Source organism: Kitasatospora sp. NPDC058170, assembly GCF_042883905.1.
Lineage (GTDB): Bacteria > Actinomycetota > Actinomycetes > Streptomycetales > Streptomycetaceae > Kitasatospora.
Map to the genome: position 1 here is coordinate 57,229 of NZ_JBHVUV010000001.1, position 424,995 is coordinate 482,223.

A 424,995-nucleotide genomic window follows, 5' to 3' on the forward strand; every position below is an offset into this window, starting at 1 on the left:
CTGCGGCTGGGGGGCGCCGTACTGCGGCTGTCCCCCGTATGGCTGCGGCTGACCCTGCGGATACTGCTGACCCTGGCCGTACATCTGCCTCTGTGCTCCCCCGCCGCACCCGCGGCCTGTCGTCGTGTGGAGTTGTCCGTGCCCGAACCGGATACCGGACGAGTGTCCGGGCACGGTACCGCACGGCGCCGACGGCCGACCCGGACGGGCGCGAGGAGCCCCCGGACCGAAAGCGGTTCGTAACCAGCCCCCCCGGTTACGTAAACTGTGCGTCGTGACCGACACCACGAACCAGCGCCCCGCGAGCACACCTGCCGGGGACGACGCAGCCACCCTCCCGACGACCTACGCTCCGGCGGACGTAGAGGGCGAGCTGTACGAGCGCTGGGTGGAGCGCGGTTACTTCACCGCCGACGCCAAGAGCGACAAGCCCCCGTACACCGTCGTCATCCCGCCGCCGAACGTCACGGGCAGCCTCCACCTGGGCCACGCCTTCGAGCACACGCTGATCGACGCCCTCGTCCGCCGCAAGCGGATGCAGGGCTACGAGGCGCTCTGGCAGCCGGGTATGGACCACGCCGGCATCGCCACCCAGAACGTCGTCGAGCGCGAGCTCGCCAAGGAGGGCAAGTCCCGCCACGACCTGGGCCGCGAGGCGTTCGTCGACCGGGTCTGGCAGTGGAAGGCCGAGTCCGGCGGCCAGATCTCCGGCCAGATGCGCCGCCTCGGCGACGGCGTGGACTGGTCGCGCGAGCGCTTCACCATGGACGAGGGCCTCTCCCAGGCCGTCCAGACCATCTTCAAGAAGCTCTTCGACGACGAGCTGATCTACCGCGCCGAGCGCATCATCAACTGGTGTCCGCGCTGCCTCACCGCCATCTCGGACATCGAGGTGGAGTACCAGGACGACGACGGCGAGCTGGTCTCGATCCGCTACGGCGAGGGTGACGCCTCGATCGTCGTCGCCACCACCCGGGCCGAGACGATGCTCGGTGACACCGCCGTCGCGGTCCACCCGGAGGACGAGCGCTACCGGCACCTCGTCGGCACCGAGATCGAGCTGCCGCTGACCGGCCGTCGCATCCCGGTCGTCGCCGACGAGCACGTCGACCCCGAGTTCGGCACCGGCGCCGTCAAGGTGACGCCGGCCCACGACCCGAACGACTTCGAGATCGGCCAGCGCCACGGCCTGCCCTCCATCGCGGTCATGGACGAGCACGCGGTCATCACCGTGCACGGCCCCTTCCTCGGCCTGGACCGGCTGGAGGCCCGTTCCGCGATCGTCGGCGCGCTGCGCGCCGAGGGCCGGATCGTGGCGGAGAAGCGCCCCTACGTCCACTCGGTCGGCCACTGCTCGCGCTGCAAGACCACGATCGAGCCGCGGCTGTCCATGCAGTGGTGGGTCAAGGTCGGCCCGCTCGCCCAGGCCGCCGGCGACGCGGTCCGCGACGGCCGGGTCAAGATCCACCCGCAGGAGATGGAGAAGCGCTACTTCGACTGGGTCGACAACCTCCACGACTGGTGCATCTCCCGCCAGCTCTGGTGGGGCCACCGGATCCCGGTCTGGTACGGCCCGAACGGCGAGGTCGTCTGCGTCGGACCGGACGAGCAGCCGCCGTCCGGCGAGGGCTGGAGCCAGGACACGGACGTCCTGGACACCTGGTTCTCCTCCGGCCTGTGGCCGTTCTCCACGCTGGGCTGGCCGGAGCAGACCGACAGCCTGGCGAAGTTCTACCCGAACTCCGTCCTGGTGACCGGTTACGACATCCTCTTCTTCTGGGTCGCCCGGATGATGATGTTCGGCCTGTACGCGATGGACGGCACCCCGCCGTTCCACACCATCGCCCTGCACGGCATGGTCCGTGACCAGAACGGCAAGAAGATGTCGAAGTCCTTCGGCAACGTCGTCAACCCGCTGGACTGGATGGACAAGTACGGCTCCGACGCGCTCCGGTTCACGCTGGCGCGCGGTGCCAACCCGGGCGTCGACGTCCCGATCGGCGAGGACTGGGTCCAGGCGGCCCGCAACTTCGCCAACAAGATCTGGAACGCCACGCGCTTCGCGCTGATGAACGGCGCCACCGTCGAGGGCCCGCTGCCCGCGCCGGAGGAGCTGACCGCGACCGACCGCTGGATCCTCTCGCGGCTCAACTCCACGGTCGCCGAGGTGGACGCCTTCTACGAGGACTACCAGTTCTCCAAGCTGTCCGAGGCGCTCTACCACTTCGCCTGGGACGAGGTCTTCGACTGGTACGTCGAGCTCTCCAAGACCACCCTGGCCGCGGGCGGCCCGCAGGCCGACGCCGTGCGCCGGGTGCTCGGCGAGGTCCTGGACGTCACCCTGCGGCTGCTCCACCCGGTCGTCCCGTTCGTCACCGAGACCCTGTGGACGACGCTCACCGGCGCCGAGTCGGTGGTCATCGCCGACTGGCCGAAGGACAGCGGCTACCGCGACGCCGGGGCCGAGGCGGAGATCGCCACGCTGCAGCAGGTCGTCACCGAGGTCCGGCGCTTCCGCTCGGACCAGGGCCTGAAGCCGGGCCAGCGCGTCCCGGCCCGGCTGGACCTGGCCGGTACCGTGCTGGCCGACCACGAGGACGCGATCCGCGCGCTGCTGCGCCTGACCCGGCCCGACGACGACTTCGCCGCCACCGCCTCGCTCCCGGTCGCCGGTGCCACCGTGGCACTGGACCTCTCCGGCACCATCGACGTCGCGGCGGAGCGCAAGCGCCTCGCCAAGGACCTCGCGGCCGCCGAGAAGGAGAAGGCGCAGACCACCGGGAAGCTCGGCAACGAGGCGTTCCTCGCCAAGGCGCCGGACGACGTGGTCGCCAAGATCCGGGCCCGCCAGGAGGCCGCGGAGGCCGACATCGCCCGGATCACCGCGCAGCTGGCGTCGCTGCCGCAGGCCTGACGGAGCCCCGGCTCCCAGGGGCCGCATCCCGCACACGCGGGGTGCGGCCCCGCCGCATTTCCGGGTGGCGTTCCGCCGGAGGTTTTCCACCCCGAATAGCGCAGAGGCATTGCTCTGTTCCGGCGAATATTCATCCTGGACCGGGTGAGGTCCTATTCCGCCCGAATTCATTCCGGTCTTGCCCGCGCGGGTTCGCGTACGTTCGCAGGTCGGATGTGTACGGTGTGCAGGAGTTTCGCTGAGCCGGCGACGGACGGGAGGGCATGGCGTGGTGGTGACCAAGGAGTTGGCCGACGAACTGCCTGCTGAGGCGGTCGAGGAGGCCAAGGCCAGGGCGGCGACCCTGCTGCTCGCGTTCCGGCACGGAAACCAGCTGGCGTTCGACGACACGCTGGACCGGCTTTTCGCGGAGCAGGTGGAACGCGAGGTGGCCACCCTGCTCACCTGGATCGCGGCCGAGGCGGTGCGCAAGGCGTACGCGCCCGAGGTCGGCGACCGGGTGCTGCGGGCGATGGCCCGGCGCGCTCCGGCCGACACCGGCGCGGTCGACGTGGACGAGGAGACCGCGGACGCGGCCCGGCTGATCGAGGCCGTCGCGGCCGGCCGGGTCAGCGAGGTGCGCGGCCTGGTCGCGGCCACCGCCGACACAACCTTCCTGCTCGGCGGCCTGCTGCAGGGCGTCGCCATGATGCTGCCGCTGCTGCCGGAGGGCGAGGTGGCCGAGATCGTGGCCGAGCTGCGCCGCCGGCACTGCGGCCCGTGCCCGGAGATCCCGGAGGCCCGGGCCGGGGTCTGAGCCCCGGCCCGGGCCGCCGCGGCGGCGCCTACGGCAGAGCGTGCAGGTGCGAGCCGACGGTGCCGGCGATCCCGCCGCCGGCCTTGGCGTCCCAGTTGGTCGACCAGGTCATCGCCCCGCCGATGCCGGGCCACTTGGTGTCGGGCTTGTAGCTCCCGCAGTTGGTCCCGGCGGCCAGGCAGTCCAGCGCGTTGTTGACCACGCTCGGGCTGACGTACCCGCCGCCCGCCGCGCTGGTGGAGGCCGGCACCCCGAGCCCGACCTGGTCGGGCCGCAGCCCGCCCTTGAGCTGGATGCAGGCCAGCGCGGTCAGGAAGTTGACGGTGCCCTGGGAGTAGACCTGGCCGTCGCAGCCGAGCATCGCCCCGGAGTTGTAGTACTGCATGTTGACGATGGTGAGGATGTCCTTCACGTTCAGCGCCAGCTTGAAGTACTCCATCCCGGTCGACTGCATGTCGATGGTCTGCGGCGCCATGGTGAGGATGAAGCCCTTGCCCGCCTTCGCCGCCAGCGTGTGCAGGGCCTGGCCCATGTAGGTGGCGCTGACGCCGTTCTCCAGGTCGATGTCGATCCCGTCGAAGCCGTAGCCCTGCATCAGCGCCCAGGCCGTGTTGGCGAAGGTGGTGGCGGAGGAGGAGCTGTTCACCGACACGGTGCCGTTCTGGCCGCCGACCGAGAGCACCACCTTCTTGCCGGCCGCCCGCTTGGCCGCGATGTCGGCCTTGAACTGGGCGTCGGTGTAGCCGCCGAGCCGGGAGGAGAGGGCGCTGTCCAGGGTGAAGCTCAACCCGCCGGGTGTGGTCGTGGCGTCCGCGAAGGAGACCGCGATGATGTCGTACGCCGCCGGGACGTCGCTGATCCGCTGCACCGTGGCGCCGTTGTCGAAGTTCTGCCAGTAGCCGGTGAGCAGGTGCTTGGGCAGGCCGGGCCGGTCCGTCGGGGTGGCCGTGGGCGTGACGGTGGGTGTCGCGGTGGGCGTCTCGGTCGGGGTCGCGGTGGGGGTCGCGCTCCCGGTCGGCGTGGGCTTCGGGTCACCCGGCCCGATCAGCGAGACGTCGTCGGCGAGATAGGCGGGCTGGCCGTACCAGCCGTGCAGGTAGACCGTGACGCTGGTGGTGCCCGCCCCGGTGGTGAAGGTGGTGGAGAGCTTGGCGTAGCCCGCCGAGTTGGTCCAGGTGCCGGGATCCGTGCCGCCGGTGCCGCGGGCGCCCAGGTAGACGTAGGAGCCCTGCACCCAGGCGCTCAGCGTGTACGTCGACGAGGGCTTCACGGTGACGGTCTGGGTGCACTCGCCGGTGTCGCCGGCGCCGGGTGTGGCGCGCAGCGCGTACGAGCCGGAGTGGACGCCGGCGGTCTCGGGGGCGCCGGACGGGCAGTTCCAGCCGCTCAGGTGGTTGGCGGCCTCGAAGCCGCCGTTGTCGATCAGGTCGACGTCGGCGGAGGCGGCGCCGGAGGCGCTGGTGGCGACGACCAGGCCGCTGAGGCCCAGGGCGAGTGCGCTGGCCCCGGCGAGCATGGTGTGGACGGCGCGGGCGCGCCGGTGTCGGGCAGGTGGCATGACTCCATCTCCTGTGGGGGGAGACCGTCGGTTCACGTGGGGGAGAACCGTCCGGGTGTCGATGGTGCGGGAGCTACCGACAACTCAAGTCCCTGTCGGGGAAGGAGACTTGCCCTCACAAGGTGGAGTAGACCAATCCGGCTGTCAAGAGCGCCTGCCGGGGCCCGGTGCCCCGGCGCCCCCCGCTCGGGTGGACCGCTCCGGCCGACCGGGCCGTCCGCGGCGCGTGGCCCCGGGCGTGCGACGGCCGTGCTGTTGATCGAAGGCGTTCCGGCGCCCTCGGGCGTGAATCGATGCCTCTTTGTGCTGGAAAGCGGCGAAATCAACAGCAAACAGGGGTAAATCGGAAAGTCGGGGCAAAGCGGCCGCCCGCACCCCGTGAGGAGCGCCCGCCGCCGCTCCGTAGACTGTGGTGGTGAGCGACAAGGCCGACCCGAACCCGTACACCGTCCGCCCCGCCGAAGGCGGGCCCGGCGACGCCCTGCGCGACGTCGAGCTGGAGCTGGCCAAGCGTTGGCCGGAGAACAAGCTGGAGCCCTCGCTCGACCGGATCGAGGCGCTGATGGACATCCTGGGCCAGCCCCAGCGGTCCTTCCCCTCCATCCACATCACCGGCACCAACGGCAAGACCTCCACCGCCCGGATGATCGAGCAGCTGCTCAACACCTTCGAGCTGCGCACGGGCCGCTACACCAGCCCGCACGTGGAGTCCGTCACCGAGCGGATCACCCTGGACGGCGCCCCGATCAGCCCCGAGCGGTTCGTCGAGGTCTACCGGGACATCGAGCCCTACGTGGGCATGGTCGACGAGCGCGAGCCCGTCGCGATGTCCTTCTTCGAGGTGCTGACCGGCATGGCGTACGCCGCCTTCGCCGACGCGCCGGTGGACGTGGCCGTGGTCGAGGTCGGCATGGGCGGCTCCTGGGACGCCACCAACGTGATCGACGCCGCCGTCTCGGTGATCACCCCGATCTCGCTGGACCACACCGACAAGCTGGGGGAGACCACCGGCGAGATCGCGGTCGAGAAGTCCGGGGTCATCAAGCCGGGAGCGGTCGCCGTGGTCGCCCAGCAGCAGCTGGACGCCGCCCAGACCATCCTGCGGCGGGCCGTCGAGGTGGACGCCACCGTGGCCCGCGAGGGCATGGAGTTCGGCGTCCTGCGCCGCGAGGTCGCCATCGGCGGCCAGCTGGTGACGCTGCGCGGGCTCGGCGGCGAGGAGTACGAGGACGTCTTCATCCCGCTGCACGGCGCCCACCAGGCCCAGAACGCGGCCCTCGCCCTGGCGGCGGTCGAGGCCTTCTTCGGCGTCGGCGGCGCCCGCGGCGGACAGCTGGACGTGGACAAGATCCGCCAGGCGTTCTCCGGCGTCGCCTCGCCGGGCCGCCTGGAGGTCGTCCGCCGCAGCCCGACGATCATCCTGGACGCCGCGCACAACCCGGACGGCGCCCAGGCCACCGTCACCGCGATCGGCGAGTCCTTCGGCTTCACCCGGCTGGTCGGCGTGATCGGCACCAGCGGCGACAAGGACGTGGCCGGCCTGCTGGAGGCCTTCGAGCCGATCCTCGCCGAGGTCGTGGTCACCCAGAACTCCACCCACCGCGCGCTCGACGTGGACCGGCTGGCCGCGGTGGCCGTCGAGATCTTCGGCGAGGACCGCGTCCAGGTCGAGCCCCGGCTGGACGACGCCATCGCCGCGGCCGTCACCCTCGCCGAGGAGGAGGGCGACCTCGGCGGCGCCGGGGTCCTGGTCACCGGTTCGGTCATCACCGTGGGCGAGGCCCGCCTGCTGCTCGGGAGGAAGTGACATGAGGACGCTCTGCTCCTCGACGCTGATCGGCGAGGCGCTGCTGGTGCTGTTCGCCGGGCTCGTCGCGATGCAGCTCTCGGACGTCCCCACGGCCACCGTCTGGACGGTCAGCGGCATCGCGATGGCACTCTGCGTGCTGCTCTGCGGCATGATCAACCGCCCCGGCGCGGTGGCGGTCGGCTGGGCGCTGCAGATCGGCCTGATCGCCAGCGGCTTCATCCTGCCGACCATGTTCGGGCTGGGCGTCGTCTTCGCCGGCCTGTGGTGGTGCTCGGTGCACTACGGCCGCAAGGTCGACGCGTTCAAGGCCGCCCGGGCCGCCGCCGAGGCCTAGCGGCGGGTCCGCGTCCGGGCCTGCGTCCGGACCCTCGCGTGAGCAGCCCCGGGCGGCCATCCGGGCTGCTCACGCAAGGTAACCTCTGGGGTAGTCGCATACCGCACGCCGAACCGATTCCCCAGGAGACGCACCGTGTCCCAGCGCACTCTCGTCCTGCTGAAGCCCGACGCCGTCAAGCGAGGCCTGGCCGGCGAGATCATCAGCCGCATCGAGCGCAAGGCCGGCTGGCGGCTGGCCGCCGTCGAGCTGCGGACCTTCGACCGCGCGACGCTGGAGCAGCACTACGAGGAGCACGTCGGCCGCCCGTTCTACGAGCCGCTGCTGGAGTTCATGACCTCCGGTCCGTCGATCGCCCTGATCGTCGAGGGCGAGGAGGTCGTCCCCGGCATCCGGATGCTGGCCGGTGCGACCAACCCGCTGGAGGCCGGCGCCGGCACCATCCGGGGCGACTACGCCACCATCACGCGCGAGAACCTGATCCACGCCTCCGACTCCGAGGCCTCCGCCGAGCGCGAGATCAAGATCTTCTTCCCGGCCCACGCCTGACCGGCACGCGCCTCGGGACCTTCGGGTGCCCCGGTCGGGACCATTGGCCCGGCCGGGGCATTCTTATCGTGAAATAGGGAACCAGGGCCTCCGACACGGCGTCCCAATGCCCGGAGAAGCGATCACGCTCCGGACAATGGACGGTATGCCCCACGTCGACGTCCGTACTGACCGGCGTGACTACGATGGACGCGACTCAGGGCCCGGTACGGCTGATCAGCTGGTGTCCGCCCATGCGGTGGGCGCGCGTTCCTCGTCCACCCCGCAATGACTCCGAGCCCGGGAAGGCACCCACACCCCATGGCAAACAGCCTGTCGTTCATCGGCCGCGACTTGGCGATCGACCTCGGAACTGCCAACACGCTGGTGTACGTCAGGGGCAAGGGGATCGTCCTCAACGAGCCGTCGGTGGTCGCGGTCAACACCAACACCGGCGGGATCCTGGCGGTCGGCGCCGAGGCGAAGAAGATGATCGGCCGCACCCCGGGCAACATCGTCGCCATCCGCCCGCTCAAGGACGGTGTGATCGCCGACTTCGAGATCACCGAGCGGATGCTGCGCTACTTCATCCTCAAGATCCACCGCCGCCGCTACCTGGCCCGCCCGCGGGTCGTGGTCTGTGTTCCCTCGGGCATCACCGGGGTCGAGCGCCGCGCCGTGATCGAGGCCTCCTCGCAGGCCGGGGCCCGCCAGGTGCACATCATCGAGGAGCCGATGGCGGCCGCGATCGGCGCGGGCCTGCCCGTCCACGAGGCCACCGGCAACATGGTGGTCGACATCGGCGGCGGCACCACCGAGGTCGCCGTGATCTCGCTCGGCGGCATCGTCACCGCGCAGTCCATCCGGGTCGCCGGCGACGAGCTGGACAACGCGATCGTCCAGCACATCAAGAAGGAGTACTCGCTGCTCCTGGGCGAGCGCAGCGCCGAGCAGATCAAGATGAGCATCGGCTCCGCCTTCGCGCTGGAGGGCGAGAAGGACGAGCACGCCGAGATCCGCGGCCGCGACCTGGTCAGCGGCCTGCCCAAGACCGTGGTGATCTCCGCCGCCGAGGTCCGCGAGGCCATCGACGAGCCGGTCAACTCGATCATCGACGCCGTGAAGACCACCCTCGACCAGTGCCCGCCCGAGCTGGCCGGCGACGTCATGGACCGCGGCATCGTGCTCACCGGCGGCGGCGCCCTGCTGCGCGGCCTGGACGAGCGGCTGCGCCGCGAGACCGGCATGCCGATCCACATCGCCGAGAACCCGCTGGACTCGGTGGCGCTCGGCTCCGGCAAGTGCGTCGAGGAGTTCGAGGCGCTCCAGCAGGTACTCGACGCCCAGCCGCGCCGTTAGCAGAACCGACAGACCTGACAGTCAACTGAACGGCCCCCGCCCGGGCCCACAGCCCGGGTGGGCGGCCAGGTACGAAGGGGCAGTACCAGCACCGTGAGGGACACACGAGAGAGCCGGCTGCTGCTCATCCTGCTGGTGGCCGTCGCCTTCGCGCTGATCACCGTGGACATCAAGGGCGGTGAGAGCTCCCCGCTCGGCGGCGCCCGGCGCGTCGCCGCCGGTGTCCTCGGCCCGGTCGAGCGCGGCGCCGCCACCGCGGTCGACCCGGTGGCCGACACCGTCCGCGCCTTCCGCGACGCAGCCACCAACAGCGGCCGCACCGACCAGCTGGCCCGCGAGAACACCGAGCTGCGCCAGAAGCTCGCCTCCTCCGACATGGCGGGCGGGCGCACCAAGCAGCTGGACGACCTGCTGCGCACCGCGGGCGCCGGCGGCTACACCGTCAAGGCCGCCCAGGTGATCGCGATCGGCCCGGCCCAGGGCTTCTCCTGGACCATCACCATCGACGCCGGCAGCGACGACGGCCTCACCCGGGACATGACGGTGATCAACGGCCAGGGCCTGGTCGGGCGGATCACCACCGTCGCCCCGACCACCTGCACCGTGCTGCTCGCCTCCGACCCCGGCTTCAGCGCCGGCGCACGCCTGGAGGGCAGCGGCGAGATCGGCTTCGCCTCGGGCGGCGGCACCAGCTCCATGAAGGTCTCGCTGCTCAACGGCAAGGCCCAGGTGAAGGAGGGGGACCGGCTGGTCACCTTCGGATCGCAGAGCGGCCGCCCGTTCGTGCCCGGCGTCCCGGTCGGCAAGGTGGTCCAGGTCGAGGCCAACCCCGGCCAGCTCACCAAGACCGTCCTGGTCGAGCCGTTCGTCCAGTTCACCCGGCTCGACCTGGTCGGCGTGGTGGTCGTGCCGCCGCGCGCCGACCCGCGCGACGCCGTCCTGCCGCCCGCGCCCGCCGCGCAGGGCCAGGCCCCGGCGGCGCCCGCCGCTCCCGCCGCGGCCCCGGCCGCCGCCGTACCACCCGCCAAGCCCTCCGGGGGGAACTGAGCCATGCGCCTCGCCCGCATCCCCGTCTCCGCCGTGCTGATCCTGCTCGGCCTGATCCTTCAGGTCAGCGTCTTCGGCCGGCTCCAACTCCCGGGGGCCACCCCCGACATACTGCTGCTCGTGGTGGTCGGCCTGGCCATGGTCTACGGGCCGACCGGCGGGTGCCTGGTCGGTTTCGCGGCCGGACTGCTGGCCGACCTCGCGCCGCCGTCCGACCACGCGATCGGCCGCTACGCGCTGGTGCTCTGCCTGATGGGCTACGCCGCCGGGCTGCTGCGCCCCGACCACGGCCGGCAGCGCTCGGTCCTCAGCTCGCTGCTGGTGGTCGCCGTCGCGGCGGTCGCCTCGACCCTGCTGTACGCGATGGTCGGCGCCCTGGTCGGCGACACCGCCGCCCGCCACGTGGGCCTGGGCAGCCTGGTGCTCACCGCCGTGCTGTACGACCTGCTGCTGGCGCCCTTCGTGGTGCCGGTGGTGATGCTGGTCGGGCGCCGCTTCGGGAAGGACCCGGTGGCCGCCGCCGCCGGGAACGACGAGGGCGGTCCGGGCCTGGGCACGCTGTCCCGCTACCGCACCACCCGTGAGGCCTCCTCCGGGCCGGGCTACAAGAAGCGGCGCTCGCTCGGCTTCGCCAAGCGCCCGTAGGCCACCGGCCCCCTGTACATGAATTCCGGACCCCAGCACTCTGGAGCGCACGAGACGTGAGCAACATCCCCGAGACCGGCCGTACCCGGCGGGTGACGATCCGTCTGGTGGTGCTGCAGATCCTGGTCCTGTCGCTGCTCGCCACCCTGGGCGGACGGCTCTGGTACCTGCAGATCCGCAACGCCAGCGTCTACACCGCCAAGGCGACCGGCAACCACATCCGCGAGGTGGTCGAACCCGCCGTGCGCGGCGAGATCCTGGACGCCTCGGGCCGCATCCTGGCCGGCAACGAGACCCGGCTGGTGGTCTCGGTCAGCCGGACCTCGCTGCTGCAGCAGAAGGACGGCGGCAAGGCGGTGCTCGGCCGGCTCGCCGAGGTGCTCGGCATGCCCGCCAAGGACGTCCAGGAGAAGGTCCGGCTCTGCGACGCCAAGACCCCGCAGCCCTGCTGGAACGGCTCGCCCTACCAGCCGATCCCGGTCAGCAAGGAGGCGACCACCCAGCAGGCGCTGCAGATAATGGAACGCCGCGAGGACTTCCCCGGGGTGACCGCGCAGCCCACCGCCGTCCGCCACTACACCGGCGTCGAGGGCGCCAACATGGCCCAGGTGCTCGGCTACCTCTCGCCGGTGACGGACGAGGAGGTCAGCAAGACCGCCGACAAGACCGGACTGGACCGCTACCTGCCCGCCGACCAGATCGGCCGGGCCGGCCTGGAGTCGGTGTACGACCGCGACCTGCGCGGCACCGCCGGGATCACCAAGCTGGAGGTGGACAACCTCGGCCGGGTGATCGGCAACGCCGGCATCGTCGAACCGAAGACCGGCGACAACCTGGTGACCAGCATCGACGCCCGGGTGCAGAAGGTCGTCGAGGACAACCTGGTGCAGGCGATGGCCGACGCCCGGAAGACCTTCGACAAGGTGACCAACCGCAACTACGAGGCCGACTCCGGCGCCGCCGTCGTGATGGACGTGCACACCGGGCGGATCGTGGCGATGGCCAGCGCCCCGACGTACGACCCCAACCTGTGGCAGGGCGGGATCTCGGGCAAGGACTACCAGTCGCTGACCAGCAAGGAGTCCAACTTCCCGCTGCTGAACCGGGCCATACAGGGTCAGTCCGCCCCCGGTTCGACCTTCAAGGTCATCTCCACCACCGCCGCCGTGCAGGCCGGCTACTCGCTGGACGGGACCTACCCGTGCCCGAAGAGCCTGACCATCGGCGGCCGGGAGTTCAAGAACTTCGAGAGCGAGAACTTCGGTTCGATCTCGCTGGAGAAGGCCCTGGAGGTCTCCTGCGACACCGTCTTCTACGGGCTGGCGTACGACCAGTGGATGAAGGACGGCGGCATCAAGCCGAAGAAGGAGACGGCGGACTGGTTCTACAAGACCGCCCACCAGTTCGGCCTCGGTGCCAAGACCGGCATCGACCTGCCGAGCGAGGTCACCGGCCGGGTGCCGGACCGGCAGTGGAAGCAGTCCTTCTACGACAACAACAAGGACGCCTGGTGCAAGCAGGCGGAGAAGGGCGGCACCACCTTCTCCGACCAGATCGCCCGGGAGAACTGCGTCGACGGCTACCAGATGCGGGCCGGTGACTCGGTCAACTTCGCGATCGGCCAGGGCGACACCCTCGTCACCCCGATCCAGATGGCCCGGATCTACTCGGCGCTGTCCAACGGCGGCACGTTCTACCGGCCGACCGTCGCCAAGGCGGTGATAAGCCCGAGCGGGGAGCTCGTCCGCGAGATCGCCCCGCACGAGGACGCGAAGTTCCCCGGCGACCAGAAGCTGCTGAGCTACATCGACCAGGCCACCGCGGGCGTCGTCACCGGCGGCACCGCCGCGTGGAAGTTCACCGGCGCCGGCTGGCCGCAGGGCAAGATCGAGCTGCACGCCAAGACCGGCACCGCCGAGGTCGAGGGCAAGCAGACCACCTCGTGGCTGACCACCTACAGTCGCGACTACGCGGTCGTGATGACGATAAGCCAGGGTGGCACCGGCTCCGGCGGCTCCGGCGACGCGGTCCGCCGGATCTACCAGGCGCTGTACGGCGTGGACGACAAGGGCAACGTGGACAACGGCAAGGCCCTGCTGGTCAAGCCGCAGGCGGAGCTGCCGAAGTTCAACCCGGACGGCACCGCGATCCTCAAGCCGGCCGCCTTCACCGAGGCCGGCGACCCGGGTGTGACCGGCGCCGCGCCGCGGGTCTTCCTGGACCCGGTGCAGCCCACCGGTCCGTCGACCCCCCTCACCGCGGCGGCCGCCGCGCTCGAACCCAACCGGGGCACCGGAAGGAGCCGGGTATGACCTCGTACGGCTCGTACCGCCAGCTGCGGCTCGCCCCCCAGCGCGGCGGGGCGTCCAAGGCCCTCGCCAAGGACTCGCCGCTCTGGCGGCTGGACTGGATACTGCTGCTGGCCGCGCTGATCCTGTCGCTCGGCAGCTCGCTGCTGGTCTGGTCGGCCACCCGCGGGCGGGACTCGCTCACCCACGGGGACCCGCAGTACTTCCTGTTCCGGCACCTGACCAACGTGCTGATCGGGCTGGTGCTGTGCGCGGTGGTGATAGCGATAGGGAGTCGGCGCTTCCGGACCCTGGTGCCGTTCCTGTACATCGGCGTGATCCTGCTGCTGGCCGCCACGCTGAGCCCGCTCGGCTCGACCATCAACGGCCAGCACTCCTGGATCCAGCTCGGCGGCGGCTTCTCGATCCAGCCGGCCGAGTTCGCCAAGCTGGCGATCGTGCTGGCGATGGCCGTGGTGCTCTCCGACCAGGTGGACGCGGGGGAGCGGGAGTTCCCCTCGCACCGGGCGGTGTTCCGCGGGCTGGTCTGGGCGACGCTGCCGATGGCGGTCGTCATGCTGATGCCGGACGCCGGCTCGGTGATGGTGATGGCCGCGATCGTGCTGGGCATCCTGCTCGGTTCGGGCGCGGCCAACCGCTGGGTGCTCTGCCTGCTGCTGACCGGCACGGCCGGCTGTGTGGCGGTCTGGAAGCTCGGGGTGCTGAGCAAGTACCAGATCGACCGCTTCGCGGCCTTCGCCAACCCGGCGCTGGACCCGTCCGGCGTCGGCTACAACACGGCGCAGGCCCGGATCGCGATCGGCTCGGGCGGGCTGACCGGCAAGGGGCTGTTCCACGGGACGCAGACCACCGGCCAGTTCGTGCCGGAGCAGCAGACCGACTTCGTGTTCACCGTGGCCGGTGAGGAGCTGGGCTTCCTCGGGGCGCTGGCGATCATCCTGCTGGTCGGGGTGGTGCTCTGGCGGGCCTGCCGGATCGCCCGGCACGCGACCGACCTGTACGGCACCATCGTGGCGGCCGGGGTGATCGCCTGGTTCTCCTTCCAGGCGTTCGAGAACATAGGGATGTGCCTGGGCATCATGCCGGTCGCGGGCATCCCGCTGCCGTTCGTGTCGTACGGCGGGTCGTCGATGTTCGCGGTCTGGCTGGCGATCGGGCTGCTGCAGGCGGTGCAGAGCCAGCGGCCGATAGCGGCCTGACGAGCCCGCTTCCCGGGGCCGGTCCGGATCCTCCGGGTCGGCCCCGGGCTGTTGTGAGCGGGTCGGTGCGGGCGGGTCGGCGGGAACGGGTCGGTGCGAGCCGGGTCGGCGGGAACGGGTCGGTGCGAGCCGGGTCGGGTCGGTGCGGGCCTCGCCGTGAGACGGCTCAGGGCCGGCGGCCCGGGGCGAGGCACTCGGCGGCGGCGAACACCGCGCGGGTCTGGTGGGTGATCTGGGTGTCGACCGGGACCCAGCGGGCGCCGAAGCGGTGGCGCAGCCGGTCGGAGCTCTCGGCGACGATCCGCTCGGCCCGCCGCCGGGCGGCGGCCACGGCCGGGCCGTCGGTGTCGGCCAGCAGGCGCAGCAGCATCGACGCCACCCGCAGCGGGATCCGCTCGGCGGCGATCCCCACCGCGGCGACCCGGGAGGCCGAGAGCGGCCGGGGGCACCACCGGGCCAGCCACTCGTCCGCGAGCTGCGGGCAGACCCCCAGGTTGAACTCGGCGGTGCGCACCAGCGGGCCGTACGCCGCCCTGGCGTGCGCCGGGACGTGGCCGAGCAGGGTGGTCAGCTCCTGAGCGCGGTCCCGCAGCGACCGGGCGGCGGTGCCCACCGTGCGGGCGACCTCCGGGTGCGGCCGGGTGTCGCCGACCGCCTCCACCGCCCACATCGGGACCTCCAGGACGGCCGTCACCCCGCCGTACCGCCCCGCGTACGACCAGGTGGACAGCGCCGGATCGTCCGGCAGGGCCTGCGGGAGGCCGTCACGGCCGGGCTCCGGCAGCACGTAGGTGCCGGGGGCCGGGCTGTCCCAGCCCGCCGCGTCGTACGCGTCGACGTCCAGCGGGATGCCCGCGCGCGCCACCGACCGGGCGAACCGCTCGGCCAGCCCGGGGACCGGCCGGGTCAGCTGGACGAACGCGCCGCCGAAGTCCACGCCGTGCAGCGAGCACTGCAGGAACGGGCGGAGCTCGTCGATCAGGCCGGTCAGCACCACGCTCTCGGGCATCGGCGCGCGGCCGGAGCCGGCCGACGGCAGGAACTCCGGCTGCTCCTCGTAGGCGGGCCGGTAGAAGTGCTCGTAGTGCCGGCGCAGGGTGAGCGGCCCGTCCAGCCAGCCCTCGTTGAGCGCCGCGCCGTCCGGGTCCAGGCAGAGCAGGATGTGCCAGGGCACACCCGCGCCGCCCGGCGGCACCGGGCGGCGCAGCAGCTCGCCCGTGATCCGCAGGGCGCTCGCCGGTCCGACCGGCTCGTTGGGGTGGGGCCCGCCGACCACCAGCACGCCGCCCGGCCCGTCGCCCACCGAGACCAGCACCAGCGGGCGCCCGGCGCGGGAGCGGCCCACCTCGCGCACCCGGCAGCGGCCGGGGTGGAGCTGGGCCAGGCCGCGGGCGGCGGCCACCGCCTGGGCCACCGTGGGATACCGGTCCGGGCGCGGCGGCAGAGCGGCGTGGCTCAGCCGTCGACCGGTGTCGGTCATGACTCTCCTTGCCTCGGTCTCGGGCGGGCGGACCCGGGGGCGTCCGGTCCCGGGCGGGTTGCCGGTGGCGGTCCCCGCGTCCCCTCCGGCCCGGACGCGTCCCTCCGGCCCGCACCCGGGCCGCCGGCCTCGGCCGGGGCGGCCGGCGCGGGTTGCCGCGTGCATGGCCAACTTCCTTGCCCCGATGGTGTGCAGGACCTCCCGGCGGAGCCTTGCCAGTAGCGCACGGGCCGTCCGAGCGTGTCAATGACCGTTGTTCGAAGGATGGTGGGGCGGTGTCCACGTGTCGGGGTGCGCGCGGTCGCCGGGCACCGGGCACGGTGGGTGGCCGACCGGTCGCGCGGGCGCCGGTCCGCACCGTCGGCCCGATCGGACGCCTCCGGGATTCGGCTACCCTTGAGGGTCACCCCTCCCAGCCGTCGCCGACCGTCCCGATACGGGATTCGATGCGCGCGACACCTCTCATCGTCGTAAGGGTTCCTAGTACATGACTGTCGAATCGGTCTTCCCACGCCTGGAGGCCCTCCTCCCGCACGTCCAGAAGCCGATCCAGTACGTCGGCGGCGAGCTCAACTCGACCGTCAAGGACTGGGACGCCTGCGACGTCCGCTGGGCGCTGATGTACCCCGACGCCTACGAGGTGGGCCTGCCCAACCAGGGCGTCATGATCCTCTACGAGGTGCTCAACGAGCGCGAGGGCGTGCTGGCGGAGCGGACCTACAGCGTCTGGCCGGACCTCGAGGCGCTGATGCGCGAGCAGGGCGTCCCGCAGTTCACCGTGGACGCCCACCGCCCGGTCAAGGCCTTCGACGTGTTCGGGCTCTCCTTCTCCACCGAGCTCGGCTACACCAACATGCTGGCCGCGCTCGACCTGGCGGGCATCCCGCTGGAGGCCCGCGACCGGACCGACGACGATCCGATCGTGCTGGCCGGCGGCCACGCCGCGTTCAACCCCGAGCCGATCGCGGACTTCGTGGACTGCGCGGTGGTCGGCGACGGCGAGCAGGCCGTGCTGGACATCACGGAGATCATCCGCGCCTGGAAGGCCGAGGGCCGCCCGGGCGGGCGCGAGGAGCTGCTGCTGCGCCTGGCGCGCACCGGCGGCGTCTACGTGCCGCGGTTCTACGACGTGGAGTACCTGGCCGACGGCCGGATCGCCCGCGTCGTGCCGAACGCCCCCGGCGTGCCGTGGCGGGTCTCCAAGCACACCGTCATGGACCTCGACGAGTGGCCCTACCCGAAGCAGCCGCTCGTCCCGCTCGCGGAGACCGTCCACGAGCGGATGTCCGTCGAGATCTTCCGCGGCTGCACCCGCGGCTGCCGCTTCTGCCAGGCCGGCATGATCACGCGCCCCGTGCGGGAGCGAAGCATCACCGGCATCGGCGAGATGGTCGAGCGCGGGCTGAAGGCGACCGGCTTCGAGGAGGTCGGCCTGCTGTCGCTGTCCAGCGCCGACCACACCGAGATCGCCGACGTGGCCAAGGGACTGGCCGACCGCTACGCCGCGGACAAGATCGGCCTGTCGCTGCCCTCCACCCGGGTCGACGCCTTCAACATCGACCTCGCCAACGAGCTCTCGCGCAACGGCCGCCGCTCGGGGCTCACCTTCGCCCCCGAGGGCGGCAGCGAGCGTATGCGCAAGGTGATCAACAAGATGGTGTCGGAGGAGGACCTGATCCGCACCGTCGCCACCGCGTACGGCAACGGCTGGCGCCAGGTGAAGCTGTACTTCATGTGCGGTCTGCCCACCGAGACCGACGACGACGTGCTGCAGATCGGCGAGATGGCGAAGAACGTCATCCAGAAGGGCCGCGAGGTCACCGGTCAGAACGACATCCGCTGCACCGTCTCCATCGGCGGGTTCGTGCCCAAGCCGCACACCCCGTTCCAGTGGGCCCCGCAGCTGTCCGCCGAGGCCACCGACGCCCGCCTCGCCAAGCTGCGGGACTCCATCCGCGGCGACCGCAAGTACGGCAAGAACATCGGCTACCGCTACCACGACGGCAAGCCGGGCATCGTCGAGGGCCTGCTCTCGCGCGGCGACCGCCGGATCGGCGCCGTCATCCGCGCGGTCTACGACGACGGCGGCCGCTTCGACGGCTGGCGCGAGCACTTCTCCTACGACCGCTGGATGGCCTCCGCCGAGAAGGGCCTGGCTGGCACCGGCGTCGACGTGGACTGGTACACCACCCGCGAGCGCACCTACGAGGAGGTGCTGCCCTGGGACCACCTGGACAGCGGCCTCGACAAGGACTGGCTCTGGGAGGACTGGCAGGACGCCCTGGAGGAGGTCGAGGTCGACGACTGCCGCTGGACCCCGTGCTTCGACTGCGGCGTGTGTCCTCAGATGCAGACCGAGATCCAGATCGGCCCGACCGGTGTGAAGCTGCTGCCACTGGCCGTGGTCAACGCTCCCACCAGGGAGAACGCCGGACATACGCACGGGTGAGACCCTCGAGGAGTTGGCTCGAATCCGCCCTGTCGGAGCTTTTCGACGGGTAGGGCGGAGGAGGTCCGGCTGGTGCGTCAGCGGATGCTTCTGCCTGACTCCCGCAGTGCCGTGGACATCGTGAGCCGCATCGAGCGGGTCTGAGATCCTGATCACAGGACCGGCGCCCGTCCCGACCTTCGGGAAGGGCGCCGCCGCGTTGTGGCGCCGTCGGCGGGGATGCGCTGCGCGATGAGAACGGCCACGACGGTGCCGGTGGCCAGCGGCAGAGGGGCGCCGCGCTGCTCGAGGCTGCCGACCGGGAGCACGGTGACCTTCGCACTCTCACCGAGCGTGGTCAGCTGCTCGCCGAAGCCCCCGGGCCGGCGCCGCGTTCGACGCAGGGGGCGATGACGGTCAGGTACAGGGTGTCGGGCGCCGTGTCGGGCTGGCCCACCACGACCGAGGCGGTGAACCTGTTCGCATCGTTGGAGAGGTCCAGTCGCCGGTCGTCGCTGTGCTTGACGGAGAAGCCGTCCTGCTTCAGCCGCTGCTGTACCGCCTCGAAGACGCCGTGCACCTTCGGCCCGGGGATCCCGCGCAGGTCGTACGTGATGTACGGCATGTACGTCGAGGGAGAGCCGGCCGGCCCGACCTCGCACTCGTCCTTGTCCACCAGCGGCTCGGCGACCTTCACGGTGTCCTTGTCGGGGAGCACGGCGAGCGCGCCGGAGGCGTACGCCTTGACCTTCCCCTCGGCCTGGCCGAGGTTCATCGACGGGGTGTCGCTCCCGCAGGCGGAGAGGGCGAGGAGAACCGTGGGCAGCAGGCACAGCAGGGCGGCGCGCGCGGTCCGCCCGCCACCGGCGGTCCGCCCGTGTGGCACGGGTTGCGAGGATCGACTCATGAGACCGGCTTTCCGGCGATGACCTGACCGAACGCCATCCAGGACGGCGTCTTCGCGTTCCAGTAGTGGTCGTGGTCGGAGTCCTGGGACGGCAGGTGCTGCGCACCGAAGGCCGGGTTCATCGGGTCGCGCCCGAAGCGCAGGTGGTAGTCGTCACCGAAGGGGTTGTAGTTGCCCGGGGAGAACGGGTCAGGCGTCCAGTCCGTGATCGAGTCGCCGCCGCCGAGCACCGCGTACACCTTGGACGGGTCCATCTTCGTCCCCTTCGCCAGGTCGGTGTTGAGGTCGGACGCCTTGTCGACGCCGACGCCGGGGCTTCCGGCGAAGACCACGCTGTCCACGGGCAGTCCCTTGTCACGCATGGCGTAGCCGACAACCGTTGTGCCGTAGCTGTGGCCGATGATCGTGTTGTGGGACGGCGACCCCTGGTGGGTGGCTCGCAGGCCGGTCTGGAAGTCGTAGAGGTTCTGCTCCGCGTCCTTGGCGTATCCCTCGTAGGCCGCGTCCGGGACCACCTGCGGGAAGCCGGGCCTGGCCGACTGCGGTGCCGTGTAGTTCACGTAGGCGATCGTGGAGACCTTGCCGCCGGGGCTCGCCAGCATCGTGCTGCGGTACATCTCCTTCGCCTTGTCCATGGTGCCGCCCACCCCGCCGAGTCTGGACTCGGTGCCCGGGACGAAGGTGGCCACGTGGTCCGCGGTGTCCGGGTCGTTCAGCGCGAGGATCGCGCGGCCTCCCGGCGCCGCTGCGTCGAGCCCGAGCAGGAACGGCCTCGGGTCCTTTTCGGTGACGGGCAGGTCCAGGCGGTCCTGGAGCGCCTTGAGACCCTTCAGCTTGTCCTGCAAGGCGTCACGCTGGGCCTTCCAGACGATGTGGTCCGGACTCTCGGTGGCCCCGTACGGGGTTCCCGTCACCGAGAGGGGCTCGGACTTCTCGAGGTCGCTGAGCTGCTTCTGGAGGTCCGCCTGGGTCCGGGTCAGGTTCAGGCGATTCGCCTGGTCGCGGACGGCCGCGGGGACTCCGTCGAGGTTGCCGAGCTGGTCGGGGTTGTCGTGGAGGAACTTCTGCTGCTCTGTCCCGGTGAGGCCGTCCCACCACTTCTTGACGCTGGCCGGGTCGGTGCCCTTGGCGGGTATCTGCTCGCGGGCGGTCTCGGCGGCCTGGTCCTTCGCCACCATGGCGGCGTCCAGGCCCATGCCGTTGCCGGCGTTGGCCGCGAAGTGGTTCAGCCGCGCGCTGATCTCCTGGTCCGCGTGGTCGGCTTCGTTCAGCGCGGCGGTGATGCGGTTGCTGATGGCGATGGCCGTCGTCTCGGCGCCCGCGCCCGGGTAGTTCGGGGACGTGGGTTCCTTGTCCCAGGTGATGGTGCCGTCCGGGGCCACGTTGAGCTTCGCGGTCTTGGCGTCGTCGAGGGCGTAGACCAAGTGGGCCTGGGCCAGCGCGAACTGCTCGGCGGCCTTTGCAAGCGCCTTGCTGACGAAGCCCAGTTCCTGCTTTGCGGAGTGGAGTTCGGTTCCCAGGAACTGGATCCGGGCATGGGCGTGGTCGGACGCGGTGCCGGTCCACTGCGAGTGGCTGAGCCGGTCGACGACGTCGTGCTGCCAGGACTCGATGTGCTGGACGAAAGCTGAGGAGAGTCTGTCGAAGGCGTTCTTCGCGGTGGTGATGTTGTTGATGTTGGCGTCGTAGAGCGTCTTGATGTCCATCGGCTACTGGGCCTTCCCATCGGTCGGGGCCAGCACGGTGCCGAAGGGGTCGGGTTCGCCCGGAGCCGACGCCCCGCCTCCCTGGCTCTTGAGGTGCCCGTGGATGTCCTTGTCGACCTGCCGGTAGTACCCGGCCGAGGTGGCGAGCTTGGAGCCGACATCGCTCATGTCGCCGCCGAGCCTGTCCAGCAGCGTCTTCCAGTTCGCGCCGCAGTCGCGCACCGCGGCGGCTGTGAGCCAGCCCCGCAGGGAACTGGCGGCCTGACTGCACGGCTCGGTGAGCTTCGCTGTCTCGCCCGGTATCAGGCCCCCGATGTGCTGCGCGCTCTGTCCGCAGCCGTCCAGCTCGGTGGGATTGACCTTGAACTCCAAGGCCGCATCAGGATCCGCCACGTTTCCCCCCGTTGGCTCCGGATCCGGTCTGTCGCCCGGCTCCGAGATCATTTGGCCCCGAATGCTAACAAGGAGGACGTAGGGCAACCGCGGTGGCCGCGTTCACCCACCGGTCCTCCGTGTTCTCGGGGTCGACCTCCCATTTCGGCGATCAGCTTGTCCAGGGTCTCCTCAGCCTGTTCGCGGGTGAAGGAAGAGTGAATCGGGACTTCGAAACCGGCAGCCGGGCCCAAGCTCCCCGATCACAGCGGAGGAGCCCTTCCCGGGGTGCCGGGGAGGGCTCCTCCGTGTGTCGGGAGTGTGTGGAGGGCGGGGCGTCGTGGGTGGCCGGCCGGGCAGGGGCGGAGTGCGGGGGGTTCGCGGGCGCGTACCCTTTGAGATGACAGAGTCCGGACAGTGGCGGAAAAGCGCCATGACGGACGCGGACAACTGACTAAGGACTGAGCGACCTGGCACGCCGTACGCCCGACGGTCCGCCGCCCGCACCGACGGTGCAGCGGATCCGTCTCCGCTATACCAAGCGCGGCCGGCTCCGCTTCACCAGCCACCGCGACTTCCAGCGCGCCTTCGAGCGCGCGCTGCGCCGGTCGGCCGTACCGATGGCCTATTCGGCAGGCTTCACTCCGCACCCGAAGGTGTCCTACGCCAACGCCGCCCCGACCGGGGTGGCCAGCGAGGCGGAGTACCTGGAGATCGGTCTCGCGGCCGTCCGTGACCCGGAGGCGCTGCGCGCGCAGCTGGACGAGTCACTGCCGAACGGTCTGGACGTCATCGACGCGGTCGAGGTCCGGACGTCGAACTTCGTGGAGCGCCTGGAGGCCTCCGAGTGGCAGGTCCGGCTGGACGGTGTCACGTCGGAGGAGGCGGCCCGCGCGGCCGCCCTGTTCCTCGCCGAGGAGCGGGTCGAGGTCGAACGCCGTACCAAGAACGGTGTGCGGGTCTTCGACGCGCGCGGCGCGGTCGCGGCGCTCGAAATCCTCCCGCCGCAGGTCGACGGCGGTACGGACACGGACGGCGGGGGGCCCCGCGATGTTCGGACGGGCGGTGCCTGTGCGATACTGCGCCTGGTAGTACGACACGCCACACCCGCCGTACGACCCGACGACGTATTGTCCGGTCTCCGTGTGACGGCCGACCTGGCGCCGCCGGTCCCCGCAGAGGTGACCAGGCTGGCGCAGGGGCCGCTCGACGAGGAGACCGGCACGGTGACCGACCCGCTGGCGCTCGACCGCGCCGCGGCCCCGGCCGGCCCAGTGGCGGCCGGCGAGCCGCGCGCAACCGCGTCCGCCTAGCGGGCGGAGGCCGGGTTCCCAGTACCTCACTGGGCCCGATGGTCCTCCAGGCCCCCGCGGCTCCCCAGGGGAGCGAGCGTCGTCGAAGCACAGGCCGGCCTCTTGCGGCCCGCCGACCCGGATGGTCGGTGGGCCCGAGGACCCCGTCCGGGAGCCACCCGGGGTTGGGGGACGGCACAGCTTGGGAAAACCTCAGAAGACTGGTCAGACCAGAAGACTTTCGACACCCCGCCGCGTGCGGGGCGCCGAGCGAGACTACGAGCCCCTGTGCGGCCTCGCGTCCGCACGGCGGCACCGTGAAAGGGTCCGGCCCGAGCATCGTCCGCGATGCCGGCCGGCCGCCGGTGCCCAGCCGTGCCTGGATACGGAGCCCGGGGGCCTGACGGGAGATCCACCCGCATGCTCGATAACACCGATCCGCAGACTGCGGACCAGAACGAATCCACCGTGACCGGTGGCGAGGGCGCGTCCGCCGCGCCGCCGCGCCGCCGTCGCCGTGCGGTGTCCCGCCCGGCGGGCACCCCGCAGGGCGCTGCCGCCGAGGGCGCCGAGACGGTCGTCCCGGCCGAGGCCGCGGCCGCCGAGGCGCCCGTCGAGGCGCCGGCCGCCGCCGAGCCGGTGGCGGAGAAGCCCGTCCGGGCCCGTCGGACCCGCAAGCGTGCCGAGGCCCCCGCCGGGGCGCCCGAGGCCGCCCCGGCCGTCGTCAGCGAGCCGCAGGCCGCCGAGGCGCCCGTCGAGGTGCCGGCCGCCGCCGAGCCGGTGGCGGAGAAGCCCGTCCGGGCCCGTCGGACCCGCAAGCGTGCCGAGGCCCCCGCCGGGGCGCCCGCCGAGACCGTGGCCGAGGCGCCCGTCGAGGCGCCCGCCGTCGTCGTCGAGGCCCCCGTCGAGGCCGCGCCCGCCGCCGAGGAGGCCCCGGCCGCGCCGGCCCGCCGCCCGCGCCGCCGCCGTGTGGTGGAGGCCGCGCCGGTGGTCGAGGCCCCGGTCGAGGAGCCCGCCGCCGAGGAGGAGCCGGTCGAGGAGGAGCCGCAGGTCGAGGAGGCTCCCGTCGTGGAGGCCGCGCCCGCCGCCCCCGCCCCGGTCGCCGTCGAGGCACCGGCCGTCGCCGAGCCGACGGCCCCCCGGGCCCGTCGCCGCGCGGTCCGCCCGTCCACCGCGATCTTCCAGGCTCCGGTCTTCCAGGAGCCCGCCCCCTTCGTCGCCGCGCAGCCGCCGGCCGCTCCGGCGGCCGTGGAGCCGCAGGCCCCGGCGCAGGCGCCGGTGAAGGCTTCGGGGAAGTCCTCCGCGAGGTCCGCGGCGAAGGCCCCGGTGCAGGCTCCGGCCGTGGCCGCCGGCGGGACCGAGGAGGACGAGTACGAGTACAGCGGCGTCGGCCGCCGCCGCCGCACCCGCACCCAGGTGCGGGTCCAGGCTCCGGCCCGCCGCCAGAAGCCCGTGGTGGTCGAGGCCCCGCCGGCTCCGGTCGAGGAGCCCGTCGTCGAGGTCGAGGCCCCCGTCGCCGGTCCCGGCCCCGAGGTCGAGGACGAGTGGGAGGACGGCCGTCCGTCGCGCCGTCGCCGCCGGGGCGGCCGTCGTCGCCGTCGCGGCGAGGCCGAGGACTTCGAGGCCGAGGCCGCCGAGACCGAGCAGCCCGTCGAGCAGCCGGCCGCCGCCGTCGTCGACGAGGACGAGGAGGGTGACGAGGACGACGACCTGGCCTCGGGCCTGGCCTCCTCCCGTCGCCGTCGCCGCCGTCGCCGCCGCAGCGGTGAGGCCGGCGCCACCGAGGCCGCCGAGACCACCGAGGACGGCGTCCGCACGGTGGTGAAGGTGCGCGAGCCGCGCCGCCGTTCCACCGAGCCGTCCTTCGACCCCGACGAGGTGCAGTCCATCAAGGGCTCCACCCGTCTGGAGGCCAAGAAGCAGCGCCGCCGCGAGGGCCGCGAGCTGGGCCGCCGCCGGGTGCCGATCATCACCGAGGCCGAGTTCCTGGCCCGCCGGGAGTCGGTCGAGCGCGTCATGGTGGTGCGCCAGAACGGCCAGCGCACCCAGATCGGCGTCCTCGAGGACGGCGTGCTGGTCGAGCACTACGTCAACAAGGAGCAGGCCACCTCGTACGTCGGCAACGTCTACCTGGGCAAGGTCCAGAACGTGCTGCCGTCGATGGAGGCCGCCTTCGTCGACATCGGCAAGGGCCGCAACGCGGTGCTGTACGCCGGTGAGGTCAACTTCGGCTCGCTGGGCGGCCACGGCGGCCCGCGCCGGATCGAGTCGGTGCTGAAGTCCGGCCAGTCCGTGCTGGTGCAGGTCTCCAAGGACCCGATCGGCCACAAGGGCGCCCGCCTGACCAGCCAGATCTCGCTGCCCGGCCGCTACCTGGTGTACGTGCCCGAGGGCTCGATGACCGGCATCTCCCGCAAGCTGCCGGAGAACGAGCGCGCCCGTCTGAAGCAGATCCTCAAGAAGATCGTCCCGGACGACGCGGGCGTCATCGTGCGCACCGCCGCCGAGGGCGCCTCCGAGGAGGAGCTGACCCGGGACGTCCAGCGCCTCCAGCAGCAGTGGGAGGAGATCCAGAAGAAGGCCGCGACCGGCAACGCCCCCGCGCTGCTGTACGGCGAGCCGGACATGACCGTCCGGGTCGTCCGCGACATCTTCAACGAGGACTTCACCAAGGTCATCGTCTCCGGCAACGAGGCGTGGAACACCATCCACGACTACGTCTCCAACGTCGCCCCCGACCTGGCCGAGCGCCTGACGCGGTGGACCTCCGAGGTGGACGTGTTCGCCACCTACCGGATCGACGAGCAGCTGATGAAGGCGCTGGACCGCAAGGTCTGGCTGCCGAGCGGTGGTTCGCTGGTGATCGACCGCACCGAGGCGATGGTCGTCATCGACGTCAACACCGGCAAGTTCGTCGGCCAGGGCGGCAACCTCGAGGAGACCGTCACCCGGAACAACATCGAGGCGGCCGAGGAGATCGTGCGCCAGCTGCGGCTGCGCGACCTCGGCGGCATCATCGTGATCGACTTCATCGACATGGTGCTGGAGTCCAACCGGGACCTGGTGCTGCGCCGTCTGCTGGAGTGCCTGGGCCGGGACCGGACCAAGCACCAGGTGGCCGAGGTCACCTCGCTGGGCCTGGTCCAGATGACCCGCAAGCGGGTCGGCCAGGGCCTGCTGGAGTCGTTCTCGGAGTCGTGCGTGCACTGCAACGGGCGCGGCGTGATCGTGCACATGGAGCAGCCGAGCACCCACGTCCACTCCGGTGGCGGCCAGGCCGTCGCGGCCGCCGAGGCGGGCTCGGGTGGCGGCAAGCGCCGCCGCCGGGGCAAGGGCGGTGCGGCCCAGGAGGAGCCGCAGACCGCCGTCGAGGCCGACGTGGAGGCGCTGGAGGAGTTCGAGCGCGAGGAGATCGAGGGCCAGCTCGCGATCGAGGTGCCGCTGGAGGAGGCCCCGGCCGAGGTCGTGGCCGAGCCGGTCGCCGACGAGCAGCCGGCTCCCGTCGAGCAGGCCCAGCCGAGCCTGGTCGAGATCCCGGCCGCCCCCGCGGCGCCCGCCGGCCGTACCCGCCGCCGTGCGGTGCGCAAGGCGACGGCTCCGGCCGGTGCGCCCGCCGAGGCCGAGATCGTGGTGCTGCAGGCCCGTGCCGACGCGGCGCTGCAGGCGGCCTTCGCGGCCGCCGAGGCGCCGGAGGAGGCCCCGGCCGAGACCGCTGCCGAGACGCCCGCAGAGGTGCCCGCAGAGGCCGCGCCGGTCGTGCAGGCTCCGGTCGAGGAGACCGAGGCCGTCGCCGGGGCCCCCGTCGAGGAGGCCCCCGAGGCCGCCGCGGAGGAGGCCGCCGAGGAGGCGCCCGCTCCGAAGAAGCGGGCCGCGCGCAAGACCGCCGCCAAGAAGACCGTCGCCAAGAAGACCACGGCGACGGCGGCGGCGAAGAAGACCACCGCCCGCAAGACCGCGACCAAGCGGACCAGCGCGGCGGCCAAGAAGGCCGCGGCCGCCGAGGGTGATTCGGCAGCCGAGTAGTGCCCGCGGTCCGGGGGGTGGGCGACTGCCCGCCCCCCGGCCCGTACGGTCCGGTTTGCCCCACCGGCGGCCGGTCCGTATTCTTGACCCTCGGCGTGTCTACGCCACGCTCCCGAGCACATCACCTCCCGAGCCCTTCGTCACCGAAGAGCCAGGGGGAGGCCCCTGTGTCCGTACCCAGGTGGCTGGCATCGGGAGTTTCGACCGAGTTAGGAAAGTAGGTACCGCATGTACGCGATCGTTCGCGCAGGCGGCCGCCAGCACAAGGTCGCCGTCGGCGACGTGCTGGAGATCGACCGTATTGAGGCCAAGGCCGGTGACTCGGTCGAGCTCTCGACCATCCTGGTCGTCGACGGTGACGACGTCACCTCCGACCCCTGGGTGCTCGCCGGCGTGAAGGCTCACGCCGAGGTGGTCGACCACACCAAGGGCGACAAGATCGTCATCCTGCGCTACAAGAACAAGACCGGTTACCGTCGCCGCCAGGGTCACCGCCAGCGCCACACCGCTGTGCGCATCACGAGCATCGACTCCGTCAGCAAGTAAGGGGATAGCGAGATGGCACACAAGAAGGGCGCAAGCTCTACCCGTAACGGCCGTGACTCGAACGCCCAGCGCCTCGGCGTGAAGCGCTTCGGCGGCCAGGTTGTCTCCGCCGGCGAGATCATCGTCCGCCAGCGCGGCACCCACTTCCACCCGGGTGCGGGCGTCGGTCGCGGTGGCGACGACACCCTGTTCGCGCTGACCGCCGGTGCGGTGCAGTTCGGCACCCGTCGCGGCCGCAAGGTCGTCAACATCGTGGCCACCGAGGCCTGAGTCTGACAAGACTCACAATGAAGGGTGGGCCGGAATGTTCCGGTCCACCCTTCATGCTTTAGAGCAGGTCAACACTTTCTTCGCACTGGAGGCACACCCATGACCACCTTCGTGGACCGCGTCGAGCTGTACGTCGCCGCGGGTAACGGGGGCCACGGCTGCGCCTCCGTGCACCGGGAGAAGTTCAAGCCGCTCGGCGGACCGGACGGCGGCAACGGCGGTGAGGGCGGCAGCGTCATCCTCACCGTGGACGCGCAGATCACCACCCTGATCGACTACCACCACTCGCCCAAGCGCAAGGCCACCAACGGCAAGCCCGGCGCGGGTGCCAACCGCACCGGCGCCGACGGCCACGACCTGGTGCTGTCCGTGCCGGACGGCACGGTCGTGCTGGACCGGCAGGGCAACGTGCTCGCCGACCTGGTCGGCCACGGCACCAGCTTCATCGCCGCGGCCGGCGGCCGCGGCGGCCTGGGCAACGCGGCGCTGGCCTCGTCCCGCCGCAAGGCGCCCGGCTTCGCGCTGCTCGGCGAGCCCGGTGAGTTCCGCGACATCGTCATGGAGCTCAAGTCCGTCGCCGACGTCGCCCTGGTGGGCTACCCGAGCGCCGGCAAGTCCTCGCTGATCTCGGTGCTCTCCGCCGCCAAGCCGAAGATCGCGGACTACCCGTTCACCACCCTGGTCCCCAACCTCGGCGTGGTCACCGCCGGTGAGACGGTCTACACCGTCGCCGACGTGCCCGGCCTGATCCCGGGCGCCAGCCAGGGCCGCGGCCTGGGCCTGGAGTTCCTGCGGCACGTCGAGCGCTGCTCGGTGCTGGTGCACGTGCTGGACTGCGCCACCCTGGAGCCGGGCCGCGACCCGCTGACGGACCTGGAGACCATCGAGGCCGAGCTGGCCGAGTACGGCGGTCTGGAGGACCGGCCGCGCCTGGTCGCGCTGAACAAGATCGACGTGCCGGACGGCCAGGACATCGCCGACCTCACCCGGGAGTCGCTGGAGGAGCGCGGCTACCGCGTCTTCGAGGTGTCCGCCGCCTCCCGCAAGGGCCTGCGCGAGCTGAGCTTCGCGATGGCGCAGATCGTCTCCGAGGCGCGGGCCGCCAAGCCCGTCGAGGAGTCCACCCGGATCGTGCTGCGGCCCGCCGCCGTCGACGACGAGGGCTTCACGATCACCGAGGAGGACGGCGCCTTCCACATCCGGGGCATCAAGCCGGAGCGCTGGGTCCGCCAGACCGACTTCTCCAACGACGAGGCCGTCGGCTACCTGGCCGACCGGCTGGCCCGCCTCGGCGTCGAGGACAAGCTCTGGAAGGTCGGCGCCCACGAGGGCGACACCGTCATCATCGGCCCGGAGGAGAACGCCGTCGTCTTCGACTGGGAGCCGACCATGGCCGCCGGTGCCGAGATGCTCGGCCGTCGCGGTGAGGACCACCGCTTCGAGAACCCGCGCCCGGCGGTCGACCGCCGTCGTGACAAGCAGAAGGGCCGGGACGCCGCCGAGACCGAGTTCCTGGCCTTCGAGGCGCTGTCCAACGGTCGTGGGAGCGCCATCGAGGGCGACGACGACGAGTAGGCCCGCACGCCGCAGCGGCCCCCGCCACCCTTCCGGGTGGCGGGGGCCGCTGCGTTGTGGCGCGAGGTCACTTCGCCCAGGAGGCCTGGTACTTGGTGCGGTCGACGGAGTCGGTGTAGGCGACCAGGCCGACCGCCTTGCCGCCGATGCTGACGATGTCGCAGCCCTTGGCCTCCATGCCCTTGGCCACGCCCTGGAACTTGGCGCTGGTGCACTTGGCGACCGGCTTCGCGGCGTCCTGCGAGAAGAAGCCCTGCTTGCCCTCCTGGTCGAACACCAGGAACTTGGAGTTCGGCGCGGTGAAGGAGAGCTTGGTGTCCCCGAGGTTCTTGATGGTGTAGCTGACGTACACCAGGGTGCGGCCGTCGAGGCCGGTCACGCTGTTGCCGGCGGCCTTCAGGTCCTCGATCGAGCCGATCTCGTAGCCGGTCACGGTGACTTCGAGCTTGGTGTTGATGTTCGAGGTCTTGTCGGCGAACTCGACGGTGGCCGGCTGGCCGACCTTGACCGCGGTGGCCGCCTTGGGCAGGCCGCCCGCCGCTCCGCCGGCCGCCGCTCCGCCGGTGGCGGCCCCGCCCGTGGCGCCGGTGGCGCCGGCCGAGGGGGCGGCGGTCGCGCTGCCGCCCGCTCCGCCGGCCGTGGCAGCGCTGCCGCCCGTGGCGGCGGGGGAGCCCGTGGCCCCGCCCTTGGCGCCGCCGGTGGCGGTCGCGCCGCCCGCGCCGCCCGCCGGAGTGGTGGCCGCCGGGGCTCCGCCCGCGGCGCCGGCGGTGTTCCCGGCGGCGTCCGAGTTGTCCGGGCCGCAGGCGGCGAGCGAGAGGGCGGTGGCCGCCGCCAGGGCGGCGACGGTGAGCTTCATGGTGTTCGAACGCATCTGTGCGCTAACTCCTGGGCACGCGCCCGCGAACCGTTCCCGGCATGCCCGTGCGGTGGTGCCCGATCCAAAAGGGTTGGAGACATGGGTACAGCGGGCAAGAAGCCGTCCCCCGATCTGGCTTTCGGTCAGGGACCATACCAGCCATCCGGATTGTTGGCCGACCGCCGCGGGCTGGCGCCGGCCGCGGCCCGCCGGTGCCCGTCCAGCGGATGAAATGCGCTGCGGGCGGGACAGGCCGATCGCGTAGATTGCGCAGGTAACGGCCGGGCCCGGTCCGCGTCGTACCCGCACCACACCGGAAGGGCGTACAGCGAGATGAGCGAGGACTCACTGCGGGAGGAGGTGCTGACCGCACGGCGGATCGTCGTCAAGGTCGGCTCCTCCTCACTCACCACCGCGTCCGGCGGCCTGGACGCCGACCGGGTCGACGCCCTGGTGGACGCGCTCGCCAAGGTGCGCGGTCGCGCGGACGCCCCCGAGGTGGTCCTGGTCTCCTCCGGCGCCATCGCGGCGGGTCTGGCCCCGCTCGGCCTCGACCGCCGGCCCAAGGACCTCGCCCGCCAGCAGGCCGCCGCCAGCGTCGGGCAGGGCCTGCTGGTCGCCCGCTACACCGCCTCCTTCGCCCGGTACGGGATCCGGGTCGGCCAGGTGCTGCTGACCGCCGAGGACGCCAGCCGCCGCGCCCACTACCGCAACGCCTACCGGACCCTGGACCAGCTGCTGGCGATGGGGGCGATGCCGATCGTCAACGAGAACGACACCGTCGCCACCGCCGAAATCAAGTTCGGTGACAACGACCGGCTCGCCGCACTGGTCGCCCACCTGGTCCGGGCCGACCTGCTGGTGCTGCTCTCCGACGTGGACGGCCTCTACGACGGGGACCCGAGCCGCCCCGGTACCAGCCGGATCGCCGAGGTCGGCGGCCCGCACGACCTGGACGGCATCGAGATCGGCAGCGCGGGCAAGGCCGGCGTGGGCACCGGCGGCATGGTCACCAAGGTCGAGGCCGCCCGGATCGCCACCGGTGCGGGCATCCCGGTGGTGCTCACCGCCGCCAGCCACGCGGCCGACGCCCTGGCCGGCCGGTCCACCGGCACGCTCTTCCGGCGCACCGGCAGCCGCTCCTCCGACCGGCTGCTCTGGCTGGCCCACGCGAGCAGCCCGCGCGGAGCCCTGCACCTGGACGAGGGGGCCGTCGCGGCGGTCGTCTCCGGGGGCGCCTCGCTGCTGCCCGCCGGGGTCACCAAGGTGGACGGAGAGTTCGCCGCGGGTGATCCGGTGGACCTTCTTGGCGAAAACGGCCACATCGTGGCGCGCGGACTGGTCAACTTTGATGCGAGGGAGTTGCCCCGCCTGCTCGGCCGGTCCACCCGTGACCTGGCCCAGGAGTTCGGCGCCGCGTACGAGCGCGAGGTCGTCCACCGGGACGACCTGGTCGTCCTGCGCGGCTGACCGGCCTGTACGGGCGACGGGCCGTTCCGCACGGGGCGGGGTGGACCGGCCTCCCCGGCCCTCGGCAGGGCGGGGGCCCCGCCCGACCGCGGGCGAGGAGGGGCGCAGCCGTACGCGCCGGGCCGGGGTTGACGCGGACGACGACGACACGACATCGCCGAACAGGAGGCCGCCGGTGGAACGCAGGCGCGAGGCAGCGCTGACCGGAGGAACGGCGGGCCGACGGCTGACCAGCATCGACGGCGGACGCGGTGACGACGGCCCCGCCGAGCCGGCCGGTCCGCCGCAGGAGCCCGGTACGGTACGCGGGCTGCGTCCGGAGCGGCGGGACGAGGGCGAGCCGCCCACGGTGCCCGAGCAGGCCCGGCTCTGGCACGTGGTGCTGAGCGTGGCCGGTCGGGTCACCCCGCTGTCCGCGCTGCGGGCCGGGCTGGAGCGGCTGGCGCACGACCACTCGTTCTTCCTCACCGCCCGCTACGCGGCCGACCACGCCGAGATCCGCTACTGGGAGCAGGCCCGGGACCTGCACGACGCGGCGGCGATCGCGCTGCGGCTGTGGGGCGAGCACAAGGTGACCGCGAGCCTGCCGCCGTGGGAGATCGTCGGCCTGGAGGTGGTCGACCGGGCGACGTACCACAAGCGGGTCGCCGAGGGCTTCGGCGATCCGCCGCCGCACCTGGGCGGGGTCCACCCGTACTGACCCGGTCGGGGCTGGCGTCCGGGCCTCCCGCTCCTCGCTCGCGGCACCGGCGCGCCCGTCGGTTCGCTCGGCGGGGTCCGGGTGCCGGAGGTTCGGGTGCCGGCGGGTCGGCGGGCCGGGCGGCCTCGGCCGGGGGCGTGTCTCACCGGGCGAAATACCCGGCGGGCGGTGCCCGCGCAGTCGCTACCCTTGGCGCATGACCAGCGATCTCGCCACCGCCGACAGCCCCGTCCTCGCCGTAGCGCGCCGAGCCAGGGAGGCGGCCGCCGCGCTCGCCCCGCTGCCGCGCCGGGCGAAGGACGCCGCGCTGGTGGCGATCGCGGACGCCCTGGTGGCCCGCAGCGCCGAGATCACCGCGGCCAACGCCGAGGACGTCGCCCGCGCCCGCGCGGCCGGCACCGCCGAGTCCGTGGTCGACCGGCTCACCCTCGACGACGAGCGGATCGCCGCGATCGCCTCCGACGTCCGCGACGTGGCCGGCCTGCCCGACCCGGTCGGCGAGGTGGTGCGCGGGTACACCCTGCCCAACGGCCTGGACGTGCGCCAGGTCCGGGTGCCGCTCGGCGTCGTCGGCATCATCTACGAGGCCCGCCCCAACGTCACCGTCGACGCCGCCGCGCTCTGCCTGAAGTCCGGCAACGCCGTCCTGCTGCGCGGCTCGGCCTCCGCCTACCGCTCCAACACCGCGCTGACCGACGTGCTGCGCGACGCCGTCGCCTCGGTGGGCCTGCCCGCCGACGCCGTCCAGCTGGTCCCCGGCGAGAGCCGCGACTCGGTGACCGAGCTGATGCGCGCCCGCGGCCTGGTCGACGTGCTGATCCCGCGCGGCGGCGCCTCGCTGATCCGTACGGTCGTCGAGGGTTCGACCGTTCCGGTGATCGAGACCGGTACCGGCAACTGCCACGTCTACGTGGACGCGCAGACCGACCTGGCGATGGCCGTCGGCATCCTGCTGAACTCCAAGGCGCAGCGGGTCAGCGTCTGCAACTCGGCCGAGACCCTGCTGGTCCACCAGGACGTCGCGGAGGCCTTCCTGCCGCTCGCGCTCGCGGCCCTGGCCGAGGCCGGGGTGACCGTGCACGGCGACGACGCGGTGCTCAAGGCCGCCGAGGGCTCGCCGGCCACCGTGGTGCCGGCCACCGAGGAGGACTGGGAGGCCGAGTACCTCTCCTACGACCTGGCGGCCGCCGTGGTGCCCTCGCTGGACGCCGCCGTGGAGCACATCCGCCGCTGGTCCTCCGGCCACACCGAGGCGATCGTCACCACCTCGCAGGCCGCCGCCCGCCGGTTCACCCAGCTGGTCGACGCGACCACGGTGGCCGTCAACGCCTCCACCCGGTTCACCGACGGCGGTGAGTTCGGCTTCGGCGCCGAGATCGGCATCTCCACCCAGAAGCTGCACGCCCGCGGCCCGATGGGCCTGCCCGAGCTGACCAGCACCAAGTACATCGTCACTGGTGACGGGCATGTCCGGGGCGAGGCGACGCAGACCGTGGGCGGCTCGCCGACCGCCGGTTGAGCCCGGCCGGCCGGTCCGGCGTCACACGTGTGACGGACCAACTGCGAGGAGCCACAGACAAATCCCCCGCCCGGTAATACGCTGAATCCGTGGCTGAGGATGTGGGGGGCTTGCCGTACCCCGACGGCGCCGACCACGGTGGTGCGGACGACGAGTTCGCCACCGTGGTCTTCGATGAGGCCTTCGTGCGGTCCGCCGCCGTTCACGAGCCGACGGCCAAGGAGCGGCAGCTCGCCGCTGCCGAGGCCCGGTTCGAGTCGGACGCGGTGGGACCGGGCTGGGGGTATGACGTCTCCGCCGGTGACGGGCTGCCGCTGGAGCTGCGCCCGCACCCGAGCGGGCTCGACGACGACCATCTCTACCCCGATCCGTGGTCGGGGCCGGGCCGGACCTCCGGGCGCCGGTCGCGCCGCTGGGGCCGGGCGGGCGTCTACGATCCGGTCCGGGCCGGCCGCGGGCGCTACGTCGCCCAGCAGCGCTGGCACCGGCCGGTGGCCTGGGTGCTCGCCGTGATCATGGGCGTCAGCCTGGTCGCGGTGGCCGTCGCGGCCATCTACCAGGGTGTGGGCGGTGCCGGGGGTGCTCCCCGGCGGCCCGAGTCCGGCAGCAGCAGTGCGGGGGTCGACCCGACGCCCCCGCCGGCCGAGCCGTCGCTCGTGGTCACCGCCCCGGCGGGCTGAGGCACTGATCCGCCCGGACCGGGCGCCGGTCGGCCCCGGGGCGGCGGCTCGCCGCCGTCGCGGTCACCGAGCGTTCCCGGGAATCTCTGTGAACACCCTCGTGGCGGGGCGAGGGTGCGCCTTACCCTGGTGTTATGGGTGACCCGCGAGAACCTCCGGAGGGTGCGCCCGACGGTGGTTCCGGAAACGACGACGAATACCGGTCCGTCGTCTTCGACGAATCGTTCGTCCGGGCTGCCCGCATCCAGGAGCTGTCCGCCCGGGAACGGCTGAGCGGCTCGTTCGGCCGTGCCACCCGCCCGCGGGTGCGGCTCGGTCCGCTGGGCACCGTGCCCCGGCAGGCGCTCGCGCTGCTGATGCTGATCCTGGTGGCCTTCGGAGCCGCGGTGTACTTCGGGGTCAGCTCGCCCAACCGGCAGGCGGCCCGCCCCGAGGGCAGCCAACTGACCGTCAGCCTGGTGGCGCTGAGCCCCGCTTCCGCCGTCCGGCCGGCCGCCGATCCGGCCAACCCGTTCGCCGGTCTGCCACCCGGTTACAGCGATGGTGCGATCGGCCTCGGGACGCCCGCGGGTACGGCCACCGCGCACTTCAGCAAGGTCGAGGTGACCAAGGCCCTCGACACCGTTCAGCGCTACCTGGTGGCCTCCTCGCTGGCGCCCTCGACCCTGATGCAGGGGGCGACCGCCGAGGTGCGGTCCTTCGTCACGCCGGGGGAGCAGGCCCAGTTCGACGGCAGCGTCACCCAGCCGGTCGACGACCGGCACCACGCGCTCACCGGCTGGCTGGTCCGCTTCGATCCGGCGCAGGTGGCGCTGGCGGCGGACAGCGTCAAGGTGGCCGGCGCGATGCGGATCGACGAGGCGGACAGCGGCACCCTGCAGATCACCACCGACCACACCTTCGTCTACGCGCTGAAGCCGGCCGGGGCCCCGAGCGGGGCGCCCGTCACGACGGAGACCGTGCGGCGGCAGCTGACCTTCGAGTTCGACCGGGTGGACCTCGCCACCGCGCAGCTGCGCCTGGTGGACTCGGTGCTCCAGGCCGGGCCCGCGCCCTGCACGGTGTCGATGGCGGGCTTCCTCCAGCCGGTGCTCGCCGGCCCGGACGGCACCCCGCCGCCCGCCCCGCCCGCGGTCGACCCGGGCAACCACTCCCGGCCGGCCTGGCAGGTGTGCGGGGTGCTGGCGGGAGGCTAGGCCCGATGCCACTGACTCAACAGCGATCGCGAGCCGCTGACCTGCGGTGATACTTCGACCAGAGGGCCGTGGAAGACCGCAGGGTCAGTTGCGTTGAGGCTGGGCCTTCTCCGCAGCGGCCTCGCTCTCGCTCTCGGTTTCGGGGGGCTCGGACCGGAGCGGCAGTCGGACGACGGCGTGGGCGCCGGTGAGCGGCGGGGGCGGGTCGGTGAAGGCGGCGGTGCCGCCGAGGCGGTGGACGATCGAGCGGACCAGGGAGAGGCCGAGGCCGGCTCCGCCGACGGCGCGGTCGCGGGCCTCGTCCAGACGGGCGAAGCGGTCGAAGACCCGTTCGCGGTCGGCCGCCGGGATGCCGGGCCCGTCGTCGGTGACGGTGAGTACGGCCGAGCCTCCGTCGGCGGTGACCGAGACCACGACCTCCGTGCGGGCGTGGGCGGCGGCGTTGTCGAGCAGGTTCCGCAGCAGCCGGGCGAGCAGCAGCTCGTCCGCGGCGACCAGGGCGGGTTGCAGGGTGGTGGCGGTGTACCGCGGCCCGTCGGGGTACAGATGGACGCGCTCGGCGAACTGCTCGGCGGCCAGGTCGGCCAGGTCGGCCAGCCTGGTCGGGTCGGTTGCGGGCCGGGCGGGGTGGTCCCCGTCCCCGGCGGTGGCCTCGTCGGTGGCGGCGAGCAGCAGCAGGTCGTCGGTGAGCAGTTGCAGCCGCTCGGTGTCGGCGAGCGCGCTTCGGACCACCCGTGGCCAGTCGGCGTCCGCCGGGTGGGCCAGCGTGACCTCCAGCGAGCTTCGCAGGGCGGCGATCGGGCTGCGCAGCTCGTGCGAGGCGTCGCAGACCAGTCGGCGCTGTTCCTTGAGCGCCTGCTCCAGCTGCCCGAGCGTGGTGTTGGTGGTGGTCGCGAGCCGGGAGATCTCGTCACCGGAGGGCGGGACGGGCACCCGCTCGTGGAACGCCCCGGCGCCGATCCGCGCCATCCGCCGGCGGATCGCCTCGACCGGGCGCAGGGCCAGGCCGGTGACCAGCCAGGCCACCAGCGCGGTGAAGAGGGTGGCGCCGGGCACCACGTACCAGGCGAAGATGCCGGTGATCCGGTCGGCGGCCTGGTCGGCGGTGGTGGGGTTGACCAGCAGGAAGACGGTGACCCGCTGCTCCGGCAGGCCGGCGATGCCGGTGTACTGCTCCAGGGCCCGCGAGGACGCCGGGTCGGTGACCCGCTTGATCAGGGTGACCGTCCGGCCGGCGAGGGTGGGGCCGTTCTCCTCCAGGTGCGGCAGGGCCGTTCGGCCGGGCAGCCGGACCCGGATCCGTTCGGTGTGGCCGAGCCCGACGTCCTGGGCGAAAGGCGACAGCTCGGTGAACGGCGCGGCGGGCGAGCCGGTGTACTCGTCGAGCAGGGTGCTGGCCCGGACCCAGCGCTCGTTGGGGAAGTGCACCCGGCCCTCGTCCGGGGGCCGGAGGGGGGAGGCCGTCCGTCCGTCCGCCAGGACCAGCAGGAAGGACTCCTGCATGTTCTCGCCCCAGCTCTGGGTACCGGTGGGGATGTCGTGGGTGACCATGGCGACGCTCGACTCGGCCTGGTTGCGCGCGAGGTCCGTCCACTGGTCGCGGACCTCGTCGCCGATCCAGGCGGTGGCGACCGCGAACGCGGCCAGTGAGGCCAGCGCGGCGCCGAGGGCGGCCCGCAGCCGGACGGACGGGCGGTGCCGGAGGCGGCGGAGCGGGCCCGGCGGGGGTTCGGCGGGTATCGGGCCGCGGGGGTGCCGGTCAGCGCGCATCGGGCACCAGCCGGTATCCGGCGCCGCGCACCGTCTCGATTCCGCAGTGGGCGTCGGGAAGGTTCAACTTCCGCCGCAGTGCGGCGATGTAGACCTCGACGATGTTGGCGTCACCCCGGTGGGCGGTGTCCCAGACGGTGTCCAGGATGGCGGTCTTGGCGACCACCTGGCCGGGGTGCCGGGCCAGGCATTCCAGCACGGCGAACTCCTTCGCGGTGAGTCGGACCCGCCTCCCGCCGACCGTGCAGCGGCGGGCCGCGGGGTCGACGAGGAGGTCTCCGGTGGAGAGGACGGCGGGTCGGGGCCCGCTGCCGCGGCGCAGCAGCGCGCGCAGCCGGGCGGTGAGCACGATGTACGAGAAGGGTTTGCCCAGAAAGTCGTCGGCGCCGCAGTCCAGGGACTCGGCCTCGTCGTACTCGCCGTTCTTCGCGGTGAGCATCAGAACCGGCACGAAGTTCTCGGTGCGCCGTAGTTCGCGGCAGATCGCGAAGCCGCTGAGGCCGGGCAGCATCAGGTCGAGCACGATGGCCGAATAGGGCTCGGATTGTGCGAGTTCGAGTCCGCGTCGGCCGTCGAAGGCGAGGTCCACGGTGTAGCCCTCGGCGCTCAGGCCTTCGCTCAGGGAGTGCGCGAGGCTTTGTCCGTCCTCGACGATCAGCAGTCGCATGGCTGTTCAGCATAGGTGAATTCCCTTTTACCGCAACGCCGTTGACCGGGTTGTCGGAGATATCCGAGCTGAAGTCATCCTCAGCTTTCCCCGGTCTGCTTTCAGGGTTGAATTTCCCCGGCCCTCCGCCCGGGGAATTCCGGGGGCGCCCGGACAGGCCGACGGCCGGCGACCCAGGGGTCGTCGGCCGTCGGGAACGGGCTGTCGGGGGCGGGGTGTCAGGAGTGGGGTGTCACTCCCCGTCGCGCGGGGTTTCCGGGCCGGAGCCGTTGCCGCGGGCGGCGCCCGCGAAGGTGTCGCGCAGCTTGCCGCCCACGGTGGCGGCGCCGCCGGCGACGTCGCGCAGCAGGCCCATCAGCGGGTCCTTGCTCTCCTTCACCGAGCTCGTGTAGTGGTCGGCGGCGGCCTTCCACTGGTCGCCGACCGAGGTGTCGGCGTCGTCGCCGCGGCGCGGGTAGGCGCCGGCCAGGATGGAGCGGTACTCCTCGCTCTCCGCCCACTTCTTCAGCTTGGCGACCCGGACCACCGCGAAGGGGTGGCTCTGCGGGAGCACCTGAAGCAGCTTCAGCACGCCGTCGCGCAGGTCCCCGGCCTTCTCGTACTCCTCGGCCTGCTCCAGGAAGGCGTCGACGTTCATCTCGGCCAGGTTGTGGCCGCCAGCGAGCTTCATCAGGGCCCGCATGGAGGCCTGGAGGTCCTGACCGGCGAGCAGCCCGGCCCGGTCGCTGGAGAGTTCGGCCTTGCGGAACCACTCCTTGAGCCCGGTGACCAGGGCCATGATCGCCAGGTTGCCGAGCGGCACCCAGGCGATCCGGGCGGCGATGTTGGTGAGGATGAGCAGCATCGTCCGGTAGACGGCGTGGCCGGACATCGCGTGGCCGACCTCGTGGCCGATGACCGAGCGCAGCTCCTCCTCGTCCAGCAGCTCGACCAGGCCGCTGGTGACCACGATGATCGGCGTGTCGATGCCGATGCAGAACGCGTTGACCGTCGGGTCCTGGCTGACGTAGAGGTCCGGGACCTTCTCCAGGTCGAGCACGTAGGCGGCGTCGCGCACCATGTTGTGCAGCTCGGGGAACTGGCGCTCCGAGGTCTTGACGGCGGTGGCCAGGAACATCAGCCGGATCGAGCGCTCCGAGACCAGCCCGGCGAGCTTCTTCAGCACGTCGTCGAAGCCGGTCAGCTTGCGCAGCGCGACCAGCGCGGAGCGGTCGGCGGGGTGCTCCCAGGCCCGGGTGGAGATCTCCGGGAAGCGCTGGCGGCGCCGGCTCGGGGTCTTCTCGGTCGTGTCGGTCATCGTGTGAGTACCTCCTGGTCGACGGCGGCCCCGGCATCGCTGGCCGGCCCCCGCTGGTCTTCGCCTGCAACGACTGTCTGTGCAACGTCCGCGGTTGCGTACTCGTCCCCGCGGGCCGCCCCGGGCCTCACCCGGCGTGGTGCGGGGGGCGGTGGGCGGCGCCGGTGTGAGACCGGTTTAGGCTGATTGCCCTGGAGAGCCGAGACCAGACCTGGCCGCGGTACCGAGCAGTCCGAGGAGTCCGCAGATGCCCACCGACGCCCTTGTCAGCCTGGCCGGCCCGATCTCGACGGAGAGCGGCCCGGGAATCTTCCTGCGGGTTGTCGTGGTCGGCTCCTTCGTGGGCGTCGGCCTGCTGGCGTGGGTCCTGCTGCGGGCCGGCCGCAAGAGCTGAGCGGCCGGGCGGGGCCCGTTCACACCGGATCAGACGCGGTGGGCCGCCGAGCGGTTGCCGTGTCGGCACCCGTACGATGACAGGCGGGCCTTCGCCGGCCCGCACCCTGGTCCGTCCTCCGAGCCGAGAAGGTCCCGCCGACCATGAGCACTGCCGCCGCACTTCCCGTCCTGAACCTGCTCGCCTCCGAGGGCGAGGGGGGCAACCACGACAGCCTCAACCCGTACCTGACCGGTGGCGGCGCGCTGTTCATCCTGCTGCTGCTGCTCTACGTCACCACCCGCTTCAACCGCGACCGCTGAGTCCCGCGGAGGCGGCCAGGGGAGCGTCCGGCGAGCGCGCCGGCCGCTCCCTTCCGTGCGTCCGGAGCTCCCTCCCGTGCGTCCGCAGCGGTGGTCCACCGGGCGTTCCCGCACCGTAACGGGCGTCGCGTAAGGTGTGGCGGCATGGGAGAGCAGGCCGGGATTCCCGGCGGACCGGTACCGGCGAGGAAGCGCCTCGGCGTCATGGGCGGCACCTTCGACCCGATCCACCACGGGCACCTGGTCGCCGCCAGTGAGGTGGCGAGCGCGTTCCACCTCGACGAGGTGATCTTCGTGCCGACCGGGCAGCCGTGGCAGAAGAGCGACCGCCAGGTGACCCCGGCCGAGGACCGCTACCTGATGACGGTCATCGCCACCGCGGAGAACCCGCAGTTCTCGGTCAGTCGGATCGACATCGACCGCGAGGGTCCGACGTACACCGTCGACACCCTGCGCGACCTGAGCGCGCTGCACCCGGATGCGGACCTCTTCTTCATCACCGGGGCCGACGCGCTCGCCCAGATCCTCTCCTGGCGGGACTCCGAGGAGCTTTTCTCGCTCGCCCACTTCATCGGGTGCACCCGCCCGGGGCACACTCTGACGGACGCCGGGCTTCCGGTCGGCGGGGTCTCCCTGGTGGAGGTCCCGGCGCTGGCCATCTCCTCCACGGACTGCCGCAACCGGGTCTCCAAGGGGGAGCCGGTCTGGTACCTCGTCCCGGACGGCGTGGTCCGCTACATCGACAAGCGGGCGCTCTACGCGCCGCACCGGACCTGATCCCCGGAGGGGCCGACGGATGAGCGATCGCAGGGGACAGCAGGACGACTGGTCGACGGGGCAGTACGAGCAGTACCAGCCCTACGAGCAGCAGCAGTACGACCAGTACGGGCAGCCGGTCCGGCCGGTGCCGCAGCAGCCGCAGCAGCCGTACGGCTCGGACGGCTACCAGCAGGGGCAGTACCCGCAGGAGCAGTACGGGCAGGACCAGTACGGCGGCGGCTACCAGGAGCAGCAGTACCAGCAGCAGGCGTACCAGCAGCCCTACGAGCAGCAGCAGTACGACCAGTACGGGCAGCCCGTGCCGCAGCCGTACCAGCAGGGCGGCTACGGCTACCAGGAGCAGCAGTTCCAGCAGGGCTACGACCCGTACCAGCAGCAGCCGCAGCAGTACGCGGCCGCGCCGCAGCCGGTGGTGGCCGAGCCGGAGCCCGCGCCCGCGCCCGCCGCGCCCGCTCCGGTGGCGCCGCGTCCGCGTACGCCCAGGCCCGCGGCCGAGGCGCCGCCCGTCCGGCCGGAGCCGCCGTCCGAGCAGGTCGGCGGCAGCCGGGCCGCCCGGGGCGGGGCCGCCAAGGCCGCCGGGGAGGACTACCCGACGGGCGAGTTCACCTTCGTCGACGAGGAGGCGGAGGAGTCCGAGGACGTCATCGACTGGCTGAAGTTCGCCGAGTCCCGCAGCGAGGTGCGCGCCGAGCGCCGCCGCAAGCTGCGGACCCGGCTGATCGGCGCCGGGGTGGTGCTCGCCCTCGCGGCGGCCGGTGCCGGCGGCTACCTCTGGTTCACCGGTGACAAGCAGACCGCGGCGACCGCGGCCGGGCCGCGCCAGGTCAACGTGGTCCACCTGCGCGACCTGACGGGCAAGGTCTCCAGCGCGCTGCTGGTCAACGACTCCTCCGGGCACAAGGGCTCGGTGCTGCTGCTGCCCGACACCCTGAAGCTGCCCGGCCCGAACGACCCGCCGATCACCACCCTCGGCCAGTCGATGGACGCCATCGGCCCGTCCTCCACCCGCGACGGCCTGACCACCGTGCTGGGCGCGCCGGTGGCCGGCACCTGGCGGCTGGACACCCCGTACCTGGAACTGCTGGTCGCCCAGCTCGGCGGGGTCCGGGTGGACACCAACGCGGAGACCCACGAGGGCGGCAAGCCGGACGGCAAGCTGCTCTCCGCCGCGGGCAAGAACACCCTGCTCAGCGGCAAGGCCGCGGTCGCCTACGCCACCCTCCAGGCGCCCGGTGAGAACCGCGACGCCCAGCTGGCCCGGTTCGGGCAGGTGATGGACGCCGTGCTGCGCACCATGCCGGTCGAGTTCAAGGACGCCAAGGACGACGTGCACCGGATGAACGCGGTGCTCGACCCCTCGCTGCCCGAGGACGCGCTCGCCGGGGTGCTCGCCCAGCTCGCCCAGCAGGCCAAGGACGGGCACCTGAGCACCAGCGCGCTGCCGGTGAAGCCGGACGGCACGCTGGACGACGCGACGGCCGGCAAGCAGGTCAAGGACGTGCTCGGCGGCACCCTGAAGGCCGCCACCGCGGGCGACGCGGCGGCCAGGGTCTCGATCCAGGACGGCAGCGGCAACGACCAGGCGGCCGCCGCGGCCCAGGTCCAGGTGGTGAACGCGGGCCTCACCTTCCTCCCGGGCGGGGCCAAGACGGCCGCGCAGCCGACCAGTGAGATCCGCTACACCGACGACGCCCGGCAGGCCGCGGCGAAGTCGCTGGCGATCAGTCTCAACCTGCCGGAGACGGCGGCGAAGAAGGTCACCGACCCGCAGAACGCGGACCTGCTGGTCGTCCTGGGCAAGGACTACCAGCCTCCGAAGACGCAGTGACCCGCACCGCCCGGTGACCGGGCGGTCACCGGTCGGCGGCCGGTCGCCCGCGGGCGGCCCCGGGAAAACGGTTCCGGGGCCGCCGCGGCGGCGTGAGATCCTGGAAGGCGATCCCCGGCCGAGTGTCGGGGGCGACCCCAAGCCGCCGAGCCGGAAGAACATAGTGACCGCCACCGAGCACAGCCAGGAACTCATCACCGTCGCCGCCCAGGCGGCGGCCGACAAGCTGGCGCACAACATCATCGCGTTCGACGTCAGCGAGGTGCTGTCGATCACCGACGCCTTCCTGATCGCCTCCGCGAACAACGACCGCCAGGTGAAGTCGATCGCCGAGGAGATCGAGGACCAGCTGCGCGAGAAGCTGGACGTCAAGCCGGTCCGCCGCGAGGGCGAGCGCGACGGCCGCTGGATCCTGCTCGACTACCTGGACATCGTGGTGCACGTCCAGCACTCCGAGGAGCGCTCCTTCTACTCGCTGGACCGCCTCTGGAAGGACTGCCCCGAGCTGGCGCTGCCGGCCGACGCGCTGGCCACCCGCAACCGTCCCGAGGACGCGCACACCGACGCGGCCGGCAACGCCGTCGCCCCGGCCGAGGTGGCCCCGGCCGACGACTTCGGCGCCGAGGACTACAGCTGAGCCGGGACGCGCGGGGTCCGCGCATCGTCTTCTGGCGGCACGGCCAGACCTCCTGGAACCTCGAATCGCGCTTCCAGGGCAGCACGGACATCGAGCTGACCGGCCAGGGCGTCCTGCAGGCCCAGCGGGCGGCCAGGCTGCTCTCCGGCCTGCGCCCCGACCTGCTGGTGTCCTCGGACCTCAAGCGGGCCCGGCGCACCGCCGAGGAGCTGGCCAAGGTCACCGGCCTGGACGTGCAGCACCACGAGGGCCTGCGCGAGACCTACGCGGGCTCCTGGCAGGGCCTGACCAACGCCGAGATCCGCGAGCGCTTCCCCGAGGAGTACGCGGCCTGGGCGCAGGGCGAGCCGGTCCGGCGCGGCGGCGGCGAGCTGTCCACCGAGGTGGCCGACCGCTCGGTGCCGGTGGTCCTGGAAGCGGTCGGCAAGCTGCCGGAGGACGGCACCCTGGTGGTCGTCAGCCACGGCGGGACCATCCGCACCATGCTCGGCCGGCTGCTCGGCATGGAGCCGGAGCTCTGGGAGTGCTTCGGCGGCCTGTCCAACTGCTGCTGGTCGGTGCTCGGCCGGGGCGCGCGCGGCTGGCGCCTGCTGGAGCACAACGCGGGCACGCTGCCGCAGCCGGTCATCGGCGACGACACCTGAGGTGCTGAGTGGTCTGCGGGGGCGGATTTCGCAGTTCCGGGCCTGACCAGCTAGAGTCTTCCTCGTTCGCACGGAGGAAACGCAGCCCGGAAGGGAAGCGCGAAATCCGGTGAGTGCGGGGCTGTAGCTCAGTTGGTAGAGCGCTTGCATGGCATGCAAGAGGTCCGGGGTTCAATTCCCCGTAGCTCCACTCCGCACCTGCGGTCCGCGAGGGCCGTGCGTGTTGCGGGGCTGTAGCTCAGTTGGTAGAGCGCTTGCATGGCATGCAAGAGGTCCGGGGTTCAATTCCCCGTAGCTCCACAACAGACGAGAAGGCCGTCACCCACCGGGTGGCGGCCTTCTCCGCTTTCCGGACCTCCTTGCCTACCGGTCCTCCTTGCCTACCGGCGCCGCGTCGGTGCGGCGGCCGGTGCCGCGGGGTCAGCAGGGGTGGTCGCAGTCGTTGATCCAGCCGCCGGCGGGCAGCGCGGCCAGCCGCTCGATCCGCTCGCGCTCCTCGGGCCCCTCCGGGGTGTAGACGACCACGTAGGTCTCGGGCACCCCCGGGATGGTCAGGTAGGACGCGTTCAATCGCAGCACCCCGACCACCGGGTGCCGGAACACCCGCAGCGAGGTGCGCGGCGGTGCCACCTCCTGCCGGGCCCACAACTCGCGGAACTCCTCACTGCGCGCGGCCAGCCCCTGGACGTGCTTCTCCCAGGCCGGCTCGCCGATGTGCTTGCCGTAGGCGGACCGCAGCACGGCGACCATCTGCGGCAGCGCCTCGGCCCGGTTGAGGAACGGGTTGCAGCACGGCGGGGCGGTGACCGTGCACCAGATGCTGTTGAAGTGCCAGTCGCCGGCCCTCGCCCGGCTCGCGGCGAACAGCGACTCGTACCCCGCGTTGAACGCCAGCACGTCGAAGCGGGTGTTGGAGACCGCCGCCGGCAGCGGCATGAGCGCGTCCAGGATCAGCTGCGTGGACGGGTCCAGGATCGACGGGTCCGGCTGCGCCTGCGGCTTCGCGGAGACCCCGGCGAGCCGGAACAGGTGCTCCCGCTCGGTGGCGTCCAGCCGCAGCGCCCGGGCCACCGCCGTCAGCACCTGCTCGCTCGCGTTGATCGGCCTGCCCTGCTCCAGCCACGTGTACCAGGTCACCCCGACCCCGGCGAGCTGCGCCACCTCCTCGCGGCGCAGTCCGGGGGTGCGGCGGCGCAGGCCCGGCGGCAGGCCGACGTCCTCGGGCGTGACCCTGGCCCGGCAGGCCTTCAGGAACCCGGAGAGCTCGGTCCGGCGGCGGTCCGGCCGGCGCGGTGCGCGGGCGGTCGGGGCGAGCGGGGGTTCGTCCAGGACGGTCATGCCCTTCATCGTGCCGCAGAGCGCGCCGGGCAGACAGGTGCTGCCGGTACCAGGATCACCAGGCTCTAACCACCAGTACCCGCCTGCGGCGAGGCTGGGTCCATGACGGACACCCAGATCCGGCCGGGCGTGGCCGGCGGTACGAAGGGCGCCGCGGCAACCCGGCCCGGCCCGCTCCTTGCGCTCATCCTCGGCGGCCAGTTCATGGCCGTGCTCGACACCTCCATCGTCAACGTCGCCGTGCCGACCATCCGGACCGACCTGCACGCCTCCGGCGCGGCCCTCCAACTGGTCATCGCCGGCTACACCATCGCGTACGCGGTCCTGCTCATCACCGGGGCCCGGCTCGGCGCCCGCTACGGCTACAGCCGGCTGTTCCAGCTCGGCCTGGCCGCGTTCACCGCCACCTCGCTGGCCTGCGGGCTCGCCCCGACCACCGGCTGGCTGATCGCCTTCCGGCTGCTCCAGGGCGCGGGGGCGGCCCTGATGGTGCCGCAGGTGATGAGCCTGGTGCAGCGCACCTTCACCGGCCGGGCCCGGGTGCGGGCGCTCGGCCTCTACTCGGCGGTGCTGGCCGGAGGTATGGCGGTCGGCCAGGTGCTCGGTGGGGTGCTGGTCAGCGCGGACCTGTTCGGCGCGGGCTGGCGCCCGGTGTTCCTGGTCAACGTGCCGATCGGGCTGGCCCTGCTGGCGGCCGGGTCGCGACTGCTCCCGGCGCTGCCCGGCGACCGGACCCGCGGCTTCGACGTCCCCGGCCTGGTGGTACTCGGCGCCGCCCTCGGCCTGCTGGTGGTGCCGCTGGTGCTGGGCCGCGAGCTGGGCTGGCCCGGCTGGTGCTGGGCGATGTTCGCGGGCAGCGGGCTGCTGGCCGTCCTGTTCCTGTGGGTGGAGCGGCGGATCGCCGGGCGCGGCGGGCAGCCGCTGATCGCCGGGCGGGTGCTGGCCGCCGCCGGACTGCGCCCGGCGGCCGGCGCGCTGTTCATGATCATGGCGGCCTTCGCCGGGTTCATGTTCTCCTTCGCGCTGCACCAGCAGTCCGGACTCGGCTACAGCGCGCTGCGGGCCGGGCTGTACTCCGCCCCGGTCGCGGTCGGCTTCGGCGTCGCCGGCCTGCACTGGCACCGGCTGCCCGGGCGGCTGCACGGCGTGCTGCCGGTCCTCGCCGCGTGCCTGCTCGTCCCCGGCTACCTGCTGCTCGGCGTGCTGCTGGGCGGCGGTGCGCGGATCGGGGCCGGGGAGCTGGTGCTGACGGCCGTGCTCGGGCTGGTGGCGGGCTGCGCCTACTCCCCGCTGTTCGCCCGTGCTCTCGGCCGGGTCGCCCCGGCGGACGCGGCGGACGCCAGCGGCGTGATGGTGACGGTCATCCAGCTCGGGCAGGTGGTCGGGGTCGCGCTGCTCGGCACGGTCTTCCTCGGCGAGGTCGACCTCCCGGCGACGCCCGGCGGATCCGGGCACGCGCTGCTGGTCACCCTGGCGGTGATCGCCGGGGCGCTGGCGCTGGCCGCCGCCTTCGCCGTCCGCGTCCGGCGGGTGACCGGCCAGGACCGGCCCGGCGGGTGACCGAACAGGACCGGCCCCGCGGGTGACCGAACAGCACCGATCAGGACCGGTCCCGCGGGCTCGCGGGGTCGTGCGCGGGCCCGCTCGGATAAGGATTCGTGGAGCACCCCTTCGACCGTGTAAAGTAATCGATGTCGCCGAGGGAAACAGCAGGAAACCTTCGGAGGCACCGCAGGTCGAGGGGCTGTAGCTCAGTTGGTAGAGCGCTTGCATGGCATGCAAGAGGTCCGGGGTTCAATTCCCCGTAGCTCCACAGGAATCGAAGACCGTCTCCCATTCGGGAGGCGGTCTTCGGCGTTTTCGCGGGCCGGTGTTCTCTGGGCCCGGTGTTCTTTGGGGCCCGGTGTTCTGTGCGGCTCTGCCCGGGGCGTCGTTTTGCCGGTGCGGCGGCGGCGCGGTCGGGCCGACCGCTACCGTCGTCGCATGGCCGATCTGGAGCGCAGGCGCAACGAGGAGCTGGCCCGGATACTGCACCAGCTCGGCTGGAACCCGGAGCGGCTGGCCCGCGAGGTCAACCTCACCCTGCCGCCGGCGCTCGCGATCAGCTCCACCGCCCCCTACAAGTGGCGCGACCGCGGCATGGTCCCGCGCAGCCCGCACGACCAGGCGGTCTGCGAGGTGCTCAGCCGCACCCTGGGCATCGCCGTCACCTATGAGCAGCTCTGGGGCCGGATGGGCGGCAACCGCGGCGCCAAGATCCTCTCCCCCCGGCTGCTCGGCGACCCCTGGACGGCCGACACCGCGCAGACCGCGCTGCGCGACGCGGCCGCGGACGCCGGCCCGGTCCGCCTCACCGACCTGTTCCGCGGCGCGGACCTCGACCAGGCCGCCCGCCGACTGGTGTCCCCGCCGCCGCCCGTCGGGGGCGGCGAGGGAGCCCTGCGGATCGACCCCGCCCTGGTGGGCGAGCTCGGGCTGGCCTACCAGAGCAAGCTGCGCCTGGAGCGGGCCTGCGGCGGCGGGCTCGTCCTCGGCCCGGCCCGGGCCGAACTGGCCATGGTCGCCAAGCTGCTGGAGCTCGGCGCGTACGACGAGGCGCTCGGGCGCGAGCTGTACGGCACCGCGAGCCGGCTGGCCCGGCTGGTCGGCTGGGCCGGTTACGACCTCGGCCACGAGGCGGCGGCCCAGCGGGCGTTCGCGGCCGCGCTGCGCGCCGCGCACGTCTGCGGCGACGCCCGGCTCGGGGTCTCCGTGGCCGGGTGCCTGGTGGTGCTGGCGACCCACAACCCCGGCGGGCGCGGACTGGACGCCATCACCATGCTCACCACCGCCCTGGAGGCCGCCGGACCGGCCCTGGGCGCGGCCGAGCGGGCGCTGCAGCTCGGCCGGATCGCCCGCGCGCACGGCCGCCGCGGCGAGGGCGAGGAGGCCGAGGCGGCCGCCGGACGGGCCCTCGCGGCGCTGGCCGGCGGCCTGCACGACGGCCGCCCGCACGACGGCCGCCCGCACGACGGCGGCCCGCACGACGGCCGCCTGCACGACGGCGCGGCGGACCCGGAGGTCCGGGCGGACCTCGCGGGCATGCTGGGGGAGGCGTACCTCCACCTCGGCGAGCTGGCCCGCGCCCGCACCCTGCTGGCCGAGGCGGTGGCCGGACTCGGCCCCGGCCGGGCCCGGGCGAGGGTGCTGCTGATGGTCCGGCTGGCCGACGCCCACCGCCGGGCCGGCGACCGGGCCGAGGCCGCCGGGACCGCCGACCGGGCGCGGCTGCTGGCCGCGGGGATGCAGTCTGAGCGGGTCGCCCGGGCGCTGCGCGATTTCGACGCGGCCTCCCGGCTGGTATCGCCGGGAGAGGCCTGACCCCCTTGCGGTACCCTGAGCCCATGCGAACCGTGCGCCTGCTCCTTAGCCGGCCGCGCTGACCAGGACCGGCTGCGCCCCCAGGGCGGTGCCGGAGTCGGCGTGGCGTCCCCTCCTGCGAGGGGATTTTTTGTTTTCCGCCCGGGTTCCCCGCCCCGGCTGCCCGCCGAAGCCGGCCGTGTGCGCCGGTTCGCCAACCGACATCGATGGAGCTTGAAGGATCATGAGCGAGACGACCCCTGCCTCCGGCGCGGCCGAGGCCGCCACCGAGCCGTTCCGGTACAGCGCCACCCTGGCGGCGGAGATCGAGTCCCGCTGGCAGGACATCTGGGAGAAGGAGGGGACGTTCCACGCCCCCAACCCGGCCGGCGCCCTGGCCGACCCGGCCGCCGGTGACGTCGCCGCGAAGCCCCACAGCTTCATCATGGACATGTTCCCGTACCCCTCGGGCGCGGGCCTGCACGTCGGCCACCCGCTGGGCTACATCGCCACCGACGTCTACGCCCGCTACCAGCGGATGACCGGCCACAACGTGCTGCACACGCTGGGCTACGACGCGTTCGGCCTGCCCGCCGAGCAGTACGCGGTGCAGACCGGCACCCACCCGCGGGTCTCCACCGAGGCCAACATCGCCAACATGCGCCACCAGCTGCGCCGGCTGGGCCTGGGCCACGACCCGCGCCGCTCGATCTCCACGATCGACCCGGAGTACTACCGCTGGACGCAGTGGATCTTCCTGCAGATCTTCGACTCCTGGTACGACGCCGAGGCCGGCCGGGCCCGCCCGATCGCCGAGCTGGTCGCACGGTTCGAGTCCGGCGCGCAGCCGACCCCGGACGGCCGCGCCTGGGCGGCGCTGTCCGCCGCCGAGCGCGAGGACGTGCTGGGCGAGTACCGCCTGGCGTACTCCAAGGAGGTGCCGGTCAACTGGTGCCCGGGTCTGGGCACCGTGCTGGCCAACGAGGAGGTCACCGCGGACGGCCGCTCCGAGCGCGGCAACTTCCCGGTGTTCAAGTCGAACCTGCGCCAGTGGATGATGCGCATCACCGCCTACTCGGACCGCCTGATCTCCGACCTGGACCTGCTGGACTGGCCCGAGGCGATCAAGCTGCAGCAGCGCAACTGGATCGGCCGCAGCGAGGGCGCCCGGGTCGACTTCGCGGTCGGCTCCGACGAGAAGATCACCGTCTTCACCACCCGCCCCGACACCCTGTTCGGCGCCACCTACATGGTGCTGGCGCCCGAGCACGGCCTGGTCGACTCCATCGTCCCGGCCGCGTGGCCGGCCGGTACCCGTGAGCAGTGGACCGGCGGCGCCGCCACCCCCGCCGAGGCCGTCGCCGCGTACCGCGCGACCGCCGCCGCCAAGTCGGACGTCGAGCGCCAGGTCGAGGCCAAGGTCAAGACCGGTGTGTTCACCGGCGCGTACGCGACCAACCCGGTCAGCGGCGAGCCCGTCCCGGTGTTCGTCGCCGACTACGTGCTGATGGGCTACGGCACCGGCGCCATCATGGCCGTCCCGGCCCACGACCACCGCGACTTCGCCTTCGCCCGCGCCTTCGAGCTGCCGATGCGCTGCGTGGTCGGCCCGACCGACGGCCGCGGCGAGGACCCGCACGGCTGGGACGACGCGTTCGACACCTACGACTCCGTCATCGTCAACTCGGCGCACGACGAGGGCACCGAGAACGGCATCTCGCTGGACGGCCTGAGCGTGGTCGACGCCAAGGCCGCCGTCACCGCCTGGCTGGCCGAGCGCGGCATCGGCGAGGGCACCGTCAACTACCGCCTGCGCGACTGGCTGTTCAGCCGCCAGCGGTACTGGGGCGAGCCCTTCCCGATCGTCTACGACGAGGACGGCGTGATGCACGCGCTGCCCGAGTCGATGCTGCCGGTCGAGGTCCCCGAGGTGGACGACTACTCGCCGCACACCTACGACGCGTTCGACTCCACCTCCTCGCCGAAGACTCCGCTGTCCCGCAACGAGGACTGGGTCAACGTCGAGCTGGACCTGGGCGACGGCGTCAGGACGTACCGCCGCGAGACCAACACCATGCCCAACTGGGCGGGTTCGTGCTGGTACGAGCTGCGCTACATCGACCCGGCCAACGGCGCGAAGGTGGTCGACCCGGCCAACGAGCGGTACTGGCTGGGCCCGACGGCCGAGAAGCCGGCCGGCGGCGCGGACCTGTACGTCGGCGGCGCGGAGCACGCCGTGCTGCACCTGCTGTACGCCCGCTTCTGGCACAAGGTGCTGCACGACCTGGGCCACGTCTCCTCGGTCGAGCCGTTCCACAAGCTGTTCAACCAGGGCATGATCACCGCGGACGTGTACCGCGACGAGCGCGGCTTCCCGGTGCCCGCGGCCGAGGTCGAGGAGCGCGACGGCGGGTACTTCTGGGAGGGCGAGCCGGTCAAGCGCGAGGCCGGCAAGATGGGCAAGTCCCTGAAGAACGCCGTCGCCCCGGACGAGATCGCCGACGAGTACGGCGCCGACACGCTGCGCCTGTACGAGATGTCGATGGGCCCGCTGGACGTCTCCCGCCCGTGGGACACCCGCGCGGTGGTCGGCTCGTACCGCTTCCTGCAGCGGCTGTGGCGCAACATCGTCTCGGAGGCGACCGGTGAGCTGGTCGTCGTGGACGAGCCGGCCGACGAGCCGACCCTGCGGGCGCTGCACAAGGCCATCGACGGCATCCGCGGCGACATGGCCGGGCTGCGCTTCAACACGGCCGTCGCCAAGGCGATCGAGCTGAACAACTTCCTGGTGAAGCGCGGGTCGACGCCGCGCGAGGTGGCCGACCAGCTGGTGCTGATGGTCGCCCCGCTGGCCCCGCACATCGCCGAGGAGCTGTGGCGCCGACTGGGCCACGGCGAGTCGCTGGCCCACACCGACTACCCGGTCGCCGACCCGGCGTACGTGGTGGACGAGGCGGTGACCTGCGTCGTGCAGATCAAGGGCAAGGTCAAGGCCCGGCTGGAGGTCGCGCCGTCGATCTCCGACGCCGAGCTGGAGGCGCTGGCGCTGGCCGACCCGGCCGTGGTGGCCGCGATCGGTGACGCGCCGGTGCGCAAGGTGATCGCGCGGGCGCCGAAGCTGGTGAACATCGTCACGGGCTGACGGGCGGCTGTTCGGGGGCCGGGTGGCGTCGTCGTGGCGCCGCCCGGCCCTCTGCCGTTTCGGCGGGGCCTTGCTGCTTTGCTCGGCTGGCGGGCTGGCGGGCTGGCGGGCTGGCGGGCTGCCGGGCTGCCGGGCTGCCGGGCTGCCCGCCTGTTTGCCTGCCTGCCTGCCTCTGCCTGTCTGCCGGACTGGCTGGTAACCGTGGTGGCCTTGGGTTGTGCGCGGCCTACGTGGGGCAGGACTCTGGGGGAGATCCCCGATCTGTCCCTGATCTCCGGCGCCGGGGCCTCTTCGACCTGCCCTCGGAGGCCGCTCGGCGGCTACCGTGGAACCCTCGGCGGGCTGGCCCGCGTTGGGCCCGGTGGGGGCCGGTTCGGCTGGTGGAAGGTGGCTCGTGATGGACGTGCTCGGCGTGATGATCGGCCTGGGCCTGCTCTTCGGGTTGGCGGTGCTGGCCCTGACCGTGGTCGGCACGGTCAAGGCGGCGAAGGCGGTCGCGGTGAAGGTGGAGCGGCACGAGGCCAACGCCCGGCGCGCCGTGGAGAACGTCACCCTCAAGGCGAAGACGTACACCAAGCCCGGGCCGCAGGGGCAGATCTCCGCTGTCCGGCTCGGACTGCGGACCTCGCTGGACGGCACCCGGCAGGTCCTGGAGAGCGGTCTCGCCCAGGACGGCCAGCTCAGCGAGTCGCTGACGCTGCTGACCAGGCTGGACGCCCACGCGGCCGAGCTGGACGGTGAGTTGCGGATCCTGGAGCGGGAGCCCGACGCCGGGCGGATCGCGGCCAAGCTGCCGGAGCTGCGCGAGCGGGCCGAGCGGATCACCCACTCCGCCGAGACCATGCGCTGGGCCGCCCAGGACCGGATGCACCGATTCGCGGACGACGAGCTGAGCCGGCTCAGCCAGGAGTGCGAGAGCGAGGCCGGCGCACTGCGGCACTGGGACACCTCGGGGGCCGCCGCCTCCGGTCGGGGTGCCTCCGGGGCGGGTGCCCCTGCCGGCGGTGCTGCCGGGGCTGCTGCCGGGAGCGCGGCGCGGGAGAAGTCGGAGCGGCCCGGGCTGACCGACGGACGGGGGCGGCCCAGCGCCGAGGAGCTGCTGGGCCTCGCGGATCCGGTGGCGCGCCTGGCCCAGCGGCTGCGCAAGCCGAGCACGGGGTCGTCGGCCGGCTGACCGGGAGCGCCCGGTCGCCCTTCGGGGCGGGGCATCGCCGTCGGCCGGGCACGCGGGTGTTCGGCGGACCGGTCCGGGCCGGGTACTGCCGTCCGGGCGGTGCTCTCCGGGCGCTGTCATCCGGACCGGACGGGGAGTAACCTCCGGCTCATGCCCGCCGACCTCGCACTTGTCACCGATTCCACGGCCTACCTGCCGCAGCAGGCCGTCGACCGTCACGGGATCACCGTGGTCCCGCTGAGCGTCGCGGTCGGTGACACGGTGCTTGCCGAGGGGGTGGAGATCTCCCCGAAGGACGTCGCCGAGGCGCTGCGCGGCAAGCAGCGCGTGACGACCTCCCGGCCGAACCCCGAGACCTTCGCCGCCGCCTACCGCGCCGCCGCCGAGGCGGGGGCGAGCGGCATCGTCTCGGTGCACATCTCCGGCGAGCTGTCCGGCACGGTGGAGGCGGCCCGGTTGGCGGCCGCCGAGGCGCCGGTGCCGGTCCGGGTGGTGGACAGCCGGCTGGTGGGCATGGCCCTCGGGTACGCGGTGCTGGCGGCGGCCGAGGCGGCGGCGGCCGGCGAGGCGGCTGCCGAGGTGGCCGGGGCCGCCACCCGGCGGGCGTCGCTGACCAGCGGATTCTTCTACGTCGACACCCTTGAGTACCTGCGTCGGGGCGGTCGGATCGGTGCCGCGAGGGCGCTGCTCGGGTCGGCCCTGGCGGTGAAGCCGCTGCTGCACCTGGCGGGTGGGCGGATCGAGCCGCTGGAGAAGGTGCGGACGGCGTCCCGGGCGATCGCGCGGCTGGAGGAGATCGCGGTCGAGCAGGCGGGGGAGCGCGAGGTCGACATCGCCGTCCACCACCTGGCGGCGGGGGAGCGTGCCGAGCCGCTCGCGGAGCGGTTGCGGGTGCGGGTGCCCGGGCTGCAGGAGCTGTCCGTGAGCGAGGTGGGGGCGGTGATCGGCGCGCATGTGGGGCCGGGGCTGCTGGCCGTGGTGGTCTCGCCGCGCTGAGGCGGTACTGCGCTGCTGGTCGGTTCGGGGTTTCCGGTGGGTTCGTGCTGCTGGTCGGTTCGGCGGGTGGGGTGACGGGGTGGGTGGCGGTCTGTCGTCAACCGACCTTGGGTCTCCTCCCCCGTGTGAGTGACCTGACTTATCCACAACCCCCGGTTGTCCACAGCTTTTTCGTGATGTCCCCGCAGTCGCCGAGCGGCTTCTACGGTGCTGCGCATGACGACCATGAGCATGGGCGCGGCCAGGCGCCATGAGATCACCGAGACGGCCCGTCGGCGGATGTCGACCCTGCTGCCGGAGTCCGAGGGCCCGCCCGAGGTGGGGGAGCCCTCGGCCACCGGGCCGCCGTCGGACGCGGGTCCGGTGCCGGCCCCGGTGGGCGGCTCGCCCTTTCGTCTGAGCCCGGCGCTGGCGCTGGAGCGGCGGGCGGTCGCGGGGCTCCTCGTCCTGTTGCTGCTCGCCGTGGGCTACGCCGTGCAGCACTTCTGGCTCGCCCGGCCCCGATCGGTCCCGGTGCCGGCGGTGGCGGTCGCCCCGCCGGTGCCCGGGGAGGGGGCGGCGGCCGCGCCCGGCTCGCCGACGGCCGCCGCCGAGGCCGCCGGCCCGGGCGTGGGTTCGGTCACGGGTTCGGGCGCCGGTGCGGACACCGTCGTGGTGGTGGACATCGCGGGCCGGGTGCCCTCGCCCGGGGTGCACACCCTGCCCGGCGGCTCCCGGGTGGCGGACGCACTGCGGGTGGCCGGCGGCCCGCTTCCGGAGACGGAGACCAAGAGCCTCAACCTGGCCCGGGTGCTGACGGACGGTGAGCAGATCCTGGTGGGGGCGCCGGGCCCGCCCCCGGCCGGTGCCCCGCTCCCCTCGGCCGCGCCGATGCAGCCGGTCAGCCTCAACCGGGCCACCCTCCAGCAGCTCGACACGCTCCCCGGCGTCGGGCCGACGCTGGCCCAGCGCATCCTCGCGTTCCGCACGTCGCACGGATCGTTCCGCTCCCTTGACCAGCTCAGACAGGTCAGTGGCATCGGCGAGCGCACGTACGCGGAGATCAGACCGATGCTCACCCTCTGACCGACCGCCGCCCCGCCCCCATCCCCTGCGCGCCGAAGGGAGGTGCCGCCATCCCCGGGACGACCCACCCCGCCCATACCTTCATCGACCCCACTCGTGCCTCCATCGACCCCGGCCGGACATCCCCTGACCTCCGTCTACTGCTGCCCGCCGTCTCGGCATGGGCGGTCACGGCCCTGGTCCTGCGGCTGGGTGCGCGTGACGGTGCAGCCCTCGCTGCGATGGCGGCCGCCGTGTCGGCCGCGCTCCTGCTGGTGCACTCGGCCCGACGACGGCGGCGCCGGGGAGCGGCCACGACCGTGGCCGCCGTCCTGCTCACGGGTGCGGCGGCCGCCACCGCCACCCTCCTGCACACCGCCGACCTGCACCGCGGTCCGCTGCCCGGACTGGCCCACGCCGCCTCCGTTTCCGTCCCCGGCGCTCCGGCGACCGCCCCGAGCGTGGGCGTCGAGCTGACCATCACCGGGGATCCGAGGGCGTCCACCTCCCGGTCCAGCGGTACGAGCGCCGGACAGGCCGTTCTCACCGTGGAGGCCGTGGTGGACCGGGTCAGCGTCCCCGACGGGCTCGCACCGGGAGAGACCGCGCCGGGAGGCGCCGCACCGGGAGGGACCACTGTCCGGACACGGACCCCGGTGACCGTCCTGGTGCGCGGCGCGGGTCTGGAGGCCTGGCAGCGGCTGCTCCCATCGACCAGGCTGGCCGTCGAGGTCCAGGTCCGCCCGGCGGGGGAGGGGTACGACACCGAGTCCGCGGCGCTGCTGCTCACCCACGGGCCGCCCCGGCAACTGGCGCCGCCGAGCCTGCCGCAGCGCATCGCCGGCCGGCTGCGGGCCGGTCTGCGATCCGCCGTCGACGGGCTCCCGCCGGACGCGCGGGGGCTGCTTCCGGCGCTCGTCGTCGGAGATGTGTCCCGGCTGCCCGACGACCTCCAGGAGGCCTTCCGTGCCACCGACATGGCACACCTGGTCGCGGTGAGCGGAGCGAATCTCGCGATCGTCCTGGGCGTGCTGCTGGGCGCACCCGGGCGGGCCGGGCGGTCCGAGCGCCGGGGCCTGGCCGGACTGCTCGGGCTGTCGCTGCGCACCACCGCGCTGCTCGGTACGGCCGTCACCCTGGCCTTCGTCACCATCTGCCGCCCCGAGCCGAGCGTGCTGCGGGCGGCGGGTACGGGCCTGGTCGGACTACTGGCCCTGGCCGTCGGCCGTCCGCGCCAGGCGGTGCCGGCCCTGTCGGGCACGGTCCTGCTCCTGGTGCTCCTCGATCCCTACCTCGCGCGGTCGTTCGGGTTCCTGCTCTCCGTCCTCGCCACCACGGGTCTGCTGGTCCTCGGCCCGCGCTGGGCGGACGCCCTGCGGGCCCGGGGCTGGCCGCACCACCTGGCGACCGCAGTGGCGGCGACAGCAGCGGCCCAGGCGCTCTGCGCGCCTGTCACCGTGGTGCTGTCCGCGCACATCAGCCTCGTCGCCATCCCCTGCAATCTGCTTGCCGAGCCGGCCGTGGCCCCGGCGACCCTGCTGGGATTCGCGGTCCTCGCCGTGGAGCCGGTCCTTCCGGCGGTGGCCGGCCTGCTGGCCGAGCCGGCCGGACTCCCGGCCGGTTGGCTGGCGGCGGTGGCGCGGCGCGGCGCCGAACTGCCCGGGGCCCGGCTCTCCTGGCCGACCGGCCTCCTCGGCACCGCCACGCTCGCCCTCGCCACCGTGGCGGCCTGCTGGGCGGCTCCGCTCCTCCTGCCCCGCCGGGCAGCGCCGTCCGCTGCCGCCGCCTCGCCGGGCCCGTACACGGCACCCGGGGGGTCTGCCGTACCGCTTCCGGTCGGCGCTCCGCCAGGAGGCGGCACGGCCCGGGCGGGGCGTGTCCGGTTGGGGCGTGTCCGGGCGGTGGCGGCGGGCCTCCTCCTCCTTGCCCTGCCGGCCGTGCTGCTGAGGCCGCCGCTACTCACCCGGATCGCGACCGGCTGGCCGCCCCCGGGGTGGCGGTTGGCGATGTGCGACGTGGGCCAGGGCGACATGCTGGTGCTGCCCGTCACCGCCTCCGGCGACGCGGCGGACCAAGGCGCCGCTGACGGCGGCCCGGACGGCGCTGTCGTCGTGGACGCCGGGCCGGACCCGCGGGCGGCCGACCGCTGCCTGCGCGACCTGGGGATCACCGCGGTCCCGCTGCTCCTGCTGACGCACTTTCACGCCGACCACGTCGAGGGTGTGCCGGGAGTGCTGCGCGGGCGGCGGGTCGGGGCGGTCGAGGGCACCACGCTGGACGATCCGCCGGGGGAGGCGGCCCGGGTGCTCCGCTGGGCTTCGGAGGCCGGTGTCCCGTTGACGCGGGCCGGGCGCGGCGAGCGCCGCACAGCCGGTCCGGGCCTCTCCTGGGAGGTGCTCTGGCCGGACGGTCCGGCGGCGGCCGACGCGCCCGGCGCCAACAACGCCAGCGTCGCACTGCTGGTCACCCTGGCCGGCGGGCTGCGGCTGGCCCTCCTGGGGGACCTCGAACCGCCTGCCCAGTCCGCGCTGCTGGCCCGCATCGGCCGTACCGGCCGCACCCGCGTGGACGTCCTCAAGGTCGCCCACCACGGATCGGCCCACCAGGACGCGGCCCTCGCCGCGTTCCTCCGCCCCCGGCTGGCCCTGATCTCCTGCGGTCGGGACAACCCCTACGGCCACCCCGCCGCCCGCACCGTCGACCAGTTGAGAGCCCTCGGTGCGACCGTCCTGCGCACCGACCAGTCCGGCGACATCGCCGTCACGGGCGGGACGCCGGCCACCCTGGGCGTGGTCGTCCACCCACTCGACCACCAGCCCGGGAGGGGGCACCGCGGATGAGCGGTTCGGCAGTGCAGACTCCGGCCAGCAGGAGCAGCAGGAGCAGCAGGAGCAGCAGACCGAGGTGCCGGGCAGCCCCCGGGTCGCGGTCAGCCCTCCTCGCGCCAGCCCTCGTGCTCGGCGGCGACGGCGTCCAGGGCGCGCAGGAGCCCGGGGGTCCAGCCGGTCTCTGGGGGCTCGACGACCACCAGCCACTGGGCGTCCTCGGCGTCGTCCTCGCCGGCCAGGGCGTCGCGGACGATTTCGAGTTCGCCGAGGTCGGGCTGGTCGGCGCTGAGGCCTTCGGAGGCCTCCTCGGCGGCGTCGCGGTCGGGCAGGACGAGAAGTTGCCGGGCGTGCGGGTCGAACTCGTCCACGTCGTCGATGGTGTGGTCTTCGGTCACCGGGTCATTCTCCCCGGAACCGTCGGCCGGCCCGCGCCCGGGTCCCCGCCCGGTCCGCGCGTCCAGGCCCCCGCGCCCCTGTGCCGGGTTCGCCTGGGCTTGGTTCGCCCGTGTCTGGTTCGTCCGTGCCCGGCCGTCGTCCCACCCGGGCCGGCTCGGGCGGGAGTGTCCGCACCCCGTGGGATGCTGGTAGGCGATGGCCAGGAAGAGTGCACCCGACGACCTGCTCGCCCCGCTGACCCTCGCGGTCGGCCAGGAGGAGCTGCTGCTCGACCGCGCGGTCGCCCAGGTGGTGGCGGCGGCGAAGGCGGCCGACGCCGACACCGACGTACGGGACCTCCCGCCCGGGGGCCTGCAGCCGGGCAGCCTGGCCGAGCTGACCACTCCCTCGCTCTTCGCCGAGCGCAAGGTCATCGTGGTCCGGGCCGCTCAGGACCTCTCCGCCGAGGCGGTCAAGGAGGTCAAGGCGTACATCGAGTCCCCGGCCGACGAAGTGATCATCGTGCTGGTGCACGCGGGCGGTGCCAAGGGCAAGGGCCTGCTGGACGCCGGGCGCAAGGCCGGGGGCCGGGAGGTCGCCTGCGCGAAGCTGGCCAAGGCGGGGGAGCGGCTGACCTTCGTCCGGGGCGAGTTCAGGACGCTCGGGCGCTCGGCGACGCCGGAGGCCTGCCAGGCCCTGCTGGACGCGCTGGGCAGCGACCTTCGCGAACTGGCGGCCGCCTGCAGCCAGCTCACGTCCGACGTCGAGGGCACCATCGACGAGACCGTGGTGGCCCGCTACTACAGCGGACGGGCCGAGGCGACCGGCTTCGAGGTGGCCGACCTGGCCGTCACCGGTCGGACCGCCGAGGCGCTGGAGCGGCTGCGCTGGGCGCTGGCCGTCGGGCAGCCGCCGACCGGTATCACCTATGCACTGGCCTCCGGAGTCCGCAGCATCGGGCGGCTGGCGACCACCGGGCGGAACATGCGCCCGGCGGACCTGGCCCGCGAGCTGGGGATGCCGCCGTGGAAGGTCGAGCGCGTCCGCCAGCAGATGCGCGGCTGGACGGGCGACGGTGTGGCCACCGCCCTGACCGCGATCGCCCAGGCGGACGCCGCCGTCAAGGGCGGGTCCGACGATCCGGCGTACGCGCTGGAGCGGGCCGTCGTCGCGGTCGCCCGCGCCTCCCGGGCAGGCTCCCGCCCGTACTGACGGGCACCGGACGCCGCCCCACCCGCCCCCCGGCCCACGCGGGCAGGCCGGGCAGGTGCACCCTGCCGGCTACGGGCCGCCGATCGCCTTCAGGGCGTCCCGGCCGTCGGACAGCAGCGACTGTCGGACGGTCTCCTTGTCGACCGGCTTGGGCCCGTCGTCGTCATAGGTCGCGGACCAGGCGAGCGAGAACGTCATGCCGCCGTCCCGGACCTGCAGTTCGTAGCGGGCGGAGTGCCAGGTCCGGCTCTTGCTGGTGGTGCGCCGCTCGTCGACGTAGGCGAGGTAGGCCTCGTCGCCGAGCCCGGGCACCGCGCTGATCTCGGCCTTGCGCTGCTGGAAGGCCGCCTTGGTGGCGGTGAACTCCGGCCCGGAGTCGACGGACTTGTGCAGGTAGGCGCGCATCTCGATCAGCGCGTAGTCCCAGTCCGACGACGTGGCGCCGCGCTTCATGTCTGCGGTGCACGACATGACGTCCATCGCGGTGTGCTGGGCGCTGTAGTGGTACGGGTTGGTGTCCACCATCGTGTAGAGCGCCTGGAACTTGCCGAGCTTCGACGCGGAGCAGAGGTCGTCCACGACGTGGTAGCCCCGGATCGGACGCGCCGAGCCTCCGGTCTTCACCATGCCGGGCAGGGTGAAGACCGCGGCCGCCCACCCCGCCGAGACGATCAGCGCGCCCGTGAACGCCCAGACGGCGTTGCGGCGCAGGCCCCCGCCCCGGCGGCCCGGCCGGTCGGCCCCCACCGGCGGCATTCCGGGCGAGGCCGGCAGCCCGGGAGGCGGTCCGAAGCCCTGGGCGCCGCCCGGCGGCGGCGTCCGGTGGGACTGCTGGTGTTGCGGCTGCTGCTGGTGCGGTGGCTGCTGCGGTGGCTGCTGCGGCTGGTGCACCTGCGGCGGTTGCTGCTGCGGAAAGCCGCCGAACCCCGGCCCGCCCTGCGGTGGCGGTGGCGTTGCCATACGTGGCCCCCCTGAGCCCTGTGGTCCTCTGGGCCCGCGTCCGCGACGGACGCGATCCCGATCGGTGATCGACCCTAGCGTTCGCACCGGTGAACGGAACAGGCGCCGCAGCCGCCCCGGGGAAGGGGCTTGCTGCGGCGCCTGCCGTACTGCTGTGTGCACCGCACCCGCGTGGCGAACGCAGGCCGCGTGCGGTGCGAAGTTCCTACTGCGCCTCAGGGGTCCGGGTAGAGGGCCGGTCCGTCCTGGGGCGGTGGGGTCGTGGACCCCGGGGGCGTCAGGCCTGGACGGCGGTGTTGACGCGCTTGGTGATCGCCGACTTCTTGTTGGCGGCCTGGTTGGCGTGGATGATGCCCTTGCTCACGGCCTTGTCCAGCGCCTTGGAGGCGGCGCGGGCCAGCACGGCGGCCTTCTCGGTCTCACCGGCGGCAGCGGCCTCACGGGCCTTGCGCAGAGCGGTCTTCAGCGAGGACTTGACGGCCTTGTTGCGCAGGCGCGCCTTCTCGTTGGTCTTGTTGCGCTTGATCTGGGACTTGATGTTCGCCACGAGGAGCCTCAGTCTTTTGTGTTAACGGTTTGAACGGGCTGCACCAGGCGGCCGCCGGACAAGCTGAGAGGGCATGCCGAGGGCCAGGTGCAGCGCCCCACGCTACCAGGGGCGCACCGCCCGCCCCAAACCGGCCGGGCCCGGATCAGGCGCCGAGCACCGGCTCGCCGTAGTGCTCGACCTCGGGGAAGGGCTCGTAGAAGCGGTGCAGCAGCTCGCGCCACCGCTGGTACTCGGTGGAGCGGCGGAACCCCTCCGTGTGGTCCTCCAGCGACTCCCACTCCACCTGGAGCAGGAACCGCGAGCCGCGCCCCTCGTCCAGGCAGCGGCGCAGTTCCAGCGAGCGGAAGCCGGACTGGACCGCGATCAGCGGCCTGGCCTCCGTGAAGGCGGCGAGGAACGCCTCCTCCTGGCCGGGCAGGACGTCCAGCAGCGCACTTTCGAGGATCATGGAGCGCCATCCTGCCCCGCCGGAACGCCGCGCAAAAGCCCCGGAGCGGTGCCCTAAGGGCCTCGGGGAGGGTTCGGAGCGGTGACCCGGCGGCCCCGGGGCAGCCTCCGGAGCAGGTTCGGGGCGGCCTCGGGACGAGCTGACCGGCGGCGCACGTCGAGCTCATGGGAAGATGGGAGGAACTATCTCGATCGGACGACTGTCCGGTCCCCGGGAAGCCGCGGTCAGCGATGATCCGGAACACCCCCGGCCCCCGGACCAACGGAGAATCGGACCAAGGTGCCCGCGACCCCCAGCAATGTGCCAGAGCCCAGCCGTACCGACCCGGCGCTGATCCGCAACTTCTGCATCATCGCCCACATCGACCACGGCAAGTCGACGCTCGCAGACCGGATGCTGCAGATCACCGGCGTCGTCGACCCGCGGCAGATGCGCGCCCAGTACCTCGACCGGATGGACATCGAGCGCGAGCGCGGCATCACCATCAAGTCGCAGGCGGTCCGCCTTCCGTGGGCGCCGAAGACCGGCCCGAACGTCGGCTCGACGCACATCCTCAACATGATCGACACCCCGGGCCACGTGGACTTCACCTACGAGGTGTCCCGTTCGCTCGCCGCCTGCGAGGGCACCATCCTCGTGGTGGACGCCGCCCAGGGCATCGAGGCGCAGACCCTCGCCAACCTGTACCTGGCGCTGGAGAACGACCTCACGATCATCCCGGTGCTCAACAAGATCGACCTGCCGGCCGCCCAGCCGGAGAAGTACGCCGCCGAGCTCGCCCACATCATCGGGTGCGACCCGGAGGACGTCCTCAAGGTCAGCGCCAAGAGCGGCCTCGGCGTGCCGGAGCTGCTCGACCACGTGGTCGAGAAGATCCCGGCACCGGTCGGCGTCAAGGACGCCCCGGCCCGCGCGATGATCTTCGACTCGGTGTACGACTCCTACCGCGGCGTGGTCACCTACGTCCGTGTCGTCGACGGCCAGCTCACCAAGCGTGAGCGGATCGCGATGATGTCCACCGGCGCGACCCACGAGCTGCTGGAGATCGGCGTCATCTCGCCCGAGCCGAAGGTCGCCGACGGCCTGGGCGTGGGCGAGGTCGGCTACATCATCACCGGTGTGAAGGACGTCCGGCAGTCCAAGGTCGGTGACACCATCACCTCGATGCACAAGGGTGCGACCGAGGCGCTGGGCGGCTACAAGGACCCGCGCCCGATGGTGTTCTCCGGCCTCTACCCGCTGGACGGCTCGGACTACCCGCTGCTGCGCGACGCCCTCGACAAGCTGCGGCTGAACGACGCCGCGCTGGTCTACGAGCCGGAGACCTCGGTCGCCCTCGGCTTCGGCTACCGCTGCGGCTTCCTGGGCCTGCTGCACCTGGAGATCATCCGGGAGCGCCTGGAGCGCGAGTTCAACCTCGACCTGATCTCCACCGCCCCGAACGTGGTCTACCGCGTGGTGATGGAGGACGGCACCGAGCACACCGTCACCAACCCGAGCGAGTTCCCGACCGGCAAGATCGCCGAGGTGCACGAGCCGGTCGTGCGCGGGACCATCCTGGCGCCGAACGAGTTCGTCGGCGCGATCATGGAGCTGTGCCAGGGCCGCCGCGGCAACCTCCAGGGCATGGACTACCTCTCCGAGGACCGTGTCGAGCTGCGCTACACCCTGCCGCTCGCGGAGATCGTCTTCGACTTCTTCGACTACCTGAAGTCCAAGACCCGCGGTTACGGCTCCTTCGACTACGAGCCGATCGGCGAGCAGACGGCCGACCTGGTGAAGGTCGACATCCTGCTGCACGGTGACGCGGTGGACGCGTTCTCCGCGATCGTGCACAAGGACAAGGCGTACAACTACGGCGTCATGATGGCCGGCAAGCTGCAGAAGCTGATCCCGCGCCAGCAGTTCGAGGTGCCGATCCAGGCGGCGATCGGCTCGCGGGTGATCGCCCGTGAGACGGTCCGCGCGATCCGCAAGGACGTGCTCGCCAAGTGCTACGGCGGTGACATCTCGCGTAAGCGCAAGCTGCTGGAGAAGCAGAAGGAAGGCAAGAAGCGGATGAAGATGGTCGGCCGCGTGGAGGTCCCGCAGGAGGCCTTCATCGCCGCGCTGTCCACCGACGCCGAGGCGCCGAAGGAAAAGAAGTAAAGAGCAGTAGCGAAGTGCGGAAGTAGCACCGGTCCGAGGGGCCCGGGGGTCGACGCCCCCGGGCCCCTCGGGCGTCCCGGCACCCGCGCCGACGGCCACCCGCCCCGACCGGCACCTGCCCCGATCGGCACCCGGTCTCTCAGCGCAGGGCCGAGACCACGCCGCCGACGATGGCCGCCTTGGCCAGCCGCCCGACCGGGCCGGTGAACACGGTGGGCCGCATCGAGTCGTCCCCGTGGATCAGCTGCAGCAGCCCGTCCCGGCGCCCGAGGCTCAGGCACTGCACGGCGTACCGGTAGGCGAAGGGCCTGTCGGTACGCCCGGCGAGCACCCGGCCGAGGTACCGGCCCATCGGCTGGGCGGTGGCGCAGCCCATCCGCAGGGTGCCGGTGCCGGGGACGGTCACCTCGGCGGCGTCGCCGATCACGTACACCTCGGGGTGCGAGACCGAACGCAGGTGGCCGTCGACGATCGCGCGGCCGTCCGCGGCGACCGCCAGGCCGGCCTCGGCGGCCAGCGGGTGGGGGTCCATGGCGGCCGCCCAGGCCACCACGTCGGCCGGGATCCGGCCCCGCCCGGTGGTCAGCCCCTCCGGGTCGACCCCGGTGACCGCGCTCTGCTCGTGCACGTCGACCCCGAGCCGCTCCAGGACCCGCAGGACGTGGCCCCGGCCCTTCGCCGAGAACCAGCCGCCCACCTGGCCGGCCGCGACGATCCGCACCCGCCAACCGGGGTGGGCCTCGGCGAGTTCGGCGGCCAGTTCGATGCCGGTGGCGCCGCCGCCGACCACGGCGACCGTCCCGGGCACCCCGGTGCGCAGCCGCTCGCTCAGTTCGGCGGCCCGCTCGGCGGGGTAGGCGTGCTCGGCGGCGCCGGGGACGCCGTGCCAGGCGGTCCGGCTGCCGAGGGCGTACACCAGGGTGTCGTACGGGAGGGCCTCGCCGGTGTCCAGGAAGACCTTGCGGGCGGTCGGGTCCAGTGCGGTGGCCCGGGCCCGGACGTGGTGCACACCGCGGCCGCGGACCAGCTCGGCCAGCGCGGGCCGGTGCTCGGGGTGGCCGGCGGCGGTCTCGTGCTGGCGGATCCGGTGCAGGAAACGGGCCTCGGGAGCGATCAGGGTCACCCGGTGGTGCCGGCCGGCCCGGGTGGCAGCGGTCAGCCCCGCGTAGCCGGCACCCAGTACGACGATCTGCTTCTCGGTCATGTCGTCCGCCTCCTTCGCCGCGCTCTGCGCGCGTTCGGGAAGGGGACGACGCAGCCGGTCAGGGTGTGACGGTGACCTGCGTCACGCGGGTCAGCTTCTCGGGGTTGACCACCACGAACGCCTCGGTGATCCGGCCGTCGGTGACGGTGAAGGCCAGCACCGCGCCGACCACGCCGTCGGCTTGGTGCCAGAGCAGGCCGGGCTCGCCGTTGACCAGCGCGAAGCCGATGCCGACACCGGGGGTGAACCACTTCGCGACCAGGCCGGCCACCATCCGGGAGACCTTGTCCGCGCCGACCACCGGGCGGGCGCCGGCGGTGACGATGCCGCCGCCGTCGGAGTGCCAGACCACGTCCGGGTCGAGGACGGCCAGCAGGCCCTCGATGTCCCCGCGGGCGGTGGCGGCGGCGAAGGCCTGGACGGCCTGCCGGTGCTCGGCCGGGTCGGCGGTGGCCCGCCGGCCGCCGTCCTTCACCCGTCGCCGGGCCCGGGAGGCCAGCTGGCGGGTGGCCTCGGGGGTGCGCTCCAGGGTGGCGGCGATCTCGTCGAAGCCGACCGCGAAGACGTCGTGCAGGACGAACGCGGCGCGTTCGGCGGGGGTGAGCTGCTCCAGGACGGCGAGCAGGGCCAGCGAGACCGACTCCCCGCGTTCGGCCAGCTCGGCGGGGGAGGCGGGGGAGTCCGCGTAGGAGACGGCCGGCTCGGGAAGCCACTCGCCCCAGTAGGACTCCCGGCGGGCCCGGGCCGAGCCCAGCTGGTCGTAGCAGAGCCGGGTGACGACGGTGGTCAGGAAGGCCCGCGGGTCGGCGACCCGGGAGCGGTCGGCGGTGCGCCAGCGCAGCCACGCCTCCTGCAGCACGTCCTCGGCGTCGGTGAACGAGCCCAGCAGGCGGTAGGCGACCGAGCCCAGGTAGCGCCGGTTCACCTCGAACGCGTCCGGCTCCCAGCCCACTGCCTGCTCGGGCACCGTGTCCGCCGTGTCCGCCGTGTCCGCCGTGTCCGCCGCGGCGGACACGGCGGCGGGGTCGGCGGGGTCGGCCGGGTCGGCTGAGAGGTCGTCACTCACCCGACCCACGGTAGCGGCCGGGGCCGGAGGACGGACAGCCGGAGCGGGGGCCGTGCCGACCGGCCCTCCGCTCCGGCTCCGCCGGACGGCGCGGCCGCTCAGTCGACCTCGGCCACGGCCTCGGCGAACTGGGCCTGGTAGAGCCGGGCGTACGCGGCGTCGGCGGCGATCAGCTCGTCGTGCGTGCCCTGCTCGACGATCGACCCGTTCTCCATCACCAGGATCACGTCGGCGTCCCGGATGGTGGAGAGCCGGTGGGCGATCACGAAGCTGGTCCGGCCGGTGCGCAGCCGGGCCATCGCGCGCTGGATCAGGACCTCGGTCCGGGTGTCGACCGAGCTGGTCGCCTCGTCCAGGACGAGGATCGACGGCTGGGCCAGGAAGGCCCGGGCGATGGTGATCAGCTGCTTCTCGCCCGCGCTGACGCCGGAGCCCTCGTCGTCGATCCTGGTGTCGTAGCCGTCCGGCAGGGTCCGCACGAAGCGGTCCACGTGCGCGGCCTTGGCCGCCTCGACCACCTGCTCGCGGGTGGCGCCCTCGGCGCCGTACGCGATGTTGTCGGCGATGGTGCCGCCGAACAGCCAGGTGTCCTGGAGGACCATGCCGATGCCGGAGCGCAGCTCCTCGCGGGACATCGCGGCCACGTCCACCCCGTCCAGGGTGATCCGCCCGCCGCTGACCTCGTAGAACCGCATCAGCAGGTTGACCATGGTGGTCTTGCCGGCGCCGGTCGGGCCGACGATGGCGACGGTCTGCCCGGGTTCGACCTTCAGCGAGAGGTCCTCGATCAGCGGTGTGCCGGGGTCGTAGCGGAAGACCACGTCCTGGAAGGCGACCCGGCCGCGGATGGTGTCCGGGCGCTCGGGCATGGCCGGCTCGGGGGTCTGCTCGGGCGCGTCCAGCAGTTCGAAGACGCGCTCGGCGGAGGCGACGCCGGACTGCACCAGGTTGGCCATGCTGGCGACCTGGGTGAGCGGCTGGCTGAACTGCCGCGAGTACTGGATGAACGCCTGCACGTCGCCGATCGACAGCGCGCCGCTCGCCACCCGCAGGCCGCCGACCACGGCGACCAGCACGTACTGCAGGTTGCCGATCAGCATCATCGCGGGCTGGATGATCCCGGAGATGAACTGGGCCCGGAAGCTGGCGGTGAACAGCGCCTCGTTGTGCTCGGCGAAGACCGCCGCGGACTCCTTCTGCCGGCCGAAGACCTTCACCAGGTTGTGCCCGGTGTACATCTCCTCGATGTGCGCGTTGAGCTGGCCGGTGGACTTCCACTGCTGGACGAACTGGGGCTGCGCCCGCTTGCCGACCCTGGTCGCCACGACCACCGACAGCGGCACCGAGACCAGGGCGATCAGCGCCAGCAGCGGTGAGATCCAGAACATCATGGCGAGCACGCCGACCACGGTGAGCAGCGAGTTCACCACCTGGCCCATGGTCTGTTGCATGGACTGGCCGATGTTGTCGATGTCGTTGGTGACCCGGCTGAGCACCTCGCCGCGCGGCTGCTTGTCGAAGTAGCTGAGCGGCAGCCGGGCGAGCTTGGCCTCGACGTCCCTGCGCAGCCGGTAGCCGGCCCGCTGGATCGCCTTGGTGGCGAGCCGGCCCTGGACGATGCCCAGCACGGCGGAGGCGAGGTAGATCACCAGGACCCAGAGCAGCACGGTGCCGATGGCGTCGAAGTCCATCGTCACGCCGGGGGTGAAGTCGATCGAGTCGAGCAGGTCGGCGGTGCCGCCGTCGCCGTGCGCGCGCAGCCCCTCGACGGCCTGCTGCTTGGTGGTGCCGGGCTCGAACTTGCCGCCGACCACGCCGGCGAAGATCAGGTCGGTGGCGTCGCCGAGGACCTTGGGGCCGACCACGGCGGCGCCGATGCTGAGCACGCCCAGCCCCAGCACCGCGGCGATCAGGGCGCGTTCCGGGCGCAGCAGCTTGAGCACCCGCTTGCCGGAGCCCTTGAAGTCCATGGACTTCTCGGTGCCCTGGCCGCCCATGAACCGGCCGGGGCCGGCCGGGCCGCGCCGGGCGGCGGCGGCCTGGGAGTCACTGGGCACCTCGCCGGCCGCGGCCTTCCCGGGTGCCTTCTTCGGCGTGCTCACGCCGCCTCCTGTTCGGTGAGCTGGGAGAGGACGATCTCCCGGTAGGTCGGGTTGTCGGCCATCAGCTCGGTGTGGGTGCCGCTGCCGACCACCGCGCCCTCGTCCAGGACGATGATCCGGTGGGCGTCGCGGATGGTGGAGACGCGCTGGGCGACGATCAGGACGGTGGCGTCGGAGGTCTCCCGGGCGAGTGCCTTGCGCAGCCTGGCGTCGGTGGCGTAGTCGAGTGCGGAGAACGAGTCGTCGAAGAGGTAGACGCCGGGCTTGCGGACCAGCGCGCGGGCGATCGCCAGGCGCTGGCGCTGGCCGCCGGAGACGTTGCCGCCGCCCTGGGCGATGGGCGCGTCCAGGCCCTCGGGGAGGCGCTCGACGAACTCCTTGGCCTGGGCGACCTCCAGGGCGTGCCAGAGCTCCTCGTCGGTGGCCTCGGGCCGGCCGTAGCGCAGGTTGCTGGCGACCGTGCCGGAGAACAGGTAGGGCTTCTGCGGGATGAGGCCGACCGTCTCGGCGATCGTCTCGGGGGCGAGGTCGCGCACGTCCACGCCGTCCAGCAGGACCTGGCCGGCGGTGGCGTCGAACAGCCGCGGGACGAGGCCGAGCAGGGTGGACTTGCCGCTGCCGGTGGAGCCGATCACGGCGGTGGTCTCGCCGGGGCGGGCGGTGATGGCGATGCCGCGCAGCACCGAGGCCTCGGCGCCCGGGTAGCGGAACTCGACGTCGCGCAGCTCCAGGTTGCCCCGGCGCAGCACCTCGGTGACGGGTGCGGACGGCGGTACGACGCTGGAGCGGGTGTCCAGCACCTCCTGGATGCGCTCGGCGCAGACCTCGGCGCGCGGCACCATCATGAACATGAAGGTGGCCATCATGACGCTCATCAGGATCTGCATCAGGTAGGAGAGGAAGGCGGTCAGCGCGCCGATCTGCATCCCGCCGCTGTCGATCCGCTGGGCGCCGAACCACAGGACGGCGACGCTGGAGACGTTCACCACCAGCATCACGGTGGGGAACATGAAGGCCATCAGCCGGCCGACCCGCAGCGAGACGTCGGTCAGTTCGCCGTTGGCCCCGGCGAAGCGGGCCTGCTCGTGGTCGTCCTTGACGAAGGCGCGGATGACCCGGATGCCGGTGATCTGCTCGCGCAGGATCCGGTTCACCGTGTCGATCCGCTCCTGCATGCTGCGGAAGCTCGGGCGCAGCGCCCGGACCAGCAGGATGACCACGATGCCGAGCAGCGGGATCACGGCCAGCAGCAGGCCGGAGAGCGGGACGTCCTGGTTGAGCGCCATGATGATGCCGCCGACGCACATGATCGGCGCGGCGACCATCAGGGTGAAGCTCATCAGGGCCAGCATCTGGACCTGCTGGACGTCGTTGGTGGTCCGGGTGATCAGCGAGGGGGCGCCGAACTGGCCGACCTCGCGGGCGGAGAAGCTCTGCACCCGGCCGAAGACGGCGGCCCGGACGTCCCGGCCGAACGCCATGGCGGTCCGGGCGCCGTAGTAGACGGCGCAGACCGAGCACACGGCCTGGACGAGGGTGACGCCGATCATCACCCCGCCCACGCGCAGGATGTAGCCGGTGTCCCCCTTGGTCACCCCGTCGTCGATGATGTCGGCGTTGAGTGTGGGCAGGTAGAGCGCCGCGAGGGTGGATACGAGCTGGAGCAGTACCAGCACGGTGATCGGGCGGGAGTAGGGGCGCAGGTACGCCCTGAGCAGTCTGATCAGCACTGGCACACTCTTGTCGTCGGCGGTGGGGTTCGCACCCCGATTCTCGTTCTTTGGTGGACTCGCACAGGTGATTCCGGTGCTGCGAGCCGGATGTTTGTCCAGTCCTTTGCCGAACGGCCCGGCGGGGCGCGGTCGGCGCCGAGTCGGGCCGTGTGGTGGGGCCCGGCGCCTGCTGCACTGGCCCCGTACCGCCGTGCCAGCCTGCCAGACCCCCTTACGGAATGGCCGGTTTCCCAATAGGCTGCTGATTGCCCCCTTGTTACTCGCTGGTATCCAGCCGGTTGAGCCGGGGCCCGGCGACCGCCCCCCACGGGAGCCGAGACAACCCCTCACACGGCCACCCGCCCTCCGGAGGTCCTCGTTGAGTTCCGCGCAGTCCCTGATCGACTCCGGCAGTGCCGACATCGTCGCCGGGCGTCCCGCCTCCGTCGCCCACCTGTTCCTGGAGCGGGTCGCCGCCACTCCGGGCGGTGAGGCCTACCGCTTCCCCGTGCCGGTCGACGAGCACGCGGCGGACAGCACCCCCGGCGCCGAGCAGTGGCGCTCGGTGACCTGGGCGCAGACCGCGACGCAGGTCTACGCGGTGGCCGCCGGCCTGTTGTCGCTGGGCATCCGTCCGGAGGACCGCGTCGCGCTGATGTCCTCCACCCGGCTGGAGTGGATCGTCGCCGACCTCGGCAACATGTGCGCGGGGGCCGCCACCACCGCGATCTACCCCAGCACCAACGCCGACGAGACGGCGTACATCCTCTCGGACTCGGGCTCCAGAGCGCTGTTCGTCGAGAACGGGACCCAGCTCGCCAAGGTGGTCGGCGAGCTGGAGCAGCTGCCCGAGCTGCGCACCGCGATCCTCTTCGACGGCTCCGTCCCCGCGGAGACCGGCGGGCTGAACGTGCTCACCCTGGCCGACCTGGAGCAGCTCGGTACCGAGTACCTGGAGCAGCACCCGGACGCCGTGGAGAAGGCCGTCGCCGCGCTCGACAAGGAGCAGCTGGCCACCCTGATCTACACCTCCGGCACCACCGGCCGCCCCAAGGGCGTGCGCCTGGTGCACGACTGCTGGGCCTACCAGGGCCGCTCGCAGGAGCAGAGCGGGCTGCTGCGCGCCGAGGACGTGCAGTTCATGTGGCTGCCGCTGTCGCACGTGTTCGGCAAGAGCCTGATCTGCGGCCAGATCGCCACCGGCCACGTGATGGCCGTGGACGGCCGGGTCGACCGGATCATCCACAACCTGCCGGTCGTCCGCCCGACCATGATGGCCTCCGCGCCGCGCATCTTCGAGAAGGTCTACAACGGCATCGCCGGCAAGGCCCGGGCCGAGGGCGGCGCCAAGTACAAGATCTTCATGTGGGCGGCCCGGACCGCCCGTGAGTACGCCCGGGTCACCCAGGCGAACCGGATCGCCACCGGCCGCGACAGCGCCCCGCTGGGCCTGCGGATCCAGCACGCGGTCGCCGACAAGCTGGTGTACACCAAGATCCGGGACGCCTTCGGCGGGCGGATGCGCGGTTCGGTCTCCGGGAGCGCCGCGCTGGCACCCGAGATCGGCTACTTCTTCGCCGGTGTCGGCGTGCCGGTGCTGGAGGGCTACGGCTTGACCGAGACCTCGGCCGGCATCTGCGTCAACCGGGCCGAGGACGTCCGGGTCGGCACCATCGGCACCGTGCTGCCGGGCAGCGAGGTCCGGATCGCCGAGGACGGCGAGATCCTGCTGCGCGGCCCCGGCGTGATGCGCGGCTACCACAACCTGCCGGAGAAGACCGCCGAGGTGCTGGAGCCGGACGGCTGGTTCCACACCGAGGACATCGGCGAGCTCGGCCAGGACGGCTTCCTGCGGATCACCGACCGCAAGAAGGACATGTTCAAGACCTCCGGCGGCAAGTACGTCGCGCCGAGCGAGGTGGAGGGCAAGTTCAAGGCGGTCTGTCCGTTCGTCAGCAACATCCTGGTGATCGGCAACGGCCGCAACTTCTGCACCGCGCTGATCGGCCTGGACGAGTCGGTGATCATGCCGTGGGCCGCCGAGCACGGCCTGGCCGGCAAGTCGTACGCCGAGGTCGCCGCCGCGCCGCAGGTGCACCAGCTGATCGAGGGCTTCGTCAAGCGGGTCAACACCGACCTCCAGCGCTGGCAGACGATCAAGAAGTTCACCCTGCTCCCGCGCGACCTGGACATCGAGCACGGGGAGCTCACCCCGAGCCTGAAGATCAAGCGCCCGGTGGTCGAGCGGACGTACGCGGACGCCGTCACCGAGATGTACGCGGGGTCCAACGAGGCCTGATCCACCCGCCGTCCCGTACGGCCGCCGGGATCACCGGGGCCGTACGGGACAATGGGGTCATGCCCTCCGCACTCCCCGACGGCGAACCCGTGCCGTCCGACGGTTCCCTGCCCGCGCACGCCCTCACCGGGCTGGGCTCGCGGCCGTTCGGTTTCTACCTGCACGTCCCGTACTGCGCGAGCCGCTGCGGATACTGCGACTTCAACACCTACACCGCCACCGAGCTGCGCTCCTCGGGCGCCGTCGCCTCGCAGGAGACGTACGCGGACAACGTGGTCGCCGAGATCCGCCTGGCCCGGCGGGTCCTGGGCGGCGCCGACCTGCCCGTGCAGACCGTCTTCCTCGGCGGCGGCACCCCCACCCTGCTGCCCGCCCGGGACCTGGTGAAGATGCTCGCCGCGATCCGCGAGGAGTTCGGGATCGCCCCCGGCGCCGAGGTGACCACCGAGGCCAACCCGGAGTCGGTCGGCCCGGAGTACCTCGCCGAACTGCGCGAGGGCGGCTACAACCGGATCTCCTTCGGCATGCAGAGCGCCCGGCCGCACGTGCTGCAGCTGCTCGACCGCCACCACACCCCCGGCCGCCCCGAGGCCTGTGTCGCCGAGGCCCGCGCGGCCGGCTTCGAGCACGTCAACCTGGACCTCATCTACGGCACCCCCGGCGAGTCCGACGACGACTGGCGGGCCTCCCTGGACGCCGCGATCGGCGCCGGCCCCGACCACGTCTCGGCGTACTCGCTGATCGTCGAGGAGGGCACCAGGCTGGCCGCCCGGGTCAAGCGCGGCGAGCTGCCGATGATCGACGACGACGTGCACGCCGACCGCTACCTGATCGCCGAGCAGGCGCTCGCCGCCGCCGGCTACTCCTGGTACGAGGTCTCCAACTGGGCCACCACGCCCGAGGGCCGCTGCCGCCACAACGAGCTCTACTGGACCGGCGCCGACTGGTGGGGTGCCGGGCCCGGCGCCCACAGCCACGTCGGCGGCGTCCGCTGGTGGAACGCCAAGCACCCCGCCGCCTACGCCCGGGCCCTCGCCGAGCAGCGCACCCCCGCGCAGGCCCGCGAGGTGCTCGCCGAGGAGGACCGCCGGGTCGAGCGCATCCTGCTGGAGCTGCGCCTCGCCGAGGGCATCCCGCTCACCCTCCTGACCGGGACCGGCCTCAAGGCCGCCGACCGGGCCCGCACCGACGGCCTGCTCGCCGCGGAGCCCTACGAGCAGGGCCGCGCCGTCCTGACCCTGCAGGGCCGCCTGCTGGCCGACGCGGTCGTGCGTGACCTGGTGGACTGAGATTCGTTGACGTGGTGCCAGCCGTCGGAGGGAGCGCGCAATGACCGCCATCGATGACCGGGTGATAGGGATCTTCGAGAACCTGGAGGTTCCGGAAGGCTTCAAGGCCGAGCTCATCAGGGGGGAAATCGTGATGACGGCCGGGCCGGACATGGTCCACAACCTCATCGTCCTGGCGATTCAGCACCAGGTTCCGTACGGTCGGTGGCGTGCGCTCACCACGCAGGACCTGACGGTCCCCGGCCAGGCCAGCGAACCGCAGCCCGACCTGGTCGTCTTCGAGCGCGGGGTGGTCGAGGAGCACGGGCGTCTGCTGCCCTCGCCCGCCGTCACCCTCGTGGTCGAGGTGGTGTCGAGGACCAGCGTCGACCGCGACTACCGGACCAAGCGGGAGATGTACGCCGAGGGGATGATCCCGGCTTATCTGATCGTCGATCCGATCAAGGGTGTGTGCGTGCTGTTGACCGAGTTGAGCCGGCCTTCCGGGACCGGTCCTCAGGGTTACATGTCCGAACGGACCAGCAAGTTCGGAGAGCCCGTTCCCGTCGACGTGCTCGGCATCGTCCTGGACACCACGGACTTCCGGACGTACGCCTGAGCGGAGCTCAGTCCTCCGACGTCACGAAGTCGATCAGTTCCTCGACCCGGCCCAGCAGGGCCGGGTCGAGGTCCTTGTAGGAGTCCACCGAGGCGAGGATGCGCTTCCAGGCGGCGGGGGTGTCCTCGGGCCAGCCGAGGCGGCGGCAGGTGCCGAGCTTGAAGTCCTCGCCGCGGGGCACGGCGGGCCAGCCGGGGATGCCGACGGAGGAGGGCTTCACGGCCTGCCAGACGTCGATGTAGGGGTGGCCGACGACCAGCACGGCCTCGCCGGTGACCCGGGCGGCGATGCGGTGCTCCTTGGTGCCGGGGAGCAGGTGGTCGACCAGGACGCCGAGGCGCCGACCGGGGCCGGGGCCGAACTCGGCGACGATCGCGGGCAGGTCGTCGACGCCCTCCAGGTACTCCACCACCACGCCCTCGATCCGCAGGTCGTCGCCCCAGACCCGCTCGACCAGCTCGGCGTCGTGCCGGCCCTCGACGTAGATCCGGGACTCGCGTGCGACGCGGGCCCGGGCACCGGGGACGGCGACCGAGCCGGAGGCGGTCCGGCCAGGCACGCGGGAGGGCGCCGGCGCGGCCGCGGCGGGCCGGACCAGGGTGACCACCCGGCCCTCCAGCAGGAAACCGCGCGGTACCAGCGGGAACACCCGGTGCTTGCCGAAGCGGTCCTCCAGGGTGACGGTGAACCCCTCCGCCGTCTTCTCGCAGCGCACCACCGCGCCGCAGAAGCCGCTCGCCGCCTCCTCGACCACCAGGTCCCGCTCGGCGGGCACCTCCGGGGCGGGCTGCTGCCGCTTCCACGGCGGGGTCAGGTCGGGTCCGTACGAGCGGCTGCGCATTCCACGGAGTCTAGGGTCTGACCGGCCGGCGGGGCCCGGCGCACGCCGGTCCCGTCAGCCCGTCAGCCCGTCAACCCCGGGGCCCTCAGCCCGCGTACGGGGCGTTGACCGCCAGCACCTCGGCGAGGTGCCGCTTGAGCGCCCCGGCGTGGCGCAGTGTCAGCGGCTCGGCGCCGCGGGCCGGTCGCACCCCGCGGTCGGCGAGCAGGTACAGCACCCGCAGGGTCCGCAGGGTGTTGGAGACGGGCGCGGGGACGGTCCCCGGCCGGCGCGGCTCCCGGGCGGCGATCGGCTCCAGCCAGGCCACGGACTGCCGCTCCGTCAGCTCGGCCCGGGTCAGGACCAGCGCCAGGGCCTGGCCCAGCCGGTCGTCCTCCAGGGCGTCCCAGACGTGGTCGGTCGGCGCCGTCAGCCGGGCCGCGGCCACGTCCAGCAGCGGCGCCGGGTCCACCAGCGGGCTGCGGCCGAAGGCGGCCAGCAGGTCGGCGCCGTGCGCGACGGCGTGCAGCCAGCCGAGTGACCCGTCCCAGCCGCGCAGATCGGTCTCGGCGGGGTACCAGCGGGCGAAGGCCTCCAGCCAGGACGGCTGGTGGGCGCCGGCGTCGACGATCTCGGCGAGGACCAGCGCGGCGAAGGTCCGGGCCTGGATCTCCGGGTCGGCGAACCGCTCGGCCATCCGGTCGCCGAGCGAGCCCAGCTGGTCGGGCGCCAGCAGTGGAACCCACCGGCAGAACTGTTCGTAGGCCAGCCCGTCGCGTATCCCCGGGTCGGGGGAGCGCAGCTCGGCGCTCACGAGGGCCAGCAGGTCGGGGGTGGGCTGCGCGGATTCGATCTCATCCCAATGGATCACGTTCGGGCACGCTAGAGCGGGCCGCCGCCCGGGGCCACCCGTTTTCACCGCCCCGGTGCCCCCGCGGCCCCGGCGGGACCCCACGGCCCCGGCGGGAGGGCTCACAGCCCCGGCGCACCCCAGACCGGGAACCAGCGACCGAGGTCCTTCTCCAGCCGCAGGTCGTTCCCCAGCATGGCGTTGACCTGGAGCTCCAGCGGGCTGTTGCGCCGCTCCCCGCCGCCCGGCATCGGCGCGAACGGGTAGAAGGTGCCGCGCTTGAACAGGTAGACCAGTGCCAGCGGCTGCCCCTCGGCGTTGCGGAAGGCGACCAGCGAACAGAGCAGCTGCGGCCCGAAGCCGTTCGCCTCCAGCTCGCTGTTGACCGCGTGCAGGTCGTTGACCAGCTCCGGCAGCTCCTGCGGGGTGTGCCGGGCGAGCAGCCAGGAGTAGCCGTACGCGTCCTTGGAGGCCTCCACCGGGACGCCGCCGCGCTCGGTGTCGGCGTCCAGCAGCGCCCGCACCTGCCGCTCCACCTCGCCGAAGGCCCCGCCCTCGACGGCCGCGAAGCAGACCGACCCGAGGCCGGTCGGCAGGAAGCCGGCGGCCGCCTCCAGGGTCAGTGCGGCCGAGGGGACGCCGAACAGCTGGTCGAGATCGGGTTTGACGGGCTTGGTGCGGCCGAACAGGGTGTCCAGGAATCCCACGGTGGTCCTCTCCGGTCGGGACGGTCGGGAGCAGGTCGGTCGGGAACAGATCGGTCGGAGCAGGTCGGTCAGGAGCGGGTCGGTCGGGAACACGTCGGCCGGGGGCGGCGGCGTCAGCGGCCCAGCTGGGCCGAGATGCCCGCCAGCTGCTCCAGCCGCTTCTCCAGCGAGGGGTGGGTGGAGAACAGCTGCGAGGCGGCCTCCCGGGCGCTCAGCGCCGGGGCGAAGTAGAAGGCGTTGTACGGCTGCGCCTGGCGCAGGTCCTTGGTGGGGATCGCGGCGATCTGGCCGGTCACCTTGGTCAGCGCCGAGGCCAGCGCGCTCGGCCGGCCGGTGAGCTGGGCGGCGGCCCGGTCGGCGGCCAGCTCCCGGTAGCGGGAGAGCAGCCGGGTCAACAGGAAGCTGATCGCGTAGACCACCACCGAGACCAGCGGGATGACCAGGGCGGCGATGGCCGCGTTGGAGTCGTTGCTGTTCCGGCCGCCGCCCATGAACCCGCCGTACATCGCGATCCGGGTCATCGCGCCGGCCAGCACGCCGAGGAAGCCGGCGATGGTCATCACCGCGACGTCCCGGTGGGCGACGTGCGACAGCTCGTGCGCCAGCACGCCCTCCAGCTCCTCCGGCTCCAGCCGCCGCAGCAGCCCGGTGGTGACGCAGACCACCGCGTTCTGCGGGTTGCGGCCGGTCGCGAAGGCGTTCGGCATGTCGTTGTCGGCGACGGCCACCCGGGGCTTGGGCATGTCGGCGAGCGCGCAGAGCCGGTCGATGGTGCCGTGCAGCTGCGGGTACTGCTCCGGAGTCACCCGGTGGGCGCCCATCGCCCGTTCGGTGATCTTGTCGCTGAACCAGAACTGGGCCACGAACAGGCCGCCCGAGAGCAGCACGATCAGTGGCCAGGCCCCGCGCAGCAGCACGATCAGCAGGCCGGTGAAACCGACGTACAACAGCCCGATCACGAACATCGTCCCGACCATCCGGCCGGTCAGACCGCGGTCCGGGGCGAAGCGGGTGTGCTGGCCCGAGCTCGACATCGCTGCTCCTCCGTTCGCCGTTCGCTATCGATGCTGCCACCCGGTCGGGCCCACGGCATCACCCGCGCGCCGGACAGTGCGGGCAGGATCACCCCCGACGGGCCGTTCCTGCCGTCGGACCCGGGCCTTACACTGGCAGGTACGGTTCTGGCACTCGTGTGTTCAGAGTGCCAAGGCCGGGGCCTCCCAGAGCGGCTCGCAGCATGCCAAAGCGGACACATGTCACAACGGACAACGTGCGAAGACGGAGGTGGGTGCCCCATGGCCGGTGAGGTCCGACAGCTCGACGAACGCAAGCTCGCCGTGCTGCGCGCCATCGTCCAGGACTACGTGGGCACCGAGGAGCCGGTCGGCTCCAAGGCCCTGGTGGAGCGGCACAGCCTCGGGGTGTCCCCGGCCACCGTCCGCAACGACATGGCCGCGCTGGAGGAGGACGGCTACATCCACCAGCCGCACACCAGCGCCGGGCGGATCCCCACGGACAAGGGGTACCGCCTGTTCGTCGACCGGTTGGCCGAGGTCAAGCCGATGAGCGCGCCCGAGCGGCGGGCGATCCGGCACTTCCTGGACGGCGCGGTCGACCTGGACGACGTGGTGGCCCGGACGGTCCGGCTGCTCGCGCAGCTCACCAGACAGGTCGCGGTCGTCCAGTACCCCTCGCTCTCGCGGTCCACCGTGCGGCACATCGAGCTGGTCGCACTCGCCCCGGCCAAGGTGATGCTGGTCCTGATCACCAACACCGGCCGGGTCGAGCAGCGGATGGTCGACTGCCCGGGCGCGGTCGGCGAGGTGGTCCTCGCGGACCTCCGCGCCAAGATCAACACCCGGGCCGTCGGACAGCGCCTGCCCGACGTGCCGGGGCTGCTGGAGGAACTCCCGGCGGCCTTCGAGGCGGCCGACAGGCCGGCCGTCACGACCGTCCTGGCGACGCTCTTCGAGGCGCTCGCCGAGCAGAACGAGGAGCGGATCATGCTGGCCGGCACGGCCAACCTGACCCGCTTCGGCCACGACTTCCCGCTCACCATCCAGCCGGTGCTGGAGGCCCTGGAGGAGCAGGTCATCCTGCTCCGCCTCCTGGGTGAGACCGCGGACGCGGGGGTGACGGTCCGGATCGGGCGGGAGAACGCCTACGAGGGGCTCAATTCCACCTCGGTCGTCTCCGTCGGTTACGGTTCGGGCGACGAGAGCGTGGCCAAACTGGGTGTGATCGGTCCGACCCGGATGGACTATCCGGGCACAATGGGGGCGGTGCGAGCGGTGGCACGGTACGTGGGTCAGATCCTGGCCGAGTCGTAGGAACGGCCACCGTCGGAAATCCGGCGGTGGTACCAGTCGCAAGCACTTCTACAGGCGGAACAAGCGGAGCATTTGGTGGCCACGGACTACTACGCGGTACTCGGCGTCCGACGGGATGCGGGGCAGGACGAGATCAAGAAGGCGTTCCGACGCCTGGCACGCGAACTGCACCCGGACGTCAACCCGGACCCGAAGACGCAGGAGCGGTTCAAGGAGATCAACGCCGCTTACGAGGTGCTCTCGGACCCGCAGAAGCGCCAGGTCTACGACCTCGGCGGCGACCCCCTGTCGCCCAACGGCGGCGGCGCGGGCGGCTTCGGCGCGGGCGCGGCGGGCTTCGGCTTCTCCGACATCATGGACGCCTTCTTCGGCGCGGCCTCCGGCCAGCGCGGGCCGCGCTCGCGGACCCGGCGCGGCCAGGACGCCATGATCCGGCTGGAGATCACCCTGGAGGAGGCCGCCTTCGGCACCACCAAGGAACTCCAGGTCGACACCGCCGTCACCTGCACCACCTGCAGCGGCGAGGGCGCCGCTCCCGGCACCTCCGCGCAGACCTGCGACATGTGCCGCGGCAAGGGCGAGGTCTCCCAGGTCACCCGGTCCTTCCTGGGCCAGGTCATGACCTCCCGCCCCTGCCCGCAGTGCCAGGGCTTCGGCACCGTCGTGCCGACCCCGTGCCCGGAGTGCGCCGGCGACGGCCGGGTCCGGGCCCGCCGCACCCTGACCGTCAAGATCCCGGCCGGCGTCGACAACGGCACCCGGATCCAGTTGGCCGGCGAGGGCGAGGTCGGCCCCGGCGGCGGCCCGGCCGGCGACCTCTACGTCGAGATCGCCGAGAGCACCCACCCGACCTTCCAGCGGCGCGGGGACGACCTGCACTGCACCGTCACCATCCCGATGACGGCGGCCTCGCTCGGCACCCAGGTGCCGCTGCAGACCCTGGACGGCCTGGAGGAGGTCGACATCCGGCCCGGCACCCAGTCCGGCCAGTCGATCCCGCTGCACGGCCGCGGCATCACCCACCTGCGCGGGGGCGGCCGGGGCGACCTGATAGTGCATGTCGAGGTGCAGACGCCCACCAAGCTCGACCCCGAGCAGGAGGACCTGCTGCGCCGCCTCGCGGTGCTGCGCGGCGAGGAGCGGCCCTCCGGCCAGTTCGCGCCGGGCCAGCAGGGGCTGTTCTCCCGCCTGAAGGACGCCTTCAACGGCCGCTGACAGCACCGGCGCCCGGCGACCCGCACGGGTCGCCGGGCGCCGTCGTTCCACCGCACCGACCTCGCACCCCCAGGGGACCTCATGACCGCGCCCGTGTTCGTCGTCGAGACCGCGCAGCTCGCCTCCGCCGCCCCGGGCGCGGTGGTCCGGCTGGACGGGCCGGAGGGGCGGCACGCCGCCGCCGTGAAGCGGCTGGAGCCCGGCGAGGCGGTGACCCTCGCCGACGGCCTGGGCCTCGGCGTGGACGGCACGGTGACGGCCGTGCACGGCAAGGACGCGATCGAGGTGACCGTGGCGGCGGTGCGCCGCGAGCCCGAGCCGGGCCCGCGGATCGTGGTCGTCCAGGCGCTGCCCAAGGGCGACCGGGGCGAGCTGGCGGTCGAGACCATGACCGAGGTCGGCGTGGACGTGGTGATCCCCTGGGCGGCCTCGCGCTGCATCACCCAGTGGAAGGGCGATCGCGGCGCCAAGGCGCTCGCCAAGTGGCGGGCCACCGCCCGGGAGGCCGGCAAGCAGGCCCGCCGGCTGCGCTTCCCCGAGGTCCGCGAGCCGGTGACCACCCGGCAGCTGGCCCCGGTACTGGCCGGCGCCGCGTTCGCCGCCGTGCTGCACGAGGACGGCGCCGAACCGCTGGCCACCGCCGGGCTGCCCGCCGCCGGGGACATCGTGCTGGTGGTCGGACCGGAGGGCGGGGTCTCCCCGGAGGAGCTGGCCGCCTTCGCCGAGTCCGGTGCCGGGCCGTACCGGCTCGGCCCTTCGGTGCTGCGCACCTCCACCGCGGGCGTGGCCGCCGGCGCCCTGCTGCTCGGCCGCACCGGCCGCTGGAGCTGACCGCGGGGCGCGCCGCCCGCGACGGGTGTCCTCCGTAGGGTTCGCAGTGCACGAAAACCGGGGCGCGTCGTGTGCGCACGTGCCTAGGCTGACCGCGTGAGCGAACCTCGGAGCACCTCAGCGGGCGCCTACCTGCGCCACCCTCATCTGCACGGCGACCTGATCACCTTCGCCGCCGAGAACGACGTCTGGCTCGCCCCCCTGGAGGGCGGCCGGGCCTGGCGGCTGACGGCCGATCACGTCCCCGTCCGCCGGCCGCGGTTCTCGCCGGACGGGCGGCACATCGCCTTCACCTCGACCCGGGACGGCGCGCCGGAGGTGCACGTCGCTCCGGTGGACGGCGGTCCGTCCCGCCGGCTGACGTACTGGGGCAGCGCGCAGACCCAGCTGCAGGGCTGGACGGCCGACGGCCGCCCGATCGCCACCACCACCGCCGGACAGGCCACCCTGCGGCGCACCTGGGCGCACGCCGTGCCGCTGGACGGAGGCGAGCCTGTCCGGCTGCCGTACGGGCCGATCGGCGGCCTGGCGTCCGAGCCGGGCGGGGACGGCGTGCTGCTGGTCTCGGCGGGCAACCGGGAGCCCGCCTGGTGGAAGCGCTACCGGGGCGGCCAGGCCGGCAAGCTCTGGATCGGCCGGGACGAGTTCGTCCGGGTCCACGCGGACCTCGACGGGCAGCTCGACTCCCCGCTCTGGGTCGGTGGGCCCGACGCGTCCAGAATCGCCTTCCTCTCCGACCACGAGGGCGTCGGCGAGCTGTACTCCAGCCTCCCGGACGGCACCGACCTGCGCCGGCACACCACCTCCCCGGAGGGCTTCTACGCCCGCGGCGCCACCACCGACGGCACCCGGGTGGTCTGGCACAGCGCCGGCGACCTCTGGCTGCTGGACGACCTCGACGGCGCCGAGCCGCGCCGCCCGGACATCCTGCTGGCCGGTCCGCGGGCCGGCCGCCGCCCCCGCCCGGTGGCGGCCGCGCACTGGCTGGAGAGCGTCGCCCCCGACCGCACCGGCCGGGCCGGCGCCGTCGTGGTGCGCGGCAGCGTGCACTGGCTGACCCACCGCGAGGGCCCGGCCCGGGTCCTGGACGAGACGCCGGGGGTGCGCGGGCGCCAGGCCCGCGTGGTGCCCGCCGAGGACGGCGCGCAGGGCGTGCTCTGGGTGACGGACGCCGAGGGCGAGGACGCGATCGAGTACGCCCCCGCCGTGCTGGGCACCGAGCGCCGCCGACTGGCGGTCGGCGCGCTCGGCCGGGTGCGCTCCCTGGTGGTGTCGCCGGACGGCAAGCAGGCGGCGGTCGGCTCGCACGACGGGCGGGTGCTGCTGGTCACGCTCGCCGACGGCGCCGTGCACGAGCTGGCCCGCAGCACGGACGGCGAGGTCAGCGGGCTGGCGTTCAGCCCGGACTCGGCCTGGCTGGCCTGGTCGCAGCCGGCGGCCGGCCTCGGCGCCTGGTCGCTGCGCCACATCGCGCTGGCCAACCTGGCCACCCGGACGGTCGGGGAGGTCACCCCGCAGCGGTTCATCGACACCTCGCCGGCCTTCACCGCCGACGGACGGCACCTGGCGTTCCTCTCGGTGCGCAACTTCGACCCGGTCTACGACTCGCACGTCTTCGACCTGTCGTTCCCCAACGGCTGCCGCCCCTACCTGGTCACGCTGGCCGCCGACACGCCGTCCCCGTTCGGGCCGCAGCGGGCCGGGCGACCGGTCGGCGGGGACGAGGACGAGCCCAAGGGCCGCAAGGCGGACGGCGAGGAGGCCTCGGCCGACGCGCCGCCCACCACCCGGGTCGACCTGGACGGCATCGCCGACCGGATCATCCCGTTCCCGGTCGAGGGCGGCCGCTTCGGGGTGCTGAAGGCCGCCAAGGACGGCGTGCTCTGGACCAGGATCCCGCTGGTCGGCGAACTCGGCGACGAGGCGGCCTCGCTGGACGACGAGCGGCCGCGCCCCACGCTGGAGCGGTTCGACTTCCGCAAGCGCCGCGCCGAGCAGCTGGTGGACGGCCTGGACGCGTTCGCGGTCAGCGCCGACGGCACCCGGCTGGCCGTCCTGGACGAGGGTGAGCTGCGGGTCGTCCCCGCCGACCACAAGGCGGTCGGCGACGACGACGAGATCGAGGTCGACCTCTCCCGGCTCCGGGTGACCGTCGACCCGGCGGCCGAGTGGCGGCAGATGTACGCCGAGAACGGCCGCCTGATGCGCGACAACTTCTGGCGTCCGGACCTCGCCGGGGTGGACTGGACCGGCGTGCTGGACCGCTACCGGCCGCTGGTGGAGCGGGTCGGCTCGCACGACGACCTGGTGGACCTGCTCTGGGAGGTGCACGGTGAGCTCGGCACCTCGCACGCCTACGTGATCCCGCACGGCGTCCACGCCGAGGCCGCCCGCCGGCAGGGCCAGCTCGGCGCCGACCTGGTCAAGGAGGGCGGGATCTGGCGGATCGCCCGCATCCTGCCCGGTGAGTCCTCCGACCCGCGGGCCCGCTCCCCGCTGGCCGCGCCGGGCGCCGCCGTCCGCCCGGGGGACGCCGTCCTCGCGGTCAACGGCCGCCCGGTGGACCCGGTCACCGGCCCGGCGCCGCTGCTGGCGGGCACCGCCGGGCAGCCGGTGGAGCTGACGGTGGCCGGCAAGGACGGCACCGACCAGCGCCACCCGGTCGTCGTCCCGCTCGCCGACGAGGAGCCGCTGCGCTACCACGACTGGGTGGCCGGGCGGCGGGCCGCCGTCCGCGAGCTGTCCGGCGGGCGGCTCGGCTACCTGCACATCCCCGACATGCAGACCACCGGCTGGGCGCAGATCCACCGCGACCTGCGGTCGGAGATGATCAAGGAGGGGGTGATCGTCGACATCCGGGAGAACCGCGGCGGCCACACCTCGCAGCTGGTGATCGAGAAGCTGGCCCGGCGGATCATCGGCTGGGACGTCGCCCGGGACATCGCCAGCCCGGTGCCCTACCCGGGCGACGCACCGCGCGGGCCGATCGTGGCGCTGGCCAACGAGTTCTCCGGCTCGGACGGCGACATCGTCAACGCCGCCATCCAGGCGCTGAAGCTCGGACCGGTGGTGGGCACCCGGACGTGGGGCGGGGTGATCGGCATCGACAGCCGGTACAGCCTGGTCGACGGCACCCTGGTGACCCAGCCCAAGTACGCCTTCTGGCTGGACGGTTACGGCTGGGGCGTGGAGAACCACGGCGTCGACCCGGACGTCGAGGTGCCGTTCGCCCCGCACCAGTGGGCCGCGGGTGAGGACCCGCAGCTCGCCGAGGGCGTCCGGATCGCCCTGGCCGCCCTGGCCGAGACCCCGGCCAAGACCCCTCCGCCGCTCCCCTGGGAGTAGCACCCGCTGCCGCGGGGGGAGGGCGGGCGGTCGGCCCTCCTCCCGCGGGCCGTGGGTAGGATGCGGGGCTGTTCATGATCGACAGGCGATCGACAGCTCACGGGGGAGCACATGGCACAGGGCTATCCGCCGCCGCAGTCCGGGCAGCAGCCGTACGGGCAGCAGCCGTACCCGCCGGGCCCGTACGCCCAGCAGCCGTACCCGCCGCAGCCGTACCCGGGGCAGCAGCACCAGGTCCCGCCGTACCCGGCGCAGCCGTACCAAAGCCCGCCGTACGGACCGCAGCAGGCCCACGGCCAGCCGTACCCGCCGCAGCAGGGTGCCGCCCGGGTGCCGCGGCCCAAGGAGGCGGGCGGCTTCCGGCGGTTCTTCGCCGCGACGCTCGACTGCCTGGTCGCCGTCACCGCCGGCTTCGCCGCCGCCAAGGCGGCGAGCGGCCCGGACGGCCCGGCCGGCGTCTACTTCGGGACGCTCGTGGGCGTCTTCTTCGCCGCCTCCTTCGCCAACCAGGTGCTGCTCGCCCGCCTCGCCGGCTTCAGCCTGGGCAAGGGCGTCCTGGCCGCCCGGGTGATCCGCAGGAAGGACGGCAGCCGCCCGCACACCTGGCGGCTCACCAAGCGCTGGCTGCTCGGCTACGTCATCGTCGTGGTCGGCCTGCTGACCGAGGATCCGGAGTCGGAGGGCACCGCCGTCGGGGTCCGGGTGGTCCGCCGCAAGCACCTGCGCGAGTACCAGCAGGCGAAGGCACGGCTCGGCTAGCATGCCGCCGTACGCCCCGACCGACACCGTGCGACACCGCGAGGAGACCCCGATGGCCGGCGAGCCGAAGCCCGACTGCCTGTTCTGCAAGATCGTGGCCGGCGAGATCCCGGCCACCGTGGTGCGCAAGACCGAGCGCACCCTCGCCTTCCGGGACATCGCCCCGAAGGCCCCGACCCACGTCCTGGTGATCCCGCACCTCCACTACCCGAACGCCGCCGAGCTGGCCGCCGCCGAGCCGGAGATCGCCGGCGAGCTGCTCGCCGAGGCCGGCGCGGTCGCCAGGGACGAGGGCATCGAGGACTACCGGCTGATCTTCAACACCGGCGCCGGTGCCGGCCAGACCGTCTTCCACGCCCACGTCCACGTGCTCGGCGGTGCCCCGATGACCGAGCGCATGGTCTGACCGAGGTGTCACAGCGCGAGTTCGTGGTCCTCGGCACCGCCAGCCAGGTGCCCACGCGGCACCGCAACCACAACGGCTACCTGCTGCGCTGGGACGGCGAGGGCCTGCTGTTCGACCCCGGCGAGGGCACCCAGCGCCAGATGGTGCACGCCGGGGTCTCCGCCACCCAGATCACCCGGATCGCCGTCACGCACTTCCACGGCGACCACAGCCTGGGCCTGGCCGGGGTGATCCAGCGGATCAACCTGGACCGCGTCCCGCACCCGGTGGACGTCTACTTCCCGGCCTCCGGCGAGGTGTACTTCGAACGGCTGAGGTACGCCACCGCCTACCACGAGACCGCCGTGCTGCGCCCCCGCCCGATCGAGGAGCCCGGCCCGCTGCCCGCGCCCGGCGCCCGCTTCGCGCTGGACGCCGTCCGGCTGTCGCACCCCGTGGAGTCCTTCGGCTACCGGCTCTCCGAGCCCGACGGCCGCCGACTGGTGCCCGAGCGCCTCGCCGCCCTCGGCATCGCCGGCCCGGACGTCGGCCGGCTCCAGCACCAGGGCGCGATCGAGGCCGCCGGGCGCCGGGTCACCCTGGACGAGGTCAGCGAGCCCCGGCCCGGCCAGCGCTTCGCCTTCGTGATGGACACCCGGCTCTGCGAGGGCGTCCACCAACTCGCCGAGGGCGCCGACCTGCTGGTCGTCGAGGCCACCTTCACCGACGCCGACCTCCGGCTCGCCGAGGACCACGGCCACCTCACCGCGGGTCAGGCCGCCAAGGTCGCCGCCGAGGCCGGCGCCCGCACCCTGGTGCTCACCCACTTCTCCCAGCGCTACCCCGACCTCGCCCAGCACCTCGCCGACGCCCGCAAGCACTTCGAGGGCACCATCGTGCTCGCCGAGGACCTCGCCCGGGTCCCGGTCCCCCCGCGCCGGTAGTGCGGACGCCGGCGGCACCCGGTCCGGACGGGCGGAAAACCGCTCGCGCCGCGCCCCGATCTGCCCCAGCATCAACGGGTGCGGCCCCGCCGCCCGCCGCAACGATCACGCTCGCGGCGTACCCTGGTGACCCCGGAGAGACCGAGCGGCACCACGAGACCACGGATTGGGATGAGGCAGGCCCCAGCGCCGACCTATGAGTGACACATCGCAGACCCGTACGAATGGACGCCCGCGCCCCGAACCGGCCGAAGAGGGCCGCACCAGCGCCCGGATCGTCATCCCCGAGAAGCACCCGATGGTCACCCTGCTCGGCACCGCGGACTCGCTGCTGCGCGTGATCGAGCAGGGCTTCCCCGCCGCCGACATCCACGTCCGCGGCAACGAGGTGACCGCCACCGGAGAGCGCGCCGAGGTCGCCCTCGTCCAGCAGCTCTTCAACGAGATGATGCTGGTGCTGCGCACCGGCCAGCCCCTGACGGAGGACTCCGTGGAGCGCTCCATCGCCATGCTCCGCAGCGCCGTGGACGACCCGGACAGCCCGGCGCCGTCCAAGGTGTTCACCGCGAACATCCTGTCCAACCGGGGCCGCACGATCCGCCCCAAGACCCTCAACCAGCAGCGCTACGTCGACGCGATCGACAAGCACACCATCGTCTTCGGCCTCGGCCCGGCCGGTACCGGCAAGACCTACCTCGCGATGGCCAAGGCCGTCCAGGCCCTCCAGGCCAAGGAGGTCAACCGGATCATCCTGACCCGTCCGGCCGTCGAGGCGGGGGAGCGGCTGGGCTTCCTGCCCGGCACCCTCTACGAGAAGATCGACCCGTACCTGCGCCCGCTGTACGACGCGCTGCACGACATGATGGACCCGGACTCCATCCCCCGGCTGATGGCCGCGGGCACCATCGAGGTCGCCCCGCTCGCCTACATGCGCGGCCGCACCCTCAACGACGCCTTCATCATCCTGGACGAGGCCCAGAACACCTCGCCCGAGCAGATGAAGATGTTCCTCACCCGCCTCGGGTTCAACTCCCGGGTGGTCGTCACCGGCGACACCAGCCAGATCGACCTCCCGGGCGGCACCCGCAGCGGACTCAAGGTCGTCCAGGACATCCTGGTCGACGTGCCCGACATCCACTTCTCCGTCCTCACCAGCACCGACGTGGTCCGCCACAAGCTGGTCGGCCGGATCGTGGACGCGTACGAGCGCTGGGACGCCCTGCAGGAGGCCGAGGAGACCGCTCCGCAGACCTCCCGCAAGCCCTCCCAGCGGCGGCCCGGGAAGACCACCGCGCCGCGCGCACCCCGACAGTCCCATCGCACCGAAAGCTGAGTAACCAGCCCGTCATGTCGATCGACATCGCCAATGAGTCCGGTTGGGACGCCGACGAGGAGTCCATCCTCGACGTCGCCCGCTACGCCCTGGACAAGATGCGGATCCACCCGCAGTCCGAACTGTCCGTGATCCTGGTGGACGGTGCGGCGATGGAGGAGCTGCACATCCAGTGGATGGACCTCCCGGGGCCCACCGACGTGATGTCCTTCCCGATGGACGAGCTGCGCCCCGGCAAGGAGGGCGAGGAGCTGCCGCAGGGCCTGCTCGGCGACATCGTGCTCTGCCCCGAGGTCGCCGAGCAGCAGGGCAAGGCGGCCCCGTCCAAGCACTCGATGGACGAGGAGCTGCAGCTGCTCACCGTCCACGGCGTGCTGCACGTCCTCGGCTACGACCACGAGGAGCCCGACGAGGAGGAGGAGATGTTCGCCCTCCAGAAGCGGATCCTGGACGACTGGCGGGCGGGCCGCGGCCTCGGCGGGATCTCCCCGGCCCCCACCACCCACTGAGCGCGGAGCCCGAACCCCTGTGAGTGGTGAGAGTACGAGCTTCATCCTGGGTGCCGTCCTGCTCGTCGTCCTCGGCTGGCTGGCCGCGTGCGCCGAGGCGGGCATCTCCCGGGTCTCCCGGTTCCGCGCCGAGGAGGCCGTCCGGGCCGGGCGGCGGGGTGCGACGCGACTGCTGACCCTGGCCTCCGACCCGATCCGCTACCTGAACCTGGCCACCCTGATCCGGGTGGCCAGCGAGATGGCGGCGGCCGTCCTGGTCACCGTGGTGTGCGTCCGGAACCTGGACTCCACCTGGCAGGCCGTACTGCTGGCGTTCGGCGTGATGGTGCTGGTGTCCTTCGTCGCGGTCGGCGTCTCGCCGCGCACGATCGGCCGCCAGCACCCGCTGACCACCGTCACCGCCGCCTCCTTCGTGCTGCTGCCGCTGGCCAGCGTCCTCGGTCCGATCCCGCGCCTGCTGATCCTGCTCGGCAACGCACTCACCCCGGGCAAGGGCTACCGCGAGGGGCCGTTCGCCTCCGAGGCGGAGCTGCGCGCCCTGGTCGACCTCGCCGAGAAGGACGACCTGATCGAGGACGAGGAGCGCCGGATGGTGCACTCGGTCTTCGAGCTCGGCGACACCATCGTGCGCGAGGTGATGGTCCCGCGCACCGACCTGGTGATGATCGAGCGGCACAAGACCGTCCGACAGGCGCTCACCCTGGCGCTGCGCTCCGGCTTCTCGCGGATCCCGGTGGTCGGCGACAACGAGGACGACGTGGTCGGCATCGTCTACCTCAAGGACCTGGTGCGCCGCACCCACATCAACCGGGACTCCGAGTCCGACGAGGTCGGCACGGTGATGCGGCCGGCCGTCTTCGTCCCGGACAGCAAGCCGGCCACCGACCTGCTGCGCGAGATGCAGCAGATGCGCTCGCACGTGGCGATCGTGATCGACGAGTACGGCGGCACCGCCGGGCTGGTCACCATCGAGGACATCCTGGAGGAGATCGTCGGCGAGATCACCGACGAGTACGACCGGGAGATCGCGCCGGTCGAGGACCTCGGGGACGGCTCGTACCGGATCACCGCCCGGCTGCTGGTCGAGGACCTCGGCGAGCTGTTCGGCATCGAGCTGGAGGACGAGGACGTCGAGACCGTCGGCGGCCTGCTCGCCAAGCACCTCGGCCGGGTGCCGATCCCGGGCTCGTCCTGCGAGATCCCGCTGCCGGAGGACGCCGCCACCGACCTCACCGCGATCCGGCTCACCGCCGAGAGCTCGGCGGGCCGCCGCAACCGGATCGGCTCGATGGTCGCCACCCCGGTCCGCGGGGCGTCCGGGACCGCCCCGGAGACCGGCGAGTAGCGTCCGGGCCCCCGGCGATCGACCATGGGTACATGAGTCATCTACTGCGTGCGGAGTACGGCCCGCAGGGTCGGCCGGCCGGGGCGAAGTCCTGGCACGTCGTCCGGGCCGCCGAACCCGCGGCGGCCCTGTGCGGCCGCACCATGGACACCGACGCCGAGACCCGGCCGGAGGAGGAGTGGGGTACCGGGCTGCGCTGCTGCCAGCAGTGCGGATCGCTGTACATGCACGAGGTGCCCCACATGCAGGGGAGCCACCCCTACAGCTGACCGGCCCGGCCGTGCGCCCCGCCGTGCGCGGAGCGCACGGCCCAGGCCGTCCGACGTCCCATGGTGGAGGTCACCATGAAGCTGCAAGACGAACTGCCCGTCGACCACAAGCTCGTCACGGTCTGGCGGATCGGAGCGGGACTCGGCGGGGTCTTCCTGATCGTGTTCGGGATCCTCGGGCTGCTGGACCACCCGGGCTTCCTGTCCACCAGCGGCGACCACATCGCCGGGCTCTCGACCAACGGGGCGCTGAGCATCCTCTCGATCGTGGTGGGCGCCGTCCTGGTCGCCGGAGCGGTCATCGGGGGGAACGTCGCCTCCAACGTGAACATGGCGGTCGGCGCGCTGTTCGTGCTCTCCGGGTTCTACGGCCTGACGGTGCTCGGCCGACCGGACGCCAACATCCTCAACTTCCGGATGTCCAACATCATCTTCGCGTTCGTCTTCGGCGTGGTGGTGGTGACCTTCGGCATGTACGGCCGGGTCAGCAGCCACCTGCCGCACGACAACCCGTACTGGCGCCAGCGGTCGGAGGACGAGGAGCCGATGCCCTCCGGTCCCAAGACCCTCGTGAAGGTGCTGCGGCCCGGGCCGCCGAACCCGATCGGCCACTGAACCCGATCGGCCGCCGAACCAGACCGCCCGCCGGGCCCGATCGCCCGCCGGTCCCCGGCCCGGCCCGGGGACCGGCCCCGGGCCTATGCTCCTGGGCATGAGCGACATCCTCGAACTCGACCCCGAAGACAAGAAGATCATCACCCTGGCCCGCTCCGCCCGCGCCCGCAACGGCGTCGCGGAGGGGGCCGCGGTGCGCGACGAGACCGGCCGGACGTACGTGGCCGGGACGGTCGCGCTGGAGTCGCTGCGGCTCAGCGCGCTGCAGACGGCGGTGGCGATGGCCGTGGCCAGCGGCGCGAAGTCGCTGGAGGCGGCGGCCGTGGTGAGCGAGGCCGGGGAGCCCGCCGAGGCCGACCTGGCCGCGGTGCGGGACCTGGGCGGCGCCGGGACGCCGGTGCTGCTGGCCGGGCCGGACGGTGCGCTGAAGGTGGCGGCCGAGGCCCGCTGAGCCGCGCGGGCGGGGGTGCCCGGGCGGAGGCCCTGGGCGCCCCCGCCCGGTGCCGTGCGCCCCGGGTGCCCGAGGCCTTCCACCGCCGGAGCCCCTGGCCAACCACCCCCGAATACGGCAGATAATCTCACCGGGGAGTGGGCTGTGCTGAGGGGGCTGGGGAGATGGGGCCGTTCGCGTTCTTCGCGGGGCTGCTGCTGGGCGTGATGGGCATGGGCAAGTGGCAGGAGACCGGCTCGCCGTTCTGGCTCTGGGGCTCGGTGGCGTTCCTCCTGCTCGTCCTGATCATGGGAATCGCCTCGCTCGGAGGGGGCGGGAAGGGCTGAACGGGCACCCCGTCGGCGGCTTGGTCCGTCGTGCTCCCGGTGATCAGGGAGAATGGGGCGCATGAGTGCCCCTTCCTCCTCGTACCGCTCCGGCTTCGCGTGCTTCGTCGGCCGGCCCAACGCGGGCAAGTCGACCCTGACCAACGCCCTGGTGGGGACGAAGGTCGCGATCACCTCCGACCGTCCGCAGACCACCCGGCACACCGTGCGCGGCATCGTGCACCGCCCGGACGCCCAGCTCGTCCTCGTCGACACGCCCGGCCTGCACAAGCCGCGCACCCTGCTCGGCGAGCGGCTGAACGACCTGGTCCGCAGCACCTGGGCCGAGGTCGACGTGATCGGCTTCTGCCTGCCCGCCGACCAGAAGCTCGGCCCCGGCGACAAGTTCATCGTCAAGGAACTCGCCGACATCAAGAAGACCCCCAAGGTGGCCATCGTCACCAAGACCGACCTGGTCGACTCCAAGCGGCTGGCCGAGCAGCTGATCGCCGTCCACCAGCTCGGTGCGGAGCTGGGCATCGAGTGGGCCGAGATCATCCCGGTCTCGGCGGTCGGCGACAAGCAGGTCGAGCTGGTCGCCGACCTGATCACCAAGCTGCTCCCGGAGGGCATGCCGCTCTACCCGGACGGCGACCTCACCGACGAGCCCGAGCAGATCATGGTGGCCGAGCTGATCCGGGAGGCCGCCCTGGAGGGCGTCCGGGACGAGCTGCCGCACTCGCTGGCCGTGGTCGTCGAGGAGATGATCCCGCGCGAGGGCCGCCCGGCGGACCGCCCGCTGCTGGACATCCACGCCAACGTCTACATCGAGCGGCAGAGCCAGAAGGCCATCGTGATCGGCGCCAAGGGCGCGCGGCTCAAGCACGTCGGCACCACCGCCCGCAAGCACATCGAGGCGCTGCTCGGCACCCCGGTCTACCTGGACCTGCACGTCAAGGTGGCCAAGGACTGGCAGCGCGACCCGAAGCAGCTGCGCAAGCTGGGGTTCTGAGCCCCCGCGCACCCAGGTCCTAGCAGGGCCCGCCAGGACGACCGCGTCCGGGCGGGCCCTCGCGCATGCCGGGCCCGGGGGTGACAGCCGTCTCGGGCGGCGGTGCTGGCCCCCGGGCCCGTCCGGGGTGTTCGCTGAGCGGTGGCGCTCGTCGGTGCCCCCGCCCCGCCGCGGCGAACCGACGCGGGTGCGGACCGTGACGGCAGAGCAGAGAGGTTTCACCAGAATGAGGCTGAACACCCACGAGTGGGGCTCCGGTGACCGGATCGCCGTCCTGGTGCACGGCATCATGTCCGACCACCGCACCTGGCGGAAGGTCGGCCCGGCGCTCGCCGAGCGCGGCTACCGGGTGATCGCGGTGGACCTGCGCGGCCACGGCGCGAGCCCGCGCGGCGAGGGCCCGGCCCCGGTGGACCGGTACGGCCCCGAGCTGTTCGCCCAGGACCTGGTCGACACCCTGCCGGTCGGCGCGGACCTCGCCATCGGCCACTCGCTGGGCGGGCTCGCCCTGCTGGACGCCGTCGACCGGCTGAAGCCCGCCCGGGCCGTCTACTCCGACCCGGCCTGGAAGTTCGCCCAGCCCGGCCTGTTCACGCCGTCCGCCTTCACCCTGTTCAAGCGGGCCTCCCGGGAGCAGATCAAGCTGCTCAGTCCGCGCTGGGAGGAGGTCGACGTGGACGTCGAGCTGGCCACCGTCGCGGCCTGGGACGAGGACAGCGCCCTCGCCCTGGCCGGCCACCAGGAGCCGACCGGCCTGCCCGGTGCGCCCGCCGTCCCCTCGCTGGTCCAGCTGCCGGGCCGGAGCTTCCTGATCACGCCCGAGGACGCCGAGGAGCTGCGCGGCCTCGGCTACGAGGTGCGCACCGTCGAGGACAGCGGCCACACCATCCACCGGGACGACCACGAGGGCTTCATGGCCTCGCTCGACGGCTGGATCTGAGGCCGGCCGCCGGCCGGCCCGGGAGCGGGCCGCGCGGGGGTGCTCAGGCGCCCTCGCGAAGGACCAGCGAGACCAGCTCCCGCTGCGAGTCGGTCAGCTTGGGGTCGGCGCAGTGGACCGTCCGGCCGTCGACGGTGATCTCGTAGTGGAAGCCGTCCGGCACCCCGTAGGAGGGTGCCCGCAGCCCGCCCGCGACGGCCTCGCGGGCGAGTGCGTGGACGTGCGGGGCGTCGATACGCTCGGCGGTGTCGAGCTCCGCGCGGCGGACGTGTCCCGCGAGGCCGCCGGTCCGGGTCACCTGGATACGCATGGTGTCCATGGTGCTACGCAGGGATGGCGTTTGCCGACGTTTTCCCGGACCTTGACCTAAGGTTCGCCCTAAGTCCTGTCCGGCCGATCTTGCCGGGCGCGCGACGCCGGGCATCCTCCCCCAGCCTTCGGCCGGGAGGTGCCCCCACCTGGACGCACGCCCGAATCACCCGAGTACGTCCAGTACGAGGGCGATCCGGGCGCACGCCCAGCCGGGCGCCCACCGCCGCGCGCTGATCCGCCAAGATCGGCCGGACAGGACCTAAGCCCTCCTCAACCGGGGCTGATGCCGACGGCGGCCCAGGCCGCCGTGACCGTGTCGGCGACGGAGGGTTCCGGGTAGCGGTCCCGGGCGGCCGCGACGGTGGCCCGGGCGAAGGCGGTGAAGTTCGCGTCCGCGGGCAGCCGGCGGCCGGTCAGCGCGTCGTACCAGATCTGCCCGGCACGCTCCCAGGCCGGGCCGCCGAGGGCGGTGGCGAGCAGGTAGAACGCGTGGTTGGGGATACCGGAGTTGATGTGCACGCCGCCGTTGTCCTGGGCGGTGTTCACGTAGTCGCGCAGATGGGCGGGCTGCGGGTCCTTGCCGAGCCGGGGGTCGTCGTACGCGGTGCCGGGCGCCCTCATCGAGCGCAGCGCCACCCCCTGCACGCCCGGTGCGAGCAGTCCGGCGCCGATCAGCCAGTCCGCGTCGGCGGCGCTCTGGCGCAGCGCGTACTGCTTGACCAGTGAGCCGAACACGTCGGAGACGGACTCGTTGAGCGCGCCCGGCTGGCCCCGGTACTCCAGTCCGGCGGTGAACTGGGTGACGCCGTGGGAGAGTTCGTGGCCGATGACGTCCACGCAGGCGGTGAAGTCGCCGAAGATCACGCCGTCCCCGTCGCCGAAGACCATCCGGTGGCCGTCCCAGAAGGCGTTGTCGTAGTGCCGGCCGTAGTGGACGGTGGCGTCCAGGCGCAGGCCCTGGTCGTCGATCGAGCGGCGCCCGTACACGTCGGCGAACAGGGCGAAGGTCGCGCCGAGGCCGTCGTAGGCGTGGTTGACCGAGTCGTCGGTGCCGGGGTTCTGGCCCTCGCGGCGGACGACGCGGCCGGGCAGCCGCTCGGCGTGCCCGGCGTCGGAGATCACCCGCTCCAGCCGGGCCGGGCCGGGCGGGGGAGGGGAGGGCGCCAGCCGGGCCTCGCGGTGCGCGGCGTCCAGGGTGAGTGAGCGGGCGGCGGGGGCGTGACCGTCCTCGGCGAGGCGGTCCAGGATGAACGGCGGAACAATCGTGCAGAGCGGCAGGTCTGCTGTCATGTGGCCAAGAGTGAGGCCTCGATGACCTGTTGTCACCGGCGCGGACGGAAGTGCCCGCCGTCTCAAGGGGTGGAAATGTCACCCGGCTCACTTCGGGGGCGCGTGCGCCTGGGTTACGCTGGTGAACATCATGCGCAACGGGCTGCTCCTTCTTAGCTGCCGCGTCGAGGGCCTGTAGTCCACCCGGGCCGGCTCCCTCGCCGCGGGGACTGTGCTGTGCGCGTAGGAAACGGGCGATCCGATGAAGGGTCGCGAGCGGCAGCAGGCCGGCCAGTCGGGTGTCCACCTCCCCCCGACCAGCCCCGCACCACAGGAAGCCGAGAGTCACCTCCATGACCGAGCAGAGCTCCGCCGCGTCCATCCCCGCCGGTCGCGCCTTCGTCGACCGCGCGACCCCGATCACCGCCGCCACCGTGCGCCAGCAGCCCTCGGGCATGCGCCACGGCCGCTACCTGCCGTTCGGCACCGTCGACCTGCCGGACCGCACCTGGCCGTCGAAGGTGATCACCAAGGCGCCGCGCTGGCTCTCGACCGACCTGCGGGACGGCAACCAGGCGCTGATCGACCCGATGTCCCCGGCCCGCAAGCGCAAGATGTTCGACCTGCTGGTCGCGATGGGCTACAAGGAGATCGAGGTCGGCTTCCCGTCCTCCGGTGCCACCGACCACGCCTTCGTCCGCTCGCTGATCGAGGAGGGGGCGATCCCCGAGGACGTCACCATCTCGGTGCTGACGCAGGCCCGCGAGGAGCTGATCGAGAAGACCGTCGAGTCGCTGGTCGGCGCCCCGCGCGCGACCGTGCACCTGTACAACGCGACCGCGCCGCTGTTCCGCCGGGTGGTGTTCCGCAACGACAGGGCGGCCACCAAGGCGATCGCCACCGACGGCACCCGGCTGGTGATGGAGTACGCCGACAAGCTGCTGGGCGACGACACCGTCTTCGGCTACCAGTACTCGCCGGAGATCTTCGTCGACACCGAGCTGGACTTCGCCCTGGAGGTCTGCGAGGCGGTCATGGACGTCTGGCAGCCCGGCGAGGGCCGCGAGATCATCCTGAACCTGCCGGCCACCATCGAGCGGGCCACCCCGAACGTCCAGGCCGACCAGTTCGAGTGGATGTCGCGCCACCTGTCGCGCCGCGAGCACGTCTGCCTGTCGGTGCACCCGCACAACGACCGCGGCACCGCCGTCGCCTCCGCCGAACTGGCGTACCTGGCGGGCGCGGACCGCATCGAGGGCTGCCTGTTCGGCCAGGGCGAGCGGACCGGCAACGTCGACCTGGTCACCCTGGGCATGAACCTGTTCTCGCAGGGCGTCGACCCGCAGATCGACTTCTCCGACATCGACGAGGTCCGCCGCACCGCCGAGTACTGCAACCAGATGGAGGTGCACCCGCGCCACCCGTACGCCGGCGACCTGGTGTACACCTCCTTCTCCGGCTCGCACCAGGACGCCATCAAGAAGGGCTTCGACGCCCTGGAGGCGGACGCCGCGGCGGCCGGCGTGCCGGTCGGGGAGCACGTCTGGGGCGTGCCGTACCTGCCGATCGACCCGAAGGACGTCGGCCGCAGCTACGAGGCGGTCATCCGGGTCAACAGCCAGTCCGGCAAGGGCGGTGTGGCGTACGTCCTGAAGAACGACCACAAGCTGGACCTGCCGCGCCGGATGCAGATCGAGTTCTCCCGGATCATCCAGGCCAAGACCGACGCCGAGGGCGGCGAGGTCACCCCGGCCGCCATCTGGGCGGTCTTCCAGGACGAGTACCTGCCGACCACCGACAACCCGTGGGGCCGGATCGCGCTGAGCGGCTCGCGCAGCCTGACCACCGAGGACGGCCGGGACGCGCTGACCGCCGAGGCGCGGGTCGACGGCGTGCCCGTCACCCTGACCGGCTCCGGCAACGGCCCGGTCTCCGCCTTCGCCGACGCGCTGGCGCAGATCGGCGTGGACGTACGGGTGCTGGACTACGCCGAGCACGCGCTGAGCGAGGGCGGCGACGCCCAGGCCGCCGCGTACGTCGAGTGCGCCGTGGACGGCAAGGTGCTGTGGGGCGTGGGCATCGACGGCAACACCGTGCTGGCCTCGCTGAAGGCGATGATCAGTGCCGTCAACCGCTCGCAGCGCGGGTAGTTCGTACGAGTGAGTGCCGGCGGGCCGTCCCCCTGGGGGCGGCCCGCCGTCGTTTCCGGTGGCCGGGGGCGGCCGGCTGTGTCCTGCGCCACATTTTTTCGGCCCGGAAGCCGTTGGGGGTACTGACACGTGCCGGTAACCGTGGCAACATCGATCCACCGGAAAACCGGGTCGGTGGGACGGCCTCGGTGTCCGGTCGCGTGACCTGCCCATTGTTGTGCAGGCCGCCTGCCATGTCTGGGGAGTGGCGCCGTGACAGGGTTGTGGGGTGTTCGCCCGCGGTGGCGGACTGACGTTCTCGGCGACTTCTTCTGCCCGGGCTGCGGCGGGGACCGCAACTACCGCCGGCAGCACGGCCGGCGGTGGCTGCGGCTTCTCGGTACCCCGGTCCTCCCGCTCGGACCGGTCATCGGGAGCGTGCAGTGCACCTCCTGTCACGGCCGCTACGGCGTGGAGAGCCTGGAGCAGCCGACCTGCGTCCGCCTGGCCGGGATGCTGCGCGACGCCCAGTACACCATCGCCCTCGCCCTGCTGGCGGCCGGCGGCACCGCGCACCGGGCGGCCCGCGAGGCGGCCTGCGGCTCCGTCCGGGAGGCCGGCTTCGAGGACTGCGGCGAGGCCCAGGTGCTGGCCGCGCTGGCCGCGCTCTCCGGCCTTGGCGGGGAGCTCTACGACGCCCACGGGATGGCCGGCGGCCTGGCCGTGGAACTGCACGCGGTGCTCGAACCGCTCGCCCCGCACCTGGCCCACCAGGGCCGGGAGCGGCTGCTGCTGCAGGGCGCCGCGATCGCCCTGGCCGACGGCCGCTACCTCCCGCAGGAGCGCGAGGCGCTGGTCGCCGTCGGCCGCTGCCTGGACCTGCCGCAGCAGCGGGTCGGGGCGCTGCTGGAGGCGGCCACCCGCGCCTCGCGCTGACCCCGCCGCCACCCGGCTCCCCGCCGCGCGGATCCGACCCCGCAGGCCCCCACAGGACCGGGCCCGAAACTCCCCCCTCCGGGCCCGCCGTGACCCGCACCGACCGGTCATCCCCCCACGGCCCCGGTGCGGGCACACGGCTGCCGCCGCGTCTGGGGGACAATGGTGGGATGTCCACACTGTTCGACGCCGGCCGCGAGGCCGCGGCATGAGCCTGTTCCGGGACGACGGCGTGGTGCTCCGGGCGCAGAAGCTCGGCGAGGCCGACCGGATCATCACCCTGCTCACCCGCCAGCACGGCAAGGTGCGCGCGGTGGCGCGCGGGGTGCGCAAGACCAAGTCCAAGTTCGGCGCCCGGCTGGAGCCGTTCTCCCATGTGGACGTGCAGTTCTTCAGCCGGGGGAGTGACCTGGTCGGTCGCGGGTTGCCGCTCTGCACCCAGGTGGAGACGATCGCCCCCTACGGCGGCTCGATCGTCACCGACTACGGCCGGTACACCGCCGGGACGGCCATGCTGGAGACGGCGGAACGGTTCGCCGAGAACGAGGGCGAACCCGCCGTCCAGCAGTACCTGCTCCTGGTCGGCGGCCTGCGCACGCTGGCCGCCGGGGTGCACGAGTCGCACCTCGTGATGGACGCCTTCCTGCTGCGCTCGCTGGCCGTCAACGGCTACGGCGCGAGCTTCACCGACTGCGCCAAGTGCGGGCTGGAGGGCCCCAACCGGTTCTTCTCGCTCCAGGCGGGCGGGGTGCTGTGCGGGGACTGCCGAGTGCCCGGTTGTGCCGTACCCTCCCCTGAGACACTGGTACTGCTCGGCGCGCTGCTGTCAGGGGACTGGCAGACGGCCGACAGCTGCGAGCCGAGGTACTGGCGGGAGGGCAGCGGCCTGGTCGCGGCCTATCTGCAGTGGCACCTTGAGCGGGGCATCCGCTCGATGAGATACGTGGAGAAGTGAGCACATGGCAGCGCGACGGCTCTTCGGCGGCGGCAAGCAAAGGGAGTACCTCCCCCCGACCCCGCACCCCAGCGGTGCCAAGCCGCCGAAGCTCCCCGGCGAGCTCGTCCCCGAGCACGTCGCGATCGTGATGGACGGCAACGGCCGCTGGGCCAAGGAGCGCGGTCTGCCGCGCACCGAGGGCCACAAGGTCGGCGAGTCCGTGGTGCTGGACGTCCTCAAGGGCGCGATCGAGCTCGGCGTGAAGAACATCTCGCTGTACGCGTTCTCCACCGAGAACTGGAAGCGCTCGCCCGACGAGGTGAAGTTCCTGATGAACTTCAACCGGGACGTCATCCGGCGCCGCCGCGACGAGATGGACGCGATGGGCGTGCGGATCCGCTGGGCCGGCCGGATGCCCAAGCTGTGGAAGAGCGTCGTCCAGGAGCTCCAGGTCGCCGAGGAGCAGACCAAGGACAACGACGCCGTCACGCTCTACATGTGCGTCAACTACGGCGGCCGGGCCGAGATCGCGGACGCCATGGCGGCGATCGCGGCCGATGTCGCGGCCGGCCGGCTGGACCCGAAGAAGGTCAGCGAGAAGACCATCGCCAAGTACCTGTACCACCCGGACATGCCGGACGTGGACCTCTTCCTGCGTCCCAGCGGCGAGCAGCGCACCTCCAACTTCCTGCTCTGGCAGTCCGCGTACGCCGAGTTCGTGTTCCAGGACGTGCTCTGGCCGGACTTCGACCGCCGGGACCTGTGGCGCGCCTGCGAGCAGTACGCGATGCGCGACCGGCGCTTCGGCGGGGCGATCCCGAACGAGGTGCCGCTGGCCACCGAGCTGCCCGCCCAGCGCTGAGGCCGGTACCCGGCTGAGGCTGGTACGCACTCAGCCGGTACCCGTTCGCGCCGGTACGCGTTCGCGCCGGTACGCCGAGGGGCCCGTGGGATCGTCCACGGGCCCCTCGGCGTACCGGTGTCAGGCCTTGGCGGCGCACTCCGAGCAGGTGCCGAAGATCTCCAGGGTGTGCGCGATGTCGGTGAACCCGTGCTCGGCGGCGACCGCGTTGGCCCACCGCTCCACGGCCGGACCCTCGACCTCGACGGTGGCGCCGCAGAGCCGGCAGACCAGGTGGTGGTGGTGCCCGCTGCTGCACCGGCGGTAGACGGCCTCGCCGTCGGCGGTGCGCAGCACGTCGACCTCGCCGGCGTCGGCGAGCGACTGCAGAGTGCGGTAGACCGTTGTCAGGCCGACCGAGTCACCCCGGTGCTTGAGCATGTCGTGGAGCTCCTGCGCGCTGCGGAAGTCCTCGATCTCGTCCAGGGCCGCCGAGACGGCGGCTCGCTGCCGGGTCGAGCGGGCGCGCGGCGACGGGCCTGCGGTGGTCACCGTGGGTCCTCCTGGGGGTGTGGGCGTCTCGCACCTCATTGTGCCAGCCCCGCCCTCCGGCCCGGGTCGGTCTCGTCGGAGGTACCGGGTGCGGGCAGTTGGACGTCGCAGACCACCGGTCCGGCGTCGGCCGTCCGCCGGTGCCGGCGGCGGGCCAGCGGGGCGGCGATCAGGCTGAACACCGCGAACACGGCGATGGCGAGCAGCACGATGGCCGGGCCGGAGGGGACGTCCGTCTGGTAGGAGCCGGCCACGCCGGCCAGCGAGACCACCACGCCGAGCGCGATGGCGCCGGCCTGGGTGGCGGCGAAGGAGCGGGTGAGCTGCTGGGCGGCCACCACCGGCACCACCATCAGGGCGCTGACCAGCAGCAGTCCGACCACCCGCATGGCGACGGTGACGGTGACGGCGGCCATCACGGCGAGCAGCAGGTTGAGCGTGCGCACCGGAAGGCCGGTGACGCGGGCGAAGTCCTCGTCCTGGCAGATCGCGAAGAGCTGGCGGCGCAGGCCCACGGTGACGGCGATGACGACGGCGCCGAGCGCCGCGATGGTGGCGAGGTCGCCGGGGGAGACGGTCAGGATGGAGCCCCAGAGGTAGCTCTCCAGGGAGCCGGCGCCGGCCTGGGCGGACTTCGAGACCAGCAGCTTGCCGCAGGCCATGCCGCCGTAGAAGAGCATCGCGAGGGCGATGTCGCCGCGCTGGTTGCCGCGCGAGCGGACCAGCTCCATGGTGACGGCGCCGAGCACGCAGACCAGCACGGCCATCCAGACCGGGCTGGTCTGGAAGATGAAGCCGAGGCCGACGCCGGTCATCGCGATGTGGCCCATGCCGTCGCCCATCAGAGCCTGCCGCCGCTGCACCAGGTAGATGCCGACGGCGGGTGCGGTGATGCCGACCAGCACGGCGGCGAGCAGGGCGCGCTGCATGAAGTCGTAGGAGAGCATCTCGGTCATGCGAGCAGCCTCGGCGGGGTGTGGTCGGCGTGCGGGTGGACGTGGTCGTGGCCGGGCAGGGCGTGCAGTCCGGCGCCGGGGACGGGCGGGCCGTCGTGGGCGACGCAGCCGTCGCGCAGCACCACCGCGCGGTCGATCAGCGGCTCCAGCGGCCCGAGTTCGTGCAGGACCAGCAGGACGGCGGCGCCGCGGGCCACCTCGGTGCGCAGGGTGTCGGCGAGCACCTGCTGGCTGGCGGAGTCCACGCCGGCCATCGGCTCGTCCATGATCAGCAGGTCGGGGGAGCCGACCAGGGCGCGGGCGATCAGCACCCGCTGCTGCTGCCCGCCGGAGAGGTCGGCGACGCCGTCGCCGGCCCGGTCCAGCATGCCGACGGCGGCCAGTGCCCGGTCCACCGCCGTGCGGTCCTTGCGGCGGAACGGCAGCAGTCCGTGCTGCGGCAGCCGTCCGGTGGAGACCACCTCGCGGACGGTGGCCGGGACGCCGGAGGCGGCGGTGGTGCGCTGCGGGACGTACCCGATCCGGTGCCAGGCGCGGAACTTCGCGAACGGCGTGCCGAACAGCTCCAGGGCGCCGCGCTCCAGCGGGACGGTGCCGATCACGGCCTTGACGGTGGTGGACTTGCCGGAGCCGTTGGCGCCGAGCAGGGCCACCACCTCTCCGGGCCGGACGGTGAGGTCGACGCCGCGCAGCACCGGCCGGCCGCCGCGGGAGGCGACGGCGTTGCCGAGACGGACGGCCGGGGGTATCGGGTGGGTCATCGGTGCTGTCGTCCCGTCAGCTGGTGGCGCCGAGCGCGGCCTGCAGGTTGGCCAGGTTCTGCTTCATGATCGTCAGGTAGTCGTTCTTGGCCGGCTCCTTGACGCCCTCCAGCGGGTCCAGGACGGCGGTCTTGAGGCCGAGGTCCTTCGCCACGGTGTCGGCGAGCTTGGGGCTGACCAGGGTCTCGAAGAAGACGGTGGTGGCGCCGTTGTCCTTGGCGGCCTTCTGCACCTCGGCCAGTCGGGCCGGGGTGGGCTCGGACTCCGGGTCGACGCCGTTGATGGCGACCTGGGTCAGGCCGTAGTGCTCGGCGAGGTAGCCGAAGGCGGCGTGGCTGGTGACGAAGGTCCTGGTCCTGGCGTTCTTCAGGCCGTCCCGGAACTCCTGGTCCAGGCCGGTGAGCTTGCCGACCAGCTCGTCGGTGTTCTTCCGGTAGTCGGCCGCGTGCTCCGGGTCGGCCTTGGCGAACTCGGCGCCGACGCTCTTGGCGACCTCGGCGTAGCGGGTCGGGTCGAGCCAGATGTGCGGGTCGCCGGCGGGGCCCTCGTGCTGGTGGCCGTCGCCCTCCTCGGCGCCCTCGGCGAGGTGGTGGTCGACCAGCGGGCTGGCGGCGGTGGCGTCGACCACGTGCTTGGCGCCGGAGTCGGCGACCGCCTTGTCCACGGTGGGCTGCAGGCCCTTGAGGTAGAGGACCGCGTCGGCCTTGTGGAGGCTCGCGACCTGCTTGGCGGTGAGCTCCAGGTCGTGCGGCTCGACGCCGGCGGCGGTCAGGTCGACGATCCTGACGTGCTCGCCGCCGATCTGCGAGGCGAGGTACTCCATCGGGTAGAAGGAGGCGACGACGTCCAGCTTGCCGTCCGTGCCCTGGGCGCTGCTGTCCCCGCCGCAGGCGGTGAGGAGGGCGGCGGCTGCGGCGGTCGCGGTCAGGACTATGGCGGTGCGGGCGGGTCGTCGGATCATCATGACAACCATTCTCAGGTTAGATGGAAATGATTGTCAAATCACTCGGACGGGTGAGCGAGGGGACGGGCGGACGGGTGAGCGATACCGAGTTGAACCCCGTACCCGTCTGGCCGGTAACCTGAGGTATTCGGGTACGCGCAACCAGCCGTGCCCTGACCGTGCCGTCGTACTGAAGAGAGCACTGTGGCCGCCGACAAGATCGACACGATCGTCAGCCTGAGCAAGCGCCGTGGCTTCGTCTACCCCTGCAGCGAGATCTATGGCGGCACCCGTGCCGCCTGGGACTACGGGCCACTGGGTGTGGAGCTGAAGGAGAACATCAAGCGCCAGTGGTGGCGCGCGATGGTCCAGGCTCGGGAGGACGTCGTCGGACTCGACTCGTCGGTGATCCTGGCCCGCGAGGTCTGGGAGGCCTCCGGCCACGTCGCCACCTTCAACGACCCGCTGACCGAGTGCCTCTCCTGCCACAAGCGCCACCGGGCCGACCACCTGGAGGAGAAGTACGAGGCCAAGCACGGCTACCCGCCGGCCAACGGCCTCAAGGACGTCAACTGTCCCGACTGCGGCACCAAGGGCTCCTTCACCGAGCCCAAGGAGTTCTCGGGCATGCTGAAGACCCACCTCGGTGTCACCGAGGAGGCCGGCGGCCTGGCGTACCTGCGCCCGGAGACGGCCCAGGGCATCTTCACCAACTTCAAGGCCGTCCAGACGACCTCGCGCAAGAAGCCGCCGTTCGGCATCGCCCAGACCGGCAAGAGCTTCCGCAACGAGATCACCCCCGGCAACTTCATCTTCCGGACCCGCGAGTTCGAGCAGATGGAGATGGAGTTCTTCGTCAAGCCGGGCGAGGACGAGCAGTGGCACGACTACTGGCTCCAGCAGCGCTGGGACTGGTACGTCGACCTCGGCGTGCGGACCGAGAACATGCGCTTCTTCGAGCACCCGAAGGAGAAGCTCTCCCACTACGCCAAGCGCACCGTGGACATCGAGTACCGCTTCAACTTCGGCGGCCAGGAGTTCTCGGAGCTGGAGGGCGTCGCCAACCGCACCGACTACGACCTGAGGGTGCACAGCGAGGCCTCCGGTCAGGACCTCAAGTACTTCGACCAGGAGTCCGGCGAGCGGTACTTCCCGTTCGTCATCGAGCCGGCGGCGGGCCTCAACCGCGCCATGCTGGCCTTCCTGATCGACGCCTACTTCGAGGACGAGGCGCCGAACGCCAAGGGCGTCATGGAGAAGCGCGTCGGCATGCGGCTCGACCCGCGCCTGGCCCCGGTCAAGGTCGCGGTGCTGCCGCTGTCGCGCAACGCCGACCTCTCGCCGAAGGCCCGCGGCCTCGCCGCCGACCTGCGCACCGCGTGGAACGTCGAGTTCGACGACGCCGGTGCGATCGGCAAGCGCTACCGTCGCCAGGACGAGATCGGTACGCCGTTCTGCGTCACCGTCGACTTCGACACCCTTGAGGACAACGCCGTGACGGTGCGCGACCGCGACACCATGTCGCAGGAGCGCGTCTCGCTGGACCAGGTGAAGTCCTACCTGGCGGCGCGTCTGATCGGCTGCTGACCTCGGTCGGTCGTCCCGGGGAGCCCCCGTTCGCCTTCGGGCGGGCGGGGGCTCCTGCCGTGCTACCTGCGGCCCCAGCGCGAGCGGGCCGGGGCGGCCGGGGTGGTGGGCAGCCCGGCCGTGCGCAGGGCGGCGAGGGTGGTGCGGTGGCGGACCTCGTCGGCCGTGAGCGCGGTCAGCAGCTCGCCGTACAGCTCCGGGTGGCCGTCCAGGGCGGCCGCGAGCCGGACCAGTTCGGCCGGCGGGCGGAGCGCCGCGAGTTCGTGCAGCAGGGCGGCGGCCAGCGGCGCGGCCAGTGTGGTGGCCAGTGCGGTGAGGTCGGCGGTGGGCCGGCCCGCGGCCTGGCGCAGCAGCGTCCGGGCGTCGGCGGCCCGGCCGGCCCGCTGGAGCGCGGCGGCCAGGTCGGCGAGTTCGGCGGTGGGTGCGGAGCCCCACTCCCAGAGCAGGGTGGCGCCGTCGGCGTGCTGTCCGGTGCGTTCCAGGGCGGCGAGCAGCCCGGGCAGGGCGGCGGCCGGGTAGGCCCAGAGGCCGTGGAACAGCTCGGCGGCCTCCTCGGCCGACCCGGCCTGGCGCAGCTCGGCGAGGGTGGCGGCGGCCTGGTCCGGGGAGCCCTGGGCGACGGCCCGGGCCAGCTGGACGGAGGTGCCGACCGGTCCGCTCCGGGCGAGCAGCGCGGCCAGCCGGGCCGTGTCCGGCGGGGCCAGCAGGACGGCGGCCTGCTCGATCAGGGCGGTCGGCTCCCGGGTGGCGCCCTGGCGGTGCAGGGTGGTGATCCGCTCGGCGAGGGCGAGGAGCTCGGCGGGGGAGCGGCGCCGGGGCGGCTCGGGCGCGGGCGGCGGTGGCGGCGGCGCCTGCGGGGTCCGGGCCGCGGACGACCGGGCAGTGGACGACCGGGCTGCGGACGGCCGGGTGGGGGCCGGTCCGTCGGGCTCGGCGGCGGGTGGGCGCGCCGGGCCGAAGCGGGCCCCGGTGGCCGGTGCCGCTTCCGTCGGCTGCGGCTGCGAAACCGGGGGAGCTGGAGGCGTTGAGGGGGCGTGCGCCTCGTTGTGCGCGCCCCCGAAGCGGGCTCCGGTGGGTTGCTGGGGGACTCCTCGGCGGGGTGTCGGCTGCCTGAGCCGGATTTCCAAGTCCTTGAGCTGCTCGCTCAGTTCGAGGCAGCGCTCGCCCAGACCCTCGCGCAGGGTCCGGGCCTGGGCGAGCTGGCGCAGCAGCTCCCCGTCCGGGCGCTGCTGGTCCGGTGCGTTCCGGACGGCCTCGGTGAGTCGCCGTTCGCGCTGGCCGGCGTACTGCCGGGCCCGCAGTAACTCGTCCAGCTCGGCCCTGAGTTCGAGCGCGTCCTGCTCCGTTTCCGCTGTCCGTTGCGCCGGTTGTGATGCCTGCCTGATCCGCACGGTGATCGCCCCGCCCTGTCATCTCGACCCTGACTGCGGGACATCCTGGCGTTGCGATACGGCGGCTGCGTTACGGCAGTGCGTCCAGTGGTTTGCGACTGGCGTCCAGGAGCGCACAGGCGGTGATCGCGGCCGGCGGCGGGGCGATCATGCTCACCAGGCCAGCCGGGCCCGCGCCTCCATGAGTGCGAAGCCCAGCAGGTTCTCCCCGCGCCACTGTTCGGGCCGCCGCGCCCGCTCGTCGTGCGCCGCCAGCCCGATGCCCCAGACCCGGTCCAGCGGGCTGGCCTCGACCAGCACGCGGTGCCCCGTGCCCAGCAGGTACGCGCGCAGTGCCTGGTCCTGCCCGAACTTGGCCACGTTGCCCTCGACCACCAGCTCGAACCGCCCGGCCGCCCAGGCCTGTTCGTCGAAGCCCTGGACCAGGCGGCCGAGCTTCTTCGCCTCCGCCGGGGTGCGCGCCGCGAGGATCCGCGGCACGATCTCGCCGTCCCCGAACATCCGGGCCTTGCCGGCCATCATCCAGTGTTCGGCGCTCGCGTACGCCACCCCGTCCACGGTGAACTCCGAGGGCCACCACTGGCTGAGCGCCCCCTGCCCGACGGATCCGTCGGGCTGCGGCCGGTGGCCCCAGAACATCAGCCACCGGGGCTTCGCGCCGGACTTCACCAGCGCCGTCAGCGCGGCCCGGTCGCGGGCGTCGAGCACGCCTGTCGGCTCTGTCTTCGTCATATCGTCATTCTGACCCGAAGGCGGCCGGGCAGGCCAGCGGGTTTGTCCGACCGCCGGGTCGGGGTGTTCTGGTGGAGGTGTTGTGGTGGGGGTGCCCCGGGGCCCGCGCGAGCCCCGGGGCGGCCGTGGGGTGTCAGTCCCCGGTGTTGGTGGCCCAGAGCGGCTGGTTGTTGCTGTTGTAGACGACCACGTTGCCGTCGTCCTGGACGGCGACGTAGGCGCCCCGGTTCTGGGTGTTGGAGGCCCAGAGGGCGCGGTTGTTGCGGTCGTAGAGGACGAAGTTGCCGTCCTGCTGGATGACGGCGTGGTCACCGTTCGGCCAGGCGCCGGAGGCCTGCCAGGCGGCGCGGTTGTCCTTGTAGAGGACGAAGTTGCCGTCCTCCTGGACCCGCAGCACGGCGCGGCCGTTGCCGGAGGTCCAGGCCTGGTTCTTGTAGATCGTGGACGTCGGGTAGAAGCGCGAGTCCGCCTGCGGCCGGGCGGGGGCCCGGTCGGACACGGTCGGGACCGCCGACCGGCCGTTCGCACCGGCGGGTTCGGCGTGCGCGGCTCCGGCCAGTGCACCGCCGACCGCCAGCGCGGTGGCGGCGAGCACCATGGACAGCTTCTTGGTACTGCTCATCATATTTCCAATCCTGGGGGCACCCACATGCAGGGTCGACTGTGAAGTCCCCTGACGGGAAATCAATAAACCGTACACGAAAAGATGTGACTTCTATGATCGGATACAAACTTACCGGGCGAACTGCCTTGCCAGGGAGGGAAGTAGTGGATCGCGCCCGTCGCCGACGCGTCGCCCGGTGTCCGCCCGGTTCGATTTCTCGATCACGCGCCGGGGGCGCCCGACCGCTCGGCGAGGAAGGCCTCCCAGGTGCGGTGGCCCGTCTCGGCGCCCTTGAGGGTCAGGTTGTCGCCGGCGCGGTAGGCGCGGCCGACCTTGCCGGGGAGGCGGACCGGCAGCAGCGGGCGACGCTTGCCGCGGGACCGGAGGTAGCCGCGGGCCAGTTCGCCCAGCCCGTACACCGTCGGCCCGGCGAGGTCGGGCACCAGCCCGGCCGGCCGGTCGAGGGCGAGCTCGACCAGCCGGGCCGCCACGTCGCGGGAGTCGACCGGCTGCCACCGCAGTCCGCCCGGCGAGGGGACGACCGGCAGCTTGGCCATCGCGGCGGCCGTCTTCAGCGCGAGGTCGTGGAACTGGGCGGCCCGCAGGGTGGTCCACGGGATGCCGGAGTCGGCCACCGCCAGCTCGGCGTCGCGCTTGGCGCGGAAGTAGCCCAGCGGAAGCCGGTCCGCGCCGATGACCGAGATGTACACCAGGTGCCGGACCCCGGCCTGCCGGGCGGCCCGCACCAGGTTCGCGGTCGCCCGGTCGTCCCCCTTGGCGCCGCCCGCGAGGTGCAGCACGGTCTCGACGCCCGCCACCGCGGCCTCGACGCCCTCGTCCTCGAGCAGGTCGCCGACCACGTACCGGACGCCGTCCCCGGCGGCGTGGCCGTGCCGGCTGAGCACCCGCACGTCGCGGCCGGCCTCCCGCAGGAGCGGGACGACGTGGCGGCCGAGCGTGCCCGTGCCGCCGGTCACCAGGATGGGGGAGGTGGTCATGGTCGTCTCCGATTCGCTCGTCCGGGAGTTGATCTTCCGGCTACAACAGTTGCCGTAGTGGGTCTGCAGGTATGACCCCCGACGACGAAGGAATGTGACACGTGGACGAGGACCGACTTCTGACCGAGCGTTTCGAGGAGCACCGGCCGCACCTGCGGGCGGTGTCCTACCGGATGCTCGGCTCGATCAGCGAGGCCGAGGACGCCCTTCAGGAGGCCTGGCTGCGCCTGGAGCGCACCGACATCAGCGAGGTCGAGAACCTCGGCGGGTGGCTCACCACGGTGGTGACGCGACTGTGCCTGAACATGCTGCGCGCGCGTGAGCAGCGGCGGGAGGACCCGCTGGAGATCCGGATGCCCGACCCGGTCATCGGCCGCGAGGGCGTGATAGACCCCGAGCGGGAGGTGCTGCTGGCCGACTCGGTCGGGCTGGCGCTGCTGGTGGTGATGGAGTCGCTGAGTCCGGCCGAGCGGATCGCGTTCGTGCTGCACGACATGTTCGCCGTGCCCTTCGACGAGATCGCCCCGGTGATCGAGAAGAGCACCGCCGCGACCCGGCAGCTGGCGAGCCGGGCCCGGCGCCGGGTGCAGGGGCAGGCGCCGGCTCCGGACCGGGACCTGGTCCGCCAGCGGGCCGCCGTCGACGCGTTCTTCGCCGCCTCCCGGGACGGGGACTTCGAGGCGCTGGTCGCGGTGCTCGACCCCGACGTGGTGCTGCGCTCGGACGGGGTCGTCGGGCGGGTCCGCCAGGCCGTGGTGCTCAACGGCGCCCGGACGGTGGCGAGCCAGGCGGTCATGTACAGCAGCCTCGCGCCGTTCGTCCGGCCGGCGCTCGTCAACGGGGCCGCCGGTGTCGTGGTCGTCGCCGACGGGCGGACGCTGTCCGTGATGGCCTTCACCGTGGTGGGCGGCAAGGTCGTCGCCATCGACGTGCTGACCGACCCGGAGCGGCTGGCCGGTCTCGACCTGGCGGGCGTCGACCTGGCCGGCCTCGGGGACTGACGGCGCCCGGGAGGTCCGGACCGCTGCGGACCGCCGACGGGCGTGGGGCCGCCGAAGGGCGTGGGGCCGCCCGCCCGCCCGCGTTAATCGCAGGCGGGCGGGCGGCACCCTTGCGAGGATGGCCGGATTCCACACGAGAGCCGAAGCCGAAGGGGACGACCATGGCCCGTGCCATCACCTTGATCCGCTCCGAAGCCCTGTCCGACGTCGCCGAGTACGCCTATGCGGCCACCGCGCCCGCCGAGGCGAGGCTGGTCTTCCTGGCCGGGGCCTGCCCGCTGGAGGCGGACGGCTCCACGGCGGCCGTCGGGAGCTACCCGGGCCAGGCCGCGAAGGCGGTCGAGAACATGCGGACCGCCCTCGCGGCCGCCGGAGCGGGCCTGGAGGACGTCATCAGCACCCGGGTGCTCGTCGCGTCGAGCCGCCGGCAGGACCTGGTGGCCGCCTGGGAGGTCGTCCGGGAGGCGTTCGGCGACCACGACGTACCGAGCACCCTGATGGGCGTCACCGTGCTCGGCTACAACGACCAGCTGGTCGAGATCGAGGCCGTCGCCGCCGTGCTCGACTGACGCGCGGCGGGCAGGCGGGCAGGCGGGCAGGCGGGCAGGCGGACGGGCGGACGCGGCCGGACGCGGACGGCGGCGCGGCCACCCCGGACCAGGGGTGGCCGGTCAGCCGATGGAGCGGGGCAGCCGGGTGGTCAGGTAGAAGACGGTGAACGAGCCCAGCAGCTGGACGCCCAGGACGAGGGCGAGGGCGCGGTCCATGCCCAGCACGGGGGAGAGCGCCAGGTAGAGCGTGCCCAGGGTGGCGACGCCGAGGGCGAGGCTGGCCTGCTGGCCGGTCGCCAGGACTCCGCTGCCCACCCCGGCCCGCTCCGCCGGGACCTTGGACAGGACGACCCGGAACAGCGGGGTGCCGATCAGGCCCTGGCCGATGCCGGCGAGGGCGACCCCGGGGGCCATCCGCAGCGGGGAGAAGTGCGCCCAGTCGGCGAGCACGGTGAGGGCCAGGGCGGTCAGGCCCACGGCCTGGACGACGGCGCCGGCGGTGAGCACCCGGCTGCCGAACCGGCCGATCAGACGGGGACCGGAGAGCGAGGCGGCGAAGTAGCCGACGGCCATCGGGACGAGCGCCCAGCCGGCCGCCACCGGTCCCAGGTGCAGGCCCTGCTGGAGGGCGACCGCCACCACGAACATGAACCCGCCGAAGCCGCCGAAGTAGGGCACGGCGATACCGAGCCCGCGCCGCATCTCGGGGATCCGCAGCAGCGACGGCGGCACCAGCGGGGTGTCGCCCCGGCGCTCGGCGCGGCGCTCGACCGCGGCGAAGGCGGCGGCGAAGACGGGGAACAGCCCCAGCAGCAGCCAGGACCAGAGCGGCCAGCCGGCGGCGCGGCCCTCCATCAGCGGGAGCAGCAGGGACAGCAGTGCGGCGGTGAGCAGGACGGTGCCGGGCACGTCGACCCGGGCGGCCTTCGGGGCGCGGCTCTCCGGCACGTACCGGACGGCGAGCACCAGGGCGAGCAGGGCGAACGGGACGTTCAGCAGGAAGACCGAGCGCCAGCCGGTGCCGAACAGGTCGGCGGCCACCAGCATCCCGCCGAGCACCTGGCCGATCACCACCGAGATGCCGCCGACCGCGCCGTAGACGCTGAGCGCGCGTCCGCGCCGGGCGCCGTGGGTGGCGGCGGTGATGGTGCCGAGCACCTGCGGGATCAGCAGGGCGGCCGAGGCGCCCTGGGCGGCCCGGGCGGCGACCAGCGACCAGGCGCCGGGGGCGAGCCCGCAGGCGAGCGAGGTCAGCGCGAACGCGGCGGCGCCGACGACGAACAGCCGGCGGCGCCCGAAGTTGTCGCCGAGCCGCCCGCCCAGCACCAGCAGGACGGCGAAGGCGATGCCGTACCCGGCGGCGACCAGTTCCAGCACGGCGGGGCCGGCGGCCAGGTCCTGGTCGATGGTCGGCAGCGCCACGTTGACGATGAAGAAGTCGAGCATCGGCAGGAACGCCCCGAGCAGGACGGTGACGAGCCCGGCGGTGCTGAGCGCGGCCGCACCGGCCGAAGCGGCGCGGGGGGAGGCGGCGGGAGTCGGAACGGCACCGGCCGAGACAGGCCGGGTGGCGGTGCCGGGAGCGGCGCCAGGGGTGGCGGCGGCCGGTCCGGCAGGGCGGGGGGCGAGGGCGACGGTGGTCTTGGCGGCGGCGAGTTGTCGGGTCACGGTCCTACGATCGGGCCCCCGCTACCCGGGTACCAGAGTGTGGTTATCCAGGTATAAGAAGTACCTGGCAACAGGGTTCCGGGTGCCGCATGCTGGGGTGATGAGTCTGACCACCGCCGCCGCGGGCACCGCCCCGGTCCGCACCCCCGCCGCGAAGCCCGCGGTCGCTCCCGCCGAGGCCCGACGGCACGAGCTGGCCGCCTTCCTGCGCAGCCGCCGCGAGCGGATCGCACCCGAGCAGGTCGGCCTGCCGCTGACCGGCCGCCGCCGCACCCCGGGCCTGCGCCGCGAGGAGGTGGCGCAGCTCGCCGCGGTCGGGGTCACCTGGTACACCTGGCTCGAACAGGGGCGGGACATCCAGGTGTCCACCCAGGTACTGGACGCGGTGGCCCGCGCCCTGCTGCTCGACCCGAGCGAGCGGGCGCACCTGTTCACCCTGGCCGGCGCGGACGACCCGGCCCCGGTGGTCGAGTGCCCGACGCTCACCCCGTCGGTCCGGCTGGTGCTGGAGCAGATGTCCCCGTACCCGGCCGCGGTGGTGAACGCCCGCTACGACGTGCTCGCGTACAACGCGCAGTTCACCGCGATCGTCGGCGATCTGGCCGAGCTGCCGTTCGAGGACCGCAACCTGATGTGGCTGGCGTTCACGCCCTCGCGCTTCGGCGAGGTGCTGGTGGACCGCGAGAGCGAGCGCGTCCCGATGGTGGCCAGGTTCCGCTCGGCGATGGCCGACCACAGCGCCGAACCGGCCTGGAAGACGCTGCTCTGCCGGCTGCGCAAGGCCTCGCCGGACTTCGAGGCGGCCTGGCAGCGGCACGACGTCCAGCGGCCGGGCAACGGGCTCAAGCGCTTCCTCGTCCCGGGCGTCGGACTGCTGCGCTGCGACTACACCAGCTTCTGGCTGGGCCCGCGGCAGGGCTCCCGGCTGGTCGCGTACACCCCGCGGGACGAGGAGAGCCGGGCGCTGATGGGGCGGCTGCCGAGTCAGCTCTGAGCGGGGCGGGTGCCGCGGGCGAGGGCCAGGCACAGGACGGCCAGGGGGAGTTCCACACCCAGGGCCATCACCAGGGCGGCGAGCAGCGGCAGGCCGGAGCCGGCGGTGCCGATGTCGGCCAGCGCGTCGCCGGCCAGCAGCAGCGCGATCGCGGCGGCGGGTACGGACGCGGCCGCGCTGTGGCGGCGCAGCAGCGCGTCCAGCCAGAGCAGGGCGGCCAGTTCGAACAGGTCCAGGACGACCCAGGCGGTCTCGTGGCAGACGGCCAGCACCGCCAGCCACGGCAGCAGCGCCAGCGCCGCCAGCGCGGGCACCCGCTCGGTGCGCGTGAGCGGAGCGGGGCCGGCCGGCGCGGCGGCGGCCGGCCGGGCGGTCAGGCCCGGCCGGGCGGCGAGGGCGGCGGTGCTCATGCGACGCCCCCGAGGATCTCGGAGGCCGACCCGACGGTTCGGCCGGACGGCCGCCGCAGCCGCCCGAGCGACTGCCGCTCACACCCGCCCGGGTACTCGACCAGGACGCCGTCGAACGGGCCCGCCGCCCAGGCCAGCCAGAACTCCCCGGCCACCGTGAGGACTTCGACCCCGGTGGCCCGGGCCGGGCGGCCCGGCCAGCGCAGCCGCCCGGCGGTGAACCCCACGACCGGCGGCAGGCCGTCCTGCGGCAGCCGGCCCCAGGCCAGCGCGTACTCCTGCACCCGCCCGCCGGCCGCAGCCCGCCCGCCGCCGGCCGCACCGCGCCGGGCGCCGACCGCACCGCGCCGGGCGCCGCGCAGCAACTGCGGGGTCAGCCGGGCGGCGACCAGGACGTCGACCAGTTCGCCGTGCTCGTACACCTCCAGCGCGGCCCGGCTGCGACCCGCCCGCACGTTGCGCACCGACCACGGCCCGCCCGGGCCGACCGGCAGCAGGTCGTCGGCGCCCGGACTCGCGGGGAGCCGCGGCGAGGCGGGCCTGCCGGGAGGCGGGGTGGCGGAGTTCGCTGCGGTGCTCGTCATACCGTCAAGACTTCCGTCCGGCGCGGCCGGTGTCGGTAGTGCGCCGCACCGATTCGGGGGTGTACCCAGCTACACCCCCGGCCTGCACACCCCTTCATGGCGGCGGACGATCACCGCGCTCTACGCTGTCGGTCATGCCCTCCACCACGTTGCGCCGCGCGCTCGCCAGGAGCGCCGAGCGGCCGCCGTGGTCGGCCGGCGCCTGGCGTGACACCCGCTTCATAGCCGCCGGCATCCCGATGGCCCTGCCGATCTGGATGGCCCTCGTCACCTCCAAGGCGTTCCTCCCGCTGATCGGCCTGGTGCTGGTCGGCCTGCGCCTGCTGACGATGGCCCAGCGCAGCCGGCTGCGCGCCCTGCGCGGGGTCGAGGTGCCGCTGCTGCTGCGGTCCACCGACATCCCGGCCGGCCTGCTGACCAGGCTGCGCACGGGCGTGAACTGGCGGATGATCGGCTACCACCTGCTGGTGGCCCCGCTGCTCGCGGCCGCGGCGGTGGTGGTGCTCTACGCCTGGGGCGCGGGCCTGGCGATGTCCACCGTGTTCGGCTGGGCCTGGGTGATGCCGCACACCAGCCCGGTGCGCGAGTTGTGGCTGGCACTGAACATCCCGGTCACCCTCGCCGGGGCCCTGCTGCTGTTCGCCGCCCCCTGGGGGGCGGCCCTGCTGGCCGGGCTGGAGGAGGCCGCGGCCCGCCGACTGCTCGGCCCGGGCCGGACGGAGGCCCTGGAGCGCCGGGTCGAGGAGATCGCCGAGAGCCGGGCCGGCCTGGTCGACGCCGTCGACGCCGAGCGCCGCCGGATCGAGCGCGACCTGCACGACGGCGCCCAGCAGCGGCTCACCTCGCTCGCGATGAACCTGGGCCTGGCCCGGCGCACCCTCAAGGACCTCCCGCCCGTGGCCATGCAGGTGATCGTGGACGCGCACGAGGAGGCCCAGGCCGCCATCGACGAACTGCGCGACCTGGTCCGCGGCCTGCACCCGGCCGTCCTGGAGGACCGCGGCCTGGACGCGGCGCTGTCCGGCATCGCCGCCCGAGCCCCGCTGCCGGTGCGCCTGGACGTCCATCTCGTCGAGCCGATCGCCCCGACCGTCGAGGCGGTCGCCTACTTCACCGTCTCCGAGGCGCTGACCAACGTCGCCAAGCACGCCGGGGCCTCCAGGGTCGTCCTCTCGGTGCGGACGTCCGGCGGCCGGCTGAACCTGGTCATCAGCGACGACGGCAGGGGCGGTGCGGACCCGGCGCGGGGCACCGGGCTGACCGGTCTGCGCAAGCGCGCCGCCTCGGTCGACGGCACGCTGTCCGTTCTCAGCCCCCTCGGGGGGCCCACCACCATCACCGTGGAGTTGCCGTGCGTGCTGTGATCGCCGAGGACTCGGTCCTGCTCAGGGTCGGACTGGTCAAGGTCCTGGAGGCGGTGGGCTTCGAGGTGGTCGCCGCGGTCGGCGACGCCGAGGAGCTGCTCGCCGCCGTGGAGGAGCACCGGCCGAAGGTCGTGGTGGCGGACGTCCGGATGCCGCCCGGCTACACCGACGAGGGCGTCCGGGCCGCGCTGCTGATCCGTCGGCAGTGGCCGGAGGTGGCGGTGCTGCTGCTCTCCCAGTACGTCGAGGAGCGCTACGCCGCCGACCTGCTGGCCACCAACACCAGCGGCGTCGGCTACCTGCTCAAGCAGCGGGTGGCCAACGTGGACGACTTCGTGGAGGCCCTGCAGCGGGTCGCCGAGGGCGGCACCGCGCTGGACCCGGAGGTGGTCGCCCAGCTGCTGGTCCGCCGCCACCGGGACCCGCTGGAGAAGCTGACCCCGCGCGAGCGGGACGTGCTCGGCCTGATGGCCGAGGGCCGCTCCAACGCCGCGATCGCCGCCGCCCTGGTGGTCAGCGACAGCGCGGTGGCCAAGCACATCAACTCCATCTTCACCAAGCTCGATCTGCCGCCGGCCGACGACAGCCACCGCCGGGTGCTGGCGGTGCTGCGGTTCCTGGAGGTCGGGTAGCGGTGCGCGGGGCTCGTGCGTGGCGGATCACCGGGACGGTCGCCCTGGTGCTGGCGGTGGCCTTCGGCGCCGTGCAGACCTGGGCGATGGTGGTGCAGCAGAAGGCGGTGTCCGAGCGGGTCTACCACGTCGGGGTGACCAGCGTGCAGCTGGACACCGGCAGCGCGGCGGTCCGGATCAGGCCGGGCCGGGAGGGGCGGGTGCTGGTCCACCAGGACCTGGACTGGACGGTGCGCAGGCCGGTCGTCTCGACCGTCTTCGAGGGCGACGTGCTCATCGTGAGGATGCGCTGCAACCAGGTGATGCCGGTCGCGGACTTCGGCTGCGGCGCGTTCTTCGACCTGGAGGTGCCGGCGGCGGCCTCGGTGACGGGGAAGGGCTCCTCGGGCAGCGTCGACGTCCAGGGGCTGAGCGGTGACGTCCGGCTGGAGCTCACCTCCGGGGCGGTCGAGCTGGCCGACCTCTCCGGGCAGGTGTCGGTGCGCACCACCTCCGGATCGGTCAAGGGCGGGAGCCTGACCTCCCCCCGGGTGGGGGTGGGCACCACCTCGGGCGAGGTCCGGCTGGCCTTCGCGCAGCAGCCGAAGGCGGTGGACGTCGGTGTCACCTCCGGCTCGCTGAAGCTCGTCCTTCCCCGGCAGACGAAGTACAACTTCACCGGGGCCGTCGGCTCCTTCCTCGGGGACACCGGCTCGGGCAACCGCCACATCGACACCGACCTGGTCGACCCCACCAGTGCGAACACCGTCCGGCTCTCGGCCGGCTCGGGGTCGGTGGACGTCGGAGCGGCCGGCGACTGAGCGGCCCACGACTGAGCGGCCGGCGGGCACCGGAGCGGCGGACGACCGGGGGCCGGGGCCGGGCGATCGGGGCCCTGCGCCGGGTGGGGGACAATGGAGAGTCCCCAGCCCCCGTCCCCGAGGTCAGCCGCGCATGACAGCCACGCCCGCCACCACCGCGACCAGCACCGCGTCCGGCACCGCCTCCAGCGCCGGGTTCGCGCCGTTGAACATCGGCCCGATGCAGGTGTGGCCGCCCGTCGTGCTGGCACCGATGGCCGGTATCACCAACGCGCCGTTCCGCACCCTGTGCCGCGAGCAGAGCGGCGGCAAGGGCCTGTACGTGAGCGAGATGATCACGACCCGGGCCCTGGTCGAGCGCAACGCCAAGACCATGCAGCTGATCAGGTTCGACCCGAGCGAGAAGCCCCGCTCGATCCAGCTGTACGGGGTGGACCCGGTGACCGTCGGCAAGGCCGCCCGGATGATCGCGGACGAGGGCCTGGCCGACCACATCGACCTCAACTTCGGCTGCCCCGTCCCGAAGGTGACCCGCAAGGGCGGCGGCTCGGCGCTGCCGTACAAGCGCAACCTGCTGCGCGAGATCCTGCGCGAGGCCGTCGCCAACGCGGGGGACCTCCCGGTCACCATGAAGATGCGCAAGGGCATCGACGACGACCACCTCACCTACCTGGACGCCGGCCGGATCGGCGCCGAGGAGGGCGTGTCCGCGATCGCCCTGCACGGCCGCACCGCCGCCCAGCACTACGGCGGCACCGCCGACTGGTCGGCGATCGCCCGGCTCCGCGAGTCCGTCCCGGCGCACATCCCGGTGCTCGGCAACGGGGACATCTGGTCGGCGGAGGACGCCGTGCGGATGATGCGCGAGACCGGCTGCGACGGCGTGGTGGTCGGGCGCGGCTGCCTGGGCCGGCCGTGGCTGTTCAAGGACCTGGTGGCGATCTTCGAGGGCGACGTCGACCACGCCCGCCCGAGCTTCGCCGACGTGGCCCGGGCGATGGTGCGCCACGCGCAGCTGCTCGGCGAGTGGCTGGGGGACGAGACGCGCGGCGTGATCGACTTCCGCAAGCACGTCGCCTGGTACACCAAGGGCTTCTCGGTCGGCTCCGAGCTCCGGGTCCGGCTGGCCAACTCCTCCGCGTTGGCCGAACTGGCCGAAACCCTGTCCCTCGTGGAGCAGTCCCAGCTCTGGCCGGCGGGCGCGGACGGCCCGCGCGGGCGGACCAGCGGCAACAACCGGGTGGTTCTGCCCGAGGGCTGGTTGGACGATCCGTATGACTGCGCCCTGCCGAGCTCGGACGCCGAATCGGACACCTCCGGCGGATGATCTGTCCGTAGTGGCGAAAACGCCCGCGCGGGGCCGACTGCCACCCCGTCCCAGCCCTCTTGTCCTATCTGGACAAGAGGGCTCCTTTTTGGCGCAGCGATGTCACGGAACGGGCACGTTTCTGGACACAGTGCGACGATTGGCCGAGGCGGCCTACGTTCAGCCACTGGGATGCGCTGGTGACACTTGCCACATACGCTGGCGACTGACACCCACTCAGAGGACGAAATGGACAGGTCGGCGGTGAATCGCTTCCCGAAGGGGGTCGGCGCGGATCGGCCGGTCCGGGTGCAGGAAATCAAGCCGGGGCAACACGGGCGGCGCCCGACCGCTACCCTCCGTCCCTCATATGTGATCTTCCGGTTTCCCCACGTTCAAGAGTTGAACGCTAGCTAGCGTCATCCGGACGATTTCACCAACAGAGGTGAACGCCTTTACGTGCATTAGATCTGTCGGGTTACCGCCGGGTACGGGAGGCGTACGCCCTATTGGCGGCGCAGAAGTGCCTTCGAAATGGGTATGTTCTCCGGCGTCAGGGCAACCGTGTGCGAGGAGACCGACCCGTGCCGTCCCAGCAGAAGTTTGTTTACTCCTTCACCGAAGGAAACAAGGACCTCAAGGATCTTCTTGGCGGCAAGGGCGCGAACCTGGCCGAGATGACCAACCTGGGCCTCCCCGTCCCTCCGGGGTTCACCATCACCACCGAGGCCTGCAAGGTCTTCCTGGAGACCGGTAGCGAGCCCACCTCGCTGCACAAGGAGATCAGCGCCCACCTGGAAGCCCTTGAGCAGGAGATGGGCAAGAAGCTCGGCCAGGCGGACAACCCGCTCCTGGTGTCCGTGCGCTCCGGTGCCAAGTTCTCCATGCCCGGCATGATGGACACCGTCCTGAACATCGGCCTCTCGGACGTCTCGGTGACCGGTCTGGTCGCCCAGTCCGGCAACGAGCGTTTCGCCTGGGACTCCTACCGCCGCCTGGTCCAGATGTTCGGCAAGACCGTGCTGGGCGTCGACGGCGAGCTGTTCGAGGACGCCCTGGACGAGGCCAAGCACGCCAAGGGCACCACCGACGACCTGGACCTGGACGCTTCCGACCTCCGGGAACTGGTCGAGGTGTTCAAGGGCATCGTCCAGCGCGAGACCGGCCGGGACTTCCCGCAGGACCCGCGCGAGCAGATGGACCTCGCCGTCCACGCCGTCTTCCACTCCTGGAACGGCGACCGGGCCCGCCTGTACCGCCGCCAGGAGCGCATCCCGAACGACCTGGGCACGGCGGTCAACGTCTGCACCATGGTCTTCGGCAACCTCGGCGAGGACTCCGGCACCGGTGTCGCCTTCACCCGCGACCCCTCCACGGGCGCCGTCGGCGTCTACGGCGACTACCTGTCCAACGCCCAGGGCGAGGACGTCGTCGCCGGCATCCGCAACACCCTGCAGCTGGCCGACCTCGAGCAGCTCGACAAGAAGTCGTACGACGAGCTGATGGCGATCATGCTGAAGCTCGAGAACCACTACCGCGACCTCTGCGACATCGAGTTCACCATCGAGCGCGGCAAGCTCTGGATGCTCCAGACCCGGATCGGCAAGCGCACCGCCGCCGCCGCCTTCCGGATCGCCGTCCAGCTGGTCGACCAGGGTCTGATCGACCTGGACGAGGCCCTGATGCGGGTCACCGGCGGCCAGCTCTCGCAGCTGATGTTCCCGCGCTTCGCCCCGGACTCGACCTCCAAGCAGATCGCCTGGGGCCTGGCCGCCTCGCCCGGCGCCGCGATCGGCAAGATCGTCTTCGACTCCTACACCGCGGTGAAGTGGTCGCGCTCCGGCGAGAGGGTCATCCTGGTCCGCCGCGAGACCAACCCGGACGACCTGGACGGCATGATCGCCGCCGAGGGCATCCTCACCTCGCGCGGCGGCAAGACCTCGCACGCCGCCGTGGTCGCCCGCGGCATGGGCAAGACCTGTGTCTGCGGTGCCGAGGAGCTCGAGGTCGACACCAAGCGCCGCCGGATGACCACCTCCGACGGCCTGGTGCTGGAGGAGGGCGACGTCGTCTCCATCGACGGCGCCACCGGTAAGGTCTACCTGGGCGAGGTACCCGTCCTGCCGTCCCCGGTGGTCGAGTACTTCGAGGGCACCCTGCACGCGGGCGCCGACGTCCAGGGCGGTCTGGTCCAGGCCGTGCACCGGCTGATGTCGCACGCCGACGTCCGCCGCCGGCTCGCGGTGCGCGCCAACGCGGACAACTCCGAGGACGGCGGGCGCGCCCGCCGCTACGGCGCCCAGGGCATCGGCCTGTGCCGCACCGAGCACATGTTCCTCGGCGAGGAGCGCCGCAAGGAGGTCGAGCACCTCATCCTGGCGGACAACGACAAGGACCGGGAGCTCGCCCTGTCCACCCTGCTGCCGCTGCAGAAGGGCGACTTCCTGGAGCTCTTCCAGGCGATGGACGGGCTGCCGGTCACGGTGCGCCTGCTCGACCCGCCGCTGCACGAGTTCCTGCCCGACATCACCGAGCTGTCGGTGCGCGTCGCCCTCGCCGAGGCCCGCAAGGACCCGAACGAGAACGACCTGCGGCTGCTCCAGGCCGTGCACAAGCTGCACGAGCAGAACCCGATGCTCGGCCTGCGCGGGGTGCGCCTCGGCCTGGTCATCCCCGGCCTGTTCGGCATGCAGGTCCGCGCCATCGCCGAGGCCGCCGCCGAGCGCCGGCTGGCCGGCGGGGACCCGCGCCCCGAGGTGATGATCCCGCTGGTCGGCACCGTCCAGGAGCTGGAGCTGGTCCGCGACGAGTGCGAGCGCGTGCTCGCCGAGGTCGCCCAGTCCACCGGCGTCCAGCTGGACATCAAGCTCGGCACCATGATCGAGCTGCCGCGTGCCGCCCTGACGGCGGGCCAGATCGCCGAGGCCGCCGAGTTCTTCTCCTTCGGCACCAACGACCTCACCCAGACGGTCTGGGGCTTCTCCCGGGACGACGTGGAGGCCTCCTTCTTCACGGCCTACCTGGAGAAGGGCATCTTCGGGGTCTCCCCGTTCGAGACCATCGACCGGGACGGCGTCGGCGCGCTGGTCAAGCACGCCGTCGAGGCCGGCCGGGCCACCCGCCCCGACCTCAAGCTCGGTGTCTGCGGCGAGCACGGCGGCGACCCGGAGTCGGTGCACTTCTTCCACGAGGTGGGGCTGGACTACGTCTCCTGCTCCCCCTTCCGGATCCCGGTGGCGCGCCTGGAGGCAGGCCGCGCCGCCATCGAGACGGCGGGCAGCGACTCGCGCTGACGGCGGCGCCCTCCCGGCCAGGCATCGGCCGGGAGGGCCCGTCACAGCGCGGTCCCATCGCTGACCGCACCCCCTCCCACCGGGAGGGCGTACACCGGAGCTCGGCGCAGGAGAACCGGCGTACGTAACGCAGCCGGGGCGGGGACGGACAATGGCGTCCGTCCCCGCCCCGGACGCATGTCCGCGCACGGCCGGGTGTGGCGACGACCACCCGCGCGGTTGCCGGGCCGCACCCGGGCCGGCTGCCAAGCTGGGCCCATGACCAGCAGAAACCGCCTCTTCGCCGTCGTGGCCGTCCTGCTCTGCGCACTCGCCGCGGCGGCCGGGTACCTGCTCTCCGACGACGGATCGAGCCACCCGAAGGCCGCCGCGTCCGCCGCCTCGACCGCCTCCGCGACCTCCCCGGGCTCCGCGGCGCCGAAGCCGAGTGCCCCGAGGCCGAGTGCCCCGAAGCCGAGCGCGCCGGGATCCAGCGCCCCGCTGCCCTCCCCGCCGGCCGGCACCGCCGCCTGGGTGCCCACCGACCCCGCACTGGCCGACGTCTGCCGCACCGGGCTGCCCGGTCAGGCCCTGGACACCCTCGGCCTGATCGCCAGGGGCGGCCCGTACCCGTACCGCTCGGACGGCATCGTCTTCGAGAACCGCGAGAACCGCCTCCCGCGCAAGGCCGCCGGCTACTACCACGAGTACACCGTCGTCACCCCCGGCTCGAACGACCGCGGCACCCGCCGGGTGGTCACCGGCACCGCGGGCGAGCAGTACTGGACGGCCGACCACTACGCCTCCTTCCAGGAGATCGACTCGCGCTGCTGAAAGTACGTTCCACCCAGGAAAGTGGATGCCGTGGTGTCCGCGCCGGATCAGCGGGCGCGGCGCCAGGTGAGGCGGGCGTGCGGGCCGTGCGGGCCGGTGGCGAGGAGGGTGCGCAGCTCCTGCAGCACGGGGGCCGGGTCGCGGCGCAGCTGGGTCGGGGTGGTGCGGACCACCGGGAGCCCGGCGGCGGTGAGGCGGTTGGCCCGGGCCAGGCTGTGCTCGTGGTCGGCCGGGCGCAGGTGCCAGGCCCGGGAGTCGATCTCCAGCGCCACACAGGCCTGCGGCCAGTAGGCGTCCGGGACGGCGAGGAAGCGGCCGTCCAGGTGCAGGACCGGGTTCCACAGCGGCTCGGGCAGGCCGGACTCCCGCACCAGCTCGCGGGCCTCGCCCTCGACCACCGACCGCACTCCGGCCGCCAGCTCCTCCACCACCCGGGCGACCGGGGGCAGCGCGAGGGCGCCCGGCCGGGCGATCAACTGCTCCATCAGCTCGCCGAGTTCGCAGTGCCGCCGCTGCACCGCCTCCGCGCACAGCGCCCGGAACCGGCGCTGTCCGTTCCCCCGGGGCGCGAGGTCGGCCAGCGCCCGGGCGACGGTGGTGCTCCACAGTCCGTCGTCCCGCTCGAAGCCGCCCGGCATCGGGCCGGCGGCCCGGTGGATCCGGACGAAGGACCGGTCCGCGACCCGGCGGGCGCCGGGGATCAGCACGTCGACCTCCGTCAGGTCGGCCGGGTGCCCCGCACTCGGCAGCCCGGCGTCGGCCAGCACGGCCACCCCGGTCAGCAGCACCTCCCCGGCCCGCGCCGCCCGGCCCTTGGGGGCCGCGTAGGCCAGGGCCGCCCGCAGCCGCTGGTGGGCGGTCAGCCGGCCGTTCTGCAGGTGGATCACCCGGGGCAGCACCTGCTGCCAGGGCCCGCCCGGTCGCAGCCGGTGGGCGATCGTGCCGGACGGCACGCCGAGCTGGTTCAGCTGCGCGCGGGTGGTGATGTGCTGCTGGTCGGCGCCGAGCAGCAGCAGCGGGTCGATCCGGTCGAGACGATCGGGACGGGTCATGCCCCGGTCGTGCCCACCCGGGTCGGATGTATGCGAAACATCGCCCGTCGGGGGAGCGGCGGACAGGGATGTTGACGAGCCTTCGGGCGGCGCGCCGGGCCGGCACCGCTGACCTCCCCCTCCCGACCGGCCCTCGACGCGCCCGGCGGCCGGGCGGGCGGGAGTGGCCCTCAGGCCGTGATCAGCTGGCCGCCGCCGCCGTGTCTAAGGCACTCCTGGTTGATCGCCCGGTCCGGGGCGCTGGGCGAGGTGGCGGCGGCGATCCGCAGCTCGATGATGTCCCGCACGGCGGGCCACTCCGAGTCGAGGATCGAGTAGAACGCGGTGGAGCGCACCACCCCGTCCAGACCGCGCGAGTGCGCCCGGCGGACGCCCTCGGAGGTCGCGCCGAGGCGCTCGATGGCGGCCCGGGAGCGCAGGTTGCGGGCGTCGGCGCGCAGCGAGATCCGCTGCACCCCCCACTCCTCGAAGGCATACCGCAGCATCAGCAGCTTGGCCTCGGTGTTGATGCCGGTGCCCTGGGCGCGCGGGGAGAGCCAGGTGTTGCCGATCTCGGCGGCGTCCGGCACCGCGGTCGCCGGGTCGCCGAACGGCACCCCGGGCACCGGCGGCCAGACCACGGGGCCCTGCCAGTAGTCGAGTTCCAGGAACCGGGTGGAGCCGACCACCCGGCCGTCGGCGGCACTCACCGTCGCGAACGGCAGCGACCGGCCCGCGGCCCGGTCGGCGAGGGCGCGCGCGATGTAGTCGCGGGCCGCTTCCAGGCCGTGCGGGACGGGGGTGAAGGCGTAGGTCGTACGGTCCTCGGCGCCGGCCCGGGCAAGGGCCTCGGCGTGGTGCGCGGCGAGGGGCTCCAGCCGCACGGTGCGGCCGGTGAGGATGACAGGTACGGGCACGGAACCTTCGGTCCTTCGGCGGTCGGAGGATGCCGTCCGCGCCGGGGTTGCGGCGTGGGCGGCACTGGACGTTCGCCCCGCCCGGACTCCGCCGCCGGGTACCCGTGCAGGCCGGAGGTCCGGTGCGCGGGGCGGGGGCGGCGGCCCGGAGGCGGGCACGCGGTGCCGGAACGGACACGGATCCACGGACCGGTCCGGCGGGATGAGCGAGGGGACAGTGTGCGTCCGCGAAATGGCCGAAGAGGAAACGAGAGCGCGAAGGGAAGCAGGCGGCCAGGTGAAGGCAAGATGCGTCGTGGGTGGCTGGCCGAGCACCGGGCCGGGACGTGATCGACGGCGTTACGGACGACGTGACGACGACGCGACGATGCGAGGCAGCGAGAGGACGATACCCGCCAGAAGGCGGTGCGTCACTTCGCGGCACACGAATGGGCGCGCAGGTCTCCCCGGAGCCTGCCGGGAAGGGCCGCCGAACGCCTGTGACCAGCGGGTTTCCCGCCGGGTGCGATCATGGTCGGGGAGCCCTTCCAGCGGGGCTCCGGGCAGTCGCCGGGGTGCGGCCGCGACGATGCCCGGCGCTGTCGGGAATTCCGGCGGGGCCGGGCACGCTGGACGAGGAGAACGCAGGTGACGAGTAGAGATCGGGGTTGGGTGCGCGGTGCGTGATCCCCAGGCGCTGTACGAGCTTGATCAGCAGGGTGTGGCCGCCGTGGCCGCGGCGAACGCCGCGTTGGGCGACACCGGCGCCGGCCTGGTCCTGCTCCACCACTTCGAGGGCTTCATGGACGCCGGCGAGGCCGGCGGCCAGGTGGTGGCCCACCTGCTGGAGGAGGGGGCCCCGCAGGTGGTGGCCCGTTTCGACCACGACCGGCTGGTCGACTACCGGGCCCGTCGGCCCGCGATGGTCTTCGACCGCGAGCACTGGTCCACCTACGAGCCGCCGGAGATCCTGCTGCAGCTCGTCCACGACGCGGCCGGCTCGCCGTTCCTGCTGCTCAGCGGGCCCGAGCCGGACGTCGAGTGGGAGCGCTTCATCGCCGCCGTCCGCGAGCTGGTCGAGCGCTTCGAGGTGCGGCTGACGCTCGACTTCCACGGCATCCCGATGGGCGTGCCGCACACCCGCCCGGTCGGCCTGACCCCGCACGGGACGCGGCTGGACCTCGCCGCCGGGTACCCGCAGTGGTTCGAGCAGGCCCAGGTGCCGGGCAGCGCCCAGGCCCTGCTGGAGTACCGGCTGGCCGAGGCCGGGCACGACGTGCTCGGCTTCGCCGTGCACGTGCCGCACTACGTGGCGCGCTCGGAGTACCCGGCCGCGGCGGTGCTGATCCTGGAGGCCGTGCAGTCGGCGACCGGCCTGGTGCTGCCGGGCACGCAGCTGCGCGAGCGGGTCGGCGAGGTGTACGCCGACATCGAGGAGCAACTGGCGCAGGGCGACGGCGACCTGCGGTCGGCGATCCGGGGGATGGAGGGCCAGTACGACGCGGTCGCGGGCGCCGAGGGCCGGGAGAGCCTGCTGGCCGAGCCGGTCGACCTGCCGTCCGCGGACGAGCTGGGCCGGCGCTTCGAGGAGTTCCTGGCCGAGCACGAGCGCGGACCGGAGTAGCAGCACCGCAGTGGCAGCGGAGTGGAGGAGCGGACCGGGCTCCGGCCGCGGCCGGGTCAAGGCCTGGTCAAACCTGGTCGGGGCCCGGGAAATTTCCCGGGGCCGGGAGTCATCGGGAGCGGTCGTTCGTTGGGCGGGAGGTGCCCGGGGGACGGGCCGCCGTCCGGAGAACACTTCTGAACTCCTACCCCCGGGGGGACTTCGTGCTGATGACCAGGCGCCCGACCGCCGTGCTGACGGTCGGGCTGGCCGCCCTGCTGCTGGCCGGCTGCAGCGGCGGGAGCGAATCGGACGGCGGTCAGGCCAAGGGCTTCGGCGGCGCCCTGCCCGGCCGCACCACGGCCGGCCCGACACCCACCCCGACCCCGCCCCCGACCGGGCCGTACGTCGCGCTGGGGGACTCGTACACGGCGGGCCTGAAGCTCAGCCCGCAGGTGGGGGAGCCGCAGGGCTGCTCCCGCTCCGCCGTCAACTACCCCTCCCTGGTGGCCAAGGCGCTCGGCCTGGCGCAGGAGCAGTTCCGCGACGTCAGCTGCAGCGGCGCCCGCACCGGCGACCTGACGGGTGCCCAGCAGACCGACGGCGGCACGGCCAACCCGCCGCAGCTGGACGCGCTCTCCCCGGCCACCCGCCTGGTGACCGTCGGGATCGGCGGCAACGACGCCGGGTTCATGGAGGTCGTCGGCCAGTGCGCCAAGGAGAACCTGGTGGACGCGGTGAAGGGCCTGGTCGGCTCCGGCCGCGCCGCGGCGCCCTGCCGGGACCACTACTCCTCGGGAACCGGCGCGGACCAGGTGCAGCGCAAGGTGGACGCGGCCGGGGAGCGGCTGGGCCAGGTGCTGCAGGAGATCAGGCGCCGCTCCCCGCAGGCCCGGGTCTACGTGGTCGGCTACCCGGGGCTGCTCCCCGCCGACCCGGGCGGCTGCGCGCCGGTGCTCGGCGCCGCCGTGGCCGCCGCCGACCTGGGCTTCCTGGTCGAGAAGGAGCAGCAGCTGAACGCCATGCTCAAACGCCGGGCGGAGACGGCCGGCGCGGTCTTCGTGGACGCCGCCGCACCCTCGGCCGGCCACGACATGTGCGCGGGTGAGGCGGCCCGCTGGGTCGAGCCGCCGTTCCCGGCCCCCGGCCTGGCGGCCATCCACCCCAACGCCCAGGGACAGCAGGGCCTGGCCACCGCCGTCCTGAAGGCCGTCCGGGGCTGAGTCACCCCGCCGGCACCGACGCCGCCCGGGCCCGCGCCGGCGTACGACCAAGGGTTCACGCCCCGGCCCGCGCCCCTTCGCGCGCGGCTCACCTCGGGTGTCGGAGCCTCGGCGTACCGTGATTGGCATATGGACGACACCGCGCACCGCCTCACCGCCGCCCCGACCCCGTACGACCACGCCGCCGAGGCCCGCTGGGTGCCCGAACCGGACAAGCGCCCCGGCCGGACGGCGTTCCAGCGCGACCGCGCCCGGGTGCTCCACTCCGCCGCGCTGCGCCGGCTCGCCGGCACCACCCAGGTGGTCGCCCCGATGCGCAGCGACTTCCCCCGTACGCGGCTGACCCACTCGCTCGAATGCGCCCAGGTCGGCCGGGAGTTGGGCGCGGCGCTGGGCTGCGACCCGGACCTCGTCGAGACCGCCTGCCTGGCCCACGACATCGGCCACCCGCCGTTCGGCCACACCGGCGAGGAGGCGCTCGACCAGGCCGCCGAGGCCTGCGGCGGCTTCGAGGGCAACGCCCAGTCGCTGCGCATCCTCACCCGCCTGGAGCCCAAGCGGTTCGCCCCGCAGGACGAGCAGCCGGCCCGGCTCGCGCCCTGGCCCGGCCGCAGCGTCGGCCTCAACCTCTCCCGCGCCGCGCTGGACGCCGCCACCAAGTACCCGTGGAGCCGCGGCTCCCACCCCACCGACCCGGCCTCGCCCAAGTTCGGCGTCTACGCCGACGACCTGCCGGTCTTCCGCTGGATGCGGGCCGGCTCCCCGACCGGGCGCAAGTGCTTCGAGGCCACCGTCATGGACTGGTCCGACGACGTCGCCTACTCCACCCACGACGTCGAGGACGGCCTCCAGGCCGGCCACATCGACCCGGCCGCGCTGCGCGCCCCCGGCGAGCGCGCCGAACTGTTCAAGGTCGCCGAGCGCTACGCCCGGGACGCCGAGCCCGAGGAGCTGGACGCCGCCCTGGACCGGCTGCTCGCCCAGGAGTGGTGGCCCCGCTCGTACGACGGCACGGCCCGTGCCAGGGCCGGGCTGAAGGACCTCACCAGCCAGCTGATCGGCCGCTTCTGCCTGGGCGCCGAGCAGGCCACCCGGGCCCGCTACGGCCCGGGCCGGCTCACCCGGTACGGGGCCGAGCTGGTGGTGCCGCGCGACGTCCGGCTGGAGTGCGCGGTGCTCAAGGCGGTCGCCGTCCGGTACGTGATGCAGCGCGACGAGCAGGCCCAGCTGCGGGCCCGCCAGCGGATCGTGATCGCCGAGCTGGCCTACGTGCTCACCCAGCGCGCCCCCGAGGGGCTGGACCCGGTCTTCGCCGCCCTCTACCAGGAGGCCGAGGACGACCGCGCGGCCCTGCGGGCGGTGATCGACCAGATCGCCACCCTCACCGACGCCTCCGCCCTGGCGCTGCACGCCAAGCTGGTCGGCGCCGCCTGGACGTAACGGTCCCCGCGCCGGCCCGGCGGGAGGGCCCGGCAGGAAAGCCCGGCGGGAAACGACCCCCGGCACCGTAGACTTCCTGGGTGGCCGGGCGGATCAGGGACGAAGACGTACAGGCGGTGCGCAGCGCACTGCCCATCGACGTGGTGGTCGGCGACTACGTACAGCTCACCAACGGTGGCGGTGGCGAGTACAAGGGCGTCTGCCCGTTCCACGACGAGAAGTCCGCCTCCTTCTACGTGAACCCCGCCAAGGGCGTCTTCCACTGCTTCGGCTGCCAGGAGAACGGCGACACCATCGCCTTCCTGATGAAGATCGAGCACTTCACCTTCGCCGAGGCCGTCGAGCGGATGGCCGCCCAGGCCAACATCACCCTGCGCTACGAGGAGGGCGGCTACAGCCCCCGCCACCAGCAGGGCGAGCGCACCCGCCTGGTCGAGGCGCACAAGGTGGCGGCCGCCTACTACCAGGAGCAGCTGGCCTCGCCGGAGGCGGAGATCGGCCGCCGCTTCCTCGCCGAGCGCGGCTTCGACGAGCAGGCGGCGCAGACCTTCGGCGTCGGCTACGCGCCGGTCGGCTGGGAGCACCTGGTGCGCTACCTGCGCGGCAAGGGCTTCAGCGACAAGGAGATCCTGCTCGGCGGCCTGGCCTCGCAGGGCCAGCGCGGCGGCCTGATCGACCGCTTCCGGGGCCGGCTGGTCTGGCCGATCCGGGACATCGCGGGCGAGGTGGTCGGCTTCGGCGCCCGCCGCCTGCGCGAGGACGACAACGGCCCGAAGTACCTCAACACCCCCGAGACGCCGATCTACAAGAAGTCCCACGTGCTCTACGGCATCGACCTGGCGAAGAAGGACATCGCCAAGTCGGGCCGGGCCGTGGTGGTCGAGGGCTACACCGACGTGATGGCCTGCCACCTGGCGGGCGTCACCTCGGCGGTGGCCACCTGCGGCACCGCGTTCGCCGAGGACCACATCAAGATCATCCGCCGGCTGCTGATGGACACCTCCCAGTACCGCGGTGAGACGGTCTTCACCTTCGACGGCGACGCGGCCGGCCAGAAGGCCGCGCTCCGGGCCTTCGAGGACGACCAGAAGTTCGCGGCCAAGACCTCCATCGCGGTCAGCCCCGGCGGAATGGACCCGTGCGACCTGCGCCTGGCCCAGGGCGACGAGGCGGTCCGCGCGCTGGTCGAGAACTCCGTCCCGCTCTTCGAGTTCGCGCTCCGGACGGCGGTCGCGCAGCACCGGGTGGAGACGCCCGAGGGGCAGGCGGCCGCGATGGAGGCCGCGGCGCCGATCGTCGCCAGGATCAAGGACCAGTCCGTCCGCCACGGCTACGCGGTCCGCCTGGCCGGACTGCTGGGGGTGACCCCGGGCGACGAGCAGTTCGTCGTGCGGCGGATCACCCAGCTGGCCCGCTGGGACCGCGAGCGCCAGCAGAACCCGCGCGCCGCCCAGCAGCGCCGCCCCGAGCCGGTCCAGCCCGTCCAGCAGGCCCGCCCGGTGTTCCGGCTCAACCCGCGCGACCCGGCCCAGTTCGTCGAGCGCGAGCTGCTCAAGCTGGCCCTGCAGCACCCGGAGCTGGTCGCCCCGGCCTTCGACCACTACGGCGAGGACGAGTTCCCCACCCCGCCGTACAAGGCCGTGCGCCGTGCCATCGGCCAGGCCGGCGGCGCCGCGTACGGGGCCACGCTGGCCGACTTCACCAGCACGGTGCGCGAGGCCTGTCCGGACGACCAGGTGCGCTCCCTGGTCACCGAGCTGACCGTGGAGCCGGTGCGCTCACGCCGCAAGGTGGACGCGGTCTACGCGGGGGAGTTCCTGGTCAAGCTGCGCCTGCTGGCGGTGGACCGGCGGGTCGACGAGGTCCGCGCGCACCTGCAGCGGCTCGGCACCCGCGCCTCGGCCGAGGAGCAGCACGCGGTGCAGTCCGAGCTGTGGCAGCTCCAGCAGTACGGGCAGGGCCTGCGCAGCCGGGGCGCCGCCGGGCTGTAGGCCGTGGCCCGTCCGGAGGCGGCCGCCCGGCGGGCGGCCGCCTCCGGACGGGCCGGCGGCAGCCGGTGGTCGGCAGAAAGTCCGCGCACGAGTCTCGGCCACGGAGCGTGGTGTGCCGCACACTGGAGGGCGTCCCACCTCCGTACAGCGCGGGTCCGCCAGAGTCGCGCCCGCCCCGAGGGATGCCCGTGGACCCAGGCCTTGCCGCCACCGCCCGCCCGACCACCGCCCGCCCGACCACCGACCCGCCCGCCTCCGATGACGCCCCCGCCGGCGCCTCCGAGGACCGCGACGACGACCACGGCCGGGCCCAGGCCCCGCCGACGGACGGCGCCCGGGTGCCCGCGCAGGGCCACCCGGACGGCCACCCCGAAGCCCTGGACGGCGAGGACGCCGAGGGTGCCGAGGGTGCCGAGGAGGCCGGCGCCGCAGACGGTGCCGACGACCGCCCGGACACCCCTCGCACCCCGGGCCGCTCGGACCGCCTGGACCGCCTTGACCGCTCGGACCGCTCGGACCGCTCGGACGGCGAGGCCGCCGGACCCGCCGGGGTGACCGGCCCGGCGGCCGACATGCTCCGCCAGTACCTGCGCGAGATCGGCCGGATCCGGTTGCTCAACGCCGCCGAGGAGGTGGAGCTGGCCCGCCAGATCGAGGCCGGCCTCTTCGCCGAGGAGCAGCTGAACAGCGCGTCGGCCCCGCCCGACCCGCTGGCCGGTGAGCTGGACACCCTGGTGGTGATCGGCCGGATCGCCAAACGGCGGCTGATCGAGGCCAACCTGCGGCTGGTGGTCTCGGTCGCCAAGCGCTACGTCGGCCGCGGGCTGACCCTGCTGGACCTCGTCCAGGAGGGCAACCTCGGCCTGATCCGGGCGGTGGAGAAGTTCGACTACGCCCGGGGCTACAAGTTCTCCACCTATGCCACCTGGTGGATCCGGCAGGCGATGAGCCGCGCGCTGGCCGACCAGGCCCGGACGATCCGGGTGCCGGTGCACGTCGTCGAGCTGATCAACCGGGTGATCCGGGTGCAGCGCTCACTGCTCCAGGAACGCGGGATCGAACCCGGCGCGGCCGACATCGCCGCCGCCCTGGAGCTCACCGAGGAACGGGTGCGCGAGCTGCTGAGACTGGCGCAGGAGCCGATCTCGCTGCACACCCCGGTGGGGGAGGAGGACGACGTCGCGCTCGGCGACCTGATCGAGGACGCCGACGCCGCGTCACCCGCCGAGTCCGCGACCTTCCTGCTGCTGCGTCAGCACCTGGAGGCGGTGCTGGCCACCCTCGGCGAGCGCGAGCGCCAGGTCGTCCAGCTCCGCTACGGCCTGGACGACGGCCGCCCCCGCACCCTGGAGGAGATCGGCGGCCTGTTCGGGGTGACCCGCGAGCGGATCCGCCAGATCGAGTCCAAGACCCTGGTCAAGCTCCGCGACCACGCCTTCGCCGCACAGCTGCGCGGCTACCTCGACTAGGGCTTGTCCTGGCTCCGGAGCCCGTTCAGGAGGACGAGGGCGAGGGAGCGGCCGCGGCCGGCGGCGGGGAGGCCGGGCCGATCGGGATCGGGGTGGAGGCCACCAGGTTGGCGAGGTCGGTGACGGTCACCGTGCACGCGTCGCCGACCGGCTCCGGCTGGTGGCCGCAGACCTGGAAGGTGGTGCCCGGGTCCGCCGCGTTCACCATCGCCGAGTAGTTGTCGTAGCCCCAGTGGATCAGGGCGGTCTCCACCTCGCCGGCGCTGGTGGTGACGGTGGAGGTGTCGCCCGGCGCGCCCTCGGTGATGGCCGCCCAGGCGGCCTGGCACTTCTGGCTGTAGCGCAGGTAGACGACCACCTTGCCGATGTTGACGGTCTGCAGGGTGCGGGCGTCGGCGCCGCAGCCGGTGGTCTTCGGGTCCTTGTGCGAGCAGCCGATGGCCTGGCAGCCGGGTACCGCCGGGGCCGGCGCCGCGGGCTTGGAGGGGGTGGCCTGGCTCGCCGTGGGGGTCGGGACGGGCTGCGCGACGGCGGCCGGGGCCTCTCCGGCGCCGCCCGAGAGCCGGACTCCGGTCAGCACCAGCAGCGCCAGCACCGCGACCGCGGCGGTCACCAGCACCAGCGGCCGCCGCCACCACGTGCCGGCCGCCGGTCCGACCGCCGGCGCCGGTCCGGGTGCCGGCTCGGCTGCCGCCTCCGACGCGGCCTCCGAAGCCGCCTCAGGCGCCGCGTCCGCCTCCGCCGCTGCCGGCTCGGCGAGCACGGGAGCCTCCGAAGCCGCCTCCGCCGGGGCCTTCTCGACGCCCTCCGGCGCCGCGGCCTCCGCCCAGAGCGCCCGCAGCGTGGGGCCGTCGCACTCCACCGTCCCGATCAGCGCATCCAGCGCCTGCTCGGTGACGACCCGTTTGCCGTTCAGCCAGCGCTCCCAGGAGGCCCGGCTGTAGTGGGTCCGGGTGGCCAGCTCGGACAGCGAGAGCCCGGCCGCGTCCTTGATGGCGCGGAGCTCCTCCGTCAGACGTCTGGCGGGGTCGGACAGCTCGTCCGGCAGTTGCTTCCAGGCGGATGCCATGGGGGCCTTCCCAACGTGAGAAACGGCGGACGGGGGAACGGGGAGGGCCGAGGTGTGCACCGGCCCGGGGCCGTGGGGGCGTTTCCGCGTCTCCAACCTCACCGGCCTACCGTCTCAAACCCCAGGTCATGGCTCTGAGACGGACGGAAGTGTCTCACAACCCCGCCAGCCGCTCGAACATGCATGTGCCTGTACTGCACAGTTCTCTGGTCGGCGCGTTTCACCGCCCGATCCTTCGTCCGGGCACTGTTCGCAGGCCCGACGATCAGACGTCCCGAATCCCCCACGGGTTCGAGGCAGCCTCGCGGGGGGAGGCTGCCTCGAATCGAGGGACGCGCGGCGGGGAGGGCGCCAATGCCGCCCTCCCCGCCGGGACCACTCCGCGCGCGGGCGTCCGCGCCCCGGTCCGGGCCGTGTCAGTGGTGGAAGGCCGTCCGGGCCGGCACCCCGAGCTCCTTCAGCGGACCGGGCTGGCTCCGCAGTTCCGGCAGCAGCCGGTCGAGGTCGCCGAGCAGCAGGTCGGCCAGGTCCCGTGAGAAGCCGTTGCGGCACACCACGCGCAGCACCGAGAGGTCCTGACGGTTCTCGGGGAAGGTGTACGCGGGCACCTGCCAGCCGCGTTCGCGCAGCCGGCGCGAGACGTCGAACACGTCGAACGGCACGTCATCGGTGGTGGTGAAGGCGAAGACCGGCAGTTCGTCACCCCGGGTCAGCATCCGGAAGCAGCCGAGCGCCTCGATCCGCCCGGCCAGGTACTTCGCCACGTCGCGCGAGGCTCCCTGCACGGCCCGGAAGCCCTCCCGGCCGAGCCGGACGAAGGTGTAGTACTGCGCGATCACCTCGGCGCCGGGCCGGGAGAAGTTCAGCGCGAAGGTCGGCATCTCGCCGCCGAGGTAGTTGACCCGGAACACCAGCTCCTCCGGCAGCGCCTCGCGGTCGCGCCAGAGCGCCCAGCCGACGCCCGGGTAGACCAGGCCGAACTTGTGGCCGGAGGTGTTGATCGAGGCGACCCGGGGCAGCCGGAAGTCCCAGACCAGCTCGGGGTCGAGGAAGGGCGCCACCATGGCACCGGAGGCGCCGTCCACGTGCACCGGGACGTCCAGCCCGGTACGGGCCTGGAGCTCGTCCAGGGCGGCGCAGATCTCCTCCACGGGCTCGTACGAGCCGTCGAAGGTCGAGCCGAGGATGCCGACCACGCCGATGGTGTTCTCGTCGCAGAGCGCCACCGCCTGCTCGGCGCCGAGGTGGTACCGCTCGCCCTCCATCGGGGCGGTGCGGGCCTCGACCTCCCAGAAGGTGCAGAACTTCTCCCAGCAGACCTGCACGTTGACGCCCATCACCAGGTTGGGCCTGGCACCGGCCGCGTAGCGCTCGGGGTTGCGGCTCATCCAGCGGCGCTTGAGGGCGAGGCCGGCCAGCATGCAGGCCTCGCTGGAGCCGGTGGTGGAGCAGCCGACCGTGTTCTCCGGGTCGGCGGCGTGCCAGAGGTCGGCGAGGATCGCCACGCAGCGCCGCTCCAGCTCGGCGGTCTGCGGGTACTCGTCCTTGTCGATCATGTTCTTGTCGAGGCACTCGGTCATCAGCCGGGAGGCCTGGGCCTCCATCGAGGTGGTGACGAAGGTGGCCAGGTTGAGCTTGGCGTTGCCGTCCAGCATCAGCTCGTCGTGGATCAGCTGGTACGCCGTGTCGGCCGCGACGGGATTGTCCGCGAGCCGGTGCAGCGGCGGCGACAGCTCCATCGGGCCCAACGGGTCGGCAGTGCCGACGAACGGACTGATGGTCAGCCGGCGGTCGTCGCCGGCCCCCTTGTGCAGCGCCATGAGGTCCTGCCGCCCTTCGCTACCGGTGACCGCGTCGCCTCCCACGCTGCCACCGGCCACCGGGCGCCGCATCTCCACCGCGTCCGCCCCCGCGCGCTGCGGCCCGCGCCTGCCACCGCCCTAGGAGACGCTCTCCGGGTGGATCTGCTCGCGGGCGGAGCGGTACTGCTGACGCACCGCCGAGCCCAGCGGCAGGTCCTGCTCCGGGTCGGGCGCCACGGTGACGGCCTCCGGCAGCGGCCAGCGCGGCGGTTCGGGGGTGCCGGCCAGCGCCCAGGCGGCCTGCCGGGCCGCGCCGCGGGCCGCGTGCGCGCCGGGCGGCGGCACCACGACGGGGACGCCGAACAGCAGCGGCGCGATCTGCCGGACGGCCGGGAGCCGCCCGGCGGCGCCCAGCAGGAAGACCCGCTTCACCTCGACGCCCTGGACGCGCAGCACGTCCAGCGCGTCCGCGATGTTGCAGAGCATGCCCTCGACGGCGGCCCGGGCCAGGTGCTGAGGGGTCATCGACTCGGCCCGCATCCCGGTCAGGGTGCCGGCCGCGTGCGGCAGCGCGGGCGTCCGCTCGCCGTCCAGGTAGGGCAGCAGCACCAGCCCGTACGCGCCGGGGGAGGACTGCAGGGCGAGGTCGCTCAGGCCGTCCAGGTCGCGGCCGAGCAGCGCGGCGGTGGAGCGCAGCACCTGGGCGGCGTTCAGGGTGGCGACCATCGGCAGGTGCCGGCCGGTGGCGTCGGCGAAGGAGGAGACCAGTCCGGTGGCGTCCACCACGGCCTGCTCGTGCACGGCGAAGATCGTCCCGGAGCTGCCCAGCGAGACCACCGCGTCGCCCGGCCCGAGGCCGAGGCCGAGCGCGGCCGCCATGTTGTCGCCGGTGCCGGCCGAGATCAGCAGGCCCTCGGGGGTGTGCCCGGCGGGCTCGGCGGGGGCGAGCACCTCGGGCAGCCGCAGCTCGTGGCCGAGCGCGAGCTCCACCAGGTCCTGGCGGTACTCGCCGGTGATCGGCGACCAGTAGCCGGTGCCGGAGGCGTCGCCCCGGTCGGTGGTGCGCCGCTTTGGGTGGCCGAGCAGCTGCCAGACCAGCCAGTCGTGCGGCAGCAGCACCTCGGCCACCCGGCGGGCGTTCGCCGGCTCGAACTCGGCGAGCCAGCGCAGCTTCGCGATCGTGTAGGTGGGGCCGGGGACGGCGCCGATCGCCCGGGTCCAGGCCGCCGGGCCGCCGAGGGCGTCCAGCAGCGCGGCCGCGGCGCCGCTGGAGCGCGGGTCGTTCCACAGGATCGCGGGGCGGACCAGGACGCCGCCCGCGTCCAGGCCGAGCATGCCGTGCTGCTGCGCGCTGACGCCGATCGCCCGGACACCCTCCAGCAGGCCGCCGGCGGCCGCACTGCCGAGCGAGTGCAGCCAGATCTGCGGGTCGGCCTCGCCGGCCCGGGCGTCCGGGCCCTCCGGGGCGGGGTGCGGTGCCTTGCCGGACCGCAGCACCGCACCGGTTTCGGTGTCGCACGCGACGATCCGGGTGTGGCTGGTCGAGCTGTCTATCCCCGCGACGATGGCCATGTCGAGATCATGCCTCAGCGCACGGTCGGACGCGTCCGGACCGGGCAGGTTTTGCCCGTTCGGGTTCGCCCGTTCGGTTTCGCCCCGGGCACTCCCGCGGACGGCCGCCCGTCACCGTGCCGTCACGGGCGGAAGGTACCCCAGCCGTCGTCCTCGACCCGGGGCCGGTTGAAGTACGGCACCCGGTCGGTGACGGCGGGCGGCAGCTTGTCGCCGACCTTGTCCGCGACGGCCCCGGCGGCCTTCCCGGCGACCGCCCCGGCCTGCTGCTTCGCCTTGCCGGCCGCGCCCTGGACCTTGGGGTTCTGGGCGACCTGCCGGGTGACCTTGGCGATCTGTTCGTAGCGCTGGCGCCCGGCCCGCGAGCCCAGCACGTAGCCCGCCGCGAGTCCGACGATCAACGACAGCTTCCACATGATCGGATTCCACCCTCTCCTGGCGGCCTCTGCCGCATTGCCCTACCCGTCCTTCGGGGCGGCGAACCGTCCGTGCCCCCCAGCATCCCCGGGCGCTCCGCCGGGCGCGCGCGGGGCGCGCCGGTCGGGGCCGCCGGGGGCGGCCGGGGGAAAGCGATTGGCGGACCACCCCCCCGAGTGCGCTAATGTATGTCCCGCAGCGAGCGCCGAGGAGCCCGGGTCACCGGGGGCCGAAGCGGAAGCCGATCCCCCATAGCTCAATTGGCAGAGCAGCCGACTGTTAATCGGCAGGTTATTGGTTCGAGTCCAATTGGGGGAGCTCAGGTGGCGGTCCTTCGGGTCCGTTCTCCTGTCCGTGGTACGGCCGTTGTGTACCACGATCCCGCATAGCTCAATTGGCAGAGCAGCCGGCTGTTAACCGGCAGGTTTTTGGTTCGAGTCCAAATGCGGGAGCTTCACCGGGTACGCCCGGTGACTGCTCAGAGCGAAGGCCCCTCGGACGACCGGGGGGCTTTCGTGTTGTGTGGCCTACGCCACGTCCGGGCCCGGCCGACCGACCGGCTCTAGGCGGTGGCCCGGCGGTACAGCTCGGCGACCCGGTCGTCGAAGGCGACGCTGTACGAGGTGTCCGGGGTCTCCCCGCCCTCCTGGTACCCACCGATCACGCCGATCACCGTGCCGCCCTGGGTGATCCACGGGCTCCCGCTGGTGCCGTCGGTGTAGCCGCCGCAGTCGAACCGCTCCTGGGTGGGGCTCTGCGAGCTGGTCCGGGCCGCGCAGGTGATCGGCTCGTCGCGCTCGTTGGGGTAGCCCGTCACCGAGACCGCCAGCCCGAAGCCCTCGCCGGTGCCGAGGGTGTTGCCGCCGACCGCGTCCTCGACCTCCCGGCCACCGGCCGGCCGCACGGTGACGAAGGCCACGTCGTACTCGGGATCGTCGTCCTCCGCCCAGCGCGGGTCGACGGTGATCGACTGGACCGGCCAACTCCCGTAGGGCGAGTAGCCGTTTCGGTAGCCGGGGGTGAACACCAGGCCGTCCAGCAGGCCGATCCGGCGGCTCTGCACGCAGTGCGCGGCCGTCACCAGCAGATTGCGCCGCGGGCTGTGCACCACGCTCGCCGTGCACGCCCGCGGACCCTGCGCGGTGCGGATCGAGAGGGTGCCGACCCGGTCGCCCGACGGGCTCTGCGCCGCCACCTCGGCGGTCGCGGCCGGCTCCGCCCCGTCGCCGCAGGCGGTGCCGGCGGCGAGCAGCAGGGCCGCCAGCGCGACCGCCTGGCCCGCGCGCATGGGCCGTACCGGGCGGGAGGCCATCGGGGGCTCCGTCTCGTCCTCGGGGCGGGCACTGCGGGTCGTGCGTACCGCCGTTCGTGAGGAAGATCTATCAGGCCGCGCCCGGCGGCGCCACCCCCGGCCCGGTCAGCCCGTGGCCCGGTCGTAGAGGGCCTGGACGCGGCCCCCGAAGTAGCTGCTGTACGAGGTGTCGGGGCTGTCGCCGCCCTCCTGGTAGCCGCCGATCACGCCGACCACGGTGCCGGTCCTGGAGGCCGGGTCGAAGTCGGTCACCCAGGGGCTGCCGCTGGTGCCGCCGGTGTAGTCCGGGCAGTCGATCCGCAACTGGGTCGGGCTCTGCTCGCTGGTGGTGTTGCTGCAGGTGATCGGCACGTCGCTGCTGCCGGGGTAGCCGGTCACCTTCACCGGCAGCCGGTAGCCGCGGTCGATGCCCAGCCGGTTCGCGCCGAGCACCTGCTGCACCTGTTGGCCGTTCTGCGCCTGGACGACCGCGAAGGCGACGTCCACGTCCGGGTCGGCGCCGTCCTTCCAGGCCTGGTCGACGGTGACCGCCAGCAGCGGCCAGACACCGCTCGGGGCGTCGCCGTCCCGGTAACCGGGCACGAAGACCAGGTCGCCGCGCTGGCCGAGCTTCGGGTCCCAGACGCAGTGCGCGGCGGTGATGACCAGGTTGAGCCCGGCGCTGTCGACCACGCTGGCGGTGCAGAAGTGGTCGCCGTCCGCGTTGCGGGTGAAGACGGCGCCGACCAGTCCGTTGAGCACGCTGGGCTTGGCGGTGCGGGTGACGCCGGTGTGCCGGGCGACGGCGCCGCGCAGCCGGTCCCTGCTCCAGCCGTGGCTGTCGGCGGCGGGTGTCGAGGGCGGGTGCGAGCTCACCGTCGGGGTGCTGCCGCCGGGGCCCGCGGCGGTGGTGCAGCCCGCGGCCGCCAGGGCCAGCAGGGCGGCGCCGACCGCGGCCAGCTCACGTACCGTCATCCGCCCAGGCTCCCGGCGCCCCTGGCCGCCCGCCAGCGGGCCTGCGCCGTCCGGGGAGGCGCGATGGCCTGCGTACCCATGTGCGCCCCCGGCGCGCACCACGGCTGACCGACCGGCTATGCTGCCCGGGACGGCCTTTCGGGGCCGTCTGCTGCTGCCGCGACCGGGTGACCGGCGCGCACGGCGAACCGGGGCGGTAGCTCAGCCGGTTAGAGCAGGGGACTCATAATCCCTTGGTCGTGGGTTCGAGTCCCACCCGCCCCACACCATCCGCCCGCCGTTCTGCGGGCCTCCGGTCCACGTGGGTTCTGACCTGGGGAAACACCCCTGCGGTCACCAGTGGAACTGTAGAGCAGGAGTGGCCGGATCCCGAACGTGCCACGCCGTGGTTCACCCGCTGTGGGGACATCCGGCGGCCGGGGCGGCGGCGCGGGGGCGAACGGGCCGCCCGGGGGAGCGGACCGCTCGGCGTTCCGTATCCTGACCCGATGCTCGAACCCGCCCTGTCGCCGACCCCGCTGATCGACTGCACCGACGAGGCGCTGGCGCGTACCGGGGTGGAGCTGAGGCTCAAGCGGGACGACCTGCTGCACCCGAGCGTGCCGGGGAACAAGTGGCGCAAGCTCGGCCCCAATCTGTCGGCGGCCGTCGAGCAGGGGCACACCAGGCTGCTGACCTTCGGCGGGGCGTACTCCACGCACCTGCGGGCGGTGGCCGTGGCGGCCCGGGCGCTCGGGCTGGAGAGCGTCGGGCTGGTCCGGGGCGAGGAGTTGGCCGGGGCCCCGCGCAACTGGTCGCTGCGGGCGGCCGAGGCGGCGGGGATGGAGCTGGCGTTCCTGCCGCGGTCGGCGTACCGGGAGGCGACCGGCCGCGGGGCGTCCGGGGCGTCCGGGGGTACGGCCGAGGCGGAGCTGCAGCGGCGCTGGGGCCCGTGCCTGGTGCTGCCGGAGGGCGGTTCCAACGCGCTCGCGGCGGTCGGTGCGGCGCAGATCCCGGCGGAGCTGCCCGACCTCGGCGAGCGGGACGTGGTCTGCTGCCCGGTCGGCACCGGCGGCACGCTCGCGGGCATCGCGGCCGGACTGCCGCCGGGGGCGCGGGCGCTGGGCGTGGCCGTGCTGCGCGGCGGCCAGGGCTACCTGGAGGACGAGGTGACGCGGCTGCACAGGGCCGCGTACGGGCGCGAGTTCGACAACTGGCGGATCGACCACGACCACCACGGCGGCGGCTACGGTCGGGTCCCGGCCGCGCTGGCCGCCTTCGCGGAGGACTTCGAGCGGCGGCACGGCGTCGCGCTGGAGCGGCGCTACGTGGCGAAGCTCCTCGCCGCCGTGCACGGGCTGGCCGCGGCCGGCGCCTTCCCGCCGGGGACCAGGCTGACCGCGGTCGTCACCGGTCTGCCGGACCCGTCGGACGAGGGCTCGGCACCGTAGGGTCCGTCCGCACGCCCCGGCCGACCGCGCGGGGCGCGCGATCGGCCGGACAGGACCTAGTGCGGCACTAGCCGAAGGTGAGGTTGGCGCAGGGGTCGGTGTCGGCGTTGCGGGAGTTCTCGGCGATGCCGGTGGGGACGCCGCTGGGCGTCGGCGTGGCACCCGCGGTCGGGGCGGCGCCGGGGGTGGGGACGGTGGCGCCGGGGGCGGCGCCGAGGGAGTCGAGGCCGGTGGCGGCGGTCGGGTGGTAGTCCCGGCCGAGGGTGACGGTGACGTCCTCCGAGCCCGGCTCCTCGACCAGCCGCGCCTGCGGGAAGAGCGGGGCCAGCTGCTCGGCGACGCTCTTCAGCGCGGGGCCGTAGGCGATCTCGGTCCGCAGCCGCCCGCCGTCGACGGCGCCCAGGACGACGTTCTGGAAGCCCTTGGCCCGGATCGTCTCCGCGGCCTTGCCGGCCAGGCCGGAGGTGCCGACCCCGTTGACCACCACGACGGGCGCGGCGGCCTGCTCGGGCGTCAGCGCGGTGGGGGAGGGCGCGGCGGCGGTCGGCGTGGCGGTGGCGGCGGGGGTGCCCTCGGTCTGGCCGGTGCTCTGGCCGTCCAGGGTGCGGTCCTCGCGCAGCAGCCTCCACAGCGTGTCCACGTCGGGGTGGACCAGGGCGACCCGGTCGCCGGCGAAGCGCCAGGGCGTGGTGACGAAGGTGATGTCGGAGAGCTTGATGCTCTGCAGCGACTGGGCGAAGTCCACCAGCTTCAGCGCGGTGCCGAGGTTCTCGTCGACGGTGAGCGAGCGGGTGGCGGCGTCGGCCAGCGGGAGCAGGGTGGGCAGTGAGAACCCGAGGCCCTGGATCTTCTTGATCATCGAGGAGAGGAAGGCCTGCTGGCGCTTCATCCGTCCGATGTCGGAGTTGTCGCCGAAGCCGTAGCGGGCCCGCAGGTAGTCCACGGCCGGCTGGCCGGCGATCTTCTGCAGCCCCTTCCTGAGCTTGATGTTGTGCGAGTTGACGTCGTTGGGGACGCAGATGTCCACGCCGTTGATGGCCTCGGTCATCGCCGCGACGCCCTTGAAGTCGACCACGATGGTGTGGTCGATCCGCAGCCCGGTCAGCGCCTCGACGGTGTTCTGCGTGCAGGCCGGGTTGCCCTTGGGGAACTCGCCGACGGTGAAGGCCGAGTTGAACATCTGGTTCGTCCGCGGTTCCGTCCAGCGGCCGCTCGGCAGCTTGCAGGACGGGATGGTCACCAGGGTGTCCCGGGGTATGGAGACGCCGACGGCGTGCTTGTGGTCGGCGTAGATGTGCAGCAGGATCGCGGTGTCGGAGTGGCCCACGCCCTCGTCGCCGCCGCCGAGGTCGGCGTTGCCGTCGTCCCGGGTGTCCGAGCCGAGCAGCAGGACGTTGACCGGGACGGAGGCGCCGGGCGTGACCGGGACGGGCGCCGGCGGGCGGGTGGTGGCCACGCCGCCCGGGTCGAAGGTGGTGATGTTGCTGTCGAGCCGGTGGTAGAACCAGGCCCCGGCGCCCGCGATGGACAGCACCAGGACGGCGGCAAGCCCTACGGCGGTTCGTACGATGCGCCGCCTGCGCGAGCTGCTGCTCATCGTCCCCGGGCCCCCGTCTTCTCGTGTCGGTGCGTGCGGCGACCGGCCTGGACAGGCCGGTGCCGAGTACTCGAACGTTAGACGTTTCGGGGAAGTGTTCGGTTACATCCGATGGCCGACGAATATGGCCCGGATCAGGCATTCCGACTGTGATGCTGCTCACGCCGGTGCCCGGGGGTGCCCGGATCGGGCGCCCTGGTCAGGCCCCCGGTCCGGAGGCGCCGGACAGCATCCGGCGCAGCAGGTCCCGCAGGGCGGTGCGCTCCTCGGCGTCGAGGGCGGCCAGCGGCTCGCGGGCGAAGTTGAGCGACTCGCGCAGCTCCTCGGAGGCGGCCGCGCCGGTGTCGGTGGCGGCGACCAGCTTCACCCGGCGGTCCTGCCGGTCGGCCTCGCGGGTCACGAAGCCGCGCGACTCCAGGCGGTCGACGATCCCGGTGATGTTGGACGGCTCGCAGCTCAGCGTCTGTGCGATGTGGCGCATCGGCATCGGCCCGCGCCGCAGCAGGGCGAGCACCTTGGCCTGCGCGCCGGTGAGCGAGCGGGCGGCCGCGGCCTCCTCGTACTCGCGATGGAAGAGCCCGACCAGATTGGCCATGAGGTCGACGACCTCGCGGGTGATCTCGTCGGACTGCGGCGTGGCGGCCCCGGTCGGCTGGGTGTCCATGCCTCGGAGTCTACCTGAACATTTGACAACATGAACCTTTCATGCCCATCGTTACTTCAGTAAGTCAACCTTTCATGCAAGCAGGGAGTACCACTCATGGCAGACCAGGCAGCGCCCGCCACCGCCCGCGAATGGCACCTGGCCGCCCGCCCGCAGGGCTGGCCCGTCCCCGCCGACTTCGCGCTGGTCGAGGCGCCGGTCCGCACCCCCGGCCCGGGCGAGATCCTGGTCCGCAACGCGTACCTCTCGGTCGACCCGTACATGCGTGGCCGGATGAACGACGTGAAGTCCTACATCCCGCCGTTCCAGCTGGGCGAGGCGATGGACGGCGGCGCCGTCGGCTACGTCGTCGCCTCCGGGGCCGAGGGCTTCGCGCCGGGCGACGCGGTGCTGCACGGGCTCGGCTGGCGCGAGTACGCCACCGTGGACGCCCGGCGCGCGGTGAAGGTCGACCCGTCCGTGCCGCTGTCCGCCTACCTCGGCGTGCTCGGCATGACCGGCCTGACCGCCTATGCCGGCCTGCTGGCCGTCGCCGGCCTCAAGGAGGGTGACAGGGTCTTCGTCTCCGGCGCGGCTGGCGCGGTCGGCTCGATGGTCGGCCAGATCGCCCGGCTCAAGGGCGCGGCGCTGGTCGTCGGCTCGGCCGGCAGTGCGGACAAGGTCGCCAAGCTGGTCGACGAGTACGGCTTCGACGCCGCCTTCAACTACAAGGACGGCCCGGTCGCCGAGCAGCTCGCCAAGGCCGCCCCGGACGGCATCGACGTGTACTTCGACAACGTCGGCGGCGACCACCTGGAGGCCGCGATCGGCGCGCTCAACCCGCACGGCCGGGCCGTGCTGTGCGGCGCGATCGCCCAGTACAACGAGACCTCCGCCCCGGTGGGCCCGCGCAACCTGGCGCTGGTGATCGGCAAGCGGCTGCGCCTGGAGGGCGTGCTGGTGGGCGACCACGCCGCCCTGCAGCCGCAGTTCGTCGCCGAGGTCGGCGGCTGGCTGCAGGACGGCTCGCTGCGCAACGAGGAGACCGTCGTGGACGGCTTCGAGCGCACCGTGCAGGCCTTCCTGGACCTGCTGCGCGGCGTCAACACCGGCAAGATGGTCGTCCGCCTCGACGGATGACGCCGAATCAGGACCCTAGGCCTCTCGGTCGCCCCGCCGCCCCGCCCGGGCGTGCGGGGCGGTTTGCGTACCGGGCGCTGGGGATCGGGCCGCACTACCGCATTCCGGCCGGATCCGAAAGTGCGTCAGCCGCGGTGCGGGGAGGCGCGGTACGGTGGTTGCGCCTCGTATGGGGCCGTTCGGGGGAGAGATCCCACCGAGGGGTGGACCTCGTTGAGGATTCGACTAGCATTGAGCGAAAGCCTGTCCGTTTTGCTCAATTTAGTGGCTTAATGTCGGCTAACGTGGGTAACTGTGGATCAACTACAGGCACTGACACGAGGCAGCTGGGGAAGGCGACCCTCGTCCACAGCCTGGAGGTCCCGGTGACGACACGTGGAGTCCTGTACGTCCACTCCGCGCCCCGCGCGCTGTGCCCGCACGTCGAGTGGGCCGTCGCGGGAGTGCTCGGTGTGCGGGTGAGCCTGGACTGGATCCGCCAGCCGGCCGCACCCGGACACTGGCGCGCCGAGCTCTCCTGGCAGGGTGAGCCCGGTACGGCCTCGAAGCTCGCCTCCGCGCTGCGCGGCTGGCAGCTGATGCGCTACGAGGTCACCAGCGAGCCCTGCGCCACGGCGGAGGGCGAGCGGTACAGCAGCACGCCCACACTCGGCATCTTCCATGCCGTCACGGGCATCCACGGGGACATCCTGATCCCCGAGGACCGGCTGCGCGCCGTCCTGCTGCGCTCCCGCAGCGAGGGCGCCGACCTGGAGGCGGAGATCTCCCGGCTGCTCGGCAAACCCTGGGACGACGAGCTGGAGCCGTTCCGCTACGCCGGCGAGGGCGCCCCGGTGCGCTGGCTGCACCAGGTGGTCTGAGACCGCGGGTACGACGAAGGGGCCGGCCGCTCGGTACGAGCGGCCGGCCCCTTCGTGCGGTCCGGTCAGACGCTGCGGAAGGCCAGCACCACGTTGTGGCCGCCGAAGCCGAACGAGTTGTTCAGCGCCGCGATCCGGCCCTCGGGCAGCGGACGGGCCACGTCGCGCACGATGTCCGCGTCCACGTCGTCGTCCAGCTCGTCGACGTTGATGGTCGGCGGGGCGATCCGGTGGTACAGCGCCAGCACGGTGGCGACGGTCTCGATGCCGCCCGCGCCGCCCAGCAGGTGGCCGGTCATCGACTTGGTCGCCGAGATGGCGATGTGGTCCAGGTCGTCGCCCAGCTCCCGGCGCAGCGCCTTCAGCTCGGCGGTGTCGCCCTGCGGGGTCGAGGTGGCGTGCGCGTTGACGTGCACGATCTCGGCCTTGGAGATGTCGTTGCGCTCGAACAGGTCGGCGAGCGCCCGGGCCACGCCGGCGCCGGTGGGCTCGGGCTGGGCGATGTGGTGGGCGTCCGAGGACAGGCCCTGGCCCACGGCCTCGCAGTAGATCCGGGCCCCGCGCGCCTCGGCGTGCTCGATCGACTCCAACACGACGATGCCGGCGCCCTCGCCCAGCACGAAGCCGTCCCGGCCCTTGTCGTACGGGCGCGAGGCGGTCTGCGGCTCGTCGTTCTTCTTGGACATCGCCATCATGTTGGCGAACGCGGCGATCGGCAGCGGGTGCATCGCGGCCTCGGTGCCGCCGGCCACCACGACGTCGGCGCGGCCGGTGCGGATCATCTCGATCGCGTAGCCGATCGCCTCGGCGCCGGAGGCGCAGGCGGAGACGGGGGTGTGCACACCCGCGCGGGCGCCGACCTCCAGGCCGACGTTGGCCGCCGGGGAGTTGGGCATCAGCATCGGGACGGTGTGCGGGGAGACCTTGCGGGCGCCCTTCTCCCGCAGGATGTCGTACTGGTCGAGCAGGGTGCTCACGCCGCCGATGCCGGAGGCGACCACGGCGCCCAGGCGCTCGGGGGCGAGCTTGGAGGAGTTGTCGGTGGCCGGGGTCTCGTACCCGGCGTCGGCCCAGGCCTCGCGGGCGGCGATCAGCGCGAACTGCGCCGAGCGGTCCAGCCGGCGGGCCAGCGGGCGGGGCAGGATCTCGCCCGGCTCGATCGCGACGCGCGCGCCGATCCGGACGGGCAGGTCGGCGGCCCACTCGTCGGTCAGCACGGCGACTCCCGACTGCCCGGCGACCAGGTTCTCCCAGGTGGTGGCGGCGTCGCCGCCCAGCGGCGTGAAGGCGCCGATACCCGTGACGACCACGGTACGGTTTTCAGCGGTCACTGGATCTTCTTCTCTCACGTGTGCGGTTCGGCGGCGAGCCGGAGGTGGGGCCCGGCCGGGGCGCCCGGTGGGGCGCCCCGGCCGGAACGCCGGTCGGCACGGGGCCGGCCGACGGTCAGGCATCGAGCGGGGTGATCGCTCAGGCGTTGGCGAGGATGTAGTCCACCGCGTCGCCGACGGTCTTGAGGTTCTTGACCTCGTCGTCCGGGATCTTCACGTCGAAGCGCTCCTCGGCGGCCACGACGACCTCGACCATGGAGAGCGAGTCGACGTCAAGGTCGTCGGTGAAGGACTTGTCGACCTCGACGTCCTCGGCCGGGATGCCGGCGATCTCGTTGACGATCTCAGCGAGACCTTCCAGGACCTCGTCCTTGGTAGCCATACTGGCTGCTCCTCTTCGGTGTTGAATGCGGCCGTCCGGCGGACGGACGCAGGCTTGTGGATGGGATGGGGCGAAACGCGCCTAGGGGAGCGTAACGACTGCGGCCGCGTAGACCAGACCCGCCCCGAACCCGATGATCAGCGCGAGGTCGCCACTTCGGGCCTCGCCGCTCTCCAGCATGCGCTCCATCGCCAGCGGGATGGACGCCGCGGACGTGTTCCCCGTCTCGGTGATGTCGCGGGCGACCGGCACCGAGTCGGGCAGCTGAAGCTTCTTGATCATGGCATCGGTGATGCGCATGTTCGCCTGGTGGGGGATGAACGCGCCGAGCTGGTCGGCGGTGACCCCGGCGGCGTCCAGCGCCTGCTGGGCCACCTTGGCCATCTCCCAGACGGCCCAGCGGAAGACCGCCTGGCCCTCCATGCGCAGGGCCGGCCACCTGGTCTCCGCGCCGACGCCGTTGACGGCGTCCTCCTTCGCGAAGGCGGTGTCCCAGGCCTCGGTCTGCGAGATGACGTCCTTCTGGGAGCCGTCCGAACCCCAGACGACCTTGCCGATGCCGGGCGTGTCGGACGGGCCGACGATCGCGGCGCCGGCGCCGTCGCCGAAGATGAAGGCGGTCGAGCGGTCCGACTGGTCGGTCAGGTCGCTGAGCCGCTCGACACCGATCACCAGGACGTACTCGGCGCTGCCGCCGCGGACCATGCCGTCGGCCAGGCTCAGGCCGTAGCCGAACCCGGCGCAGGCGGCCGAGATGTCGAAGGCCGGGGCGGTGCCGCAGCCGAGCCGCTCGGCGATCTCGGTGGCGATGGCCGGGGTCTGCTTGAGGTGCGAGACGGTCGCGACGATCACGCCGCCGATCTGGTCCGGGGTGATCCCGGCCTGGGCGATCGCCTTGCCGGAGGCCTGCACCGACATCTCGGCGACGCTCTCCTCGGGACCGGCCCAGCGACGCTCGGCGATGCCGCTGCGGGTGCGGATCCACTCGTCCGAGGAGTCGATCCAGTTCAGCACCTCGGCGTTGGGGATCACCCGGACCGGGCGGTAGCCGCCGACGCCGTGGATGCGCGAGTACTGGGAGCCGGTGACCGGCTTGATCTGGGGCACACTCATGCCTTGGTCTCCTGATCCTTACCGCCGTGCTCCGCCACGAGTGCGCGGGCCTTGTCCAGATCGGCGGGGGTCTTGAGGGCAAGCGTCGCCACACCCTTGAGGTTGCGCTTGACCAGTCCGGTGAGGGTGCCCGCGGGAGCGAGCTCGATGACGGCGGTCGCACCCAGCTCCCGGAGGGTCTCCATGCAGAGATCCCAGCGGACCGGGTTGGACACCTGGGAGACGAGGCGGTCGAGCACCTCGGCGCCGGAGGCCACGACCGCGCCGTCCCGGTTGGAGACGTACGCGACCTTCGGGTCCGCGACCGGCAGGGTCGGGGCCAGCTTGGCCAGCCGCTCGACGCCCGGGGCCATGTGGTCGGTGTGGAACGCGCCGGCGACCTTGAGCGCGATCAGCCGCGCACCGGTCGGCGGGTCGGCCTTGAGGGCCTCCAGCTGGGCCAGCGTGCCGGCCGCCACGATCTGGCCGCCGCCGTTGTTGTTGGCCGCGGTCAGGCCGTGCTCGGCGAGCTTGGCCGCGACGACCTCCGGCTCGCCGCCGAGGACGGCGACCATGCCGGTCTCGGTGGCGGCGGCGGCCTCGGCCATCGCCAGGCTGCGCTCGCGGACGAAGGTCAGCGCGTCATGGGCGGTGAGCACCCCGGCGCCGGCGGCGGCGGTGATCTCGCCGACGCTGTGGCCGGCCACGGCGCCGACCAGCTCACGGGCGCGGTCCTCGTCGGGGAAGAGCGCGCGGGCGGTGACCAGGCCGGCCGCGACCAGCAGCGGCTGGGCGACGGCGGTGTCCTTGATGTCCTCGGCGGACGCCTCGGTACCGGCGTGCACCAGGTCGAGCCCGGCGACCTCCGACCAGCCGCGAAGCCGGTCGGCGACACCGTCGAGCTCCAGCCAGGGGCTGAGGAAACCGGGGGTCTGGGCACCCTGTCCAGGGGCGACGATTACGAGCACGGTTCAACCCTCTCTCGCCAGGCGCCCGGGGGCGGGTAGGCGACGGTAACGAAGAAAAGCATCGGGGATTGTAAGTTCCCTACAGCCTGGTCAGTTCTGCTCCCCGGTCGCCGCGAGTCGGCCCAGCGCCAGTGCGATACGCAGGGTGAACGCCGAACGCACGTCCGAAGGAGCGTAGCCCGTGACGTCTGTCACACGTCGGAGCCGGTAGCGCACAGTGTTGGGGTGGACGAAGAGCATTCTGGCAGCGCCCTCCAGGGAGGAGGCCTGCTCCAGATAGACACTCAAGGTCTCCAGGAGTGCCGAACCCGCCTCGTCCAGCGGTGTGTAGATCTCCTCCACCAGCTGGCGGCGGGCCGCCTGGTCCCCGGCGAGCGCGCGTTCGGGCAGCAGATCGTCGGCCAGCACCGGGCGCGGCGCGTCCGGCCAGGCCGCGCAGGCCCGCAGGCCCGCGGCCGCGGCGTGCGCCGAGCGGGTCGCCGACAGCAGGTCGGGCACGGTCGGGCCGACCACCACCGGGCCGGGCGCGAACTGGCCGATCAGCGCGCGGGCCGCGTGCACCGGCTCCTTGTCGCCGCCGACCACCACCACCAGGCGCTTGCCCAGCACCCCGGTCAGCACGTGCAGCTTGGCGTACCGGGCGGCCCGGCGGATCGCCTCCACCACCAGCTCGCTGTCCCCGTCCGGGGCGCTGCCCATCACCACCCGCACCTGGCTCGGCTGGCCCCAGCCGAGCGCCGCGGCCCGGGACAGCACGCCCTCGTCGGCGTCGCCGGAGAGCAGCGAGTTGACGACCAGGGCCTCCAGCCGGGCGTCCCAGGCGCCGCGCGCCTCGGCCGCCTGTGCGTACACCTGGGCGGTCGCGAAGGCGATCTCCCGGGCGTAGACCAGGACGGACTCGCGCATGTCCGCCTCGTCGCCGGGGGCGGCCACCTCCTCGATGGCCTCCTCCATCACCTCGATCGTGGTGCGGATCAGCTCGACGGTCTGGCGCAGGGTGATGGCCCTGGTCAGCTCGCGCGGGGCGGTGCCGAAGACATCGGTGGAGATCGCCTGCGGGGCGTCCGGGCGGCGGTACCACTCGGTGAAGGCGGCGATACCGGCCTGGGCGACCAGGCCGATCCAGGAGCGGTGCTCCGGCGGCATCCGCCGGTACCAGCCGAGCTGGTCGTCCATCCGCGCGATCGCGGCCGTGGCCAGCTTGCCCGAGGACTTCTCCAGCCGCTTCAGGGTGGCGGCCCGGCGCTCGGCCCGATCGGCGGCGAGTCTGCGCTCCTGGGCCGTCAGCCGGGGCGCCGCGCGGCCCGGCCGGTCTCGCCCGGCCCCGGGCGTCGGGCTCTTCCCGCTCTTGTCGGGCTTGGCGGTGGGATCGCTCTTGGAGTTCGCGGAGGCGGCTGGCACAAGGACAAGACTGCCTCACCGGAGTGACTGCTCGTGCACAACCCCCGGTTCACGGACACGGTGGCAGTGGTCACACCCGCTACCGTGGGCCCGTGACCGACGCCCCCGCCCGCCCCCGCGCCGACCTGCGCCGTGCCGCCGAGCGCTACCTCTCCACCCCGGACGAGGGCATCGAGACCAGACACGCGTTCTCCTTCGCGGGCCACTACGACCCGAGGAACACCCACTTCGGCGCGCTGCTCGCCTGCAACGAGGAACTGCTCGCGCCCGGTGCGGGGTTCGCCGAGCACAAGCACCGCGACACCGAGATCCTCACCTGGGTGCTGGAGGGCGCGCTCGCCCACCGCGACTCGCAGGGCCACAGCGGCGTGGTCCGGCCCGGCATGCTCCAGCACCTGAGTTCCGGCTCCGGCGTCACCCACACCGAGCGCAACGTCGGCGGTGCCGACGGCCCGGTGCGCTTCGTTCAGATGTGGCTCCAGCCGGACGTGTTCGACGCGGCCCCGGCGTACGGGCTGCGCCGGGTGGAGCCCGCCGCCGACGGGTTGACGCTGCTCGCCTCCGGCCTGGCCCGGGACGCCGGGACGGACGCCCTGCGGCTGCGGCGGCGCGACACGGCGCTCTGGCTGGCCACCGCGGGCCCCTGGCAGCCGCTGCCGCAACCGCCCGCCGCCGCCTGGCGGTACGCGCACCTGACGGCGGGATCGCTCGGCTACCGCACCGTCCCGGGCCCGCAGGGCGGCGGTCGCTCGATGGTGCCCGGCGACAGCGTGCGGATCACCGGCGGGGCCTTCGCCGACCCGACGGCCGGGGAGGCGGGCGCCGAGCTGCTGCTCTGGGAGATGCACTCGCCGCTCTCGTACGGCTGAGCCGCCCGACCGGGCCGTACCGGGCGGCCTCAGCCCCGAAGTTCGGCCAGCACGGCGTCGGTGAGCACGGGCCAGACCTCGGCCGCCCACGGGCCGAAGTCCCGGTCGGTGAGCGCGACACAGGCCGCGCCCGCCTCCGGGTCCACCCAGAGGAAGGTGCCGGACTGGCCGAAGTGGCCGAAGGTCGCGGGCGAGCTGGTGGTGCCCGTCCAGTGCGGTGCCTTGCCGTCGCGGATCTCGAAGCCGAGGCCCCAGTCGTTCGGCCGGCGGTGGCCGAAGCCCGGCAGTACGCCGCTGGTGCCGGGGAAGGCCACCTCGCGGGTGGCGGCCCGCAGGGTGGACGGGTCCAGCAGCTTGGGCGACTGCAGCTCGGCCGCGAACAGCGCGAGGTCCGCCGCCGTGGACAGGCCGCCGGCCCCGGCCGGGGACTTGTGCGCGGTGTTGATCAGCGTCGAGCGCATGCCCAGCGGCTCGAACACCGCCTCGGCGGCGTACCGGCCGAACTCGATGCCGGAGGTCTGCGCCAGGGTCTGCGCCAGCACGTCGAACCCGGCGTTGGAGTACAGCCGGCGGTTGCCCGGCTCGGCCATCACCCGGTGCTCGTCGAAGGCCAGCCCCGAGGTGTGCGCCAGCAGGTGCCGGACGGTCGAACCGGCGGGCCCGGCCGGGGAGTCCAGCTCGAACACGCCCTCCTCGACGGCGACCAGCACGGCGTACGAGGTGAGCAGCTTGGTCACCGACGCCAGCGGGAAGAGGTGCTGCTGCGGCCCGTGCCCGCCCAGCAGCGCGCCGTCCGCACCCCGTACGACGGCCACCGCGGCGTTCGGCACCGGCCAGTTCTCGATCATCCGCAAGCTCTGCATGGGCCCGACTCTAACCGGGGCCCGGAGCCGGATGCCGGGAGCACCCGGGTGGGAGGCTTGCTTGGAGTGCGCTCTAACTCACTAGCGTCATGGACACCGCTCACCACAGGGGGTTTGGCAGATGGCAACGCTCGCGTCGATCAAGGTGGACCTGCGTACCTGCGATCAGGTCTTCCGCACGCCGACCGGCGAACCGGACCGGACCCCGAGGCACGGCATCAGCGAGGTCGCGGTGGCCAGCGGACTGACCGCCCACACGCTGCGCTGGTACGAGCGGATCGGCCTGCTCGATCCGGTCGACCGCTCCGCGTCGGGCCAGCGCCGCTACTGCGACGCCGACCTGCACCGGCTGGCCTTCCTGGGCCGGCTGCGGCTGACCGGCATGTCGGTGGCCGACATGCTCCGGTACGTCGAACTGGCCCGCCGGGGTGAGCAGACCCTGGAGGACCGGCGCGACCTGCTGGTCGCCCACCGCGAGGAGGTCCGGCAGCGGATCGCCGACCTCCACGCGACCCTCGCCGTCATCGACTACAAGATCGATCTCTACGCCGGGAAGATCGCCGACAGCGGCGAACCGGCGGACCGCCCGCAGAGGAAGAAGCAGAGCGCATGACCCTCCCCGTCCTTCCCACCGCGCAGCTCGGCACCGACGGCCCGACCGTGGGCGTCCAGGGCCTCGGCTGCATGGGCATGAGCGAGTTCTACGGCCCGACCGACACCGCCGAGGCCCTCGCCACCCTGGACGCCGCCCTGGAGGCCGGCGTCACCCTCCTCGACACCGCCGACCAGTACGGCGCCGGCCGCAACGAGGAGCTGATCGGCCCGTTCGTCCGGGCCAACCGCGACCGGGTGGTGCTGGCCACCAAGTTCGGCGTCGAGCGCAAGGCCGACGACCCGCTGTACCGAGCCGTCCGCAACGAGCCGGCGTACATCCGGACCGCCGTGGACGCCTCGCTGCGCCGCCTCGGTGTGGACGTCATCGACCTCTACTACATGCACCGCCGCAACCCGGCCGTGCCGATCGCCGAGTCGGTCGGCGCGATGGCCGAGCTGGTGGCGGCCGGCAAGGTGCGCCACCTCGGGCTCTCCGAGGTGACCGGGGCCGAGCTGCGCGAGGCGCACGCGGTGCACCCGATCGCCGCCCTGCAGTCCGAGTGGTCGGTCTTCGCCCGGGACGTCGAGCGCTCGGCGGTGCGGGCCGCCGCCGAGCTGGGCGTAGCCTTCGTGCCCTACTCGCCGCTCGGGCGCGGCTTCCTGACCGGGTCCTTCGCCGCCGCCGAGGAGCTGCCGGCGGACGACGTGCGCCGCACCCAGCCCCGGTTCAGCGGTGCGAACGCGGCGGCCAACCTCGCGCTGGTCGAGCCGGTCCGGGAGATCGCGGCGGCGCGCGGGATCACCACCGCCCAGGTGGCGCTCGCCTGGGTGCACCAGCGCTCCGAGGTGCACGGGCTGACGGTGGTCCCGATCCCGGGCACCCGCAAGCGCACCCGACTGGCCGAGAACACCGCGGCCGCCACCCTGCGGCTCACCGCCGAGGAACTGGCGGTGCTGGAGCCGATCGCCGGCCGGGTGGCCGGCGACCGCTACCCGGACATGGCGTTCACCTCGGTCGGCCGCGAGTAGCAGGGGGCGCGGCCGCTCCCCGGGTGAGGGTCAGACCTCGCGGCCCAGCCAGGCCGCCAGCCGGGTGGCGGCGTCCGCGCCCTCGGGCGCGGTCCGCGCCTCGCCGAACGGGACGGCCCCGCCGCGGGGCTCGGGCGGCAGCACGGCCCGGGCGATCGCCAGGGCCGTCCCGGCCAGCTGCTCGTCCAGGACGAGGTCGCTGCCGAGCGCCCGGGCGATGTCCCAGGCGTGGGTGACGGTCTCCATGACGTAGCCGCCCACCGCCGCCCGGCCCGGCACCTCGCCCCAGGGCGCGACGGCCGGGCGGTCCAGCTTCGCGTCGTCCGCCCAGGCGGCGGTGACCCGGGCCCGGGCCCGGTCGAGCGCGGCCGGCCAGCCGTCGTCCGGCTGCTCGCCGGTCGCCGCCACCACGTCGTGGGCGAGGCCGCCCTCGCCGATGTAGGCGAGCCGGTGCACCCCGCCGACCACGTGGCCGAGCAGCTGCCGCAGGTCGTACTCGGTACACGGGGTCGGCCGCCCCAGCGCCTCCGGGGTGACCTCGGCGATCAGCTTCTCCAGCTGTCCGAGGGCGAGCAGGTACAGCGGGCGGGGGTCCTGGGTGGTGTCCACGCGGGGTCAACTCCGTCGATTCGCAGGGGTTTCGCTCTCGGAGGCAATCTCCCGGTAAAACCTGACAAGGAGCGTCAGGATTTCTGAGATCCTCTGGGCATGAAGGCCGACCGCCTGCTCTCGATCCTGCTGCTGCTCCAGACCCGCGGCCGGGTGCCCGCCACCGAACTGGCCGACCGGCTGGAGGTGTCGGTCCGCACCATCTACCGCGATGTCGAGGCGCTCTCGGCGGCCGGCGTCCCGGTCTACACCGAGCGCGGCCGGCACGGCGGGATCAGCCTGCTGCCCGGCTACCGCACCGACGTCAGCGGCCTGACCGCCGACGAGGCCCGCGCCCTGTTCGTGCTCTCCGCCCAGGGAGCGCACAGCGACCTCGGGCTGGACGGCGCGCTCGGCTCGGCCCTGCGCAAGGTGATGGCCGCGCTGCCCGCCCCGCACCGCCCGGCCGCCGAGCGGATCAGCGAGCGGATCCTGGTCGACCCGGCCCGTTGGCTCCAGCCCGGCTCGCCCCCCGGGCCGGACCTCGGGGAGCTCCAGCACGCCGTGTTCGCCGACCGGCGGCTGCGGCTGCGCTACCGGCACAGCGGCGCGCCCGCCCCGGTCGAGTACACCGTCGACCCCTACGGCCTGGTCAGCAAGGCCGCCGTCTGGTACCTGGTGGCCGACCTGCAGGGCGAGCCCCGGCTGTTCCGGGCCGACCGGGTACTGGCCGCGGAGACGGCCGAGGAGCCGGTGCGCCGCCGTCCGGGCCTGGGCCTCGGCGAGGTCTGGGCGGTGCTGCGCGAACAGGTGGAGCGGATGCCGAAGGAGGTGTCGGTGAACGTCCGGGTGCGGCGCGGGCGGCTGGACCTGTTCATCCGGATCCACGGCACCCGGCTCACCGCCGCGCCACCGGAGACGGGCGCCGGGCCCCCCGAGGAGTGGGTCGAGCTGGCCATGGGCTTCCAGTCGCCGGCGGCCGTCCGCGCGCTGCTCTCCTTCGGGATGGACGTCGAGGTGCTCTCGCCGCCCGCCGCCCGCCGGGAGATGGCCCGGGCCGCCACCGAGGCCGCCCGGGTGTACCGGGACCAGCCGGGACCGATCGGCCCTCAGGCCTCCGGGTCCGGGCGGACCACGTCCTCGTAGTGGCCCAGGGCGATGGCCGCGAAGTTGTGCAGGCTGTCGGTGCCCGCGACGAAGTAGCCGTTGTGCCCGGAGGAGCGGGCCGAGGAGATCTGCTCGGCGCCGAAGTCGGCCGAGGTCGGGTCGGCGCCGTGGCCGAGCCCGCCGACCTCCAGGTAGGGCACGTTGCCGATCCAGTCGCTGCCGTTGCGGGTCGCCCAGACGTGCACGCCGGCGCCCAGTTCGGAGGTGCTCTGCACGCCCATGCCGGGGCTGCCGAACACCATCAGGTCGGTGACCCCGGCGGTGTCGGACGGCGAGGTGGCCGCCCGCGGGATGTCCGGTGCGGCGTTGCCGCAGACCACCGTGCCGTAGGAGTGGCAGAGCAGGGAGGGCGGCGCGTCCGGCCGGGTGGTCTCCTTCAGCCCGGCCAGCAGACGGCCCAGCCGGGGCGCGCCGACGTCGGCGAGGCGGGAGGTGACGGCGTCCGGGCCGAGGCCCGAGGGGGTGACGTACCCCGTCCAGGCGATCACCGCGGTCCGGGTGCCGGGCGACTGCCGGTGCTCCTCGGCGTAGAGCGCCCGGGCCATCCCGGCGGGGGAGCGCAGCGGCTCGGAGGCCTGGTCGAAGTGGCCGAGGTCGGCGTCCGAGCCGGGCACCAGGACGGAGATCCGGTCGGCGTCCGCGAGGTCGCCGAAGACCTCGGTGACCAGGCCGCGCCCGCGCGGGTCGAAGGCGAGCACCTGTCGCTCGGGGGCGAGCAGGTGGTCGGCGTCGTTGGCGCGCGAGACGGCCAGCGCGCGGAGGTCGGAGTCGACCTTCCGGTCGGCGGCGCGCGCCCGGGCGCGGTCCCGCTCGGCGGTGAGGGCGATCCGGTTGGCGCGGTAGCGCAGCTCCACCGGGGCACCGTCGAAGTTGCCGACGACCAGCGGGTAGTCCTTGATCAGCCGGTCCAGCTCGGTGGGGGCGAGGGAGGCGAAGAACTCGGCGGCGGCGGCCGGCGTGGTGGTGGCCGGGTCCGGCAGGGACCGCCCGAAGGAGTGGTCCTCGACCCAGGCGGCGCTGCCGGCCGGGGGCGTGGAGATCGCCAGCTGCTCGGTGGAGGCGGCTGCCTGGGCCGCCGCCGCGCCGGCATCGGCAAGCACGGCGCCGGCCGCGAAGGCACCGATCAGTACACGCTTCCACCGCCGACGGCGCATCGCGTCAACTCCCTAGGGGCCCGTGACCGTTCCACGGGCGGGGCCCGGAGGGTGGTACGACTGCCAACTTCCTGGGCCAGCCTAGGGCGCCCGGGGGACCGGTGGCACGCCCTAAACTGTGGGATGGGTCACATGAACCGGGGGTGTCCGGTCGGTTTCAGTCATCGGCCCGTGCGTCGAACTCCTTGACCAGTCGCTTCGGTGCGGTGCGCCGCCAGGCCTCGGTCAGCAGGTCGCGCAGCTCCTCCGGGTCGACCGCGTCGAGCCGGACGCCCACCCAGCCGTGCCGGCCGACGTACTTGGGGAAGGAGAACACCTCGGGCTCGGCGGCGAGCAGCTCCAGTTGGTCCTCCCGGGTGGACTTCACGCTGACCGTCGCGCCGTCCGGGGAGCCCATCGCGAAGATCTTCGTGCCCACCCGCAGGGTCTCGATCTCCCAGGTGGGCTGCTGCACGGCCGACGGCAGGGCGAGGGCCATGGTCCGGAACTCGTCGAAGGTCACCATGGCGGCAGCCTAGGGCAGGGGTCTGACGGATCGTCCCCCGGTGCGCGGGGTGCGCGCCGGGGGACGACGGTCCGTCAGTGCCTCAGTGCCTCAGGCCTCAGTGCCTCAGTGCGTCAGAGCAGGGAGCTCCAGCTGCTGCAGGCGCGGTCGCCGGCGACCTGGCGGTCGGGGTGGCCGCTGCCGTCGGAGACCGAGATCCGGCGGTAGTCCTCGCCGTGGAAGACCCAGAACTCGCTCTTGCCGCCCACCCGCTGGCAGTCGGGCACGGGCAGGAAGCAGTCCACCCCGGCGATGCCGCCGAGCGAGCCCCACTGGGTCAGCTCGCGGTCGGAACGCTCCAGCACGTCGGTGTGGGCGGCGCCGTCGGCCACCGAGATCAGCCGGTAGACCTGCCGGCCGCCGGTGGTGTGGAACGCCCAGTACCAGCTCTTGCCGCCGACCCGCTGCTGGTCGGGCACGGGGAGGAAGCAGTTCACCTGGCCGACGCCGCCCAGCGAGCCCCAGGCCGTGAGGTCGCGGTCCGGGCGCTCCAGGGTGCTGGTGTAGCCCCCGCCGCCGCAGGTGATCGAGACGGCCCGGTACTGCTGGCGCCCGCCGGTGCTGTGGAACACCCAGTACCAGCTCTTGCCGCCGGGGTTCTGCAGGTCGGGCATCGGCAGCACGCAGTCGATCCGCCCGACGCCCTGCAGGCAGGGCCAGGTGGTGAGCCGGCTGTCGCCCTCGACCGCGCGGTCGGTGTGGGCGGCGCCGTCCGCGACCGAGATCCGGCGGCACTGCTCGCCGTGGAACGCCCAGTACTGGCTCTGCCCGCCCTTGCGCTGCTGGTCCGGGACGGCGACGAACTCGTCGCAGGGGTACGCCTTGCCGGGCTGCGGCTGCTGCTGGCCGCCGCCCTGCTGGCCCTGCGACTGCCCGGTGAGCCGCCCGTCGGCGAGCGCCCGCAGGGTGGAGACGGAGGGGGCGAAGGCGTAGACCGAGCCCTGGGTCTGGACGAACTGCTGGAAGCTCAGCGGGGTGTGCCGGATCGCGCCGTCGGGGCCGCGGCTCTCGAAGTCGACGCTGTCGGCCTCGGTAATCACCGGGTCCTTGCCGGGCTGGGGGTTGCGGCCGGGCGGGAAGTCGGGCTGGTCGATCCAGTCCGCCTGGATGAACTCGAACTGCCGGGCGATGTCCGCCTGGTAGCAGACGAAGAGCAGGCCGCGCGGGTCGTCCGGGCCGCCGGGGCCCTCGGAGGCCGGGTCGAACGGGTGCCCGTAGGGCGCGCCGCGCCGCATGATCCGCCGGCCGTCGAGGTCCTTGGCGTCGAACGGGGGGCGGCTGGGGTTGGGCGCCTGCAGACCGGCGCGCGGGCTGCTCTTGCGCAGGTGCGAGAAGAGCGGGGTGGCCAGGCCCTCCAGGTCGTCCCGGAAGTCGAAGTCGTTGTCCGAGGAGGCGGTCGGGTCGAACGGGACGTCCCGGTCCTGGTGCTTGCAGACCGGCGCGCCCGAGCGCCAGCGGCCGACCAGCCGGGCGGCCAGCCATTCGGCGGTGGCGGTGTCGGGGACGGCCTTGGCCTGCTTGAGCTCCTTCAGCTTGACGGAGATCTGCGACCACCAGCCGGGGACGTCCTGGGAGAGCCGGCGGACGACCTGGAAGGAGCCGTTCCGCGCCCACTCGGGGAAGTCGGTGAAGCTGCCGGGGGCGGGCTCCTCGCCGACGACGAACTCGCCGGCCGGGATGATCCGGGTGCCCGGGTGGCCGTCCACCTCCTCCGGGCGGGCGGCGCTGGGCCGGTCGAAGAAGCGGACGCCGGGCTCGCTGATGCCGTCCTTGAAGCCGAAGTGCTCCTTGCCCCGGCGGCTGCCGAGCAGGGTCTTGGCGTTCTGCTGGAAGATGATGACGATCCTGGACTCGGCGGCCGACTCGCGCTGGGCGGTGACGGCGGCCGCGAGGTCGGCCTCGGTGTCCGAGGCGATCGTCAGCACGGCGTGCACCGGCTGGGTCCTGCCGTTGCCGAAGAGCCAGTTCTCCGGGGAGTTGTCGCCGGTGTCCCCGAGCGCGCCGGCCCGCTTGGCGGAGCCCTCCTTGAAGGCCTCCAGGCCGCTGCCGGTCGGCGGGGCCTGCTCGAACGGGTCGGTGGCGGAGAGCTGGCGCAGGCCCTCGTAGGTGAAGCTGACGCCGAGCCAGGTGGCCTTCAGGGTCTTCGGGTCGTCGCCGCCCGAGGACCTGCGGGCCTCGCTGAACGCCTCGTTGAAGTCGGCGACCTGCCGGGTGGTGGCGATCTGCGGGGCCAGGGCCCGCAGCCAGGTGCGGGCCCTGGCCGCATCCTCGAACTTCAGAAACAGCAGGGTGACGTTGTCCTTCTTGAAGCCGGCGACGATGTCGCCCTGGATCTCGTCGCTCTGGCGCAGTCTCAGATCCGTTGCCATGGGGGTGTCCTTCGATGGTGTTCGGGTGGGAGGCGGACGGGATCAGGCGGAGGCGCCGAGCTGCACCCACTGCGCGACGCTGGGCACGCCCTGGTCGTTCAGGAGGAAGAGCATGTACCAGCCGGGCGGCGCGGCCTTGGCGTCCGGCGGGGCCTGGAGCTCCAGCCGGTTGCCGGCGCGGCTGGTGACCCGCAGCTCGACGTGGCGCTGGCTGGTGTTGACCGAGTGGGTCGCGGTGGTGGGCGAGAGCAGGACGGCCTTGGCGGCGCGCTCCGGGGTGGTCGTGGTGACCAGGAACTTCTTGTCGAAGCCGACCGGGGTGGTGGGCGCCCGGTCGAGCGAGGGCCGGTTGCCCTTGTGCAGGTAGGCCGGCTCGAAGATCTCGATGGTGCCGTTCATGTCGTCGTTGATGTTGGGGTCGTTGGCGAGCTGCTGCAGCTCGTCGCCCGTCACCATGACGCGCCCGTCCGGCATGACCACGGCGTTGGAGTGGTAGCCGCGCGGCAGCCGCTGGACCGGGCCGAGCCGCCAGTTGCCCTGGGCGTCGCGCAGCTCCGTCTGGCGGTACTTCAGGTCGGCGTTGGGGTTGTACGGGCCGTTGCCGTAGTCGCGGATGTCGTACGCGCCGTTGACGGTCAGCAGGGTGCCGTCGGGCAGCAGCAGGGTGTCGTCCTGGGTGCGGCCGAAGGCGCGGGACTTCTCGGCCGTCCAGGTGCCGTTGGCGAACCGCAGGGTGCTCGGGTTGTCCCGGTCGCCGCCGAGGACCAGCGCGGAGTCGGGCCCGTTCACCCCGCCGGGCAGCGGGATGGCGGAGCCGTAGTTGCGCTTCTTGCCGTCCGGGCGGGCCTGGAGGTCGCTGCGGGTCTCGTGGACCGGGTCGAAGGACCACTGCTCGTCCGGCTGGCGGCCGAAGGCGTAGATGTTGCCGTCGCGCAGCGAGAACAGGTGCGGGTAGTCCAGGGTGAACGGGGCGTCCACCTTGAACCGGTCCACCGGGGTGTTCTTCGGCGTGTCGGTCTTCAGCGTCGGTACCGGGTAGCCCTTGGCGGGGAAGCGCTCCACCACCGGGGTCGGGGTGCCCCAGCCCAGCTCGGACTGGCCGGACATGATCAGCTGCCGGCCGTCCGCGCCGGTGACCACCGAGGGGTACCAGCGGCCGACGGACATGTCGGGGTTGCGGGTCCAGGTCTCCGTCCAGGGGTCGAAGACCAGCGAGAGCTTGGCGCCGGTGCCGCCGTTGCCGCCGAGGTTGCCGCCGAAGACACCGAGCATGCCGTTGGGCAGGAAGGAGTGGCCGGCGCAGAAGAACGGCGCCGGGCGGGGCTGGTTGAGGCCGTCCGGCATGTCGACCACCGGCGGGGTGGCCTTGGTGAAGGCGTTCGCGCCGGTGCCCTTGGCCGGGTCCCAGATGTAGGCGCGGCCGGCGTTCTCGGTGCCGGTGGTCTGGGTGGGCGCGGGCTCCTTCTCCGGGTTGGTCTCGATCCGTTCGAAGGAGAACAGCAGCACCTTGCCGGTCGGCAGCATGGCGATGTGGGCGGCGAACTCGGGGGAGGGGAAGTACTCCTTGAACGCGCCGTAGACCGTCGGGTCGAAGCCCGCGTTGATGCTGGTCTGGGAGTCCGTCAGCGCCTTCAGCCGGTTGGTCCGCGTGGTCTGCGGGTAGTCGCCGACGCCGCGCACGGCCGCGCGGGCGCGGGCGTGCTCCTCGGCGTGCTCCTGGCCGAGGGCGGCCACCTCGTCGTCCCGCATCTCGGCCAGGACCCGGGGCGAGGTGATGTGCGGGGCGGTGTCGGCGGGTTCGCCGTGGGCGAGGCCGAGCGCGAGGGCCGGGGCGGCGGTCAGGACGGTGCCGGCGGTCAGCGCGCCGGCCACGGCGGTGGCGAGGACGGACAGCCGGCGGGACCGCGGCCGGGCCTGCGGCCGTGGCGGGGACAAGGACATGGGACTCCTCGGAAGGGGGGACGTCAGGAGGGGTCGGCGCAGCGGCGCGGACGGGCCGTGGGCGGACGCGGGCACACGTGGTGGCCGACGGTGACAGGACATCACAGCGCGTGGTGGTTCGCATGCGGATGCATCCATGAGCGGGCGCGTGTCGCGGACATACGTGGGGCGCGAGCCGATCGGCCCGCGCCCCCATTGGTCCTCATGCTCCGGCGCCCGGACAGGACCTGGTCACACCACCCCCAGCGCGTAGGCGGCGAAGAGCGCCGCCCCGGCGCCGGCCACCGCCTTCCAGGTGCGGGAGACGGCCGTCCACGGTCCGTCGAAGCGGCGGGTGAACCACCCGATCGCGACCAGCGCGGCGCCGAACAGCGGAAGCAGCGCCAGCCGGGCGGCCACCCAGCCGAGCGAGTCGGGTGCGGTGGTCAGCCCCGGCACCGCGCCGAGGACCGCGGTGCCGGGCACCGCGACCGCGAGCATCGCGCTCTGGTGCCAGCAGAAGATCGTCATCGCCGAGAGGTTGACCACGACCACCGGCAGCCAGAGCAGCGGACGGCGCCGCAGCAGCCGGCCGAGCCGCTCGCGCAGCAGCACGGCCGCGCCGCACTGCACCGCCGCCAGGGCCGGCACCAGCAGGGACGGCGGGTGCGAGTTGGTCCGCTCCGCCCCGGGCACGCCGACCATGCTGGCCGGGTAGTGGAGGACGAGCAGCAGGACGGCGAACAGCGCGCCGCCGCCGAACAGCAGCAGGCGCGCGCCCGGCCGGCCGAGCCTGCCCTGCGCCCAGAGCACACCGAGCTGGTAGCCGAACAGCCAGCCCGGCAGGATGTTCAGCAGCGCGACCCAGGACGGCACCGCGTCGGCCCACGGCCCGTACCGCAGCGCGTCCACCACCGCGACGGCGGCCACCAGCACGCCCGCCGACCAGCCGCGCAGCCGGCGGCCGGCCGCCGTGCAGAGCGGGGTGAGCGCGGTCAGCCCCAGGTAGACGGCGATGTACCAGAGCGGCTGCACCACCAGCACCGAGCCGGTCCGCACGGTGTCCCCGGGGACGCCGAGCCGCTCCAGCACCGGGACCAGCGCCGCCCAGACGGCAGCCACCCCGAGCACCGGGCGCAGCAGCCGCACCGCCCTGCCGCGCAGCCAGCCCGCCCAGGTCTCCCCCCTGGCCCTGGCCCGTTCCAGCGAGCGGACCGAGGAGTGGCCGCCGACCAGGAAGAAGACCCCGAGCATCTGGAGCACCCAGCTGAGCGGGGCGAAGAAGCCGAGCGAGGCGAGCGGGCTGGCGTTGTGCAGGGCGCCGTCGGCGGAGCGGGTGAGGCCGCCGAGCATCCAGTGCCCGAAGGGCACGGCGAGCAGGGCGAGTGCGCGCAGGCCGTCCAGGGCGCGGTCGCGGGTCTCGGGGGTGCGGGCGTCGACCCGGGCGGCGGCGCGGCGCAGGGCGGTGAGGGGGCGGGTCATGGCGGAGCTCCTCGGGGTCGTGGAGGCGGGGCGGGGTCAGCGGCCGAGCGCGACGGCGGCGAAGGCGGCCAGGGAGGCGGTACCGGGGGCGAAGTAGCCGGTGTGGCCGTGCGAGCCGGTGGCGGGCAGCGGGCGGGCGCCGAAGCCGGGGCCGGTCGGGTCGGCGCCGTGGCCGAGGCCGAGGACCGAGACGTGCGGCACGTTGCCGATCCAGTCGGAGCCGTTGCGCGCGGTGGCCCAGAGCGGCACCCGGGGGTCGAGGTCGGCGGCCGAGTCGACGCCCATCCCGGGGGAGCCGAGCACCACCAGGCCGGAGGCCCGCGCGGGCCCGGGTGCGGCCAGCCCGCAGACCACCGAGCCGTAGCTGTGGCAGAACACCGTGGCCGGCGCCTCGGGGCGGGTGGTGACGGCGAGTCCGTCGAGCAGCCGGTCGAGCCGCCGGGCCCCGGCGCGGGCGAGGTCCTCGGTGGCCGCGTCCGGGCCGAGGCCGACCGGGGTGGTGTAGCCGGCCCAGGCGACCACGGCGGTCCCCCGGCCGGTGGCCTCGTACAGGGCGCGGGCCATCCCGGCCGGGGTGCCGTACGGGTCGGCGGCCCGGTCGAAGCTCAGCAGGTCGATGTCGGAGCCGGGGACGACCACCGCCGTCCGGGGCGCGGCGGTCAGGTCGCCGAACACCTCGGCGGCCTGGCCGCGGCCGCGCGGGTCGAAGGCGAGGATCTGCCGGCCGCCGTCGAGCAGGCCGCGGTAGCGCTCGGCGCGCTCGCGGGCGGCGGTGCGGTCCCGGGGGGTGAGCGCCGGGTCGGCGGCGCGGGCCAGCTGGTGCCCGCGCTCCTCGGCCAGGGCCAGCGCGTTGGCGCGGTAGCGCAGCGGGACGGGGGCGCCGTCCAGGTTGCCGACCACCAGCGGGTGGCGGACGGCCAGCGCGTCCCGTCGGGCGGGCGGCAGGGCGGCGAAGAAGGCGGCCACCTCGGCGGGGGCGGCGGTGGCCGGGTCCGGCAGGCGGATGCCCAGGGTGGTGTCGGCCACCCAGGCGGCGCTGCCGGGCGGCGGGCCGGTGACGGCCTGCTGGGTGCCGGCCGCCCAGCCGCCGGCACCCAGTACGGCGGCGACGGCCAGTGCGACGGCGGCGACCGTCCTCCTCAGGCGCTGCTGCATGTCCGTTGTCTCCCTCGTCCGTGGGGCCCGACGTGTGGTCCCGACGGAGAGGAAGGTAGGAATGCGGCGGCCCCGCGGACGTCACACCGCGGGGCCAACTCCCGGGTGCTACCCGGGTATCAGGAGGGGGCTGTCACTGACCCGGGGTCACCAGGCCGGACTCGTAGGCGAGGACGACCGCCTGGGCGCGGTCGCGCAGGTCGAGCTTGGCGAGGATGCGGCCGATGTGGGTCTTGACGGTCTGTTCGGCGAGGACCAGCCCGGCGGCGATCTCCTGGTTGGACAGGCCGCGGGCGATCAGCTCCAGGACCTCGGTCTCGCGCGGGGTCAGCCCGTTGAGCCGCAGCCGGGGGTCGCGGCGCCTGGCGGGCCTGGTCCGGGCGAAGTCCTCGATCAGCCGGCGGGTCACCGAGGGGGCGAGCAGTGCCTCGCCGGCCGCGACCACCCGGACGGCGGCGATCAGGTCGGCCGGCGGCGCGTCCTTCAGCAGGAAGCCGCTGGCCCCGGCGCGCAGCGCCTCGTACACGTAGTCGTCCACGTCGAAGGTGGTCAGCATCAGCACCCTGGGGCGGTGGGCCCCGGGCACCGCCGGGTCGAGCAGCCGCCGGGTCGCCTCCAGGCCGTCCATGCCGGGCATCCGGACGTCCATCAGGACCACGTCCGGGTGGGTGCGGCCGCAGACCTCCAGGGCCTGTGCGCCGTCCGCGGCGTCGCCCACCACGTCGATGTCGCTCTGGACGCCCAGCAGGGCCGCGAAGCCGGCCCGGACCATCGCCTGGTCGTCGACGATGATCACGCGGATGGTCATGGGGTTGTCTCCACAGGGGTGTCGAGCGGCAGGGCGGCGGCCACCTTGAAGCCGCCGTCGGGCAGCGGGCCGGTGTCCAGACTGCCATTCAGCAGGCGTACGCGTTCCCGCATTCCGACCAGGCCGTGGCCGGTGCCCTCGGCGGAGTCCTCCAGCGACGCGCGGCGCTCGGGCGGGGCGCCGTTCACCACGGTGACCAGCAGGGCCGGGCCGTCGACGGTGAGCGAGACCCAGGCGGGCGCGCCGGGCGCGTGCCGGACGACGTTGGCCAGCGCCTCCTGGACGATCCGGTAGGCGGAGAGGTCGACGGCCGGCGGCAGTGTGCCGTCGATCCCCCCGGGCACCGTCAGCTCGGCCGGGACCCCGGCCCGGCCCACCGTCTCGACCAGCTGGGCGAGTTGGCCGACGCCGGGCTGCGGGGCCGTCTCGGCGGCGGACTCCTCGCTGCGCAGCACGCCCAGCAGCCGCCGCATCTCGGTCAGCGACCCGCGGGCCGTCCCGGCGATGGCGGTGAACTCCTCGGCGGCCTCCGGCGGGACGCCGGCGATCCGGTAGGGCGCGCTGGCGGCCTGGACGGCGATCACCGACATGTGGTGGGCGACCACGTCGTGCAGCTCCCGGGCGATCCGGGCGCGCTCCTCCAACAGGGTGCGCCGCTCGCGCTCGGCCTCGCTGATGTGCTCCTGCTCGGTGAGCAGCCGCTGGGCCTCGGCCCGCTCCCGCAGGGCCCCGCCGAGCACCAGGGCGACGCCGGTCAGGGCGACCGCCAGCACGCTGTTGTCGCCGCCGAAGCGGCTGCCCAGACCGGTCGCCGACAGGACGAGGCTGACGGCGGCGGTGGCCAGCCAGACCGCGAGGAGGGTGCGCCGGGGCTCGCGCAGCGCGAGCGGCAGCATCAGCAGCAGGTAGCCGACGATGACGGGGGCCGGCCAGGGCCAGCTGGCCGAGGACGCGCCGCCGGTGGTGAAGATCAGCAGGGATCCCAGCAGGTCGGCGCCGCCGATCAGCCACCAGGCGGGCAGCGGGCGGCTCACCGCGAGCAGCAGCGGCGCGCACTGCGCGATGGCGAGGGGGGCGGCGAGCCCGGCGTCCATCCCGTAGTCGTGGGTGAGGACGTTGATCGTGCTCGGCAGCAGCGAGGCGAACGCGCACAGCGCGAGCACGTACGGCAGGTAGCGGACCCAGCGGCGGGGGGCGTGGGCCAGCAGCGGGGTGCGGTCGGCGGACGGGCTGGTGAGCGCGGCGAGCAGGGCGGGGAGTCGGCCGCCCCGGGCCGGCCCGGTGGGCGGATCGATCATTCGGTCAGCCTAGGTGTGCCGGGCCGCCCGGGCGTCGGACCGGGGAGGGGGATCGGCCGTAGTACCCCGGTATGACCCGGTGGCGGCCGCGGGGTACGGGCGGCGGGCCGGGGTGCGGGGTGCGGGGTGCTCAGCGGCGCCAGTCGCCGGCCAGGGCGGGTCCGAGCTGGTCGAAGTGGCGTTCGATCAGCTCGATCATGCCGTCGGGGCCGGACTCCGCTCGGTCGGGCGTCCAGGAGAGGTGGGCGGAGCGCAGTACGGCGCCGAACACGGCGGCCAGGACGGCGGGGCGCAGGTCCTCGGCCGGGTCCAGCCCCTCGCGGTCGGCGATCACCCGGGCCACCACCCGCTCCTGCTCGGTGACGCGGCGCAGGTGGGTGGCGAGCAGCGGCGGGGTGTTCTCGATGATCTGCATCAGCTCCAGCGCGCTGGTGATCGAGCCGCTCCCGCTCGGGTGGTCGGAGGCGAGGTCGCGCCAGGACTCGACGATCGCGGCGCGCAGCGCCCGCAGCGGGTTCTCCTCGGCGGGGCGCCGGCGCAGCCGCTCGATGAAGTAGTCCTCGGCGTCGGCCAGCACGGCGAGGGCGACCTCGTCCTTGTTGGCGAAGTAGCGGAAGAAGGTGCGCTGCGAGACGTCGACGGCGGAGGCGATCTCGTCGACGGTCGTCCGGGCGAAGCCCTGGCCGATGAACAGCTGGTGGGCGGCCTCGATCAGGGCGTCCCTGGTGCGCTGCTTCTTGCGTTCGCGCAGGCCGGGCGGCTGGGCGGCGGGCGGTCCGGAGGCCGCTGCGGCGGCGGGGGGAGCGGGCTGCGCGGCCATGGCGGGGGCCTTCCGGAGGGTGGTGCGGGTGGGGTGTCGGAGCACAACTGTAGCGTTCTGACAAATGTCAGACAGTGGCGGAAGGCAGTGTTTGCCTAATGTCAGCGGCTGACATAATCTGCCGGAAGTGGCGCCCGCCGGGCCGATGACTCGTGGGGACGGGTGGGCAGTGGGCGCCACGTCCACCTCTGATCTCTGCCACGCCCCCGGAGGGCCCCAGATGAGCCAGTCCGTCGTCAAGAGCGCCGAGGCGGACCAGCCGCCGCGGCGCGCTGAGCAGGCCGCCGGGGGCGGCCTCCAGGGGCACCCCTGGCTGACCCTGCTGACCGTCGCGGTCGGCGTGATGATGGTCGCCCTCGACGGCACCATCGTCGCCATCGCCAACCCGGTCATCCAGGCCGACCTCAAGGCCGCGCCGTCCGAGATCCAGTGGGTGACCAGCGGCTACCTGCTGGCCCTCGCGGTCTTCCTGATCACCGCCGGCAAGATCGGCGACCGGTTCGGCCACAAGAACACCTTCCTGGTCGGCGCCGTCGGCTTCGCCGCCACCTCGGCGGCGATCGGCTTCGCCGGCAACATCCAGACGGTGATCGCCTTCCGGGTGCTCCAGGGCCTGTTCGGCGCGCTGCTCCAGCCGGCCGCGCTCGGCCTGCTGCGCGGGGCGTTCCCGGCCGAGAAGCTCAACATGGCGATCGGCATCTGGGGCGGGGTGATCGGCGCCTCCACCGCGGCCGGCCCGATCGTCGGCGGCCTGCTGGTCGAGCACGTGAGCTGGGAGTCGGTGTTCTTCATCAACATCCCGGTCGGCCTGATCGCGCTGCTCCTCGGCGTCTGGATCCTCAGGGACGTCCGGGCCGAGAACGCCGCCAGGTCGTTCGACCTGCCCGGCATCGCGCTGCTCTCGGCGGCGATGTTCGCCCTGGTCTTCGGCATCATCAAGGCCCCCGAGTGGGGCTGGGGCGACATCTCCACGCTGCTCTTCCTGGGCGGCGCGGTGATCCTGATGACGGCCTTCGCCTTCTGGCAGCGGGCGGCCCGCGAGCCGCTGATCCCGCTCAGCCTGTTCCGCTCGGTGCCGCTGTCGGCGGGCACCCTGCTGATGGTGCTGATGGCCTTCTCGTTCTTCGGCGCGATCTTCTTCGTGACCTTCTACCTGCAGAACGTCCACGGGCTCTCGCCGGTCTCGGCCGGTGTCCACCTGCTGCCGATGACCGGAATGATGATCGTCGGCTCACCGGTGGCCGGCCTGGCGATCGGCAGGCTGGGCCCGCGCATCCCGATCGTGGCGGGCATGCTGATCACCACGGTGGCGATGTTCGGGATGTCGACCCTGGACGCGGGCTCCGGCGGCGGCGTGATGTCGCTCTGGTTCGTGCTGATGGGTCTGGGCATCAGCCCGGTCATGGTCGGCGCCACCGAGGTGATCGTCGGCAACGCCCCGCTGGAGCTGTCCGGTGTGGCGGGCGGCCTGCAGCAGGCCGCGATGCAGGTCGGCGGCAGCCTGGGCACCGCCGTGCTGGGCGCGCTGATGGCCGCCAAGGTCACCGACGTGCTGCCCGGCAACTGGGCCGGGGCCGGTCTGCCGCCGGTCGAGGGCTCCCAGGTCGAGGGCCTCAACCAGGCCGCCCAGCTGGGCATCGCCCCGCCCGCCCCGGCCGGCACCCCGCAGCAGGCGGTGGACGCGATGGCCGGCGCCGTCCACGACTCCTTCGTCAGCGGCATGTCCCTCGCCTTCGCGGTGGCCGCCGTGGTGGCCTTCGGCGCCGCGCTGCTCGGCCTGCTGACCCGCCGGGGCAGCACCGACGCCGGCCCGGCCGTGCACATCTGAGCACCCCGCCCCACCCGGGCGGCCCCGGACTCCGCACCCGGAGTCCGGGGCCGTCCCTTTCGGTGATTCCCGTGTTACTTCTGGTCATTGATACTGTCGGTGTTACGATTCGTGCATGGTTGCTGAACTGACCCCGGAAACCCCCCTGGCTGTCAGACGGTCCGTCTCGCTCCCGGCCGACCTCGCCGCCGAGGTCGACGAGCGCACGGACCGGAACGGCTTCTCGGCCATCGTCGCCGAGGCGCTCGAGCACTGGATCGCCATGGCCAAGCTGCGCGAGGTCGTCGCCGACAACGAGGCTCACGGCCACATCACCGACGCGGACCGGCGATGGGCGGAGGAAGCGTGGGACGCCAGCGCCTGACACGGTCGAGGCAGGTCGCGCGTGACGGCGGCACCGTGGTGCTGGACGCACAGGCGTTGTCCCTGGACGCCGAGCGCGACGGCCGGCTGGCGGCGATGATCGGCGCCGCCGAGCGGAACGCCGCCCGGGTGGTCGTCAGCGCCGTCACCCCGCTGGAGGTCCGCCGCACCGGACGGATCGGCGAGCGGCTGCGGTTCGTGCTGGCCCGGTACACGATCGCCCCGGTCTCGGACCGGGTGATCGCCGCGGCCGGCGAGCTGCTCGACACCGCTGGACTCGACGGACACGAGTGCCTGGTCGACGCCCTGGTGGTCGCCACGGCCGCTCTTTCGGACACCCCGGTGCGGCTGCTGACCTCCGACCGCTCGCACGTTCCCAAGCTGTGCCGGGCGGCGGCGCGGGTGGACGGGCTGGCGGAGCCGAGGGTCGTCGTGGTCTGACGGACCGCGCCGGGAACCCCGAAGGGCCCGGACCTCCGTACGGAGGTCCGGGCCCTTCGGTGTCCTTCGACCGGTCAGGCGTCGCCGCCGGCGGCGCCCGGGTCGGCCGCCGCCACGTCCAGCAGCTGGTAGCGGTCGATCGCCTCCTTCAGCGCGCTGCGGTCGATCCGGCCCTGCTTGGCGAGCTCGGTGAGCACACCCAGGACGATCGACTGCGCGTCGATGTGGAAGAAGCGACGGGCCGCGCCACGGGTGTCGGCGAAGCCGAAGCCGTCGGCGCCCAGGGACTGGTACTGGCCCGGCACCCAGCGCGAGATCTGGTCCGGCACGGCGCGCATCCAGTCGGACACGGCGACGAACGGGCCCTCGGCGCCCTGGAGCTTCTGCGTCACGTAGGGGACGCGCTGCGGCTCCTCCGGGTGCAGCAGGTTGAACTCCTCGGACTCCACCGCGTCGCGGCGCAGCTCGTTCCAGGAGGTCGCGGACCAGACGTCGGCCTTGACGTTCCACTGCTCGGCGAGGATGCGCTGGGCCTCCAGGGCCCACGGCACCGCCACGCCGGAGGCGAGGATCTGGGCCGGGATCTGGCCGGCGGTCGCCGGGGCGTACCGGTGCAGACCCTTGAGGATGCCCTCGACGTCGACGTTCTCCGGCTCGGCCGGCATCTTGATCGGCTCGTTGTAGACGGTCATGTAGTAGAACACGTCCTCGCCGTGCGGGTGCTCGGCGCTGGAGCCGTACATCCGCCGCAGACCGTCCTGGACGATGTGCGCGATCTCGAAGCCGTACGCGGGGTCGTACGTGACGACGCCCGGGTTGGTCGAGGCCAGCAGGTGCGAGTGCCCGTCGGCGTGCTGCAGGCCCTCACCGGTCAGGGTGGTGCGGCCGGCGGTGGCGCCGATCACGAAGCCGCGCGCCAGCTGGTCGGCCATCTGCCAGAACTGGTCGCCGGTGCGCTGGAACCCGAACATCGAGTAGAAGACGTACACCGGGATCAGCGGCTCGCCGTGGGTCGCGTAGGACGAGCCGGCGGCGATCAGCGAGGCGGTGCAGCCGGCCTCGGAGATGCCGTCGTGCAGCATCTGGCCGGTCGGCGACTCCTTGTAGGCGAGCAGCAGGTCGCGGTCGACCGACTCGTACGTCTGGCCGAGCGGGTTGTAGATCTTCGCCGACGGGAAGAGCGAGTCCATGCCGAAGGTGCGGTACTCGTCGGGCGCGATCGGAACGAAGCGGTTGCCGATGCCCTTGTCGCGCATCAGGTCCTTGAGCACCCGGACGAACGCCATGGTGGTGGCGATGGTCTGGTTGCCCGAGCCCTTCTTGACCGCCTTGTACGCGTCGTCGCCCGGAAGCTCCAGCTTGCGCGGCCGCACCTTGCGGGTCGGCACGTAGCCGCCCAGCTCCTGGCGGCGGTCGTGCATGTACTGGATCTCCTCCGAGTCACGGCCCGGGTGGTAGTAGGGCGGGTAGCCCTCCTCCAGCTGCTTGTCCGTGATCGGCAGGTGCAGGCGGTCGCGGAAGCGCTTCAGGTCCTCGACCGTCAGCTTCTTCATCTGGTGCGTCGCGTTGCGGCCCTCGAAGTTGGGGCCCAGCGTCCAGCCCTTGACCGTCTGGGCGAGGATGACCGTCGGCTGGCCCGTGTGCTCGCGGGCCGCCTTGAACGCCGCGTAGACCTTGGCGTGGTCGTGGCCGCCGCGACCCAGGTGCTGGATCTGCTGGTCGGTCATCGACTCGACCATCTTGCGCAGCCGCAGGTCGCCGCCGAAGAAGTTCTCGCGGATGTACGCACCGGTCTCGGTGGCGTACGTCTGGAACTGGCCGTCCACCGTGGTGTTCAGCTTGTTCACCAGGACGCCGTCGCGGTCCTGCGCGAGCAGCGGGTCCCAGCTGCGGTCCCAGACCAGCTTGATCACGTTCCAGCCGGCGCCCCGGAACTGGGACTCCAGCTCCTGGATGATCTTGCCGTTGCCGCGGACCGGGCCGTCCAGGCGCTGCAGGTTGCAGTTGACCACGAAGGTCAGGTTGTCCAGGCCCTCGCGGGCGGCCAGCGACAGCTGGCCCAGCGACTCCGGCTCGTCCATCTCGCCGTCGCCGAGGAAGGCGTAGACGTGCGAGGCGGAGGTGTCCTTGATGCCCCGGTGCTCCAGGTAGCGGTTCATCCGGGCCTGGTAGATCGCGCCGAGCGGGCCGAGGCCCATCGAGACGGTCGGGAACTCCCAGAAGTCTGGCATCAGCCGCGGGTGCGGGTAGCTGGAGAGGCCGTACGGGGCCTTCGACTTCTCCTGGCGGAAGGCGTCGAGCTGCTGCTCGGACAGTCGGTCCAGGAGGAAGGCGCGGGCGTAGATGCCGGGGGAGGCGTGGCCCTGGAAGAAGATCTGGTCGCCGGACTCGCCCTCGGCGTCCTTGCCACGGAAGAAGTAGTTGAAGCCCACGTCGTACAGCGACGCGGAGGAGGCGAAGGTGGCGATGTGGCCGCCCACGCCGATGCCGGGCCGCTGGGCCCGGGAGACCATGACGGCCGCGTTCCAGCGGGTCGCGTTGAGGACCTTGCGCTCGATCTCCTCGTTGCCGGGGAAGAAGGGCTCGTCCTTGGTCGCGATGGTGTTGACGTAGTCCGTGCTGCGCATCTCGGGCACGGCGACGCGCTTCTCGCGGGCGCGCTCGATCAGGCGGAGCATCAGGTAGCGGGCGCGCTCGCGCCCCCGCTCGTCGATGGCCGCGTCAAGCGACTCCAGCCATTCCGCGGTCTCCTCGGGATCGAAGTCCGGGACCTGACTCGGAAGGCCGCCAATGATGATCGGGTTGCGATCGGATCCGGAAGCCACGCTGTTCCTTCACTGTCGGTCGAAACTGAGGTGTGTCGCGCCGCCTCCATCGTGCTACCGCGCTCGGAGATCCGTCATCTCTACCGATCGGTAACCATTCCGCCTGGTGGGCGGTACGGTCTGGCGGTGTGCGGTCCGGGCGTCGTCGCCTGTGCCGCGCACCCCCGGGTGTTACGAACAGAGGTGGTCCGACCTGGTTGCCCGACCGTCCGATGGCGGGCGGTCGGGGTGAGGGCCAACAGGAGACTCTACGCCCGCGCACGCGCGGACCCGAATGCCGTTCGCATCTCGGGCACACGTACGCCCTGTGGGCCGGGACCACCCGAAGCATCCTTGTCTTACGCAGAGAAGGGCAAATCGGTGTGATTCGCGACACATCGACCGGCGTGTCCCCCTGTGGCACGTCAACCTTTGGGGGGGATCGGGGGTCGGGTACTTGCGCGAACCGCCGCGCCCGTGTGGACTACGGCCACAGCCTCGGCACGGATGCCGAGCCGAATACTGGAGGTTATTCCCGTGAGCGCGACCGCGGACCCCGCGGACAAGTCCAACCCGGCGCACCGTCTCGGTTTCGAGAAGGACCAGATCATCCAGGAGCTGGGGTACGACGAAGACACTGACCAGGAACTCCGCGAGGGCATCGAGGAGCTCACCGGGACGGATCTCGTCGACGAGGACTACGACGACGTCGCCGACGCCGTCCTGCTGTGGCACCGCGACGACGACGGGGATCTCACCGACGCCCTCGTCGACGCCCTGGAGTACCTGGCGGAGGGCGGCCTGATCTGGCTGCTGACGCCCAAGACCGGTCGGGACGGCCACATCGAGGCCTCCGACATCGCGGACGCGGCCAAGACCGCCGGTCTCTCGCAGACCAGCTCGATCGCCGTCGCCAAGGACTGGGCCGCCACCCGTCTGGCCACGAAGGCCGCGAAGGCGGGCAAGCGCTGAGCACCCTGTGAAAGCCACGGCCGGGCCCCGCTGGACGAACCTCCAGCGGGGCCCGGCCGCTTTCCGCTCCCGTTCGGAGCCATCCACCAGGGCGGCGTTCGCCGAGGGCGAAAGCGGGGGGTCCGGGACCCCCCGGCCTCACCCATCCGGCCGAATCGGGCCCGACGAATGCGAGGATGACGCTCGCCGCGCCCCTCGCGCGGCACGGTCGCGTCAGAAAGGTCCCCACCATGGCCATCGAGGTCGGCACCCAGGCTCCGGACTTCGAGCTGAAGAACCAGCACGGCGAGCTGGTCAGGCTCTCCGACTTCCAGGGCAGCAAGAACGTCGTCCTGGTCTTCTACCCGTTCTCCTTCACGGGTGTCTGCACCGGCGAGGTCTGCGCGATCCAGAAGGAGCTGCCGCAGCTCCAGAACGACGACGTGCAGGTGCTCGGCGTCTCCAACGACTCGCCGTTCACCCAGCGGGTCTTCGCCGACCAGGAGGGCCTGGACTACCCGCTGCTCTCCGACTTCTGGCCGCACGGCGAGGTCTCCCGGGCCTACGGCGTCTTCAACGAGGAGAAGGGCTGCGCGGTCCGCGGCACCTTCGTGATCGACAAGGCCGGCACGGTCCGCTGGAGCGTGGTCAACGACCTGCCGGACGCCCGGGACGAGCAGGAGTACCTGAAGGTCCTCGGCGCGCTCTGAGGCCCCCTGTAGCCCCTGTACGGCCCCTCGGGGCGGCGCGGGAGGCCCGGGAGGACTTGCGGGGCCCGTGGGCCCGGTGGTGCCGGGAATCGATCACGGAGATTCGAACAGCCACGCCGGGCCCGTTCCCTGCCCAGGACGGGAACCCGGCACTACGATCGGTCCGTTGGCTGGTCAGAGGCCCGGCGGCAACCGCCGGCCGGCGCCTCGGACCGCACCACGGGGGCACCTGGACGTGCCTCCCGATTCTTGGAGGACCAGTGGGTGTCAGCCTGAGCAAGGGCGGCAATGTCTCGCTCACCAAGGAGGCCCCCGGCCTGACCGCCGTGATCGTCGGCCTTGGCTGGGACGTCCGCACCACCACGGGCACGGATTTCGACCTGGACGCCAGCGCCCTGCTCTGCAACGACCAGGGCCGGGTCGGCGCGGACGGCAACTTCGTCTTCTTCAACAACCTGACGAGCCCGGACGGCTCGGTCGAGCACACCGGCGACAACCTCACCGGTGAGGGCGAGGGCGACGACGAGCAGATCAAGGTCAACCTGGCCGGCGTCCCGGCCGACGTGGCCAAGATCGTCTTCCCGGTGTCCATCTACGACGCCGAGAACCGGACCCAGAACTTCGGCCAGGTCCGCAACGCGTTCATCCGCGTGGTGAACCAGGCGGACAACAAGGAGCTGGCCCGCTACGACCTCTCCGAGGACGCCTCCACCGAGACGGCCATGGTCTTCGGCGAGCTCTACCGCAACGGCGCCGAGTGGAAGTTCCGCGCCATCGGCCAGGGCTACGCCTCCGGCCTGCGCGGCATCGCCCAGGACTTCGGCGTCAACGTCTGATCCGGGTACGTACGGGCCCGTGCCGGCCTGACGGAGCACCGCCCCGGCTTCGTGCTGCCCGGGTGCTGCCCGGGTGCGGTGCGGGTGCGGCGCACTGGGAGGATGGGAGTTCAGGAAGTTCAGCCGGTCGGAAGCGGCCGGACGGGGCCACGGGGGCATACACCTGAGATGCGCCCCGGGACGCAAGGGAGGAAGGACAGCCATGAGTGTCACGCTCGCCAAGGGCGGTAACGTCTCGCTCACCAAGGCCGCGCCGAATCTGACACAGGTGCAGATCGGTCTCGGCTGGGACGCGCGCTCGACCACGGGTGCGCCGTTCGACCTCGACGCGAGCGCCCTGCTCTGCGGGGGAGGCCGGGTGCTCGGCGACGAGTACTTCGTCTTCTACAACAACCTCACGAGCCCCGAGGGCTCGGTCGAGCACCAGGGCGACAACCTCACCGGCGACGGCGACGGCGACGACGAGGTCGTCCTGGTCAACCTGGACCTCGTCCCGGCCCAGGTGGACAAGGTGGTCTTCGCGGTGTCGATCTACGACGCCGAGACGCGGCTGCAGAACTTCGGCCAGGTGCGCAACGCCTACATCCGGGTGGTCAACTCGGTGGACGGGCAGGAGATCGCCCGTTACGACCTGACCGAGGACGCCTCCAGCGAGACCGCCATGATCTTCGGCGAGCTGTACCGCTACGCGGGGGAGTGGAAGTTCCGCGCGGTGGGCCAGGGCTACGCCTCCGGTCTGCGCGGCATTGCCCTCGATTTCGGCGTAAACGTACAGTAAAGGCCCGGACGTCACACACATCGAGAAGTGGGCAGTGCGGGGGTGACCTGACCGGGCCGGGCCCGGTCAGGGCGTCTCAGGACGCCGCCGCCACGACGCCGTGAGAAAACTCCGCGAGAACCTCGCGGGAACACTCGCAACGACGCCGCACCCGCGGCACGCCCTGAACCTGAAAGGTAACCAAGTCCCGTGTTCCTCCGCACATTCGGCTGGTCATTCGCGATCACCGTCATCGGCCTGATCGCAGCCGGCCTGCTCTGGGGAGCCGAGGGATTCGGCATCGTGCTGATCCTCTCCGTCCTGGAGATCTCCCTCTCGTTCGACAACGCGGTGGTCAACGCCACGGTGTTGAAGCGGATGAACCCGTACTGGCAGAAGATCTTCCTCACCGTCGGCGTGCTGATCGCCGTCTTCGGCATGCGCCTGATCTTCCCGCTGCTGGTCGTCGGCCTCACCGCGCACCTCAGCCCGGCGACGGTCATCGACCTCGCGCTCAACTCCGAGAACACGTACAACGGCTCCACGTACGCCCAGTACCTGGAGGCGGCCAACCCGGCCATCGCGGCCTTCGGCGGCGTGTTCCTGCTGATGATCTTCCTCGACTTCATCTTCGAGGAGAAGGACTACAACTGGCTGGCCTGGATCGAGCGCCCGCTGGAGAAGGTCGGCAAGCTGGAGGCCTTCTCCTCGGTGGTCGCGCTGGTCTCGCTCTGCCTGGCCGCCAACTTCTTCGCCGACGGGCACGCCGAGACCGTGCTGCTCTCCGGCATCCTCGGCCTGGTCACCTACCTCGCCGTGAACGGCCTGTCCTCGATCTTCGAGGCCGGGCTCGAGGAGGAGGCCGAGGAGGAGGAGAAGGCCGAGAAGAGCGGCAAGTCGATCGTCCAGGTCGGCGGCAAGGCCGCGTTCTTCCTGTTCCTCTACCTGGAGGTCCTGGACGCCTCGTTCTCCTTCGACGGCGTGGTCGGCGCGTTCGCCATCACCAGCGACATCTTCATGATCACGCTGGGCCTCGGCATCGGCGCCATGTACATCCGCTCGCTGACCGTCTTCCTGGTCCGCAAGGGCACCCTGGACGACTACGTCTACCTGGAGCACGGCGCGCACTACGCGATCGGCGCGCTCTCGGTGATCCTGCTGGTCGGCATCAAGTACCACATCCCGGAGATGGTCACCGGCCTGATCGGGGTCGCCTTCATCGGCCTGGCCCTGGGCTCCTCGATCCTGCGCAACCGCCGTGAGACCGCCGAGGGCGGGGACGGCGAGGAGAAGGAACTGGTGAGCGCGGGCGAGTAGCCGCGCCCGCCCCACGCGCCCGCCGGGTTGTCGCCCGGCCGGCCCGGAACACGTGAACGGCCGCCCCCGAGCCTGTGGGGGCGGCCGTTCACGTGTTCCGGGCCCGATGCGGGCCGCTCTGCCGTTCCCGGCTAGCCGAGCTGCTGCTCGATGGCGCGCAGCTTGCGCTCCAGCGAGTCCAGCTTGGGCATCGACAGGGTGTCGTCGTCGGCCGTCAGGTCGATCGTCGAGCTGCGGTACGAGCTGCCGTAGGTGCTGCTGTAGGAGCTGCTGTAGGAGGACTCCGAGGAGCCGCTGCCGTAGGAGCTGCCGGTGGCGGAGCCGGAGGAGGAGCCGACGGCGGCGCGCGGGCGGCGGCCGGCCTCCAGCGCGCTCAGCGAGGAGCCGGCCTCGAGCTCGGGGGCCTGGGAGTTCGCGGAGGCGGTATCGGCCTCGGCGGCTAGGGCAGGCTCCGAAGCGTTCGGGCCGTCTCCGGCAGCGGTGAGGGCGGGCACCTGGCGGCCGCCGCGGGCCCGGGCGAGCACGCCGCCCTGACGGGAGATGGCCTTGAGCTCGGCGCGCTCGCGGCGGTCGGCGCTGCGGGCCCGCAGCTTCGCGGCCTCCTTGGACTGGCGCTCCTCGCGCACCTCCTCGACCGCCTCGTCCAGGCTGCGGACGTTCTCCAGCAGCATCAGCGACCAGGCCGCGTAGGTCTCGCGCGGGGCGCGCAGCCAGCGGACGATGCGGATCTGCGGCAGCGGGCGCGGCACGAGGCCCTGCTCGCGCAGGGCGGCCTTGCGGGTCTGCTTCAGCGCGCGGTCGAACAGGATCGCCGCCGAGATGGACATGCCGGAGAAGAACTCGGGGGCGCCGTCGTGGGACATGCCGCGCGGGGCGTGCACCCAGTTGAACCAGGCCGAGGCGACCGCGAACACCCAGACCAGCAGGCGCGAACCGAGCGCCGCGTCGCCGTGGCTGGCCTCGCGCACGGCGAGCACCGAGCAGAACATCGCCGCGCCGTCCAGGCCGAACGGGACGAGGTACTCCCAGCCGTTGGACAGGCCCAGGTTCTCCTTGCCGAAGCCCACCAGGCCGTGGAACGACAGTGCGGCCGCGACGCCGGCGCAGCAGAACAGCAGGACGTAGGAGGAGATCCCGTAGATCATCTCCTTGCGCCGGCGGCGCTCCTCGCTGCGCTCCCAGGAGTCGCCCGACTCCTCGGCCTTGGTGTTCTTGAAGCGCAGGGTCGCCACCAGGATGGCGGTGAACAGCAGGGCTGCGCCGCCGATGACGGTCCAGACCAGCTGTATGGAGGTCAGGTTCATTGCGGGTCGGGCCTCGGGTTTCCGCAGGGGACAGGTCACAGTGCGAGACAGGCGGTCAGGTCGCAGGACAGGGAGCGAGCCTGACGGTGCGTCGTTGCCGCCGGGCGCGCCCACCGCGCCCGGGCAGGGCGGACGGGACACCTGTGCGGCTAGACGATATCGCGTCCGAAGGGGCGGCATCGTACGGGAGCGGGGCTCGGGCCCGCCAATCGACCCGCCGAAGGCTCGGGCGGCCGCTGCGGCTCCGGCTCGGACGCCGGCTCCGGTGGTGGTGCGGCATCGGCTCGGGCGGTGGTGCGGCGGTGGTGCGGCGGTGGTGCGGTCGGTGTCCCGGCCGCCTGGATGGGTAGGGGAGTTGGGTACCCGGCGGGTGGCCTGATGCCCGATCATGGAGCGGCGGACCGTCGGACCGACCGGCGGCCGCGGGGGAGGACTGGATGGCCTCGATTTGGGAGTACCTGCGCGGGGAGCGGAACACCCTCGACCCCGGAGGCCAGCACAAGATCACGCTCACCAAGTCGGCCCCGCACTACGCCATCACCGGGGCCGCGGCCACCACCGGCTTCCTGTACGTCAACCTGCACTGGACCGCCCGGGTCTCGGCCCCCGGGCCGAGCGCGCGGGAGACGCTCAAGCGCTGGTTCAGTCCGCGCATCCTGAGCCCGATGGAGCCGGACTCCTACCAGAGCTCGCAGGTCAACGTGGACCTCGACCTGGCCTGCATGTACGAACTGACCGACGGCACCCGGGGAGTGGTGCAGCCGCTCGGCGGCTTCTTCGGCGATCTGCAGCGTGCGCCGTACGTCAAGCTCAGCGGCGACGACCAGTACGGGGCGCCCTCCGGCGAGACGATGTACGTCAACCTGGAGAAGAAGGAGCAGTTCAAGCGGCTGCTGATCTTCGTCTACATCTACGACGGCACGCCCGCCTTCGAACAGGCCAACGCGGTGGTGACGATCGTGCCGCAGACCGGCCCGCGGATCGAGATCAAACTGGAGGAGCGGGCGGCGGCCGCGCGGTCCTGCGCGGTGGTGCTGATCGAGAACGACGGGGACAACCAGCTGACGGTGCGCCGCGAGGTGCGGTACGTCAACGGTTTCCAGGCGGACATCGACCGGCTGTACGGCTTCGGGATGCAGTGGCAGCGCGGGTACAAGGGCGGGCCCGGGGGCGGGTCGGACTAGGGTCCGGTCCGGCCGCGTTGTTCCTGGCGGTTCCTGGTGGTTCCTGGTGGTTCCTGGGGGTTCCCGGCGGTTCCTAGCGGGGCTGGAACTGCGGGCCCTGCGGCGGCAGCGCGAACTCCTCGGTGCCGGCCGAGCCCTGGGCGGCCTGGACCGGCTGCTGCTGGGGCGGCTGCGGAGCCTGGGGGGCCTGGGGCTGCGGGGCGGTGTTCGGCGGCGGGTAGCCGTACCCGGACTGCTGCGGCGCCTGCGGAGGGTAGCCGTACCCGGGGGCCGACTGCTGGTACTGCTGCTGCGGCTGGGCCTGCGGGTAGCCGGGGTGCTGGGCCTGCGGCGGGTAGCCGTAGCCGCCCGCCTGCTGCGGCTGGTTCTGCGGCTGCCGCGGTGGGTACCCGTAGCCCTGCTGCTGGGTCGGCGGCGCCTGGGGGGCGGGCGGGACCGTCGGCGGGACGGTCGGCGGTGCGGGCGGCGGCGGGGGAGTGCTGGTGGGCACGGCGGCCACCGGTGCGACGGTCGGCGCGGTCGTGGGCGGCAGCGGGACGGCGGGCGCCAGGGTGAAGGTCCCGGGCTCGGGCCGCTGGGCCGGGCGCGGGTCCGGCACGGCGGCGGCACGCGGGTCCACGGCGTGGGTCGCCTGCGGGGCGGGCTGGAGGGCCGCGTCGGAGGCCTGCCCGCCGTCGGCGGAGTCCTCGACGGTGATGCCGAAGTCGGTGGCCAGGCCGATCAGCCCGGAGGCGTAGCCCTGGCCGACCGCCCGGAACTTCCAGGCGCCGGCGCGGCGGTAGAGCTCACCCGCGACCAGGGCGGTGACCTCGTCGGCCTCCAGCATGGCGAACTCGGCGATCGCCGGCCCGCCCTCGCCGCCGGCGGCGTCGTACAGCAGGACCCGCAGGCCCGTCACGGCGCGGAACGTGCCGCCCTCGGAGGAGCCGGCCAGCACCACCCGGTCGACCCCGGCCGGCAGCTTGCCGAGCTCCACCTCCACGGTGTCGGCGATCTCGGCCCCGCCGGCCGTCTGCTGCTTGGGCAGGTGGCGCACCAGGCCGGAGGGGTGTCGCGGCTGGTTGTAGAAGACGAAGTCGGCGTCGGAGCGGACCCTGCCGTCCGTGCCGAGCAGGAGCGCGGACGCGTCCACGTCCGGCGCGCCGGGCGTCGCGTTCCAGCGCAGCACGGCGCGGACCGCGGCCACCGGCAGTGCGATGTTGGCGCCCTTGGCCATCACGTGCGTCATAGCCGACCATCCTGCCTGTTCGCCACCCCTTCGGACAACGTGACCGAAGGTGGTGGAACGGTGGGGGACTTTGCCAACGCTTGCGCTTTGTGAAGCGGACGGTAACCTTCCGAGAATTCGATGTTTCGGAACCTCGTTCGACCGGGGGACGTCCGTACGATGGGCGGAGAGAGGGCCCGGGGGGTTCGTCGGGGGGTGGCGGAGCATCGCGCGCCCGGGAACCACCCGCCCCGTGGACCGGTTAGTCCTTGTGATGCGCGAGCCCGGGAGCGATGACGCTCCGTACCCGCATACCCCGTTCCGGGCCTGCGTACCCGCACCCCCGCCGCCCGGCGGCCGCACCCCCAGAGGAGAGCACCATGCGCCATTTCGGCCACCTCGCCGACGACGTACGCGGCCGGCTCTTCCTCGAACAGCCCCGGGCGTTCTCCCCGGAGAGCGGGGCGGCGGTCCTCTCGACAGCACTCGGAGCGACCCTCTACAGCCCGGCGACCAGGCCCACCCTGGGGGTCGACATCCGCAAGCAGGCCGCCCGGGGCGTCGTCTCCATGGTGCTCTGCCTGGAGGACGCGATCGCCGACCACGAGGTGCCCGCCGCCGAGGCCAATCTGGTCGCACGGCTCGGGGAGCTTCACGAGGAGGTCGCGGGGGGTCCCTCCGGTGGCGATATCTCCATCGATTGCACACATGATCTCCCCCTCCTCTTCATAAGGGTTCGTGCGGCCTCCCAGATCACCGATCTCACCGCCCGGCTCGGCCCGGCGATCGGTCTGCTCACCGGTTTCGTCCTGCCGAAGTTCACCGAGGAGAGCGGCGGCGAGTTCCTGGAGGCGCTGGCCGCCGCCGAGGCCGCCACCGGTCGGCGGCTGTTCGCCATGCCCGTCCTGGAGTCCCCCGAGCTGGCCCACCTGGAGACCAGGCGCGAGCAGCTGTTCGGCGTCTCCCGGCTGCTCGACAAGTACCGCGAGCGGGTCCTCGCCGTCCGCCTCGGCGTCACCGACCTCTGCTCCGCGTACGGCCTGCGCCGCTCGCCCGACCTCACCGCGTACGACGTCGCCCTGGTCGCGGCCGTGATCGGGGACGTGGTCAACGTGCTCGGCCGGGCCGACGGCACCGGGTACACCATCACCGGGCCGGTCTGGGAGTACTTCCCCGTCCAGGAGCGGATGTTCAAGCCGCAGCTGCGCCGCACCCCGTTCGCCGAGGCGGAGCCCTCCGGCGAGGCCGTCCGCCAGCGGATCATCGAGCACGACCTGGACGGGCTGATCCGCGAGATCGAACTCGACCGGGCCAACGGACTGCTCGGCAAGACCTGCATCCACCCCAGCCACGTCCCCGCCGTGCACGCCCTCTCGGTGGTCACGCACGAGGAGTACTGCGACGCCCGCGACATCCTCGACCAGGAACGCGGCGGGGGAGGGGTGCTGCGGTCGGCGTACACCAACAAGATGAACGAGGCCAAGCCGCACCGGGCCTGGGCGGAGCGGGTGATGCTGCGCGCCGAGGTGTTCGGGGTGGCCCGGGAGGACGTCAGCTTCGCGGAGCTGCTCTCGGCGTGCCTCTGCGGGTGAGGGGGCCCGGGTCGGCCTCTTCCCTTTCCTCTCTTCCTTCCTCCCTTCCGGCGCACTGCACGCACTGCATGTACCGCACGCACCACACGCTCCGCATGTACCGCACGCTCCGCATGTACCGCACTCTCCGCACGTACGACGAGTACCGCACCGCACGTCCCGCGCGTACCGCACCGCACCACCGAAAGTTGGACCAGCAGTGACAGCACAGCAAGAGTGGACCGGCCGCTGGGTGGCCGAGCGGGCCGGCGTCGGCCTGTCCGGCTCCGACCGGCTCCCCGAACTGGTCGGCCTGGCCCTGCGGGAGAACCCGAAGCGGGCCCACCTGCTGGTCTCCAACGTGCTCGGCAAGCACGTCCCGCAGCGCCCGTCCGTGGTCCACGGCGCCGGACTGGAGCTCGGCCGCCGGGTGCGCGAACTGCTCGGCGAGCAGGCCGCGCACGCCGTGGTGCTCGGGTACGCGGAGACCGCCACCGGCCTCGGCCACAGCGTCGCCGACGGCCTGGACGCCCCCTGTCTGCACTCCACCCGCCGTCCGGTGGCGGGCGTCGCCCCGCTCGGGGGCTTCGAGGAGGAGCACTCGCACGCGACCTCCCACCTGCTGCTGCCCGCCCACCCCCGACTGATCGAACTCCTCACCGGGGACGGCCCGTTGGTGCTGGTGGACGACGAGTTCTCGACCGGTAACACGGTCCTCAACACCATCCGTGCCCTGCACGCCCGCCACCCGCGCGGCCACTACGTGGTCGTCGCCCTGGTCGACCTGCGCGACGAGCGGGACCGCGCCCGCCTCGCCGACCTCGCCGCCGAACTCGGCACCCGGGTCGACCTGGTGGCCACCGCCGCCGGCGGTGTCGAGCTGCCCGCCGACATCCTGGCCCGGGCGCAGCGGCTGATCGCCGAGACCGGGCCGGCCCCCGAGCCGCCCGCCGCCGCGCCCGCCCCGCTGGCGCGGGTGGAGCTCGCCTGGCCGGCCGGACTGCCGGACGGCGGGCGGCACGGGTTCACCACCGAGCACCGGGCCGCACTGGACTCCGCCCTCCCCGAGCTGGCCGAGCAGGTCGCCGGGCAGCTGGCCGGCGGTGAGGACCGGGTCCTGGTGCTCGGCTTCGAGGAGCTGATGTACGCGCCGCTGCGCCTGGCCGGGGCACTGGCCGACCGGCTCGGCGAGGAGCGGGTCCGCTACTCCACCACCACCCGCTCGCCCGTCCTCGCGGTGGACGACCCCGGCTACGCCATCCGCACCCGGCTCTCCTTCCCCGCGCACGACGACCCGCAGGACCAGGACTCGCGCGAGCGGTTCGCCTACAACGTCGCCCCCGGCACCGACCCGGCCCGCCGCTTCGACGCCGTGGTGCTGGTGGTCGACGATGCCGCGGACACGCCCGCCCTGCACGAGGGGGAGCGCGCGCTGCTGACCCAGCTGCGGCAGGTCACCGACCGGGTGGTCCTCGCCGTGCTGCCCTCCCACCGGCCTGCTGGTCCGCCGGCTGATCTTGCGGGTTCGTCGGTCGGCTCGTCGGTCGGTCCGGGTGCCGGTCTGCCGTCGCCGCTGTACGGGCCGGCGTTCTCCTCCTACCGCCCCGAGGAGGTGGCCTGGCTGCTCAAGGACCTCTCCGACGTCCCGCTGGAGGCCCCGACCGAGGAGCGCGAGGAGGCCGTCCAGAGCGGCGGCGCGCACTACGCCGAGTCCCTGCCGGTCGAGTACCAGCCCAGCCCCGAGTACCAGGAGCTGTTCCACCAGGCCCTGCGGGTCTCCGCCCGCCGGATCGCGCTCGCCGTCGGCACCGTCGCCGAGACCCTGCTGAACGAGCGCGGCCCCGGCCTGGTGCTCGCCTCGCTGGCGCGGGCCGGTACGCCCGTCGGCGTCCTGATCCGCCGCTGGCTCGCCTTCGCGCACGGGCTGGACACCCCGCACTACGCCGTCTCGATCATCCGGGGCCGGGGCATCGACCCGGTCGCGCTGCGCTACCTGGACGCCCGCCACCACGCCCCCGACGTCGTCTTCGTCGACGGCTGGACCGGCAAGGGCGCCATCACCCGCGAACTCGCCGCCGCCCTCGCCGGATCGGCGTTCAACCCGGAGCTGGCCGTCCTCGCCGACCCCGGCCGCTGCGTGCGCACCTACGGCACCCGGGACGACTTCCTGATCCCCTCCGCCTGCCTCAACTCCACCGTCTCCGGCCTGATCTCGCGCACCGTGCTGCGGAGCGACCTGATCGGCCCGGACGACTTCCACGGCGCCAAGCACTACACCGACCTGGCCGGCGGGGACGTCTCCGGCGCCTTCCTGGACACCGTCGCCGACCACTTCGCGCAGGTCCTGGAGGAGGCGCAGGCCGCCGCCGAACTGGCGGCCGCCGCCGACCGCACCCCCGACTGGGCCGGCTGGGCCGCGGTCGAGCGGATCAGCGCCGAGTACGGCATCGATGACGTCAACCTGGTCAAGCCCGGCGTCGGCGAGACCACCCGGGTCATGCTGCGCCGCGTCCCCTGGAAGGTGCTGGCCCGCCGGGGCACCGGTGCCGACCTCGACCACGTCCGTCTGCTCGCCGCCCAGCGCGGCGTCCCCGTCGAGGAGGTGGACGACCTGCCGTACTCCTGCGTCGGACTGATCCACCCCCGCTACAGTCGGGGAGCGACCGGTGCCTCCGGCACAGCCGTCCTGGTGAAGGAGTCCTGAGCCCGATGAGTGGTTTCCTGGTCGCGAGCGACCTCGACCGCACCCTGATCTACTCCAACCGCGCACTCGCGCTGGACGTGCCCGACCGGCTCGCCCCGCGGCTGCTCTCGGTCGAGGTGCACGACGGCAAGGCGCTCTCGTTCATGACCGAGCAGGCCGCCGCCCTGCTGGTCGAGCTCGCACGCGAGGCCGTCCTCGTCCCCGCCACCACCCGGACCAGGACGCAGTACGAGCGCGTCAACCTGCCCGGCCCGACGCCCGGCTGGGTCCCGTCGTACGCGATCTGCAGCAACGGCGGGCAGCTGATCGTGGACGGTGTCCCGGACGAGGACTGGCGCACCGAGGTGCGCGGTCGGCTGGCCACCGCCTCCGTGCCGCTGGCCGAGGTGGTCGAGCACCTGGCCCTGTGCGCGGACCCGGAGTGGACGCACAAGCGCCGGGTCGCCGACGACCTCTTCGCCTACCTGGTCGTCGAGCGTGCCGAGCTGCCGGCCGGCTGGCTCGACGAACTCACCGGGTGGTGCGCCGAGCGCGGCTGGACGGTCTCGCTCCAGGGCCGCAAGGTGTACGCGGTGCCGGCGCCGCTGAGCAAGAGCGCCGCCCTGGCCGAGGTCGAGCGGCGGGTCGGCGGCTGTACCGTGCTGGCCGCCGGTGACTCGCTGCTCGACGCCGACCTGCTGCTCGCCGCGGACGCCGGGTGGCGGCCCGGGCACGGCGAACTCGCCGACAGCGGCTGGACCGCCCCCGGCGTGACCGCCCTCGACCAGGTGGGGGTGGCGGCCGGGGAGGAGATCGTCCGCTGCTTCCTGGAGCGGGTGCGGGCGGGGGTGCCGGTCGCGGGCGAGGTGGGCGAGCCGGTTGAGGCGGCCGAGGTGGCCGCGACGGTTGAGGCGGCCGAGCTGGCGTAGCGGCCCGGTAGTCCGGCGCCGCCTGATTCTGTTTCTCCTGCTGGTGCTGCTAGTCCTGCCGATCCTGCTGCGCCCGGGTCCGGCTCCGGGGCTGGGCCCGCGTCTGGGTCCGAGCCCGGGGCCGGTTCGGCAGGATCGGCCGTGACCGGGCCTAGCTGCAGCAGCCGCCTCCGCAGCAGCCCCCGCCCCCGCCGGACGGGGCCTGCTGCGGGGCGCCGCCTCCGGAGGCGGCGCCGGTGACGGCGACGGCCGACAGCAGCTTCACGGTGTCCTCGTGTCCCTGCGGGCACACCGCCGGGTCGTTGGCCTGCGCCATCTGGCGGCGGAGTTCAAAGGTGGCGCCGCAGGAGCGGCAGCGGAAGTCGTAGCGTGGCATACCCCGCAGCGTACCCAGCGCGGTGCCCGGTTGCGACGGGGCCGATGGAGTCCGTGGAGCTGTAGGGAGCACACGGAGCCCGTGGAGTCCTGGGTTCAGTGGTGGCTGCCGAGGTCCCCCCGGATCAGCTCCACCACCCGCGCCGCCGTCTCCCGTACCTCGGCCAGCTCGGTCAGGAAGTGCCAGTAGTCGGGGTGCCGACCGGCCGCCTCCAGCTCCGCCACCGCCCGGTCCAGCCGTCCCACCGCCGCGTCCAGCGGACCGGCGTGCCGAGGGTCCGGCGCCTGGCGTCCGGCCATCGCGAGCCGCTGGGCGTCCCGCAGGGCGAAACGGGTCCGCTCGATCTCCCGGTTCGGGTCGTGCTGCACCTCGTTCAGCTGCCGCAGCCGCTCGTTCACCGCGACCACCGAACCGTCCGCCGTGTCCAGCAGGGCGCGCACCGTACCGATCGCGCCGGTCGCGTCCGCCCAGCGCTGCTCATCGCGCGCCCGCGCCGCCTCCGCCAGCTTCTGCTCGGCCGCGCGCCCGGCCTCCGCCACCTGGTCCGGCACCCGCTGAAGGTCCTGCCAGCACGCCGAACTGAACCGGCGGCGCAGCTCGCTCAGCGCCGGCTCCACCGTGCCCGCCTTGGTCTCCAGGGCCTGGATCCGGGTCCGCAGACTCGCCACCCGCCGGTCGATCTCCCGTGCCCGCTCCGGCAGTTGCCCCGCGTCCGCCGCGATCGACTCGGCGCGCTCCTTGACGTTCTCCGCCCGCTGCAGCGTCCCCGCCACCCCGTGCTTGGCCGCGCCCTCGTTCAGCCGCCCCAGTTCCGGCGCCAGCTCCGCCAGCCGCGCCGCCAGGTCGTCCGCCCGCAGCCCGGCCCCGCGCGCCGTGTCCAGCGCGTTCGTCGCCGCGAGCAGCGCGCGCTTCGCCTGCTCCACCGCGGGCGTCACCCGCATCAGCTGCGACTCCGCGTGGTCCAGCGTCGGCTGCAACCGCCGCAGGAAGTCCCCCAACTCCGCCTGCGCCGCTCCGAGCTGCCCCTTCACGTCCTCCAGCTGGTGCCGGGCCCGCGCCGCCGCACCCGCCTCCAGCTCCTCGGCGTCCAGGTCGTGCGCGTCCAGGGCGGCCAGATAGTTCACCGTCACCTGGTCGATCCGGCCGGAGATCGCCTGGAAGTCCGCCACCGCCCGCCGCGCCGCCGCACCGTCCTCGGCGGCCCGCACCGTCTCCACCGCCAGCTGCACCTCACGCTGCGCGGAGTCCAGCTCGTAGAACGCCTGCTGCGCCGCGTCCCGGGCCGCCTTGGCGTCCGCCCGCATGCCCTCGCCGCCGCGCCGCCCCCACCAGCCCCCGCCACGCCCACCGCCGACACCGCCGAACGCCGCCGCCCCCGCGGCCCCCAGCGCCCCCGCGACCACCAGCGGCAGCACCAGCGCCTCGGCCACTGCGCCCACCGGCGACCGCCGCCCCCGCCCGATCCCGCCGGCCACCCTCACTGCGCGCTCCCTGCTCCGACCGTTGATCCACCCCCATTCTTCCCGATCGCCCCACCCCACCGGCACCCCCACCCACCCCACCCCGTCCCACTCCCCGACCACCTGCGCCACACCACCCGCCGGACCAGGTACTCTAGGCAGTCGTCGTATCCCACCAGGCCGCGACGGGGGGCGCGTAGCTCAGTGGTAGAGCGCTGCTCTTACAAAGCAGATGTCGGCGGTTCGAAACCGTCCGCGCCCACCAGCAGAAATGGCCCGCAGCGATCACGCTGCGGGCCTTTTGACTGCACCGACTGACGGCAACCGCTGATGTCAGCCCGTCGGCCGCCTCCGCTTCAGCAGGCGGTCCATGTGCCCCAGAGCCTCCCGTCGCGTGTCCTCGGACACGTGCGTGTAAACGTTCATGGTCACGGCGATCTGCGAGTGCCCCAAGATCTCCATCACCACTCGCGGCGCGACCCCGGCGGCGAACAGGATGGTCGCGCAGCCGTGCCGCGCGTCGTGGAGCCGGATGCGCGGCAGGCCGCCGCCGGCGCCGATCCGCTCGAAAGACCGACTGAGGTTCCGGGGCTCGACCGGTCGGCCGTTCCGCGTGGTGAACACGTAGCCGCTCTCCTCCCACCCGTCGCCGGCCGCGGTCTGCTGCTCGGCCTGCTGGAGCCGACGCCACCGCAGCGGCGCGATGCACATCGTCGGCAGCGGGATCACACGCGTGCGGCGGTTCTTCGTGCTGTCGGCGTACAGCTCCTTCTGCACCCGCTGGAGCTGGTTCCGAACCGTGAGGGTGCGCCGCTCCAGGTCGATGTCGCTCCAGCGGAGCCCCAGGACCTCGCCGCGCCGCAGGCCCAGCGTGATGGCCAGCACGAAAGCCGTGTACAGCGGGTCGGGGCGGGCCGCCTCCAGGAAGGTGACCGTCTGGTCGAGCGTCCACGTCTTCATCTCGCGAACCTCCACACGCGGGGCCGGGACCAGGGCGGCGACGTTCCGGCTGATCAGCTCCTCACGGCACGCCGCCGTCAAAGCCGTGCGCAGCACGCGGTGGGACTCCTTCGCCGTGGCAGCGGACGCCTGGCGCGACACCGTGACGAGGAGTCGACGGACATCGGCGGCGTGCAGGGACTCCAGACGCTTCGTCCCCAGATTGGGGATCAAGTAGAGCCTGACGTGGGTCTCGTACTTGGCGTACGTCGTCTTCTTCCGCTGGGGCCGGATGAACTCCTCCAGCCAGCAGCGGAGCCATTCGGCCAGCTTCTGCGAGCGCGTCGGCGTGGGGATCTTCGCGCGGGCATGCTTCACCAGCTCCTGTCGCTTGGCGTCGCACTCCTCCCAGGTGTCGCCGTACACGGTCTTGCGCTTGCGGGTGCCGTCAGGTTGCGGCACGTACACGCGCCCCTCGTACCGGCCGTCCTTGCGCTGCCAGATACTGCCGGCGCCATTCGGGTTCTTGCGGGCCATCAGTAGCGGTTCTCCTCGGTCTGGTTGCGAATGAAGTCAGCGAGAGATTCGGCGGCGATCCGCCGGGAGCGCCCGATGGTGAAGCTGGGCAGCTCACCGGAGCGGATCAGGTCGTACGTCTTGCTCCGGCTCAGCCGGAGCGAGGCCATGTCCTCGGGGACGGTCAGGGCTTCAGTGGCGGTGGCCATGGCAGATGTCTCCTCGGCGTGAGGTGGACGACTGGCGGGGCAGCCTGTCCCAGGGGGTGTCCCAGGTATCGGTGCAGGTCAAGGCCAGTGCTGGGACAGTGGGACAGGTGGGACAGTTCAGGTGCGGTCGGGCTGTCCCAGGGGCGCGGTGTAGGCGCCGAGGTTGGCGACGAGCTGGCCGTCGGCGGCCATACGGGCGCAGGTGCGACGGGTGTTGTCGCGCTTGAGGCCGGTGGCGTCGGAGATCTCGACGGGCTTGCTGCCGGGGTGGGCACGGACGTGGGCGAGGATCTGGGCGCGGGTGTCGTCGAGGGTGTGGTCGCTGGCGGGTCCGTCGAGGAGGAGCCAGCTGCCGGTGTCGGGCTGGAACTCCAGGGCGTGTTCGTTCTCGTCGACGTCGCGGCCGGTGATGTGCAGGACGCCGTCGGCCTTGCCGCGTGAGCGCTTGAGGACGAGGGTGGCGTCGGCGGCGCCGGCGAGGCCGTTGGTGCCGGAGACCTCGGCGAGGAAGTCGTCGGAGGCCATCTTGCGGACGTGGTGGACGAGGATCGTCGCCACCGAATGGCGGTCGGCGACCTGCTTGATGTGGCCGATGGCGGCGTAGTCGGCGTCGTAGGCGGCGGTGCCGGGAGCGGAGTTGCCGCGGACCTTGGCGAAGACGTCGATGACGACGAGGCGGGCGCCGGGGTTCTGGGTGAGCCAGTGGTCGAGGGCGTCGGCTCCGCCCTGGGGGAGCGGCGGGAACTCGGTGACGAGGGTGAGGGTCTTGGGGGCGTCGCGTCCGGCGAGGAGCTTGCCCATGCGGGTCTTCAGGCGGCGGGGGGTGTCCTCCAGAGCGAGGTAGAGCACAGGGCCGGGCTCGACCTCGATGCTGCCGAAGGCGGGGCGGCCGGCGGCGACGTCGAGGCCGAGACCGAGGGACAGCCAGGACTTGCCGACCTTGGGCGGTCCGGCGAGGAGGCTGACCCCTTCGGCGAAGAACCCGGGGACGGCCCAGCGGGGTTCGGGGAAGTCGGCGGCCATGAGGTCGGCCGCATTCCACACCGTGCGGGGCCGGGGAGAGCCAGCAGAGGGCTCGACGGGGGCGGTCCGGGGCCCGGGGCCGGGGGTCTCCCAAGGGTCGGCGTGCGGGGCCGCCTCGTCCGGCCACGGGATGTCCGTCTCGTCGTCGCCGACGATCCGCAGCCGGGGTCCGGGCGGTGCGCCCCCGGGCCCGGCCGGGCGGGTCACGCGACGCCCGGGCGGGGGCGGGTGGCGGTCGGCGGCGGGGGAGCGGTCATGGTGATGGGCCTTTCTGATCGGATCTGGGCAGGCAGCGGACGTGGTGGTCAGGTCATCGGGGCTCCGGCCGAGGCGAAGCCGTTCGTTACGGCGCGGGCGGCGTAGTCGTGCGGCACGCCCACGTCGACGGCGGCGCCGATGAGCTGCACGGCGAGGGCGTCCAGACCGCACGGTCCGGGGCAGCGGGCGTGCTGGAAGGCCAGGAAGCGTGCGACGCCGTAGGCCTGGCTCCCGGCACCGCTCTCACGGCGCTCTCGGATCCTGGCAAGGCCTCGTTGCAGACCGGTTCGGACGTAGCGGTCGGTGTGGCGGCAGCCGCTGTTCACTGCCCGGGCCCAGGCGGTCGGGTGAGAAGAAGCCACCCCGCCACCGAGGGGGGCGGGGGTGGCTTCTTCCTTGCGAGCCAGGGCGCGGGCGGAGTCCGGAAGCGGGGTCATCGTGCCGGTGCCAGGACCAAGCCAACGGACGTAAGCCGCGTGGGACTTGATGTCCACGTTCGGGCACACGGAGTTGGCCGAGCTCATGACACCCCGGTAGATCCAGTGCTCGCCCCGGGTGGTGGGCACGGTCATCGTGGCGGGCAGGGCATCGCGGGCCCAGACGACGGCGCGGCCACTGTCGAGGTCGAGGACGGTGAGGCCGGCCCCACCGGGGTGGTACGCCACAGTGTCGGCCTCCCGCCACGCGCGCACCCATGCCCGGCTGGTCAGGATGGCGGGATCGGTGGTGGCGGCGGCCCAGGCATGGCAGGGCTTAGGGCAGGCGCACGGCCCGCCGGCCTTCATGTTCGGACGCCCGCCGCACGCGCACTCGTAGCAGGCGGGGCAGTTTGCGAGCGGGAACTTACCGTCCCGCAGCGGCAGCACGGGCAGTCCCAGCCGGGCCAGCCCGAGAGCGACGGGCAGGCAGCGGCCGACGGTGGCGACGGCCGGCGGATCTGCGGTCACCAGAACTTCCCTTCGTGACAGCGACTGCCCGGGGCGAGCGGGGTAGCGGCTCGCCCCGGGCTGGGTCGGCTAGTTGGCCGGGTCGGGGTGGAGGGGCAGCTGGCCGTCGATCTCGGCGCTGGGCTCGGGGGCATGAGCTGGTCGATGGCGGCGCGGTGGCGGTGGTTGGTGTCGGGGCAGATGGTGCGCTGGTCGGCGGTGACGAGCCAGCCGCAGCGGCGGGCGTTGTCGGCGGCGATCTGCGGGGTGTCGAAGAGGGGGAGGACTTCGTCGGTGTCTTCGTCGCCGCAGACGTCGCAGGTGACGATGTGGAAGGTGATGGCGCGGATCACGGGGGTCCCTTCTAGGCGGCCTTGAGGTGGCGGGCGGCGGGATTGAGGGTGTCGGCCCAGGTGGTGCGCAGGGCGGTGCGGTCCTGCTGGGCGTGGGCCGGGGTGTCGGGCTTGTGGTCGGGCAGGCCGATGGGCATGTGGAGGCCGAGGAAGTCGTGCCCGGCGGCGATCAAGAGGGGCTTTCCGGGTCCGGCGGTCCAGGTGGTGAGCGGCTGGTGCCGGTCGGCGGCCTTCGCCCAGCGGGCGAGGAAGTCGGCGTTGTAGCAGGCCTCGGTGTCCTGGCGGGGTTCGGCGGCGAGGGCCGCGGCGAACAGGGGCCGCCACTTCGGGAACTTGCTGGCGAGGCTGGCGTGGGCGGACAGGTCCAGGGCGCGGGCGCCGTCGCCGACGGTGAGGCGGCCGTCGGGGGTGCGGGTGCAGCCACGCCGGTAGGTGAGGGTGAGGTCGGCGGGGCGTCGGCGGGTGGGGAACAGGGCGCGCAGCGCGGTGAGGTCGGCGTGGGCGATGAACGCCTTCCACGGCTCGGGTTCGGGGGCCTCGCGGCGGGTGAGGGCGAAGGTGTAGCGGTCGGTGGCGGCGGCGAACAGGTGGGTGCCGGTGGCCTCCAGGTAGATGCCGTGGATAGGCGGCAGGGTGTCGTCGGTGGCGATGTGCGGGGTGAGCTGGCGGATGATGCGCGGCAGGTCGGCGTGGGTGACGGACACGGCGGGGCTCCCTTCGGACGGGCTCAGAACAGGGCGTCGGGCTCGGCGGGCGGGTTGGCCGCCTGGCGGGCGTTGCGGGCGGCGCGGGTGGTGGCGTCGAGGCAGGCCGGGCACCAGGCGGCCAGCGCGGCCTTGGGCAGGGCGGCGGCCTGGTGCGGGGGCAGCAGAAGGTGGGCGGGGTCGGCGGGGGCGGCGACTAGGCGCACGGGGCCGGTGCCGTGGCGGGGGCCGTAGCCGCCGTGGACGGCGGGGCAGCGCCCGCCGTCCTTGTCGTGGTTCTTGCCGCAGGTGCCGCGGCACTGGCAGCGGCCGGCGGCGGCTGCGGTGACGGCCTGCCACAGGTCGGCCCCGGCGAGCGGGGCGGTGCGGCGGGTCACGACGCCCATCCTGTGGCCAGCTCATCTCCGGTGATGGCCTCGGCCAAGGCGGAGACCAGCAGTTCGGCGACGTTGGAGGTGACGGCGTTGCCGTACTGGCGGACCCTCTCGCGCTTGTTGCCGACCACCACGTAGTCGCGGGCGAAGGCCATCGCGGCACCGATCTCGTGCGGCTCCAGCATCCGGAACAGCACCTCGTCCACGTCCGTGCCCTCCGTGCGGCCGCCTGCGGCGAGGCCGTAGCGGTCGCGGGTGGTCAGAGTGCCGACCGGCTCGCCGACGGGCCGGGCGGTGCCGGTGCCGTAGTACGGCGTCAGCAGCGCCGACCAGTCGGCCGTGTGAGAGGCGGGCGGGAGGGTGAGGCCGTGGTGGTTGCCGGAGGCCGTGACGGTGGCGAGCGCGTCCAGGACCGGGCGGGCGTCGGAGCCGCCGCCCCTGAGCTCGGTGATGAACGGGGCCCAGGCGAGGCCGGTCTCGTTGCGGGCGGTCTGGGTGCGCAAAGGGTCCGAGGCGGGTCCGGCGCTCTTGCCCTCCCGGCCCTCGGTGGGCACGAGCAGGGGCGGCACCGCCAGGCCGTCGTTCTCACGGGTGGTGCGGGTGGGCGCCGGGACGGTGACCGGCGTCGCGTCGGTGCGCCAGGTGCCGCCGGCCGGGGCGAGCAGCGGGGTGCCGTACTTGAGGATCCCGGCGCGGATCCGCTCGCGGGTCGCCTCCGCGTAGGGGGTGAACTTCCGTGTGGGCTTGCCGTCGCCGATGCGGCGGCCGGGCAGGGACCAGTCGATGACGGCGGCGGCCGGGACGACCGGCGGCTCGACCACGGCATTGCGGCACGTGACGTTCGGGCATCGGTAGACGTACTGCTGGCGGTAGCGCCCCATGTCGGCGCCGCGCTTCTTGAACACCTGCACCGCGCGGACGGCCTTCTCGCACCCCTCGCACCACGCCATGGGCCGCAGCCACTTGTCCCAGCCCGGGTCGCGGCCCAGGTCGGAGCGCCAGTAGGCGAGGTAGAGGCGGTCACGGGACTGAGGCGCAACGGGGGTGGTGGCAGGGCGGGCGTGCATGGAGTTCAGGGCGATGAGGCGGGTGCGGTAACCGGGGCCGACCTGGCGGATCTCCTGCACCCAGGCCGACCACAGGTCCCAGGCACGGACGTCGATGACGTTCTCGACGACCCCGGCGAGCACCGGACGGCCGCGGGCGGCCATGGCCTCCAGGTAGCGGGGGACGTCCCACATCAGGGCACGGGAGCGGTCGGTCGCCGCGTCGGGGAGGGTCTCGCCGAACAGGTCGGGCTGGCGGTCGAAGTCCCGCCTGACGCCACGGGCGTTGGACCACTTCGGGCACTCCGGCGACGCCCAGAAAATGTCGGCGGCGGGGAAGGCGGCGACGTCGGCGTCGTGCAGGTCGCCGAGGAAGTGGTCGGCCTGGGGGAAGTTCGCGGCGTGGGAGGCGATGGCCTTGTCCCAGTGATTGGCCGCGAGGACAGGGGTGACGCCGGGGACGGCGGCGGCGCCGGTGCTGCTTCCACCGGCGCCGCAGAAGAAGTCGATGTAGGTCAGGCCCACGGCTGGTCCTCCCAGGTGGCGAGGTGGAACAGGTCGAGGACGTCGAGGGGCAGGGTCTCGACGGTGCCGTGCTCGTCCTGGGCGAGCAGGGCGGGGGGCTGGGCGGTGCGGGCGAGGATGCCGAGCGCGCACGCCGGGGCGTCGTCCTCGTCGGCGTCCTCCCGTAGGGCCCAGACCTGGCCAGGGGCGGCGAGGGCGAACGGGTCGTCCGCCTCGACGCGCTCGCGGGCCAGGCGCAGGGCGGCGGCCGAGGGAATGCCGTCCAACTCAGCGATTCGGCGGGCGAGTTGGCGGGTGTGGGTGGCGGTGCGGTCGGGGCCGGCCACGCGCAGGAGGGCGTTCACCGGGTGCCTCCGGTGAGGGCGTTGACGAGGTGGGCGTGGTCGTTGACGCGTGCGGCCAGGGCCTTGACGGCGCGCTTGGCGTCCCGGATCAGGCCGGGGCCCGGCTTGCGCGCGGTGCCGACGATGACGTGTTCGTCGCCGACCGGGACGAGCAGGCTGGCGGTGGTCAGGAGCGTGGGCCGGTCGCCGGTGGGTTCGGGCTGGGCCAGGCGGGTCCACCGCGGGTTGTCGTCCCAGGTGTTGCGCTCGCGGGTCCAGTCGTCGACGCGGGCCGGGCGGTGGGCGAGTGCGTGGTGGCGCAGGGGGATGTCGATGCGCATCACCAGCCCGCTGTCCTCGGTCAGGTGCGGGGTGATGGCGGCCACGTCGGGGCGGATGCGCAGGTAGCCGGGGGACATGACCGGGCTGGTGGCGATCTGCCAGGCCCAGATGGCGAAGTCCATGGTGTCGGCGTAGTCGCCGCCGTAGGTGATCTGGTGGAAGCGGGCGGCGAGGTAGACGCCGTAGTGGGAGCGGCCGTCGGAGGCGCGCTCGCGGTCGTCGGCGTCGTCGGTCAGGACGAGGACGGATTCGCTGAACTCGGGCATGCTGGGGTCCTGATCTCTTGAAGGGGTCGGGCGGGCCCCGCAGCGGCCGGCTTCTCTGCCAGGATTCGACGGCTGCTGCGGGGCTTCGCGCTGTCCGGGCGGGCCCCGGTTAGAACGGGGGCTCCTCCGCGTCGGCGGCCGGGGCGCCGCCCCAGGCCGCCGGAGCACCGGCCGGTGCGGCGGGGCCACCGGGGGTGGCGGCGGACCACGGGTCGCTCTGCGGGGCCGGGGCGCCGGCGCGGGTGGCCTTGGTGACCTTGGCGGTGGCGAAGCGGAGCGAGGGGCCGATGTCGTCGACGTCGAGGCCGAGCATGGAGCGGTTCTCGCCCTCTGGGGTCTGCCAGTTGTGCTGGACGAGGCGGCCGGTGACGACGACGCGCATGCCCTTGGTCAGGGTCTCGGTGGCGTGCTCGGCGATCTCGCGCCAGGCGGTGGCGCGCAGGAACAGCGGGGTGCCGTCGCGCCACTGGCCGGTGGTCTTGTCGTAGGCGCGGGGGGTGGAGGCGATGGTGAAGCGGGCCATCGCCACGCCGGTGTTGGTGAAGCGGAGTTCGGGGTCGTCGGTGAGGTTGCCGACGACGGTGATCGGGGTCTCTCCCACGGACACGGTGCCTCCAGGGGCGCTGGGGTGTCGGGAGCGGGGTCTGCCCGTCCCCCGCGCCGTCCTCCGGCCGCTTGGAGAGCGGACGGTGGGCGGCACGGCGGTCGGCACAGGCCGGATCAGATCTCGTCGGGGTGCTGGGCAAAGCCGCAGGTGCCGTCGAAGCCGTCGTCCAGGGGCGGCCTTTCGGGCTTGGGTCAGCGGTGGGTGGCGCGGGTGGCTGCGATGTCGAGCTGGCGGTGGACCTGGGCCGGGGTGCGGCCGGGGGCGTCGTTCCACTGGTCGACGGAGCGCACCGACCGGTCGAGGGCGGTGAACTGCTCCATGAGGTGACGGCGGGCGTCGAGGGCGGTGGCCTGGGTGCCGTATCCGGCTGCCAGGACGGCGAGTTGGGCGCCGAGCAGGCAGCGGCGGCCGTCCTGGTCCCACAACTGGCCCTGGCACCAGCCGTGGACGGTGAGGTAGCGGGAGAGCAGGCGCAGGTGGGTGGCGGTGTCGATCGCCACCGGCGCTGGCGGCCGGTTGCGGGCGCGGTCCAGCAGGGTGGTCCGGGGGCGGGTCATCCCGAGGTCCCAGGCGACGGGTGCCTGTCCGAGCGCGCAGAAGGCCGGGGCGGGAACGGGGGGCCGGGCGGGTGCGGGGAGGGAGGCGAGGTAGCGCTCGACCTCGCGGACGAGTTCGCCGCCGTCGGCCACGAACGCCAGGTCCGGCATGGCGAGCAGCCCGGTGAGGGTGGTAGTCATCGCGGGGTCTCCGTCCGTGTCAGCGGGCGCCGGGCAGTGCGTGGAAGAGGTTGGTGATGGCGTCGTTGACGGCGGGCGCGACGCCGGTGGAGGCGAGGTAGAAGCCGAACAGCGCGGCGACGAGCGCGCCGCCGAGGCCGACGGCCTTCTGGCGCAGCATCACGAAGAGGACGGCACCGAAGAACACGGCGGCGGAGACGGTGAGCAGCACGGGGCGGTTCCCTTCCGGGGTGAGTGGGTTGGGGTGGTTTGGTGGGTGTGGGGCGCCCTGACGGACCCCTGCCGGGTCCGGAAAACCGCAGGTCACAGGGGTGCCGGTCGGCGGCGTACCCCTGCCGACCTCTGCCCGGAACGGGCTCCGGGCGGCAGGGGCGGGCAGGGGGCGCGCCCGGGGCTGCGGGGCTGTGACCTGCGGTTTTCCCGGCGGTGGCAGGGGTCTGTCGAGGGTGTTAAGCGGGACGAACCGGGCGTGGTGGCTAGTCGTCGTCGAGGGTGGCGGCGGCCTTGCGCAGGGCGGCGAGGTCGAAGCCGCTGGGGCGGGAGCCGTCCGGCAGGGTGATCCGGCCGGCCTCGATCGGGGTGCCGAGGTCGGCGAGGTCGGCCTTGAGGGTCTTGCCGGTGCGCGAGAGCCAGGCGGCTTCGGTCTCGGCGGGGCCGCGTCCGTAGCGGGCGGAGTCGACGGTGGCCAGGTGGGCGAGCAGGTCGGAGCTGGAGACGCAGCCGTGTCCGGTGGCCTCGGCGGCGGTGAGCATGTGGTCGAGGACGGTGCGGCGGATGACGGTGCCGAGGCCGTCCTCGCCGCCGGCGGCGGCGCTGACCCCGGTCAGGGCGGTCATGGCGGCCTCGACCGGGTCGTCGTAGTGGCCGGGCAGGCACCCGGCCGCCTCGCGCAGTGTCACACCCTGTTCGATAAGGGGCAGGATCTCCCCGGCGTTCTCGTTGATGAACAGGGAACGGGTCTCGATGACGCCGGTGTCGGGGGTGGTCAGCCAGGCCCGGCCGCGGCTGGTCTTCTCGATCGGGATCTTGGAGGCGTCGTAGCCCTGGCCGACCATGCCGTCGCCCAGGATCACGTTGGAGGCTCCGGGGGACTCGACGCGCATGGCCATGCGGGCGGAGAGGTTGCCGCGCAGGCGCGGGGTGACGATCTCGGCCTCGGGGTACTGGGTGGCGAGCGCGAGGACGATGCCGACGGAGGCGCCGACGGCGGCGATCTGGGCGAGGAGTTCGGTGATCTCCTCGGCGTACTTGCCGGAGGGGCCGTTCTTGGCGGTGTAGGTGGCAAGTTCGTCGATGATGACCAGCTCGATGCCGCCGAGCTTGTCGATCAGCTTCTCGGTGGCCTTGGACAGGCCCGCCTCGACGAGGATCTCGGTGCGGCGGTTCATCTCCTCGACCATGAGGCGCAGGAACTTGACCAGCCGGGCGGGGTTGCGGCGCACGAAGGTGGCCAGGGCCCGGGCGTGGGGGACGTACTCGCCGGCGCCCTTGCCGTCGAACAGCCGGATCCGCACCCGGGGGTCGAGCATCGCGGCGGCGAGCAGGTTCGCCAGGCCCATGCCCTTGCCGGATCGGGTGGCGCCGGCGAACAGGAACGAGTAGTCCGAGAGGGTCGGGCGCAGGATGTTGCCGCGCTTGTCGAAGGCGAGCGGGAAGCCGTCGCGCCAGGTGTTCACGGACTTGGCGCCGGTGGCGACGAGCGGGTTGCGGCGGGTGGCGAGGAACGGGTCCTGTCCGCAGGCCCAGACGGCCATGCGCCGTCCGTTGGAGCCGACTTGGCGGATGTCGAGGTTGGTGCGGTCGATGCCCATCGCCGCGGCGATCTCGTCGACCTTGTCGCGGGCCTTCTTGACGGTGACGTCGGGCAGGTCGATGACGGCGTGCCAGGCGTCGGGTACGGCCGGGTCGACGGCGCACGGGGTGACCATCGTGAGGCGCTGGGCGTCTCCGATGACCTTGGCGGCCTTGAACGCCCGGTCGAGCATGGTCTCGGTCATCGGGTCGCCGTCCGACAGGGAGCGGACGTCGGCGTCCCACTGGGTCTCGCGGTCCGGGTGGCGGCCGAGGAACGCCTCGACGGAGAACACGGTCAGCGCCCCGAGCGCGAGGCCGGTGGCGCCGAGGGCGATGTAGGCGGTCAGGACGGCGGCGAGCGGGATCCCGTAGGCGACCAGGGCGCGCAGGAAGCGCACGCGGCGCCGGTTGGACTTGGCCTTCTTGTGGGCGGCGACCGCCGCGACGGCGACGGCGACGGCGGCGGTGCTGTTCTTCTGGGCGAGGGTCCGGTCGCCGGGCAGCAGGGTGAAGCGGGCGCGGCGGGCCAGGTCGCGGGCCTCGCGGGTGGCGATGTGGGCCTGGTGGGCGGCGGCTTGGACGTGGGCGCCCTCGAACCCGGCCGTCCACTGGTGGGAGCGCTGGATCCCGCGCAGGGCCTGGGCGGCGTGCCCGCGGGGGGTGGTCTGCCGGGAGGCCCAGCGGCGGGCGGCGCGGCGCGTCTGCGTGGCACGGGCGCGGGCCATGGTGCGTCGGCCCTCGGGGGTGCGGATCCACCGGGGGATCAGGGGACGGTCCCCGGCCAGGTCCTCCCGGGCGGCCGCCGAGACCACCGACGGGATCTCCATCGGCGGCCCGGCCGGGGCGTCCTCGGGCAGGTACACCGACTCGTCCGGCGCCGTGGGGGCGGTCGGCGGCCCGGTCTCGGGCCGCGGGAGCGGGGCGGGCACGGGGGCGGGGTTGGTCTTGGCGAGGCGCTCGAAGGGGAGGATCTTCGCCTGGCCGTCCTCGGCCGGGGCGGTGGGGGAGCTGTCGGGTTCGGGCAGGTCGGCGGCGTTGGACTCGTGGTTCACTGAGGGTCCTTCCTCACGGCTCTGCTGTGCGGGTGAAGGGACCCGGGACGGCCGACACGCCGGCAAGCTGGGCGGCCGTCCCGGGGTGAAGCAGGCTGCTAGCGGCCGGTGGGCCGCAGTTCGGACGTGTGGCACAGCACCGGAGCGATCAGCCAGCTGATCCGGTTGACGGTCCACCGGCCCTCCGTGAGCGGGCCCGGGGGCACCTCGTCCACGATCCGGCCGGTCCGCCCGGCCGCCCGGGGGTCGTCCTCGCAGGACACGATCAACACCTCGTCGCCGGCGGCGAACGTCATGGAGCGGCTCCCTTCGAACTCGGGTCAGGCGGCGGCGATGAGGGCGGCGCAGGTCTCGAAGGCGTGGTGCCAGGACTGGTCCAGCAGGTAGCCGCCGTTCAGGCCGTGGTCGGCGAGGCGCACGAACCGGCTCTTGCCGGTGGAGTCGGCCAGGCGGCGCAGGGGCTCGCGCCGGTCGGCGACGTAGTGCGTCACGGCGGACAGGGCGAGGGCGGCGGCGACCGGAACCGGGCGCAGCCGGATGCCGAGCAGGCGGGTCCCGGCGATGAGGACGGCGGCCTGGGTGGCGGTGTAGACGGCGACGTGGGCGGCGCACGCGCGCCGCCCAGCCGTGCTGGAGTGCCCGGGGTTGTGGTTGTGCTGGCCTTTGGTGGCGGCCTGGTGGTCGGTCTGGATCCAGTGGTCCGCGACGTCGGCGGCGGCGCGGAGCAGTGCGTAGGAGGCGGCGAAACGGGCGGCGCGGTCGGACACGGGTGGTCTCCTGGTCGGTCGCGTTCGGAAGGTGGCGGAGGTCAGCCGGCGGCGCGGGTCTGTCGCTGGTTCCGGGCGGTCAGCGACATGGCGCGTCGGGCGACAGGCGAGTAGCCGAGGGTGTCGCCGGCGCGGCGCACCGGCGGGGTTCCGCCGTTGTTGCGGCGCCCGTCCGGCGTCCGCACGCGTGTGCTCTTCGCGGGAGTGACCACCTGGGATTCGACCTGCGGCTTTTCGACCCTTTCGCCCTGCTTTGCCAGGTCGTTGGCGGCGTCCTTCACGGCGGCCTTGGCGGCCACGCGGGTCGAGATGGAGGCGGCGGTGTCGCCGAGCGTGGCGCCCTCGACGTCGTCCCACGCGCGCTTCCACGTGGCGTCGCCGGGGTGGAGCTCGCCGAGCGCCGCGGCGAGGGCGACCGCGCGCTCCCACACCTGCGGCCACTGCACGGAGCGGTTCACCTCGCGGGCCTCGCGGTCGTCGGCCTCGCGCTGTTCAGCGGCCTGCTTCTCGATGGCCTCGGCCGCGCTGCGGCGGGCCTCTTCGCGGCGTTCGCGGCGGGACTTGCGGCCGTCGCGCTTGAGGATGCGGCCGTGCTCGTGCAGGTCCCACACCATCGGGCCGGCCAGCGAGCAGAACGCCCCGCCGAGACCGGTACCGAGGCCGAACTCGGCCGAGCCGTGCAGGTAGTTGACGGCGGCGGCGAACAGTGCGACCGCACCGGCCAGCGCCCGGTAGTGCCAGGACGGGCGGGCCTCGTCGATGGCGGCCTCGGCGCCCTTGAGCAGCGCCCACGCGAGGCCCTCCAGGACCAGCGGCGCAGCTAGGAGGAACGGGGCGTCCGGCGACCAGAACGCCATCAGCTGGAGCGGCAGCGAGACGATCACGCAGGTGACCGCGATGGCCTTCGCGTACTTCTTCCACTGTTCGGCCGAGTGCTGGGCCTTCTCGCGGGCGGCCTCGGTCTCGGCCCGCCGGCGGGCGGTCTCGGCGGCGCGCTCGGCGCTCTGCTGCCGGATCTCCTGGGCCTCGGCCTCGCCCTTGGCGATCTCGGCGGCGGCCTTGGCGGCCTTGAGCTGGTTGGTGATGTCGGCGGCGGCCTTGGCGGCCTCGGTCTTGGCGCGCAGGGCCTCGGCCTCGGCGGCTTCCTTCGAAGCGCTCATCGCTGGCGGGCGGGTGCGGCCGTTGGGTCGCAGCTCGGTGACGCTCATCGGGTACCTCCGGCGAGGTCGAAGCGGATCGTTGACATCAGGCCGCGCAGCTCACGGCGGCGGCGGGCACGGGAGACTCGGCGGCGCAGGGCGGGCAGCGTGCTCGTGAGCAGCACCACCGCCACCACCGAGCACGCGACGGGCAAGTGGGTCAGCACGAGCGCGGCGAGCGAGCCGAGCGCGGCCAGCACCGCCTTCGCGGCGGCGGGGAAGGCGAGGCCGAGCAGTCCGGCGGCCCACCCGAGGCGCTTGGAGTGGGCCATCACGCCGCGCTCCCGTTCTTCCGGGTGGCCGCGCGGCGTCGCCGCTGGGCCAGCGCCCGGCGCTCGGTCTCGTCGAGGCCGCCGAAGATGCCGTACGGCTCGCCGCGCTTGATCGCCAGGGCCAGGCACCGCTCCCGCACCGGGCATCCGGCGCAGATCTGCCGGGCCCGGCGCTCGGAGAACTCGTCGTCGTCGGCGGGGAAGAACAGGTCCGGGTCCACCCCGGTGCAGGCGGCGCCCGGCAGGCCGCCGCCGGGGGCCGGGAGGATCTCGACGACCAGCCCGCCGGGGCGGCCGGTCGGGGTCGGGCGGACGGTGCCGCGAATGCCGCGGCGCACGATGTGGGCGCTCATGCCGCCACCTGCCCGAACATGGTGGCCGGGAGGTGCTTGCCGAAGCGCTGCACCCCGCTGGCGAGCAGGAGCAGGGGGACCCGCACCGCCGGGACGGGCTTCGGCTCGGCCTGGCGCATCAGGTGCTCGGCGTAGGCGGCCAGCTCCGGGTCCTCCCGGTACAGCACCGCGAGGATGTCACCGGCGGCGGCCAGTCGGGCGGCCCGGTCCGTCATGGACTCCGGCCCGGCGGGCCCGGTGAACAACTCGGTGTCGACACCGAGCGCCAACTCGGCGAACTCTGAGGCCGAATGGGCTTTCTGCCCTGCAACAATACGTCGCACGGGTCTCTCCTAGTGGTAGGCCCGGCGGAGACGGCTCCTCGTCCGGCCAAGGAATCTGGGGAGCCGTCTTCCGCATGTCGGGCGAAGTGGTTGTCCGGGTTAGTGCTTCGGGGCGGGGGTTCCGTCGCCGTAGCGGCCGGAGCGGCAGACGTAGCGCGGGCCGCCGCGGAAGGGGCTCCACCGCTCGACCGCCTCGCGCTCCGCATTGCTGACGGGCCGGGCCGCCGCGTCAGCGCGGCGGCCCGCAAGAAGGTCGCTCACCATGGCTTCGGCGTGGCCGCCTCGGGTGTGGTCGACGACCTGGTCTGCCTTCGTCTCGGCTGCCTGCTGGGCGAACTCGTCGGCGAGAGCGCCCAGCTGGTAGCCGATCGCGGTGCCCTTGGCGGCCGCCCGCTCCCGCAGCGCGTCCGCGCCAGCGGCCAGAACGGTCCGCCAGTCCTGCTCGTTGATTTCGCCGCTCCACTGCGGCGCCCTGGTACCGGTCAGCCAGGCGATGCGGCACACCGCCGCCCGACGCCGACGCTCCTTGCCGCGTGCCTCGGCCACCCACTGCCCGGACATCTTCCGGCTGACCTCGACGGTCAGTGAAGCGATGTGGTGGGCGTACGAGCGGCCCGTCACAGTCGGAGTGTTCCTGCGAGCAAGAGCGAGCATGGCGAAGCCTCCTGAAGAGTCAGGTGGAGCATCACGACGAAGAAAGCGCACGACGTTCGCGCAGGTCAGGGCAGCCCAAAGAAGGCCTCTCTGTGTCACGGCCATCCAACTCGGTGTGACACTGCGAACTTACTCGCAGAGAATCTGCGAGTCAAGAGAAGCTGCTAGTCGCAGGAGGCTTGCGACCGTGCCAGACTGGGGCTCTGCCTGATAGAGGAGCTGTGACCATGGGATATGGCCTCGTTGTCCGCTTCATCGCCACGGACGAAGTGGCTGCTCTCGCCTTCGACGAGCTAGCCGCCACTGCGCTGGAGGGAATCCGGGCGCACGAGCCCGGAACCCTGGTCTACGTGAACCACCGAGTGCCGGATGAGCCGCGGGTGCGCGTCTTCTATGAGCTGTATGCCGACCGGGCAGCCTTCGATGCGCACGAGGCACAGCCCCACGTCCAGCATTTTCTGGCAGAGCGGGGGCAGTACCTGGAGTCCTTCGACGTCACGTTCCTCGACAAGGTGGCCGGCAAGCTGTCCGCAGGGTCGGTGAGCGAGTAATGACCGAGGAGTCGCGTGCGTTCGGAGCCCGGGTCGCGCAGCTGCGGAGGCAGTGCGGCCTGAAGCAGGATGAGCTGGCGGCGGCGATCGGCCGCACCGCGAGCTGGGTGTCCCAGGTCGAGCGGGGCGTCCAGCCGGTTGTCCGACTGGATGTCCTCCAGTTGCTGGCCGATGGGCTGGGCGTCTCTGTGCAGGTACTTAAGCCCGAGGCTCCGCAGGCCACGCCGGTGGCGCCGCCAGTGAATGAACAGCCCAACGATCTGGACGAGGCTCGACTCCTGATCTCCGGCCACCCGGCGCTCGGCGTGCTGCTGGCGCCGGTGCCGGCGAGCGAGCAACCGACAGTGGCGGAACTCAAGGCCGACGTTGACGAGGTTTGGGAACTCACCCACGCGGCGCGGTTCTCCGAGCTGAGCGCGCTCCTCGGACGGGTGCTGCCGCGATTGGAGAGGGCGGTACGGACAGCCTCTCCGAAGGATTGCCCAGAACTTGCAGGCCTCCTCAGCCAGTCGTACCAGGCCCTCGCCGCTGCGTTCGTCCGCCAGGATGAAGCCGATGCGGCCTGGCTTGCTGCCGACCGTTCGATCCGCGCCGCCGAGCAGGCCGGCCGTCCACTCGATGTCTTCGCCGGCATCTTCCGGTTGGCACAGGCCTTCGTTCGGCTGAAGCGCTTGGACCAGGCCGAGCATGCCGCGAGCAGCGCCGTCGCTGTTCTTAACCAGAACGCCGAGAACGCCGAGCCCGAGTTGCTGTCGGTCCTCGGCTCGCTGCATCTCGTACTTGCACTAGTCGCGGCCCGGGGTGGCCAGCGGGAGGAGGCGCGGGCCCAGCTGAACCGCGCTCGCCAGGTCGCGGCCCGCATCGGCGAAGACCGAAACGACTTCAACCTGGAGTTCGGCCCGACGAACGTAGAGATCCAGACGGTCTCGACAGCCGTGGACCTCGGTGACGCCGGCGAGGCGCTGGACGTAGCCCTCGGCATTGACGCGAGCCGCCTGTCGCCGGAACGACGATCCCGCCTGTTGATGGACATGGGAAGGGCGCACGCTCAGCGCCGCCACACTGGTGAGGCCCTCGACTGTCTGCTGCGTGCGGAGGAGTTGGCACCCGAGACGGTGAGAACCCACGTCGCTACCCGGGCCACAATCCGCGAGCTTGTCCTCGTCGCGGGGAAGACGGCCTCTCCGGAGCTGCTTGCACTGGCTGAACGCTCGAACTCGCTGGGGTAGCTCGCTGTGGATGTCACGGGCAGTTGGCATGCATGACGTCGGCGCGCGATGTGGAGATTTCCTCTACGGGTTCAAGGGCGCGCCAGCGCGCGGCCCTGCCGCTCGCCGCCGTTCCTGTCTTGCGCCCCGCGGCGGCGGCCAGCCGCGCCAGGCGGGAGGACATGGGTACAGGTCACTACCGGCCGTGGCTGGTGACGGGCGGCTTCACGGTTTTACCCACCTGCCAGGACCGGGACACCCGCGTCGAACAAGACCGGGGGCCGCTCGGCCAAATCGCAGTCAGGTCCAAAAGTCTTGACCGAGCCGCAACAGCTTATGGCCCCCCAATCATGCTCGACCCCAGACCAAACAGGACACCGGCCAAAACCGCTCCGCCGTCCGCAGTGGCTGGCCCGTCTTAGAGTTCGTCGGCTTGGCGGCGAACCTTTTCGACCTTGGCCAGGAAGTCCCGATGTGCTTGGTCGGTTTGTTCCAAGAGGTCGTACCAGCTGCGGCGCTCAATACTCGCGTTTTGCTCCAACAGCTTCCGGTTCGCGCGACTCAATCGGTCGATGTTATCGACAATGAACGTAAGCCGTCGAATGGGAAACTCGCCTCCGAACCTCGGGGTGTCGTCGAGAAAGTCCTCCAAGGATCCCAGATAGTCGACCGCCCGCGAAAACTCCTCGTCCGTCAACTGATAATTGACGCGTTTGATCTCCACGACCCAAAGTGTCCCCCGAGGCCCGTTGAGCAGCACGAAATCGGGCCTGCGTTCTGGGTCGCGAATGTTCGTGCTGGCAATCAACTCGCCGTACTTGGTGAAACACCATGAATCGAAACTGCTGCGGACGCGGTCGAGAGTCTCATTCATCCCAAGCGGCGTCCATTCGGGGGCCAAGAGCCACGGCGCCTTCTCAATGAGCTCCTGAAGAGGGCGTTCGAGCGTGCTTCCGTCTGAGATCAGCTGTCGGAGTCGGTTGACGACATCTACCCGCTCCTGAGCCACCTGTCCAAGCGCATAGAACTCCGCAATCCGCGCCTTCTGGAAGAGGGCAAGAACCACGTCGAGGGGGCTGTTTACCTCTTCTGAGACTTTATGCAGGGTGTCCAGAAGCTCTGTGTGAGGCCCAATACTTTTGGCGAGTTGGACGTAGCTTTCCACGCGTTCCGGGTCCTCGGCCGCTTCGCGATCGCTATCGGCCACTAGCGTGCTGAATGCGCTCTTGACGGAGGCTCGGTACTGAGGATCTCCCGGTGACTCCTCAAGGAGGCGGGCGTCAAGGTTGGCTGCCTTCTCGAAGACCTCTTGCGTCCTCTTGCGGACCGACGACCTGCCGCGCTTTGCCAGAGCTTTGACCTGGGCAGTTCCCCAAGCCTGCAAGACCTGCCCGAGCTCGGACGTCCAGATGATGTCCTGGCGGTCGGAGCGAATCAGGTCTTCGTCTTCATCAAGCCATTCGGCATGGATCTCGCCTGCGAGGTACGAACGGACGCCCCATTCTCCTGTGAATCCGGCTGTGGCGCCGAAGTCCCTGGTGGTGGCTACGATCTTTCCGCGAACATAAATGCGGACGCCAGCCATCACCTCGTCTTTGTAGGGGTCCTTTGCGAAGGCGAGCCAACCTGATACGGGTAGCGCCTCGTCGCCTTGGCGGGCGATCGGGTGCCGGTCGAACGTGACCTTCGTCTCCTCTTGAAGGTCGATCTTCAGCTCGCCAAGCCGGAAGGAATCTTCAGTGAGGCCGGGAAGCGCTCCACCGTGCCTTGTATTGATAACCTCGACATCCCAGTCGTCGCGCCGAATTCCGAAGCGCGCGCAGAGCTGTCGATGCAACTCCTCGCCCTTTGGTACGAGCTTCCGATTAAAGTCAGTCAGGTGGATTGTTGTCCCGGTCAAATCCCTGAATGTGCCATCCAGGGGGCCGACCTCGGGAATGTAGTCATCCTCACTGTCGAACATCATGGCTTCGAGATGCAGCTTGATGTGGGACACCCGATACCCGTTGTCGGTGCGCTCACCCCCGGATGTGATGACTTCTACGGTTCGGCAGATGCCAAATGGGGCCAGTTTCCCAATTCCCTTTCGGCCCATGACTCTCCGCTCTCTGCGGCGGGACGTGTCCTTTCCGAAGCGCCGGCGACGGTCCGAGCCAACAAGCAGGTAGTGACTGTTTACCTCCTCCGTGGTCATTCCGTGCCCGTTATCCACCACGGTGATCTCGTAACTGTCCACGGCCGGTTTGCCGGCGGACGGGGCCAGCCACGTATCGAACGGCAGGCGAACAGTCACCTCTGTTGCGTCGGCGTCGTATGCGTTTGCGATGATCTCGGCGAGGACCGCGGAGACTCGGTCGTAGAGCTTGATCCCCAGCTTGTCGACAGTGAGCCGGCTGATGCGCATCCGATAGGGGGCAGAGGTGCCGTGCTCGACACCGGTGTCCGAAGCTCGGCTCTCGTGACGATTGGTCTTCTGCTGAGGCAGTGTCACCAACAGCTCATCGTGATCGGGTTCCTCTGCGCTCGCGTGCTGCATGCCCCCACCCATCTCCACGGTCGTCACGTAGAGCAACAGCTAAGCACATATGAGTGGTTGCTACCAGGGATCACCTGTCGCGAGGGCGGTCTGCCGGTCTAGGATCGGCTCCATGCCCACGTACAGTGCTGTCGACCTGTTTGCAGGGGCGGGGGGTGCTACACGGGGCCTGAGGGATGCTGGCTTTCGGATGCTCGCCGCAGTGGAGAACGACCAGGAAGCCGCTGAGACCTACCGCAGGAACCATCCAAGGGTGCGTCTCTTTGCTCAAGATATCCGAGCTGTCGAGCCACAGGAGATCCTCACGGGAGCTCAGCTTGCCGAAGGGGAGCTAGACCTGCTCAAGGCGTGCCCGCCGTGTCAAGGCTTCTCCAGCTTGGCGAAGGGAGCGGTCGACGAGCGCCGCAACGACCTGGTCCTGGATACCTTCCGTTTCGTTGAGTCGCTCCGACCTCGGGTCGTCCTGCTTGAAAATGTTCCGGGCCTCGCTCGCGACCGACGACTGCCTGAACTTGACCGTCTGTTGACGGATTCTGGCTATCGACTGAGAACGCATGTGCTTGATGCGGCCATGTTCGGGGTTCCCCAACGTCGAAAGCGCTTCATCTGCTACGCGGTCCGCGAGGACGTCCCCTTCTCGTTCGACGGTCATCTGATCGATCTTCTGCCGCGTAGCTTCCAGACCGCTCCCAGGACCGCCCGGCAAGCGTTGGCGCATCTGGCTCGCCACAGTCGGTCAGATGATCCGCTCGATGTTCATCGGGCGAGCTCTGAGGCTGTTCAAGCGCGGATTGCAGCTATCCCTGTGGGCGGCAACCGCTTTGACTTGCCGGAGGAGCACCAGCTGGACTGCCACAAGCGGCTTGCGAGCGCGCGCAATGCCAGTTCCTCCTATGGCAGGGTCAAGCTCGATGAACCAGCCCCGACCATGACGACTCGTTGCACCACGCCTGCTTGCGGGACCTTCATCCACCCCACGCTCGACCGTGGATTGACGCTGCGGGAAGCAGCAGCGTTTCAGACCTTCCCCGTGGCCTATCAGTTCTACGGAAACTATGGATCGATCGAGCGACAGATCGGGAACGCTGTTCCTGTGCGCATGGCTAAGGGGCTGGGCCTTATTGCCTCTGCCATCCTGAGCGCGGCAGCTAGCCGGGTGAGACTTTTGACGTGCATCTCAGCAGGCACCTAGAAGTTGCGAATTCGGGTGTGTCCGTGCCACAGGCGTGCCAGTCCAGCTGGTACGTGGCGGTGAGTCGCGGGCGCCGGCGGGGTGGTGGCCATGGAACGGGAAAGCCGGGGTGCGGCGCAGGTCAGGGCGGTTAGCCCACGCCAGGCCTTGCAAGGCAGGGGTGGTGTTGCTGTTGTTCCCTGGGCATGATGACGGCGTTCTCGAAGGCGTTGGCCTGGGACAGGACGTAGGGGATGTCGTGTCCCAGCTGTCCCACTGTCCCAGAACGACACCTGACCTGCTGTTTTGAGGTGGGACAGGCCTGGGACAGCGTGTGCGGGGTGATCACGCGGTTTCACATGTTAGGCCCGTGGGGCCTGAGTAGTTGCTGACGGCAGGAAGTGACGGCAACCTTCACGGACACAAGACGACCGTGGAAGCCGTCGGCGACTGCTGTTGCGGACGCCCTCGGGGCTTCGTGGGGCGTAGTCGAATCCCTGAACGAGCTTACAAAGCAGATGTCGGCGGTTCGAAACCGTCCGCGCCCACCAGCCCCGATGCCCCGCAGCGATCACGCTGCGGGGCATTTGTCTGCAGCGACGGGCCGAGCTAGCCGGGGTTCCTGTTGCGGTTGCCCATCTGGTTCCAGACGTGGCGGTGTCGTGCGATGGCGAAGACCCGCTCGATGCGGTCCGGTGTCAGCTGCGGCGGCGCGGCGGCGAGGTTCGGGGCGATCTGCTCGCCGGCGACGACGGTTACGGGGGAGGCTGCCCCTTGGGTGATCTTCCGGGCGCCCACCACGGCGATGACCGGGTGGACGGGTACCTCGAAGCCGCACCACTTCCTGAGCAGTTCCGCCGTTCTGGTGGCCTCGAAGGCGGCGTTCGCCAGGTACGGGAAGCTGTTGCGGTTGACGCTCACCATCCTCTCGCCGACCCGTACGGTGGCGTCCGGGTGGTGTTTGGTGTTGATCGTGAAGACGCCCGGCGGGCCGATCGCCACGTGGTCGATGTCGGCGCCGCTCGGCAGCGGCACACCGTGCAGGATCCTCCAGCCGGCACGCCTCAGCGGTTCCAGGCCGGCGCCGACGATGCGTTCGCCCTCCAGCCCCAGGAGGGTGGCCGGGGCCCCGAGGGGGTTGCGGGTCGCCTTGGCGACCAGGCGGACCCACACGTTGTGCGCCTGCTCGTCCCGCCGGAGCATGCTCTCCAGGCCGGCGCCGGGGGCGTTCAACGCGAGGTCGTCCTCGGTGCGCAGGGGCGGGAGGTAGGGCACACTCACCCGCTGCTGCGGTACTGCCGGTTTGGCCGGCTCCGGCGGAGCGGCGGGCTTGGGGCGGTGCCGTACGGTGCGCGGCGGTATCGGCTGGCCGGAGGACGCGCACCACTCCTCGATCTTTGCCAGTGCGGCGGCGGCACGCTCGGGATCCTCGACCTCGACCATGCCGGTCAGGCAGTCGAGCCACGCGACCGCAGCACCGCGGACACCGGCTCTGTTGACGTACAGCCGCCACTTGTCCGGCTTCCGCCACGGCCTGACCGTCAGCTCTTCCATGCGGCTCTGCCCTCCCCAGTTCAGATGCCTGACACATCATCAGCATGCCCGCTCGGCGTCGGGCGTGAACGCCGCGGGCGCGGCTTGCGGCATGGTGAGGATCCATCAGTTGATCGGCGCGGCAGGCGTTTTGCGGGATTGGCGACCGGCCCTACTCCTCGGCCTGCCGGTAGAGCGTCACCAGGACTCCGTGTACCGGCTCGCCCTCCGAATCCTCCTCCGTCTCGTCGACCAGTCCGGCCAGCGCCTCGGCGAGCCGCGCCGCATTGGCCGGGCTGAGTCGGAGGTGGCGCAGTGCCAGGAGGTGGTCGGTGGGTGAGCGGTCCAACTCCTGGGCGACGGCGCCGAGTAGCGCGGCCGTGCCCTCGGCCTGAGGCTCGGCGACGATGAGTGTCCCGGCGGTCCGCCGGTAGTACTTCTCGGTGCCGCCGCGCACCTGCCGCGTTCCCGCGTCCTGGACCAGCCCCGCCTCGCGCAGCACCCTGAGGTGGTGGGAGACGCTGCCCTTGTTTGCTCCCAGCTGAGTGGCGAGCCGGCTGATCGTCGACGGCCGGCCGCGCAGGGCGAAGAGCAGGCGCTGGCGCAGGGGGTGGGCGAGCGCGGTGTGCTGCAGTGGCGTGCTGATCCGCTGGACGTCTTCGTCTGGTCGGTGGCTCACCAGAGCAAGCGTTAAGTACAGTTGACGCTTTGGCAAGCCCGCTGGTCTACTCCCCCCATGACTTCCACCGTATCGCCGCCTGCACTGGACGCCGTCGCCGTCGTCGAGTCGACCGCCGACCTGGTCTGCGAGAACTACGTCTTCCCCGATGCCGCTGGGCAACTGGCGGCCCTGCTGCGGCGCCGGAGTGCCGAGGGTTCCTACCGGGCCGAAACCGCCCAGGAGTTGGCCGAAGCGGTCACCGCGGACCTGCAGTCCGTCAATGGTGACCTGCACCTGTCCCTCAAGTACCACGCCGTGCCGGTGCCGCCTGAGCAGGGCGCAGCGGCGCTCGCCGACATGCGGAGGAAGTTCGACGCCTCCCTGGGCGGTGTTCCGCGCGTGGAGCTCCTCGACGGCGGCGTCGCGGTCCTGGAGCTCGCACCCTTGATCTTCCCGCTGGACTGGGCGGCGCAGCCCCTTGCCGCAGCGCTCTCGCTGGTGGCACCCGCCCGCGCCCTCGTCCTGGACCTGCGCGGCAACGCCGGTGGCGATCCGGACACGGTCGCCTTCATCTGCGGCTACCTGCTCGACGGCCGCACACACCTCAACACCATGGTCTCGCGGCAGGGGGAGGTGGCCGAGCAGTCCTGGACGCCCCCGTTCGTACCGGGCGCCCGCTTCGGCGGCAGCAAGCCGCTCTACGTGCTGACGAGCGGAAAGACCTTCTCCGCAGGTGAGGAGCTCGCCTACGACCTGCAGCAGCTCGGGCGTGCCGAGGTCGTCGGGGAGACCACCCGGGGCGGCGCGCATCCGCGCGATGGCTGGACGGTGCACCCGCACCTGGAGCTCAGCGTGCCCATCGCCCGCGCGGTCAACCCGGTCTCGGGCACCAACTGGGAGGGCGTCGGCGTCCGGCCCGATGTGCCGTGCGAGGCCGAGACTGCGCTCGACCGCGCGCTGGCCCTGGCCGTGACGCGCTTGACCTGACCGCCCAGTTGATCGCGGGGTACTCGCCCGATCGACGGTCTCAATCCTGCGCTTCCGCGGGCTTGAACCTGTCCAGGTTCGCTGCGTCCCCGGGATCTCGGATCTCATCCCGGATGATCCGGCGCCCGCTCCGTAAGTCCTGGGAGCTCAGTCGCTCATGGAACGTCAGGGAGCTGGCGCAGCGGCTCACGCGGTCCGGCGGAGGCGGGCGGCGGAGCGGTGGAGGCGGATGGCGGCGAGGACGGGGAGGGGCACGGACAGGAGGAGGACGGTCAGCAGCGTCAGGGGGGTGAGGCCGCCGAAGGTGGTGGAGAAGGCGACGGCGAGGGCGAGAACGGGGGCGGTGACGAGGGGCGAGAGGGCGAGCACGGTCGCCTGACGCTTCTCGCGGCGGGACCACTGGGGGGACTTCCACAGGCGGATGAGGCCGGCGACTGTGGCGGCGGGGGCGAGGAGCAGTCCGAGGACGGGGACGAGTGCGGCCGGCAGCGGCAGGACGAGCAGGCCGAGGGTGATGGCGGTGCGGCGGGGGCTCTCCGGGGCGGGTTGGGCGGCGGGTTCCTCGGCGAGGGCGGCCGCGGCGATCTCGGCGGGCGTGCCGAGTTGGTCCAGGATGCGGCGGACGGCGGTCTCGTCGGAGGGGTCGGACTCCGCCAGGGCCACCTCGACGTGTTCGCGCAGGTCCGCGAGCAGTTCCCGGCGGCGGACCTCGGGGAGCGCCGTGGTCCGGTCCTCGACCGAGGACAGGAAGGAGCGGACGAGGGGGTGGGCGAGGGTGTTGGTCACGTCGGCTCTCCAGGGGTGAGGAAGTGGTCGACGGCGGTGCGGAAGGAGGGCCAGTTCGCGGTGAACTCCTCCAACGCGCTTCGGCCGGCGTCGGTCAGCGTGTAGTACCTGCGCGGGGGGCCGCTCTCGGACTCCTGTAGGTGGGTGTCGGCGAGTCCGGTCCGGCGCAGGCGTGACAGCAGGGGGTAGATCGTGCCCTGGCTGGTGGCCATCACCTCGACGCGGGCGAGTTCCGCCAGCAGTTCGACCCCGTAGCGGGGGCCGTCCCTCAGCAGGGCCAGGACGCAGTACTCCAGCACCCCTTTGCGGAGCTGGCTCGCCACTCGGCCATCCGCTTCGGGGATACTTGCATTGCCATCTACCATGCAAAGCAAGCTACCACGGATCGTGCGTGCCCGGCGCTCCGCGGATCCTCCGGTGATCTGTGGGGCAGGGGGACCGGGGGGCAGGGGCAGGGCGTCAGGGCCGGTGGGCTGCGCGGAGGCGACCGGCGTCACGCGGGTGGCGGACGGCCCCCGGACCGGGGTCCCGGGTCGGGCCGTCCCGACAGGCGGCCCGCTGCCGCCTGTGTTTGTGTGGGCCCAAACCGCCTGGGAGAGGTGATCCACCGTGACGATGCCCCCGTTCGGATCGAACGATCCGTTCTCGGATCTGCTCAGCCGCTTCTTCGGGATGAGTCCGACGGCCTCCCCGCCCGCCGTGCAGCGGGTGCCGATCGGGCGGCTGCTGAGCGAGTCCTCGCAGGAGCTGCTGGCGCTGGCCGCGCAGCGGGCCGCCGAGGACGGGGGCAGCGACCTGGACACCGGGCACCTGGTCTGGGCCGCCACCCGGGTGGAGCCGTCCCGCCGGATGCTGGAGCGCTCCGGGATCGACCCGGACCGGCTCGCCGAGGACCTGGGCAAGGCCCTGCCCACCGGGGACACCGCGGCGGCGCCCGAGGGGCGGCCCTCGCTCACCCCGTCCGCCAAGCGCGCCCTGCTCGCCGCGCACGCCCGTTCGCAGGCGGCCGGGGCCTCGTACATCGGGCCGGAGCACATCCTCGGCGCGCTGTTGGAGGAGGAGCGCTCGGGCGCGGGATCGGCCCTGCGCAACGCGGCGCCCTCGCAGGAGGCGCTGCGGACCGCGCTGGAGGGGCGCGGTGCAGGTGGTGAGCGCAGCGGCGCGGGCGCGCAGCCGAGCGGGACGCCCACCCTGGACGAGTACGGCCGCGACCTCACCGAGGAGGCCCGGGCCGGTCGGCTGGACCCGGTGGTCGGCCGCGCCGAGGAGATTGAGCAGACCGTCGAGATCCTCTCCCGCCGCACCAAGAACAACCCCGTCCTGATCGGCGAGCCGGGTGTCGGCAAGACCGCGATCGTGGAGGGCCTGGCGCAGCGGATCGTCTCCGGGGACGTCCCGCAGAGCCTGAGGGAGAAGCGGGTGGTCGCCCTCGACCTCACCGCGCTGGTGGCGGGCTCCAAGTACCGGGGCGAGTTCGAGGAGCGCCTGAAGTCCGTGATCGACGAGGTCACGGCGGCCGACAAGAGCGTGATCCTCTTCCTGGACGAGCTGCACACCGTGGTCGGCGCGGGCGGCGGCGGCGAGGGCTCGATGGACGCGGGCAACATCCTCAAGCCCGCGCTGGCCCGCGGCGAGCTGAGCGTGGTCGGCGCGACCACCCTGGACGAGTACCGCAGGCACGTCGAGAAGGACGCCGCGCTGGAGCGCCGCTTCCAACCGGTGCTGGTGCCCGAGCCGAGCGTCGAGGAGACGGTCGAGATCCTGCACGGACTGCGGGACGCGTACGAGGCGCACCACCAGGTGCGGTTCACCGACGAGGCGCTGGACGCGGCCGCCTCCCTCTCCGACCGGTACGTCAGCGACCGCTTCCTGCCGGACAAGGCGATCGACCTGCTGGACCAGGCCGGTGCGCGGGTCCGGCTGCGCAGCCTGAGCGGCTCCACCGAGGTGATGCCGGTGCAGGACCGGATCACCAAGCTGCGCCGGGAGCTGGAGGAGGCCGTCGCGGACGAGGAGTTCGTGCGGGCCGCGAACCTGAAGAGCGAGCTGCGCCAGACCGAGGACGAGCTGGCCGCGATGGCCGAGTCGCGCGAGGAGGTCGTCGCGGTCACCGCCCAGGACATCGCCCAGGTGCTCTCGGGCCGCACCGGCATCCCGGTCGCCGAGCTCAACGCGACCGAGCGCGAGCGGCTGCTGAAGCTGGAGGAGCACCTGCACCGGAAGGTGATCGGCCAGGACCAGGCGGTCACGGCCGTCGCCCAGGCGGTGCGGCGCGGCCGGGCCGGGATGGGCGACCCGGAGCGGCCGACCGGCTCCTTCCTGTTCCTCGGTCCGACCGGCGTCGGCAAGACCGAGCTGGCGAAGGCGCTGGCCGCGCTGCTGTTCGGGGACCCGGACCGGATGATCCGCTTCGACATGAGCGAGTTCCAGGAGAAGCACACCGTCTCCCGGCTGGTCGGCTCCCCGCCCGGGTACGTCGGCTACGAGGAGGCGGGCCAGCTCACCGAGGCGGTCCGCCGCAAGCCGTACAGCGTGCTGCTCTTCGACGAGGTGGAGAAGGCCCACCCGGACGTCTTCAACCTGATGCTCCAGGTGCTGGACGACGGACGGCTGACGGACGCCCAGGGGCGCACGGTCGACTTCCGCAACACCGTGGTCATCATGACCAGCAACATCGGCTCGCAGCGGATCCTGGACCACGCGGGCAACGTGGACGAGATCCGCGAGGACCTGATGCGGGACCTGCGCGGGCAGTTCCGTCCGGAGTTCCTCAACCGGATCGACGAGGTGATCGTCTTTCACGCGCTCACCCGCAAGGACCTGCTCTCGGTGGTCGACCTGCTACTGGAGCGCAGCCGGCGCCGGCTGAAGGCCCAGGGCGTGGGACTGGAGGTGACCGAGGGGGCCAAGGAGTGGCTGGTCAACCGGGGCTACCAGCCGGAGTTCGGGGCCCGGCCACTGCGCCGCACCATCCAGTCGGAGCTGGACAACCGGGTCTCCAACCTGCTGCTGGACGGCAGTGTGCGGGAGGGCGACACCCTGATCGCGTCGGTGGAGGACGGCGGGCTGGTGGTGACGCTGGCCCGGCCGGAGGCCTCGGCGGCGGGGGAGGACCTGGATCCGGGGGCGGCGCCGACGGGGAGCCTGGCGGGGCCCGGCGGGAAGTGAGGTACGCAGCCGGGACGTGCCCCTGTACGTGCTCTGGGCAAGCTCCGGGCGTACTCCCCGGGGAGTACGCCCGGAGCACGCCGACGGGTGACGCGCGGGACCGGGCCCGGGGTCTAGCCTTCCGGGCATGACGCCGCCTACGCCCGAACCGCCGGACGAGCACCCCGAGCCGTGGATCCCGCCGTGGGTGCGGGCCGCCAAGGCCGGCTGGCCGGTCGCGCTGGCGCTGGTGGTCGCGGTGCTGCAGGTGGTCGGGACGGGTGCGGCGGCCCGGCACCAGCACGACCGGGCCGGCCTGGACGCCCTCGGCTACGCGCTGCTGCTGCTCGGGCCGGCGCTGCTGGTGCTGCGCCGGCGCCGGCCGTTGGCGGTGGTCGCCGGTACCGCGGCCGTCACGGTGGTGTACCTGGTCGCCGGGTACCCGTACGGGCCGGTCTTCGCGAGCTGGGTGATCGCGTGCTGCGTGGCGGTCCAGGCCGGGTACCGGTGGGCCGCCTGGGCCGGCCTCGGCGCGGTCTACCTGACCCATCTGCTGACCACCTTCGTGGTGCCCGCGGACTGGCTGCGCGCGCCGTCGTCCGCCATCGTGTGGTGGCAGGAGCTGGAGGTGGTGGCCTGGCTGCTGCTCGTGGTGTCGGTCGCCGAGCTGGTGCGCTTCCGGCGGGAGCGGATCGCCGCGCACCAGGCGCACCGCCAGCAGCTGAAGGAGCGCCGGGCGAACGACGAACGGCTGCGGATGGCCCGGGAGTTGCACGACATCCTGGGGCACAGCCTGTCGTTGATCACCGTTCAGGCCGGGGTCGGCCTGGAGCTGTTCGACACCCGGCCCGAGCAGGCCCGCGCGGCGCTGGCCACCATCAAGGCCACCAGCAGGGAGGCGCTCGGCGAGGTCCGCCAGGTGCTGGGGACGCTGCGCGGTCCCGAGGCGGCGCCGCGCGGCCCGGCGCCCGGGCTGGCCCGGCTCGACGAGCTGACCGAACAGGCGGACCGGGTCGGGCTGGAGGTCGAGGTGCACGAGACGGGCCGCAGGCGCGAGCTCCCCGCCGCCGCGGACCTGACCGCCTTCCGGATAGTCCAGGAGGCGCTGACCAACGTGGTCCGGCACTCGGCGGCCCGACAGGCGGCCGTCGTCCTGGACTGGACCGACCCGGCGGCCCTGCTCGTCGAGGTCGTCGACCCCGGGCCGGCCGTCCTCGGCGACGCGGGCGGCACCGGCAGCGGGCTGGCGGGGATGCGGGAGCGGGTGGCCGCGTTCGGCGGCACCATCGAGGCGGGGCGGGTGTCGACCGGCGGGTTCCGGGTCCGGGCGGTCCTGCCGACGGCCGAGGTGGAGGACAAGTGATCCGAGTACTGCTGGCGGACGACCAGAGGCTGCTCCGGGCGGGCATCCACGCGCTGGTCGACCTGCAGGAGGACATGACCGTGGTCGGCGAGGCCGTCGACGGGGAGGAGGCCGTCCGGATGGCCCGCGAACTCCTCCCGGACGTCGTCCTGATGGACATCCGGATGCCCCGGATGGACGGCCTGGAGGCGACCCGGCAGATCGCCGCCGACCCGGCCCTCACCGCGGTGCGGGTGGTCGTGGTGACCACCTTCGAACTGGACGAGTACGTCTTCGAGGCGCTGCGCTCGGGCGCGGCCGGCTTCCTGGTCAAGGACACCGAGCCGGCCGACCTGCTGCGTGCCGTACGGGTCGCGGTGCAGGGGGACGCGCTGCTCTCGCCCGGGGTGACGCGGCGGCTGATCGGCGAGTTCGCCGTCCGCTCCAAGGCGCCGGAGGCCGCGGCGGTCCTGTCGGACGTCTCCGTGCTCACCGAGCGGGAGCGGGAGGTCCTGGCGCTGGTCGGCATGGGCCTGTCCAACGAGGAGATCGCCCGCCGGCTCGTGGTCAGCCCGCTCACCGCCAAGACGCACGTCAGCCGGGCCATGGTGAAGCTCGGGGCCCGGGACCGGGCCCAACTGGTCGTGCTGGCCTACGAGTCGGGGTTGGTGCGGCCGGGCTGGCTGGGCTGATCCGGCCGCGGGGCGGCGGCGGCCGGGCTCCGGCGCCGCCGCCCGCTTCCGGCTGCCCGCGCGCCCGGGGTACCGGGTCGCCGCCGTGCTCCCGCGCCGTGCTCCTGGGCCGTCCTCCCGCGCCGTGCTCCTGGGCCGTCCTCCCGGGACGCGGTCGCGGTGGCCGCCGTACTCCCGGCCCGTTGCCGCGGCGGCGTTCGTACTCCCGGTGGAGTATCCCAACTGCCGCTGTCGGTAGGACGCGAGAGTACGCCCCCCGGCGGGAGGCTCAAGGCACCTCGGGAAGCGTCCCGGGGCCCGTGAAAGCCACCGCCGAGGAGCTGAACCACCATGTACACGCTGCTGGCCGACCACGACGGGCACTGGCCCGGCCCGTGGATCCTGCTGATTCCGCTGGCCTGGGCCGCCGTGGTGTTCCTGGCGATCGTCGTCCTGCGCCGGACGTTCTGGCGCCGGGGCTGCGGCGCGGGGCCGGACGCGCCGCTGGCGGTCCTGGGCCGCCGCTTCGCCGAGGGCGACATCGACGCGGACGAGTACCGCGCCAAGCGGGCCGTCCTCACCGAGCCGCACCGCGAGCAGGGCCGCGCGCAGTACCGCGGGGGGACGGGCAAATGACCACCCTCGATGTCGTGCACGACACCGCCGCGCGGGTCGCCGACGCCGTCAAGATCTACGGCGTCGGCGGCACCGAGGTCCGGGCGCTGGACCACGTCACGGTCGGGTTCCCGGCCGGGCGGTTCACCGCGATCATGGGCCCGTCCGGTTCCGGGAAGTCCACCCTGATGCACTGCGCGGCGGGTCTCGACACCCTCACCGCAGGCACCGCGCACATCGGGGACACCGAGCTCGGCCGGCTCGGCGACCGGCGGCTGACCCTGCTGCGCCGCGAGCGGATCGGCTTCGTGTTCCAGGCCTTCAACCTCGTCCCCACGCTGACCGTCCGGGAGAACATCACCCTCCCGCTCGACCTCGCCGGCACCGCCCCCGACCAGGCCTGGCTGGACGGGCTGATCGACGTCGTCGGCCTCGGCGACCGGCTGCACCACCGCCCGAGCGAGCTCTCCGGCGGCCAGCAGCAGCGCGTCGCCGTGGCCAGGGCGCTCGCCGGACGGCCGCAGGTGGTCTTCGCCGACGAGCCCACCGGCAACCTCGACTCCCGTACCGGCGGCGAGGTGCTCGGTCTGCTGCGGCGCGCGGTGGACGAGATGGGACAGGCCGTCGTCATGGTCACCCACGACCCGATGGCCGCCGGGTACGCCGACGAGGTGCTGTTCCTCGCCGACGGCCGCCTCGTCGACCGGATGGACCACCCCACCGCGGGCCGGGTGCTGGACCGGATGAAGGCCTTCGAGAAGGGCCGCTCATGAGCTCCTCCTCCGCCGCCCTGCGCATCAGCCTGCGCTCCCTCAACTCCCACCGCCGGCGCCTGGCCGGCACCCTCCTCTCGATCCTGCTCGGGGTCTCCTTCCTGACCGGGACGATGGTGCTCGGCGACACCCTGCGGGCCAACTTCGACACCCTCTTCGCCGACGCCAACGCCGGTACCGACGCGGTGGTCCGCAGCGCCGACGTCCTGGACTCCCCGGGGACGCCGGGCGGGGTCCGGGCGCCGGTCGACGCCGCGCTGGCCGACCGGCTGCGCGGCGTGCCGGGAGTGGCCGCCGCCGAGCCGTCCATCCAGGGCGCCGGGCAGCTGGTCGGCAGCGACGGCAAGGCGATCGGCGGGCAGGGACCGCCCACCCTCGCCGGCAACTGGCTCGCCGACAGCCGGCTCAACCCCTACCGGCTCGCCGAGGGCCGGGCCCCGGCCGCACCCGGCGAGGCGGTGGTGAACCGGGGCGCGGCGAAGACCGGCGGACTGCACCTCGGCTCCACCACCGTGCTGCGCACTCCGGATCCGGTGACGGTCACCATCGTCGGCATCGCCACGTTCGGGGAGAGCGCCGACGGGATGGGCCCGAGCACCTTCACCGCGCTGACCCTCGCCGACGCCGAGCGACACCTCACGCCCCGGGGAGCCGGGCAGGCCAGCTCGATCCAGGTGAGGGCGGCGGGCGGCCTCTCGCAGCGCGACCTGGTGGCGAGGATCGGTCCGCAGCTGCCGGGCGGCGTGGAGGCGGTCACCGGCGCGGCGGCCACCCAGGAGAGCACCGCGATGGTGTCCGGGCGCTTCCTGAGCATGTTCACCACGCTGCTGCTGGTCTTCGCGGGGATCGCACTGCTGGTGGCGACCTTCACCATCCACAACACCTTCGCCATCGTGGTCGCCCAGCGGACGAGGGAGAACGCGCTGCTGCGGGCGCTCGGCGCGGTCCGCGGCCAGGTCCTCGGGGCGACGCTGGCGGAGGCGGTGGCGATCGGTGTGCTGGCCTCGCTGGGCGGGCTGCTCGGCGGAATCGGGGTGGCCGCGGGGCTCAAGGCGCTGTTCTCGGCGCTCGGCTTCTCGCTGCCGACCGGCGGCATGGTGATCAGCACGGCCGCCGTGGTGCTGCCGCTGCTGGTCGGCACGGCGGTGGCGGTGGGCTCCGCGCTGCTGCCGGCCGTCCGGGCCGGTCGCACCGCGCCGCTGGCGGCACTGCGCGAGACCGGTGTGGACCGGGCCGCCCAGGGGCGCTCCGGCCTGGTCCGGGTGGTGCTGGGCGCGCTGCTGGTCGCCGGCGGGGTACCGACCGCCGTACTCGGGGCCACCGACGGCCCGTCCGTCCCGTTGACCACCGGCGGCGCGCTCGCGGTGCTGGCCGGGGTGGTGGTGCTCGGCCCGGTCGCCGCCGCCTTCGCCGTCCGGGTGCTGGGTGCGCCGCTGGCCCGGCTGCGCGGGGTCCCCGGCACGCTGGCCCGGCGCAACGCGGCCCGCAACCCGCGCCGTACGGCGGCCACGGCGAGCGCGCTGATGATCGGTGTCGCGGTGGTCACGCTGTTCACGGTCTTCGGTGCCTCCATCAAGGCCACCCTGGACGACACCGTGGACGCCTCCTTCGCCGGCGACCTGGCCGTCACCGCGCCCTCGTTCGGCGCGGGCGGCAGCGGGGTCAGCCCGAAGCTGGCCGATGCGCTCGCCCAACTGCCCGAGGTACGGCAGACGGTGGGCCTCGGCCGCGGTGTGGCCCGGATCGACGGCCACGGGCGGGTCCTGGACGTGACCGATCCGGCGCGGCTGGCCGGGATCGTGGACCTCGGCCGGGTCGACGGCGCGCTCGACGCCCTCGGCACGGACGGACTGGCGGTGTCGCGCAGCGAGGCGGCCCAGCGCGGCTGGCGGCTCGGCCAGAGCGTCACGGTGGGCTTCGCGGACGGCGCCGGCGGCCCGTTCACCGTCCGAGCCCTGTACGAGGGCGGGGGGCTGGCCGGCGACTACCTGATAACCCGGCAGGCCTGGGCCCCGCACCGGGGACAGGACGCCGACACGATGGTGGCCGTCGGGCTGAGGAGCGGTGTCGCGCTCGGCGCCGGCAAGGCCGCCGTGGAGAAGGCGTCCGCGCCGTTCGGCAACCCGCGGGTGCAGGACCGGGACGCGTACGCGGAGAGCGCCGCGGGCGGCGTCGACATGATGCTGTCGGTGGTCTACGCGCTGCTGGCGCTGGCGGTGCTGATCGCGCTGCTCGGCATCGCCAACACGCTGACGCTGGCCGTGCACGAGCGGACCAGGGAGCTGGGGCTGCTGCGGGCGGTCGGGCAGACCAGGGCGCAGCTGCGGGGCATGGTGCGCTGGGAGTCGGTGCTGGTGGCCGCGTTCGGGACGGTCGGAGGGCTCGGCCTCGGGGCGTTCCTGGGCTGGGCGCTGGTCCGGGCGTCGGACAGCGCGGGCACCGGGTCGTTCGCGATACCGCCGGGGCAGCTCGCGGTGGTGCTGGCGGCCGGGTTGCTGGCCGGTGCGGTGGCCGGGCTGCGTCCGGCGAGCCGGGCGGCGCGGTTGGACGTGCTGAGGGCGATCGCGACGGAGTGAGGGCGGGCGGGGTGGCGATGGGCGGGACGGGCGGTGGCGGGGAGGGCGGTGGCGGGGCGTGGACCATGGGCCCCGCCGTCCCTCGCCCCACCGCCGCCTCGCCGTCGCCCACCCGGCTTTGACGGCCTTCAGTCGACCTTCAGCTGACCTTCAGCCGGCCTTCAGTCGGCCTGCGGGAACACCTGCCGCAGCAGCGGCTTCGGCAGGCCGCGGCGGTTCCACTCGCGGGGGTAGCCGAGCGAGACCTCCTCGAAGCGGACGCCGTCGTACGTGGTCTCCCGGGGGATGTGCAGATGGCCGTAGATCATCGCGGCGGTGTTGAAGCGGCGGTGCCAGTCGGCCGTCAGCTCGGTGCCGCACCACTGGGCGAACTCCGGGTACCAGAGGATCTCGGTGGGGTGGCGGACCAGCGGGTAGTGGTTGACCAGGACGAGCGGCAGCTCCGGGTCGTGGGCCGCCAGCCGCTGCTCGGTGAGCCTGACGCGCTCGCGGCACCAGGAGTCGCGGTCCGGGTACGGGTCCGGGTGCAGCAGGCGCTCGTCCGCGCAGACCACACCGCTGGCGTACGCGGCCTCCAGGGACTCCTCCTTGGTGGTCGTCCCCGGCGCACGGAAGGAGTAGTCGTAGAGCAGGAACAGCGGGGCGACGGCGACCGGTCCGCCGGCGCCCTCCCAGACGGGGTACGGGTCCTCGGGAGTGACGACACCGAGGCTGCGGCACAGCTCCACCAGGTGCTCGTAGCGGGCCACACCGCGCAGTTGCACCGGGTCGTCGGGGTGGGTCCACAGCTCGTGGTTGCCGGGGGCCCACACCACGCGTGCGAAGCGTTCGGCGAGCAGGCCCAGAGCCCACTCGATGGTGGTGGAGATCTCGGCGATGTCCCCGGCGACGATCAACCAGTCGTCGGGGGAGTCGGGTTGCAGCTTCTCCACCAGGTCGCGGTTCTCCTGGTAGGAGACGTGCAGATCGCTCACGGCGAGCAGTTGGCCTCCCCGCCCGGCTCCCCCGCCCTGCCCCGATCGTGCGTCGCTGTGCTGCTCGGTCGTCACTCCAGCCCCCATGTCGTCACCCGGCCGATGTCGCCACAGTACGGGTGTCGGCCGCCTCCGCGCCGCAGGTTGGCTGGATCAGTCGTTCGACAGGGTGGCGTGGCCTGCGAGATTGGCCTGTACGAGTGCCGTGCCGCCTGTACGAGTGTCACGTGTGCGATTGCCACCTGTTCGGACCGCCCCCGGGGCTCAGTCGCCGATCTGCCAGAGCACGCCGTGGCCGCCGGCGGTGGTGACGGCCAGGATCGCCAGGGCGGCGACGCCCAGGGCGAGCCCGAGTACGGCCCGTCCGCGGCGGTGGGTGCCCCGGACCAGGGCGAGCGTGCCGAGGGTGATGGCGAGCGGCCCGAGGACGATGTTGAAGAGCAGCAGGCCGGGCAGGCCGAGCAGGAAGGAGGCGACGGCCAGGTTGTCGGCCTCGGCGGTGGACGGGGACCGACGGTCCCTGGCGGTACGCGGGCCGGTGGCCGCGTTGACGGCCGGGCCGGTGGCCGCGTTCGTGGCAGGGCTGACGGTCGCGTTCATGGCCGCGTTCGCGGTCGCGCTCATGGTGGTGGCTCCTTCGGTGGGCGTCTCGGACGGGGTCGGTCGCCGAGGTCGCGGGGCTGCCGCGCCCTCAGCGCTGCCGCAGGCGGCTGAGGTGCTCGCGGGCGCCGAACGCCAGCAACCAGGCGGCGATGGCCCCGGCTGCGGTGAGGAAGACCGGCAGGGAGGTGTGGGCGGCGGCGCCCACGAGGACGCCCATGGCGACCAGGGCGGTGAGCAGGATCATGGTGTGGCCCCTCCGGCGGGACTCGGCCCGGCAGCGTTCGGTTTACAAGTGTTCGCTGAATCCGTTGCCACTCTACGCCTGGCTGGCCAAAGTCGGCAAACACTTGTTTACTGAATGGCGTGAGTCGCACCGTCGGGGCCAGGCAGGCCCAGAAGCAGCAGAGTCGGCGCGCCTTGCTGGACGCGGGGCTGCGCCTGTTGGTCGATCAGAACCTGGCGAGCCTCGGCGTGCGCGAGGTCACCCGGGAGGCCGGACTGTCGCCGGCCGCGTTCTACCGCCACTTCCCGGATCTCGCCGCACTCGGCGTCGCCCTGGTGGAGGAGTCGCTGGCCAGCCTCCACGTACTGGTCCGCGCCGTGCTCGCCGGGGAGGGCGGCGCCGAGGAGCTGATCGACCGGACGGTGGACGTCATCGAGCAGCACGTCCGCGAACACCGCCCGCACGTCAGGTTCCTGGCGCGCGAGCGGCACGGGGGAGTGCGGCCGGTGCGCGAGGCGATCGACGCCGAGATGGGCCGGTTCGCCGAGGAGGTCGGTGCGGCGCTCGCACTCCAGCCGGTGTCGCAGGGGTGGAGCGGCGAGGACCTGAGGATGCTGGCCGAGCTGTACGTCGACCACGTGGTCTCCACGGCCGCCGCCTTCCTGGAGGCGCAGGAGACGGACCCGGCCCGCGAGCGGCGCATCGCCGCCACCGCCCGGCTCCAGCTGCGCCTGATCAGCCTCGGCCGCCGCCACTGGCAGGGGAGTTGAGGGGATGACCGGCGGTCGGGCGACCGGAATGTGTCAATGACCTCTCGGTCGCTGCGGGACTCTTGACATCACGTCATGTCCGCGACAGCTTTGGTGCACCCCCACACCGAGAGGTCTCTCATGAAGAAGCCGCTCATAGGCATGCTCGCCGCGCTCGTGTTCGCCGGGGCCACCGCCCTGGCCGGAGCCTCCCCCGCAGCTGCCGCACCGGCCACGCACGCACCGGTCACGCCCGCACCGACCGCGCCCGTCGCGGACATCGCCCAGGCCTCGCAGGACCAGCAGTCGCAGGTCGCGGCCGCCGTCAACTTCGCCGGCACGGTGGCGCTCAGCAACTGTTCGGGCTCGCTGGTCCGCCTCCCCAAGTCGACCGCGAGCGACCCGGCCCTGATCCTCTCCAACGGCCACTGCCTGGAGACCGGGATGCCTGGTCCCGGCGAGGTGGTCGTCAACCGGTCCTCCAGCCGCACCTTCTCGCTGCTCAGCTCGACCGGCTCGAAGCTCGGCACGGTCCGGGCCACCAAGGTGGTCTACGGAACGATGACCGACACCGATGTGTCGATCTACCAGCTGAACACCAGTTACGCCTCGATCCAGTCGCAGTACGGGATCGCCCCGCTGACCATCGCCGCGACCCACCCCGCGCAGGGCACCTCGATCAAGGTCGTCTCCGGGTACTGGAAGAAGATCTACTCCTGCTCGGTCGACGGCTTCGTCTACCGCCTCAAGGAGGGTGACTGGACCTTCAAGGACTCGGTCCGTTACACCTCCAGCTGCAACACCATCGGCGGCACCTCCGGCTCGCCCGTCGTCGACACCGCCACCGGCCAGGTCGTCGCCGTCAACAACACGGGCAACGAGGACGGCGAGACCTGCACCGTCAACAACCCGTGCGAGGTCGACCAGAGCGGGAAGGTGACGGTCCGCAAGGGCATCAACTACGCCCAGGAGACCTACGGCATCCCGGCCTGCTTCGCCGCCGGCAACCGCCTCGACCTCACCCTCTCCGGCTGCACCCTGCCGCGCCCTTGACCAGCACTTTCGTTCCGGTGGGCCATCCGCGATCCGCGGGTGGCCCACTCGGCCGTCTACCGGGCGGCCGAGCTGTCGGTCAGTACCACTGATCTGTTGATCCATTGACCCGATGGAGAGTTGATGTCCACCAAGCTCAGAAGACTGCTGGTCGCCGTTCTGCTGATACCCCTGCTCGCCGTCGGAGGCCTGGCGGCGCCCGCGTTCGCGCAGGGTGCCCCCGACAGTGCCCAAAGCGCCCAAAGCGCCCAAAGCGCCGACAGCGCCGACAGCGCTGCCGGAGCCCCCGCGGCCTCGGGGGACATCAAGGCCCGCCTGGCGGCGATCCCCGGGATGACCGTCACCGAGGAGCAGCCGACGGACGCCGACCACCGCTACTTCCTGCTCACCTACACCCAGCCGATCGACCACTCCCGCCCCTGGCTGGGCACCTTCCAGCAGCGGCTCAGCGTGCTGCACCGCGGTTTCGACCGCCCGACCGTCTTCTACACCAACGGCTACAGCCTGCGCACCACTCCCTCGCGCACCGAGCCGACCCGGCTGACCGACGGCAACCAGGTCTCCATCGAGTACCGCTACTTCACCCCGTCCCGTCCCGAGCCGGCCGACTGGACCAAGGCCGGCATCCGCCAGGCCGCCGCCGACTCGCACCGGATCATCACCGCGCTGAAGCGGATCTACCAGCACGAGTGGCTGTCCACCGGCGCCAGCAAGGGCGGCATGTCCTCGGTCTACCACCGCCGCTTCTACCCGGACGACGTCGACGGCACCATCGCGTACGTGGCGCCGAACGACGTCGACAACCGCGAGGACGCCGCCTACAGCGCGTTCTTCCGCAACGTCGGCACCCCCGAGTGCCGGGCCACCCTGGAGGCCGCCCAGCGCGAGCTCCTGGTCCGCCGCGACCGCCTGGAGGCCCGCTACACGGCCGACAACGCCGCCGCCGGTTCGACCTTCACCACCACCGGCAGCGCCGACCGGGCGTACGAGGCGGGCGTGCTCGACGTGGTCTGGGCGTTCTGGCAGTACAGCACCGAGGCGGACTGCGCCGGCGTCCCGACGGCCGCGTCCACCGACGACCAGCTGTACGCCTGGTTCGACTCCCAGTCCGGCATCACCGGCAACAGCGACCAGTCGCTCGCCGGGTACACCGCCTACTACTACCAGGCGGGCACCGAGCTGGGCTCGCCCAGCTTCGACGTCTCCCGCCTCAAGGGCCTGCTGCACTACGACTACAACGAGCTGTACTCGCCGCGCACCTACGTGCCGAAGAACATCCCGCTGCGCTTCGACCCCTCCGCGATGCGTGACATCGACCGCTGGGTGAAGAACTCGGCCGAGCGGATCATCTTCGTCTACGGGCAGAACGACCCGTGGGGCGCCGAGCCGTTCCGCCTCGGCCGGGGCAGCGAGGACAGCTACGTCTACACTGTGGCCGGCGGCAACCACGGCTCCAACATCGGCAAGCTGTCGGCCGGGGATTCGGCCGCGGCCACCGCCAAGGTCCTGGAGTGGGCCGGTCTCGGCGACGCCGACGGCGCCTCCGCCCGCTCCCTCACCGCGGCCCACCGGATCCCGCCGTTCGGCCCGCTGGACGCCGAGGGTCTGAAGCTGGAGCGCGACCGCCCGTAGCGGCGGCAACCGCACACCTCCGAGGGGTCACCCGCCGGCGCACCGGACCGGCGGGTGGCCCCTCGCCCTGTGCAACCACCGCACCCCCTGACGGGCCGCCCGATCCAGCCCCCGGCCCCCCGACCCGCCCCCCGGCGCGCCGCTCGAAGTACCGCCCGCCCCCTCCCCGAAGCAGTGAATCAGTGCTTCAATGCTTCCATGGCCTACCGACGCACGCCCGCCGTGCAAGCCCGCCTGGACGCCCAGCGCGAGGCGGTGCTCCAGGCCGCCGTCGGGCTGCTCGCCGAGCGCGGCTACGGCGGCTGCTCGATGGCCGCCGTCGCGGACCGCGCCGGGATCGCCACCGGCAGCCTCTACCAGCACTTCGCCAACAAGGCCGAGCTGTCCGTCGAACTGTTCCGCCGGGTGGTCACCCGTGAGATCGCCGCCGTGAACGAGGCCGTGGCCCGTCGGGAGACCCCGCTGGAGCGGATCGCCGCCGTGGTCGAGACCTTCGCGGCCCGTGCCCTGCGCGCCCCCCGGCTCGCCCACGCGCTGCTGGTCGAACCGGCCGACGCCGTCGTGGACGCCGAACGCCTGGTGTTCCGGCGGGCGTTCCGCGATGTGATCGCCGCCCAGATCACCGCCGCCGTGGCGGCCGGCCGACTGCCCCGCCAGGATCCGGAGCTGACCGCCGCCGCACTGGTCGGCGCGGTCGCCGAGGCCCTGGCCGGACCGCTCGCCGCGGCCCGCACCCCCGTCTTCGGGGACACCCCGCCCGAGGTGGTCCCCGCTCTGGTCTCCTTCACCCTGCGTGCCCTGGGAGGACGCGATGACAGCGACGCATGAGGTCACCAACCAGGTGCCCCTGCCGTACGGACAGGACACCGCCGCCGACCCGGCCCTGCTGGCCGCCCTGCACCGCGCCGGCGCCGGCTGGGCCGAGCCCGAGCTGCACGAGCTCGGCCGCCTGGCCGGCTCCGAGCAGGCCGCCGAGTGGGGCCGGACGGCCAACGAGAACCCGCCGGTGCTGCGCACCCACGACCGCTTCGGCCACCGGATCGACGAGGTGGAGTTCCACCCGTCCTGGCACGAGCTGATGCGCACCGCCGTCGGCCACGGCCTGCACGCCGCGCCCTGGCGGGACGACCGCCCCGGCGCGCACACCGCCCGGGCCGCCAAGTTCCACGTCTGGGGCCAGGTCGAGGCCGGCCACACCTGCCCGATCTCGATGACCTACGCCTCGGTGCCCGCGCTGCGCGCCACACCCGCGCTGGCCGCGGAGCTGGAGCCGCTGCTGGCCTCCACCACGTACGACTTCGGGCTGCGCGAGCCGCACGGCAAGCGCGGTCTGATCGCCGGCATGTCGATGACCGAGAAGCAGGGCGGCTCGGACGTCCGCACCAACACCACCACCGCCGTCCCGCAGGCCGACGGCACCTACCGGCTCAACGGCCACAAGTGGTTCACCTCGGCGCCGATGTCCGACCTCTTCCTGACGCTCGCCCAGGCGCCGGGCGGGCTCAGCTGCTTCATGCTGCCGCGGATCCTGCCGGACGGCGAGCGCAACCGCCTGCTGCTCCAGCGGCTCAAGGACAAGCTGGGCAACAAGTCCAACGCCTCCGCCGAGATCGAGTACGACGGCGCGGTCGGCTGGCTGGTCGGCGAGGAGGGGCGGGGCGTGCCGACCATCATCGAGATGGTCAACATGACCCGGCTGGACTGCACCGTCGGCGCCGCCTCCGGCATGCGCCTGGGTGCCACCCGGGCCGTCCAGCACGCCATGTACCGAAGGGCGTTCGGCAGGGCCCTGGTCGACCAGCCGCTGATGCGCAACGTCCTCGCCGACCTGGTCGTCGAGTCCGAGGCGGCCACCACCGTGGCGATGCGGCTGGCCCACGCCACCGACCGGGCCCTCGCCGGGGACGCGACCGAGGCGCTGGTGCGACGGCTGGGGCTGGCCGTCGCCAAGTACTGGGTCTGCAAGCGCGGTCCGGCGCACGCAGCCGAGGCGCTGGAGTGCCTCGGCGGCAACGGCTACGTCGAGGAGTCCGGCATGCCCCGGCTCTACCGCGAGGCGCCGCTGGTCTCGATCTGGGAGGGCTCCGGCAACGTCGCGGCCCTGGACGCGCTGCGCGCCATGGCCAAGCACCCGGAGACCGTCGAGGCCTTCCTCGGCGAACTGGACGCGGCGGCCGGCGCCGACCGCCGGCTCGACGCCGCCGTCGCCGGACTGCGCAAGCAGCTCACCGACCTCAGCGACCTGGAGTACCGCACCCGCCGGCTGGTCGAGTCGATGGCACTGGCCTTCCAGGGCGCCCTGCTGGTGCGCCACGGCGACCCGGCGGTGGCCGACGCGTTCTGCGCCTCCCGGCTGGGCGGGGACCACGGCGCGGCCTTCGGCACCCTGCCGGCCGGACTGGACGCCGGGGCGATCATCGACCGCGCCCGCCCGGTGCCCGCGTGAGCGCGCTTCCCGGCCCGGGCACGCTCCAGGGCCAGGGCGGCCCGGGCCGCCCTGGCGCCGAGGCGGCCGAGGTCCGGGCCTTCTGGCAGGGCCTCGGCCTGCCCGGCCTGATCGACGTCCACACCCACTTCATGCCGCAGAACGTCCTCGACAAGGTCTGGGCGTACTTCGACGCGGCCGGCCCGCTGGTCGACCGGCCCTGGCCGATCACCTACCGCCAGGCGGAGGACGAACGCGTCGACTGGCTGCGGGAGTTCGGGGTCCGGGCGTTCACCGCGATGCTCTATCCGCACAAGCCCGGGATGGCGGCCTGGCTGAACGCGTGGGCCGCCGACTTCGCCGCCCGCACGCCCGACTGCCTGCACACCGCCACCTTCTTCCCCGAGCCGCAGGCCCCCGACTACGTCGCCCGCGCACTCGCGGACGGCGCCCGGGTGTTCAAGGCGCACCTCCAGGTCGGCGGGTACGACCCGGCGGACCGGCTGCTGGACGAGGTCTGGGGCCTGCTCGCCGACACCGGCACGCCCGTGGTCACCCACTGCGGATCCGGACCGGTCCCCGGCAAGCACACCGGGCCCGGTCCGATCGGCGAGGTGCTCGCCCGCCACCCGCGGCTCACCCTGGTGGTCGCCCACCTCGGCCTGCCGGAGTACACCGACTTCCTCGACCTCGCCGAGCGCCACCCCCGGGTCCACCTCGACACCACCATGGCGTTCACCGACTTCGTCGAGCGGGACACCCCGTTCCCGTCCGCCGAACTGCCGCGCCTCGGGCGGCTGCAGGGCCGCATCCTGCTCGGCAGCGACTTCCCCAACATCCCGTACCGGTACATCCACCAGCTGGACGCGCTGGCCGGGCTGGGCCTGGGGGAGGAGTGGTTGCGTGCGGTCTGCCACGACAATGCGGCCCGCCTCTTCGCACTGCCCGCCGACAACTGACCACCAGGCACCGGCCATCGGGACCTGCCCGCCGACAACTGACCACCGGGCACCGGCCACCAGGCACCGCCCGCCGGGGCCGGGCACCGGCGGCCGGCCTCAGCCGACCGCCCGCAACACCCCCACCGCCGCGCCGTGCAGGCCCGGCGCGGCGGCGAGGAACCCGTCGGACGCGGCCGTCCAGGCCGCCCCGGCGGTGTCCGTCACCGTCGCGCCCGCCTCACCGGCGATCAGCGCGCCCGGCAGCAGGTTGCCCGCGTCGGCGCCGTACTCCCAGAACATCGCCAGATGCCCGGAGCCGACCTGGGCGACCTGCAGCGAGGTCGGCCCGAGGTTGCGCACCGCCATGACCTCGCCCAGCAGCGCCGTCAACGATTCGCCGGCCCGCCGCCGCGCCACCGGGTCGGCGCCCACCAGCGGCGGCTGGCTCGTCCCGGCGACGGCCACCGCCAACTCCCTTTCCACCGGCGTGATCGACCGGCCGTCCAGTTCGGCCCCGCCGCCCAGCACCGCCCGGTACGTCCGCCCGCCGAGCTGCGGTGCGTGCACCACGGCCAGCACCGCCCGCCCGTCCCGGACCAGGGTCGCGGTGACCGCCCAGTGCGGCATCCCGAGCAGGTACTGCACGGCGCCGTCGGTGGCGTCGCAGACCCACCACTCGCCCTCGGCGGGCACCGAGCCCGCCAGTTCGTCCGCCACCCACCCGGCTCCCGGCCGCAGTTCGCCCAGCCGCCTCCGCAGCAGCCCGGCGGCCGGGCCGTCCAGCTCGGCGAAGTGCGCCATCGCCTCTGCCACCGTCCGGGCGGGGGAGGGCTCGGTGGGTCGCGCCGACGCCAGCAGCGCCCCGACCTCCCGCACGGCGGCCTCGACCCCGGGCAGCAGCTCCCGGAGCTCCCCGATCCCCTGGAGCTCCCCGATCCCCTGGAGCTCCCCGGTCCCCTGGAACTCCCCGATCTCCTGGGACTGCTTCATCGTCCTGCTCCTGTCTTCCACTGGCTTCCGCCGACCGACCGACGGACCGGTCCGCCGGTCCGACCGGACCAGGAGTACCGTCGGAGCGGCCGAACGAGACCCTCACCCACCACACAGTGGCGGAGATCGGACACCATGGACCTCTCCACTGCCGATCCGGACAGCACGCTGGACGCCCTCGACCGCCGTCTGGTCTGCGCCCTGCAGATCGACGGCCGCGCCGGGACCGGCCGGATCGCCGAGGTGCTCGGCGTCTCCGCCCGCACCGTCACCCGCCGCCTCGCCCGGATGCAGCAGGCCGGGGTGCTGCGCGTGGTGCGGCTGCCCGACGTCGAGGACGCCGCCGTCGGCGCGCTGATCCTGCGGGTACGGGTTCTGCGCGGCAAGGTCGACACCATCGCGCAGTCCCTCGCCGACCGCCCCGACGTTCCCTTCGTGGACGTCATGCTCGGCGGCCAGGAGGTCGGCGCGGTCGTCCTCACCGACGCGGGCTCGCGCGACCGGCTGCTGTACGGGCAGCTGCCGGCCACCGCGGCCGTCACCGAGACCACCGCCCACGCCGTGCTGCACGCCTTCTCCGACGCCGGTCGGTGGCAGGCCGGCTACCTGGCCGAGGACGAGGCGGCCGCGCTCGCCCCGCCCCCCGCCGACACGCCCCCACCCGCGCTGGACGGCCTCGACCGGGCCCTGCTCGCCCGGCTCGGCACCGACGCCCGGCAGTCCGATGCCGCGCTCGCGGCGGCCGTCGGCGCTCCCGAGTCGACCGTCCGCCGCCGCCTGCACCGGCTGGCCGCCGGCGGCCAGCTGCGCACCCACGCCACCGTCGACCCGCGACTGCTCGGCATGGCCGTGGACGCCAACCTCTGGCTGGACGTCCCGCCGGGCCGCCTCGCCGAGGTCGGCGCGGCGCTGGCCCGCCACCCCCAGGTGCACGGCGTGTTCGCCACCAGCGGGCCGGCCGCCCTGATGGCCGCCCTGTTCTGCGCGGACCACGGCGGCCTCTACCGGTTCATCACCGAGACGCTCGGCCCGCTCGGCGTCACCGGGATCGAGACCGCGATCGTCGGACGCGCGGTCAAACGGGCCGGCGTGCCGCTCCAGCGCGGCCGGACCAGGCTCTGAGCCCGCGGCCCAGCCCCCGCGCCGGCCCAGCCCCCGCTCCCGGGCCCGCCCGCTCAGGCGCCGGTGGTCGAGCCCGGCCGGATGATCATCAGCACCACGACCACGGCCCAGAGCAGGTTGAACACCCCGGCCGTCATCGGCAGCAGCTTCAGGCCCTGCACCGCCTTGCCGTGCTCCGGGGCCTCGGCACCCAGGTCGAGCGCGTCCACGGCGGCCTGCTGCGCGGGCAGGACGAACAGCAGCAGCGAGAGCGCGGCGAGGGCGGTGAGCACCATCGAGACGATCAGCCAGGACTGCCCGAGCACGTCCATCACCTGGGCCACGCCGATGCCCATCATCGGGACGGCGATCCCCAGCAGCGCGTACACCTGGGTGATCCGGTGCAGCACCCGCAGCACCCCGGCGTCGGCGGCGCCCTCCGGCCCGCCGGCCAGTGCGGCCTTCGCCCGGCGCGGGAACATGCTGACGGCCACCGCGACCGGGCCTATGAACAGCACCGAGGCGAGGACGTGCAGGCTCAGCAGGAACTTGGCCATGGCGGGGACACCCTTTTTCCACACGGGGGCTGCGCGACGGGCAGCCGGGGCGTCCGGTACCGAAGCCCCGGGCACGCACGCTAACACCGCTTATCCGGGCCTCGTCGGCCCGGGTCCCGGCCCTGTCAGACCAGGCAGAGGCCAGGCAGGGACCGGGCTCGAACCAACGCCGGACCAGCGCGGGGACCTGGCCCGGACCGGCCCCGGATCACGCCAGGATCAGCCCCCGGCCCCGGTCCGGAGCAGCGGCCTGCCCGGCCCTCACGCCCCCGGCGCGCCGGGCGTGAGCGGCACCACCCGCGGCGCGGCCGTGCTCACCGCACAGACCGCCGCGCCCTGCGGGCCGTCCGCCCAGTCCAGCAGGTAGAGGTCCTGGTAGCGGCTGAGCAGCGGAGCGTCCGCGGGGATGTCGAGCGGCAGGGCGGAGAGGTCGACGCTGGCGAGGGTGTCCAGGCTGGTCCGGCCGATCTTGATCAGCGCCTCCTTGCGCACCCACTGCCGCAGGAACGCCCGGGCCGGCTCGGGGTGCGCCTCGACCAGGTGCAACTCGGCCGCGCTGAGCACCCGTTGGGCCACGTCGGTGAGGGCCCCGCCGCGCCCGGCCAGCTCCACGTCCACGCCGATCGGGTGGTGCCCGGCGGCGGCCGCGACCACGCCCCGGGTGTGCGACAGGCTCACGTGGACCTCCGGGTGGTCCGGCAGGTAGGGCTTGCCGTGGTCGCCCTTTCCGCAGTCGGGGCAGTTCTGGGCCAGCGTCAGCCGGGCGGCCGGAACGCCGAGCAGCCGCGCGGCGCAGAGCCGGACCAGGATGTGTGCGGCGGTGAAGTCCACCCGCCCCGCCTCGTGCCGGAACCGGGCGGCCCGCTCGCGCTCGACGGTGGTGAGCAGGTGCTCGCCGGCTTCGGGATGCCGTAGGACGTCGGCGCTGGCGGCGACGGCGGCGATCGGGGCGTCCGGTTCCTGGTCCTCGGAAGTCATGGTCCCAACCTAACGGTGACGGCGCGGCGCCCGGGTCAGCGCGCCCGTTCGGGTGATCTTCGGATGGGCCCTGACGGTCTGTAGGGTATGGATCGTCCGAATTTGATATTGGATGTCGCAGATCGCATCATTCGTGGCAGGTTCGTGCGGCCTGTCCTTTTTTCCATGCGCGGAGGAGTGTGTCGATGGGCCAGGGCACCGGTATGCCGGATCACAGGACGACTGCCGTGAGGGGGCTTCCGGCGGCCCGCCGGCGCCGGGCGGTGCGGGTGGCGGTGGCCACGGCGATGGCGGCGCTGCCGATGGCGGCGGTGCTGACCGTCGGTTCGGCCGCGCCGCTGGCCCCGCCGCTGGGTGCCTGTAGCGGCCCCGACTGCCCGAACACCTGGCCGCCGCCGAACAACGGCGACTTCCCCGGCCGGGACGCCACCATCAACGTCTTCACCGGCGGCGACTACACGGTGAACGGCCGGGCCGCCGAGGCCGAGGGGAAGATCGTCACCCTCGGGAACCTCACCATCGACAAGAGCCAGGGCGGCGGTGCCTTCAACATGGGCGTCGTCGGCGTCGGTTCGCGGGTCGTCCCGCCGAACGGCTCCGACTTCGTGACGGTCGGCGGCAACGTCGACGTGAGGACCAACAACTCCCTGCTCATCGGCGGCAGCGACTCCCAGGGGCAGGCCTTCGGCAACCTCCGCTACGGCGGTACGGCCACCGGGACCATCAACATCGACCCGACCGGGCAGTCGATCAACGACCCCGACGCCGCGGCGCCGTACCGGTCGGTGCTCACCCAGGTCGAGGACGTCTCCTCCTGCATCGCCAAGGCCACCGCCACCGGCACGGTCGCGGTCACCAGCAGCGAGGCGACCTTCACCGGTGACGGCACCAGCATGAAGCAGGTCTTCAACGTCACCGGGAACCTCGCCTCCCCGACCGGCGGGCAGATCGGCCTGGTCTTCGCGGGCATCCCGGCCGGCGCCACCGTCGTCGTCAACATGCTGTCGGACAACGCGATCATCAACACCTACACGGGCACCGGCCTGCCGGGGGACCAGACCACCGAGATGCGCTCCAAGCTGATGTGGAACTTCCCCACGTCCAGCAACGCGCAGATCCTCGGCAGTGCGCAGTTCCAGGGCTCGGTCATGGCGGGCAACGCGGCGGGCACGACCACCATCGCCCTCCCCGGCCTCAACGGGCGGGTCTATCTGGCGGGCAACCTGGTGCAGACCGGCAGCGGCGGCTACGAGATCCACAGTTACCCGTTCGACGGGGACCTCCCGGACTGCGCGGTGACGCCCAGTCCGACACCCAGCCCGACGCCGAGCCCGACCCCCACCTCGCCGTCCCCGACCTCCCCCTCCCCGACGTCACCGTCGCCCACCTCGCCGACCCCGACGTCCCCGTCCCCGACCTCGCCCTCCCCGACGTCGACCTCCTCGTCCCCGGCCCCCACCTCGACGAGCCCGGCGCCCACCAGCCCGACCACGCACCCGACCAGCCACGGTCCGACCAGTCACCACCCCACCGGCCACCGGCCGACCGGCAGCACCTCGGCCGGCGGGGGTGGTGAACTGCCCTCGACGGGTGCGGGCAACGCCCCGGTCGTCTTCGGCCTCGCCGGTGTCGGCCTGCTGGGCCTCGGCGGCCTCGCCGTCCTGGCGGCCCGCCGCCGCGGCCGGCACAGCTAGTCAGGTGGTCCTGTCCGCCCGCTGATCGGCGGCGTCGACCCCCCTCGGGCCGCCCGGTGTCCGCACCGGGCGGCCCGACGGGCATCCGGTCCCGGCGGGCATCCGGCCCCGGCGGCGGCCGGGTTCAGCCGGGTTCGGCCGGGTTCGGCAGGTCAGTGCTCGTCGAAGAAGCGGCCCACCGTGCCGCGCTGCGCCGCGACGGCGGCCACGGACTCGCCGACCACCCGCCCGGCCAGGTCGACGGCCAACTCGCCCACGTCCTGGCGCAGCGAGACGGCGGCCAGGGTCCGGTCGACGCTGATCCGGTCATGGGCCTCGGCGACCAGCCGGTCGCGTTCGAGGACGCCCTCCGCCCGGGCCGCCGCGATCAGGGCCGCGCCCTGTTCGGCCGCCTCCTGGCGGATCCGGGCGGCCTCGTGCCGGGCCCGGTCCAGCTCGCGCCGACGGTCCTCGAAGGCCTGCTCGGCCTCCGCGCGGAGCGCCTCGGCCCGCTCGGTACCGCCCTCGATGGCATCGTGCCGTTCGGCCAGGACCCGCTCCACCCGCGGCAGTACCCGACGGCCCAGCAGCCAGGCCAGCAGGAGGAAGCAGAGCAGGCCGAAGAGCAGCTCGACCGGTTCGGGCTTGAGCGGGCCGAGTTCCATGTCCATGCGTCCCCCCGGTGGAATGACGGGCAGTCACCGGGGATCCTGCCCAGGCCGGGAAGGTCCTGAACTCTACTGCCCCATGACGTACTTGACCGTCGGACCGGTGGTCCGGCCGCCGTCCACCGCCGGCGCGGCGGCCTCGGCACCCAGGCCGCGGGCGGCGCCGGTGGTGATGACGGTCCTGCCGGTCAGGTCGTTCACGGGGTGCACCTGTGCGGGGTGGGTGCGGCGAGCATGGCGGCGGACATCGCGACCAGGTCGGCGAGGAAGGCCTCCTCGTCGGTCAGCGGCGTGCTCCCGGTGAGGTACTGCTGCGCCCGGTCGGCCAGGGCGGCGCCGATCAGGGTGAGCACCAGGTCGATCCGCTCCAGCCGGAGGGGTTCGGGGAGGTCGTGGACGCGGTCCTCGACCAGCTCGATGACCCGCCGGTGGCCGCCGCCCGCCGGCGGCGGGTGCGGGGCCCGGGTGCGGACACCGCTGTTGTGGCGGACCTGGGCGGAGATCCGCAGGCAGTACCGCCCCTGCTGGGTGCGCAGCTCGGTGGCCTCGGCCGCGATCAGCGCGCCCAGCAGGTCGGCCAGACCCGGCAGGCCCGACGGGTCCGGCAGGTCGGGCGGGCCGGGCGGGGCGGCGACAGGGCCGAGCCCCGCCAGAAGCGGCGCGAGGGCCTGCTCGGTGCGTTCCTGGCGTCCGGCCATGATCGCGTCCAGCAGGCCCTCGCGGGAGCCGAAGTGGTACTGCACGGCGGACGGGTTGCCCTGTCCGGCGAGCCTGGTGATGTCCCTGGTGAGGGCGGCCTCGATGCCGCGGGTGGCGAAGAGCTCCTCCGCGGCGCGCAGCAGTTTCTCGCGGGTCTCGTGGCCCGCCGACGTCCTTGCCATAATGCACAACATTAATGCTGTGCATTACCAACGGCAAGGGCCGCCGACCGCCCGACCGCCCGGGAGCTCGAAGGCGGACCTCAGGTGACCTCGCCCCGCCGGCTGAACCGCTCCGCCCGCCACTCGCCGGACTCCAGCACCTCGGCCAGCTGCCGCGCCGCGTCCCACACGTCCACGTGCGACAGGTAGAGCGGGGTGAAGCCGAACCGCATCAGGTCCGGCGCGCGGAAGTCGCCGATCACCCCGCGCTCGATCAGCGCCTGCACCACGGGGTAGCCGTCCGCGTGCCGCAGGGCGACCTGGCTGCCGCGCCGGGCGTGCTCGCGCGGCGTCGCCACCTCGATCCCGTCCAGCCCCTCCGTCAGTGCGATGAACAGGTCCGTCAGGGCCAGGCTCTTGGCCCGCACCGCGGTGAGGTCGGCCCGCTCCCAGACGTCCAGGCTCGCCTCCAGCGCGGCCTGTCCGAGCAGCGAGGGCGAGCTGGTCAGGAACCGCCCGATGCCCTCCTTGGCGTCGTACCCGGGCTCGAAGGCGAACGGGCGGGCGTGCCCGAACCAGCCGCTCAGCGGCTGCTGCGGCCCGGCCTCCAGGTGGCGTCGGGCCACGTACAGGAAGGCGGGCGAGCCGGGGCCGCCGTTCAGGTACTTGTAGGTGCAGCCGACCGCGAAGTCCGCGCCGCTCGCGCCCAGGGCGACCGGCAGCGCGCCGACCGCGTGGCAGACGTCCCAGACCATCAGCGCGCCCGCGGCCTGGACCCGGGCGGTGATCCCGGGCATGTCCAGCAGCTCGCCGGTGCGGTAGTCCACGTGCGAGAGGACGACCACGGCGACGTCCTCGTCCAGGTGGTCCGCCAGCTCGGCCGCCGAGGGCAGCAGCACGCTGCGGGCGCCCTCGACCAGGCCGGTCACGCCCTCGGCGATGTACAGGTCGGTAGGGAAGGCCGCGCCGTCGCCGAGGACGGTCCGCCGCCCGGGGCGCAGCCGCAGCGCGGCCGCCAGCACCTTGAACAGGTTCACCGAGGTGGTGTCGCAGACCACCACCTCGTCCGGGTCCGCACCCACCATCGGCGCGATCCGCCGGCCCAGCCGGTACGGCTGCTCGAACCAGCCGGCCTCGTTCCAGCTGCGGATCAGCTCCCGGCCCCACTCGGCCTCGACCACCTGCCGCACCCGCTCGGGGGTGCGGGCCGGCAGCGCGCCGAGCGAGTTGCCGTCCAGGTAGATGACGCCCTCGGGCAGCGCGAACTCCTTGCGGAACGCCGCCAGCGGGTCGACGGCGTCCAGCGCCGCGCACTCCTCGCGCGTGATCATGCCCAATCTCCCACTCACAGTTCGTTCCGGACGGTCCACAGCTCGGGGAAGACGTCCTGCTCGGCGGACTTGCGCAGCCAGCTCAGGCCGCTGGACCCGCCCGAGCCCGGCTTGGCGCCCATCGAGCGCTTCACCGCGGCCAGGTGGCGCTGGCGCCAGCGGGTCACCCGCTCGGCGACGTCCAGCAGCGCCTCGGCGAGCGGCTGCAGGGCCGCGTACTCCGGGTCGGTGTAGACCTGCCGCCAGGCCGCCTCCACCGCCGGGTCGGCCCGGTAGCGCTGCTCGGACGGCTCGTGCGGCACCGCCAGGCCGCGCCGGGCGAGCAGCGCCAGCGCGTCGTCGTACAGGCCGGGGGAGCGCAGCACGTCGCTCAGCTCGGCCCGGGTCTGCGGCACCTCGTCGTACATCCGCAGCAGGGCCGCGTTCTTGTTGCCGAGCAGGAACTCCAGGTGCAGGAAGGCCGAGGACTGGAAGCCCGAGGCCTCGCCGAACACCGAGCGGAAGGAGTTGAACTCCTGCGGGGTCATGGTCGCCAGCAGGTCCCAGGACTGCGCCAGGACGTCCTGGACGTGGGTGCCGCGCCGCAGCGCCGCCAGCGCGGCCGGAAGGTCCTCCTCGCGCAGCGCCTGCTGGGCGAGCGTCCACTCGTGCCGCAGCAGGTCGAACAGCAGCTCCATCACCTGGGTGGTGACGATGAACGACAGCTCGGCCGGTTCCTTGCTGCGCGGTTGCTGCAGGCTGTGCAGCTCGTCCAGCCGCGCGTAGCGGGCGTACGGAGTGCCCCGACCCGGCTCACCGCCCCGACCGAACGACAGGTTGGGTGTCTCCACCGTGTCGTGCCCCATCCCGATCCCTCCTGATGATCCGGCCGCTGCCGGGACCCCATTGTGCGGTGGCCCCGGCCCGCTCTTGAATGGGCTTCGGGTACGGTCGCCGCACCCGTGCATTCCGTTCGAAAGGTCTTTCAGCCGATCGGCCTTATGAATGAAAAACAGCTGTTTCAAGCCACCCGGAGCCCGGCCGATCCGACCCCGATCCGGCCTTGGTCCGGCCTTGGTCCGGACCCCGATCCACCCCGACCCGCCCCGATCCGAACCCACCGGGAGCCGCCATGGACGCCGTCGACCGCCGCCTGCTCGCCGAGCTGCAGGCCGATGCCCGCCTCTCCTACAACGAACTCTCCCGCCGGGTGAGCCTCTCCGCACCCGCCGTCGCCGAACGGGTGCGCCGCCTGGAGGCCGACGGGGTGATCAGCGGCTACCACGCCCACGTGGACCCGGCCCGGGCCGGGCTGCCGATCACCGCGCTGGTCCAGCTCCAGTGCTACGGCCCGCGCTGCGTGCTGCGCGACCCCGAGGTGGCCCACTGGCCGGAGGTGCTCCAGCTGCACCGGGTCACCGGCGGTGCGTGCTGCGTGCTGCTGGTCGCGGTGCCCGCGATGGCCGCCTTCGAGGCCCTGATCGACCGCCTCGGCGGCTACGGCCAGCCCGCCAGTTCGATGATCCTCTCCAGCCCGGTGCCCTGGCGGCCGGTGGTCGTTCCCTGAGCCGCCGGCGCCCGTCCCCGGTCCGGTAGGGTGCGCGGCTATGCCGACAGACCGTCACATCCTGCTGATCCCCGGCAGCCTCCGGGCCGGTTCCTCCAACGAGACGGTGCTGCGCACCGCCGCCGCGGTCGCCCCCGAGGGCGTCACCACCGCCTACTACGCCGGGCTGGCCGAGCTGCCGCACTTCAACCCCGACCACGACGCCGACCCCCTGCCGGAGGCGGTGACCGGGCTGAGAGCCGCCATCGCGGCCGCCGACGGCCTGCTGATCTGCACCCCGGAGTACGCGGGCACGCTGCCGGGCTCCTTCAAGAACCTGCTGGACTGGACGGTCGGCGGCACCGAGATCTCGGACAAGCCCGCGGCCTGGATCAACGCCGCCGCGCCGGGCCGCGGCCAGGGGGCCGAGGCCACCCTGCGCACCGTGCTGGGCTACACCGGCGCCGCCGTGCTGGACGAGGCCTGCGTGCGCATCCCGCTCGACCGCGGGGCCGTCGACGCCGAGGGCCTGGCCGCCGATCCGCTGGTCCGCGCGCAGATCGCCGAGGTCCTCACCCGGCTCGCCGCCGGCTGAGCCGCAGCGCCCGGACCGTCCGGCACCCGGCACCCGGCACCCGGCACCCGGTGCCGGAACCGGACGGTCCGGCGGTGCCTCAGTGCACCTCGGGCAGGTCCAGGCCCAGGCCCGCCAGACCGTTCAGGAAGAGCTCCACGCCGACCGCCGCCAGCAGCAGGCCGAGCAGCCGGGAGAGCACCTCCAGCGAGGTGCGGTGGGTGCGCTGCATCAGCGGCGCGAGCAGCGCCACGCAGACGTAGTTGATCACCACCACGGCGATGTACGCCCCGGTGATGGTGGCCCGCCACCCCCAGTCGTCCTTGCTCAGCGAGCCCACCAGCACCGCCGTGACCGCCAGCGGGCTGGCGATGTACGGCAGCAGCAGCTCGCGGATGCCGTCCACCATCGGGTTCGGCAGGTGCTCGTCCTCCTCGTCGCCGACGCCGAGGTGGATGCCCAGGACCAGCGCCACGGCGTAGATGAAGAAGATCGCGCCGCCGGCCAGCTGCAGCGACTGGTCGCTGATGTGGAACAGCGAGGTGACGAAGTCCGCGCTGAAGGCCAGCACCAGCCCGACCAGGGCCGAGATGAGGGAGCTCCAGGCGGCCAGCCGCCGCAGCTCCCCGGTGGTGCGGGTGGCGGCCAGCCGGGCGAAGGACAGCAGCGTCTTGGGCGGGCCCACGACGGCGAAGAAGGCGATGAAGGCGCTGCTCAGGTTGAAGACGAACATGGGCCAAGCATGACCGGGATGATCATCGCAGTTCGACCGCCACGCCTCCGGCGCGCAGCGTGTCGAGGATCGCGTCGAAGTAGTCCAGCGGCCGCTCGCCGATGAAGACCCGGCCGGTGAGGTGCCGGCGGGCGGTCTCGGCGTCCGCCCAGACCAGCGTGAACGGGGGGCGGGGGCCGAAGCCGCCGCGCAGGCAGTCGGCGAGCGCGTCGAGGTTGCCGCCGTAGTAGCCGCCGGGGCCGTTCAGGGCGGCGCCGAGGGCGGTGTAGAAGGCCACCCGGTCGGTGATCCCGCGGCCGTCCAGCCGGTAGGCCGGGTGCGCGGGGTGGTCGGGCTGCGGCTGTCGGGTCATCGGGCGCTCCACTCCTCGATGCTTCGATGTTCGCTCGAATGGCGGTCCCGGGTCGAGCCGGACCGTGCTTTCGGCTGGGATGGGGGGTGGATCACCATCCGCGTCATCGGCCGCCTCTCGGCCGTCCTCCGCTGGAACGAGGATTCGACATGTGTCTGAACCGTAGGGATCTCGGCCTGCTCGCGCTGCGCGGTGCCGTCGGCGGGGTACTGATCGCGCACGGCACCCAGAAGCTGTTCGGCTGGTTCGGCGGCGGCGGCCTGGAGGGCACCGCGCAGGCGATGGAGGCCATGGGGTTCCACCCCGGGCGGAAGAACGCGCTCGCGGCGGGCCTCGGCGAGGCGGGCGGCGGCGCTCTGCTGGTGGCCGGGCTGGCGACGCCGGCGGCCGGCGCGGTGGTCGCCGGCACGATGGCCGGCGCGGTGGCGGTGCACGCCCCGGCCGGCTTCTTCGTGACGGCCGGCGGCTACGAGTACCCGGCCTTCCTCGGGGCGACCGGGCTCGCGCTCGGCCTGACCGGCCCGGGGCGCTACTCGCTGGACCACCTGACCGGGCACGCCTTCGACCAGCCGTGGGTCGGCCTGCTGGCGTTCGCGGCCAGCGCGGCCTCGGCGTACGGGGTGGTGGCGCGGCGCCGACACGAGGTGCGGCTGCGCGAGGAGCGGGCCGCCGTGGAGGCGGAGGGGCAGGAGGGCTCGGGGCTGTCCTGAGCCCGGCCGGCCCCGGGCCGGCCACGGCCCCGCCGCGGGCTGCCCGGCCACGGCTCCGCCGCGGGCTGTCCGGAATCCGCCCCCGCCCGGGGGTGTGGGGGGGGGGGGAGGGGGGCGGCGCGGAGGGCCGCCACCCCGCCCGGGGCGGGGCCCCGCCCGCGGCCGCCCCCCCCCGGCGAAAATCACGGCGGGGCGCCCCGCCCCGGCCCCGCCGGGGGGGTGCCCCCACGCCCCCCCGCCCGGGGGGTTGGGGTTGTGGGGGGGCGGGGGGGCCGACCCCCCACTCCGCACACCGGGCCCGGGCCCGGCCGGCGCCGCCTCACCCGGATGCATCAGCCCTGCTGGCGGCCCCGGTCGGCGCCTCGCAGGGTGGCCGTGAGGTGTGCCGGGCAGCCCGGCGCCGGGCAGAAACGAGGACGTCATGGACCGCCAGCCGCCCCGTCGGACGACCACCCGCCGGACGACACCCTGCCGGACGACGATCCACCGGCCGACCGCGCAGGACCCGGCCGCACCCGTGGTCCGCCGCCCGCGCCGCGCCGTGGCCGGTGTGCTGGTGGCGGCGGCCGTCGGAGCTGCGGCGCTGGCCGGCTGCTCCTCCGACAGCACGGCGAGCAGCGCCGTCTCCTCGGCGGCCGCCGCCGTGCAGTCGGGGGTGGCGGGCGCGGCCTCCGCGGCCGCCTCGGCGGTGAACTCGGCCGCGGGCGGCCTCTCCTCGGCGGTGAACTCGGCGGTGGCCTCGGCCGCGGGCGGCCTCTCCTCGGCGGCGGCCTCGGCGGAGGCGGCCGCGTCCTCGGCGATCGCGGGGGTGAAGGGCGGGCTGGACGCCAAGGGCGACGTCGCCGCGGGCGCGGTGACGCCGGCCTCGGACGGCAAGGTGGAGGTGCCCCTCACGGTCTCCAACCACGAGCAGCAGTCCAACCGGTACGTCATCCAGGTCAACTTCACCGACGAGTCCGGCAACGTCCTGGACGCCACCGCGGTGACCGTCCCGGACGTGGCCGCCGGGCAGAGCGTCCAGGCCACCGCGCGCAGCAACCGCGACCTCTCCGGCACGGTCAAGGCGGTCGTGGCCAACGCCGTCCGGTACTGACACCGGGTTCGTCCGCAGGTCAGCGGGGGTGTGGCGGAACCAGGGGAACCTTAAGCGCGGCTCAAGGCTCAACATCACCCCTTGACGGGGGAGTTGGTCTAGTCCATTTTAATCCACAGGTGCAGGGAGCCCCTGAACCGGCGTCAGCGGTTGACTCCGCTGGCGCCGGTTCGGCATATCCCGGTGTCCGTCAGGCATGTACCCGCTCGATTCCCTTCCCCTGTTCTGTCATGCCCTGGTCGTACGGCCCCACCCCGTGCGAGCCCGCCAGGGCTGCGGAATCCCCCACAACCAGGAGTCACGCACCCATGCTGCGTTCACGCATTGAGAGGGCCGGGGCCCCGGCCCAGGAGCCCGGGCGCCGTCGGCGTCCGAAGAGCCTGGCCGCGCTCGCGGCCGGCACCACCGCCTCCCTGCTGCTCGGCGCGGGCCTCGCGCTCACCGGTGGCGGCGCGGCCAACGCCGCGGTCACCAACAGCACCGGCGCGCCCGCCACCAGCGGTGGCATCAAGGTCGCCTACTTCGACCAGTGGTCGATCTACGCGAACGCGTACTACCCCAAGACGATCCAGGACACCGGCGTCGCCGGGAAGCTGGACTACCTGATCTACTCGTTCGCCAACATCAACCCGACCAGCCTCGGGTGTTTCCAGGCGACCAAGGCCGCCAACCAGGACGACAACAACCCGAACGCCGGCGACGGCGCGGGCGACGCGTTCGCGGACTACCAGAAGAGCTTCGGCCCGGACATCTCGGTGGACGGTGTCGGCGACGTCTGGGGCCAGCCGATCGCGGGCAACTTCAACCAGCTGAAGAAGCTGAAGGCGAAGAACCCGAACCTCAAGGTCCTGATCTCGCTGGGCGGCTGGACCTACTCCAAGTACTTCTCGGCGGCGGCGGCCACGGACGCCTCGCGCAAGAAGCTGGTCTCGTCCTGCATCGACATGTTCATCAAGGGCAACCTCCCGACGGACGCCGGCTACGGCGGCCCGGGCTCGGCGGCCGGTGTCTTCGACGGCATCGACATCGACTGGGAGTACCCGGGCGGCGGCGGCCACACCGGCAACCTCTCCAGCCCGAACGACAAGCAGAACTTCACCCTGCTGCTGAAGGAGCTGCGCGAGCAGCTGGACGCCCAGGGCAAGACCGACGGCAAGACCTACGCCACCGCGGCGGCGGTCGGCGCCGGCCAGGACAAGATCCGGAACGTCGAGACCGACAAGATCGGTCAGTACCTGACGTTCCTGGACATCATGACCTACGACATGCACGGTGCCTGGGACGCCAAGGGCCCGACGAACCACCAGGCCCCGATCTACTCCGGCCCGGACGACCCGATGACCCCGGCCGCGCCGGGTCAGGGCAAGTACTCGGTCGACGCCGCGATCAAGGCGTACACCGCCGGTGACGCCGACTACGGCATCCCGGGCGGCTTCCCCGCCAAGAAGATCAACGTGGGTGTCCCGTTCTACTACCGCGGCTGGACCGGCGTCCAGAACAACGGTAAGAACGGCCTCTTCCAGCCCGCCACCGGCGCGGCCACCGGCGCGGCGATGTCCGGCAACGTCCCCGGTATCCAGATGTACAAGGAGCTCGCGGGCTTCGTCGACAACCCGGCCAAGACCTTCTGGGACGACACGGCGAAGACCACGTACTTCTACGACGGCTCCACCTTCTGGAGCGGCGAGGACGCCCGCTCGATCCAGGCCAAGGTCGACTACGCCCACTGCAACGGCCTCGGCGGCTCCTTCGCCTTCTCGCTGTACGACCTGGGCACCAAGACCGCGCTGTTCGACAAGATGGTCGAGGCCACCAACGGCTCCGCCGCCGGCTGCCCGGCCGCGCCGACGACGCCGCCGACCACGCCTCCGACCACTCCGCCCACGACGCCGCCGACCACCCCGCCGACGACGCCTCCCACCACGCCGCCGACCACCCCGGCCGGCTGCGCGGGCGCCCCGAGCTGGGACTCGGCCGCCACCTACGGCAACCCGACCAAGGTCTCCTGGAAGGGCCACTTCTACACCAACAAGTGGTGGACGAAGGGCGAGGACCCCAGCACCACCGGCCAGTGGGGCGTCTGGACCGACAACGGTCCCTGCTGACGCCGCATGGTCTGAGCGACTGAGGGCCTGACGGACCCTCGCACCGAGTCCGGCCCGCCGGGGGCTTTCCCCCCGGCGGGCCGGACTCTTCGCTGTGTGGGCTGTGTGGGCTGTGCTGGCTGTGTGGGCCTCCCCGGTCGGGACCGGGGTCTGGGCCGGGGCCGGGGGCGGGATCAGGCCAGGTCGTCGGTGCGGCCGAGGGCGTCCGGCTGGGTCTCCTCGATCCGGCGCAGCATCCGGGCGAGCATGCCCGACAGCACCGTGCGCTCCTCGGCGGCGACGTCCTGGAGCAGCTCCTCCTCGAAGACGGCCGCCATCCGCATCGACTCCAGCCACTTGTCGCGGCCGTTCTCGGTCAGCTCGATGATCACGCGCACCCGGTTGGACTCGTCCCGCTCCCGGGTGACGAGGTCCTCGGCGACCATCCGGTCGATCCGGTGCGTCATCGCCGCCGGGGTGAGCCCGAGGCGCTTGGCCAGCTCGCCCGGCCCGAGCCGGTACGGGCTGCCCGCGACCACCAGCGCCTTGAGCACCTCCCACTCGGCGGAGGTGATTCCGAGCACAGTCAGCTGCCTGCTGTACGCCACGCCCATCCGCCGGGCGACCCGGGAGAGGGTCTGCACGATGGTCTCCACCTGGGGGTCCACCGTGGGGAATTCCCGCTGGTAGACGGCCACCTGCTCGGCGATGCCCAGCTCGCGGAGGGCGGCCGGGCCGGGCTTGTCTGCAGTCATGCGGACCAGTGTCGCACGGAAGGTGCACCCCTTAAGGCTTTGACGCCACACTCTTCTGGTGCTAAGACTTTATATGGTCAGACTTTAGGTCTTAAATCTTCTGGCCTTAAGAGTATCCAGCGAAACTCATGAAGGGGTGTGCACGGTGACCGGCACGGTGAAGCAGCAGAGGCAGCGGAGTCACGGGGCGGGCGGCCCGCTGCGCCGCGTCCAGATCGGCAACGCGCTCAGCGCGTTCGGCAGCGGATTCACGATGCCGTACATGTTCGTGTACGTGGACCAGGTGCGGGGCCTCGGCTCGCTGGCCGCCGGGATGGTGTTCACCGTCTTCGCGCTGGCCGCGCTCGCCGTGCTGCCGTTCACCGGCCGCGGCATCGACCGGTACGGCCCGCGCCCGGTGCTGCTGGTCGGCGCCGCGCTCGCCGCCGTCGGCGCGTTCGCGTTCGGCCACGCCACCGGGACCCCGGCCCTGCTGGTCTCCTCCTTCCTGTTCGGCGCGGGTGTCACCACCTGCCAGCCGGCGCTCGCCACGATGATCGTCCGCTGCTCCACGGCCGCGACCCGCTCGCACGCCTTCGCGCTGCAGTTCACCCTGATCAACCTGGGGATGGGCATCGGCGCCCTGGTCGGCGGGCAGATCGTCGACGTCGCCGACCCGGCCAGCCTCACCCGGCTGTTCACCATCGAGGCCGCGACCTTCCTGGGCCTGGCCCTGGTCACCGGCAGCGCCCGCATCCCGAACGCGGCGCCCGTCCTCGTGCACGGCCAGAGCGGGCCCACCGGCCTGCGCGCGCTGGTCGCCGACAAGGCGATGCTGCGGCTCTGCGTCCTCGCCGGGCTGATCTTCTTCACCTGCTACGGCCAGTTCGAGTCCGGTGTCGCGGCCTTCGCCACCGACACCGTCGGCACCGCGCCCTCCACCCTGGGCCTGGCGATCGGCGCCAACGCGCTGACCATCGTGGTGCTGCAGATGTTCATGGTGCGGATCACCGCCCGCCGCCGGCGCACCACCGCGATGGCCGCCGCCGGCGTGGTGTGGCTGGGCGCCTGGGCGATGGCCCTGGTCGCCGGCCTGATCCGGACCGAGACCATGGCCGCCACGGTCGCGATCGTCTCGATCTACGCCCTGTTCGGCGTCGGCGAGTCGCTGCTCGCGCCCACCATGGGCCCGATCGTCGCCGATCTCGCCCCGGCCCGGCTGCTCGGCACCTACAACGCCGGCTACTCCCTGGTGAAGCAGATCGCGATCGCGGTCGGCCCCGCCGTCGGCGTGCTGCTGGTCGGCTCCGGCACCTGGCCGCTGTACCTGGCGGCGATGGCCGGCTCCACCCTGCTGATCGTCGCCATGGCGGTCCGGCTGCGCCCGTACCTCACGCCGGAGCAGGACAACGCCCAGGTGGCCGTGGTCCGCACGATCCCCGTCCGGGAGCTGCAGACCGCCGCGTGAACACCGGTGTGACGGGTCACCTGGTCGGCGCCCGTCGCGCTTGGATTCACGACCGCCGCCACATAGTGTCAGTGGCTGTTGACCGCCCGGCGCCGGCCGGCACCGGCGGGCACCGGCACAGGCGAGACGGCGAATCGGCGAGGCAATGACGCAAGCGGCGCTCATCCACCCACCGGCACCACCAGCCCCCGCAGGCCCCGCACCGGGCCGGCGGGGGCTGCTGCGCCGGGCCTCGGACCGGGCCGGCTGGCTCGGTCCGATCGCGGTGGCGCTCTTCGCCGGCCTGCTCCGCTTCTGGAACCTCGGCTACCCCGACGCGTTCGTCTTCGACGAGACCTACTACCCCAAGGACGCCTGGTCGCTGCTCCGGCAGGGCTACGAGGGCACCTGGCCGGACAGCGCGAACGCCGACATCCTCGCCGTCCCGCAGACCGTCCCGCTCACCTCGGCCCCCGAGTTCATCGCCCACCCGCCGCTCGGCAAGTGGGTGATCGCCGTCGGCGAGCAGCTCTTCGGCCTGCACCCCTTCGGCTGGCGGTTCATGACCGCCCTGCTCGGCACCGTCACCGTGCTGATGCTCGCCAGGATCGGCCGCCGGCTCTTCGGCTCCACCCTGATCGGCTGCACCGCCGCTCTGCTGATGTCCGTCGACGGCCTCCACCTGGTGATGAGCCGGGTCGGCCTGCTCGACGGCGTCCAGATGTTCTTCGTCCTCGCCGCCTTCGGCAGCCTGCTGATCGACCGCGACCGTACCCGCGCCCGGCTGGCCGCCGCCCGGGCGGGCGGTGAACCCGACGGGGACCGGATCCGCCTCGGCCTGCGCCCCTGGCGGATCGCCGCCGGGGTCGCGCTCGGCGCCGCCTGCGCCGTCAAGTGGAACGGCGTCATGGTGCTCGCCGCCTTCGGGCTGCTCACCGTGCTCTGGGACCAGTCCGGCCGCCGCTGGGCCGGCGCCCGCCGCCCCTGGCGTTCGATGCTGCGCCGGGACGCCCTGCCGGCGCTGCTCGCGATGGTCGGCTCGGCCCTCGTGGTGTACGTCGGCTCCTGGGCCGGCTGGCTCGCCTCCGGCGGAACCGGCGGCGGCGGGTACGACCGGCACTGGGCCGACGACCGGGCCGGGCTCTCCCCGGACCGGGTGCTCGGCATTCCGCTGCCGCAGCTGCCGATGAGCTGGGTGCCCGCGCCGCTGCGCAGCCTCTGGCACTACCACGGGCAGATGTACGACTTCAATACCGGGCTGAGCACCCCGCACACCTACCAGTCCAACCCGTTCAGCTGGCTGGTCCAGGCCCGACCGGTCTCCATGTACTGGGAACAGGTGCCGAACGGCCAGCGGGGCTGTACGGCCTCCGGCGGCTGTGCGGCGCAGATCCTCGGTCTCGGCACCCCGGTGCTCTGGTGGACGGCCTGCTTCGCCCTGCTGTACGTGCTGTGGCGCTGGTTCTTCCGCCGGGACTGGCGCTCGGGCGCGGTGCTCTGCGCCGTCGCCGGGGTCTACCTGCCGTGGTTCCAGTACCAGGAGCGGACCGTCTTCTCCTTCTACATGGTGGTGCTGGTCCCCTTCCTCTGCCTGGCCGTCGCCCAGATGCTCGGCGCCATGCTCGGGCCGGAGGGCTGCTCGATCGAGCGGCGCCGGATCGGTGCGGCCGGAGCCGGGCTGATCGTGCTCGCCGTCATGGCCTGCTTCGCCTTCTTCCATCCCCTCTACACGGCGGAGGTGATCCCCATGACGTCCTGGCAGGACCGGATGTGGTTCACCACCTGGGTCTGAGGGCCGGGGCATGACCGCCTCGGCGGCGGCCCAGACCCAGCTGCTGCCCGTCACCCCGCTGCTCGGGGTGGTCACCGCGCTGCTGCTGGGCGCCGCCGTGGCGGTCGCCGGGTGGGGGCTGCTCGGGCAGGGCCACGCGGTGCTGCGGGCCGGGCTGCGCGCGGTGGTGCAGCTGGCCGCCGTCGCGCTGGTGATCAGCTGGGTGGTCCGCTCCCTCTGGTGGTCGGCGCTGTTCGTCCTGCTGATGTTCGCCGTCGCGGTGCGCACCGCCGGGCGGCGGATGACCCCGGGCCCCGGCTGGGCCTGGGCGGCCGCGCCGATCGGCGCCGCCGTCCTGCCGGTGCTCGGGCTGCTGCTGGCCGTCGGACTGCTGCCGCCCGAGGGCCTCTCCTTCATCCCGGTCGCCGGCATCCTGATCGGCGGCGGGCTCACCGCCACCTCGCTGGCCGGGCGCCGGGCCCTGGACGAGCTGCACCAGCGCCACGGGGAGGTCGAGGCCGCCTTGGCGCTCGGCCTGGAGGAGCGCGACGCCCGGCTGGAGATCTGCCGCACCGCGGCCGCGACCTCGCTCGTCCCCGCCCTCGACCAGACCCGGACGGTGGGCCTGGTCACACTGCCCGGCGCCTTCGTCGGCATGCTGCTCGGCGGGGCCTCCCCGGTGCAGGCGGGCGCGGTGCAGCTGTTCGTGCTGATCGGCCTGCTGGCGGTGGAGTCGGTGGCGATCGTCGTGGTGCTGGAGCTGGTCGGCCGGGGACTCGTGGCCCGACCGGCGCAGGGCGGCATCGGGTAGGCTGGTGCGCGTTGAAGGGGAGTAGCCCTCCACCGGACCGTCGACATACTGGCCCTCACGGGCCCGGCGCCCGGGGCATCCTGCGGTTGCGGGGTGCCGGCGAGACCTTCGGCCGCAGTGCTGTGACTTCCAACCAGTGCTGTCGGGCCGGAGCGACCCCTGACGGAGCTGCCGAGGCCGGACAGCCCGACCGAGGGAAACCGAACCCCCGATGAGCCTGACCGTAGCCGCCATCACCTTCGGCATCGTCTTCCTGGCCGAACTGCCGGACAAGACCGCCCTGGCCAGCCTGATGCTCGGCGCCCGCTACCGCGCGAGTTACGTCTTCGCCGGCATCGCCGCCGCCTTCGCCCTCCAGGTCGGCATCGCCCTGGTCGCCGGGCACCTGCTCTCGCTGCTGCCGCACCGCTGGGTCGAGGGCGTGACCGGTGTGCTGTTCCTGGCCGGCGCCGCGATGCTGCTCTTCCACGGTGGCGGTGACGAGGACGGCCACGCCGCCAAGGAGCCGTCCGCGAACAGCTTCTGGAAGGTGGCCGGGGCCAGCTTCGTGGTGGTCGCGATCGCCGAGTTCGGCGACCTGACCCAGATCATGACCGCCAACCTGGCCGCCAAGTACGCCGACCCGCTGGCCGTGGGCCTTGGCGCCTGGCTGGCGCTCTGCGCCGTCGCCGGGATCGCCATCCTGGGCGGGCAGAAGCTGCTGAAGCACGTGCCGATGAAGATGATCATCCGGTTCGCGGCGGGCGTGATGATTCTGATGGCCGGGTTCAGCATCTTCCAGGCAGTCACCGGCTGACCGGGTTCCAGGCGGTCACCGGCTGACCGGGAGTCACCGGCCGGCCGGGGTGGCAGGCCGGCCGGGGGCCGCAGGTCGGCGGTCACCGGCCGCCGCCCGGGGTCAGCAGGTGCCGGGGTCGCTCTCCAGGGCGGCCCTGGTCTTGGGCCCGTAGAACGGGCCGTTCGGCCCGGTCTCGCCCTTGATCTTGTAGCTGCGCTGGTAGTCGCCGAGCACGGTCTGGGTCCACCAGTCGAAGATGCTGGTGGCTATCGACTTGTCGACGAAGCCGCAGGAGGTCGTGGACAGCCGCAGTTGCATGTCCTTGACGTCGGCCCCCGTCATCCCGCGCTCCAGGACCCGTACCGGGGGCGCCGGGGTGGCGGTCGGCGTCGGGGTGGCGGTCGGCGCCGGGGTGGTCGCGGTGGGCGCCGGGGTACTGGGCGCCGCCGGGCTCGGCGCGGGCGGCTGGGTGCCCGGGGCCGACTCCGGGGCCGGGGGAGCGGCCGGGGCCGTGGTGGCCGGCGCGGTCGGGGCCGCCGTTCTGCTCGGGCTCGGCTTGTTCGTCCTGCTCGGCGAGGGGCTGGGCGCCTCGCTGGTGGACGGCGGGGCGCTCGGGCTCGGGTTCGCCGGGGTGGTCGGGTCGACCGGCGCGGGCGCCAGGGTCGTGGAGGGGGCGGGCCGCGCCGAGTGGTCCGGCTCCCCGGAGGGTGCCACCGCGTAGGCCACGCCGATCGTGACCACCAGCAGGCCGACGCCGGCCGCCACGAGCAGACCCCTGCGCCGGGCGAGCGGGCCCTGCTCCGCCTGTTCCGCCGCGCGCCGGGCGGCCCGGCCGCCGGTGGTCCCGGCCGCCGGGGCCTGGCCCGCCGCGAACGGGAAGACCCCGAGCTCGTCCTCGGCCGGGTGCTGCGGGTCGTACGGCTCGTCGAACCCGTCCACCGACTGCCGGTCGTACCCGCCGGACGGCTGCCGGGGTATCAGGCCCTGGGTCTGCTGCGGGGGCGCCGGGCGCGGCGCGGGCACCACCGGGGGCAGCACGGTCGTCGCGTAGGCGTCCGCGTCCGGCCCCAGCGGGGGTGTGACGGGCGGTCGGGCCGCCGGTCGCCGGGCGGCCTCGGGCAGCACCGCGGTGGCGAAGGGGTCCGCGGTGGCGAAGGGGTCCGCGGGCGCGCCCGCTGCGGGGGCGTCCGTCGCGACCTGGCCGACGGCCTGGGGCACGTACGGGCGGACCAGCGGCGGGCCCTCGATGTGGGGCAGGACGGCGGTCTCGGTCAGGCTCGGGTCCGGGAGGCACCTGCACCCGGCGGAGCGTGCGGTGCCGCACGTCGGGCAGTGCTGGTCCGGCATCGGCCGGTCCTCCTCGGTCCTCGGGTGGCGAACGCGCCTGATTATGCAGGACGTCAGGAACGAGGGGACAGGGGCATCCGGCCCGCCGTGGGGGTGTTGTGCCGGTTGGTGGTGGTTGGGGCCCGATGAACGGTCGGTGTGCGGGAGAGGGACCTCCGGTGGCGGCGGTTCTTACGTTCGGCGCAATCGAATGCCCCATATCCGGGCATTTCTGACAGCATGGTGAGCTGGGAGTGATCATCCGAACGGACCCCCGGTCGGCCGGGGCCCGCGACCCTACGGAGACGCCATGACGGATTCGGACCCGATCGCCGAGTCCGAGCGGAGCCCGGCGGGCGAGCCCGGCCCGCCGGAGGTCACCGTCCCCAACCTCTGGGTGCCGATCGGGGCCCTGCTGCTGGCGATGCTGCTCGCCGCGCTCGACCAGACCATCGTCTCCACCGCGCTGCCCACCATCGTCAGCGACCTCGGCGGGCTGGAGCACCTCTCCTGGGTGGTCACCGCCTACATGCTGGCCTCCACGGCGGCCACCCCGCTCTGGGGGAAGCTCGGCGACATGTACGGCCGGAAGCGCTTCTTCCAGGCCTCCATCGTGATCTTCCTGCTGGGCTCGGTGCTCTGCGGCATCGCCCAGAACATGGGCGAGCTGATCGCCTTCCGCGCCCTCCAGGGCCTGGGCGGCGGCGGTCTGATGGTGCTTTCGCAGGCCATCGTCGGCGACCTGGTCTCACCCCGGGACCGCGGCAAGTACCAGGGCCTGTTCGGCGCCGTCTTCGGCGTCACCAGCGTGCTCGGCCCGCTGCTCGGCGGACTCTTCGTGGACAACCTCAGCTGGCGCTGGGTCTTCTACATCAACCTGCCGGTCGGCGTGGTCGCCCTGGTGGTGATCGCCGCCGTGCTGCACGGGACGGAGGTCAAGCGCAAGCACCGGATCGACTACCCGGGCACCGTGCTGATCGCCTCGGTGGCCACCTGCCTGGTGCTGATGACCTCGCTCGGCGGCACCACGTGGGCCTGGAGCTCCTGGCAGATCGTCGGACTGGGCGTGCTGGGCCTCGTCCTGCTGGTCGCCTTCGTCGAGGTCGAGCGGACCGCCGCCGAACCGGTGCTCCCGCTGCGGCTGTTCCGCTCCCGGACCTTCAGCCTGGTGGCCGTCATCTCCTTCGTGGTCGGCTTCGCGATGTTCGGCGCGCTCACCTACCTGCCCACCTTCCTCCAGGTGGTCATGCAGGTCTCGCCCACGATGTCCGGCATCCACATGCTGCCGATGGTGCTCGGCATGCTGCTCACCTCGATCGGCTCCGGCCAGATCGTCGCGCGCACCGGCCACTACCGGGCCTTCCCGATCGCCGGCACGGCCGTCACCACCGTCGGCCTGCTGCTGCTCTCCCGGCTGGACGAGCACAGCAGCACCTTCGAGATGAGCTGCTACTTCCTGGTGTTCGGCCTCGGGCTGGGGCTGGTGATGCAGGTCCTGGTACTGATCGTGCAGAACTCGGTGGGCTACCAGGACCTCGGCGTGGCCACCGCCGGCGCCACCTTCTTCCGGTCCATCGGGGCGTCCTTCGGCGTCTCCATCTTCGGCACCGTCTTCGCGAGCGGGCTCAACTCCCGGCTGGCCGACGCCCTCGCGGGAGTACCGCTGCCGCCCGGCTTCGACCCCGGGGCCATCACCTCCGACCCGCGCGTCATCGCGGCGCTGCCGCCCGCGGTGCAGGACGGGATCTACCACGCGTACGCCGAGTCGATCACCAGGGTCTTCCTGTACGCCGTGCCGGTCGCCCTGGTGGCCTTCGTGCTCTCGCTGTTCCTGCGCGAGCAGAAGCTCCGGTCCTCCGTGACCGCGCCCGACCTCAGCGAGTCGATCGGCCTCAACCCGGTCGAACGCTCCTCGCTGGACGAGATCGCCCGCGCGCTCTCCGTCCTGAGCTCCCGGGAGGCCCGGCGGGACCTCTTCCGGCGGATCACCGTGGCCGCCGGGCTCGACCTCAAACCGGCCTCCAGCTGGCTGCTGCTGCTGATGCACCACCACGGCTCGGTCGAGCCCCTGGAGGTGGCCGAGCGGCGGATCGTCCCGGTCGCCGTCATCGAGGAGGCGGTGCGGGAGGTGGAGGGCCGGGGCCTGGCGGCCCGCAGCGGCGGCCTGCCGCTGCGGCTGACCGAGTCCGGCGAGGCGGCGGCCCTGCGGTTGGTGGCCGCCCGCCGTGAGCAGCTCTGCGAGCTGCTCGGGGACTGGGACGACAAGCAGTACGCCGACCTCGCCGACCTGCTCACCCGGCTCTCCTCGGCCCTCGGCGCCGACGAGCGGGACCGGCCCGACCCGGAGCACGTGCAGCGGGCCTAGGGTCGGGGCTCTGGGCTGGCTCTGGCTCTGGCTCTGGGGCTTTGGGGTCCGGGCCCGGGGGCTGGCCGGACCGGTCAGGGCGCGCCGAACCAGCGGGGGGTGTCGAAGCGGAACGGGTCGCCGGGGGCGAGGACGCGCAGGCCCGCCTCCAGGTCGCGCAGGCGCTCCTCGCCGAGGGTGGCGGACCACTGGCTGCGCAGCTCGTCGAAGATCCGGGCGGAGCGGGCGAGGCAGTCGACGCCGCGTGCGGTGAGGCGGACCACCTTGCGGCGGGCGTCGGCGGGGTCGGAGCCGCGTTCGACGTAGCCGAGCCGTTCGAGCTGCTCGACGGTCTTGCCGGCGGCCTGCTTGGAGACCCCGAGGCGGCGGCCGAGCTCGACGGCGGTGGTGCCGTCCGGGCCGATCGCCTGGAACACGAAGCCGTGCATCGGCCGCAGGTCCGGGTGGCCCTCCCGGGCGATCCGCTCGTGCAGCTCGTCGATGATCATCCGAAAGGCGAGCAGCAGGCGGAGCGGCAGCTCGAATCCGGGGGGCGGGGGTGCGCTTTCGCTTGACATTGATAGACAACCTCATTGACCATATGGACAACGTCATTGACCATCTTAGGGGGTTGGCACGCATGTCAGTCACACACGCGTCCGTCGTTCGCAGCACCGAGGCCCGCCGCACGCAGACGCCCAACGCCGTCATGACCACCTTTGCCTCGCCGACCCAGGGCGGCTCGGGCCTGGCGATGTGGCGGGTGGACATGGGGCCCGGCCTCCAGGGCCCGCTGCACGTCTTCGACGTCGAGCAGATCTGGACCGTCCTGGACGGTGCCGCGAGCGTCGAACTCGCCGACGACACCTTCACGGTGGCCCCCGGCGACACCGTGATCCTCCCCGCCGGAGTTGCGCGCCGGATCGCCACCGGGGCCGACGCCGGGTTCACCGCCGTCGTCACCGCCCCCGGGGGCGCCCGCGTCCACCGGGTCGGCGACCCGGTGGAGGAGGCGTTCGTCCCGGGGTGGATCGCCTGACCGGAACGGGGCAACCCACCGCACCCCGCACCGCGCTCGCTGCGGGGTGCGGGGTGCCGGAGCGTCCTGCTCCGGTCAGGCGGGAGCGTCAGTCGAGGCGGACCTGGCCGCCGCGGTCCAGCTGGTCGACGATGCCCCAGGAGGCCTCGTTGTTGCGCAGCCGCGGGGTCAGGCTGCCACCGCGGCCGGCGGGGACGTAGTTCGCGTCCCCGTAGAACCACGGGGACACCCAGACGCCGATGGTCGAGTTGGAGGCGTTCTCCACGGAGGCGGCGTTGTTCCGCACCTTCTGGCCGTAGCCGGCCGAGCCGTACTGGTCCTGCTTCCAGAAGGTCCCGTCGATCTCGCCGTCCTGGACGGTGTACTCCATCGTCATCGCGCCCTCGGCGCCCGGCGAGTAGTAGATGCACAGGGTGACGTAGGCGCCGCCGCTGTCCTTGCAGCGGACCGGGGAGCTCCAGGTGCTCCACCCGTTGATCCAGGTGACGCTGTCGGCGCTGGCCTGGCCCGCGCCGGTGAGCATGGTGGTGCCGGCGATGGCGAGGGCCGCCGCGCCGGTGGCCAGACGGCGGCCGGTCGACTTCAGCTTCATGAGGGTTGGTGCTCCTTCACTCGTTGGATGGGTGCAGCGGTGGACGGCCCCGGCACCGGTCGGCCTGCCCGAGGGCCGGTCGCCGGTTCGGGGAGGTCAGGGGGTGGCGGGGAGGTCGGGAACGTCAGAAAGGTCAGGGAGGTCAGGGGGTGGCGGGCACGGGGGAGGACCAGTCGTGGTCGAGCAGCCGCCCGAGCGACCCCGCCTCGGAGTCGAGGGTCGCCTTCACGGCGGCCAGGTCCTTCGCGTGCGCGGCGATCGCGGCGTTCTGCAGGGTCGACTCGGCGGCGAACCAGATCCCGGTCAGGTTGGTCCGGCCCTTGCACTCCACGTCGGCCACGGCCTGGGCGATCTCCGCGCCGCCCGGTGCCGGATCCCGCATCGTCGTGACGGTCGCCGGGGCGTTCAGCGGATCCGGGATGTCGAAGCCGCGGCCCTTCATGCAGTCCGCCCAGGCGGCGGTGGCCGCCACGACCTCCGGCGCGGACCGCGACCCGGTGAAGCTCGCCGACTTGATGTCGGTCACCACGCCCTGCGGGCCGTTGCCGGGCCCCTGCGGGCCGCCGACGGCGCCCGGCAGGACACGGTCGAGCTCCGCGAAGCAGCCGCCCTCGGGCAGCGGCTTTCCCTGATATGCCGTCACCCTGGCGCCGTTGCCCGGGTCCACGCCGAGCAGCACGGTCTGGGCGGCGGTGGGCAGCGCGGCCAGGGCGGCCGGCGCGACCGGTGTGACCGGCTGGTCGGGGGCGGGTGCCGCGGGTGCCGCCTGCGGCAGGTGGTAGCCCCATCGGGCGGCGCCGTCCGCCTCGGTGATGCCGTAGCGGCGGTTCATCGGCGTGAAGGTGCGCACGCCCGGACTGTCCGGCCCGGGCTTCGCCCCCGCCGGGTAGTCCAGCCCGTACCGCTTCATGCAGGAGCCGATCGCGGCCTTGCGCACCCAGTCGAACTGCACCGACTGAAGGGGCGTCAACATGTACTGCTCGATCGGGAGATGGAGGTCTGCGACATTCGTGCCCGCCGTGGGCGGCGCCACCGGCCTGGTGGGCGGTGCGGCGATCGGGGGCGCGGCGGGCGTGGCCGCGGCGCAGCCGCTCACCAGCGCGAGGACGGCCAGCAGCCCCGCCCCGAGGGAAGTGCCGCCCCGGCGGCCTGCCCTCTCGCTTCGGTGCAACGGCATGGCGAATCGCTCCTCGGGTCAGGGTGTGGTGTGGGTAGCCCCTGCGCGGTGTCGACGGAGACGGTCGCGGCGCACCTCGCGGGAGGCGGCGACTCGGCTCGGCGCCGGGCGGTGGGCCCAGCGTAGGGGAGCCGCCGGAGCATGATCGCGACCCGGACGCCGCGGTGGCGCACCGGACTTCGTCTCACCGCCGTGACCTGCATTTTGGGACGGCGGATGCCGTCCGATTGGAGACGTCCCACAGCTCCGGCGCCCGTTCGCCCGACGGGGACCGGCCGGCCTTTCACCAACGCGCCTCGTGAGGTGTCGGCGCCGCAGGGTCTGCACCGGCCGCCGATCCTTGAGGCAGGATGGACCCATGAGCGTAGTCAAGATCAACGTCCTGACCGTCCCCGCCGAGCAGCGTGAGGTGCTGGAGAAGCGGTTCGCCGCGCGGGCCGGGTCGGTGGAGAACTCCGACGGCTTCGAGTGGTTCGAACTGCTCCGCCCGGTCGAGGGCACCGACCAGTACCTCGTCTACACCCGTTGGCGTGACGAGGCGTCCTTCCAGGCCTGGATGGAGGGCCCGATGAAGGCGGCCCACCAGAACGGCGGTGAGGGCGAGGCTCCGAAGCGCCCCGCGGCCTCCGGCTCCACCCTCTGGTCCTTCGACGTCGTCCAGTCGGCCGGCCCCAAGAACGCCTGAGTCTGCTCGGTTACTGCTCCTTCTCCTCCTTCGGGCCCTTCCCCTGACGGGGCAGGGCCCGAAGTGCTTGCTCAGCCGCCCGTGATGAGGGATAGGTGGGCGGCGGCTGACTGGGACAGGCTGTCGAGGAGGGCCTTGCCCTTCGCCGCCGTTCCGAGGGACGGCTGCCCGATGATGCCGTTCTTCGTGTAGCCGGCCATGCCGAGCGTGAGCAGATGCGGGCGCTCCGGGGCGGAGTGGTCGTCCAGCGTGATTCCCTCGCGGATGACTTCCGGGGCACCGTGGAGGAGCAGCGACACCTCCAGCTCACCGCCGTGCATGTCCTCGGCGCTGCTGCTCTCCAGAGTGGCGGCTTCGCGGGCCTGGTGCCAGTCCTCGCGGACAGGGAAGAGGGCGACGCGCGGGCCGGAGATGTTCGCCTCCTGCGCGACGTTGGAGAGGACGTAGTTGCCGCCATGCCCGTTCACGATCAGCAGGCCGGGAACGCCGGACGCCTGGAGCGACTTCCAGATGTCGTTGACGACGGCGTAGAGGGTGGCGGCGCTGATGCTGACGGTGCCCGGCATGTGGGCGTGCTCGTGGGAGCAGGACACCGTGATGGGCGGCAGGAGGAACAGGTCGTAGTCGGCGGCGATCCGCTGGGCGATCAGGCTGGCGACAACGGTGTCCGTGGTGAGCGGCAGGTGGTCGCCGTGCTGCTCGAAGCTGCCGACCGGCAGCACAGCGACCTTGGCGCCGCGCCGGCGTTCGTCTGCGGAGGTGGCGGCCGTGATCAGTGCGTCCATGGCCCCACCCTCTCTCATCAGCTCATCGCAGGTCGAGAGGAAGCCGTGCCGCTCATCAGCTTCAAGCGGCCGGTGAAGGTGGCGACTTCGGTCACAGTGCTCCACTGCTGGAGGGCCTTGTCGGCCGCGGACAGCTCCGCCATCGCCCGCGCGGATTCGGTGTCGATGGCGATCGACAGCGCGCGGTCCGCTGCCGCGGCGGCCTGCTCCGGCTCGCCGGACACCGCATACGCGCGTGCCAGTCGTGAGAGGTACACACCCTGGTCGTTGCGGTAGATCGGCGGCAGGATTCGAAGCTCGGCCTCGAACATGACTACGGCCGTCCGTGGATCGCCGAGTTCGATCAGGCAGTTCGCGCGCTGCATCTCGATGTAGGTCGGGGTGCAGTACGCCAGATCAAGGGCATCGTCCGCATGTGAGTCGTCCGGTTCGGCGGCGAGTTCGTGGGCCTCGTCGAACTTCGCCTCGGCGAAGCGCAGGTTGCCCATGAGGGCGTGGCCCTGGGCCTCCTGCTGGGTGGCGAGAGCACGGATGCGAAGCGTGGCGCAGGCCGACCGCTGGGCAGCGCGGGCAAGACTGACGGCCTTCTGCGTGTTGCGCTGAGCGGTGGCCTGGTTGCTCTTCCGGAAGAGCACATAGGCGGCCATGACGTCGTCGCCGGTCTCCTGCGCCCACTCCATGGCGCGGTCCGACCAGTAGAGGGCCTGGGCGAAGTCTCCGAGATCCTGGTTCAACCAGCCCAGGAACTCCGCGGTACGGGCGCCGATGCTGAGGAGTTCATCGCGGGCGCGGCCGCCTACGTTCTGCTGGAGGCGGTCGAGCAACTGGACGTGCCGGGTCACCGCGTCGAGCGCGTGGCGGGAGCCGAGAAGATTCGCAGCCTTGTAGTGACCGGGCATGAGCCCGCGCAGATGGCTGACGAAGAAGTCGGGGTCGATCGGCGCGCTGAGCCCCTGCCCGTCGATGGAGGGCCCGACCGGTCGGTGCCGGGCCTGAGGGACTGGCGCTTCCTGCTCCCATTCACGAGAGGCCAACCCGAGCATGTGTCCGGGGATGTGCAGCCCGTCCGCGATTCGCTCGATGACATCGATCTTCTCGATCCGGGGCTTGCCCGCCATGACTTCGCCGACGCGGCTCGGGGTCATGTCACATGCGCGGGCGATGAGCGAGGGATAGATCCCGGCCAGCTTGAGCAGCCGGAAGATGGTGGCGAAGTCTCGTCTTCGGCAGGCGGCGATCATCTCTGGGTTGGACAGCAGGCACGCGGGGAGCCGGTCCGGTACGCGCGCCTCGGTCACCACTGCCCCCGCTGTAGATCAGCAGCCCTGTAAGCAAGTTGATTACCTGTGAGTTTACCCACACTGAGTAACCAGCTTGGGTACGAAGTCCGCATTCCCTCCCGGCACCCTGGCATCAAGGGCCGGAACGTCCATGTTCGGGCCGCCCTTTGGGCATCGGAAGGCGGTGCACGTGATCAGCTCGGGGAACTCCCGCGACGGCTCCGGACCCTACAAGCCGACCGTCGGAATACCTGCGTTCGAGGCGAACCTCGCGCGGCACAGGCGGTCCGCCACGGTGGCCAGGAATCACCTGCGCGACTTCCTTCAGAACATCCCGGGCGGCGCGGCCCTCATGGGCGACGGCCAGCTGGTGCTCGGTGAACTGGTCGCCAACGCGGTGGTGCACGCGCGGGTGTCGCCGGGGCGCGAGATTGTCGTCCGGTTCGAGGTGGTGTGCGACCACCTGCGGATCGAAGTGCACGACGCGAGCAGCGAGAAGCCTGCGATCCGACGCGCCACCGACCCGGACGGCCTCTCGGGACGCGGGCTGTACTTGGTGGAAGTCCTCTCCCTGGAATGGGGCTTCGAGCCCCGGCCCGAAGGCATCGGCAAGATCGTTTGGGCCCTGGTGGGCCCGGAAGGCGGTGTGGAATGAGCAGGTGGGCGTCCGGGTCGGGGTGGAGCTTCTACTGCGGCACGGGACTGGGGCCGGCGCTGACCCGGACCATCGTGGTGAACGGCCAGGCGGGTTGCGTTCACCAGTGGCACCCGCGTCGCGCGGGGGAGGTATCGGGGAAGTGATGCCGCTTGGAGATCGGAGCGGACCGGGGACGGAACTGATCCTGGCGGCCTCCTCGTACCCCTTCCCGGTGATCGTGGAGGTCCGAGGCGTCACCGCGCCCGCGCACTTCAGCAAGCTGCCGGACGCGATGGCCGCGCTCCTGAAGTCGCTCGACATGCTTCCGCTCAGCCCGGACCAGCACGGCTACTTCGCCGAGCTATTCGGGCCGTTGGAGGCGCAGTCGATCGGGCATCGGCTCGCGACGCACGGTGAGGTCCGGGCCCTGGCCTTCCTCGACCTGACCCCGACCGTCGTCCGCCTGTACCCCGTCGGCCCTGGGGCACCCCAGTGATCCGGCACCTGCGGGTTCGGTGGGACCGGCTCTCGACGTGGTGGCTGCTGGACGGTCAGTTCTCCTGGCCGGTACGGGCCGTCTCGCCGAGCCGTCGGGCCGCGCACCGTCACGCGGTGGCGTGGCACGCCGAGCCGGGATTCGCCGAAGACCAGCGGTTGCTGCTCATGCGGCAGATCTGGCGGGAGATGGCCGGTGTTGATGATCCGCTACTCGCCCTGACCGAGGCGGAGCTGTTCCGGCGGATCTTCGGCTGCGAGCAGCCGACCCGGGATCGCACCTGACCTGATCAGGGACAACTGAAGACGTGCCGGACCACCCCGGAACCTTGGCGGGAGAGGGGTGGTCCGGTGGGTCGGAGCCCGACGCCGATGGTGTCGGGCTCCTCGGCATGCCTGTGCGCGCATGGCAAGTTCGGCTCTTGAACAGGGGAGTTGAAGAACAGTTGGATGGGAGCGACGACTTCGGTGCGAAGTTGGCGGTGAGCCTCGAGCCTGACGCGTGGGCGTGGCTGCTGGGGGTGGACTACGCGGTCGGCTGGAGAGCCGCACGGCGGACAGCGGATGAGCTGAACGGATTGCTGGCTTTCTGCGGGGTGGATCGCTCGACCTTGAGGGCTATTGCCGACACGGGCGCTCAGGGCACGCCGGTGGTCCGGCTTGAGGGCGCCGCCGAAGGGTGGCTGAGCCTTGAAGAGCTGCTGTGTTTGACCGCGCATACGCGTGATGAGTCGGCATATCTGGGTGGGGCCAGCGCAAGCTTGCGCTGGCCCGACCCGTTAGCCACCTGGGCATCCGCTTGACCTCGGCGAGTAGCGCCGCTGACCTGCCAGGACGGTTCCCGAGCGTCCGTGGCCAACCGCCGAAGTGCGCGCCTGACAGCGCAGTTGGCGCGCAGCTTGCCTGGCGCGCGTGGCGTGGCCGGGCCTCGCTACAGCAGCTTGTACGCCCACCGCTCGGCATCCATGCTGCCCGCAGGTCGCTCTACCACTCCGGTGGTCGCGCGCCGCACGACCACCGAGCTTTGCTCCGCCCAGAGCTGGTCCCCGGATGTCAGGAACAGCGGTTGATCGAGATTGAACACGTAGCAGCCAGGCTCGAAGTCAACGCGGTTCAGGAGCAGCATCCTGGGGGCTGTGACCGGTGAACCGTTGAGCATCATGTAGGTCATCATCGTCCGCTTCCGGCGGTCTGCACACGTGCGTTGCGAGAGCAGCCGTCCTGCGCCCCGCATGACCTGCGGCTCGCCCTGCCTGATTGTTTCCTGGCCGTCGCACTGCAGGCCGAGGGGAGCGCCGCAGCGGTCGGCGGCGGCCGGGCCGATGCTGTGGTTCTTCGACGTTGTCCAGCCGGCGGCGCCGAAGGGCTGACGGGCTGTTGGGGCGGCGCGGTCCCGGAAGCGTCCGGGGCCGCGCCGTTGTCACTTCTCGGTGGGCGGTGGCGGGGGGACGAAGGCGACGGGGCTGGCGAAGGCGGCGCGGCGGGTGGCGCGGCGCAGGGCGCGTAGGACGGGGGTGCCGAGGGTGAGGCAGAGGACGACGGTGAGGACGGCGCGGGGGAGGTCCCAGCCGAGGGAGGTGGTGAGGCAGTAGGCGGCGAAGCGGACCAGGTTGGTGGAGACCGGGTCGCCGGGGACGAAGGAGATGGACCCGGAGAGGCCGGCGATGTAGGGCCAGCCCTGGAGGTTCATGATCGTGCCGTAGAGGACGGAGGCGCTCGCCCCGTACACGGCGAGCAGGGCGAGTTCGTGGCGGCCGCGCAGGGTGGCGGCGCCCGGGAGCAGGCCGGCGCCGAGGCAGACCCAGCCCATCGCGAGCATCTGGAACGGCAGCCACGGGCCGACCCCGCCGGTCAGCAGGGCGGAGGCGAACATCGAGAGTGCGCCCAGGACGAAGCCGAAGCCCGGTCCGAGCACCCGGCCCGACAGCACCATCAGGAAGAACATCGGCTCCAGTCCGGCCGTCCCCGCGCCGAGCGGACGCAGCGCCGCACCGGCGGCGGCCAGCACGCCGAGCAGGGCGACGGCCTTGGCGTCCAGGCCCGGTGCGCCGCCGCCCGCCGAGCGGCCCTCGGAGATCTGGGCGACCACCACGGCGAGCAGCAGCGGCAGCAGCAGTGCGAACAGCCAGGGCGCGTCGGTGGAGTGGCCGACCAGGGCGGACCTGGTGGAGGCGAGCAGAGGCCAGCCGAAGCCGACCACGCCGACGGCGGAGGTGAGCAGCAGGGCGGTGGTCGAGCGGCGGCCGAGCGGGACGGGACGGGCGAGGTGACGTGCGGAGGGACGGGCAAGGGGGCGGGTCGGGCGGGTCATGCGGGCTCCCCGGCGGCGAGGGCCTGTTCGACCTGGTGGACGGTGAGCCAGGGGGAGGGGGCGAGGATCTTGGCGACCTGCGGGGCGAAGGCGGGGGAGGAGACCACCACCTCCGCGGTCGGGCCGTCCGCGACGATCTCGCCCTCGGCCAGGATCGCCGTGCGGTGGGCGAGTTCGGCGGCGAGCTCGACGTCGTGGGTGGCGAGCAGGACGGCGTGGCCGTCGGCGCAGAGCCCGCGCAGGATCTCCACCAGACGGGCCTTGGCGGCGTAGTCCAGGCCCCGGGTGGGTTCGTCGAGCAGGATCAGCGGCGGGCGCGCGGTGAGCACGACGGACAGGGCGAGGGTGAGCCGCTGGCCCTCGGAGAGGTCGCGCGGGTGGGTGGCGTCGGCGATGCCGGGCAGCAGCCGTTCGACCAGGGCCCGGCAGGTGCCGGGGTCGGCGCCCGCGTCGGAGTCGGCGGCGGCGCACTCGGCGGCCACGCTCTCCGCGTACAGCAGGTCGCGCGGGTCCTGGGGGACGAGGCCGACCCGGCGGATCAGCTCGGCCGGGCGGGTGCGGTGGGGCGTGAGGCCGCCGACCCGGACGGTGCCGGCGGCGGGGACGTGCAGTCCGACCAGGGCCCCGAGCAGGGTGGACTTGCCCGCGCCGTTGCGACCCATCAGCGCGGTGATCTCGCCGGCGTGGAGGGTGAGGTCGACCCCGCGCAGGGCGGGGACGGGACCGCGCCGCACCGCCAGCCGGTCGGCGACGGCGATCGGCTCGGGCGCCCGGCGCGGCGTCTCGGCGGGTCGGCGTCCGTCGAGGCGGGTGCGCAGCGGGCCGGCCTTGCGGCGGGCGTCGCGGACGGAGAGCGGCAGCGGGTGCCAGCCGGCGAGCCGGCCGAGACCGACCACGGGCGGGTGCACGGGCGAGTGGGCCATCACCTCGGCGGGTTCGCCGAGGACGGGGGACGCGCCGCCGCCGGGCAGCAGGAGGACCTGGTCGGCGTACTGGACGACCCGTTCCAGCCGGTGCTCGGCCATCAGGACGGTGGTGCCGAGGTCGTGCACCAGGCGCTGCAGGACGGCCAGCACCTCCTCGGCGGCGCCGGGGTCGAGCGCGGAGGTGGGCTCGTCCAGGACCAGCACGCGCGGGTGGACGGTGAGCACCGAGCCGATGGCGACGCGCTGTTGCTGTCCGCCGGAGAGTGAGCCCAGCGCCCGGTCGCGCAGATCGGCCAGGCCCAGCAGGTCGAGCGTCTCCTCGACCCGGCGCCGCATCACGTCCGCCGGGAGGCCCAGGGACTCCATGCCGTAGGCGAGTTCGTCCTCGACCGTGTCGGTGACGAAGTGCGCCAGCGGGTCCTGGCCCACCGTGCCCACCAGGTCGGCGAGTTCGCGCGGGCGGTGCTCGCGTGTGTCCCGGCCGTCGATGGTGACCCGGCCGTGCAGCGCGCCGCCGGTGAAGTGCGGGACGAGACCGCTGACGGTGCCCAGCAGGGTGGACTTGCCGGAGCCGGACGGGCCCACCAGCAGGCAGAGTTCGCCCTCGGGGACGGTCAGGTCGACTCCGCTCAGGGCGGGCGCCGCGGCGTCGGCGTACTGGACGGAGACCTGCTCGAAGGTGATCACGAGGCCCTCCGGGGCGGGTTCGGGGTGACGAAGGCCGGGAGCAGGCCGAGCAGCACGGCGAGGACGGCGGCCAGCGGCAGGGCGGGGGCGGTCGGCGGGACGACGGTGGGCGCGAAGGCGGCCGGGTCGCGGGACGACAGCCAGATGGTGAGCGCGGCCACGGCGGCGCCGGAGCCGGCGGTCAGCCACTCGGGCAGGGCCCAGGGATCGGGTCGGTAGCGGGTCCTGATGGAACGCTTGCTTCCGAGCAGCAGGCCGGTGAAGGCGGCGGCCAGGCCGAGCAGCAGGACCGGCAGCGCCCAGCCCGTGCCGCCGGCGGTGAGCAGGCCGTACGCGGCGAGGCAGATCCCGAGCAGGCCGGCCAGGGTGAGGGCGGCGGTGGCCCGGGCGAGGCGTGGCGGTACGTCGGCGGTGCGGCCGAAGCCCCGGGTGTCCATCGCGGCGGCCAGCGCGACCGAGCGCTCCAGCGCGCCCTCCAGGACGGGGATTCCGACGCTCAGCACGGCGGCGACGCCCCGGTCGGTGCGCCCGCGCAGCCGGCGGGCGGCGCGCAGCCGCTGGACGTCGGCGATCAGGTTCGGTGCGAAGGTCATCGCCACCACGACGGCCACACCGGCCTCGTAGAGCGCGCCGGGCAGGGCGCGCAGCAGCCGGGCGGGGCTGGCCAGGGCGTTCGCGGCGCCGACGCAGACCAGCAGGGTGGCCAGCCGGAGTCCGTCGTACAGCGCGGCCAGCAGGCCCTCGACGGTGACCCGGCCGCCGATCCGCACGCCCTGCGCCCAGGCGGGCAGCGGGACTTCGGGGAGGGTGAAGAGGACGTGCGTCCCGGGGACCGGCGAGCCGAGCAGGACGGCGAAGAGCATCCGGATGCCCAGCACCAGCAGCCCGAGCCGCAGGAAGGCGCCGTAGGAGCGGGACCACGGTGCGTCGCCGCGCCGGGCGGCCACCACGTAGCCGGCGACCGCGGCCAGGAGGAGCAGCAGGAGGGGGTTGGTGGTGCGGGTGGCGGCCGCGCCCAGGCCGAGCGCCCACAGCCACCAGGCGCCGGGGTGCAGCTGCCGGGGGCCGGCGGGCGGACGGACCCGTGGTGTGCGGGGCGTCCGGGGAGTGCGAGGGGTGCCTGGCGTGCGTGGCGTGCGTGGCGTGCCTGGTGTGCGAGGAGCACGGGGGGCGCGGGGTGTGGTCACGGGGGAGGGGTCCAGGTCGGGGCGGGGGTGGGGCCGGGTGACGTCGGGTGGCCTGGAGCGGGAAGTCGGGCTGGCCGACTTCTCACTCCGGGTGCCGCGTTTTATGTAGACCGGTCTTCATAAGTGGACCGGTCTACATAGGGGCGATCGATATCTGTAGACCGGTCGGTATATGTAGACCGGTCGGTATATCCGGGCCGGGCGATGTCCTCGTGAATAGGTAGACCGGTCCACATATTTTTGCTCAGCTCCGGCGGCGGCGCGCCTGCCAGACGGCCCCGGCGGCCAGGGCGGCGACGAGTGCGCCGCCCGCGATCAGGCCGATGTCGGGACCGCTGCCCGGGTCGTCGCCCGAGCTGCCCGGGTTTCCGGAGCCCCCGGGGCCGGTCGAGTTGGCGGAGCCGGCAGAGCCGCCCGGCGCGGTGGCCGAGCTGCCGGTGCTGCCGCCCGCTCCGCCGCCCCCGAGCTGGTCGCCGCACCCGGCCCTCGGGTAGCCGGCGATGGCGCAGAGCAGTCCGTTGGTGTCGTAGCGCAGCGGCGGGGCGACGGCGGCCAGCACCTCCGCCGAGGTGGCGGAGGTGGGTACGGTGGCGCACGCGGTACGCGGTCCGGGCGGGGCCTCGCCGGAGGGGGCGTCGGCGCCGGTGCCGAAGTCCAGCACCACGGCGACCCGCTTGCGCCCCGGCTGCCCGGGGGTGTCCGCGCAGATCGCGCCGAAGTCCCCGGTCGCCCCGGGCCGGGCGGCGTCCTGTCCGCCGTCCGGGCTGACGGCGAAGCGCCAGCCGTCCGTGCTGCCGTCCGGTGGGACGTGGACCGACGGGCCCTGCTGCTGGTACGTCCAGGTGTCGCCGGACCACTTCCAGAACGACCAGTACCGGTACCCGGCGGCCTGCGCCGGCGCCGCGCCGACCATGAACAGTCCGGCCAGCAGCCCGATGAGCACGGCCGCAACGGTCGCGCGGCCGGGCACGCGCCCGGGCACCCGGGCGGGAAGACCGGCGGGCGCACGGACGGGCACCGGGGCCACCGGCCGGGCCGCCGCACGGACCGCCCCCGCCGAAGCGCCCGCCGAAGCCCCCGGCGTCGACGCGGCCGCCCGGGAGCCGGACGGCGTGGTCACAGCTTCGCGCCGCGCTTGCGCTGGAGGCTCAGCACCAGGCCGCCGCCGATGCCGATCAGCAGCCCGACGCCGAGCAGCCAGTACTGGGAGAGGCCCCCGTCCTTCTTCTCCGCCTTCGCCGGAGCGGCGCTCGGAGCGGCACTGACCGCCTTCGGGGCCGGCCCGAGGGCGGTCAGCTGCTTCACCAGGTCGGTGCCGCCGAAGTCCGCCGGGTTGCGCTGCGCCGCCTGGGCGACCAGCAGCAGGGTCGCGGTGGCCGAGGCGTCGGTGCCGCCCTTCGTCCAGGCGCCGCCCTCCTTGGCCAGCCAGTCCACCGTGCCGCCCGCCTGCTGCGGGTGCCCGCCCTGGACCAGGCTGAGCGCCGCCCAGGCGGTGGCCGTGTAGTCGGGCGTCGGCGCCGCGCCCGGGTTGGAAAGCGACAGGTGCTGGCCGCCCGCCGCGAGCTGCGCCGTGAGGTACGCGCCGGCCGCCTCCGCGGAGTCCGCGCGCGGTACGGCCTTCTCGGTGGAGCCGTCCGCGCACGGCAGGGCCTTGGGCGCGGCGTCGGTCCGGTTGGCGTTGGCCACCGGCAGCTTCCCGCCCGCCGCCGCCAGCGCGGCCTGCCCGGTGGCCAGCGCGTTCGGGGCGAGCGCGCCAGTCGGGTCCGGCTGGAAGGCGAAGGCGCCGCGCTGGTCGGCGGGCGCGGTGCAGCCGAGCTGGAACAGCGCCAGCCCGTCGAAGGCGTTCCGGCCGGCCTTGGCGACGCCCGCCGGGTCCGTCCTGGTGGCGAACAGAGCGTTCACGGCCAGCCCGGTGGAGTTGGCGTCGCCGGGGCTGCCGGGGTTGTAGGCCCAGCTGCCGTCCGCGTTCTGGTTGGCCTTGAGCCACTGGACGCCCTTGTCCACGGAGTCCTGGTGCCCGCCGAGCGCGACCAGCGCCTGGATCGCGACGGCCGTCGCGTTGCTGTCCTCGGTCGCGGCGTCGCAGGCCGCGGCGGCGTCCGCCCGGTACGACGGCCACCCGCCGTCGGCGCACTGCTGCCCGGTCAGCCAGGAGACGGCGGAGTCGGCCGGCACCACCTTGGCGCTCGCCAGCGCGGTCAGGGCGAGCGACTGCCGCCACACCCCGTCGTAGGTCGGGTCGCCCTTGCCGTACAGGCTGTCGGGGACGGCGGCGGGCGAGGGCGCGGCGGGCGCGGGCGCGGTGGGCGCGGGGGTGTCGGCGAGGGCCGGCGAGGCGGCCGCGCCGGCCAGCAGGGCGGCGGACAGCGCGGCGGCGCCCAGACGGGCGGCGGTGAGCATGGTGGAGGTGCGCCTTTCGGTGAGCGGTGTGGTGGCCCGGGTGGGCCGTTCCGTAGACCTCGACGGTGCCGGGCGCCGGTGCGCCCGGGGTGGCCGCTCGCCTCTCTCCGGGCACTCCGACTCGCCCGGCAGCAGCGCACCGGGCTCACGGTTGCGGGGTCAGTGCCGGAATCGCACCGGCTTTCCCCGGAGGAGAAACGGATGGATTTGTCGTGCCCGTCGACTTTAGCCGCCGTACCCGCCGCACCCGACCGCGCCGCACAGGAACAGGTTCCAGTCAGGGAAGGGTGAGCAGCCGGGCCGCGGTGTACAGGTCGGCGCGCACCTCGGCGATCGAGGCGCGGCCCGACAGCCAGGCCACCAGCGCCGAGTGCCAGGTGTGCTCGATCACCCGGACGGCGGCCCGCTGGCTCTCGGAGGGCGGCCCGAACTGGCCGATCGCGTCCAGGATCAGCTGGGCGGTGGTGGTGCTCACCCGGTCGACCTCGGCGCTGACCGAGCGGTCCGCGAAGGAGAGCGCCCGCACCATCGCCTCGGCCAGCAGCGGCTCGCGCTGGAGCGCGTGGAACGCCCGGGTGAGCGTCTCGGCGACCCGCGGCGCCGGGTCCGGCCCGGTCGGCGGGTGCCGCCGTACCTGTTCCTGGAGGGCCTGCAACTGCTCCAGCATCACGGCCACCAGCAGGTGCACCTTGGAGGGGAAGTACCGGTAGAGGGTGCCGAGCGCCACCTGCGCGCCCTCCGCGACCTCCCGCATCTGCACCGCCTCGTACCCGCCCCGGGCGGCCAGCACGGTCGCGGCCCGCAGGATCCGGCGCCGGCGCTCGGTCTGCCGGGCGGTCAGCGGCGGATCGGCGGGGCGCGCCTGGTCCGACGGGCGCGCCTGGTCCGACGGGCGCACGGGGTCCGACGGGCGCGCCGGGTCCGAGGGGTCCGCGGGGGGCGCGGGGTCCGCAGGGGGCACGGGGGGCGTGGCGGGCATGGGGTTCGCGGGGGTCACGGGCGACGGCAAGGGTGCTCCCGGGGCGCGGGTGGCGGTGTGCTCCAACAGGACGGGCAGGGCGGGCCGGGCGTGCGGAGGACCGGCGGGACCGGCGTGTTCCGCAGGTGTCCGGCGTGGCGGGAATCACCAGGCCGTGGCGTGGCGTGAATCACCAGCCCTGGCTCCTGACGGCAAGCTACGGGCCGGTATCTTCGAGGTCTCTCATTGTTCACATGGTCGATGACGAGCTCCACACCACACTGAAACCTGATCTACTTTAGCGACCGGCGGCGACGATGACAGCCGAAGATCGCAGCCGTGGACCACAGTCATGGATCACAGTCATGGACAACAACCACAGATGCAGCCGAGATGGGGGCCGAGGATGACCGCGCAGCCGCTGCGGATTGCCCTGCTGTCGTACCGCGGGGACCCGTTCTGCGGCGGCCAGGGCGTGTACGTACGGCACCTCTCCCGGGAGCTGGCCCGCCTCGGCCACCACGTGGACGTGATCGGTGCCCAGCCGTACCCCGTGCTCGACGAGGTCGACGGGCCGGGCTCGGTCCGCCTGGTCGAGCTGCCGAGCCTGGACCTCTACCGGAGCGACGACCCGTTCCGCACCCCGGCCGTGGGCGAGTACCGGGGCCTGGTGGACGTGCTGGAGTACGCCACCATGCGCACCGGCGGCTTCCCCGAGCCGCTGACCTTCTCGCTGCGCGCCCGCCAGTACCTCGCCCTGCACAAGGGCCGCTACGACGTGGTGCACGACAACCAGACCCTGGGCTACGGGCTGCTCGGCCTGGCCCGGCACGGGTTCCCGCTGGTCACCACGATCCACCACCCGATCACCGTGGACCGGCGGCTGGAGCTCGCCGCCGCCCCCACCCCGCTGCGGCGGCTCTCGCTGCGCCGCTGGTACGCCTTCACCCGGATGCAGCGCCGGGTCGCCGCCCGGCTGGACCACATCATCACCGTCTCCGGCAGCTCCAAGACCGAGATCGCCGAACACCTGGGCGCCGCGCCCGGCAGCATCTCGGTGGTCCCGATCGGCGCCGACACCCGGCTGTGGTCCCCCTCCGCGGAGATCGCCCGGGTGCCCGGACGGATCGTCACCACCTCCAGCGCGGACGTGCCGCTCAAGGGCCTGGTCCACCTGGTCGAGGCGCTGGCCAAGGTCCGTACCGAGCGGGACGCCCACCTGGTGGTGGTCGGTAAGCCGCAGAAGGAGGCCGGGCCGGTCGCCGAGGCGGTGCGCCGGTTCGGACTGGAGCGGCACATCGAGTTCCGCAGCGGCCTGACCGACCGGGAGCTCGTCGACCTGTACCGCTCGGCGGAGGTGGCCTGCGTGCCGTCCCTGTACGAGGGCTTCTCGCTGCCCGCCGCCGAGGCGATGGCCACCGGCACCCCGCTGGTCGCCACCACCGGCGGGGCGATCCCCGAGGTGGCCGGCCCGGACGGTGAGACCTGTCTCGCGGTACCGCCCGGTGACGCGGACGCCCTGGCGTCGGCGCTCGGACGGCTGCTGGACGACCCGGAACTGCGGTCGGAGCTCGGTGCGGCCGGCCGGGAGCGGGTGCTCGCGCGGTTCACCTGGGAGCGGGCGGCCGAGCTGACCGCGGAGGGGTACCGGGCGGCCATCGCCACCGGGGTCGGGCGGCGGGCCCGCTCCGGACCGGGCTGGCGCTACGTCCCCTGAGCCGCCACCGGTCGGCGCCGGATGCCCGTCCGGGCCGCCGCCGACAGCGCCGTACGCTCGTCCGGCGCAGCGTCACAAACGTCTGGTACCAAAGGAATGGGAGCCCGCAGTGCTGACCGTCGATTTCTCGCGCTTCCCGCTCGCCCCCGGCGACCGGGTGCTCGACCTGGGCTGCGGCGGGGGCCGGCACGCGTTCGAGTGCTACCGGCGCGGGGCCAACGTGATCGCCCTCGACCAGAACACCGAGGAGATCGCCGAGGTCAGGAAGTGGTTCGCCGCCATGGAGCAGGCCGGTGAGGCCCCCGAGGGCGCGTCGGCGGTCGCGATGGAGGGCAACGCGCTGGCCCTGCCGTTCGAGGACGAGTACTTCGACAAGATCATCATCTCCGAGGTGATGGAGCACATCCCCGACGACAAGGGCGTGCTCAACGAGATGTTCCGGGTGCTCAAGCCCGGCGGCCTGCTCGCCGTGACCGTGCCGCGCTGGCTGCCGGAGAAGATCTGCTGGGCGCTCTCCGACGAGTACCACGAGGTCGAGGGCGGCCACATCCGGATCTACCGGGGCGACGAACTGCTCGACCGGCTCAAGGAGGCCGGGCTGGAGCCGTACGGCACCCACCACGCGCACGCGCTGCACTCGCCCTACTGGTGGATCAAGTGCGCGGTCGGCGTGGACAACGACAAGGCGCTGCCGGTCAAGGCCTACCACCAGCTGCTGGTCTGGGACATCGTCGGCACCCCGGTGATCAGCACCCTCACCAAGGCCGCCGAGAAGGCCCTCAACCCCGTCATCGGCAAGAGCTTCGTCGCCTACGCCTCCAAGCCGAACCGCGCACCGGGCGGGGTGGCGTGACCGCCGCCGTCCCCGAGGTGCTGCTGCTCGACGGGGTGCTCGACGCCGAGCAGGCGGCCGGGACCGTCCGCAGCATCCTCGCCGAGCAGCGCGCCGACGGCGCCATACCGTGGTTCACCGGCCACCACCTCGACCCGTGGGACCACACCGAGGCCGCGATGGCCCTGGACACCGCCGGCGAGCACGCCGCCGCCGAGGCCGCGTACCGCTGGCTGGCCGGCAACCAGAACCCCGACGGCTCCTGGTACGCCGGCTACACCGACGGGGAGGTCTCCAACGCGTCCAAGGAGACCAACTTCTGCGCGTACATAGCCGTCGGCGTCTGGCACCACCACCTCAGCACCGGCGACGACGCCTTCCTGGAGTGGGTCTGGCCCGTCGTCAGGCGCGCGCTGGACTTCATCGTCGGCCTGCGGCTGCCCGGCGGCCCGATCTCCTGGCGGCTGGACGAGCACGGCGGCGCGCCCGACGAGGCGCTGCTCACCGGCTCCTCCAGCATCCTGCACGCGTTGCGCTGCGGTCTGGCCATCGCCGATTACCTGGAGGAGCCGCAGCCCGACTGGGAGCTGGCGGCCGGCCGGCTGCGGCACGCCGTCGCGCACCACCCCGAGCGGTTCCTCGACAAGGACCGCTACTCGATGGACTGGTACTACCCGGTGCTCGGCACCGCGCTGCGCGGCCCGGCCGCGCTGGCGCGGATCGAACGGGACTGGGACCGCTTCGTCGTCCCCGGCCTGGGCGTGCGCTGCGTGAGCGACCGCCCCTGGGTCACCGGCGGGGAGAGCGCCGAACTGGCCATGGCGCTCTGGGCGATCGGCGAGTCCGACCGGGCGGTGGAGATCCTGCGCTGGATCCAGCGGCTGCGGCACACCGACGGCTCGTACTGGACCGGGTACGTCTTCGAGGACGATGCCATCTGGCCCGAGGAGCGCACCACCTGGACGGCCGGGGCGCTGCTGCTGGCGGTCGCCGCGCTCGGCGGGGACCCGGCCACCGTCGCGGTCTTCGGCGGCGAGCAGCTGCCGGCCGGCCTGGTGGTCCAGGACTGCTGCTGAGCGCTCCCGCCGGGGGCGCACACGGCGAAGGGGCGGGACCGGAGTGATCCGGTCCCGCCCCTTCGCCGTGCAGCCGTGCAGGGAGCGGGTTGTCAGCCGCGCTGGATGCCGGAGGTGTCGGCCAGCACGCCCTGGGTGCCGTCCTGCAGCTGGGCGACCAGCGCGGTGCCGCGCTGCTCGACCGCCAGGTACCAGGTGCCGGGGACCAGCTCGCCGACCGGGCCGCCGACCGGGTTGTCCTTCGGGGCCAGCTGGCGCGGCGAGGGGACGGCGAACCAGAACGGCGCGAAGTCGGCCGCCGGGGCCGGAGCCGGCACCGGGGCGGCCTGGGCCTGGGCGGGAGCCTGGGCCTGCTGGGCGGCCTGGGCCGCCTGGTGGGCCTGGTGGGCCGCCTGCTGGGCCGCGGCGTCCTGCTGCTGGCCGGCCGCCGGGTAGCCGTAGCCGCCGGGCTGTCCGCCGAAGGCCGGGGCCTGGTGCTGCTCCTGGCCGGGGGCCGGGTAGCCGTACTGGCCGGGCTGGCCCGGCTGGCCGACCTGCGGGTTCGGGTAGCCGCCCGGGTAGCCCTGCGGGGCGGCCGGCTTGTCGGTCACCAGCGGGGCCTGCAGCGCGGGCACCAGCGGGCCGGCCGCGGCGGCACCCGAGAGGAGGAGCAGCGCGATGACGGCGAGCCAGGCGCCGAAGCCGTGGTCGAGGCCCTTCGGGCCGCCGCCCAGCGCCCAGACCGAGGTCCAGAGCGCGGCGACGGCGAAGGCGATGCCCCACTGGTCCAGCCGCAGGCCGAGCACCTGGCGGTTGGCCGCGGCGGCGCCCTGGAAGCGCTGCACCAGAATCAGCACGGCGGCAAGGATGCCGAGCAGGAAGACCGAGGGCAGGACGGGGAACAGGATGCTGTCCCAGGCGTTCTGCGAGGTGTCGCCGCAGTACTTGCCGCTGCAGTCCACGGTCCAGTACGGCAGGAATGAAGCGATGAAGAGCAGGACGGCCGCACCTGCGACGGCGGCGTCTCCCCTGGTGAGAGCGCGCAGATTCACTAACGTTCCCCTCGTTGGTGTGTCGTGGTCGGCGGTTTTCGCGGTCGGCAGACCGGCCGGGAAACTCCCGAACGGACCAAGAGCCTAGGGCCAACCGCCCCGTCGGTGCACAGCGGGCTCGGGAATGGGGCGAAGTCGTTGCAAACTGCGCGGTCCTGACCCCTTTGCCGGGCCGTCTACCGCGTGGTCAGAAACGACGTCAGCGCGTCCGCGATTCCCTGGGCCGCCTGCTGGCGCCACTGAGGGTCCGTCATCCGTCTGGCATCCGCGGAATTGCGCATGTTACCGCACTCGATGAACACCTTGGGGACCGCCGACAGGTTCAGTCCGCCGAGGTCGGAGCGGGTGTCCAGGCCCTGGCTGGCGACGTAGTCGGCGTACGGCTCGCCGGTGGCCGTGTGGAAGCTGTCGCGCAGCAGCAGCCCGAGGCGGTGCGAGGGCGCGACGATCGCGGAGGTGTCCGCCTTACCCGCGACCACCTTGGCGGGCATGATCACGTGGAAGCCGCTGCCGCCGGGCGGGCCGCCGTCCGCGTGCACGGAGAGCGCGACGTCGGCGTGCGCGGCGGCCCCGGCCCGGGCCCGCTCGTCGATGCACGGACCCCACGCCTTGTCGGCGTCCTGGGCCAGGACCACGGTGGCGCCCCGGGCGATCAGGATCTCCCGGGCCCGGCGGGTGACGTCGAGGGTGTACTCGGCCTCGGTGTAGCCGGAGTTGGTGGAGGTGCCGGTGGTGTCGCACTCCTTGCGGGCGTTGCCGATGTCGACCAGGCGGTTGATCTCGGTGGTGTGCTTGAAGTTGCCCGGGTTGTGGCCGGGGTCGAGCAGCACGGTGCGGCCGGTGAGGGCGGTGGCGGCCACGGGCTGCCCACCGGGGGTGGCCGGGGTGCCGGGAGTGGTGGGCGCGGCCGAGGTGCCGGGGGTGCCGGGCGCGGCCGGGGTGGCCGCCTCCGGCGTGGCCGCCTCCGGCGTGGCCGGCGGAGCGGTGGGCGGCGTCGTCGGCGGGGTGGTGCCGGGGGTGGCGGCCGAGGACGCGGTGGCCGAGCCGGCCGGTGGGGCGGCGGCCTCGGCCGGGCGGGTCGTCGGAGCGGCGGAGGGGCCGCTGTCGCTGACGGCCTGCCAGCCGAGCCAGCCGACCAGGCAGAGCGGTACCAGGGCGCCCGCCACGGTGGTGGCGCGCAGCAGGGCGGAGCGGCGGGGTGGTTCGTCGGCCCGGCGGGTGGGGCCGGCGGGGCCTTGGGTGGTGCGGGTCACTGGTGGTTCAGATCCTGTCCTGGGTGCGCGGGGTCAGGCTGTACGTGCTCGCCATCGCGTTCCACTTCGCGACGAAGTCCTTCTTCGCCTGGGTGGCCTGCGGGTTGAGCTCGTCCGCGTGCTTCTTGTCGGCGGTGTTCGGGGCCGCCCCGGAGCAGCCCTGGCCGGCCACCGTGCGCGCCCAACTGGCGTACGCCCGGTCGATGTCGGCGGACAGCTGCCAGGCGGACTTCAGCGACTGCACCGCGTCGGCGCCGCCGGGCAGGTCGGTGACGGTGAGTTTGCCGAGGTCGGCGAGGAGCTGGTCGCGCTGCTTGGCGCCGGTGTCGAAGACCTGCGCCGCGCTCTCGATGTCGGCCTTGGACGGGCAGCTGTTGACCTTGGCGACCGCGCTGCCGATCGGTGCCTTCGCGCCCTCGCCCCGGGTCAGCAGCTCGTCCAGCGACTTGGCCTGGGCCTGGGCGCCCGGTCCGGGTGCGCCGGCGGACGGGCTGGCGCTCGGACTCGCCGAGGCGGGGTCGGTGGCGGCCGTGCTGGGGGCGGCGTCCGAACCGCTCGGGACGGGGGCGGGCTGCGGGGTCCCGCCTGCCGTGGTGTCGGTGGCCGAGGGGGTGGGGCCGGCGGCCTTGTCGGACGAGGAGCCGCTGTCCTGCTTCGCCCAGAGGACGCCGCCGCCGAGGGCGACGACGATCAGCAGGGCGAACGCGATCAGCAGCGGGGCCCGCTTGCTGCCGCGCCGGTCCTCGTCGTCGTCGAGGTCCTCGTAGCCGGCCGGGTAGTCGGGCTGGCCGGGGTACTGGCCGTAGCCTCCCGGGGCCTGGGGGTAGCCGCCGGGGGACTGGGCGTACAGGTCCGGGGCAGGGCCGCCGGGCCCACCAGGGCCGCCTTGACCGCCTTGGCCGTACGGCGCGGCCTGGGGGTACGGCGCGGCGTGCGGGTTCGGCGCGCCGTACCCGGGCTGCGAAGGGGCGGGGCGGGCCGGGGCGGGCGGCTGCGGGTAGCCGTAGCCGCCCTGGCCCTGGCTCTGCGGGGTGGCGTGGCTCGGGAAGCCCTGGCCGGGCGGCGCGGCCGCGGGTGCGGGTGCGGAGGGCGCCGGCGGTGCGGCCCGGGGGAAGGCGGGGGCCGTCGGGGCGTCGTACCCCGGAGCGGCGGCCAGGTAGGGGCGGGCGCCCAGCGGCGGGCCCTGGTCGCCGATGCCGCCGGCCGGGGCCTGCTGCGGGGCGGGAGGGGGCGTCGGGGCGGCGGCCGGGGGAACCGGCTGCTGCTGTTGCTGGGGCTGCTGCTGGGGCTGAGCCGGCGGTTGGGGTTGAGCCGGAGGCTGGGGCTGGGCGGGGGCAGCGCCCTGCGGGCCGCGCACCCAGCCGCCCGCCCCACCGCGCGCGGTGGGGTCCCAGACCGCCGGAGCGGTGTTGTGCTGGTCCGTCATTGCGCTAGCCCCCACCGTCTGCCCGATGCTCTGCCTGGTGCTGTGCCGCTGTCGCCGGCTCCTGGCGCCCGCCGCGATGCCGCAGCGGTGCCGGTCGCGGCGCCGCCGTGATGGCCGACGCGCCGCGCGGACACCGTACCGTTCGAGCCCCCGCCCCACAGCCCCGGCACGACGTTAGAGCATCCGTGATCGCCTGTGGGCCGGTCCGTGGATCTCGTGGACCGGCCCGGGACCGCGCGGACCGGAACGGGGAGGACCGGCAGGGGTGGGGTGGGGAGTCGGGCAGGGGTGGCGGCTCAGCCGGCGGTGCGGCGCAGCACCCGCAGCGAGCCCGTCACCGAGACCTCCTCGAACCCCTCGGCGAGTGCCCGCAGGTACACCCGGTAGGGCGCCTGTCCGCCGTCCGCCGGGTCGGGGAAGACGTCGTGCACCACCAGCAGGCCCTCCGGCGCGAGGTGCGGCGCCCAGCCCTCGTAGTCGGCGGTGGCGTGCTCGTCGGTGTGGCCGCCGTCGATGAAGACCAGGCCGACCTGTCCGCCCCACAGCGCCGCGATCTGCGGCGAGCGGCCGACCAGCGCGACCACGAAGTCCTCCAGGCCGGCCGCGTGCAGGGTGCGGCGGAACCGGGGGAGGGTGTCCATCCGCCCGACCTCCGGGTCCACCAGGGTCGTGTCGTGGTACTCCCAGCCGGGCTGCTGCTCCTCGGAGCCCCGGTGGTGGTCCACGGTCAGCGCCACCGTGCCGGCCTCCCGGGCCGCGGCGGCCAACAGGATCGCGGACCGGCCGCAGTACGTGCCGATCTCCAGCACCGGCCGCCCGGTGCGGCGGGCGGACTCCAGCGCCGCCGCGTAGAGCGCCAGGCCCTCGTCCACGGGCATGAACCCGGTCGCGGCCTCGAACGCCGCCAGCACCTCGGGTGCGGGGCGCGTGTTCTGCAGGAGGTCGGACATGGTGCTGCTCCTCGCCGGGGCGGTGGACGGTGTGGGATCCCGGGTGTTCCGGATGCTCCAGGGGTTCCGGGTGTCCTGGTGTTCCGGGTATCCGGATGTTCCGGTGGGCGGTGCTACCGCTCGCCGTCGGACCCTACTCGACGGTATGCCCGGCCGTCCCGTGGGTGCCTCCCCCTGGTCGGCTCGTGGGTCGGTCGGCAGGTCTGCAGGCCAGCAGGTCGATCAGCCAGCCAGCAGGTCAGTCGGTCAGCAGGGCGCGGGCTTCGAGCGGGGCCGGGGACGGCCGGGCAGCTGGGTGGAACGTGTTCTACTCCGGGTGGGCGTGGCGTGCCAGAATCGGGCCCGACCACCGATCAAGGAACCCGGGAGCAACGCCATGCGCGCAGCCATCCTGCACAAGACCGGCCAGGACACGCTCGACGTCCGCGACGACGTGGTGGCGGTGGGCTTCGGCCCCGGCAAGGTGCGGGTGCGCCTGCGGGCGGCGAGCCTCTGCCACTCCGACCTCTCGGCGATGGGCGGTGTGCTGCCGCAGCCCGCGCCCTTCGTCCCCGGCCACGAGGGATCCGGGGACGTGGTGGAGGTCGGTGAAGGCGTGACCGGCGTCGCGGTCGGCGACCGGGTGGTGCTCTGCTGGATGGCCCCCTGCGGCCGGTGCGTCCACTGCGAGCGGGGGCGCGGGCACCTGTGCGTGGCCAGCCTCCGCCGACTCGGCGCACCGGGCTTCCGGTTCGGCCCCGGACCGGACGGCGCGGCCGTGGAGGCCTCCGGCTTCTACGGGACCGGGGCTTTCGCCGAGGAGGTGGTGGTCGACCGCAGTGCCGTCATCAAGGTCCCCGCCGACCTGCCGTACGAGCTCGCCGCGCTGATCGGCTGCGGGGTGACCACCGGCATCGGCGCGGCGGTCAACACCGCGAAGGTCGAACCCGGTGCCTCCGTCGCCGTGATCGGCGCGGGCGGCGTGGGCGTGGCGACGGTGCAGGGCGCCCGGGTCTGCGGCGCCGGGCGGATCACCGTGGTCGACCCGGTCGCCTCGCGGCGGGAGCGGGCCCTGGCCTTCGGTGCCACCGACGCCGTCGCGCCCGAGGACCTGAAGGCCATCGCCAAGGGTCTGCCGGGCGGCGGCTACGACTACGTCTTCGAGGCGGTCGGCCGCGCGGCCACGGTGCGGGCCGGGTACGACGCGGCCCGGCGCGGGGGTGCGGTGGTGGTGATCGGCGCCGGGGCGCAGGACGACCTCGCGCAGTTCACCATGGGCGAGCTGTTCTTCAACGAGAAGCGGCTGCTGCCCTCGCTGTACGGCGGCGCGGACGTGGCGCGGACCATCGCGCTGGTGGTCGAGCTGTGGCGGGCCGGGCGGATCGACCTGGCCGGGATGATCACGCACCGGGTCGCGCTGGCCGACGTCAACGAGGCCGTCGCGCAGATGCGGAGCGGCGAGGCGCTGCGGACGGTCGTGACGCTGGACGTGTGAGGGGTGGCAGATGCGTGATGCGTGATGCGGGGTGCGGCTTTCCGCTGACCGCGGCAGACGGAAGGGCCCGCCGGTGCGGCGGGCCCTTCCGGGGTTCTGCGGGGGTTCTCTCAGTTCAGGCCGGCGAGGGTGCCGAGCCGGTGCCGGCCGTGCGGGTCGGCCTCCGGCGCGTCGTCGGCGGCGGAACCGCCCCGGTGGCGACCGTGCGACGAGGTGTCCTCGGCCGTGGTCTCGTCGGCGTCGGGCCCGGTGGTCGCGGGACCGGTGGTGTCGGTGAGGGTGTCGGACATCAGAATCGTCTTTTCCGTGCGAGGGTGCAGGTGCTTCGGCGCCCGGGCGGTACCACGGGCGCGGGGCGGGCGTTGATCGGGTGCCCGGTGCAGGAGCCCGACAACAGGATCCCGGGTTCAGGTGCCTGACCGGACGCCTGGTCTCGGATGCCTGATCAGGGGACCGGTCGGAGAACCGACCGGAGATCCGATCGGGCGCTCCGTGGTGCGCCACAGCCGGTGATCGCGGCCCTTGCCCCGGCCACCATAACGGCCGGAACGGGCGAGATCCTATCGAGATCACCATGTGCGCCCTGCGACCGGCACGGCATCGGGCGACCCGCTCCCCGGCGCCCGCGTCGAGATGGCAGGACTCCCCTCGGGGTGGGTCGGTCGATCGGCGGCGCGGTGGGCGGGCCGGGACGGGCGGGCGTGCCGTGGGAACGCGCAGTCCCCGCCTGTCCGGACAGGCGGGGACGGCACCGGCGGGCAGCCGCCGACCGGTCGACTAGCTGGTCGACTAGCTGATCGTGAAGATCAGACAGGTCAGGATCAGACAGGTGTACTGGCAGCCGCCGCCGTGGCCGGTCAGCTCCACGGACTCGGTCTCGGGCAGCTCCTGCAGGGCCGCGAGGTCGGTCTCGAAGTCCACCATGTTCTCCATGATCGGATTCCTCCCCTGGTGCTTCCGCCCGCCGCGATCTGCGGTACGGGCGCTGGGTTTTGCCCCCGCGGAGGTCTCCATCCACCGCCGCGGGTACCACCCCGGGCCGCAGGGCCCGGGAGTCTGAGGGGCGCGGGAACCAGCCCGATCGCCCTGCTGTCGTACGGCCGCCCGGGCCGGGCCCCGGCCGGGGCCCGGCCCTCCGGGGCCGACTCGGCCGGCCCGACTCGGCAGGGCCCGGGCCTAGCCCGGCCGGCCGGTGCGCAGGAAGGCGGCCAGCAGTTCGTGGAGCACCGCGGCGCCCTCCTCGGCGAGCACCTCGTGCCCGGCGCCGGCCGCCTCCACGTAGCGGAAGTCGGCCCCCTCGGTGCGGCCGATCCGCAGCAACTCGTGCCGCAGCGAACGGGACTGGCTCACCGGGACGACCTCGTCCCGGTCCCCGTGCACGACCAGCAGCGGTGCGCTCAGCCGGTGCGCGAGCTGGAGGACGTCGCGGGGGCCGCGGGCGTCCGCGATCGGCTCGCCGCCGCCGAGCCGCGTCGTCAACGCCCTCACCGGAGGAGATGCTTCGGCCAGGAGGCGGGCGCCGGACAGGAACGGTGCGACCACCGCGCAGCGCGCGACGTGGTCGGCGGGTGCGTGCGCCGCCGCCAGCAGGGCCAGGAACGCGCCGTAGCTGACCCCGAACAGGGCCGGTGGCTCCAGGCCGAGCGCGGCGCGCTGGCCCGCGATGCCGTCCAGGAGGTACAGGACGTCGTCCAGGTCCGGCCCGCCCCAGGCGCCCCGGATGGCCATCGCGTGCGCCAACCCGTAGCCGGTGGAGCCGCGTTGGTTGGGGGCGATCACGGCCAGTCCCTCGGCGGCCATCCGCTGGAGCGCCGGGTCGAACTCCAGCCGCCAGGCGTCCGCCGGGCCGCCGTGCAGGGCGAGCACCAGGTGCGGGCTGCTCAACCAGGCGTCCCCGCCGTACACCACCGCCTCCAACGGACCGGCCGGGCCCGCGAGTTCGAGGCTCTGGGCGGGGTGCCAGCGGCCGCCGTCCCCGGGCGGGGTGCTGCCGTCGAGCTGCCAACCGGGCGGCGCGGCAGGGGAGGTGCGCGGGGTGCCGGGCTGCCACGGGAGGACGGTGTCCCGCCACGGCCCGGGCAGGCCGGAGCCGAGCGGCGCCAGTTGCAGGGGCAGCGGTACCGGCCCGGTCGTCGCGGCGGCCGGACCGTGGTCGAGCAGCGCGTCCACGTCCAGGGTGGCCAGCGCGGCCGGGTGGTCGGGGGAGGAGTACGGCATCCGCAGTCCGGCCTCCGACCAGTGTCCGACCGCGCCCAGCCGGCCGGGCGGCACGGCCAGCGGATCCAGCCGCCCCGCGGCGGGCCGCCACAGGGCGAGTGCCGAGCCGGCACCGTGGTCGACCTGGACGGCCACGCGGGGCCCGTCCGGCGCGGGGCGCAGCGCGACGGGCCGCAGGAACATGCCCGCCATGTGCAGGCATTCCGGGAACCGCAGGGGTTCCCCGCCGCCCAGCACGCCCCAGCCGAGCCGGTCGGTGGCGGGGGCGTCGCTGCGCACCATCGCGAAGCGGCTGTCCGGATCGAACAGCACCAACCGGTCGTTGCTGCGCTCGCCGATCTCCAGCAGCGGGGTGACGTCGCCGCTGCGCAGGTCCAGGACGACCGTGCGGACGACCCCTGAGTTCACCCGGTCGAGCGCCAGCAGGGCGCCGGTGTGGTCGAGCCAGACCCCGCCGCCGTGCAACCCGGGGATCTCGGCGACCTGTTCGGGCTCGCTGCCGTCGGTGCGCAGCAGCCAGGCGGTGGTGGCCGGCCGGGTGTCGGTACCGAGCGCGAGCGCGACCGGTGCCCGGGAGGCTTCGCCCGCGCGGGGAGCGCCGCCGGGCGGCAGGGGCAGCGGCAGCAGTCGCAGACCTGGCATCCGCAGCGTGGCCAACTGCTGTTCGCAGGTGACCGGTTCGCGCCCGGGGCCGGGATCGGACAGCAGTACCAGATCGTGCCGCTCGCCGTCGTGCCGGCAGACCAGCACCGAGCCGTCCGGCAGTGCGATCAGCTGCGAGCGCAGGTTCTCCGAGCGGTTCCCGGGCAGCGGCAGCGCGGTCGGCGTGGCGGGCCCGGTCGGGGGCAGCCGCCAACTCTCCACGTACCAGCCGCCGTCGGCGGCGGAGGCCAGGCTGGCGGCGTGGCTGCCGTCGGTCGCGAAGGTGAAGCTGAGGCGGCGCAGCGCATGCGTCGCCGCGCGGGTGGCCACGTTCATTTCGCACCACTCGTCTCGGGTTTGCCCGCGGGGGGCCGGCGGCCGGCGGCGGGTGGCACGGGATCCACCCAGAGCCGGGGTCCGCCGTGCCGCAGCCGCAGCAGGAAGGCCAGCGCTCCCGCGGTGCCGGTGCCGTACGCGGCGGCGCAGCCCGTGCCGGTTTCGTCCGGCAGGACGAGCAGCCCGTCGCGCAGCGCCGACCTGGCGATCGCCAGGTGTGCCAACTCCTCGGCAGCGGAGCGGAATTCGTCGTCACCGGTGGCGTCGGCAAGGTCGATCAGGTACTCGCCGTTGCCGGCCAGCCCGTGGCAGGCGCCGATGCCGCTGTGCCAGCGCCCGGCCGGCACCGCCCGTCCGGCGGCGAGGGCGAGTTCATGTGCGGCGGCATCGCCGGTGACCTGCCAGAGCCGGACCAGGAAGCTGCCCGCGCCGGAGGATCCGCTGCACCAGTGCGCCAGTCGGACGTGCTCGGGGTCGCCGGCGCTCTGCGGCCACCAGGCCGTGTCCTGGCCGCCGCTGCGCTCCCGGCGGGCGGTCGCGGCGAGGGTCCGCCCGGCCTCGGCGGCGCCGGCCAGCAGGTCCTGGTCGCCGGTGGCCTCGGCCGCGGCCAGCAGGAAGGCCCCGACGCCCGCGACGCCGTGGGCGAAGCCGAGGTGGGTGATCCCGGCGAGCGCCGAGTCGAAGTCCTTCGGCACCGGCCACACCGTGCCGTACGGCGCGCGGTGGGCGGCGGCGAGCAGCCCGTGGCCGCACCGGGCGGCCCGGGCCAGGAACTCCCGGTCGGAGTCGTCACCCAGACCGGCGGCTGCGAAGCGGAGTTGCAGGAAGCCGGAGCCGGCCGCGCCGTGGCAGACGTCCGGGTTGGGCCACTCGACGGTTATCCGGCGGGCCAACTCCGCGGCGCGCCCGGCGAGTCGGGGGTCGGACAGCACCTCAGCGGTGTCCAGCAGGGCCCAGGCGGCACCGGATCGGCCGAAGTGCAGTCCGGGCAGGACGACCGGCTCGGCGGCGCAGCGGCGTTCGACCCACTCGGCGGCGGTCCGGGTCGTCCGGAGGGCCTCCGCGCGGACCTCCTCCGGCAGGCCCGCCGCGAGCGCGGCCCGGGCGAGCAGCGCGAGCACCCCGGCGGCGCCGTGCTGCACATTGCACGGGTCGGACCGCTCTCCGGCGGGCACGGTCGGCCAGAGTCGGTCGCGTCGCAGCGGCGTGGCGGTCAGGGCCAGGTGCCGCAGCCCGTCGTGCAGGACCCGGTCGACGACGGAGTCGGGCGAGGCGGCCCGCAGACCGGAGGCGGCGACGGACGCGGAGGCGGCGGCCACAGCGGCGGCCGGGGACGCGGTGGTGACGGAGCCGGCGTCGACAGAAGGACCGGAGCCCACGGAAGGACCCGGCGCCGCGGCGGGCACGAGTGCCTCCCGGGCCCGGCCCAGGCTCCAGCGCCGACCGGGCTCCTCCGCCCGCAACCCGAGGACGAGCGGGGCGAGCCGGCGCGCGGTGTCGCCGTCGCGGGCGGCGAGGGCGAGCCAGCGGCCCAGCCGGTCGGCGACCGGACGGGCCCGCGGCAGGTCCTCGGGCAGCAGCGGGTCGTGGCCGGTGGCGAGCAGGAAGAGCAGCCCGCCCAGCGCATAGAGGTCGGCGGCGGGCTCGGCCGGACAGACTCCCGCGTCGCCCGTCACCAGGGTGAGCCGCCCCTGCTCGGGGGCCCGGTACCCGGGGGTGCCGGCCGTGCCGACCCGGCGACCGGCCTCGGCGACGAGCTCCAGGTCGACCAGTCGCAGTCCGCCGTCCGGCAGCACCATGACGTTGCCAGGGGAGAGGTCGCGCAGCACCAGCCCCTGCTCGTGCACCCGCTCGACCAGGTCGAGCAGGGCGTGGGCGAGCGGTCCGGCCTCGGCCCAGTCGACGTCGGGGCTGCCGTCGCGGCGCAGCCGTGCGGCGACCCAGCCACCGAGCGGCTGCCCGGAGATTCGTTCCTGCACAAGGAAGAGCGAGTCGTCCTGCTCGATCAGCTCGATCGGACGCGGCGCCAGCGGCTGTCGCCCGCCCACCCCGCCCGGCTCACCTGCCGCACCTGGCGCCGCCGCCGAGCCCGGCTCCGCCACCTCACCCGGCTCCGCCATCGCGGAGAGCCGGGTCAGCATCGCCGCCTCGTGCCGCAGCGCCGTCCGCGCATCCGTGCCGGAGCGGTCCACCTCGATGTGCGCGCGGGCCTGCTTGACCACCACCTCCGCGCCGCTGTCCGTGTCCCGCCCGAGGAAGACCCCTCCCTTGGCGCCGTGCCGCACGGCCGCGGTGAGCGCGTACCGCCCGGCGAGCAGCACACCGCCGCGCTTTGCCGGCACCACCGGCTTCGGCGCACCCGGCGCACCCGGCCCACCCGTCACACCCGAAACGCCTGCAGCGCCCGGCCCCGCCGCACCCGCCAGCGGGTCCCGCGCCCACGGCGGGCAGCGGTACGCCGCCGCCCGTACGTCCTCGACGCGCTCGCCGTCCGGCCCGCGCAGCATCGACCGGTACCCGCCGTCGTTGCCCAGCTCGGCCCGGCCCGCGATCGCGCCGTACCGGTAGTGCACCCGGCTCCCGCGCTCGTACGGGCGGTCGGAGAGCACCACCGGGCCCGGCTGTCCCGCGGTCGCCCGGTGCAGCCCGGCGGCCAGCCGCCGGAACTGCTCGTCGTCGACGGGGTACACCGTGATGAACTTCCCCGCCGAACCCCGGTCGCTGTTACGGGAGTTGATCTCGTGGAGCCGCTCCGGCCCGGCGGCGAACTTGAAGGTGCAGGGGTCGTCCGCGAGCACCCCGACGACCGCCGCCAGCACCTCGCTCCCGACCGCCGAGGCCGCGCTCACATGGATCTTCCAGCCCTCCTCGGCCAGCTCCCGCGAGGCGGACTCCGGCGCGCCGGGCTCCAGCGAGGCCGATCCCCCCGGGCCGAGCAGCTCGCCCGGGCCGACCGGCCCCGTCGCGGCCGGCCTGGCCGTGCACCAGAAGCCCTCGACGGCGACCTCCCAGCCTCCACCGCCACCGCCGCCTCGGCCGCCACCGCCGCCCCGGCCCCCGGAGTCGGTCAGCGCGGCCCGCGTCGCCTCCGGCCACGGGCCGGCCGCATCCGGCCCGTGGCCCGCCGATCCCCGCGCCCCGGCCGCCCGCAGTGATGTGCCCGCCCCCATCTGCATCCACATCCCTTCGTCTCGGTCGGCGCCCGGCGGTGCCCACTGCTCCGGCACCCGGGCGCACGGCCGTGGCCTGAACCGGTTCCTCGGAAGTGCGGGAGTGCCGCCCCGGCCGCGTCCGCCCGGGCCCTGTCGCCGTCCGGACCGCATACCGGATACCGGCGGAGCGCCTTCCCGACCCCCCGGTCGGGGCAACTGTCGGGGCAACTCCCGTTCGCAGGACTGAAGTTACTTTCGAGGCCGGGGCGGTTCAACGCGAATCCGGTCACTTCACTCGTAAGGGTGATCTGGTTTGTGTTTCGAATATGTACGAGCGGGTCGGTGTGGGCAGAGCCCGCCGGGCAGATCGCGGCGGGTGGGAGCCGGGGCGCCGACGCGACCCGGCGGCCCCCGGGTTGACGTGCATCCGTACGCCCGGCGCTCACCTGTACGGCCCGCCGTGCGCCCCGCGCGCACCGGCCCCGGGACGGGCGGCGGCCCGGACGCCCCCGCGCGCACGGTAGTCTCGACAGGTGCCGAAACTGTCCGACGTCATCACCGCGCTCGAAGAGGTCTACCCGCCCCAGTGGGCGGAGTCCTGGGACGCCGTCGGCCTGGTCTGCGGGGACCCTCAGGCCGAGGTCCGCCGGGTGCTCTTCGCCGTGGACCCCGTGCAGGCCGTCGTCGACGAGGCCGTCGAGTGGGGTGCCGACCTGGTGGTCACCCACCACCCCCTCTATCTGCGCGGCACCACCAGCGTCGCCGCCACCGGCTTCAAGGGCCGGGTCGTGCACACGCTGATCGGCAACGGCATCGCGCTGCACGTGGCCCACACCAACGCCGACCACGCCGACCCGGGTGTCTCCGACGCCCTCGCCGAGGCGGTCGGGGTCCAGGTCACCGGCCCGCTGGTCGCGGACCCGACCGACCCGCTCGGCCGGCGCGGCAGTGGCCGGATCGGCCTGCTGGAGCCCCCGCTGACCCTCGCCGCCTTCGCCGCGCAGGTCGCCCTGGGCCTGCCGGCCACCGCCGCCGGCGTCCGGGTCTCCGGCGACCCGGACCGGCTGATCGGCCGCGTCGCGGTCTGCGGCGGCTCGGGCGACAGCTTCCTCGCCGAGGCGCGGGCGGCCGGTGTCGACGCGTACCTCACCGCAGACCTGCGCCACCACCCGGCGTCCGAGGCCGTCGAGGCGGCGCCGGTCGCCCTGGTCGACGCCGCGCACTGGGCCACCGAGTGGCCCTGGCTCACCCTGGCCGAGCGGGCTCTCCACAGCGCCGCCGAGAAGCGCGGCTGGGCCGTCGAGACCAAGGTCTCCCACAAGGTCACCGACCCGTGGACCGCGCACGCCCCCATGTCCTTCACCGCCTGACCCGATTCACAGGAGCTCTCCGCTTGAACGCCGCGCCCGCCGACCAGATCCGCCTGCTCGACCTCCAGGCCATCGACTCGAAGCTCGACCAGCTGGCCCACCGGCGGCGCAGCCTGCCCGAGCACGCCGAGATCGACAAGGCCACCGCCGACCACACCGCGCTCAAGGACCTCGTGGTGGCCGCCCAGGCCCAGCACGGCGACACCACCCGTGAGCTGACCAAGGCCGAGCAGGACGTCGAGCAGGTCCGCGCCCGGGCCGCCCGCAACCAGCAGCGGCTGGACTCCGGCACGATCACCTCGCCGAAGGACCTGGAGAACCTCCAGCACGAGATCGGCTCGCTGGCCAAGCGCCAGGGGGACCTGGAGGACGTCGTCCTGGAGATCATGGAGCGGCTGGAGTCCGCCCAGACCCGGGTCACCGAGCTGACCGCCCGCCTCGAGCACTCCACGGTCGTGCTGACGGAGGCCGAGTCCCGCCGGGACGCCGCCTTCGCCGAGATCGACGGCGAGGCCGAGAAGGTCAAGCGCGACCGCGAGGCCGTCGTCGCCGTCGTCCCGGCCGACCTGCTGAAGCTCTACACCCGCCTGCGCGAGCAGCAGGGCGGCGTCGGCGCGGCCCGCCTCTTCCAGCGCCGCTGCGAGGGCTGCCGGGTCGAGTTCGCCGTCTCCGACCTGAACGCCATCAAGGCCGAGCCCAAGGACGCGGTCGTCCGCTGCGACAACTGCGGCCGCATCCTGGTGCGCACCGCCGACTCGGGCATCTGACCCGGTGGCGGGGCGCAGGTTCATCGTCGAGGCCGACGGCGGTTCCCGGGGCAACCCGGGGCCGGCCGGTTACGGCGCGGTGGTGCGGGACGGCGACACCGGCCAGATCATCGCCGAGGACGCCGAGTTCATCGGCCACGCCACCAACAACGTGGCCGAGTACAAGGGCCTGATCGCCGGCCTGAAGGCGGCCCGGCAGATCGACCCCGACGCCTCGGTGGACGTCCGGATGGACTCCAAGCTGGTCGTCGAGCAGATGTCCGGGCGCTGGAAGATCAAGCACCCCGACATGCAGCCGCTCGCCGCCGAGGCCCGCACCGTCCTCCCGCGCGGCCAGGTCAAGTACACCTGGATCCCGCGCGAGCGGAACAAGGACGCCGACCGGCTGGCGAACGAGGCGATGGACGCGGGCAAGGCCGGCCGGCCGTGGGAGCCCAAGGCCCGCGCCGTTCCCGCGGCGCCGGCCGCACCGGTCGCCGAGCCCCCGCTGGAGAAGGCCGCGCCGAAGGCCGGCTGGGCGGCCGCGGCCGACCTCGGCACGCCGACCACCTTCGTCCTGCTGCGCCACGGCGAGACCGACCTCACCCCGCAGAAGCGCTTCTCCGGGAGCGGGGGCAGCGATCCGGAGCTCTCCGAGAAGGGTCGCTGGCAGGCCGAGCGCGCCGCCGAGGCGCTGGTCGCGCGCGGCAGCATCCAGGCCGTGGTCAGCTCCCCGATGCGCCGCACCCGGCAGACCGCCGAGACCGTCGCCACCCGGCTCGGCCTGGAGGTCCGGTACGAGGACGGGCTGCGGGAGGTCGACTTCGGGGACTGGGAGGGCCTGACCTTCGCCGAGGTCCAGGAGCGCCACCCGGAGGACCTCAACGCCTGGCTCGGCTCCGCCAAGGCCAAGCCGACCGGCAGCAGCGAGAGCTTCACCACGCTGACCCACCGGGCCGGGGTCGCCCGCGACAAGATCCTCGCCCGCTACCCGGGGAAGACCGTGCTGGTCGTCTCGCACGTCAGCCCGATCAAGACACTGGTCCGGCTGGCGCTCGGCGCCCCGCCGGACTCGCTGTACCGGATGGAGCTGTCGGCCGCCTCGCTCTGCGCCGTCCAGTACTACGCGGACGGCAACGCCTCGCTGCGGCTGCTCAACGACACCGGGCACCTGCGCTGAGACACCTGCGCTGAGACACCGGCGGCGGGCCCCCGGCCCGCCGCCGCCCCCGGTGCACCTGTACCTCTCGGCTCAGCGCACCCCAGCTCGGTACACCTCGGCTCAGTGCACCTCGGTGACCACCACGTCGAGCTGCCACGGCTTGCGTGCGGTGCCCTCGGCCGCGACCTCCACCCGGTGGCCCAGCGCCGACAGCGCGTCCACCAGCTCGCCGGGCGTCTTCGGCTCGGCGCCCGCCACCAGCAGGTCGCGCACCAGCCGCCCCTTGGTGGCCTTGTTGAAGTGGCTCACCACGGACCGCTTCCCGTCACGCTCCTGCAGCACCCGCACGGTGGCCGTCCGGGACACCACCTCACCGGCCGGCCGCCAGGCCGCCGCGTACGCCGAACTGCGCAGGTCCAGCACCAGGCCGTCCGCCACCTCCGGCAGCACGGACGCCATCGTGCTCCGCCAGAACGCCCCGAGCGCCCCCGGGCCGGGGAGTTTCACGCCCATCGAGCAGCGGTACGGCGGGATGCGGTCGCCGATCCGGACCGCGCCCCAGAGCCCGGAGAACACCAGCAGCGAGCGCTCGGCCCGGTCGTACGCGGCCTCGTCGAGGGTGGCCAGGCCGAGGTTGTCGAAGAGCACGCCGGTGTACACCTCGCCGGCCGGCAGCGCACCGGCCGTCGGCAGGCCGGCGTTCCGGGCGACCTCGCCGCGCAGGCCCGGGCTCAGTCCGAGCACCCCGGCGGCGGCCTCCTCGTCACCCCGGCAGAGGCCGACCAGGGCGTCCAGCACCTGTGCGCGCGCCGCCGTCAGCCCGGGCAGCGACAGCCCGTCGAGCGCCACCGGGGTCCCGTCCCCGGACGCGGCCTTGCCCTCCGAAGGCGGCAACAGCACCAGCACAGCGGACTCCTCAACATTTTGTGGCGGACGAACCCCGCCACCCTACGCAACCCGGCCCGGCGGCGGGTAACCCCGCCGACCCCGCTACGCGCCCGGAGCCGCGCCCGCGTCCGCGTCCGGATCCACGCCCCCGCCCCGGCCCGCCGCCGCGACCACGGCCGCCCCGGCGCCGAGCGCCAGGCAGAGCGGCGAGTAGTACCGCAGGTTCAGCCGCCTGAACCGCTCGGTCCGCTCGGTCAGCCCGCCGAACAGCAGCGGCCCGGCGGCTCCGCGCGTCAGCAGCACCCCCGCCACCGTCCGCACGCCCGCCCGGCGCACCCGCTCCGCCCCGGCCGCCGGCAGCACCCCGGCCTCCGCGCCCACCAGGTACGCGGCCGTCCCCAGCAGTCCCGCCACCGCGAGGCAGGCCGCCACCGGCGGCACCCCGTCGCCGGTGCCGACCACCGTGTCCGCGAACTCCTCCGGTGTCCGCGCCGGCCACGGCGTCACCGCCCACACCGCGTGCAGCGCCCCCGTCGCCGCCAGCACCCCGGCCACCGCCGCCCCTGTCACCCGTACCGCGCCCATCGACGAGCCCCCTTCGCGTCCGACACCTGGGGACCACCCTAGGAGTCCTTACGGGGACCAGCGGGCCCCGGCCGGTCCCCGGCGACGACGCCTCCGCCGCCCCCGCCGCCAAGGACCTCCGCCCCCTCCTCGTCCGCTGAAACCGGCCCGAACCCGGCCGCCGGTCGGCGCGCCCGCCGCCGCCGACCTCCGCCCGGAATCACCCGATTCGCCCTACGCTGCCTCCATGCCACGCCGAAAACTGCGGGTCAAGGCCGCCGACTCCGCCCGGATCAACGCCGAACTGGCCGACCTGCGCACCCGCCTGGAGATCCGCACCGAGTGGCCGGAGGCCGTGCTGGCGGAGGCCGAACAGGCCGCCGAGTCCCCGCGCCTGCCGGAGTACGACGCCACCGAGCTCCCGCTCTTCACCGTCGACCCGCCCGGCTCCCGCGACCTCGACCAGGCCATGCACCTCGCGCACCGCCCCGGCGGCGGCTACCGGGTGCACTACGCGATCGCCGACGTCGCCGCCTTCGTCCGCCCCGGCGGGGAGATCGACGCCGAGGCCCGCCGCCGCGTCGAGACCCTCTACTTCCCCGACCGCCGGGTCCCGCTGCACCCCGCCCGGCTCTCCGAGGACGCCGCCAGCCTGCTGCCGGGGGAGACCCGCCCCGCCCTGCTCTGGCAGCTCGACCTCGACGCCGACGGCGCCGTCGTCCTCGCCGACCTGCGCCGCGCCCTGGTCCGCTCGCACCGCCGGCTCGACTACACCGAGGTCCAGCGCGCCGTGGACGCCGGCGGCGCCGACGAACCGCTCGCCCTGCTCGCCACCGTCGGCCGGCTGCGCGAGGAGCAGGAGCGCGCCCGCGGCGGGATCAGCCTGCCCGTCCCCGAGCAGGAGATCGAGGAGACCCCGCGCGGCTACCTCCTCGGCTACCGCGCACCCGGCCCCGCCGACGGCTGGAACGCGCAGATCTCCCTGCTCACCGGCATGTGCGCGGCCGAGCTGATGCTGGACGCCGGCGTCGGCCTGCTGCGCACCCTGCCCGCCGCACCCGCCGCCGCGTACCAGCGGCTGCGCCGGGTCGCCGCCGCGCTCGACGTCGACTGGCCGGAGACCGTCCCCTATCCGGAGCTGATCCGCTCCCTCGACCCCGGTGCCCCGCTGCACGCGGCCTTCCTCAACGAGTGCACCGGGCTGCTGCGCGGCGCCGGCTACCGGGCCTTCGACGAGACCCAGGGCCTGCCCGCCCCGGCCGACCCCGGGCACGCCGCGCTCGCCGCCCCGTACGCGCACTGCACCGCGCCGCTGCGCCGCCTCGCCGACCGCTTCGCCCAGGAGGTCTGCGCGGCCGTCGCCGCCGGTGAGGACGTCCCGGACTGGGCCCGGGAGGCGCTGCCGGCCGTGCCCGCGCTGATGGCGGGCGGGGACCGCCGCGCGGCCGAGGTCGAGCGGGCCTGCGTGGACCTGGTCGAGGCGGAGCTGCTGGCCGGCCGGGAGGGCGAGGACTTCGCCGCGGTGGTCGTCGACGTGGACGAGAAGCGCCCCGCCTACGGCACCGTCCAGCTGCGCGAACCCGCCGTCCGGGCCCGCTGCGACGGGGAGCCCGGCCATCCGGGGCTGCCGCTCGGCGAGGAGATCCGGGTCCGGCTGACGGCGGCCGACCCCGCCACCCGTACGGTCCGCTTCGCACCGGCCTGAGCCCGACCGCGTGCGAGGATCGGATCGTGCCCGATCCCACCCTCCCCGCAGCGGCCGGCCGGCGCCGTCGACTGCTGATCCTGGCGATCTGCTGCCTCAGCCTGTTCATCGTGGGCCTCGACAACACCGTGGTGAACGTCGCCCTCCCGGCGATCCAGAAGGACCTCGACGCCCCGGCCTCCGGGCTCCAGTGGATCATCGACGCCTACACCCTGGTGCTGGCCTCGCTGCTGATGCTGTTCGGCTCGGTGGCCGACCGCTTCGGGCGCCGCCGGGTGTTCCAGGCCGGACTGCTGCTCTTCGTCCTCGGCTCGCTGCTCTGCAGCCTGGCGCCCAGCCTGGAGTGGCTGGTGGTGTTCCGCGCGGTGCAGGCCGTCGGCGGCTCGATGCTCAACCCGGTGGCGATGTCGATCATCACCAACACCTTCACCGAACCCCGGGAGCGGGCCCAGGCGATCGGCGTCTGGGGCGGGGTGGTCGGCATCTCGATGGCGCTCGGCCCGCTGCTCGGCGGCTTCCTGGTGGACGGCGCGGGCTGGCCGTCGATCTTCCTGATCAACGTCCCGATCGGGCTGGTCGCCTGCCTGCTGACGGCCCGGTACGTCCCCGAGTCGCGCGCGCCGCGGCCCCGGCGACTGGACCCGGTCGGGCAGCTGCTGATGGTGGTGCTGCTCGGCAGCGGTACCGCCGCGATCATCGAGGGCCCCGAGCACGGCTGGACCTCCCCGCTGATCCTCACCCTCGCCGCGGCCGCGCTGGCGGCGCTGGTGGCCTTCCCGCTCTGGGAGCGGCGGGTGGCCGAACCGCTGGTGGACCCGCGCTTCTTCGGCAGCGTGCCGTTCACCGGCGCCACCGTGACGGCGGTCTGCGCGTTCGCCGCGCTCGGCGGCTTCCTCTTCCTCAACACCCTCTACCTGCAGGACGTCCGCGACTACAGCCCGGTCGAGGCGGGCCTGTGGACCCTGCCGATGGCCGGGATGATGCTGGTCTGCGCACCGCTGTCCGGCCGGATCGTCGGCGTCCGCGGCCCGCGCGGTCCGCTGGTCGCGGCCGGTCTCGGACTCGCCGCCAGCGGGCTGCTGCTCACCCGGCTGACCGCGGACTCCCCGCCCGCCCTGCTGCTGGCCGCGTACGCGCTGTTCGGCTTCGGCTTCGGCATGGTCAACGCCCCGATCACCAACGCGGCCGTCTCCGGCATGCCGCGCGCCCAGGCGGGCGTGGCCGCCGCGGTCGCCTCCACCAGCCGCCAGGTCGGGCAGTCGCTCGGCGTCGCCGTGATCGGCACCGTGGTCACCTCGGCGGTCGTCGGCCCGGTCGTGACCGGCTTCGCCCCGGCCAGCCACGCCGGCTGGTGGATCGTGGTCGGCCTCGGCGGCGTGATCCTCGTCCTGGGCCTGGTCTCCACCACCGGCTGGGCCGTCGGCACCGCCACCCGGGTGGCGGCCCGCTTCGGCTCCGAGGCGCCCGCGCCCCGGCCCGGCGTACGGGAGGCCCCGCCCGAGCGGCTACGATGACCACTACGGCGGAAGAGTCGGCCGGGCGGTCGCGACGGGTCCTCACGGGCCCGCCGAGGAACGTCCGGGCTCCACAGAGCAGGGTGGTGGGTAACGCCCACCCGGGGTGACCCGCGGGACAGTGCCACAGAAAACAGACCGCCCGTCGCTTCGGTGACGGGTAAGGGTGAAACGGTGGTGTAAGAGACCACCAGCGACCGGGGTGACCCGGACGGCTAGGTAAACCCCACCTGGAGCAAGGTCAAGATCGGTGCCCTCGGGCGCCGTGCGCGGATGACCGAGGGCTGCTCGCCCGAGTCCGCGGGTAGACCGCACGAGGCTGTCGGCAACGGCAGCCCTAGATGGATGGCCGCCTCCCCGGCCCGCGCGAGCGGACCGGGAGACAGAACCCGGCGTACAGGCCGACTCTTCCGCCCCCCTTCGCCCCCGTGCCGGTCAGGCCGGGTGGGCGCCCACCGCGTCGCGGATCTGGTCGCCGAGGCCGCCGTTGAGGCGGGCGCAGTTGGCGCAGCAGAAGAAGCGGCCGGAGACCTCGACGCCGTGGCCGACGATCCGGACCTGGCACTGCTCGCAGCGCGGCGCGAGCTTCTCCATCGCGCACTCGAAGCTGTCGAAGGTGTACGTGTCGCCGGTGATGGTCTTGATCTCGAAGGCCAGCCAGTAGTCGTTGTGACAGACGTCGCAGACCGCCATGGGGCCGTCTCCCTTTCGGTGGGGGGCTGACCGACCGGGCGGGCGCTCAGCGCTTCCCAGTGTCGGAGCCCCCCGGGGCGGCGGCCACTCGGCGCACCCGGTCAGGCGGACCTGGTCGACAGCCGGGCCAGGGCGTGGAGTGCCCGGTCTGCGTCGTCGGCGCCGACGAACAGGTGGTCGTGGTGGAAGCCGGCCACCACGTTGCAGCTGATCCCCTCCTCCGCGAGCCGGGTCGCCACGGCGGCGGTCAGGCCGACGGCCTCCAGCGCCGAGTGGATCTGCAGGGTGATCCAGGCCGCCACGTACTCGTAGCGCAGGCCGAGTGCGTCCGCCTCCTCCTGGGCCACCACCACCGTCACCCCCTCGGGCTCGGCGACCGTCACCACCGGTCGCATCCCGGCGGGCACCTTCGCGGGCAGGGTGCAGTACACGTACCGCCCCGGATTGAGCACCGGGCGCATGTCGCTCAGCAGGGTCGCAAGGTCTCGTTCACCGGCCATGCCCGCCACCGTAGCGGCTGGGGCCGGATCCGGCGGCCCGCCACCCGTGGGGGTGGCGGCGAAGTCCGAATCGGGCGGGTTCAGGCACCGCCGCGCTCGGTGCGCCGGCGGACCAGCTCCTCGACCGCGCTGGGGAGGGTCGCCCGCCTTCGCGCAGACTGCTCGGCTACGGGAGGACCTGGTCAATGAGGCCGTTCAGGTGGCCCTCCAGCGCGGCGAGGTCGAAGCACGTGGTGATCGGCAGGGTGGGGTGCGGTCGGCAGCCGGCCCTGAGGGTGTCGGGCAGGCCGTCGAAGGTGAGGACTCTTTCGTGGGCGGCCCGGTAGAGCGCGTACTCGGAGCCGTCGATCTCCTCGATGGGAAGGTCGCCCTCCCAGGCGTCCTCGTACCACCTGCCGGAGATACGGGAGATGAAGAGGAGCGCGCGTTGGCCCGGGGCGAGTGACCGCTGGCCCCAGTGCGTCGGTTTGCCGACGAAGCGGATCTCCGATCCCACGCCGGCCTTGAAGACCCGTGCCGAGTACACCTCTTCGACGATCGCGGTGAAGTGCTGCGCGGCCGGCGAACCGGTGATCGCCACCCTGATCAGATCGTTCCGCTCCACCTTCTCCTGCAGAAAACTCATGGGCCGATTGTCACCCTTGCGGATGGCCGGCGAAAGGATCACCCGAGGGCCGGCATTGTGCCGCAGACAGGTCGGCCGGACGTGTCGGCAACCGTTGACGAGCGACAGTCACCGATATATCGTCGAGTTATCGAGACAGTGACGTGACTGTCCGAACGAACAGCATGGGAGGTGGGCGCGATGCGCTCGACCAGGCGATTTCGAGAGGAGGGCCCGCGCGGCGGACGGCGTCGTGGAGCGGGTCCGGAGTTCGGGGGGATCCCCGGTGAGGGGTTCGAGGGCCGGGGCGCGTTCGGGGCCTTCGGGCCGCCGTTCGGCCCGCCCGGACGCCCGATGGGCGGGCCGTTCGGCCAGGGCTTCGGCGGGCACGGCGGGCGCGGACACGGTCCGCGCGGCCGGCGCGGCGGGCGGGCCCGGCGCGGGGACGTGCGGGCGTCGCTGCTGGCGCTGCTCAAGGAGCGGCCGATGCACGGCTACGAGATGATCGCGGAGATCACCGAGCGGACCGGCGGGGCCTGGCGGCCCAGTCCGGGCTCGATCTACCCGAACCTCCAGCTGATGGAGGAGGAGGGCCTGATCACCGCCGAGGAGGTGGGCGGCAAGCGGCTGAACTCGCTGACCGAGGCCGGTCGGGCGGTGGCCGAGGCCGGGGAGGCCGAGCCGTGGGCGGAGGCCGGCCGGGAGGTCGACTGGGAGGCCGTCCAGGAGGTCGGCCAGGCGCTCGGCGCGGTCGACCAGGCGATCCGGCAGGTCATGACGACGGGCACCGAGGCGCAGCGCGCCAAGGGCCTGGCCATCCTCACCGAGGCGCGCAAGAAGCTCTACCTGGTCCTCGCCGAGGATGACTGACCGGCCAGGGGGGGTCGGGCCGCAACGGGCGGTGCGGCTGCTCAGAGGCGGATGGCGAACAGCGTCACGCAGGCGAGTAGCAGCACCGCCCAACCGAACCAGAGCCACCCGTTGGCCCCGAGCACCGCGCTGTAGACGCTGATCACCACGAGCAGTCCGGCGGTGACCGCGGCCACCTGCCGGTTGTGGTGCGCCGCGGCCTGCGGCCGCGTCCTGGGGTGCCGTGCGGTCCTGGCCATCGCGGTCCTCCCGGGGGGAGCGACCGTCACCCGGAGGCGCGGGCGGTGGCCGCCTCGTCGTACTCGTAGCGCCAGTACCAGCGGAGACCCCGCTGCTGCTTGGCCCGGACGTACACCAGTGTGCGCGCCGCGACGTCCCCGTGCGCGGGGACCGGCACCTTGTAGGTCTTCGGTACGCCGTACATGGGCCCCAGCGGGATCGGCAGGATCCGGCCGTCCAGGGGGCCGCCGACGAATTCGGTGTCCGCGCTCTTCACCCCACCAGGGTCTCACCCCGGCGCGGCCGACCGGCCGCCGAGGTCGGGACCGGGGAGCGCGAGGGGGAGGCGCTGTGAGGGCCGGGTGCCGGGAGTGTGACCGGAGAGGCACCGCCCCCGGTCATCCGAAGGCGCCGCGCACCCTTATCCTTCCTGTTACGCCCTCGGGGTTCACCCGGGTCAGCGGGCCCGTACGGGCCGGGCGAGGCGCATGTCGCCGCGCCCGCCGAGCCGCATCCTGCGTGCTGCCGCGACTCCGTACCGTGACCCGGGCGTCGGCCGTCCGGCAACCCCGGCTCCGGTCGGCAGGGCGCGGACCGCAGGGCCGAGCAGCACCCCGGGAAGCAGCGGGGGGCGCTGTGCGTTGCGTCGGAGTGGTACGTCGAATGCTGTGTCACACCAGGCACGGCAGTGCGCGGAGAGGGGCCCGATGGAATCCGGCAGTAGGTGGACGACCTGGTGGCAGAAGCGTGACCGCCAGCGGGCCCGGTCGACGGAAGCGGACAGTCCCGCCGTCCGGCTCGATCAGCTGCTGGGCGCCGTCCGCGCCGGCTTCCCGCTCGCGCCCGCGGCCCATCCGGCCGGCTACCGGTGTTCCTGTGACCGGGTCGCGTGTCCGGCTCCGGCCCAGCACCCGGTCTCCTTCGCCTGGCAGAGCCAGGCCACCACCGACCCCGAGCAGGTCGCCCGCTGGCTCTCCCGGGATCCGCGGGCCAACTTCATCACCGCCACCGGCCGCGCCCACGACGTGCTGGACGTGCCCGCCGAGGCCGGCCGGCTGGCCCTGGAGCGGCTCACCGCGCTGGGCGTCGGGGGCCCGGTCGCCGCCGTCGGCGAGGACCGCTACCTCTTCTTCACCGCCACCCGCGGTACCCCGGTGGACGAGGACGAGTGGTGGCCGAGCGCGCTGGACTCCACCCCGGACACCATGTCCGAGCACCCCGGGCTGCGCTGGCACTGCCGGGGCTCCTACACCCTGCTGCCGCCGGCCGCGCTGCCGGACGGCTCCGAGGTGCGCTGGCTGAGCGGGCCCGAGCAGCCGCTGCCGGACCCGCTGCGCGTGCTGGACGTGCTGACCGACGCCTGCACCGAGGTGGGCGCGGTCGCCGAGGAGCAGTGGCTGATCGGCTGACCGCGCCGAAGGCCGTGCCGATGGCCGCCGGGCCGCGCCCGGCGGACCCGGCGGACCGGCCTACGGCAGGGTGAGGACCTCCGCGCCGTCGGCGGTCACCACGAGGGTGTGCTCGAACTGCGCGGTGCGCTTGCGGTCCTTGGTGACGACGGTCCAGCCGTCCGCCCAGACCTCGTAGTCGTAGGTGCCCAGGGTCAGCATCGGCTCGATGGTGAAGGTCATCCCGGGCTTGATCACCTCGGTGGCCCGCTCGCTGTCGTAGTGCGGGATGATCAGGCCGGAGTGGAACGACGTGTTGATGCCGTGCCCGGTGAAGTCCCGCACCACGCCGTAGTCGAAGCGCTTGGCGTAGGACTCGATGACCCGGCCGATCACGTTGATCTGGCGGCCCGGCTTGACCGCCTTGATCGCCCGGTTCAGCGACTCCCGGGTGCGCTCCACCAGCAGCCTGGACTCCTCGTCCACGTCGCCGCACAGGTAGGTGGCGTTGAGGTCGCCGTGCACCCCGTGGATGTAGGCGGTGGCGTCGATGTTGACGATGTCGCCGTCCTGGAGCACCGTCGAGTCCGGGATCCCGTGGCAGATCACCTCGTTGACCGAGGTGCAGATCGACTTGGGGAAGCCGCGGTAGCCCAGGTCCGACGGGTACGCGCCGTGGTCGCACATGTACGTGTGCGCGACGGCGTCCAGCGCGTCGGTGGTGACACCGGGCGCGATCAGCTTCGCGGCCTCCTCCATCGCCTGGGCGGCGATCCGGCTCGCGATCCGCATCTTCTCGATCGTCTCGGCGGTCTGCACCTCGGGCCCGGTGTACGGCGCCGGTGCGGGCCGGCCGACGTACTCGGGGCGGGCGATGTGCGCCGGGACCTTGCGGGTGGGGGACTGGATGCCGGGTACGAGAGCCATGGCCGCGAGTCTAGAGCGTGTCCGACGGTTCCCGCCGGGCGCCCGAACCGGCGGACCGGACCCGGCCGTCGGCCCCGCCCGGCGGCGCGGTGTGCGCGGGGGCCCGGCCGGGGGAATCATCGGTACGAACACGACGACGACCGACGGGAGACAGCGCCATGCCCCTGGGATTCCACCGCAAGCCGACCGGCAAGCCCGGTGAGTGGTTCTACTGCATCAAGCACGCCAAGGTCGAGGAGGGCCCGGAGTGCCCCGCCAAGGACCGCCTCGGCCCCTACGCCAGCAGGGAGGAGGCCTCCCACGCGCTGGCGCTCGCCGACGAGCGCAACCGCGAGTGGAAGAACGATCCGAACTGGAGCGACCGCCCGGCCGGCGACGATCCGCGGTAGGGCCCGCGGCAGGGCCCGGGCCCGCGGTCGCGGCGGGCCGGGTGTCCGCGCGCGGCGGGCGCGGGCCGGGCCGTCGAGGGGCCGTCAGCGCTCGTGCGGGTCCAGGTACTTCGCGCTGGTCAGCGGTGCGAGCACCTGCCAGCCGAGCGAGGTGTACAGCGCGTGCCCGTCCGGGGTGCCGGCCAGCACGCCGGTCTGGGCCCCCTGGTCGTGCGCGGCGGTCGCCAGCACCCGCATGACCAGGCTGCCGAGGCCCTTGCGGCGGTGCTCGGCGGAGGTCTCGATCTGGTCGGCGACGGCGGTCGCGCCGACGACGGCGATCTGGCCGCGGGCCGCCAGCGCGCCGTCGGCGGCGGTGACCATGGTGCGGACGACGCCGCCGCGGGACCAGCTGCGCAGGCGGTAGCCGTCGGGGGCGGTCAGCAGGTGGGCGGGCGCGGGGGCCAGCGGGACGGTCATCAGGTAGCCGGGCTCGTCGTCTATCCACCACTCGGGCCCGAGCCAGGGCGCGGTGAGCGCCGGGTCCGCGAAGATCTTGAGCCACGTCCCGCCGGTGCGCACCGCGCCGGCCACCTTGCGCACGTCGGCCTCCCGCACGGCGCCACCCGTGGCGTCGAAGACGTGGCGGGTCACATGGCCGGCGATGCCCACGTCGACGGTGTACCCCCAGGACTCGACCGTGGGCGGCGCTGCCATCCGCGACGCGATCCACCCGTCGACCCAGCTGCGGACGACGTTCTCCGTCGTGGTCTCCAGCATGGCCACCCCTCCGTTCGACAGACCTGAACAGAGGTGAGGGTAATAGGCCAAGTGGCGACCTGTCACTTACTTTGAGGAGGAGTGTGCCGGACCGGCATCAGCCGACGGCCTCCCGCTGCGCCTCGGACCGCTCGTGCTCCGCGCGGACGGCCACGGCGTTCGGGTCGGTCCGGCTGTCGTAGGAGAGCAGGCTCGGCAGGGCGGCGGCCAGGGCGAGGACCCCGACCACACAGGCCGCGCCGCCGGCCCAGACCGAGGCGCGGACGCCGACCAGGCCGGCCATGCCGCCGGCCCTGACCTGGCCGAGCTGGGGGCCGAGCGAGTAGCTGAGCAGCTCCACGCCGGCCATCCGCCCGCGGACCTCGTCGGGGATGGACTGGTTCCACATGGTGGAGCGGGCGATGCCGCTGATCTGGTCGGCGCCGCCGGCCAGGGCCAGGCAGAACAGCACCAGCCAGACACTGCCGGACAGCCCGGCGAGGGTCATCGCCGCGCCCCAGCCGAGGGCGGCGACCACCAGCATCCGGCCCTGCCGGTGGATGGCGGAGGTCCACCCGCTGGTCGCCGAGACGGCCAGCGCGCCGACCGCCGAGGCGGCGTACATCGGGCCGAGCGCCCAGTCGGCGTGCAGCTCCGAGGCGAGGAAGGGGAAGATCGCCACCGGGAAGGCGAACAGCATCGCGCAGGTGTCGATGGCGTACGTGCCCAGCAGGTCCTTGCGGCTCCAGGCGTACCGGACCCCGGCGACGACGGCCCGCAGCGAGGGCTTCTCGGCGCCGGTGGGCGGCGGTACCGCGCGCATCCGGGCGAGCAGCAGCAGCGAGGCGGCGAAGGTCAGCACGTCCAGCGCGTACGCCGTCTGCACCCCGGCGAAGGCCACGATGATCCCGGCCAGGGCCGGGCCGGCCACCGAACCGGCGTTCCGGTACAGGGAGTTGAGTGCGAAGGCCGCGGTCAGCTGGTCGTGCGGGACGATCCGCGGGGTGAGCGAGTCCAGCGCCGGGCGCTGCAGGCCGTCGGTGGCGGCGACCAGCGCGGCCACCAGGTAGATCGGCCACAGCACCGGGGTCGGCAGCAGCGCGTTGAGCAGCAGCAGGCCGGTGAGCAGACCGAGGCCGGCCTCCGAGAACAGCACCAGCTTGCGGCGGTCCAGCGCGTCGGCGAGGGCGCCGCCCCAGAGGCCGAAGACCACCAGCGGCACCAGTTCGAAGGCGCCGACCAGGCCGACCGCGAAGGACGAGCCGGTCAGCTCCTTGATCTGCATCGGCACGGCGACGTACGTCAGAAAGCTGCCCAGGCTGGTGACGCACCCGGAGAGCCAGAGCAGCCGGAAGTCCCGTGAGGAGTGCCAGGGGGTCAGGTCGGGGCGCAGGGAGCGCAGTAGCGCCCGTGGTCCCCTGGTCGGCGGTGGTTCGGCGTCGGTCACGGAGGACCATCCTCGGCGGCCCGCGGCCGCCCCCGCAACGGGTTTTCCGCCGGCCGCCCGCAGGTCGGGCCCGCCGCCGCCCGCCTACCAGCGGCTGATCGCCGGCCCCGCGGTGAGCCACCCGGCGAGGTCGGCCAGCCGGTCGAGCGCGGAGCGGCGCCCCGGTCGCCGCCCGGCGGCGGCGCTCACCAGGTGCTGGGCGAGGTCGAACGGCTCCTCCTCCGCGGTGCCGACGGCCAGCCGCTCGTGCGCGAGCCCTGCCAGGTCGCCGCCGCCGGAGCCGAACCGGCCGCCGGAGCCGGCACCCGCCCCGCCGCCGTCCACGGCGAGCACCGTGGCGCCGGACCGGCGGGCGTCCTGCACCCGCTCCAGCAGCGCCTCCCCGGCCGCCGCCGGGGCCACCACCAGCACGGTCGCCCCGCGCCCGGCCCCGGTCAGCCGCCGCAGGCCGTGCGCCAGATGCTCCGGGGCCTGCTCGGGCACCCGGTGCCGCAGCAGCGTGGGGGCCAGCCGGGGGACGTCCGACCAGGCGGCCTCGTCCTCCAGGTGGGCGGCCAGGTGCCAGGGCTCGTACGCCTCGGTGCCCACCAGCAGTAGGCCGCCCGCGCCCCGCCGGGTGACCGAGTGCCGCAGCGCGCCGGCGAAGCCGCCGACCGCCTCCAACCAGCCCGTGCCCGCCAGGTGCTCACGGAGTGCCGAAACTCTCACCGCGTCCATGCGCCCCAGAATGTCGCGGCGGGGCGGCCGTTTGGCAGGATCGGCCCATGACTTCCCTCGAATCAGCGACAAACCCGGCCCACGAGCTGCCGGACGTCTCGCAGCTCGTGGTCGGTGTCCTCGGCGGCACCGGAGACCAGGGGCGCGGGCTGGCCTACCGGTTGGCCAAGGCCGGCCAGCAGGTGATCATCGGTTCGCGCGACGCGGCCCGCGCCGAGGCCTCGGCGGCCCAGCTCGGCCTCGGCGTGCGCGGCGCCGACAACGCGGCGACCGCGCGGGACAGCGACATCGTGATCGTCGCGGTGCCGTGGGACGGGCACGCCGCCACGCTCTCCGCCCTGCGCGAGGAGCTGACCGGCAAGATCGTGGTGGACTGCGTCAACCCGCTGGGCTTCGACAAGCAGGGCGCCTACGCCCTGGTGCCGGAGGAGGGCAGCGCCGCCCAGCAGGCGGCCGCCCTGCTGCCGGACTCCCGGGTCACCGCCGCCTTCCACCACCTGTCGGCGGTGCTGCTCCAGGACGAGTCCGTCGAGTCGATCGACACCGACGTCATGGTGCTCGGCGAGGAGCGCGCCGCCACCGACGTCGTCCAGGCGCTGGCCGGGCGGATCCCCGGGATGCGCGGCATCTTCGCGGGCCGGCTGCGCAACGCCCACCAGGTGGAGTCGCTGGTCGCCAACCTGATCTCGGTCAACCGCCGCTACAAGGCGCACGCGGGTCTGCGGATCACGGACGTCTGACCGGTCCGCGCGGCCCACGCCCACCGGCCCGCGAACGCGCCGACCTCACCCCTGGACCCGGTCCGGCGGTGAGGTCGGCGACAATGGGGGCCGACCGCACCCGCCCTGAGGAGCCCCCCGCCATGCCCCGCACGTCCCTCTTCGCCCTGATCGTCGTCGTCCTCGCGATGACCGCCGCCGTGGTCGCCCTGGTGCAGGGCAACTGGGTGGGCCTGATCTGGATCCCGCTGGCCGGTGTGGCGAGCAACGTGCTCTGGCTCAACCTGCGCCGCGCCAGGCTGGCGAAGGCCGCCGCCGAACGGGGCTGAGCACCTCCCGACGGGACGAGCGCCGCCCGCCCCGTTCGGGCCCCTGCCCCGGGCCGGTCTAGCCCTTCCAGAAGGTGAAGAGCTCCCGGCCGAACAGCGCGTACGCCTCGTCGACCCCGAAGAGGTCCATCAGGCCGTACACGGTGTCGAAGAAGAACCGGTTCACCTCGGGCTGCCACAGCAGCGCGAAGACCGCCAGCATCCCGTACGGGGCGAACGGCTCGACGGCGCGGCGGGCCCGGTACGACAGCCAGGGCTCGATGACGCCGTAGCCGTCCAGCCCCGGCACCGGGAGCAGGTTCAGCAGGGCCGCGCTGAGCTGCAGCATGCCGAGGAAGCCCAGGGCCAGGGCGAGCGGCGAGACGACCAGCTCCTGGCCGCGCCAGACGGCGTGCACGGACGGGTCGTCCAGCCAGCCCGCGCCGATCGGGACCAGCAGCAGGGCCGCGCAGACCAGGTTCACCAGCGGGCCGGCCGCCGAGATCAGGCTGTGCTTGAGCCGCCCGTTGATCCGGTGCCGCTCGATCCAGACCGAGCCGCCGGGCAGGCCGATCCCGCCGAGGATCACGAAGACGATCGGCAGGACGAAGCTCATCAGGATGTTCGCGTACTTGAGCGGGTTGAGCGTCAGGTAGCCCTTGGCGCCGACGGTGAGGTCGCCGCCGTGCAGCGCCGTCCGGGCGTGCGCGTACTCGTGCAGGCAGAGCGAGACCATCCAGCCCGCCACCACGAACAGGAACACCCCGAACGAGGCGTTGCCGTACCCCGCGTACACCGCCCAGCCGGAGGTGCCGAGTATCGCGAGCAGCACCCAGAAGACCGGGCTGATCCGGCGGTCCTCGCTGCGCGAACGCTGCGTTGCGGCGAAGGTCATGACGTGGGTGCTCCGAGGGGGTCTGGGGTGCGGGCGGGACCGATCATGCCCGGCCGTCCGGCGCCGGGACAAGCCGTCCAGGGTGAACGTACGGCACCCCGGTCCCGTTCCGCCCCCGTGCAAATGTGCGTGCGCACCCGCGGGCATCGACCAGAATGGGCAGGTGCACTACGGCATCCTCGGCACCACCACGGCCCATCACGACGACGGAACCCCGGTCCCGCTCGGCGGTGCCCGGCTGCGCGCACTCCTCGCCGCCCTGGTCCTGCGCCAGGGGCGGCCGGTGCCGGCCGACCTGTTGGTGGAGGAGGTCTGGGACACCGAGCCACCGCAGGACTCCTCGGCCGCGCTGCAGACCCTGGTCGGCCGGCTGCGCCGCACCATCGGCCGCGACGCGGTCGGCTCCGGCCCGGCCGGCTACTGGCTGACCGATCCGCGGACCGACCTCGGCGAGTTCCAGCGGCTCTCCGCCGAGGGCCGCCGGGCGCTGGAGACCGGCGACCACGGGCCGGCCGCCGAGCGGCTGGGCGAGGCCCTGGCGCTCTGGCGCGGCCCGGCCCTCGCCGACCTGCCCGACCGCGGCGGGCCGGCCACCCGGCTGGAGGCCCAGCGCGACGAGGCCCGCCGGCACCGGATCACCGCCGAACTCGGCCTCGGCCGGGCCGCCGGACTCGTCGCGGAGCTCGCCGAGCTCTGCGAGCGGCAGCCGCTGGACGAGCAGCTGCAGTACCTGATGGTCCGGGCGCTGAACGAGAGCGGCCGCACCGCCGAGGCGCTGCGCCACTACGAGCGGACCAGACGGGCGCTGGCCGACGAGCTCGGCGTCGATCCGGGCCGCACACTCCAGGGCCTGTACGCGGAGCTGCTGTCCCCGGCCGAGCCGGCGCCGCGCCGACCGCGGGCCGGGGCGCCGCAGGCCGACCCCGCGCAGCCCGCCGGGCCCACCGGGCCGGCCAAGGCACCCGCACCCGCACCCGCACCGACGGCGGCGCCCGAGCCGGCCGCCGCCCGGAGCACCGGCAACCTGCGCGGCCGGCTCACCAGCTTCGTCGGCCGGGAGAGCGACCTCGCGGCCCTGCGCGGCACCCTGACCGGCAGCCGGATGGTCACCCTGACCGGTCCCGGCGGCTCCGGCAAGACCAGGCTCTCGGTCGAGGCCGGCCGCGCCGAACAGGGCGCCGGGTGCTGGCCGGACGGAGTCTGGCTGGCCGAGCTGGCCCCGCTGGAGAGCCCGGACGCCGTCCCGGGCGCGGTGGTCTCCGCGCTCGGCCTGCGCGAGACCGTCCTGCACACCGGCGGCATGGTCGCCGACGTCATAGAGAGCCGTACCGAGGACCCGGTGCGGCGGCTGGTCGAGCACTGCGGCCACCGCCGGATGCTGCTGGTCCTGGACAACTGCGAGCACCTGATCCAGGCCGCCGCCGACCTCGCCGACCAGCTGCTCGCCGAGTGCCCGGGCCTGACCGTGCTCGCCACCAGCCGCGAGCCGCTCGGCGTCCCCGGCGAGACGGTCCTGCCGGTCGAGCCGCTGCCCGACCCGGTGGCGCTGCGGCTGCTCGCCGAGCGCGCCGCCGCCGCCCGCCCCGGCTTCGACCCGCAGAGCGAGCCGGAGGCCTGCGCGGAGATCTGCCGCCGCCTCGACGGCCTCCCGCTGGCCATCGAACTGGCCGCCGCCCGGCTGCGGGTGATGACGGCCCGCCAGATCGCCGACCGGCTGGACGACCGCTTCGCGCTGCTCACCGCGGGCAGCCGCACCCTGCTGCCGCGCCAGCAGACCCTGCGCGCGGTGGTCGACTGGAGCTGGGACCTCCTCGGCAAGCGCGAACGGGCCGTGCTGCGCCGGCTGTCGGTGTTCGCCGGCGGCTGGCGGCTGGAGGACGCCGAGGCGGTCTGCGCCGACCGCGAGGTGCCCCGCGAGGAGGTCGCCGACCTGCTGCTCTCGCTGGTCGACAAGTCGCTGCTGGTGGCCGACCTCGGCGGCGGGGACCTGCCGCGCTACCGGATGCTGGAGACCATCCACGAGTACGCCGCCGAGCGGCTGGCCGAGGCCGCCGAGAACGACGGGACCCAGCGGCGGCACGTCGAGCACTTCCGCACGCTGGTGGTGACCGCCGAGCCGCTCATCCACGGCCCGGAGCAGTTGCACTGGCTGGCCGTGCTGGAACGCGAGCAGGACAACATCCGGGCCGCGCTGCGCCGCGCGGTGGACCGCGGCGACGAGCAGGAGGGCCTGTCCCTCGCACTCGGCATGAGCTGGTACTGGTCGCTGCGCGCCTACAGCCTGGAGGCCCGCGGCTGGTACGACGCGGTGGGGGCGCTCGGCCCCGACCCGTTCGCCCCGGAGGCGGTGGTCGTCCCGCTGGAGCGCCCGGTGCTGGCGTACGCCCTGCCGATGCCGGAGGGGGTCGTGGCCGAGGGCCGCCGGGAGATGGCGATGTACCGGCTGGTCGGGCAGTTCGAGGGGAACCTGGAGATCCTGGGCGATCCCGAGGCGGCGCGGCTCGCGCAGCGGATCCTGGACGTCTACACCCCGGACCTGCCGCAGGCCTACCGCTTCCCGGGGCTGATGCGGGTGTTCGGGGCGTTCCTGGCCGGCCGGCTGGACGAGATGCGGGACCTGCTGGAGGACGCGGTGGACGGCTGCCGCCGGTACGGCAGCGGCACCGACCTGGCGTTCATCCTGCAGATCCGGGCCAAGATGATGAACGACTGGCCGGGCGGCACCGAGCAGGGCGTGCGGGACGGCGAGGAGTCGCTGGAGCTGTTCCGCCGGGCCGGCAACCGCTGGGGGATGTCCCAGGCGCTGGCGGCCCGCGGCGAGTCGATGGCCAACCAGGACCTCACCGACGAGGCCGTCGACGCCTACCGGCGGGCGATCGAGCTGGCCGAGGAGCTGGGCGCCCCGCAGGAGGTGCCGATGCTGCGGGTGCACCTGGGCGGTGCGCTGCTCGGCCGCGACCTGGAGGAGGGCGAGCGGCACATCCGGGAGGCGCTGGCCTCGATCCAGCCGGGGGAGAGCCAGGCGGCCAACGGCGCGCTGCTCTTCGGGCACCTGATGCTCTGCGGCCTGCACGCCCAGCGCGGTGAGTACGAGCAGGCGCTGGAGCAGCTGGACCAGCTGAGCTGGAGCAGGATCGGCGCCTTCGCCCCGGGACTGGTCGCCGGGATGCTCACCGTCACCCGGGGCTGGGTGGTCGCGCGGGCCGGCGATCCGGAGAGCGGGGCCGGGCTGGTCCGGGAGGGGCGGCGGCTGCTGCAGGTCGTCCCGGAGGCCGCGAGCGGCTTCGCCGAGCAGATGTCGGTGATGCTGGTGCCCCCGGTGGCCGGGGTGCTGCGGGCCTTCGCCGAGCGCGACGGCGATCTGGATGCGGCCCACCGGGCGGCCGTCCTGCTCGGCGCGCACCAGGGCCTGCACGGCCCGCGCGGCGGGCGGCTGGACCGCACCGAGCGCGAGGAGGCCGAGCGGAGCCTGCGGGCCCTGCTCGGCGACGGGGCCTTCGAGGCGGCCCTGGCCGAGGGCGCCGGGCTGACCGTCACCCAGGCCGGTGTGCTGCTCGACATGGTGGCCGACTGGCCGACCGGCTGACCCCCCGTCCCAGGGGTCGGCCGGCCGGCCGGACCATGGCATGCGGACCGTCAGGTCCGCTTGCGGAAGCGGGCCACCGCGAGCGGCGCGAAGACCGCGGTGATGCCCACCGACCAGCCCAGCACGATCAGCACCGGGTGGGCCACCGCGCCCTGGCCGTTGAGCAGTGCGCGGCAGGCGTCGGCGAGTGCGGAGAGCGGGTTGATCTTGGTGAAGGACTGCAGCCAGCCGGGCATGGTGCCGGTCGGCGCGAAGATCGAGCTGCCGAACTGCATCGGCATCAGGACGAGCATGGACACCCCCTGGACGGCCTGCGCGCTCTTCATCGCCATGCCGAGCAGCATCGAGATCCAGACGATCGACATGCCGAAGAGCAGCGAGAGCCCGACCGCGGCCAGGACCTCCAGCGGGCCGGTCTTCACCTCGAAGCCGAGGATCAGGGCGAACCCGATCAGGATGGTGAAGGAGACCAGGGACCGGCAGGTCTCCGCGCCGATCTTGGAGAGCAGGACGGAGGAGCGGCCGATCGGCAGCGTCCGGAACCGGTCCATCACCCCGGTCTGGAAGTCGCTGTTGAGACCGGTGCCGACGGCCATCGCCAGGGTGATCCCGGTCTGTCCGAGCAGGCCGGGGATGAGGTACTGCTTGTAGGCGTCCTGGCCGCCGGAGATCGCGCCGCCGAAGACGTAGACGAACAGCACGATGAAGATGATCGGCATCAGGACCGCGTCGAACATCGACTCGGGGTCGGCCTTGATCCGCATCAGGTTGCGGCGGGTCAGCGCGCCGATGTGCCGCAGGTGGCCGGAGAGCCCGATCCGGGAGTCCTCCACCTTGGCCGGGCTGAGCGTGGCGGTGGTCATGCGACGGGCTCCTTGACGAGGCTCTGGACGGGCGCCGCGTCGTCCGCGGGCTTGCCGGTGATGGTGAGGAAGACCTCGTCGAGGCTGGGCACCTTGGTGTCGATGTCGCTGATGGCGAAGCCGCGGGTGCCGAGCACCCCGACCACGGCGGTCAGCTGCTCGTCGCCGGTGATCGGCACCGAGAGCAGCCCGGTGTCGGCGGAGAAGGTGGCCGCGCCGATGCCGGTCTCGTGCAGGCAACGGGCCATCTCGGGCAGCTCGGCCGCGCGGGCCGGGCGGACCTGCAGGGTCCGGCCGCCGACCTGGGCCTTGAGCTCGGCCACTCCGCCGGAGGCGATGACCCGGCCGCGGTCGATCACGGTCAGCTCGTGGGCGAGCTGCTCGGCCTCCTCCATGTACTGGGTGGTGAGCAGCACGGTGGAGCCCTCGGCGACCATCCGCTGCACCTCGTCCCAGACCTCGTTGCGGGTGCGCGGGTCCAGGCCGGTGGTGGGCTCGTCCAAGTAGAGCACCCGGGGGCGGCCGATCATGCTGGCGGCCAGGTCGAGGCGGCGGCGCATGCCGCCGGAGTAGGTCTTGGCGACGCGCTTGCCGGCCTCGGTGAGCGAGAAGCGCTCCAGCAGCTCGGCGGCGCGGTCCTTGGCCTCCTTGCGGGAGAGGTCGAGGAGGCGGCCGATCAGGTAGAGGTTCTCGTAGCCGGAGAGCATCTCGTCCACGGAGGCGTACTGGCCGGTGAGGCCGATCGTGCGGCGCAGCTGCTTCGGCTGGCGCAGGACGTCGTAGCCGCCGACGACGGCGGTGCCGGCGTCGGGCTTGATCAGCGTGGACAGGATGCGGACCAGCGTGGTCTTGCCGGCGCCGTTCGGGCCGAGGACGCCGAGCACGGTGCCCTCGCGGACGGTGAGGTCGACCCCGTCGAGGGCCTTGGTGCTGCCGTAGTGCTTGACGATGCCGCGGACCTCGACGGCGTTGCCAGCGGCGGGTCCCCGGTCGTTCGGGGCGGTGGCGATTCGTGTCATGCCCCCAGGCTGTCCCCTCGGGCTGTCAGCGGGCTGTCACCGCCGGCCCGGGCCGGGCGGCCCGCTGTCATCACACTGTCGCGGCACTGTCAGCACGGCGGGAGGGCCCCCGCACCCCGGTGGGTGCGGGGGCCCTCCCGGTCCGGCCGACCGGTCAGTGGAAGGTGTGCTCCGGTGCCGGGAAGGTGCCGGCCGAGACGTCGGCGGCGAACTCGCGGGCGGCCTCGCCGAGGACGGCCCGCAGGTTGGCGTACTGCTTGACGAACTTGGGCACCCGGCCGGCGGTCATGCCGGCCATGTCGGTCCAGACCAGGACCTGGGCGTCGCAGTCGACGCCGGCGCCGATGCCGACGGTCGGGACCGACAGCTGCTCGGTGACCTGGGCGGCCAGCTCGGCGGGCACGGCCTCCAGGACGACGGCGAAGGCGCCGGCTTGCTGGACGGCCTTGGCGTCGCGCAGCAGCTGGTGCGCCGCCTCGTCGCCGCGGCCCTGGACCGGGTAGCCGCCGAAGGCGTGCACGGACTGCGGGGTGAGGCCGATGTGCGCCATCACCGGGATGCCGGCCTCGACCAGCAGCTCGATCGAGCGGGCGCTGCGCTCGCCGCCCTCCAGCTTGACCGCGCCGACCCCGGCCTCCTTCATCAGCCGGGCGGCGTTGTGCATGGCCTGGGCGGGCGACTCCTGGTACGACCCGAACGGCAGGTCGGCGACGATCATCGCCCGCTTGGTGCCCCGGACGACGGCGGCGGAGAGCATCACCATCTGATCCATGGTCACCGGCACGGTGGTCTCGTAGCCGAGGTGGCAGTTGCCGGCGGAGTCGCCGACCAGCAGGACGGGGGTGCCGGCCTCGTCGAAGACGCCCGCGGTCAGGGCGTCGTAGGCGGTGAGCATCGACCACTTCTCGCCGCGCTGCTTGGCGGCGGCGAGGTCGCGGACGGTGACGCGGCGGTTGGTGACCCCGCCGTAGAGGCTGGCGGTCGACGCCTGGTTCTGGGCAGGCGAAGGCGAAGAAGCGTTCATCGAACAGGCTCCTGAAGGGTTGTCGTCTCGTGGCGCCGTGCGGCGTCCCCGGATCACCTCCATGCTTGCACGCCCGCGCGCGGGCGCAAAGAGGGGTGCATCCCCTCCGTTGCGATCTGTGGCACACCGCCCGCGCGGGCCGGGCCTTTGCCCAAACTTTATGAAACGGAGTCGTCTCGTATCGAAAATCGAGCTACGCTGCTCCAGGGGGTTACGAGACGCCGTCGGCTCGAAAAGACGGCGTGGACAGGCCCGCCAGTGCCACGCCACCACGGACGGGAACTCCAATGACCACCGCAGCCGCGCCACCCCGTGTGCCGGAAGCCATCCACCGCCGCCGCTGGGCGATCCTGGGCACCCTGGTGCTCGCCCTGCTCGTCGTCGTGCTCGACAACTCGATCCTCAACGTCGCGATGAAGACCATCGCGTCCCCGGCGCCCACCGGCCTCGGCGCCAGCCAGAGCGACCTGGAATGGTCGATCAACTCCTACACCCTGGTGTTCGCCGGACTGCTGTTCACCTCAGGCCTGCTCGGCGACCGCTTCGGCCGCAAGCGCGCGCTGCTGGCGGGCATGGTGGTCTTCGGCCTCGCCTCGCTGCTCTCGGCGCTGGCCGCCTCACCGGGTGAACTCATCGGCTACCGCGCCCTGATGGGCGTCGGCGGCGCTCTCGCGATGCCCGCGACGCTCGCCATCATCATGAACGTCTTCGAGCGCGCCGAGCAGCCCAAGGCGATCGGCATCTGGGCCGGCGCGGTCGGCCTGGCCATCGCGATCGGCCCGATCACCGGCGGTCTGCTGATCGAGCACTTCTGGTGGGGCTCGGTCTTCCTGATCAACGTCCCGATCGTGATCGTCGCCGTCGTCATGATGGTGCTGCTGGTGCCCGAGTCCAAGGACCCCAACCCGGGCCGGCTCGACCCGATCGGCGTACTGCTCTCGATCATCGGCCTGGTCGCGCTGATCTACGGCATCATCAAGGGCGGCGAGCTCGCCGACTTCACCGCCGTCGGCGCCTGGGTGCCGATGCTGGTCGGTGTGCTGGCCCTGGTCGGCTTCGTCTGGTTCGAGCGCCGTACCGCCCACCCCGCGCTGGACGTCACCTGGTTCCGCAACAAGGTGTTCAGCGCCTCCGTGGTCGTCGTCGGCGTGGTCTTCTTCGCGCTGATGGGCGTCTCCTTCTTCGGCGTCTTCTACATCCAGAGCGTGCGCGGCTACAGCGCCCTGCAGGCCGGTGTGCTGATGCTGCCGCTGGCCGTCGCCCAGCTGCTGTTCGCCCCCCGGGCCCGGCTGGTGGTCGACCGCTTCGGCATCCGCGCCACCTGCGCCGGCGGCATGGTGCTGATCGCGCTCGGCTTCCTCGGCTACCTGCTGCTGAACGCCACCACGCCGATCTGGGTGCTGGTCGTGCTCGGCCTGCTGATGGGCACCGGCATGGCGCACGTGATGCCGCCGGTCACCGTCGCGATCATGGCCTCGCTGCCGCGCGAGAAGGCCGGCGCCGGTTCGGCGATCAACAACACCTTCCGCCAGGTGGGCGGCTCGCTCGGGGTCGCCGTGCTCGGCGCGGTGCTCTCCACCGTCTACCGGGACGGCATCTCGGACAAGTTGGACCAGCTGCCGACCGAGGCGCTGCGGGAGAAGGCGGGCGAGTCCCTGGAGGCCACCCTGGCCGTCGCCGGGCGGCTCGGCCAGCAGGGCGCCGACCTGGTCGGCCCGGCCAACGAGTCGTTCATCAACGCCATGCACGTGGTGGCGGGCCTGTCCGCCGGCATCACCGCCTTCGGCGCGCTGCTGGCCTGGGTGCTGCTCCCCGGCCGGATCGCGGCCGGCGGGCCCGGCGCCCCCGGTGGCGCCCCCGGTGCTCCCGGTGGTGCCCCCGGCGCCTCCCGGCCCGGCGAGCAGCAGCCCGATCTGTCCGGACCGGCCCGCGAGCCGGAGGCCGCGGGAGCCTGACCGGCGAGCGCGACGGGTGAGAATAGGGGGCCCCGCCTCCCCGGGCGTACCGGGAGGGCGGGGCCGCCGTCCGTGCCGGGCTTCCACCGGGCCGTGGCCACGGACGACAATCGAAGAGGACGGCGCCGCGCGCCCGCGCGCACCCAGGAGGAAAGAGCGGGGATGAAGACGGACACCACGGTCGTCGCGGCCTATCCCGGGCCGCGCCGGGGCCGCCCCCGCAGCGAGGCGGCCGAGCAGGCGATCTTCGCCGCGGTCGAGGAGCTGATGGCGGGGGGTACGGCCCTGGCCGAACTGACCATCGAGGGCATCGCCACCGCCGCCGGCGTCGGCAAGGCCACCATCTACCGGCGCTGGCCCAACAAGGAGGCCCTGCTGGTGGACATGGTCAGCCGGCTGGAGGCCCCGGTGCCCGAGCCGACCGGCGGCTCCGTCCGGGACGACCTGGTCGCGATGATCGAGTACATGCGCATCCGCGGCCTCACCAAGCGCTCCCGCTGGGTCCTCAAGGCCGCCCTCGGCCAGATGCACAGCTGGCCCGAGCTGCGCACCGCCTACCGCGACCGGGTGATCATGCCGCGCCGGCAGGCGGCCTACGAGCTGATCCGTCGGGGGATCCTCCAGGGCGAGCTGCGGGCCGACCTCGACGAGGACCTGCTCGGCGACCTGCTGATGGGGCCGATCCTGGCCCGCAGCATCCTGTGGGACGACTCCGACCTGGACGACCCCGGGCTGGCCGCCCGGATGGTCGACGCCCTGCTCCAGGGGCTCGGCCCGGTCCCGCACCCGGCGGTCCGGGACCTCCCCGGGGGCGACCTGTAGCGGGACTGTGACCTGCGGCGTGGCCTGCCTCACCAATCCCGGCCACGCCGGAACCCGCTCCGCGGAGCCCGCGTCTGTCCCGGCATAGGCTGAGCCGGGAATCCGATCAAACCGGCACCAGTCCGGCACACCGTCCGCCCACCCGGCGGCCACGGCATCGGACCGGCAGGCGGCACGAACGACGGGAGCCACGGCATGGCACAGGCGGACAGGGCGGATCGCGCGGCGGTACCGGCGGAGGGCGGCAGCGGGCCGGCCACCGCCGGGAGCGCCTCCGAGGGATCCCGTCCGGGCCGCGGCTTCCTGGGCCTGCGGCAGTGGGGCCGCGACGCCCGGGGCGCCACCACCTGGCGGCGCGGCCTGGTCCTCGCCGTGCTCGCCCTGCTCACCACCGCCCTGCTGGTCTTCCACGCCGACGTCCCGAACTCCGTCGGCAACCTCGGCAGCCTGCTGGAGACCTTCCTGCCCTGGCTGGGCCTGGCCGTCCCGGTCCTGCTGCTGCCCGCCCTGCTGCGGCGCTCCGCCACCGCGCTGATCGCGCTGCTGGCGCTCACCCTGGTCTGGCTCAACCTGTTCGGCGGGCTGCTCAGCGACAAGGGCGGCGGCGCCGGCGACTGGACGGTGGTCAGCCACAACGTCGCCGCGGCCAACGCCGACCCGCAGCGCACGGTGCAGCTGCTGAAGGACTCCGGCGCCCAGATCGTCGCCCTCCAGGAGCTGGCCGGCAAGGCGCTGCGCAGCTACGAGAGCGGGCTGGCCGACGCCTACCCGTACCACGCGGTGGAGGGCACGGTCGGCCTCTGGTCGAAGTACCCGATCAGCGGAGTGTCCGTGGTGGACATCAAGATGGGCTGGACCAGGGCGTTCCGCGCCCAGGTCGCCACGCCGCAGGGCCCGGTGGCGGTGTACGTCGCGCACCTGCCGTCCGTCCGGCTGAAGGCCGAGGGCGGCTTCACCGTCGACCAGCGGGACGCCAGCGCGCAGGCGCTCGGCGACGCCGTCGAGGCCGAGCCGCTGAAGAAGGTCCTGCTGCTCGGCGACCTCAACGGCACCATGAACGACCGCAGCCTGGCGCCGATCACCTCGCAGATGCGCTCGGCCCAGGGCGCGGCGGGGGACGGCTTCGGCTTCAGCTGGCCGGCCTCGTTCCCGATGGCCCGGATCGACCAGATCATGAGCAAGGGCGGCCTCCGGCCCACCGACTCCCGCACCTTGGGCCAGGACGGCAGCGACCACCTCGCGATCGCCGCCGACTACCGGTACTGACCGCCGGTACCGGGGGGCGGGCCCCCCGGCGGCCGGGGGTCAGCCGCGGCGCCAGCGGTTGGTGATCGGCAGCCGGCGGTCCCGTCCGAAGCCCTTGACCGAGATCTTCGGGCCCGGCGGGTACTGTCGGCGCTTGTACTCGGCGGTGTCGACCAGCCGGACGATCCGGTCGACCACGGCCGGGTCGAAACCGGCCGCGACGATGGCGTCCCGGCCCTGGTCTCCCTCGACGTAGAGGTCGAGCACGGTGTCCAGCAGGTCGTAGTCCGGCAGCGAGTCGGTGTCCACCTGGTCCGGCCGCAGCTCGGCGGACGGCGGCTTGTCGATGGTGTTCGGCGGGATCGGCGGCTGCTCGCCGCGCCGCTCGGCCTCCTCGTTGCGCCAGCGGGCGAGCCGGAAGACCAGCGACTTGTAGACGTCCTTGATCGGCCCGTACGCGCCGACCGAGTCGCCGTACAGCGTGGAGTAGCCGACCGCCAGCTCGCTCTTGTTGCCGGGGGCGAGCACCAGGTGCCCCTCCTGGTTGGAGATCGCCATCAGCAGCGTGCCGCGCAGCCGGGACTGCAGGTTCTCCTCGGCCAGTCCGGTCAGCTCGGTGGCCGCCAGGTAGGCGTCGAACATCGGGGCGATCGACACGGTCCGGAAGTGCAGCCCGGTGCGGCGGGCCAGCTCGGCGGCGTCGTCCCTGGAGTGCTGCGAGGAGTAGCGGCTCGGCATCGAGACGCAGTGGACGTTCCCGGCGCCGACCGCGTCCACCGCGATGGCCGCCACCAGGGCCGAGTCGATGCCGCCGGAGAGGCCGATCAGCACGGACCCGAAGCCGTTCTTGGTGACGTACGCCCGGGTGCCGGAGACCAGCGCGGCCCAGATCTCCGCCTCGTCCGGGATCCGGGGGGCCACCTCGGCGGTCAGCGGCACGGCGGGCGCCGGCCCGGGGTCGCCGCCCAGCTCGGTGCGGACCAGGTGCAGCCCGTCGCCGAGCAGCAGGCCGTCGGTGTGGTCGCTGCTCGCGGCCGGCAGGTCGAGGTCGAGGACCATCAGGTGCTCCTCGAACTGGGGGGAGCGGGCCAGCACCGCGCCGTCCGGGGCGACCACGATCGAGTCGCCGTCGAAGACCAGCTCGTCCTGGGCGCCCACCATGTTGACGTAGGCCAGCGGGCAGCCCGCCTCGGCGGCGCGGCGGCGGACCAGCTCCAGCCGGGCGTCGTCCTTGTTCCGCTCGTACGGCGAGCCGTTGACCACCAGCAGCAGGCCGGCCCCGGCCTCGCGGGCGGCCGTGACCCGGCCGCCGTCCTGCCAGATGTCCTCGCAGATCGCCAGGGCGACGTCCACCCCGTGCAGCCGCAGCACCGGAAGCTGGTCGCCGGGGACGAACCAGCGGTACTCGTCGAACACGCCGTAGTTGGGCAGGTGGTGCTTGGCGAAGCGGGTGACCACCTCGCCCCGGTGCAGCACCGCCGCGCAGTTCTGCGGGGAGCCGGCCGGCCGCCCGAACCGCGGCGCGGCGTGCTCGGAGCGCCCGAGGTATCCGACCACCACCGGCAGGGATCCCAGGCCCTCGTCGGCCAGCCGCTCCGCCAGCCCGGCCAGCGCGGACCGGGACGCCTCGACGAACGACCCGCGCAGGGCGAGGTCCTCGACCGGGTACCCGGTCAGGGCCATCTCGGGGAACGCGACCAGCTGGGCGCCGGCCTCGAAGGCCTGCCTGGTCCAGCGCACCACCTCATCGCCGTTGCGTGCGATGTCACCGACCCAGGGGTCGGTCTGGCTCAGGGCGAGACGGAGATTGGGCATGTCCCGAGTCTAATCGTCGATCTGACGCGATGTCGTTCGGCCGGGGTCGCCACTGCCCTGGGGGCCGGTGATCCGCCATGATGGGGGCAGTCGCTTTCGGGTGGTTTCCGGGCGTAACACGAACGTAAAGAGCAGAGGTGAGACTGTCCCCATGGGCAAGCAGCAGGAGTTCGTGCTCCGGACGCTCGAAGAGCGTGACATCCGTTTCGTCCGGCTGTGGTTCACCGACGTGCTCGGGTTCCTCAAGTCGGTCGCGGTGGCTCCGGCGGAGCTGGAGCAGGCCTTCGAGGAGGGCATCGGCTTCGACGGGTCGGCGATCGAGGGATTCGCCCGGGTCTACGAGTCGGACATGATCGCCAAGCCGGACCCGACCACCTTCCAGATCCTGCCGTGGCGCTCGGAGACCCCGGGGACGGCCCGGATGTTCTGCGACATCCTGATGCCGGACGGCTCGCCGTCCTACGCCGACCCCCGGTTCGTGCTCAAGCGGACCCTGGAGAAGGCCTCCGCCCTCGGGTTCACCTTCTACACCCACCCCGAGATCGAGTTCTTCCTGCTGAAGAACCTGCCGGGCGACGGCACCGCGCCGATCCCCGCGGACCAGTCCGGCTACTTCGACCACACCCCGCGCGGCGTGGGCCACGACTTCCGCCGCCAGGCGATCACCATGCTGGAGTCGATGGGCATCTCGGTGGAGTTCTCCCACCACGAGGGTGCCCCCGGGCAGCAGGAGATCGACCTGCGGTACGCCGACGCGCTCTCCACCGCCGACAACATCATGACGTTCCGCCTGGTCATGAAGGAGGTCGCACTGGAGCAGGGCGTGCACGCCAGCTTCATGCCCAAGCCCTTCTCCGACCACCCGGGCTCCGGGATGCACACCCACCTCTCGCTCTTCGAGGGCGACCGCAACGCCTTCCACGAGTCCGGCGCCGAGTACCAGCTGTCCAAGGTGGGCCGCTCCTTCATCGCCGGCCTGCTCCGGCACGCCGCCGAGACGGCCGCCGTCACCAACCAGTGGGTCAACTCCTACAAGCGGATCTGGGGCGGCTCGCAGCGCACCGCGGGCGCCGGCGGCGAGGCACCGTCGTACATCTGCTGGGGCCACAACAACCGCTCCGCGCTGATCCGCGTCCCGATGTACAAGCCCGGCAAGCAGGGCTCCACCCGGGTCGAGGTCCGCTCGCTGGACACCGGCTGCAACCCCTACCTCGCCTACGCCGTCACCCTGGCCGCCGGCCTGAAGGGCATCGAGGAGGGCTACGAGCTCCCGGCCGGCGCCGACGACGACGTCTGGGCGCTGTCCGACGCCGAGCGGCGGGCGATGGGCATCCAGCCGATGCCGCAGAACCTCGGCGAGGCGATCGACCTGATGCAGCGCAGCGAGCTGGTCGCCGAGACCCTCGGCGAGCACGTGTTCGACTTCTTTCTCCGCAACAAGCGCCAGGAGTGGGAGGAGTACCGCTCCGAGGTCACCCCCTTCGAGCTGCGCAAGAACCTCCAGGTGCTGTAGCCGCAGGGCTCCGCTGACGCCCGGTCAAGTACCGGAGGGCCCGTCGTCATTCGAATGGATGACGGCGGGCCCTCCGTTTGGGTTGGCGCGCTCACCGATGGCGGTATGTGAGGGGATTGTGACGTTGGGTTGTGATCCGATAAGCGTGATCCACCCCTCCTCACCTGGAAGGACCCCATGCCCTCCTCCACCGTCAGCCGCGCCGCCGCCGCCCGTCTGCTCGCCCGCCGGATCGGGATCGCGGGGGCGGCCTTCGCCGCCGTCGCCGGTCAGCTGCTGGTCAGCCCCGTCGCCGACGCCCGCGGGTCCGGGCCCAAGCAGCCCGAACTGCGCGCCGACACCATCGCCTCGAACCCGATCCCGTTCACGACGCGGTTCCAGGGCGACTTCCACGGGTCGGTGACCCGGATCAGCAACTCGCTGATGACCTGTGACGAGACCCAGCCGCCGGTCGACCCGGCGCAGCCGGCGTGCGTGGACGCCCGGACCGGCGCGGGCAGCCGCCCGATCAACAACAACTACCAGATGAAGTACATCAACATCGATCCGGGCAGCATCGGCCCGCTCGGCGACCCGATCTACTCCGCCAGCTCGGCCGACCTCAACCTGCTGGAGGGCTCCGAGATCAAGTACGCCCGCCTGTACTGGGGCGGGACCCGCGGCATCGGCGACACCGTGCTGCCGGAGAGCCAGATCGACGAGATCTACCTGAAGTTCCCCGGCGAGAACCAGTACCGCAACATCGCCAACGACCAGCCCTCGATCGGCTACATCACCACCAGCGAGGAGAGCAGCTACCAGGCCTCCGCCGACATCACCGACCTGGTGAAGCAGTCCGGCAACGGCACCTACACCGCGGCCAACATGGACTCCGTGGTCAAGCCGCACAGCTGGGGCGGCTGGACGATCGTGGTGGCGTACGAGAACCCGTGCAAGCCGCTGCGCCACGTCCACGTGTGGGACGGCTTCCAGGTCGAGCTGCCGGACAGCCCGCCGCGCGAGTTCACCCTCGACGGGCTGCAGACGCCGGCCACCGGCCCGGTCGCGGGCAAGCTCGGCTTCGTGGTCTACGACGGCGACCTGAAGTGGACCGGCGACACCCTCGCCATGAAGTCCACCAACGGCCCGCTGACGCCCTTCCAGGACGTGAACCACGCGGTCAACGACTCGTTCAACTCCACCATCGAGGAGCTGTCCCCGGCCGACCAGTTCGCCCGCAACCCGTACAACCGCAACAACTTCGGCTACGACTCCAACCGGTGGGACATCTCGCCCTACCTGCGCAACGGGGACACCGACATCTCCATCCGGTTCGACACCGACAAGGACGGTTACGACCTGGGCGTCTTCTACGCCTACGTCAACCTGGACGGCTCCCTGGAGGGCTGACCGGGCGCCACCGCCCGGCGCCGCTGCCGCAGCACCCGCAGGCCGGGGTGCGGCAGCGGCGCCGCCGTGTGCGCGGGGCGCCCGCGCAGGGCGCGCTCGCACGGCCGCTCCACCCACCGGTACAGTCCGCCCGCCACCAGCAGGCTCCCGGCGGCCAGCAGCAGCCAGACGACCGGCAGCGCCGCGCCGGGCGCCGGGCGGCCCGCGGTGCCCAGCCAGCAGCGGATGCCGATCTCGTGCACCAGGTACCAGGCGTAGGACCACTCGCCGAGCCGTACCGCCACCGGGCCCGCCAGCAGCCGCGGCCCGGCCCCGGCGCCGTCCCGCTGGGCGGCCGCCACCAGCAGCGCGGCGAACAGCGGCGCCGCCATCAGCTGGGACGCGCTGTAGGGGCCCCACCAGGCGGAGTCCGGGGCGGCCGCGTGCCACGGCACCAGCAGCAGGTGCCAGCCGGCCACGGCCGCCGCGGCGCCGGCGAGCGGGACGCGGGGGAGCCGCCCGTGCCGGACGGCCAGCCCGGTGGCCACACCGAGGACGAACTGCGGGGTGCGGGTCAGCGGCAGGTAGTCCAGCAGCCAGCCGCGCACCGCCGGGTCGTCCGGCAGCAGCGCGCCCGCCGCCCAGAGCGCCGGGCCGAGTGCCGCACAGAGCAGGGCGAGCGGCAGCCAGGACCGCCGGCGCGGCGCCAGCGTGCGCAGCAGGAGAGGGAAGAGCAGGTAGAACCAGGCCTCCGCGCCCAGCGACCAGGAGGCCGGGTTGCCGCCGAAGACCGTCTCCCGGGCCCACGGGTGCACCAGCGGCAGCGACCAGAGCGCCGCCGCCAGCGGCAGCGCCGCGCCGATCGCGGCGTCCGCGCCGAGCGACACCGCCGTGGTCAGCGCGTGCAGCGGCCAGATCCGGGCGAACCGGCGGCGGGCGAAGCGCCCCGCGGTGGTCGGCGCCCCGTCGTACGTCCAGGCCAGGACGAAGCCGGAGAGCACGAAGAAGAACGTCACGCCGCTGCGGCCGTACCAGGCGAGCGGGCCCAGCAGCGGCACCTCGCCCACCTTGCGGGCGAGGTGGTAGAGCACCACCAGCAGCGCGGCCCAGAACCGCAGCCCGGTGAGCGACGGCAGTCGGGCGGGCATCGGCGCTCCGGGGGCGGGACGAGGCGGGGGAAGGCGGGGGAAGGCGGGGCCGGACGGGTCGGCTCCGGTCCAACGAGCCGGGGCCGGCCGAGGACACGCCACCGGACCCGCGTGATCGTTCCCGCCGGGCGGCCGGCGCCGGGGCGCGCGGCGCGGAGCGCGGCCGCGTACCCTGCTGGAGGCGGCTCGGACCGGTCGGGCGCGGGCCGCGCGGGCCGGAAGCCGGAGGGGCGATGTCGGTGGAGGATCAGCGGGCCGGGAGCCGGGTCAGCCGGCCGGAGATCAGGCTGGTGCGGCGCGGATTCACCGATCCGGCGCAGGCCGTCCGGCTGCTCGCCGGGCCCGGCCTGGAGGGGCTGGCCGACGACCCCGTCCTGCTGGACGCGCTCGGCGCGACCGCCGACCCGGACCTCGCCCTGCTCGGCCTCGCCCGACTGCTGGAGGCCGCCGACGAGCAGGACCGGCACACCCTGCGCGACACCCTCACCACCTCCAAGCCGCTGCGCGACCGCCTGCTCGGCGTGCTCGGCGCGTCCGCCGCGCTCGCCGACCACCTGGCCCGGCACCCGCACGACTGGCACGCCCTGGTCACCTTCGAGCTGCGCGACATGCACCCAGGCCCGGACGACTTCCGGCGCGCGCTCGACCAGGGCGTTCGGGGCCACGGCGTGCCCGACCGTCCGGACGCCCTGCGGGTCGCCTACCGCCGCTGCCTGCTGGCCATCGCCGCCCGCGACCTCACCGGCACCACCGACCTCGCCCAGACCGCCGCCGAGCTCGCCGACCTGGCCGGCGCCACCCTGCAGACCGCCCTCGACATCGCCGCCGAGCAGGACCCGGAGGCCGCCCGGTCCTGCCGCCTCGCCGTCATCGGCATGGGCAAGTGCGGCGGGCGCGAACTCAACTACGTCTCCGACGTCGACGTCATCTTCGTCGCCGAGCCGCAGGAGGGCGTCGACGAGCACGAGGCCGTCAAGGGCGCCACCCGGCTCGCCGCCGCCCTCACCCGGATCTGCTCCGACACCACCGGCGAGGGCACCATCTGGCCGGTGGACGCCAACCTGCGCCCCGAGGGCCGCAACGGCCCGCTGGTCCGCACCCTGGCCAGCCACCTCGCCTACTACCAGCGCTGGGCCAAGACCTGGGAGTTCCAGGCCCTGCTCAAGGCCCGCCCGGTCGCCGGGGACGCCGAACTCGGCGCCGCCTACCTGGACGCGCTCGCCCCGATGGTCTGGCAGGCCGCCGCCCGGGAGAACTTCGTCGCCGACGTGCAGCAGATGCGCCGCCGGGTGATCGACTCCATCCCCGCCACCGAGCTGGACCGCCAGCTCAAGCTCGGCCCGGGCGGCCTGCGCGACGTCGAGTTCTCCGTCCAACTGCTCCAGCTGGTGCACGGCCGCACCGACCCGGCGCTGCGCAGCGGCAACACCCTGGAGGCGCTCGCCGCGCTCTCCCGCGGCGGCTACGTCGGCCGGGCCGACGCCGTCTCGCTGGACACCGCCTACCGCTTCCTGCGCTCGCTGGAGCACCGCATCCAGCTGCACCGGCTGCGCCGCACCCATCTGATGCCCAAGGCCGAGGGCGACCAGCGCCGGCTCGCCCGCTCGCTCGCGCCGCTGATCAACGACGACACCCGCGCCGACCCGGTCGCCGCCCTCCAGCGCGAGTGGCGGCGGCACTCCGTCGAGGTCCGCCGACTGCACGAGAAGCTGTTCTACCGGCCGCTGCTGGACGCCGTCGCCGAGCTGCCGACCGGCGCCGCCGGCCTCACCCCGGACGCCGCCCGCGCCCGGCTGGAGGCGCTCGGCTACGCCGACCCGGCCGCCGCGCTGCGCCACCTCAGCGCGCTCGCCTCGGGCGTCAGCCGCAAGGCCGCCATCCAGCGCACCCTGCTGCCGGTGCTGCTCGGCTGGTTCGCCGACTCCGCCGACCCGGACGCCGGGCTGCTCAACTTCCGCCAGGTCTCCGACGCGCTCGGCCGCACCCCCTGGTACCTGCGGCTGCTGCGCGACGAGAGCGCCGCCGCCGAGCAGCTGGCCCGGGTCCTGTCGGCCGGCCGGCTCGCCCCCGACCTGCTGCTGCGCGCCCCGGAGGCGGTCGCCATGCTCGGCGACCCGCAGGGCCTGGCGCCGCGCGGCCGACCCGCCCTGGAGCAGGAGATACTGGCCGCCGTCGGCCGGGCCGACACCGCCGCCACCGCCGTTGCCGCGGCCCGCTCGGTGCGCCGCAGGGAGCTGTTCCGGACCGCCGCCGCCGACGTCCTCGGCCGGCTCGGCGACGACCCCGCCGAGGCGCTGGACGCCGCGGGGGAGGCGCTCACCGCGCTGAACGCCGCGACCCTCCAGGGCGCGCTGCGCGCCTGCACCGCCGGCTGGGAGGCCCGGCACGGCGAGCTGCCGACCCGGATCGCGGTGATCGCGATGGGCCGCTTCGGCGGGCGCGAGCTCGGCTACGGCTCCGACGCGGACGTGCTCTTCGTCCACGAGCCGCTGCTGGGCTCGCTGGACCAGGACGCCGCCCGGGCCGCCCAGGCGGTCTGCCACGAGCTGCGCACCCTGCTGGGCGCGCCCTCCACCGAACCGCCGCTGCTGGTCGACGCCGACCTGCGCCCCGAGGGCCGCAACGGCCCGCTGGTGCGCACCCTCGCCTCGTACGCCGCGTACTACCGGCGCTGGTCGCACGCCTGGGAGAGCCAGGCGCTGCTGCGCGCCGAGCCGGTGGCCGGGGACGCCGAGCTGGGGGAGCGGTTCCGGCAGCTGATCGACCCGTTGCGCTACCCGGGGACGGGCGTGCCGGAGCGGGACGTGGTGGAGATCCGCCGGATCAAGGCCAGGATCGAGGCCGAGCGGCTGCCGCGCGGCGCCGACCCGACCACCCACACCAAGATCGGCCGGGGCGGCCTGGCGGACGTGGAGTGGACGGTCCAGCTGCTCCAGCTCCGGCACGGGCACGAGCTGCCGGCCCTGCGCACCACCCGGACCAGGGCGGCCCTGGCCGCGGCCGTCGGGGCCGGACTGGTCGGGGCCGAGGACGCGGCCGTGCTGGACGCCGCCTGGGTGCTGGCCTCGCGGGTGCGCTCCGCGGTGATGCTGGTGCGCGGCCGGCCGGGCGACAGCTTCCCCGCGGAGGCGCGGGAGCTGTCCGGGGTGGCCCGCTACCTCGGCTACGGCACCGGGCACAGCGGCGAGCTGGTGGACGACTACCGGCGCACCACCCGGCGGGCCCGGGCGGTGGTGGACCGGCTGTTCTACGACGGCTGAGGGGCCGCGCCGGCCGGTCCGGCGCCCCGGTGTACGCCGAGGGCCCCGCAGACCAGGTCTGCGGGGCCCTTCGGGTCGGCGGGGTCAGCGCTGCCCGGCGCCGACCGCGGGCTCGCTCCACTGCTCGGGGACGGTGATCGGCTCGTCCCGCGCCTCCCGGGCCGGTACCCGGGGCAGTCGGTAGGGCCAGGAGTGGTAGATCCAGCGGGCCGCGAGGAAGCCGACCAGGAGGCAGAGCTCACCGCCGACGGCGTCCATCCAGAAGTGGTTGGCGGTCGAGACGATCACCACCAGGGTGGCCAGCGGGTACAGCAGTCCGAGCACCCGCACCCAGGCCCGGCGGGCCAGGAAGAAGATCGCCAGACCGCACCACATCGACCAGCCGATGTGCATCGAGGGCATCGCCGCGTACTGGTTGGAGACGTGCGTCGCGGGCCCGGAGGCCATCGAACCCCAGGTGTTGTGGACCTTCAGGGTGTCGATGAACCCGCCGTCGGTCATCAGCCGGGGCGGTGCCAGCGGGAAGAAGTAGAAGCCGACCAGCGCGATGCCGGTGGTCACGAACAGCACCGTGCGGGCGGCGGCGTAGCGGCCCGGATGGCGGCGGTAGAGCCAGACCAGCACGCCGATGGTCACGATGAAGTGCAGCGTCGCGTAGTAGTAGTTCATCCCGACGATCAGCCACGAGGCCTTGTCGACCGCGTGGTTGACCGAGCGCTCGATCGCGACGCCCAGGCTCTGCTCGAAGTCCCAGATCCAGGAGGCGTGCTTCTGGGCTATCGCCTCCTGCTCGGGCACGGCGTTGCGCACGAGCGAGTACACCCAGTAGCTGATCCCGATCAGGGCGAGCTCGAACCAGATCCGCGGCCGGGCCGGCGAGCGGCGCTGGTCGCGGACGCGGCTGCGCAGCGCCGCCGAACGGGACTGGGCGACACGGGTGGCTCCGTCGGGCATCCGGCCGGGCTCGGCCGGGCCTGCTCCGGAACCGCCACCGTGCGCCGCGCCGGCGCGATCGGCGCCGGTCTGCTGGATCTCGGTCGGTTCCCCCATGGACGAGAAGTCTGCCAGACGTCCCGTAGCCGTCTGCTCATCCTCTGGAAGTGGATTCTTCACCGGATGTCCCCCTTGAGGGTTAGGGGGCGACTCCCACCGGGGTAGGGGGTGCTGTCGGGTCTGGTATGAACCGGTGGGACGGGCATATGTCCCATTGTCACGCCGAGTCGATCGGCCGGCGCAAGCGGGGGGTCGGGCGGCGCTGCGGGGGGTCCGGGGTTTCCCCGCACGAAACGGTTTCTGCATCTTGCTGAAACATATTGCAGCCCGCTAGCGTCCTGGAAACCCGATCCCCCTTCCCTCGCAAGGGAGCCCTCAGTGGCCGATCTCCCGCCCCGCCGCCCGCGGAGCACCACCCCCCTGCGCAGACCGGGCCGCGCGGCCGTGCTGCTCGCCGCCGCACTGACCGCCGCCACCCTCGGCACCACCCCCGCGGCCCTCGCCGCCGCTCCGCCCGCCCCGCCCTCGGACGCCGCGCTCGCCGCGACCGCCGGGCGGCACGACCTCACCCGCGAGCAGTTCTACTTCGTCCTGCCGGACCGCTTCGCCAACGGCGACCGCGGCAACGACAGCGGCGGCATCACCGGCAGCCGGCTGGAGAACGGCCTCGACCCGGCCGACAAGGGCTTCTACCACGGCGGCGACCTCGCGGGCCTGATCCAGCGGCTCGACTACGTCCAGGACCTCGGCACCACCGCGATCTGGATGGCCCCGATCTTCCGGAACAAGCCCGTGCAGGGCACCGGGGAGAACGCCTCGGCCGGCTACCACGGCTACTGGATCACCGACTTCACCCAGGTCGACCCGCACTTCGGCACCAACGACCAGCTCAAGGAGCTGATAGCCAAGGCGCACGCCCGGGGCATCAAGGTCTTCTTCGACGTCATCACCAACCACACCGCCGACGTCATCGACTACCAGCAGAAGCAGTACGGCTACCGCTCCACCGGCGCCTACCCGGTGCTGGACGCGGACGGACGGCCGGTCGACGAGACCGCCGTCGCCGACGCGGGCACGGCCTGGCCGAGGACCGGCCGGGACTCCTTCCCCTACAGCCCGGTCTTCCGGAACCCCGCCGACGCCACCGCCAAGACCCCGGCCTGGCTCAACGACCCCTCGCTCTACCACAACCGGGGCGACTCCACCTTCGCCGGCGAGTCCGCCACCGAGGGCGACTTCTCCGGCCTGGACGACCTCGACACCCAGAACCCCCGGGTGGTCCAGGGCTTCGAGAAGGTCTACCAGCAGTGGGTCAAGGACGCCGGCGTGGACGGCTTCCGGATCGACACCGTCAAGCACGTCAACATGGCGTTCTGGCAGCAGTGGGCGCCCGCGCTCAAGGACTTCGCGGCCAAGCAGGGCAACAGGAAGTTCTTCATGTTCGGCGAGGTCTACTCCGGCGACCCGGCCGTCACCTCGCCCTACGTCACCAAGGGCAGGCTGCAGGCCACGCTGGACTTCCCGTTCCAGAACGCCGCCCGCTCCTACGCCTCCCAGGGCGGCCCGGCCGCGGGCCTCGCCGACGTGTACGGCCAGGACTACCGCTACACCACCGCCGACACCGACGCCTACGAGCTGCCGACCTTCCTCGGCAACCACGACATGGGCCGCTTCGGCTCCTTCCTGCTGGCCGACAACCCGGGTGCCGACGAGGCCACCCTGCTGCGCAAGGACCGGCTCGCCAACGAGCTGCAGTTCCTCACCCGCGGCCAGCCCGTCGTCTACTACGGCGACGAGCAGGGCTTCACCGGCGCGGGCGGCGACAAGGACGCCCGGCAGGACCTGTTCGCCTCGAAGACCCCGTCGTACAACAGCGACCGGGTGCTCGGCGGCGCCACCGGCCCGGCCGACCGCTACGAGCAGGGCGGCGAGCTGTACCGGGGCATCGCCGGCCTGGCCGCGCTGCGCCGGGACCACCCGGCGCTCGCCGACGGCGCCCAGATCCAGCGGTACGCCGCCGACGGCGCGGGCGTGTACGCCTTCTCCCGGATCGACGCCGGACAGCAGGTCGAGTACCTGGTCGCGGTCAACAACGCCACCGAGGCGAAGACCGTCACCCTGGACACCTTCTCGGCCGGGCAGGGCTTCGACCGGATCTACCCGGCGGCCGGGGAGCGGCTCGCCAGCGGTGCGGACCGCAAGGTCACCGTCACCGTGCCGGCGCTCTCCTCGGTGGTGTTCAAGGCCGCCGGGCGGCTGGCGCCGGTGCCCGCCGCTCCGCAGCTCGCGCTGAGGACCCCCGCCGACGGCTCGACCGGCACCGTCACCATCGGCGCGCAGGTCGACGGCGGCGGCTTCGACCGGGTCTCCTTCGCCGCGCAGATCGGCACCGCCGGCTGGCAGGTGCTCGGCACCTCGGACACCGGCTCGTACCGGGTCACCCAGGACCTCGGCGGTGTCCCGCCCGGCACGGTCGTCCGCTACAAGGCCGTCGTCCAGGACTCCTCCGGCCACCTGCGCTCGGCCACCGGCTCCTTCACCACCGGAACCCCCGCGCCGAAGCCGGTGCCCAGCGCCACCGCCCGCCCGTACGCGGTCGTGCACTACCAGCGCAAGGACAACGCCTACGACGGCTGGAACCTCTACGCCTGGGGCGACCTCGCCGACGGCGAGTCCACCCAGTGGCCCGCCGGGCACGGCTTCACCGGCCGCGACGCGTACGGCGCCTTCGCGTACGTGAAGCTGAAGGCCGGGGCCTCCGACGTCGGGTTCGTCGTGGAGAAGGACGGCGTCAAGGACGTGGACGCCGACCGCCACATCGACGTCGGCGCGACCGGCGAGATCTGGCTCGCCGAGGGCGACCCGACCGTCCGCACCGCCAACCCCGGCCCGGTCGCCGCCCCGCCCGCCGGCACCGCCGTCATCCACTACAACCGGGCCGACGGCGACTACGACGGCTGGGGCCTGCACGACTGGACCGGCGCGGCCGCGCCCACCGACTGGGGCAGCCCGCTGACGCCGGTCCGCCGGGACGCCTTCGGCGCCGTCTTCGAGGTGCCGCTCGCGCCCGGCGCGACCAGCCTCAGCTACATCCTGCACAGGGGCAACGACAAGGACCTGCCGAACGACCAGTCGCTGGACCTCGCCGTCAACGGCCGCGAGGTCTGGATCCTGGGCGGCAGGGAGGGCTACCTGCTGCCGCAGAACGCCGCCGCCTCCGCGCAGGTGGACCTCGGCTCGGCCAAGGCCCAGTGGATCGACGCCCGGACGGTGGTCGTCCCCGCGGCGTACGGAGCCAACGACGCGGCCCTGGCCGGCGGGACCAGCGCCCAGCTGGTGTACGACCCGGCGGGTGCGATCACCGCGGACCGGGGAGTGCTCTCCAAGCCCGGCCAGTGGATCCGGCTGGAGCCCGCCCCCGGCGGCCTGACCGCCGCGCAGAAGGCCGCGTACCCGCACCTGGCGGGCTACCGCGCCTTCACGGTGGACGCCCGGGACGCGGGCCGCGTCGCCCAGGCGCTCCGCGGCCAGCTGCTGTTCACCGAGCACCTGCCGAGCGGCGCCGTGCTCGCCGCCACCGGCGTGCAGATCCCCGGCGTCCTGGACGACCTGTACGCGCGCCGCACCGGCAAGGTCGACTTCGGTCCGGCCTACTACCGCGGCAAGGTGGCGCTGTCCCTGTGGGCGCCGACCGCCCAGGAGGTGTCCGTCCAGGTCTTCGACGGCCCGGCCGGCGGCACCCCGAGGACGCTTCCGCTGAAGCTGGACGACGAGACCGGCGTCTGGGAACTCGTCCGCGACAAGGCGGAGCTGGACGGCAAGTACTACCTGTACCAGGTGAAGGTCTGGGCGCCGGACGTCCGGCGGGTGGTGACCAACGCCGTCACCGACCCGTACTCGGTCGCGCTCTCCACCGACTCCGCGCGGAGCCTGGTGGCCGACCTCTCCGCCGGGGAGCTCAAGCCCCCGGGCTGGGAGGAGCACGCCGTCCCCGGGGCCGTCCCGCCCGGTCGCCAGCAGATCCAGGAACTGCACGTCCGGGACTTCTCGGTGGAGGACACCACCGTGCCGGCCGCCGAGCGCGGCACCTACCTGGCCTTCACCGAGTCGAAGTCGGCCGGTATGCAGCACCTGCGGGACCTGGCCAGGGCCGGGGTGACCACCGTCCACCTGCTGCCGACCTTCGACATCGCCACCATCCGGGAGAACCGGGCGGACCAGAAGCTGCCCGCCTGCGACCTCAAGGCCCTTGCCGCGGACAGCGAGAAGCAGCAGGAGTGCGTGGCCGCGGTCGCCGCCGAGGACGCCTACAACTGGGGCTACGACCCGCTGCACTACACCGTGCCGGAGGGCTCGTACGCCACCGACCCGCAGGGCACCGCCCGCACGGTGCAGTTCCGGCAGATGGTGCAGGCGCTCCACGAGGCCGGGCTGCGCGTGGTGCTGGACGTGGTCTACAACCACACCGCCGCCAGCGGGCAGGCCGAGCACTCGGTGCTGGACCGGGTCGTCCCCGGGTACTACCAGCGGCTCGACGCCAACGGCAAGGTGACGACCGACAGTTGCTGCGCGGACACCGCGCCCGAGCACGCCATGATGAACCGCCTGGTGGTGGACTCCGTCACCACCTGGGCCCGCGAGTACAAGGTGGACGGCTTCCGCTTCGACCTGATGGGCCTGGACCCGAAGTCCACCATGCTGGACGTGCAGGCGGCGCTGCGGCGGATGACGCCGGACTCGGACGGCGTGGACGGCAGGAACATCTTCCTCTACGGCGAGGGCTGGAACTTCGGGGTCGTCGCCGACAACGCCCGCTTCGAGCAGGCCACCCAGCTCACCATGGCCGGAACCGGCATCGCCACCTTCGACGACCGGATCCGCGACGCGGCACGGGGCGGCAACTTCCAGCTGTCCTCCGCCCCGCAGCAGGGCTTCGCCTCGGGCCTGTACACCGACCCGAACGGCTCGGCGGACAACGGCACCCCGGAGCAGCAGAAGGCCCGGCTGCTGAAGCAGATGGACCAGTTGAAGGTGGCGCTCACCGGCAACCTGGCCGGCTACACCTTCACCGACAGCTCCGGGCGGACGGTCACCGGCGCGGGGGTCGACTACAACGGCGCCCCGACCGGCTACGCGGCCAGGCCCGGCGAGTCGGTGGAGTACGTGGACGCGCACGACAACGCCGGCCTGTTCGACGCACTGGCCTTCAAGCTCCCCGCGGGCACCGCTCCCGCCGACCGGGCCAGGATGCAGGCGCTCGCGCTCTCGCTGACCGCCCTGACCCAGGGCCCGGGCTTCGCCCAGGCCGGCAGCGACCTGCTGCGCTCGAAGTCGCTGGACGCCAACTCCTACGACTCCGGTGACTGGTTCAACGCCATCCACTGGGATCCGGCCCAGGGCAACGGCTGGGGCCGGGGCGTGCCGATGGCGGCCGACAACAAGGGGATGTGGCCGCTGTCCGCGTCCCTGCTGGCCAACCCGGGGCTGAAGGTCGGCGCGACGCAGATCGCGGCGACGACCGCGCAGTACCAGCAGTTCCTGCGGATCAAGCAGTCCTCGCCGCTGTTCGCCCTGCCCACCCTGGCCGAGGTGCAGCGGCGGCTCTCCTACCCGCTCTCCGGCACGCCCGGCGAGGCGCCCGGGGTGATCACGCTGCACCTGGACGGCACCGGACTGCCGGGCGCGGAGAAGGGCCTGACCGTGGTGTTCAACGCGACGCCGACCGCGCAGAGCCAGACCGTGGCCGCCCTGAAGGGGACGGCCCAGGGCCTGCACCCGGTGCAGGCGGGCGGCGCGGACCCGGTGGTCGGGCGGTCCGGCTTCGACACCGCGACCGGCACCTTCACCGTGCCGGGCCGCACCGTGGCGGTGTTCGTCCAGCACTGACGGTCCGCCGGGTCCGGCCCCGCACCGCCCTCACGGCGGTGCGGGGCCGTTCCGTTCCGGTTCCCTTCACAGCCGTTCCATTCGGTGATTGGCCGGAAACCGACGCTGGCACGGCCGGAAAGGTGACGTGCCGCGCCGACCGGGCGCTGTCGTCCGGGTTTCGGGCCGGTCGCGGCCCCGGCGTGCTGGTCAGTGACCGCCGGGTGTGGTCAAACCTTCCGGCGTTATTGAAAACCGTGTCCAGAACTTCGTGCGGCTGTAACACAGTTGGCGGCCCTGCGGATGAACGGTCGCTGGTGCGAATCGGCCAATCCATGGCATGCATCTGTCATTCACGACTCGTTTGCTGCCACGATTCCTCCGGCTGCAGACGTGGGGGCCCCACCCCCCGGTGCAGCTGCCCCAGGTCAGGTACAGCGCACCCCCTCGGCAAAGCAACAAGCTCCGCACACCGCACCCGCGCCGCACACCGGCGGCGGGGGCCCCCACTGTGCCGCAACCCCGCGGTCCAGGTTCTCTCCACCGCACGCGAACCCCGCGCCGGTCGGAAAAGGAGTCCGCATGTCCCGTTACACCCAGGCTCGGAAGGCAGCGGTTGTCATGGCCGCCACCACCGCGCTGCTGGTGACCGGCATCCCCGTCATCGCGCAGGCAGCCACCGCTGACGCTCCGGCGGCCGTCGCGGCCCAGCAGACGAGCCGCGCCCAGCTGATCGCCTCCGCGACCCAGCAGACCGCCACCCTCGCCCAGACCCTGGGCCTGGGCAGCGAGGAGAAGCTGGTCACCAAGGACGTCGTCCAGGACGCCAACGGCGCCCGCCACCTGCGCTACGAGCGCACCTACGCCGGACTCCCGGTGCTCGGCGGCGACCTGATCGTCCACCAGGACGCCACCGGCGCCACCCAGGGTGTGACCAAGGCCACCGAGGCCGCTCTGACCGGCGTGAACACCACGCCGAAGCTCGCCGCGCCGGCCGCGCAGTCGGCCGCGCTGGCCGCCGAGTCCGGCTCCTCGCTGGAGAACGCGCCCCGCCTGGTGGTCTGGGCCGCCGACGGCAGCCCGCGGCTCGCCTGGGAGACGGTCGTCTCCTCCACCGAGTCGGACGGCACCCCGAGCAAGCTGCACGTGGTCACCGACGCGACCTCCGGCCAGGTCATCCTGAAGTTCGAGGGCGTCAAGACCGGCACCGGCAAGGGCGTCTTCGTCGGCAACGTGACCGTCGGCACGACGCAGTCGGGCTCGACGTTCCAGCTCAAGGACGGCACCCGCGGTGGGATGTACACCACCAACCTGAACCACGGGACCAGCGGCACCGGCACCCTGTACACCAAGTCGACCGACAGCTGGGGCGACGGCACCGTCGCCAACAGCGAGTCCGCCGCGGTCGACGCCCACTTCGGCGTCTCGGCCACCTGGGACTACTACAAGAACACCTTCGGCCGCAACGGCATCCGCAACGACGGTGCCGGCGCCTACAGCCGCGTCCACTACGGCCAGAACTACGTGAACGCGTTCTGGGACGACGACTGCTTCTGCATGACCTACGGCGACGGTGACGGCAACACCCACCCGCTGACCGAGCTCGACGTCGCGGGCCACGAGATGAGCCACGGCGTCACCGCCGCCACGGCGAACCTCACCTACTCGGGTGAGTCCGGCGGCCTGAACGAGGCCACCTCGGACATCTTCGGCACCATGGTCGAGTTCTACGCCAACATCCCGACCGACAACCCCGACTACCTCATCGGCGAGTTGATCAACATCAACGGGGACGGCACCCCGCTGCGCTACATGGACAAGCCCTCCAAGGACGGCGGCTCCGCCGACTACTGGTCCTCCACGGTCGGCAACAAGGACGTCCACTACTCCTCGGGCGTCGCCAACCACTTCTTCTACCTGCTGTCCGAGGGCAGCGGCGCGAAGGTCATCAACGGCGTCAACTACAACTCGCCGACCCAGGGCAACATCACCGTCACCGGCATCGGCCGGGACAAGGCGGCGGCGATCTGGTACAAGGCGCTGACCACCTACATGACCTCCAACACCGACTACGCCGCGGCGCGCGTCGCGACGGAGAAGGCGGCCACCGACCTCTACGGCGCGGGCAGCGCCGAGCTCCTCGCGGTCGGCACCGCCTGGGCGGGCGTCAACGTCGGCACCGTGCCCCAGAACCCGGGTGGCGTCACCGTCACCAGCCCGGGCAACCAGAGCACCAAGGTCGGCACCGCGGTCAGCCTGAGCATCAAGGCCAACGGCGGCACCGCCCCGCTGACCTACTCGGCCACCGGCCTGCCGGCCGGCCTGTCGATCAACGCCTCCACCGGCCTGATCTCCGGCACCCCGAGCGCCGTCGGCACGTCCAACGTGACCGTCACGGCGAAGGACTCCGCCAACAAGACCGGGACCGCCAGCTTCACCTGGACGGTCACCGACGTGAACACCACCTGCACCCCGGCGCAGCTGCTGGGCAACGCGGGCTTCGAGACCGGCACCGCCGCCCCCTGGACCTCCTCCAGCGGCGTCGTCGACTCCAGCTCGTCGCAGGCCGCCCACGGCGGTACCTGGAAGGCCTGGCTGAACGGCTACGGCTCCGCCCACACGGACACCCTCTCGCAGACGGTGACCATCCCGGCGGGCTGCAAGGCCTCGCTCAGCTTCTACCTGCACATCGACACCGCCGAGACCGGCAGCACGGTGTACGACAAGCTGGCGGTCACGGTCAACGGCACCGCGCTGAAGACCTACTCCAACGTGGACAAGGCCACCGGCTACCAGCTGCGCACCTTCGACCTCTCGGCCTACGCGGGCCAGACGGTCACCCTGAAGTTCACCGGCACCGAGGACTCCTCGCTGCAGACGAGCTTCGTGATCGACGACACCGCGATCACCACCAGCTGACCCTGATCCACGGTCAGTAGAACCAGGTAAGACAGGGAGCAGGGCCCGGCAGCCACGGCTGCCGGGCCCTGCGTCGTCGGTGAGGTTCCGGAAACCCGTCGGCAACCGCCGGGCAACGGTCGGGCAACACGAAACACGGCCGAAACGTGTCCGTCCGCAACAAGAAATCCGTCCCCGCGAAACTCTCCCAACCGACCTGCGACCCCGCCCACCCGTACCCGCCACCACCCTCCCCGGGGCGTGCCGGGTGGGGCACCCCTGTCCGCGCAGGCCTCTGGGAAGGCACGCCCATGTTCCTGGCTGACCCGTCACCCGGCCTCGACACCGGTGACACCGCCTGGCTGCTGGCCAGCACCGCGCTCGTCCTGTTGATGACCCCCGGCCTGGCCCTGTTCTACGGCGGCATGGTGCGCACCAAGAGCGTGCTCAACATGCTGATGATGAGCTTCGTCTCGATCGCCGTGGTCACCGTGGTCTGGCTGCTGGCCGGCTACTCGCTCGCGTTCGGCGCGGACGCCGGCGGCTGGGGCCTGATCGGGGGCCTGGACCACCTCGGGATGGCCGGAATCACCCCCTCCTCGCTCACCGGCCACGTCCCGACCGTGCTGTTCGCCACCTTCCAGCTGACCTTCGCGATCATCACCGCCGCGCTGATCAGCGGCGCCATCGCGGACCGCGCGAAGTTCGGTGCCTGGGTGGCCTTCACCGCCGTCTGGACGCTGCTGGTGTACGTCCCGGTGGCGCACTGGGTGTTCGCGCCCGGCGGCTGGATCCTGTCGAAGCTCGGTGCGCTGGACTTCGCCGGCGGCACGGTGGTCGAGGTCAACTGCGGGGCGAGCGGCCTCGCCCTGGCCCTGCTGCTCGGGCCGCGGATCGGCTTCGGCAAGGAGGCGATGCGCCCGCACAGCCTGCCGCTGGTGCTGCTCGGCGCCGGACTGCTCTGGTTCGGCTGGTTCGGCTTCAACGCGGGCTCGGCGCTGGGCGCCAACGGCCTGGCGGCGTCCGCGCTGCTCAACACCCAGGCGGCGGGCTGCACCGGGCTGCTCGGCTGGCTGCTGGTGGAGAAGCGCCGGGACGGCCACGCGACCACGCTCGGCGCGGCCTCCGGCGCGGTGGCCGGGCTGGTCGCGATCACCCCGTCCTGCGGCAGCGTCGACCTGCCGGGCGCCCTGGTGATCGGGCTGCTGGCGGGCGTGGTCTGCTCGTACGCGGTGAGCTGGAAGTTCCGCTTCGGCTACGACGACTCGCTGGACGTGGTGGGCGTGCACTTCGTGGCCGGTGTCATCGGCACCGCGCTGATCGGCCTGTTCGCCACCACCGCGATGACCGGCGGCCCGGCCGGGCTGCTGCACGGCGGGGGGCTGGGACAACTCGGCCGGCAACTGGCGGCGGTGGCGGCGGTGGCGGTGTACGCCTTCGCCATGACGTACGGGATCGGCCGGGTGATCGACCGGCTGATGGGCTTCCGCGCCGACGAGGAGCAGGAACTCGCCGGTCTGGACCTCGCCGTGCACGCCGAGACCGCGTACGATCACGGCGTCCTGGGCCACGGTACGACGGCCCACGCCACGGTGGCCCGGGCCACCGCCACCTCCGTGCTCACGCACTCCTCCGACAGGACCCCCTCCGCATGAAGCTGATCACCGCGATCGTCAAGCCGTTCAAGCTGGACGAGGTCAAGAACGCGCTGCAGGCCGTCGGCGTGCACGGACTGACCGTCACCGAGGCCAGTGGGTACGGGCGCCAGCACGGCCACACCGAGGTCTACCGGGGGGCCGAGTACCGGATCGACCTGGTGCCCAAGGCCCGGATCGAGGTCGTGGTGGAGGACGCGGACGCCGAGCGGGTGATGGAGGAGATCGTCCGGGCCGCCCGCACCGGGAAGATCGGCGACGGCAAGGTCTGGTCGGTCCCGGTGGAGGACATCGTCCGGGTCCGCACCGGCGAGCGCGGGCCCGACGCGGTCTGACGCGGCATCGCCGCGCCGGCCCCTCCGCGGGGCCGGCGCCTCACCCGGTGACTTCACCCGGGGGCTTCACCCGGTGACTTCACCCGATGGCTCCTGCGCGGGCCTCCGCGCCCTTTGCCGACCCATGGGTTCGTGTGCGACCTGTCCCGAGCTGCGGAAACGTTCCTCCTCGACTCTTGACGACCCCTGCGGGCGGCTCTAGGTTCAGCGCTGCAAGTTTCCGGCAAGTTACTGAAATTCGCTGCAAGCTCGCCCCGGCTGCCCCACCCCAGCCCCCAGGAGACATCGTGGTCACCACCGCCCCCACCCGCCGGTCCGCCCGCGCGGCCGGCGCGCTCACCGCCTCGGCGGCACTCGCGCTCTCGCTCACCGCGGCGTTCGGCGCCGCGCCCACCGCCCAGGCCTCCCCACCCGGCGCGAAGGACGTCACGGCGACGCTCTTCGAGTGGCGCTTCGACTCGGTCGCCAAGGCCTGTACCGACACGCTCGGCCCGAAGGGGTACGGCTTCGTCGAGGTCTCCCCGCCCCAGGAGCACATCCAGGGCGGCCAGTGGTGGACCTCCTACCAGCCGGTCTCGTACAAGATAGCCGGGCGGCTCGGCGACCGGACGTCCTTCAAGAACATGATCGACACCTGCCACGCGGCGGGGGTCAAGGTGGTCGCCGACTCGGTGATCAACCACATGTCGGCCGGTTCCGGGACGGGCACCGGCGGCACCGCCTACGCCAAGTACACCTACCCCGGGTACTACCAGGACCAGGACTTCCACTCCTGCCGCACCGCGATCAGCAACTACGCCGACCGCTCCAACGTGCAGAACTGCGAGCTGGTCAACCTCTCCGACCTGAACACCGGCAGCGCGTACGTCCAGCAGACCATCGCCGGCTACCTGAACGACCTGGCCTCGCTCGGCGTCGACGGCTACCGGATCGACGCGGCCAAGCACATCGCCGCCGCCGACCTCGCCGCGATCAAGGCCAGGACGGCCAACCCCAACGCCTACTGGGTGCAGGAGGTCATCTACGGCGCGGGCGAGCCGATCCAGCCCTCCGAGTACACCGGCACCGGCGACGTGGACGAGTTCCGCTCCGGCACCTGGCTGAAGAGCGCCTTCCAGGGCGGCCGGCTGGCCGACCTCTCCGGCTGGGGCTCCGGACTGCTGGCGAGCGCCAAGGCCCGCACCTTCGTCGACAACTGGGACACCGAGCGCAACGGCTCCACCCTGACCTACAAGGACGGCAGCGCCTACACCCTGGCCAACGTCTTCATGCTGGCCAACCCCTACGGCTCGCCCAACGTCTACTCCGGCTACGCCTTCTCCGGCCACGACGACGGCCCGCCGAACGGCGGCACCGTCAACGCCTGCTACAGCGACGGCTGGAACTGCACCCACGCCTGGCGGCAGGTCGCCAACATGGTGGGCTTCCGCAACGCGGTCGCGGGCACCGGGATCACCAACTGGTGGTCCAACGGCAACAACGCGATCGCGTTCGGCCGGGGCGGTAAGGGCTTCGTGGCGCTCAACCGCGAGTCGGGCCCGGTCACCCAGACCTTCCAGACCTCGCTGCCGGCCGGCTCGTACTGCGACGTCCAGCACGGCGACCCGACCGGCGGCGGCTGCAGCGGCCCCTCCTACACGGTCGGCCCGGACGGCCGGTTCACCGCCACCGTCGGCGCCGGCGACGCGGTCGCGCTGTACGTCGGTGCGGGCGGCTCGGGCGGGACGGTGCCCGCCGCCGGCGGTGCCTCCTTCGCGGTCGACGCCACCACCGTGTTCGGCCAGAACATCTACGTGGTCGGCAGCAGCGCCGCGCTCGGCGCCTGGGACACCGGAAAGGCGCTGCCGCTCTCCTCGGCCGCGTACCCGGTCTGGAAGCTGGACGTGGCGATGGCCGCCGGCACCGCCTTCGAGTACAAGTACATCCGCAAGGACGGCTCCGGGGCCGTCACCTGGGAGTCCGGTGCCAACCGCACCGCGACCGTGCCGGCCTCGGGCGGCGTGAACCTGAACGACACCTGGCGCAGCTGACCGCGCCGGGACGGCCGCCCTCCGCACGGGGGGCGGCCGTCCGCCTGCGCGGCCGCGGCCCGGGCCCGGCCGCTCACCCCCGGCCGCTCAGCCCCGGCCGATGTACGGCATGGCCGTCGCCATCACCGTCGCGAACTGCACATTGGCCTCCAGCGGCAGCCCGGCCATGTGCCGCACGGTCCGGGCGACATCGGCGACGTCCATGGTCGGCTCCACCGCGATCCGGCCGTCCGCCTGCCGCACGCCGACGCCCATCGCCGCCGTCATGTCGGTCGCGGCGTTGCCGATGTCGATCTGGCCGCAGGCGATCCGGTACGGGCGGCCGTCCAGCGAGAGCGACTTGGTCAGCCCGGTGACGGCGTGCTTGGTCGCGGTGTACGCGATCGACTGCGGCCGCGGGACGTGGGCCGAGATCGAGCCGTTGTTGATGATCCGGCCGCCCTGCGGGTCCTGGGCCTTCATCTGCCGGAACGCCGCCCGGGCGCAGAGGAACGCCCCGGTGAGGTTGAGGTCCACCACGGCCCGCCACTCGGCCACCTCCAGCTCGTCCACCGGGGTCGGCGCGCCGAACGTCCCGGCGTTGTTGAACAGCAGGTCGACCCGGCCGAAGCGCTCGACGGCCGCCGCGAAGAGCGCGTCCACCGCCGCCGGGTCGGTGACGTCGGTCGGCACCGCGGCCGCCTCGGTGCCGCTCGACCGCGCGGTCTCCCGCAGCGGCTCCTCCCGCCGCCCGGCGAGCACCAGCAGCCACCCGGCGGCGGCCAGCTCCAGCGCCACGGCGCGCCCCACCCCGCTGCCGGCTCCGGTGACGACGGCGATCTGCTGGGACATGGCGGCTCCTCGGGCGATGGTGCTGGCGAGCCGATCGTCGCCGATCCGGGGCCCGCAGTCACTGGTACGAGGGACCAAAAGGCGACCGGGCCGGCACCCGTCCGGCTGTGCTCCCTGCCGTCCGGCGGGGGGCCGCCCCCGCCGGACGGCAGGGTGCTTACAACGCTTTACCGGATCGGGAACAAACATTGGACCGCCGTCGGCCCTCGCGCAACCGGTCGCCCCCGCACCACGTCATAAGATCGCAGGACGGCGCGCCACCGCGAGGGACGGCGCACCGCCCCCGGGGGCCGCAGCACGCGTCACACCCGGGCCTGTCCGGCCCCACCCCGGGGGCCACCGCCCGGCTCCCGACAGAGCGGGCGCGACACCGGTCGGAGAGTCCTCACCGTGCAGCCGCAGTCCACCCGCATCCGCGCCGTCCTGACCGGCGCCGCCGCCTTCGCCCTGGCCGCCTCGCTGGCAGCCTGTGGCAGTACGGACGGCAGCGGGAAGGGGGACACCGCCAAGGGCGACGCCGGCAAGGCGGGCGCCGCGGGCAGCACCGCTCCCGGCACCCCGTCGGCCGCCGGCAGCAGCTCGGCCACGGGCAGCGCCTCCGCCGCGCCCACCACCGCCACCCCGGCGCCCTCCGGCAAGGTGCTGATGCCCACCGGCCCGGCCGCCGCCCTCACCAAGGCCCGGGACACCGTCGCCGGCCAGATCATGATGACGACGCTGACCGGCCCGAAGTCGGGCGTCTCCGGCAAGGTCTGGGTCTGGCTGCCGCCGGAGTACAACGACCCGAAGTTCGCCAGGACCGGGTTCCCCGTGCTCACCCTCTTCGCGGGCGGCCAGAGCAACGGCTACAACACCTGGACCGACGACCAACTGCCGATCCAGCAGGTCGACGCCGAGCTGTCGAAGGCCGGCAAGGCACACCCGTTCATCATGATCATGCCGGTGCAGAACTTCAACAGCGACGAGAAGAACGCCCTGGACTGCGCCGACATCCCGGGCCAGCCCAAGATGGGCACCTGGATGGCCGAGGACATCCCGGACTTCGTCCGCGCCAACTTCCGCACCGTGAAGGGCCGCGACGGCTGGGGCCTGATGGGTGCCTCCACCGGTGCGTTCTGCAGCGCGAAGCTCGCCCTCCAGCACCCGGACAAGTACAAGGCGGCCGTCCCGATCGACGGCTACTTCAACCCGGACTCGGGGCTCTGGAAGGGCCACGAGACCGAGCGGCAGGCCAACAGCCCGGACGCGATGGTCGCCCTGGGCAAGGCCGACGTGAAGATCCTCGCCACCGCGGGCGGTGCCAACGGGTACGAGACGAAGCTGGTCAAGGCGTGGGTCGCCAAGGCCGTGGCGCCGCTGTCCGTCGAGTACTACGAGCAGCCCGGCGGCAAGCACCTGACCACCGACTTCAAGAAGATGATCCCGGACACGCTGACGTGGCTCACCAAGAACCTGGCGGGCCCGGCCGCCGACTGAACCGGCCTCCAGCTGAACCGGCCCGGCGCCCCGGCGCCTGTTCGCCCGGCGCCCCTGCTCCACCCCGGCCCTCGACCGCCTCGCGGTCGAGGGCCGCGGCGTCGGTGCCGGGCCCCTGACCTGCACGTCAATCGGATATTGATTCGACTCTGATCGACTGTGAGCACTTTGGTGGGAGCGCGTTTCCACCAGCCCTGCCAAGTCGTGAAATGAGAGCCATGCCGAGCTACCTGCTTCCCGTAGCGTCCCCGCCCGCCGTCCCCGCCCAGTCGGGCTCCGAGCGTGAGCGGGCCGCCGGCGAGGAGCCGCAAGCCGTCCGGTTCGCCGGGCTGCGGCTGGTGCACGCCGCCCTCCGCCGCGACCTGACCCGGCTGCCGAACTCGCTGCGCCTGCTCCAGCCCGGCGAGGACGACAAGGGCGAGGCGCTGCTGCGGCACTGGACCTTCGTCACCGCGATGCTGACCTGCCACCACGAGCAGCAGGACACCCGGATCTGGCCGATCGTGCGCCGCTTCGCCCCCGAGCTGCGCCTGCTGCTCAACTGGCTGGAGGCCGACCACCACAACCTGGACCACTCCTTCACCCGGGTCACCACCCTGGTGCGGATCGCCAGCCGGGACGCGGGCAGCGCCTGGCCGGTGGCCTACGCGATGGAGGACCTGGCGGCCCGGCTGGAGACCCATCTGCGCATCGAGGAGCGGCAGTTGCTGCCCCGGATGGAGCGGGTGGTCGCCGCTGGCTCCCGGCTGGGCAGCCTGCCCGAGCTGCTGGACCTGCTGCGCTCCGCCGACGGCCCGGGCACCGCCGACGCGCTGGCCTGGCTGCTGGACGGCGTCGAGCCGGCGGTCGTCGAGCAGCTGCTGGCCGACTGCGACGACGACGTGGTCCGCAACTGGCCGCACTGGCAGGCCACCTACCAGCGCTGCACCGCTCCGCTCTGGGGCCCGGCCGACGGCTGGGGCGTCGCCCGCGAGTGACCGCGGGGTCTTTCGCGGCTCCTTGATCTACGCGCGTGGCATGTGCACGGGGCATATGCGCACCGCACGCCTCGCGTCAGCGCACCCCCAGCCGGGCCAGGTAGCCCGGCAGATCGGCCGGATCGTTGGTGGCCAGCCCCAGGTAGCCGTCCGGCCGGACGACGAACAGCCCCCGGCCGTACGCCCGCGCCGCGATCCCTCCGCCGGTGGCGGCGCCGACCCGCAGCGCGCCGACGCCCGCCGGCAGCGCCGGCAGCTCGCAGTCCACGGCGAGCACCGTGAACTGCGGCCCCCGGAACACGTCGAACAGCCGGCGCCCGGGCCCGCCCGCCACCTCCTCCCGCGACTCGTCCCACGACTCGTCCCACGACTCGTCCCGCGACTCCTCCAGGGGCGCGTCCGGAGCGCGCTCCCCGGCGCGCAGCGCGTCCTCGGCCAGTCCCGAGCGGGCCTCCACGGTCAGCGGCCCGCCCTCGTACCCGAGGCCCAGCTGCTCCGTCCGCGGCCCCCGGCGCAGTGCGCCGGCCCGGACCCCGCCCGCCCGGTACAGCTGCGTGGAGATCTCCAGCACGTCGGCGGCGACCGGCAGCCGCTCCGCCTCGTAGCTGTCCAGCAGTTCCTCGGCCGCACCGTGCCGCAGCACCTGACCGAGCTTCCACCCCAGGTTGTAGGCGTCCTGGACGCTGGTGTTGAGCCCCTGGCCGCCGGCCGGGGAGTGGATGTGCGCCGCGTCGCCGGCGAGGAACACCCGGCCCTCCCGGAACCGCTCGGCGAGTGCCGTCCGGGGCCGGAAGTCCGAGGCCCAGCGGACCTCGCCGACCGCCTCCGCGGACAGGTGGGTGCGGGCCGCGACCGTCCGGCGCACCCCTTCCGGTGAGGTGTCCGGCTCCTCGTCCTCGCCGAACTGGGCGAACAGCTGGAAGTCCGCCGTGCCCGGCAGCGGGCAGAGCAGCAGCGCGCCGCCGGGGGCGGTCGGCCAGATGTGCCAGTTCTCGCGGTCCAGCCCGGTCAGCCGCAGATCGGCGACCAGGACGGGGCGCGGGTCGACCTGCTCACCGGCCATCGGGATGCCGACCGCCCGCCGAACCGTGCTGCGGCCGCCGTCGGCGGCCACCAGGTAGCGGGCCGTGACGGTGCGCTCGATGCCGTCCGGCCCGGTGAGCCGGGCCTCGATCCGGTCGGGGTGCCGGTCCAGGCCGGTCAGCGCGGTACCGAAGGCCACCTGCCCGCCGAGCTTCCGCAGCCGGTCGTGCAGCACCTCCTGGGTGCGCCACTGCGGGAGCATCCAGATGTCCGGGTGCGGCACGGTCGGGTCGGGGGCGTTGCGCTCGATCAGGTCCCACTCGCCCTGCCGCTCACCGTCCTGCCAGGACATCATCCGCGGGTAGGGGCCGCCGGCGGCGCGGACCGCGGGCAGCACCCCGAGGTCGTCGAGGACCTCCAGGGTGCGCGGCTGGAGGCCCTTGCCGCGCGAGCCGGGGAACAGCGCCGCGGCCCGCTCCACCAGTAGGGCGGACACCCCGCGGCGGGCGAGGTCGCAGGCCAGGGTGAGCCCGGTGGGGCCCGCTCCGACGATCAGGACGTCCGGGGTGGCGGGGTGCACGGCATGCTCCATGGGAAGCTCCTTAACGGCGTTAAGTTGGCGGCTGGCCCGAGCATGGGCTTAACGGTGTTAAATTGTCAAGGCGAAGGGGACGGGGGAGTCGACACCCACAGGAAAGGCCGGTATGCCACCCAAGCTGGACCGCGCGCAGGTCGTCGGCACGGCCCTGCGCCTGCTCGACGAGACCGGGCTCGACGGCCTCACCCTGCGGCGGATCGCCACCGAACTGGACGTCAAGGCACCCGCGTTGTACTGGCACTTCGCCAACAAGCAGGCGCTGCTGGACGAGATGGCCACCGAGATGCTCCGCCGGATGACCGCCGGGCCGATCACTCCGCCGGCGTCCTGGCAGGAGGCGCTCACCACCACCTGTCGTACGCTGCGCGGCGCCCTGCTGGGCTACCGCGACGGCGCCAAGGTCTTCAGCGGCACCCGCCTCACGGACCAGGGCCACACCGAGGGCCAGCACGTGATGCTGGCCGCCTTCACCCGGGCCGGCTTCGAACTCGCCGACGCCGTGCAGGCCTACACCACCGGGTACGCGTACACCATCGGCTTCGTCATCGAGGAGCAGGCCGTCCACCCCCGGCCCGGCGAGCGCGCCCCCGGCTACGACCCCGAACAGCGCGCCGCGGGCATCGACCCCGCACACGAACTCGCCGCCGCGGCCGGACGGGACCTCTTCGGAGACTACGAGCGGCGCTTCGAGCGAGGTCTCGCCATCGTCGTGGCCGGCGTCGAGCGGGTCCTCGGGCAGTCAACGGCCTTGAACCCTTAGGGGTCCGTCTTCGAACTCCCGCCTGCTTGGCGACGCCCGGGCACGCACCTCGCCGCGTTGTCGTCAGTCGCCAATGGCCCCCAGCCTCCGGCCGGGAGGTGCCCCCACCGCAGTGGCTCCCTCCTCCGCCTTGCGATGCACGCACCCGAACGCCGCCAAGCCCGCCCTCCGGGCGAACGACGGGAGTTCGAAGACGGACCCCTAGGGGATTGGACCCACTCGCCTCGGGGTCGCGGCGGCCCGCCCGCTCCGGGCCGGGCCAGGGGGCGGGTACCGCCCGGGGCCGATGGCCCGGCGCGCACGGCCGCCTACCGTCGGTGCCATGACCACAACGACCGCTCCGCGCCCGGCCCGAGACCCGGCCGGCCCCCCTGTCCGCACCGCCCGCGCCCGGACCGCCCGCACCGCACTGCTCGCGGCCGGCGCCGTACTCCTGCTCACCACCGGGCTCGCCGCCTGCAAGGCCGGCGCCACCCTCTGCACCGAGGACGACAGCTGCGATGTCGTCGTCCGGACCGACGGTGCGGACGCCTCCAACACCGTGGAGGTCTTCGGCAGCGACCGGACCGTGAAACTGACCGTCAGTCACATCACCGACACCTCGGCCGAGGTGAAGCTCGGCGGGGAGACCAGGACCCTCACCGAGAAGACCGAGGCCACCATCGGCCAGACGAAGATCACCCTGCGCAAGGCCGTCGCGGGCGACCACTACGCCGAACTCCACGTCAGCCGCTGACCGGCCACCGCGCCCCGGCGCACCGAGGCCTCCGGCGCCGCACCGAGGTCTTCGACCGCGCCGACTCCCTGTCCGCGTACCGACTACTCCGGCAGGCGGTTGAGCCAGGTCAGCGGCGTGACGGTGATCGCCTGGCCCGGCGATCCGTCCCACTCCACCGACAGGCCGACCGCCTCCAGCGCCGCCACCACCTCGCGGCCGATCAGCACCGTCCGGAGCTCCGCCTCTGCCGTCGACTCCGCGGGCTCGCCGTCCGCCCGGAACCCGCCGTACCGCAGCGTCAGACCGCCCCCGGCGGCCGCCCGCTCGGTGTCCTGCTCATGGAAGAAGACGAAGCCGCGGGAGTCCGCGTCGGCCTCGCCGCCGATCTCCGCGTATCCGCAACCGCCGCAGCAGGTGAAGTCCATCGCCGCGACGATGTCCTGCTCCTCCAGCGCGTCGAAGGCCTCCTCCAGGCGGTCCACGTCCGTGGTCCGCGGCCAGGACGCCTGCTCGGCCAGCCGCTCCTGCCACAGCGGCGCGATGAGCCGGCCCGCCTGCTCCTCCGTCAGCCCCTGGTCGTCGAACTCGTCGGCCAGGGACTCGGCTATCTCGTCCGACTCCTGGAAGCCGCACCGGATCAACTCGCGGGCACGCTCACGGGCATCGCGCAGTACAGCGGGGGCGAGATCGGTCTCCTGGTTCATGGTCGAATCCTCGCACCCGCCACCGACAACCCCGCCACCGGCAGCCGAGCTGTCCACCGCCGCCCTCGGCCCGGGGTGAGCCGGACTTCGGGCGAGCCGGACCTCCCTCAGCCCGGGGCGAGCCGGAACTCCAGGTTGCCGAACCGCACCTGGTCGCCCGGCCGCACCCGCACCCCGCCCGCGATCCGACGGCCGTTCACATGCGTGCCGTTGGTCGACCCCAGGTCGTACAGCACCCAGCCCGCGCCCTCGTGCCGCAACTCGGCGTGCTGGCGCGACACCGAGGAATCGTGCAGCCGCAGCCCGGAGCCGGGGATCCGGCCGATCGTCAGCTTCCCCGCGCCCTCGTGCGGCAGGCTCAGCCCCGGCAGCCGCTCCGCCCGCCAGGCCCCGCGCAGCCGCACCCCGAACGCCGATACCTGACCCACCGTCCGCAGCAGGAACCGCCCGACCGGGTTCCCGGCCGGCAGGTCCGCCATCGCCGCGTCCAACTCGGCCCTGCTGTTGGCGTGCAGCACGACGTCCATCCGCCCGAGGAAGGTCTCGTGCGACAGCCGTCCGCTGCCCGCCCCCTCCCGCAGCACCCCGAGAGCCTGCTCCCGCTCGGCCTCGGACGGCCGGACCACATACGTCCGGATCTCAGGTGACGTCATGGCCTGATTGTCGGCTCACCCGCACCCGCCTGTCCAGGATCCGGTACCCGCCGGACGGCGGCGAACCCGCCGCCTGCACCGGGCCGCGGCGGCGGGTGGCGCGGAGTCAGGACTTCCTGGCGGCCGCCAGGATCTTGGCCGTGGTGTGCAGGAAGCGCGAGGTGCACTGCCCCGGGTAGGACTTGCCGAAGACGTCCGCCGGGTTGGTGTTCATCCGCCCGCCCCGCAGGTGGATCACCACGTAGGCGGTGCCGGGGTCGGCGCCGATGATCTCGAAGTCGCCCTTCTCGGATGTCCGCGGGACCGGGTAGCCGTCCGGCAGCGGCTCGGAGAGGAAGACCACCATCAGCCGGACGTCCGGCGTCGCCTCGATCCCCGCGAACGGCTCGGCCGCCAGCAGCGCCTCGACCTCGTCGGGGGTGCGCAGCATGACGGGCACCGGGAAGCCCAGCGCCTCGGCCAGGTGCCCTTCGATCCGCCGGGCGAGGGCGTCCCGGTCCGCCTCCTCGGTGGTGAAGAAGACGTTGCCGCTCTGGATGTAGGAGCGCACGCCGCCCAGGCCCAGCTCGGCGAAGAGGGCGCGCAGCCGCTCCATCCGCACCGTGCGCCCGCCGACGTTGACGGCCCGCAGGAACGCGATGTACTCGGTCGTGGTGGTCACGCGTCCAGTCTGGCACCGGGCGCCGACAACGCCCCGGCCTCACCGGGATCGCCGGTGCCCGGTGCCAGACTGGCGCCATGGCTACCTGGCAGGATTTCGAGCACGCGGCACCGGATCTGGCCCCCGCCGTACGGGCCCGTTTCGAGGCGAACAAGCACCACGTCCTGGCGACGCTGCGCAGGGACGGTTCACCGCGGGTGAGCGGCACCGAGGTCGACTTCATCGGCGCCGACCTCACCATCGGGTCGATGGAGGGGGCGATGAAGGCCCGCGACCTCCAGCGGGACGCCCGCTTCGCCCTGCACGCCCACCCGGGCGACGAGACGATGGAGGGCGGGGACTCGAAGATCTCGGGCCGGGCCGTCGAGATCACCGACGAGGTCGAACTGGCGGCCTGGGTCGCGGACCTGCCGCAGCCGCCGCCCGGCCCGTTCCACGCCTTCCGGCTGGAGCTGGAGCAGGTGGTGCACACCACCGTGGGCGACGACCACCTGTGGATCACGTCCTGGCGTCCGGGCGAGCCGGTCCGGCGGATCCGGCGACTGTGAGCCGCCGGTCCGCCGCGGCCGCCCGCAGCGGTGCTACGGCAGGACGGACTTGAGCGCCTCGGGGGTCCGGGCGACGACGGCGTGGCCGTCGTCCGCGGTGATGATCGGGCGCTGGATCAGGATCGGGTGGTCGGCCATCGCCTTGATCCAGCGGGCCCGGTCGCCCGGCTCCCGGGTCCACTTCTTCATCCCGAGGTCCTGGGCGGACTTCTCGTCCAGCCGGGTGATGTCCCACGGCTCCAGCCCGAGCCGCTCCAGGACCTGCTCCAGCTCGACGGCGGTCGGCGGGTCCTCCAGGTAGCGCCGCACGGTGTACTCGGCGCCCGCGCCCTCCAGGGCCCCGAGCGCCGTTCGGCACTTCCCGCAGCGCGGGTTGATCCAGATCTCCATGCCGCCAGGGTACCGACCCCGCCTGCCGGCGCCCCGTTTCCCCGTTCGGAGGGCGAGGGCGAGGACGGGGGCGATGGCGAGGCCGGGGACGGGGACGAGGGCGAGGGGCCGAACCTCCGGTGGTGGGGGAGCATGGAAGGACGAGCCGCTCGTCCAGGAGCCGGCCGGCCAGGAGGTTCCCACCGTGCCCGCAGCACCCCGCCCGCCGCACCCGGTGGCCGTGGAACCGAGGATGCCGGGTTGGGTCCCCTGGCTGCCCGTGGTGCTGGTGGTGCTCGACCTGGTGTCCGAGGCGGTCGTCCCGGACGCGGTGGCGGCCGGCTTCCTGCTGACGGCGCTGCCGGTGGTGGTGGCGTTCAGCTACGGCCCGGTGGTGACGGCCCTCGCGACCGGGGGCGCGCTCGGGCTCCAGCTCGCCCTGGCCGTGCGCGCCGGGCACCTCTCCGAGCAGCACCACGTCTGGGTCTACGTCTCCACCCTGCTGGCCGGGGTGATGGGCACCGCCCTGTCCTGGCAGCGGGTCCACCAGAACCGCAACCTGCTGCACGCCCGCACGGTCGCCGAGACCCTACAGCGCACGGTGCTGCGCCCGGTCCCGGAACGGGTCGGCGGACTTCGGGTGGCCGGGCTCTACCGCTCGGCGCAGGCGGAGGTGCTGGTCGGCGGGGACCTGTACGAGGTGTGCGACACCCGGTTCGGGGTGCGGGTGCTGCTCGGCGACGTCCGGGGCAAGGGCCTCGGCGCGGTCCGGACGGTCGCGGACGTGCTCGGAGCCTTCCGGGCCACCGCCCACGACACCGCCGACCTGGTCGAGATGGCCGAGCAGCTGGACCGCGCGGTGCTGCGCGACGCGGCGGACCGGGGCGACCAGGAGCTGTTCGTCACCGCCGTGCTGGTCCAGCACCGGCCCGGCTCGGACCACGTGGAGATCGTCAACCGGGGCCACGTCACCCCGCTGCTGCTCGCCGGCCGCACCGTCGCCGCGGTGGACTGCCCGGACGAGCTGCCGCTGGGCCTGGGCCACCTCACCGCAGGGGAGCCGTGCGCCCGACCGGCCCACACCGCCCTGCTGCCCGGCCACACCCTGCTGCTGTACACCGACGGCGTCAGCGAGGCCCGCGACGCCTCCGGCGCCTTCTACCCGCTGGCCCGCCGGCTGGCCGCCCTCGGCACCACCGCCCCGGACCGCGTGGTCTCCTTCCTCGCCCAGGACGTCCACGAGTACGCGGGCCTGCTCGCCGACGACCTCGCGGTCCTCGCCCTCACCCCGGCGTAGGGCTCGCCACCGGCTCCCGCGGGCCGCGCAGCGGCAGCGTCCGGCTGAGCACGAGGTTGGTGGTCGTGCTCCCGAACTGGGCCAGCGCGTCGACGAGTTCCTCCAGGTGGCCCATCGAGGTGGCCGCCACCTTCAGGACGTAGCAGTCGTCCCCGGTGGTGCGCACGCACTCCAGGATCTCGGTGCGCTCCCCGAGCAGCCGGCGCAGCGGCTCGTGCCGGGTCCCCGGGTACTTCAGCCGGACCACCGCCAGCAGCCCGTACCCGGTCCGCTCCGGATCCACCTCCGCCCGGTACCCGGTGATCACCCCGGTCGCCTCCAGCCGGCGCACCCGCTCCGTGGTGGCCGAGGCGCTCAGGTTCACCCGTCGCGCCAACTCCGTGAACGCGATCCGGCCGTCCCGCTGGAGCTCGTCCAGGATCGCCCAGTCCGTCGGGTCAAGACTCTCGGTCATCCGCCCAGATTACCGGGGGATCCACGGCCGAACCGCCTCTGAACAGGGGGGAATCCCTTCTGGCGACCGGTGTCGGCTGACTAGCCTGGGCGCTGTGAAGATCGGAGTCAACGTCCTCAATTTCGGCCCCGGCACCGACCCGGGGGTCCTGCGCGACTGGGCCCGGACCGTGGAGGGTCTGGGCTTCGACCTGCTGATGGTCTCGGACCACATCGCCATCACGCCCGATGTCGCCGAGCGCTATCCGGCACCCTTCTACGAACCTTTCACCACGCTGTCCTGGCTGGCCGGCCTCACCACCCGGATCCGGCTCGGCACGACGGTCCTCATCGCCCCCTACCGGCACCCGCTGCTCACCGCGCGGATGGCCGCCAACCTGGACCAGCTGAGCGGCGGCCGACTGGTCCTCGGGGTGGGGGTGGGCTGGGCCCGGCAGGAGTTCGCCGCCCTCGGCATCCCCTTCGAGCGGCGCGGACGGCTGACCGACGACCACTTGGCGGCGATCCGGGCGGCCTGGGCCGACACCGACGCCTACGGCGGCGGGCGGATCCCGCTGTGGGTCGGCGGCAACAGCGACGCGGGCCTGCGCCGCGCCGTCCGGCTCGGGGACGCCTGGCACCCGCTGCGCCGCACCATGCCGTGGCTGCGCGAGGCCGCCGGCCGGCTGACGGCCACCGCGGCCGAACTCGGCCTCCCCGCGCCCGCCCTGGCCCCCCGGACCGCCCTGCGGCTCAGCGCGGAGCCGGTCGACGGACCGGACCGCCTCGCCGGGGAGGGCACGATCGACCAGGTCATCGCGGACCTCGACCAACTCCGGCGGCTGGGCGCCGAGTCCGTCATCCTCGACCCCTACGGCGGCGACCCGCGCGAGACCGAGCACCCGCAGGCGGCCTGGCAGGCGCTCGCGGCGGTGGCCGCGCGCCTCGACCTGTCGTCAAGCATCCGAACGGAGCAGTCATGACCACACCCGACGACCACGCCCTCCTCCGCCGGGCCATCGCCCTCGCGGCCAGGGCCCGGGAGGGCGGCGACCCGCCGTTCGGATCGCTGCTGGCGGCACCGGACGGCACGGTCCTGGCCGAGGAGTACAACACGACCCTCACCGACCGGGACATCACCGCGCACCCGGAGCTGAAGCTGGCGAGGTGGGCCGCACGCGAGCTGGACCGGGCCACGGCGGCGCGGACCACGATGTACACCAGCTGCCGGCCCTGCACGATGTGCGAGGCGGTCATCCAGCGCGCGGGCCTGGGCCGCGTGGTCTTCGCCCTGTCCGACGAACAGCTCCTGGACATCCGCCCGGCCGCCGACCTGCCCCCCGTCCCCCAGACCGGCCCCGCCCTCCTCGCCGAGGTCCGCGCCGTCGTCGAGCCCTACTACCGCTGACCGCCCGCGCGCCCGACCCCGCCCGCGCCGGAACGCACCCCGGGCCCCGCCGCGCTCTCCCAGAGCGCGCGGCGGGGCCCAGCGGTCTCAAGCGGCCCGACGGCGCGTCAGCGCTCGCCCGTCCGACGCGGAGGTCGTGGTTCTGCTCGAACATGCCCCTGACCTGCGGAACGCGCAAACCACCGGTCAGCGGCGTGCCGGAACCCTGCGTGGTCGGGATCGAGGCCGTCTGCCCAGGCGACGACGCCGTCGGGGCGGACGAGGAGGGCGCCGCAGCCCAGCTCGTCCCTCGCCGAGCCCGACACGTACCGGATCAGGTCCTCCCGGCCGGCTGTCGCGCCGGCGAGCCGCCCACCGGGGGTGAAGTCGACGGCGATGCCGTGCCCGTCCCGCATGAGATCGCTCAGGCGCGTCCCGTCCGTGAAGTGGAAGTCGGGGGCGTTGCGGCCGACCAGGGGATGTGCGCTGCCGAGGTCGTAGCGGTGGGAGGAGCCCGAGGTCCGGTGGTAGACGTAGGTCGTTCCGTCCCGGGTGCCCAGCACGTCGCGGACCAGGGCCTGGACGGCCTGGGCGTGCGGGTCGGGCTTCATGACCGCGCTCTGGGCGCGCGTCCAGTCGAGGATCCGGGAGCCGACCGGATGGCGCTCCTGGGTGTAGGAGTCGAGCAGGTCGCCGGGGGCGTGTCCGTGGACGGTCGCGGCGAGCTTCCACCCCAGGTTGACGGCATCACCGATGCCGGTGTTGAGCCCCTGCGCGCCGAGAGGTGAGTGGATGTGTGCGGCGTCTCCGGCCAGCAGGACCCGCCCTCGGCGGTAGGAGGTAGTCTGCATCGCCCGGTCGGTGAAGGTGGAGACGAGCTGGACGCCGCTGAGCGTGACATCGGTGCCGGACACGCGGCGCAGCACCGTCTGCAGGTGTTCGCGGGTGGGCCGCTGTGACCGGTCGAAGGAGCCGCCGTCGCAGTCCAGCATGCCGATGTGCCCGGGGGTGGGCATCTGCAGGTACATACCGGTCGGCGTCAGGGTGAACCCGGGCCGCAGCTTGTCGGGGTCGGCGACGGTGGCGAGCATGGTGTAGCCGGTGAACAGCGGCTCGGTGCCGGTGAACTCGAAGCCCGCGAGGCCGCGCACCGTGCTGCGTCCGCCGTCGCAGCCGACGAGCCAGCGCGCCGCGTACTCGTCCTCTCCGGCCTGTACGAGGACGCCCTCCGCGTCCTGTCGCAGTCCCGTGACCCGCGTTCCGCGGCGGATCTCCACCCCGGCCCTGACTGCCTGCTCGGCCAGCACCGTCTCGACCGCTTCGCTGCTGGTCATCATGTCCTCCGACACGGGGCCGGGAAGCCGGTACGGCAGGGCGTCGGCATCGATGTCGGCGGGGTCGAGCATCATGCCGGCGAAGTGGCTCACACTGCGTGGCGCCGGCGCCACCCGTGCCTCGGGGTCCGCACTGCCGTAGCCGTGGGCGCCCGACGCGGTCAGGAGCGGCTGCAGCATCCCGCGGCGGTGGAACACCTCGACCGAGGCGGCGGACAGGCCCCGCATTCCGAGCGGAAGCGTCTTCCAGGAGGTGCCCGCCGCCGCCTCCTGCTCCAGGACCAGGACGTCGCAGCCCGCGAGACCGAGCTCGCAGGCCAGAAGCAGTCCGACGGGGCCTGCGCCCGCGATCACTACGTCATGCATGAGACTTTCCGTTCTTCTCCATGGTCACCGGGTGGGCGGGCGTCACTGGAACAGGGTCAGGTCGGTGGAGCCGCCCAGGGCCCGGCGGTGCCGGTGCTTCCAGTCATCGCGTCTCTCCGGCTTCGGGTGCGAGCAGTCCTGGTGTCAGCTGCGCGAACGTGGTGTCCGCCGCAGCACCCACACACTCGCCCGGGCCGCTCACAGGGGGCGCACACGGCGCTGACACCACGCCTCACACGGATCGGCCTGCGTGTGCACGGCCGTGTCAGCGCCGTGCACACGCCCGCCACCCGGCCGTGTGGCGGCTGTCCGGCGGCTGGAGCGCCACGGTGGCGGTGCCCGCATTTGGCCATCCGGCTGCGCTCGCGCAAAGATCGGCCCATGGATGGGGATGCGCGGCCTCGCATCACGTTGCTCGGTACGTTCCAGGCATCTCGGGGTGGTACCGCCCTGCCCGTGTCCGGGCCCCGCCTCCAGGGGCTGGTCGTACGTCTCGCGCTCGCCGGTGGGCGCGCCGTCACGCAGAGCACCCTCATCGACGCGATCTGGCCGGAGAACCCTCCGGCCGATCCCGCACATGCCCTGCAGGCCCTCGTGTCGCGACTTCGCCGTGCATTCGGCTCCTCCACCGCCGTCACACAGGCCGCAGGCGGCTACCGGCTGGACGTGTCCGCAGGCGACGTGGACGCGCTGCTCTTCGAGCGACTCGCCGCAGCCGGCCGGGAGCGTCTGCGCGCCGGTGACGCGCAGCACGCGGCTGCTCTGCTCGGTGAAGCCGTCGCCCTGTGGGTCGAGCAGCCCGGCGCCGAGCCTGCCACCGTCGTCGCGGTGGAACCCGCGGCCGCGACCCGCTTGGCCCACTCCTCGGTCGAGGCCACCGCCGACCTCGCCGACGCCGAGCTGGCCCTGGGCAACGCCGGGCAGGCAGCTGACCGCCTGACCGGCTTGCTGTCCCAGCACCCCGTCCATGAGCGCGCCGTCGCGCTGCTCATGGACGCACTCGCCTCCCAGGGCCGTCAGGCCGAGGCCCTGGCCCGCTACGAGGAGTTCCGCGAGACGCTGGCTCACGAGTTCGGCACCGATCCGGGCGTCGCGCTACGGGAACGGCACCTGCGTCTGCTGCGGGCCGAGCAGCCCGCACCCGCCGCCACTGCGCCCGGGGGAGCAGGTGGGACGCCGGGTAATCTGCCCATCCCGCTGACCAGCTTCATCGGTCGTGATGACGACCTGGCCCGGATCGACACCCTGCTCGCCGCGGGGCGGCTGGTCACCGTGCTCGGCCCCGGCGGCGCCGGCAAGACACGCCTGGCCGTCGAGGCCGCCCGCCGCCACCGCGACGCATATCGCGACGGCGCCTGGCTGATCGACCTTGCCTCGGTCACCGACCCCGGCAAGGTCGGCGGCGCTCTGCTGGCCGCGACCGGCCTGCGCGGCTCCGCGCTGTTCGACGCCTCCGCCAGGCTGCGCAGCGACCCCGCCGACGAACTCGACGTGCTGACCGGCCAGTTGGACGGCCGCGAGATTCTGCTCCTCGTCGACAACTGCGAGCACGTGATCAACGCGGCAGCACACCTCCTCTCGGCGCTGCTGGCCCGCTGCGCCGGACTGCGGGTCCTGGCCACCAGCCGAGAACCGCTGGCGATCGACGGTGAGGCACTGGTCCCGCTCGGCCCACTGGCGCTGCCCGACCCGGACACGGACGTCCAACAGGCCCGTCGCGCGGCATCGGTACGTCTGTTCACCGATCGGGCAGCCGCGGTGCGCCCCGGATTCGACATCGCCGAGCACAACCTGGCGGACGTCCTGCGCATCGTGCGCAGTCTGGACGGTCTGCCGCTCGCCCTGGAACTGGCCGCGGCCCGCCTGCGCACACTGACGCTGACCGATCTCGCCGACGGGCTGTCCGACCGCTTCCGGCTGCTCACCACCGGCAGCCGCACTGCCTTTCCACGCCACCGCACACTGCGCGGAGTCATCGCGTGGAGCTGGGACCTGCTCCCCGCGGGCGCACGGACCGTGGCAGAGCGGATCGCGGTCCTGCCCGGTGGCATCACGCCGGCTTCGGCCGCCGCCGTGTGCAGGGGAACCGCCGTACCGGTCCGCGACATCCCGGAGCTCCTCGCGGACCTGGTGGACCGGTCGTTGCTGCTGCTGTCACCCGACTCCGGTCGGCACCGGATGCTGGAGACGATCCGGGAATACGGCCTGGAGAGGCTGGCCGAGCAGAACACCCTGACCGGTGTGCGGAACCTGGCTGCCCACTACTGCGCCGACCTGGTGGCCCACTACGACCCGCTGACCCGTGGGCCCGGGCAGCTCCACGCCCTGCGCGTCCTGCGTGCCGAGCACGACAACGTGCTTGCCGCGCTGCGACACCTCTGCGACACCGGCAACGCCGACGGGGCGATCGCGCTTGCCCTCGACCTGACCTGGTACTGGCAGATGCTCGGCCGCCGGGACGACGCCGCCTACTGGCTCGGGCAGGCAGTCGCGCTCCCGGCCGACAGGCCCGGTGTCGAGCACGAGATCGCCGAAGCACTGCTGCTGCTCAACTCCCAAGCCGGTCAGAGCGAACTGTTCAGCGGCTCCTTCAAGGAAGGGAGCACCCGGCTGCGGGCCCTCACCGACCGTCTGCTGAGCCACCGCGAACTGCCCGGCTTCACCGGCGCGCTGGTCACCGTCAAACTCGCCCTCCCGCCCAGGAGACAGGTAGGTGAGGCGATCATCCAACGCCTGGCCGACGGGCCGGATGCGTGGCTGGCCGGGTACGCCCGCATCGCGCGCGCCCACGCCGCCGAGAACGAGGGCGACCTCGACCAGGCGCGCGCCGACGCGACCGCAGCCCTGGAATGCTTCACCCAGGTCGGCGACCACTGGGCACTGGCCACCGCACTACCGCTGCGCTCCCTGCTTCGTCAGTACGAGGGCGACCTCGACGGCGCACTCGACGACTTGAACGCGGCCAAGCGACTGGCGGGCGAATTCGGGGCGCTCAGCCCCAGCGACGAAATCTTCCTCGACCTGCGCCAGTTCGAGCTCCTGGTGCGACTCGACCGGACCGCGCAGGCGAGCGAGCTGATCGCCGTGACGCGGGAACGCGCGCTGCGTTCAACCCCGCCCGGGATGGCCGTCCTGCTCGACGCCCGCGAGGCCCGGCTGTTCGTACAGACGGGCAACCTGGACCGCGCACACCGTCTGATCGAGTCGGCCGAGTCCGGACTCTCCACCCGGCTTCCGCTCGACGGCGACCACGGTCGGGCCCTGATCGCGACCGCACGGGCCGAACTCTGCCTCCGACTCGCCGATGGGCCCGGTGCCGCGCACGCACTGACCCAGGCGTACACAGCCGCGGTCGACAGCCGGGACCTGCCGGTCGTGGCCACCGTGGCAGTGACCGTCGCCGGCCTCGCCGAACTCCACGGGCGACACCGCGACGCAGCCGTCACCCTCGGCGCGGCCGCCCGCCTCCGCGGCGCCCACGACCGCACCGACCCGCACATCCGCATGCTGAGCACCCGCGCCCGCACGGCGCTCGGTGACAGCGATTTCACCGAGGCGTACACAGCGGGGTGGCAACTGACCGTGACAGCCGCCTTCGCCCGCGCCGACCCGGCTTCTGTCACGCCCCCGCTGCCATAGACGGCGCGACGGGCGCACTCCCCTTTCGCACCGCGGGCCTCCGAACCTTCGACGCAAGCCCTCACATGCGCGTTTCCGCAGGTCAGCGAGGCGCCGACCTGCGGAAACGATGAGAGATCGACCTGCGTTCCCGCAGGTCGGAGAGCGTCCTACAGGTCGTAGTACAGCTCGAACTCGTGCGGGTGGGGGCGCAGGGCGATGGGGGCGATCTCGTTGGTGCGCTTGAAGTCGATCCAGGTCTCGATCAGGTCCGGGGTGAAGACGTTGCCCGCGAGCAGGTACTCGTGGTCGGCCTCCAGCGCCTCCAGGACGGCCGGGAGCGAGGACGGGACCTGCGGGACGTTGGCGTGCTCCTCGGGGGCCAGCTCGTACAGGTCCTTGTCGACCGGCTGCAGCGGCTCGATCTTGTTCTTGATGCCGTCGAGGCCGGCCATCAGCATCGCGGCGAAGGCGAGGTACGGGTTGGACGACGGGTCCGGTGCGCGGAACTCGATGCGCTTGGCCTTGGCGTTGGACCCGGTGATCGGGATCCGGATCGCGGCGGAGCGGTTGCGCTGCGAGTACACCAGGTTGACCGGGGCCTCGAAGCCCGGCACCAGGCGGTGGTAGGAGTTCACCGAGGGGTTGGTGAAGGCCAGCAGCGACGGCGCGTGCTTGAGCAGGCCGCCGATGTAGTAGCGGGCGGTGTCGGAGAGTCCGGCGTAGCCCTGCTCGTCGTAGAAGAGCGGCGAGCCCTCGGTCCACAGCGACTGGTGCACGTGCATGCCCGAGCCGTTGTCGCCGAAGATCGGCTTGGGCATGAAGGTGGCCGTCTTGCCGTTGCGCCAGGCGACGTTCTTGATGATGTACTTGAACAGCATCAGGTCGTCGGCCGCGTGCAGCAGCGTGTTGAACTTGTAGTTGATCTCCGCCTGGCCGGCGGTGCCGACCTCGTGGTGCTGGCGCTCCACCTCCAGGCCGGCCGCGGCCAGCTCCAGGGACATCTCGGCGCGCAGGTCCGCGAAGTGGTCGACCGGCGGGATCGGGAAGTACCCGCCCTTGTACTTGACCTTGTAGCCGCGGACGTCGCCCTCGGCGGAGCCGGAGTTCCAGGCGCCCGCCTCGGAGTCGATGTGGTAGTACGACGCGTTGGCGCTGGTGTCGAAGCGCACCGAGTCGAAGACGTAGAACTCGGCCTCGGGGCCGAAGAACGCGGTGTCGGCGATGCCGGAGGAGGCCAGGTAGGCCTCCGCCTTCTTGGCGACGTTGCGCGGGTCGCGGCTGTAGGCCTCGCCGGTGACCGGGTCCTGGATGAAGAAGTTGATGTTGAGGTGCTTTTCCTTGCGGAAAGGATCGAGCCGGGCCGTGGCCAGGTCCGGGACGAGTGCCATGTCGGACTCGTGGATGGCCTGGAAGCCGCGGATCGACGAACCGTCGAACATCAGGGTCTCGGACGGGTCGAAGGTCGCCGCGGGCACGGAGAAGTGCTGCATGACGCCCGGGAGATCGCAGAACCGGACGTCGATGAACTTCACATCGTTGTCCTGAATGAACTGCTTCACTTCGGCGGCGTTGTTGAACATCCATCCTCCTCGGCGTGCGAATGGGGCTCACCCTAGGAACGGGCCGTTTCCGACCGGTGACCCGGTCGTTTCCTGAATGTTAACCGCCGCCGTCGAACGGGCGGCAAAGACGTACGGTCTGGGACAAAAGGCCTCGCCCGCCCAGGCCGGGCCCGTTGAGTGGTCTGGACCACTGGGAGGGTCCGGGGAAAGCCCGGGCGACGCGGATTCACCCTCCGGGGGAGGCGGTGGCGGTCGGGCGGGCCCGCCCGGTTAGTGTGGATTCGTGGACACCAGAGAAGCGTTGGGATCGTGGATCGACGGCCCGAAGGCGGCCGCCGAGAAGATGGGCACCGACTTCGGCTACCGCGGCGAGCGCCTCGGCCTGCCCAAGGAGGGCTCCGGCTCGATCGCCGGCCCGGGCCGGCGGATCGGCGCCCTGTTCGTGGACGGCTGGCTGGTCTCCCTGGTCGCCTACGGGCTGATCGCCAAGGGCACCCCGGGCTCGGCCAACATGTGGACCACCCCGCTGTTCTTCGCCGTCACCGTGCTGCTGCTGGCCACCACGGGGACGACCGTCGGCAAGCGGCTGTTCGGCCTGCGGGTGATCCGGGTCGACGGTACCCGCGCCACCATCCCGCAGGTCCTGCTGCGCACGGTGCTGCTCTGCCTGGTGGTGCCGGCCCTGGTCTGGGACCGCGACACCCGGGGCCTGCACGACAAGGCGGTCGGCACCGTCGAGGTCCGGATCTAACGGAGTCGGGCCCCGCGCCGGCACCCGGCCCCGCGCCGGCGCCCGGAACCAGCCCCGAACCGGCACCCGAACGTCGAACGGCCCCGTCGCGGGATCTCCGCGGCGGGGCCGTTTCGTGTCAACGGGGAAGGGGGGTCAGCGGACCTGGCCGCCCTTGGGCATCCGGGCACCCTTGGGCATCGGGCCCTTGGGGATCGGCGCCTTGGAGAGCAGGTCTCCCAGGGCGCGCAGCCGGTCGTTGGTCTCGGTGACCTGCGCGGGGGTGATGGCGCGCGGCAGTCGCATCAGGTGGATCTGGAGCTTCTTCAGCGGGACCTCGCCCTCGCCGTCGCCCACCACGATGTCGTGCACCGGCACGTCGCCGACCACCCGGGCCATCTTCTTCTTCTCGGAGGCCAGCAGCTGGCGGACCCGGTTGGGGTTGCCCTCGCCGATCAGCGCGATGCCCGCCCGGCCCACCGCGCGGTAGACCGCGTCCTGGTTGCGGGTGACCGCGACCGGGGTGGAGCTGGCGCTCCAGCCTCGCCGGATGTTGTTCAGCACCGCGGCCACGGCGCCCGGCTGCCCCTCCATCTGCCCGAACGCCGCGCGTTCGGCCCGGCGCCCGAAGACGATCGCCATGGCCAGGAAGGCCACGATGAAGCCCAGGATGCCCAGGTAGATGGGGTGGTCGATTGCGAAGCCGATGGCGAGGAACACGCCGAAGGTCAGCAGGCCGACGCCGCCGATGATCAGGCCGATCTTGGTGTCGACCTTCTTGGTCATGGTGTAAGCCAGGCGGATCTGCTTCAGTCGCCCGGGGTTCTCGGATGTTTCCCTCGCCATAACGCTCATGGTACGTGCCGTAGGTGCGGGATATCCAAGCCCGGGTACCCGTTCGCCCCTAACCGTGACCCGGGTTGCCCCGTACGGGTACGCACGGTGTCCGTGGGCGGACCGGCGGTCAGCTTCGCCCGGCCTCCGCCGACCGGCCGGACGGCAGCGCGTCGCGCTCGCGGTCCGCCGCGTACCGCCGGTTCTCGCAGACCGCCGCCCAGGCGTTCCGCCGGGCCTGCCGCTGGCCGCCGGCCAGGAGCACGCTCTCGGCGAGCCGCAGCGCGCTTCCCACCGACCGGATGCCGACCTGCATGTCGAACAGCTCCCCTCATGGCGACCCGGAATCGAACGACTCCATCCTCACCACCCCGTGTTACCAGTCCGTGACCTGTCAGTCAAAGCCCGGTGAACCGGAAGGGGCGGAGCCGCGGCTCCGCCCCTCTGGTGGCTCAAGAATTCCGGTCCGCTCAGGCCGACGCCTTCGCCCGGTGCTCCAGGGCCTGCCGGTACAGCCGGCCGGCGCGGTACGAGGAGCGCACCAGCGGGCCCGACATGACCCCGGCGAAGCCGAGCTCCTCGGCCTCCTGCTGCAGCTCGACGAACTCGTGCGGCTTGACCCAGCGCTCCACGGGGTGGTGGCGCAGCGAGGGCCGCAGGTACTGGGTGATGGTGATCAGCTCGCAGCCCGCGCCGACCAGGTCGGCCAGCGCCTGGCTGACCTCCTCGCGGGTCTCGCCCATGCCCAGGATCAGGTTGGACTTGGTGACCAGCCCGGCCGCGCGGGCCTGGGTGATGACGTCCAGCGAGCGCTCGTAGCGGAACGCCGGGCGGATCCGCTTGAAGATCCGCGGCACCGTCTCGACGTTGTGCGCCAGCACCTCGGGGCGGGACGAGAAGACCTCGGCCAGCTGCTCCGGCACCGCGTTGAAGTCGGGGATCAGCAGCTCGACGCCCGTCCGGCCGGCCTCGCGGGCGGCCGTCAGCGCGTGCACCTGGCGCACCGTCTCGGCGTACAGCCAGGCGCCGCCGTCCTCCAGGTCGTCGCGGGCGACGCCGGTGATGGTGGCGTAGTTGAGGTCCATGGTCACGATGGACTCGGCGACGCGGCGCGGCTCGTCCCGGTCGAAGTCGGCGGGCTTGCCGGTGTCGATCTGGCAGAAGTCGCAGCGGCGGGTGCACTGGTCACCGCCGATGAGGAAGGTCGCCTCGCGGTCCTCCCAGCACTCGAAGATGTTGGGGCAGCCGGCCTCCTGGCAGACCGTGTGCAGCCCCTCCTTCTTCACCAGCGAGTGCAGGGCGTTGTACTCGGGCCCCATCTTCGCGCGGGTCTTGATCCACTCGGGCTTCCGCTCGATGGGGGTCTCGCTGTTGCGGACCTCCAGGCGGAGCAGCTTCCTGCCGTCGGGTGCGACAGCGGACACGTGCGACTCCTAGAACTAGACGGGGTACCCCCAGGGTACGCCTGTGCTTGTACGGCCTTCGCCGGGCCTGTGGCCCGCAATCGCAGGGCAACAGAGCTACCGGCCGGTAGATTCCCCGAGGGGAGGACGCTCAGCGGCTGAGCGCGGGCTCCGGCAGTTCGGCGAACACCGCCGCCAGGTGCTTCTCGACCACGGGCAGCGCCTCGCCGACCGGGAAGTCGCGCCCCAGCTCCGAGGAGACCGAGCCCACCCCCGCGTCGCGGATGCCGCAGGGCACGATCCGGTCGAACCAGGTCATGTCCGGGTCGCAGTTCAGCGCGAAGCCGTGCATGGTGACGCCGCGCGAGACCCGCACGCCGATCGCGGCCAGCTTGCGGTCGTCGCCGCGCTGGCCGGCGTTGGACGGAGCGTACTCCGGACCGGCCAGCCGCGGGTCGATGCCCAGCGGCAGCCCCATCCGCAGCGTGAGGCTGCCCAGGTCCACCACCTGCGCCGGGTCCACCACCGCGTCCGGGAGGTCCTCACCCAGCACCCAGACCCCGCTGCGGCCCTCGACGCGGGTGGTCCGCACGCCGAACTCGCCGCAGGCGCGGATCAGCGCCTCCTCCAGCCGGCGCACGTACGCGACGACGTCCATCGGCTCCGGCAGCTTCACGATCGGGTAGCCGACCAGCTGGCCCGGGCCGTGCCAGGTGATCTCGCCGCCCCGGTTGACCTCGACCACCGGCGTGCCGTCCAGCGGCAGGTCGGCCGGGTTGGTGCGCTTGCCCATCGTGTAGACCGGCTGGTGCTCCAGCAGCAGCACGGTGTCGGGGATCTCGTCCGCGACCCGCAGCGCGTGCAGCCGCTGCTGCTCCTCCCAGGCCTCCGGGTAGGGGATCGCCCCCTCGCCTATGCCCATCCGCACGAAACGCACGTTCCCGCTCACGCGTCCCCCTCGCTGCGCTCGGTGGTCGCTTCGCGAAACGCGCACCTTCCGAGGGCCCGCCCCCGACCCGCGACCGGGGGGACCTCGATGCTCCGCTCGTTCACCGCTGCTCCTTGCCAGGCGTTCGAGACCAACCTCGCCACTGTACGCCTGGGCCGGATCCGACCGTTCAGGTGCCCGCGAGCAGCTGGAGGCGCAGCGCCAGCTGCAGTTCCAGCGAGCGCTCGGGGTGGTTCCAGTCCCGCCCGAGCAGCACCTCCACCCGGTCCAGGCGCTGCACCACGGTGTTCACATGGACGTGCAGCTCGTCCTTGGCGCGGGTCAGGCTGCCGCCGCAGTCGAAGTAGGCGCGCAGGGTGCGGACCAGCTCGGTGCCGCGCCGGGCGTCGTAGTCCAGCAGCGGGCCGAGCGCGGCGCCGACGAAGCCGTCCACGTCGTGGCCGTCCCCGAGCAGTACCCCGAGGAAGCCCAGCGACCCGGCCGAGGCGCCCTCCCCGGACCGCCCGAGCACCCGTAGCGCCCGGGCGCAGCGCAGGCCCTCGGCGTACGAGGCGGCCAGCGCGACGGGGCCGGCGGCCGGTCGGCCCGCGCCCACGGTGACCGGGAAGCCGGCCAGCCGGGCGAGCCGTTCGGCGGCCAGCTCGGCCACCTGCTGGGCGCCCGCCGAGGCGCTTCCCGCCGCCGTAGCGCCCGATGCCGCGCTGCCCGATGCCGTGCCGACCGATGCCGTGCCGACCGATGCCGTGCCGCCCGCCGCGCCGTCGTCCGGGAGCAGCAGCACGACCGCCTCGCCGTGCTCGGCGCTGATGCCCCGGGAGCCGAACAGGTACCGCCCGGCGGCGCCCGCCAGCCGGCCGCGGTCGGTGGCCGCGGTGCCGGGGGCGCCGGCGGGCTCGGCGACCAGCACCAGGTGCGGGCGGCCGAGGTCCACGCCGAGCCGGCGGCCGCGCGCGGTCAGGCCGGCCGGGTCCCGGTCGGGGGCGGTGAGCAGGTCGGCGAGCAGCTCACCGCGTACCCGGTTCTCGGTCTCGGCGACCGAGCGGCGCAGCAGCAGGAGCAGCGCCGTCACCACGCTCGCCCGCTCGAACAGCCGCCGGTCGGCGTCGTCCAGTCCGGGCCGGCCGCGCAGGACCAGGGTGCCGAGCGGCTCCTGGCCGGCCAGAACCGCGCACACCCAGGCGTCGCCGTTGCGGACCGAGCGGCCCTCGGTCCGGGAGGCGGCGACCGCCTCGGCCAGCCCCGCGGCGGGTGCGGCCCGCCCGGCCAGCGGCTCGCCCTCGGTGTCCAGAACGGCTATCTCCCCGCCCAGCAGCGCCGCCACGGCGGCGGCCACGTCCGGTACCTCCGCGCCGCGCAGCACCAGGTCGGTGAGCCGGTCGTGGCCCTGCTCGGCGCGCTGGACGGCGGCGGAGTGGGCGCGGATGAGCTCGTTGGCGCCGTTCAGCTCGGTCAGCGCGGCCCGGGTGTCGGCCAGCGACTTGGCGGTGTCCAGGGCGATCGCCGCGTGCGCGGCCAGCGAGCAGAGCAGCGCGACCTCGTCGGGGGAGAAGGCGCGCGGCGAGCGGTCGGCGGCGAACAGCACGCCGATCACCCGCCCGCCGAGCAGCAGCGGCACCCCGATGATCGCGACCAGGCCCTCGTCGAGCACCCCCGCGTCGATCGTGCCGGTGTGGTGGAAGCGCTCGTCGGCGCGGTAGTCGGGGGTGGCGTACGGGCGGGCGGTCTGGGCGACCAGACCGCCGAGGCCGTCGCCGAGGCTGAGCCGCAGGGTCTGGAAGAGGACGGAGACCGAGCCGTCGGTGACCCTCATGTAGGTGTCGCCGGCGGCCTCGTCCGGGAGGGTGAGGTAGGCGGTGTCGGTGCCGAGCAGCAGCCGCGCCCGGCGGACGATCGCCTGCAGCACGGTGTCCAGGTCCCGGGAGGCGGCGAGGTCCCCGGCGGTGTCGAAGAGGGCCGTCAGCTCGGCCTCGCGGCGCCGGTGCTGACGCAGGGTCCGGTGCACCCGCAACGCCTGCCAGGTGGCGTCGTCGATCTCGCTCAGCACGGCGGCCGGCGCCCCCTGGCGGCGGGCGTCGGCCAGCACGTCGGCGAAGTCCTCGGTGGCGGCACCCGAGGCGAGCAGGTCGAGCAGCCGCCGCAGCGCCGGCGCGGAGCTGGTGTGCGGGTGGGGGTCGTTCACGGTACGGCCGCCAATCGGCAGTGGGTCTCTGGCCCCAGGGACGGAAGCGCGATCGTAGCTGTTCAGGCGGGGTGAACGCCGATGGCCGGCGCCCGTGCGGTATGGGCGCCGGCCATCGGTCCGTCAGGCCGTCGAGGGCTTGGTCAGGGAGACGTCCTCCGCCGGTGCCCGGGCCCCGGTCGCCGCGGCCTGCGCCCCGGACTCCTCCTCGTCCTCGGCGAGGTCGCTGCCCCGGGTCTCCCGGGCGCAGAGCACCGCCAGCACGGTGATGACCGCCGCGATCGCCACGTACACCGCGATCGGGGTCGAGCTGCCGTAGTCCTTCAGCAGCGCCGTCGCGATCAGCGGCGCCGGGGCGCCCGCCGCCACCGAGGCGAACTGGGCCCCGATCGAGGCACCCGAGTACCGCATCCGGGTCGCGAACAGCTCGGAGAAGAACGCCGCCTGGGGCGCGTACATCGCGCTGTGGAAGACCAGCCCGACGGTCACCGCGAGCAGCAGCGAGCCGAAGGAGCGGGTGTCCACCAGTCCGAAGAAGACGAAGGCCCAGGCGCCGACGCCCACCGCGCCCACCAGGTACACCGGTTTGCGCCCGACCCGGTCGGAGAGCGCCCCGAACACCGGGATCAGCGCGAACTGGATCGCCGAGGCGATCAGGACGGCGTTCAGCGCGGTCTGCTTCGGCAGGTGCACCTGGGTCACGGCGTACGCCAGGACAAAGGTGGTCATCACGTAGTACGAGATGTTCTCCGCCATCCGCGCGCCCATCGCCACCAGCACCTCCCGCCAGTGGTGCTTCAGGACGGCCACCAGCGGCGGCTGTTCGGCCTCCTGCCGGGTGGCCTTGCGCGCCTCGGAGCGCGCCAGCGCCTCCTTGAACAGCGGCGACTCGTCCACCGCCAGCCGGATCCACAGACCGACCGCCACCAGCACCGCCGAGAGCAGGAACGGCACCCGCCAGCCCCAGTCGAGGAAGGTGGCGTCCGACTGCACGGTGGTCAGCAGCGACAGCACGCCCGCCGCCAGCAGGTTGCCGGCCGGGGCGCCGCCCTGCGGCCAGGAGGCCCAGAACCCGCGCCGCCGCCGGTCGCCGTGCTCGGAGACGAGCAGCACCGCGCCGCCCCACTCGCCGCCGAGCGCGAAGCCCTGCACCAGCCGCAGGGCCGTCAGCAGCACCGGGGCCGCGGCGCCGATCTGGTGGTACGTCGGCAGCAGGCCGATCAGCGTGGTCGAGCCGCCCATCAGCAGCAGGCTCACCACCAGCAGCTTCTTGCGGCCGATCCGGTCGCCGAAGTGCCCGAAGACCAGCGCGCCGAGCGGCCGGGCGGCGAAGCCGATCGCGTAGGTGAGGAACGACAGCAGCGTGCCGGTCAGCGGGTCGCTGTTCGGGAAGAACAGCTTGCCGAAGACCAGCGCGGCGGCCGTTCCGTACAGGAAGTAGTCGTACCACTCGATGGTGGTGCCGATCAGACTGGCACCGACCACCTTCCAGAGCGGGGAGTCCGCTCTCGCGGCGGCGGGGGAACTGGCCATGGCGGGGTCACCTCGGGGTGGGAAGGGACGAGGGGGGAAGCGCGAGGGGGGAAGCACGGGGGACGAAGCAAGGGAGGAGGCGCGGGGGCGGGCTCGCGGTCAGTGCGCGGTCCAGCCGCCGTCCACGGGCAGGCTGGCGCCGGTGATGTAGGAGGCGTGCGGGGAGCAGAGCCAGAGGGCCAGCTGCGCCACCTCGTCGGGCTCGATCAGCCGCTTGACGGCGGTGCGGTCGAGCATGATCTGCTCCACCACCTCGTCCTCGCGGATGCCGTGCGCCAGCGCCTGGTCGGCGATCTGCCGCTCCACGAGCGGGGTCCGCACATAGCCGGGGTTGATGCAGTTGCTGGTCACGCCGTACGGCGCGCCCTCCAGCGCGACCGTCTTGCTCAGCCCCTCCAGCGCGTGCTTCGCGATCACGTAGGCCGACTTGAAGGGGCTGGCCCGCAACCCGTGGACGGAGGAGATGTTGACCACCCGTCCCCAGTCCTGCCCGTACATGTGCGGCAGGGTGCGGCGCAGGATGCGGAACGGGGCCTCGACCATCACCCGCTGGATCAGCGTGAAGCGGTCGAGCGGGAACTCGTGCACCGGCGCGACGTGCTGGAGGCCGGCGTTGTTGACCACGATGTCGGCGTCGTCCGGCAGGGCCTCCACCGCATCCGGGTCGGCGAGGTCCGCGACGTGGGCGACGCCGCCGATCCGGGCGGCGAGCTCCTGGGCCGGGCCGGCCGCCAGGTCGACGACGTAGACCCGGGCGCCGGCCTCGGCGAGGGCCACGGCGCAGGCCCGGCCGATGCCCGAGGCGGCCCCGGTGACCAGGGCCGTACGACCGTCGAGCGGGCGGGCTGAAGTGGTGTCCATGGCCGAGAACGGTAGGAATCCGCGGGCCGGACTCCTATGTGGTGGGGCACCACAGCATCGCGCCGGGGCATGTCGACCACCACCACGAGGGTCGAACGGCCGGTCGGCAGGTAACAGCCAAACCCATCCTGTCCTGGCTTCCCCACAATGGGCGCGCTTGCTTCACCCGTTCGGAGGATTGCTCGGTCAGAACCACCCATAGCGCCCGAATGCTCGCTACATTCACGCCGATTCCCGACAGGGGGCGCCGCCACAGGCAGCCGAAGTACTGGTGGAGCCGGTGCGGCGTCCGAGAGGTGTTGACTGACTATGCCCCAACGGCCTGCAACCGACAGTCCGGCGTACGGACCGCTCGACCCGCTCGACCAGCACCCGGGTCCGGTCGGTCGGGCCCTTCCGGACGCCCCCGACGCCCCGACCGCCGACGAACCGCGGCTGCCCGCGCAGGCCACCCAGGGCGGGTCCGCCGCCCCAGCCACCGCCCCGGCCGCCGCGCCCGCGGCCGGTCAGGCCGGCCCGGCCCCGCAGAACGGCCAGCTGGCCGCCCTGATCGAGGAGGCCGGCTTCTCGCACGCCGGCCTGGCCCGCCGGGTCGACCAGCTCGGCCTGGAGCACGGCCTGGACCTGCGGTACGACAAGACCTCCGTGACCCGCTGGCTGCGCGGCCAGCAGCCGCGCGGCGCCACCCCGGCACTGATCGCCGAGGTCTTCACCCGCCGCCTCGGCCGCCGCCTCACCGCCCAGGACCTCGGCCTGGACGCCTGCGCCCCGGTCTACGCGGGCCTGGAGTTCGCCGAGACCCCGCAGGAGGCGGTGGACATCGTGGCGAGCATGTGGCGCAAGGACAACGGGCCGCAGTCCGAGCTGCGCCGGATCGCCTTCACCCCGGCCGGACTGGTCGTGCCCAGCCGGGACTGGCTGATCGGCCGCACCGACGAGCGGGTCGCCCGGGACGGCTCCACCCTGGCCCGCCCCGACCCCGCCGGCGGTGCGCCTGCTGCCGGTGCGCCCGCTGGTGGTGGGCCCGGCGGCGGTGGGTCCGGCGGCGGACCGGCCGCGCCCGGAGCGCCCGCCGCGCCCCCGGCGCGCGGCTCCGCGCCCGGCACACCGTCCGCCCGTACGGCCACCGGGACGGGAACGGCCGCCTCCACGGCACTGGGCCGGGTGCCGACCCAGAGCCGCCGTCCGCCGGTGGCCGTCGAACCGCCGTACTCCGACCCGGCCCGCGAGCAGCGCCCGGCCCTGCGGGTCGGGCGGGGCGACATCGCCGCCATCCGCGCCGTGGGGGACCTGTTCCGTGCGCTGGACCACGCGTACGGCGGCGGCCACGCCCGGCAGGCGCTGGTCCGCTACCTGGAGAGCGAGGCCGAGCCGATGCTGCGCGGCCGCTACGGCGAGCAGATCGGCCGGGCGCTGTTCGGCGCGGTCGCCGACCTCACCAGGCTGGCCGGCTGGACGTCCTTCGACATCGCGGCGCACGGCCTGGCCCAGCGCTACTTCGTCCAGGCGCTGCGGCTCTCCCAGGCGGCGGGGGACCGCGCGCTCGGCGGGTACATCCTGGTGACGATGAGCCAGCAGGCGGTGCACCTCGGCCACGGCCGGGAGGCGGTCCAGCTGGCGCGGGTCGCCCAGCAGGGCGTCGGCACCGCCGTCCCGCCCGCCGTCCAGTCGCTGCTGCACGCCGCCGAGGCCCGCGGCCACGGCCTGCTGGGGGACGTCCGGGCCTGCACCACCGCGCTGGTCCGCTCCGAGCGGGCCCTGGGCACCGGTCGTCCGGGTGACGAACTACCCTCCTGGGCACGCTACTTCGACGAGGCGCAGCTGGCCGACGAGTTCGCCCACTGCTACCGGGACCTCCAGCAGTGGCGGACCTCCGCCCAGCACGCCGAGAAGTCGCTGCGGCTGCGCTCGCCCGCCTACGCCCGCAGCCGGATCTTCTGCCGCCTGGTCCTGGCCACCGCCCGGCTCGGCATGGGGGATCTGGACGAGGCGTGCACCATGGCCACCGACGCGCTGCGGGCGGCGGGGGAGATGCGCTCGGCCCGCTCCCTGGAGTACGTACGGGACTTCCACCGCCGGCTGACCCCCTACCGGGGCAGCCCGGTGGCCCGCGCCTTCGAGGAGACGGCCCGCCAGGCGGGGGTGATCTGACGGCCGGTACGGCTACCAGCTCTCGGCGTTCACCCTCGGCCGGTCGCCGTCCGCGGCGGCCGGCGGGCGGACGGTGCCGCGCAGCCGCTGCGCCAGCAGCGGGAACAGCAGCACCGAGAGCAGGCCCGCGCCGACCAGCGCGGCCGCGGTGGAGGACGGCAGGTGCCCGGCGTCCACCTCGATCGTGGTGATCACCACGACCAGCGGCAGCGCGGTGGCGCCGTACAGGCCGAGCGCGGCGCGGTCGTGCCGACCCAGCCCGTCCGGGGCGAGCAGGGCGGCCGGCAGCCCGCGCACGACCAGCAGCAGGACCAGGAACACCGGTACGAGCAGCAGCGTGCCGGGCTGGTCCAGCAGCGCCGCCAGGTCGAAGTTCATCCCGCTGACCACGAAGAACACCGGGACGAGGAAGCCGAAGCCGATGCCCTCCAGCTTGGCCTCGATCACCTCCTCCTCGGCCTCCGGGACGTCGGCCAGCAGCAGGTGGGAGACGATGCCGGCGGTGAAGGCGCCGAGCAGCATGTCCAGGTCGAGCCAGAGCGCGGCGGCCACCATCACGGCCAGCACCAGGATCACCGTGCGGATCGCGAACTGGCCGGAGGTGCGCAGGGTGCGGCGGATCAGCCGGGTCATCCAGTGCGGCCGGGGCCGTCGGGCGTAGGCCACGGCGGTCGTCGTGATCACGGCGAAGGCGCCCAGGATGACGGCGGTCCGCAGCGGGGTGTTGCCGCTGAGCAGCACCGCGACCGCGATGATCGGCCCGAACTCGCCGACCGCGCCGGTGGCCATCACCAGCAAGCCGAAGGGAGTGGGCAGTTCACCGGCGTCGCGGAGGATCGGCAGGATGGTGCCGAGCGCGGTGGTGGTCAGCGCGAGCCCGGCGAAGGCGCCGTTCAGCGGATCCGGGTTGACCGTCGCGCCGACGCCGAGCGCCGCCGCCAGGGCCACCAGCCACGCGGCGCCCGCCCGTTTGAGCGGGCCGCCGCGCAGCTTGGCGAAGTCGATCTCGTATCCGGCCAGGAACATCAGCATGGCCAGGCCGAAGTCGGAGAGCGCGCCGACCAGGTCGTCGACGTGTGTCCAGCCCAGGACGTCGGGGCCGATCAGCACGCCGAGCACGATCTCGAACACCACCGTGGGGACGGCGACCCACCGCAGCAGCCGGTCGGCGAGGAGCGGTGCGGCCACGGCGGCGGCCGGGATCAGGATCAGGGCGAGCGGCTCGACCTGGAAGTCGGCGCTCACCGTACGGCCGGCCCTGGCACGACGGGGGAAACCGTCCGAACAGCGGTCATATCGGCATACTGGCACGCTGCCCATGGCCGTCCCGGCACCCCGGACGCCGCGTGTTACCCCGCCGCGCCCGGCCCGCCGCCCTGGCCGGCCCGCCGCGCGTCAGGCCGCCGCCTCCGCCTCCCGGGCGGTGGCCGGCAGCCCGAGGTCGCGCAGCACGGCCTGGGCCACCCGCCGCCCGGAGACCAGCGCACCCTGCACACTGCTGGTGTCGCGGTGGTCCCCGCAGACGTACAGTCCGGCCAGCAGCCGCACCGGCCGGCGGTTGTTGTGCGGCGGCGGCATGACCGGTACCGCGTCCGGTACGTGCCGCACGCTCAGGAACTGCCAGCCCTTGGCGGAGGTTCCGTACAGCTCGGTCAGCCGCCCGCGCACCGCCCCTTCGAGCGCGGCCGGCCCGCCCGCGTCGAAGGAGCGCCGACCGAGCACGGTGGTCGCGATCAGCGCCTGCCCGGCCGGGGCGTACGAGGGGTGCAGCTCGCTGAGCACCAGCGAGTGCGAGACCAGCGGCGGATTGCCGTGCGGCCGGTCGCCGTCCAGCAGCAGCACCGGTTCGCCGATCGGGGAGCGGTCGGCCGCGTGGTAGAAGGTCGTGACGGGGTGGAAGTCGGGCAGCCGCAGCCCGGGCAGCAGGTCGGCGGCCGACCGCGCGTCGGTGGCGACCACCACGGCCTGCGCCCCGATCCGTCCGTGCCCGGTGGTCTCCACCCCGTCGGCGGCGATCGAGGTGACCCGCACCCCGGTGCGCACGGTGCCGGCGGGCAGGGCGGCGGCCAGCTGGGCCGGCACGGCCGCGATGCCCCCGGCGGGCAGACAGAGCCGTCCGCGCGCGTAGGAGCGCAGCACCAGGTCGGCGACCCGGCTGCTGGTGCCCAGGGCCGGGTCGCTGAGCAGGGCGGTGAGCAGCGGCCGCAGGAAGCCGTCCACGGTGCGCGGGGCGAGTCCGCGGTCGGTGAGCGCGCGGGCCGCGGTGGTCTCCGGCCGGGCCTGCAGCCGGCTGACCGGGGTGGCGGCCAGCCGGCTGAGCCAGCTGCCCAGCCTGGCCTTGTCCAGCGGGTTGCCCAGCGGGGCGCGGGCGGCGGCCTGCCGGGCGGCGGTCAGCTGGGGGTCCCCGGTCCGGTGTCGTCGGCCGCCGCTGTGCACCAGCACGCCGGGGGCGAGCGGACGCAGCTCCAGGCGGTCCAGGTCGAGCCTGCGGCGCAGCTCGGGGTAGGCGGTGTTCAGCAGGTGGCTGCCGTGGTCGAGCCGGAACCCGTCCAGCTCGCGGGTGGCCGTTCGGCCGCCGATCCGGTCCGTCGCCTCCAGGACCTGGACGACCAGGCCGTGGCCGGTGAGCGCGCGGGCGGCGGCCAGGCCCGCGAGTCCTGCGCCCACCACGATGACGTCCGGGTCGGACTGTCGGCGGGTGCGGCGAGTGAAGTCGTACGTGGGCACTGGCGTGCTCCCTCCCTGGTCCCGGAGCTTCGGCCGACGCAGGCAGCGGGGTGCCGGGACACGGTCCGACGATGTGATGCCCAGTCAGTAGGAACGTCAGACAGGACCATCGGCCCGTATCCGGGCGGGGGAGGGGTTCGGCAGCGCCGAGTGGGGGCGCGGTCACGGACTGTGCGCCCGGGGGCCGGGTTCGGGGGTCGACGGGCGCGCACGGTCACCGGGGGCGTGCAGCGCGCCCGCCATGTGCTCCCGTGCGCCCCCTCCCGGAGCCCCGCCCGACCCCGTCGGGCATATGCCCTTGGCCAGGGCGAATGTCGTACGGGGACTACAGCGCGGCGCGCACGACCGCGTCGACGTCCGGGTGCTCGAAGCGGAAGCCGGCCGCCAGCAGTCGCCGGGGTACCACCCGGTGGCTGCCGACGACCTCGACCGCCAGCTCGCCCAGCACCGCCTTCAGCACCGCCTCCGGTACCGGGAACGGCGTCGGGCGCTTCAGCGCCCGGCCCAGGGCCGCCGTCAGATCGGCGTTGGTCGCCGGCTCCGGCGCGGTCAGGTTGAACCCGCCGGAGAGGTCCTCCCGGTCGAGCAGGAAGCGCAGCGCGGCGACCTGGTCGGCCAGCGAGATCAGGCTCCAGTACTGCCGGCCGTCCCCGAGCCGCCCGCCGAGCCCGAGCCGGAACAGCGGGAACAGCCGCCCGCCGGCCCCGCCCGCGGTGGAGAGCACCATCCCGGTGCGCGGGTGGACCACCCGGATCCCGGCCCGCTCGGCCGGTCGGGCGGCGGCCTCCCACTCGACGCAGACCTCGGCCAGGAAGTCGTCCCCGGCGGGGGAGTCCTCGTCGACCACCCGGTCGCCGGTCTGCCCGTAAAGGCCGACGGCGGAGGCGCTGAGCAGCACCCGGGGCGGCTGCGGCAGCCCGGCCAGCGCGACGGCCAGCGTCTCGGTGCCGAGCACCCGGCTCTCCCGGATCTCCCGCTTGTAGGCGTCCGTCCAGCGGCGGTCCCCGACGCCGGCGCCGGCCAGGTGCACCACCGCCTCGACCCCCGCCAGCCCCTCCCGGTCGACCTGCCCGAGATGAGGGTTCCAGCCGATCGCCGTGGAGCCGTCGGCCTGCGGCCCGGTCCGGGAGCGGTGCCGGACCAGCCGCACCACCTCGTGGCCGTCGACGAGCAGCGAGCGGACGAGGGCCGAGCCGATCAATCCCGTGGAACCTGTGATCGCGATGCGCATGCGGCCATCCTCGCAGCTGGAATTCCGGATGCGCCGGGGGCGCGGCTGACTAGTGCCGCGTCAGGCAACCTTCGCCCCGTCACGACGCCCGGCACGCACTCTCGCCGCACCGGCCGAAAGCCCAAGTACGTCCAGTACGAGGACTTCCGGCCGGCACGCCGATAGCACGCACCGGACGCCGCTCCTTGACGGGCAAAAGTTGCCTGACGCGGCACTAGCATGACGCGCATGCACGACGACGATCTGATCATCCGACCCGCACAGTTCGAGGACGAGAAGGAGCTTGCCGAGCTCAACCGCGCCGCCTGGTCCTGGCTGAGCGATGTCGCCCCGCGGCCGGCCGAGGACGCCCGCGTGTTCGACGAGCGCCACCCGCCGGAGCAGTTCCTGCTGGCCCTGCTCGGCGGCCGGATCGTCGGCTACGTCCGGGTGGTGCCGCCCACCCCGCTGGCCAGCAACCGGCACGTGCGCCAGATCCAGGGCCTGGCCGTCGACTCCGCCGCGCGCGGCCGGGGCGTCGGCCGCGCGCTGGTCGGGGCCGCCTGCGCGGCGGCCGAGGCCGAGGGCGCCCGGCGGATCACCCTGCGGGTGCTCGGGCACAACGCACCGGCCCGTCGGCTCTACGAGAGCTGCGGCTTCACCGTCGAGGGCTCGCTCTCCGAGGAGTTCCTGCTCGACGGCCGGTACGTGGACGACATCTGGATGGCCCGGCCGCTGACCGGCTGAACCCGCCCGCCGCACCGCCCGCCGCGATCTACTGACGAGTCGTCAGATCGGTTGCACGGGTGGTGCAGAGTCGTAACACATCCACCCTGTCTGGACCGCCGCCGGGCCGGGTACGGTACGGCAGTGAGCAACTCGACGCCTCCCGGGTGGTACCCGGTACCGGGTGCGGACGGCACGGCCGGCCACGAGCGCTGGTGGGACGGCAACGCCTGGACGAGCGATGTGCGCCCCGTCCAGGCGGGTGGCGCCCAGCTCGCCGACGCCCCGACCCAGGCCTGGCAGCCGCCGCAGCAGCCGGCCCCCGTCCAGCCGCCCGCGTACGGCTACGGCGCCCCGCAGCAGGGCCAGCCCGGCTACGGCTATCCGGCCCAGGGCCAGCCCGGCTACGGCTACCCCCAGTCCGGCGGCTATCCGCCCCCGGCGTCCGGCCGGATGAAGCCCGGGGTGGCCGTCGGCATCGGGCTCGCGGTGCTGGCCGTGGTCGGCGTGGTGGCCGGGATCGCCCTCAACAGCGGCGGCGGGACCCCGAAGGCCGACCCGACGCCGACCGTCACGGTCACCACCACGGGCACCCCGAGTCCGAGCCCCAGCCCGACCCGCCGGACGCCCAGCCCGACACCCACGCCCACGCCCACGCCGACCGAGCGCACCGCGCCGCCACCGGCCCTCAAGGACACCGTCTCCGACAAGCAGCACAGCATCACCGTGCCGGTCTACGACGGCTGGGACGCCCAGAGCGACACCACGCACTCCACCGTCTTCCTGGGCAGCGGCCGCTACGCCTGCCCGGGCGGCGGCTCGTGCATCCGGGGCCAGTTCTCGGTCGAGAAGGACACCATCCAGGGCGCCACCGCCAAGGCCGCCGCCGAGGCCGCGATGCCGACCTACGCCGCGGCGATCTTCACCGGGATCACCTCGCACACCGACGCGGGCTCCTCCACCACCACCGTGGCGGGCGTCTCCGGCTACGCCGTCCGCTGGCACATCAAGACCTCGGACGGCACCCAGGGGTACATCCTGATGGTGGCCGTGCCGGCCAAGGGCGGCGGCTTCGTCGCCTTCGAGGGCGGCGTGGACGACGACCCGCAGGCGCCCGACGCGACGGTGCTGGACCAGATCATCAAGGGCATCAAGCAGGACAGCAGTTCCGGCTCCGGCACCTGACCGATCGGGCCGTCCGCCCCGCGGACGTCCTCGGGGCGGGCCGCGGGCGGGTCCTAGTCCCCGTAGCGCTCCCAGAGCTTGGGGAACCGTTTCGCCATGGCGTCCGGGTCGTCGAAGTCCAGCCCGGCACCGGACGGCCGTGCGGGCTGCCGCTCGCCCACGTCGGGCAGCGGCAGCCCGGTCAGCTGCTCGTGCGCCTCGTCGGCGGCGTAGCCGAGGTCCTCGGCCTCGCCGTCCTCCTCCTCGTCGAACTCCGGCAGCAGGTCGGCCAGGTCGTCCGGCTCGTACAGCCCGCCCTCGAAGACCTCCCGGCCCTGGCCGATCAGCCAGCAGCGGAAGTAGTCGAAGGTGTCCTCGGAGGCGCCGTCCAGCAGCAGGTACGCCGCACCCCACAGGTCGGTGCGGTAGGCGCGCTGGAACCGGGCCTCGAAGAGCCGGGCGAAGTCGACGACGTCGTCCGGGGTCAGCTGGACGAGCCGCTCCACCAGCCGCTCCGCCTGCTCGTCGGGGTCGCCGTCGGCGGCCTCCCGGGTCTCGTCGATGATCTGCCAGAAGTCGGTCTCGTCCATCACCGCTCCAGCATCCCTGTTCGCCCGCGCCCGCGCATGCGTAGCGGCCCCGAAACGCCCGGTCGGCCGGTGAAAACACGGAACCCGCACCACCCGGACCCGCACCACACGCAACCCGCACAACGCGGAACCCGCACAACGCGGAACCCCGCGCCGTCCGGGGACGACGCGGGGCTCCGTGGGGCGATCGGACCTTACAGGCCGAGCTCGACCTCGAACTCGCCGGCCTCGAGGATCTCCTTGACGGCCACCAGGAAGCGGGCGGCGTCGGCGCCGTCCACCAGGCGGTGGTCGTAGGAGAGCGACAGGTAGGTCATGTCGCGGATGCCGATGGCGGTGCCGCCGTCGGCCTCGATGACCACCGGGCGCTTGACGGTCGCGCCGATGCCCAGGATGGCGACCTGGTTCGGCGGCACGATGACGGTGTCGAACAGCGCACCGCGCGAGCCGGTGTTGCTGATGGTGAAGGTGGCGCCGGACAGCTCGTCCGGGGTGATCTTGTTGCCGCGCACCTTGCCGGCCAGCTCCGCGGTCTTCTTCGAGATGCCGGCGATGTTGAGGTCGCCCGCACCCTTGATGACCGGGGTCATCAGGCCCTTCTCGGAGTCCACCGCGATACCGATGTTCTCGGTGTCGAAGTAGGAGATGGTGCCCTCGGCCTCGTTGATCCGGGCGTTGATGACCGGGTGGGCCTTCAGCGCCTGGGCGGCGGCCTTGACGAAGAACGGCATCGGGGACAGCTTGACGCCCTCACGGGCGGCGAAGGCGTCCTTGGCGCGGCCGCGCAGCGACATGATCTTGGTGACGTCCACCTCGACCACGCTGGTCAGCTGGGCCTGCTCGTGCAGGGCCTTCAGCATGTTGTCGCCGATGGCCTTGCGGATGCGGGTCATCTTGACCGTCTGGCCGCGCAGCGGGGACGGCGCGGCGGCGGCCTTCGGCGCGGCGGCCGGGGCGGCGGCGACGGGCGCCGGAGCGGCCTTCGCGGCCTCGGCGGCGGCCAGGACGTCCTGCTTGCGGATGCGGCCGCCGACACCGGTGCCGGTGACGGAGGCCAGGGCGACACCCTGCTCGGCGGCGAGCTTGCGCACCAGCGGGGTGACGTAGCCGTCACCGCTGTCGGCCGCCGGAGCGGCCGGCGCGACCGGGGCGGCGACCGGCGCCGGGGCGACCGGAGCGGCCGGAGCCACCGGAGCCGGGGCGGCCACGGGGGCGGCCGGGGCGACGGGGGCCGGGGCGGCCACGGGGGCGACCGGAGCCGGAGCGGCGGCCGGGGCCGGAGCAGCCACCGGGGCGGCGGGGGCGACCGGAGCCGGAGCGGCCACCGGAGCCGGAGCGGCAACCGGGGCCGGGGCCGCGGCGACGGCACCCGCGGCGCCGATCAGCGCGAGCTGGGCGCCGACCTCGGCGGTCTCGTCCTCGCCGACCAGGATCTTCACCACGACACCGGCGACCGGCGACGGGATCTCGGTGTCGACCTTGTCGGTGGAGACCTCGAGCAGCGGCTCGTCGACCTCGACGGTCTCGCCCTCGGCCTTCAGCCAACGGGTGACGGTGCCCTCGGTGACGGACTCGCCCAGCGCGGGCAGCACGACCGCGGTGGCCTCGCCGGCCGGGGCGGCGGCCGGAGCGGCAGCCGGGGCGGCCTCGGCGACCGGGGCGGGGGCGGCGGGCGCCTCCACGACCGGGGCCGGGGCGGCCGGGGCGGCCTCGGCGACGGGCGCGGCGGCCGCGACCGGGGCGCCGGAGCCGTCGTCGATGATCGCGAGCTCGGCGCCGACCTCGACGGTCTCGTCCTCGGCGACCTTGATCGAGGCGAGGATGCCCGAGGCCGGAGCCGGGATCTCGGTGTCGACCTTGTCGGTGGACACCTCGAGCAGCGGCTCGTCGACCTCCACACGCTCACCCTCGGCCTTCAGCCAACGGGTGACGGTGCCCTCGGAAACGCTCTCGCCCAGCGCGGGCAGTGTTACTGAGACCGCCATGGTTTCAGCGACTCCTATCAAGTCTTGCGTACTGGAATGGGGGGTGTTGTGGCGTGATCAGTCGTGCGCGTGCAGCGGCTTGCCGGCCAGCGCCAGGTGCGCCTCGCCCAGGGCCTCGGACTGGGTCGGGTGAGCGTGGATGAGCTGCGCGACCTCGGCCGGCAGCGCCTCCCAGTTGTAGATCAGCTGAGCTTCGCCGACCTGCTCGCCCATGCGGGCGCCGACCATGTGGACGCCCACCACGGCGCCGTCCTTGACCTGGACGAGCTTGATCTCGCCGGCGGTCTTCAGGATCTTGCTCTTGCCGTTGCCGGCCAGGTTGTACTTGAGGGTGACGACCTTGTCCTTGCCGTACAGCTCGACGGCCTTCGCCTCGGAGATGCCGACGGAGGCGACCTCGGGGTTGGAGTAGGTCACGCGCGGGACGCCGTCGTAGTCGATCGGCACGGCCTTCAGGCCGGCCAGGCGCTCGGCGACGAGGATGCCCTCGGCGAAGCCGACGTGGGCCAGCTGCAGGGTCGGGGCGAGGTCGCCGACCGCGGAGATGGTGGGCACGTTGGTGCGCATGTACTCGTCGACGAGGACGTAGCCGCGCTCCGTCGCGACGCCGTTCTCCTCGTAGCCCAGGCCGGCCGAGACCGGGCCGCGGCCGATGGCGACGAGCAGCAGGTCGGCGTCGATCTGCTTGCCGTTCTCGGTGGAGACGCGGACACCGGTCTCGGTGTACTCCACGCCCGAGAAGCGGGCCTTCAGCTCGAACTTGATGCCGCGCTTGCGGAAGGCGCGCTCCAGCAGCTTGGAGGAGTTCTCGTCCTCCAGCGGGACCAGGTGCGGCAGCGCCTCGACGATGGTGACCTCGACGCCGAAGGACTTCCAGACCGAGGCGAACTCGACACCGATCACGCCGCCGCCGAGGATGACGGCGGACTTCGGGATGCGGTCGAGCTTGAGGGCGTGGTCGGAGGAGATCACGCGGTCGCCGTCGATGGTCAGGCCCGGCAGCGACTTCGGCACGGAGCCGGTGGCCAGGACGATGTGCCGGCCCTCGATGCGCTGGCCGTTGACATCCACCGAGGTCTGCGAGGACAGCCGGCCCTCGCCCTGGATGAAGGTGACCTTGCGGGAGGCCACCAGGCCCTGCAGGCCCTTGTACAGGCCGGCGATGACGTCGTCCTTGTACTTGTGGACGCCGTTGATGTCGATGCCCTGGAAGGTGGCCAGCACGCCGAACTCGGCGGCCTCCTTCGTCTCGTCCGCGATCTCGGCGGCGTGCAGCAGCGCCTTGGTCGGGATGCAGCCGCGGTGCAGGCAGGTGCCGCCGAGCTCACCCTTCTCGACCAGGGCGACACTCAGGCCCAGCTGAGCGGCGCGGAGCGCCGCGGCGTAACCGCCGCTTCCGCCTCCGAGAATGACTACGTCGAAAACGGTGCTGGCGTCGTTCGCCACGTCACGTCCTCCATGCAATGGGGTGGGTCGCCGGGCCGGTCGCGGTCCGGTGGGTCGGAAGCCTTTGTGGGGCGCCCAGTCGTGCCGGAAATACATCTTCGCACTTGTTCGTGGCGGCTGATGTCCGGGTCCACCCCTGGGGCGTCCCGAAGGGTGGTCACGGGGGTGGCAGTACCCCCGACTGAAGGGCATCGTCGCAGCTCACGGCGGGGTTGACAGTAAGCGGCGCGGGGGTTTCGCGGGGCGGCGGACCGGCGGGTTCCGCACTGCGGAACAAAGTTTCGCCCGCAGCGAACAGGGGTGCGTTTCCCGCCGGGCCCCTACTCACAGGTAACCGGGGGTGGGACGCCGACGGGGCCCGGCGCGCGTGCGCCGGACCCCGTCCACGGTCGTCCTCGGTCAGGCCTTGGTGCCCGCCGCGGTCCGCTCCGCGAAGCGGACCAGGGTGCGCACCGCGCTCGCGGTGCCGCCCTTGGGGGTGTAGCCGAACGGCGCGCCCTCGTGGAAGGCCGGGCCGGCGATGTCCAGGTGGGCCCAGTCGATGCCCTCGGCCACGAACTCCTTCAGGAACAGACCGGCCACCAGGCCGCCGCCCATCCGCTCGCCCATGTTCGCCAGGTCGGCGATGGTCGTCTCGGTCATGCCCTTGCGCAGCTCGGCCGGCAGCGGCATCGGCCAGGACTGCTCGCCGGCCTCGCCCGCCACGGTGTGCAGGGTCTCGCGCAGCTCGTCGTTGTTGGCCATCACGCCGAAGGTGCGGCTGCCCAGCGCCAGCAGCATCGCGCCGGTCAGGGTCGCCACGTCGACGATGACGTCCGGGTTCTCCTCGCCGGCCCGGACGATCGCGTCGGCCAGCACCAGGCGGCCCTCGGCGTCGGTGTTCAGCACCTCGACGGTCTTGCCGCCGTACATCCGCAGCACGTCACCCGGGCGGGTGGCCGAGCCGGACGGCATGTTCTCGGCCAGCGCCAGCCAGGCGGTGACGTTGACGGCCAGGCCCAGGCGCTTGGCGGCGACCACGGCGGCGAAGACGGCGGCGGCGCCGGCCATGTCGCACTTCATGGTCTCGTTGTGGCCGGCCGGCTTCAGCGAGATGCCGCCCGAGTCGTAGGTGATGCCCTTGCCGACGAACGCCAGGGTCGCCTTGGCCTTCGGGTGGGTGTACGCCACCTTCACCAGCCGCGGCGGGTTGACCGAGCCGTTGCCGACGCCCAGCAGGCCGCCGAAGCCGCCCTTGAGCAGCGCCTTCTCGTCCAGCACCTCGACCTTGAGGCCGTGCTCCTTGCCGGCGGCCTGGGCGATCGCGGCGAAGCCCTTGGGGTTCAGGTCGTTCGGGGCGGTGTTCACCAGGTCGCGGGCCCGGTTCATCTCCTCGCCGACGACCGCGGCGCGCTCGACGGCGGCCTTGGCGTCCTTGCTGCCCTTGCGGGCGGCCAGCAGGACCAGCTCGCCGACCGGCTCCTTGCCGCCGCCGTTCTTGTAGGTGCCGAAGGAGTAGGCGCCGAGCAGGGCACCCAGCGCGATCGCCTCGGTCTCCTCCGCGTCCTCGGCCGGCAGCGCCAGCGCGACCTTCTTCGAGCCGGCCAGGGTGCGGGCGGCGACACCGGCGGCGCGGCGCAGCGTCTCCAGGTCGTAACCGTCCTCGGCGGCCTCGCCGAGGCCGACCGCGAGCACGAGCGCGGCCTTCAGGCCGGCGGGGGAGGGCACCTTGACGGCCTCGCCCTCGGCGCCGGTCGCGCCCAGGGTGGTGAGGACCTCGGCCAGCTTGCCCTCGAACGCCTCGCTCACGGCCTCGGCGCCGGGCGCCAGCACGATGCCCTTGGCGCCCTTCGCCACGCCGATCACCAGGGCGTCCGCGCGCAGCGAGGCGGCGGAGGAGGTGCTCACAGACAATGCAGTCACGTAATGCGTCCTGTTCTTTCGCGGTCCACGGCCGGTCGCGGCTCGGCTGCCGCACCGGCGCAGCCCGTACGGCCGACGCGGTGGCCGCCCCGCCACCGGGCGCCGGGCCCGGGGCCCCTGGCGCGTGCGCCGCCGGTCGGGCGGTCGCACACACCAGAGGCCCCGGCTCCTCAGCGTGCGGAGGCCGGGCAGGACCTGCGACGGTGCAGGGCTGCGGTGCTCCACGCATGGTAGTCCGCATGCTGGGATCACGCGCCGCCCGGTGTCCCGCCGTTCGGTACGGCGCTCCGGGGGCGCCGCGGGCCCGTGGTCAGCCCAGCAGCGCGAGCGCCAGCAGCGAGCCGGTCGCCGCGGTCTCCGCCAGCGCCCCGAGGACGTCCCCGGTGATCCCGTCGAACCGTCGGACGCAGCGCCGCAGCAGCAGCCAGGAGCAGCCGAGGCCGACGGCAACGGCCGCCGGGAGCCGCAGGACTGACCATCCGTCGGCCAGTCCGAGGGCGGCCAGGACCAGGGCCGCGGCGGCGGAGGAGGCCAGGGCCGCGGCGAGTGGGACGGTGCTCGCCACCATCGCGCCGAGGCCGCCCGGCCGGGCGGCCGGCACCGATCGGCGGCACCCCCAGGCGAGCGCGCAGCGGGCGGCCACGGCCGAGGTCAGCACCGCGAGGGCGCCGCGTGCCGGGGAGGCGTCGAACTGTCCGGCCAGGGCGGCGATCTGGGCCAGCAGCACCAGGAGGAGGGTCAGGACGCCGAACGGTCCGATGTCGGACTGCTTCATGATGCGCAGCGCGTCCTCGGCGGGCTTGCCGCTGCCCAGGCCGTCGGCGACATCGGCGAGGCCGTCCAGGTGCAGCCCCCGGGTCAGGGTGGCCAGCGCCCCGACCGCCGCCACCGCGCCGAGCAGGCCGCCCGCGCGCCAGGCCACCGGCGCCCCCGCGCCCGCCGCCAGCGCGCCGAGGACCAGTCCGACCACCGGCGCGGCCACCATCGCCCGGGCCGCCGCCGACCGGTCCCAGCGGTCGACCCGCACCCGCAGTACGGACAGCGTCCCGAAGGCGAACCGCAGCCCGTCGCCCCACCCGGCGGGCGCCCGCGTCCCGTCGCCGCCGTGCATGCTCATCGCTCCTTCGTCGGGATCGGGTCGGCGCCCGTCCCGGCCGCCGGCCCAGGTCATGTCCGGCGGCCCGCCCCCGCGGGGAGCGAGGGCCGGGGCGCTCGTCGGCGCCCCGGGCCGTCCGGGCTCAGACCCGGCTCAGCAGCTCCGCCGCCGAGGGCAGCTTCGGCTGCTCCTTCGGCGCCGCCGGGACGAACGGCGTGGGGGAGTGCTCGGCCAGGGTGTCCGCCGCGGCCTGGAGCAGCGGCAGCGCCATCAGCGCGCCGACGCCCTCGCCCATGGTGATCTCCTGCTCCTGCAACGGGGTCAGGGTCAGCCGGTCGTAGGCCTTCGCCTGGGCCGGCTCGCCGCTGGACTGCCCGGCGCGCCACCACTCGGGCGCCCGGAACGCGATCCGCTGCGCGACCAGCGCGCAGGCCGAGGAGACCACGCCGTCCAGCACCACCGGCAGCTTGCGCACGGCGGCCTGCAGCAGGAAGCCGGTGATCGCCGCGAAGTCGGCGCCGCCGGTGGTGCCCAGCAGCGCCAGCTGGTCGCCGAGCACGGGCCGGGCCCGCCGCAGCGAGTCCCGGACGGTCGCGCACTTGACCATCCACACGTTGTCGTCGATGCCCGAGCCGCGCCCGGTCACCGCGGCCGCGTCGGTCCCGCAGAGCGCGCCGACCAGGACGGCGGCCACCGTGGTCGAGCCGACCCCGAGGTCGCCCAGCACCACCAGGTCCGTCCCGGCGTCGGCCTCCTCGTCGGCGACCGCCATGCCGGCCCGGAACGCCCTGGCCGTCTCCTCGGGCGTCAGCGCGTCCTCGACGTCGATCCGGCCGGAGCCGCGCCGCACCCGGTGTGCGACCACGTCGTCGGGGAAGTCCGACAGGTCCGCGTCCACCGCGATGTCGACCACCCGCACCTCGGCGCCGAAGCGCCGGGCGAGCAGGGCGACCGGCGCGGTGCCGTCCAGGACCGCCCGGACCCGGGCGGCCGTGCCGCCCCGGGGCAGCCGGGACACGCCGAGGGAGGCCACCCCGTGGTCGGCGGCGAACAGCAGCACCTTGGGCGCCGACAGCGGCCGTACCGGGGAGCGCCCCTGTACGGACGAAAGCCAGCTGCCCAGCTCCTCCAGCCGGCCGAGCCCGCCGCGGGGCCGCTCCAGCGCCTGCCAGCGCTCGTCGGCGGCCCGCCGGGCGCTCTCGTCGGGGCGCTCGACGAGCGAGGAGAACGTATCGAGATCCACGGTCGTGTCCATCGGTCGGAAGGCTACACGTCGCCGGTGCTCAGCCAGCGGCGGGCTTGACTTGCAGAACCTGCCCCGCCACCACCAGCAGCACACGCTCCGAGGCGTCCGCCACCGCCATGTTCAGCCGGCCCAGCGTGTCGCGGAAGCGGCGGCCCGAGGCGGTCGCCGGGACGACACCCATCCCGACCTCGTTGCTGACCGCGACGACCTGCCGTCCGCTCGCCCCCCAGGCCCGGGCCAGCGCGTCGCAGCGGGCCTGCACCGCGGCCTCGCCGCCGTCCGCCCACACCCGGTCGTCCCAGGCGCCGCACTCGTCCATCACCGCGGTCAGCCACAGCGCCAGGCAGTCGATCAGCACCGGTGCCCGGTCGGCGGAGTCCGCCAGCACCGCCTCCAGGTCGCAGGTCTCGGCGGTGCGCCAGCTCGCCGGGCGCCGCTCCCGGTGCAGCGCGACCCGCTGGGCCCACTCGCCGTCGCCGTCCCGGGTGCCGCTGGTGGCCACGTACAGCACGTCCGGGTACGCGGCGAGCAGCTGCTCGGCCTTGGTGGACTTGCCGGAGCGCGCGCCGCCGAGGAGCAGCGTGCGGGGGAGTGCGAGGTCGGGTGCCATGGGCCCATCCTGCCAAGGGGGCGCCCCACGGGCCGGGCGGGGCCCGCGATGCCGGGCCCCGCGAGGCATAGGGAAGATCCCACCGGGCAGGCTAAGGTGCGCAGCAACACAGGCACGTCGTCGGCGGGAGGAACCGGGCATGGTCTGGACGTGGCGGTACGAGAAGACGGACGGCACCGTGGTGGCCCCGAGCGGGCCGCTGGAGGAGTTCGCCGGCCAGGGGGACGCCGAGACCTGGATCGGGGAGAGCTGGAAGCAGCTGGTCGAGGACGGCGTGGACACCGCCGTACTGCTCGACGACGACCGGGAGATCTACTCGATGAGCCTGCACGAGGGCTGAGCCCCCCCCGGGCCACCCGGCCGGCCGGCCCGGCCGGTGCTACTTGGCGCCGAAGACGTGCAGCAGCGCGGCGACCTGCCGGTAGGGGTCGGTGCGTCCGGCCTTGTCCTCGGCCTCCAGCAGCTGCGCCAGCTGCCGGCCGTCCACCGGGGGCGCCGCGTCGTCGGGCGCGTTGTCGGTGAAGACCCGCACGCCGTACCAGTGCTTCAGCGGCACCGAGACCTCGGAGAGCGTGACGGCGAGGTCGGCGAGCCGGTCGGCCCGGGCGGCCAGACCGAGCCGGTTGTAGTAGCGGTCGCTCTCGAAGGCGTGCAGGGCGGCCCGCCAGTCCCCGGCGGCGGCGGGCCGCAGGGCCAGCGCGTCGCGGTTGCGGACCAGCAGCGAGAGCAGCCCGCCGGGCGCGAGCAGCCGGGCCAGCGAGGCGATCATCGGGTCCGGGTCGGGCAGGTACATCAGGACGCCGTGGCAGAGCACCACGTCGAAGCTGCGCGGTCCGAACCAGCGCCCGCACTGGTGGCCGTCGCCGCTGAGCAGCTGCATCCGGCCGCGGACCTCGGGCGGCTCCTCGGCGAGCGCGCCCTGGGCGACGCCGAGGGCGACCGGGTCGGAGTCGATGCCGGTGACGAAGTGGCCGGCCCGGGCCAGGCGCAGCGCCTGGGTGCCCTGGCCGCAGCCGATGTCGAGGACGCGCTGGGCGCTGCGGCCGACCAGCTGCTCGGCGAGCTGCCGGGCGACCAGTTCCTGCCGGACGAGGTTGCGCAGGCCCCCGAGCCGCTCCAGCCACGGCCCGGTGCCGCCGGCGAAGGAGCCGCTGCGCGAGGGCAGCCGGTCATGGGACTGGCGTTCCTGGGCGAGGCGGTCGTGGCCGCCGGCGCCCTGACCGGGCAGTGCGTACAGGCCGGGCCCCTCCCAGGAGGGCGGGGCCCAGCCGGAGTCCACCGGTTCGGCGGTCAGGGCTTCTCCCCGCGCCGCACCTGCGGCTTGGGCAGCCGCAGCCTGCGCATCTGCAGGATGCGCATCAGGCCGTACGCGACCGCACCGCGGGTGTTCTGGCCGGCGAAGCGCTCGGCGAGCTGCTTGCGCAGACCGAAGCCGAGGCGGACGAAGTCCAGCACCACGAGCACGAAGAACAGCAGGAACAGCACGGTGGAGAGCAGCTGGAGGGCCGGCACCTTGACGATGCTGAGCACCAGGATGACCACCGCGGCGGGCAGGAAGAACTCGGCGAGCGACCAGCGGGCGTCGACGAAGTCCCGGGTGAACTTGCGCACCGGGCCCTTGTCACGGGCCGGCAGGTGCCGCTCGTCGCCCTCCAGCAGCGCGGTGCGCTGCTTCTCGCGCTCGACGCGCATCCGGTCACGGGCCTGGCGGGAGGCCTCCTTGCGGTCCTTGGGCACGGTCACCCGGGTGCGCCGGTGGGCCTCGGCCTCACTGCGCTTGGGCGTGGGTCGGCCCTTCTTCGCCTGCGGGTCGCGCGGCTGGGTCTCGTCCTGCTTCTCCAGCACGGCGGCGGAGGCGGCGGCATCATCTGAACGGCGTCGGAACACACCACCAGCGTACGGGGTGCCGGGCGGCTTCTTCGGGTGCCCTCGGACCCAAACGCATATCGATCGCGGCCGACCCCGCCGGTCGGAGGGTTTCCCACCCCCTTCCCGTAGGGGATCACTCCGATGGACGCATCGGGGAATGAGGGGCGGATCCACCCCGGGGATGAGGCACCGGCGGGGTCGCTGTAGCAGTCTTGTTGCAGGCAGGTGCACTGCGGCGACGGGCTCGCTGCACATACACTCGTCGTGTCTGGTAACGAGATAGAGACCGCAGGCCGGAGAAGGGGGCACCCGAGGCCCATGAGCGACGGAATCATGAAGCGTATGGGGCTGATCTTCCGCTCCAAGGCGAACAAAGCCTTGGACCGGGCGGAGGATCCGCGTGAAACGCTCGACTACTCGTACCAGAAGCAGCTCGAGCTGCTGCAGAAGGTGCGACGGGGCGTCGCGGACGTAGCCACCTCGCGCAAGCGCCTGGAACTCCAGCTGACCCAGCTCCAGCAGCAGTCCGCGAAGTACGAGGACCAGGGCCGCAAGGCGCTGTCCCTCGGCCGCGAGGACCTCGCGCGCGAGGCGCTGACCCGCAAGGCCAGCATGCAGTCCCAGATCACCGATCTGGAGACGCAGTACCAGCAGCTCCAGGCCGAGGAGGAGAAGCTCACGCTCGCCTCCCAGCGGCTGCAGGCCAAGGTGGACGCCTTCCGCACCAAGAAGGAGACCATCAAGGCCACCTACACCGCCGCCCAGGCGCAGACCAGGATCGCGGAGTCCTTCTCCGGGATCTCGGAGGAGATGGGCGACGTCGGCCTGGCGATCCAGCGGGCCGAGGACAAGACCGCCCAGATGCAGGCCCGCGCGGGCGCGATCGACGAGCTGCTGGCCTCCGGTGCGCTCGACGACGCCAGCGGGCTCGGCCGCAAGGACGACATCGAGGCGGAGCTGGAGCGGGTGGCCGGCGGCTCGGACGTCGAGCTGGAGCTGGCCCGGATGAAGGCGGAGCTGACCGGTGGCTCCCCGGCCGCCGGCCCGCAGGCCATCGAGCAGGGCAAGCAGCAGCAGCACGACGCGCCGCCGCAGCAGACCCCGCCCACCATCAACTACAACAAGTGATCTGAGCTTCACCCCACGAAGCAGGGAGACGCACGGCATGATCATGAGGGTCATGGGTGAGGGGCAGTTCCAGGTCGGCGAAGCCCACCTGAACCGGCTCAACGAGCTCGACGATGAGCTGCTCACCGCACTGGAGTCGGGGGACGAGGAGCACTTCCACCGAGCGCTCGGCGAGTTGCTGGGCGCGGTGAAGGAGTTCGGAACCCCGCTGCCGGACGACTCGTTGGAGCCGTCCGACCTGATCCTTCCGGATGCCGATGCGACGATCGACGAGGTCCGGCAGCTGTTGCGGGCCGAGGGTGACGGCCTGATCCCCGGCATTCCCGAATAGCCGCCGTCTCGCGCCAGACGCAAGGGCGGGCCCCCTCCACCGCGGAGGGGGCCCGCCCTTCGGCGTACGGCCGGGCTACGGCAGGGCGAGCATCCGGTCCAGCGCCGCCTTGGCGTACTTCTCGGTCTCCGGGTCGACGCTGATCACGTTCGGCACCCGGCCCTCGACCAGCGACTCCAGCGCCCAGACCAGGTGCGGCAGGTCGATCCGGTTCATGGTGGAGCAGAAGCAGACCGCGCGGTCGAGGAAGACGACCTCCTTGTCCGGGTGCGCCTTGGCCAGCCGGCGGACCAGGTTGAGCTCGGTGCCGATGGCCCACTTGGAGCCGGGCTCGGCCGCGTCCAGGGCCTTGATGATGTACTCGGTCGAGCCCACCATGTCGGCCGCCGCGACGACCTCGTGCCGGCACTCCGGGTGCACCAGCACGGTGACGCCCGGGACGCGCTCGCGGACGTCGTTGACCGAGTCCAGCGAGAACCGGCCGTGCACCGAGCAGTGCCCGCGCCAGAGGATCATCTTGGCGTTCCGCAGCTGCTCGGCGGTCAGGCCGCCGTTCGGCTTGTGCGGGTTGTAGAGCACGCAGTCGTCCAGCGAGAAGCCCATGTCGCGCACGGCGGTGTTGCGGCCCAGGTGCTGGTCGGGCAGGAAGAGGACCTTCTGCCCCTGCTCGAAGGCCCACTCCAGCGCCCGCTTGGCGTTGGAGGAGGTGCAGATCGTGCCGCCGTGCTTGCCGGTGAAGGCCTTGATGTCGGCGGAGGAGTTCATGTACGAGACCGGGACGGTCTCGCCGGCTATGCCGGCGTCGGTGAGCACGTCCCAGCACTCGGCGACCTGCTCGGCGGTGGCCATGTCGGCCATCGAACAGCCGGCCGCGAGGTCCGGCAGGACGACCTGCTGGGCGTCGGTGGTGAGGATGTCCGCCGACTCGGCCATGAAGTGCACGCCGCAGAAGACGATGTACTCGGCCTCCGGGCGGGCGGCCGCGTCCCGGGCGAGCTTGAAGGAGTCGCCGGTGACGTCGGCGAACTCGATCACCTCGTCGCGCTGGTAGTGGTGGCCGAGGATGAAGACGCGGTCACCGAGCGCGGCCTTGGCCGCGCGGGCGCGCTCGACGAGGTCGGGGTCGGAGGCGGCCGGGAGGTCGCCCGGGCACTCGACGCCGCGCTCGCTGTTCGGGTCGGCCTCACGGCCGAGCAGCAGCAGAGCGAGCGGCGTCGGTGTGGGGTCGACGCCGTAGGTCTCGGTGATGGTGGTGGTCACGGGCGGGTGCCCTTCTGTGCGGCCGATCAGTCGGTGCAGCCTTCTCGTCTATCTGACGCTATCTATGATAACCGGTTAGCGTCAGACTGACGATGGCCATCCTGTCGATGTGACGAGAACCGCTTGCCGGTTCGGACCGTCCGGCGGCGCCGCGAGCGCGGTACACCGGTGTCCGGCGTGGTCGAATCGGTGTCCGGGCCCGATCGCACCGGCTGTCGACGGACATGATCGTCCGGCTCGCCGACCGGGAGCGGACCACCGGCCGTCATCTGCCAGCGGTGGACTCGGTCCTGTCATCCGCCAGAATGGTGCCGAACCGTTTCGGCGGCCGCCGCCCCGCCGATCCCGTACGACCAGTGGAGCCCCGCACCGATGAGCAGCAGCCGAGCGCACGAGGTGGGCGGGGCAGCCCTGGACGACACCGACCGGCTCCTCCTCGCCCGACTGGGCAGTGACGGGCGCGCCTCGTACGCCGAGATCGGGCTCCAGGTGAACCTCTCCGCCACCGCGGTCCGCCGCCGGATCGACCGGCTGCGGGCACGCGGCATCGTCCGCGGCTTCACCGTCGTCCTCGACCCGTCCGTGCTCGGCTGGCAGACCGAGGCCTTCGTCGAGGTCTACTGCCGCGAGCGCACCGCCCCCGAGGAGATCCTCGCCAGCCTGCGCCAGTTCCCCGAGGTGGTCGCCGCCTGGACGGTCACCGGCGACCCGGACGCCCTGGTGCACCTGCGGGCGCCCGACATGCGGCACCTGGAGGCCGTCATCGAGCGCATCCGCAAGGAGCCCGGCGTGCAGCGCAGCCGCTCCTCCGTGGTGCTCTCCCAGCTCATCGGCTGACCCCGTCCGGACCACTCGGCAGGCTGCGCAGGAATCCTGCGCGCGGCCCGTCGAAGACGCCCGAAACCTGCCTGACCAGCCGCGTTCCGACGCGCGGGGAAGGCCCACCACTGCCTAGGCTGATCTCGTCCGGAGCGCGCCGCGAATCCCTCACACGCCACCGGGCCTCCCCCCGACACCCCACAGCCGAGAGGGACACCCGTGTCCGCAGCCCCCGACCGCATGCACCGGCCCGACAACGAGCTGGTCGACCTGGTATTCGACTACATGCGGGAGCGGCTGCAGTACGACCCCGTCCCGCTCGACCACCCCGGCGACGGCGAGCACCTGCGCTCCCAGCTGGCCGGACTGCTCAACCCGCACGGCAACAGCCCGGCCGACGTGCTCAAGCTCTACGACCACGAGCTGTCCCGCGCGGTGATCTCCGCCGACAGCCCGCGCTACCTGTCCTTCATCCCGTGCGCCCCCACCAAGGCCGCGCTGCTCTTCGACATGGTCGTCTCCTGCGCCTCCCTGCAGGGCATCTCCTGGCTGGAGGCGGCCGGCGCGATCGCCGCCGAGAACCAGGTGCTCCGCCTGATAGCGGACCGCGCCGGCATGCCCGACACGGCGGGCGGCACCTTCGTCTCCGGCGGCTCGGCGGGCAACCTCTCCGCCCTGGTGGTCGCCCGCGACACCGCCCGCCGCCGGCTCGGCGTCGGCCCGGAGGCCCGGCTGCGGATCGCCGTCGCCGACCAGGTGCACTCCTCGGTCAAGAACACCTTCAACATCATCGGCGTGGAGGCCTTCAAGGTCCCGACCGTCGATCGCCGCTTCACCGGCGAGGCACTGCGCGCCGCCCTGGCCGCCGACCCGAACCCGGAGACCGTCATCGCGGTCGTCGGCACCGCCGGCACCACCAACGAGGGCATCGTCGACGACCTCCAGGGCCTCTCCGAGGTCGCCCGCGAGCGCGACCTCTGGTTCCACGTGGACGGCGCCTACGGCGGCGCGGGCCTGTTCGCCCCGTCCGTGCGCGAGCGCTACAACGGCATCGAGCACGCCGACTCCTTCGTCGTCGACCCGCACAAGTGGCTGTTCGCGCCCTTCGACTGCGCCGCGCTGCTCTACCGCAACCCGCAGCTCGCCCGCGCCGTGCACACCCAGGACGCCTCCTACCTGGACGTCCTGCACACCGAGGGCGACGAGTGGAACCCCACCGACTACGCCTACCACCTGACCCGGCGCGCCCGCGGCCTGCCGCTCTGGTTCTCGCTCGCCGTGCACGGCACCCAGGCGTACACCGACGCCATCGAGACCGGCCTCACGCTGGCCCGGGACACCGCCCAGCTGATCCGCGACAGCGAGCACCTGGAGCTCCTGTTCGACCCGCAGCTGTCGGCGGTCTGCTTCCGCCGCACCGGCTGGACCGGCGAGGACTACTACCGCTGGTCGCAGCAGCTGCTCGCGGACCAGATCGGCTTCGTCACCCCGACCGGCTGGGACGGCGAGACGGTCGCCCGCTTCGCCTTCCTGCACCCGGGCACCACGATGGAGATGGTCCGGGAGATCCTGGACACCATGGTCTGACCGCGACGGCCCGGACGGGCTCCGCGCACACCCCCGCCGGGTCCGCCCGGCGGGGGTGCCGTCGTCTACAGCAGCGCGCCGTCCGGCAGGTACGGCGCGGGCGGCCGCATCCCGCGCATCCCCAGGTAGCCCCGGGTCTGCGGGGTGAGGCCCAGCTCCAGGCCCACGTCCAGCGCCCACTCCTGCTCGGCGGTCAGGTGCTCCACCCGCGCCTCCACCCCGGCCGGCACCCGGGCCAGCGCCTCGCGCAGCAGCCGGGCCGCGATCCGCTTCGAGGTCGCGGCCAGCAGCCTCACCTCGCCGCCGTCCCGGTAGCAGTAGCCGCTGCCGGCCAGCGCGTCGGCGACCAGCAGCTCCTCGCAGTGGGCCAGCATCAGCTCGTGGTCCGACCCGTGCGCGGCGCCGCGCAGCCGCCGGTCCACCGAGTCCAGCAGGTGCCGGTGGGCGCCGTTGCCGGGGTGCACCGGGATGTCCCCGGGGTCGAGCAGCCCGGAGCGGTCCACCTGCCCGGTCAGCCGCATCGCCGGGTGCAGGGTGAACCCGGCCAGCCGGTGGCGGCGGGCCGCGGCCGGGGACGGCGAGCCGCACAGCATCCCGCGCAGACAGCCCCGCCCGTACGCGGCGGCCCGCTCCAGCAGCAGCCGCCCCACGCCCTTGCCCTGGGCCTCGGGCCGCACCGCGAACAGCGCCAGGACCCACAGGCCCTCGCGGCGCAGCGACAGCACCGTGCCGATCGGTTCGCCGTCGCTCTCCGCCAGCCAGCAGCCCTGCGGGTCGGTGCCCACCAGGTGTCTCGTCCGGGCCAGCTGGAACACCGGCGGCGCGTCCGCGGGCGGGCCGCCGGGCGGATCCGCGAGCGGGGCCAGCGCGGCGCGGGCGATGGACTGGACGGCCTCCGCGTCGGCGGCGGTGTCCTGGACCTGGCGCAGGAGCATGCCGTCCATCCTGGCCGTCCGGGCGCCCGCGCGGGGCCGGTTCGCCCGGATCCACCGCTCGGGCGGTGACCGTGCCCCGCGGGTTGTGCGAGCATGGGGAGCGTAGGGGAGCGGGTGGTACACCCGGCCCACGAGAAATTCCGCCGCCGAAGTCGTGCGAAACACACCCACCGTCCGGGAAATGAATCCGGGCGGTCGTTGGTTGGCACTGGCGGCAGACCGTCGTCAAGACCGGGAGAAAGCAGATGACCGTCCAGGACGAGACCACCGTCGAGAGTGGCATCCTCCTTACCGATGCCGCCGCGGCCAAGGTCAAGGGCCTGCTGGAGCAGGAGGGCCGCGAGGACCTCGCACTGCGCGTCGCCGTCCAGCCCGGTGGCTGCTCCGGCCTGCGTTACCAGCTGTTCTTCGACGAGCGTTCGCTCGACGGCGACGTGCTCAAGGACTTCGGCGGCGTCAAGGTCGTCACCGACCGGATGAGCGCCCCGTACCTCGGCGGTGCCACCGTCGACTTCGTGGACACCATCGAGAAGCAGGGCTTCACGATCGACAACCCGAACGCCACGGGCTCCTGCGCCTGCGGCGACTCGTTCAGCTAGGCACTGGTTCGGCCGGGCAACCGAAGGGTTGAACGGCCGAGCAGCACGACGGAGGCGGCCCCGGGTGATCCCGGGGCCGCCTCCGTCGTACCGTCGCGCGGGCGCCGCTACTGCGGCCCGCCGGCGACCTCGGGGCCGACCGGGTCCGGGCCGATCCGCGGGTCGGCGTCCAGCGGGACGGGCTGGCCGCTCGACTGGTCGGTCACCGCCCGGCCCATCAGCGGCTGCTTCAGGTCGGCGACCACCGTCTGCCGCTTCGCGATCTCGTTGCAGGCCTGCCCGGCGGGGACCGGTGCCGCGATCACCACCCGGATGTCCACCCGCCCCGGGTGCGACTCGTCCGCCTTCAGCCCGTACTTCTCGCAGATCCCGCCGTAGAACCAGACCGTCAGCCTGTTGCCGTCCGCCCGGTAGGTGATCGCCGGATGGGTCGACGGCCCGTTCGGCGCCGGCTCGCCGACCGCGATGCCGTTGCCCGGAGGCGTGGGCGCCGGAGTCGGCGACTGGGGCGGCTTCGGCGGCACGGTCGCCGGTGAGGGGCTGGCCGGCCGCGGATCGGGGGTGGGCGCCGAGGGATCGGCCGGCGGGGTCGCCACCGGCGGGGAGCCGGGGTCGGGCGTCGTGGCCGGTGCCGGGACCGACGCCGAGCCCGAAGCCGAGGCGGAGGGCGCGGTGGCCGAGGCGGACGCGGTCGTGCTCGCGGCCGCGTCCGAGGCGGACTTGCCGTCCCCGTCGCACCCGGCCACCGCGGTGACCGCGGCCAGTACCAGGGCGGCCAGTGCCGCCGCCCGCCGTCCGCGCGGCCGACCGGCGTGCGGACGACCGGTACGCCTGGGCATCGTCTCCAGATCCATCTGAACATCCTCCCGAGGGTTCGGCGGCACCGCCTTCACGGCTGCACCGCGGGGATGTGACGTGCCCCGGACCATTCCGGTTCCCGTCGGGCCCCAGGACCCCCGGACCGCCCCTACAGCCCGTATTCGGCCATTCCCGCGACCACCCGCTGGGCCCCGGAGGACACCCGGATACCGGGGCCGGCGGGCGCACTGGGCTCCGGCCCGGTCGCCAGCAGCGGCCAGAACCGCCGCAGCCGCCGGGAGGAGTGCACCAGCGCGTCGAGCGTCTCGCCGTCCGCGTCACCCCGCAGAGCTGCGGGAACACGCATCGGGTGCTGACTGGGCATCATCGGCCATCGCTCCGATCCACCGTGCCGTGGCCGTGCTGCCACGGTCCTGTGAGGCCCGAACCGGGCCCCTGTCAGCGACCCTAGGCCGCCCGTCGGGCCGCCACCAGGGCTACCCGGAGGTAGTACACCTTCGGGCCCGGAGGGTGCCGAAAGAGGCGGTCTTGCTGCCGCCCGCCCCCCGCCCGGTACCGTGGGTGGGTTCGCCCCCGCTGTCCAGTGGCATGCCGCCATCCTGAGGAGACCTTCCGTGCGTATCGCCGTCGCCGGCTCGATCGCGACCGATCATCTGATGACGTTCCCCGGTCGGTTCGCCGACCAGCTCGTCGCCGAGCAGCTGCACACCGTGTCGTTGTCCTTCCTGGTCGACACCCTCGACATCCGTCGTGGCGGTGTCGCCCCGAACATCGCGTTCGGCATGGGCGTCCTCGGACTGCGCCCGGTCCTGGTCGGCGCGGCCGGCGCGGACTTCGCCGAGTACCGCGGCTGGCTGGAGCGCAACAACGTGGACTGCGACTCCGTCCACATCTCCGAGACCAGGCACACCGCCCGCTTCATGTGCACCACGGACGAGGACCACAACCAGATCGCCTCGTTCTACACCGGCGCCATGGCGGAGGCCCGCAACATCGAGCTGAAGCCGGTCGTCGACCGCGTCGGCGGCCTGGACCTCGTGCTGATCGGCGCCGACGACCCGCAGGCGATGGTCCGGCACACCCAGGAGTGCCGCACCCGCGGCTACGCCTTCGCCGCCGACCCCTCCCAGCAGCTCGCCCGCCTGGAGGGCGACGACATCCGCGACATCGTCGACGGCGCCGCGTACCTGTTCACCAACGAGTACGAGGCCGCGCTGATCGAGAGCAAGACCGGCTGGGACGCCGACGAGATCCTCACCAGGGTCGGCACCCGGATCACCACCCTGGGCAGCAAGGGCGTCCGGATCGACCGCAAGGGCGAGGCCCCGGTCGTGGTCGGCTGCGCCCCCGAGGAGGCCAAGGTCGACCCGACCGGCGTCGGCGACGCCTTCCGGGCCGGCTTCCTGGCGGGCCTGTCCTGGGACCTGGAGCTGGAGCGCTCCGCCCAGCTCGGCTGCATGCTCGCCACCCTGGTGATCGAGACCGTCGGCACCCAGGAGTACGAGCTGCGCCCGAACGCCTTCCTGGCGCGCTTCGAGGCCGCCTACGGCGCCGAGGCCGCCGCGGACATCCGCGCGCACCTGGTCAAGTAGTCCGCCGGACCAGGTAGGCCGAGCCCCGGTCGCCGCCGAAGTCGGCGGCCGGGGCCTCGCCCGCGTACTCCTGCCCGCGCATCCCGCACCAGGCCGGGATGTCCAGCCGGGCGGCCTCGTCGTCCGCCAGCACGGCGATCGTCCCGCCCAGCGGCACCGCGCCGATCCGCTTCGCCAGCTCGATCACGGGCAGCGGGCAGCGCTTGCCCAGCGCGTCGACCACGGTGACCGGATCGTCCGCCCCGGGGCGGTCGTCGCCGCCACCCCCCGCGCCGGTGGGCGCGGCCCGCCCCGTGGCCGCCGGCGCCGGCAGGTCCAGCCCCAGCGGTGCGCGGACCTCGTCGACGATCCCGGGCAGCACGGCGAGGAAGCGCTCCACGTCGGCCTCGGCCGCGTCGAACGGCAGCGAGACCCGGATGTTCCCCTCGGTGAGCACGCCCATCGCGGACAGGACGTGGCTCGGCGTCAGCGTGGAGGAGGTGCAGGAGGACCCGGAGGAGACCGCGAAGCCGGCCCGGTCCAGCCCGGTCAGCAGCACCTCGCCGTCGACGTACAGGCAGGAGAAGGTGACGAGGTGCGGCAGCCGCCGGACCGGGTCGCCGACCACCTCCACCTCGGGCACCAGCTGCGGCACCGCGCTCCGGATCCGCTCGACCAGGGCGTGCAGTCGGGCGTTCTCCCGGTCGGCCTCGGCCCGGACCGCGCGCAGCGAGGCGGCCGCGGCGACGATCGCCGGGACGTTGACGTAGCCCGGGACCCTGCCGCCCTCCCGCTCGTCGGCCGGCAGCGGCGACGCGTAGCGCACGCCCTTGCGCACCGCCAGCACCCCGACCCCGGCCGGCCCGCCCCACTTGTGCGCACTGGCCGTCAGCAGCGACCAGCCGCCGGGCACGTCCATCCGCCCGGCGCTCTGCGCGGCGTCCACCAGCAGCGGGACGCCGTTGCACAGGGCGGCCACCTCGGCCACCGGCTGGACCGTCCCCACCTCGTGGTTGGCGGACTGCAGCACGGCGAGCGCGGTGTCCGGCCGCAGCGCGGCGGCGAAGCCGTCGGGGGAGACCCGGCCGAGCCGGTCCACCGGGACGACCGAGACGCTGCCGCCGGCCGCCTCGTGCCGCTCGGCGGTGTGCAGCACGCTGGAGTGCTCGACGGCGGAGTGCACCAGGTGCCCGCCGCGCCGCCGGTTGCCGGCCAGCGCACCCAGGACGCCCAGCTGGACGGCCTGCGTCCCGCTCGCCGTGAAGGAGATCTCGTCGGCCCGGGCGCCCAGCACCCCGGCCACCGTCTCGCGGGCGGCGTCCAGCAGCATCCGGGCCTGCCGCCCGGAGCGGTACAGCCGGGCCGGATCGGCCCAGCCCTCGTCCAGGGCGGCGGTCAGCGCCTGCCGCGCGACGGGGTGGAGCGGTGCGGTGGAGGCCACATCGAAGTACACGCTCACATTTAACGACACTCCCGGGTGCATTCCGGCCGTCGCGCGCTCTCACCGGCCGTCAGTCGATCACCCCGAATGTCCGATTCATCCGCGTCCGACGGACCGTCACCCACGTTGTCCGAGGTCATCCCCCGATCGGGCGTACGGGCCTCGAATGCCTACGATGACCTGCGGCGCAGCCCTTGCGGGGCCTGATCGGGCGACCGGGCGGCGCGTTACCGGGACCTGCCCGTCAGCAGCGCATAAGGCTGGAGTAGGGTTTGGCCCGCATAAGCATTCAAACCGTGCCCGTGGACGGGTCGCCGGGGAGGCTCACAATCCTCCTCGGGGCGACGCGAAGGCGGGCGAGACTTCGGGAAGGCGCTACGTGAGTCCCAACGGCTCCGACCGCTCGCCGCGGCGCACGATGCGGCGGAAGCTGCCTCAGGCGCTGGCACTGGGCCTCGTCATCGCGACCGCCACCGGCTGCTCGGCCAACGACCTCCCCAGGCTTGGCCTCCCGAGCCCCGTCACCGCGGAAGGACCGATGGTCCTTCGCATGTGGCAGGGTTCCTGGATCGCGGCGCTGGTGGTCGGCGTACTGATGTGGGGTCTGATCATCTGGAGCGTGATCTTCCACCGGCGCAGCCGCACCGGTGTGCAGGTCCCTCCGCAGACCCGGTACAACGTGCCCATCGAGGCGCTCTACACCGCGGTCCCCATCATCATCGTGTCGGTTCTCTTCTACTTCGTCGCCCGCGACGAGTCGAAGCTGATCTCCGTCTCCGAGAAGCCGCAGCACACCGTCAACGTGGTGGGCTTCCAATGGAGCTGGGCGTTCAACTACGAGAACACCGAGAACCCCGACCCGGCCAACAAGGACGCGGCGTACGACGTGGGCACCCCGCAGGAGGAGCCCACCCTGTACCTGCCGGTCAACGAGTCGGTGCAGTTCCGCCTCACCTCGCGGGACGTCATCCACGACTTCTGGCCCATCAACTTCTTGATGAAGATGGACGTCGTGCCGGGCGTGGTGAACAAGTTCGAGGTCACCCCGACCGTCAAGGGCGAGTACCGGGGCAAGTGCGCCGAGCTCTGCGGCGTCGACCACTCGCGCATGCTGTTCAACGTCAAGGTCGTCGACCGCGCCGAGTACGACAAGCACCTGGCGGAGCTCCGGGCCAAGGGTCAGACCGGCGCGTTGCCCTCCGGCATCACGACCATGGGAAGTGAAGAGAAGTGACCATCCTCAACGAGCCCGCCGCGGCCGGCGGGGGCGCCGGGGCCGTCACGGTCGGCGGGGCGCAGCGGACCCGGAAGCCGGGTTCGACCATCATCAAGTGGCTGACGACCACTGACCACAAGACGATCGGCACCCTGTACCTGGGCACGTCGTTCGCCTTCTTCCTGATCGGCGGCATCCTCGCCCTGGTCATGCGCGCCGAGCTGGCTCGTCCCGGGACCCAGATCCTGTCGAACGAGCAGTTCAACCAGGCGTTCACGATGCACGGCACGATCATGCTGCTGATGTTCGCGACGCCGCTCTTCGCCGGGTTCGCGAACTGGATCATGCCGCTCCAGATCGGCGCCCCGGACGTGGCGTTCCCGCGTCTGAACATGTTCGCGTACTGGCTGTACCTGTTCGGCTCGACCATCGCGGTGGCCGGCTTCGTCACCCCGCAGGGTGCGGCCGACTTCGGCTGGTTCGCCTACTCCCCGCTGTCGGACGCGGTCCGCTCGCCGGGCATCGGCGCCGACATGTGGATCATGGGTCTGGCCTTCTCCGGCTTCGGCACGATCCTCGGTGCGGTCAACTTCATCACCACGATCATCTGCATGCGCGCGCCCGGCATGACGATGTTCCGGATGTCGATCTTCGTCTGGAACGTGCTGCTGACCGCGGTCCTGGTCCTGCTGGCCTTCCCGGTCCTGGCCGCCGCGCTGTTCGCGCTGGAGGCGGATCGGAAGTTCGGGGCACACGTCTTCGACCCGGCCAACGGCGGGGCGCTGCTGTGGCAGCACCTCTTCTGGTTCTTCGGCCACCCCGAGGTGTACATCATCGCGCTGCCGTTCTTCGGCATCGTGTCGGAGATCATCCCGGTCTTCAGCCGCAAGCCGATGTTCGGCTACTCCGGCCTGATCGCGGCCACCATCGCGATCGCCGGTCTGTCCGTGACGGTGTGGGCCCACCACATGTACGTCACCGGACAGGTGCTGCTGCCGTTCTTCTCCTTCATGACCTTCCTGATCGCGGTCCCGACCGGTGTGAAGTTCTTCAACTGGGTCGGCACCATGTGGAAGGGCTCGCTGAGCTTCGAGACCCCGATGCTCTGGACGATCGGCTTCCTGGTCACCTTCCTCTTCGGTGGTCTGACGGGTGTTCTGCTCGCCTCCCCGCCGATCGACTTCCACGTCTCGGACTCGTACTTCGTCGTCGCCCACTTCCACTACGTGGTCTTCGGCACCGTCGTCTTCGCGATGTTCGCCGGCTTCCACTTCTGGTGGCCGAAGATGACCGGCAAGATGCTCGACGAGCGCCTGGGCCGGATCACCTTCTGGACGCTGTTCATCGGCTTCCACACCACCTTCCTGGTCCAGCACTGGCTCGGCGCGGAGGGCATGCCCCGCCGCTACGCCGACTACCTGGCCTCGGACGGCTTCACCACGCTCAACACCGTCTCCACCATCGGCTCGTTCCTGCTCGGTCTGTCGATCCTGCCGTTCCTCTACAACGTCTGGAAGACCGCCAAGTACGGCGAGAAGGTCGAGGTCGACGACCCCTGGGGCTACGGCCGTTCGCTGGAGTGGGCGACCTCCTGCCCGCCGCCGCGGCACAACTTCACCACGCTGCCCCGGATCCGCTCCGAATCCCCGGCCTTCGACCTCCACCACCCGGAGATCGCCGCGCTGGACTACCTGGAGAACCACGGTGAGCCGGCCAAGCACTTCGCCGGTGTGACCCCGGTGAAGTACGACAACCCGCAGCTCGGCAAGGGTAAGAAGGGTGGGGACGCCTGATGAAGGAACAGGGCAAGATCTTCCTGGGCTTCGCGGTCTTCATTCTCGCGATGGCCATCACCTACGGCCTCTGGTCGAAGGAGCCGGCCGGTACCACCGCGCTGTTCCTCTCCTTCGGTCTCTGCGCCTTCATCGGGTACTACCTCGCCTTCACCGCCCGCCGGGTGGACAGCGGCGCCGGTGACAACCCCGAGGCCGAGGTCGCGGACGACGCCGGCGAGCTGGGCTTCTTCGCCCCGCACAGCTGGCAGCCGCTCTCGCTGGCCATCGGTGGCGCGCTCGCCTTCTGCGGCGTGATCTTCGGCTGGTGGCTGCTGTTCTGGTCGATCCCGGTCATCCTGGTCGGCCTGTACGGCTGGGTCTTCGAGTTCTACCGGGGCGAGAACCAGAACCAGTAGTCCTCCCCCCTCGCACAGGGCCGGGCATCCCGCACGGGATGCCCGGCCCTGTTGCGTCCGCGGAGTGAGGGCCTCACTCCAGTGGTCCAACGGCGGGTCCCCCGGATGTCGCTCACCCTGAGCCGTTCCTACGATCTGATCAATCGTGCGAACCCTCGGAGGCGGTCATGGCCGACAGGCGTGGAATCGCAACTATCGGCGGCATCTCGCTGACCCTCGCAGTACTGGCCCCCCTGGCCGCCTGCTCGTCCGACGGGCCCGACGACACCGTGGGCGCCGTCCACCGGGTCGACGGGGCGTCGCTGGTCCACCTCTCCGCGGAGGGGAAGGTGGACCCCTCCCAGTCCGTCACCGTGACGGCCGTCCCCGGCAGCCGACTCACCGACGTCACCGTGGTCGGCCCGGACGGCCGGGTGGTGGCAGGCCGGCTCTCCGAGGACCAGCGCAGCTGGCAGACCACCGGGCGGCTGAAGGCCGCCGCCGACTACACCGTCCGGATCGCCGCCGACGACGGCAAGGGCGGCCGGGGCGAGACCACCGCCGGCTTCAGCACGGTGGCCGCGCAGCGCCTGCTCACCGCCAAGCTCGGCCCGGACTCCTCCGGCAGCGGCGTCTACGGCGTCGGCCAGCCGCTCACCGTCCAGCTCTCCGAGGCGGTGAAGGACCCGCAGGCCCGCCAGGAGGTGGAGCGGGCCCTGACCGTCACCTCCCAGCCCGCCGTCACCGGCTCCTGGTACTGGGTGGACGACAAGAACCTGCACTTCCGGCCGGAGGACTACTGGCCGGTCGGCACCACCGTCGCCCTGGCCTTCGACGGCACCGGCAGCCGGATCGCGGACGGCCTCTACGGCGGTGACCGCGCCGCCCTGGCGATGCGGATAGGCGAGCGGGTGGAGACGGTGGTCGACGCGGCCGCCCACGAGCTCACCCTCACGCGCAACGGCGAGGTGGTCCGGACCCTCCCGGTGACCACCGGCAAGCCCGGCTTCGACACCCGCAACGGGGTCAAGGTGGTGCTGGGCCAGGAGCGCCAGGTGCGGATGAGCGGCGAGACGATCGGGATAGCCGCCGGCAGCTCGGAGTCCTACGACCTGAACGTCGAGTGGGCCACCCGGGTGACCTGGAGCGGCGAGTACGTGCACGCCGCCCCCTGGTCGGTGGGTGCGCAGGGCGTGGCGAACGTCAGCCACGGCTGTACCGGTATGAGCACCGAGAACGCCAAGTGGTTCTACCAGAACACCCGGGTGGGCGACCTGGTGACGGTGGTCAACAGCCACGGTCCCGGGATGGAGCCCTTCGGCAACGGCTTCGGGGACTGGAACGTCTCCTGGGCCGACTGGGTCAAGCACAGCGCCCTGGGGCAGCCCGTGAACACCACCGTGCCGCCCTCCCAGTCCCGGGCCACCGGGATGATCCGCCCGGAGCTCTGAGGCCCGCTCAGGCCTCCTCCCCGGCCTCCTGGTAGGCCAGCCGCAGCGCGGTCTCCACGGCCGCGCGGGCGTCCGCCGGCGACACGCCGAGACGCCGGGCCCGCTCGGCGTACTCGGTGGCGGCCGCCGCGGCCAGCCGGTGCGCGGTGTCCCCGGTGGCGGCGATCAGGGTCCCGCGCCGGCCGTGCGTCTCCACCACCCCGTCCGCCTCCAGCTCCCGGTAGGCGCGGGCCACCGTCCCCGCGGCCAGGCCCAGCTGCTCGGCCAGCGCCCGGACGGTCGGCAGCCGCAGCCCGGTCGGCAGCCCTCCGGTCCGGGCCTGCTCGGCGATCTGCTCCCGGATCTGCTCGTACGGGGGAGTGGCGGCGGCGGGGTCGACGGACAGCTGCACGGGAGGCTCCTGAGGACGGTCGGACGGGGAAAGCCCGAGGGCCGCCGACCAGAAGAACTCTGGTCGGCGGCCCTCGGGGGTGACGCGGGGGGTGCGTACGGGATCAGTGGTGGCCGTGGCCGCTGGTGATCTCGTGGTGCTCCTCGGCGGTGGGCTTGGAGATCTGGCTGCCCTCGCCGAAGTAGCCGCGGGAGAGCTTCGCCCGGGTACGGGTGAGGATGCCGGCCTTGAGGGCCACGCCGTTCTCGTCCGTCTCGGCCGGGAGCTCGAACGGCTCCGGCTGCTCGTGCGAGGTGAGCGTGTGCAGGTCGCTCTGCGGCAGCTGCGCGTGCACCTCGACGAACTCGCCGTGCGGCAGGCGCTTGATGACGCCCGTCTCGCGGCCGTGCAGCACCTTCTCCTTGTCCCGGCGCTGGAGGCCGAGGCACCAGCGCTTGGTGATGATGAAGGTGAGCACCGGGATCACGAAGAAGCCGACCCGGACGGCGTAGGTGACGTCGTTGAGCGACAGGTGCAGGTGCGTGGCGAACAGGTCGTTGCCGCCGGCGACCAGCAGCACCAGGTACAGGCTGATCCAGGCCGCGCCGAGCCCGGTGCGGACCGGGGCGTTGCGCGGGCGGTCCAGGATGTGGTGCTCGCGCTTGTCGCCGGTGATCCAGCCCTCGATGAAGGGGTAGGCGGCGATGGAGACCAGCACCAGCGGGAAGACCACCATCAGCGGGATGAACACACCCATGTTCAGGGTGTGGCCCCACAGGCTGATCTCCCAGCCCGGCATGATGCGGATCAGGCCTTCGGAGAAGCCCATGTACCAGTCCGGCTGGGCGTCCGTGGACACCTGGTCGGGGCGGTACGGGCCGTACGCCCAGATCGGGTTGATCGAGGCGACCGCCGAGATGGCGGCGATGACGCCGAAGACCAGGAAGAAGAAGCCACCGGCCTTGGCCATGTAGACCGGCATCAGCGGCATGCCGACGACGTTCTTCTCGGTCTTGCCCGGGCCCGCCCACTGGGTGTGCTTGTGGTAGAAGACCAGGATCAGGTGGGCCGTCAGCAGGCCCAGCATGATGCCCGGGATCAGCAGCACGTGGATGGTGAAGAACCGCGGCACGATGTCGTGGCCGGGGAACTCGCCGCCGAACAGGAACATCTGGACGTAGGTGCCGATCAGGGGGGTCGCCAGGACGGCGCCCTCCATGAACCGGATACCGGTGCCGGACAGCAGGTCGTCGGGCAGCGAGTAGCCGAAGAAGCCGTCGAACATGCCCAGGACCAGCAGCAGGAAGCCGAAGACCCAGTTGATCTCACGCGGCTTGCGGAACGCGCCCGTGAAGAACACGCGCAGCATGTGCACGAGCATCGCGGCCACGAAGACCAGCGCGGCCCAGTGGTGGATCTGGCGGACCAGCAGGCCGCCGCGGATCTCGAAGCTGATGTCCACCGTCGACGCGTACGCCTCGGACATCGGGATGCCCTTGAGCGGGACGTACGAGCCGTCGTAGATGATCTCGCCCATGCTGGGCTTGAAGAAGAGCGTCAGGTAGACGCCCGTCAGGATGATGATGACGAAGGTGTAGAGGCAGATCTCGCCCAGCATGAAGGACCAGTGGTCCGGGAAGATCTTCCGCAGGTTGGCCTTGGCGAGGGAGTAGATCCCCAGCCGGCCGTCCGTCCAGTCAGCAGCCTGCTCCCACTTGTTGGCGGGCTTGGCACGCGTGCTGCCGGTCGGCTTCGCGGCACCGGAGGTGGTGCTGCTCGCGCTACTCATCGAGCACGCTCCCAGTAGCTCGGGCCGACGGGCTCGTCGAAGTCGCCGGTGGCGACCAGGAAGCCCTTCTCGTCAGTGGTGATCTTCAGCTGCGGCAGCGGGTGGCCGGCCGGGCCGAAGATGACGCGCGCGCCGTCCGCCAGGTCGAAGGTCGACTGGTGGCAGGGGCAGAGCGCGTGGTGCGTCTGCTGCTCGTAGAGGCTGATCGGGCAGCCGACGTGGGTGCAGATCTTGGAGTAGGCGAGGATGCCCTCGAAGCCCAGCTCCCGGGACTTGTCGTCCTTGATGTCGTTCGGCGAGATCCGGACCAGCATCAGGGCGTCCTTGGCGATCTGCTGCTGGAAGTCCTCGTCGTGGGTGTGCAGACCCTGCGGCATGGCGAAGGTCAGCGAGCCGACGGTGATGTCCTCGGCCTTCATCGGCAGGTTGGTGTTCATGTTGATGAGCGCCAGCGGCTCGGCCGGGGTGGCCTCCGCCCAACCGGTGTGCTCCAGCTTGTCCTCGGGCAGCGGCCCGAGGTCGCGCAGCAGCACCACACCGGAGAGCGGCACCAGGGCCATCGAGCCGATGAGGGTGTTGCGGATCATCTTGCGGCGGCCGAAGCCGGACTCGGCGGCGCCGGTCCTGAACTGCTCGATGACGTCCGCGCGGACCTCGTCGTCGGCCTCGATCGGGTGGCGCTCGGCCGGGATCTCGTGGTCCGACATCAGCGTGCGGGCCCAGTGGACCGCACCCGCGCCGATGCAGAACAGCGCGACACCGAGGGTCATGCCCAGCGCGAAGTTCAGCGCGCTGATGTTGCCCAGCGGCCAGACATAGACGATCTTGTCCGGGTCGATGGCCACGTAGGAGGCGATGAAGCCCACGGTGGCGAGCATCGAGACCACGAACATCAGCGAGACCTGGCGCTCCGCGCGCTTGGCGGCCCGCTCGTCGATGTCGGTGCGACGCGGTTCGTGGGCCGGCAGGCCCGGGTCGGCGAACGGATCGCCCTGGGCGGCCACCTCGTGGTGCCCGGCGGAGCCGTGCGACTCCGGAAGGTTCTCTTCTGACATGTCCTGGCTCATGACTTCTTGGCCTTGGTGGTGTGGGCGGCGACCCAGATCGCGACCGCGATGAGCGCGCCGAGACCGAAGATCCAGCCGAACAGGCCCTCGGTCACGGGACCGAGGCTGCCGAGCGTGAGACCACTGGGGTTCGGCTCATCGTTGGTGGTGTGGCGGACGAAGGCCACGATCTGCTTCTTCTGCTCCTCGGGCATGGTGGTGTCCGGGAACGACGGCATGTTCTGCGGGCCGGTCTGCATGGCCTCGTAGATGTGCTTCGCGTCCACGCCCTCCAGCGACGGGGCGTACTTGCCCTGGGTCAGGGCACCGCCCTGGCCGGCGAAGTTGTGGCACTGGGCGCAGTTGGTGCGGAACAGCTCGCCACCCTTGGAGATGTCCTCGGGGTTGGTCGAGGTGTACTGCTCCTTGTTCGGCGTCACCGGGCCGGGGCCGAGGGAGGCCACGAAGGCGGCCATCTGGTCGATCGCGGCCTGCGAGTAGATGTTCTTCTTGGCCGGCACCTGGGCGCCGGGCTGCTGGGCCGGCATGCGGCCCGTCGCGACCTGGAAGTCGACCGCGGCAGAGCCGACGCCGACCAGGCTCGGACCGTCGCTGCTGCCCTGGCCGTTCAGGCCGTGGCAGGAGGAGCAGCCCACGGCGAAGAGCTTCTTGCCCTCATCGATCGCGAGCGACTGCGCGGCGACGTCGGCCTGCGCCTTGTCGGCGGGCGCGAACGCGGCGTACAGCCCCCCGGTTGCCGCCAGGGCGAGAAGTAGGACGACCAGCGCCGCCAATGGGTGGCGCCGTCGTGCGGAGAGCTTTTTCACGGAATAACCCCGGTGTCAGGATCTGGTCGACTGGTGGGTGCACCCGGCGGCCGGTCTGGCCGGCACGAGGCTGCCTGTTCTAGGGCTGCGCGCGCGGTCGGTCGGTGGGAGCGTCGCCACCGGCAAATCGGGCCGTCGCCGGTGAGGGCGGGACCCGGGGCCGGTGGCCAGCGACCTGATCAGCTGGTTACTTGATCAGGTAGATGGTCGCGAAGAGGCCGATCCACACGACGTCGACGAAGTGCCAGTAGTACGACACCACGATCGCGGCGGTGGCCTGCTCGTGCGTGAAGCGCTTGGCTGCGTACGTCCGTCCCAGGACCAGCAGGAAGGCGATCAGACCACCCGTCACGTGCAGACCGTGGAAGCCGGTGGTCAGGTAGAACACCGTGCCGTACGGGTCGGAGGACAGCGAGAGGCCGTCCTTCTTGACCAGCTCGGTGTACTCGAAGACCTGGCCGCCGATGAAGATCGCGCCCATCACGAAAGTGATGACGAACCACGAACGGAGCTTCTTCACGTCCCCGCGCTCGGCGGCGAACACGCCGAGCTGGCAGGTCAGTGAGGAGAGCACCAGGATCGTGGTGTTGACCGAGGAGAAGGGCACGTTGAGGGCGTGCGCCTTCTCGCTCCAGAACTCGGCTCCCTTGACGGAGCGGAGCGTGAAGTACATCGCGAAGAGGGCCGCGAAGAACATCAACTCGGAACTGAGCCAGACGATCGTTCCGACGCTGACCATGTTCGGCCGGTTGACCGATCCGTGCGCGTGCCCGGTTTCTACTGCTGTTGCTGTCGCCACGACGGACATTATGTCGGTCCCTTATTCCGTCTTCACGCCGGGGGGTGTCCCTCGGAGTGTCCGGTGCGTGCGGTATGCCCCCCTGGAGGCCGACGGGGCGTCCGGATAGTGGCTGAGCAGCGGCGTGTCCCTTTTCTGACGGTTCCTCGGAGGGCCCTACGACCCCGATGCCCTGCGTGTCGCTGCACCCCTCCAGGGCCCGCCGGGGCTATGGGAGGGGCCGGATATCGGCCGTACGGGTGGAGTGCGCGGGTCGGGGTGACGGGGCGTCCTCCGCTCGGGTGAGTCGTGGGCGCGGCGGCTTGAGAAGGATCGCGCGGGACGGCCTCGGCGGCGGGGGAACGGGAGTAGCATCCGGATCAGGCGAACGTGGTCCGGATCACACTTGAGGGAGCAGGGTCCATGGCGTACACGACCGACGAGACGCTCACCGTCCTCGTCTACAGCGATGACCGCAACACCCGTGAGCAGGTGCTGACGGCGCTCGGCCGGCGGCCCGCGTCGGATCTTCCGGAGCTGTCCTACCTGGAGTGCGCGACCACCCCCGCGGTGCTGCGCGCGCTGGAGAAGGGCGGAGTGGACCTCTGCGTCCTGGACGGCGAGGCCGTCCCGGCCGGCGGGCTCGGGCTCGGGCGGCAGCTGAAGGACGAGATCTACGGCTGCCCGCCGGTGCTGGTGCTGATCGGACGGCCGCAGGACTCCTGGCTCGCCGCCTGGAGCCGGGCGGACGCGGCGATCTCCCACCCGGTGGACCCGATGGCGCTGGCCGAGGCCGCGGCGACCCTGCTCCGGGCCCGGTTGGAGAAGCGCGCCCCGGCCGCTCGCTGAGCGCTGTCTCATTAGTAGAGAAGAAGGGCCAGGGCGGGCCGGGGGCACCCCGCCGCTCGATAGGCTGACTCCAGTCCCGGGGACACCCCCCGGGGAACCGAGAAGAGCTGGAGTCGGCCATGGTGAACGTGAACCCTGCGAACGGCGGCAACGACCCCGTGCAGGTGGTCCGCACCTGGCCGGACATCCTGTCGGCGCTGCTGCGCGGTGAGGACCTGAACCGGGCCGACACGGCCTGGGCGATGGACCGGATCATGAGCGGCGAGGCCTCCCCGGTCCAGATGGCGGGCTTCATGGTGGCGCTGCGGGCCAAGGGCGAGACGGTCGACGAGATCGTCGGCCTGGTGGACTCGATGTACGCGCACGCCGAGCCGCTGTCCATCCCCGGCCCGGCGGTGGACATCGTCGGCACCGGCGGCGACCGGGCGAAGACGGTCAACATCTCCACCATGGCCGCGATCGTCGCGGCGGCGGCCGGCGCCAAGGTGGTCAAGCACGGCAACCGGGCGGCCTCCTCGGCGAGCGGCTCCTCGGACGTGCTGGAGAAGCTGGGCATCAACCTGGACCTCTCCGCCCGGCGGGTCGCCGAGGTCGCCGAGGAGGTCGGGCTGACCTTCTGCTTCGCGGCGAAGTTCCACCCGGCGATGCGGCACACCGCCCCGGCCCGCAGCGGCCTCGGGGTGCCCACCGCGTTCAACACCCTCGGCCCGCTGACCAACCCGGCCAAGGTGACCGCGCACGCGATCGGCTGCTTCGACACGAGGCTGGCCGGGCTGATCGCCGGGGTGCTGGCCCGGCGCGGCGCCAGCGCACTGGTGTTCCGGGGTGACGACGGCCTCGACGAGTTGACCATCACCACCACCTCGCGGGTCTGGATCGTCCGCGACGGCGCCGTCACCGAGACCGTCTTCGACCCGCGGGACGTCGGCATCGAGCTGGTCGGCATCGAGGCGCTGCGCGGCGCGGACGCCGGGTACAACGCGGAGGTGGCGCGCCGGCTGCTGGCCGGGGAGCGCGGGCCCGTCCGGGACGCCGTCCTGCTGAACGCCGCGGCGGCGCTGGTGGCGCTGGACCTGACCGACGCGCCGCTCGCCGAGCAGCTGGCGGTCGGCCTGGAGCGGACCGCCGCGGCCGTGGACTCGGGCGCCGCGCAGGATGTGCTGAAGCGCTGGTCGGAGGCCACCAGCCGGGTGTGACACAGCAGTTGGGGCCCGTGCCGAACGGTCGGCACGGGCCCTTCGGCTTGTCCGAATGGCGGACCCCTGTTTGACCGTCGGGTGGACGCGACCTAGAGTCGTGCCAGGTCATGAGTGACAGCGACAAGCCCCAGCTTGCTGTCCGGCAACCCTCCTTCCGTGGCGGGGTGCCCTGGGTGAGGACCGGGTCACGTGGCAATCCGTCCGCGTGGCAAGCGCGGACACCCGGCCTACGCACTCCCGGGGTCCTAGACCCCGAAGGAGTGCATCCTCATGTCCGTCGCCACCGAAATCTGCGCCCCGCTCGCCGTCCTCGGCCAGGATGTCGAGGTCCCGCTGGCCAGCGGTGAGAAGGTCACCTACGCGGCCCTGGACTACGCCGCCAGCTCCCCGGCACTGCAGCGGGTCTGGGACGACGTCGCCGCCTACGCCCCCTACTACGGCAGCGTGCACCGCGGCGCCGGGTACCTCTCGCAGCTCTCCACCGACCTGTTCGAGCAGAGCCGCCGCACCGTCACCGAGTTCCTGGACCTGCGCGAGGGCGACCAGGTGGTCTTCACCCGGGCCACCACCGACTCGCTGAACCTGCTGGCGGGCGCCGTCCCGGCCGGCACCCGGGTGTTCGCCTTCGAGACCGAGCACCACGCCTCGCTGCTGCCGTGGCGGCACGCCGGTCTGGAGGTCGTCTACCTGCGCGCCCCCCGCTCGCACGCCGAGGCGGTCGCCGCGTTCGACGCCGCGCTGGCCGAGGCGCCCGAGGGCCCCAAGCTGCTCTGCGTCACCGGCGCCTCGAACGTCACCGGGGAGCTGTGGCCGGTCGCCGAGCTGACCCGGGTCGCGCACCGGCACGGCGCCCGGGTGGTGCTGGACGCCGCGCAGCTGGCCCCGCACCACCGGGTCTCGGTGCGCGAGCTCGGCGTGGACTGGATCGCCTTCTCCGGCCACAAGCTGTACGCGCCGTTCGGTGCCGGGGTGCTGGCCGGCCGCGCCGACTGGCTGGACGCGGCCGAGCCGTACCTGGCCGGCGGCGGCGCCACCCGCACGGTGGCCCGGGAGGTGGACGGCTCGGTGGCCGTGCAGTGGCACACCGGCCCGGCCCGGCACGAGGCCGGCTCGCCGAACGTGATCGGCGTCTACTCCATCGCCTCCGCCTGCCGGGCGCTCACCGAGGCCGGCTTCGACGCGCTGGAGGCCCGCGAGCAGCAGCTGATCGACCGGCTCAAGGCGGGCCTGGCGGACGTCCCGCAGGTCAAGGTGCTGAACCTGTTCGGCGCGGACTCGGCCCGGGTGGGCGTGCTCTCCTTCGTCGTCCAGGGCTGGAACAGCTCGCACTTCTCGGCGGCGCTCTCCGCCGAGTACGGCATCGGGGTGCGCGACGGCCTGTTCTGCGCGCACCCGCTGGTGCGGACCCTGCTCGGGGACGAGGACGTGGCGCCGTCCGAGTGCGGGGCGCCCGAGCCGTCGCTGCCGGGCGAGCGCAGCCTGAACGCGATCCGGGTCAGCTTCGGCGCCGGGACCCCGGACGAGCACATCGACCGCTTCCTGACCGCCGTCCGCGAGCTGGTCACGGACGGCGCGGCCTGGACCTACCGCAACGAGGGCGGCCGCTGCGTCGCCGACAGCCGTCGGGACGGCTAGAGCGGGATCCCGGGTCGGACGCGGACGCCCGGGCCGGGGCGCGGGTGGCGCGGAGCTACTCGTCCAGGCCCAGGGCGAAGGCGGCCTCCAGGTCGTGCTGGGAGTAGGTGCGGAAGGCGATCTGGGTCTCGGTCTGGGCCACCCCCGGGACCTTGTTCAGCCGGCCGGGGATCACCTCGGCCAGGTCGTCGTGCCGCCGTACCCGCACCATCGCCACCAGGTCGTAGCCGCCGGTCACCGAGTAGACCTCGCTGACGCCCTCGATGGCCGCGATCGCCTCGGCGATCTCCGGGATGCGGTCGACGCTGGTCTTGATCAGGACGATGGCGGTGATCACTGTTCGGGCTCCTTTGTGGGGTGCCGCCAGCGTATCGGGCGTCAGTCGGACCGTCGCGGGGGGCGGGTGACCAGCGTGCACGCGTACAGGAAGCCGGCGGAGAAGCCGATGACGTGGACGAGGTAGGCGACGCCGGGGCCGGCCGCATGGACCGACCACCACTGGAGGGCGAACCAGAGCCCGAGCACCAGCCAGGCCGGGAAGCGCAGCGGGAGGAAGAGCAGCAGCGGGACGAGCGTGGTCACCCGGGCGCGCGGGTGCAGGCGCAGATAGGCGCCGAGGACCGCGGCGATCGCCCCGGAGGCGCCGATCAGCACCCGGGTCGAGTCGGCGGAGTGCGCCTCGGCCAGGGCGTAGCCGTAGGTGGCCAGTGAGCCCGCCGCCAGATAGAAGAGGGCGAAGCGGGCCCGGCCCAGCCGTTCCTCCACGGTCGCGCCGAAGACCTGGAGGAAGAGCAGGTTGCCCAGCAGGTGCAGCCAGCCGGCGTGCAGGAAGAGCGCGCTGAGGACCGACAGGGCGGGGTGCTTGCCCGGGGTGGGGGCGGCCGGACAGCCCGGTACCGGATCGGGGGCCTCGGCCAGCTGCTCGGCGTCCAGCGGGCGCCCGGCGAGCAGTTCGGCCGGCACGGCCCCCCAGCGCTGCTCGTACCGCTGCTCGGCGCAGATCCGGGTCTGGCCGGTGCCGTAGAGCGGGTTGAGTCCGGCGGCCGGACCGAGCAGGAAGACCGCGGTGTTGAGCGCGATCAGGGCGTAGGTGACGGCGGGACGGCGTCCGGCCGGGCGCCCGCCCAGTGCTCCGGTGTGGTCGAGGACCGGGATCGCCATGACGTCCAGCATCGCGGCGCCCGGCGCGGGCGGCACCGCGCGGTACGGCATGTGGCGTAGGGCCCGTCCGGCCGCCGCGCCGGACGAACCGCACCGGGGAGATCGCCCTGACCGGTGGTCGGGACGGTTGCCCCAGGCAATAGGCTTGGGGCGGGCATTCCCGCCTCCCGCCGCCGACGCCGGGGCCTCGGGGGGAGCGCCTGAGCCCATCCAGGGACCACCCGAGAGGACCCCCGATGACCGTCCCCGCCCTGACCGCCGAGACGCGCTGGCGCTGCACCCTGTGCGGCAACCTGACCCGCTTCGACGTGACCCGCACCGCACGGGTGACCGAGTTCCTGCACTTCGACCTGGCCGGCGACTCCAAGGTCGAGGAGACCGAGGTGCACAGCGAGACCGTCGAGTCGGTGCGCTGTCGCTGGTGCAACGCCGTCGACCAGGTCGAGCTGGTGGCCCGCCCGGGTGCCGAGGGCGCGGAGGCCCCCGCCGAGCAGGCCTGACGCCCGACCCGTGCGGTGGGCGGTGCGCGGCGCGGCCGTCCACCGCACGGGACAATGCAGACAGAGCGCACGGAGTGTGACGCGGGCGGCAGCGGGCCGTACCCCGCTGGACGAGGATCGGAGCCGAGGACGTGGTGGACGCAGCGAAGGAGCCCGCCGGGCCGCAGGGGCGGCAGCCCGCTGTGGACGGGCAGGCGCCGGACGCGGTCGAGGCCGTCCCGCCCGGTGCGCAAGCCTCGGCCGAGGCGGCCGCCGCGGACGAGTCCGGTGGCGACGAGCCGGCGGCAGGACGCGCCGAGCGGCTCGACCGGCCGCTGCCCGAGGGCGTCCGGCGCCGGGTGGTCGGCCTGGCCGCCGACGCGCTCGGCGGGCTGCCCGCCGGGGAGCTCCCGCAGTCGTTGCGCCAGTACGCCAAGTTCACCCCGGCCCGGCGGGCCAAGTACGCGGCCACCGCGCTGGCGGCCGCGCTGGAGTCCGAGCCCGCCTTCCGGGTGCGGATAGCGGAGCGGCTGCGGCTGGGCCAGCCGGACCTGGTCAAGGCGCTGGAGTCGGGCAGCGTGCCCGGCGCCGCCGACCCGATGGACGTGGCCGCCGCCGCCTACCTGGTGCGCTCGGCGGGCTGGAGCCGGCTGGTCGCCGAGGCCGGCGAGCAGGCCGAGCGGGCCGGCGCCGAGGGCGCGGCCGCCGAGGCGGGCCGGCTGGTGGAGAAGCTGCAGGCGGAGCTGGCCGAGGTCCGAGCCACCGCGCGGGTCGACCTGGACCGGCAGCGGGCCGAGTCCGAGGACGTTCGCAAGGAGGCCGACTCGCTGCGCAAGAAGGTGCGTTCGCTGGAGAGCGACACCCGCCGGGCACAGGCCGAGACCCGCCGGGTGGCCGCCGAGCTGGAGGCGCTGAAGGTGCAGGCGGCGGCCGAGCGCGGCGCCGGCGAGAGCGAGGCCCGGCGGCTGCGGCACCGGATCTCCGAGCTGGAGACCGCCGCCGAGCAGGGCCGCCGCTCGGCCCGCGAGGGGCGCAGCGTCGAGGACATGAGGCTGCGGCTGCTGCTGGACACCGTGCTGCAGTCGGCCCAGGGCCTGCAGCGGGAGCTGGCGCTGCCGGTCTCGCAGATCCGTCCGGCGGACCTGGTGGAGGCGGTGGTGCCGGGTTCGGCCTCGCCGCACGACGTGGCCCGGCGGGGGCTGGCGGAGGACGACCCGGCGCTGCTGGACCAGCTGCTGGCGATCCCGCAGGTCCACCTGGTGGTGGACGGCTACAACGTGACCAAGACCGGCTACCCGGCGCTGCCGCTGGAGCAGCAGCGGATCCGGCTGCTGGGCGGGCTGGCCATGCTGGCCCAGCGCACCCAGGCGGAGGTCACCTGTGTGTTCGACGGCCAGGACCTGGACGTCCCGGTGATCATGGCGCCGCCGCGCGGGGTGCGGGTGCGGTTCAGCCGGACCGGGGAGACGGCGGACGAGCTGATCCGCCGCCTGGTCAGGGCCGAGCCGCAGGGCCGTCCGGTGGTGGTGGTCTCCACCGACCGGGAGGTCGCGGAGGGCGTGCGGAAGGCGGGCGCGCGCCCCGTGGCCTCGGTGCTGCTGCTGAACCGGCTGGCCCGTCCCTGAGCCCTCCGCCACCGGGGGGAAACGGAGTGACGCCTGGTCAGCCGCCGGTTTGCGAAGGTGTGGCGATCTCGTGAAGTCATGGCGGTGGACGGGGGTTCACGCCATCGGGGGAGTGGCGCAATGCCGTGATCTTCACTAGGGTCTGGCGTCAAACCTATTTTCCGGATTCTCACTCAATCGGGTGAGGCCGATGGAAGAAGGAGCAGTCCCCTTGGCCTCCCACCGCCGTCCCAAGCAGGCGAGCCGCGCGCGGATCTCCGTGCTCACCGCCGCCGCAGCGACCGCGGTCGCCCTCTCCGCCCAGGTCAGCGCCCACGCTGCGCCCAACCCGTCCAAGAAAGAGGACGTGAAGGCGCAGATCGACCAGCTGAACGAGGAGCAGGAGCAGGCGGCGGAGAAGTACAACGGCGCCAAGGAGCGGACGGACCAGCTGCGCAAGCAGGCGGACCAGCTCCAGGACCAGGTGGCCCGGGGTCAGGACCAGATGACCCAGCTTCAGGCCGGGCTGGCCGAGGTGGCGGGCGCGCAGTACCGCACCGGGGGCATCGACCCGTCCGTGCAGCTGATGCTCTCCTCCGACCCGTCCGGCTACCTGGACAAGGCCTCCAGCGTGCAGCAGGCCAGCTCCAGCCAGGCCGAGGCGCTCAAGGGGCTGCAGGACCAGCAGCGCCGTCTGGACCAGCAGAAGACCGAGGCCGCGGCCGTCCTCGCCTCCCTGGACAACACCACCAAGGAACTGAACCAGGCCAAGGCGGACGTCAACCAGAAGCTCCGGGACGCCCAGGCGCTGCTGAACTCGCTCAGCGCCGCGGACCGGGCCGCCCTCAAGACCGCCCAGCAGCAGACCGACCGGGCCTCGCGCGACGCGGCCCGGGCCGACCTCGGCAGCCTGCCGCAGGCCTCCGGGTTCGCCGGGGCGGCCGTCTCCAACGCGATGAGCAAGCAGGGTTCGCCGTACGGCTGGGGCGACGTCGGCCCGAACACCTTCGACTGCTCCGGCCTGATGGTCTGGGCGTACGGCAAGGCCGGCGTCTCGCTGCCGCGCACCTCGCAGGCGCAGGCCAACTACGGCTCCCGGGTGCCCTCGCTGGCCGAGGCTCAGCCGGGCGACCTCATCATCTACCGCGACGACCGCAGCCACGTCGGGATGTACATCGGCAACGGCATGGTGGTGCACGCGCCGCACACCGGTGACGTGGTCAAGGTGATGAAGGCCGACGCGATGAAGATCAACGCCATCCGCCGGGTCTGACGGTCCCTCGGGCGCCGCGGGGCCAATCCGCCTCAATGTGCCTCAATGCCTCCAATCCGGACATTTGCTGACGCATCGACACGCCCGCCGCACGCCCCGCCCCTGGCTTGAGCCCCTGTGATGTGGGACACGCCATCGGCGGGGGTTGTCGGCCGCATGGTGAGAATCGATCAGCTCCGCGTACGGCGGCGATCACACCCGGTCATATTCACAAATGAACTTGGGACTTGTTCTGTCTTTTTTCTGACAAGGATTTGAACGGATCACGGTTCTGTCACTAGGGTCGGGATTCGAACCACCGCACAGTCGATCGCCCAGCCAGGGTGGCGGCGGGGGTTACCGCCGAGTTCGTGAAGCAGCGGGGCAGGTCTCCTGCCCGACGGGGAGCCCAGTAGTCGGGGGCGCTGTGGACCGGAGCCGGGGAACCACACGTTCCTCCGGGGTGAATCGGCGCCAGGTCGACCGGTGGAACGGTCGGTGAGGCGTCGTAGGGCGCGCTTCCAGCCCGAACCCGTCAGCTCACCCGGTAGGCGGATGTAGGAAGAAGGAGTCCGCCTTCGTGGCGTCCCATCGTCGTCCCAAGCCCGCCGGCCGCGCCCGCGTCTCGATCCTGACCGCCGCCGCCGCTGCGGCCGTCGCCCTCTCCGCGCAGTCCGGCGCCCACGCCGACCCGACGCCGACCAAGGACCAGGTCAAGGAGCAGGTCGACCAGCTCAACGAGCAGGCCGAGGTCGCCACCGAGAAGTACAACGGCGCGCAGGCCAAGCAGCAGGAGCTGCAGAAGCAGGTCGGCGAGCTCCAGGACAGGGTGGCGCGTCAGCAGGCCACGGTGACCGAGGCCCAGGGCGGCCTCGCCGAGCTCGCCGGCGAGCAGTACCGCAACGGCGGCATATCGCCGACCGTCCAGCTGATGCTCTCGTCCAGCCCGGACAACTTCCTGACCCAGGCCGGGGCGATGACCCAGGCCAGCAGCACCCAGTCCGGTGCGCTGAAGGACCTGCAGGAGCAGCAGCGCAGGCTCGACCAGGACCGCAACGAGGCCCAGGGCAAGCTCGGCGAGCTCGAGGCCACCACCCAGCAGCTGAAGGCGTCCAAGGAGGACGTCCAGGCGAAGCTGGCCAAGGCCCAGGACCTGCTCAACACGCTGACCGAGCAGGAGCGCGAGGCGCTGCGCCAGGCCGAGGCCAAGGCCGCCGCCGAGGCGAAGGCCAAGGCGGACGCCGCCAGGGCCGAGGCCAAGGCGAAGGCCGACGCCGAGCGGGCCTCCCGCGACAGCGCCCCCCGCAGCGACATCAGCGCGCCGTCCGAGGGGTCCTCCCCGGTGGCCAAGCCCGCCGCGCCGGCCAAGCCCGCCGCGCCCGCGGCCAACAGCTCGCGCGCCGCCGCCGCGATCGCCGCCGCCGAGAGCAAGCTCGGCGCGCCGTACGTCTACGGCGCCACCGGTCCGAGCTCCTTCGACTGCTCGGGCCTCACCGGCTGGGCGTACGCCCAGGCCGGCGTGTCGCTGCCGCGCACCTCGCAGGCGCAGGCCGGTGCCGGTACCCGGATCGGCTCGAACATCGCCGACGCCCAGCCGGGCGACCTGGTGATCTTCTACGGCGACAACCACCACGTGGGCATCTACGTGGGCGGCGGCCAGGTCATCCACGCCCCCAAGCCGGGTGCCTCGGTCCGCTACGAGGCGGCCTCCAACATGCCGGTCTCCGTCATCGTGCGCCTCTGATCCCCGATCGGCTCCGACAGGCCCGGTCTCCCCTCGCGGGAGGCCGGGCCTGCGGCTTTTCCGACGGGTCGAGCTGATGTCCGATTGAGGGTCAAATATTCGGGTTGGGAGGGGTTTGGACTCGATCGCCGCGACTCGCTAACGTCTGCCACCGGACTCCCGCTTCCCGAGCCGCCCGTTCCGGGGGTGGCGGCGGGGCCGGACCGCAGGATTGGAACCGCCACCGCATGGCCGTGCACCGCCGTCCCCAACTGTCAGGTGTACACGTCCTCGCCCGTGCGCTGGTGCTCACCGCGGCGGCCACCACCGCGCTGGGCGTGACGGCCGGCGGCAGCGCCCAGGCCGCCCCGGGGTCGCCGGACGGGCCGTCGAGCCGCAAGGACGTCAAGGCCCAGGTCGAGCAGCTGTACGAGGAGGCCGAGCAGGCCTCCGAGAAGGTCAACGCGGCCCAGGACGTCCAGCAGCGGCTGCAGGGCGAGACCGGCGCGCTCCAGCAGCAGATCGCCGTCGCCCAGGACGAGCTCAACCAGCTGCGCGGCGACCTCGCCACCGTCGCCGGCGCCGAGTACCGGGGCGGCGGCATGGCGCAGACCGTCCAGCTGATGCTCTCCACGAACCCCGAGGGCTACCTCACCAAGGCCCGCACCCTGGACCAGGCCGCCGAGCGGCAGAACGAGACGCTGCACGAGGTGGTGGCCCGTCAGCGCAGGCTGGACCAGCGGCGCACCGAGACCACCGCCAAGCTGGCCGAGCTGGAGCAGACCCGGCGCACCCTCGCCGAGAGCAAGCAGCAGATCCAGCAGCGGCTGGCCAAGGCGCAGCGGCTGCTCAACAGCCTGGGGGCCACCGAGCGGGCCAGGATGGCGGCGCAGGACGCCCGGGAGGCGGAGCAGCGCGCCACCCGGGGGACCGACCGGCTCGACCTCGGCACCGTGCCGCCCGCCTCCGAGCGGGGCGCCGCCGCGCTGGCGGCGGCCGTGCGGACGATCGGTTCGCCCTATCTGTACGGATCCACCGGCCCCCGCGCCTTCGACTGCTCCGGTCTGATGTACTGGAGCTGGCGGCAGGCCGGAGTGACCCTGCCGCGCACCTCGCAGGCCCAGGCGTTCGCCGGCCAGCGGGTCAGCATCTCCGACGCGCGACCGGGAGACCTGGTGATCTTCTACCGGGACATGCACCACGTCGGCATGTACGCCGGCGGCGGGGTGATCGTGCACGCCCCCTACCCGGGAGCCAAGGTCCGCTACGAGAGCGTCAACGCGATGCCCGTCGCGGGGGTGGTCCGGCTCTGAGCCGTACCGATCCGACCCGGGCCGACGGCGCGGAGGGTGCCGGGGGCGTCGTCGGTTCCGCCGCGCGCCGCCGCGGGCTCTCCCGGCGCGGCGCGCTGCTGCTCGCGGTGGGCGGGCTGGCCCAGCTGTCGTTGCCGCGGGCCGTCCCGGCCGCCTCCGCCCCGGTCCGCTCGGCCGCTGACGACCGCGCCGAGGTGGCCGCGCTGCTGGCCGGGCGCACGCTGCCCGCGGGCGTGCCGGCGGCCGAGGCCGTCTACCGGAACCTGGTGCCCGGCCCGGCCGGTGAGCTGGGCAGGCTCTCCGTCTCCGCCGAGCTGGCGGTCCGGATCGACGGCTACGACGACCACCCGCTGGTGTACCCGCGCCGGCTCGCGCTGATCCGGGCCGCGGACGGCTGGCGGGTCGAGCGGGAGGAGAGCGCGGGCGGCGCCCCGCCGATCTGGGACCTCGGCACCGTCCGGGCCGCCCGGGGCGCGCACGGCCTGGTGCTCGCTCTGGCCGACGGCCCGGACCCGGCGGAGCTGGCGGCCCTCGCCGACCTGGCCGTCCCGGCCGTCGAGGCGCTCTGGGGCACCGGCTGGGCGGGTCGGCTGCTGCTGGAACTGCCCGCCACCGAGGAGCAGTTCGCCCGGCTGCTGGAGGCGGGTGCGGGCGACTGGGCCGGGATGGCCGCCGTCACCACGGCCGCCCCCGGCGCGCCCTGGAACACCCCGGCGGACCGCATCCTGGTCAACCCGGAGGCGTACGGGCGGCTCAGCGCCTTCGGCCGGCAGGTGGTGGTCACCCACGAGGCGGTGCACGTCGCGACCCGGGCCGACACCCGGGCCTGGACACCGCTCTGGCTCTCCGAGGGCGTCGCCGACTGGACGGGCTACCAGGGCTCCGGGCGCACCGCGCGGCAGATCGCGCCCGAGCTGGCCCGCGACATCGCGGCCGGGAGGCTGCCCACCGCGCTCCCCGCCGACCGGGACTTCACGGCCGGCGCCGGCGGCATCGCCCAGGCGTACGAGCTGTCCTGGCTGGCCTGCGACCTGATCGCCCGGCGCCACGGGCCCGAGCGGCTGGTCGGCCTCTACCGGGCGGTCGGCGCGGCGGACGGGACGCTGGAGCGGGAGCGGCTGCTGGACCGGGTGCTCGGGGCCGAGCTGGGCCTCGGACTGGACGCCTTCACCAGGCTCTGGATCGCCGAGACGGCCCGACTGCTCGGCCCGGTCTGACACCTACCCGTCGAGCGGCCTTCGAGCCGCCTTCGACCGGCTCTCCGATGACCCAGGGGGTGTTTGCAAAGCCGCGTCGGACCAGGCCGGGACTTTGCAAAGACTCCCTAGCCCCGGCGCTGGGGCGGTGGCGCGGTCTTGGCGGTCGGCGCGGTCTTGGCGGTCGGCATGGCCGGCCGGTCCATGCCGTCCAGCAGGTCCTGCTCGTACGCGATGCCGGGCCGCACCGGGTAGCCGCCGACGGAGGCCGGCTCGGGGCGGGCCAGCACGATGGTCGGCGGCAGCTGGGCCGAGCCCCGGGTGGAGCGCCAGAGCCGGATGCAGGAGAGCACGGTCGCGGCCAGCAGCAGCCCGTTGCGCAGTCCCAGGACCGTCACGCCGCCGGCCTGGCTGTTGTACACCTGGCTGAACATCAGCGGGAACTCGGCCGTGGTCAGTGGGGTCGAGATCAGGACCAGCACCGCCACCGGGCGCTGGCTGGTGCCGCGCACGGTCAGGCAGACCGCCGCTACGCCGACCAGCCAGACCAGGTACTGCGGGCTGATCACCCGGCTGGTCACGGTGAAGATCAGCAGCGCGGTGAGGCCGGCGTCGTACATGGTGGCGGCGTTGCGGCGCTTGGCGGTGAACCGCCACAGCAGCAGCCAGCCGAAGCCCAGCAGGGTGCCGGCCATCATCACCTTGGTGATCACGTTGACCCACGGCCCGAGCATCTCGACCGAGCCGTAGTTCATCATCACCTTGCCGTCCCAGGCCCCGGCCATCCGGGCGAAGTGCAGCGGCAGCGCGCCGAGCGACTCCACCTCGATGCCGCGGTCCTTCTGGAACGTCAGGAACTCGAAGGCGCCGTTCATGCCGGCCGCCAGCAGGAAGCCGATCGAGGCGGCGGTGGCCGCGGCGGACGTCCAGGAGCGGCGGGTGCGCCGACCGGAGGGCGTGCCGATCAGGCCGAGCAGCGGCCAGATCTTGATGATCCCGCCCACGCCCAGCAGCAGCCCGCCCACCGCGGGGCGGCGGACCAGCGCGATCAGGCCGGCCACCGCGATCGCGGTGACGATGATGTCGTACCGGTTGTAGATCATCGGGCCGAGCAGCGGCACGCCGGCCACCCAGACCCAGGCGCCGGTCAGCGCCCGCCCCCGGCGCAGCCCGGTCCGCACCAGCAGCGCCATCGCGACCGCGTCGGCGACCCCGCAGAGCACCCAGAACGACACGATGTACGACCAGGGCAGCAGGCCCGGCAGCAGGATGATCAGCGCGGCGCCCGGCGGGTACTGCCAGGTCACGTCGTCCAGCGGGAAGGTGCCGGTCTGCAGGACCCCGTACCAGCCGTGGTAGATCACCGAGACGTCGGCGGTGACGTCCCCGCCGCCGATCTTCAGCACCCCGGTGACCAGCAGCAGCAGCAGCGCCCGGGAGCCGAGCCAGCTCGCGCCGAGCGCGCACAGCGCCCCGGCCCGCCCGGCGGGGCGGGCAGGGGTCTGCGGGGGCTCCTGGCGGACGGCCAGGGCCGTGCCGGTGCCGTCGGCGCCGCTGGAAGTACCGGACTCGGTGGCCGGGGCCAACTCCACTGCGCTCCCTCGTTCGTCTCGGACGTCCCACCGGAGGCGTCGTACGACGGACGCCCGGGCCGTCGGTGTCGGGCGCGGCGCCATTTTCGGCCGGGCCCCACCGGCTGCCTAGGTACTAGGACAGACCCGGGGGTGAAACGGTTGCCGTGCGCGGATCCGTTCCCGGCGGGTCATGGTGTTGACCTATCGTACGGATCACCCAGCGGTACACCGAGCACCCCCCGACCGAGCGAGCCGTGGCCTGATGCACAAAACCTTGATCGTCACCAACGACTTCCCGCCGAGGCCCGGCGGTATCCAGGCCTTCGTCCACAACATGGCGATTCGTCAGCCTGCCGGGAGCATCGTGGTGTACGCCTCGACCTGGCGCGACGGTACCGAGGTGGCCCGGTTCGACGCGGAGCAGCCGTTCCCGGTGATCCGGGACCGGACGAAGGTGATGGTTCCCACACCGCGGGTCACCCGGCGGGCGGCCGAGATCCTGAAGGCCGAGAAGTGCGACTCGGTCTGGTTCGGCGCCGCCGCCCCGCTGGGGCTGATGGCGCCCGCGCTGCGCCGGGCCGGGGCCGGCCGGCTGCTCGGCATGACCCACGGGCACGAGGCCGCCTGGGCGCAGCTGCCGGTCGCCCGGCAGCTGCTGGGCCGGATCGGCGCGGGCACCGACACCCTCACCTACCTCGGCGAGTACACCCGCTCCCGGATCGCCGCCGCGGTCGGGCCGGAGGCGGCCGGGCGGATGGTCCAGCTGCCGCCGGGCGTGGACGAGAAGACCTTCCACCCCGACTCCGGCGGCGCCGAGCTGCGCCGCCGGCTCGGCCTGGCGGACCGCCCGGTGGTGGTCTGCGTCTCCCGGCTCGTCCCGCGCAAGGGCCAGGACACCCTGATCGAGGCGATGCCGCAGATCCTCGCGGACGTGCCGGACGCCGTCCTGCTGATCGTCGGCGGCGGCCCGTACCAGGCGGACCTGGAGAAGCTCGCGGACGCCCGGGGGGTGCGCGGCTCGGTGCGCTTCACCGGTGCGGTGCCGTGGTCGGAGCTGCCCGCGCACTACGGGGCCGGGGACGTCTTCGCGATGCCCTGCCGGACCAGGCGGGGCGGGCTGGACGTGGAGGGCCTGGGCATCGTCTACCTGGAGGCCTCCGCGACGGGCCTGCCGGTGGTGGCGGGGGACTCCGGCGGTGCGCCGGACGCGGTGCTGGAGGGCGAGACCGGGTACGTGGTGCCGGGCGGCTCGCCCGAGGCGGCGGCCGAGCGGATCGTCCGGCTGCTGGACGACGAGGGGCTGCGCCGGCGGATGGGCGAGGCCGGGCGGCGCTGGGTGGACCGCTCCTGGCGCTGGGACCTGCTGGCCGGACGGCTGACCTCGCTGCTGGCGGGGTGACGGCGGCGCCCCGCGGTTGACCCGGCCCGGGACGGCCCGTGGGGAACGGCCCGCGGAGGAACGGCCCCCGGACGTGAGGCGGGCCCGGGCGTGGGGCGGGCCCGGGCGTGAGGCGGCCCTGGACGTGGAACGGCCCGTCCCCGGGTAGCCGGGGGCGGGCCGTTCCGCACGGGCGTGCGGTGCGCGCGGTCAGCGCTGGTAGATCGCCTCGACGTCGGCGGCGAAGTCCTTCAGCACGAGGTTGCGCTTGAGCTTGAGCGAGGGCGTGAGGTGCCCGCTCTCCTCGGAGAACACGGTGTCCAGCAGCCGGAACTTCTTGACCGCCTCGGCGTGCGAGACGGCCGCGTTGCCGTCGTCCACGGCGGCCTGGATGGCGGCCAGCAGGTCCGGGTCCTCGCGCAGCTCGGCGAGCGTGGCGGTGGCCGGCTTGCCGTTCAGCTCCTTCCACTTGGGGAAGAAGTCCTCGTCGACGGTGACCAGGCAGCCGATGAAGGGTTTGCGGTCGCCGACCACCATCACCTCGCCGACCAGCGCGTGCGCCCGGATCCGGTCCTCGATCACCGCCGGGGCGACGTTCTTGCCGCCCGCAGTGACGATGATCTCCTTCTTCCGGCCGGTGATGGTCAGGTAGCCCTCGGAGTCCAGCGAGCCGATGTCGCCGGTGGAGATCCAGCCGTCCTTCAGGGTCTCGGCGGTGGCCTCGGGGTTGTTCCAGTAGCCGGTGAACACCTGCGGGCCCTTGAACAGCACCTCGCCGTCCTCGGCGATCCGGACGGCGGAGCCGGGGAGCGGCTGGCCGACGGTACCGATCTTCGGCTTGTCGTGCGGGTTGAAGGCGGTGGCCGCGCAGGTCTCGGTCAGGCCGTAGCCCTCCAGCACGGTGAAGCCGATGCCCCGGTAGAAGTGGCCGAGCCGCTCGCCCAGCGGGGCGCCGCCGGAGATGGCGTGGGTGGCCCGGCCGCCGAGCGCGGCGCGCAGCTTGCTGTAGACCAGCTTGTCGAAGACCGCGTGCTTGAGCCGCAGGACGAGCCCGGCGCCGCCGGCGTCCAGCGCCCGGCTGTACGCGATGGCCGTGTCGGCCGCCTTGTCGAAGATCTTGCCCTTGCCGTCGGCCTGGGCCTTGGCACGGGCGGTGTTGAAGACCTTCTCGAACACTCTGGGCACGCCCAGGATGAGGGTCGGGCGGAAGGACGCCAGTTCGGCGGTGACGTCCTTGATGTCCGAGACGTGGCCGAGCTTGATCGGGGCCATCGCCGGAGCGATCTCGACGATCCGGCCGAGCACGTGGGCCAGCGGCAGGAAGAGCAGGACGGAGCTCTCACCGGTGCGGAACAGCGGGGCGAGGCGCTCCACCACGTTGCCGCACTCGGCCAGGAAGTTGCGGTGGGTGAGCTGACAGCCCTTGGGGCGGCCGGTGGTGCCCGAGGTGTAGACGATGGTGGCGATCGAGTCGGCCGTCGCGACCGAGCGCCGCTCGGTGACGGTGGCGTCGGTGACCTTCTGGCCCGCCTCGGCGAGGGCGGCCAGGGCGCCGTGCTCGATCTGCCAGGTGTGCTTCAGCTCCGGCAGCCGGTCCCGGACCCCGGCGAGGGTCCTGTCGTGCTGCTCGGTCTCGGTGAACAGCGCGACCGCGCCGGAGTCGCCGAGGATCCACTCGACCTGCTCGGGGGAGGAGGTCTCGTACACCGGCACGGTGATCGCGCCGGCCGACCAGATCGCGAAGTCCAGCAGCGTCCACTCGTAGCGGGTGCGGGACATGATGCCCACCCGGTCGCCGGGCTCGATGCCCGCGGCGATCAGGCCCTTCGCGGCGGCGTGCACCTCGACCAGGAACTGGGCGGCGGTCAACTCCTGCCACTGGCCGTCCACCTTGCGGCTGACCACGACGACGTCGGGGTGCCGCTCGGCGTTCTGGTGCACGAGGTCGGAGAGGTTACCGCCGCTCGGTACCTGGTAGAGGGCCGGAAGGCTGAAGTCGAGCAAGACTGCTCCTCGTTCGCGACGCTGCGGGACGGCAGGACGTTACTGCCCGGTAGGCAGATTCGACCAGGGGGGTCGGCTCCGGTGTTCGAAGTGTCACACCTCGACCGGGCCGACCAGCCGGTTCCGACCAGGCAGTGACCGGGTCGTTCGAATGGCACCTTACGGCAGCCCCGGGGTGACCGGCCGGTAGCCCGCCCTGCCCCGCCCCGCCCGGCCGCCTGACGGTGCGTGGACCCGCCCGGCAGCCCGTGGAACGGAGAGGATCGCCGGGCGCGATAGCCTGCTCCGGGCGCACCCGGCCGAGCAGGCTCGGCCGGACCAGCAGGCAAGGGACGACGCGGAGGGCCATTCCATGGCGGAGCACACCAGGTCGAGCATCACCATCGACGCGACCCCGGCCGAGGTGATGGCCGTGATCGCCGACTTCGCCGCCTACCCGGCCTGGACCGGCGAGGTCAAGGAGATCGAGGTACTGGAGACCGCCGAGAACGGCCGCGCCGCCCAGGTGCGCCTGCTGCTCGACGCCGGCGCCATCCGCGACGAGCACGTCCTCGCCTACACCTGGGACGGCGACCGCGAGGTGGGCTGGACGCTGGTCCGCAGCCAGATGCTGCGCTCGCTGGACGGCTCCTACACCCTCGCCCCGCTCGGCAAGGGCGGCACCGAGGTCACCTACCAGCTCGCCGTCGACGTCAAGATCCCGATGCTCGGGATGATCAAGCGCAAGGCGGAGAAGGTCATCATCGACCGCGCGCTGGCCGGGCTGAAGAAGCGCGTCGAGGGCTGACACCGAGAAACGGGGACGGGTCGGGCATGACGGCACAGCGCACCATCCTGATCAGCGGCGACGCGGCAGCGCCCACGGTGGCCGCCGCCACCGCCCTGCACGCCGCCCGGCAGGGCCACCGAACACTGCTGCTGGCCGCCGACGACCCGCACCGCACCCTGGACGCCGTCCTCGGCACCCGGGTGGAGGCCGAACCGGCCGGGTACGCGCCCGGGCTCACCGTCGCCCGGATCGACGAGCAGGCCGCCTTCCGGCACGCCCTCGGCGAGATCGGCGGCCGCCTGAAGCCCGCCCTGGACCTGCTCGGCGCCGAACCGCTCGACCCGGAGGAGCTCACCGCACTCCCCGGCACCGCACGGCTGGCCCTGCTGCGCGCCCTGCCCGCCGCCGCCGCGGACGTCCTGGTCGTCCTCGCCCCGGCGCCCGCCGACCTGATCGCCACGCTCGCGCTGCCCGAGCAGCTGGAGCGCTACCTCGCCAGGCTCGTCCCCGAGCAGCGCCAGGCCGCCCGCGCACTGCGCCCGCTGCTGGCCGGCCTCGCCGGGGTCCCGATGCCCGCCGACTGGCTGTACGAGGCCCGCGGCACGGCGGGCCGGGTGCTCGCCGAGGCCCGGGCCGCGATCACCGCGCCCGGCACCTCGGTCCGGCTGGTGGTCGGCGCCGACGCCCACCCGTACGGGGAGCTGCACCGGGTCCGCGCCGGGCTCGCGCTGCACGGGCACCGGCCGGACGCCGTCGTGGTGCACGGCGCGCTGCCGGCCGCCGCCGTCGCATCGCCGGACGGGTGGCTGGCCGCACTGGCGCACCGCCGGCAGGAGGAGCTCGCCGCGCTCACCGCCGCGAGCGACGTCCCCGTCCTGGTCACCGGCCTGGCCGAGATCACCCTGGAGGCCGTCGCCGAGCGCCTGTACGGCGCGGGGGCCGGCCCGGAGCCGCTCACGGCCGAGCCGTGGGCCGTCGAGGACCGGCTCGCCGAGGACGGCCTGCTGGTCTGGCACCTGCCGCTGCCCGGCGCGGAGCGGGCCGACCTCGACCTGGTCCGGCGCGGCGACGAGCTGGTGGTCGGCCTCGGTGCCCACCGGCGGGTCCTGGTGCTGCCCTCGGCGCTGCGCCGCTGCACCGTCGCGGGGGCGGGGCTGCACGACGGGGTGCTGGCGGTGCGCTTCGCGCCCGATCCGGCGCTCTGGCCGCGGGGCTGAGCGGAGTACGGGGAGCACGGGGCTCGGGGGCTCGGGGGCTCGCGTAGGTTCGGGGGCCGGGGCGTGAAGGGCCCTGAGAGCCGCGGGACCGAGGCTCCCGGGGGGTCGCCACCGGTCCGGTAGCGTCGGGGCCGGTGGCCGCGGGTGCGGCCACAGCTGAGGAGGCGCCCCCGATGACCACTGCCGACGACCGCACCGAGCAGGCCGCCGAGCACCCGTTCGGGCCGGAGCTGGGCCCGCTGGTGGACGAGGTCCGCCGGTTCGCCACCGTCGTCGGGCAGAAGGCCCAGGAGGCGAGCGCCGACACCCTGATCTCGCTGGCCGGCCTCGCGGACCGCCTGCGCGAGCAGCAGCCCGACGTCTACGGCCACCTGGCCGCCGCGGGCAGTGGACTGGCCGCCGCCGGGAGCGAGCTGGTGGCCGCCTACCGCGCCGCCGTCACCGGCCACGAGCGGCGCTGGACCGCCGGCGAGGGCGCGCGCAGCGAGCGGATCGACCTCGACACGCCTGACGGGGCGTCCGACAAGGAGTGAAAACACCGCCACGGGCTGATGGGGTCGTTGTCACTTCGCGTGACGGAGGGGTGGTTAATGTACGACTTTTGAAGCGTTCCGGCCGGGCTTTCCTCGAATTGTCTTCGGATAATGTATGCGACGGTGTGTACGGGGGCGTGGTTGGGCGGTACCGTTCCGTCCAGCGGGAACGAGTGAATAGCTGAGGGACACATGGCTCTGACCATCGGCGTCGACGTCGGCGGGACCAAGATCGCGGCAGGCGTGGTCAACGAGGCGGGCGAGATCCTCGCCCGGACGAGGGTGCCCACCCCGGCCGACCCGCAATGGGCGGTCGACGCCATCGCGCAGGCCGTGCGCGAGCTCAGGGAGCAGTACCCCGATGTGGTGGCGGCCGGCGTCGGCGCCCCCGGATTCGTGGACCGCGACCGCTCGACGGTGATCTTCGCCCCCAACATCGACTGGGAGGACGAGCCGCTGCGCGGGCGCATCGAGGAGCTCACCGGTCTGGACACCGTGGTGGAGAACGACGCCAACTGCGCCGCCTGGGCCGAGTTCCGCTTCGGCGCCGCCGCCTCCCACGACGACATGGTGCTGATCACCGTCGGCACCGGCATCGGCGGCGGGATCGTCCTGGACGGACGGCTGCACCGCGGCCGCTTCGGCGTGGCCGGGGAGATCGGCCACCTCAACATGGTCCCGGACGGCCTGGTCTGCGGCTGTGGCGGCAGGGGCTGCTGGGAGCAGTACGGCTCCGGCCGGGCGCTGCGCCGCTACGGCCGGGAGAAGGCCGCCGCCGACACGGTCCGCGGCCAGCGGATGCTGGAGCTGAACGACGGCGTCGCCGAGACGATCCGCGGCATCCACATCACCGAGGCCGCCGAGGAGGGCGACCCGCTCGCCCTGGAGTGCTACGCCGAGCTCGCCGACTGGCTGGGCCGGGGCATGGCCGACCTCGCCGCGCTCTTCGACCCGAGCGTCTTCGTGCTCGGCGGGGGCGTCTCCGACTCCGGGCGGCTGCTGCTCGACCCGGTCGCCAAGGCCTTCGAGCACTACCTGACCGGTGGCGTGCACCGTCCGCGTGCGGAGGTCGTGCTCGCCTCGATGGGCTCGGCCGCCGGGATCGCCGGCGCGGCCGACCTGGCCCGGACCGTCTGACCCGGACCTTCTTCTGACCCGGACCGCCTGGCCTAGACCGCCTGGCCTGGACCGTCCGGCCCGGGTCGCGCCACCCCTGCGGCCTGAACCGGCCGCGCCGCCGAGGCCCGGTCCTCCCGCTGTCGTACGGTCGTCACCGGACGAAAGGGGAGGGCCATGGCCGTCGAGGAAGCACTGCCACCGTCCGGTCCGGGGCCGGACGGCTGCCGCCGGGTGCGGCTGCTCAGCTACAACATCCGCTCGCTGCGGGACGACCGGCACGCCCTGGTCCGGGTGATCCGGGCCTGCCGGCCGGACCTGGTCTGCCTCCAGGAGTCGCCGCGCTACTGGCGGCCGGGGGGCCAGGCGGCCTGGCTGGCGCAGCAGACCAGCACCGTGATCCTGGCCGGTGGCGGCCGGATCGCGGCGGGCCCGCTGCTGCTCGGCGGTCTCGGCACGGAGGTGCTCGCCGTCCACGACCGGCTGCTGCCCAAGACCCGCGGCCTGCACGCGCGCGGCTTCGCGAGCGCGCTGGTCCGGGTCGCCGACTCGGCGCCGTTCGGTGTCACCAGCTGCCATCTCAGCCTGGACGCGGACGAGCGCCACACCCAGTTCGAGCTACTCCTCGACCAGCTCGCCTTCGCCGAACTCGGCGTCATCGCGGGTGACTTCAACGAGCACCCGGACGGCCGCGGCTGGCGACTGCTGGCCGACCGGCTGCAGGACGGCCACCTCGCCGCGCCCTGGGGCGGGACGTTCACCTCGGTGCCGGAGAACCCGTACCAGCGGATCGACGCGGTGTTCGCCACCGCCGGCATCCGCGTTCTCGCCTGCGGGGTCCCGCACGGCCTCCCCGGCATCACCGATGCCGACCTCCGGGCCGCCACCGACCACCTGCCGGTCCTCGCCGTCCTGGAGATCCCGCCGGCCCGGCCGACCGCCGGGGCCGCGGCTGCCGCGGGGGCTGCCGGAGCGGGTGCGGCGCCCGCGGAGATCCGGGCAGGGGAGGAGTAGGGCGGCGGACCGGCCGACCTCCCGGGCGGCGCTCGACCAGCGATCGAGGCGTGACGCCGGGCGGCCGTGGAGGTGGGCGGGGGGCCGGGCCGCGGGCCCACACCCCGGCCCCCGGGCGGGGGGGCCCGGCCCGCGGGG

Annotated in this window: 380 protein-coding genes, 7 tRNA genes, 1 other RNA gene and 3 riboswitches (1 of these 391 only partly in view); of the genes, 200 read left to right on the forward strand and 188 right to left on the reverse strand. The window is 73.1% G+C overall.

Annotated elements, in window-relative coordinates; translation table 11 throughout:
• Window positions 1-84 carry the 5' portion of a hypothetical protein gene (locus ACFVVX_RS00260; RefSeq protein WP_387939678.1) on the reverse strand. Its footprint begins 789 nt before the window's first position, so 84 of the gene's 873 nt are visible here — the first part of the coding sequence; the start codon lies at window positions 82-84; its stop codon lies off the left edge, out of view.
• 190 nt (window positions 85-274) lie between these two features.
• On the opposite strand from ACFVVX_RS00260, the gene ACFVVX_RS00265 reads away from it, so the two are divergent.
• Window positions 275-2,914, forward strand: a complete 2,640-nt coding sequence (locus ACFVVX_RS00265) for a valine--tRNA ligase (protein ID WP_387939680.1) — start codon at window positions 275-277, stop codon at window positions 2,912-2,914.
• A 268-nt stretch (window positions 2,915-3,182) separates the two neighbouring features.
• Window positions 3,183-3,710, forward strand: coding sequence for a hypothetical protein (locus ACFVVX_RS00270; RefSeq protein ID WP_387939682.1), 528 nt, complete (start codon window positions 3,183-3,185; stop codon window positions 3,708-3,710).
• Window positions 3,711-3,738: 28 nt separating this feature from the next.
• On the opposite strand, the gene ACFVVX_RS00275 is transcribed toward ACFVVX_RS00270, so the two are convergent.
• Window positions 3,739-5,268 (reverse strand): chitinase, encoded by a 1,530-nt coding sequence (locus tag ACFVVX_RS00275; RefSeq protein ID WP_387939684.1) that lies wholly within the window; start codon window positions 5,266-5,268, stop codon window positions 3,739-3,741.
• A 415-nt stretch (window positions 5,269-5,683) separates the two neighbouring features.
• Between ACFVVX_RS00275 and ACFVVX_RS00280 the strand changes: the two genes are divergently transcribed.
• The 8 genes from ACFVVX_RS00280 (at window position 5,684) to rodA (ending at window position 14,499) form a co-directional block, all read left to right on the forward strand.
• The gene (locus tag ACFVVX_RS00280) at window positions 5,684-7,075 is read left to right on the forward strand and encodes a bifunctional folylpolyglutamate synthase/dihydrofolate synthase (protein WP_387939686.1); all 1,392 of its coding nucleotides are present in this window, start codon (window positions 5,684-5,686) and stop codon (window positions 7,073-7,075) included.
• A gap of 1 nt (window position 7,076) precedes the next feature.
• Window positions 7,077-7,412: a DUF4233 domain-containing protein gene (locus ACFVVX_RS00285; protein WP_387939687.1), complete on the forward strand. Its 336-nt coding sequence runs from the start codon at window positions 7,077-7,079 to the stop codon at window positions 7,410-7,412.
• A gap of 135 nt (window positions 7,413-7,547) precedes the next feature.
• Window positions 7,548-7,961 carry a nucleoside-diphosphate kinase gene (gene ndk, locus ACFVVX_RS00290; RefSeq protein ID WP_387939689.1) on the forward strand — a complete coding sequence of 138 codons (414 nt, stop codon included), beginning with the start codon at window positions 7,548-7,550 and terminating at the stop codon, window positions 7,959-7,961.
• A 312-nt stretch (window positions 7,962-8,273) separates the two neighbouring features.
• The gene (locus tag ACFVVX_RS00295; protein ID WP_305067939.1) at window positions 8,274-9,299 is read left to right on the forward strand and encodes a rod shape-determining protein; all 1,026 of its coding nucleotides are present in this window, start codon (window positions 8,274-8,276) and stop codon (window positions 9,297-9,299) included.
• Window positions 9,300-9,392: 93 nt separating this feature from the next.
• A complete protein-coding gene (mreC, locus tag ACFVVX_RS00300; protein WP_387939691.1) occupies window positions 9,393-10,346 on the forward strand; it encodes a rod shape-determining protein MreC in 954 nt (317 codons plus the stop codon).
• 3 nt (window positions 10,347-10,349) lie between these two features.
• Complete coding sequence (gene mreD, locus ACFVVX_RS00305) at window positions 10,350-10,991, forward strand: rod shape-determining protein MreD (protein ID WP_387939693.1); 642 nt, start codon at window positions 10,350-10,352, stop codon at window positions 10,989-10,991.
• Window positions 10,992-11,047: 56 nt separating this feature from the next.
• Window positions 11,048-13,303 carry a penicillin-binding protein 2 gene (gene mrdA / locus ACFVVX_RS00310; RefSeq protein WP_387939695.1) on the forward strand — a complete coding sequence of 752 codons (2,256 nt, stop codon included), beginning with the start codon at window positions 11,048-11,050 and terminating at the stop codon, window positions 13,301-13,303.
• Window positions 13,300-14,499 carry a rod shape-determining protein RodA gene (gene rodA, locus ACFVVX_RS00315; RefSeq protein ID WP_387939697.1) on the forward strand — a complete coding sequence of 400 codons (1,200 nt, stop codon included), beginning with the start codon at window positions 13,300-13,302 and terminating at the stop codon, window positions 14,497-14,499. The genes mrdA and rodA overlap by 4 nt, the downstream gene beginning before the upstream one ends.
• Before the next feature lie 166 nt (window positions 14,500-14,665).
• Here rodA and ACFVVX_RS00320 read toward each other — a convergent pair whose 3' ends face one another.
• Entirely contained in the window at window positions 14,666-15,979 is a 1,314-nt protein-coding gene (locus ACFVVX_RS00320; RefSeq protein ID WP_387939699.1) for a M14 family zinc carboxypeptidase, read from the reverse strand.
• Between the two features lie 487 nt (window positions 15,980-16,466).
• Between ACFVVX_RS00320 and ACFVVX_RS00325 the strand changes: the two genes are divergently transcribed.
• Window positions 16,467-18,428, forward strand: coding sequence for a TIGR03960 family B12-binding radical SAM protein (locus ACFVVX_RS00325; RefSeq protein ID WP_387939701.1), 1,962 nt, complete (start codon window positions 16,467-16,469; stop codon window positions 18,426-18,428).
• Window positions 18,429-18,765: 337 nt separating this feature from the next.
• Here ACFVVX_RS00325 and ACFVVX_RS00330 read toward each other — a convergent pair whose 3' ends face one another.
• From ACFVVX_RS00330 to ACFVVX_RS00340, 3 genes are read right to left on the reverse strand one after another with little or no spacing between them, the layout of a single operon-like run.
• A complete protein-coding gene (locus ACFVVX_RS00330; RefSeq protein WP_387939703.1) occupies window positions 18,766-19,293 on the reverse strand; it encodes a hypothetical protein in 528 nt (175 codons plus the stop codon).
• A 17-nt stretch (window positions 19,294-19,310) separates the two neighbouring features.
• Window positions 19,311-21,020 carry an alpha/beta hydrolase gene (locus ACFVVX_RS00335; protein ID WP_387939705.1) on the reverse strand — a complete coding sequence of 570 codons (1,710 nt, stop codon included), beginning with the start codon at window positions 21,018-21,020 and terminating at the stop codon, window positions 19,311-19,313.
• A 3-nt stretch (window positions 21,021-21,023) separates the two neighbouring features.
• On the reverse strand, window positions 21,024-21,413 hold the full coding sequence (locus ACFVVX_RS00340; RefSeq protein WP_387939707.1) for a hypothetical protein: 390 nt from the start codon (window positions 21,411-21,413) through the stop codon (window positions 21,024-21,026).
• Between the two features lie 491 nt (window positions 21,414-21,904).
• Here ACFVVX_RS00340 and ACFVVX_RS00345 point away from each other — a divergent pair, with 491 nt between their 5' ends.
• From ACFVVX_RS00345 to obgE, 5 genes are all read left to right on the forward strand, one after another.
• A complete protein-coding gene (locus ACFVVX_RS00345; RefSeq protein WP_387939709.1) occupies window positions 21,905-22,705 on the forward strand; it encodes a TIGR03936 family radical SAM-associated protein in 801 nt (266 codons plus the stop codon).
• Window positions 22,706-23,104: 399 nt separating this feature from the next.
• Window positions 23,105-26,707: a ribonuclease E/G gene (locus ACFVVX_RS00350; protein WP_387939711.1), complete on the forward strand. Its 3,603-nt coding sequence runs from the start codon at window positions 23,105-23,107 to the stop codon at window positions 26,705-26,707.
• Window positions 26,708-26,935: 228 nt separating this feature from the next.
• Entirely contained in the window at window positions 26,936-27,253 is a 318-nt protein-coding gene (gene rplU, locus ACFVVX_RS00355; protein ID WP_387939713.1) for a 50S ribosomal protein L21, read from the forward strand.
• A 12-nt stretch (window positions 27,254-27,265) separates the two neighbouring features.
• The gene (gene rpmA, locus ACFVVX_RS00360; protein ID WP_327676860.1) at window positions 27,266-27,523 is read left to right on the forward strand and encodes a 50S ribosomal protein L27; all 258 of its coding nucleotides are present in this window, start codon (window positions 27,266-27,268) and stop codon (window positions 27,521-27,523) included.
• Window positions 27,524-27,622: 99 nt separating this feature from the next.
• Complete coding sequence (obgE, locus tag ACFVVX_RS00365) at window positions 27,623-29,098, forward strand: GTPase ObgE (protein WP_387939715.1); 1,476 nt, start codon at window positions 27,623-27,625, stop codon at window positions 29,096-29,098.
• Window positions 29,099-29,165: 67 nt separating this feature from the next.
• Here obgE and ACFVVX_RS00370 read toward each other — a convergent pair whose 3' ends face one another.
• Complete coding sequence (locus tag ACFVVX_RS00370) at window positions 29,166-29,969, reverse strand: hypothetical protein (protein WP_387939717.1); 804 nt, start codon at window positions 29,967-29,969, stop codon at window positions 29,166-29,168.
• Window positions 29,970-30,287: 318 nt separating this feature from the next.
• Here ACFVVX_RS00370 and proB point away from each other — a divergent pair, with 318 nt between their 5' ends.
• The 5 genes from proB (at window position 30,288) to ACFVVX_RS00395 (ending at window position 35,519) form a co-directional block, all read left to right on the forward strand.
• Window positions 30,288-31,424 (forward strand): glutamate 5-kinase, encoded by a 1,137-nt coding sequence (gene proB / locus ACFVVX_RS00375; RefSeq protein WP_387939719.1) that lies wholly within the window; start codon window positions 30,288-30,290, stop codon window positions 31,422-31,424.
• A gap of 175 nt (window positions 31,425-31,599) precedes the next feature.
• Window positions 31,600-32,124 (forward strand): hypothetical protein, encoded by a 525-nt coding sequence (locus ACFVVX_RS00380; RefSeq protein WP_387939721.1) that lies wholly within the window; start codon window positions 31,600-31,602, stop codon window positions 32,122-32,124.
• Window positions 32,125-32,320: 196 nt separating this feature from the next.
• The gene (locus ACFVVX_RS00385) at window positions 32,321-33,643 is read left to right on the forward strand and encodes a glutamate-5-semialdehyde dehydrogenase (protein WP_387939723.1); all 1,323 of its coding nucleotides are present in this window, start codon (window positions 32,321-32,323) and stop codon (window positions 33,641-33,643) included.
• A gap of 101 nt (window positions 33,644-33,744) precedes the next feature.
• Window positions 33,745-34,323, forward strand: a complete 579-nt coding sequence (locus tag ACFVVX_RS00390) for a hypothetical protein (protein WP_387940623.1) — start codon at window positions 33,745-33,747, stop codon at window positions 34,321-34,323.
• 134 nt (window positions 34,324-34,457) lie between these two features.
• The gene (locus tag ACFVVX_RS00395) at window positions 34,458-35,519 is read left to right on the forward strand and encodes a hypothetical protein (protein WP_387939725.1); all 1,062 of its coding nucleotides are present in this window, start codon (window positions 34,458-34,460) and stop codon (window positions 35,517-35,519) included.
• Window positions 35,520-35,603: 84 nt separating this feature from the next.
• On the opposite strand, the gene ACFVVX_RS00400 is transcribed toward ACFVVX_RS00395, so the two are convergent.
• From ACFVVX_RS00400 to ACFVVX_RS00410, 3 genes are all read right to left on the reverse strand, one after another.
• Window positions 35,604-37,289, reverse strand: coding sequence for a sensor histidine kinase (locus ACFVVX_RS00400; protein WP_387939727.1), 1,686 nt, complete (start codon window positions 37,287-37,289; stop codon window positions 35,604-35,606).
• The gene (locus tag ACFVVX_RS00405) at window positions 37,279-37,956 is read right to left on the reverse strand and encodes a response regulator transcription factor (protein WP_387939729.1); all 678 of its coding nucleotides are present in this window, start codon (window positions 37,954-37,956) and stop codon (window positions 37,279-37,281) included. The genes ACFVVX_RS00400 and ACFVVX_RS00405 overlap by 11 nt, the downstream gene beginning before the upstream one ends.
• 232 nt (window positions 37,957-38,188) lie before the next feature.
• Window positions 38,189-39,253: a M48 family metallopeptidase gene (locus ACFVVX_RS00410; protein WP_387939731.1), complete on the reverse strand. Its 1,065-nt coding sequence runs from the start codon at window positions 39,251-39,253 to the stop codon at window positions 38,189-38,191.
• Between the two features lie 247 nt (window positions 39,254-39,500).
• Between ACFVVX_RS00410 and ACFVVX_RS00415 the strand changes: the two genes are divergently transcribed.
• The 8 genes from ACFVVX_RS00415 (at window position 39,501) to ACFVVX_RS00450 (ending at window position 44,138) form a co-directional block, all read left to right on the forward strand.
• Complete coding sequence (locus tag ACFVVX_RS00415; protein ID WP_387939733.1) at window positions 39,501-39,647, forward strand: hypothetical protein; 147 nt, start codon at window positions 39,501-39,503, stop codon at window positions 39,645-39,647.
• Window positions 39,648-39,790: 143 nt separating this feature from the next.
• A complete protein-coding gene (locus ACFVVX_RS00420) occupies window positions 39,791-39,949 on the forward strand; it encodes a hypothetical protein (protein WP_238741139.1) in 159 nt (52 codons plus the stop codon).
• A gap of 144 nt (window positions 39,950-40,093) precedes the next feature.
• Window positions 40,094-40,726 carry a nicotinate-nucleotide adenylyltransferase gene (nadD, locus tag ACFVVX_RS00425; RefSeq protein ID WP_387939735.1) on the forward strand — a complete coding sequence of 211 codons (633 nt, stop codon included), beginning with the start codon at window positions 40,094-40,096 and terminating at the stop codon, window positions 40,724-40,726.
• A 19-nt stretch (window positions 40,727-40,745) separates the two neighbouring features.
• Window positions 40,746-42,557 (forward strand): LCP family protein, encoded by a 1,812-nt coding sequence (locus ACFVVX_RS00430; protein ID WP_387939737.1) that lies wholly within the window; start codon window positions 40,746-40,748, stop codon window positions 42,555-42,557.
• A gap of 163 nt (window positions 42,558-42,720) precedes the next feature.
• Window positions 42,721-43,194 (forward strand): ribosome silencing factor, encoded by a 474-nt coding sequence (gene rsfS / locus ACFVVX_RS00435; protein WP_387939739.1) that lies wholly within the window; start codon window positions 42,721-42,723, stop codon window positions 43,192-43,194.
• The gene (locus tag ACFVVX_RS00440; RefSeq protein ID WP_387940625.1) at window positions 43,191-43,838 is read left to right on the forward strand and encodes a histidine phosphatase family protein; all 648 of its coding nucleotides are present in this window, start codon (window positions 43,191-43,193) and stop codon (window positions 43,836-43,838) included. Before rsfS ends, ACFVVX_RS00440 begins: the two co-directional genes overlap by 4 nt.
• A 117-nt stretch (window positions 43,839-43,955) precedes the next feature.
• A tRNA-Ala gene (locus ACFVVX_RS00445) sits at window positions 43,956-44,028 on the forward strand.
• Window positions 44,029-44,065: 37 nt separating this feature from the next.
• Window positions 44,066-44,138 (forward strand) — tRNA-Ala (locus ACFVVX_RS00450).
• Between the two features lie 120 nt (window positions 44,139-44,258).
• On the opposite strand, the gene ACFVVX_RS00455 is transcribed toward ACFVVX_RS00450, so the two are convergent.
• Window positions 44,259-45,176: a helix-turn-helix transcriptional regulator gene (locus ACFVVX_RS00455; RefSeq protein ID WP_387939741.1), complete on the reverse strand. Its 918-nt coding sequence runs from the start codon at window positions 45,174-45,176 to the stop codon at window positions 44,259-44,261.
• A 102-nt stretch (window positions 45,177-45,278) separates the two neighbouring features.
• On the opposite strand from ACFVVX_RS00455, the gene ACFVVX_RS00460 reads away from it, so the two are divergent.
• The 8 genes from ACFVVX_RS00460 (at window position 45,279) to ACFVVX_RS00495 (ending at window position 57,711) form a co-directional block, all read left to right on the forward strand.
• Window positions 45,279-46,736 carry an MFS transporter gene (locus ACFVVX_RS00460; RefSeq protein WP_387939743.1) on the forward strand — a complete coding sequence of 486 codons (1,458 nt, stop codon included), beginning with the start codon at window positions 45,279-45,281 and terminating at the stop codon, window positions 46,734-46,736.
• Window positions 46,737-46,916: 180 nt separating this feature from the next.
• Window positions 46,917-46,989, forward strand: a tRNA-Ala gene (locus ACFVVX_RS00465).
• Between the two features lie 170 nt (window positions 46,990-47,159).
• Window positions 47,160-48,536 (forward strand): hypothetical protein, encoded by a 1,377-nt coding sequence (locus ACFVVX_RS00470; RefSeq protein WP_387939745.1) that lies wholly within the window; start codon window positions 47,160-47,162, stop codon window positions 48,534-48,536.
• 223 nt (window positions 48,537-48,759) lie between these two features.
• Window positions 48,760-51,657, forward strand: a complete 2,898-nt coding sequence (gene leuS / locus ACFVVX_RS00475; protein ID WP_387939747.1) for a leucine--tRNA ligase — start codon at window positions 48,760-48,762, stop codon at window positions 51,655-51,657.
• Window positions 51,658-52,054: 397 nt separating this feature from the next.
• Entirely contained in the window at window positions 52,055-52,831 is a 777-nt protein-coding gene (locus tag ACFVVX_RS00480; protein ID WP_387939749.1) for a hypothetical protein, read from the forward strand.
• A gap of 150 nt (window positions 52,832-52,981) precedes the next feature.
• Window positions 52,982-53,827: a DegV family protein gene (locus ACFVVX_RS00485; RefSeq protein ID WP_387939751.1), complete on the forward strand. Its 846-nt coding sequence runs from the start codon at window positions 52,982-52,984 to the stop codon at window positions 53,825-53,827.
• A 216-nt stretch (window positions 53,828-54,043) separates the two neighbouring features.
• Window positions 54,044-54,892, forward strand: coding sequence for a helix-hairpin-helix domain-containing protein (locus ACFVVX_RS00490; protein WP_387939753.1), 849 nt, complete (start codon window positions 54,044-54,046; stop codon window positions 54,890-54,892).
• Window positions 54,893-55,113: 221 nt separating this feature from the next.
• Window positions 55,114-57,711 carry a ComEC/Rec2 family competence protein gene (locus ACFVVX_RS00495; protein ID WP_387939755.1) on the forward strand — a complete coding sequence of 866 codons (2,598 nt, stop codon included), beginning with the start codon at window positions 55,114-55,116 and terminating at the stop codon, window positions 57,709-57,711.
• Between the two features lie 89 nt (window positions 57,712-57,800).
• Here ACFVVX_RS00495 and ACFVVX_RS00500 read toward each other — a convergent pair whose 3' ends face one another.
• Window positions 57,801-58,094, reverse strand: a complete 294-nt coding sequence (locus ACFVVX_RS00500; protein ID WP_387939757.1) for a hypothetical protein — start codon at window positions 58,092-58,094, stop codon at window positions 57,801-57,803.
• 196 nt (window positions 58,095-58,290) lie between these two features.
• On the opposite strand from ACFVVX_RS00500, the gene holA reads away from it, so the two are divergent.
• Window positions 58,291-59,286 carry a DNA polymerase III subunit delta gene (gene holA, locus ACFVVX_RS00505; RefSeq protein WP_387939759.1) on the forward strand — a complete coding sequence of 332 codons (996 nt, stop codon included), beginning with the start codon at window positions 58,291-58,293 and terminating at the stop codon, window positions 59,284-59,286.
• Between the two features lie 69 nt (window positions 59,287-59,355).
• Here holA and ACFVVX_RS00510 read toward each other — a convergent pair whose 3' ends face one another.
• From ACFVVX_RS00510 to ACFVVX_RS00520, 3 genes are all read right to left on the reverse strand, one after another.
• On the reverse strand, window positions 59,356-60,246 hold the full coding sequence (locus ACFVVX_RS00510) for a hypothetical protein (RefSeq protein WP_387939761.1): 891 nt from the start codon (window positions 60,244-60,246) through the stop codon (window positions 59,356-59,358).
• 277 nt (window positions 60,247-60,523) lie between these two features.
• A complete protein-coding gene (gene rpsT / locus ACFVVX_RS00515) occupies window positions 60,524-60,793 on the reverse strand; it encodes a 30S ribosomal protein S20 (RefSeq protein ID WP_387939763.1) in 270 nt (89 codons plus the stop codon).
• A 145-nt stretch (window positions 60,794-60,938) separates the two neighbouring features.
• Entirely contained in the window at window positions 60,939-61,244 is a 306-nt protein-coding gene (locus ACFVVX_RS00520; RefSeq protein WP_387939765.1) for an antibiotic biosynthesis monooxygenase family protein, read from the reverse strand.
• Window positions 61,245-61,523: 279 nt separating this feature from the next.
• Between ACFVVX_RS00520 and lepA the strand changes: the two genes are divergently transcribed.
• A complete protein-coding gene (gene lepA / locus ACFVVX_RS00525; protein WP_387939767.1) occupies window positions 61,524-63,392 on the forward strand; it encodes a translation elongation factor 4 in 1,869 nt (622 codons plus the stop codon).
• Window positions 63,393-63,531: 139 nt separating this feature from the next.
• Here the strand turns inward: lepA and ACFVVX_RS00530 are convergent, their stop codons facing one another.
• The 4 genes from ACFVVX_RS00530 to ACFVVX_RS00545 all read right to left on the reverse strand — a co-directional run bounded on the left by ACFVVX_RS00530 (window position 63,532) and on the right by ACFVVX_RS00545 (window position 69,494).
• Window positions 63,532-64,596, reverse strand: a complete 1,065-nt coding sequence (locus ACFVVX_RS00530) for an NAD(P)/FAD-dependent oxidoreductase (protein WP_387939769.1) — start codon at window positions 64,594-64,596, stop codon at window positions 63,532-63,534.
• A gap of 58 nt (window positions 64,597-64,654) precedes the next feature.
• The gene (gene sigJ / locus ACFVVX_RS00535) at window positions 64,655-65,662 is read right to left on the reverse strand and encodes an RNA polymerase sigma factor SigJ (protein WP_387939771.1); all 1,008 of its coding nucleotides are present in this window, start codon (window positions 65,660-65,662) and stop codon (window positions 64,655-64,657) included.
• Window positions 65,663-65,760: 98 nt separating this feature from the next.
• The gene (locus ACFVVX_RS00540; RefSeq protein WP_387940627.1) at window positions 65,761-67,659 is read right to left on the reverse strand and encodes an ABC transporter ATP-binding protein; all 1,899 of its coding nucleotides are present in this window, start codon (window positions 67,657-67,659) and stop codon (window positions 65,761-65,763) included.
• A 101-nt stretch (window positions 67,660-67,760) separates the two neighbouring features.
• Window positions 67,761-69,494, reverse strand: coding sequence for an ABC transporter ATP-binding protein (locus ACFVVX_RS00545; RefSeq protein ID WP_387939773.1), 1,734 nt, complete (start codon window positions 69,492-69,494; stop codon window positions 67,761-67,763).
• Window positions 69,495-69,855: 361 nt separating this feature from the next.
• Here ACFVVX_RS00545 and ACFVVX_RS00550 point away from each other — a divergent pair, with 361 nt between their 5' ends.
• Genes ACFVVX_RS00550 through ACFVVX_RS00560 form a run of 3 tightly spaced genes read left to right on the forward strand, consistent with a single transcriptional unit; the run spans window position 69,856 to window position 73,662 of the window.
• Window positions 69,856-71,775: an AMP-dependent synthetase/ligase gene (locus ACFVVX_RS00550; RefSeq protein ID WP_387939775.1), complete on the forward strand. Its 1,920-nt coding sequence runs from the start codon at window positions 69,856-69,858 to the stop codon at window positions 71,773-71,775.
• A 59-nt stretch (window positions 71,776-71,834) separates the two neighbouring features.
• The gene (hemW, locus tag ACFVVX_RS00555) at window positions 71,835-73,064 is read left to right on the forward strand and encodes a radical SAM family heme chaperone HemW (RefSeq protein WP_387939777.1); all 1,230 of its coding nucleotides are present in this window, start codon (window positions 71,835-71,837) and stop codon (window positions 73,062-73,064) included.
• Window positions 73,065-73,104: 40 nt separating this feature from the next.
• Window positions 73,105-73,662: a Uma2 family endonuclease gene (locus ACFVVX_RS00560; RefSeq protein WP_387939779.1), complete on the forward strand. Its 558-nt coding sequence runs from the start codon at window positions 73,105-73,107 to the stop codon at window positions 73,660-73,662.
• A gap of 7 nt (window positions 73,663-73,669) precedes the next feature.
• Here ACFVVX_RS00560 and ACFVVX_RS00565 read toward each other — a convergent pair whose 3' ends face one another.
• The 4 genes from ACFVVX_RS00565 to htpX all read right to left on the reverse strand — a co-directional run bounded on the left by ACFVVX_RS00565 (window position 73,670) and on the right by htpX (window position 77,073).
• Window positions 73,670-74,503 (reverse strand): DUF3097 domain-containing protein, encoded by an 834-nt coding sequence (locus tag ACFVVX_RS00565; protein ID WP_387939781.1) that lies wholly within the window; start codon window positions 74,501-74,503, stop codon window positions 73,670-73,672.
• A gap of 85 nt (window positions 74,504-74,588) precedes the next feature.
• Window positions 74,589-75,353 carry a DUF2785 domain-containing protein gene (locus tag ACFVVX_RS00570; protein WP_387939783.1) on the reverse strand — a complete coding sequence of 255 codons (765 nt, stop codon included), beginning with the start codon at window positions 75,351-75,353 and terminating at the stop codon, window positions 74,589-74,591.
• A 101-nt stretch (window positions 75,354-75,454) separates the two neighbouring features.
• A complete protein-coding gene (locus ACFVVX_RS00575; RefSeq protein ID WP_387939785.1) occupies window positions 75,455-76,039 on the reverse strand; it encodes a hypothetical protein in 585 nt (194 codons plus the stop codon).
• Window positions 76,040-76,152: 113 nt separating this feature from the next.
• Window positions 76,153-77,073 carry a zinc metalloprotease HtpX gene (gene htpX / locus ACFVVX_RS00580; RefSeq protein WP_387939787.1) on the reverse strand — a complete coding sequence of 307 codons (921 nt, stop codon included), beginning with the start codon at window positions 77,071-77,073 and terminating at the stop codon, window positions 76,153-76,155.
• 261 nt (window positions 77,074-77,334) lie between these two features.
• Between htpX and hrcA the strand changes: the two genes are divergently transcribed.
• The 16 genes from hrcA (at window position 77,335) to ACFVVX_RS00660 (ending at window position 92,627) form a co-directional block, all read left to right on the forward strand.
• Window positions 77,335-78,369 (forward strand): heat-inducible transcriptional repressor HrcA, encoded by a 1,035-nt coding sequence (gene hrcA / locus ACFVVX_RS00585; protein ID WP_387939789.1) that lies wholly within the window; start codon window positions 77,335-77,337, stop codon window positions 78,367-78,369.
• 75 nt (window positions 78,370-78,444) lie between these two features.
• Window positions 78,445-79,584 (forward strand): molecular chaperone DnaJ, encoded by a 1,140-nt coding sequence (gene dnaJ / locus ACFVVX_RS00590; protein WP_387939791.1) that lies wholly within the window; start codon window positions 78,445-78,447, stop codon window positions 79,582-79,584.
• A gap of 81 nt (window positions 79,585-79,665) precedes the next feature.
• A complete protein-coding gene (locus ACFVVX_RS00595; RefSeq protein ID WP_387939792.1) occupies window positions 79,666-80,415 on the forward strand; it encodes a 16S rRNA (uracil(1498)-N(3))-methyltransferase in 750 nt (249 codons plus the stop codon).
• 96 nt (window positions 80,416-80,511) lie between these two features.
• Window positions 80,512-83,760 carry a PDZ domain-containing protein gene (locus ACFVVX_RS00600; protein ID WP_387939794.1) on the forward strand — a complete coding sequence of 1,083 codons (3,249 nt, stop codon included), beginning with the start codon at window positions 80,512-80,514 and terminating at the stop codon, window positions 83,758-83,760.
• Window positions 83,761-83,871: 111 nt separating this feature from the next.
• Window positions 83,872-84,519, forward strand: a complete 648-nt coding sequence (locus tag ACFVVX_RS00605; RefSeq protein WP_387939796.1) for an RDD family protein — start codon at window positions 83,872-83,874, stop codon at window positions 84,517-84,519.
• Between the two features lie 52 nt (window positions 84,520-84,571).
• On the forward strand, window positions 84,572-84,925 hold the full coding sequence (locus ACFVVX_RS00610; protein ID WP_387939798.1) for a histidine triad nucleotide-binding protein: 354 nt from the start codon (window positions 84,572-84,574) through the stop codon (window positions 84,923-84,925).
• Between the two features lie 5 nt (window positions 84,926-84,930).
• Window positions 84,931-85,848, forward strand: a complete 918-nt coding sequence (locus ACFVVX_RS00615) for a ribonuclease Z (protein ID WP_387939800.1) — start codon at window positions 84,931-84,933, stop codon at window positions 85,846-85,848.
• Between the two features lie 298 nt (window positions 85,849-86,146).
• Window positions 86,147-87,181, forward strand: coding sequence for a PhoH family protein (locus ACFVVX_RS00620; protein ID WP_387940629.1), 1,035 nt, complete (start codon window positions 86,147-86,149; stop codon window positions 87,179-87,181).
• Between the two features lie 14 nt (window positions 87,182-87,195).
• The gene (gene ybeY, locus ACFVVX_RS00625) at window positions 87,196-87,690 is read left to right on the forward strand and encodes an rRNA maturation RNase YbeY (RefSeq protein WP_387939802.1); all 495 of its coding nucleotides are present in this window, start codon (window positions 87,196-87,198) and stop codon (window positions 87,688-87,690) included.
• 19 nt (window positions 87,691-87,709) lie between these two features.
• Window positions 87,710-89,035, forward strand: a complete 1,326-nt coding sequence (locus ACFVVX_RS00630) for a hemolysin family protein (RefSeq protein WP_387939804.1) — start codon at window positions 87,710-87,712, stop codon at window positions 89,033-89,035.
• Between the two features lie 32 nt (window positions 89,036-89,067).
• A complete protein-coding gene (locus ACFVVX_RS00635; protein ID WP_387939806.1) occupies window positions 89,068-89,304 on the forward strand; it encodes a hypothetical protein in 237 nt (78 codons plus the stop codon).
• A 75-nt stretch (window positions 89,305-89,379) separates the two neighbouring features.
• Complete coding sequence (locus ACFVVX_RS00640; protein WP_387939808.1) at window positions 89,380-89,919, forward strand: DUF4383 domain-containing protein; 540 nt, start codon at window positions 89,380-89,382, stop codon at window positions 89,917-89,919.
• Between the two features lie 97 nt (window positions 89,920-90,016).
• Window positions 90,017-90,370 (forward strand): cytidine deaminase, encoded by a 354-nt coding sequence (locus ACFVVX_RS00645; RefSeq protein ID WP_387939810.1) that lies wholly within the window; start codon window positions 90,017-90,019, stop codon window positions 90,368-90,370.
• A gap of 164 nt (window positions 90,371-90,534) precedes the next feature.
• On the forward strand, window positions 90,535-90,696 hold the full coding sequence (locus tag ACFVVX_RS00650) for a hypothetical protein (RefSeq protein ID WP_387939812.1): 162 nt from the start codon (window positions 90,535-90,537) through the stop codon (window positions 90,694-90,696).
• A gap of 61 nt (window positions 90,697-90,757) precedes the next feature.
• Entirely contained in the window at window positions 90,758-91,687 is a 930-nt protein-coding gene (gene era / locus ACFVVX_RS00655) for a GTPase Era (RefSeq protein WP_387939814.1), read from the forward strand.
• Window positions 91,688-91,913: 226 nt separating this feature from the next.
• Window positions 91,914-92,627, forward strand: coding sequence for an alpha/beta fold hydrolase (locus ACFVVX_RS00660; RefSeq protein ID WP_387939816.1), 714 nt, complete (start codon window positions 91,914-91,916; stop codon window positions 92,625-92,627).
• Between the two features lie 43 nt (window positions 92,628-92,670).
• Here the strand turns inward: ACFVVX_RS00660 and ACFVVX_RS00665 are convergent, their stop codons facing one another.
• Window positions 92,671-92,937, reverse strand: coding sequence for a protealysin inhibitor emfourin (locus ACFVVX_RS00665; protein WP_387939818.1), 267 nt, complete (start codon window positions 92,935-92,937; stop codon window positions 92,671-92,673).
• 272 nt (window positions 92,938-93,209) lie between these two features.
• Window positions 93,210-94,229 (reverse strand): M4 family metallopeptidase, encoded by a 1,020-nt coding sequence (locus ACFVVX_RS00670; protein WP_387939820.1) that lies wholly within the window; start codon window positions 94,227-94,229, stop codon window positions 93,210-93,212.
• A 332-nt stretch (window positions 94,230-94,561) separates the two neighbouring features.
• On the opposite strand from ACFVVX_RS00670, the gene leuA reads away from it, so the two are divergent.
• The 4 genes from leuA to ACFVVX_RS00690 all read left to right on the forward strand — a co-directional run bounded on the left by leuA (window position 94,562) and on the right by ACFVVX_RS00690 (window position 99,072).
• A complete protein-coding gene (leuA, locus tag ACFVVX_RS00675; protein WP_387939822.1) occupies window positions 94,562-96,358 on the forward strand; it encodes a 2-isopropylmalate synthase in 1,797 nt (598 codons plus the stop codon).
• A 417-nt stretch (window positions 96,359-96,775) separates the two neighbouring features.
• Window positions 96,776-97,273: a TerB family tellurite resistance protein gene (locus ACFVVX_RS00680; RefSeq protein ID WP_387939824.1), complete on the forward strand. Its 498-nt coding sequence runs from the start codon at window positions 96,776-96,778 to the stop codon at window positions 97,271-97,273.
• A 208-nt stretch (window positions 97,274-97,481) separates the two neighbouring features.
• Window positions 97,482-98,228 carry a DNA repair protein RecO gene (recO, locus tag ACFVVX_RS00685; RefSeq protein WP_387939826.1) on the forward strand — a complete coding sequence of 249 codons (747 nt, stop codon included), beginning with the start codon at window positions 97,482-97,484 and terminating at the stop codon, window positions 98,226-98,228.
• Between the two features lie 4 nt (window positions 98,229-98,232).
• Entirely contained in the window at window positions 98,233-99,072 is an 840-nt protein-coding gene (locus ACFVVX_RS00690) for an isoprenyl transferase (RefSeq protein WP_387939828.1), read from the forward strand.
• Window positions 99,073-99,192: 120 nt separating this feature from the next.
• Here ACFVVX_RS00690 and ACFVVX_RS00695 read toward each other — a convergent pair whose 3' ends face one another.
• From ACFVVX_RS00695 to ACFVVX_RS00710, 4 genes are read right to left on the reverse strand one after another with little or no spacing between them, the layout of a single operon-like run.
• Window positions 99,193-99,603, reverse strand: coding sequence for a Fur family transcriptional regulator (locus ACFVVX_RS00695; protein ID WP_387939830.1), 411 nt, complete (start codon window positions 99,601-99,603; stop codon window positions 99,193-99,195).
• Window positions 99,604-99,638: 35 nt separating this feature from the next.
• Window positions 99,639-100,559: a metal ABC transporter permease gene (locus ACFVVX_RS00700; protein WP_387939832.1), complete on the reverse strand. Its 921-nt coding sequence runs from the start codon at window positions 100,557-100,559 to the stop codon at window positions 99,639-99,641.
• Window positions 100,556-101,320 carry a metal ABC transporter ATP-binding protein gene (locus ACFVVX_RS00705; protein WP_387939834.1) on the reverse strand — a complete coding sequence of 255 codons (765 nt, stop codon included), beginning with the start codon at window positions 101,318-101,320 and terminating at the stop codon, window positions 100,556-100,558. Before ACFVVX_RS00705 ends, ACFVVX_RS00700 begins: the two co-directional genes overlap by 4 nt.
• A 16-nt stretch (window positions 101,321-101,336) precedes the next feature.
• Complete coding sequence (locus ACFVVX_RS00710; protein ID WP_387939836.1) at window positions 101,337-102,284, reverse strand: metal ABC transporter substrate-binding protein; 948 nt, start codon at window positions 102,282-102,284, stop codon at window positions 101,337-101,339.
• A 183-nt stretch (window positions 102,285-102,467) separates the two neighbouring features.
• On the opposite strand from ACFVVX_RS00710, the gene ACFVVX_RS00715 reads away from it, so the two are divergent.
• On the forward strand, window positions 102,468-103,850 hold the full coding sequence (locus ACFVVX_RS00715) for a glycine--tRNA ligase (RefSeq protein ID WP_387939838.1): 1,383 nt from the start codon (window positions 102,468-102,470) through the stop codon (window positions 103,848-103,850).
• Window positions 103,851-103,912: 62 nt separating this feature from the next.
• Here ACFVVX_RS00715 and ACFVVX_RS00720 read toward each other — a convergent pair whose 3' ends face one another.
• From ACFVVX_RS00720 to ACFVVX_RS00735, 4 genes are all read right to left on the reverse strand, one after another.
• Complete coding sequence (locus ACFVVX_RS00720; protein ID WP_387939840.1) at window positions 103,913-105,241, reverse strand: hypothetical protein; 1,329 nt, start codon at window positions 105,239-105,241, stop codon at window positions 103,913-103,915.
• A gap of 153 nt (window positions 105,242-105,394) precedes the next feature.
• Entirely contained in the window at window positions 105,395-105,973 is a 579-nt protein-coding gene (locus tag ACFVVX_RS00725; RefSeq protein ID WP_387939842.1) for an NADAR family protein, read from the reverse strand.
• A 133-nt stretch (window positions 105,974-106,106) separates the two neighbouring features.
• Window positions 106,107-106,598 carry a hypothetical protein gene (locus ACFVVX_RS00730; protein ID WP_387939844.1) on the reverse strand — a complete coding sequence of 164 codons (492 nt, stop codon included), beginning with the start codon at window positions 106,596-106,598 and terminating at the stop codon, window positions 106,107-106,109.
• Window positions 106,599-106,798: 200 nt separating this feature from the next.
• Window positions 106,799-107,575 carry an SDR family oxidoreductase gene (locus ACFVVX_RS00735; RefSeq protein WP_387939846.1) on the reverse strand — a complete coding sequence of 259 codons (777 nt, stop codon included), beginning with the start codon at window positions 107,573-107,575 and terminating at the stop codon, window positions 106,799-106,801.
• A 101-nt stretch (window positions 107,576-107,676) separates the two neighbouring features.
• Between ACFVVX_RS00735 and ACFVVX_RS00740 the strand changes: the two genes are divergently transcribed.
• Together ACFVVX_RS00740 and ACFVVX_RS00745 are read left to right on the forward strand one after the other, a co-directional pair.
• Window positions 107,677-108,576: a sigma-70 family RNA polymerase sigma factor gene (locus ACFVVX_RS00740; protein ID WP_387939848.1), complete on the forward strand. Its 900-nt coding sequence runs from the start codon at window positions 107,677-107,679 to the stop codon at window positions 108,574-108,576.
• A 161-nt stretch (window positions 108,577-108,737) separates the two neighbouring features.
• Complete coding sequence (locus ACFVVX_RS00745) at window positions 108,738-109,145, forward strand: RidA family protein (protein WP_387939850.1); 408 nt, start codon at window positions 108,738-108,740, stop codon at window positions 109,143-109,145.
• A gap of 102 nt (window positions 109,146-109,247) precedes the next feature.
• Here ACFVVX_RS00745 and ACFVVX_RS00750 read toward each other — a convergent pair whose 3' ends face one another.
• Window positions 109,248-110,795, reverse strand: coding sequence for an MFS transporter (locus ACFVVX_RS00750; protein WP_387939852.1), 1,548 nt, complete (start codon window positions 110,793-110,795; stop codon window positions 109,248-109,250).
• Between the two features lie 100 nt (window positions 110,796-110,895).
• On the opposite strand from ACFVVX_RS00750, the gene ACFVVX_RS00755 reads away from it, so the two are divergent.
• Window positions 110,896-111,789 carry a helix-turn-helix transcriptional regulator gene (locus ACFVVX_RS00755; protein WP_387939854.1) on the forward strand — a complete coding sequence of 298 codons (894 nt, stop codon included), beginning with the start codon at window positions 110,896-110,898 and terminating at the stop codon, window positions 111,787-111,789.
• On the opposite strand, the gene ACFVVX_RS00760 is transcribed toward ACFVVX_RS00755, so the two are convergent.
• The gene (locus ACFVVX_RS00760) at window positions 111,780-112,199 is read right to left on the reverse strand and encodes a hypothetical protein (RefSeq protein WP_387939856.1); all 420 of its coding nucleotides are present in this window, start codon (window positions 112,197-112,199) and stop codon (window positions 111,780-111,782) included. The two genes, ACFVVX_RS00755 and ACFVVX_RS00760, sit on opposite strands and share 10 nt — an antisense overlap.
• On the reverse strand, window positions 112,196-112,783 hold the full coding sequence (locus ACFVVX_RS00765) for a hypothetical protein (protein ID WP_387939858.1): 588 nt from the start codon (window positions 112,781-112,783) through the stop codon (window positions 112,196-112,198). Before ACFVVX_RS00765 ends, ACFVVX_RS00760 begins: the two co-directional genes overlap by 4 nt.
• 134 nt (window positions 112,784-112,917) lie before the next feature.
• On the opposite strand from ACFVVX_RS00765, the gene ACFVVX_RS00770 reads away from it, so the two are divergent.
• The 6 genes from ACFVVX_RS00770 (at window position 112,918) to ACFVVX_RS00795 (ending at window position 120,991) form a co-directional block, all read left to right on the forward strand.
• Window positions 112,918-114,147: a sensor histidine kinase gene (locus ACFVVX_RS00770; protein WP_387939860.1), complete on the forward strand. Its 1,230-nt coding sequence runs from the start codon at window positions 112,918-112,920 to the stop codon at window positions 114,145-114,147.
• Window positions 114,135-114,779 (forward strand): response regulator, encoded by a 645-nt coding sequence (locus tag ACFVVX_RS00775; protein WP_387939862.1) that lies wholly within the window; start codon window positions 114,135-114,137, stop codon window positions 114,777-114,779. Before ACFVVX_RS00770 ends, ACFVVX_RS00775 begins: the two co-directional genes overlap by 13 nt.
• A 2-nt stretch (window positions 114,780-114,781) precedes the next feature.
• The gene (locus ACFVVX_RS00780; RefSeq protein ID WP_387939864.1) at window positions 114,782-115,579 is read left to right on the forward strand and encodes a DUF4097 family beta strand repeat-containing protein; all 798 of its coding nucleotides are present in this window, start codon (window positions 114,782-114,784) and stop codon (window positions 115,577-115,579) included.
• Window positions 115,580-115,799: 220 nt separating this feature from the next.
• The gene (gene dusB / locus ACFVVX_RS00785; RefSeq protein ID WP_387940631.1) at window positions 115,800-116,906 is read left to right on the forward strand and encodes a tRNA dihydrouridine synthase DusB; all 1,107 of its coding nucleotides are present in this window, start codon (window positions 115,800-115,802) and stop codon (window positions 116,904-116,906) included.
• A gap of 563 nt (window positions 116,907-117,469) precedes the next feature.
• Window positions 117,470-120,178, forward strand: a complete 2,709-nt coding sequence (ppdK, locus tag ACFVVX_RS00790) for a pyruvate, phosphate dikinase (protein WP_387939866.1) — start codon at window positions 117,470-117,472, stop codon at window positions 120,176-120,178.
• A 258-nt stretch (window positions 120,179-120,436) separates the two neighbouring features.
• Window positions 120,437-120,991 (forward strand): ribonuclease domain-containing protein, encoded by a 555-nt coding sequence (locus ACFVVX_RS00795; RefSeq protein WP_387939868.1) that lies wholly within the window; start codon window positions 120,437-120,439, stop codon window positions 120,989-120,991.
• A gap of 47 nt (window positions 120,992-121,038) precedes the next feature.
• Here the strand turns inward: ACFVVX_RS00795 and ACFVVX_RS00800 are convergent, their stop codons facing one another.
• Window positions 121,039-122,043 (reverse strand): hypothetical protein, encoded by a 1,005-nt coding sequence (locus tag ACFVVX_RS00800; RefSeq protein ID WP_387939870.1) that lies wholly within the window; start codon window positions 122,041-122,043, stop codon window positions 121,039-121,041.
• A gap of 170 nt (window positions 122,044-122,213) precedes the next feature.
• Window positions 122,214-122,939, reverse strand: a complete 726-nt coding sequence (locus ACFVVX_RS00805) for a GNAT family N-acetyltransferase (RefSeq protein ID WP_387939872.1) — start codon at window positions 122,937-122,939, stop codon at window positions 122,214-122,216.
• A gap of 658 nt (window positions 122,940-123,597) precedes the next feature.
• On the opposite strand from ACFVVX_RS00805, the gene ACFVVX_RS00810 reads away from it, so the two are divergent.
• The 5 genes from ACFVVX_RS00810 to ACFVVX_RS00830 all read left to right on the forward strand — a co-directional run bounded on the left by ACFVVX_RS00810 (window position 123,598) and on the right by ACFVVX_RS00830 (window position 130,644).
• Window positions 123,598-124,542, forward strand: coding sequence for a PAC2 family protein (locus ACFVVX_RS00810; protein WP_387939874.1), 945 nt, complete (start codon window positions 123,598-123,600; stop codon window positions 124,540-124,542).
• A 209-nt stretch (window positions 124,543-124,751) separates the two neighbouring features.
• Window positions 124,752-125,744: an SGNH/GDSL hydrolase family protein gene (locus ACFVVX_RS00815; protein ID WP_387939876.1), complete on the forward strand. Its 993-nt coding sequence runs from the start codon at window positions 124,752-124,754 to the stop codon at window positions 125,742-125,744.
• 129 nt (window positions 125,745-125,873) lie between these two features.
• Complete coding sequence (locus tag ACFVVX_RS00820) at window positions 125,874-127,184, forward strand: deoxyguanosinetriphosphate triphosphohydrolase (RefSeq protein WP_387939878.1); 1,311 nt, start codon at window positions 125,874-125,876, stop codon at window positions 127,182-127,184.
• 80 nt (window positions 127,185-127,264) lie between these two features.
• Entirely contained in the window at window positions 127,265-129,175 is a 1,911-nt protein-coding gene (gene dnaG, locus ACFVVX_RS00825; protein WP_387939880.1) for a DNA primase, read from the forward strand.
• A 182-nt stretch (window positions 129,176-129,357) separates the two neighbouring features.
• On the forward strand, window positions 129,358-130,644 hold the full coding sequence (locus ACFVVX_RS00830) for an RNA polymerase sigma factor (RefSeq protein WP_387939882.1): 1,287 nt from the start codon (window positions 129,358-129,360) through the stop codon (window positions 130,642-130,644).
• A gap of 25 nt (window positions 130,645-130,669) precedes the next feature.
• Here the strand turns inward: ACFVVX_RS00830 and ACFVVX_RS00835 are convergent, their stop codons facing one another.
• The 4 genes from ACFVVX_RS00835 to ACFVVX_RS00850 form a co-directional block, all read right to left on the reverse strand.
• Window positions 130,670-131,713: a DUF2690 domain-containing protein gene (locus ACFVVX_RS00835; protein WP_387939884.1), complete on the reverse strand. Its 1,044-nt coding sequence runs from the start codon at window positions 131,711-131,713 to the stop codon at window positions 130,670-130,672.
• 416 nt (window positions 131,714-132,129) lie between these two features.
• Window positions 132,130-133,533 carry a glutamate decarboxylase gene (locus tag ACFVVX_RS00840; RefSeq protein WP_387939886.1) on the reverse strand — a complete coding sequence of 468 codons (1,404 nt, stop codon included), beginning with the start codon at window positions 133,531-133,533 and terminating at the stop codon, window positions 132,130-132,132.
• A gap of 120 nt (window positions 133,534-133,653) precedes the next feature.
• On the reverse strand, window positions 133,654-135,087 hold the full coding sequence (locus tag ACFVVX_RS00845; protein WP_387939888.1) for an FGGY family carbohydrate kinase: 1,434 nt from the start codon (window positions 135,085-135,087) through the stop codon (window positions 133,654-133,656).
• A 122-nt stretch (window positions 135,088-135,209) separates the two neighbouring features.
• Window positions 135,210-135,506, reverse strand: a complete 297-nt coding sequence (locus ACFVVX_RS00850) for a hypothetical protein (protein WP_387940633.1) — start codon at window positions 135,504-135,506, stop codon at window positions 135,210-135,212.
• A 243-nt stretch (window positions 135,507-135,749) separates the two neighbouring features.
• Here ACFVVX_RS00850 and ACFVVX_RS00855 point away from each other — a divergent pair.
• Both ACFVVX_RS00855 and ACFVVX_RS00860 read left to right on the forward strand, forming a co-directional pair.
• Window positions 135,750-135,822, forward strand: a tRNA-Asn gene (locus ACFVVX_RS00855).
• Between the two features lie 61 nt (window positions 135,823-135,883).
• Window positions 135,884-135,956 (forward strand) — tRNA-Asn (locus ACFVVX_RS00860).
• Between the two features lie 110 nt (window positions 135,957-136,066).
• On the opposite strand, the gene ACFVVX_RS00865 is transcribed toward ACFVVX_RS00860, so the two are convergent.
• Both ACFVVX_RS00865 and ACFVVX_RS00870 read right to left on the reverse strand, forming a co-directional pair.
• Window positions 136,067-136,816 (reverse strand): trypsin-like serine peptidase, encoded by a 750-nt coding sequence (locus ACFVVX_RS00865; RefSeq protein ID WP_387939890.1) that lies wholly within the window; start codon window positions 136,814-136,816, stop codon window positions 136,067-136,069.
• Window positions 136,817-136,921: 105 nt separating this feature from the next.
• Window positions 136,922-137,770 (reverse strand): trypsin-like serine peptidase, encoded by an 849-nt coding sequence (locus tag ACFVVX_RS00870; RefSeq protein ID WP_387939892.1) that lies wholly within the window; start codon window positions 137,768-137,770, stop codon window positions 136,922-136,924.
• Window positions 137,771-137,960: 190 nt separating this feature from the next.
• On the opposite strand from ACFVVX_RS00870, the gene ACFVVX_RS00875 reads away from it, so the two are divergent.
• Window positions 137,961-138,034 (forward strand) — tRNA-Ile (locus ACFVVX_RS00875).
• Between the two features lie 224 nt (window positions 138,035-138,258).
• A complete protein-coding gene (locus ACFVVX_RS00880) occupies window positions 138,259-139,200 on the forward strand; it encodes a 1-aminocyclopropane-1-carboxylate deaminase/D-cysteine desulfhydrase (protein WP_387939894.1) in 942 nt (313 codons plus the stop codon).
• Between the two features lie 67 nt (window positions 139,201-139,267).
• On the opposite strand, the gene ACFVVX_RS00885 is transcribed toward ACFVVX_RS00880, so the two are convergent.
• Together ACFVVX_RS00885 and ACFVVX_RS00890 are read right to left on the reverse strand one after the other, a co-directional pair.
• Complete coding sequence (locus ACFVVX_RS00885) at window positions 139,268-140,797, reverse strand: LCP family protein (protein WP_387939896.1); 1,530 nt, start codon at window positions 140,795-140,797, stop codon at window positions 139,268-139,270.
• A 199-nt stretch (window positions 140,798-140,996) separates the two neighbouring features.
• On the reverse strand, window positions 140,997-141,461 hold the full coding sequence (locus tag ACFVVX_RS00890) for a MarR family winged helix-turn-helix transcriptional regulator (RefSeq protein ID WP_387939898.1): 465 nt from the start codon (window positions 141,459-141,461) through the stop codon (window positions 140,997-140,999).
• 96 nt (window positions 141,462-141,557) lie between these two features.
• Between ACFVVX_RS00890 and ACFVVX_RS00895 the strand changes: the two genes are divergently transcribed.
• On the forward strand, window positions 141,558-142,580 hold the full coding sequence (locus ACFVVX_RS00895; RefSeq protein WP_387939900.1) for an NADP-dependent oxidoreductase: 1,023 nt from the start codon (window positions 141,558-141,560) through the stop codon (window positions 142,578-142,580).
• 365 nt (window positions 142,581-142,945) lie between these two features.
• Entirely contained in the window at window positions 142,946-143,440 is a 495-nt protein-coding gene (locus ACFVVX_RS00900; protein WP_387939902.1) for a DUF3145 domain-containing protein, read from the forward strand.
• Window positions 143,441-143,505: 65 nt separating this feature from the next.
• Here ACFVVX_RS00900 and fabF read toward each other — a convergent pair whose 3' ends face one another.
• The 5 genes from fabF to ACFVVX_RS00925 form a co-directional block, all read right to left on the reverse strand.
• Window positions 143,506-144,771, reverse strand: a complete 1,266-nt coding sequence (gene fabF, locus ACFVVX_RS00905; RefSeq protein ID WP_387939904.1) for a beta-ketoacyl-ACP synthase II — start codon at window positions 144,769-144,771, stop codon at window positions 143,506-143,508.
• A gap of 139 nt (window positions 144,772-144,910) precedes the next feature.
• Complete coding sequence (locus ACFVVX_RS00910; protein WP_387939906.1) at window positions 144,911-145,153, reverse strand: acyl carrier protein; 243 nt, start codon at window positions 145,151-145,153, stop codon at window positions 144,911-144,913.
• Between the two features lie 81 nt (window positions 145,154-145,234).
• Window positions 145,235-146,266 (reverse strand): beta-ketoacyl-ACP synthase III, encoded by a 1,032-nt coding sequence (locus ACFVVX_RS00915; protein WP_387939908.1) that lies wholly within the window; start codon window positions 146,264-146,266, stop codon window positions 145,235-145,237.
• On the reverse strand, window positions 146,263-147,213 hold the full coding sequence (locus tag ACFVVX_RS00920; protein ID WP_387939910.1) for an ACP S-malonyltransferase: 951 nt from the start codon (window positions 147,211-147,213) through the stop codon (window positions 146,263-146,265). Before ACFVVX_RS00920 ends, ACFVVX_RS00915 begins: the two co-directional genes overlap by 4 nt.
• Window positions 147,214-147,303: 90 nt before the next feature.
• Window positions 147,304-148,500 (reverse strand): PucR family transcriptional regulator, encoded by a 1,197-nt coding sequence (locus ACFVVX_RS00925; RefSeq protein WP_387940635.1) that lies wholly within the window; start codon window positions 148,498-148,500, stop codon window positions 147,304-147,306.
• A 206-nt stretch (window positions 148,501-148,706) separates the two neighbouring features.
• Between ACFVVX_RS00925 and ACFVVX_RS00930 the strand changes: the two genes are divergently transcribed.
• Window positions 148,707-149,483: a pirin family protein gene (locus ACFVVX_RS00930; protein ID WP_387939912.1), complete on the forward strand. Its 777-nt coding sequence runs from the start codon at window positions 148,707-148,709 to the stop codon at window positions 149,481-149,483.
• A 29-nt stretch (window positions 149,484-149,512) separates the two neighbouring features.
• Here the strand turns inward: ACFVVX_RS00930 and ACFVVX_RS00935 are convergent, their stop codons facing one another.
• The gene (locus ACFVVX_RS00935; protein ID WP_387939914.1) at window positions 149,513-150,346 is read right to left on the reverse strand and encodes a serine hydrolase domain-containing protein; all 834 of its coding nucleotides are present in this window, start codon (window positions 150,344-150,346) and stop codon (window positions 149,513-149,515) included.
• Window positions 150,347-150,467: 121 nt separating this feature from the next.
• On the opposite strand from ACFVVX_RS00935, the gene ACFVVX_RS00940 reads away from it, so the two are divergent.
• Both ACFVVX_RS00940 and ACFVVX_RS00945 read left to right on the forward strand, forming a co-directional pair.
• Window positions 150,468-150,959, forward strand: a complete 492-nt coding sequence (locus tag ACFVVX_RS00940; RefSeq protein ID WP_387939916.1) for a MerR family transcriptional regulator — start codon at window positions 150,468-150,470, stop codon at window positions 150,957-150,959.
• Entirely contained in the window at window positions 150,956-151,969 is a 1,014-nt protein-coding gene (locus tag ACFVVX_RS00945) for an aldo/keto reductase (protein ID WP_387939918.1), read from the forward strand. The genes ACFVVX_RS00940 and ACFVVX_RS00945 overlap by 4 nt, the downstream gene beginning before the upstream one ends.
• 30 nt (window positions 151,970-151,999) lie before the next feature.
• Here ACFVVX_RS00945 and ACFVVX_RS00950 read toward each other — a convergent pair whose 3' ends face one another.
• Window positions 152,000-152,578: a TIGR03086 family metal-binding protein gene (locus ACFVVX_RS00950; RefSeq protein ID WP_387939920.1), complete on the reverse strand. Its 579-nt coding sequence runs from the start codon at window positions 152,576-152,578 to the stop codon at window positions 152,000-152,002.
• Window positions 152,579-152,677: 99 nt separating this feature from the next.
• Here ACFVVX_RS00950 and ACFVVX_RS00955 point away from each other — a divergent pair, with 99 nt between their 5' ends.
• Window positions 152,678-153,703 (forward strand): helix-turn-helix transcriptional regulator, encoded by a 1,026-nt coding sequence (locus ACFVVX_RS00955; protein WP_387939922.1) that lies wholly within the window; start codon window positions 152,678-152,680, stop codon window positions 153,701-153,703.
• Here ACFVVX_RS00955 and ACFVVX_RS00960 read toward each other — a convergent pair.
• From ACFVVX_RS00960 to ACFVVX_RS01000, 9 genes are all read right to left on the reverse strand, one after another.
• Window positions 153,667-154,878, reverse strand: a complete 1,212-nt coding sequence (locus tag ACFVVX_RS00960; RefSeq protein WP_387939924.1) for an alpha/beta hydrolase — start codon at window positions 154,876-154,878, stop codon at window positions 153,667-153,669. The genes ACFVVX_RS00955 and ACFVVX_RS00960 overlap by 37 nt on opposite strands.
• Window positions 154,879-155,035: 157 nt before the next feature.
• Entirely contained in the window at window positions 155,036-155,383 is a 348-nt protein-coding gene (locus ACFVVX_RS00965; protein WP_387939926.1) for an MmcQ/YjbR family DNA-binding protein, read from the reverse strand.
• Window positions 155,384-155,496: 113 nt separating this feature from the next.
• Window positions 155,497-157,791: a Dyp-type peroxidase gene (locus ACFVVX_RS00970; RefSeq protein WP_387939928.1), complete on the reverse strand. Its 2,295-nt coding sequence runs from the start codon at window positions 157,789-157,791 to the stop codon at window positions 155,497-155,499.
• A gap of 42 nt (window positions 157,792-157,833) precedes the next feature.
• Window positions 157,834-159,732 (reverse strand): galactose oxidase-like domain-containing protein, encoded by a 1,899-nt coding sequence (locus tag ACFVVX_RS00975; protein WP_387939930.1) that lies wholly within the window; start codon window positions 159,730-159,732, stop codon window positions 157,834-157,836.
• A gap of 231 nt (window positions 159,733-159,963) precedes the next feature.
• Window positions 159,964-161,193, reverse strand: coding sequence for an acyltransferase (locus ACFVVX_RS00980; protein ID WP_387939932.1), 1,230 nt, complete (start codon window positions 161,191-161,193; stop codon window positions 159,964-159,966).
• A 36-nt stretch (window positions 161,194-161,229) separates the two neighbouring features.
• Window positions 161,230-162,348, reverse strand: coding sequence for an alpha/beta hydrolase (locus ACFVVX_RS00985; protein WP_387939934.1), 1,119 nt, complete (start codon window positions 162,346-162,348; stop codon window positions 161,230-161,232).
• Between the two features lie 133 nt (window positions 162,349-162,481).
• Window positions 162,482-163,156: a response regulator gene (locus ACFVVX_RS00990; RefSeq protein WP_387939936.1), complete on the reverse strand. Its 675-nt coding sequence runs from the start codon at window positions 163,154-163,156 to the stop codon at window positions 162,482-162,484.
• The gene (locus tag ACFVVX_RS00995) at window positions 163,153-164,454 is read right to left on the reverse strand and encodes a sensor histidine kinase (RefSeq protein WP_387939938.1); all 1,302 of its coding nucleotides are present in this window, start codon (window positions 164,452-164,454) and stop codon (window positions 163,153-163,155) included. Before ACFVVX_RS00995 ends, ACFVVX_RS00990 begins: the two co-directional genes overlap by 4 nt.
• Window positions 164,455-164,584: 130 nt before the next feature.
• The gene (locus tag ACFVVX_RS01000; RefSeq protein WP_387939940.1) at window positions 164,585-165,319 is read right to left on the reverse strand and encodes a TetR/AcrR family transcriptional regulator; all 735 of its coding nucleotides are present in this window, start codon (window positions 165,317-165,319) and stop codon (window positions 164,585-164,587) included.
• A 175-nt stretch (window positions 165,320-165,494) separates the two neighbouring features.
• Here ACFVVX_RS01000 and ACFVVX_RS01005 point away from each other — a divergent pair, with 175 nt between their 5' ends.
• From ACFVVX_RS01005 to ACFVVX_RS01015, 3 genes are all read left to right on the forward strand, one after another.
• Window positions 165,495-167,102, forward strand: coding sequence for an MFS transporter (locus tag ACFVVX_RS01005; protein WP_387939942.1), 1,608 nt, complete (start codon window positions 165,495-165,497; stop codon window positions 167,100-167,102).
• A gap of 115 nt (window positions 167,103-167,217) precedes the next feature.
• Entirely contained in the window at window positions 167,218-167,466 is a 249-nt protein-coding gene (locus ACFVVX_RS01010) for a hypothetical protein (RefSeq protein ID WP_387939944.1), read from the forward strand.
• The gene (locus tag ACFVVX_RS01015) at window positions 167,448-167,906 is read left to right on the forward strand and encodes a DNA-binding protein (protein ID WP_387939946.1); all 459 of its coding nucleotides are present in this window, start codon (window positions 167,448-167,450) and stop codon (window positions 167,904-167,906) included. Before ACFVVX_RS01010 ends, ACFVVX_RS01015 begins: the two co-directional genes overlap by 19 nt.
• 74 nt (window positions 167,907-167,980) lie before the next feature.
• Here ACFVVX_RS01015 and aceE read toward each other — a convergent pair whose 3' ends face one another.
• Window positions 167,981-170,731: a pyruvate dehydrogenase (acetyl-transferring), homodimeric type gene (gene aceE, locus ACFVVX_RS01020; RefSeq protein WP_387939948.1), complete on the reverse strand. Its 2,751-nt coding sequence runs from the start codon at window positions 170,729-170,731 to the stop codon at window positions 167,981-167,983.
• Between the two features lie 516 nt (window positions 170,732-171,247).
• Here aceE and ACFVVX_RS01025 point away from each other — a divergent pair.
• The 5 genes from ACFVVX_RS01025 to ACFVVX_RS01045 all read left to right on the forward strand — a co-directional run bounded on the left by ACFVVX_RS01025 (window position 171,248) and on the right by ACFVVX_RS01045 (window position 175,281).
• Window positions 171,248-171,682, forward strand: coding sequence for a DUF3052 domain-containing protein (locus ACFVVX_RS01025; protein ID WP_387939950.1), 435 nt, complete (start codon window positions 171,248-171,250; stop codon window positions 171,680-171,682).
• A gap of 230 nt (window positions 171,683-171,912) precedes the next feature.
• Complete coding sequence (locus ACFVVX_RS01030; RefSeq protein ID WP_387939952.1) at window positions 171,913-172,371, forward strand: peroxiredoxin; 459 nt, start codon at window positions 171,913-171,915, stop codon at window positions 172,369-172,371.
• Window positions 172,372-172,631: 260 nt separating this feature from the next.
• Window positions 172,632-173,207, forward strand: a complete 576-nt coding sequence (locus ACFVVX_RS01035) for a TerD family protein (RefSeq protein ID WP_387939954.1) — start codon at window positions 172,632-172,634, stop codon at window positions 173,205-173,207.
• Window positions 173,208-173,409: 202 nt separating this feature from the next.
• Window positions 173,410-173,985: a TerD family protein gene (locus ACFVVX_RS01040; RefSeq protein WP_387939956.1), complete on the forward strand. Its 576-nt coding sequence runs from the start codon at window positions 173,410-173,412 to the stop codon at window positions 173,983-173,985.
• Between the two features lie 189 nt (window positions 173,986-174,174).
• Window positions 174,175-175,281 (forward strand): DUF475 domain-containing protein, encoded by a 1,107-nt coding sequence (locus ACFVVX_RS01045; protein WP_387939958.1) that lies wholly within the window; start codon window positions 174,175-174,177, stop codon window positions 175,279-175,281.
• A gap of 131 nt (window positions 175,282-175,412) precedes the next feature.
• Here the strand turns inward: ACFVVX_RS01045 and ACFVVX_RS01050 are convergent, their stop codons facing one another.
• Window positions 175,413-176,585, reverse strand: a complete 1,173-nt coding sequence (locus tag ACFVVX_RS01050; RefSeq protein WP_387939960.1) for a DUF2637 domain-containing protein — start codon at window positions 176,583-176,585, stop codon at window positions 175,413-175,415.
• Window positions 176,586-177,022: 437 nt separating this feature from the next.
• Here ACFVVX_RS01050 and ACFVVX_RS01055 point away from each other — a divergent pair, with 437 nt between their 5' ends.
• Entirely contained in the window at window positions 177,023-177,769 is a 747-nt protein-coding gene (locus ACFVVX_RS01055; RefSeq protein WP_387939962.1) for a Tellurium resistance, read from the forward strand.
• Window positions 177,770-177,842: 73 nt separating this feature from the next.
• Here ACFVVX_RS01055 and ACFVVX_RS01060 read toward each other — a convergent pair whose 3' ends face one another.
• The gene (locus tag ACFVVX_RS01060) at window positions 177,843-178,997 is read right to left on the reverse strand and encodes a TerD family protein (protein WP_387939964.1); all 1,155 of its coding nucleotides are present in this window, start codon (window positions 178,995-178,997) and stop codon (window positions 177,843-177,845) included.
• 359 nt (window positions 178,998-179,356) lie between these two features.
• On the opposite strand from ACFVVX_RS01060, the gene ACFVVX_RS01065 reads away from it, so the two are divergent.
• The 3 genes from ACFVVX_RS01065 (at window position 179,357) to ACFVVX_RS01075 (ending at window position 184,159) form a co-directional block, all read left to right on the forward strand.
• Window positions 179,357-180,568 carry an HpcH/HpaI aldolase/citrate lyase family protein gene (locus ACFVVX_RS01065; RefSeq protein WP_387939966.1) on the forward strand — a complete coding sequence of 404 codons (1,212 nt, stop codon included), beginning with the start codon at window positions 179,357-179,359 and terminating at the stop codon, window positions 180,566-180,568.
• Window positions 180,569-180,767: 199 nt separating this feature from the next.
• Window positions 180,768-183,251, forward strand: a complete 2,484-nt coding sequence (locus tag ACFVVX_RS01070) for a phosphoribosyltransferase (protein ID WP_387939968.1) — start codon at window positions 180,768-180,770, stop codon at window positions 183,249-183,251.
• Between the two features lie 5 nt (window positions 183,252-183,256).
• A complete protein-coding gene (locus tag ACFVVX_RS01075; protein WP_387939970.1) occupies window positions 183,257-184,159 on the forward strand; it encodes an HAD family hydrolase in 903 nt (300 codons plus the stop codon).
• A 151-nt stretch (window positions 184,160-184,310) separates the two neighbouring features.
• Here the strand turns inward: ACFVVX_RS01075 and ACFVVX_RS01080 are convergent, their stop codons facing one another.
• Window positions 184,311-184,535 carry a zinc ribbon domain-containing protein gene (locus ACFVVX_RS01080; protein ID WP_387939972.1) on the reverse strand — a complete coding sequence of 75 codons (225 nt, stop codon included), beginning with the start codon at window positions 184,533-184,535 and terminating at the stop codon, window positions 184,311-184,313.
• Between the two features lie 95 nt (window positions 184,536-184,630).
• Window positions 184,631-185,974 carry a hypothetical protein gene (locus tag ACFVVX_RS01085; RefSeq protein WP_387939974.1) on the reverse strand — a complete coding sequence of 448 codons (1,344 nt, stop codon included), beginning with the start codon at window positions 185,972-185,974 and terminating at the stop codon, window positions 184,631-184,633.
• Between the two features lie 211 nt (window positions 185,975-186,185).
• Here ACFVVX_RS01085 and ACFVVX_RS01090 point away from each other — a divergent pair.
• A tRNA-Val gene (locus tag ACFVVX_RS01090) sits at window positions 186,186-186,260 on the forward strand.
• 68 nt (window positions 186,261-186,328) lie between these two features.
• On the opposite strand, the gene ACFVVX_RS01095 is transcribed toward ACFVVX_RS01090, so the two are convergent.
• The 21 genes from ACFVVX_RS01095 to ACFVVX_RS01195 form a co-directional block, all read right to left on the reverse strand.
• Complete coding sequence (locus ACFVVX_RS01095) at window positions 186,329-187,471, reverse strand: tyrosine-type recombinase/integrase (protein ID WP_387939976.1); 1,143 nt, start codon at window positions 187,469-187,471, stop codon at window positions 186,329-186,331.
• Complete coding sequence (locus ACFVVX_RS01100) at window positions 187,471-187,659, reverse strand: helix-turn-helix domain-containing protein (RefSeq protein WP_387939978.1); 189 nt, start codon at window positions 187,657-187,659, stop codon at window positions 187,471-187,473. Before ACFVVX_RS01100 ends, ACFVVX_RS01095 begins: the two co-directional genes overlap by 1 nt.
• 117 nt (window positions 187,660-187,776) lie before the next feature.
• Window positions 187,777-188,682 carry an AAA family ATPase gene (locus ACFVVX_RS01105; protein ID WP_387939980.1) on the reverse strand — a complete coding sequence of 302 codons (906 nt, stop codon included), beginning with the start codon at window positions 188,680-188,682 and terminating at the stop codon, window positions 187,777-187,779.
• 305 nt (window positions 188,683-188,987) lie between these two features.
• Window positions 188,988-189,887 carry a DNA primase gene (locus ACFVVX_RS01110; RefSeq protein WP_387939982.1) on the reverse strand — a complete coding sequence of 300 codons (900 nt, stop codon included), beginning with the start codon at window positions 189,885-189,887 and terminating at the stop codon, window positions 188,988-188,990.
• A complete protein-coding gene (locus ACFVVX_RS01115; protein ID WP_387939984.1) occupies window positions 189,884-190,219 on the reverse strand; it encodes a hypothetical protein in 336 nt (111 codons plus the stop codon). The genes ACFVVX_RS01110 and ACFVVX_RS01115 overlap by 4 nt, the downstream gene beginning before the upstream one ends.
• Window positions 190,220-190,230: 11 nt before the next feature.
• Window positions 190,231-190,923 carry a hypothetical protein gene (locus ACFVVX_RS01120; RefSeq protein ID WP_387939986.1) on the reverse strand — a complete coding sequence of 231 codons (693 nt, stop codon included), beginning with the start codon at window positions 190,921-190,923 and terminating at the stop codon, window positions 190,231-190,233.
• 23 nt (window positions 190,924-190,946) lie between these two features.
• Window positions 190,947-191,300 (reverse strand): hypothetical protein, encoded by a 354-nt coding sequence (locus ACFVVX_RS01125; protein ID WP_387939988.1) that lies wholly within the window; start codon window positions 191,298-191,300, stop codon window positions 190,947-190,949.
• Window positions 191,297-192,868, reverse strand: coding sequence for a DNA cytosine methyltransferase (locus ACFVVX_RS01130; RefSeq protein WP_387939990.1), 1,572 nt, complete (start codon window positions 192,866-192,868; stop codon window positions 191,297-191,299). The genes ACFVVX_RS01125 and ACFVVX_RS01130 overlap by 4 nt, the downstream gene beginning before the upstream one ends.
• Entirely contained in the window at window positions 192,859-193,212 is a 354-nt protein-coding gene (locus ACFVVX_RS01135; RefSeq protein WP_387939992.1) for a hypothetical protein, read from the reverse strand. Before ACFVVX_RS01135 ends, ACFVVX_RS01130 begins: the two co-directional genes overlap by 10 nt.
• Window positions 193,209-193,799 (reverse strand): hypothetical protein, encoded by a 591-nt coding sequence (locus ACFVVX_RS01140; protein ID WP_387939994.1) that lies wholly within the window; start codon window positions 193,797-193,799, stop codon window positions 193,209-193,211. Before ACFVVX_RS01140 ends, ACFVVX_RS01135 begins: the two co-directional genes overlap by 4 nt.
• Window positions 193,800-193,908: 109 nt before the next feature.
• Complete coding sequence (gene ssb, locus ACFVVX_RS01145; protein ID WP_387939996.1) at window positions 193,909-194,406, reverse strand: single-stranded DNA-binding protein; 498 nt, start codon at window positions 194,404-194,406, stop codon at window positions 193,909-193,911.
• Window positions 194,407-194,597: 191 nt separating this feature from the next.
• Window positions 194,598-195,143, reverse strand: a complete 546-nt coding sequence (locus tag ACFVVX_RS01150) for a hypothetical protein (protein ID WP_387939998.1) — start codon at window positions 195,141-195,143, stop codon at window positions 194,598-194,600.
• A 19-nt stretch (window positions 195,144-195,162) separates the two neighbouring features.
• Complete coding sequence (locus ACFVVX_RS01155; protein ID WP_387940000.1) at window positions 195,163-195,354, reverse strand: hypothetical protein; 192 nt, start codon at window positions 195,352-195,354, stop codon at window positions 195,163-195,165.
• A 265-nt stretch (window positions 195,355-195,619) separates the two neighbouring features.
• Window positions 195,620-197,989: an FtsK/SpoIIIE domain-containing protein gene (locus ACFVVX_RS01160; RefSeq protein WP_387940002.1), complete on the reverse strand. Its 2,370-nt coding sequence runs from the start codon at window positions 197,987-197,989 to the stop codon at window positions 195,620-195,622.
• 98 nt (window positions 197,990-198,087) lie between these two features.
• On the reverse strand, window positions 198,088-198,285 hold the full coding sequence (locus tag ACFVVX_RS01165) for a hypothetical protein (RefSeq protein WP_387940004.1): 198 nt from the start codon (window positions 198,283-198,285) through the stop codon (window positions 198,088-198,090).
• 24 nt (window positions 198,286-198,309) lie between these two features.
• Entirely contained in the window at window positions 198,310-198,756 is a 447-nt protein-coding gene (locus ACFVVX_RS01170) for a hypothetical protein (RefSeq protein WP_387940006.1), read from the reverse strand.
• A 41-nt stretch (window positions 198,757-198,797) separates the two neighbouring features.
• Window positions 198,798-199,964, reverse strand: coding sequence for a hypothetical protein (locus tag ACFVVX_RS01175; protein ID WP_387940008.1), 1,167 nt, complete (start codon window positions 199,962-199,964; stop codon window positions 198,798-198,800).
• Window positions 199,961-200,227 carry a hypothetical protein gene (locus ACFVVX_RS01180; protein WP_387940010.1) on the reverse strand — a complete coding sequence of 89 codons (267 nt, stop codon included), beginning with the start codon at window positions 200,225-200,227 and terminating at the stop codon, window positions 199,961-199,963. The genes ACFVVX_RS01175 and ACFVVX_RS01180 overlap by 4 nt, the downstream gene beginning before the upstream one ends.
• Window positions 200,227-200,580 carry a WhiB family transcriptional regulator gene (locus ACFVVX_RS01185; protein ID WP_387940012.1) on the reverse strand — a complete coding sequence of 118 codons (354 nt, stop codon included), beginning with the start codon at window positions 200,578-200,580 and terminating at the stop codon, window positions 200,227-200,229. Before ACFVVX_RS01185 ends, ACFVVX_RS01180 begins: the two co-directional genes overlap by 1 nt.
• Entirely contained in the window at window positions 200,577-200,903 is a 327-nt protein-coding gene (locus ACFVVX_RS01190) for a hypothetical protein (RefSeq protein ID WP_387940014.1), read from the reverse strand. The genes ACFVVX_RS01185 and ACFVVX_RS01190 overlap by 4 nt, the downstream gene beginning before the upstream one ends.
• 99 nt (window positions 200,904-201,002) lie before the next feature.
• Complete coding sequence (locus tag ACFVVX_RS01195; RefSeq protein WP_387940016.1) at window positions 201,003-201,557, reverse strand: hypothetical protein; 555 nt, start codon at window positions 201,555-201,557, stop codon at window positions 201,003-201,005.
• Between the two features lie 227 nt (window positions 201,558-201,784).
• Here ACFVVX_RS01195 and ACFVVX_RS01200 point away from each other — a divergent pair, with 227 nt between their 5' ends.
• Together ACFVVX_RS01200 and ACFVVX_RS01205 are read left to right on the forward strand one after the other, a co-directional pair.
• The gene (locus ACFVVX_RS01200) at window positions 201,785-202,108 is read left to right on the forward strand and encodes a putative quinol monooxygenase (protein ID WP_387940018.1); all 324 of its coding nucleotides are present in this window, start codon (window positions 201,785-201,787) and stop codon (window positions 202,106-202,108) included.
• Window positions 202,108-203,337 carry a helix-turn-helix domain-containing protein gene (locus ACFVVX_RS01205; protein ID WP_387940020.1) on the forward strand — a complete coding sequence of 410 codons (1,230 nt, stop codon included), beginning with the start codon at window positions 202,108-202,110 and terminating at the stop codon, window positions 203,335-203,337. The genes ACFVVX_RS01200 and ACFVVX_RS01205 overlap by 1 nt, the downstream gene beginning before the upstream one ends.
• A 397-nt stretch (window positions 203,338-203,734) precedes the next feature.
• Here the strand turns inward: ACFVVX_RS01205 and ACFVVX_RS01210 are convergent, their stop codons facing one another.
• Window positions 203,735-205,879 carry an ATP-binding protein gene (locus tag ACFVVX_RS01210; protein ID WP_387940637.1) on the reverse strand — a complete coding sequence of 715 codons (2,145 nt, stop codon included), beginning with the start codon at window positions 205,877-205,879 and terminating at the stop codon, window positions 203,735-203,737.
• 85 nt (window positions 205,880-205,964) lie between these two features.
• On the opposite strand from ACFVVX_RS01210, the gene ACFVVX_RS01215 reads away from it, so the two are divergent.
• Entirely contained in the window at window positions 205,965-207,044 is a 1,080-nt protein-coding gene (locus ACFVVX_RS01215) for a DNA cytosine methyltransferase (RefSeq protein ID WP_387940022.1), read from the forward strand.
• A gap of 588 nt (window positions 207,045-207,632) precedes the next feature.
• On the opposite strand, the gene ACFVVX_RS01220 is transcribed toward ACFVVX_RS01215, so the two are convergent.
• On the reverse strand, window positions 207,633-208,577 hold the full coding sequence (locus ACFVVX_RS01220) for a nuclease-related domain-containing protein (protein WP_387940024.1): 945 nt from the start codon (window positions 208,575-208,577) through the stop codon (window positions 207,633-207,635).
• Between the two features lie 151 nt (window positions 208,578-208,728).
• The gene (locus ACFVVX_RS01225; RefSeq protein ID WP_387940026.1) at window positions 208,729-209,235 is read right to left on the reverse strand and encodes an ArsR/SmtB family transcription factor; all 507 of its coding nucleotides are present in this window, start codon (window positions 209,233-209,235) and stop codon (window positions 208,729-208,731) included.
• Window positions 209,236-209,292: 57 nt separating this feature from the next.
• On the opposite strand from ACFVVX_RS01225, the gene ACFVVX_RS01230 reads away from it, so the two are divergent.
• Window positions 209,293-210,204, forward strand: a complete 912-nt coding sequence (locus ACFVVX_RS01230; RefSeq protein ID WP_387940028.1) for a S41 family peptidase — start codon at window positions 209,293-209,295, stop codon at window positions 210,202-210,204.
• Window positions 210,205-210,390: 186 nt separating this feature from the next.
• Here ACFVVX_RS01230 and ACFVVX_RS01235 read toward each other — a convergent pair whose 3' ends face one another.
• Together ACFVVX_RS01235 and ACFVVX_RS01240 are read right to left on the reverse strand one after the other, a co-directional pair.
• Entirely contained in the window at window positions 210,391-210,990 is a 600-nt protein-coding gene (locus ACFVVX_RS01235; protein ID WP_387940030.1) for an HAAS signaling domain-containing protein, read from the reverse strand.
• Complete coding sequence (locus tag ACFVVX_RS01240; protein ID WP_387940032.1) at window positions 210,987-211,355, reverse strand: PadR family transcriptional regulator; 369 nt, start codon at window positions 211,353-211,355, stop codon at window positions 210,987-210,989. Before ACFVVX_RS01240 ends, ACFVVX_RS01235 begins: the two co-directional genes overlap by 4 nt.
• 250 nt (window positions 211,356-211,605) lie before the next feature.
• Here ACFVVX_RS01240 and ACFVVX_RS01245 point away from each other — a divergent pair, with 250 nt between their 5' ends.
• The 6 genes from ACFVVX_RS01245 (at window position 211,606) to ACFVVX_RS01270 (ending at window position 220,114) form a co-directional block, all read left to right on the forward strand.
• Window positions 211,606-214,158: an ATP-dependent Clp protease ATP-binding subunit gene (locus tag ACFVVX_RS01245; RefSeq protein ID WP_387940639.1), complete on the forward strand. Its 2,553-nt coding sequence runs from the start codon at window positions 211,606-211,608 to the stop codon at window positions 214,156-214,158.
• 127 nt (window positions 214,159-214,285) lie between these two features.
• Entirely contained in the window at window positions 214,286-215,500 is a 1,215-nt protein-coding gene (locus ACFVVX_RS01250; RefSeq protein ID WP_387940034.1) for a sensor histidine kinase, read from the forward strand.
• Window positions 215,497-216,171 (forward strand): response regulator, encoded by a 675-nt coding sequence (locus ACFVVX_RS01255; RefSeq protein WP_387940036.1) that lies wholly within the window; start codon window positions 215,497-215,499, stop codon window positions 216,169-216,171. The genes ACFVVX_RS01250 and ACFVVX_RS01255 overlap by 4 nt, the downstream gene beginning before the upstream one ends.
• 330 nt (window positions 216,172-216,501) lie before the next feature.
• Entirely contained in the window at window positions 216,502-216,786 is a 285-nt protein-coding gene (locus tag ACFVVX_RS01260; RefSeq protein WP_387940037.1) for an SHOCT domain-containing protein, read from the forward strand.
• On the forward strand, window positions 216,783-217,538 hold the full coding sequence (locus ACFVVX_RS01265; protein WP_387940038.1) for an ABC transporter ATP-binding protein: 756 nt from the start codon (window positions 216,783-216,785) through the stop codon (window positions 217,536-217,538). Before ACFVVX_RS01260 ends, ACFVVX_RS01265 begins: the two co-directional genes overlap by 4 nt.
• The gene (locus ACFVVX_RS01270; protein ID WP_387940040.1) at window positions 217,535-220,114 is read left to right on the forward strand and encodes an ABC transporter permease; all 2,580 of its coding nucleotides are present in this window, start codon (window positions 217,535-217,537) and stop codon (window positions 220,112-220,114) included. Before ACFVVX_RS01265 ends, ACFVVX_RS01270 begins: the two co-directional genes overlap by 4 nt.
• A gap of 161 nt (window positions 220,115-220,275) precedes the next feature.
• On the opposite strand, the gene ACFVVX_RS01275 is transcribed toward ACFVVX_RS01270, so the two are convergent.
• From ACFVVX_RS01275 to ACFVVX_RS01285, 3 genes are all read right to left on the reverse strand, one after another.
• Complete coding sequence (locus tag ACFVVX_RS01275) at window positions 220,276-221,175, reverse strand: metallophosphoesterase family protein (RefSeq protein ID WP_387940042.1); 900 nt, start codon at window positions 221,173-221,175, stop codon at window positions 220,276-220,278.
• 177 nt (window positions 221,176-221,352) lie between these two features.
• Window positions 221,353-221,712 carry a DUF4190 domain-containing protein gene (locus tag ACFVVX_RS01280; protein WP_387940044.1) on the reverse strand — a complete coding sequence of 120 codons (360 nt, stop codon included), beginning with the start codon at window positions 221,710-221,712 and terminating at the stop codon, window positions 221,353-221,355.
• A 67-nt stretch (window positions 221,713-221,779) separates the two neighbouring features.
• Window positions 221,780-221,935 (reverse strand): hypothetical protein, encoded by a 156-nt coding sequence (locus ACFVVX_RS01285; protein ID WP_387940045.1) that lies wholly within the window; start codon window positions 221,933-221,935, stop codon window positions 221,780-221,782.
• Between the two features lie 119 nt (window positions 221,936-222,054).
• Here ACFVVX_RS01285 and ACFVVX_RS01290 point away from each other — a divergent pair, with 119 nt between their 5' ends.
• The 6 genes from ACFVVX_RS01290 (at window position 222,055) to ACFVVX_RS01315 (ending at window position 228,732) form a co-directional block, all read left to right on the forward strand.
• On the forward strand, window positions 222,055-222,684 hold the full coding sequence (locus ACFVVX_RS01290) for a TetR family transcriptional regulator (protein WP_387940047.1): 630 nt from the start codon (window positions 222,055-222,057) through the stop codon (window positions 222,682-222,684).
• Between the two features lie 120 nt (window positions 222,685-222,804).
• Complete coding sequence (locus tag ACFVVX_RS01295) at window positions 222,805-223,716, forward strand: serine protease (RefSeq protein WP_387940049.1); 912 nt, start codon at window positions 222,805-222,807, stop codon at window positions 223,714-223,716.
• Between the two features lie 123 nt (window positions 223,717-223,839).
• On the forward strand, window positions 223,840-225,348 hold the full coding sequence (locus tag ACFVVX_RS01300) for a S28 family serine protease (RefSeq protein ID WP_387940051.1): 1,509 nt from the start codon (window positions 223,840-223,842) through the stop codon (window positions 225,346-225,348).
• A gap of 198 nt (window positions 225,349-225,546) precedes the next feature.
• Entirely contained in the window at window positions 225,547-226,176 is a 630-nt protein-coding gene (locus ACFVVX_RS01305) for a TetR/AcrR family transcriptional regulator (RefSeq protein WP_387940054.1), read from the forward strand.
• Complete coding sequence (locus ACFVVX_RS01310) at window positions 226,160-227,794, forward strand: acyl-CoA dehydrogenase family protein (protein ID WP_387940056.1); 1,635 nt, start codon at window positions 226,160-226,162, stop codon at window positions 227,792-227,794. Before ACFVVX_RS01305 ends, ACFVVX_RS01310 begins: the two co-directional genes overlap by 17 nt.
• On the forward strand, window positions 227,791-228,732 hold the full coding sequence (locus ACFVVX_RS01315; protein WP_387940058.1) for an amidohydrolase family protein: 942 nt from the start codon (window positions 227,791-227,793) through the stop codon (window positions 228,730-228,732). The genes ACFVVX_RS01310 and ACFVVX_RS01315 overlap by 4 nt, the downstream gene beginning before the upstream one ends.
• A 99-nt stretch (window positions 228,733-228,831) precedes the next feature.
• On the opposite strand, the gene ACFVVX_RS01320 is transcribed toward ACFVVX_RS01315, so the two are convergent.
• Window positions 228,832-229,704, reverse strand: coding sequence for an inositol monophosphatase family protein (locus ACFVVX_RS01320; protein ID WP_387940060.1), 873 nt, complete (start codon window positions 229,702-229,704; stop codon window positions 228,832-228,834).
• Window positions 229,705-229,839: 135 nt separating this feature from the next.
• Here ACFVVX_RS01320 and ACFVVX_RS01325 point away from each other — a divergent pair, with 135 nt between their 5' ends.
• The gene (locus ACFVVX_RS01325) at window positions 229,840-230,826 is read left to right on the forward strand and encodes an Lrp/AsnC family transcriptional regulator (protein WP_387940062.1); all 987 of its coding nucleotides are present in this window, start codon (window positions 229,840-229,842) and stop codon (window positions 230,824-230,826) included.
• Between the two features lie 53 nt (window positions 230,827-230,879).
• Here ACFVVX_RS01325 and ACFVVX_RS01330 read toward each other — a convergent pair whose 3' ends face one another.
• Complete coding sequence (locus ACFVVX_RS01330; RefSeq protein ID WP_387940064.1) at window positions 230,880-231,362, reverse strand: DUF2269 family protein; 483 nt, start codon at window positions 231,360-231,362, stop codon at window positions 230,880-230,882.
• Window positions 231,363-231,623: 261 nt separating this feature from the next.
• Window positions 231,624-232,340, reverse strand: coding sequence for a 4'-phosphopantetheinyl transferase family protein (locus tag ACFVVX_RS01335; protein WP_387940066.1), 717 nt, complete (start codon window positions 232,338-232,340; stop codon window positions 231,624-231,626).
• Window positions 232,341-232,567: 227 nt separating this feature from the next.
• On the opposite strand from ACFVVX_RS01335, the gene ACFVVX_RS01340 reads away from it, so the two are divergent.
• Window positions 232,568-234,034 carry a choice-of-anchor A family protein gene (locus tag ACFVVX_RS01340; RefSeq protein ID WP_387940068.1) on the forward strand — a complete coding sequence of 489 codons (1,467 nt, stop codon included), beginning with the start codon at window positions 232,568-232,570 and terminating at the stop codon, window positions 234,032-234,034.
• Between the two features lie 152 nt (window positions 234,035-234,186).
• On the opposite strand, the gene atpF is transcribed toward ACFVVX_RS01340, so the two are convergent.
• From atpF to ACFVVX_RS01365, 5 genes are all read right to left on the reverse strand, one after another.
• Complete coding sequence (atpF, locus tag ACFVVX_RS01345; protein ID WP_387940070.1) at window positions 234,187-234,684, reverse strand: F0F1 ATP synthase subunit B; 498 nt, start codon at window positions 234,682-234,684, stop codon at window positions 234,187-234,189.
• 66 nt (window positions 234,685-234,750) lie between these two features.
• Window positions 234,751-234,882 (reverse strand): hypothetical protein, encoded by a 132-nt coding sequence (locus ACFVVX_RS01350; RefSeq protein ID WP_387940072.1) that lies wholly within the window; start codon window positions 234,880-234,882, stop codon window positions 234,751-234,753.
• Window positions 234,879-235,562 carry a TetR family transcriptional regulator gene (locus ACFVVX_RS01355; RefSeq protein ID WP_387940074.1) on the reverse strand — a complete coding sequence of 228 codons (684 nt, stop codon included), beginning with the start codon at window positions 235,560-235,562 and terminating at the stop codon, window positions 234,879-234,881. Before ACFVVX_RS01355 ends, ACFVVX_RS01350 begins: the two co-directional genes overlap by 4 nt.
• A gap of 80 nt (window positions 235,563-235,642) precedes the next feature.
• Window positions 235,643-236,872, reverse strand: a complete 1,230-nt coding sequence (gene kynU / locus ACFVVX_RS01360) for a kynureninase (protein WP_387940076.1) — start codon at window positions 236,870-236,872, stop codon at window positions 235,643-235,645.
• Between the two features lie 14 nt (window positions 236,873-236,886).
• Entirely contained in the window at window positions 236,887-237,717 is an 831-nt protein-coding gene (locus tag ACFVVX_RS01365; RefSeq protein ID WP_387940078.1) for a tryptophan 2,3-dioxygenase, read from the reverse strand.
• Window positions 237,718-237,983: 266 nt separating this feature from the next.
• Here ACFVVX_RS01365 and ACFVVX_RS01370 point away from each other — a divergent pair, with 266 nt between their 5' ends.
• Window positions 237,984-238,418: an Lrp/AsnC family transcriptional regulator gene (locus tag ACFVVX_RS01370; protein ID WP_387940080.1), complete on the forward strand. Its 435-nt coding sequence runs from the start codon at window positions 237,984-237,986 to the stop codon at window positions 238,416-238,418.
• A 40-nt stretch (window positions 238,419-238,458) separates the two neighbouring features.
• Window positions 238,459-238,992 (forward strand): NADPH-dependent FMN reductase, encoded by a 534-nt coding sequence (locus ACFVVX_RS01375; RefSeq protein ID WP_387940082.1) that lies wholly within the window; start codon window positions 238,459-238,461, stop codon window positions 238,990-238,992.
• A 79-nt stretch (window positions 238,993-239,071) separates the two neighbouring features.
• Here ACFVVX_RS01375 and ACFVVX_RS01380 read toward each other — a convergent pair whose 3' ends face one another.
• Both ACFVVX_RS01380 and ACFVVX_RS01385 read right to left on the reverse strand, forming a co-directional pair.
• A complete protein-coding gene (locus tag ACFVVX_RS01380; RefSeq protein WP_387940084.1) occupies window positions 239,072-239,704 on the reverse strand; it encodes a MarC family protein in 633 nt (210 codons plus the stop codon).
• 22 nt (window positions 239,705-239,726) lie between these two features.
• Entirely contained in the window at window positions 239,727-240,056 is a 330-nt protein-coding gene (locus ACFVVX_RS01385) for a barstar family protein (protein WP_387940085.1), read from the reverse strand.
• 149 nt (window positions 240,057-240,205) lie between these two features.
• Here ACFVVX_RS01385 and ACFVVX_RS01390 point away from each other — a divergent pair, with 149 nt between their 5' ends.
• The 3 genes from ACFVVX_RS01390 (at window position 240,206) to ACFVVX_RS01400 (ending at window position 243,964) form a co-directional block, all read left to right on the forward strand.
• A complete protein-coding gene (locus ACFVVX_RS01390; protein WP_387940087.1) occupies window positions 240,206-240,766 on the forward strand; it encodes a DoxX family protein in 561 nt (186 codons plus the stop codon).
• A gap of 421 nt (window positions 240,767-241,187) precedes the next feature.
• Window positions 241,188-241,859: a hypothetical protein gene (locus tag ACFVVX_RS01395; protein ID WP_387940089.1), complete on the forward strand. Its 672-nt coding sequence runs from the start codon at window positions 241,188-241,190 to the stop codon at window positions 241,857-241,859.
• Window positions 241,860-242,167: 308 nt separating this feature from the next.
• A complete protein-coding gene (locus ACFVVX_RS01400) occupies window positions 242,168-243,964 on the forward strand; it encodes a glycosyl hydrolase family 18 protein (protein WP_387940091.1) in 1,797 nt (598 codons plus the stop codon).
• Window positions 243,965-244,137: 173 nt separating this feature from the next.
• Here the strand turns inward: ACFVVX_RS01400 and ACFVVX_RS01405 are convergent, their stop codons facing one another.
• A complete protein-coding gene (locus ACFVVX_RS01405) occupies window positions 244,138-244,698 on the reverse strand; it encodes a MarR family winged helix-turn-helix transcriptional regulator (RefSeq protein WP_387940093.1) in 561 nt (186 codons plus the stop codon).
• 157 nt (window positions 244,699-244,855) lie between these two features.
• Between ACFVVX_RS01405 and ACFVVX_RS01410 the strand changes: the two genes are divergently transcribed.
• From ACFVVX_RS01410 to ACFVVX_RS01425, 4 genes are all read left to right on the forward strand, one after another.
• Window positions 244,856-246,145 carry an MFS transporter gene (locus ACFVVX_RS01410; RefSeq protein ID WP_387940095.1) on the forward strand — a complete coding sequence of 430 codons (1,290 nt, stop codon included), beginning with the start codon at window positions 244,856-244,858 and terminating at the stop codon, window positions 246,143-246,145.
• Window positions 246,146-246,290: 145 nt separating this feature from the next.
• The gene (locus ACFVVX_RS01415; protein ID WP_387940097.1) at window positions 246,291-247,916 is read left to right on the forward strand and encodes a dolichyl-phosphate-mannose--protein mannosyltransferase; all 1,626 of its coding nucleotides are present in this window, start codon (window positions 246,291-246,293) and stop codon (window positions 247,914-247,916) included.
• 10 nt (window positions 247,917-247,926) lie between these two features.
• Window positions 247,927-248,706, forward strand: a complete 780-nt coding sequence (locus tag ACFVVX_RS01420) for an ABC transporter permease (RefSeq protein WP_387940099.1) — start codon at window positions 247,927-247,929, stop codon at window positions 248,704-248,706.
• A 211-nt stretch (window positions 248,707-248,917) separates the two neighbouring features.
• Window positions 248,918-249,502: a TMEM165/GDT1 family protein gene (locus ACFVVX_RS01425; protein ID WP_387940101.1), complete on the forward strand. Its 585-nt coding sequence runs from the start codon at window positions 248,918-248,920 to the stop codon at window positions 249,500-249,502.
• 102 nt (window positions 249,503-249,604) lie between these two features.
• Here the strand turns inward: ACFVVX_RS01425 and ACFVVX_RS01430 are convergent, their stop codons facing one another.
• Window positions 249,605-250,831: a peptidoglycan-binding domain-containing protein gene (locus ACFVVX_RS01430; RefSeq protein WP_387940103.1), complete on the reverse strand. Its 1,227-nt coding sequence runs from the start codon at window positions 250,829-250,831 to the stop codon at window positions 249,605-249,607.
• Between the two features lie 289 nt (window positions 250,832-251,120).
• On the opposite strand from ACFVVX_RS01430, the gene ACFVVX_RS01435 reads away from it, so the two are divergent.
• Window positions 251,121-253,175: a DHA2 family efflux MFS transporter permease subunit gene (locus ACFVVX_RS01435; RefSeq protein WP_387940105.1), complete on the forward strand. Its 2,055-nt coding sequence runs from the start codon at window positions 251,121-251,123 to the stop codon at window positions 253,173-253,175.
• Between the two features lie 74 nt (window positions 253,176-253,249).
• Here ACFVVX_RS01435 and ACFVVX_RS01440 read toward each other — a convergent pair whose 3' ends face one another.
• Window positions 253,250-253,732 carry a MarR family winged helix-turn-helix transcriptional regulator gene (locus tag ACFVVX_RS01440; RefSeq protein WP_387940107.1) on the reverse strand — a complete coding sequence of 161 codons (483 nt, stop codon included), beginning with the start codon at window positions 253,730-253,732 and terminating at the stop codon, window positions 253,250-253,252.
• A 62-nt stretch (window positions 253,733-253,794) separates the two neighbouring features.
• On the opposite strand from ACFVVX_RS01440, the gene ACFVVX_RS01445 reads away from it, so the two are divergent.
• A complete protein-coding gene (locus tag ACFVVX_RS01445) occupies window positions 253,795-254,193 on the forward strand; it encodes a cupin domain-containing protein (protein ID WP_387940109.1) in 399 nt (132 codons plus the stop codon).
• A gap of 88 nt (window positions 254,194-254,281) precedes the next feature.
• Here the strand turns inward: ACFVVX_RS01445 and ACFVVX_RS01450 are convergent, their stop codons facing one another.
• Both ACFVVX_RS01450 and ACFVVX_RS01455 read right to left on the reverse strand, forming a co-directional pair.
• Window positions 254,282-254,785, reverse strand: coding sequence for a hypothetical protein (locus ACFVVX_RS01450; protein WP_387940111.1), 504 nt, complete (start codon window positions 254,783-254,785; stop codon window positions 254,282-254,284).
• A 142-nt stretch (window positions 254,786-254,927) separates the two neighbouring features.
• On the reverse strand, window positions 254,928-255,962 hold the full coding sequence (locus tag ACFVVX_RS01455; RefSeq protein WP_387940113.1) for a hypothetical protein: 1,035 nt from the start codon (window positions 255,960-255,962) through the stop codon (window positions 254,928-254,930).
• Between the two features lie 358 nt (window positions 255,963-256,320).
• Between ACFVVX_RS01455 and ACFVVX_RS01460 the strand changes: the two genes are divergently transcribed.
• Window positions 256,321-256,647, forward strand: coding sequence for an antibiotic biosynthesis monooxygenase family protein (locus tag ACFVVX_RS01460; protein WP_387940115.1), 327 nt, complete (start codon window positions 256,321-256,323; stop codon window positions 256,645-256,647).
• Between the two features lie 71 nt (window positions 256,648-256,718).
• Here ACFVVX_RS01460 and ACFVVX_RS01465 read toward each other — a convergent pair whose 3' ends face one another.
• Entirely contained in the window at window positions 256,719-257,432 is a 714-nt protein-coding gene (locus ACFVVX_RS01465; protein WP_387940117.1) for a creatininase family protein, read from the reverse strand.
• Window positions 257,433-257,449: 17 nt separating this feature from the next.
• Window positions 257,450-258,733 (reverse strand): hypothetical protein, encoded by a 1,284-nt coding sequence (locus tag ACFVVX_RS01470; RefSeq protein WP_387940119.1) that lies wholly within the window; start codon window positions 258,731-258,733, stop codon window positions 257,450-257,452.
• A 169-nt stretch (window positions 258,734-258,902) separates the two neighbouring features.
• Here ACFVVX_RS01470 and ACFVVX_RS01475 point away from each other — a divergent pair, with 169 nt between their 5' ends.
• The 4 genes from ACFVVX_RS01475 (at window position 258,903) to ACFVVX_RS01490 (ending at window position 260,647) form a co-directional block, all read left to right on the forward strand.
• Window positions 258,903-259,367 (forward strand): ATP-binding protein, encoded by a 465-nt coding sequence (locus ACFVVX_RS01475; RefSeq protein WP_387940121.1) that lies wholly within the window; start codon window positions 258,903-258,905, stop codon window positions 259,365-259,367.
• 145 nt (window positions 259,368-259,512) lie between these two features.
• Window positions 259,513-259,845: a hypothetical protein gene (locus ACFVVX_RS01480; RefSeq protein WP_387940123.1), complete on the forward strand. Its 333-nt coding sequence runs from the start codon at window positions 259,513-259,515 to the stop codon at window positions 259,843-259,845.
• Between the two features lie 116 nt (window positions 259,846-259,961).
• Complete coding sequence (locus ACFVVX_RS01485; RefSeq protein ID WP_387940125.1) at window positions 259,962-260,129, forward strand: hypothetical protein; 168 nt, start codon at window positions 259,962-259,964, stop codon at window positions 260,127-260,129.
• 137 nt (window positions 260,130-260,266) lie between these two features.
• Window positions 260,267-260,647 (forward strand): hypothetical protein, encoded by a 381-nt coding sequence (locus tag ACFVVX_RS01490; protein ID WP_387940127.1) that lies wholly within the window; start codon window positions 260,267-260,269, stop codon window positions 260,645-260,647.
• A gap of 128 nt (window positions 260,648-260,775) precedes the next feature.
• Here the strand turns inward: ACFVVX_RS01490 and ACFVVX_RS01495 are convergent, their stop codons facing one another.
• From ACFVVX_RS01495 to ACFVVX_RS01525, 7 genes are all read right to left on the reverse strand, one after another.
• On the reverse strand, window positions 260,776-261,018 hold the full coding sequence (locus tag ACFVVX_RS01495; RefSeq protein WP_387940128.1) for a hypothetical protein: 243 nt from the start codon (window positions 261,016-261,018) through the stop codon (window positions 260,776-260,778).
• A gap of 246 nt (window positions 261,019-261,264) precedes the next feature.
• Entirely contained in the window at window positions 261,265-262,155 is an 891-nt protein-coding gene (locus ACFVVX_RS01500) for an ECF transporter S component (RefSeq protein ID WP_387940130.1), read from the reverse strand.
• Window positions 262,152-263,768 carry an ABC transporter ATP-binding protein gene (locus ACFVVX_RS01505; RefSeq protein WP_387940132.1) on the reverse strand — a complete coding sequence of 539 codons (1,617 nt, stop codon included), beginning with the start codon at window positions 263,766-263,768 and terminating at the stop codon, window positions 262,152-262,154. The genes ACFVVX_RS01500 and ACFVVX_RS01505 overlap by 4 nt, the downstream gene beginning before the upstream one ends.
• Window positions 263,765-264,823, reverse strand: coding sequence for a CbiQ family ECF transporter T component (locus ACFVVX_RS01510; RefSeq protein WP_387940641.1), 1,059 nt, complete (start codon window positions 264,821-264,823; stop codon window positions 263,765-263,767). The genes ACFVVX_RS01505 and ACFVVX_RS01510 overlap by 4 nt, the downstream gene beginning before the upstream one ends.
• A gap of 376 nt (window positions 264,824-265,199) precedes the next feature.
• Window positions 265,200-265,898, reverse strand: coding sequence for an SCO2322 family protein (locus ACFVVX_RS01515; RefSeq protein ID WP_387940134.1), 699 nt, complete (start codon window positions 265,896-265,898; stop codon window positions 265,200-265,202).
• Between the two features lie 173 nt (window positions 265,899-266,071).
• Window positions 266,072-267,355: a prenyltransferase/squalene oxidase repeat-containing protein gene (locus ACFVVX_RS01520; protein WP_387940136.1), complete on the reverse strand. Its 1,284-nt coding sequence runs from the start codon at window positions 267,353-267,355 to the stop codon at window positions 266,072-266,074.
• 88 nt (window positions 267,356-267,443) lie between these two features.
• Window positions 267,444-267,567, reverse strand: a riboswitch (cobalamin riboswitch).
• Window positions 267,568-267,632: 65 nt separating this feature from the next.
• Window positions 267,633-268,253, reverse strand: a complete 621-nt coding sequence (locus ACFVVX_RS01525; RefSeq protein WP_387940138.1) for a TetR family transcriptional regulator — start codon at window positions 268,251-268,253, stop codon at window positions 267,633-267,635.
• A gap of 466 nt (window positions 268,254-268,719) precedes the next feature.
• Between ACFVVX_RS01525 and ACFVVX_RS01530 the strand changes: the two genes are divergently transcribed.
• The 3 genes from ACFVVX_RS01530 (at window position 268,720) to ACFVVX_RS01540 (ending at window position 271,938) form a co-directional block, all read left to right on the forward strand.
• Window positions 268,720-270,030 carry a glycosyltransferase family 4 protein gene (locus tag ACFVVX_RS01530; RefSeq protein WP_387940140.1) on the forward strand — a complete coding sequence of 437 codons (1,311 nt, stop codon included), beginning with the start codon at window positions 268,720-268,722 and terminating at the stop codon, window positions 270,028-270,030.
• Window positions 270,031-270,139: 109 nt separating this feature from the next.
• A complete protein-coding gene (locus tag ACFVVX_RS01535; RefSeq protein ID WP_387940142.1) occupies window positions 270,140-270,883 on the forward strand; it encodes a class I SAM-dependent methyltransferase in 744 nt (247 codons plus the stop codon).
• Window positions 270,880-271,938: a prenyltransferase gene (locus tag ACFVVX_RS01540; RefSeq protein ID WP_387940144.1), complete on the forward strand. Its 1,059-nt coding sequence runs from the start codon at window positions 270,880-270,882 to the stop codon at window positions 271,936-271,938. The genes ACFVVX_RS01535 and ACFVVX_RS01540 overlap by 4 nt, the downstream gene beginning before the upstream one ends.
• A 92-nt stretch (window positions 271,939-272,030) precedes the next feature.
• Here ACFVVX_RS01540 and ACFVVX_RS01545 read toward each other — a convergent pair whose 3' ends face one another.
• From ACFVVX_RS01545 to ACFVVX_RS01560, 4 genes are all read right to left on the reverse strand, one after another.
• Complete coding sequence (locus ACFVVX_RS01545; protein ID WP_387940146.1) at window positions 272,031-272,969, reverse strand: hypothetical protein; 939 nt, start codon at window positions 272,967-272,969, stop codon at window positions 272,031-272,033.
• Window positions 272,970-273,145: 176 nt separating this feature from the next.
• Window positions 273,146-274,222, reverse strand: coding sequence for an N-acetylmuramoyl-L-alanine amidase (locus ACFVVX_RS01550; RefSeq protein WP_387940147.1), 1,077 nt, complete (start codon window positions 274,220-274,222; stop codon window positions 273,146-273,148).
• A gap of 7 nt (window positions 274,223-274,229) precedes the next feature.
• Entirely contained in the window at window positions 274,230-275,648 is a 1,419-nt protein-coding gene (locus ACFVVX_RS01555; RefSeq protein WP_387940149.1) for a hypothetical protein, read from the reverse strand.
• A gap of 296 nt (window positions 275,649-275,944) precedes the next feature.
• Complete coding sequence (locus ACFVVX_RS01560; protein ID WP_387940151.1) at window positions 275,945-276,598, reverse strand: class I SAM-dependent methyltransferase; 654 nt, start codon at window positions 276,596-276,598, stop codon at window positions 275,945-275,947.
• A gap of 376 nt (window positions 276,599-276,974) precedes the next feature.
• Between ACFVVX_RS01560 and ACFVVX_RS01565 the strand changes: the two genes are divergently transcribed.
• On the forward strand, window positions 276,975-278,072 hold the full coding sequence (locus ACFVVX_RS01565; RefSeq protein ID WP_387940153.1) for an alcohol dehydrogenase catalytic domain-containing protein: 1,098 nt from the start codon (window positions 276,975-276,977) through the stop codon (window positions 278,070-278,072).
• Between the two features lie 110 nt (window positions 278,073-278,182).
• Here the strand turns inward: ACFVVX_RS01565 and ACFVVX_RS01570 are convergent, their stop codons facing one another.
• The 4 genes from ACFVVX_RS01570 to ACFVVX_RS01585 form a co-directional block, all read right to left on the reverse strand.
• Window positions 278,183-278,362, reverse strand: coding sequence for a hypothetical protein (locus ACFVVX_RS01570; protein ID WP_387940155.1), 180 nt, complete (start codon window positions 278,360-278,362; stop codon window positions 278,183-278,185).
• Window positions 278,363-278,861: 499 nt separating this feature from the next.
• A complete protein-coding gene (locus tag ACFVVX_RS01575; protein WP_153882823.1) occupies window positions 278,862-279,005 on the reverse strand; it encodes a VenA family class IV lanthipeptide in 144 nt (47 codons plus the stop codon).
• Window positions 279,006-279,248: 243 nt separating this feature from the next.
• Window positions 279,249-281,267, reverse strand: coding sequence for an alpha/beta hydrolase family protein (locus ACFVVX_RS01580; RefSeq protein WP_387940157.1), 2,019 nt, complete (start codon window positions 281,265-281,267; stop codon window positions 279,249-279,251).
• On the reverse strand, window positions 281,264-284,443 hold the full coding sequence (locus ACFVVX_RS01585; protein ID WP_387940159.1) for a lanthionine synthetase LanC family protein: 3,180 nt from the start codon (window positions 284,441-284,443) through the stop codon (window positions 281,264-281,266). The genes ACFVVX_RS01580 and ACFVVX_RS01585 overlap by 4 nt, the downstream gene beginning before the upstream one ends.
• 509 nt (window positions 284,444-284,952) lie before the next feature.
• Between ACFVVX_RS01585 and ACFVVX_RS01590 the strand changes: the two genes are divergently transcribed.
• The 3 genes from ACFVVX_RS01590 to ACFVVX_RS01600 are packed head-to-tail and all read left to right on the forward strand — an operon-like array spanning window position 284,953 to window position 287,715.
• Entirely contained in the window at window positions 284,953-285,789 is an 837-nt protein-coding gene (locus tag ACFVVX_RS01590) for a Nif3-like dinuclear metal center hexameric protein (protein WP_387940161.1), read from the forward strand.
• A 23-nt stretch (window positions 285,790-285,812) separates the two neighbouring features.
• Window positions 285,813-286,556 (forward strand): zinc ribbon domain-containing protein, encoded by a 744-nt coding sequence (locus tag ACFVVX_RS01595; RefSeq protein WP_387940163.1) that lies wholly within the window; start codon window positions 285,813-285,815, stop codon window positions 286,554-286,556.
• 4 nt (window positions 286,557-286,560) lie between these two features.
• Window positions 286,561-287,715 carry a bifunctional RNase H/acid phosphatase gene (locus ACFVVX_RS01600; protein WP_387940165.1) on the forward strand — a complete coding sequence of 385 codons (1,155 nt, stop codon included), beginning with the start codon at window positions 286,561-286,563 and terminating at the stop codon, window positions 287,713-287,715.
• Between the two features lie 102 nt (window positions 287,716-287,817).
• Here the strand turns inward: ACFVVX_RS01600 and yaaA are convergent, their stop codons facing one another.
• Window positions 287,818-288,603 (reverse strand): peroxide stress protein YaaA, encoded by a 786-nt coding sequence (gene yaaA / locus ACFVVX_RS01605; RefSeq protein WP_387940167.1) that lies wholly within the window; start codon window positions 288,601-288,603, stop codon window positions 287,818-287,820.
• Between the two features lie 84 nt (window positions 288,604-288,687).
• On the reverse strand, window positions 288,688-289,170 hold the full coding sequence (locus ACFVVX_RS01610) for a DUF3995 domain-containing protein (RefSeq protein ID WP_387940169.1): 483 nt from the start codon (window positions 289,168-289,170) through the stop codon (window positions 288,688-288,690).
• Between the two features lie 226 nt (window positions 289,171-289,396).
• On the opposite strand from ACFVVX_RS01610, the gene ACFVVX_RS01615 reads away from it, so the two are divergent.
• The 3 genes from ACFVVX_RS01615 to rnpB all read left to right on the forward strand — a co-directional run bounded on the left by ACFVVX_RS01615 (window position 289,397) and on the right by rnpB (window position 292,781).
• Entirely contained in the window at window positions 289,397-290,854 is a 1,458-nt protein-coding gene (locus ACFVVX_RS01615; protein ID WP_387940171.1) for an RNB domain-containing ribonuclease, read from the forward strand.
• Window positions 290,855-290,880: 26 nt separating this feature from the next.
• Entirely contained in the window at window positions 290,881-292,368 is a 1,488-nt protein-coding gene (locus tag ACFVVX_RS01620; protein WP_387940173.1) for an MFS transporter, read from the forward strand.
• Between the two features lie 13 nt (window positions 292,369-292,381).
• Window positions 292,382-292,781: RNase P RNA component class A (gene rnpB, locus ACFVVX_RS01625), an RNA gene on the forward strand.
• Window positions 292,782-292,803: 22 nt separating this feature from the next.
• Here the strand turns inward: rnpB and ACFVVX_RS01630 are convergent.
• The 3 genes from ACFVVX_RS01630 to ACFVVX_RS01640 form a co-directional block, all read right to left on the reverse strand.
• The gene (locus ACFVVX_RS01630; RefSeq protein ID WP_387940175.1) at window positions 292,804-293,061 is read right to left on the reverse strand and encodes a Prokaryotic metallothionein; all 258 of its coding nucleotides are present in this window, start codon (window positions 293,059-293,061) and stop codon (window positions 292,804-292,806) included.
• A gap of 101 nt (window positions 293,062-293,162) precedes the next feature.
• Complete coding sequence (locus tag ACFVVX_RS01635) at window positions 293,163-293,561, reverse strand: ACT domain-containing protein (RefSeq protein ID WP_387940177.1); 399 nt, start codon at window positions 293,559-293,561, stop codon at window positions 293,163-293,165.
• A gap of 166 nt (window positions 293,562-293,727) precedes the next feature.
• Complete coding sequence (locus ACFVVX_RS01640; protein WP_387940179.1) at window positions 293,728-294,186, reverse strand: hypothetical protein; 459 nt, start codon at window positions 294,184-294,186, stop codon at window positions 293,728-293,730.
• Window positions 294,187-294,519: 333 nt separating this feature from the next.
• On the opposite strand from ACFVVX_RS01640, the gene ACFVVX_RS01645 reads away from it, so the two are divergent.
• Window positions 294,520-295,035, forward strand: coding sequence for a PadR family transcriptional regulator (locus ACFVVX_RS01645; RefSeq protein ID WP_387940181.1), 516 nt, complete (start codon window positions 294,520-294,522; stop codon window positions 295,033-295,035).
• 41 nt (window positions 295,036-295,076) lie between these two features.
• On the opposite strand, the gene ACFVVX_RS01650 is transcribed toward ACFVVX_RS01645, so the two are convergent.
• The gene (locus ACFVVX_RS01650) at window positions 295,077-295,274 is read right to left on the reverse strand and encodes a hypothetical protein (protein WP_387940183.1); all 198 of its coding nucleotides are present in this window, start codon (window positions 295,272-295,274) and stop codon (window positions 295,077-295,079) included.
• 26 nt (window positions 295,275-295,300) lie between these two features.
• A complete protein-coding gene (locus ACFVVX_RS01655; RefSeq protein WP_387940185.1) occupies window positions 295,301-295,531 on the reverse strand; it encodes a hypothetical protein in 231 nt (76 codons plus the stop codon).
• Window positions 295,532-295,961: 430 nt separating this feature from the next.
• Here ACFVVX_RS01655 and ACFVVX_RS01660 point away from each other — a divergent pair, with 430 nt between their 5' ends.
• On the forward strand, window positions 295,962-296,663 hold the full coding sequence (locus ACFVVX_RS01660; protein ID WP_387940187.1) for a bifunctional DNA primase/polymerase: 702 nt from the start codon (window positions 295,962-295,964) through the stop codon (window positions 296,661-296,663).
• Window positions 296,664-296,723: 60 nt separating this feature from the next.
• Here the strand turns inward: ACFVVX_RS01660 and map are convergent, their stop codons facing one another.
• Complete coding sequence (map, locus tag ACFVVX_RS01665) at window positions 296,724-297,569, reverse strand: type I methionyl aminopeptidase (RefSeq protein WP_387940189.1); 846 nt, start codon at window positions 297,567-297,569, stop codon at window positions 296,724-296,726.
• 158 nt (window positions 297,570-297,727) lie between these two features.
• Here map and ACFVVX_RS01670 point away from each other — a divergent pair, with 158 nt between their 5' ends.
• Entirely contained in the window at window positions 297,728-297,958 is a 231-nt protein-coding gene (locus ACFVVX_RS01670) for a hypothetical protein (RefSeq protein ID WP_387940191.1), read from the forward strand.
• Between the two features lie 84 nt (window positions 297,959-298,042).
• Here the strand turns inward: ACFVVX_RS01670 and ACFVVX_RS01675 are convergent, their stop codons facing one another.
• From ACFVVX_RS01675 to ACFVVX_RS01685, 3 genes are all read right to left on the reverse strand, one after another.
• A complete protein-coding gene (locus tag ACFVVX_RS01675) occupies window positions 298,043-298,717 on the reverse strand; it encodes a GNAT family N-acetyltransferase (protein ID WP_387940193.1) in 675 nt (224 codons plus the stop codon).
• 97 nt (window positions 298,718-298,814) lie between these two features.
• Window positions 298,815-300,143: an MFS transporter gene (locus tag ACFVVX_RS01680; RefSeq protein ID WP_387940195.1), complete on the reverse strand. Its 1,329-nt coding sequence runs from the start codon at window positions 300,141-300,143 to the stop codon at window positions 298,815-298,817.
• Window positions 300,144-300,227: 84 nt separating this feature from the next.
• Window positions 300,228-300,860 carry a hypothetical protein gene (locus ACFVVX_RS01685; RefSeq protein WP_387940197.1) on the reverse strand — a complete coding sequence of 211 codons (633 nt, stop codon included), beginning with the start codon at window positions 300,858-300,860 and terminating at the stop codon, window positions 300,228-300,230.
• 47 nt (window positions 300,861-300,907) lie between these two features.
• Here ACFVVX_RS01685 and npdG point away from each other — a divergent pair, with 47 nt between their 5' ends.
• Window positions 300,908-301,600, forward strand: a complete 693-nt coding sequence (npdG, locus tag ACFVVX_RS01690) for an NADPH-dependent F420 reductase (protein ID WP_387940199.1) — start codon at window positions 300,908-300,910, stop codon at window positions 301,598-301,600.
• 122 nt (window positions 301,601-301,722) lie between these two features.
• A complete protein-coding gene (locus ACFVVX_RS01695; protein ID WP_387940201.1) occupies window positions 301,723-301,908 on the forward strand; it encodes a hypothetical protein in 186 nt (61 codons plus the stop codon).
• A gap of 58 nt (window positions 301,909-301,966) precedes the next feature.
• Here ACFVVX_RS01695 and ACFVVX_RS01700 read toward each other — a convergent pair whose 3' ends face one another.
• Complete coding sequence (locus ACFVVX_RS01700; protein ID WP_387940203.1) at window positions 301,967-302,782, reverse strand: site-2 protease family protein; 816 nt, start codon at window positions 302,780-302,782, stop codon at window positions 301,967-301,969.
• A 163-nt stretch (window positions 302,783-302,945) separates the two neighbouring features.
• Here ACFVVX_RS01700 and ACFVVX_RS01705 point away from each other — a divergent pair, with 163 nt between their 5' ends.
• Window positions 302,946-306,368 (forward strand): BTAD domain-containing putative transcriptional regulator, encoded by a 3,423-nt coding sequence (locus ACFVVX_RS01705; RefSeq protein WP_387940205.1) that lies wholly within the window; start codon window positions 302,946-302,948, stop codon window positions 306,366-306,368.
• 50 nt (window positions 306,369-306,418) lie between these two features.
• Here the strand turns inward: ACFVVX_RS01705 and ACFVVX_RS01710 are convergent, their stop codons facing one another.
• The 3 genes from ACFVVX_RS01710 to panB all read right to left on the reverse strand — a co-directional run bounded on the left by ACFVVX_RS01710 (window position 306,419) and on the right by panB (window position 309,274).
• On the reverse strand, window positions 306,419-307,231 hold the full coding sequence (locus ACFVVX_RS01710) for an ABC transporter permease (RefSeq protein ID WP_387940207.1): 813 nt from the start codon (window positions 307,229-307,231) through the stop codon (window positions 306,419-306,421).
• Complete coding sequence (locus ACFVVX_RS01715) at window positions 307,228-308,250, reverse strand: ATP-binding cassette domain-containing protein (protein ID WP_387940209.1); 1,023 nt, start codon at window positions 308,248-308,250, stop codon at window positions 307,228-307,230. Before ACFVVX_RS01715 ends, ACFVVX_RS01710 begins: the two co-directional genes overlap by 4 nt.
• Window positions 308,251-308,404: 154 nt before the next feature.
• On the reverse strand, window positions 308,405-309,274 hold the full coding sequence (gene panB / locus ACFVVX_RS01720) for a 3-methyl-2-oxobutanoate hydroxymethyltransferase (protein ID WP_387940211.1): 870 nt from the start codon (window positions 309,272-309,274) through the stop codon (window positions 308,405-308,407).
• 287 nt (window positions 309,275-309,561) lie between these two features.
• On the opposite strand from panB, the gene ACFVVX_RS01725 reads away from it, so the two are divergent.
• The 3 genes from ACFVVX_RS01725 (at window position 309,562) to ACFVVX_RS01735 (ending at window position 313,317) form a co-directional block, all read left to right on the forward strand.
• A complete protein-coding gene (locus ACFVVX_RS01725) occupies window positions 309,562-311,229 on the forward strand; it encodes an MFS transporter (RefSeq protein ID WP_387940213.1) in 1,668 nt (555 codons plus the stop codon).
• Window positions 311,230-311,391: 162 nt separating this feature from the next.
• The gene (locus tag ACFVVX_RS01730) at window positions 311,392-312,051 is read left to right on the forward strand and encodes a TetR/AcrR family transcriptional regulator (protein ID WP_387940215.1); all 660 of its coding nucleotides are present in this window, start codon (window positions 311,392-311,394) and stop codon (window positions 312,049-312,051) included.
• Between the two features lie 195 nt (window positions 312,052-312,246).
• Entirely contained in the window at window positions 312,247-313,317 is a 1,071-nt protein-coding gene (locus tag ACFVVX_RS01735; protein WP_387940217.1) for an endonuclease/exonuclease/phosphatase family protein, read from the forward strand.
• A 39-nt stretch (window positions 313,318-313,356) separates the two neighbouring features.
• Here the strand turns inward: ACFVVX_RS01735 and ACFVVX_RS01740 are convergent, their stop codons facing one another.
• Entirely contained in the window at window positions 313,357-315,111 is a 1,755-nt protein-coding gene (locus ACFVVX_RS01740) for an NAD+ synthase (protein WP_387940219.1), read from the reverse strand.
• Between the two features lie 151 nt (window positions 315,112-315,262).
• Here ACFVVX_RS01740 and glnA (ACFVVX_RS01745) point away from each other — a divergent pair, with 151 nt between their 5' ends.
• Window positions 315,263-316,624 (forward strand): type I glutamate--ammonia ligase, encoded by a 1,362-nt coding sequence (gene glnA, locus ACFVVX_RS01745; protein WP_387940221.1) that lies wholly within the window; start codon window positions 315,263-315,265, stop codon window positions 316,622-316,624.
• A 177-nt stretch (window positions 316,625-316,801) separates the two neighbouring features.
• A complete protein-coding gene (locus ACFVVX_RS01750) occupies window positions 316,802-318,013 on the forward strand; it encodes a hypothetical protein (protein WP_387940223.1) in 1,212 nt (403 codons plus the stop codon).
• Here the strand turns inward: ACFVVX_RS01750 and ACFVVX_RS01755 are convergent.
• Window positions 317,980-319,140 carry an acyltransferase family protein gene (locus tag ACFVVX_RS01755; RefSeq protein ID WP_387940225.1) on the reverse strand — a complete coding sequence of 387 codons (1,161 nt, stop codon included), beginning with the start codon at window positions 319,138-319,140 and terminating at the stop codon, window positions 317,980-317,982. The genes ACFVVX_RS01750 and ACFVVX_RS01755 overlap by 34 nt on opposite strands.
• Before the next feature lie 233 nt (window positions 319,141-319,373).
• On the opposite strand from ACFVVX_RS01755, the gene ACFVVX_RS01760 reads away from it, so the two are divergent.
• Window positions 319,374-322,400 (forward strand): bifunctional [glutamine synthetase] adenylyltransferase/[glutamine synthetase]-adenylyl-L-tyrosine phosphorylase, encoded by a 3,027-nt coding sequence (locus ACFVVX_RS01760; protein ID WP_387940226.1) that lies wholly within the window; start codon window positions 319,374-319,376, stop codon window positions 322,398-322,400.
• 84 nt (window positions 322,401-322,484) lie between these two features.
• On the opposite strand, the gene ACFVVX_RS01765 is transcribed toward ACFVVX_RS01760, so the two are convergent.
• Window positions 322,485-323,450 carry a phosphatase PAP2 family protein gene (locus ACFVVX_RS01765; protein ID WP_387940228.1) on the reverse strand — a complete coding sequence of 322 codons (966 nt, stop codon included), beginning with the start codon at window positions 323,448-323,450 and terminating at the stop codon, window positions 322,485-322,487.
• Between the two features lie 321 nt (window positions 323,451-323,771).
• Between ACFVVX_RS01765 and pulA the strand changes: the two genes are divergently transcribed.
• The 5 genes from pulA (at window position 323,772) to ACFVVX_RS01790 (ending at window position 336,176) form a co-directional block, all read left to right on the forward strand.
• On the forward strand, window positions 323,772-329,279 hold the full coding sequence (gene pulA, locus ACFVVX_RS01770; RefSeq protein WP_387940230.1) for a pullulanase-type alpha-1,6-glucosidase: 5,508 nt from the start codon (window positions 323,772-323,774) through the stop codon (window positions 329,277-329,279).
• Between the two features lie 561 nt (window positions 329,280-329,840).
• Window positions 329,841-332,177, forward strand: coding sequence for a M4 family metallopeptidase (locus tag ACFVVX_RS01775; RefSeq protein ID WP_387940232.1), 2,337 nt, complete (start codon window positions 329,841-329,843; stop codon window positions 332,175-332,177).
• 290 nt (window positions 332,178-332,467) lie between these two features.
• Window positions 332,468-333,811, forward strand: a complete 1,344-nt coding sequence (locus tag ACFVVX_RS01780; RefSeq protein WP_387940234.1) for an ammonium transporter — start codon at window positions 332,468-332,470, stop codon at window positions 333,809-333,811.
• The gene (locus tag ACFVVX_RS01785) at window positions 333,808-334,146 is read left to right on the forward strand and encodes a P-II family nitrogen regulator (RefSeq protein WP_387940236.1); all 339 of its coding nucleotides are present in this window, start codon (window positions 333,808-333,810) and stop codon (window positions 334,144-334,146) included. Before ACFVVX_RS01780 ends, ACFVVX_RS01785 begins: the two co-directional genes overlap by 4 nt.
• A 287-nt stretch (window positions 334,147-334,433) precedes the next feature.
• Window positions 334,434-336,176: a carbohydrate-binding module family 20 domain-containing protein gene (locus ACFVVX_RS01790; protein ID WP_387940238.1), complete on the forward strand. Its 1,743-nt coding sequence runs from the start codon at window positions 334,434-334,436 to the stop codon at window positions 336,174-336,176.
• An 87-nt stretch (window positions 336,177-336,263) separates the two neighbouring features.
• Here the strand turns inward: ACFVVX_RS01790 and ACFVVX_RS01795 are convergent, their stop codons facing one another.
• The gene (locus ACFVVX_RS01795) at window positions 336,264-337,007 is read right to left on the reverse strand and encodes an SDR family oxidoreductase (RefSeq protein WP_387940240.1); all 744 of its coding nucleotides are present in this window, start codon (window positions 337,005-337,007) and stop codon (window positions 336,264-336,266) included.
• 390 nt (window positions 337,008-337,397) lie between these two features.
• Here ACFVVX_RS01795 and ACFVVX_RS01800 point away from each other — a divergent pair, with 390 nt between their 5' ends.
• Both ACFVVX_RS01800 and ACFVVX_RS01805 read left to right on the forward strand, forming a co-directional pair.
• Window positions 337,398-338,483: an alpha/beta hydrolase gene (locus ACFVVX_RS01800; protein ID WP_387940242.1), complete on the forward strand. Its 1,086-nt coding sequence runs from the start codon at window positions 337,398-337,400 to the stop codon at window positions 338,481-338,483.
• 218 nt (window positions 338,484-338,701) lie between these two features.
• On the forward strand, window positions 338,702-339,460 hold the full coding sequence (locus ACFVVX_RS01805; protein WP_387940244.1) for a hemerythrin domain-containing protein: 759 nt from the start codon (window positions 338,702-338,704) through the stop codon (window positions 339,458-339,460).
• 76 nt (window positions 339,461-339,536) lie between these two features.
• On the opposite strand, the gene ACFVVX_RS01810 is transcribed toward ACFVVX_RS01805, so the two are convergent.
• Window positions 339,537-341,075 carry an FAD-dependent monooxygenase gene (locus ACFVVX_RS01810; RefSeq protein WP_387940246.1) on the reverse strand — a complete coding sequence of 513 codons (1,539 nt, stop codon included), beginning with the start codon at window positions 341,073-341,075 and terminating at the stop codon, window positions 339,537-339,539.
• Window positions 341,076-341,187: 112 nt separating this feature from the next.
• Between ACFVVX_RS01810 and ACFVVX_RS01815 the strand changes: the two genes are divergently transcribed.
• Both ACFVVX_RS01815 and ACFVVX_RS01820 read left to right on the forward strand, forming a co-directional pair.
• Window positions 341,188-341,841 carry a TetR/AcrR family transcriptional regulator C-terminal domain-containing protein gene (locus tag ACFVVX_RS01815; protein WP_387940248.1) on the forward strand — a complete coding sequence of 218 codons (654 nt, stop codon included), beginning with the start codon at window positions 341,188-341,190 and terminating at the stop codon, window positions 341,839-341,841.
• Between the two features lie 322 nt (window positions 341,842-342,163).
• Window positions 342,164-342,577 carry a hypothetical protein gene (locus ACFVVX_RS01820; protein ID WP_387940250.1) on the forward strand — a complete coding sequence of 138 codons (414 nt, stop codon included), beginning with the start codon at window positions 342,164-342,166 and terminating at the stop codon, window positions 342,575-342,577.
• A gap of 83 nt (window positions 342,578-342,660) precedes the next feature.
• Here ACFVVX_RS01820 and ACFVVX_RS01825 read toward each other — a convergent pair whose 3' ends face one another.
• From ACFVVX_RS01825 to ACFVVX_RS01835, 3 genes are all read right to left on the reverse strand, one after another.
• Complete coding sequence (locus ACFVVX_RS01825; protein WP_387940252.1) at window positions 342,661-343,263, reverse strand: DUF6891 domain-containing protein; 603 nt, start codon at window positions 343,261-343,263, stop codon at window positions 342,661-342,663.
• A 107-nt stretch (window positions 343,264-343,370) separates the two neighbouring features.
• Window positions 343,371-343,916, reverse strand: a complete 546-nt coding sequence (locus ACFVVX_RS01830) for an FHA domain-containing protein (RefSeq protein ID WP_387940254.1) — start codon at window positions 343,914-343,916, stop codon at window positions 343,371-343,373.
• Between the two features lie 106 nt (window positions 343,917-344,022).
• On the reverse strand, window positions 344,023-344,577 hold the full coding sequence (locus tag ACFVVX_RS01835; protein WP_387940256.1) for a DUF1697 domain-containing protein: 555 nt from the start codon (window positions 344,575-344,577) through the stop codon (window positions 344,023-344,025).
• 77 nt (window positions 344,578-344,654) lie between these two features.
• Between ACFVVX_RS01835 and ACFVVX_RS01840 the strand changes: the two genes are divergently transcribed.
• Window positions 344,655-345,125: a pyridoxamine 5'-phosphate oxidase family protein gene (locus ACFVVX_RS01840; protein ID WP_387940258.1), complete on the forward strand. Its 471-nt coding sequence runs from the start codon at window positions 344,655-344,657 to the stop codon at window positions 345,123-345,125.
• Between the two features lie 33 nt (window positions 345,126-345,158).
• Here the strand turns inward: ACFVVX_RS01840 and ACFVVX_RS01845 are convergent, their stop codons facing one another.
• Window positions 345,159-345,515, reverse strand: coding sequence for an arsenate reductase family protein (locus ACFVVX_RS01845; protein ID WP_387940260.1), 357 nt, complete (start codon window positions 345,513-345,515; stop codon window positions 345,159-345,161).
• A gap of 232 nt (window positions 345,516-345,747) precedes the next feature.
• Here ACFVVX_RS01845 and ACFVVX_RS01850 point away from each other — a divergent pair, with 232 nt between their 5' ends.
• Window positions 345,748-346,791 carry a PP2C family protein-serine/threonine phosphatase gene (locus ACFVVX_RS01850; RefSeq protein WP_387940262.1) on the forward strand — a complete coding sequence of 348 codons (1,044 nt, stop codon included), beginning with the start codon at window positions 345,748-345,750 and terminating at the stop codon, window positions 346,789-346,791.
• Here ACFVVX_RS01850 and ACFVVX_RS01855 read toward each other — a convergent pair.
• Window positions 346,778-347,245, reverse strand: a complete 468-nt coding sequence (locus ACFVVX_RS01855) for an Lrp/AsnC family transcriptional regulator (RefSeq protein ID WP_387940264.1) — start codon at window positions 347,243-347,245, stop codon at window positions 346,778-346,780. The two genes, ACFVVX_RS01850 and ACFVVX_RS01855, sit on opposite strands and share 14 nt — an antisense overlap.
• A 94-nt stretch (window positions 347,246-347,339) precedes the next feature.
• Between ACFVVX_RS01855 and ACFVVX_RS01860 the strand changes: the two genes are divergently transcribed.
• Complete coding sequence (locus tag ACFVVX_RS01860; protein ID WP_387940266.1) at window positions 347,340-348,206, forward strand: LLM class flavin-dependent oxidoreductase; 867 nt, start codon at window positions 347,340-347,342, stop codon at window positions 348,204-348,206.
• Window positions 348,203-348,631, forward strand: a complete 429-nt coding sequence (locus ACFVVX_RS01865) for a nucleoside deaminase (protein WP_387940268.1) — start codon at window positions 348,203-348,205, stop codon at window positions 348,629-348,631. The genes ACFVVX_RS01860 and ACFVVX_RS01865 overlap by 4 nt, the downstream gene beginning before the upstream one ends.
• Before the next feature lie 107 nt (window positions 348,632-348,738).
• On the opposite strand, the gene ACFVVX_RS01870 is transcribed toward ACFVVX_RS01865, so the two are convergent.
• Complete coding sequence (locus tag ACFVVX_RS01870) at window positions 348,739-350,310, reverse strand: FAD-dependent oxidoreductase (protein ID WP_387940270.1); 1,572 nt, start codon at window positions 350,308-350,310, stop codon at window positions 348,739-348,741.
• Between the two features lie 456 nt (window positions 350,311-350,766).
• Between ACFVVX_RS01870 and ACFVVX_RS01875 the strand changes: the two genes are divergently transcribed.
• Window positions 350,767-353,949, forward strand: a complete 3,183-nt coding sequence (locus ACFVVX_RS01875; protein ID WP_387940272.1) for a BTAD domain-containing putative transcriptional regulator — start codon at window positions 350,767-350,769, stop codon at window positions 353,947-353,949.
• A 149-nt stretch (window positions 353,950-354,098) separates the two neighbouring features.
• On the opposite strand, the gene glnA (ACFVVX_RS01880) is transcribed toward ACFVVX_RS01875, so the two are convergent.
• The gene (gene glnA / locus ACFVVX_RS01880) at window positions 354,099-355,511 is read right to left on the reverse strand and encodes a type I glutamate--ammonia ligase (protein WP_387940274.1); all 1,413 of its coding nucleotides are present in this window, start codon (window positions 355,509-355,511) and stop codon (window positions 354,099-354,101) included.
• A gap of 265 nt (window positions 355,512-355,776) precedes the next feature.
• Between glnA (ACFVVX_RS01880) and ACFVVX_RS01885 the strand changes: the two genes are divergently transcribed.
• A complete protein-coding gene (locus ACFVVX_RS01885) occupies window positions 355,777-356,244 on the forward strand; it encodes an RDD family protein (RefSeq protein WP_387940276.1) in 468 nt (155 codons plus the stop codon).
• Between the two features lie 135 nt (window positions 356,245-356,379).
• On the opposite strand, the gene ACFVVX_RS01890 is transcribed toward ACFVVX_RS01885, so the two are convergent.
• From ACFVVX_RS01890 to ACFVVX_RS01920, 7 genes are all read right to left on the reverse strand, one after another.
• On the reverse strand, window positions 356,380-357,078 hold the full coding sequence (locus ACFVVX_RS01890) for a DUF4191 domain-containing protein (RefSeq protein ID WP_387940278.1): 699 nt from the start codon (window positions 357,076-357,078) through the stop codon (window positions 356,380-356,382).
• A gap of 109 nt (window positions 357,079-357,187) precedes the next feature.
• On the reverse strand, window positions 357,188-357,373 hold the full coding sequence (locus tag ACFVVX_RS01895) for a hypothetical protein (protein ID WP_387940280.1): 186 nt from the start codon (window positions 357,371-357,373) through the stop codon (window positions 357,188-357,190).
• Window positions 357,374-357,527: 154 nt separating this feature from the next.
• Entirely contained in the window at window positions 357,528-358,481 is a 954-nt protein-coding gene (lipA, locus tag ACFVVX_RS01900; RefSeq protein WP_387940282.1) for a lipoyl synthase, read from the reverse strand.
• Window positions 358,482-358,611: 130 nt separating this feature from the next.
• Window positions 358,612-359,382, reverse strand: coding sequence for a lipoyl(octanoyl) transferase LipB (gene lipB / locus ACFVVX_RS01905; RefSeq protein ID WP_387940643.1), 771 nt, complete (start codon window positions 359,380-359,382; stop codon window positions 358,612-358,614).
• 196 nt (window positions 359,383-359,578) lie between these two features.
• Window positions 359,579-361,588, reverse strand: a complete 2,010-nt coding sequence (locus ACFVVX_RS01910) for a helix-turn-helix domain-containing protein (RefSeq protein ID WP_387940284.1) — start codon at window positions 361,586-361,588, stop codon at window positions 359,579-359,581.
• A gap of 123 nt (window positions 361,589-361,711) precedes the next feature.
• Window positions 361,712-363,121 carry an MFS transporter gene (locus ACFVVX_RS01915; RefSeq protein ID WP_387940286.1) on the reverse strand — a complete coding sequence of 470 codons (1,410 nt, stop codon included), beginning with the start codon at window positions 363,119-363,121 and terminating at the stop codon, window positions 361,712-361,714.
• 99 nt (window positions 363,122-363,220) lie between these two features.
• Complete coding sequence (locus ACFVVX_RS01920) at window positions 363,221-363,982, reverse strand: 3-hydroxybutyrate dehydrogenase (protein ID WP_387940288.1); 762 nt, start codon at window positions 363,980-363,982, stop codon at window positions 363,221-363,223.
• Window positions 363,983-364,291: 309 nt separating this feature from the next.
• On the opposite strand from ACFVVX_RS01920, the gene ACFVVX_RS01925 reads away from it, so the two are divergent.
• Entirely contained in the window at window positions 364,292-366,133 is a 1,842-nt protein-coding gene (locus tag ACFVVX_RS01925) for a regulator (protein ID WP_387940290.1), read from the forward strand.
• Window positions 366,134-366,145: 12 nt separating this feature from the next.
• Here the strand turns inward: ACFVVX_RS01925 and ACFVVX_RS01930 are convergent, their stop codons facing one another.
• The 3 genes from ACFVVX_RS01930 to ACFVVX_RS01940 all read right to left on the reverse strand — a co-directional run bounded on the left by ACFVVX_RS01930 (window position 366,146) and on the right by ACFVVX_RS01940 (window position 370,091).
• Window positions 366,146-367,378: a cation:proton antiporter gene (locus ACFVVX_RS01930; protein ID WP_387940291.1), complete on the reverse strand. Its 1,233-nt coding sequence runs from the start codon at window positions 367,376-367,378 to the stop codon at window positions 366,146-366,148.
• A 150-nt stretch (window positions 367,379-367,528) separates the two neighbouring features.
• Window positions 367,529-368,860, reverse strand: coding sequence for an FAD-dependent oxidoreductase (locus ACFVVX_RS01935; protein ID WP_387940292.1), 1,332 nt, complete (start codon window positions 368,858-368,860; stop codon window positions 367,529-367,531).
• A 325-nt stretch (window positions 368,861-369,185) separates the two neighbouring features.
• Window positions 369,186-370,091, reverse strand: a complete 906-nt coding sequence (locus tag ACFVVX_RS01940) for a TIGR01777 family oxidoreductase (RefSeq protein ID WP_387940294.1) — start codon at window positions 370,089-370,091, stop codon at window positions 369,186-369,188.
• Window positions 370,092-370,310: 219 nt separating this feature from the next.
• On the opposite strand from ACFVVX_RS01940, the gene ACFVVX_RS01945 reads away from it, so the two are divergent.
• Window positions 370,311-370,817, forward strand: coding sequence for a GNAT family N-acetyltransferase (locus ACFVVX_RS01945; protein WP_387940296.1), 507 nt, complete (start codon window positions 370,311-370,313; stop codon window positions 370,815-370,817).
• Between the two features lie 123 nt (window positions 370,818-370,940).
• Window positions 370,941-371,981, forward strand: coding sequence for a DUF2510 domain-containing protein (locus ACFVVX_RS01950; protein ID WP_387940298.1), 1,041 nt, complete (start codon window positions 370,941-370,943; stop codon window positions 371,979-371,981).
• Between the two features lie 53 nt (window positions 371,982-372,034).
• Here ACFVVX_RS01950 and ACFVVX_RS01955 read toward each other — a convergent pair whose 3' ends face one another.
• The 7 genes from ACFVVX_RS01955 to cobU all read right to left on the reverse strand — a co-directional run bounded on the left by ACFVVX_RS01955 (window position 372,035) and on the right by cobU (window position 380,835).
• Entirely contained in the window at window positions 372,035-372,550 is a 516-nt protein-coding gene (locus ACFVVX_RS01955) for a DUF4240 domain-containing protein (RefSeq protein WP_387940300.1), read from the reverse strand.
• Window positions 372,551-372,744: 194 nt separating this feature from the next.
• Window positions 372,745-374,535 carry a 2-oxoglutarate dehydrogenase, E2 component, dihydrolipoamide succinyltransferase gene (gene sucB, locus ACFVVX_RS01960; protein WP_387940302.1) on the reverse strand — a complete coding sequence of 597 codons (1,791 nt, stop codon included), beginning with the start codon at window positions 374,533-374,535 and terminating at the stop codon, window positions 372,745-372,747.
• A 57-nt stretch (window positions 374,536-374,592) separates the two neighbouring features.
• Window positions 374,593-375,981, reverse strand: coding sequence for a dihydrolipoyl dehydrogenase (lpdA, locus tag ACFVVX_RS01965; protein ID WP_387940304.1), 1,389 nt, complete (start codon window positions 375,979-375,981; stop codon window positions 374,593-374,595).
• A 399-nt stretch (window positions 375,982-376,380) separates the two neighbouring features.
• On the reverse strand, window positions 376,381-377,883 hold the full coding sequence (locus ACFVVX_RS01970) for a leucyl aminopeptidase (RefSeq protein ID WP_387940306.1): 1,503 nt from the start codon (window positions 377,881-377,883) through the stop codon (window positions 376,381-376,383).
• Between the two features lie 310 nt (window positions 377,884-378,193).
• Window positions 378,194-379,000, reverse strand: coding sequence for an adenosylcobinamide-GDP ribazoletransferase (locus tag ACFVVX_RS01975; protein ID WP_387940308.1), 807 nt, complete (start codon window positions 378,998-379,000; stop codon window positions 378,194-378,196).
• Window positions 379,001-379,121: 121 nt separating this feature from the next.
• Window positions 379,122-380,234 carry a nicotinate-nucleotide--dimethylbenzimidazole phosphoribosyltransferase gene (cobT, locus tag ACFVVX_RS01980; protein ID WP_387940310.1) on the reverse strand — a complete coding sequence of 371 codons (1,113 nt, stop codon included), beginning with the start codon at window positions 380,232-380,234 and terminating at the stop codon, window positions 379,122-379,124.
• Between the two features lie 28 nt (window positions 380,235-380,262).
• Window positions 380,263-380,835 (reverse strand): bifunctional adenosylcobinamide kinase/adenosylcobinamide-phosphate guanylyltransferase, encoded by a 573-nt coding sequence (gene cobU / locus ACFVVX_RS01985; RefSeq protein ID WP_387940312.1) that lies wholly within the window; start codon window positions 380,833-380,835, stop codon window positions 380,263-380,265.
• 139 nt (window positions 380,836-380,974) lie between these two features.
• Here cobU and ACFVVX_RS01990 point away from each other — a divergent pair, with 139 nt between their 5' ends.
• Window positions 380,975-381,175 carry a hypothetical protein gene (locus tag ACFVVX_RS01990; protein WP_387940314.1) on the forward strand — a complete coding sequence of 67 codons (201 nt, stop codon included), beginning with the start codon at window positions 380,975-380,977 and terminating at the stop codon, window positions 381,173-381,175.
• 39 nt (window positions 381,176-381,214) lie between these two features.
• On the opposite strand, the gene ACFVVX_RS01995 is transcribed toward ACFVVX_RS01990, so the two are convergent.
• Window positions 381,215-381,955, reverse strand: a complete 741-nt coding sequence (locus ACFVVX_RS01995) for a class I SAM-dependent methyltransferase (protein ID WP_387940645.1) — start codon at window positions 381,953-381,955, stop codon at window positions 381,215-381,217.
• A gap of 170 nt (window positions 381,956-382,125) precedes the next feature.
• The gene (locus tag ACFVVX_RS02000) at window positions 382,126-382,722 is read right to left on the reverse strand and encodes a DUF3043 domain-containing protein (protein ID WP_387940316.1); all 597 of its coding nucleotides are present in this window, start codon (window positions 382,720-382,722) and stop codon (window positions 382,126-382,128) included.
• A 300-nt stretch (window positions 382,723-383,022) separates the two neighbouring features.
• Here ACFVVX_RS02000 and ACFVVX_RS02005 point away from each other — a divergent pair, with 300 nt between their 5' ends.
• Both ACFVVX_RS02005 and ACFVVX_RS02010 read left to right on the forward strand, forming a co-directional pair.
• Window positions 383,023-383,832 (forward strand): PspA/IM30 family protein, encoded by an 810-nt coding sequence (locus ACFVVX_RS02005; protein ID WP_387940318.1) that lies wholly within the window; start codon window positions 383,023-383,025, stop codon window positions 383,830-383,832.
• 37 nt (window positions 383,833-383,869) lie between these two features.
• On the forward strand, window positions 383,870-384,163 hold the full coding sequence (locus ACFVVX_RS02010; RefSeq protein WP_387940320.1) for a hypothetical protein: 294 nt from the start codon (window positions 383,870-383,872) through the stop codon (window positions 384,161-384,163).
• Between the two features lie 75 nt (window positions 384,164-384,238).
• On the opposite strand, the gene nadA is transcribed toward ACFVVX_RS02010, so the two are convergent.
• Window positions 384,239-385,423, reverse strand: coding sequence for a quinolinate synthase NadA (nadA, locus tag ACFVVX_RS02015; RefSeq protein ID WP_387940322.1), 1,185 nt, complete (start codon window positions 385,421-385,423; stop codon window positions 384,239-384,241).
• Window positions 385,424-385,795: 372 nt separating this feature from the next.
• Between nadA and ACFVVX_RS02020 the strand changes: the two genes are divergently transcribed.
• Complete coding sequence (locus ACFVVX_RS02020; RefSeq protein WP_387940324.1) at window positions 385,796-386,260, forward strand: Lrp/AsnC family transcriptional regulator; 465 nt, start codon at window positions 385,796-385,798, stop codon at window positions 386,258-386,260.
• A gap of 201 nt (window positions 386,261-386,461) precedes the next feature.
• Window positions 386,462-387,829, forward strand: a complete 1,368-nt coding sequence (locus ACFVVX_RS02025) for a pyridoxal phosphate-dependent decarboxylase family protein (protein ID WP_387940326.1) — start codon at window positions 386,462-386,464, stop codon at window positions 387,827-387,829.
• Between the two features lie 65 nt (window positions 387,830-387,894).
• Here the strand turns inward: ACFVVX_RS02025 and ACFVVX_RS02030 are convergent, their stop codons facing one another.
• Entirely contained in the window at window positions 387,895-388,764 is an 870-nt protein-coding gene (locus ACFVVX_RS02030) for a GNAT family N-acetyltransferase (protein ID WP_387940328.1), read from the reverse strand.
• Window positions 388,765-389,009: 245 nt separating this feature from the next.
• Between ACFVVX_RS02030 and ACFVVX_RS02035 the strand changes: the two genes are divergently transcribed.
• Window positions 389,010-389,363: a HesB/IscA family protein gene (locus tag ACFVVX_RS02035; protein WP_387940330.1), complete on the forward strand. Its 354-nt coding sequence runs from the start codon at window positions 389,010-389,012 to the stop codon at window positions 389,361-389,363.
• A 107-nt stretch (window positions 389,364-389,470) separates the two neighbouring features.
• On the opposite strand, the gene ACFVVX_RS02040 is transcribed toward ACFVVX_RS02035, so the two are convergent.
• Both ACFVVX_RS02040 and ACFVVX_RS02045 read right to left on the reverse strand, forming a co-directional pair.
• Window positions 389,471-390,217 carry a hypothetical protein gene (locus tag ACFVVX_RS02040; protein ID WP_387940332.1) on the reverse strand — a complete coding sequence of 249 codons (747 nt, stop codon included), beginning with the start codon at window positions 390,215-390,217 and terminating at the stop codon, window positions 389,471-389,473.
• Between the two features lie 113 nt (window positions 390,218-390,330).
• Entirely contained in the window at window positions 390,331-390,528 is a 198-nt protein-coding gene (locus ACFVVX_RS02045; RefSeq protein ID WP_387940334.1) for a hypothetical protein, read from the reverse strand.
• A 268-nt stretch (window positions 390,529-390,796) separates the two neighbouring features.
• Here ACFVVX_RS02045 and ACFVVX_RS02050 point away from each other — a divergent pair, with 268 nt between their 5' ends.
• On the forward strand, window positions 390,797-391,774 hold the full coding sequence (locus ACFVVX_RS02050; RefSeq protein WP_387940336.1) for a carbohydrate kinase family protein: 978 nt from the start codon (window positions 390,797-390,799) through the stop codon (window positions 391,772-391,774).
• Here ACFVVX_RS02050 and ACFVVX_RS02055 read toward each other — a convergent pair.
• Window positions 391,767-393,236 (reverse strand): cysteine desulfurase/sulfurtransferase TusA family protein, encoded by a 1,470-nt coding sequence (locus ACFVVX_RS02055; RefSeq protein ID WP_387940338.1) that lies wholly within the window; start codon window positions 393,234-393,236, stop codon window positions 391,767-391,769. The genes ACFVVX_RS02050 and ACFVVX_RS02055 overlap by 8 nt on opposite strands.
• A 337-nt stretch (window positions 393,237-393,573) precedes the next feature.
• On the opposite strand from ACFVVX_RS02055, the gene coxB reads away from it, so the two are divergent.
• From coxB to ACFVVX_RS02075, 4 genes are all read left to right on the forward strand, one after another.
• Window positions 393,574-394,428, forward strand: a complete 855-nt coding sequence (coxB, locus tag ACFVVX_RS02060) for a cytochrome c oxidase subunit II (RefSeq protein ID WP_387940340.1) — start codon at window positions 393,574-393,576, stop codon at window positions 394,426-394,428.
• Window positions 394,425-396,203: a cytochrome c oxidase subunit I gene (gene ctaD, locus ACFVVX_RS02065; RefSeq protein WP_387940342.1), complete on the forward strand. Its 1,779-nt coding sequence runs from the start codon at window positions 394,425-394,427 to the stop codon at window positions 396,201-396,203. Before coxB ends, ctaD begins: the two co-directional genes overlap by 4 nt.
• Window positions 396,203-396,601, forward strand: coding sequence for a cytochrome c oxidase subunit 4 (locus tag ACFVVX_RS02070; protein ID WP_387940344.1), 399 nt, complete (start codon window positions 396,203-396,205; stop codon window positions 396,599-396,601). The genes ctaD and ACFVVX_RS02070 overlap by 1 nt, the downstream gene beginning before the upstream one ends.
• Before the next feature lie 167 nt (window positions 396,602-396,768).
• A complete protein-coding gene (locus ACFVVX_RS02075; RefSeq protein ID WP_387940346.1) occupies window positions 396,769-398,031 on the forward strand; it encodes an Ig-like domain-containing protein in 1,263 nt (420 codons plus the stop codon).
• A gap of 7 nt (window positions 398,032-398,038) precedes the next feature.
• Here ACFVVX_RS02075 and ACFVVX_RS02080 read toward each other — a convergent pair whose 3' ends face one another.
• From ACFVVX_RS02080 to ACFVVX_RS02100, 5 genes are all read right to left on the reverse strand, one after another.
• The gene (locus ACFVVX_RS02080; protein ID WP_387940348.1) at window positions 398,039-398,422 is read right to left on the reverse strand and encodes a GntR family transcriptional regulator; all 384 of its coding nucleotides are present in this window, start codon (window positions 398,420-398,422) and stop codon (window positions 398,039-398,041) included.
• A gap of 103 nt (window positions 398,423-398,525) precedes the next feature.
• A complete protein-coding gene (locus ACFVVX_RS02085) occupies window positions 398,526-400,190 on the reverse strand; it encodes a cytochrome bc complex cytochrome b subunit (RefSeq protein WP_387940350.1) in 1,665 nt (554 codons plus the stop codon).
• On the reverse strand, window positions 400,187-401,245 hold the full coding sequence (locus ACFVVX_RS02090) for a Rieske 2Fe-2S domain-containing protein (RefSeq protein ID WP_387940352.1): 1,059 nt from the start codon (window positions 401,243-401,245) through the stop codon (window positions 400,187-400,189). The genes ACFVVX_RS02085 and ACFVVX_RS02090 overlap by 4 nt, the downstream gene beginning before the upstream one ends.
• 8 nt (window positions 401,246-401,253) lie before the next feature.
• Window positions 401,254-402,063: a c-type cytochrome gene (locus tag ACFVVX_RS02095; protein ID WP_387940354.1), complete on the reverse strand. Its 810-nt coding sequence runs from the start codon at window positions 402,061-402,063 to the stop codon at window positions 401,254-401,256.
• A gap of 187 nt (window positions 402,064-402,250) precedes the next feature.
• Window positions 402,251-402,871, reverse strand: coding sequence for a heme-copper oxidase subunit III (locus ACFVVX_RS02100; protein WP_387940355.1), 621 nt, complete (start codon window positions 402,869-402,871; stop codon window positions 402,251-402,253).
• A gap of 393 nt (window positions 402,872-403,264) precedes the next feature.
• Between ACFVVX_RS02100 and ACFVVX_RS02105 the strand changes: the two genes are divergently transcribed.
• From ACFVVX_RS02105 to ACFVVX_RS02115, 3 genes are all read left to right on the forward strand, one after another.
• Complete coding sequence (locus ACFVVX_RS02105) at window positions 403,265-403,690, forward strand: hypothetical protein (RefSeq protein ID WP_387940357.1); 426 nt, start codon at window positions 403,265-403,267, stop codon at window positions 403,688-403,690.
• A gap of 119 nt (window positions 403,691-403,809) precedes the next feature.
• Complete coding sequence (gene trpD, locus ACFVVX_RS02110; protein ID WP_387940359.1) at window positions 403,810-404,886, forward strand: anthranilate phosphoribosyltransferase; 1,077 nt, start codon at window positions 403,810-403,812, stop codon at window positions 404,884-404,886.
• Between the two features lie 106 nt (window positions 404,887-404,992).
• A riboswitch (SAM riboswitch) is annotated at window positions 404,993-405,110 on the forward strand.
• Window positions 405,111-405,159: 49 nt separating this feature from the next.
• Window positions 405,160-406,524: an aminotransferase class V-fold PLP-dependent enzyme gene (locus ACFVVX_RS02115; RefSeq protein ID WP_387940361.1), complete on the forward strand. Its 1,365-nt coding sequence runs from the start codon at window positions 405,160-405,162 to the stop codon at window positions 406,522-406,524.
• A 55-nt stretch (window positions 406,525-406,579) separates the two neighbouring features.
• On the opposite strand, the gene ACFVVX_RS02120 is transcribed toward ACFVVX_RS02115, so the two are convergent.
• Window positions 406,580-406,861 (reverse strand): Lrp/AsnC ligand binding domain-containing protein, encoded by a 282-nt coding sequence (locus ACFVVX_RS02120; protein WP_387940363.1) that lies wholly within the window; start codon window positions 406,859-406,861, stop codon window positions 406,580-406,582.
• A 41-nt stretch (window positions 406,862-406,902) separates the two neighbouring features.
• Complete coding sequence (locus tag ACFVVX_RS02125; RefSeq protein ID WP_387940647.1) at window positions 406,903-407,685, reverse strand: rhomboid family intramembrane serine protease; 783 nt, start codon at window positions 407,683-407,685, stop codon at window positions 406,903-406,905.
• 236 nt (window positions 407,686-407,921) lie between these two features.
• On the opposite strand from ACFVVX_RS02125, the gene ACFVVX_RS02130 reads away from it, so the two are divergent.
• The 6 genes from ACFVVX_RS02130 (at window position 407,922) to ACFVVX_RS02155 (ending at window position 415,273) form a co-directional block, all read left to right on the forward strand.
• Complete coding sequence (locus tag ACFVVX_RS02130) at window positions 407,922-408,185, forward strand: hypothetical protein (RefSeq protein ID WP_387940365.1); 264 nt, start codon at window positions 407,922-407,924, stop codon at window positions 408,183-408,185.
• A gap of 131 nt (window positions 408,186-408,316) precedes the next feature.
• Window positions 408,317-409,789: an NYN domain-containing protein gene (locus ACFVVX_RS02135; protein ID WP_387940367.1), complete on the forward strand. Its 1,473-nt coding sequence runs from the start codon at window positions 408,317-408,319 to the stop codon at window positions 409,787-409,789.
• 211 nt (window positions 409,790-410,000) lie between these two features.
• Window positions 410,001-411,041, forward strand: a complete 1,041-nt coding sequence (locus ACFVVX_RS02140) for an NlpC/P60 family protein (protein ID WP_387940369.1) — start codon at window positions 410,001-410,003, stop codon at window positions 411,039-411,041.
• A 392-nt stretch (window positions 411,042-411,433) separates the two neighbouring features.
• A riboswitch (cyclic di-AMP (ydaO/yuaA leader) is annotated at window positions 411,434-411,590 on the forward strand.
• Between the two features lie 10 nt (window positions 411,591-411,600).
• Window positions 411,601-412,764: an NlpC/P60 family protein gene (locus ACFVVX_RS02145; protein WP_387940371.1), complete on the forward strand. Its 1,164-nt coding sequence runs from the start codon at window positions 411,601-411,603 to the stop codon at window positions 412,762-412,764.
• A gap of 227 nt (window positions 412,765-412,991) precedes the next feature.
• Window positions 412,992-414,056 carry an NlpC/P60 family protein gene (locus tag ACFVVX_RS02150; RefSeq protein WP_387940373.1) on the forward strand — a complete coding sequence of 355 codons (1,065 nt, stop codon included), beginning with the start codon at window positions 412,992-412,994 and terminating at the stop codon, window positions 414,054-414,056.
• 107 nt (window positions 414,057-414,163) lie between these two features.
• Window positions 414,164-415,273, forward strand: coding sequence for a hypothetical protein (locus ACFVVX_RS02155; protein WP_387940375.1), 1,110 nt, complete (start codon window positions 414,164-414,166; stop codon window positions 415,271-415,273).
• Between the two features lie 107 nt (window positions 415,274-415,380).
• Here ACFVVX_RS02155 and ACFVVX_RS02160 read toward each other — a convergent pair whose 3' ends face one another.
• A complete protein-coding gene (locus ACFVVX_RS02160) occupies window positions 415,381-416,844 on the reverse strand; it encodes a glycosyltransferase 87 family protein (RefSeq protein WP_387940377.1) in 1,464 nt (487 codons plus the stop codon).
• Window positions 416,845-417,088: 244 nt separating this feature from the next.
• Between ACFVVX_RS02160 and ACFVVX_RS02165 the strand changes: the two genes are divergently transcribed.
• Window positions 417,089-418,225 carry a glycosyltransferase family 4 protein gene (locus ACFVVX_RS02165; RefSeq protein WP_387940379.1) on the forward strand — a complete coding sequence of 379 codons (1,137 nt, stop codon included), beginning with the start codon at window positions 417,089-417,091 and terminating at the stop codon, window positions 418,223-418,225.
• Between the two features lie 189 nt (window positions 418,226-418,414).
• Here the strand turns inward: ACFVVX_RS02165 and ACFVVX_RS02170 are convergent, their stop codons facing one another.
• Window positions 418,415-420,208, reverse strand: coding sequence for an AMP-dependent synthetase/ligase (locus ACFVVX_RS02170; RefSeq protein ID WP_387940381.1), 1,794 nt, complete (start codon window positions 420,206-420,208; stop codon window positions 418,415-418,417).
• A gap of 352 nt (window positions 420,209-420,560) precedes the next feature.
• Here ACFVVX_RS02170 and ACFVVX_RS02175 point away from each other — a divergent pair, with 352 nt between their 5' ends.
• From ACFVVX_RS02175 to ACFVVX_RS02195, 5 genes are all read left to right on the forward strand, one after another.
• A complete protein-coding gene (locus tag ACFVVX_RS02175; RefSeq protein WP_387940383.1) occupies window positions 420,561-420,995 on the forward strand; it encodes an SRPBCC family protein in 435 nt (144 codons plus the stop codon).
• A 26-nt stretch (window positions 420,996-421,021) separates the two neighbouring features.
• Window positions 421,022-422,194: an ArsA family ATPase gene (locus ACFVVX_RS02180; RefSeq protein ID WP_387940385.1), complete on the forward strand. Its 1,173-nt coding sequence runs from the start codon at window positions 421,022-421,024 to the stop codon at window positions 422,192-422,194.
• Between the two features lie 173 nt (window positions 422,195-422,367).
• On the forward strand, window positions 422,368-422,727 hold the full coding sequence (locus tag ACFVVX_RS02185) for a DUF5304 family protein (RefSeq protein ID WP_387940387.1): 360 nt from the start codon (window positions 422,368-422,370) through the stop codon (window positions 422,725-422,727).
• A 192-nt stretch (window positions 422,728-422,919) separates the two neighbouring features.
• Window positions 422,920-423,864, forward strand: coding sequence for an ROK family glucokinase (locus ACFVVX_RS02190; RefSeq protein WP_387940389.1), 945 nt, complete (start codon window positions 422,920-422,922; stop codon window positions 423,862-423,864).
• Window positions 423,865-424,020: 156 nt separating this feature from the next.
• Window positions 424,021-424,857 carry an endonuclease/exonuclease/phosphatase family protein gene (locus tag ACFVVX_RS02195; protein ID WP_387940391.1) on the forward strand — a complete coding sequence of 279 codons (837 nt, stop codon included), beginning with the start codon at window positions 424,021-424,023 and terminating at the stop codon, window positions 424,855-424,857.
• Window positions 424,858-424,995: the final 138 nt, after the last annotated feature.

What these genes read in the sequence shown, in the direction of transcription:
- ACFVVX_RS01685 (WP_387940197.1), bottom strand. Translation starts at nt 300,860, where the DNA reads ATGGACGCGGTGAGAGTTTCGGCACTCCGTGAGCACCTGGCGGGCACG.
- ACFVVX_RS01660 (WP_387940187.1), top strand. Translation starts at nt 295,962, where the DNA reads ATGGAATCCGGCAGTAGGTGGACGACCTGGTGGCAGAAGCGTGACCGC.
- ACFVVX_RS01400 (WP_387940091.1), top strand. Translation starts at nt 242,168, where the DNA reads ATGCTGCGTTCACGCATTGAGAGGGCCGGGGCCCCGGCCCAGGAGCCC.
- ACFVVX_RS00320 (WP_387939699.1), bottom strand. Translation starts at nt 15,979, where the DNA reads ATGACCGACACCGGTCGACGGCTGAGCCACGCCGCTCTGCCGCCGCGC.
- ACFVVX_RS00980 (WP_387939932.1), bottom strand. Translation starts at nt 161,193, where the DNA reads ATGACCCGCCCCCTCACCGCCCTGCGCCGCGCCGCCGCCCGGGTCGAC.
- ACFVVX_RS02180 (WP_387940385.1), top strand. Translation starts at nt 421,022, where the DNA reads ATGACGGCACAGCGCACCATCCTGATCAGCGGCGACGCGGCAGCGCCC.
- ACFVVX_RS01245 (WP_387940639.1), top strand. Translation starts at nt 211,606, where the DNA reads ATGCCCCCGTTCGGATCGAACGATCCGTTCTCGGATCTGCTCAGCCGC.
- ACFVVX_RS00800 (WP_387939870.1), bottom strand. Translation starts at nt 122,043, where the DNA reads ATGACCCGTCCCGATCGTCTCGACCGGATCGACCCGCTGCTGCTGCTC.
- ACFVVX_RS00820 (WP_387939878.1), top strand. Translation starts at nt 125,874, where the DNA reads ATGGACGACACCGCGCACCGCCTCACCGCCGCCCCGACCCCGTACGAC.
- ACFVVX_RS01320 (WP_387940060.1), bottom strand. Translation starts at nt 229,704, where the DNA reads ATGAAGCAGTCCCAGGAGATCGGGGAGTTCCAGGGGACCGGGGAGCTC.
- ACFVVX_RS01615 (WP_387940171.1), top strand. Translation starts at nt 289,397, where the DNA reads ATGCCACGCCGAAAACTGCGGGTCAAGGCCGCCGACTCCGCCCGGATC.
- ACFVVX_RS02185 (WP_387940387.1), top strand. Translation starts at nt 422,368, where the DNA reads ATGACCACTGCCGACGACCGCACCGAGCAGGCCGCCGAGCACCCGTTC.
- ACFVVX_RS01570 (WP_387940155.1), bottom strand. Translation starts at nt 278,362, where the DNA reads ATGTCCGACACCCTCACCGACACCACCGGTCCCGCGACCACCGGGCCC.
- ACFVVX_RS00645 (WP_387939810.1), top strand. Translation starts at nt 90,017, where the DNA reads ATGAGCGACATCCTCGAACTCGACCCCGAAGACAAGAAGATCATCACC.
- ACFVVX_RS01805 (WP_387940244.1), top strand. Translation starts at nt 338,702, where the DNA reads ATGCCGAGCTACCTGCTTCCCGTAGCGTCCCCGCCCGCCGTCCCCGCC.
- ACFVVX_RS01675 (WP_387940193.1), bottom strand. Translation starts at nt 298,717, where the DNA reads ATGCTGGAGACCACGACGGAGAACGTCGTCCGCAGCTGGGTCGACGGG.
- ACFVVX_RS00370 (WP_387939717.1), bottom strand. Translation starts at nt 29,969, where the DNA reads ATGCGTTCGAACACCATGAAGCTCACCGTCGCCGCCCTGGCGGCGGCC.
- ACFVVX_RS00430 (WP_387939737.1), top strand. Translation starts at nt 40,746, where the DNA reads ATGAGCGATCGCAGGGGACAGCAGGACGACTGGTCGACGGGGCAGTAC.
- ACFVVX_RS01175 (WP_387940008.1), bottom strand. Translation starts at nt 199,964, where the DNA reads ATGAGCGTCACCGAGCTGCGACCCAACGGCCGCACCCGCCCGCCAGCG.
- kynU (WP_387940076.1), bottom strand. Translation starts at nt 236,872, where the DNA reads ATGATCACGCGCGAGGAGTGCGCGGCGCTGGACGCCGTCGACCCGCTG.
- ACFVVX_RS01295 (WP_387940049.1), top strand. Translation starts at nt 222,805, where the DNA reads ATGAAGAAGCCGCTCATAGGCATGCTCGCCGCGCTCGTGTTCGCCGGG.
- ACFVVX_RS01310 (WP_387940056.1), top strand. Translation starts at nt 226,160, where the DNA reads ATGACAGCGACGCATGAGGTCACCAACCAGGTGCCCCTGCCGTACGGA.
- ACFVVX_RS01005 (WP_387939942.1), top strand. Translation starts at nt 165,495, where the DNA reads ATGAGCCAGTCCGTCGTCAAGAGCGCCGAGGCGGACCAGCCGCCGCGG.
- ACFVVX_RS01185 (WP_387940012.1), bottom strand. Translation starts at nt 200,580, where the DNA reads ATGAGCGCCCACATCGTGCGCCGCGGCATTCGCGGCACCGTCCGCCCG.
- ACFVVX_RS00895 (WP_387939900.1), top strand. Translation starts at nt 141,558, where the DNA reads ATGGCAGACCAGGCAGCGCCCGCCACCGCCCGCGAATGGCACCTGGCC.
- ACFVVX_RS01425 (WP_387940101.1), top strand. Translation starts at nt 248,918, where the DNA reads ATGAGCCTGACCGTAGCCGCCATCACCTTCGGCATCGTCTTCCTGGCC.
- ACFVVX_RS00350 (WP_387939711.1), top strand. Translation starts at nt 23,105, where the DNA reads ATGCTCGATAACACCGATCCGCAGACTGCGGACCAGAACGAATCCACC.
- ACFVVX_RS00705 (WP_387939834.1), bottom strand. Translation starts at nt 101,320, where the DNA reads ATGACCCACCCGATACCCCCGGCCGTCCGTCTCGGCAACGCCGTCGCC.
- ACFVVX_RS00490 (WP_387939753.1), top strand. Translation starts at nt 54,044, where the DNA reads ATGACGACCATGAGCATGGGCGCGGCCAGGCGCCATGAGATCACCGAG.
- ACFVVX_RS01890 (WP_387940278.1), bottom strand. Translation starts at nt 357,078, where the DNA reads ATGAGCGTTATGGCGAGGGAAACATCCGAGAACCCCGGGCGACTGAAG.
- ACFVVX_RS02070 (WP_387940344.1), top strand. Translation starts at nt 396,203, where the DNA reads ATGAAGGAACAGGGCAAGATCTTCCTGGGCTTCGCGGTCTTCATTCTC.
- ACFVVX_RS01565 (WP_387940153.1), top strand. Translation starts at nt 276,975, where the DNA reads ATGCGCGCAGCCATCCTGCACAAGACCGGCCAGGACACGCTCGACGTC.
- ACFVVX_RS01925 (WP_387940290.1), top strand. Translation starts at nt 364,292, where the DNA reads ATGCCCCAACGGCCTGCAACCGACAGTCCGGCGTACGGACCGCTCGAC.
- dusB (WP_387940631.1), top strand. Translation starts at nt 115,800, where the DNA reads ATGCAGGTGTGGCCGCCCGTCGTGCTGGCACCGATGGCCGGTATCACC.
- ACFVVX_RS02020 (WP_387940324.1), top strand. Translation starts at nt 385,796, where the DNA reads ATGAGCAGCAGCCGAGCGCACGAGGTGGGCGGGGCAGCCCTGGACGAC.
- ACFVVX_RS00640 (WP_387939808.1), top strand. Translation starts at nt 89,380, where the DNA reads ATGAAGCTGCAAGACGAACTGCCCGTCGACCACAAGCTCGTCACGGTC.
- ACFVVX_RS01380 (WP_387940084.1), bottom strand. Translation starts at nt 239,704, where the DNA reads ATGTTCGTCTTCAACCTGAGCAGCGCCTTCATCGCCTTCTTCGCCGTC.
- ACFVVX_RS01650 (WP_387940183.1), bottom strand. Translation starts at nt 295,274, where the DNA reads ATGGCCAGGACCGCACGGCACCCCAGGACGCGGCCGCAGGCCGCGGCG.
- ACFVVX_RS01195 (WP_387940016.1), bottom strand. Translation starts at nt 201,557, where the DNA reads ATGCTCGCTCTTGCTCGCAGGAACACTCCGACTGTGACGGGCCGCTCG.
- ACFVVX_RS00845 (WP_387939888.1), bottom strand. Translation starts at nt 135,087, where the DNA reads ATGGCCATCGTCGCGGGGATAGACAGCTCGACCAGCCACACCCGGATC.
- ACFVVX_RS00565 (WP_387939781.1), bottom strand. Translation starts at nt 74,503, where the DNA reads ATGCGCAGCCGCTCGTACGGACCCGACCTGACCCCGCCGTGGAAGCGG.
- ACFVVX_RS02165 (WP_387940379.1), top strand. Translation starts at nt 417,089, where the DNA reads ATGCACAAAACCTTGATCGTCACCAACGACTTCCCGCCGAGGCCCGGC.
- ACFVVX_RS02010 (WP_387940320.1), top strand. Translation starts at nt 383,870, where the DNA reads ATGATCATGAGGGTCATGGGTGAGGGGCAGTTCCAGGTCGGCGAAGCC.
- ACFVVX_RS01230 (WP_387940028.1), top strand. Translation starts at nt 209,293, where the DNA reads ATGACTTCCACCGTATCGCCGCCTGCACTGGACGCCGTCGCCGTCGTC.
- ACFVVX_RS01270 (WP_387940040.1), top strand. Translation starts at nt 217,535, where the DNA reads ATGAGCTCCTCCTCCGCCGCCCTGCGCATCAGCCTGCGCTCCCTCAAC.
- ACFVVX_RS01820 (WP_387940250.1), top strand. Translation starts at nt 342,164, where the DNA reads ATGACCACAACGACCGCTCCGCGCCCGGCCCGAGACCCGGCCGGCCCC.
- cobT (WP_387940310.1), bottom strand. Translation starts at nt 380,234, where the DNA reads ATGGACACGACCGTGGATCTCGATACGTTCTCCTCGCTCGTCGAGCGC.
- ACFVVX_RS01275 (WP_387940042.1), bottom strand. Translation starts at nt 221,175, where the DNA reads ATGGGGGCTGGAGTGACGACCGAGCAGCACAGCGACGCACGATCGGGG.
- ACFVVX_RS00410 (WP_387939731.1), bottom strand. Translation starts at nt 39,253, where the DNA reads ATGACCGACACGACCGAGAAGACCCCGAGCCGGCGCCGCCAGCGCTTC.
- ACFVVX_RS00660 (WP_387939816.1), top strand. Translation starts at nt 91,914, where the DNA reads ATGAGGCTGAACACCCACGAGTGGGGCTCCGGTGACCGGATCGCCGTC.
- trpD (WP_387940359.1), top strand. Translation starts at nt 403,810, where the DNA reads ATGGTGAACGTGAACCCTGCGAACGGCGGCAACGACCCCGTGCAGGTG.
- ACFVVX_RS02150 (WP_387940373.1), top strand. Translation starts at nt 412,992, where the DNA reads ATGGCCGTGCACCGCCGTCCCCAACTGTCAGGTGTACACGTCCTCGCC.
- ACFVVX_RS00530 (WP_387939769.1), bottom strand. Translation starts at nt 64,596, where the DNA reads ATGACCGAGAAGCAGATCGTCGTACTGGGTGCCGGCTACGCGGGGCTG.
- cobU (WP_387940312.1), bottom strand. Translation starts at nt 380,835, where the DNA reads ATGGCACCCGACCTCGCACTCCCCCGCACGCTGCTCCTCGGCGGCGCG.
- recO (WP_387939826.1), top strand. Translation starts at nt 97,482, where the DNA reads ATGAGCCTGTTCCGGGACGACGGCGTGGTGCTCCGGGCGCAGAAGCTC.
- rplU (WP_387939713.1), top strand. Translation starts at nt 26,936, where the DNA reads ATGTACGCGATCGTTCGCGCAGGCGGCCGCCAGCACAAGGTCGCCGTC.
- lipB (WP_387940643.1), bottom strand. Translation starts at nt 359,382, where the DNA reads ATGGGCATAGGCGAGGGGGCGATCCCCTACCCGGAGGCCTGGGAGGAG.
- ACFVVX_RS00745 (WP_387939850.1), top strand. Translation starts at nt 108,738, where the DNA reads ATGGCCCGTGCCATCACCTTGATCCGCTCCGAAGCCCTGTCCGACGTC.
- ACFVVX_RS02030 (WP_387940328.1), bottom strand. Translation starts at nt 388,764, where the DNA reads ATGCTCCTGCGCCAGGTCCAGGACACCGCCGCCGACGCGGAGGCCGTC.
- ACFVVX_RS00915 (WP_387939908.1), bottom strand. Translation starts at nt 146,266, where the DNA reads ATGAGTGTGCCCCAGATCAAGCCGGTCACCGGCTCCCAGTACTCGCGC.
- ACFVVX_RS01795 (WP_387940240.1), bottom strand. Translation starts at nt 337,007, where the DNA reads ATGTCCCAGCAGATCGCCGTCGTCACCGGAGCCGGCAGCGGGGTGGGG.
- ACFVVX_RS00395 (WP_387939725.1), top strand. Translation starts at nt 34,458, where the DNA reads ATGGGTGACCCGCGAGAACCTCCGGAGGGTGCGCCCGACGGTGGTTCC.
- ACFVVX_RS00770 (WP_387939860.1), top strand. Translation starts at nt 112,918, where the DNA reads ATGCCCTCCACCACGTTGCGCCGCGCGCTCGCCAGGAGCGCCGAGCGG.
- ACFVVX_RS01460 (WP_387940115.1), top strand. Translation starts at nt 256,321, where the DNA reads ATGAGCGTAGTCAAGATCAACGTCCTGACCGTCCCCGCCGAGCAGCGT.
- ACFVVX_RS01355 (WP_387940074.1), bottom strand. Translation starts at nt 235,562, where the DNA reads ATGGCAAGGACGTCGGCGGGCCACGAGACCCGCGAGAAACTGCTGCGC.
- ACFVVX_RS01915 (WP_387940286.1), bottom strand. Translation starts at nt 363,121, where the DNA reads ATGGCCAGTTCCCCCGCCGCCGCGAGAGCGGACTCCCCGCTCTGGAAG.
- ACFVVX_RS01825 (WP_387940252.1), bottom strand. Translation starts at nt 343,263, where the DNA reads ATGAACCAGGAGACCGATCTCGCCCCCGCTGTACTGCGCGATGCCCGT.
- ACFVVX_RS01300 (WP_387940051.1), top strand. Translation starts at nt 223,840, where the DNA reads ATGTCCACCAAGCTCAGAAGACTGCTGGTCGCCGTTCTGCTGATACCC.
- ACFVVX_RS01240 (WP_387940032.1), bottom strand. Translation starts at nt 211,355, where the DNA reads ATGGTAGATGGCAATGCAAGTATCCCCGAAGCGGATGGCCGAGTGGCG.
- ACFVVX_RS01370 (WP_387940080.1), top strand. Translation starts at nt 237,984, where the DNA reads ATGGACGCCGTCGACCGCCGCCTGCTCGCCGAGCTGCAGGCCGATGCC.
- ACFVVX_RS01325 (WP_387940062.1), top strand. Translation starts at nt 229,840, where the DNA reads ATGGACCTCTCCACTGCCGATCCGGACAGCACGCTGGACGCCCTCGAC.
- ACFVVX_RS02045 (WP_387940334.1), bottom strand. Translation starts at nt 390,528, where the DNA reads ATGCGTGTTCCCGCAGCTCTGCGGGGTGACGCGGACGGCGAGACGCTC.
- ACFVVX_RS00760 (WP_387939856.1), bottom strand. Translation starts at nt 112,199, where the DNA reads ATGAGCACCGCCGCCCTCGCCGCCCGGCCGGGCCTGACCGCCCGGCCG.
- ACFVVX_RS01265 (WP_387940038.1), top strand. Translation starts at nt 216,783, where the DNA reads ATGACCACCCTCGATGTCGTGCACGACACCGCCGCGCGGGTCGCCGAC.
- ACFVVX_RS00725 (WP_387939842.1), bottom strand. Translation starts at nt 105,973, where the DNA reads ATGACGAAGACAGAGCCGACAGGCGTGCTCGACGCCCGCGACCGGGCC.
- leuA (WP_387939822.1), top strand. Translation starts at nt 94,562, where the DNA reads ATGACCGAGCAGAGCTCCGCCGCGTCCATCCCCGCCGGTCGCGCCTTC.
- ACFVVX_RS01780 (WP_387940234.1), top strand. Translation starts at nt 332,468, where the DNA reads ATGTTCCTGGCTGACCCGTCACCCGGCCTCGACACCGGTGACACCGCC.
- ACFVVX_RS01945 (WP_387940296.1), top strand. Translation starts at nt 370,311, where the DNA reads ATGACGCGCATGCACGACGACGATCTGATCATCCGACCCGCACAGTTC.
- ACFVVX_RS01250 (WP_387940034.1), top strand. Translation starts at nt 214,286, where the DNA reads ATGACGCCGCCTACGCCCGAACCGCCGGACGAGCACCCCGAGCCGTGG.
- glnA (WP_387940221.1), top strand. Translation starts at nt 315,263, where the DNA reads ATGGGCAAGCAGCAGGAGTTCGTGCTCCGGACGCTCGAAGAGCGTGAC.
- ACFVVX_RS02130 (WP_387940365.1), top strand. Translation starts at nt 407,922, where the DNA reads ATGACCGTCCCCGCCCTGACCGCCGAGACGCGCTGGCGCTGCACCCTG.
- ACFVVX_RS01420 (WP_387940099.1), top strand. Translation starts at nt 247,927, where the DNA reads ATGACCGCCTCGGCGGCGGCCCAGACCCAGCTGCTGCCCGTCACCCCG.
- ACFVVX_RS00540 (WP_387940627.1), bottom strand. Translation starts at nt 67,659, where the DNA reads ATGGGCGGCCAGGGCACCGAGAAGTCCATGGACTTCAAGGGCTCCGGC.
- ACFVVX_RS02040 (WP_387940332.1), bottom strand. Translation starts at nt 390,217, where the DNA reads ATGGATCTGGAGACGATGCCCAGGCGTACCGGTCGTCCGCACGCCGGT.
- leuS (WP_387939747.1), top strand. Translation starts at nt 48,760, where the DNA reads ATGAGCGAGACGACCCCTGCCTCCGGCGCGGCCGAGGCCGCCACCGAG.
- ACFVVX_RS02005 (WP_387940318.1), top strand. Translation starts at nt 383,023, where the DNA reads ATGAGCGACGGAATCATGAAGCGTATGGGGCTGATCTTCCGCTCCAAG.
- ACFVVX_RS01940 (WP_387940294.1), bottom strand. Translation starts at nt 370,091, where the DNA reads ATGCGCATCGCGATCACAGGTTCCACGGGATTGATCGGCTCGGCCCTC.
- ACFVVX_RS01075 (WP_387939970.1), top strand. Translation starts at nt 183,257, where the DNA reads ATGAGTGGTTTCCTGGTCGCGAGCGACCTCGACCGCACCCTGATCTAC.
- ACFVVX_RS01850 (WP_387940262.1), top strand. Translation starts at nt 345,748, where the DNA reads ATGCCGGGTTGGGTCCCCTGGCTGCCCGTGGTGCTGGTGGTGCTCGAC.
- ACFVVX_RS01520 (WP_387940136.1), bottom strand. Translation starts at nt 267,355, where the DNA reads ATGCTCACCGCCGCCCGTCTGGGCGCCGCCGCGCTGTCCGCCGCCCTG.
- ACFVVX_RS01955 (WP_387940300.1), bottom strand. Translation starts at nt 372,550, where the DNA reads ATGGACGAGACCGACTTCTGGCAGATCATCGACGAGACCCGGGAGGCC.
- ACFVVX_RS01440 (WP_387940107.1), bottom strand. Translation starts at nt 253,732, where the DNA reads ATGTCAAGCGAAAGCGCACCCCCGCCCCCCGGATTCGAGCTGCCGCTC.
- ACFVVX_RS00735 (WP_387939846.1), bottom strand. Translation starts at nt 107,575, where the DNA reads ATGACCACCTCCCCCATCCTGGTGACCGGCGGCACGGGCACGCTCGGC.
- ACFVVX_RS00480 (WP_387939749.1), top strand. Translation starts at nt 52,055, where the DNA reads ATGGACGTGCTCGGCGTGATGATCGGCCTGGGCCTGCTCTTCGGGTTG.
- ACFVVX_RS00690 (WP_387939828.1), top strand. Translation starts at nt 98,233, where the DNA reads ATGGCAGCGCGACGGCTCTTCGGCGGCGGCAAGCAAAGGGAGTACCTC.
- ACFVVX_RS00560 (WP_387939779.1), top strand. Translation starts at nt 73,105, where the DNA reads ATGACCGCCATCGATGACCGGGTGATAGGGATCTTCGAGAACCTGGAG.
- ACFVVX_RS01105 (WP_387939980.1), bottom strand. Translation starts at nt 188,682, where the DNA reads ATGGCCGCCGACTTCCCCGAACCCCGCTGGGCCGTCCCCGGGTTCTTC.
- ACFVVX_RS00795 (WP_387939868.1), top strand. Translation starts at nt 120,437, where the DNA reads ATGACCAGCAGAAACCGCCTCTTCGCCGTCGTGGCCGTCCTGCTCTGC.
- ACFVVX_RS00400 (WP_387939727.1), bottom strand. Translation starts at nt 37,289, where the DNA reads ATGCGCGCTGACCGGCACCCCCGCGGCCCGATACCCGCCGAACCCCCG.
- ACFVVX_RS01580 (WP_387940157.1), bottom strand. Translation starts at nt 281,267, where the DNA reads ATGAACGTGGCCACCCGCGCGGCGACGCATGCGCTGCGCCGCCTCAGC.
- ACFVVX_RS00335 (WP_387939705.1), bottom strand. Translation starts at nt 21,020, where the DNA reads ATGGACATCAAGACGCTCTACGACGCCAACATCAACAACATCACCACC.
- ACFVVX_RS00990 (WP_387939936.1), bottom strand. Translation starts at nt 163,156, where the DNA reads ATGACCATCCGCGTGATCATCGTCGACGACCAGGCGATGGTCCGGGCC.
- ACFVVX_RS01450 (WP_387940111.1), bottom strand. Translation starts at nt 254,785, where the DNA reads ATGAAGCTGAAGTCGACCGGCCGCCGTCTGGCCACCGGCGCGGCGGCC.
- ACFVVX_RS01330 (WP_387940064.1), bottom strand. Translation starts at nt 231,362, where the DNA reads ATGGCCAAGTTCCTGCTGAGCCTGCACGTCCTCGCCTCGGTGCTGTTC.
- ACFVVX_RS01830 (WP_387940254.1), bottom strand. Translation starts at nt 343,916, where the DNA reads ATGACGTCACCTGAGATCCGGACGTATGTGGTCCGGCCGTCCGAGGCC.
- era (WP_387939814.1), top strand. Translation starts at nt 90,758, where the DNA reads ATGAGTGCCCCTTCCTCCTCGTACCGCTCCGGCTTCGCGTGCTTCGTC.
- ACFVVX_RS00890 (WP_387939898.1), bottom strand. Translation starts at nt 141,461, where the DNA reads ATGGACACCCAGCCGACCGGGGCCGCCACGCCGCAGTCCGACGAGATC.
- ACFVVX_RS02055 (WP_387940338.1), bottom strand. Translation starts at nt 393,236, where the DNA reads ATGCACCCGGGAGTGTCGTTAAATGTGAGCGTGTACTTCGATGTGGCC.
- ACFVVX_RS00730 (WP_387939844.1), bottom strand. Translation starts at nt 106,598, where the DNA reads ATGATGAGCAGTACCAAGAAGCTGTCCATGGTGCTCGCCGCCACCGCG.
- ACFVVX_RS00955 (WP_387939922.1), top strand. Translation starts at nt 152,678, where the DNA reads ATGAAGGCCGACCGCCTGCTCTCGATCCTGCTGCTGCTCCAGACCCGC.
- rpmA (WP_327676860.1), top strand. Translation starts at nt 27,266, where the DNA reads ATGGCACACAAGAAGGGCGCAAGCTCTACCCGTAACGGCCGTGACTCG.
- ACFVVX_RS00710 (WP_387939836.1), bottom strand. Translation starts at nt 102,284, where the DNA reads ATGATGATCCGACGACCCGCCCGCACCGCCATAGTCCTGACCGCGACC.
- holA (WP_387939759.1), top strand. Translation starts at nt 58,291, where the DNA reads ATGGCCAGGAAGAGTGCACCCGACGACCTGCTCGCCCCGCTGACCCTC.
- ACFVVX_RS00700 (WP_387939832.1), bottom strand. Translation starts at nt 100,559, where the DNA reads ATGACCGAGATGCTCTCCTACGACTTCATGCAGCGCGCCCTGCTCGCC.
- ACFVVX_RS00420 (WP_238741139.1), top strand. Translation starts at nt 39,791, where the DNA reads ATGAGCACTGCCGCCGCACTTCCCGTCCTGAACCTGCTCGCCTCCGAG.
- ACFVVX_RS01200 (WP_387940018.1), top strand. Translation starts at nt 201,785, where the DNA reads ATGGGATATGGCCTCGTTGTCCGCTTCATCGCCACGGACGAAGTGGCT.
- ACFVVX_RS00840 (WP_387939886.1), bottom strand. Translation starts at nt 133,533, where the DNA reads ATGGCGCTGCACAAGGGGGCCGGCGACGACCGCCGGCTGACCATCAGT.
- ACFVVX_RS01645 (WP_387940181.1), top strand. Translation starts at nt 294,520, where the DNA reads ATGGGCGGGCCGTTCGGCCAGGGCTTCGGCGGGCACGGCGGGCGCGGA.
- ACFVVX_RS00610 (WP_387939798.1), top strand. Translation starts at nt 84,572, where the DNA reads ATGGCCGGCGAGCCGAAGCCCGACTGCCTGTTCTGCAAGATCGTGGCC.
- ACFVVX_RS00945 (WP_387939918.1), top strand. Translation starts at nt 150,956, where the DNA reads ATGACCCTCCCCGTCCTTCCCACCGCGCAGCTCGGCACCGACGGCCCG.
- ACFVVX_RS02035 (WP_387940330.1), top strand. Translation starts at nt 389,010, where the DNA reads ATGACCGTCCAGGACGAGACCACCGTCGAGAGTGGCATCCTCCTTACC.
- ACFVVX_RS01920 (WP_387940288.1), bottom strand. Translation starts at nt 363,982, where the DNA reads ATGGACACCACTTCAGCCCGCCCGCTCGACGGTCGTACGGCCCTGGTC.
- npdG (WP_387940199.1), top strand. Translation starts at nt 300,908, where the DNA reads ATGACTTCCCTCGAATCAGCGACAAACCCGGCCCACGAGCTGCCGGAC.
- ACFVVX_RS00495 (WP_387939755.1), top strand. Translation starts at nt 55,114, where the DNA reads ATGGCGGCCGCCGTGTCGGCCGCGCTCCTGCTGGTGCACTCGGCCCGA.
- ACFVVX_RS00510 (WP_387939761.1), bottom strand. Translation starts at nt 60,246, where the DNA reads ATGGCAACGCCACCGCCACCGCAGGGCGGGCCGGGGTTCGGCGGCTTT.
- ACFVVX_RS02115 (WP_387940361.1), top strand. Translation starts at nt 405,160, where the DNA reads ATGTCCGTCGCCACCGAAATCTGCGCCCCGCTCGCCGTCCTCGGCCAG.
- ACFVVX_RS01150 (WP_387939998.1), bottom strand. Translation starts at nt 195,143, where the DNA reads ATGACTACCACCCTCACCGGGCTGCTCGCCATGCCGGACCTGGCGTTC.
- ACFVVX_RS01220 (WP_387940024.1), bottom strand. Translation starts at nt 208,577, where the DNA reads ATGGAAGAGCTGACGGTCAGGCCGTGGCGGAAGCCGGACAAGTGGCGG.
- ACFVVX_RS00275 (WP_387939684.1), bottom strand. Translation starts at nt 5,268, where the DNA reads ATGCCACCTGCCCGACACCGGCGCGCCCGCGCCGTCCACACCATGCTC.
- ACFVVX_RS01560 (WP_387940151.1), bottom strand. Translation starts at nt 276,598, where the DNA reads ATGTCCGACCTCCTGCAGAACACGCGCCCCGCACCCGAGGTGCTGGCG.
- ACFVVX_RS00455 (WP_387939741.1), bottom strand. Translation starts at nt 45,176, where the DNA reads ATGACCGTCCTGGACGAACCCCCGCTCGCCCCGACCGCCCGCGCACCG.
- ACFVVX_RS01670 (WP_387940191.1), top strand. Translation starts at nt 297,728, where the DNA reads ATGCCCCTGGGATTCCACCGCAAGCCGACCGGCAAGCCCGGTGAGTGG.
- ACFVVX_RS00960 (WP_387939924.1), bottom strand. Translation starts at nt 154,878, where the DNA reads ATGCGCCGTCGGCGGTGGAAGCGTGTACTGATCGGTGCCTTCGCGGCC.
- ACFVVX_RS02125 (WP_387940647.1), bottom strand. Translation starts at nt 407,685, where the DNA reads ATGGCGATCCCGGTCCTCGACCACACCGGAGCACTGGGCGGGCGCCCG.
- ACFVVX_RS01975 (WP_387940308.1), bottom strand. Translation starts at nt 379,000, where the DNA reads ATGAGCATGCACGGCGGCGACGGGACGCGGGCGCCCGCCGGGTGGGGC.
- ACFVVX_RS01335 (WP_387940066.1), bottom strand. Translation starts at nt 232,340, where the DNA reads ATGACTTCCGAGGACCAGGAACCGGACGCCCCGATCGCCGCCGTCGCC.
- ACFVVX_RS00635 (WP_387939806.1), top strand. Translation starts at nt 89,068, where the DNA reads ATGAGTCATCTACTGCGTGCGGAGTACGGCCCGCAGGGTCGGCCGGCC.
- ACFVVX_RS00985 (WP_387939934.1), bottom strand. Translation starts at nt 162,348, where the DNA reads ATGCAGCAGCGCCTGAGGAGGACGGTCGCCGCCGTCGCACTGGCCGTC.
- ACFVVX_RS01760 (WP_387940226.1), top strand. Translation starts at nt 319,374, where the DNA reads ATGTCGGTGGAGGATCAGCGGGCCGGGAGCCGGGTCAGCCGGCCGGAG.
- ACFVVX_RS00835 (WP_387939884.1), bottom strand. Translation starts at nt 131,713, where the DNA reads ATGGCATCCGCCTGGAAGCAACTGCCGGACGAGCTGTCCGACCCCGCC.
- glnA (WP_387940274.1), bottom strand. Translation starts at nt 355,511, where the DNA reads ATGTTCAACAACGCCGCCGAAGTGAAGCAGTTCATTCAGGACAACGAT.
- ACFVVX_RS02105 (WP_387940357.1), top strand. Translation starts at nt 403,265, where the DNA reads ATGGCGTACACGACCGACGAGACGCTCACCGTCCTCGTCTACAGCGAT.
- ACFVVX_RS00975 (WP_387939930.1), bottom strand. Translation starts at nt 159,732, where the DNA reads ATGTCCTTGTCCCCGCCACGGCCGCAGGCCCGGCCGCGGTCCCGCCGG.
- ACFVVX_RS01740 (WP_387940219.1), bottom strand. Translation starts at nt 315,111, where the DNA reads ATGCCCAATCTCCGTCTCGCCCTGAGCCAGACCGACCCCTGGGTCGGT.
- ACFVVX_RS00815 (WP_387939876.1), top strand. Translation starts at nt 124,752, where the DNA reads ATGACCAGGCGCCCGACCGCCGTGCTGACGGTCGGGCTGGCCGCCCTG.
- ACFVVX_RS00325 (WP_387939701.1), top strand. Translation starts at nt 16,467, where the DNA reads ATGACTGTCGAATCGGTCTTCCCACGCCTGGAGGCCCTCCTCCCGCAC.
- rodA (WP_387939697.1), top strand. Translation starts at nt 13,300, where the DNA reads ATGACCTCGTACGGCTCGTACCGCCAGCTGCGGCTCGCCCCCCAGCGC.
- ACFVVX_RS01080 (WP_387939972.1), bottom strand. Translation starts at nt 184,535, where the DNA reads ATGCCACGCTACGACTTCCGCTGCCGCTCCTGCGGCGCCACCTTTGAA.
- ACFVVX_RS01500 (WP_387940130.1), bottom strand. Translation starts at nt 262,155, where the DNA reads ATGACCCGCCCGACCCGCCCCCTTGCCCGTCCCTCCGCACGTCACCTC.
- ACFVVX_RS00415 (WP_387939733.1), top strand. Translation starts at nt 39,501, where the DNA reads ATGCCCACCGACGCCCTTGTCAGCCTGGCCGGCCCGATCTCGACGGAG.
- ACFVVX_RS01260 (WP_387940037.1), top strand. Translation starts at nt 216,502, where the DNA reads ATGTACACGCTGCTGGCCGACCACGACGGGCACTGGCCCGGCCCGTGG.
- ACFVVX_RS00765 (WP_387939858.1), bottom strand. Translation starts at nt 112,783, where the DNA reads ATGACGAGCACCGCAGCGAACTCCGCCACCCCGCCTCCCGGCAGGCCC.
- ACFVVX_RS01060 (WP_387939964.1), bottom strand. Translation starts at nt 178,997, where the DNA reads ATGACGCACGTGATGGCCAAGGGCGCCAACATCGCACTGCCGGTGGCC.
- ACFVVX_RS00470 (WP_387939745.1), top strand. Translation starts at nt 47,160, where the DNA reads ATGGCCGATCTGGAGCGCAGGCGCAACGAGGAGCTGGCCCGGATACTG.
- ACFVVX_RS00910 (WP_387939906.1), bottom strand. Translation starts at nt 145,153, where the DNA reads ATGGCTACCAAGGACGAGGTCCTGGAAGGTCTCGCTGAGATCGTCAAC.
- map (WP_387940189.1), bottom strand. Translation starts at nt 297,569, where the DNA reads ATGGCTCTCGTACCCGGCATCCAGTCCCCCACCCGCAAGGTCCCGGCG.
- ACFVVX_RS01755 (WP_387940225.1), bottom strand. Translation starts at nt 319,140, where the DNA reads ATGCCCGCCCGACTGCCGTCGCTCACCGGGCTGCGGTTCTGGGCCGCG.
- ACFVVX_RS01365 (WP_387940078.1), bottom strand. Translation starts at nt 237,717, where the DNA reads ATGGGGCACGACACGGTGGAGACACCCAACCTGTCGTTCGGTCGGGGC.
- ACFVVX_RS01785 (WP_387940236.1), top strand. Translation starts at nt 333,808, where the DNA reads ATGAAGCTGATCACCGCGATCGTCAAGCCGTTCAAGCTGGACGAGGTC.
- ACFVVX_RS01585 (WP_387940159.1), bottom strand. Translation starts at nt 284,443, where the DNA reads ATGCAGATGGGGGCGGGCACATCACTGCGGGCGGCCGGGGCGCGGGGA.
- ACFVVX_RS00460 (WP_387939743.1), top strand. Translation starts at nt 45,279, where the DNA reads ATGACGGACACCCAGATCCGGCCGGGCGTGGCCGGCGGTACGAAGGGC.
- ACFVVX_RS01640 (WP_387940179.1), bottom strand. Translation starts at nt 294,186, where the DNA reads ATGAGTTTTCTGCAGGAGAAGGTGGAGCGGAACGATCTGATCAGGGTG.
- ACFVVX_RS00620 (WP_387940629.1), top strand. Translation starts at nt 86,147, where the DNA reads ATGGTCACCCTGCTCGGCACCGCGGACTCGCTGCTGCGCGTGATCGAG.
- ACFVVX_RS00665 (WP_387939818.1), bottom strand. Translation starts at nt 92,937, where the DNA reads ATGCGTATCCAGGTGACCCGGACCGGCGGCCTCGCGGGACACGTCCGC.
- ACFVVX_RS01815 (WP_387940248.1), top strand. Translation starts at nt 341,188, where the DNA reads ATGCCACCCAAGCTGGACCGCGCGCAGGTCGTCGGCACGGCCCTGCGC.
- ACFVVX_RS01405 (WP_387940093.1), bottom strand. Translation starts at nt 244,698, where the DNA reads ATGACTGCAGACAAGCCCGGCCCGGCCGCCCTCCGCGAGCTGGGCATC.
- ACFVVX_RS02190 (WP_387940389.1), top strand. Translation starts at nt 422,920, where the DNA reads ATGGCTCTGACCATCGGCGTCGACGTCGGCGGGACCAAGATCGCGGCA.
- ACFVVX_RS01555 (WP_387940149.1), bottom strand. Translation starts at nt 275,648, where the DNA reads ATGACGGACCAGCACAACACCGCTCCGGCGGTCTGGGACCCCACCGCG.
- ACFVVX_RS01845 (WP_387940260.1), bottom strand. Translation starts at nt 345,515, where the DNA reads ATGGAGATCTGGATCAACCCGCGCTGCGGGAAGTGCCGAACGGCGCTC.
- ACFVVX_RS00880 (WP_387939894.1), top strand. Translation starts at nt 138,259, where the DNA reads ATGCTCGAACCCGCCCTGTCGCCGACCCCGCTGATCGACTGCACCGAC.
- ACFVVX_RS01180 (WP_387940010.1), bottom strand. Translation starts at nt 200,227, where the DNA reads ATGGCCCACTCCAAGCGCCTCGGGTGGGCCGCCGGACTGCTCGGCCTC.
- ACFVVX_RS00830 (WP_387939882.1), top strand. Translation starts at nt 129,358, where the DNA reads ATGCCCGTGGACCCAGGCCTTGCCGCCACCGCCCGCCCGACCACCGCC.
- hemW (WP_387939777.1), top strand. Translation starts at nt 71,835, where the DNA reads ATGCCCTCCGCACTCCCCGACGGCGAACCCGTGCCGTCCGACGGTTCC.
- ACFVVX_RS00965 (WP_387939926.1), bottom strand. Translation starts at nt 155,383, where the DNA reads ATGGTGACCTTCGACGAGTTCCGGACCATGGCCCTCGCCCTGCCGTCG.
- ACFVVX_RS00595 (WP_387939792.1), top strand. Translation starts at nt 79,666, where the DNA reads ATGACCGCGCCCGTGTTCGTCGTCGAGACCGCGCAGCTCGCCTCCGCC.
- ACFVVX_RS00935 (WP_387939914.1), bottom strand. Translation starts at nt 150,346, where the DNA reads ATGCAGAGCTTGCGGATGATCGAGAACTGGCCGGTGCCGAACGCCGCG.
- ACFVVX_RS01855 (WP_387940264.1), bottom strand. Translation starts at nt 347,245, where the DNA reads ATGACCGAGAGTCTTGACCCGACGGACTGGGCGATCCTGGACGAGCTC.
- ACFVVX_RS01385 (WP_387940085.1), bottom strand. Translation starts at nt 240,056, where the DNA reads ATGACCCGACAGCCGCAGCCCGACCACCCCGCGCACCCGGCCTACCGG.
- ACFVVX_RS02100 (WP_387940355.1), bottom strand. Translation starts at nt 402,871, where the DNA reads ATGTCCGTCGTGGCGACAGCAACAGCAGTAGAAACCGGGCACGCGCAC.
- ACFVVX_RS00865 (WP_387939890.1), bottom strand. Translation starts at nt 136,816, where the DNA reads ATGGCCTCCCGCCCGGTACGGCCCATGCGCGCGGGCCAGGCGGTCGCG.
- ACFVVX_RS01630 (WP_387940175.1), bottom strand. Translation starts at nt 293,061, where the DNA reads ATGGCGGTCTGCGACGTCTGTCACAACGACTACTGGCTGGCCTTCGAG.
- ACFVVX_RS01635 (WP_387940177.1), bottom strand. Translation starts at nt 293,561, where the DNA reads ATGGCCGGTGAACGAGACCTTGCGACCCTGCTGAGCGACATGCGCCCG.
- ACFVVX_RS01375 (WP_387940082.1), top strand. Translation starts at nt 238,459, where the DNA reads ATGCCGACAGACCGTCACATCCTGCTGATCCCCGGCAGCCTCCGGGCC.
- hrcA (WP_387939789.1), top strand. Translation starts at nt 77,335, where the DNA reads ATGGCCGGTGAGGTCCGACAGCTCGACGAACGCAAGCTCGCCGTGCTG.
- ACFVVX_RS01495 (WP_387940128.1), bottom strand. Translation starts at nt 261,018, where the DNA reads ATGATGACCTACATGATGCTCAACGGTTCACCGGTCACAGCCCCCAGG.
- ACFVVX_RS00755 (WP_387939854.1), top strand. Translation starts at nt 110,896, where the DNA reads ATGAGTCTGACCACCGCCGCCGCGGGCACCGCCCCGGTCCGCACCCCC.
- ACFVVX_RS01285 (WP_387940045.1), bottom strand. Translation starts at nt 221,935, where the DNA reads ATGATCCTGCTCACCGCCCTGGTCGCCATGGGCGTCCTCGTGGGCGCC.
- ACFVVX_RS01055 (WP_387939962.1), top strand. Translation starts at nt 177,023, where the DNA reads ATGGCCTCGATTTGGGAGTACCTGCGCGGGGAGCGGAACACCCTCGAC.
- ybeY (WP_387939802.1), top strand. Translation starts at nt 87,196, where the DNA reads ATGTCGATCGACATCGCCAATGAGTCCGGTTGGGACGCCGACGAGGAG.
- ACFVVX_RS01750 (WP_387940223.1), top strand. Translation starts at nt 316,802, where the DNA reads ATGCCCTCCTCCACCGTCAGCCGCGCCGCCGCCGCCCGTCTGCTCGCC.
- ACFVVX_RS01430 (WP_387940103.1), bottom strand. Translation starts at nt 250,831, where the DNA reads ATGCCGGACCAGCACTGCCCGACGTGCGGCACCGCACGCTCCGCCGGG.
- ACFVVX_RS01140 (WP_387939994.1), bottom strand. Translation starts at nt 193,799, where the DNA reads ATGCCCGAGTTCAGCGAATCCGTCCTCGTCCTGACCGACGACGCCGAC.
- ACFVVX_RS00995 (WP_387939938.1), bottom strand. Translation starts at nt 164,454, where the DNA reads ATGATCGATCCGCCCACCGGGCCGGCCCGGGGCGGCCGACTCCCCGCC.
- ACFVVX_RS01215 (WP_387940022.1), top strand. Translation starts at nt 205,965, where the DNA reads ATGCCCACGTACAGTGCTGTCGACCTGTTTGCAGGGGCGGGGGGTGCT.
- ACFVVX_RS00485 (WP_387939751.1), top strand. Translation starts at nt 52,982, where the DNA reads ATGCCCGCCGACCTCGCACTTGTCACCGATTCCACGGCCTACCTGCCG.
- ACFVVX_RS01775 (WP_387940232.1), top strand. Translation starts at nt 329,841, where the DNA reads ATGTCCCGTTACACCCAGGCTCGGAAGGCAGCGGTTGTCATGGCCGCC.
- ACFVVX_RS01465 (WP_387940117.1), bottom strand. Translation starts at nt 257,432, where the DNA reads ATGGACGCACTGATCACGGCCGCCACCTCCGCAGACGAACGCCGGCGC.
- ACFVVX_RS01610 (WP_387940169.1), bottom strand. Translation starts at nt 289,170, where the DNA reads ATGGGCGCGGTACGGGTGACAGGGGCGGCGGTGGCCGGGGTGCTGGCG.
- sucB (WP_387940302.1), bottom strand. Translation starts at nt 374,535, where the DNA reads ATGGCGGTCTCAGTAACACTGCCCGCGCTGGGCGAGAGCGTTTCCGAG.
- ACFVVX_RS01730 (WP_387940215.1), top strand. Translation starts at nt 311,392, where the DNA reads ATGAAGACGGACACCACGGTCGTCGCGGCCTATCCCGGGCCGCGCCGG.
- ACFVVX_RS01700 (WP_387940203.1), bottom strand. Translation starts at nt 302,782, where the DNA reads ATGACCTTCGCCGCAACGCAGCGTTCGCGCAGCGAGGACCGCCGGATC.
- ACFVVX_RS01840 (WP_387940258.1), top strand. Translation starts at nt 344,655, where the DNA reads ATGGCTACCTGGCAGGATTTCGAGCACGCGGCACCGGATCTGGCCCCC.
- ACFVVX_RS00405 (WP_387939729.1), bottom strand. Translation starts at nt 37,956, where the DNA reads ATGCGACTGCTGATCGTCGAGGACGGACAAAGCCTCGCGCACTCCCTG.
- ACFVVX_RS01715 (WP_387940209.1), bottom strand. Translation starts at nt 308,250, where the DNA reads ATGACACGAATCGCCACCGCCCCGAACGACCGGGGACCCGCCGCTGGC.
- ACFVVX_RS01030 (WP_387939952.1), top strand. Translation starts at nt 171,913, where the DNA reads ATGGCCATCGAGGTCGGCACCCAGGCTCCGGACTTCGAGCTGAAGAAC.
- ACFVVX_RS01050 (WP_387939960.1), bottom strand. Translation starts at nt 176,585, where the DNA reads ATGAACCTGACCTCCATACAGCTGGTCTGGACCGTCATCGGCGGCGCA.
- ACFVVX_RS01280 (WP_387940044.1), bottom strand. Translation starts at nt 221,712, where the DNA reads ATGAGCGCGACCGCGAACGCGGCCATGAACGCGACCGTCAGCCCTGCC.
- atpF (WP_387940070.1), bottom strand. Translation starts at nt 234,684, where the DNA reads ATGGACATGGAACTCGGCCCGCTCAAGCCCGAACCGGTCGAGCTGCTC.
- ACFVVX_RS02175 (WP_387940383.1), top strand. Translation starts at nt 420,561, where the DNA reads ATGGCGGAGCACACCAGGTCGAGCATCACCATCGACGCGACCCCGGCC.
- ACFVVX_RS01870 (WP_387940270.1), bottom strand. Translation starts at nt 350,310, where the DNA reads ATGCATGACGTAGTGATCGCGGGCGCAGGCCCCGTCGGACTGCTTCTG.
- ACFVVX_RS00940 (WP_387939916.1), top strand. Translation starts at nt 150,468, where the DNA reads ATGGCAACGCTCGCGTCGATCAAGGTGGACCTGCGTACCTGCGATCAG.
- ACFVVX_RS01575 (WP_153882823.1), bottom strand. Translation starts at nt 279,005, where the DNA reads ATGGAGAACATGGTGGACTTCGAGACCGACCTCGCGGCCCTGCAGGAG.
- ACFVVX_RS00650 (WP_387939812.1), top strand. Translation starts at nt 90,535, where the DNA reads ATGGGGCCGTTCGCGTTCTTCGCGGGGCTGCTGCTGGGCGTGATGGGC.
- ACFVVX_RS01810 (WP_387940246.1), bottom strand. Translation starts at nt 341,075, where the DNA reads ATGGAGCATGCCGTGCACCCCGCCACCCCGGACGTCCTGATCGTCGGA.
- ACFVVX_RS01040 (WP_387939956.1), top strand. Translation starts at nt 173,410, where the DNA reads ATGAGTGTCACGCTCGCCAAGGGCGGTAACGTCTCGCTCACCAAGGCC.
- ACFVVX_RS01415 (WP_387940097.1), top strand. Translation starts at nt 246,291, where the DNA reads ATGACGCAAGCGGCGCTCATCCACCCACCGGCACCACCAGCCCCCGCA.
- ACFVVX_RS02075 (WP_387940346.1), top strand. Translation starts at nt 396,769, where the DNA reads ATGGCCGACAGGCGTGGAATCGCAACTATCGGCGGCATCTCGCTGACC.
- ACFVVX_RS01895 (WP_387940280.1), bottom strand. Translation starts at nt 357,373, where the DNA reads ATGCAGGTCGGCATCCGGTCGGTGGGAAGCGCGCTGCGGCTCGCCGAG.
- ACFVVX_RS01455 (WP_387940113.1), bottom strand. Translation starts at nt 255,962, where the DNA reads ATGCCGTTGCACCGAAGCGAGAGGGCAGGCCGCCGGGGCGGCACTTCC.
- panB (WP_387940211.1), bottom strand. Translation starts at nt 309,274, where the DNA reads ATGAACGCTTCTTCGCCTTCGCCTGCCCAGAACCAGGCGTCGACCGCC.
- ACFVVX_RS01435 (WP_387940105.1), top strand. Translation starts at nt 251,121, where the DNA reads ATGACGGATTCGGACCCGATCGCCGAGTCCGAGCGGAGCCCGGCGGGC.
- ACFVVX_RS01735 (WP_387940217.1), top strand. Translation starts at nt 312,247, where the DNA reads ATGGCACAGGCGGACAGGGCGGATCGCGCGGCGGTACCGGCGGAGGGC.
- ACFVVX_RS01445 (WP_387940109.1), top strand. Translation starts at nt 253,795, where the DNA reads ATGTCAGTCACACACGCGTCCGTCGTTCGCAGCACCGAGGCCCGCCGC.
- ACFVVX_RS00605 (WP_387939796.1), top strand. Translation starts at nt 83,872, where the DNA reads ATGGCACAGGGCTATCCGCCGCCGCAGTCCGGGCAGCAGCCGTACGGG.
- mreD (WP_387939693.1), top strand. Translation starts at nt 10,350, where the DNA reads ATGCGCCTCGCCCGCATCCCCGTCTCCGCCGTGCTGATCCTGCTCGGC.
- ACFVVX_RS01395 (WP_387940089.1), top strand. Translation starts at nt 241,188, where the DNA reads ATGGACCGCCAGCCGCCCCGTCGGACGACCACCCGCCGGACGACACCC.
- ACFVVX_RS01305 (WP_387940054.1), top strand. Translation starts at nt 225,547, where the DNA reads ATGGCCTACCGACGCACGCCCGCCGTGCAAGCCCGCCTGGACGCCCAG.
- ACFVVX_RS01205 (WP_387940020.1), top strand. Translation starts at nt 202,108, where the DNA reads ATGACCGAGGAGTCGCGTGCGTTCGGAGCCCGGGTCGCGCAGCTGCGG.
- ACFVVX_RS01530 (WP_387940140.1), top strand. Translation starts at nt 268,720, where the DNA reads ATGACCGCGCAGCCGCTGCGGATTGCCCTGCTGTCGTACCGCGGGGAC.
- ACFVVX_RS01065 (WP_387939966.1), top strand. Translation starts at nt 179,357, where the DNA reads ATGCGCCATTTCGGCCACCTCGCCGACGACGTACGCGGCCGGCTCTTC.
- ACFVVX_RS00885 (WP_387939896.1), bottom strand. Translation starts at nt 140,797, where the DNA reads ATGAGCAGCAGCTCGCGCAGGCGGCGCATCGTACGAACCGCCGTAGGG.
- obgE (WP_387939715.1), top strand. Translation starts at nt 27,623, where the DNA reads ATGACCACCTTCGTGGACCGCGTCGAGCTGTACGTCGCCGCGGGTAAC.
- ACFVVX_RS01725 (WP_387940213.1), top strand. Translation starts at nt 309,562, where the DNA reads ATGACCACCGCAGCCGCGCCACCCCGTGTGCCGGAAGCCATCCACCGC.
- ACFVVX_RS00285 (WP_387939687.1), top strand. Translation starts at nt 7,077, where the DNA reads ATGAGGACGCTCTGCTCCTCGACGCTGATCGGCGAGGCGCTGCTGGTG.
- ACFVVX_RS01390 (WP_387940087.1), top strand. Translation starts at nt 240,206, where the DNA reads ATGTGTCTGAACCGTAGGGATCTCGGCCTGCTCGCGCTGCGCGGTGCC.
- ACFVVX_RS01165 (WP_387940004.1), bottom strand. Translation starts at nt 198,285, where the DNA reads ATGACGTTCGCCGCCGGCGACGAGGTGTTGATCGTGTCCTGCGAGGAC.
- nadD (WP_387939735.1), top strand. Translation starts at nt 40,094, where the DNA reads ATGGGAGAGCAGGCCGGGATTCCCGGCGGACCGGTACCGGCGAGGAAG.
- ACFVVX_RS00870 (WP_387939892.1), bottom strand. Translation starts at nt 137,770, where the DNA reads ATGACGGTACGTGAGCTGGCCGCGGTCGGCGCCGCCCTGCTGGCCCTG.
- ACFVVX_RS01765 (WP_387940228.1), bottom strand. Translation starts at nt 323,450, where the DNA reads ATGGGGGAACCGACCGAGATCCAGCAGACCGGCGCCGATCGCGCCGGC.
- ACFVVX_RS01095 (WP_387939976.1), bottom strand. Translation starts at nt 187,471, where the DNA reads ATGGCCCGCAAGAACCCGAATGGCGCCGGCAGTATCTGGCAGCGCAAG.
- ACFVVX_RS02090 (WP_387940352.1), bottom strand. Translation starts at nt 401,245, where the DNA reads ATGTCAGAAGAGAACCTTCCGGAGTCGCACGGCTCCGCCGGGCACCAC.
- ACFVVX_RS01710 (WP_387940207.1), bottom strand. Translation starts at nt 307,231, where the DNA reads ATGACCACCGCCACGCTCAGCCCGGCCAAGGTGGAGGACTCCCGGATC.
- ACFVVX_RS00970 (WP_387939928.1), bottom strand. Translation starts at nt 157,791, where the DNA reads ATGGCAACGGATCTGAGACTGCGCCAGAGCGACGAGATCCAGGGCGAC.
- ACFVVX_RS01100 (WP_387939978.1), bottom strand. Translation starts at nt 187,659, where the DNA reads ATGGCCACCGCCACTGAAGCCCTGACCGTCCCCGAGGACATGGCCTCG.
- ACFVVX_RS00520 (WP_387939765.1), bottom strand. Translation starts at nt 61,244, where the DNA reads ATGATCCTCGAAAGTGCGCTGCTGGACGTCCTGCCCGGCCAGGAGGAG.
- htpX (WP_387939787.1), bottom strand. Translation starts at nt 77,073, where the DNA reads ATGTCGAGCTCGGGCCAGCACACCCGCTTCGCCCCGGACCGCGGTCTG.
- ACFVVX_RS01695 (WP_387940201.1), top strand. Translation starts at nt 301,723, where the DNA reads ATGCCCCGCACGTCCCTCTTCGCCCTGATCGTCGTCGTCCTCGCGATG.
- ACFVVX_RS01990 (WP_387940314.1), top strand. Translation starts at nt 380,975, where the DNA reads ATGGTCTGGACGTGGCGGTACGAGAAGACGGACGGCACCGTGGTGGCC.
- ACFVVX_RS01480 (WP_387940123.1), top strand. Translation starts at nt 259,513, where the DNA reads ATGCCGCTTGGAGATCGGAGCGGACCGGGGACGGAACTGATCCTGGCG.
- ACFVVX_RS00385 (WP_387939723.1), top strand. Translation starts at nt 32,321, where the DNA reads ATGACCAGCGATCTCGCCACCGCCGACAGCCCCGTCCTCGCCGTAGCG.
- ACFVVX_RS02195 (WP_387940391.1), top strand. Translation starts at nt 424,021, where the DNA reads ATGGCCGTCGAGGAAGCACTGCCACCGTCCGGTCCGGGGCCGGACGGC.
- proB (WP_387939719.1), top strand. Translation starts at nt 30,288, where the DNA reads ATGAGCGAGGACTCACTGCGGGAGGAGGTGCTGACCGCACGGCGGATC.
- ACFVVX_RS01010 (WP_387939944.1), top strand. Translation starts at nt 167,218, where the DNA reads ATGGTTGCTGAACTGACCCCGGAAACCCCCCTGGCTGTCAGACGGTCC.
- ACFVVX_RS02085 (WP_387940350.1), bottom strand. Translation starts at nt 400,190, where the DNA reads ATGAGTAGCGCGAGCAGCACCACCTCCGGTGCCGCGAAGCCGACCGGC.
- ACFVVX_RS01865 (WP_387940268.1), top strand. Translation starts at nt 348,203, where the DNA reads ATGACCACACCCGACGACCACGCCCTCCTCCGCCGGGCCATCGCCCTC.
- ACFVVX_RS00670 (WP_387939820.1), bottom strand. Translation starts at nt 94,229, where the DNA reads ATGACAGCAGACCTGCCGCTCTGCACGATTGTTCCGCCGTTCATCCTG.